This is a genomic window from Mycobacterium sp. IDUB_1, from assembly GCF_055419625.1.
On sequence record NZ_JBVAYA010000001.1, the window covers coordinates 2,128,030 to 2,561,198 of the forward strand.

The window sequence follows — 433,169 nt, forward strand, 5'->3', positions numbered from 1 at the left end:
GCGCCGAGAAGCCGGCTGTGGCGAAGAAGCTCAATCCGCTCAGGTCGATCACCAGCCATTGGGTCTGCTTCGCGTCCCTCAGGGCGTACGCGACGAACGCGTTGCCGTTCGCTGCGTCGAGTTCGCCCTGGGCGGAAACGATGGCGGTCGCCGGCTGCGGTCGGCGGGTCTGGAAGAACGCGGAGTGACACACGTGTGTCTCCGTGCCTTCCGGCGGTGTAACGGGGGCTTCAGCCACTCTTGGCTCCATCAGTCGAAAGGATTTCGTGATGTGGTCGCGCCAAGGGGGCTGAACTAAAGAAGCCTGCGCGGGAATTACAGACCCGCGTGACGATGACGTTTCCTCAAGTGGGCTGGTTCATCAACCCGTTGATCTGACCATACGCGTACGCAGTGATCTTGGACAATGAGTTTGGTCAGTTGTTCACAAATGTCAACCATTTAGATGTCAAAATTGCCACACCGTGGGGAGGGCTGTCGCGAAAGTGTCTGTCGCTCAACGGTATTCAGATGTAGGTATCGTCCTGGCGGCGGGTGCCGGCACCCGCTTCGGCATGCCCAAGGTGCTTGCTGACACCGGCCGATGGTTGGTCTCGGCGGTGACTGCTCTCCATGACGGCGGGTGCCGCGACGTGGTCGTGGTGTTGGGTGCCGCCGTCGACGGCGTTGCGATCCCACATCCAGCGCGGGCCGTCGTCGCGCGCGACTGGGCCGACGGACTCAGCGCATCGGTGCGCGCAGGGGTGCTCGCGCTGGGCGATGAGGCTGACCGCGCAGTCTTCCTGCCGGTCGACACTCCCGACGTGAATGCCGCGGCTGTCAGGCGGGTGCTCGACGCCGCGCGCGGCACCGGGCTGGCGCGCGCGAGCTACAACGGCAGACCGGGGCATCCGGTGGTGATCGCCCGCAGGCACTGGGCGGCGCTGCTCGACACGCTGGCCGGAGACGACGGTGCCGGGCCGTTCCTGCACACGCGGGAGGATGTCGCGGCGGTCGACTGCGCCGATCTCTGTTCGGGCGCCGACATCGACACCCGGTGATGTCCACCGATCGGGGGACATGACGATCCTCCGGCATAAGGCCTGATCACCGGACAGACCTCGGGCGCGCGGCGGGCGAGAGTTGAGTCATCACTCAACGAAGGAGCTCACCATGAATCGCTTCACCCGCATCCTCGCCCTGCCCCTGCTCTCGGCCGGAATCATCGGCGGCGCCGCGCTCGGGCTGGCCGGCACGGCCAGCGCCACGATGAGCGTCAACGACGACGGCAGCATGGTCGCGACTCCCGACACCGTCGCGCAGCCGTGGGTCGGTTGGCCGCGAGTCGGCTATGGCTACTATTACTGGCCGCAGCAGAGCTTCTCGACGCCCAGCTGGTCGATCCAGCAGAGCCACTGACGTCCCCTGCGCGAGCAGACGCGAACTCGCGCGTTTCGAGCCCGATTCTCCCGAGTTCGCGTCTGCTCGCGGGAAAGCCTGATGGTAAACGGATTTGCTGTAGGGTTTACGTACTTATTGACGAGTGGGTCATTCGTCGTGTCCACTATTCCCACTGTACTTTGCTGATCGATCAGGGGCGCCAGACAAATTCTGACGAATCATGCTGACAAGTCGACTATTAAGTCCGCTCTACAAAATCTGTATGCGAACTAACAGTTTGCTGTACTGTGCGGTGAACATCGGGACGAGGGGGGTTTGTCGGTGAGTGCTGTCAGTGCCAGCATCCGGCTGGGTTTGGCGTCGGCGGGGCTGGGTGCGGGCCTGCTGGGGTTCGCGTTGCTGGGACCCGAGATCGGGTCAGCGGCGGCCGACTCGAGCGAGACGTCGGTGTCGACCTCGGCCAGTGATTCGGCGGGACCGTCGGCGAAGGCCGATCGCCGGGAGCGGATCGCCGAACGCAGGAGTGCGGCGCAGCGTGCTCGTGACGAGCAGGCCGGCGACGATGCCGATTCGCCGCGAGACGACCGGGAAGACCGCCGCGCTCGCAGAGCACAAGCTCAGCAGGAGCGGGCGGAGCGAGCGGCGAAGAAGATCGACGAGATGACGGCCGAGGCGCAGGCCCGGATCGAGGCGCGCCCCGTCAGTGACGCCAAGAAGGAGAGACTGGAGGAGCGCCTGGCGACAGTACGCCGGACGTTCTTCAACCAGGCGCCGACGGTCGCGCCGGTGCAGGTCACCGGCGTCGTCCGCGGGCCGGTGACGGGGACGGTCGGCGGAGTCGATCCCGACGGCGACCGGATCGTCTACCGCCTGGCAGAGCGGCCGAAATCCGGAGAGGTCACGCTCAACCGAGACGGGACGTACACCTATACGCCGGGCGAAGGCTTCACCGGTGTGGACACCTTCACTGTCACCGCTGTCGACATCGGACCGAACATCAACCTGCTGAACTGGTTCCGCCCCGGCGCGACAGCAGCCGACATGCTCATCAACCACGGCGCCATCACGTTCGACTTCCGCTACGAGGTGGGCGCCGAGAATTGGACGCCGGATCGTCAGGCGGCGCTCAACCGAGTCGCCGAGAACATCACTGAGTACCTGAGGGTCCTCAAGCCGGTGACGATCGCATACCGCGTCGAGGGCGCCAACGAGCCCCTCGCGACATGGCTTGCCGGCGCTGACAGTGACCTGATCAGTGAGGACCCCGGGTTCTGGCGGACGGTGGTACAGAACAAGGTGATCTCCGGTGTCGACTCCAACGGCGACGCCGTCGACGGCGTCATCGAGTGGAACTTCGCATTCCCGACCGCGATCGGCGACGTCGTCACGGGCAAGGATTACGACTTCACCAGCATCGTGATGCACGAGCTGATGCATTCCTTCGGGTTCCTCTCCGTGGCGGGGCCCCCGGGAACCAATGGCGATCGCCGCAACTGGTCGGTGTGGGACAGCTTCCTGGTGTCGGCCGACGGTACGAAGCTCGTATCAGCCGACTACCGCTGGCCTGAGAGTTCCGATCGCTATCTGCTCGGCGCCGACGGCGGCCTGAATCTCGCCGGTCCGAATGCGCTGGCGGCTTACGGCAAGCCGGTGCCGGTGTATTCACCGTCGAAGTGGGCGGACGGAAGCTCGGGCTCGCACCTGGACACCGACACGTTCACCGGCGACGACTACCAGCTGATGAACCACCGCATCAAGGCTCAGGGCGCCCTCGGCGTGCGTGAGCTCAGCCCGATCGAGATCGGGATCCTGCGCGATCTCGGCTACATCGTCGTGCCACCGCTGACTGCTGTGTCGGCGTGGGCGTAAGTGAACAAGGGGGGATATGTCATGGGCGTGAGGTGTGGGCAGTTCGCGGTGCGGCGCTGGCTGACGCTGGGTGCAGCGTCGGCGGGGATGGGCGCGGCGCTGTGGGGTCTGTCGTTGACCGGCCCGCAGGTCGGGGTGGCGTCGGCGGATAGCGAGACGTCGGTGTCCGCGCCGGCGGGTGAGACAGCCGGCCCGTCGGCGAAGGCCGATCGCCGCGAACGGATCGCCGAGCGCAGGAATGCTGCGCAGCACGCACGCGAGGAGCGGACTGTCCGCCGAGCCGATGCTGACGAGCCTGCCGAGAATCCGAGGAAGGCTCGGCAGGAGCGGGCTGCCGCGGTGATCAATCAGATGACCGCGAAGACGCTCGAACGCATCGCCGACCGGCCGATCAGCGACGAGCGCAAAGAGCAGCTGGAAGAACGGCTCGCCAACACGCGTCGGACGTTCTTCAATCAGGCGCCGACGGTCAACCCCGTCCAGGTCACCGGCGTGCTGGACGGGCCGATCAGTGGCACGGTCGGCGCGGAGGACCCCGACGGCGACCGGTTGCGGTACCGGCTGGTCAAAGGTCCGTCGACGGGGTCGGTGACCGTCAACAAGGACGGGTCCTACACCTACACCCCGGATGACGGATTCACCGGCGTGGACACCTTCGTCGTCGCGGCCAGGGACCTCGGTCTGCATGTCAACCTGCTGAACTGGTTCCGCCCGGCCGCCACCCGCGCCGAATCGATCATCAATCACCGGGCCATCACGTATGACTTCACCTGGGTCGGCGACGAATGGACGGCGGACCGCAAGGCAGCGTTCCAGCGGGCAGCAGACTACATCGCGGGCTTCTTCGTCGTGAGGACGCCGATCGTGCTCTCCTACGAGCTCACCGCGATCAACGATCCTGACTACCTCGTGAACGCCGATACTCTGGCGGCCTTCACCGAGCCTCCCGGTCTCCTGCAGACCTCCATCCAGCATGAGGTGCTCACCGGCGTCGACGTGGAGAACGGTGCCATCCAGGCTTTCCTGAACTGGAACTTCGCGTGGGAATGGGCGACGGGTGACGTCGTTGCGGACGACGAGTACGACTTCCAGAACACCGCGCGCCACGAGCTCCTCCACTCGTTCGGCATGTACTCGCTGGCCAGTTCCGATTTGGGCTACTGGTCCGTCTACGACAGCTTCCTGACCACCGCGGACGGGACCTCGCTGTTTGGCCCGGATGGCAAGCTCCGCCCCGACGCACAGGACTACATCGACGGACTCAACGGTGGCGCCTACTTCGGCGGTGCGCATGCCGTCGCCGCCTACGGCGGTAAGCCGATCCCGCTCTCGAAGTCGGGGTCGCCGTCTCACCTGGACCGGTTCGTGTTCTCCGGTGACGACTTCAAGTTGATGAACGACAAGAGCCCCGGGCCGGGGTGGCACGACGTGCGGTACATCAGCCCGATCGAGTACGGCATCTTGCAGGATCTCGGCTTCACGATGCGGCCTGCGCCGATCAGCTGAGCATCGCCTCGGCGAAGCGGGCCACGGCGTCGGCCCCGGTCTGAGCTGCCTGCTCGTGGCCGGGGCGGGCGCGGGTGGAGACGGCGCGGGTCTGCGGATCGAGGGTCACTTCGGCGAGCAGCTCGCCCGTCGTGGGCTCGCAGACCGCCCAGGTGAAGAGGATCTCTGACGCCCAGTGGGCGAGGGCGTGATCGACGTAGTCCGCCCGGTGTTCGCCGAGATCAGCGAGCGCTGGCCGGTCGTCGACACGGTCGTCGGCCCGTAGCGCACGGAGGTACCACGCGCCGGCATTGATCTCGACGGGCTCCATGCGCTCAGTGCGCCGAGTGCACGGTTTCTGACGGAAATCGGCGCGAATCCATCAGAAACCGTACGTTCGGCGTCAGGTCACTCGCTCTTGAGCTCGCAGAGGACGGTGCCCTGGGTGATCGCGGCGCCCGCCTCGACGGACAGGCCGGTGACCACGCCGTCCTTGTGGGCGGTCACGGGGTTCTCCATCTTCATGGCCTCCAGCACAGCGATCAGCTCGCCAGCGGCCACGGTCTGGCCCTCCTCGACTGCGACCTTGACCACGGTGCCCTGCATCGGTGCGGTCACCGAGTCGCCCGACGCGGCCGCTCCGCCGCCACCGCCACGCTTGCGTGGCTTCGGCTTCTTGCGGATGGCACCCGACGGCGATCCGCCGCCGTTGCCGAGCGCCAGATCGCCGGGCAGCGACACCTCGAGGCGACGGCCGCCGACCTCGACGACGACGGTCTGCCGGGGCAGCGTGTCCTCTTCGGAGACCGGGTCGCCACCGGTGAACGGCTCGACGGTGTTGTTCCACTCGGTCTCGATCCAGCGGGTGTGCACATCGAACTTGGTGCCGTCACCGATGAACGCGGGATCGGAGACCACGGCGCGGTGGAAGGGGATGACGGTCGCGAGGCCTTCGACATGGAACTCGGCCAGGGCCCGGCGAGAGCGCTCGAGGGCCTCCTCGCGGGTGGCGCCGGTGACGATCAGCTTGGACAGCATCGAGTCGAATTGGCCGCCGATCACCGAGCCCGCCTCGACGCCCGAGTCCAGGCGCACGCCGGGGCCGGTGGGGATGTCGTAGCGGGTGACGGGGCCCGGGGCAGGCAGGAAGCCGCGGCCGGCGTCCTCGCCGTTGATCCGGAACTCGAACGAGTGCCCACGCGGCGTCGGGTCCTCGGTGATGTCGAGGGCTTCGCCGTTGGCGATCTTGAACTGCTGACGCACCAGGTCCAGACCGGAGGTCTCCTCGGTGACCGGGTGTTCCACCTGCAGGCGGGTGTTGACCTCGAGGAAGGAGATCAGGCCGTCCTGGCCGACGAGGTACTCGACCGTGCCGGCGCCGTAGTAGCCGGCTTCCTTGCAGATGCGCTTGGCCGACTCGTGGATCTCCTTGCGCTGCGCGTCGGTCAGGAACGGCGCGGGCGCCTCTTCGACGAGCTTCTGGAAGCGGCGCTGCAGCGAGCAGTCACGGGTGCCTGCGACGACGACGTTGCCGTGCTGATCGGCGATGACCTGGGCCTCGACGTGGCGGGGCTTGTCGAGGTAGCGCTCGACGAAGCACTCGCCGCGGCCGAACGCCGCGACGGCCTCACGGGTGGCCGAGTCGAACAGCTCGGGGATCTCCTCGAGGGTCCGCGCCACCTTCATACCGCGGCCGCCGCCACCGAATGCCGCCTTGATGGCGATGGGCAGGCCGTGCTCGTTGGCGAAGGCCAGGATCTCGTCGGCGTCCTTGACCGGGTCCGGCGTGCCGGGCACCAGCGGCGCCTCGGCGCGGGCGGCGATGTGGCGGGCGGTGACCTTGTCGCCGAGATCGCGGATCGACTGCGGGCTGGGTCCGATCCAGATCAGCCCGGCGTCGAGGACGGCTTGGGCGAAGTCGGCGTTCTCGGAGAGGAAGCCGTAGCCGGGGTGCACGGCGTTGGCGCCGGACTTGGCGGCGGCGTCGAGCAGCTTCTCGAACACCAGGTAGGACTCCGCGGAGGTCTGCCCGCCGAGCGCGAATGCTTCGTCAGCCAACCGCACGTGCGGGGCGTCGGCGTCGGGCTCGGCGTACACCGCCACGCTCTCGAGTCCGGCGTCCTTGCATGCTCGGATCACCCGGACGGCGATCTCTCCGCGGTTGGCGACGAGCACCTTGGAGATCCTTGAGCTGGCGTGAGTGGCCACTGCGCCTCCTGATGGCATGTCATTTCTAAGAGCGTCTTAAAGAATGTATCTCGGGGGAGTTTAAGCGGCCGTGCTCGACCCACTCCACGCCGGTATCGGTTACTCCGGAGTAGGTTCTGTCAGCGCCTGGATTGGCTGTCGGTGGCGTGGTGGTAGACGCGGTTACCACCGGCACGCTTGGCCTGGTACATCGCCACGTCGGCCTGCGCGGTGAGCCGCCGCAGGGTGTCGACGATGTTGGCGCCGTCGATGCCGACGATGAGTGTGGTGGCCGTACCGACGCTGGCCGTCAGCGAGTGCTCTCCCGTGGTGACGGCATGGCGGGCCCGCTCGGCGATGGCGGGGATCTGCGTGGCGGCGATGATGTCGGCGACGAGAAACTCTTCACCACCGACGCGGCCGATGGCCGCCGATGCCGGCATGCCGGCGGTGAGCGCGCGGCCGATCGAGACCAGCGCGTCATCGCCGGCGCTGTGCCCCTTGGCGTCGTTGAGCGCCTTGAAACGATCGAGGTCGATCATCACCAGGACGAGGTGGGTGCCGCCGTGCTGACCGTCGAGGACCGCTCTGACGACTTCGCGTTCGAAAGAGCGGCGGTTGAGCAGGCCGGTCAGCGGGTCGCGGTCGGATTGGATGAGATCGATTCCGAGTGCGTGGACGGCGATTTGAAAGACCAGTGGTGCCACGGCATTGAGTTGCAGAACGAGGACGATCATCGACGCGGCCAGGACCGATTGCCCGTCGCGGATCAGTTCGACAGAGTGGATGCCCGCTACGGTCAGCGCGATGGCGAGGTTGACGGTGAGCAGCCGGCTGGAATGGAAGAACGCGAAGTAGATGCCCGGCAGCGCCAGCGCGGTGCATCCGACGAGGCCGATGCTCGGGTTGCCGGCGATCCAGGTCGATGCGGCGACGCTGGCCGAGAAGCTCAGGCCGTAGGCGACCGACTGGTTACGGGTGGGCCAGCGTGTCAGCCACAGCACCAGCCAGCCGAGATGCAGGGCCGCGACGACGAGGCTGACGGCGAGGAAGATGCGGCCGTGCACTTCGCCGGGGTCGTAGAGGGCGTTGAGCGGGAACAGAAGCGCCGCGGCGGAGATCATCGCCATCCCGATCCGGACAGGACGGTCGAACCGGCGCGCGTGCAGATAGCCCGACAGCCAGTCGTACTGATCGGGTAGTGCCCACCAGTGCTTGACCGCGTTCACGAAAGCCGCTCCGTCACTCAGCGTCGACGACGTGCACGCGCACCCCGGCGGCGGCGATGCGATCGAGTTGCTCGCGATCAGCGGTGGAGTCGGTGACGAGGTGGTGGATCTGCGCCGGCGCCACCATCTTGGCCAGGGTCACGTTGCCTATCTTCGATCCGTCGACGGCGACCACGACGCGCTGGGCGTTGGATGCCATCGCGATCGCCGTGCGGGCCTCGGCCTCGTCATAGGTGGTGGCGCCGATCTCAGCGGACATGCCGTCGGCGCCCAGCACCGCTGTACCGACGGTGATCACCTGAAACGCGTGCTCGGACATGGGGCCGACTGCCTCCAGCGAGTTGGAACGCACCAGGCCCCCGGTCGCGATCACCTTCATGTGTGCGTCGACGGCGCAGTCGGCCGCGATGGTGAGCGAGTTCGTGACAACGGTGATGTGGGGGCGCCCTTTGAGCGCGCGGGCGACCTCGCCGCACGTGACGCCGCCGGTGAGCGCGACGGCCTGCGGGCCGGGCGGGACGAGGGCGGCGGCGTGCTGGGCGATGCGGCGCTTGATCGCGACCATGCGGTGGTCGCGCAGGCGCACCGGGATCTCACTGCCGCTGGGGTCGAGGGCCCTGGCGCCACCATGTGTGCGCACCAGCAGGCCCTGCTCCTCGAGCTCGGCCAGATCGCGGCGCAGCGTGGCGGGGGAGACGCGCAGCTCGGTGCACAGCACCGTCGATTCGACCTCGCCGCGGTCCCGCAGGACCGACAGCACCTCCCGCATCCGGTCGGTGCGCTTGATGGACATTCGGCACTCCTGGGTGTCGGACCGGGGCGAGCGATCAGTTTTCCTGATCGTTTGACCGGTTGGTATTGCGCGTTCTGAGCGAGCTTCTCATAGTCAAGTGATGCACCGCACACATCTGGTGAAGGAGGTCATCGCGTGACGCTGGCGTCGACCTCGGATCTCATCGCCGCGGCCATCGAAAACCGCTGCGCGATCTTGGCTTTCAACGCGATCACTCTCGAGCATGCCGAAGGGATCGCCCTGGGCGTGGAGCGTGCCGGAGCCGCCGCGCTGATCCAGATCAGCGAGAACACCGTGAGATTCCACGGCGGAGCGCTCGCGCCGATCACCGCGGCATGTGCGCAGATCGCCGCCGCGTCGGCCGCACCGATAGCCGTGCACCTCGACCACATCCAGGATTCGGCCTTGCTCGACGAGGTCGTCGCCACCGCGCCCGCCCTCGGCGTCACCTCGGTGATGATCGACGCGGCACACCGCGATGTCGACGAGAATGTAGGTCAGACAGCCGCTTTCGTCCAGCGTGCCCATGATGCCGGGCTGTACGTGGAGGCGGAGTTGGGTCAGGTGGGCGGCAAGGACGGCCGCGTCCTCGGCGCCCACGAGCCCGGTGCCCGCACCGATCCCGGCGAGGCGGCGGCGTTCGCGGCGCGCACGGGCGCGGACGCGCTGGCGGTGGCGGTGGGCAGCTCGCATGCGATGACGACCCGCGACGCCGAGCTCGACATGGCGCTGATCCGGGAGATCGCCGCCGCGGTGTCGATTCCTCTTGTGCTGCACGGCTCGTCGGGGGTGTCCGACGAGAACCTGGGTGCCGCGGTCGCTGCCGGAATCCGGAAAGTCAACGTCGGCACGGCGCTCAACATCGCTTACACGGGCGCAGTACGCACCGTCCTGGACTCCGATGCCGCACTGACGGATCCGCGCAAGTATCTGATCCCGGCGCGAGAGGCGGTGGCCGACACGGTGGCCCACCTGTGTCGCGTGGTCGCGATCGCGGGGGTGCAGGCGTGATGGCCGGGACGCAGATGCTGCGGCGGGTCGACTGGCTTGCCGACGTGGTGGCCCGGCACAAGGGTGGCGAGCCGGTCGGGGTGTATTCGGTGTGCTCGGCGCATCCCACCGTGCTGGAGGCGGCGATCGTGCAGGCGGCCGCCGACGGCGGGTTCGTGCTCATCGAGGCGACCTCGAATCAGGTCGACCAATTCGGCGGGTACACCGGCATGCGGCCCAACGACTTTCGTGACCTGGTGTTCGGGATCGCCGACGCAGAGGGTTTCGCCCGCGACCGTGTGGTGCTCGGCGGTGATCATCTCGGCCCCAACAGGTGGCAGCGGGAGAACGCCGACGTCGCCATGGGTCATGCGGAGACGCTGATCGCGGCCTACGTGGCGGCGGGCTACCGCAAGATCCACCTGGACTGCAGCATGCGCTGCGCCGACGATCCCGCCGTGCTGTCCGACGAGGTCGTCGCTGAGCGCAGTGCGCGGCTGCTGGCGATTGCCGAGGACACGGCGCGCCGCAGCGGTGTCGACGCGCCGGTGTACGTGATCGGGACCGAGGTGCCCGTTCCCGGCGGCGCACACGAGACGCTGGACCGGCTCACCCCCACGCCCGCCGATGCGGCACGGGCCACGCTGGCCGCGCACCGCAGCGCATTCGCCGCCGTCGGCCACGACGACGTGTGGCCGCGGGTGATGGCGCTGGTGGTCCAGCCTGGCGTCGAGTTCGACCACCTCCAGGTGATCGACTACGAGCACTCGGCCACCGCCGAGTTGCGGCGCGTGCTCGATGACGAGGCCCATCTCGTCTTCGAAGCCCACTCGACGGATTATCAACGCCCCCAACAGCTCCGCGAACTCGTCGACGACCATTGGGCCGTCCTAAAAGTGGGACCTGGACTGACCTTCGCGATGCGCGAGGCACTGTTCGCGCTGGCCATGATCGAGACCGAACTGCTGCCGCGGCCGGCACGCTCGAACCTCATCGAGGTGATCGAGCGGCGCATGCTCGCCGAGCCCGGGTACTGGCAGGACTATTACGAGGGCGATCCCGTCGCTCAGCGCACCGCCCGCCGCTACAGCTACAGCGACCGGCTGCGCTACTACTGGGCCGACGAGGAGGTCGACGCCGCGCGGCGGATGCTGCTGGCCAACCTCGATCGCGTCGGTATCCCACTGCCGCTGATCAGTCAGTTCCTGCCCCTGCAATACGAGCGCATTCGCGCCGGCCTGCTCGACCACGATGCGGAGGCCCTCGTGGTCGACCGCGTCCGTGACGCGCTGCGGCCCTACGCCGCCGCGTGCCGCGCCGACAACCCTGGAGGTAGCCCACGATGACCCAGACGTCTGTGCCGGATCAGAAAGATGGCGGCGCAACCATTCTCGAGATCGGTCAGCAGCCCGACGCCTGGCGGGAGGTGGCAGGCAGGTCCGACGGGCACGCCGAGGCCTTCGTGCGGGACCTGCTGGCGCGCCCCGATCTGCGGATCATCCTCACCGGGGCGGGCAGTTCCGCGTTCGCCGGCGAGATCGCCGCGCCGCTGCTGCGCCGACATCTGCGCCACCGCGTCGAGCCGATCGCCACCACGAGCATTGTCGCCAGTCCGCTCGATCACCTCGAGCCCAACACCCCCACGCTGCTGGTGTCTTTCGCGCGCAGCGGCAACAGCCCCGAGAGCCTGGCCACCACCGCACTGGCCGATCAACTGGTCGACCAGGTCTGGCATCTGGTCCTCACCTGCGATCGCGAGGGCAAGCTGGGCCGCGCGCACGCCGACCGGCCGGACTCGCTGGTGGTCTTCATGCCCGACCGCACCAACGACTCCGGTTTCGCGATGACATCGAGCCTCACCTCGATGCTGCTCACCTGCCTGCTGATGCTCGGTCCCGCTCAGCCGAACCAGGTCGAGGCGCTGGCCCGTGCCGCCGAACACGTGGCCGGCCGCCAAGACGACATCCGGGCGCTGGCGCACTCCAAGAAACAGCGCTTCGTCTATCTGGGCAGCGGGCCGCTGGAGGGTTTGGCGCGCGAATCCGCGCTCAAACTCCTGGAATTGACCGCCGGGGAGGTGGTCACGTACTTCGACTCACCGCTGGGCTTCCGGCACGGTCCGAAGTCGGTGCTCGACGAAGACACCCTCGCGGTGGTCTACGTGTCCACCGATCCCTACACCCGCCGCTACGACCTCGACATCATCGCCGAGTTGCGCAGCCAGCTCGGCGCCGACGCCGTCCGCGTGATCAGCGCCGTCCCGATCCCCCAGGAGTACGGCGACGCATTGGTGCTGCCCGGCCTCGACGATCTGCCCGACGCGCTGGTCGCGCTGCCGTATCTGGTGTTCGGGCAGTACCTGGCGCTGTTCACGTCACTCGACTACGACAAGACGCCCGACAATCCGTTCCCCTCGGGGGAAGTGAGCCGGGTCGTCCGCGGTGTCACCATCTACCCGATGGCCGGAGCCCGTTGATGGCGCGCTATCTCGGCGTCGACGGCGGCGGGTCGAAGACGGCGTTCGCGTTGATCGACGATGCCGGCCACGTGCTGGCCCGCGCCACCGCACCGACCTCGTACTATTTCAACGACGGCTTCGACGTCGTCGAACGCGTTCTCTCCCAGGGTATCACCGACATCTGCACCCAGGCCGGCATCGACACCGCCGGCATCGACGCCGCGTTCTTCGGCCTGCCCGGCTATGGCGAGGCCAGCGGTGACATCGCGGCGCTGGACTCGGTGCCTGCTGGGGTCCTCGGCCACGACCGGTACAGCTGCGACAACGACATGGTGTGCGGCTGGGCCGGCTCGCTCGGCGGCGAAGACGGCATCAACGTGATCAGCGGCACCGGCTCGATGACCTACGGGGAGCGTCGGGGTGTCGGGCATCGCGTCGGCGGCTGGGGTGAGCTCTTCGGCGACGAGGGCTCGGCGTACTGGGTGGCGACCCGCGGCCTCAACGCGTTCAGCCGGATGAGCGACGGCCGCATGCCCCGCGGCCCGCTCTACGATCTGCTCAAGGCGCGCTTGGAGATCGGGGGCGACCTCGACGTCGTCAGCCTGGTCATCGACACCTGGAAGGGCAGCCGCGGCTCGATCGCCGCGCTGGCGACCACCGTCTGCCAGGCCGCGCAGAACGGCGACACCGCAGCCGCGCAGATCCTCGACGACGCCGTCGCCGAACTCGTTGCGCTCATCGAAACCACCCGCACGCTGGTCGGTTTCACCGACGACGAGACCGTTCCGGTCTCGTACTCCGGCGGCATGTTCTCCGACGCCACGCTCCTCGCGGGGTTCACCAGCGCGCTGCGCGCCCTCCCCGTGCACTACGACCTGCGGCAGCCGCTGCTCGACCCTGCGGTCGGCGCGGCGCTGTACGCGGCCAAACACGGCGGCCACTCGTTGAGCACTGCAGCGATCGCCGAATTATCGAACACTGCAACCACATCCGAGAAGGTGACGCTGCCATGACTGGAGCCATGACCGACAACACTGCCAAGCCGGCGCGGAGCTGGATCTTCTACGCCACCTTGCTGATCCTGTTCTGGGGGGTGTGGGGCGCGTTCTCCGCCTTGCCGGCGACCTGGTACGGCTACCCCGACGAGATGATCTACTGCATCTGGGCGCTGACCATGATCATTCCCGCAGCGTTCGCGCTCAAGGGGCAGAAGTTCGACCGCCGCCCGCAGGCCACGATCTACGGTCTGCTGATCGGGCTGACCGGCGCAGGCGGACAGCTGCTGTTGTTCCAGGCGCTCACCATCGGCCCCGCGTATCTGATCTTCCCGATCGTGTCGATCTCCCCGGCGATCACCGTGGTGATGGCGATGGTGCTGCTGCGCGAACGCATTCGCGGCCTGGCGATCGTCGGCTTGATCTGCGCCCTGGCGGCCATCGTGCTGTTCAGCATCACCAGCAGCGACTCCGACGCCTCGACGGGACCGTGGCTGCTGTTGGCCGTCGTGATCTGCGTGGCGTGGGGCGTGCAGGCGTACTTCATGCGCAAGACCGCGACGCTCGGTGTCAACGAGGCCACCACGTTCGGCTGGATGGCCATCAGCGGACTCGCGCTGATCCCCGTCGCGATCATCTCGATGGGTGGCTTGCCGCTCGACTTCGGTTGGAAAGCACCGTTGTTGACGGCCGGGACCCAGCTGCTCAACGCGGTCGGCGCGCTGTTCCTGGTGATGGCGCTGGCCCGCGGCAAGGCCTCGATCGTCGCGCCGACCACCAACGCACTCGCGCCCGCGCTGACCATCGTGGTGTCGCTGATCGCCTACCAGACGCTGCCCAGCCCGTACGGCGCCATCGGCATCGTGCTGGCACTCGTCGGCTCGACGCTGATGGTCTACGCCGACGAGAAGCGCGGCGAGGAGCCGACCGCGGCCGTGCTGGAACCCACCACGAAAGGCACCCGTCAGTGAAACCGACGATCGCGATCATCGGCGCCGGCAGCGTCGAGTTCACCCGCGAACTCCTCGGCGACATCCTGTCGTTCCCCGAACTCGGTTCGGTGCGCGTCGTGTTGCACGACATCGACGACGAACGGTTGGAGACCGCCGAGGCGATCACCCGGGCCACCGCCCGCGCGGCCGGTGCCCAACCGGCGGTGGTGTCCACGACGGATCGCCGCCGCGCACTCGACGGTGCCGACTACGTCATCAACACCATCGCGGTCGGTGGGCACGAGGCGACGGTGCGCGACTTCGAGATCCCGGCGAAGTACGGCCTGAACCAGACGATCGCCGACACCATCGGCGTCGGAGGTATCTTCCGCGGGCTTCGTACGTTCCCGGTGCTCGCCGGCATCGCCGCCGACATGGCCGAGATGTGCCCGGACGCATGGCTGCTCAACTACACCAACCCCATGGCGATGAACGTGACCTACCTGCACCGGGTCGCGCCGAACCTGAAGGTGCTGGGGCTCTGCCATTCGGTCTACTGGACGATGGTCGGCCTGTGCGAGCTCATCGACGTGCCCTACGACGAGGTGTCCTACTGGTCGGCCGGGGTGAACCACCAGGCGTGGGTGCTGCGCTGGGAGCGAGGCGGCCAGAACCTCTACCCGCTGCTCGACGAACGCATCGCCGCCGACCCGGAGCTCCAGCGCCGCGTGCGGGTCGACATGTACCGCCGACTCGGCTATTACCCCACCGAGACCAGCGAGCACAGCAGCGAATACGTGCCGTGGTACCTGCATGACCCCGACGAGATCCAGCGGTTGCGGATCAACATCGGCGAGTACGTGTCGATCAGCGAGGCCAACATCGCCGAATACCGCCGCGTGCGCGCGGAATTGGCCGACACCGACACCCTGCCGATCGACACCGGTTCCACCGAGTACGCCCCGCAGGTCATCCACTCGCTGGAAACCGGTACGCCGCGGGTGATCTCGGCCAACATCGCCAACGCCGGCCTCATCACCAACCTGCCCGACGGGCTGGCCGTCGAGGTCCCAACGCTGCTCGACTCGCTCGGCGCACACCCGATGGCGGTCGGCGATCTGCCCCCGCAGTGCGCCGCGCTCAACCGGGGCTTCCTCGGCCCCGTCGACCTGACCGTGCGCGCCGCCGTCGAAGGCGACCCTCGGCTGGTGCGCGCCGCAGCGATGGTCGACCCGAACACCGCCGCGTCGCTGAGCGTCGATCAGATCGCCGATCTGTGTGACGAACTGACCGCTGCGCATTCAGATCTGCTGCCCGAATCGTTGCGAACCCACCACTAAGGAGTGTCCACCGTGATCAGACGCCGCCTCTGCATTGCACTGCTCGCCGTCATCGCGCTCGTCCTCGCCGGGTGCGGGGGCGGGGGTCCGTCGTCGTCGGGACCCACCGAGATCGCGGTGTGGCATGGCTACCAGGACACCGAGGGGGAGGTGTTCAAAGGCCTGATCGCGCAGTACAACAAGGACCATCCCGACGTGAAGGTCAACGAGCTGTACTCCAGCAACGATCTGGTGCTGCAGAAGGTGCTGACCGCGGTCCGCGGCGGCAGTGCGCCCGACGTGGCGTACATGTTCGGCTCGTGGTCGCCCAACATCGCGCAGATCCCGCAGGTGGTCGACATGGCCGAGGAGGTGAAGAAGCCCGACTGGCAGTGGGACGACTTCTATCCCGCCGAGCGCGACGCCGCCACCGTCGGCGAGAAAGTCGTCGGGGTGCCGGCGCTGGTCGACAACCTCGCGATCGTCTACAACAAGAAGCTGTTCGCCGATGCGGGCGTCGCGCCGCCCAGCCCGGACTGGACGTGGGACGACTTCCGCGCCGCCGCAGCCAAACTCACCGATCCCAGCAAGGGGCAGTACGGCTGGTTGATCCCGGCCGACGGCAGCGAGGACACCGTCTGGCACTACATCCCGATGCTGTGGGAGGCAGGCGGCGACATCCTGTCGCCGGACAACGAGAAGGCGGCGTTCAACTCCGAGGCGGGCGTCAAGGCGCTGACCGTGCTGCAGCAGATGGCCGTGAACGACAAATCGCTGTATCTGGACACCACCAACGAGAACGGTCCGAAACTGATGAACAGCGGCAAGGTCGCGATGCTCGTCACCGGTCCGTGGGATCTGAGCCAGCTCAGCGACATCGACTACGGCGTGCAGGTGATGCCGACGTTCGCCGGATCGTCGGGTGGTCACCAGACCATCGCCGGGCCGGACAACTGGGTGGTGTTCGACAACGGTAACAAGAAGAAGCAGGCGGCCGTCGACTTCGTGAAGTGGCTGTCGGCGCCCGAGCAGGTGAAGGCGTTCTCGCTGGGCACCGGCGATCTGCCGATCCGGCAGTCGGTCGGCAAAGACCAGCAGGTCCTCGACAAGCTCAATGAAAACGTGCCGGGCACAGGCGTGTTCGTGGAGAATCTCAACAACGTGAAGAAGGTCCGGCCCACCGTCGAGCAGTACCCCGACGTCTCCGACGCACTGGGGCAGGCGATCGTCGCGGTGATGCTTGGCAAGCAGCAGCCTGCCGACGCACTGAACGCGGCCGCGCAGGCTGCGGACGCGAAGCTGGCCGAGAAGTAGCTGGAGATGGTGACCACTGACCCCAGGTCCGGTGCGGCGGTGGCGGCACCGCCCGCACCGCCGCCGGCCCGGCCTCGGCGCCGGTGGCGTCTGGGGGGCACCGACGGGCTGACCGGGTGGGCGCTGGTCACGCCGGCGATGGTGCTGATCGGGATCTTCGGGCTGCTGCCGGTGCTGATGTCGCTGCAGCTGTCGTTCCAGAAATCCGATCTGTTGACGCCGGAGACGCCGTGGGTGGGTTTCGACAACTACCGCAAGATGGCCGACGACCCGGTGTTCCTCGACGCGATCAAGCACACGATCATCTACACGGCGCTGTTCGTGCCAGGCACCATGATCGTCGGGCTGCTGGTCGCCGCCGCGCTGAACCGCTCGGTGCGGTTCATCTCGGTGTACCGGACCGCGGCCTACATCACGATGGCGGTGTCGACGATCTCGCAGGGCATCATCTTCCTGTGGCTCACCGACCGTGACTACGGGTTGGTCAACGCCGCGCTCAACGCGGCCGGGGTGCCGTCGCAGCCGTTCCTGGCGTCGCCGTCGCAGGCGATCTACGTGATCGTCGCGATGACGATCTGGGGCTGGACCGGCTTCTCGGTGATCGTCTATCTGGCTGCGCTGCAGGGTGTTCCGCCGGAGCTGCACGAGGCGGCCGCGATCGACGGCGCCAATGCGTTCACCCGGTTCCGCACCATCACGGTGCCGCTGCTGGGTCCGGCCAATTTGTTCCTGCTGGTGTGGCTGACCATCAACGCGCTGCAGTTGTTCGACGAGGTGTACGCCACCACCCGCGGCGGGCCGCTCCGCGCGACCACGGTGATCGTCTACTACCTGTGGGACCAGGCGTTCGTGCATTTCGACGCCGGCTACGCCGCGGCGATGGCCTACGTGCTGTTCGTCGTCATCCTGATCGTCACGGCCGTGCAGTTCCGGCTGGCTCGCAGATTCGCGCACCACCCGTGACGGCCACAGTGCCATCGACGAGGACCTCCTCGAATCGCTGGCGGCTGCCGTTCAGCCCGTGGCATCTGGTGCTGATCCCGCTGAGCTTCCTGCTGATCGTCCCGTTGCTGTGGATGCTCATCACGTCGCTGGAGACCGAGGGGGAGGCCAACCACTTCCCGCCGGTGCTGTTCCCGGCCAGTCCGCGGTTCGCCAACTACACCGAGGCGTGGGCGCAGGCGCCGTTCGGGCACTTCTTCTTCAACAGCCTGACGGTGACCGCGGTGGTGTTGGTCAGCAATCTCGTGGTGTGCAGCCTCGCGGGTTATGCGTTCGCACGTATCCGGTTCCTCGGCCGCGGAGCGCTGTTCGTGACGTTGATGGCCACACTGATGGTGCCGTTCCAGGTGACGATGATCCCGGTGTTCCTGATCGTGAAGTGGTTCGGCGACAACGTGTGGGAGGGCATGGGCATCGACCACATCGGTGCGTTGATGCTGCCGAACCTCGCGACCGCGTTCGGGATCTTCTTCCTGCGTCAGTTCTTCCAGACCGTGCCGGTTGAACTCGAGGAGGCGGCCCGCGTGGACGGGACGTCGCGGTTGGGTGTGCTGTTCAAGATCGTGCTGCCGCTGTCGATGCCGGCGATGTCGACGTTGGCCGCGCTGACGGTGCTGACGTCGTGGAACGACTTCCTGTGGCCGCTGATCGTCATCACCTCACAGGATCAGATGACGATCCCGTTGGGGCTCAGTTATTTCCAGGGAGCCCATCACGTGCAGTGGCCGTTGCTGATGGCGGCCAACGTGATGAGCCTGTTGCCGATGCTGTTGGTGTTCGTCGTGGCGCAGCGGTATTTCGTGCAGTCGGTCGCCAGTACCGGAATCAAGGGGTAGGACGTTGGCAGAGGTCGAGTTTCGCAACGTGTCCCGTCGCTACGCAGGCGGCGTCGCCGCGCTGAAGGATTTGAGTCTGACCGTCGCCGACGGGGAGTTCCTGATCCTGGTGGGCCCGTCGGGGTGCGGCAAGAGCACGGCGCTGCGGCTGCTCGCCGGTCTGGACAAGCCGAGCGACGGTGAGATCCGCATCGGCGGGCAGGTGGTCAACGGACTGGGCCCCGGGCAGCGGGACATCGCGATGGTGTTCCAGAACTATGCGCTGTACCCGCACATGACCGTGTACCGGAATCTGGCGTACGGGCTCAAGCAGCGTAAGACGCCGCGGGCGGAAATCGAGCGCCGGGTTCGGGACACGGCGGATCTGCTGCAGATCGGGGAGTTGTTGAACCGCAAGCCCGGTCAGCTCTCGGGCGGGCAGCGGCAGCGGGTGGCGATGGGCCGGGCGCTGGTGCGCGAGCCGCAGGCCTTCCTGCTCGACGAGCCGCTGTCGAATCTGGATGCCAAGCTGCGCAACCAGGTCCGCGGTGATCTGAAACGGCTGCACCGGGAGGTGCCGGTCACGTCGGTGTACGTCACCCACGATCAGGTGGAGGCGATGACGCTGGGGGATCGGCTGTGTGTGATGGCCGGCGGTGAGGTGCAGCAGATCGGCAGCACCGACGACGTGTACCACCGGCCGGCGAACACGTTCGTCGCTGCGTTCATGGGCAGCCCGCCGATGAATCTGATTGCCGGCCAAGTACGTTCGGGCATGTTGCAGCTCGGTGGCGCCGAGCTGTCGTCGGTGCAGTGCGCCGACGGCCCGGTGACGGTCGGGGTGCGGCCCGAACATCTTCAGCTGGGCAGCGTTCACGCCGAAGGCGCGGTGCCGGCGCGTGTCGATTTCGTCGAACCGCTGGGCAGCCACGCGTTGGTGACAGCGGTGGTGGACACCCCGGAGCCGACGCGGGTGATCGCGCAGGCGCCGGCGGGCGCGTCGTGGGACGCGGGTGCGCAGATCGGGCTGATCGTGCCCCGGGAGAAGACCTATCTCTTCGACGCCGAGACCGGAAAAGCGTTGCCGTAGAGCGGGTTACCAGCCGCCGATACCGGGGCCGACGCGCACGCCGCTGAAGCCGCCGGCCTTGGTGCCGGGGGTGGCGACGGGGGACTGACGGATCGCCCCGCCGGCGGGAGCCAGGATGTAGCCGTCGCGCACCTCGCCCTGGGTGGAGTCGCGGCGGACCTCACCGGCGCCGGGGCTTTTCACCCACGGGCTGGGGCGCATGTCGTCGGCCTTGGCCAACGCGGTGCCGAAGCTCATGGCCCCCGCCGTCATCGCGACGGCCAGCGCGGCAAGCGCCAACGCCGAACGCTTCGTCAAAGACATGTTCAGTGACATGGTCAAGGTGCCCCCCAGTAGGTGTTGCCATACGCGTCGCTCCCCGAGCGCCTGACGTTACAGGAGGGGGTGTTGTTGCGGTGCCTGCAGGCCAGATTGCACTGACGGGCGTGACGGCAGCCCTGCGTGCAATCTCGCCCACAACACCAGGGACCTGCACCTGGCGCGATGCGTACCTGCTGGCCGAAGCGCAGCGTCGAGTGAAGGATGGCTCTCGTGAAGGTGCTGATCGTCGAAGACGAGGAGCGGTTCGCTGCCACCCTCGCCATGGGGCTGCGCGCCGAGGGCTTCGTCGTGGTGCACGCGGACAACGGAATCGACGGCTTGTGGGAGGCGACCGAGCATTCGTTCGACGTCATCGTGCTGGACATCATGCTGCCCGGGCTCAATGGCTATGAGGTACTGCGCACGTTGCGCGCGCGGGAAGTGTGGACGCCAGTGCTGATGCTGACCGCCAAAGACGGTGATTACGACCAGGCAGACGCCTTCGACCTCGGCGCGGACGACTATCTTTCGAAGCCCGCTGCATTCGTCGTGTTGCTGGCCCGGCTGCGAGCGCTGCTGCGTCGCGGTGCCCCGCAGCGTCCCACCGTGTTGACCGCCGGCACGTTGCGTCTGGACCCTGCGCGTCGCGTCGTCGAGCGCGGTACGACGCTGATCGAGCTGACCCCCCGCGAGTACGGCGTCCTCGAATATCTGATGCGTCACAAAGACACCGTCGTCACCAAACACGACATGCTGCACAACGTGTGGGACGCCCACTACGCCGGACCTGACAACGTGGTCGAGGTCTACGTCGGGTATGTGCGCCGCAAGATAGATGCGCCTTTCGGCACCGATACCATTCGTACGATCCGGGGTGTCGGCTACCGGTTGGATTCCGGCGAGGCCGGTAGCGGGAACTGACTCATCGCTGGTGTGTTCGCCGATCCCGCCAGGGGAATGCGCACGGTGAACAACGCGCCGCCATCGGTCCGCTCGCCGACACCCACGCATCCGTCATGAGCGGCGACGACCTCCGAGACGATCGCGAGGCCGAGCCCGCTGCCGCCGCCGCGGCGAGACCGATCGGAGTCCAACCGGACGAACCTGTCGAAGACCCGCACCCGTTCGGCTTCCGGAATTCCTGGGCCGTCGTCGCCGACGGTCAGCACAGCGGTCGACCCCTCCGGGTAGACCCGCACTTCCACCCGAGATATCGCGTGGCGAGCCGCATTTTCCAACAGATTGCGCAGCATGCGGGACAAGCCTCCCGGATCGCCGATCAGCCGGGTCGGCGTCACCTCTGCGTCGACCGTCAGCGAGGTGCAGCGCAGAAGTCTGCCCACCTCGTTGGATGCGACATCGTCGAGGTCGACGTCCGTGTGCCGCAGTGCGAGTCCCCGCTCGTCGGCTCGGGCCAGCAACAACAGATCCTCCACCAGGGATTGCATGCGTTGCGCCTCCGGTCGCAAAGTCGACTCGGCGAGCTCACGATCGAGGATCTCGGGGTGCACGGAAGCGACGTCGAGCGCCGACAAGATGGCCTGAACGGGGCTCCGCAATTCGTGCGAGGCGTCACCCACGAACCTCCGCTGGGCGTCGTGCCCCGCTTCGATACGGGCAAGCATCTTGTTCATCGTGACAGCGAGGGCAGAGATTTCGTCATGATGCGACGGGACCGGTACCCGCTCGGCGAGGTGGGACGTGGTGATGTCGGCGACGCGCGCGCGAATCGCGTCGACGGATCGAAGCGACCTGGCGACCAGGAAGTAGGTCACCGCCCCGGCGACGACGCTGACGACCGGCGCAGCGCCGGCGAGCAGGACAAGAACGGTCGCGACCGTCGTCTCCACCGCTTCGCTTCCCGCGCCGACGAGGATGGTGTAGGGCCCGCTGCGGGCATCGACGGTCTGGCCGCTGATCCGCATATCGCCGTCGGGTGAGGCATCGTCGGACAACCCGATCCGGCCACCGGTGCCGATGGTCGACGGTGCGACGAGCGGAGCATCGGGTGCGGAGGCCGACCGCCTGACGACGGCTCCGAGCGAGTCGATCACCTGCACCGCAACAACACGCTGGTCGGTATCGAGCAGGGCGGAGTCCAGCTGGGCCGGCGTGTCATAGGCCAATGCCGCCACCACGTCGCCCACCCGGGTGGCCGCTGCCTCGTCGACCCCGGCGAGGAGTGACCGGTACAGAATGACGGCCAATCCCGCTCCTGCGATGGCGAAGGTCACCAGCACAACCGTTGCCGATACGAACGCCGACCTCGCCGAGATACCCCAGTAGCGGGCCCGGAGCCACGTCGCGGGCTGCCTCAGTCGAGGCATGGGCTGTTCTCGGGACCGGCCCGCATCATCTCCTCCTGCATGAATGGCAGGCATGCGTCGCGACGCGACTGTGAGAATCATGCCACCCGCGTGGCCGCCGGGATCGGCGACTCGGCACGATGTCTGCCCTGATGCTCGGCCGATTGCGTGACGGTAGCCAACAGCGATGCCCCGAAAGCGACGGCGACGCCGCCGAGCAGCATGCCTGCGACGACATCGGTCAGCCAATGCACGCCGAGGTACAAGCGTGTGATCGCGATCGTGATGGTCGCCGCCGTCACCGCACCCGCCACGGCGAAGCGCATAGCTCGACTGCGGTTCTTCGCCACCACGACGGCGACGATGCCGAGCAGTGCCAACGTGCCGGTCACGTGCCCTGACGGGAATGAGTGATCGACCTCGTGCAGGAGTTGCACGGACCGAGGGGGTCGCTGAGCGCCGACGGCGAACTTCGCCAGCGTGCTCGCTGCGCTGGCCGCCGCCAACGTGGCGATGACGACGAGACCGGACTTCGGCGAGGACTGACGCCACCACATCAGGCAGGCGACGAGCAACGCCAGCAGCGTGATCGCGACAGGACTGCCGGCGTCGGTGATGGCAATCGCAGCGGTGGTGGTCCAGGGCCGCCGGTGCTCGGTCATCCAGTTCAAGACGGCGTGGTCGATCGCTGTCCCGTGACCGGCGTGGTGAGCCACGACCGCCAGGCCGCCGAAAGCCAGCGCGAGCAGCGTGATGAGAACGGTGGTGGGCCTGCCCGGTCGATGGGTCGACATGGCCGTCCTGTGTCTGTCCATGACACCAGATTCCGTCGTATCGGCTGAGACGGCGCTGAGGGCGCGGACACTGCGGCGCCCGTGGATGCACCCGACAGTTCTCAGCGTGCTCTCAGCGGAGCAGCCCTACCGTGGGCCAGGCCATTCGCACAGGCTCGCCTTACCTAACTCTCCGAATTCGACAAGAAGGGATCACCTGAGGTGAATCTCGCTGACGGTGCCGGCGCACCGTCCATCGCCGTCCAGCTGGCGGGAAGCGGTCTCATCGGTGTCCGCGAGGGACTGGAGACCGGCATCGTCGTCATGATCTTGGTGGCCTTTCTCGTCAAGTCCGATCGTCGAGACTCGCTCAAGTGGGTCGCGGTGGGCGTGCTGAGCGCTGTGGCACTCGTGGCCGCCATCTTCGTCGGCATTCACTACGGCACGTCCACGCTGTCGGGACTGACTGCCGAACTGACCGCCGGCCTCGCGTCGCTGGTGGCAGTCGTGATCATCACCTGGATGGTGTTGTGGATGCGCACCGCCGCGCGCGGCATCTCCGGTGACCTTCGCGCCGGAATGACCCGGGCGCTGTCCGTTGGTCCGATCGCGGTGACAAGCCTGGCTTTCCTGTCCGTCGGACGGGAAGGTGTGGAGACTGCGCTGCTGATGGTCGGCTACGCCGAGAACACTGCAGGGAGTTCGTGGCCGCTGGTGGGTCTGCTGCTGGGCATCCTGATCGCTGCCGTGCTCACGGTTCTGCTGTACGCCGGGTCGTTGCGGATCAATTTTGCGACGTTCTTCACGTGCACGGGCGTCCTTCTGGTCATCGTGGCTGCCGGCATCCTCGCGTACGGAGTGCGAGCCCTCCAGACTGTCGGTTGGCTTCCCGGCGTGTCCCACAACGCCTTCGACGTGTCAGTCCACTTCGATTTGTCGAGTTGGTACGGCGCCGTGCTGCAGGGGATCTTCAACTTCCGTCCGGATCCCACTGTCCTTCAGGCGGTCGCTTGGTGTGTCTACACCGCTGTCGTCCTGGTCCTGTTCCTCCGTCCGCGGCCAACGCCGGCCACAGCCAACGAACCGCGAAAGGCCTCGCGAGCGGTTCTCAGCGAGACCTCAGCGGAGCTTTCGTAAGTTGCGCCTTGTGAGTGAGCGAACGAGTTCGGCGACCGTCACGGCGCGGCGGGAAACACTGAGCAAGGTGCCGGAGATCACCGTCTGGTTCTGGGTGATCAAAGTTCTGTGCACGACCGTCGGTGAGAGCTTTGCTGACTGGATCAACATGACTCTCGGCGTCGGCTTACACCTCACCGCGGCGCTTTTCACGGTGGTGCTGGCGGTCGTGCTGGCGTGGCAGCTCGCACTGGACCGCTACGTGCCGCTCGCGTATTGGTTCACCGTCGTCGTGGTCAGCGTGACCGGCACGCTCTACACCGACATCCTCACCGACGACCTCGGCGTCCCACTGGCCCTCAGTACCAGCGTGTTCGCGGTGCTGCTTTCGGTCGTCTTCGCGGTGTGGTGGGCCAGGGAGCGCACGCTGTCGATCCACAGCATCACGACGCTGCCCCGCGAATTGTTCTACTGGCTGGCGATTCTCGTTACGTTCGCACTCGGAACAGCGGCGGGGGATTGGACGTTGGAGCTCACCGGGTGGAGCCCTGGTGTCGCAGTCCTGCTACCGGCTGGACTGATCGCGGCCGTCGTCGTGGGCTGGAAACTTGGCGCCAACAGCGTGCTGTCGTTCTGGCTGGCGTACATCCTGACTCGGCCGCTGGGAGCCAATCTCGGCGACTGGCTTGGCTTTCCGAAGGATCAGCAGGGGCTGGGTCTTGGGGTGGCGGTCACCAGTGTTGTCTTCCTCGCTGCCATCTCGGCCACAATTGTGTTCCTGACTGTCACCCGAGCCGATGTCATCGAGCGGTCTGACACGACGGCTACACAGAACCCCCGTCGGGAGAAGGTCATGTTGGGGTACTTCGTGGTCGTCGCGGCCGCCACAGCCGCACTGATGGCGTGGGCACACGCCCAACCGCACGGGGCTGCTCCGGGAACCGAGGAGGCTCCTGCAGCCGTCACCGCCATCGCCCCGGGTCAGGCGGCCAGCTTCCCCGCGGCCGACGTCGCCAACTTCCGCAGCATCGCCGAGGACGCGCTGACCAAGGTTCGGGCCGGCGACCAGGCTGGCGCGATCTCCGCCGCGAAGCGTCTCGAAACCGCCTGGGACGATGCGCAATCCAGGCTTGAAACCATTGACGGCGGCACATGGTCGGCCATCGACGGACGCATCGACGCTGTGCTCTCGTCCGTCCGAGGCGCCAACCCCGACCGGGCCACAGAGACGCAGACCCTCAACGATCTCCTCTCCGCCCTCCGCTGACCGCTACTGACGTCGAGTCCACGGTAGGAGGCGTCTGCGCGACGACGAGGTCTCCGAGGCGCAGCGACGAATGCGTCCGCGAGCGATCAACTCACCGGTGATGGCTACGGCGCAGGCTTGGGCGAGCATCAGCGAAATCAACACCATCACCTGGACCGCGCCCGCCTGCGCTGCGGAACCCGTCGCGAGCAAGACGCCCACGAACGCTCCGGGCAGGGTCACCAGACCGGCGGTGCGCGCTTGATCGAGATTCGGGAGCAGAGCATCACCGAGAGGTCGCTCGATCACTTCCATCCGTGAGTCACGTTCAGACAAACCAAGACTCAGCGCTGCTTCGACTTCCCCTGCTCGAAGGGTCAAGGCGTCGAGCGCTCGGCGGGCAGCCACCGCCGCGGCGGTCATCGTGCCGCCGAGGACGATGCCGAAAACTGGAACCAGCGCAACACCGGTCATCGGCACCACATGGCTCAGGAGCAGCAGCGGTATCACGGAGGCCATTCCCGTCGCGAGTGGCGCGGCCAGCCACAGCGAGCCGGCATCGGCCTCGCTGCGGCGCGCCGCGGTGGCGGTGGCCACTGCGTACATTACGACGAGCACCAGTATCGAGGACCACAGCCGGGCCATCGCGGCAGCCAGCACCGTGGCAACCGTGGCCAGCTGTACCGCAGCGCGGATGCCGGCGCCCGGTACGGTCCACGCAGAGCCACGGAGGGCGAACCTGGAAACCAGTGCTGCCGCCGCTGCCATGACGACACAGACGACTATGAGACCCGGGCCGAGTAGCGGTTCGTTGCTGGTCACGATCAAGTGTCGCACCGCTCGATCTCTGGTCGTCGCTCCCGATCACTATCGGCTCGGTCGTCGACCTGGCGAGACGCCAAATCAGTCCGCGGCGTAGGGCTCCGGTCCGCACCAACGGTTGCCGCCCCGTCTCTTGGCGCGATACATGGCCCGGTCGGCGCGCTCGAGGGCACTGTCGACCGTGTCGGGAGTGACCATTGCGATTCCGATGCAGACCCCGCCTGGGGAGAGGGTCTCGACCTGCTCGACCAACGTCTGGGCCAGGTGGTGAGCCTGCGCGACCGTGGTGTGGGGAAGGAGGACGGCGAACTCGTCGCCGCCGATGCGGGCGACGACGTCGGAGAGGCGTAACCGCGCTTTGATCGTGTCGGCCACAGTCTTGAGGTAGGTGTCGCCCGCAGCGTGGCCGCTGTAATCGTTGATCTGTTTGAGCCCGTCGAGGTCGATCATGAAAAGTGCTGCTTCGTCCGAGATCCCGTGACGGCTGGCGGTCGCCGCGTACTTCGCCAGCTCTTCGTCGAATCTGCTCCGGTTGTACACGCCGGTGAGAGCGTCCAGGGTGGCCTGGCGCCGGAGGCGCTCTTCGTCGCGGCGCCGCGCCGAGATGTCTTCGATGTGGGAGATGAACGACCGTGGCTGGCCGGAGTCGTCGTGTGCCATGAAGACCGAGAGCCGGACCCACAGGACGTGACCGTCTCGGGTGTAATAGCGCTTATCCATCTGATAGCTGGCGATCTCTCCGGCCAGCAGTCGCGACGCCTCGGCGAGGTCGATGTCGAGGTCGTCGGGATGGGTGATGTCCTGGAACGTCAGGTGCATCAACTCCTCGGCGTCGTATTCGGTGATTCGGCAGAACTCCCGGTTCACGCGCTGGAAGCTCCCGTCGAGGCCGATGACCGCCATGCCGACGGGTGCGTTGGCGAACGCCGCCGCGAAGGTGGAGTCGATCCCGTCGGTCTGCTCGACCACCTGGTTCTCCAGGGCAGCGTGCAGCGCAACGCTTTCCACTGCCACCGACGTCACGTCGGCCAACGCCTGCAGGAGAGCCACTTCGCGGTCGGAGGCCTGGCGTTCCTGAGCCCAGTAGCACCCGATGGCGCCGACCGGGTCCTGCCGGCGGATGGGAACCATGACCAAACTCTTCACGAAGGTCGGCCGGTAGGCGTCGTGGGGAATGCGCGGGTCGCTGTAGATGTCGGAGATCGCCGCGGGCTGTTTGTGCAGCATGGTCCACCCGCTGATGCAGGCGTCCAGCGGGAAGCGTTTGCCCTTCCACAGCGGCGTGATCGCGTCTTCGTCGGCGTAGAAACACATGCCTCCGTCGCGAAGGACGAAGGTGGAGCCGTCGCAGCCGGTGAGTTCGCGCGCCGTCGTGGCGACGACGCTCTGCACCTGCGCCAATGACCGCGCCAGCGACAGCTCTTGGATGACGTCGGTCAACCGTGTCATCCCCCGCAGATAGTCGGCGTCCGAGAAATAGTGGGCTTCGTCAGCGGTCGGATCTTGCGGCTGGTCCCCGAGGGGCGACGCACCGGATGTCACACCACACTCCCTCAGGTCGTGGCGACAAGAATAGTGCTCACTCTCAACCAGAGTGAAGCAGCCAGTCCCTTCGGTCCGGATCGCGTTCCCGGTCGTGGGCGGCCGTCCTGAATGCAATTTCACCTGCAGCAGCTCACAGATCCTTGATGTGGATGTAGCCGTTGAAGTAGCTGCGACTCACCGTTCGGGTCTTGTACACGCCGGTGTAGCCGTAGTTGTACTCCTCGATCACCAGGCTGTCGCCGTTCACGGCGGCGACCCACGCGACGTGACCACTGCTCAGCCAGCCGACGGACCCGACGGCGGGCGTGCTGTTCACGGTGTAACCGAGCGCCCGCGCATTCGCGGCCCAGTTCGTTGCGTTGCCCCAGCGGCCCCCGCGCATGGTATTGGTGAAGGCAGCGCCATTGACCGAATTGAGGCGCCACGCCACGAACGAGGTGCACTCGCGGTTGTAGAACCCCCACGGATCGACCTTGCTGTCCAACGCGGCGTTTTTGAGGCTGGCCGGATAGTCGTCGCCGCGGACGCCACCGGAGCCGGGATTGCCCCCGCCGCCTCCGGGGTTCAGACGGCCCGCGTGGCGATCCCATAGAGCCGTAGATCCTTGGTAGACAACAAGATTGCCGTCGTCTTGCAGTACGATCCGGGCGCCGGGGTAACCGTTGGTCTTCGTGCTCCACACCCCGCTCTGTGGTGCCGGGGTGTAGAGGACGAAGTTTCCGTCGCCCTGCATTGCCGCGCGCAATCCCGCCCGTCCGTTCGTTCCGGAGGACCAGAGTGCGGCGTTGGTTTGGTTGTCGTATTCGACGAGATTGCCGTCGCCTTGCATGACCAGCTTGTAGCGGCCGTTGTGCGACAGGATGTATTGGTTCGGTTGCAGCCACTGTCCGGCGTCGAGGTGATCCGGGATGGGCGCGACGGGCACCGAGACCGTCGCGACCGTCGACAACGTCCCATCTGAGACGACCACGGTGAAGGTGTCGGTGAGGCCGCCGGTGGTGGGGCGTTGCGAGGCGGTGGGCGTGTAGGTGAAGGAGCCGTCGGTGCCCACGGACACCACGCCTCTCGCCGGCCCCGACCCGAGCGTGAAGGTGAGCGGATCGCCTTCACCGTCGGAAGCGCCGACCGAGCCGGACAGCACGCCGCTGATGGCATCCGGCTGGCCGACGTTGACGGCGCCAAGGATGGGTGGGGTGTTGCCGGTGAGCGGCGCGATGGTGACTGTGACTGTCTTCGTCGCGACTCCGCCGTGCCCGTCACTGACGGTCAGCGTGAGCGTGTCGGTTCTGACGGCCTTGCCGGCCCCGGGCGCGCCGGCGGCCCGCCGTGCGGTGATCGTCGGTGTGTAGATGAACGTGCCTGTTGCGGCATCGAGGGTCACTGTGCCCTTGGTCGCCCCGGTCACGCTGAACGCCAGGGTGTCTTTGTCGGAGTCGGAGCCACTGGCGGTTCCGGTCACCACGCCGGTCGATTTGTCGGGGTTCTTGACGGTCACCTTGATTTTCGGCGCGCGGTTGGTCGGACTGACGGCGACCGTGATGATCTGCGTGGTCAGGCCGCCGTGTCGATCGTCGACGGTCACCATGAACATGTCGGCCCTGTCGGCTCCCGGGGCGGTGCTCGACGACGCGGCATGGCGTGCCGTGGCCAACGGTGTGTAGGTGTACGCGCCTGTCTTCGGGTTGATGCTGACGGTGCCCTTGCCTGCGAGCGACGCGCTGTAGACGACGGTGTCGCCGTCTGCATCATGGACCTCGACGGTGCCGGAGACGGCTCCTCGGGAGTTGGGCGAGCGAGGGGTGGTGTTCGTGATCACCGGTGCGGTGTTGAACGGCGCGATCGGGACGGTGACCGAGCCCTGGGTTCGTCCGCCATAGTTGTCCTGGACTTCGATGGCTATGGTCGCCGAGGTGGGCCCGCCGAGGGTGGCTGCTGCGTGGCGGGCGGCAGCATTCGGCGTGTAGATGAAGGACGCTGACGATGTCGAGCCGGACACGATCATTTCGGGGACCCACTCGATCGTTCCGGTCGGTGTGGAGCTGCTGCCGAAGAAGCCCGCCGGCTCGCCGTCTGGGTCATCAGCCGTCATGACGACGCGAACCGCGCCGGTGGTGGGGTCAGGTGCTTGGACATCCGTCGTGAAAGTCGGCGCCGTGTTGGTCGCTCCCGCCGACAGAGCCTGTGTGGCAACGGTATTGGCTGTCTTGTCGTCGACGTTTCGGCGGACTGCCGCGAGGATGGCCGACACCACGGGCTTGTCGAGGGGGCCGTCGGAGTCGGGCGGGGGAATACGCCGCGTCACACGCTCGGCGCTCTCGGGGTTGGTGACTCTGACGGTTCGGCGCGTTCCGGTGCCGGATTGTTTGTCATCGACCGAGCGCTTGCTTCTGATCTGGCGGTCGCCGCGATGCGATTCAGTGGACGTACGCGGCGAACCGACACGGGCGTTGTCGTTGTCCGACGATGACGACGAGGCATCGTCGGCGTTGGCGACACCGGCTCCCGCCAGGGCGGCGGCACCGACGCCGAACGCGACTGCTCCGGCGCCAAGCCACGCGTAAGGCTGGCAGCGCCGCCGATTCTTGCGCATCGCCGAATGTGCACCCATGGTGTGGACCCCCGTCCCAGACCTGCGCCCGACTGCAGCCAGGGAAGGACATCCGGCACGGGGCTCTATCTATTTACCACACCGTTAGTTTGTAATCCGGATTTGCTGAGAATGCGGCTAGCGGATTATCGCCCGTCAACTCGCGAGGCGGCGCTTGATGCGGGTGAGCATCGCCGACATGCCGCGCAGCCGCAGCGGACTGATGAGCGCCCCGAGCCCGAGGTCGGCGTAGAAGTCGTCGGGCACGGCGAGGATGTCGTCGGCGGACTGTCCATCCAGGCCCGCGGCCAGAATCGCGGCGAACCCTCGCGTGGTGGGCGCTTCTGCGGGAGCGCTGAAGTACAGGCGCACGTGGTCGCGGTCGTCAGCGTCGACGTGCAGGAACAGGGGGGACTGGCACTCCGGCACCGGTTCCATCGCCGCTTCTTCCAAAGTCGACGGGAGCTCGGGAAGTTCGTTCGCGAACTCCAACAGCATGGCGAGCTTGTCCTGGCCTTCGACCTCCTGGAAGTCGGAGACCACCTCGGCCAGCGCTGCCGGCATGCTCATAGCTGCATCGTCCGCTCGCGACTCACGGCGCCTCGCCGGGCTCTTCCCCGACCGCCACCGGCACCCGCACGGCATTGCCCCACTCGGTCCACGAACCGTCGTAGTTACGCACGCCCTCGCGGCCCAGCAGGTGGGTCAGCACGAACCAGGTGTGGCTGGAGCGCTCGCCGATGCGGCAGTAGGCGATCGTGGGTCCGCTGTCCGGCAGGAACCCGTAGAGCTCGTCGAGTTCGGCTCGGCTGCGGAACTTTCCGTTGTCCTGGGCGGCCTTGCCCCACGGGACCGACACCGCGGTCGGGATGTGACCGCCGCGCAGCGCACCCTCTTCGGGGTAGTCGGGCATGTGGGTGCGCTCGCCGGTGTACTCCTGCGGGGAGCGCACGTCGATCAGCGGCTCCTTACCCAGCGCAGCCAGGACATCGTCTTTGTACGCGCGGATGGGGGCGTCGTTGCGTTCGACGACGGGGTAGCCGGTGGTCTGTTTGTCCGGCACGTCGAGCGTGGTGTCACGGTGGTCGCCGATCCACAGCGAGCGGCCGCCGTCGAGCAGCCGCACGTCGGGATGGCCGAACAACGTGAACACCCACAGGGCGTAGGCCGCCCACCAATTGCTCTTGTCGCCGTAGATCACCACGGTGTCGTCGCGGGAGATGCCCTTGCGGTTCATCAGGTCGGCGAACTGCTCGCCGGTGATGTAGTCGCGCACGGTCGCATCGTTGAGGTCGGTGTGCCAGTCGATCTTCACCGCGCCGGGGATGTGGCCGGTGTCGTAGAGCAGCACGTCCTCGTCGGATTCGACGATGGCCAGGCCCGGCCGACCGAGATTGCCCGACAACCAGTCGGCGGTCACGAGCCGTTCGGGGTGGGCGTAGGACTGCAGCGCGGGGCTGGGATCAGGCGGTAGCGGCACGTCAGTCAGCCTACCGGTGGGCGCTGCAGGCATCCTCATGCAACAGGGGCGAGGACGACGGCCGCGTTGTGCCCTCCCATGCCCAGCGAGGTCTTCAGGGTCAGCCCGGACCGCATCGGGGTGAGGCCGTCGAGCAGTCGGGGATGGCCGGGTGCGACGGTCGGCGGGGCGGGTACCTGTTCCTCGGCGTAGCCCAGTGCCGCCGCGGCGACCTCGACGGCGGCCGCGGCGCCCTGGCAGTGCCCCGTCAGGGGCTTGACCGAATAGATCTGGGCGGCGCCGCCGAGGACCTCGTCGAGAACAGCCGCCTCGACCGTGTCGCACTGCTGGGTGCCGGGTCCATGCGCGTTCAGGTAAGCGATATCGGTTGCCTCGACCCCTGAGGACGCCAACGCCTCGAGCACGCAGCGGTCCACCTCGGTCCGGGACGGATCCACCGACGTGAGGTGGAAGGCGTCGTGAGTCATCGCGCCGCCGAGCACGTGTACGTAGGGCGCGTCACTGCGCCGGGACAGCACGAAGGACACGGCGGCCTCGCCGGCCGGGAACCCCCGGCTGCCTTGCTGGAACGGACGGCAGGCGTCGAGCGGGTCGGTGTCGACGACACCCACGCCGAGTCGGACGAAGTGCTCGACATTTTCCGGCGTCAACGACAGGTCGGTCGAGACGAACACGACGTCGTCGACCATGCCGGTGTCCAACCACATCTTCGCGGTGATGAGCGCGGCGTTGCCCGACGCGCACATCGCCGACACGTTCATGGCAGGGCCGTGAAACCCGTACTCCTGCATCAACATCGACACCGGGGTGGACGGCATCAATGCCAGGTAGTCGCGGATCCGACGGTTGGCATGGTCCTCCAGATAGAACGCGCGCCAGCCCTCGACCTCGGCGATCACGACCGCGTGCAACAGGCCCACCCTGGGCCCGGGTGCCCAGCCGCGGCGGCGGGCGTCGATGATGGCTTCGCGCGCCGCGGCGCGCATCGCCTGTGCGAAGCGGCTCAGACCGTCGCGGGGATCGCCCTCGTCGCGGACCCGGGCCAACCAGGCGTCGTCGTTCTCGCCCGGCCCGAACCCTGGGTACAGCGTGGCGGCCGGCTTCCCGCTGGCCAGCCCGTTCCACAACATGTCCCTGCCCCAGCCGTAGCCGGTGACAGCCCCGATTCCCGCGATGCCCATATGCGCACTGTTCATGTGATTCCCTTCGTGGTTGTGGTGCCCCGGCGGGGCCTTGACTCGATTAGTCCCCAATTGGCGGCGGAGCACTAGCCCAAAGGCCAGGTCGCGGCCATACTCAGGAGTAACGCGTTTCGTGACAGCTGCTGCCATAGTTGCTGAATGTGATTGCGCAGCAAACGGACTGTCGTGGGGAGAGTGAGTACAACGTCGGAATCGAGCGCGGGGAGCAACTGCGGACGCCACGTCGACACGGCGGAAGAGCGTTACCGGCGGCTGGTCGACGTCAGCCCCGACCCGATGTGCGTGCATTCCGATGGTCGCGTGGTCTACGTCAACCCGGCTGGGGTGCGAGGGTTCGGGGCGCACAGCGCCGAGCAATTGGTGGGGCGGCCGATCACTGATTTCGTCCAGCCCGACTCGATCGGCGCGATGCTGACGCGGATTCTCGCGCTGTCCGAAGAAGGCGACAGCTCACCGGCCTCAGAAGCCGTTCTTCGGCGTCTCGACGGCAGCCCGCTGGAGGTTGAAGCGGTATCGGTGTTGACGAGCTGGAATGGCGAACCCGCTTACCAGGTCATCTTCCGCGACCTGACCGCGCAGAAGGCCGCTGAGGCGACGCTGCGCTACCAGGCGGCGTTGGTGAACCATGTCAGTGACGCCATCATCGCCACGACGGCAGACGGCGTCGTCGCCAGCTGGAATGCGGCTGCAGCGACGATCTATCAACGTCCCGTCGAGCGTGCTCTCGGCCTGCCGCTCAATGAAGCTGTCGACGGCGATGTCGACCTGGCCGGCATCGTCGCCGGCGGCGGGGTCGTGCACGCCACGCACCGCTCGGCAGACGGCTCTCCGGTCAACGTCCGGCTGTCGGTCACTCCGATGGGCGAGGGTTACGTGGTGCTGTGTTCTGACTACACCGCGCAGCGCCGGGCAGAGGTTCACTTCGAGTCCGTTGTGCGGTCCCTGCATGACGGAGTCGTCGTCCTCGATCGACGTGGAAAACCCCAGTCGATCAACCCGGCCGCCCGTCGGATCTTGCGGTTGGCCAATGACGAACTGGTTGCCGACTACACCAGCGGCGCGCTCACGTTCCCGGTCTTCAATCGCCGGGGCGTCAAGATCGGCGACAACGAGCTGGGTTCCGTCAAGCTGATGTTCGCCAACGCACCGCTGGAGAACATGGTCGTCGGAATCGGACGGGCGGACGGCTCACGTGCGTGGTTGTCGGTCAACTGCTGTCTGCTCGACCCGGATGATGCGGAAACCTCGGCGCTGCTCGTGTCGTTCGCTGACATCACTGCAGAGCACAATGCCAAAGCCCACCTTGCGTACCAGGCACATCACGACCCGCTGACGGGGCTACCCAACCGGGCTCAGATCGAGTTGAGGCTCGTGCAGGCCGCGACGACGGACGCCCAGTCACCGGCGGCGGTGCTGTTCGTCGATCTCGACAACCTCAAAGCCGTCAACGATGACCTGGGCCATCAAGCCGGCGACCGGGCACTTCGGGAAACTGCGCGGCGACTGCGGAACAGTGTGCGGGACAGCGATTTCGTCGGCCGCCTCAGCGGCGACGAATTCGTGGTGTTGCTGTACGGATCTCTGGACCGTCCGGCGTTGGAAGCGCTGACCGAACGCATGCATGGCGAGTTCGCAGAACCTATTCACATCGGTGGCAGGCTTCGCAGGGTCAGCGTCAGCATCGGAGTCACCGAGCTGTCGGCGGAGGACGAGCGCACCGTCGAGGACATTCTGCGCGACGCGGACGCGGCGATGTATCGGGCCAAAATCCTCCGCGCCGGAACGTCTTTCGGGTGATGGAGCCCTAGTCGCCTCGCTCAGCGCGGGGCTGGGTTCTGTGGAACCCGGCCCACTGTCGCGCCTAGGCGGACAGCCGGCTCAGCAGGTTGCGGGCGCCCAGCGCGACGATCGACCGGTTGAACGTGATGGCCATTTCGAAGCGCCGCTCGCCGGGCCGGTTGTTCGGGCCGGTGAGCTCGCGGGCGATCAGCCCGGCGGCGATATCCGGGCCGAGCACCAGGACGGTCCACTCGTCGAGCAGCGGATCGTCGTCGGCGAGATGGACGCCGCGAATCCCGTTGCCGAGACTGGTCGGTACGTCGCGCCCGAACAGCGCCACCAGGGGCGCACGTCGGGCGATCTCGTTGTAGATCCCCATGGTCGCGGTGGTCAGGTTGCCTTTGTCCTGCACCGTCGAGAGCACCATCGGGGGGCTCTCGGCAGTGGTCGCCAGGCGTTCGATGTGGCGGGACAGTTGATGCAAGGTCTCTCGACGGACGGTGCGGAGTCTCATGCGGTCGTGCACCAACTCGACGGTCGAACGTTTGTCGGGCAGGGGCACGGTCGTGCTGGGGACCGGCCCGAAAAAAGGCTCTGGGGGATGAGACAGCGGCCCGGGCCGGCCGAAGCGGTAACCCTGACCGAGGGTCGCTCCGTAGGCCAGTGCCTGTTCGAGGTGCTCCTCGGTTTCGATGCCCTCGGCGACGATCACGGCGCCGGTGCGTTCGTGGTGGGCGATGACGCCCGCGATGGTGCGTGCCTGCGTGCGGTCGGGTTGGCCTTGCACCAGGTTGAGGTCGAGCTTGAGGAACTCCGGTTCCAGGATGTCGAGGAGCGCGAGTGAATCGGTGTGTGCACCGAGATCGTCCATTGCGATCTTGAAGCCGTGGTGGCGTAGCGCGGCCACTTTGTTGAGCAGCGCACGGGGATCGGTCAGCAACCCGCGCTCGGTGAACTCGAAGACCAGATCGAAGGAGGACGCCGCAGTGGCCAGCGCGTCAGTGGACTGCACCTCGATCGTCGCGGTCGTGGGCTCACAGTTGATCAGCAGCAGCATGCCCGGGCTCGACGTGCCGTTGAGGGCTCTGCTGGCCGCGGTGTGGATGCACTGGTGATCAAGAGTGTCGAGTTGGCCGGTCAGTTCGGCGTGGGCAAAGACCTCCAGTGGGCCTAAACCATTGAGTGCGGGCCACCGCGCCAGCGCCTCGTACCCGACCACGGCTCCGTCGGGTAGCGACACCACCTGTTGGAAAGAGGGAACCAGACCGACTCCGGCGGCCGCGGCAGTGAGCTGATCGGTCATCGGTCCCCTAGTCCGGTGCTGTGGCGGCGCCCCCCGAATCTGTCGCGCCCATGAAAGCCTTGTACCAGCGTACGTCTCGGCTCAAACACCCGTCTTGGCTCGGCGACGGCGCGCCAGCAGCGCCGCGATGACGGCGACAACGAGCACGAGGACGCCCGCAGCGATGGCCAGGGGTACCCAGCCCTTCTGCTCGCCGGAGGTCACAGCCTGGGCGTCGGATCCGTTGTCGCCGACCGCGCGGACGGTGACGTTCGTCGGGACGCCTGCGGCACCCGCGGCCAGGACGTCGCCGGTCAATGCCGACCAGCCGCCCTGGAGTCCGTCGATGTAGTCGAACAGGGGATCCACCAGCCGCCAGTCGTTGGTGGTGCTGATCAGGACCACCGTGCGATCGCGGGCTTGATCGGCGAACGCCTGGATCGAACCGAGCCCGTCGGCGACGTCGGCGCGGAGCTCGGTGGGGAGGCCGATGTCCACCGTGTTGGCGTCGCCGCCGATCGGCGGGTCGAGCGTGGTGTCGGCGATGGCCGCCGATTTCGCGACGATCAGCGCGCCGGAGCGGGAGTCGGCCGCGGTCTTGACGTCGACCACCTGCGGTGTCAGCTGCTGACTGGTCAGCCGGGCGATGGCGTTGATCGTGCGTGCTGCGTACACCAGTTGCGCGGGACTGCTGCCGTCCATCGCGACCATGAAACTGGGGCTGAATTCCGAAGGCAGAGAGGTGAATCCGCCTGCGGGAACACCTCCCCGGTGCAGCGTCAGCGTCGAGCGCGGATCGACCTGGAAGGTGATGGGCGCGATGAGTGGCCCGCACGTCTGATGTGGGGTGTAGGTCAGCGCCATGTCCAGCCCGAGGTACTGCGTCAACGCTGTGCCGCCGATGTCGAATGTCGCGTCCAGGCGCCCGCTGTTGTCGAGTGCGGCCCGATACAGCACCCGGTCGTTGGACCGGATGATGACGCTGGCCGCGTCATCGGGCGGTACCGGGGTGTAGTCGGCGAGCAGGTGCACGGTGGCGCCGTCGACGCGGCCGATGCCGAGTGCGGAGCGGTCGACGCCGACGGTGACGGTGCCGGTGCGCAGCACGTCGGTCTTGCCGGTGATCTTCAGCTGCTCGAAGGTCAGCGTGTCGCCGGTGGGGATGGAGGTGGGGCCGGCCTGGTCGATGCGTGCCGTCGGCGTCTGCACCAGCGATTGCAACTGATTGACGAGCAGACCGACCTGGGTGGTCAGTTCGTCCCCGTTGCCGCTCACCCGGAGCCGGGTGGTGTCGGCGCCCGGGTCTTCGATGGTCAGGCCGGCCCGTCCGCCGGATTCCACGACGACGGTGCGGCCGAACTGCCCGGCGGGTGGTGGTCGCGTGCCGCGCGGCTGCGTGACGACGTCGACGACGAGCGGCTGGGAGTGATAGAGCCGGGTCAACGTCGAGACCATGGTGAGCACCGACTGTTGTTCGGCGGTGCTGGCATCTGTGGGGGTGTAGATGTTCACCCGTTCCAGCACCGGTGGAAAGAAGGTCGCGACGGTGGTGGCCGGGGCTTCGGCACCGGTGAAGACGGTGCCGAGGCCGCTGAGGGCGAGCTGCTGCAGGGGTCCGCAGAAGCCGTCGCGGTTGTCGGTCGCGCGCAGGTTGAAGGTCAGCGACATCGATGAGGCGCGGACGCGTGCGGCGGCGATGTCGATATCGAGGGGGGTCTGCGGCGGAGCCGTTGCCGCCGGCGGCAGGGGGATGTCGGCCAGCAGGAAGCCGTTGCCGTCGGTGATCTCGAGGAAACCGGCGTCGACGTTCATCGGGGCCGCGATGGTGCCTTGCAGTCGCGTCGCCTGCAGGCCCGCGGGCACGGGCACCGTGACGGTCGTGGGGCTGTCCGGCCCGAGGTACAACCCGTCACTGACGCCGAGCGTGCGCCACGCCAACGTGACCGATGCTTGGTCTGGGGTATTGCTGGGTTGAGCGCCTGCGTTAGGGACCTCGATGGCTGCCGACATTGCTGGCATCACGCACAGGGCCGTCGTCAGGAATATCCGCCACAGCGAGGAACTCCTCATTTCCGCTTCCCGTCCGGGCCGACGCTTTTCGCGCTGGCAATTGCACCGCCACGCAACGGAAATCGTGCGGTGGTGAGGGAAGGCGATCGTCGTCGCACGCGTGTCTTCTTTCCCGCAATCGAGTGACGGAATGGCAGCAGTGGTGGACTATACCGGCGTATCAACGGGCTAGACGGAATATCGCCTGGCCGTCATGTCACCTTTTCGTGACGCGAATTCCTGGGCAACCGTCCGTCGTAACGCCGTCGGCGGCATCGGATCTGAGATAGCGTATGCGCACCGGTGCACCGGGTGATGCGCGAACGATGGACACAGGAAAGGTCGCTGCGTTGAAGGGTCACCATTGACGGTCCATGACTTCACGCGGATTCTGCGGACCCGCTGGAAAATCATTTGCGGCATCGTTCTGATAACGATGTCGTGCGCCGTCGTTTACCTGTTGCTCGCGGCTCCCCAGTACGTGGCTTACACACGATTGTTCGTGTCGACGACGTCCGACGGCACCAATACGCAGACCAACGACGGCGGTCTGTTCGCTCAGCGGCGCGTGCTCTCCTACACGCAGCTGCTGCAGGGGGGTCTGCTCGCTCAGCGCACAGTCGACAAACTCGGGCTCGACATGACCGCTGCCCAGCTGCAGGAGAAGATCACCGCGGTCGCGCCGACGGACACCGTGCTGATCGATGTCACGGTGCAGGATTCTTCACCCACGCGGGCCCGCGACATCGCGAACACGCTCTCCGACGAGTTCGTGGTGATGGCGGCCGCGTTGGAAACCCCGGATCTCGGCGCCCGGCCGAACGCTCAGGTGGTGGTGCAGCAGCGCGCCGGTGTGCCGGAAATCCCCGTGTCGCCGAAGAAGTCGCGAATCCTGGCCGTGGCGGCCGCAGTCGGCCTGCTGCTCGGAATCCTGGCCGCGTTGATCCGCGACCGTCTGGACCCGGCGATTCGGCGGCCTGAGTCGGTCGAAGGCATCACCGGAGTCGGCGTGATCGGCGAGATCCCGGCGGGCGGGGGTCGTGGTGGGGGACCTGTCGTTGCGTTCGAGCAGGCCGATCCGGCGCTGGCCGACGCGTTCCGCGAGTTACGCACCAACCTGCAGTCCCTCGAAGTGGCGCCCGGCCCGCGGGTGCTCCTGACGGCCAGCTCGGTGTCAGGGGAGGGCCGCACGTCGGTGGCCGTGAACCTCGCCCTCGCGCTGGCCGAGGCGGACCACTCGGTGGTCGTCGTCGATGCCGACCTGCGCCGGCCCAGGGTCGCGGATGCTCTCGGCATCAACGGGGCGGTGGGTCTGGGCACCGTACTGACCGGGGCGGCGGAGCTGTCGGACGCCCTGCAGCAGACGCAGTTCCCCGGCGTGACCGCGCTGCCGGCAGGCGAGTTCTCGGCGAACCCGACAGAGGTCCTCGGAACACAGCGAGCGCGAACGGTTTTCACCGAGCTGGGGGAGCGCTTCGACTATGTCGTGGTGGACTCCCCGCCGGCGACGGTGAAAGACGCCGTGATGCTCAGTCCCTTCATGGAGGGCGTGTTGCTCGTGGTGCGGTACGGCCACAGCACCCGTAAGCAGTTGGCCGGCACTGTCGCAGCGCTCACCCGGGCGGGTGCACCGCTGACGGGTGCAGTGGTCGTGACGGCGAACGGCAGGGCCGCGCGGGGCGCAAAGCCGAGTGGCGATCGGCGACTCAGCGGCCACCAGAAGTAAACAGGCACTGTCGATGCGCCGTACCGTGTTCGCGCCCGCCCCGACCGGGGTGGGCATTGCGGGCGACGGCGTTCGTTATCCGCGGTTGGAGCGGCATGCCCTGGCCGGGTTGATCATCCTCGCCATCGCCCTCGTGGTGGTTCCCGAGGCCATCAACCACGTGTTCGTCAAGCACGCACCCGATCTGCCGCCGCTGGAAGAGTCGGGTGGTTCGGGAGAGGTTCCGCTGGCCCATCTGGCGCGGTTGGGTGGTTCGGCCGTGCTGCTGGTCTACACGTCGGCGGTGGTGCTGCTGACCCGCGGACGCTCGGACCGCACGGTCGGGGGCGTTCTCATCCTGCTGTTGGCCGTCAATGTGCCCTACCTGATCAGCCCGTCGTTGCCGCCGCCGGCCGACCTGCCGAAGATCCTGCTGGCCAATCTCTTCGTCATCGCGCTGTGGAAGACGGGTGCGTCCATCGAGGGGCTGAAGTGGTTGCCGATCCTGGTCACCGGGATCGGCGTCTACTCGTTGATCGGTGGACTGCTCGTCCCCGATTACATGATGTACAACATCGTCTCCATCAAGGCGATCATCGGCGGCTGGGAGCTGGCTGGTCCGTTCGGGCACGGCAACGTGCTCGGAATGTATTGCGCCGTCGCATTTTCGCTTGTTCCGCTGGTTCCGGGCAGGCGATGGCAGCTGTTCTGTGGTGCCGTGCTGTTGACGACGATCCTGGCGTCGGCGTCGCGTACCGCGGTGATCGCCGCGGCCATGGTGTTGCTGTGGTGGGGTGTCTGCCGCATCCGATCTGTGGTCAACGTCCGCTTCTCCGGCACGGTGTTCGTCAGTGCCGCGGCGTCCGGCATGTTGATTCTTCCGTTCCTGCCGTGGGATCCGCACGCGTTCACCGATCGCGCCGCGGTGTGGGCGGCCAGTCTGGCCCAGTGGCAGAGCTCCCCGCTGGTGGGTCTCGGCATCAACTGGTTCCTGATCGACGCCCAGCACAACGCCAACGTCGCGGCGTGGGCGTATGTCGGTACAGGGCACAACCTCGTGGTCGACACGTTGGTGAAGTCGGGAGTGATCGGCCTGGCGGTGCTGGCGCCGGTGCTGGTGATCGCGATCCTGGGCACGCGGACGCTACAGCCGAGTCGGCAGATCGCGCTGTTCGGTTACCTGGGCGCCTTTTTCGTCGCCGCGTCCACAGAGGCGGTGTGGGGGCTGCTGCCGAATCTGCAGCTGTTTCCGATCAGCGGCTTGATCTTCGCGATTCTGGTGCTGAACCGGTTCGGTAAACCGGCATGACCGGCGACGCGGTGAGTGTGGTCATTCCGACCATCGGGCGGCCGAGTCTTCGGCAGGCGGTGGATTCGGCTCTGCGGCAGACGGTTCCGCCGGCAGAGATCGTCGTCGTGCTGGACCGCGACTGTGTGCCCGATCTGCCAGACGCGGACGAGGTGCGGGTGATCGCGACCGCCGGTGCGCAAGGCCCCAGCCGGGCCAAGCATCTGGGTGTCGAGGCGGCGCGCGGCGATGTCATCGCGCTGCTCGACGACGACGACATCTGGCGGCCGGAGAAGCTCGAGCGACAGCTCGCGGCCGCCCCGGACGGCGACGAATGGATCATGTCGTGCCGCTTCCGGCGTCTGCTCGACGGTGGTGAACCGATCATCGGGCCCCGCACACTGCTCGACCAGTTCGAACCGGTGGCGCCCTATCTGTTCGAGATGCGGGAGCGGCAGGCGTTCAACATGGTGCAGACCTCGACTCTGCTGTTCCCGCGAGCGTTGACGCAGTCGGTTCCGCTCTCGGTGGCGGAGGGGTCGATTCACGACGACCCCAAGTGGCTGATGGAGGTTCGGCGCACGTTCCCGCGCTTGCCGATCATCCAGCTGCCCGATCCGCTGGTCGACATCGTGTGGACTGCCGTCTCGGTGTCGCGGGCGGGGATCGATCGCAGCGCGGAGTACATCGACTGGGGCGTACGCGAACTGGCCGAGGAGTCACCGCGGGTGCGGGGGGATTACATGCTGACCTCGGCGGTGGGGTCGGCGTTGGGGGCCGGCTCACTGCGCGGAGTGACGAGATCGATCGCGGCGGGAGTCCGGTACGGTCGTCCCGGTTCGTTGGCGTGGGCCAGCGCGGCGAAATCACTGGCGCGCCTCGGTAGGCAGCGGCTGCCCCGCGGGGAGGGTTGATGTCGCCGAGCTTCGCCAAGAACACGCTTCTCGGGTTCGCGTCGGGGGCCGCGGTGGCGTTGGCCGGTTTCGTCGGGAATGCGATCGTGGCGCGGCTGCTGGGCCCTGAGCGGCTCGGCGTCTTCGCCTACGTCGTGTGGTGTGTGACGGTCGCGGCGACGATCGCCTCGCTCGGAATCGACGTCGTGCAGCAACGTTTCATCCCGAACTTGCGTGCCGAGGGGCGCGGCGACGAGGCCGAGGGCCTGATCGGGGCCACCACCCGGGTGTCGATAGCGGCGATGACGGTGATCGGGATCGTGCTGGTCGGATACCTGCTCTGGCCGGGCAAGGGTGCGCTCGAGGGCACGTCGACGGTGGTGGTGATCGTCGTCGCGGCCGCCTGGTTCGTGACCTGGAAGCTGGGCGATCTCTATCTGTTCTACCTGCGGGGTGAGCAGCGCTTCGGCGAGGTGGCGCAGTTGTCGGCAGTGTCGGCGCTGTTGAAGGTCTCCACATTCGCGGCGGGTGCATGGCTGTTCGGAATCCCCGGAGCGTTGGCGGGCTACATCGCAGGCAGCCTCCTGCCGGCGAGCAGGGTGTATCGGCTGCTGCGCAAGAAGCCCCGGGTGGAGCCAGCCCTGCGCCGCGAGGTCGGGAAGTTCGCGCTGGGCAGTTGGGCCGTCGGGGTCATCGGCACGCTGGTGTTCGGCCGCACGCAGGTGGTGTTCCTCGAGCATTACAGCGGATTGACCGCCGTCGGATTGTTCGCCGCGGCGGTGACGATCGCCGAGATGGCGGTGCAGTTGCCACCGTTGCTGCTTTCGGCCTTGCTGCCGCGGTTCAGCGAGCAGCACGGGATGGGCGCGCAGGACCACATGATGCGGTTGTACCGCACCACCACCGCGTTGATCGCGATGGTGATCGTCCCGCTGTGCCTCGGTCTCGCCGCGGTCGCACCGGTGTTGATCCCGGCCCTGTTCGGCGCCGATTACGCCAAGGCGGTACCGGCTGCGGCGGTGCTGCTGATCGCCGCCGCCATCTCGGCGCTGGGGGTCACCACGCTCTACCTGCTGTACAGCACCGGCAAGACGGCTCTGCTGGTGATCTCCAACGGCCTCGGCCTGGTCGTCACCATCGCGCTGGGGTTCCTGCTGATCCCGCGTTACGGACTGATGGGTGCGGCGTGGTCGCGCGGGGCGGCGCAGGTACTCGTCGTCCTGCTCGAAACCTGGTATGTGACAGTCAAGTTGAAGTTCCGTCCGCCCTACCGTGTGCTCGGCGCCATCGCGGCCGCGGCGCTGGCGGCGGCGGCGATCGCCGATCTCATCAGGGCGCAGTGGGGTTCCGCCCTGTCGCTGGCCGTCTCGATTCCCGCGGCGATCATCGTGTACGTCGCGGTACTACGGACCTTGTCGGTGGCCTCGATGTTCGACCAGGGCTTGGTCAATCGGCTCGTCGAGCGGGTGCCGGAACACCGGCGGACGCTGGTTCGGAAGCTGCTGAAGCTGCCGACACCCAACACGTCGTCCTAGTTCGGCCTAGTCGGAGCCGCCGGCGGTGTCGGTCAACGCGATGGCGGCGAGTTTGCGGCTGTTGTCGGCGCGCAGCACCCCGAAATTATCCTCGATCTCGCTCGGATCGGTGCCGCCGTCGACGAGTTCGTAGTAGATGAGGGGGCCGACCCAGTCCCAGGCGTCGACCTGTTGGCGGGCCAGCAGCAGCGTCGCGGCTTGGTCCTGTTCGGACACGGCGCTCGGCCCGGTCCCGGTGGGGGCGCCGTACTCGGTGATCCACACCTTCTTGGCACCGTCACCGCGCTGGGTCATCAGTGCGTGCAGCGCCGGCAGATCGCGGAAGCCTCCCGTCGTGCGCTGGGTGCGGTCCATCGGGTACGACGGAAAAGTGTAGGGATGCACGGCGATTCCGTCGGCGAGTTGCGCCACGCCGTCGTCGTAGAGATGGGTCAGGTAGGTGGTCGGGTCGACGTCGGGGCCTGGGCTGCCATAGGTGGGGGAGAGCCCGCCGATGAGCAGGGTGGCGCGCGGGTCGACCTCGCGCACTGCCCCCGCCGCGGCGCGGAACACTCGCCCGTACTCGGCGGCATCGGGGTCGGGCGGCCAGAACTTTCCAGTGTTGGGTTCGTTCCAGATTTCCCAGTCGTGCACACCGCGGGCGGCGTAGCGCTGCGCCGCGACGCGGGCGAAGTTGGCGAACGCCGCGGGATCGTGGGGGCGGTCGCGGTTGGATGCCGTCATGCCCTTCGTCCACGGCGGGGCGAAGGCGAGGACGAGCAGCACCTTCATCCCGCGGCGCAGCGCGCGGTCGACGATCGTGTCGGCCGACGTCCAATCCAGTTGACTCTGAACGGGTTCGATCACCGACCAGTCGACGTCGACGCGTACCCACCGAACGTTCATGGCGGCCATCGCGTCGAATTGCGCGTCGAGTGACTGCTTGTCGGCGCCGCGATAGTGCACCGTCATCCCGATCGGCACGTGCGTGGGTTGGGATTGGCAGGAGGTGATCAGTCCAGCGATGAGGATAAGGCCCAGTAGCAGTCGGTCAGCGCAGGACGGCACGGGTATCGGCTTCGCGGGTGAACGGCCGACCAGCCAAACCTTCGGCACGCCCGATCAGCAGCGCCGCCGCGTCGCGCGGACTGAACTTCGCGGGGTTGCGGATGGGCATCAGAGCCGCAGCGACGAGGTGCGCCGTCTTGTACCACAGCGGATAATTCCACGTGCGCAACAGGTTTCCCGCCCCACGACCGTAGTTGCGCAGTTTGCGCCGCCGTTCGCGGGGTGGCAGGTGTGCGAACTCCGTCTGTGCCCACACGACGACGTCGTCGGCCCAGACGATGGAGAAATCGTCGAGACGTGCCATCCGCAGCAGCAGATCGGGTCCCTCGGCGGACTGCCACGGGGTGTCGGCGCCGGAACCGCGTCCCGGATCGAACCCGCCGACCGCGTCGAAGGCGTCGCGGCGGAAGACGGTGGCCGGCTCGATGGCACCCCAGGCGCTGCGCTTCGTCAGCGGCGTTCCGGGAGCGGGCAGCGGATTGCGTGGGCCCTCGCTGTCGAGCAGGCGGCCCGCGCACACGGTCGCAGGCGCCACGCAGTGGCGAGCGAGGTGCTCGACGAAATCGGGTTCGACGTGGCTGGTGTCGTTGGGGAACCAGAGCCAGTCGACGTCGGCGGGCATCAGCGCCACGGCAGCGTTGCGTCCGTTGGAGATTCCGCGGGCGCTGAGGGTCGTGTGGATGGTCAGGGAGTTGGCGAAGTCGGCGACCACCTCCGCGAGTGCTTGCTCGCCCCCCGGATCGTGATGGGCGATCACCACCGCCGCGAGGGGCCGGCTTTGCGCGGCCAGGTCGGCGAGCAGCTCACGCAGAGGCTCCCAGCGCCCCACCGTGGTCACCGCGACTCCGATCCGCGGTGCGTCACCTCCCATGGCCGTGAGCGTAATCCAGCGGCGCCGGTATTCGGTGGGCAAACGAACATCGTGAACTGGCAGTAGCCGATACGATGGCCTCCGTCGCACGTCAAAGAATTTCACGATCGATTTTGCCGTGGTATCTCGGATTGCCGAGCCACGCATTGAGCACGGGGGGATGGCGGAGATGCGGATTGCGTTCCTGACCGAGCTCTATTTTCCGAGCGTCGGCGGCCAGGAGGTGTTCTTCCAGGAGTTGGGCGAGGCGATGGTGCGTCGGGGCCACACCGTCGACGTGTACTGCATCGGCCATGTGCCTGACCTCCCTGACGTCGAGGTGATCAACGGCGTCACCGTCCACCGGGAAGCGAATTCGGGCCGATACAAGACGCCGAGGATCAAGGCACTGCGCCGCAACTGGTTGGACATCGCGAAGTACAGCGCGGGCGTCCGGCGCGTCGCGGCCCGCGGCGATCACGACTTCTTCCTGCTCAACGAGTGGCCGCTGATGCACGTGCTGGCGCTCCCGGGCTCGGTGCGCGCACGAAGTGCGTTGCACTGGTGCGAAATTAGAGAAGACCTGTTACTGCGGACCCTGCAGGCACAGTTCCCGAAGCTGGTCGGCTCGAACTTCGCGGTCGGCGAGGCGGTGGCAGCCGCAATCACCCAGCAGTCGGGACGGGCTTGCGATGTGCTTCCCAGCGGTATCGAGGCCCACCGGTATCGCGCGGCTCCCGGCGCCGAGCGCTCGGGCGTGCTCTACGTCGGGCGGCTCGCACCGCACAAGAACCTGCCGCTGCTCATCGACGCGTTCGGACTGGCCGCCGACCGTGGCTTCCAGGGTGACCTCGTGATCGCCGGGGCAGGGCCGTCCCTTGACGATGTGAAGGCAACCGTTAGACAGAGTCCCGTAGCCGACCGCGTACGCGTGCTGGGGTCGGTCGACGAGGCCCGCAAGCTGGACCTGCTCGCGACGTCGTCGGTGCTGGGCATGCCGAGCCGGCGCGAGGGCTTCCCGCGGGTGATCGCCGAAGCCATGGCGAGCGGGCTGCCGGTGGTGACGGCGGATTTCCCCGAGAACGGGGGCAAGGACGTCGTCAAGCAGTACGGCGCAGGCGTGGTGTGCGGCACCGCGCCGCTCGCATTCGCCGACGCGTTGCTCGACGCGCAGGCCGGCTGGGAGGGCTATTCGCAGGCCGGGCGCGCCGGCGCGGTGGACCTGGACTGGACGCACATCGCAGAAAAGCTCGAAAAGCACGCTCAGCAGAAACAACTCGGGGGGTAGCACGCATGCGCATCATGGTCACCGGCGGCGCCGGCTTCGTCGGCAAGGAGTTGGTGCAGACTCTCAAGGACGGTAACGACGTGCTCGTCGCCGACCTGCTGCGGTACGGCACACCGGACTGGCTGGCCGGTGAGCTCGACGGTTTCGCGTTCGAGCGGGTCGACATCCGCGACGCCGCCGCGACCGCCGCGGTCGTCGAGCGCTTCGCCCCTGAGGTCGTCGTGCACCTGGCGGCCATCCACTACATCCCGGAGTGCGACGCCGATCCGGCCAACGCGGTGGCGACGAACGTGACCGGCATGGTGAACGTGCTCTCCGCCCTCGCCCCGGGAACGCGGTTCGTCTTCGCCAGCAGCGGCGCGGTGTATCGCCCGGACGAGGCGCCGCACCGCGAACTCGAGTCGGTGGTCGAGCCCGTGGACATCTACGGCTTCACCAAGGACCAGGGCGAGGACTACGTGCACATGTTCGCGGCGAACCGCGACATCGCGGGCGTGATCGTGCGGTTGTTCAACGTCATCGGGCCCGGGGAGACGAACCCCCACCTGCTGCCCGCGATCGTCGTGCAGCTGCGGGACAGCCCGGAAGCGATCAACCTCGGCAACACCTGGCCCAAGCGGGATTACATCGACGTCCAAGACGCGGCGGGTGGCTTCGCGGCGGCGGCGCTGGGTGCCGTGCCCGGTCCCGGCGGGGTCGAGATCGTCAATCTCGGCAGCGGGCAGCAGTATTCGGTGGACGACATCGTGAACAGGATGCGCTCGGTGCTCGGCTTGGATTTCGAGGTGCGCCAGGATCCGAGCCGGATGCGTGCGGTGGACCGGCCCTATCTGGGCGCGGACATCTCGCGCATCGGGGAGCTGTTCGGGTGGTCGCCGAAGTGGGAGCTCGACGAGACACTGAAGCGGATGTGGGCCAATCCTGACCTACTGCCGCAGTTGGAAGGCCGGTTGACTTGACCGACCGCCGGGTCGACTTGCTGTTCGACGCACGGCACATCCGGCAGAGCGGGATCGGTACCTACATCGCGACGTTGTTGCCGAGCCTGGAAGAGACGTTCGCCGAACGCGGGCTCTCGTTGGCCGTCCTGGTCAACGAGCATGCGGTGCCGGAGCTGCGGCGTGCGCGCATCGTGACGGCCGCGCCGGCCGCGATGTACACGCTGGGGGAGCAGCGGGTGTGGGGCCGCGCGCTCGACGAGGTGCGGCCTCGCGGATTCTGGGTGCCGCACTACCCGTTTCCCTTCGCGACGCTGTTCCCGCGCCACCGCCGTACGCAGCTCTTCGTGACGGTGCACGACACCATGCATGTACGGGAACAAGAGATCAGCGGACAGGGCGCGGCGCGGCGCGCGTATGCGCGTGCGATGTTCGTGTTGGACGGACGATTCGCCACGTTGGTGTTGACGCCGTCGGAGGCGACGTCGGCGACGTTCGCGGCGATCGCGCCCAGGGCGCGCACGACGGCGACCCCGATTCCGGTGGACGAGCAGTGGTTCGACCCCGTCGACCTCGGGCTGTCGCCGGTGCCGCAGCCGTACCTGCTGTATGTGGGGAACGCCAAGTGGCACAAGAATTTACCGTTGCTGCTGATGGCGTTCGGCGACGTCGTCGGCGACATCCCGCACCGGCTGGTGATCGCAGGCAGCGGGGAGGCGCTGCGCGGGGGAGACGAGCGGGTGCCCGCATTGGCAGCGGCGCTGGGGGATCGGGTCGAGGTGATGGGCCGGTTGGACTTCGAGGTGCTCAGGGCGCTGGTGGCTGGTGCGGACCTGCTGGTGATGCCCTCGCTGCATGAGGGGGCGGGGTTGCCACCGATCGAGGCGATGGCCTCGCGCACGGCGGTGGTCGCCGCGGACATCCCTGCTCTGCGGGAGACCTGCGGGGACGGTGCGGACTACTTCGATCCGACGAACCGCGGCGAGCTGGGGGCGCTGCTCCGCAGGTTGTGTGGTGACGGTGTGGCTCGTGCCGAGTTGGCGGAGCGGGGCTGGGCGCATGTGAGCGCGCGGCAGCAGGGTCTTTCGCTGAAGCCGGCCGCGGAGGCGGTGGCGAACGCGCTGGCTTAGCCGACGTGGCCGCAACACGGCAGGGCATGCTGTGTGGGCTCGAAGCGATCGGGGCGTGCGGCGAACGCGATGACGGCAAGGGTGATCAGGACCAGCGCGGCGACGGCGGCCACCTTGGTGGCGCGCTGGACGTGGAAGAGACCGTGCTTCATGTCGGCGCGGGCCCGGCACACGGCATCCCAGTTGAACTCGCGCAGTGGCTCTTCGACGAAGTGGTGGCAGGCGATGGCCAGGCCGAACGACAGGGACAGCGCGGCGGCGTAGTAGTAGACGGTCGTTTCCATCGTGGTCGCGAGCAGGACGATGACGGGCCAGTGGACGAGGTAGAGCGCGTAGGAGAGGTCGCCGAGATACGTGGCGGCACGGTTGCGGAGTAGCGGCTGGAACAGCGGCTCGCTACCGACACCGGCCGCGATGACGAGAAGGGTTCCGACGACGGGCAGCAGAGCCCACGGGACGGGGAAGCCGCCAGCCGCGGGGTCGATGAGGAACAGGCTGGCGACGATCAACCCCACGCCGGCCCAGGACAGCGCCGGTCGCAACCACACGGGAAGTGTCGCGAGCGTGCCGATTGCGGTCGCGAGGAGAGCGCCGGCGCCGAGTTCCCAGACGCGAGCGAAGGTGTTGAAGAAGGCCACATGCGGCCCAGCGGAAGCTTCGACGGTGGCCCAGGCGAGGGACGCGGCAGTCACCAGGCCGCTTGCGGCTGCGACGGTGCCGAGCCAGCGTTCGCGACTCCACGCGCGACGCGCGACCACAGCGGTGATCGCGAGGATGACCAGCGGCCAGACGACGTAGAACTGCTCCTCGATAGCGAGCGGCCAGTAGTGCTGCAGCGGGGAGGCGGCGTCCGCGGCCATGGATGCGTCGGCGCCTCGAGAGGCGAAGTGCCAGTTGGCGAGGAACGCGAGCGAGAACAGTGCGTCGACGCCGGTCTCGTGGACGCGGCTGGGAATCAGCATGATCGCCGCGACAAAGGTGGCGACGACCACGAGAATCGCGATGGGGAGGATGCGACGCGCGCGGTCCAGCCAGAAGCGGGCCACAGAGACCGAACCGGTGGGCTCGGCGCTGCGCAGAAGCATGTCGGTGACGAAGAAGCCGGAGATGACGAAGAAGACGTCGATGCCGACGGTGCCACCGCGCGGCCGCCCGACAAGATGGGTCGCTAGTACGGCGAGAACCGCCAGTGCGCGCAAACCCTGAACGTCTAGACGATAGTTTGCTCGTTCTGCACGCCGGCGACGACGCAGCGACGATTCTCGGAAACGGTCCAGCGCAGTAACCATGTTTGCCCCCCGGCGCACAGTTGACGGTTATGGCCAATGATCGCTGATTGAGCAACTTGTCGCATAGGGCAATGTGCAGTGACGTGAGTCACCGAGTGATGTGCCCCGGAGGGCCGCAAATCGCGCTGCTGAACGGAACCTGTGAAATCGACCGCGACACAGGCGATGCCCACCGCCGCCGCGCACGATGGGCTAATGTCCTAGGGGCTTCGATGAGACCAAAGGGGTGGGCGATGCGGAAGATTGTCACTGCGGCAGGAGCGACCACTGCTGCTGCTGTTGTCGCGATGACGGGGCTCGCGGGCCCCGCGGCGGCCGCTGACGAGTGGGTCATGCCCACCACGAGGGGCGAGATACTGCAGACAGCGATCAATGATGTTCGCGCCGTCACCGGAGACGCGGAGCTCAACCTTCAGTTCGTCCCTCGCAACGTCAATCAAGTTGTGTACAACTACTCGAACTGGGCGGTGTGCGCAACCTCCCCAGGTGCGGGCAAGAACATCTCGCAAAAGACAAAGCGGGTGATTTTTTCCCTGAGGCGCCTGAACGAAAAGTGTTAGACCTCTTGCCACAGGTCGCAGATTGACAGGTCCGCGGCTTCGAGAAGTCGGCGAACTAACGGCAAGCTGATGCCGATGACATTCGACGGATCTCCCTCAATCCGATCGATGAGCCATCCGCCAAACCCGTCAAGTGTGAACGCGCCAGCGACGTGGACCGGTTCTTCGGTGGCGAGATAGGCGCCCAGTTCTCGCGAACCGGGTGTGCCGAAATGCACTGTAGTGCTACCGGTTTCACCCTGGGTGTGGGTGATGACACCATTAGCGAGGCGCAGCAGCGCGTGCCCAGTCAAGAGATGCCCAGCCGAGGCAGCCATCTCAGACCACTGCAGGCGCGCTACCTCGATGCTGCCGGGCTTCCCCCTCAGGGATCCATTCAGGTACAGCATCGAATCGCAGCCGATGACAACGCAATCGGCGGCGACATCTGGAGGCAGTTGCGCGGCCACGCTGAGTGCTTTGGCGTTGGCAAGTTTGAGCACCACAGCTTCAGGGGGAGTTTCGGGATCGAGTGAGGCGATGAGGGCGTCCTCGTCGACATCTGAGACGACCACTAGGGGCTCGACCCCTGCCTGGCGCAGGACTCGCAGCCGACCGCTTGACGCGGAACCCAGGACTAGGCGCGTCATGATCTTTGTTCTTCGTGCAAGCGGCTCATCAGTGCCGCATGTGCATCCGCTCCAGCAGCGTCACTCGCTGCCAGCTGGTCACGTCGTAACGCAGCTTGTCGACGGGGTGGCCCCACGGATTGAGTTCCTGCGGGCCCGGTTCGGTGTGTCCGGCGCCGCTGGCACCCGCAAGGACCGTCACCAGCGCAGCGAGTTCCTCGGCGCTGGGGGAGCCCTTGACAATCTGAAAGTGTGTCTCGGGCTGAGGCGGGTTGTCGATCGTCATGTCCCGCGGATCAGACACCTCGACGATGTCGGCACTGTGGTCCACAGCTGAACTCCTTGTCGCGCAGGTCGATTGAATTACAGCGGAATGTTGCCGTGCTTCTTCGGCGGCGTCTGGGTGATCTTGCGCTCCAGCAGTCGCAGCGCCGTACCGATGTAACCGCGGGTGTGTGACGGAGGGATGACCGCGTCGACGTAGCCCCGTTCGGCCGCGACGTAGGGATTGACGAGGGTGTCCTCGTACTGCTGCTGCAGCTCCAGGCGCAGTGCGTCCACGTCTTCGCCGTTCTTGGCCGCGTCCTTGAGTTCCTTGCGGTAGACGAAGCCGACGGCGCCGGAAGCGCCCATCACGGCGATCTGAGCGGTCGGCCACGCGACGTTCACGTCGCAGCCCATGTCCTTAGACCCCATGACGCAGTACGCGCCGCCGTAGGCCTTACGGGTGATGACGGTGACCTTCGCGACCGTGGCCTCGCCGTAGGCGTAGAGCAGCTTGGCCCCGCGGCGGATGATGCCGTTGTATTCCTGGTCGGTGCCGGGCAGGAAGCCGGGAACGTCGACCAGCATGACGATCGGAATGTTGAAGCAGTCGCAGGTCCGCACAAAGCGAGCAGCTTTTTCCGAGGCGTTGATGTCAAGGCAGCCGGCGAACTGGGTGGGCTGATTGGCCACGATGCCGACGGGCCGGCCGTCGATGCGACCGAAGCCGACGATGATGTTCTGTGCGTAACCGGCTTGGACTTCGAGGAATTCGTCGTCATCGAGGATGCGGGTGATGACCTCGTGCATGTCGTAGGGCTGATTCGGCGAATCGGGGATCAGCGTGTCGAGCTCGAGGTCCTCGTCGGTGAGGCTCTCCTCGATCGGGCCCGGATGGGGAGCTGGGTAGCGCGGCGGCTCGGCGTAGTTGTTGGGCGGTAGGTAGGAGAGCAGATCCCGCACATAGTCCAGGGCGTCCTGCTCGCCGGTGGCGACATAATGCACCGTGCCCGATCTGGACATGTGTGTCTGGGCGCCGCCGAGCTCCTCCATGGTGACGTCCTCACCGGTGACGGTCTTGATGACGTCAGGTCCGGTGATGAACATCTGGCTGGTCTGGTCGACCATGATGACGAAGTCGGTGAGGGCGGGGGAGTAGACATGGCCGCCAGCAGCGGCGCCCATGATCAGCGAGATCTGAGGGACGACGCCCGAGGCCTTGATGTTGTTGTGGAAGATTCGGCTGTAGAGGCCAAGGGAGACAACACCTTCTTGAATGCGCGCGCCGGCACCGTCGTTGATGCCGATGAGTGGGCGGCCGGTCTTGATGGCGAGTTCCTGAACCTTGACGATTTTCTCGCCGTAGACCTCGCCGAGGCTGCCGCCGAAAACGGTGGCGTCCTGGCTGAAGATGCAGACGTCGCGACCGTCGATGGTGCCGTAGCCCGTCACCACGCCGTCGCCGGTGGGGCGGTTCTTGTCGAGGCCGAAGTTCTTGCTGCGGTGCTTGGCCAGCGCGTCGAGTTCGACGAACGAGTCCTCGTCGAGCAAGGCGAGGATGCGCTCACGCGCGGTGAGCTTGCCTTTGGCGTGGACCCTCTCGACTGCTTCCTCGCCGACGGGGTGCAGGGCCTCCTCGGCGCGCTTGCGCAGATCGGCCAGCTTCCCGGCGGTCGTATGGATATCGATCTCGTGCTCGGCGGAGGGCTCAGTCACGCTCGTCATGGTTGTTGATGCTAACGGCGGGGCCATCACGAGTCGCGCGGGGGTCTTATTGCTCCCTTAAGAACCGTTCATGGGCGGCTTGCGTCACCGGAGAGTTGACCACTAGTGCCACTTCAGCCACCGGCGCGATTCGCATCAATTTGGCGATATGGTGTGCAAACAGTCCGCCCCCGCTCTCCCAGCAAACGATCTTGATACGGCGTTAGCCGCGCCTGTCGGGCGCTCAAAGATGACGTCTTAGAGCGCTGACACGGCCTAGCCGGGAACCGTTGATCTGCTGGTAACACGCTATTTGTGACGTTGCGGAGGAAGTCTGGAAACAATCGCGATTCAGATTGACAGGGGGTGCCCAGTCTGCGATGCTTCCAGCAACTTGTTCCGAGATGGGGACTCGAGAAAGTGGGGGGACATGACCACCATTGCTACTAAATTCCAGGTGACGGTTGCTGCTGCCGCCGTTGCAGCGGGTGCGGCGTTCGTACCGGTCGCCGCAAATGCGGCTCCGCAGATTCAGCTCCCCGCCGCGCCGAGCTTCGCGGATCTGCCGCTGCAGCCGAAGGGGCCGGTGTACATCGTGACCGCGACGTCGTTCCAGCTGCTCTCGGTGTTCCTGTCGCAGAGCGCGGCGTCGCAGGATCGTCGCGCGGATCGCCTCGAGGCGTACGCCGCCGCGCATCCGGACACATTCTTCGGGAACCTCGCAGCTGCCCGAGCTGCGCAACTCCGCAAGAATGAGGCCGTGACGAACGGTATTTCGTTCAGCGTGTGCCTGAATGGCAACTCAACAGGTATCGGCCCCTACGGAACCTATGTAAGCGGTTCCTGCTGAGGTCAGGTGTCTCCTGCTCACCCACCGTGCCGAGGCCTGCGCGTCGTTGACGTGCAGGCCTCGTCTATTCATCAGGATTTGTTGAGTGCCTTTATTCCCCCGACGTTCATCAGATCCAGGCCGCGACGACGATACAAGCGCAAGCAACGAATACGGCGACCCTGACGACTCGCGTGGTCCTCATCGGCGCCGGACGGTCGCGTGGGTCCTGGTCATTGCAGCCCTCGTGATTGTGGGGCTCGGCTGCTGGGTGGCTGTGGAAGGCTTCCGCGCGAAGTCAAGTCTCGAGCAGGCACGCGCCAGTGCGAAGGATGCGAGGGAGTCGCTGCTCGACGCGGATACCGAGGCTGCGGCGAGATCTGCTGGCGATGCGGTTAAAAGCGCGGGGGCCGCGCGTGACGCGACACACTCTCCGGCGTGGAACATCGTCGCCGCGATCCCTTGGCTGGGAAGTCCCTTCGAGGCCGGTCAACAGATCACAGACGTCGTGGCCGGCTTGGCATCCGAGGTCCTGAAACCGGCGGCCGATGTCGGGGTGAATATTTCACCCGACCGGCTCTACGAGGGCGGGCGGGTCGACGTCGAGTTGCTCCGCAGCCAAGAACCGCAGCTGAGTCAGCTCGCTGAACAAGCAAACCGGTTGGACGCTGAAGCCAATTCGATCGTTGATCCTCGGTTCATATCGTTGCTCGCCGATGCGCGTTCTCAGCTGCAGCAACAGATTTCGGAAATCACGTCGATCCTTCGCAACACTGCACTGGCCGCGCGCATAGCACCCGCGATGATGGGCGCCGATGGTCCGCGTTCCTACTTCATGGCGTTCCAAACCAACGCTGAAGTCCGTGGGACAGGTGGTTTGTTGGGTGGGTTCGGCATCCTGCGATTCGATAACGGGAAGCCCGAGGTCGACACCCTGGCGTCGAACACAGACCTGGCGAACGCGGTCGGACCGGTCGATCTAGGCCCCGACTACGACCGACAGTACGGCTACGCCAACCCGTTCACCGATGTGCGCAACAGCAATATGAGCCCGCACTTTCCCTATGCCGCGGAAATCTGGAAGACGATGTGGGCCGAGCAGACCGGCACCAATGTCGACGGAGCCATCGCTATCGACCCTGTGGCGTTGAGCTACATACTCGGCGCCGTCGGATCGGTCCGAATGGCGGATGGCGAGACCGTCTCCAAAGACAACGTCATTGAGCTGACCGAGGTGACGGCCTACGAGCGGTACCCGGCCGAGCAGCGAGACGCACGGAAGCAGTACCTGGAAGACATTGCGAGCGCGGTCGTCACCAAGATGACGGGGCCGGTGAAGTCACCGCGGCGACTCCTCGAGGCGCTCGGGCGAGCGGTCAGCGAACGACGCATTGCTGTTTGGAGTGCCAATCCAGATATCCAAAAGGTACTCGAGCAAAGCAGTCTCGCGCATGCCGTTCCTGAGGGAGATGGGCCTTACGCAGAGATTGCGGTGAACAATCTGGGCGGGAACAAGATGGATTACTACTTGAAGCCGGAGATTGAATACGTCGCCGACAAATGCGAGGGCGAGACTCGGGCTTCGACAGTCACTGTCAAACTCACCAACGAGGTCCCGGACAGGCCGTTGCCGGATTATGTTGCAGGCGTTGAAGGCTTGTCACCCGACATCATGATCGCGGTTCCCAAGGGAACTAATATGACGTCGGTCCGCTTGCTGGCCACCAAAGGCTCACAGCTCTCGAATGTTCTGCTTAACGGGGAGCGCGTTCCTGCCATTCTCAATACCGAGCGAGGGCATCCGGTCTTCGAGGTGCAGGCCATCATCCCGCCCGGGCAGTCTGCCGACATCAGATTTCAGCTGTCGGAACCGACCGTTCCCGGCAAGCCGCAGGCTCCCGTTCTTCCCATGGTTGACACAGTCGTTCCCAAAGTGATGGTGCCCGAATGTGCCGGTGGCAGCTGATGTTCGAACTGCAATTGGTGACTCAGTGAGACCCCCGATGAAAAAATTGCCGTCGACGCGCGCACTTCTGAGCGTGACGGCTCATCGAGCAATGAAGGGGTGGTTGTGAACCTCCAAGACTTCATCAAGGTGCTACGCGCACGCTGGATCACGGTATGCGTGACCATCGTCGTCGCCCTACTGGGGGCGGTCATCTTTACGTTGGCTACGACTCCCCTGTACAAGGCGTCGACCCGGTTGTACGTGTCCGCTACGGGTGGATCGTCGGTCGCGGAGATGTATCAGGGCAACCGCCTCTCGCAGGAGCGGGTCGCTTCGTATACACAACTCATCGCCGGCGAGACAGTGGCTCAGCGCACGATCGACAAGCTCGGCCTCAACATGAGTGCCGGCAGTTTGCAGTCGAAGATCAGCGCCCGGTCGAAGGCCGATACAGTGCTAATCGACGTGAGTGTGCTTGACGAGTCACCTGTTCGGGCACGCGATATCGCCAATACCGTGTCTGACGAGTTCGTTGGCCTGGTGCGTGAACTCGAGACCCCTGAGAACGGTGCCCGACCAGACGCCCGCGTCGTCGTAGAGCAACGAGCTTCCATCCCCAACTCACCCGTCGTTCCGGACACGAAGCGCAATCTTGCAATCGGTTTGGCGTTGGGCGCACTGGTGGGCATCGGGCTGGCCGTGCTCCGGGACATTCTCGACAACACGGTCAAGAGCCGCGAAACGTTAGAGGACCTCGTGGGAACAGGCCTTGTCGGCAGCATTCCGTTGGACAAGGAGCGTCGTAAGCAGACTGCGATCTCGTTCGACAGCGACAACTCGGGAATCGCGGAGGCGTTTAGGAAGCTCCGGACCAACCTGCAATTCTTGGCGGTCGACAACCCGCCACGTGTCATCGTCGTGACGAGTTCAATGCCGAGCGAGGGGAAGTCGACGACCGCCATCAACCTGGCACTGGCTCTGGCGGAGGCGGATCATAATGTCATCCTCGTCGACGGAGACATGCGGCGACCGTCGTTAGCGAAGTACCTCGACGTCGTCGGTTCGGTGGGTTTCAGCACGGTTCTGAGTGGAGCCGCGACCTTGTCCGATGCGCTCCAGATGACGCGCTTCCCAGGCTTGACCGTACTGACCTCTGGTACGGTGCCGCCGAACCCGAGTGAACTTCTGGGATCGATGTCCGCCAAGAAACTACTCAATGAGCTTCGCGCGCAGTATGATTACGTGATCGTCGACTCGACGCCGCTGCTCGCGGTCACCGACGCAGCGATCCTTGCCGCGAGTGCTGACGGAGTGTTGATCATGGCGCGATTCGGTCAAACAAAGCGCGAGCAGCTGACCCAGGCGGTGGCAAGCTTGCGGAGTGTGGGGGCACCTTTGCTCGGTGCGGTATTCACCTTGGTTCCCACCCGCGGAAGCAATTCCTATAACTACGGCTACACCTACTACGGTGCAGAAGGGGGACGGCGCGATAAGTCGCGGAAGCCGTCCGCGTCCGACAGTGTGGATGCGATGACAAAGCTGGGTGACGCCCAGCAAGAGCCGGACTTGGGTTCGCACGCCGCGCCGGCTGGCGGTAGACAACGAAAGAGTGACGCATCGGAATAGCAGGCTCGAAGCTAAGTTTCGAGTCAGGCTCCACTCAGGCACAGGAAGCACCTTTGGACAAAGAGCAGCTTAGACGCCGGTTCTACCCCGAGGCCAATGTCAGCGGGTTTTCGCACGTTGACGGGACAATCAGCTTTTTTCACCATCTCAACGCGATTCTCAGGCCTACCGACGCGGTCCTCGATTTTGGCGCAGGTCGCGGCGGGCCGTTGCTAGACGACCAGGTGGCGTACCGGCGGAACCTCGGGAACTTCAAAGGGCGATGCCGGCGACTTGCCGGGTGCGATATAGATTCGGTGGTGCTCGAGAATCCCTTTCTGGACGACGCGCAAGTGATCAAGCTTGGCGAGCGACTGCCGTACGACGACAACACCTTTGACATTGTGATCGCCCGGTATGTGTTCGAGCATGTCGCGAACCCCGAATTCACAGCAAGCGAGCTACTACGAATCGTCAAGCCCCAGGGCGTTATTGCAGCAATGACACCGAATAAGTGGGGGTACATCGCTGTCAGCGCTCGATTGGTACCCAACCGCCACCACGTGAAGACATTGACGCACAGTCAGCCGAACCGCAAGGCGGAAGATGTCTTTCCGACTCAGTACAAGATGAACACATCTCGTGACCTTCGCAAAGCATTCGGCGACAGGGCCGAGGTCTTCATCGCCAGGAAAGCTGCAGAACCGTCCTACCATTTCGGCCGACCGTGGATCTACGGTCTCACGAAGTGGGTGAACAAGCATGCCCCCGACGTGCTTCTCCCCGTGCTCGACGTCTTCATTCGCAAGCGCTAGAAACGCAGCACGACATGAACACGGCGGCCCCAGGCGCAACTCTCACCGTTCCGTCCAGGTAAAACCGGCACCAAGCGTGTCCGCTATCAAGCCGTTCCACTGCCGGATGGCCGCGGTCTCGTCTAGAACGGCCTCCCGGTAACGTCGCCCGTTCCGACCGAATCGGTCCGCCTCAGCAGGGTCGCCTGAAATTCGAAGGACTGCGCCCAGGAGTGCGTCTGGATCTCCAGCGTTGACAACAATGCCTGCGTCCGCGGCGGCGAGCTCGGAAGCGGTGATTCCACCCGGATCGGTTGCGGCTACAATCGGTCGGCCCGCGTCGAAATATGACGTCAGCTTGCTTGGTACGGCCATGGCTGAAACGCCGGGCTTCTCATTCACGATCAGGATATCCGCCGCGCTCAGCGCGAGGCGGTACGCCTCGTCGTCGAGGGGATCGACGAAGGTCAGCCGTGCGACTCCGGAAGCGCGCTCCTCGAGGCCGCGCCGTTCCCCGCCGTCGCCCACGAGGATGAAGTGCACTGGTGCAGCCTTTGCGTCAGCGACCCGTGCGGCGTCAATGATGTTGTCGAGGCCCTGTTTTGCCCCCATGTTGCCGGTGTGAACGGCCAATGTCACCTCGGTTGGCCAACCCAGTGCTGCTTTGGCGTGAAGCGCATTCACTGGTTCGGAGGGTGCGAGATGAGTCCAATTTCGTATGACGTGCACTCTCGACTGCGCAATTCCGAAGTCATCGGTGACGAAGTCCGCGAAGCGTTGATGGATCACGACGACTTTGTCTGCGGACCTCAGCAGACGTGATTCGGTCCACCGCGTTAGTCGCTGTACGAGCCGACCGCCCTCACCAGTTTCGGACAACCCGAGCGTGTAAATGTCCTGCACCCAGACGATCAAGGGAGGACGGTGAGGTGTGAGCCGCCAGCGTAGGGCCGCGGCGGCTGTGGCGAACAAGGAGGGCGATACAGCAACGACCGTTCGCGGTCGTCCCCATCCGGCGAACACGAGGCGGAGACCAAAGCTCAGTTCAGAAGCAAGCCGTCGGAACCCTCGAGGTGAGCGGGGTACGTAATGGAGTCGCCGCTTCACACGGATACCGTTGACCTCCTCCGAACGCGTCCACTGACCGTATCCGTCACTGATTGACCATGCAGGATAGTGAGGATGCGCGACGTGTGCCGTAACGGCTTGTCCATTCTTGCCTAGACCTGCAGCAAGTGCTCCCGTGTACGGGCCGATGCCAGTCGGCTCCGGTGGAAAATTCAAGCCTAGAATGCAGATGTCGGTGTGCGAACGCATCGGCAAAGAGCTTCTCCTCTGACGCGGTTACTCACTGAAATAGATTGTTGTACTTATGTATCGAGAAGTTTGAACGCTCTTCGAGCTCTAACCTTCAACTCCCGCAACACGCACGTGTTGCTGCTTGCGGTCCGATCTGGGCTGGGGGAGAACGGCGACTACCAGGAACAGTAGAACAACCCAGGCCAACGGCCGCACGGGAAAGGCCAGTGTGTAACGCGGCACCTCGGCGACAAGAGCCAGAGTCACCAAGTAGAACACTGCACGCCATGTGGACGTGGGCATGCGCGTCACAGCACGCTGTGTGAATGCCATCGCGAGTCCCACTGCGAACAAAGAGATTGGAACGCTCAGCGCGCCGAGATCCATGTAGGCGTCCGCGACCACGTTTGTCCCCACACCCCATGACGCAGATGGCCCCAGAAGTATGGCCCCGAGTACCTGGGAGCTCTCGGTAAACCCCATGTCGTCGGGAATGATGGCGCCGCGTATGAACGGGATAATTCCGGCGAATCCCACCAGCTTGTACAGGCCGTAGCCGTAGTCGTACATTTCAGGAACGCTGGCTAACGCCGCTCGAAGCGATATGGCGCTGATGTTGAAGCTCGTATCCGCGGCCGCGGCGTCAATCGTGCTGCCGCCGTCGAAAAAACCGAACAGGGAAGCTATGCGACCCGCCCGCAAGTCTTCAACCGCGCTGTAAAGCCCAAGCGCAACGGCGCACAATGCCACCACAGCCCAGCGACCGGCGCGGATCCGAAAAGCAAACAGTCCTGCAAATGCGACGATCGCGATGAGAAGGAAAGAATTTCGATCACCCGCGAGCAGGATTCTTGTGGCCCACGCCACGGCTATCAAGGTGGATACGCGCAATATGATCGGCGGGGCGGGCGAATCCGGCGATCGAGGGAGGACGGACAGTGCAATGGCGACCATCGACACCACTGTGATCGCCAGGTAAATCGCATCCGCAATGCTGCCGCCAGTCGAGGTGCCCGTGTACCTGCCCTCGCCGGCCGCCCGAAGGCCGGCGAGCCAGTAGAACGCGATCAACAGAACTTGCAGTGTGAACAAAGGCAGGGCCGTCGATTGAAGGGTGATCCCATCCAATCGGTTCGCGCGGCGCGGTTGCCGCGGCGTGGCGGCGGAAGCGTTAAGCGCTCTTATTCCCGCGCAGAAAGCCACACTGGCGGCCAGGGACAATAGAATGGCCTGGTTGGATTGGTCGACAAACGTGTTTCCAGGAAAGTACCGACTCTGAGAGACGTCGTAGATTCCGAGAACGTGACGCTGGTAAGGGTAGAACAAAATCAGGTAGGAAAAGAACAGAAAAAGAAACTCAGCATTCAGGAAGGATGGAAAACCGCGAAACACTGTTACGGGTCGCCAGACCGAACGCAACATGAGTGCGTACTGGATGAGTAGGCATGCCCAAATGACAGTGTCGCTGGCGCCGCTTTCCGAACCCCAGAATGCGACCATCAGGCCCGACGCGAGCAGCACCAGTCCGAAGGGAAAATTCGTGCTTTCCTGCTGATTAGTAGCTTCGATATTCGGTGCCGATGTCATCGGCTTGCCGGCTTCACGTTCCGCATATACCCATCAATCCGTGCCGCATGGAATCGATCGTTGATGGAAACCTGCCATCCCCCTGATCGCACGCGAAGTATATCGCCGGCCCGAGGTGATCGTCTGTCCGTTGGACGAGTTGCCGCCTAGAGCTTGAGTCAGAGCCCGTCACGACTTCTACTCTGGACGACTGCGGATTCGGGTGTACACATCGGAAACCACGTCTTCGGGCCGACGGTTCCCATCGACGTGGACGATGCCCACGATATCCCGTTCGATGAGGTCGAGAGCTCGGCGGTAGCGCCGCAATAGCTCGGCTCTCTGGCGGTTGTCAAGCGTCACTGACCGCGTCGATCCTCCGCGACCCGCAAGTCTCTCTTCGAAGACATGGTCTGGCGCTTGCAGCCACGGAACGTCGCTGGACGCCCACATGTTGATGGCTCGAATTGCCGCCATGTAGAAAGTGCTGTTCGGTCGTATCAGGCCCTCTACGATCCCAATCGCCAGCTGGAAAATGGGTCCTTGATCGAGAATGTAGTTGGTTGCGCCTAGGCCTCTGGGATTTGCGAGGTCCTCGTGAAGTTCGACGAACCAACGCAATTGGACGATGTTCTTAAAAACAGCCAGGTCTAGCAAGCTGCGTGGTGGACGAGTGATAAGTTGCGAAAACGTACAGCGAGCGAGGACGAGGGGCCTTCTCCAGTACGGCAGCGTCCGATTCGCGTTCGAGACAAGTCCTGAGAGTGCGCGCGAAACCGTGGTTTTGCCTGAACCGCTGAGCCCCAGCAATTCCGTGCGGGCGAACGGCGTTATCGCTTCGGTCCAAGCGCGGTCAGCAACTTTACCGAGGACCTCGCTGATGTTGTGCCTACCGGTGTCGACAGGGAACATGTACGGCTCCCGCCAGTCCTGCCGCCACACCTCTCCGGATCGCTCTAGTAACACCTGGGGGTTGTCTTCAGCGCGCCGCTCCAACGCGATGGTTGGGTCGAGCTTGAGCACGACGAGTAAGTCCACCCCACCGATCTGCTCGTAAATCCTCCGTTCCAAGCGCCCAACAGCTCGGATCAAAGTCGTGTCCTCGTCGGTCGCCGCGATGCGGGGCGCGTCCATCATCGAGATGCCCGACATGGGCAGACGATCGAGGACCGCGAAGCCGCCACATTCGCGAACCTTTTCAGCTCGACGGAATGCGCCGAGACGGTCGATTGCAAGGGACAGGTGATTGAGGGTAGCCGCGAAGTGCGGCGCCCGGATCTGTGCCACTGCTCGAGACGAGACGCGGAGGAGTAGTCCGAGATGTGTTCGTGAAGGCCTACCAATGTGGATAGCCTCGGTCCAGAGAGACTGGCTGAGAAGTTGGCGAAGAGCTTCCACATTCGTTGACTTGCCGGCACCGTCACCGCCGACGAGGGCGAAAATGCGTCCACCAAGAGATGATCGTCGTTTGTGCGAAGTGTATAAGCCGGCGTGCCTCAATAGCGCTTTCGTCCGGCCCGAGGTGATGCGCCAACTTGCGTGGCTCAACGATGACAGCTCGCTTCGAGTGCGGTGCCCACGCAACCGACGCTTGACCAACCTGCTGCCCCCGAAGATCTGCCAGAGGGACGGATCGTTCAGTGCGAGCGTGAGGAGGTCTCGGAATTCGCGGTAATCGAAATTCAGGCCGGCAGAGTCAAGTACATGCCGCGTCTCGTCGGGATCCGCCTCGGCGGTGAGGTATGTGAGCTCTGCGATCTCTGACCTCGACAGCTCCGGCCGTCCGTTTAGTGCCAGTCGTCTCAACCCCCGCGGGAGCTGCGCGATCTTTGTCGAGGGCGCATGCTTGAGATACGTCCGCAGGAGAAAGACGACCAATTCTCGCTCGATCGTCGGCACCTTCATCACGTCGACTTTGCGCGCATCTTCTAGATACCAGTCGACGATTGGCAGCGTGTAGTTCTTGTCAGCATCGAAGCCCAGGATCAGACGGTCGTGTAGGTGAACGTGCACCATCCGTCGCGCGTCCAGATCCGGTCTGTAGAAGTGCCACATTCCGCGATGCCAGTGGTCAGCTTCCGAAATGCCCCGGACGAATTGATGGCTCGACAGAACTGCTCGGCATCCATCGACGTCGTCCGGGTGGACGAGGAGGTCCAGATCGTCGATCCCGACCAACGCCTTGGCCACGTTGATGTTGCTTTTCCAGTGCACGTAGCGGATCGCCGCGTCATCCATCGCTCCGAAAAGACGTTCGATGGTTCCAAGCGCCGGTAGTTTCATGGATGCCGTCAACGCGAGGAACTCCTATCCGCAGGTGGCTGCGTCGAACTGTGAGTATCCGCCCGCCGCATCATTTCTCAGCGCGCCCCTGCAGCTGTGGAAATCCGGTAATAGTCGCGGTACCAATCGACAAAGCGCGAGACACCCTCTGTCACACTGGTTGTCGGCGTTTTCCCGATAAGCTGGTTCAGCAGCGTCGGGTCGGCAAAGGTATCCACCACGTCTCCCGGTTGCATTCCGAGCATGGTCTTCTCTGCGCGGCGGCCCATTGCCTGCTCGATCGCTTCGATATACGCCATCAGGCCGGTCGGATTGCCTCCTGCGATGTTCACTACCCGGAAGGGCGCGACCGCACTGACTGAATCGTTTTCGGCGACGGGGCCGCCCTCCGGGACGCAACCGACCAGCGCCGTCACGGCGTCGACCAGGTCGTCTATGTAGGTGAAGTCGCGTCGCATATTTCCGCCGCCATAGACCTCTATCGGTTCACCAGCACTTATTGCACGCACGAACTTGAATAGCGCCATGTCTGGTCTGCCCCACGGGCCGTATACGGTGAAAAAACGGAAAGCGGTCGTTGGGATTTTGAAAAGGTGGGCATACGAGTGGCACATTGCCTCCCCGGCACGTTTCGTCGCCGCGTACAACGACATGGGCGAGTCAGTTCGATCGGTCTCGACAAATGGCATTTTGGGATTGCCGCCGTACACGGAACTGGTCGACGCGAAAAGAAAGTGCTGCGGAGGCCTGCTCCGTAGCACTTCGAGCAAATTGAATGTGCCGATGACGTTGGACTCGGTGTAAGCGCGAGGTGCCTCTAACGCGTATCGCACTCCGGCTTGCGCTGCGAGATGAATCACAACGTCCGGGTCGCTTCGCCCCACCGCGTCAGACAACGTATCGCTGTCCTCGAGCATTGCGGTGGTGAATGCGAAATTGGGATTCTTACTCAGGTGCTCCAGGCGCGCTTGTTTCAACGTGATGTCGTAGTAGGTGGTCATCCCGTCGTAGCCCGAAACTTCATGCCCCGCCTCGAGGAGCCGGTTCGCTACGTGGTACCCGATAAAGCCGGCCGCGCCGGTGACGAAGAATTTCATCTCCACCCCTTATCTCAACATCGACTCGTATCTGGCCTGCATTTGTTGGGCAATAGAAGTCCAGAGATATCGATGTGAAAAGGCCGTGCCGGCCTTCGAGAGAGCTTCTATGACGTGGTCTGGGAGATCGTTGGCGCCTGACGCAACGTCCTCGATATCGCTGAGATTGTTCTCGATCCTCAGTGCTACTCCTGCATCGAATAACTCGGGAAGATTGCATTGATCGGTGATGATGGGAATTGCTCCGTGCTGAAGGGCCTCGAGCACGGCAATAGGCAGGCCCTCGCTGAGCGACGGCAGTACAAAGAATCGAGTCGAACACAGCGCCGACGTTTTGGCCTCACCGTAGAGCGGCCCCACGAATCGCACGTTTGCGGCACCGCTCACCGCTGACCGGAGCTCCTGCTCGTACTGCTCATCGCCCCAGCCGGCGATTGTGAGCACCGTGCCTTGGAGCCTCTCCGATGCGCGCCATAGGCGCGCAAGTTCGATCGCTTGTTTCTTTTCGTGGAGCCGGCCCAGGTACAGCACTCCGCTACGCGGGACGCCAGCGGTGTCGACAGCCGGACCAATACCGTTGGGAATGATGAAGGTACGCTCCGCGGCCGTCGGCATGTAGTCGATTACCGACTGGTGTTCAGATCGCGTCAGCGCATGGATGTGGCACTTCTTAAAAGCGGGACGCTCGAAAAGCGCAGCGTGGGCACGCTTGACTGCCGGTTTGCGGGACAGGATCCACGGATCGAGCATCCCGCTCGGCGACACCACCACCGGAACTCCGAGCGCGGAGAAGACACGCGCATATAGGGACGCCGCCGTCCAGATGCCGTGTACGTGAATTACGTCGGGCTTAGCTCGCGCGAGCTCTCTGAAAGCCTGACGACTCAAACCGTAACTTCGCGGGCCGAGAGAGTGCGTGAAGAGCGGCACATCCCCCCATTCGGCGCGATCCTGTTCCAGGAGCTCGTCCCCTCCGCCGACGGCAATGACATCTAACCCGGCCGTAGACAGAGCCTTCGCCAGGCCGGAGGCGGCGTAGAAGAGTCCACCAGCCGACCGCGAGAGGGACGTCGAGTAGTGCGCGACTTTGATCATTTCACTCCCGCGTATATATCAGCGGCAGGGGTGATTGCCCATGTGCTAATCGCGTCCTTAGTCTGGCAGTGAGCCAGCCAAAACTGCGGGGAGCTCAGTGGTCCCCGCAGAAGTGGGACGGACGTGCAAGCGGCGGTCGCGCCCTTCAATACGATGCTGACAGACAAATGTTCCCCGGTTTTTCAGACGCGATCATCCCCCGAGCGTCGAATGCTACACGGTGTTTTTCGGCGGCGCGGCTGGAGCGAATCGGTGCCGCGTAAGAGCTTCGCGTCGCGCAGAGCGGGATAAACGAAAGTCACCGAAGCTTCCGAGCTTTGGTCGGTTCCGGAACGATCCGATCGCGCCGTGGAGCCCATGCCACAGTTCGAAGAAATTCTCAGATGTCGTTTGCCGGCTGGCTCGGAGAAGGCGGAGGACTGCGCTTACACTCGGGCTGAACGAAGGGGGCTCGATACCTCTGTCCGAAAGTCTGCCTCCGAGACAGGCATCTTTAAGGATCGGGAGCCGTAGTCGCCCGCTCGTTGCCGTGTAGAAGTCTCAGACGTCCTCGATGGAGGTTCATAGCAGTTGCGTCGCCTCGTCGTTGCATTGTGCGTGACCGCCACCCTTGTGTCGGGCTGTGACAGGAAGCCGCCCGAGTATGTGTCGAATTACACGCCGCCGCCAGCTTCAGAGCCCGCGACAGCGGTGGAGGCAGTAGCCATCATTGGTGACGCCTATACCAGTGGCACGGGTCTCGGCGGGCGAGGTGAACAAGGTTGGCCGGCAATCGTTCAACGCGATCTGCGCAGCGAAGGTATGCCCATCGCGGTCGACATGGGAACAGAAGCCGGTTCCGGCTACGTGAATCCCGGCGTACAGACCGGCGCGGTCTTCGACAGCCAGGTTTCGAAAGTGGTCCGGCCTGATGACCGCCTCGTCGTTTTGTTCGGTTCGAGGGCTGACAAAGACGTTCCGCCCAATCGTCTCAGTGTAGGAGTCCAGCAGACCCTTGGTGACGTCAAGAAGGTTGCTCCAAATGCGAGGCTGCTTGTGATAGGACCTGTTTGGCCGACGGCGAACCCGTTGCCGGCGATCCTGCAGGTGCGCGACATCGTCAGAGGTCAGGCTGAGGGCATCGGCGCCACATTCGTAGATCCATTGCAGGACGCATGGTTTGTGGACCGCCCCGACTTGATCAGCAAGGATGGGGTGTATCCCACAGATGGGGGCCATCAGTACTTGGCAGAGAAGATCGCGCCCCTCATCGTTCGGCAGCTGCAGGCACCGTCATAGTGGATATTTTTGCCGCTGCCTCAGCACACGAACCGTGGTCGGTCGGTCTTTGTGACAGGGGACAAAAATCCGCGGTGGTAAATGCCGCGCCACCGCAACTTCTAAGCGGCGCAGATCGCGCACACTCCGATGATGTCTCCGCCTTCGCGTAAGACAATGGGGGATGTCCGCGCATCCACTGGCGGGGAGACGGTAACCCGGCGCAAAGCTCTTCAGCGCTTTGGTTTGCTTGGCGTGGCCGTATGCTTGTCTGTCAATGCCTGTGGGCGCGAACACGCGGCCGATGCCGCGATAGATCCGTGGTGGAACGCGATTCTGACCCCACCTGACGACACGCCCGTGATCTCTGCCGCAGCTTCGTCGCAGATCCCAGGCGGAACAGTCGCCACGCCAAGCGCCAATTACGATGCGGACCCCGTCTTCCGCTACGACGGATGCCACGCGGTTGTATCTGACGGCGTGGGTGTCTGGGCGACCGCGCCCGAATCGGTCGTGCCCGAGCTCGTTACCGACGCTCGAGAGGTCGAGACGGTGTTCCGAGTGACACGCACGGGCGCGAGCGTGATCGGAGTACGCGTTGTGGTCGATGGCAAGCTCAGCCATCTTCGGATGATGCGTTTCGATGCAGAGAAGGGCACCGATTACTACTACAAACATCAGTTTGCCGAGGGTAAAGTGCGGCACCTGAAGTTCGAAGTGGATGGCGCTGACCGATTCACAAGAGCGATCCTGGGGCCGCACACCGTTCTCGAGCGACCGCGGGGAGCGGCTAATTTCCGGCACACGGCAATCGGTGATTCTCTACAGAAGGGCGGAGCCGACTACCACATCGGTGCAGAAGTGAACGGCGACCTGTTCTACATGGGTTGGGAGTCGCATAGTCGCTTCCAGGCAGCCTTGATGGGTTGTGACTCCTACATCAATCTCAGCGCCGGCGGAACGGGCTGGAGCGACAATGATCCGGCCAACCCTTTCTCTGCACGAATTCCTTTGGCGTTGGCGGGTAGCCCGCATGTTCTCGGCTTCTACGGATCTCGAAACGACGCCGGGGAAGAGAACGAGGTCCTTCCCGCGGTCAAGCGCGCTCTCGCGCGGGTTCAAGACGTACCAGTCGTGTTGGTATCCGGGCCGCAGCAAGCCCTTTCTAACCGCGTTCTCAATGATCTCGTACGGCAGGGAACAGAGTCCGCCGGCCGAACCTGGCTTGATCTCCAAGGGGTGGCTGCGTCTCCCACGTCGAACCCCACGCATCATCCAACCTTCGTGGAGCAGTTGGATCTTGCTCGCGCTGCCAACTCGCAGATCGACTTGCCGAGCATCCTCGCCGCGGTGGCGAAGGACAACGAAGTGAGAAGCGCAGTGACGGTGAACTTCGCAGTCATTCCCCCGTCGCCGATCGTGGCGGGGTCGCCAGTGACACTTCGAGCATCTGTCGTCACGGCCGTGCCGATGCCCGGATTTATCCAGTTCTACGACAACGATGCCGCCTTAGGCCCGCCCGTTTCCCTGGAGGCTGGAAGCGCCTCGATGACGACTGATTCGCTGGAGACGGCGACCCACGTATTACTCGCTCGCTTTCTACCTTTGAGCCGCGCAGCGCCGGCCAAAGCGATAGCCTCGACGCCCGTCGCCATCGTGGTTGCTGAGCACCTCGGCGTGACCGATGATTTTAACCGTCCGGATGGTCCTGTCGGGAACAGCTCTGACGGCAAATCGTGGAATACCAAGTCTTTTCCGGGATGGGTAATCAGCGGGCACGCCCTCGCCAACCCGCAGGCAACTGGCCAGGTGTTCTGCGACATTGACCCTGGTGTGGGGTTCGGCGATTACGAATTCACCATGGGTGGCGGGTACTCGGCGGACTTCCGAATCTGTTTGTTCTATGCCAGCGGCAATTCGCATGTGTTCCTCAACACCAATAGCAAGGGTGACAACTGGCGGCTTTACACACGGAAAAGCAAAGTCAGTGCGATCGTTGCGACTGGGGAAGCTGGGGGGGGATGGCTTGCTGGCGATGTGATAAGGATCGAAGTGACACACGGATCCACCACCACCAGAGCGAATTTCGTCGTCACAAAGAACGGAGCTGTCGTGTTAACAGCGGCAGACGTGGAGTTGGGCACGCTCGCCACCTCAGCAACTCGACTCGCGATCGGAGTCAATGCGAAGTCGAATGGCGCCACACTTGACGCTGTAACGATGAAACCAGCCTAGTGAGGAATAGCGGGAGTGATTCGATGAGAATGTCCACGATTGCGGTGCTGCGACGGTGAGCGAGGCGCGGTGATGGCTCCGCGTTGTTTGCGTCAGTGCCCATGATGATCGTCACGTCACAGAGTCGGTTGCCTGCCCATGGTGAGTAATGCAAAGAAGAACGCGCTGTCGTTCTACCTGAACACCGGGGTGACCGCAGTCGTAGGTCTAGTCATCAATCCCCTGCTCCTGTCGGCGCTCGGCAGTATCAGTTTCGGCGTATGGAAGACCATTCAAAAGCTTCTCGACGTCGGCTCGGCAGCCAACGGGGGGGCCGTTCAATCGCTCAAATGGGTCATCGCTCATCGCTCCAAGAGCGTGGGGGACGAGGAGAAGCGGCGCGACGTAGGAGCAGCCCTGGTCGTGCTGCTGTACTGGAGCCCTGTCCTGCTTGCCGTCACTGCGGTGATTGTTGCTGTCCTACCGCATCTGATGCACGACGTTCCGCCTGCGAAGAACTTCGAAATCTACGTCACAGCAAGCATTCTCGGTATAAATGTGGTTCTGATGAGTCTGGCTGCCATCCCTGATGCCGTGCTCACAGGAACCAACCAAGGTTTCCGATCGATCAACGTGACCACAGCCGCTTATGTCGTCACCAATGTGGCAATGGTCGGCGCCGCGTTCATGGGTTTGGGCACAGAAGGTATGGCGGCGGCAATCGCTATAGGCACCTGCATGAACGGCTTCCTCACTTACCTAGTGCTCCGTAGGCGTGTGTCCTGGTGGGGCATGTCCAAACCGCGCCGAAGCGATATAAGCCGTCTCTCGTCTTTCAGCGGGTGGGTGCTCGGGTGGACGCTTGTAAACCGCGTGTCTTTGGCCACTGAAGTTATCATTCTGAGCAGTTTTGCTGGTCTCAATTTTGTTTCCAGCTACACGTTCACTAGCTATGTCGTGGTTTTCGCGTTGTCGGTGTGTCAACTGACTACGAGTTCGCTAATGCCGAAGCTTGGTGCCTTCATGGGCCACAACGAGTGGAGCGAAGCGGGCAAAGTCGCTGCCGAAGCCCGGGAGTTGACCCTTGCGCTCAGCACTGGAATTGGTTGCCTCGTGGTTCTTTTGAATGAGTCATTCGTGAACGTGTGGGCTGGCGGCGGTCAGTTCATGGGCCAAGGTGTGAATATTGCTATGGCGATCGCATTCGTTCAACTGGCCCTGATCAGAACCGACGCGCAGATCCAGGACACCGGTCTCGACATCGGCCGAAAAGTCGTCTTAGGCGCCGTCATGGTTGTGATAGCGCTCGGTGCGGGTGCGGCCGCCTTCGCCCTGTCCAATTCGGTGGTAGTCATGTACGCCGCGATATGTGCGGTGCGCGCGCTGGGCAGCATCGGCTTCCCGTTGCTGGCCAACCGTGCCCTGCACGGCTCGGGATGGCCTGTATGGCGCGCCGCAGCGTCAGCCGTGGTTCTGGCGGGATCAATCGTGGCAGCTGATCATGTTGAGGCGCACTCTTGGTGGATGTTGATCGCTTACGGCGCGATCGCAGCGGCCATTGTGGCACCGCTGGTGCTGGTTACTACCTTGTCCAGGTCAACTCTTCGGAAGCTGATCGGCCGCTGAGCCTGACTCGACTCAACATCGCCTATCGTCAAACCGCTGACTAACCACCTACTCCATAGTGTCTGGTGAAGTATGCCCGCTTCTCGTCTTGACTCATCCGCTTGGTGTGGTGGCCCGCCCTCAGCGAGCTTGCCGCGTACTCGTCGAGGTCTTTGATCACCCGCGCAGGTACTCCGACACATACCGTATCGTCAGGGATATCGCGTGTGACGATAGAACCAGCACCGACCACGACGTTGTTGCCTATGGTGACACCCGGCAGCACAATGCACCCGTAGCCGAAGTAGACATTGTTTCCCACTCGGATGGGCCGGATGATGTCGATGTCCGGATATCGCTCCCTCATGACCCACACGCCGCCATCGTGGGTCTCGAAGTGCGTTTTCGTAGCGCTCACATGATCGCCGAGGCTGACGAGATACGGCTCGGTGCTGAAAGTGACCCGGATGAGTCGGCAGCCAGTACCGACGGTGACACCAATTGAGCGCGCATAGCCCACCGGGTCGAGCCGCTGTCGGAAGGCTGCCGTCAGTCGTCGCAACACACTTTCCTCCACCCGCGATTGATTTCTAGCTGCCCTAGGACCCGCGACGTGACGCAATTACACCTTGCAGAGTAGATACGAATACTCAACGCCGAGAGGGGTTGTCGCCTTCCGGGACGTGACGACGCGCAGGCCGCTCTTCTCCACCGTCTCGGTGAACCACTTCGGCGATACCGCAACGGCTCCCATTGCGTTGCGAAAGTTCCTGATCAATCCGGCCGGACCTCGCTTTACCGATACCGCCACGACTACGTACTTTGAGCTGACGCGTGCCAATTCTTGGATCACCTCGCGCTGTGCATCCTGCGGGAGATGCTTGAGCAAGGCGTGACAGTAGACCAGATCAAATGTCTCGTCATCGAAGGGTAGTTTCTCAGCGACACCTTCCAGATATTCCACCGAGGTGCCGTCCAGTGGAACCTTTTTCGCTTGCTTTAGCATCGTGGGGGACACGTCTACCGCCACCATGCGCTTCGGCTCGAGCGTCGCCAGATGGGGGAGCCATCGCCCGATTCCAGTGGGACAGTCAAGAACGGCGGTGATTTCAGATCTCGGCAGCTTGCCGAGAAGGCTGTTGATCGCACGCTGCTCGCGCTGATAGCGATAACGCCCGAGAGTCCCGCTGAACCGGTTTGGGATGTAATTTGCGACGACATCTTCGGCGATGTACTCCTCGCGAGCGGTGTAATTGATGCCTTCACCAGGGTGCGAAGCACTCACAGACGGACCTCTCATGATTCTGTTGAAAACGGCAAACCTCTCAGTGCCGAGGACTTCTGGGCTGACCGTCGCGACAGCTCGCTGCCTGGCCCGCGTTCCCAGTTCGCGTCGTAGATCCTCGTCGGTGAGTAGCTCGCGAAAGCTGGCGGCAAGGGCGGCCCGATCACCAGCGGCGAATACTCTGCCCTCAGTGGGGGATACAAGTTCCGGCAGGATTCCGCTATCGCTGACGATACAAGGAATTCCCGTCGACATCGCCTCCAGTACCGCCCGCCCATCATGCTCCTGATGGTCAGGTAGCACTCGCGCCGGCATGACAAAAACGTCGATCTCGGAGAGGAAATGGTGCAGATCATCGTTGTCAATCACGCCGGCATAGCGGACGTCAACTGCTCGCTCGACCGCGGCGTACATAGTCGGATCTGCCATCTCGCCCGCGAGCCACAGTTCGGCGGGCTGCCGAATGTCTGCGCGCGCATCCTCAAAGGCTCCCAGCAACTCGGGAATGCCTTTCGTGTCACCAATCTTGCCTACAAAGCCGACCTTCACCGGCGCAATGGCGGAGGCAGGCGCGGGCGGGTGGAAGCGTGTGACGTCAACAGCCAAGTGCGGCTGCACCACAATGCGCGATTCGGGAGCTCCGAGCTCACGTACATACATGTCGCGCGTCATGTCGCTCGCGGCGATGATCACGCTGGCCTTCTTGATTCCCCACCGCGCCAGCAGACGTTTCGCTCGCCCGAGCGCTGAAGTGGACGCCCGATAGGTGTTTTTTTTCACCACGGGTACAAGACGCACGGTCGGATGCGCAAGTTTCGCGATCACCGCGGCCTGGAGAAATTGGACCTGCCACGGGTCGTATTCGATGCAGAGAATGTCAGGCTTATTCGCGCGCAAGGTCGGCCACAATCCCCGCACCAAGAACTGGGCTCCCCTCACTCCGCTTGCCGCCAGCGGAATTACGGTCAACGTACGGTCGGCCCCGAGAGATTCTGGTGGATTCAAGGTACCGCTAGGGTGTCGAAGCGGACCTATCAGGGTGAGATCCACGTGTTTGCTGAGAGCGGCAAATGGGCCAATTCGGCCAGACGAGTTGTACGCATGGCTGAAAACGGTGACACGCAGCCGCGGGTCTTCGACGTTCGCTGATTCCATCTCTCTAATCTCGCGGCGTCGTGATTGGACCGGAGACGGTGACCGAGCGGAAAACTCTCATGTACTGCTCCGCGACGTTCGCGGGGTGCATGCGGGCGAGATGCTCGCGAGCTGTCTGCACTTCGTCGATGCCTAGGGGAGAGGCCAGCGCACGCTCGATGACGCCAGCCACCTGTGCGGCGTCGTGGTGATCGGGAATGAGATATGGATAGGTGGCCCCGAGAAAGTCGACGTGTTCAACGATCGGCGAAGCGACAATGGTGCACCCTGCCTGCACGCCCTCCATCAAGACATTCGGCATTCCCTCGTAGTCACTCAGGCTCACCAGCGTCTGGGCCCGCGACATCCACTCCGTAGCGTCAGTGCGGAAACCCAAGAACCGAATCTGCTCCGCGACACCGGCGTCCGCGACGATCCTCTCCATTTCGGTGCGCTGCGTTCCGTCTCCGCAAACCCAGATCTGGACCTCAGGTTGGCCGCGCGCGACCTGGACAAAAGCCTCGATCATCGTGATGACGTTCTTTTGAGGTTCCAGTCGCCCTACGAACAGCACACTCTTCGCGACCCTCTCCGCCGAAGAGAATGAGGGCGCGGCAATATTGTCGACGAGGTGAACGCTCCCTGGAATGTTTCGATCAATCCACCGCCGCACGCCGCCAGGCGAATTGGAGGCGACCGCGTCGGCATTGTGCCCCAGCCGATCGCGAAGGCGAAACAACAGGGAGTCGTCTTGCTGCGAATTTCTCTGTGTCATCACCCATTTGGCACTGCGGTAGAGGCGCCGGATGAAGTAGGCGTACACGTCGCACACGCGTACCCAGGAAATGAGGATATCGGTCTCGAAGTCGGCGACCAACGCCCGTGCCGCCATGATGGCGCGCACGTCGAAGTTCGAGCGGACTGTGACGAATTCATCTCGGAGTCGATCCGTCCGCAGCATGTCCGCCTGAGCTCCAGGACGAAAGCGAACGAGCATGAGTTCGACATCGTCGCGCGTCTGAAGTTCGTTCAGCAGGAGGATGCACTGCTTTTGGGCGCCTCCGTACCCAAAGTCGGGGATGAAGAAGCACACGCGCAGCCGACGCTGTGCCGTGTCCGCCCCTGTTGTCAACAGCCCCTCCACCACTTTGCCGAAGGCCCCCAGTACTGGCAGTGCCGGAGTGGACCGGGATCAGCTGCCGCCTCGCCTTGGACCTCGACAATAGTGGACAACCCGCAATTTGGCGCGATCCCGGCATTGACCGGTTACCCCGGCAATCGGCGCCGCGGTGCAATCAGGCTGAACGGTTGCCGGCGCCAGACGACGTCTGCAGTCAGACTCGACTCGCGGGCGCGCTCGCCTCGGTGGACGCGAAAGCAAGACAAGGTCTCGCAGCAGGCTCAACGGGCAGCCCTGGCGTCGGGGGTAGCATCAGGTCAGCTACCGGCACCGCGAAATGATTGCTGAGGTATTGAACTTGCGCTACTCCGCCATCCTGGTGCTGGCGATCGTCTCGCTCCTGACGGCTTGCCAGAAGCCGCCGCCAGAGTACATATCCAATTACACACCGCCACCCTCTGACGCGGCAAAGCCCGGCGTGCCAATCGCCATCATCGGTGACTCTTTCACGGGCGGTTCGCCGATGGGCGGAAAAGGCTCGCAGAGTTGGCCGACCTATGCAGCCGCAATGTTGAGTGCGCAGGGCACCCCCATCAAACCCGATGTCGTGTCAGAGGCAGGTGCCGGATATGCCTCTCCAGGTAACCATCAGGCACGCGTCTTTTCGGATCTCATGGCGAATATCGTTCGCCCCAAGGACCATCTGGTGGTGCTGTTCGGTTCACGAAGCGACACGAATGTGCCCGCGCCCGACCTCACCTCCGCGGTGGCGCGCACGCTCAACGCCGCTCGGGCCGCAGCGCCGACGGCAAAGCTGGTGATCATTGGGCCGCCCGAAACGGCCTTCCCACCTGCGCCGGGCGTGCTACAGGCCCGGGACATCCTGAAAGCCCAAGCCGCTGCTGCAGGTGCGGTGTTCATCGACCCCATCGCGGACCAGTGGTTCGTAGATCGTCCGGATTTGATCGGAAGTGACCGAACTTATCCGACCGATGGAGGACACAAATACATGGCCGAAAAGATTGCGCCCGTCCTGGCGCAGCAGCTCAACATGTCTGTGCCCTCCTGAGCGCCGACACGTGTCATGCGCGGCTCTGCGATTTGTTGACGGCGGCCGGTGCGACCACCAACGAGTCGGCGTCGACATTCCCCACGACGAGTGCTGTCGCTCCCACCACCGCGTTCCGCCCAACTGTCGATCCGCGCAGGACGGTTGCCCTCGCCGCCACCCAAGCGCCGTCCTCGATGACAATCGGGCCGTTGTCGAACTCGAAGGTCGGGGACCTCCGATCATGGCTCCCCGCGCACAACAGCACGTCTTGCGAGATGCACACGTTTGACCCGATGGTGACCGGTTCGAGATTTAGAATCCACGTGTTTTCGCCGATCCAACTGTTGTCACCGACTGTGAGTTTCCAGGGCCAATGAATCCGTACGTTATGGCGTAGGTTCACGCCGTCACCAATCCTTGCGCCGAATTTGCGGAGCACCCATACCCGAATACGTGTCGGACACCACCAGCGCGTGAGAATCGCTCCTGAGACAGCTAGCCACGCAATTTGCCATAGGAGGGAGCGGCCTCGTTCGTAGCCCACGCCAGTAAAGCCGGCAAGATCTCGCATCAACGGCCACTCCAATTCGTCATCGACATCAATTCTTAGCAGTCGTGTGAACTCCGTGCTGCGCCCGTTCGGAGGCGAGGGCGCGACCCTTATCAATTGTGCGTTGCGAGAGCCTGCTCGATCAGAGGCCGCATTTTTTCAGCCAAGTATTTGTGACCCTCGTCAGTGGGGTGAATGTGGTCGCTGCCGATGAAATTCGGCCTATCTGCGAACCAACCGTCCTGTACGGGATCGTGGAACAGCACTCGTGGACCGGCGTCGGTGGCCTGCGCGCGCAGGATGTCACCTACTTGTCGCAACTCTTCTGGGGGGGCGCCGTCGGTCCAGGGAGGCGCGATCACGAGGAGTGTGGCGGCCTTCGCGATTTTTGCGGCCGAAGTGAGCGTTGCACATGCGGCAGTCGCCACTTCCGCCCGAGGCTCTTTCATGTCGTTGCGGGAACCGAAGATGACAACCACCTTGTCGTTCGGTGCGACACTCGCGGCAACGAGATCGTCGAAGGTGCTTCTCCTGCGGTTACCTGGGTGCACGTAACCGGCTCCGCCCTCCGCCGCCACGGTCATCGACACTGGATAACCATCCGCCCGCAGTTCTTTGTCCACCAGCGCCGTCCAGCTGCGATCGTGCTGGCCGCCCAACTTGGTACCGCTCGTGTAAGAGTCGCCGACGATGGCGATTGCTGGGTCTGGTGACGGGGGTAGCGCCGCTCTAGCTTCGAGCTTCGGGCAGGTGGGCAGCGGTGGCTGCTGCGCACCGCAACTCAACACCGTGACTGCTGAGATAAGAAGAAGCGCCAACAGTCTTCCAGCGCCGTACATACGACTCAGGGTAGTGCGGCTTGGGTCGTGCGGCACACCTCGCCCACGTCCTAAAGCGCTGACTCGCTCGCGAGTGCTTCAGTCGGGCTAACCGGGATCACCGAGAGGGTGCCATCGGAATTGACCACGTACAGGCGGTCTCCCGCAGTGTTAAGTTCCAGCCCGACAGGTCCTCTTCCCACGATGATGGTGTCCACAACCTGGTCAGTGGTCAGATCGATGACGGACACGGTGCCAGGACTGCGCTCATCGGGGTTGTAGCCGCTGAAGTTGGCGACGTATGCAACGGTCTCGTCGCTGCTGAAAACCATTCCGATGGGCGTCGTTCCCACCGGAATGTATCCCGTGACGACATTCAAGTCGGTGTCGATGATCGTGACCACATTGCTGAACTGCGACGTTACGTACGCGCGGGAGCCGTCCTGGCTCACACGAACCACCGTGGGATAAGACCCTACGTTGTAGATTTCGGTGCGCTCACGGGTCTCAAGGTCCAGCACTGTCACTCTGCCGAAAAATTGGCCGCTGGCGTAGAGCTTCCTTCCGTCCGGGCTCAACGCGAGTCCGACAGGGTTCCCGTCCATCGGGATCAGGTCAAGCAACTGATACGTCGAGGTATCGATGACCGCCACGTTGTTGCCAGTCCTGCCGGCCGCGTAAGCGAGGCCGTCCGAGCCGAAAACGATTCCGATCGGACTGGTGGGGTAAGGCAGCTGAATTTCCGTGGAGACGGTGTTGGTCGTGGCGTCTATGACCGAGATGCTTCCGGAGTCCTTATTGCTGACCCATATCGTCCCGTCGGGTGCACGCTTGACAAAGGAGGGCGCACTGCCGACGGGAATGGTATCGACGATGGTGTCGGAGGCCGTGTCGACGACCGACACCGTGCCGTTGGCCTGATTCACAACGTACGCACGCGTACCAGATTCGTTGAAGGCTATCCATTGTGGAGATGAGTAGTCAGGACTGACGGTGACGGTGACGGGGATGCTGAGGGTGCCGCCTTTGCCGTCGCTGGCGGTGACGGTGAAGGTTTCAGTGTCGGGTCCGGGGTTGGCTTGGGCGGCGGCGCGGGCCTCGGCGCTTGGGGCGTAGAGGAAGTTGCCTTTGGCGCTGATAGTAATGACGCTACCGCTGGCGAGGGTGGTCGAGCCGGTGTAGGTGAGGGGGTCGCCGTCGGGGTCGGTTGCGCGTACGGAGCCGAAAATCCGCCCGATCTTCGGGGTAGCTGCTTGCTGAGTGATCGTTGGGTTGCCCGGGGCGTTGTTGTCGACGATTGCGACGGTGACCGTGACGGGGATTTCGAGGGTGCCACCTTTGCCGTCGCTGGCGGTGACGGTGAAGGTTTCGGTGTCGGGTCCGGGGTTGGCTTGAGCGGCGCCGCGGGCTTGGGTGCTGGGGATGTAGGAGAAGTTGCCTTTGGCGCTGACGGTGATGACGCTGCCGCTGGCGAGGGTGGTCGAGCCGGTGTAGGTGAGGGGGTCGCCGTCGGGGTCGGTTGCGCGTACCGAGCCGTAGATTTTTCCGCTTGCGCTGGCTGGGTTTTGGGTCACCGTGGGGTTGGTCGGGGCGTTGTTGTCGGCGATTGCGATGGTGACGGTTACGGGGATTTCGAGGGTGCCGCCTTTGCCGTCGCTGGCGGTGACGGTGAAGGTTTGGGTGTCGGGTCCGGGTTTGGCTTGAGCGGCGCCGCGGGCTTGGGTGCTGGGGATGTAGGAGAAGTTGCCTTTGGCGCTGACGGTGATGACGCTGCCGCTGGCGAGGGTGGTCGAGCCGGTGTAGGTGAGGGGGTCGCCGTCGGGGTCGGTTGCGCGTACCGAGCCGTAGATTTTTCCGCTTGCGCTGGCTGGGTTTTGGGTCACCGTGGGGTTGGTCGGGGCGTTGTTGGGCGCGGATTCGGAAGCCAGCGACTTGGCTGCTTCCGTCGACGCGGACGGTGAGATAACTCGCCCAAGAAGCGATTGGCGGCGGGGCACCGTTAGATGCAGGTCTTGCCGCACCCACGCGAGCAACGTCCACGCAACGATCGGCAAGGTCGGCGCCTGTGGCGCTGGCGCGAGTGTGGAAGACAGCGTCACCGGACCGACGACGATGGACCGTGTGGGCGATGATCCTGGGTGGTCTTCTTCGGATCCCGGGGATCGTGAGGTAGCCATAGGAAATACTACGGACGAAGGCGAGGCGGATTTCGAGTGGCTCGCTGGGTTGGTCGGAAAACCGAGTCCGGCGTTGACGTCGACGACTAGCTCGTCGTCAGCCCTAGCTTGCCGGGTGTCGGTTTGCGGCCTTTGCGCTTCGGACCCCGCGCGACTCCTGTGAATCGTAGGCACAGCCAATGCGGTTGTGCGTCTCGGCACTCGACCGGACCCCTCTCGCTCTGGGGTTTCGGGCCCGAAGTCGGCTTGATCTTCCGCGATGCTTGTTGAGTTTTCGGCGGCAACGTCGTCGACCGCGACGCGCGCACGACGCGGGCGTGTGGCCCCATCCTCAGCCCGGGCTCTCGTCTCGACACGAAGGGACTCACGTGTCTCTCGAGGCCTGTTGGCGGAGCTTGACGCGGCACCAGCTTTTTCGCTCTCCTGCGCGATGGCCCGCCGCGAATCGTCCGGACTACCTGCATTAACAGACGACTCGTTGTCTTCTGCTTGAGCCACGGCGGGCGAGCTTCCGATCGCGAGGCCGACACCGAGCGTCACGGCTAGCGCGCCGAGTCGACCGATGTACCTGGCGTATTGAGTCGCTTGCGTGTATCGGTCAGCCGTCGTCCGATTAAGAATGTGCATTGTCCCCCCTGGTATGGCGCGCACCTGTGCAGAGCGTCCTCGCGTCGTTCCAGCCCGCGGTGCGCGCTCATCGTAACCACGAACGCGTGGCAACAGATGGCGTGTTCGCTGAAATCGGTTGAAGCTGTCACAGTCGGGGCCGAGCACGTTACGGTTCGGCCAGATGTGCGATCAACGGGCGTTTTGAATGTTTGTGCAGGCAAATACCTAACAATCTCGCGTCTCGGGCGTCAGGGATGCCGCTATCGCTAGCCTCGTCGCGGGGACAGGGGTCGTTTGATGAGAATCTTCTCGCTCCTGACGGTGTTCGCCACGTTCGAACTCCGCTACTGCATCCCAACGCGCGGAGGGGACCATCCTCCGACGGCAGTAGCAATTGCGGTAAAAGGTCCGTGCGGGGCAGTGAGACTCTCAATTCCCACGCCGAAATGCGGCGACGTAAACGCGCTCTATCAAGCTAGCGCGGGGTCCAGTCCGGCGCCGTAATTGGTTGTTGCGTTAATTCTTGCGAGCCAGAATTGCGGTACCGTGAGCGATGAATCCCGGAGGCGTTGCCCAGAGAAGTGGACATAGGAGTCCTCGGACTTTCGCTTCATCCACCCGGACAACGGTGGTTCCGCTGGAGGTGGCAGACGGTGTCGACTCAATCTGATAGATGGATGGAAGCCGCGCGACTGCTGCGACGCAGCGGATTCGGCACGACTGGCCCGGTGGTCGACAAGGTCGTCGCGTCCGGCAACCTGGGCGCGTATCTGGACTCCGTGCTGTTGCGGTCTGTGACGGAGGACGCCGGCGCTCGCGCAACCCCCATGCCGCAGTTCGACTTCGTACCACCACCCGACAAGAACGCGCGGAGCCGCCTGAGAACCGAGCGCAAGGTTAAGGCTCAGTTCAGAGAACTCGGGCTTTGGTGGTTGCGCCGTATGGTTGCTGTCGACCAACCCACTCGCGAGAAGCTCACCTTCCTGTGGCACAACCACTTCGCAACGTCGGCCAAGAAGGTGCGATACCCAGTGTTGATGGCCGACCAGAACAACAAGATTCGAAAGCTGTGTCTGGGAGACTTCCGTACGTTGGCCTACCAGATGCTTACAGACGCTGCGATGCTGCGGTGGCTCGACGGGACGGACAACAGCGTCAAGTCGCCGAACGAGAACCTCGCACGGGAGTTCATGGAGCTGTTCGCACTCGGACATGGAAACGGCTATTCGGAACGCGATGTGAGAGAGGGTGCTCGTGCCCTTACCGGATGGTCGGTCAGCAAGAAGGACGGAAGCACGTCGCTCGTTCCGAAACGACGTGATGACGCGACCAAAGTCGTCTTGGGCGTTAGCGGAGATCTAGATGCGAAGGGATTCTGCGACAGTGTCCTTGCAAGTGAAGCCTCAGCGCCATTTGTCGCAGGGCGTCTGTGGCAGCAGCTCGCTTCGGACACCCCTGCGAGCCCGCCAACCCTGTCGCGACTAGTCCAGGCTTATGGGTCTGACAGAGATCTACGCGCGCTCACGAGGGCGATACTGACCGACGCCGACTTCTTAGGGGACACCGGCTCGATGGTTGCGAGCCCACTGGATTGGATGGTGGGACTTCTTCGCGCACTTCGCGTTTCGCTGGACGGTGCCAATGACGCTCAGAGGGTACTCGACGGGCTCGAATCTCTCGGCCAGTTGCCATTTTTCCCTCCGGACGTGTCTGGGTGGCCGAAGGGGCAAGCGTGGTTGTCGACAGCGTCCGTCGGAATTCGACTCACCATGGCCGACTGGATGTGCGCGAAAGGTGACCACAGCACCGTCGACGACGCGGCGAAGAGTGATCGACTTGATGCCGCCGCGTATCAGCTCGGAGTCGGAGCGTGGTCTAGCAAGTCAATAGCGGCGCTGAAGCCAATGGTGAATGACCCACCGGCTCTGCTCGCCGCCGCTGCGAACACACCCGAGTATCTGACTGTCTAGGAGGTCTACACATGGCCGACATAAGCCGTCGTGGCTTCTTGGTCGGCTGTGCCGGCATCGGCGCAGGTGTCGTCGCCGCCACAACCGTGCGATGGAGTGACCTCACGCTGGCAGCCGACGAGAGCCCCTTGCCCGCAGATGCCGGCGTGTTGGTGCTGCTGACGATGTACGGCGGCAATGACGGGATCAACACCGTGATTCCCTATGGCGACAACGCTTATCATGATTCCCGTCCCGAACTGGCTTATGACCCTGGCGAGGTACTCGAGCTGGATGGCGGGCTCGGACTCAACCCCGGTATGCCGGGCATGGCGCAAATGTTCCACGACAAGTCGTTGGCCATTGTTCGTGGAGTGGGCTACCCGCAACCCGACCACAGCCACTTTCGGTCGATGGACATCTGGCAGTCCGGCTCCACCGACAACAACGTGTCGACAGGTTGGATCGGGCGCTGGTTGGACGCCACAGGTGATGACCCGTTAAGGGCGATCAACATCGGCACCGTTCTCCCGCATCTTGTCGTAGGAGAGAAGGCATCGGCCGCAGCACTTGCTCCCGAAGCGCAGCCGCCGACCGGCGGCAAGGCCCTCATCAAGGCACTGTCCGTGGCGGATCCACGCGATACCCCGGCCATGGCGGCAGTTCGCGATTCCTATCGCGCCACCTCGACGACATCGAATTCGTTTGCTCCGGTGCTGAGTAGCCTCAAGGAGCAGGACATGGGGCGCAGCTTGTCGTCCCAACTCGCCATCGTCGCCCGGTGCGTGCGAGCCGGGGTGCCCGCGCGGGTCTACAGCGTCTCGCTCGGAGGCTTTGACACCCACGCTGATGAACGCGGAACACAGCAGCAGCTGCTGAACACGTTGGACGTCGCCGTCACCAAGTTCTTTCGAGATATCGCCGATTCGGAGCATGCTGGCAAGGTGGTATTGATGGCGTATTCGGAGTTCGGTCGCCGGGTGGCGGCCAACGCCTCAGACGGTACCGACCACGGCACGGCCGGTCCTGTATTCATCGCCGGGGCGCCCGTGCGTGGCGGATTCTATGGTGATCAACCGAGTTTGACCGATCTTGATAACGGCGATCTCAAGACAACCACCGACTTCAGGGACGTCTATCACGAGGTGTTGGCGAAGACCCTGAGCGCCGATCCCACACCGGTCTTGGGAGGCGGTCGGAGGGATCTGGGCTTTCTCAGCTTCTGACGAGCAGAAGAGAGGCTCGAAAGGTGTCCTTGCTCAAGGCTATTCAGAGGGCAGTCTCAGCGTCGTGTCGCGGTGCAGGATCGCGTCGACGGCTTCCCTGTCGCAGCAATGTAGTTCACTGCCGACCCATACCGCGGTAGAGCCATCCTGCCTGACGCCACTTGGCTTGATCGAGGCAGTTGCGACCGTCGATGATCCTTCTTTGTCTCACGATCGAGTCCAAGTCCGTTGGCTCGAGGCGTCGGAACTCCTCCCACTCGGTCAACACCAAGATGACGTCGGCGCCCCCACACGCGTCGTCGACGCTGAAGGCGTAATCCAACGTGGGGAACATCTTTCGCGAATTCTCGATGGCCTGCGGGTCATACACGGACACCGAGGCTCCTTGCAGCTGGATCTGGCCGGCGATGTTCAGCGCGGGGGAGTCGCGAATATCGTCCGAATCGGGCTTGAAGGCCGCGCCGAGAACCGCAACCCGTGTGCCGATGAGTGAACCGCCGACGACTTCCCGCGTCAGCTCCACCATTCGCGTCCGTCGCCGCATGTTGATGCTGTCGACCTCGCGAAGGAACGTGAGTGCCTGATTCGCGCCCAACTCGCCGGCGCGAGCCATGAACGCCCGGATGTCTTTGGGTAGGCATCCGCCCCCGAAGCCGATACCAGCATTGAGGAAGCGTCGTCCGATGCGGGCGTCATACCCGATCGCATCGGCCAGTTCTGTCACATCGGCACCTGCTGCCTCGCACACCTCGGCCATAGCATTTATGAACGAAATCTTCGTGGCGAGAAACGCGTTCGCGGCCGTCTTCACCATTTCGGCTGTCTCGCGATCAGTGACCAGAAATGGAGTTCCTTCGGCAATACTCGCGCTGTAGACCTCGCGCGCTGCTTTTTCGGCCATGCCGCCCTGTTGTTTGTCGACTCCCAAGACGATGCGGTCGGGGTGCAGGGTGTCTTGGACCGCGAATCCCTCGCGAAGGAACTCAGGGTTCCATGCGACCTCAACCGCGGCGCCGACCGGAGCCAACTGTTGCGCCATGTCACCCAGCCGGGCGGCTGTGCCCACCGGAACTGTCGACTTGCCGAAGATGACGGCCGGGCGGTTCAGCAGCGGGGCCAGTTTCGAGATGACAGAGTCCACAAAGGCCAGGTCGGCGGCGAACTCTCCGCGCTTCTGCGGTGTCGCCACGCCGATGAAATGAATGTCGGCGAACTCGGCCGCCTCCTCGTACGACGGCGTGAACCGTAGCCGACCGTTGTCGATGTTGGCTTTGAGGACTTCGTTCAAACCGGGCTCGAAGAACGGCGCTTCCCCCGCCGCCAACCGGTCGAGCTTGGCGGTGTCGACATCCACCCCGAGGACTTCGTGGCCAAGCTCGGCCATACAGGCCGCATGCGTCGCGCCGAGATAGCCGGTCCCAAATACCGCGAGGCGACAACCCACTTAAGATTTCCCCCTAACAAAATCCGCGTCCACTCGGATCGCTCTCGCCAATCTCACCACACGTGAGCGTGGACGGACGCTCCCGCCAATCGCCGGATTGTCGTGCTCCCTCGTGATCTCCCGGGTGCTGACAATCGAGCCTGGGGCGGATACTAGTTGCGAATTCCGGCCCGGTCGCGTCGACCGCACCATAAAGCGAGGTTGTCGTGCACATTTTGTTCGTCTGTACAGGAAACATCTGTCGATCACCCACGGCGGAGCGTCTCACGACCGCCTTCGCAATTCGTGAAGATCTGCCTCGTCTGCGCGCATCCAGCGCGGGTACGCGCGCGGTCATCGGCCACCAGATGCACCGGGACGCGGCCGCGGTGTTGGAGCACCTTGGAGGTGACGCATCCGGCTTTGCCGCGCGCCAACTCACCCCGAAAGTGGTTGCTGGGGTCGATCTCGTCCTCACGATGTCCAGAACACATCGCGATGCCGTCCTCGAGCTCGCGCCTCGCCTGTTCCGCCGCACCTTCACGCTGACGGAGGCTTCCTGCCTGATATCGGAGGCTGGCGCCCAAGACCTCGAAGGCCTCGCTCGGCTTCGCCCCCAGGTGTCCACCGCGGCCGCAGCGGACGTTCCCGATCCGATCGGCGGAGATATCGAGGTCTTCGAACGGGTCGGCGGTCTGATCTCGGACAACCTCGCGCCCATCCTTGAGGTGTGTGGGCGTGCCGCCGGTGAAGTCCACTGAGCGCCTTAAGAAAAGTCTGCCGGACTGGTGCTCTTCCGGCGGGAAAGAGCCCGGTCGGACCGCCCTGAGAGATTGATGCCGAGGGAACTCCAGATGAACACAAACCGACGCGCAGAGGAAAAGTTACGCGTTCGTGAATAGCCCCTGATCAGGCAGAGTGGTATGGGTTCGTTGCTGAGCGAACCTGCCGTTTACCTTGAGAATCTCGTCGGCGGTGAGCTAAAGTTCCAGCCCAAGGGGGCGAACGTGGGGGAGAGTTCATGACGGCGGTCAATGATCGGCTGGAAGTCGCAGCAAACATAGTTCCGATACCGGCCAAGGTGCCGGCGTGGCAGCGTGGATATTCGCGGCGCTTGGCGGCCATAGACCTCGCGGCGATCGTCGCATCAGTCGGCCTAGCTCAGTGGCTTCGCTTCGGTGGTTTAAACGAGTCGATGAGTACGTACCGGTACATCGACTACACGATGGTCTCAGTTGCCATCGCGGTGACGTGGATGGCGTCCTTGACCATCAATCACTCTCGGTCTCCGCGAGTCATCGGATCGGGCGCGGAAGAGTACCGGCGGGTGTGGCTGGGCACCTTGGCCGTATTTGGTGGCGTCGCGATCGTGTCGATGCTGTTCAAGCTCGAAATTGCGCGCGGATATCTGATGACGGCACTGCCTGTCGGCATCCTCCTTCTCGTGTTCGGGCGATGGGTGGCGCGTCAGGTTGTCATCCGCGTTCGCTCGAAGCACGGCCGTTGCATCACCCGGGTCCTCGTTGTGGGCAGCCCCTCAGCGGTGCGTGACCTGACGTCTTCACTGGCGCGTGAACCGCGGTCGGAGTATCAGGTCGTTGGTGCCTGCATCCCTGGGCCGGTCGCACGCTCGACGGTCGAAGTCCCAGGCGTGGGGAAGATTCCGACCTTGGGAGACGAATCAGACGTCGTTGCCGCGGTAACGACGACCAACAGTCATGCGGTTGCAGTCACTGCTACCGAGCGTCTCAATGGTCGTGGGATTCGCGATCTGTCGTGGGAACTCGAGAAGCTCGACATCGACCTTCTCGTGGCTCCTGGCGTGGTTGACATCGCCGGCCCGCGGCTGCAGATGCGCCCAGTCGCTGGGCTGCCACTGATACATGTGGAGAAGCCGCAGTACCACGGGGCAAAGCGGTTCCAGAAGCGACTCTTCGACGTCACCTTTTCGAGCGCGGTTCTGCTATTGGGGTTGCCTGTGCTGATAGCGGTGGCGCTCGCCGTCAAACTGACCAGCAAGGGTCCGGTGTTCTACCGTCAAGAACGCATTGGACTGGACGGCCGCCCGTTCCAGATGGTCAAGTTCCGCACCATGGTCGACGGGGCGGACTCAATGGTCGAAAAGCTGTCGTCCCTCAACGAGTGCGAGGGCGGGGTGTTGTTCAAGATTCGGCAGGATCCGCGAGTGACTCGCGTCGGTCGAATTCTGCGCAAGTACAGCATCGACGAGCTGCCCCAGTTCATCAACGTGCTCAAGCAGGACATGAGTGTGGTCGGCCCTCGTCCTCCTCTAGCCACCGAGGTGAAGACTTACGACGATCATGCCAAACGGCGGCTTCTCGTTCGCCCGGGCATCACCGGCCTGTGGCAGGTCAGCGGGCGGTCGGATTTGTCCTGGGAAGACTCGGTCCGGCTAGATCTCTTCTACGTCGAGAACTGGTCGATGATTTCGGATCTGATCATCGCGATGAAGACCGTCAAGGCGATGATTGGGCACTCAGGCGCTTACTGACCTCCCGCCGTGGGCGGGAGATACGTTTAGATAAGCGGAGGTCAGTGCGAGCAGGCGCTGGAGAATTCGAAGTCGCTCATCGCAGCGGGAACGATGGAATCCCCTGTTCCAGATGCCAGCAGATGACCGGTTTGCGCGGCATGTACGCCCGCGTCCACTACCGCCGATGCCCGCATCCAGCGGCGTCGCCCGTTCCATCCGCAGCCGCAATGTGCGGAGCGGCCCATTCGACCACTCGCCAGGAAGATCTCCATGCCAATGAAACTACGACGGAAAGTTGAAGGCCAGCGGTGATGAGTTTGAACATCTGCTGAACGGCCGTCGCACAACGGAGTCCGCGTGGTCGGAGCCGTTGTGAATTGATCTCGCATCAGTGTGCGTAGGTAATCAATGGTGGACCTGAACGAGCAGGTGTCCGCCGGTACGCTCTTTAATACGGTTGAGCTGCGTGCTTGACGACGGAGAAAGGGGAGACTAGTGACGAAACGCGCACTGATCACCGGGATTACTGGTCAGGACGGTTCGTACCTCGCCGAGCTCCTGTTGAGCAAGGGCTACGAAGTCCACGGATTGATCCGTCGGGCGTCGACGTTCAACACGTCTCGAATCGACCACCTCTATGTTGACCCACACTCGCCCGATGCCCGACTCTTCCTTCACTACGGTGACCTGAGCGACGGTGCTCGTCTGGTGACGCTGTTGGCGGACATCGATCCGGCTGAGGTCTACAACCTCGCTGCGCAGTCTCACGTCAGAGTGTCCTTCGACGAACCTGAACACACCGCTGATACGACGGGCACGGGGACGATCCGGATGCTCGAGGCTGTCCGGCTTTCGGGTATCAAAACCCGCTTCTATCAAGCGTCTTCCTCCGAGCTCTATGGCGCCACACCTCCTCCGCAGAACGAGGACACACCGTTCTATCCGCGATCGCCCTACGCGGTCGCCAAGCTCTACAGCTTCTGGATCACCAAGAACTACCGGGAGGCCTACGGCATGTTCGCCGTGAACGGAATCCTGTTCAATCATGAATCGCCACGGCGCGGCGAGACTTTCGTGACTCGCAAGATCACCCGGGCCGTGGCGGCGATCAAGGCCGGACTGCAGGACCACCTGTACATGGGCAATCTCGATGCGATCAGAGATTGGGGATACGCACCCGAATATGTCGAAGGTATGTGGCGAATGCTCCAAGCCGACGAGCCCGACGACTATGTACTTGCCACCGGCATGGGAATCTCGGTCCGGGAGTTCCTGGAGATGGCTTTTGAGCATGCGGGCCTGAATTGGGAAGATCACGTCCGATTCGACGAGCGCTATCTGCGCCCCACGGAAGTAGACGCTTTGATCGGCGATCCCTCTCGGGCAGCTAAGAAACTCGACTGGGTCCCGACGGTCAACGGCCGCGAGCTCGCGCACCTCATGGTCGACGCCGATGTCGAGGCGCTTAAGCATGCCGGCCGCCCGTGGATCGACAAGGTTCAGTTGGAATCCTGGATCACCCCCACCAACCAGCAAGCGCGAAAGCTGTGACATCGGACGTGCAGTATTCGCCACGTGAGCTCGACCGAGACGCAACCTTTTACGTTGCAGGGCACCGCGGCCTTGTAGGGTCGGCGATCGTGCGCCGGCTTGAGGCTGCAGGGTTCGGGAACATCATCGGCAAGGGGTCGGCCGAGTTGGACCTGAAGGACCGCGAGAACGTCTTCACGTACTTTCGCGAAGTAAGACCGACATACGTCGTGTTGGCCGCCGCGAAGGTGGGTGGCATTCTGGCCAACAGCACCTATCCGGTGGATTTTCTCAGCGACAACCTCCGCATCCAGGTCAACGTGCTCGACGCGGCGCGGGACGTGGATGTCGAACGCGTGCTATTCCTCGGATCGTCCTGTATCTACCCGAAGTTCGCCGATCAGCCGATTAGCGAAGACTCCCTGCTCACCGGCGCGCTGGAGCCGACTAACGACGCATACGCCATTGCAAAGATCTCCGGCATTCTCCATGTCCAGGCCACTCGCAGACAGTACGGATTGCCATGGATCTCGGCGATGCCAACTAATCTCTACGGGCCCAACGACAACTTCTCGAAGACTGGTTCGCACGTCCTTCCTGCTCTGATCAGACGCTACGACGAGGCCGTCACAACGGGTGCCGGCACAGTGACGAACTGGGGGACCGGATCCCCTCGCCGCGAGTTCCTGCATGCCGACGACATGGCGGACGCTTGCCTGCACCTGCTCGAGCACTACGACGGGCCGCAGCACGTCAACGTGGGCAGTGGCAGCGATGTGACTATTCGCGAAATCGCGGAAACCATCGCGACTGTCGTGGGCTTTGACGGTGAAACCAACTGGGACACAACAAAACCTGACGGAACACCACAGAAGTTGCTGGACGTGTCCAGGCTCGCCGCCGCGGGTTGGACGGCAAGAATCGGATTGCACGAAGGGCTCGAACGAACCGTCGCGTGGTACCGAAGCCACATCAGCGATCTTCGCGTCTAGGTCCGCGCGATCTAGCCTGACTGCGGGCCACTCCGTCTTACGTGAATTCCAACGTCGAGGCTGAATTGTTAGATGAAAGGGCTTTGCAGCCCATTGATTCCGCTGGTAGAGACGTTCCTGTGGGAATTAAATGTGGGTCCGGTACCCGAATCATGCCGCCAAGCAATCGTCGTCTACGCGGGAAATGTTAAATCCCACTACGGAACTGTCCTCACGTACGAGCGCGAACCAGGGAACGCTGACCCGATGGCCGGGTGGAACAGAAAGTTCGCGCCGATAGAGAAAGCGGAGCTCGGTGAGAACGGTTGCGGTAGTGGGGTCGATGAATCTCTCAAGACGCCTGTTGGCACGTTTCCCCTGACCAGAGCAATCGGCACCGATCCGTGGACCAATACCAATACAGGAATGCCCCACCAGCAAACAGACAAAACCTGGCACTAGGACGAGGACCATGCTTATTGGATCCAATTTGCGGCCAAGGCGAAAGAACCGAATTCAAGTTGCCTTTCCGGTCGAACGTCGATCCGCCACAGGTTACGTGGCCAGATGGATCTAGAAGGAAACGCCAATCAGAGCGGCTGATCGAGCCGGAGTATCAACTAGCAGTTTTGGTTGATCACAATCCGACCCGCCGCGCCGGTTGGGGCTGCGCAGTGTTTTTGCACTGCAAGAACTCACAGAGCCCGTTGACGTGGGGGTGTATCGCCGTTGAGCACTCCGAGATGAAGCGCATCTTGGGCTGGTTGAACGGCACCAGCAACCCTTACCTGACGGTGTGTGCGGGGGTGTCGATACCTTCCTGACTGCGGGCTCGCTCAAGCACAGCAGCAGGGCCGCCCGTCCACCTATCCCAGCACCGGTTAGTTCAATTGGGTGACACTGTTGCGAGGCATCGCGCCGTCGCACGAGGCATTGTCGCAATGCGAATACGGGTAAACATCACCCGTAAGCTGTTGCGTCACAACGTCTCTGACGGCTGCGAGGTAGCGCTGCGCCGTACCGCCGCACACAGGACAGCGGGTTTCTCTGTCTTGCGGAACTTCCCCCATTGGCAAATGCTATCTGCTGTCGCCGTCACTCGCAGGTGTTCTGGCGTCGGCTGAATCTGCGTGGTGGATCGTCAGCGGGCGAGCCAGCGGGCTAGGAGCCGATCCATCCATGACCGCGGTTCGGAGTTGCGTTGGTATCGAGGGCACTCGCACTTCGAGCAGTCAGTCCCTGCGCGGTAGTGCTCATGGGCAGAACCGTCGTGGCCGCACCTGCACATTTCCCCCGACATCGACTTGAACATACGCCTCTGTGTCCTTGCGGTCAGCAAATACTGAGAACTTCCTGAGCGTGTCGCCACTCGTGCCTTTTCGGCCGGGCGAAGCGCGCCATTGACCCGCCAAAACACCCTTCACTGAGTACAGTCCTCCCGTGGGCTATCCGGAGAACGTGCTGGCCAGAGACGAACAGGTCGTCCTGCATCGCCATCCGCACTGGGGGCGTCTCCTCATGCCGGCGCTCGTCCTCGTTCTGGCGAGTGCCGCCGCAGCGTTCATTGCCGGCTACGTCAATTCCCTTACATGGGAGCCGAGTGCCAAGAGGATCGTCTTCCTCGTCATCGCGGCCGTCTGGCTCATCCTCATCGGCTGGCTCTCGGTGTGGCCCTTCCTCAATTGGTGGACCACCCACTTCGTCATCACCGACCGCCGCGTCATGTACCGCCATGGCCTGATCACCCGCTCCGGGATCGACATCCCGCTGGCTCGCATCAACAGCGTCGAATTCCGGCACGGTCTTCTTGATCGCATCCTGCGTACCGGCACACTCATCATCGAGTCCGCGTCCCAGGATCCCTTGGAGTTCCAGGACATCCCGCAGGTCGAGCGCGTTCACTCGCTGCTTTATCACGAGGTGTTCGACACGCTCGGCTCGGAGGAATCCCCGAGCTGAGCCAGACTGCACGTCGGGCGCCCCTGCAATACCGTGCACTCATGGGGGAGAGGCGACGCTCCGGCGTGCGAGCTGGACCGTTGCCGGCCGCCGTCTACGCCCTGATCGCGGTGCTCTTCCTCAACGGAGTCACCGGCACTCTCTTCTTTGCCCATGCCCGCCCTGACCCTCTCGCCAAAGCCGACGCCATCGTCGTCCTCGGCGGCGAACACGACGGTCGCGAAGCCTACGGACTGAAACTCGCCCAGCAGGGTTACGCGCCCACCGTGCTGATGTCCGATCCTTATGGACCCCGCGACCCCGTGATGAAGCGCTATTGCCGGAGCGATTCCGACGTCGAGGTCATCTGCCGGCCGCCCGTACCCGGCACGACCCGCGGTGAGGCGCTGATGACCCGCACCCTCGCCGAGCAGCGCGGCTGGCGTTCGGTGATCGTCATCAGCTGGCGCTACCACCTGCCCCGCGCCCGGCGGATCTTCGACACCTGCTTCGCGGCGCCCGGCCGCTCCGTGATCATGCGCGATGTGCCCCGCACCTACCCGTTCTCGGTCGCGCAGTGGCAGTACACGTTCCTCTATCAGTACGGCGGCTTCGTCAAGGCCGAAGTCCAGGGCTCCTGCAATTCGCCTACGTGAGCTTGCGGTACAGCGTTGCGCCACCACGCACCGAGAGATAACCCAGGAGAGCGAACGTCACCCCGACTGCGCAGTACATCGCCACCTTCTTGCCGGCCGACACCGTGCTGCGCACCGGTACGTCCCCACCCACCCACATCGGTGACGCCAGCGCGAAGGCGACCATACTCGCCGCCGAACCCAGCACGCCGTACCCCAGCGCTGCCGTCACCTTCGACGAAACATGTTGTGCCGACATCATTCCCGCCAGGCCGCACACCACTGCCGTCGCCGTCACCAACCGCGCGGACGACGGCCGGCGCAGCAGCAGCGCCCCGATCGTCGATCCCACGGCGCCGCCGAGCGCGACCAGCGCCCACGTCATCGCGCCGCCACCCGTGCGGCCAGCAACCCGCACAGCAGACCGGCCAGTGCGGCGGCCGGCACACCGATCAGAAATGCGATCGAGAGTCTCGGCGGCTGGCTGATGGTCAGCACCGACCATGCGCTGAGACTCGCTGCGCTGGCACATATTCCAAACAGCCCGGCCCGCACCGTCGACATCGTCCCGCTCGCGACGATGAATCCCGCCACCGCGAATGCGAGTGCCGCAGTCACGGTCGTCGACACCCACAGTTGCTTCGGCAGCGGCCACGCCGTCGCCGTCGCGTACCGCACCAGCGCACCGGCGGTGCCGCCCACAGCAAGGGCGACCACATGACAGCGGTCGGAGGCATGGCGGCCGGGCATGCGTCCCAGGCTATGCGGCGGGAAGAACATCGTTGCGGTGAGCGAATGTGACGTTGCCATGGCGTGCTGGCAGCTTTCAGGTGCTTCGGCATCCGCTGACGCCGATGTCAGATACCGTTGTATGGTGACCGGCTCCCTGAAGCGTTTTGACGAGTGGCTGAACCGAGAGCTCGAGCAGTGTGCGCGGGATGCCGGTGAAGACGTCAACACCTACGTTGCCCGCGCCGTGGCGTCGAAAATGGTGGCCGATCGGCGTCTGGCTGACGGCCAGGCCGTCGAGCAGATCATGGAGCACCTCTCTGAATCGGGTGTGTTCGCCGGTACCGATATGCCGAGCGTGTCCACGGTGATCGCCGACCCTGATCGCTTGCGGGCGCTCTACGCCACCGGGCTGCTGGATTCGCCGCCCGAGGAGCTCTACGACCGGATCACCCGGGCGGCGGCCGATGCGCTGGATGCTCCGCACGCGTTGGTGTCGTTGGTGGACGTCGACCGGCAATTTTTCAAGAGCGCCGCCGGGATGGATCTCTCCACGCCGGAGGAACGACAAACGCCACTGGAGCGCTCAATGTGCCAGTACGCCGTGGCAAATGGCCAAGCGCTGGTGCTCGAAGATGCCCGGCTCGACCCGGTGTTCAAGAACCATCCCGCCGTGCAAGACGGCACCGTCGTCGCCTACCTCGGCATCCCACTGATGGATCACGATGGCAATTCCATCGGCACGCTGTGTGTTTATGACGACAAGCCGCGCCTGTGGGGCACCGGCCACGTGCAGGTGCTCAGCGACCTGGCCGGCATCGCTTCGGAACGTATCTTCGGGCCGGGCAACGGCCACTCGTACTGAGCTCAGTTATCCCAGACGCCACTGTGGGCTGTTAGGCGGCGGCAAATGCCATTGCTTGATGGCAAATAGACTGCGCGCGGCTCTCAGCACACATACAGTGAGACTCTCAGGAGGCGTTTCGGGGGTCCCTCATGCAGTTCGGCACGAAACAGGCGATACAGACGCCAAGCGCTCGTCCGACGACCCCTCTGCTGCGCGCCGTCCCCCCGCCTCTGGTTGTCGCCAAACCCACTGTGCGGCAGCGTGTCCTCGAGTACCTGCGCAATGAGGGCGGGCATGTAGCACTCACCGTGTCCCTGGACGTGTGGGCCGCGTTTTGGGCGGTCCAGCTGGCGCATTGGGCGCTTGACCGCAACGATGCGCTGGGCGTCTTGCCGTATACGTGGCTGTTCATTCCGTTCATGGTCGTGCTCATGGCCGGTAGGTCGCTTTACAAACGCAAGCTCGGTGATCGGTTCCTCGACGAGTTCGAACCGGTCGAAACGTCGGTCGCCGTGGCGGCGCTTCTGGCACTCGCGATCATCATGTACGCCGTGCCGGCCTTCACGCCCGGCACAGTGGTTCCCGAGTACATCCGCCCTAGCGACGTGATGGTGCACATCTGGATGTACGCCGCCGTACTGGTTCCGGCAGTCCGCTTCTCTCGATCCCTGGCGCAGCGCTATCTCAGGCGCAAGTACCGCTTTGGCAAGAAGACGATCATCGTCGGCGCGGGGCCCATCGCCCACCAACTGATCACGCGGATGCGGCAGGTGCCCGACTACGGCCTGCGTCCCGTGGGCATCATCGACGATTCACGCCCGGCGAACATCGAGGCCGAGGGCGTGCCCTACTTGGGCACCACCGACAATCTCGAGCGCGCCGTCGTCCAGACGGGTGCGGAGAAGCTGATCATCGCTCACTCGGCGGTGCCCGACGAGAGACTCGCGGCGCTGGCCCAGCGCGCGCACCACCTGGGGATGAAGGTCCGGGTGGTGCCTCGCATGATGGACGTCGTCGGCGTCGGAGCCAGCATCGAGCACATGGGCGGCATTCCGTTGATGACGCTCTCGCACGCCGACCCGACCGGGTGGCAGTTCGCCGTCAAGCACGCGCTGGACCGCTCGCTCGCCGCGATCGGCTTGGTCCTGATCTCGCCGGTGTTCCTGACGCTCGTGCTCCTCGTCCGGCTCAGCTCACCCGGGCCGATCTTCTTCGGGCAGGATCGAATTGGCCGTGACGGCAAGGTGTTCCAGTGCCTGAAGTTCCGCAGCATGCGCCCCGCAGACCCCACGGCCGCAGCGTTCACCGTCAAGGACGGGGCGGCCCCCGGTGGTGTCGAGGGCGAGGACAGGCGCACCTGGATCGGCAAGATCATGCGCAAGACCTCCATGGACGAACTCCCGCAACTGCTCAACGTGGTCAAGGGCGAGATGAGCCTGGTGGGTCCGCGTCCCGAACGCCCCGAATTCGTCGAGCTGTTCGAGATGCAGATCCGCCGCTACGGCGATCGGCACCGCGTCAAGGCCGGCATGACCGGCTGGGCGCAGGTGCACGGTCTGCGTGGACAGACCTCCATCGCCGACCGCGCCGAATTCGACAACTTCTACATCGAGAACTGGTCGATCCTGCTCGACATGAAGATCCTGGTGCTGACTGTGCTCGCCGTGCTCAAGAGTGCCGAATAGTGTTTCCGCCATTCGAATTCGCAACGGCACGTTCTGTATTAGTCTTTGCTGGGGGAGAGAAGCAAAGGTTGGGGGAGGTGTGGAACACGGGCCGAACCACGTCGGACTGATACCCGATGGGTTGCGACGTTGGGCCAAGGCTCACGGAACCACGCTGGCCGATGCTTACCTACGCGGGGCGCATCAGGTCGTCGACATCCTGCAGAGCCTGCAGAGTCACGGCGTTCAGACCGTCACCGTCTACAACCTCAGCCGAGCGAACCTCGGGCGCACCGACGAGGAACTGGACGCGGTGTATCAGGCGTCGCTGCAGTTTCTCACCACGCTGATCCCGGCGGCATTCGACGCGAACACCTGCAGCCTGCGCCTGCACGGGGACCGAAAAGCGTTGCCCGACAACTATGTCGCTGCCGCCCACGATCTCGAGGTCGCGATGACCGGCACCGAGTTCCGCATCAACCTGCTCGCCGCCTACGACGCGTACGACGAACTGCGTGACGCGCAGCAGCGCGCCCAGCAGACCGGTAGCGACATCGCCTCGTGCTTCGAGATCGGCGACGTCGACCTCGTCATCCGCACCACCGCCGAACCGTTACTGAGCGGATTCCTGCCGCTGCAAAGCCAATACGCGCAGCTCTACTTCCTCACCACACCGCTCAACGATCTGACGATGGACCACGTCAGCGAGCTCATCGCGCGCTATCGCGGCGTCCCGCAACTGCGGGGGCGCTGACCATGACGCGACACCCCTTGATCATCGGCGCCGGACCGGCCGGTCTGTCCGCCGGACTGGAACTCCTGCGGCGGGGCGTCACGCCGACGATCCTGGAATCCTCCGGCGGCGTGGGCGGATTGGCCCGCACCCACACCGACGGGGACTGGCGCATCGATCCCGGTGGGCACCGCTTCTTCACCCGCAGCGAGGAAGTGTCGGAGATCTGGCGCTCCCTGCTCCCGGAAGACCAGTGGTTGGTGGTGCCCCGCAGCTCGGCCATGCTGGTGCACGACCGCTTCGTGCGCTACCCGCTGATGGGGCGCGACCTCCTCCGGCAACTCAGCCTCCGCGACGGCGTGTACGGGGCCGGCAGTTACGCCTGGGCCCGGCTCCGCCGCCAGGCGCAGATCGAGCCGCGGCAGACAAGTTTCAAAGAGTGGGGCCGGATGGAGTTCGGCCGCCGCTGGTACGAGCTGTTCTTCGACGGTTACGTTCGCAAGACCTGGCTCGCCGACCCCGAGAACATCGCCAGCGACTGGGCCAATCAGCGCATCAAGCCGATCGGGTGGCGGCTCTCGTCCCACGAGAAGACCGCCGATCAGGACGTCTTCCGCTACCCCCGCCACGGACCCGGACAGGTGTGGGACGCCGCCGCGGATCAACTACGTGCCGGCGGAGCCGACCTGCGCCTCAACGCGATGGTCACGCGCGCCACGTACCGGCGGGGAATCTGGACGTTGACGACGGACCGCGGCGACGTCGTCACCGGGGACGCCCTGTTCTCCAGCATGCCGCTGCGCACCCTCGTGAACGCGCTCCGGCCGGCTCCACCGGAATACATCCAGACCGTGGCGTCGAACCTGCGGCACCGGTCCCTGATCACCGTGGCGGTCGCGCTGTCACGGAACTACGACATTCCCTACAACTGGGTGTACACCCCCGGCCCCAACTTCCACGCCGGCCGTATCCAGAACTACCGACGCTGGTCGCAGGATCTGGTCCCGAAAGGCTGGAACGGCACGTTCCTCGGGTTCGAGTACTTCCTGCTGCCCGACCAGGATCTGTGGCTCGCCGACGCCCACAGCCTCAGCACCATCGTGGAGCACGACCTGGCACAGCTCGGCTTCGCCAAACCGGAGATCGAGAAGGTGATGATCACCCGGTCCAAGTTCGCCTACCCCATCCACGACCCGGTCCGCGACCGCAGCGTGGTGCGCATTCGCGACTATCTGCGCGAGTACTACCCGACGCTGCACCCCGTCGGGCGCAACGGCATGCACCACTACGACAACCAGGACCACGCGATGCTCAGCGCGATCCGCAGCGTGGGCAAAAGCTTCGGGGAGAACGTCGACCCCTGGCAGGTCAACACGGACCTGAGCTACCACGAGCAGGGGCTGCGCCGTTGAGAAGCCGCTGAGAAGCTACCGGCGGAACGACCGAGTAGGCCTGACCGTCGCCTTTGTGGCGTGCCGCAGCTCGTACTCGTCTTCCAGTGCCTCGGCGATACCGCCGCCGGTCAGCGTCGACTCCAGTGCCTTCTCCGGGTTGCGCGCGAACTCGTCGGGGAAGACGAAGCGGCGGAACGCCCAGAAACGGAACGCCATCTGCAGCAGGTTCCCGATGACGTAGGCGGACACGAAGTCGGCGATGTTCTCGGTGAACAGCGAGACCATCGGCACCCGCAGCATCAACACGTAGCTCGAGAACCACAGCGGGGCCATGCTCAGCACCACGCCCACGGCGCTGACCCCGAAGAACAGCAGCGCCTCATGGTGCTTCTCGCGACCACCGCGGTCGCGGAAGCTCCACTCCCGATTGAGGATGTAGGAGGCGATCACCGCGACGATGCCGGCGATGATCTTCGCCGTCACCGGCTTGGGCTCGAGAATGGTCAGCTTGAGCGTGAAGAAGATCGCGGAGTCGATGACGAACGTCGTCGCACCGACGATGGCGAACTTGATCAGCTCGTGGTGCCGCTCGGCGTAGGGACGGAGCGGCCCGGGGAGACGCTTGATCGTCGCATCGGCAAAGGACACAAGGAGCGAGTCTACGTAACCATCCCGCCAAACACCCAAGCGCAAGGTAACCGCAGGTCAACGATGTGGTCTACGTCATGACACGATAGATGCCGTGCCACGAACCGCTACGTCACGTCCCGTCGTCGCCATGGTCGGCGGCGGACAACTCGCCCGGATGACCCATCAGGCGGCTATCGCGCTCGGTCAGACCCTGAGGGTGCTCGCGATCCGCGACGACGAGTCCGCCGCCCAGGTGACACCCGACGTCCTCCTCGGTCACCACACCGACTACGACGCGCTCCGCCGGGTCGCCGAGGGCGCGACCGCCCTCACGTTCGACCACGAGCACGTGCCGACAGAACTGCTGGAGAAGCTCGTCGCCGACGGTGTCGCCGTCTACCCGCCGCCCGAGGCGCTGGTGCACGCCCAGGACAAGCTGGTGATGCGCCGGCGGCTGTCGGAGCTCGGCGCGCCCGTGCCGCGCTTCGCCGAGGTGACCTCCGCTGACGATGCCGAGGCCTTCGCGATGGAGGTCGGCGGGCCGGTGGTCATCAAGACCGTGCGCGGCGGCTACGACGGCCGCGGCGTGATCATGGCCGACTCACCCGACGATGCCCGCGAGATCGTCGGCCGCTACCTGGCCGACGGAGTGCCCGTCATGGTCGAGGAGAAGGTGGCCATGCGCCGCGAACTCGCGGCCCTGGTGGCCCGCTCTCCGTTCGGGCAGGGGGCGGCATGGCCGGTGGTCGAGACCGTGCAGGAGGACGGCATCTGCGTGACCGTGATCGCACCGGCCCCGTCTCTCGGGGATTTGGGTTCTGCAGCAACCGAATTGGCGCTGGGGCTGGCCTCCTCGCTCGGGGTGGTGGGGGTGCTGGCCGTCGAGCTGTTCGAGACTCTGGACGGTGAGCTGCTGGTCAACGAGCTCGCGATGCGGCCCCACAACTCCGGGCACTGGACCATGGACGGCGCCCGCACCTCCCAGTTCGAGCAGCACATCCGCGCGGTGCTGGACTACCCGCTCGGTGACACCACGCCGCTGACGCCCTACACGGTGATGGGGAATGTGATCGGAGCGCCGGTGCTGCCGGAGATGTCGATGGACGAACGCGTGCACCACCTGTTCGCGCGGATGCCCGAGGCGAAGGTGCACCTCTACGGCAAGGACGAGCGGCCCGGTCGCAAGATCGGGCACGTCAACATCGTCGGCGAGGACTGGGAGTCCCTGCGAGAGCGCGCAGAGCGGGCGGCACACTGGCTCTCGCACGCCGAATGGACCGACGGATGGGACCCCCACGCATGACGCCACGTGTCGGCTTGATCATGGGCAGCGACAGCGACTGGCCGGTGATGTCGGACGCCGCCGACGCGCTCGCCGAGTTCGAGGTGCCGTTCGAAGTCGGCGTCGTCTCCGCCCACCGCACGCCCGCTCGGATGCTGACCTACGCCCAGGAGGCCGCCGGGCGCGGCATCGAGGTGATCATCGCCGGCGCCGGCGGCGCGGCACACCTGCCGGGCATGGTCGCCTCGGCCACGCCGCTGCCGGTGATCGGGGTGCCGGTGCCGCTGGCGCGGCTCGACGGCATGGACTCCCTGCTGTCGATCGTGCAGATGCCCGCCGGTGTCCCGGTGGCGACGGTGTCGATCGGCGGGGCACGCAACGCCGGGCTGTTGGCCGTGCGCATCCTCGGCGCCTCCGATCCGACACTGCGCGAACGCATGTCGGCGTTCCAGGCCGGGCTCGAGAAGATGGTGCTGGAGAAGGACGAGGCGCTGCGGCGAAAGCTATTGGGGGAGTAGGCGGGCCTGCACGCCCTCGATGACGCGGTCGACCGGCCAGCCCGCCAGACGGCAGGCCAGCGTCACCGCCGTCGCGGAATCCGCCGCGAACACGCCGTAGAGAACCTCCTCGGCCGCGGCAGCGATCACAGCGAGGAGGTCGACGGCGCGTCCGTCGGCCCGCATCTGCGCGCACACCGCCTCGAGCGCCGCCACGATCCCGTCGACATCCGACGGGACCGGCTGATACCACTCGGTGAGAAAGCACGGTCGCGATGCGCCCAGACTGGCCACACAGACGACGCTATCGACCGTCCGCCGTCTGTGAATCAGGGTTTTCCCTGCCGTCTTGCAGTCGCCTGTGTAGTTGGGCGCGGGACCGGATACCGAGCTTCCGGTAGACCTTGCTCAGGTTCATCTCCACGGTCTTCGGCGACAGGAACAACTCCGTCGCGATCTCCTTGTTCGACAGGCCCGCGGCGGCATGCTGTGCGACGCGCGTCTCGGCCGGCGTGAGCACCGACGTGGTTTCCCTGGCCCCGGTGAGCCGCCTCAGCTCGGCTTCGGCCCGGCGCTGCCACAGCTGCGCACCGAGGTCCTCGAAGGTGCGCAGCGCTTCTTCCACCGTCGTGGCGGCCGCCTGCCGGCGGCGCTGCCGCCGCTGCAGCTGGCCCAGAACCAATTGCGTGCGGGCCTTCTCCAGCGGCATCGGCAACCGCTCATGGAACGTCAGCGCGGTGATCGCCTCCTCCTCGGCGCGCTCGAGATCGCCCCGAACCGCGTGGATCAGCGCACGACCGCGGGCCGCCGACGCGAGCATCCACGCTCGATCGGTCCGGGTTCCGTTGTCCCAGAGAATGTCTGCGAGCTTCTCGGCCTCGTCGACGCGCTGCACCGCGGTCAATGCCTCGATAGCTTCCGGCATCCAACTGGCAACCAGGATCTCGGTCCCGCACGTGGGATCGAAGTCGTTCAGCAGAGGTTCGCACGCGGCGAGCGCGGCAGCGTAGTCACCGAGCGAGACCTCCAGGTGCGCGAGGCAGGCGCGCGGGGTGACCGTCAGCCCGATTCCTCCAGTGCGCTCAGCCAACTCGGTTGCCGCGCGCGCCAACGTCCTGGTCACCTCGACATCGCCGGTGTGTGCGGCGACGACGGCCCGGGCGGTCAACGAGAAGTGCTGCGCGTGATGGCCGCCGATCTGCTCTGCCCGCACGGCGATCTCGGCAGCTGCCTGCCCAGCGGCGCGATAGTCCCCGGCCCACACATTCGCCATCGTGGTGTGCTGGTTCACCCAGATCGCATCCAGCTCACTTCCGCGCTCGAGACAGATGGCGCGCAGTTCGGCGAACTGCGATGTCGCCGCGTCGAGCTTGCCGGTCCACGAGTTGATCACGGCAGCAACGGCATCGGCGCGCATGTTCACGAATGGCGCTCCGTTGTCGCCTTGCAGGGCAATTGCCTCGTCGAGTGCTGTGGCGTCGAGGCCACTGCCGTACATGAAGGACAGCATCACCCACACCGAGCGTGCCTGACTCTTGGCGGCAGCCTCGCCGATCCCGTCGGCGCACTCCACCGCCTGGCGCGCACACTCGACACCCTCGTGGGGCCGGCCGGCGACTGCGAATGCGGAGCTGAGCAGCATCAGGCCCTGCAGCCGCAGGCTCGGCACATCCGCTGCTTCGGCGACACCCGCCGACAGGCCCTCGACCGCAGCGGTGAACGTCCCGTCGTATCCGTTTATCGCTCCCCGGAGCATCCTCACCGAACCCCGGATCACGCCCGGGGCCAGATCGGCGTCCGCCTTCTCGGCGTGCCGACGTGCCGCGTCGATCGCACCCGCCTCGAAGTGATACCGCGCGGCGAGCAGGCGACGAATTGGAGTATCGCCGCCGAGAGTGATTGCCAATTCCAGCAATTCGGCCGCCGTGGCCGGCGCGCCCTGGCCCCGGGCGACTGACGACGCCACGTCGAGTGCCGTCAGGGTGGTCTCGTCACCGCTCGTGGCCGCCGAGGCCAGATGCCGGGCCTTCAGTTCGGGGGGATCGACCACCTCGGCGAGGCGGCGGTGCATTTCCCGTCGTCGGCCGGGTTCCGCCGCGGCGTACACCCCACTGGACAGCAGAGGATGGGCGAAGCGGATCGACTGTCCGGTGAGCACCACGATGCGTGCCGCACCGTCACGTTCGATCAGATCGATCACCTGATCCGGGCGCCGTCCGACGGCTCGTGCGACCACATCCACCGTCGGCAAAGGCGTACTCGCCACCGCCAGCAGCACCTCCGCGGCGTCGGGACCGATGTGCTTGATCCGCTGCTCGACCAGTGCGGCAAGGGATTCGGGCAAGCGGCGATCGATCGGCACGCCGTCATCGACCGCGCGCGCCAATTCCAATGCGTAGAAGGGGTTTCCACCGGAGATGTCGTGAATCCTGCGCATGACGGGGCGAGGTGGCACCCGACCGAAATGAGATGCCAGAAGCGTATGTAACCCGCCGAGTGTCAACGGAGACATCGTCATCCGGCGCACCGCGCCCGGAATCCCGAGCTCCAGCCAAGGCAGCATGTCGAGTGCGTCGCGCTCGCCGGTGCGCGCGGTGACGAGCACGCCGAACGGCTGAGTCACCCGTCGCAATGCGTAACGAACGGCGGTGGCGCTGGACGCGTCGAGCCACTGGAGGTCGTCGATGATCACCAGCAGGGGGGTGCTGGCCGCGAGGTGCTGCAACACCGAGTGCAGTGCGGCGCCGGCTGCGCGTTCGTCGGCCGCGGGAAGTCCGTGACCGCGCAGGAGGACCCGGTTCAATGCGTCCCGTTGCACACCGGCAAGCCGGTCGATCACCGCCTCGTCGACGTCGGTCAGGAGGTCTGCCAACCCGGCGAAACCCAGCGTGACCTCGCTCGGACTGCCTCGGGTGAGCAGGACCCGGAACCCCCGCGCCGTTGCGGTGTCGCTCGCCTCCAGCGTGAGCGTCGTCTTCCCGATGCCGGCTTCGCCGTCGACGACCAGCCCGACCGGACCAGATGCGGCGGCGTTCAACAGGGCATCGAGCGCCTGGGCTTCCGCCTCACGAAAGACCGCGCGCGGACTTTCGACGTCGTGGCCCGGCATTGTTCTCCCCTGAATGGTCACGGTGGTGAACCAACAATAGGCCGCGTGCACAAGCCATCCGGGATAGCAATCGGAGGCATATTCGCCGTGTGCGGGAGCTACTGGGGAAGTGCTTGGTCAGAGCCTTTAATGCTGCAAATCGGGATTTGCTGACGGGGGCGTCAGTGGGGGAAGCATTGTTTTGCTTAGCAAACTCGCCGAGGCGCGCTCGGCGGCGCTGATTTTGAGCGAGGGATACTGTTGTGTGATGTTGGTCACACACTGCGCTGGAGGGTCTGGATCAGGATGCGCGGAGCACGACGATCGGTTCGGCGCTCTGCACAGGAGCAGCGACCTGGATGTGACCCGTCTGCGCCGCGTGCATGCCAGCGTCAACGACAGCAGAAGCGCGCAGAACATGGGGGGTGCCGTTCCACCCGCATTCGCAGTGAGCGGTACGTCGGAAAGCGGGACCGTCGATGAAGACCTGCATGTTTCGGAGAGTAGCCAGGCAAGTTGTGAATTAACCACGTCTAGTGCTGAGGTTCGGCTGAGAGCGCGGGCATGCGGACTTCGCGCCGACGCGCGGGCACGGTAAAGTTACCGGCGAGTAGCAAGGAGATGATGATGGCTGGTTGGGGCGGAAATCCCTCGTTCGATCTTTTCCAGTTGCCCGAGGAGCACCAAGAGCTCCGCGAGGCGATCCGCGCGCTAGCGGAAAAGGAGATCGCTCCGTACGCGGCGGACGTCGACGAGAACTCGCGGTTCCCGCAGGAGGCACTCGACGCGCTGGTGTCCAACGGCTTCAATGCCGTGCACGTGCCCGAGGAGTACGACGGGCAGGGCGCCGACTCGGTGGCGGCGTGCATCGTCATCGAAGAAGTCGCCCGGGTCGACGCCTCGGCGTCGCTGATCCCGGCCGTCAACAAGCTCGGCACCATGGGGCTGATCCTTCGCGGCTCCGACGAGCTGAAGAAGAAGGTGCTGCCGTCGATCGCCTCCGGTGAGGCGATGGCGTCCTACGCGCTATCCGAGCGCGAGGCCGGCAGCGACGCCGCCGCGATGCGCACCCGCGCCAAGGCCGACGGCGACGACTGGATCCTCAACGGCACCAAATGCTGGATCACCAACGGCGGCAAGTCCTCCTGGTACACCGTCATGGCCGTCACCGATCCCGACAAGGGCGCCAACGGCATCTCGGCGTTCATGGTCCACATCGACGACGAGGGCTTCACGATCGGACCCAAGGAGCGCAAGCTCGGCATCAAGGGCTCACCGACCACCGAGCTGTACTTCGAGAACTGCCGGATTCCGGGCGACCGCATCATCGGCGACCCCGGCACCGGCTTCAAGACCGCCCTGGCCACGCTGGACCACACCCGCCCGACCATCGGTGCGCAGGCCGTGGGCATTGCCCAGGGGGCGCTCGACGCGGCGATCGAATACACCAAGGATCGCAAGCAGTTCGGCAAGAGCATCTCGGACTTCCAGGCGGTGCAGTTCATGCTCGCCGACATGGCGATGAAGGTCGAGGCCGCACGGCTGATGGTCTACAGCGCGGCCGCTCGGGCCGAGCGTGGCGAGGGCAACCTCGGCTTCATCTCCGCGGCCTCGAAGTGCCTGGCCTCCGATGTCGCCATGGAGGTCACCACCGACGCCGTGCAGCTGTTCGGCGGCGCTGGTTACACCATCGACTTCCCCGTCGAGCGCATGATGCGTGACGCCAAGATCACGCAGATCTACGAGGGCACCAACCAGATCCAGCGCGTCGTGATGAGTCGCGCGCTGCTGAAGTAGAGGCCTCGCACTGGCGGTTGATTCTCAACAGCGAGTGCGAGGAGCACCGGGGCGATACGCTCAGAATTCGTGAGCACCGCGACGTTCCTTCTGTCGAAGGATCCGCTTGTAGATCAGGGCGGTGACATCGAATTGTCGCGACTCGTCATGCGATTGGCCGCGGATTCGTTCGACGTGTCGGCTATTTGCCTGTCCGCCTCGGCAGGGGTCGTGAACGCTGAACTCGCGCCCGGAGGCGTTCGGCTCACGCGAATCGCGAAGCCCCCTGTCAGGGCATGGCAGCTCCTGCCCAGTGCTATTCGGTTGCGTCGCAGTCTTGTGCATGTCCGTTTCGACGTGGATGCGCTGGTCTCGGCTATTGAAGCGGCCGAGGCAGATATTTTCGTTGCCGAGCACAACTACATGGGTGAGAGTTTCGTCCGGTCGGCGCGGTATGAAGCCAGGCGATTCGTCGTGAATACGGTCAACACCGAATCCCAGGTCTGGCGAGCGACCCGTGGTGCGCTTGGCAAGGTCGAGGCGCCGCGACTGGTGCGTGATGAGCTTCGGATAGCGCGGGCAGCCGATGCTGTGGGAACTTATGACGCCGACGAAGCCGAATGGTATCGGCGGCAAGGTGTCTCGCGTGCGCGGTGGATTGATCTCACCATGGAACCCGTCGACCGCCTTGAGCTGTCGGGAGCACGACGTCTGGTCTTTCTCGGAACGCGCGAGTGGCCGCCGAACCACGAGGCCTTCCTCGAGGCTCTTCGTCTGTGGCCGCGTATCACCGCGGGAATCCCTGACGCCGAACTCCTCATCATCGGAGCGAAGAAGAAGGGTGCGCGCGACTACGCGCTACCCGACGGGGTCCGCGATCTGGGATTTGTGGATGATCTACGAGCCGTCCTATCGACTTGCAGTTCGCTCATCGCCCCGGTGCGCACTGGCGGTGGCGTCAGGGTGAAAATTCTCGACGCGGCACGCATGGGACTTCCGGTGGTCGCGACGTCCGCTGCAGTGGGTTCACTGGGCAAGTTGCTCGGGCTGAGGGCCTTCGATGATGATGACTCGTTCGTCGACGAGTGTCGGCGGCGCCTTCTCGATCCGCTCGTCTCGACCGCTGCAGGCAACGAACTCTACGAGCGGAATGCCGAGCATTGGCGACAGCGACGTCCACATCAAGCCGTCGCGAATCTTCTTGCCGGAACATGATGTCCGATCGGCGAACGCCGAAGGACGAACCGGCGTCAGCGAACCAATCGGATGAAAGGCCTCTCTACGGAGATGTATGTGATAGCGGCAAGTAGCACCGTCGGTGTCGTCACAACGAGGAACGCGGCCACGGCTCCGAAGGTCGAATCGGGAATCGGCAACTGAAGCCGGGCAACCACGATGAGCACGGGGTAGTGCCAGAGGAATGCGGAAAACGACACCACACCGAACGCCCGGACTGGGCGCCAATCGAATCCCGTCGCAACGGGGGAGTGCTCCTTCCGCGCCTGCGGCACCACGATCAGGAGGATCACTGCAGCCGAAACCAGGGCAACAGGAGTTTCGACGAAACGGGAGCCCGTCGCGAGCAGAACCGCCGCGGCCAGCAAGCCCACGACCGCGCCGGCAGCGATGATCCCCTGCAGACGCAGCGTGGGCCAAGAGGTCAGCCATCCACTCAACATCGCGACGTAGACGACCGCGCAACACATTCCGATAGCGAAGACGTTGGCGAAGGCCAAGAAGCTACACGACAACACTGCTGTCCAGTTTTGCCCCCAATAGCTTGTCAGAGCATCACCCGGGTAGTAGGTGCGCTGCAGAACGACGAGCACAATCTGCGCGATGAGTCCGGTCGCGAACAGGACTGTGGCGGGCACCAGGGCTCCTCGCAGCGAGTTGCTCTTTCGCGCGGCGCGCGTGAACCACACATAGCCGACAACTGGTAGGAGAAGGTAAAAGACCCATTCCACGCTGAGAGTCCAACTCGGGTTGACGCCGGTCTGCAGTGTCGAGGGAAAAAACGTATGTGTCAGTGTGAGATTGGCGACCAGAGAAGGCAGATCTGTGATCATCCCCGCGCTGTTCGTGCGATTCGCCCACCCTGCGATGAAGGGATTCTCCCGATACACCGCCTGCATACCGAAGTTGGCAACCAGGAAGATTGCAATGTAGGCCGGAAAAATCCGGAGTACCCGACGCCGCAGATACCGAGATGCCTCCGGGACGGGGCGGTCAGACGCTGCGCGGCTCACGTAGGGCAGGTACAGCAGAAAGGCAGATAGGACGAAGAAGAAGGTGACGCCGTGGCCGAGGATCAAATCCAGGCGTGCGGCGGTCATGGTGCCCGGCGCAAAGTACACCAGTACGTGCGCCAGAATCACTGACAGGCAAGCGATTCCGCGGGCGCCGTCGAGGCCGACCAGGCGAGGGCTGGACCGAGCCGGCGACGGTGCGGGTGGCCTACCGATGCGGGCCTGATCAGACATGAAGAGGGCTCCTGTGGCGTCCCTCGACGTTGACGTCGCCTTCCGGTTTCACTGCGCGGCAGGTCACCGGATTCCGGATGAGGAATGCTATGAGAACACTCCAGACCATGGTCACTGGCGCGTGCGTGACCACCGGGAAGTCGAGTTGCAGGCCGACGACGGTGAATCCGACGAACAGTGCTCCGATCACCCCGGATTCCCAGGGCGTACGCCGCACATTGTGGTACGCGATAGCGATTCCCACGATCAGGACGGCCAAGAAGGCGATACCGACGAAGATGCCGCCGCGGTAGATCGCGAGCAGGGGACTGTTGGCCACGTGGTTGCTCTGATATGCCGCGGCGTCGGCGATGAATTCGCGCAGCCCCCAGCCCTTACCGAACCACCACGAGCCGGTCATGTTGCGCATGTACTCGGACATGCTCGCGGCGCGATCCAGAGAGCCCCGGTCCTTGAACGTCCCGGTGAATCGGTTGTAGATCAACGGCACTGCGAGTGCCGCGGCGATTCCGACGCCCATCGCCGAAGCGATGGCGACCCGTAGCCCGGACGACATCCGTTGGAACAGCAGCAGGAACACGATCGCCGCGATCACGGACAGCATGGCGGCCCGGCTCAGGGTGAACACCAGCGCGAAGAGGATCACCGGTGCGGTGATGATGCGGCTCCATCCGCGCAGGAGGGCAACCGACAGTGCCAAGGCCACCAGGAAGAAGATGCCGGCCGAGTTAGGTTCGACGTACGTTCCGGTTAGACGGGTGAAGCCGCCCGTGTCACTGATATCGGTGATTCCGATGACTCGGAGCCTGGCGAAGATCACGCCGGCAGGATCGAGGAACCGCATGATGAGCGCCAGGGAGGCGCCCGCGGATGCGCCCCATGCGAACACTTTTCCGAAAGTCCGGATGTCGTCGCGACTCATTCGCATCAACGCGAACACCACCGATGTGGCGAGCAGCCACTTGACGAACTCCGTCACGTCACGCACCGACGCCGCCGTCATGACGAGCGATCCCATCGAGGCGACCACCAGGACGGCGACGCTCAATTCCATGGGCGACGTGCGAGTCCGCGCAATCGGGTGGGTGAGCAGAGCACACCACATGGCGAACGCGAGCACGAGGATCACCGGCGTACCCAAGCCGGGAATCGTCGCCGCAGGAGCACTGCCGAGAACGAAGGCCAGCGTGACGTAGATCCATCGCTGATGCAAGATCACGACCGCCGCTCCCACAACCGCAAGGATCACACCGATGCCGAGCCGTTCGAGTCGTTGCTCGCCGGAACCGACCAGCACCGCGACGCAGGAGAGGATCACCGCAGCCACAGCGAGCACCGCCACGGACAAGGCGTATCCGCGCAGGCGAACGTGACTGATCATGCTGACCGCCCCTCGTGTTCAACCAAAGGCAGCTCAGCGCTGATTCGCCGGTAGATCTGCCGGTAGTAGTACGACGTCAAGGCGAGGTCGCAGATCACCGCAGTCGCTGCGGCCCCATAGGCGCCCCACCACATCACCATCGGGAAAAGGACGGCGACTTTTGCTATCGCCGCGATCCCGGTCGCCCGGACGCGCAAGACGTCTCGGTGTTGTGTGAACAACACAACGATGAAGCTGTACTGAACGGTCCTGGCCGCCACCCACAGGGACATCATCGTGATCAACGAGCCGACTTCCCGCGGACCGCCCCACGCGAGAACCCCGACACCGATGCCGGCCATCACGCATCCCGTGAGTGCGCCGGCCCTGAAGACGTCGGCACGACGCGGAGCAGCGTGCAGAGCGCCGCGCGATGCGCGCAGATCTTGAACGAAGGTCGTCGCATAGTGCTGGCCGGCAGTTGACAATGCGATGGCCGTGACAAGTGCCACCGAGTAGTAACCGGTGACCGTCTCCCCGACGAACATGCCGAGGATCAGCAGATCACCCTGACCGTAAATCGCTGCCGCGACGGCCTCGATCGACAGGATCGACGTCTCGCGGGCGTCTCCAGGACGTGCCGGTCGGCGCCCGGGAATGTAGGTCAGACATGCGCATAGGACGACGGCATACGGACTGACGTAGAGCGCGGCCGCGGCACCAAGATGCGGTCCGGAGCTCACGATGAGGTATCCACCGGCGAGAGCAATACTGCTCAACTGGCGAGCGGCGTCGAACCGCATGGCGATGTCGGGCCGTCCCGATCGCATGTACTGGCTTTTGAAGGTGTTGAACAGCTGCTCACCCGCGCACACGAGAATGGCGAACCCGGCCATGGCGGACTCTGCGAAAACGATTGCGCCGAGGACTGCAGTGGTGATGGCGAAAAGTGTTCGGGCGCAACGCTCTTGCTGGAATCGATCGTCATCGATCCGCAAAGAGCGAACGAGAAAGGCATTGTCCACCGCGGCATTGATGATGGCTGCCGCAGCGATGGCGATCGCGTATCTGCCATAGTCGCCGATACCCAGACGGGAGATGATCAGGGCAGTCCAGCCGAGGCCGAGTGCGCGACCTCCGTAGTTCCACGACGTGGCGATCGCTGCTCGGACGAGATGGTTCTGCGCGAATCTCATGGCGCTCGCTGGGGGACCGAGCGAGCCCACGCCCGCAACAGAGGGGCTGCACAATTCGCGGCGGTTCGATCCGACTTCAGCCAATTCACCTCGTCGGCGAGCGACGTCAGAGCCTGAGAGTCCCGTAACAGAGTGTTGGCCTGCTCGGCCAGCCCCCCGATACCTCCGTCCACGCCGATTGCTCCACCTTCGGAGACGATCTCGGGTAGGGCACCCTCCAGAGAACAGATGACCGGCGTGCCGTACGCGAAGGCACGGGAAACCGTGCTCGATGCCGCGTACACGGGCCCGTAGAGGGTGTTCTTCGCGTAAGGCACTATGAGGCATCTGATCCGGGAGAAGAAGTCATCTTCGCTCGCGTCGTTGACCTCGCCCAAGACAGTGATGCCCGGCTCGCCTGCGAGCGATGCCGTGCCGCGGCCGGCGACCACGATGTCGATGTCGTCGTCCAGCGCGGCGCGTAACTCTGCGAGTTTGTCGAAACCCTTGGCTTTGTAGAGATAGCCGAAAAGTCCCACTGCAAGAGGGCGGTCCGTGGGTAGGGGGAGCGACGGGCGTGGGGGGATCAAAATCCTGGACGCCAGCACCTCGGCGCGCGGCATCGCGCGAGCTGTCTCGCGCGCACCGATGGAGCTGAGCGTCATGACGACGCGTCCGGCTGTCATCCTGCGCTGCAGAAAATTCGACGCTGGTCGCATCGGCAGGTGCACGCCGTGGTGCACGAGCCGGCGCCGCAGCATCGACTCCGTGGCGAACGGCCACCACACGGGATACGGAGGATCGTGAATGGTCGCAGTAACAGGAACGGAGGTCGGGAGCATCGCCCCCCAGAAGGGGACCAATGAGGCGCCCGATTGCTCGAAGTGCACGACCGTCGGGCCCTCCGCAACGCACTCGCGGACGAGGGTCCGTAGTCGACGCGTCTCGCATCGGACGTCGCTGAGCGTTCGATTTCGCGATGGCGGCACCCAATATTGCGTCAGCTTCCTGACGTGTGGTGCGATGGCTGCCGCGAAGTCGACGGAGTAGTCGCCGACGCCGCTCGAGCCCGCTTCCGGCGCGACATAGAGGACGTGAATGTTCTCGAGCGCGACGGCATCGGTATCCGTCCCGTCACGAACGAATTGCGCGGTTGCCATCCTTGTGGCCGGTCCAGTCCCACTCATGAGTCACGTTCCTGCGCTCAGTAGAGAAGTGGTCGCCACTTCGGCCTGTACTGCAGTGATGAGTTGCGCTTCCCGCGCAGCCTGGCCGGTACCCCGGCCACCAGGGCCATGTCATCGACATCGGAATTGACAAGCGAGCACGCGCCTACGACGGCGCCGACGCCGACGGTGACGTCCTGCAGAATCGTGGACCGGCTGGCTATCCACGCGTGGTGCTTGATGTGGACAGGGCCCATGTCGATGCCGAAGTCGTCGCTGTCCACGATGTGCTTGGCCGTGATGATCTGAACGTCCGAAGCGAGCACGCAATCGTCGTCGATGTCGAGGCCACCGCGGGCATCGAGAAGAACACGGAACCCGATGGAACAGCAATCGCCGATGCGTAAACGGCCGAGCCCCAGAACAGTGCTTCCGCCCAGAATTGAGGTATCCCGGCCAATCTTTGCCCCACTCAGCCGCAGCACAGATTGCCGCAAGAAATGCGATGGGATATGAGTGACGACGTTGTTGTAGATGCGCTCGCCGAGCTTTTCCCGGAGCCTACCCCGATAAGGCTCTGCCACATTGACCTCCCTGGGGTGAACCTGATCAAGACAGGCTTCCGAACTGGGTAAAGGCCGCGGCGGAGCACGCTCCGAAGCGCGACGTTCGGATATTACCCAGGCTGGCCGGATTGGTTTGCGAGTTTGCCACACAAGTTGGGGGTGCAGCGTTTATCGTCGGCGTGGACCTCAGCGGAATCACGTGGCAGGGGGGGGCTCGGAACCCATGGATTTGCGCACTTATCTCGCCATTCTGCGGCGTAGATGGTTGATCTTGGTTGGGGCAATTGTGCTCGGCGTCGGGAGCGCCGTTGCGGTCTCGGCCGTGACGCAGCCACAGTACGAAGCGTCGGCTCAGCTTTTCGTCACTGCGACGGGAGGCTCGTCTGTCGTCGAGGCCTACCAGGGCAATCTCTTCGGCCAGCAGCGCGCGGAGGACTATGCGAAGTTGGCGGCGGGTCGGCAGGTCGCGCAGCGCACGATCGACACGCTGCAACTCGACATGGATCCCGACGCGCTGATGTCGACAGTCCGTGCTGAACGCGTTCCCGGGGACACGGTTCTGATCGCGATCCGGGTGAGAAATCCGAACCCCGACATGGCGCGCGATCTCGCGAACGGCGTCGCACAGCAGACCACCCAACTGGTTGAGCAACTCGAAACCTCGCCGCGCGGTGGGATTCCCGCCGCGACCACGGTGCTCGTCGACCAGGCAGTCGCCCCGTCCAGTCCCATCACGCCGAACTGGACGCGCAACATCCTGTTCGGTCTGATCGGCGGTGCGTTGATCGGCGTCGTGGCGGCCATCACGCGGGATCGCATGGATCGGACCGTGATTTCTGCCGTAGGCGCGGCGTCGGCGATCGACGCACGTGCGCTCGGCTCGGTGCCACCTCGTCCCTCGCGTGCCCCCGCTGTGCCCCGTGCAGCGGAGGAGCCCGCGACTGTCGACGCGTTCCGGGCCATGCGCACCAACGTGCTTGCGGCTGGCCTCGGCGACGGTGACATGTCACACGGGTTGGTTGTCGCCGAGCCCACTCGCGGCGCCGCCGCCAGCACCGTTGCTCTCGGTTTGTCTGCCGCGCTGGCGCAGTCAGGGCGATCGGTGTGTCTGGTCGACTGCGATCTGCAGGCGCGCCGCGTCACGCAGGCGCTCGGCTTCGACTCGGCTGAGGGGGTGACGGAAATACTCTCAGGCAAAGCGACCATCGATGAGAAGCTTGCGGCGGGCCGGCAAGAGCGCCTGACGGTTTTGCCGGCCGGCCAACCGCCCGCCGCGTCGACAGGGGAGCTGTTCGGCCGCCCTGAATTCGCCGAACTGGTCAAGCATTTGACTTCGACCTTCAATTTCGTACTCATCGACGCTCCACCGATACTGGCCTCCAGTGACACCGGCGTGATCTCATCGGCGACGCGAGGCGTACTGCTGGTGGCCCGCTCACACGTCACCAGGACGCAGGAACTGACCGACGCCGCGACGAAGCTTCGTATGGGCGGAAGTGAGCCGTTCGGGGTGGTGACGGTCAACCAGAAGCGCCCGTCCTATGGCAACGGCTGAGCGCTGGCGCCGGGCGTCGGCATCGCTGGCGTTGCTTGCCGTCTGCACCAGTTGCATGGCACCGCCCCCGGCGCCGCCCCATCTGCCGGTCAACGTGACCACTACCTTCCCGCAACGCCCGCCTCCGCCGCCGAGTGCGGCACAGGGATATCCGAAGCTCGGTGGTCAAGAACCCGGTTCGCTCATCAGCGCTGCGGTTTTCGACACCATCGATCCCAACATCACAGCCACAGGTGCTACGGCCTGGCGCATTCGCTACCTGTCCACCGCCGCCGAATCCGAACCGCCGGTCGCGGTCACCGGCGTGGTCATCGTGCCCGGCGGCGTTGCACCGTCAGACGGTTGGCGAATGATCGCCTACGACCATTCCAATACCGGGATCACGCCAAGCTGCGGGCCGTCAGCATACGAGGACCTCGCCAATCAGTGGGGGCCGGTGACCACGCTCCTGCAATATGGTTTCGCGGTCGTGATGACTGACTACGAGGGCTTGGGCAGCCCCGGTAGTCATCGTTTCCTCGATTCAGCAGCATTGGGCCGCAACGTGATCGACGCAGTCCGTGCGGCCCGCGATCTGCGTCCGGACATCGGTGTGCGCTGGGTGACGGTGGGAACTGGACTCGGTGGACTAGCGGCGTGGGCGGCGAACGAGCAAGCCGGTTCCTACGCCGCGGGGACGGACCTTGTGGGCGCCGTCGCTCGAATGCCGTGGACGAATCTTTCTGCGCTGCCAGCCAAAGCCGGCCAACGGAGTCTCACCCCCGACCAGCGGGCGGTCTATTTCCAGACAGTCATGTCCATGCAAGCCGCCCCTTGGAACCTCGATCCGTCTCGCTACCTGCGTGGACCTGTCTACGACAACCGAGCACAGCTGTTGAGTTGCAAAGGCGCTCCTTCCCCCGAAGGCTCACCAGCTTTGGCTCAAGCGGATCCCGCCGATATGACTCCCGCCGACCCCGATGCAGAGCGGGCGATGACCGACTTCCTTGCCGCGATGGCCGTTCCGCAGAAGCCCACAGCGGCACCGATGCTCGTGGTGTATGCCACTGCTGACCCCGTGATCGATCAGGCGACGGTCGAGGAGGCGATCAACCGTGGCTGCGCCCTCGGCGACACGATCGAGTGGTATGAGCGGACGAGAAGCGCCGATGAGGACCTGGACATGATCACGACGCTGATGTGGGCCAGGGGGAGGTTTGACGGGAAGGCCCCGGTGAATCTGTGCACCACGATGCCGAAGCAACCGTGAGGTCCCTCCGCATCGGCGCCCAGCGACGGCCGGCGTCCCTCATCGTCCTGTGGGCCGTGCTCGCAGTTGTCATGGCGTCGTGCGCCGCCGATCCAGCGGCGGGCCGGCCTGCGGAAATTCGTACCCCTGAAAGCCATTTCGCTGCGGATCCGGCTACTGCCGAGCCGGGCACGCTCCTGGAGTCGTCACCGGATCCGACGGTGGACGTCCGGATCAATCGCGCACATGCATCGGCGACCCGCATCGTCTACCGGTCGACCGACGGAGTGACCGGCGAGCCGACCACCGTCACCGGAATGGTGTTCACCCCGCTAGCGGACCCACCCCCGCAGGGCTGGTTGATGATCGCCTTCGGGCATCCGGTGGCGGGTCTGGCGTCCGATTGCAGCCCGTCCCGACACTCCGACCTGCTCGGTAACGGCTCCACCGTCGAGTCGCTGCTGCAGCAGGGCTATCTCGTGGTGATGCCGGACTATCAGCGATCGGGTCTCGCGGGCATGCCCTATCTGATCCCGAAGACCCTGGGATACAACATGATCGACGGTGTTCGGGCAGCTCGTCAGCTGGAGCCGGGCGCGGGTGACCGCTGGGCCGCCTACGGGCAGAGGGAAGGCGGCGAGGCCGCGTGGGCTGCAGCAGAATTGGCGCCGTCGTATGGACAGAGTCTGACCCTTGTCGCCGCGGCAGCCCTGAATCCGACGGCGGATGTGTCAGCTCTTCCCTTCGTTGCGCTCGACGGCAACCTGACGTCTGGGCAGGTGTTGATGATGCTCTACGCAGTCAATGCCCTGTCCGCGCGGAGTCCTGACGTACGACTCGACGACTATGTCCACGGTTACACCCGGCGATCGAACGACGTCCTGCTCGCGTGCGGAGATCCACACCGCCGCGCGCTGGCCGGCAGCGGGATATCCCCCGGGGATCTGCGTCCGGTCGACGAAGCCGCGGCGCAGCACATGTCGCAATTGATGGGTGCCGGGGCCCTGGACGGTGACCTCGGAGTGGCTCAGGCGCCCGTTCTGGTGATGGTCGGTGCCCAGGACAGCACAGTCCTGCCGGGGTGGACGGCGACGACGGTACAAGGTGCCTGCGCCCGAGGGGAGCGGATCACCTACCTCTCGAGGCTGGCGGAAGGCCACGACGACCTCCAGCAACGTCCTGCGTTGGCGTGGCTCGCGAATCAGTTCAAGGGAATTGCCGTGGACCAGTTCGGGGGGCCGTCGGAAGGCGCGCAATGCAACATCTCCTGACCCCCCGCTGGCTCGGCACTTTGATGGCGGTCCTCAGCCTGTTGATCGGTTGTGCGACATCCGCCTCGGAAGCCCCCGCCCCTCCTCGAGTCCGCGGAGCGGAGCTGGGCGGCACAGAACCTGGTTCGCTACTCAAGGCCACTGTGATGACCGATATCGATCGTTCGGTGCCACTCGGCACCACAGCAGTGCGGGTTCTCTACCGGTCGACATCCGCAATCGACGGTTCCGCGACAGTGGTGTCCGGCGCTGTCTTCATACCGCCAGGGCGACCTCCCCGCGGTGGCTGGCCGGTCGTCGCGGTCGCTCACGGTACATCCGGGTTCGACCCGGAATGCGGCCCGTCGCTCTCCCCGACGCTCATGGGAGGGATCGGCGGCGTCACCAAGTGGCTGCGGCTGGGTTTCGCCGTTGCCGCCACTGACTATCAGGGTCTTGGCGCGCCTGGCGTTCACCCCTATCTCGATGCGAGAACCGCGGGTTTCAACGTCATCGACTCGGTACGGGCACTGCGTCGCGTATCGCGTGACATCGCCGGACGATGGGCCGCGATCGGGGGTTCGCAGGGTGGGGCGGCGGTGTGGGCAGCCAACGAACAGGCTGCCACCTACGCACCCGAGCTGTATCTCGTCGGGACGGTGAGCATGGTGCCGACCGCCGATCAGTCTGGCCTCGCAGACGCGGCGGCGGACGGCACGCTGACAAACGAGCAGAAGGCCATGTACATCGCGATTCTGCGGGGATTGCAGCGGACCCGGCCAACGTTTCCCCTCGACGAGTACCGGCGCGGTGTGGTCGAGCGAAAGTGGGACGTCCTGAATGCATGTGCCGGACCCCTGACCGAGGAACGGGCCGTCCTCCTCAACGATGGCGACGTTTCGACCGGCGACCTCTCGCCGGTGACACCCGAAGCCCGACAACGCTTGAAAGACATACTCGCGCAGATGGCTCTACCGCAGAGGCGCGCATCGGCGCCGATGTTGGTGCTCTACGCCGGCAGAGACGAATACATCCCCACTGAAGCAACCAGACAGGCGCTGGCACGGGCGTGCGCACTCGGTGACCAGATCGAAGTGGTGTTCCAACCCGACAAAAGTCACGGCGACGTCGACGCCGCAAATTCCGTCGAGTGGATCGGTCAGCGCTTCTCGAATATTCCGGCGACCACCAGTTGCTGATCTCCACGAAGTCGGCGATAGGCCGTCGCTTTGTGTCAGCCGACGGAAGGAGCGGGTTGAGCGCCGAGACCGCTGCGCTCCTCGATGACATCGTGCTGGACCATACGTTTGACCAAACCGGGGAAATCGACCTCCCGCCGCCACTGGAGCGTAGTTTCCGCTTTCACCGGATTACCGAGAATTACGTCGACCTCAGCCGGCCGGACCAAATGTGAACTCTGCCGCACATAAGGCCTCCAGTCGTCGATTCCGACCTCCTGGAACGCCTGCTTGACAAAGTCTTCGATGGAGTGGGCCTCGCCGGTGGCCAGGACGAAATCATCCGGCTCATCATGCTGCAGCATCTGCCACATTCCCCGCACGTAGTCACCCGCGTATCCCCAGTCTCGCTTGGGGTACAGGCTGCCGAGCTCGACGTGGCTCTGCTGACCGAGGTGAATCCGCGCCACGGCATTGGTGATCTTCCTCGTCACGAACTCCACGCCACGGCGCTCGCCCTCGTGGTTGAACAGGATGCCGCACGAGACGAAGAGCCCGTAGCTCTCTCGGTAGTTCTTTGCGATCCAATGTCCGTACAGCTTTGCCACCCCGTACGGACTGCGGGGGTGAAACAACGAGTCTTCGTCGTACCCCTTAATCGGTCGGTTGTAATCCAATCCGCCGTACATCTCCGAGGTGGACGCCTGGTAGAACCGGCAGCGGTCAGAGCGCCGTGTCAGACGGATCGCTTCAAGGCAGTTCAAAACGCCACGGGCAGTCGTCTCGAGAGTAAGCATCGGGTTCTTGAACGAGTAGCCGACGTGGCTGACGGCGGCGAGGTTGTAGAACTCGTCCGGGTCGGCCTCGTCGACAGCTTGGATCACCGCAACAGGATCGTGCAGATCGGCCTCGATCAGGTTCAGGTAGGGGAACTCCTCGAGCAATCGAGCTTTCTTATAACTGCTTTGCCCGCGGATGATGCCGAAGACCTCGTATCCCTTTTCGTGCAATAGCGGAGCCAGATGACCACCATCTTGTCCAGTGATCCCCGTGATGAGCGCCGACTTCGCGTGGACGACCATTCAGTACTCCTACAATACTTATGTATCGCAACTGGATTGCGCGCTGCCGAGTCAGAGTAACCCCCGATGAATCAAGATCGTCAGACTTTCGAAACGAATTCCTGCATCGATGGCATCTGGGTTCGCTAGTGTCCCCCCATGCCCCAGGTGAAGGTAGCCATCGCGCATGACTACCTGACCCAGAGAGGTGGGGCGGAGCGAGTCGTGCTCGCGATGGCGCGGGCGTTTCCTGGCGCGCCGATATACACCACCCTCTATGACCCGGAAGGCACGTTTCCAGAATTTAGGGAACTTGACGTCCGAACCGGTGGGCTCAACCGGTTCGCAGTGTTCCGTAAGTACCACAGGCTGGCCTTTCCGCTACTCGCTTGGGCGGTAGGGGCGATGTGCATCGATGCGGAGATCACCATCGTCAGCAGCAGTGGGTGGGCGCACGGCATTCCTGTCACCGGAGCCAAGATCGTCTATTGTTATTCGCCGGCGCGGTGGCTTTATCAGACGGAGAAGTATCTCGGAAAAGAACAGTTTGGGCTGAAAGCTCTCATACTTTTGCTATTAGCTCCATTCCTTAGGCGTTGGGACAGGAAAAAGGCGCTGACAGCGAACAAGTATTATGCGATATCGACAGAGGTGCGACAGCGAATTCAGCAGGTTTATGGTATCGATGCCGAAGTTCTTCCTGCTCCCCATTCATTCGACACCGAGGCGTCGATGGAAAACGTCGATGTGACCTCCCTTGGCGCAGACTGCGGAGAATTCCATCTGTGCATTTCTCGTCTGCTGCCGTACAAGAACATCGACGCGGTGATAGAAGCCTTCAATCTGCTCGGATCACCTTTGGTGGTCGTCGGGTCGGGGCCCGAAGAGCGGCGTTTGACGGCGCTTGCAGGCCCCTCTGTACGCATGATCAAAGATCTCACCGACAGCGAAATCCGCTGGTTGTACGCGAACTGCGTCGCCGTCGTCTCCGCCAGTTTCGAGGATTACGGGCTGACGCCGCTCGAGGCAGCCACTTACGGGAAGCCGTCGATTGTGTTGAGGTGGGGCGGCTTTCTCGACACCGTCAATGAATACGAGACGGGGGTCTATTTCGACGAGCCGAGCCCTGAATTGATCCGCGATGCGGTTCTGAACAGCCGGGCTGTCGACTGGGATGCGGACGTGATCAAAAAGGTCGCTGACCGTTTCACCGAGCACTACTTCGCCACTCGCCTAATGGAGAACTTGTCCCCCCGGAGTTGAACCCGTACGGAGGCAACGCCGTACGGCCAGGACAGTCAGCGAGCGAGAATCGTCGCCGTGAACTTCTGCTGCCAATCGGATGTCAACAGTGCGCCGAAGTTCTTTTCACGATCTGTGGTGTCGGCCGTGTCGATGTCTCGAATGCCGTAGATGAAGGCCGGGCCACCGTAGGAAGTGTTCGCAGCAGCGGCCAGTACCGCGGCGATCTGTTCAGCCTGCGCCTGTTGGGTGACGCCGCCGGAAGCCGGATCATTTGTCGGGGCCCCCAACTCGGTGAACCAGATAGGCTTCCCGCCGTCGCCATGCGCCGTCATCACGTCGTGCATACGGCCGACATCCGACCAGCCGTTCTCCGGGTCCGCCGCGATTCCGCCCGGAAACACGTAGGGATGCGCGGCCGCCGCGTCGAAATAGCCCTGTACTCCCGCGGCGTACATCTCCTCGAGGAACGCCGGTGGCGCCCCGGGGCCCAGCGACCGGCTCAGGCCCGCCGCCACGACGGTGCTGTTCGGTTGGATCGCTTTGATAGCGGGATATGTGGCTTTCAGCAGCGCTGCGTACATGCCACCGTCAGCCGGGTTAAGGCCGGTGAACTGAGAGAGGTTCGGCTCGTTCCAGATCTCCCATCGGGAGATGCGGTCTCGATACCTGCCGACAACCACGGCGGCGAATGAGGCAAAGCTGGCGGGATCGGTGGGGTAGGCGGTGAAGAAAGACCCCGGCGGCCGAGCCCACGGGGCCGAGTACGCAATCAAGCCCAGGAGCGAGAGCTTGTGCCGCTGTGCCGCGGCGACGATGGCGTCGAGCTTGGCGAAGTCGAAGTTACCCTTGGTCGGTTCGACGTGATCCCAGTTGATGAGTATTCGAAGCCAGGACGCCCCGGTTCGGGCTATGGCGTCGAACTCGCGGTCGATCTCAGTCGGCGTGCTGAATTCCCATGCAGATCCCGTGCTGAAGCCGAAGCCGGCCGACGGGAGGGCAGCGGGCAGGGCGGGCGCGACGGGAGCCGAGGCGAGAACAACGAGGGCCACCAGGCAGGTAGCCAACCACCGCGCCCCGCCGCTACGCATAGTGCACACTAGCGCGGCGAATGATGGCGCCAACGCAATCTCGACCAGGTCGAATCCACGCCGCAGTTGCCGTTAGTCAGTCGGCGATCCGCAGATGCGTGATGTCGCCCGCCGACACCGTGACGAGCTCACCGTCGCGATCGATGATCAAGCGTCCGCCGTCGTCGACAGCCGTTGCGACACCTATGATTTCGTCGTCACCGGGCAGCAGAGCGCGCACCCGGGTGCCGATCGTTGAGCTCACTCCGCGATAGTCGGCAGCCAGCGTGGCATCGGAAGCTCGCCACTGCTCGATCCGCTCGCTGAGAGTGTGCAAGAGCGCGGCCGCGAGCTCGGTGCGGTCGACGTCGGCACCGAGCATCGTCATCGACACGGCATTGGGGTCGGGCACATCGCTCGCGTCGAAGCTCACGTTGAGCCCGACACCCACCACGACGACGGGAGCCGCCACCTCGGCGAGGATGCCGGCCAATTTTCCGCTGCCGACCAGAACGTCGTTGGGCCACTTCACCGTCGCGTCCACGCCATGAGATTGCACGGTCGTCGCGACGGCGAGGCCGGTCAGCAGCGGCAGCCAGCCCCAGCTCTCCGGCGCGACGCCTGTGGTGTCGACGCCGACGGACATCGAGATCTGGGTGCGCGGGGGAGCCGACCATCGCCGCCCGTGCCGGCCGCGCCCGGCCGACTGATGCTCGGCCAGTAGCACCGCCCCGCCGATGTCCTCGCCGTCGGCAGCACGAGCGACCAGGTCGGCGTTCGTCGATCCCGTGTCCTCGACGACGTCGACGCGGCGCCACCCCGTTCCGTCGAGCGCGGCGTGCAGGACTTCGCGATTCAGAGCAACGCGTTCAGGTGACGGCATTGATCGAGGCTATCGGCCCCCTGTCAGCGCTCGACGACTAGTCGCTTCGACCCTGACCCCGCTGGCCCGGGGTACCCGGTTGGCCCTCGGTCCCGGCAGTCCCGACCTCGCCGTGGGCCCCGGAGTCGCCGTGCTGCCGGCCGAATCCGCTTGCGCCTCCAGCGCCTCCCACGCCGCCGGTGCCGAAGGCACCGCCGTCGCCGCCTTGTCCTTCTTGGCCTGGCTCACCGGCGAGGCCGTCGCTCAATGCGTCGGCACCGTTGCCGCCGTTGCCGCCATTTCCGCCGCGGTCTCCGTTTCCGCCGTCGCCGCCGTCACCTCCCGCGCCGCCTGCGCCGCCGCGGCCACCGAAGGCGCCCCCGCGCCCACCAGCTCCTCCGGCGCCGCCGTTCGTCCCGTCTGTGCCGCTCGCGCCCTTGCCGCCGTCTCCGCCTCGGCCGCCGTCACCGCCTCGGCCCTGGAAACCCTCGCCAGTGGCAGGGAACTCCTGAGTAGCGAGCGCGAACCCGCCATTGCCGCCGTTGCCGCCGTCGGCGCCTGTTCCGCCGTTACCGCCACGGCCGCCGCCACCGCCGATAGCTTCCTCACCGCCGACTGAGCCGAAGCTGTAGGCATCGCCACCGTTTCCACCGTCGCCGCCCCGGCCACCTGCTGCTCCGTTGCCACCATTGCCGCCGTTGCCCCCAGTAGCGACGCCTCCCGGAGGCGTCAGCGTCGGAACACCGTTCACGTTGGAGACGCCGCTGAGCGCCGTTTGTCCCTTGCCGCCGCCGCCGCCACTCTGGCCTTCGGCGGTCGCATCGTCGCCGATGCCGCCGCTCAGGCCGGTTTGGTTGCCACTTCCGAGAAGATCGCCATACGACGTCCCGGGATCCGCCTGGCTGCCGTCCACCGTCGGGTTGTCGCCGTCGTGGCCGTCCTCGCCGTCGGCGCCATTGCCACCGTCACCGCCCGCGCCGAAGAACAAGCCGCCACGCCCGCCTCCGCCTCCGTCCTGACCGGGCGCCGTACCGTCACCGCCGCGTCCACCAGAACCGAAAAAGTAAGCGTCGCCGCCCTTTCCGCCATTCGCGGCGTCGCCGCCACTGCCGAAGAACAAGCCGCCGTTTCCGCCGTTGCATTCCGCGCCGACACAGTCTGCCGGTGCATCGAGACCAGGTCCGAACAAGCCGAGGATCGGCCCGTTGTATGTCCGCACCGCAGCCGGTCGAGCGTTAAGTGGAGTGTCGCTGCCGCACGGAACTCGCCAGTCCGCACAGGCGCCCGCGGAGTTCTGGTCAGCTGCCTGAGGTGTCGCCAGGGCAATAGCTGCCGAGCCCCCCAACAGCAGACCGCCGGCGACCACAGCGGCTCCGCTGACCTGAACGCACACCCGTGCTGAAACTCGATTCCCCCGGTACATCCCGCCCCCAGATTGTGTTGTGCCCGCCCGCGCCATCCATAGGCTGCTGACAGGCGTTCCCCCGGGGCGCGACCCCCGGCCCCGTCCGGAGTATGGCAGTCGACGCTGCACGTCTCGAACGTTTTGGGTCAACTGCTTTGCTGGCCGCGAGTGGCGGAACGACCCCCCAGGAACGCAAAAACGACCCGCGAATGACGGGTCGTTTCGCTCGACGTACTGAACTACTTCGCTGCTGCGTCCGAGTGTTCGATGGCTTCGAACTGCAGGGCCGCCCACGCATGCTCCGTGGTCGCCCGGTTGAGATGCCCGAAGCCGATCACGAAGGCGACCATCGCGGCGAGCGCCCACAGGTTCCCGAACACCCATTCCCAGGTGGTTGCGGTGGGTGCCGACTCGAGCCAGTACGCGGCGATCGCGACCAGCGCATACCCGCAGAACACGAAGAACCGGCCGTCAGCGCTGGCCAACCAGCCGGCGTGCCGGCGGTTGCGGAGGTGCCACAGCGTAAGCGCCATGAGGACTGCCAGTGCGGTGATGGTTGTGTCCATCGGCGCCGTCCTTTGCCAGATCTGCCGCTGTCGGTCGTTGATCAGTGTGCGCGATCAACCTGTGAACAGCATGTGGTTACGGGAACATTAAGGTCACAGTAACGATTCTGTCAATTATGTCGGGTTCGAAGCCGCTTTCGGTAACAGTGGCTTCCGACTTCGCCAGAACGGCACGTCCGTGTCACAAAAGGATCTCGACGTGGTTTCAGCGCTCAGCCGCGCGTGATCTTCTCCGTAGCTCGCCGACGCTCCAGCGCGGAGGCGTCCGGATGCGCGACATAGACGAGGGACGCACCCACCGCATAGGGCGCGACCAGATGAGCAACCACATCGTCGGCGGTGTCCCAGGGTGCGCTGGACAGCACCCGATCGTCGGCGCCCAAGCCGTGCGCGTCGGCAGCGGCACGAGCCGCGGCGAGAACGTCATCGCCTGAGCGGCCATCCAACGCCGGACCCGGGTTCCGCTCCGCGACGATCTGGTCACCGTGCACCCGCACAGCCGTCGCGTAATCGGTCACTCCCACAGGGAGATTCGCCGCCGGGCGGCCGAACGGGTCCAAGGACAGCACCGCGACCTCGCCACCGCTGACCGCGGCGTCGGCGTCATCGAGCCGGCCCTCGGCGCACAGCGCGAGGTCGGCGTCACCGTCGCCGAGGACGGCCTCCGCGCCGATCCACCAGATGCCGAGCAGCACCGCCGCCGTCTGCCAGTGAGCCGGCAGCAACACCGCCACCCGGCTGCCCGGGCCGGCCCCCATCTCATCGCGCAGCAGGTTGGCGGTCTTGGCCGCCCAGTTCGCCAATGTCACCGTCGAACATTCGATGCGCTCGCCGGTCGCGTCGTCGTAATAGGTGATACGCGGCCCGGCCGGATTGCGTGCCAGCAGCGGATCGAGAATCGCCGAGGAGAGGTTGATCGCCATCAGTTGACGCACTGCGGGTCGTTCGACCCCGCCGTGATGATCGGCGACGCGGTCGGCAGTGCCTCTCCGCCGCCAGACGCGTTGGCCACCGGGGCCGACAGCGTGACGTCCGTGCCGTCCAGACCCGAACCGGGACCGGTGTAGTCAGCCGCCAGCACCACCCGCACCGCACCCTGGGGCACCGACGCGTCCTCGATGACCGGCAGGCCACCCAGCTGCGTGGCCACCTCCTGGGCGCCCCTGTCGTCGCTCGAGGCTGCCTGGACCTGGCTGTTGGTGACCTTGGTTCCCTCGTTGTTGCCGACGTTGCCGGCGACGAAGCCCTTACCCGTCAACACCTGCGACACCGCCGCGGCCAAGCCGTTCACATCGCTGTCGTTGATCACGTCGACCGTGGTCTTGTCAGGGCTGTAGGCGAGCTCGTCGGTCTTTCCCTCCTCCTGGTCGTGCAGGAGGCTGCTCACCCACTCCTTCACCTCAGGGGGGTTCACCCGCACCACCGACTGCATGCCGTCGTCGCTCCAGCCGGCCTCTTCGACGATCGGGATCGTGGCGAACGCGATGTTGCCGCCCGAGAGCTTGCTCAGCTGGTCGGCGAAATCCATGATGCTCCAGCCGTCAGAGAGGACGACGGAGCGCTGCACCGCGTCCTCGAGCCGGTTCAGCGTGGCGGGGCTCGACAGCGTCTTGCTCGAGATCACCTCATGCGCCAACGACGCCATGAACGCCTGCTGGCGGGTCACCCGGTCCAGATCCCCGCGCGGCAGGTCATGGCGCTGCCGCACGAAACTCAGCGCCTGCGGGCCGCTCAGCTTCTGCCACCCGGCGGGGAAGTCGGCGCCCGAAAGAGGTTCGTAGACAGCATTTTTGAGGCAGACGTTGACCCCGCCCAAGGCATCGGTGATCAATGCGAAGCCCAGCAGGCCGACCTCGGCGTAGTGATCGACCGTCACGCCGGTGAGATTGGCGACCGTCTTGATCAGCTCCTCGCGGCCCGCCTCGGTCGCCTCTTTCTCCGCGACCTTCGGGTCCTCGCCCTCCTGCTCGACGAGCTGCTTCATCTTCTCCAGATGCACCGAGCCGTAGACGCCGTTGATCTTCATCTTCCCGATGCCCGGCGCCTCGACGTAGGAGTCGCGGGGAATCGAGATCGCCGTCGCCGAGCGCCCGTTGTTCGGGATGCGGATCAAGATGATCGTGTCGGTGTTGGTGGACACGTCGTCACCGGCGCGCAGCGTGGCCAGCTCCTCGGCGCTCAGCGGATTGCCGTGCGCATCGGTGCGGCTGTCCATGCCGACCAGCAGGATGTCGATCGCGCCGTCCTCGCCGCCCTCGCCGAGCGCGACCGGGCTGACGTGGTTGATGCCCGACTCGAAGGACCGGATCTTGCCCCACGCGACGCCGGTGCCGACGACGATTGCCAACGTCACGATGACGGAGATGACACGGGTCATCTGAGCTGCAGGCATCCGCCCAGGCTACTGGCGGGCGGGCGCGAGACGGGGGAGCCGTCCTCGGCGTGCCACACTCGCTACCTATGGCTGACCGAATCGTGATCACTGGAGCCGGCGGCATGGTCGGACGCTTTCTTGCAGGTCAGGCCGCCGCCCGAGGCCGCGAGGTCCTCGGGTTCACCTCGGCCGAGTGGGACATCACCGGAGATGACCCCGGTGAACTCCGCGCCGGCGACGTCGTCGTCAACTGCGCCGCCTTCACCCAAGTCGATCAGGCCGAGGCCGACCCCGACCGCGCACACGCCGTCAACTCCACCGGCGCCGGCAACGTCGCCGCGGCCTGCGCCCGGGCCGGGGCCTCACTCATCCACATCTCCACCGACTACGTCTTCGGCGCGTCCGGGGCGCGCGCGCCCTACGACATCGACGACGACACCGGGCCCCTGTCGGTGTACGGGCGGACCAAGCTCGCCGGCGAGCACGCGGTGCTGGCGGCACTGCCAGCGGCGTACGTCGTACGCACCTCCTGGGTCTACGAAGGTGCCGACGGCACCGACTTCGTCGCCGCGATGCGCCGCACAGCCGCCGGATCGGACACCGTCGACGTCGTCGCCGACCAGATCGGCTCACCGACCTACGTGGGCGACCTGTGCGTCGCGCTGCTGCAGATCGCCGACGGGGGAGTGCGCGGGCCGATCCTGCACGCCGCCAACGCCGGCGAAGCCAGCCGGTTCGACCAGGCGCAGGCCGTGTTCTCAGAGCTCGGCGCCGACCCGTCGCGGGTCCGACCCGTCGGCAGCGACCGCCACCCGCGCCCGGCGCCGCGGCCGTCCTATTCGGTGCTGTCGGCGGCCGGATCTGTGCGGGCAGGCCTCACACCCCTTCGCGGGTGGCGCGACGCGCTCGTCGACGCGCTTTCCGCCGACCGGCCAATGTGAAGACTCGGCGATAACGTCCCTCGATTGGTGGGAAGCTGCGGTGATGAGGGCGCAGCACAGGTGAAGGTCGGAGGTACCCGGGTGCCATCGGCGATGGCACCCGGGCGCCGACAGGGTCTCGCGCGGTACGTGGTCGCGGGAGTGCTCGTGCTGGGCGGCGCCGGCCTCCTCGCCTCCCTGTCCAGCTCCCGCGGGCCCGACCCGGGGGCCGCAACCGTCCTCGCCGTCGCGGCGTCGGCCGGCTGCCTGCTCCTCGGGACGACGTGGGTCGCGCGTCCACACTCCGACATGGTCGGCGTCCTCGGTGCCGCGGTGCTGGCCGTCGGGAGCCTCAGCCAGTCCCACGCGCTGCTCGGCCTCGCCGGATGCGTTCTGATCGCGGTGCTCAACAGCTTCGGCGCTCTGATGCACTCGACGCGCGGCGTCGTCGCCGTCATCGCGATCGCGATGGGAGCGACCGCAGTCCTCAGCGTCCAACTGGCCCACCGCACCGACGATCCGGTGCTCGCGATCGGTGCCGTCGCGGTGGTGAGCGCGCTCAACATCGGACTGCTCCTGGCCGTCACCGCCATCGCCCGCACCGTGCGAATGGACCTGCAGGAAGCCGACTGCGACGCGCTGACCGGGCTCTACCACCGCCGCGCGTTCCTGCGGAAAGTCGCCCAGCTCACCGGCACGCCGGCCGGCGCGGACGCACGTCTGATCATCGCGATGATCGACATCGACGACTTCAAACGTCTCAACGACACCGCCGGGCACGCCGCCGGAGACCAGGCGCTGATCGCGATCGCCGACACTCTTCGCGATCAGGCGCCGGCGAGCGCGGTCATCGCACGTTGGGGCGGTGAGGAATTCGCCGTCGCCGGCATTCTCGGCGACGAGCAGGCCGCCGAACTCGCCGAGCAGCTGTGCCGTCGACTGGCCGCGATCCCGTCGCGGGTGCCCTTCACCGCCAGCATCGGATGGTCCGGCATCGGGCTGCGCGCCATCGGTCTCGGCGCGGAGGCCAAGGGCGTCGATACGCTGATGATTCGCGCTGACAGTGCGATGTATGCGGCGAAACGCCGGGGCGGCAACCAGGTTCAACACTGCCCGACCGGACCGCTGGGCCCCGATGACTACTCCTTCGACGTGTGGCTGCAGCGGTCCACGCAGTTGATGGCCGACACGCCCGTCGACGCGGCGGCGCGACGACTCGATGCCGCCGTCGACGGCATCGGGCTGACGTCGGTCTTCCAGCCCATCGTGTCGCTCAGCGACGAAACCGTGATCGGCTACGAAGTGCTCACCCGCTGGCCGGAACTCGACGATCCGCTCCCCACTGACGTCTTCGCGCGGGCCGACGAGACCGGGCGCACCGAGGAACTGGAGGGTCACTGCACGGAGTCGGCGCTGCGCAGCGCGCTCGACGCCGGGGTGGGCCGCGACAACTGGTTGTTCATCAACACCGAACCGTCCGCGAGCGCGATCGCAGCGATCGACGGCCAGAAGCTGATCGTGGAACTCACCGAGCGGCGACTGCTCGAACACCCCGGTGCGCTGCTGCGCAAAGTGGATGTGCTGCGCGCGCAGGGCTACGCCATCGCCCTCGACGACGTTGGCGTGCAACCGGATTCGATGGCTCTGCTGGACATCGTGTGTCCGGAGGTGATCAAGCTGGAGCCCGGTGTGATCCAGCAGGGCGCCGACAACGAGGCGGTGCGCACCCTTGCCGCGGTGCTCGCCCACCGCCGACGAACCGGGGCGACCATTCTGGTGGAAGGCATCGAGACCACCGCTCAACTCGAGCGCGCCCGCGCGATCGGCGCGGAGCTGGGCCAGGGCTACCGGTTCGGCCGGCCGGCGCCCCTGGACCCCCTGCGCTCCACCACCACCACCGCGTGGGCGCCCGAGCCGATGGACCAACTACCCCCGCTGGGATCGGCGACCCCGTTCGAGATCGTCGCCGACGCCGCCGCCGTGCGAGTGGAACGCAGAGACACCCTCGTCGCCCTGTCCCGTTACATCGAGACCCTTGCACTCGCGGCGGCCAACCCGCCCATCGTGCTCGCCGCCCTGCAGCGCGCCGAGCACTTCACACCCGGCACCCGACGGATCTACCAGCGCATCGGCGCGGTGTCGCCGCTGGTCGTCGTCTTCGGTGAGAAACTGCCCGCCGATCTCGGGACCCTGCGCGGCGTGCCTCTCGACCCGCAGGACCCCCTGACCGCCGAATGGGTGGTCCTCGTCCTCGGGCCGGACACGGCCACCGCGATGGTCGCCCGCGAGGACCACGGGCGGCGGCGGGGAACCGACGGCGAACGCTGGTTCGCCGCCGCTGCCACGCACGATCGTCTGCTCGTGACGCTGGTGGCCCGCAGTCTCCTCAGCCGGGTGGGGTGACGCCGCCCGCGCCCGATACCCTCGACGCCGTGAGATGGATGGTCCCCGCGTGAGCGACGAACTCTTTGTCGTCACGGTGACCTACTCACCGGGGCCGCATCTGGATCGGTTCCTCGCGTCGCTGGCCCACGCCACCGAACGGCCCGTGACCGTGATCATGGCCGACAACGGCTCCGACGACGGCACACCCGAGGAAGCGATCGCGCGGTACCCCAACGCCCGGCTGCTCCGCACCGGGGCGAACCTCGGCTACGGCTCGGCGATCAACCGGGCCGTCACCGAATACGGACTGTCCACGACCACCGACATGTTCGTCGTCGCCAACCCCGACGTGCAATGGGGACCCGGCAGCATCGACCTGCTGTTGGAAGCCGCCGGCCGATGGCCCCGGGCCGGCGCTCTGGGCCCGCTGATCCGCGACCCCGACGGGTCGGTGTACCCCTCGGCGCGGCACCTGCCGTCGATCATCCGGGGCGGCATGCACGCCGTCGTCGGACCGATCTGGCCGTCGAACCCGTGGACCGCCGTCTACCGCCAGGAGAGAGAGGACCCCAGCGAACGCGCCGTCGGCTGGCTCTCCGGATCCTGCCTGCTGATGCGCAGCGCCGCCTACGCCGCGATCGCCGGCTTCGACGAGCGCTACTTCATGTACATGGAGGACGTCGACCTCGGCGATCGGCTCGGCCGCACCGGGTGGCAGAACGTCTACGTCCCCTCAGCGGAGGTGCTGCACGCCAAAGGTCACTCGACTGGCCGCGATCCCGCCCGCAACCTCGCCGCCCATCACGCGAGCACTTACACTTTTCTCGCGGATCGTTACCCGAAGCGACGGCACGCTCCGCTACGGTGGGCGTTCCGGACGGCACTGGGGGCGCGATCACGCCTGGTGGTGCGAAGTTCTCTGAAAGCCCGAGGGGGCAGCTGAAAGGGCAGGGGTGACGGTGAATCCAGCCGATGTCGATGCGGTCGTCCTTGTCGGCGGCATGGGCACACGCCTGCGCCCACTGACCTTGTCGGCCCCCAAGCCGATGTTGCCCACCGCCGGGTTGCCGTTCCTGACCCACCTGCTGTCACGGATCGCCGACGCCGGCATCGAACACGTGGTGCTCGGAACCTCCTACAAGGCGGGCGTGTTCGAAGCCGAATTCGGCGACGGCTCGAAACTCGGCCTGCAGATCGACTACGTCGTCGAGGACGAGCCGTTGGGCACCGGCGGCGGAATCGCCAACGTCGCATCCAAACTGCGCCACGACACTGCCGTCGTCTTCAACGGCGACGTGCTGAGCGGATGCGACCTGCGCGCACTGCTGAATTCGCACTCCGAGAACCAGGCCGACGTCACGCTGCACCTGGTGCGCGTCGGTGATCCCCGCGCATTCGGTTGCGTGCCAACCGAATCCGACGGCACCGTGACGGCCTTCCTGGAGAAGACGCAAGACCCGCCGACCGACCAGATCAACGCCGGCTGCTACGTGTTCAAGCGGTCGATCATCGAGCAGATCCCGACCGGCCGCGCGCTGTCCGTGGAGCGCGAGGTCTTTCCCGGACTGCTCGCCGACGGCCGGAAGGTCTGCGGGTACGTGGATTCGACCTACTGGCGTGACATGGGCACGCCGGAGGACTTCGTGCGCGGCTCGGCGGATCTAGTGCGTGGCATCGCGCCGTCGCCGGCGCTCGGCGGGCATCGCGGCGAATCGCTGGTACACGACGGGGCGTCGGTCGCGCCGGGCGCGCTGTTGATCGGCGGCACCGTGATCGGTCGCGGCGCCGAGATCGCCGGCGGGGCGCGGTTGGACGGCGCGGTGATCTTCGACGGCGCGAAAGTGGGTGCGGGCGCGGTGATCGAGCGGTCGATCATCGGCTTCGGCGCGCACATCGGGCCGCGGGCGTTGATCCGCGACGGCGTGATCGGCGACGGCGCCGACGTCGGGGCGCGCTGTGAGCTGCTGCGTGGGGCGCGGGTGTGGCCGGGGATCACGATTCCCGACGGCGGCATCCGCTTCTCGACGGACATCTAGGTTTGTCTACCGCGAGAGTGCTCTCACGGTAGCGCCGAGCGTCTCCGAGCTACCGTCAGCGCACTTTCGCGGAAGACGGGCTGTGGATAACCCCTCTCCGAGGTGCGTGTCCTGTCGGACGGCGCAGGAACGCTCGGCACATGCAGACGGTGTTTCTCGGTAGCGAGGCGATTGCCGCTGGAGTGCTGACTCCCGGTGAATTGCGCTACGGCTTTCGACGCCTGTACCCCAACGTCTACATCGCTCGCGATGCCGAAGCCTCTCTCGCCGACCGCACCGTCGGTGCGTGGCTGTGGTCTCAGCGGCGTGCGGTGATCGCGGGCAGAGCGGCGGCCGCACTGCACGGCGCCCGCTGGGTCGACGACCGCGTCCCGATCGAGCTGATCTATGACTGCAAACGTCCTCCGCCAGGGATCGTCTCGCGAAGCGAGCGCATCACCGCCGAAGAAGTGGTTCGTATCGGAGGCATGTCGGTGAGCTCGCGTGCCCGCACGGCGCTCGACCTCGGGCGTCACCTACCACTCGCTCGCGCCGTCGAGCATCTCGATGCGCTTGCCAACGCGGCGCACGTCACTGCTGGGCAGATCCTCGTTCTCGCCGACGTGTATCCCGGCGCTCGGGGGGTGAAGAAGCTGCGCACCGCGGTGGGGCACATGGATGGGGGAGCGCAATCGCCGAAGGAGACCTGGCTGCGGATGCTTCTGGTGCGGCGTGGCTTTCCGCGGCCCGCGACGCAGATCCCACTACTGAACAGCCGCGGCAAGCCGTTCGCGTTTCTCGACATGGGGTGGAAGGACGCCAAGATCGCGGTGGAATACGACGGCGACCACCACCGCAAGGACCGGAATCAGTACGTCTGGGACGAGCAGCGGCTGCGGCTGATCCGCGCTCGGGAGTGGCTGCACATCAAGGTGATCAGCGAAGACACCGAGGACGACATTGTCGAGAGGGTCGCCGCGGCGTGGCGCATTCGCGAAAGTGCGCTCACGGTAGCTGCGAGCGCGCGGTGACTACCGTGGCTGCACTTTCGCGAGGGCCGCTAGGTGGCGCAGGCCGAAGTCGCTGCCGCCCGGCAGGTCGTCCAGCGGCCACCACCGAAGATCGAGGGACTCATCGCTGATCTCGGCGTGCGCTCCGCGTGGCGCACGCACCACGAACTGCACGTCGAGATGCCTCGTCGGCACACCCAGCGAACACGTCACCGGGTGCACGTGGATCGCCGTCGGCAACTCGTCGATGGTCAACCCCTCGATACCCGACTCCTCGGTGGCTTCCCGCAACGCCGCCGCGACCAGCGTGGGATCCTCGGGCTCGCAGTGCCCGCCGAGCTGCAACCAGCGGCCGAACCGCGGATGCAACGTCAGAAGCGCATGCGTGCCCTCGTGATTGAGCACCAGCGCCGACCCCGTGATGTGCCCGGACACCGACTCCCGCAGGCATGCCTTCGGATTGGCGTCGAGGAACGCCAGCACGGCATGCCGCATCGACTCCTGGCCCTGATCGGCCGGCTGCCACCGCGTGAGCGTGTCGATGGCCGACTGGTGCAGGCTCACCGGATGACCAGCACGCCGTCGGTGGGCACCGGCTCCCGCGGCGCGGCCGGCCCGTCGGCCGCGTAGCCGATCGCGACGGCCCCCAACGGCTCCCAGTCCGCGGGCAGATCCAGCTCGGCGCGCACCAGATCGGGCGCGAAGATCGTCGACCCGATCCAGCAGCTGCCCACTCCGCGCACTGCGAGCCCCACCAGCAGACCCTGCACCGCCGCACCGACGGCCACGGTGAACATCGTGTGCTCGGCCGCGGTGCGGTGCTCGTCGGGATAGCTGTGCGCACCGTCGGGCACCATGAACGGGATCACCAATTCAGGTGCGTCATAGAGGATCTGGCCGCGCGACACCCGGCGCTCCACCGCGGCGGGGTCACGCCCGTCACCCAGCAGATCCGCCCGCCACGACTCTTTCATCGCGTCGAGCAGCCGGATCCGCACCGACATGTCGCGCACCCACACGAAGCGCACCGGCCGAGTGTGGTGCGGCGCAGGCGCGGTCAGCGCCTCCGCGACGGTGGACTCGATCAGCTCGGGCGCCACCGGGTCGTCACTGAAGCTGCGCACCGACCGCCGCAGCAGCTGCGCCTGCGTGCGCCCCAGCGCGATGGCTTCTTCGGTGCCGAGCCAGAACAGGTCTTCCTCGCCGGCGCGCACGAGGTTGCGCGCCGTCGACCCGTCGTCACGCAGCGTCAGCCCGCGCACCACCGCGACCGGGACCGCAGTCAGCTTGCCCTTCACGAGGTCGGCGGCGGCGGCGATCTCGTCGGCGACCGCGATCTCGGTGACGATCAACTCGTTGCCGTGCTGGTCGTGTTCCCCGGCATAGGCGTGCAGCACCTCCAGGCCGGCGGCGCCGATCGCGACGTCGGTCTGTCCCGTACGCCACGCCCGGCCCATCGTGTCGGTGACGACGACGCCGACGCGCACGCCGAGCCGCTCCCGCAACGCCTGCACCAACGCGGCCGCGCTGCCGTCGGGATCGACAGGAAGCAGCGCGAGTTCGTGGGAATCGACGTTCGACCCGTCCACACCCGCGGCCGCCTGCACCAACCCGAGCGCGTTCTCGGTGATGAGCGTGCGCCCCTTGCGGGCCAACACTCGCACCGCCTCACCGTCGATCAACTTGCGGCGCAGAGTGTCTCGCAGCTCGGGGTCGGCGGGCGCGTCGACCATGCGGCCCTCGCATTTCGAGAGCACCTTGCTGGTGACGACCACCACGTCGTCGTCGCGCAGCCAGGGGGCGGCCTCGGCGATCGCAGCCCCGAGGTCGTCGCCCGGCCGGAACTCCGGAAGTCCCGGTACCGGCAGCAGTTCCAGGGGAGCCGACGTTCCGTGGTCTCTCACAGATTCACCCCTGCCAGATCCAGACCGGCGCGCACCATCTCCGCGGTGACCGCCGGCTCGCTCATCAGCAGAGGCGCCGACCGCACCGTCACACCGTCGATCACCGCGTCGTCCCCTGTGTGCACCAGCCAGCCGTCCAGGATGCCGGTACCCGAACGGGCGCCGTAGAGCGCGCCGACCGCCTCGGAGGTGCTGTCCACACCGATCACCGACAGGCACGCATCGGCCATGCCGCGCAACGGCTTTCCCGCCACGATGGGGCTGTACCCGATCACCGGCGCCGACGTGGCGCGTAGCGCGGCGCGGATACCGCCGACCCGCAGGATCGAGCCGATGCTGACGACCGGGTTCGACGGTGCGATCAGCACGATATCGGCACCCTCGATCGCCTCGGTGACACCCGGTGCGGCAGTGGCCTTGTCGGCGCCGACGAACGCGAAGCTCTCGGTGGGCACCTGGGCGCGATACCTGACCCACCACTCCTGGAAGTGGACGGCCTTCTTCTCGTGGTCCTCGGGATCGGTGATGACGACGTGGGTTTCACTGCGGTCATCGCTGGCCGGCAGCAGCCGGGCGCCGGGGTTCCAGCGCGCACACAGCGCCTCGGTGACCTGAGAGAGCGGATAGCCCGCGCGCAACATCTGGCTGCGCACCAGGTGCGTGGCCAGATCGCGGTCGCCCAGACCGAACCAATCGGGCTGCACGCCGTAGGCCGCGAGTTCCTCCTTGGCGTGCCAGGTTTCGTTGCGGTGCCCCCAGCCGCGCTCGGGGTCGATACCGCCGCCCAGGGTGTACATGCAGGTGTCGAGGTCGGGGCAGATGCGCACGCCGAACATCCAGGCGTCATCGCCAACATTGACCACAGCAGTCACTTCGTGCTCATCGGTATCGTGAGTACTGAACTGCCCCAACCCCAATAGATGTTGAACACCCAGGAGGAAGCGAGCGCCACCCACGCCGCCGACCAGAACAGTGACCTTCACACCGACCGAGACTAGGCGCATACGGTCGCGGACCGTGCCCCGGAGGTGGCCCGGATCGGCAACGTGACAGACACGCCACAACGCGACGCGCCGAAATCGAGTCACGGAATGGTATGAATTCCTGTTCCAGCGCTTGACCGAGACAGCTAACGCGTGTGTAATCACAGCAGTGTCATTCGCGGTTCTCCGGCCGGTTCCGGTGTCGCAGACCGAGATTCGATCACTTGTTCGAATTGGGTGGCCACACAGAGTAAATAGTGGGGCTGGCTACAACGGATCTACGAGACCTGTGGAGGAGGGGAACATGGCTTTTGAACAGGCCGATTTCGGCAACTCGGTTCATTTCGACAGCAGGCTCCTCGGCTCGGTGGGAAGTGCACCGCACATCCAGACCGATCCGATGGCTGCAAGCATCGGGGGACGCCCGCAATTGAGTGTGGTGCCCGACCCGATCGACGACGAGCTGGCAACCGACGAGGACCAGTGGCAGGAGCGCGCGCTGTGCGCGCAGACCGACCCCGAGGCCTTCTTCCCGGAGAAGGGTGGCTCGACTCGGGAAGCCAAGCGCATCTGCCAGGGCTGCGAAGTGAAGGACGCCTGCCTGGAGTACGCGCTGGCCAATGACGAGCGCTTCGGCATCTGGGGTGGACTGTCTGAGCGCGAACGCCGTCGCATCAAGCGCGGCATCATCTAGGCGCAGCTAGTCCTCGTCGATCGTCGGATCGATGACGGACGGCTCGACGCCCAGATAAGTGGCCACCTGCGCCACCAGAAGCTCATGCAGAAGGTCGGTCAGCTCGACGGTGTCTTTGGCTCGTCGCTCGATCGGCTTGCGGAACAACACAATTCGCGCTCTCGTCGAGTTGCCGCGAACATCGACCCCGGCGGGGATCAGGCGCGCAAGCGCGATCGGCCCGTCGGCGACGACCTCGGGCGGCCACTGCACACTGTCCGGGTCCTTGGGAGCCAGCCGCGGGATCTCGTCGACCGCGACATCCAACGACGCGACCCGGTCCTGCCACCGCCGCTCGATCGGCTCATAGGCCTCGAGCACCGCCATGTCGAAGCGCTCAGCGCGGGTGCGCCAGCCCGGAACGGTGGGGGGCAGCAGCGGCCCTCGCATCCCACGGCCACGCCGGGACCCTCGGTGGTTCTGCCCGGTCACGAAAAAGATCGTAACGGTTGGGCTTCGGGCCCCTCGCGGCTCGCGTGTCCGCGCGGCGCGGACGAGCACAGACGATAACCTTCCGTTCGTGAATGTTCCCCGTCGCTGCTGCCGTCCAGGCTGCCCGCACTACGCGGTCGCGACGCTCACGTTCGTCTACTCGGACTCGACCGCCGTCGTCGGCCCTCTGGCCACTGTCTCCGAGCCGCACTCCTGGGATCTGTGCGTCATGCACGCCGGACGCATCACCGCCCCACGCGGTTGGGAACTGGTCCGCCACGCCGGACCGCTGCCGTCCCACCCCGACGACGACGACCTCGTGGCGCTCGCCGACGCGGTGCGCGAAGGCCGGGACGCGCCGGCTGGGCCGGTTGCTGCCTTCACCGGCTTCACCGACCCCGTCACCGGCACCCAGAGCGGCGCACTGATGGCCCCACCCGTGCGCCGGCCCGAGGCCAACGGTCGCCGACGCGGGCATCTGCGGGTTCTTCCCGACCCGCCGGACTGACGTCGCAGAGACGCCGTGCGGGCCCTGCACGCGGCTCCCGGCAGCTAGGCTGGCACCACCGGTCAGCACGTCAGCGTGAGGAGCCCCATGTCCCGGCCCGCCGAGGCAGTACAGCGCGTCATCAAGGCCTACGACGTGCGCGGACTCGTGGGTGAACAGATCGACGAGCAGTTCGTCGCCGAGGTCGGCGCGGCGTTCGCGCGCCTGGTTCGCGACACTGCGACGCAGGTCGTCATCGGCTACGACATGCGGGAGAGTTCGCCGGTGCTGTCGGGCGCGTTCGCCGAGGGCGTCATGGCGCAGGGACTCGACGTCGTGCGCATCGGTCTGGCCTCCACCGATCAGCTCTACTTCGCGTCCGGACTTATGGACTGCCCCGGGGCGATGTTCACCGCGAGCCACAATCCGGCCGCCTACAACGGCATCAAACTCTGCCGCGCCGGAGCCAAACCCGTCGGGCGCGAAACAGGGTTGGCCACCGTCGCTCAAGAGGTGATCGACGGCGTCCCCGACCACGACGGGCCGCGCGGCACGATCTCCGACCGCGACGTGCTCGCCGACTACGGCGATTTCCTGCGCTCGCTGGTCGACGTCAGCGCGCTGCGTCCGCTCAAGGTCGCCGTCGATGCCGGTAACGGGATGGCCGGCCACACCACCCCCGGGGTGCTGGGCCCGATCTCGTCGATCTCGCTGTCGCCGCTGTACTTCGAACTCGACGGCACGTTCCCCAATCACGAGGCGAACCCGCTGGACCCGGCCAACCTCGTCGACCTGCAGAGCTTCGTCCTCGAGACAGGTGCGGACATCGGGCTGGCCTTCGACGGCGACGCCGACCGCTGCTTCGTCGTCGACGAACGCGGCCAGGCGGTCTCCCCGTCGGCGGTCACGGCGCTGGTCGCCGCGCGCGAACTGACCCGCGAGATCGGCGCGACGGTGATCCACAATCTGATCACCTCCCGCGCCGTGCCCGAGCTGGTCACCGAGCGCGGCGGCACACCCGTGCGTTCGCGGGTCGGGCACTCCTACATCAAGGCGCTGATGGCCGAGACCGGCGCGATCTTCGGCGGCGAACACTCCGCGCACTACTACTTCCGCGACTTCTGGGGTGCCGACTCCGGCATGCTCGCCGCGCTGCACGTGCTGGCCGCGCTCGGCGAACAGGACCGCCCGCTGTCGGAGATCATGGCCGACTACGAACGCTACGAAGCCTCCGGCGAGATCAACTACACCGTCACCGACGCCCCCGCCGTCGTCGACGCCGTACTCGCCGCGTTCGGGTCCCGGGTGCACGCCATGGATCACCTCGACGGCGTCACCGTCGACCTCGGTGACGGCAGCTGGTTCAACCTGCGCATGTCGAACACCGAGCCGCTGCTGCGGCTCAACGCCGAGGCCCGCACCCCCGAGGAGGTGGCCGCGCTGATCGACGAGATCGGTGCGCTGATCACCGCGGGAGCAGGGGAATTCACGTGACAGCGACCGTCGTGGTGGACCTCGACGACACCGAAGGCCTGCTGGCCGCGGATCGGCACGGGCTGCTGCGCGCCGCATCGATGGCCGGTGCGCAGGTGCGGGCCACCGCGGCGGCGCTGTCCGAAGGGGAACTCGATTCGGTGCGCTCCGATGCGCCGCCCCGCACCGTGATCTGGATATCCGGCCGCGGCACCGCGTCGACGGCGGGCTCGATGCTCGCCGCCGTGCTCGGCGGTTCCCTGCCCGCCCCGATCGTGGTCGCGACCGAGGCGCCGCCGTGGATCGGCGCGCTCGACGTCCTGATCATCGCCGGCGACGACCCCGGCGATCCCGCGCTGGTGACCGCGGCCGCGATGGGAGTGCGCCGCGGGGTCCGCGTCATCGTCGTCGCCCCGTACGAGGGACCCCTGCGCGACGCGACCGCCGGACGCTCGGTGGCGCTGCCGCCGCGGCTACCCGTGCCCGACGACTTCACGCTGGCCCGCTACCTTGCCGCCGGCCTCGCCGCGCTCGAGGCGGTCACACCGGGTGTGCGGGTGAACCTCGCCACCCTCGCCGACGACCTCGACGCCGAAGCATTCCGAAACAGCGCTGCGCGTGAGGTTTTCACCAACCCCGCCAAAGAGCTGAGCCAGCGCATGCTCGACCGCGACGTCGTGATCGCCGGCGACACCCCGGCCACGCTGACCTTGGCCCGGCATGCCTGCACCGTGATGTTGCGGGTGGCCCAGCAGACCGTGGCCGCCGCGGAACTGGCCGACGTGCTGGTGGCGCTGGGCTCAGGATGGGGGCGCACCTCGTCCGGTTTCGAGGAGCTGTCGATCTTCCATGACGAGGAACTCGACGGCCCGCTGCCGCAACGTGCGCGCACCATCGTGCTGACCTCGGATGAGGACAGGGCGGGAGTGTCGACGCGGCTACGCGGTTTCGACGACGTGTCCGTGCTCAATGCGAACGACGTACCGGAACTCGGGGGAGTCGGGGAGGAGGTGCTGGGCTCAACAAAGACGCCCGGCACCAGCCGACCCGAGCAACAACTGGCGCTGATGGCGGTCCGCTTGGAGATGGCGGCCGTCTATCAGCGTCTGATTCGAGGTTGAGACGAGTGCATCTGCTCAGGGGCGCGGTGCGGACCTATGCGTGGGGTTCGCGGACTGCGATAGCTGAATTCACCGGGGCGCCCAGCCCCACCCCCCACCCGGAGGCCGAACTGTGGTTCGGCGCCCATCCCGGCGACCCGGCTCACCTGCAGACCGACGACGGCGACCGCTCGCTCCTCGACGCGCTGCGCGCCGATCCCGAAGGTGAACTGGGACAGGTGGTTCGGGGCCGGTTCGGCGACTCGCTACCGTTCCTGGTCAAGGTGCTCGCCGCCGACGAACCGCTCTCGCTGCAGGCGCACCCCAGCACCGAGCAGGCGATCGAGGGTTTCGCGCGCGAGGATCGGATGGGACTTCCGGTCAATGCGCCCACCCGCAACTATCGGGATCGCAGCCACAAACCCGAGATCATCGTCGCGCTCAGCCCGTTCGAGGCGCTGGCCGGCTTCGCTCCGGCGGCGCGATCGGTCAGGTTGATGCGCGCACTCGGTGTCGCCGAACTCGACCCGTTCATCAACCTGCTGTCCGGGCAGTCCGACGCCGACGGCCTGCGGGCGCTGTTCACCACCTGGATCACGTTCCCTCAGCCTGACCTCGACGTCCTGGTGCCCGCCGTGCTCGACGGTGCCATCGGCTATCTGCGTTCGGGTGAACAGGAATTCGCGCGCGAAGCCAAGACGGTGCTCGAACTCGGCGAGCGCTATCCCGGTGATGCCGGGGTGCTGGCCTCGATGCTGCTGAACCGACTCACGCTGCAGCCCGGCGAGGCGATCTACCTGCCTGCCGGCAACCTGCACGCCTACCTGCAGGGAGTCGGCGTGGAAGTGATGGCCAACTCCGACAACGTTCTTCGCGGCGGTCTGACGCCCAAGCACGTCGACGTCCCCGAGCTGTTGCGGGTCCTCGACTTCGCCCCGGCCGTCGACGTCATCGTCTCACCCGAACCCGTCCGCGACGGCGCCGAGCTCGTCTACCCCACGCCCGCACCGGAATTCGCGGTGTCGGTGCTCGCTGTGGACGGTGAGCACCTCGGTCACGAGATCGACGCGCCCACCCTTCACGATGGGCCTCAGATCCTGCTGTGCACGCAGGGCTGCGCAACGGTGCATGCCAAGGCGTCGGCAGTGACATTGCAGCGAGGGGCGGCGGCGTGGGTGGCCGCCGACGACGGGCCGATCAGGCTGATGGCGCAGGAGCCGACGCGGCTGTTTCGCGTGACCGTCGGCCTTTAGCTTTTCTCTCGGCCGCCCACAACCGCATGTTGTGACGCACCGTGCGGCCCACCAACTTCGCCGACGGCACCATGTAGAGGTTGTCGAGCAGACTGAACCTGCGCAGGAACCATTCGGCCAGAACAGGATCCGTTTCGGCCGCGCCGAGGAACTGGTCGAACAACGATCCGACCGGCCGGTACCACCACGGCATCGGCCCCTCCGCCCGGTGCAGCACCAGGTCACCCACCGCGTTCATCGTCCACACCGGCCACGTCGTCTTCTGGGTGGCCTTGGCGAACGTCAGACCCAGATTCTCACCCGGTTCGGCCAGGGCGCGTTGCAGATGACCCGCTTGCAGCGACGTCATCGTCATGCCCTGCCCGAACGTCGGGTTGAAGCTCGCCACCGCATCGCCGAACGGCATGATGCCGTCGGGGAAGCGGTCGAGTTTGTCATAGCGCCGCCAGCGGCTGGTCGGATACTTGTGAAAGGCCACCTCGCCGATCGGCTCGCCCTGGCGCAGCGCGGCGCTCACGTGCGCAGGGAGGATCTCGTCGGCGAGCGCGCACATCCCTTCGAAGTCCTTGGGCGGCGGCACTTTCGCGATGCCGAACGTGGTCAGCCCCCAGTTGCCGTCCTCGTAGTAGAGCATGCCCAGACCCAGTGGCTGCTCCCGGGAAGCGCCGGCCACCACGACCTTCTCGGCGATGAGACCGTCGGGAATCCGCACCTGGTGGGTGGCGTACCCGATGCCCACCTCGACGGTGTCCTCGGGGGGACGTTCGAACCCCCACTGCGCCAACCAGACCGGCAGCCGGGTGCCGCGCCCGGTGGCGTCGACCACCAGATCGGCGTCGAACGTGTCGCCCCCCACCGTCACCCCGGTGACCCGGTGCCCGTCGTAGACGGGTTCGTCGACGCTGTCGTTGACCAACGTGACGTTCGGCAGCTCGAGCACGCGCCGGCGGATCTGCCACTCCAGGTGCGGCCGGCTCGGGACGTAGGCGGTGAATTCGTTCTGCAGCGTGTGCTGGGTGCCGAGGACGTGCCCGGCCGCGCCGAAGTGGATGCAGTCCGGTCGGTTCTCGAGGATCGGCACGCCGGCCGCGACCATGTCGTCGAGCAACCCGGGAAACAGCGCCTCGAACTCGTTGGCGCCGCGCGCCATGAGCAGATGCACGTGGCGGCCCTGCGGAACGGCCGGCCGGTTCGCAGGGCCGTCGGGCAGGTCGTCGCGCTCGAAAAGGGTGACTCGCTCGAATTCTTCGGAGAGCACCTTTGCCGCGCACAGCCCGCCGAGGCTGGCGCCGATGACGATCGCATGGGTTCGTGTCATGAGAGGTGCCATTGAGGGTCATTTTATGAGGGGTTATGGGTACATTCCCGCAGAAGCGATGACGAAACGAGGACGTTGATGACGCAGGAGTCGGCGGCGCGGACGACGAACAAGCGCCGGATCAAGTCGGTGGAACAGTCGATTGCCGACACCGACGAGCCCGACACCCGGCTTCGCAAGGACCTGACCTGGTGGGATCTCACCGTCTTCGGCGTCTCGGTCGTCATCGGCGCCGGCATCTTCACGATCACCGCGTCCACCGCGGCCAACCTGACCGGCCCGGCGATCTCGGTGTCGTTCATCATCGCCGCCGTCGCGTGCGGGCTCGCGGCGCTCTGCTACGCCGAATTCGCCTCGACGGTGCCCGTGGCGGGCAGCGCCTACACGTTCTCCTACGCGACGTTCGGCGAGTTCGTCGCGTGGATCATCGGCTGGGACCTGATCCTCGAGTTCGCGGTGGCAGCCGCCGTCGTCGCCAAGGGCTGGTCGAGCTACCTGGGCACGGTGTTCGGCTTCGGAGGCGGCGTCGCCGATATCGGCGGGTTCGACGTGGACTGGGGCGCGCTGCTGATCATCGCGTTCGTCACCGCGATCCTCGCCTACGGCACGAAACTCTCGGCCGGCGTCAGCCTCGCGATCACCGCCATCAAAGTCGCGGTCGTCCTGCTCGTCGTCATGGTCGGCGCGTTCTACATCAAGACCCAGAACTACACACCGTTCATCCCGCCGACCGAAGCCGGCGAGGGCGGGTCCGGCACCGAGCAGTCGCTGTTCTCGTTGCTGACCGGCGCCGAAGGCAGCCACTACGGCCTGTACGGCGTGCTCGCGGGCGCCTCGATCGTGTTCTTCGCGTTCATCGGGTTCGACATCGTCGCCACCACGGCCGAAGAGACCAAGAACCCGCAGCGCGACGTGCCGCGCGGCATCCTCGCCTCCCTCGGCATCGTCACCGTCCTCTACGTCGCCGTCACCGTCGTCGTGTCCGGCATGGTCAGCTACAAGGAGCTACGCGACGCCGAGACGCAGAACCTGGCGACCGCGTTCTCGTTGAACGGCGTGGACTGGGCGGCCAAGGTGATTTCGATCGGAGCGCTGGCCGGGCTCACGACCGTGGTGATCGTGCTGGTGCTGGGGCAGACCCGCGTGCTCTTCGCGATGTCGCGCGACGGCCTGCTGCCCCGGGGAATGGCCAAGACCGGCAAGCACGGCACGCCGGTGCGGATCACGCTGCTGGTCGGTGTCGTCGTCGCGATCACCGCGACCGTGTTCCCCATCGGCAAGCTCGAGGAGATGGTGAACATCGGCACGCTGTTCGCCTTCGTCCTGGTGTCGGCCGGGGTGCTGGTGCTGCGGCGGACGCGGCCCGATCTGAAGCGTGGATTCACGACGCCGTGGGTGCCGGTGCTGCCGGTGCTGTCGATCATCGCGTGCGTGTGGCTGATGCTGAACCTCACCGGGCTGACCTGGATCCGCTTCCTGATCTGGATGGGCGTGGGCGTGGTCGTCTACTTCCTCTACGGCCGGCGCCACTCGCTGGTCGCCCGCCGAGGCTAGCTCCGCCCTTCCGCGAGCGCGCGGGTCTGTACGTCGGCGCGCCGCTCTTTCTGTCATTTCGCGCGCGCTCGTCGGGCTCGAAAGCACTCTCCTGCACACGACACACCGGGCAGCGGTGTGCAAACACGCGCGCTCGCAGCACGAGGCGGTCTTTACAAAACAGGTGTCTATGTCTAGACGGGCGACAAAAATGCATCTATAGTCAAACTCGACTGGTGATCGCACTCACAGCGAGGAGGCACTCGGATGACCACACAGGAACTCAACGGAATGCCCCAGGGGCCAGACCTGGGGGAGTGGCGCGACAAGAAGCGCTACCTCTGGCTGATGGGATTGATCGCACCGACGGCGATCTTCGTCATGCTGCCGCTCGTCTGGGCGCTCAACCACTGGGGTTGGCACGGCGCGGCGCAGGTGCCGCTGTGGATCGGCCCGATCCTGCTCTACGTCCTACTGCCGGCCCTCGACCTGAAGTTCGGGCCCGACGGGCAGAACCCGCCCGACGAGGTGATGGAGCGGCTGGAGAACGACAAGTACTACCGCTACTGCACCTACATCTACATTCCGTTCCAGTACGCCAGCGTGATCCTGGGCGCCTACCTGTTCACCGCGTCGGACCTGAGTTGGCTCGGCTTCGACGGCGGGCTGCCCTGGCCGGCGAAGATCGGGCTGGCGCTGTCGGTGGGCGTGCTAGGCGGCGTGGGCATCAACACCGCTCACGAGATGGGGCACAAGAAGGACTCGCTCGAGCGGTGGCTGTCGAAGATCACCCTGGCGCAGACCTGCTACGGCCACTTCTACATCGAGCACAACCGCGGCCACCACGTCCGCGTCGCGACACCCGAGGATCCGGCATCGGCCCGCCTCGGGGAGACGTTCTGGGAGTTCCTGCCGCGCAGCATCTTCGGCAGCCTGCGCTCATCTTGGGAGCTGGAGGCCAAGCGCCTGGAGCGCGCCGGCAAGCCCACGTGGCACTGGTCTAACGACGTGCTCAACGCGTGGGCGATGTCGGTGGTGCTCTACGGCATCCTGATCGCCGTGTTCGGCATCGAGCTGATCCCGTTCGTCGTGATCTCGGCAGTCTTCGGCTTCACGCTGCTGGAGACCGTCAACTACCTCGAGCACTACGGGTTGCTGCGGCAGAAGAACTCGAATGGCCGCTACGAGCGGTGCGCGCCGGTGCACAGCTGGAACTCCGATCACATCGTGACCAACCTGTTCCTCTACCACCTGCAACGCCACAGCGACCATCACGCGAACCCGACGCGGCGCTACCAGACCCTGCGCAGCATGGCCGACGCGCCGAACCTGCCCAGTGGTTACGCCTCGATGATCGGGCTCACCTACTTCCCGCCGCTGTGGCGCAAGGTGATGGATCATCGCGTCATCGATCACTACGACGGCGACGTCAGCCGTGCCAACATCCACCCGCGGATGCGTGCCCGCTACGGGGTGACCTCGTGACCGCCTACCGCTGCCCCGGGTGTGACTACGTCTACGACGAAGCCAAAGGTGCTCCGCGCGAAGGATTTCCGGCCGGTACTGAATGGGGTGACATTCCCGACGAGTGGGCCTGCCCCGATTGTGCGGTGCGCGAGAAGATCGATTTCGAACCGATAGGAGTGACCCAGTGAGTAGCGATGAGCGCTCGCGCGAAGAGCAGACAGACGCATTCAAGCTCTACGTGTGCGTGCAGTGCGGCTTTGAGTACGACGAAGCCAAGGGTTGGCCCGAGGACGGCATCGCCCCGGGCACCCGCTGGGACGACATTCCCGACGACTGGAGCTGCCCGGACTGCGGTGCAGCGAAGTCGGACTTCGACATGGTGGAGGTGTCACGGCCGTGAACGCGCCCTCGTGGCCGGTGAGCGTGCGCTCCAGCGCGCGACACACCGGCCACGGGCGTGCAGACACGCGCGCTCGCGGGACCGCGGCGACCGATACAGTCGCGCGTGTGAGCGGTCCCCACGACAAGCGCATCAGCTACGCCGAGGCGTCGCGCGTACTGCTGCGTGACTCCATCCTCGACGGGATGCGCGACCTGCTGCTCACCCGCGACTGGTCGTCCATCACACTGTCCGACGTCGCCAAATCCGCGGGCATCAGCCGGCAGACCATCTACAACGAATTCGGCTCGCGCCAAGGACTCGCCCAGGGCTACGCGCTGCGACTGGCCGACCGGCTCGTCGGCCAGATCCAGAACGCGATCGCCGCCAACGTGGGCGACGTGTATGCCGCGTTCCTGCAGGGGTTCCGTGACTTCTTCCTCGAGTCGGCCGCCGATCCGCTGGTCATCTCGCTGCTCACCGGAACCTCCAAACCCGATCTGCTACAGATCATCACGACCGACAGCGCGCCGATCATCACGCACTGCTCGACACGGCTGACCGAGCTGTTCATGACCAGCTGGGTGCGCTGCAGCCAAGAGGATGCGGGCGTGCTGGCCCGCGCGATCGTCCGGCTCGCGATGAGCTACATCTCGATGCCCCCCGAAGCCGACCACGACGTGGCCCGCGACCTGGCCCGGTTGATGACGCCGTTCGCCGAGCGCTACGGCGTCATCGAGACGAAGTAGCCGACGCGACGTCCGTCGGATCCGTCCGCTCCGGTGCGATCGCGCGCCGGAACCGCAGGAAGATCCCGACCGCGACGACCGCGACTGCGGCACTGAGCAGATGCGACGCCTGGTAGCCGCGCGCACTCACCACCGATCCGGCCACGACATTGCTCAGCGACGCGCCGACGCCCTGCATCGTCATCACCGCGGCGAATCCGACGTTGAACCGGCCGGATCCGGCAAGCAGCCGCTCGACCGCGACCGGCGTCGCGATGCCGACGAGACCGGCGCCCACCCCGTCGAGCGCCTGCACCGGAAAGATCGTCCAGAAACCCGAATTGGTGCCCGCGATGAGCCCGCGCACCGGCAGAGCGCACAGCGCCACCAGCAACACGGTCGACAGCCCGAACCGCCGGATCATCAGCGGAGCGAGCACCGCGACCGCGATCATCGCGAGCTGTGCCACGCCGGTGATGATCGCGGTGGTGCGAAACGGCGTGCCCAGCTCGATCGCGAACTCCTGCGCCACCAGCCTGCTCATCGGCGCATTGCCGAAGTGGAACATCAGCAGCACGACCGCGAGCAGCAGCAGGCCGGGAGTTTTCAGCAACACCCGAAATCCTGACGGTGCTGCGTGGCCGTCGGTGTCGTCGAGGCCGCGTGCCGCATCGTGGTCGATGCGCGCCGGATCGATGGCCACCGCAGCCACCACGGCGCCCACCGCGGTCACCAGCATCAGCGTGATGATCGCGTGCTCGCCGTAGAGGGAGACGAAGACGAACACCGCGGCCAGGGAGACGACGTTGCCCGCGTGGTTCCAGAACTCGTTGCGGGCGACCTGCTGACCGAACAACCGCGGGCCGATCAACCCGAGGGTCAGCCCCATCAGCGCCGGCCCGATCACCGCGGCGACGACCGCGGTGCCCACCTGTCCGACCCACACGATCGCCGGGGTCGGCGCCACCAGCGTGGCCAGACCCACGGCCGTCACGACGATCACCGGGACCGCGACAAGCGCCCTCTTGTACCGCGTCGCGTCGACCAGCGCCCCGAACGCCGGCGTCACCGCCAGCCCGATCAGGCCGCCGACCGTCGCGATCGCGCCGAGTGCGAACGGCGACCACCCCCGCGTGGCGAGGAACGCGTCCAGAAACGGACCGAGACCGTCGCGGGCGTCGGCGAGGAAGAAATTCAGCACGGCAAGCGAGATCAGCGACCGCCGACCCACCGCCGACGCGCGTTCGTCCACCCGTCCACATCCCCTCGCTGCGACCGATACCGGCGCGGCGGTGTACCCCGCGCCGAATCGCGACCAAACATGACGTCATACAGGGCGAATTGGAGACGGCCTTCGCCGGCAGCTAGGGTGTTGTGGATACCACTCGGCTGGCAGTGCGCTTCCGCTTGCTCGGAAAATGTGCGCCTGTCCCGCGAGCCCGCAGGCTGAGTGTGTCGCCAGCGCACCGTTGTGCGCTCTAGAGGCAAAGTGACGAATCAAAAAGGGGCTCTACATGACTGCACCAGAACTGACTGCCGACGTTCGTAACGGCATCGACTACAAGGTCGCCGACCTCTCGCTCGCCGAGTTCGGCCGCAAGGAGATCCGGCTCGCCGAGCACGAAATGCCCGGCCTGATGGCGCTGCGCCGTGAATACGCCGACGTGGCCCCGCTCAAGGGCGCCCGGGTGTCCGGCTCGCTGCACATGACCGTCCAGACCGCCGTGCTGATCGAGACGCTGGTCTCCCTCGGCGCCGAGGTGCGCTGGGCCAGCTGCAACATCTTCTCCACCCAGGACCACGCCGCCGCGGCCGTCGTCGTCGGACCGCACGGCACCGTCGAGGAGCCCAAGGGCGTCCCCGTCTTCGCCTGGAAGGGTGAGACGCTCGAGGAGTACTGGTGGGCCGCCGAGCAGATGCTGACGTGGCCGGGCGAGCCCGCCAACATGATCCTCGACGACGGTGGCGACGCCACCATGCTGGTGCTGCGCGGCGCGCAGTTCGAGAAGGCCGGCGTCGTGCCGCCCGAGGACGACGAGCACTCCGACGAGTACAAGGTCTTCCTGAACCTGCTGCGTCGTTCGCTCGAGGCTGATGACACCAAGTGGACCAAGGTCGCCGAGTCCGTCAAGGGCGTCACCGAGGAGACCACCACCGGCGTGCTGCGCCTGTACCAGTTCGCCGCTGCCGGTGAGCTGTCGTTCCCGGCCATCAACGTCAACGACTCGGTCACCAAGAGCAAGTTCGACAACAAGTACGGCACCCGGCACTCGCTGATCGACGGCATCAACCGCGGCACCGACGTCCTCATCGGCGGCAAGGCCGCGCTGGTGTGCGGCTACGGTGACGTCGGCAAGGGCTGCGCCGAGGCGCTCAAGGCCCAGGGTGCCCGCGTGGCGGTCACCGAGATCGACCCGATCAACGCGCTGCAGGCGCTGATGGACGGCTTCGAGGTCAAGACCGTCGAAGAGGCCATCGGCTGGGCCGACATCGTCATCACCGCCACCGGCAACCAGGGCATCATCACCCTCGACCACATGCGCAAGATGAAGCACCAGGCGATCCTGGGCAACATCGGCCACTTCGACGACGAGATCGAGATGGCCCGCCTGGAGCGGGACAAGGACATCCGCCGCATCAACATCAAGCCGCAGGTCGACGAGTTCATCTTCCCCGACGGCCACTCGATCATCGTGCTGAGCGAGGGACGCCTGCTGAACCTCGGCAACGCGACCGGCCACCCGTCGTTCGTGATGAGCAACAGCTTCTCCAACCAGGTCATCGCGCAGATCGAGCTGTGGACCAAGAACGACGAGTACGACAACGAGGTCTACCGCCTCGCCAAGCACCTCGACGAGAAGGTCGCCAAGATCCACGTCGAGGCGCTCGGCGGCTCGCTGACCAGGCTCACCAAGGAGCAGGCCGAGTACATCGGCGTCGACGTCGACGGCCCGTACAAGCCGGAGCACTACCGCTACTGACATGACGAATCGGGCGCGCGCGGCGACACTCAGTGCCGTCGGGCGCGCCCTTTTCGTTGCGTCGCTTCTGCTGACCGGGTGTCAGAGCCCCGCGCAGGAGGCGCCTGAGACCACCGCGTCCCGGCCCGCGATCGACGTCCGGCACGACACCGGCGAGCTGGCACGCACCTTTCCCGCGCTCGGCGTCCCGGTCGCGGCGTCGTGGATCCGCTGGGACAACTCCGGTACGGCCTCACAGGCCACTGCGGTGTGGATCGACGCCGTCGTCACGGTGACCCCGGCGACCATGGCTACGCTTCTGCGCCAGCATGTTTCAGAGCCGACCGAGCATCGGCCCGCCGTCCAGAAGGTGCTCGAGGCCGACGTCCCGCCCGGGCCGTTCCGCACCGGGGTGGAGCTGAACATGGCGTTCTCGCCAGGGCGCATGAGCACCCGGGTGTTCCTCGACCCGCCGCGCGACTCCGTCGTGCTGCAGTCCTACGACCTCCGCTAGACCAGGCCCAGCTGGTCGTAGATCGTCGGACGCCACTGGCGTGCTTGAGAATTGACGAAGATGCCGCCCAGCGCCCAGTCGTGCATCTGCCCGTCACCGATCACCACGGTGAAATTCGCGTCAGGGTCCTGGGCGAGCAGCTTGTCGCGGAACATCAGGTCGCCGGGGTAGGGCCGTTCCACGGTTCCGACGTAGATCGCCGTCGGCGGCAACCCGGTCAGATCGTCGACCATGATCGGATTGATGTGCGGGTCATCGGGATTCACGCTGCCGCCGGGTGTCGGCGCGGGACGCGGCGGAATGATCGGATCGTCGATGTCGTCGACGATGGGCCCGGACAGCGTCAGATGCAGCACCGGGGAGATCAGCACCATCCGCGACGGCTGATCCTCCTCGGGATCGCAGGCCGCGTCGGCCCGGCACCGGCGCACCAACTCCTGCGCCACCAGCATCGCGTAGGTGCCACCCGCGGAATCGCCATACAGAGCCACGTTGTCGGTGCCGTGCTCGGCGATCATCAGCGACAGGTAGTCCGCCATCGGCGGCACCAGCCCCTCGAGCGTCGCGGTGCCCTTGGGTGGGGCCAACGGGTAGATCGGCACCACCACCGTCGCGCCCGTCTGACGGGCCATCGCCGTGTAGTCGGCCCAGTTGATGATGTTCGCCTCGGCGACGAACCCGCCGCCGTGCAGCGCCAGCACGTACTCGTCCGTCGGCTTGCGCTTCGGGGTGATCGTCACGACTTTCATTCCGCTGTACGTGCTTTCGGTGACCGTGACCCGGCCGCTCACCCACTTGGGGGGGCTTGTGTAGGTCACACTGCCGCCGTCTCCGTCGAGGAAGGGGGGGTCCTCCTCACGCAGCTTCTGCAGCGTTCGCAGGATCAAGCGATCCCGCAGCGATGGGGGACCGGTGACCACGGTCTGCGGCCCCTCGGTGATGTCGCGGATCCGGTCACGTCGAGTGACGCTGCTCAAGGGAAGCAACGGCGCGGTGAGATCCGGGGCTGTGGGCTCGTCGGTGTCGGACTCCGCCGCGGCGCGTTTCTTCGGCGCAAAAAGGCGCTTGCGCTCGGTGGGTTCGTCACGCTCGCGGGTGCGCTCCGCCGCGCGGGTGCGCAGCCGCGGCGCGGCGTCCCTGTCCGCCGACGCTGACACCGACCGCACCTGGCTGTGCGTCGCGGTGTCCCCACCGTCGTCGGCTGCGGAAACACCACAGCCCAACCCCAGCAGCGCCGCCGCGCCGACCCCCGCTGCGACGGCGCACCCAGCTACCGTTGCGACATTGCTCTGACCCCTCATCGTGCATACCTATCACTTCCGGTGTCCGCACCGCACTGGATTAGGCTCACCTCGTGCTCATCGTCATAGAAGGTGTCGACGGCGCGGGGAAGCGAACCCTGACCAACGGGTTGCGGTCAGCGTTCGAAGCAAACGGCCACTCGGTGGCGAATCTGGCCTTTCCGCGGTACGGAGTGTCGGTGCCCGCTGACCTGGCTGCCGAGGCGCTGCACGGCCGACACGGCGACCTCGCCGACTCCGTCTATGCGATGGCCGTGCTCTTCGCGATGGATCGGGCCGGTGCGCGCGCCGAGATCGACCACCTCACCGGGGCGTACTCCGTGGTGATCCTGGACCGCTACGTCGCCTCCAACGCCGCCTACAGCGCCGCGCGTCTGCACCAGGGGGTCGACGGGGACATGGTCGCCTGGGTTCACGACCTGGAGTACGGACGGCTGCAACTCCCCGCGCCGCACGTGCAGGTCCTGCTCGACGTGCCGACCGAACTGGCCGCGGCACGCGCGGCGAGCAGGGAAGCGCACGACGCCGACCGCACACGCGACGCCTACGAACGCGACGACGGGCTGCAGCGCCGCACCGGCGCCGTCTACGCCGAGCTCGCCGCGGCCTCCTGGGGCGGGCCCTGGGCCGTGGTGCCGCCCGATGTCGACGCCGCGGCACTCGCGGAGCGGTTGCTCGGCGAACCCGGTTAGCAAGACGAAACCGCGCCTGAGACGTACGCTCCGATCGGGGAGTCGCACAGCGGCACACGACAAGGGGGATCGATGGTCGTTCGCACTCGAATTCAGGCCGACATGGTGGCGCGGATCGACGAAGTGGTCGCCGATCTCAAGGCAGCCGGACAGCGATTCGACCAGGGCCGGATGCTCGAGGGCCGCGAGGTGGCCCGCCACATCGGCCGCCTGGTCCACGGGACCGCGTCGTCGCGCGCCCTGATCGACGAGCTGGGTGTGGGGCAACTGCTCACGTGGGTCGACACCGCCGGTGTGGTCAACCCCAAGACCGCGGCGTCCGCGGCGTGCCTGACGCTGATGAAGATCCGCACCGGTTCGCAGCGCTGCGGAGAGTTCGTGCCGAAGCTCGGGATGTATCCGCCCGCGCCGATCCGCACCCGCGACGGTCAGCACATCGACCGCGGATCACGCATCCCGTTCGAGCACTGGTGGACCAATCCCGTCGTCAAAGACGCTGACGGAGCGGAGTTCTCCCGCAAGCAGTTGGTGCTGGCCCTGGCCGCAGGCTCCGATGCCGCGGCCGCCGACGGCGAGGCCGCCGCCGCCCTGGCCGCACTGGCCGCCAGCCCGTCCCTGGGGCAGGCGCTCGACGACGATCCGGCGGCGACCGGGCTGGAGCGCAACCCCGTGATGGCCAGCGCACGCCAGATCGGTTACGAAGTTCTGCAGTCGATCAGCCAGCAGCGCGACATCATCGACGCCTGCGCCTGAATTCGGCCCGGTTGGGACGCGAAACGCCCGTGTGGTAACCGGGGTTTATAGCGCATCGGTGACACCATGGACACCATGAGGCAAAGGATCCTGGTCGTCGACGACGACCCTTCGCTGGCTGAGATGCTCACCATCGTGCTGCGCGGCGAGGGTTTCGACACCGCCGTCATCGGAGACGGCACCCAGGCGCTCACCGCTGTGCGGGAACTTCGGCCCGACCTGGTGCTGCTCGACCTGATGCTGCCCGGCATGAACGGCATCGACGTGTGCCGCGTGCTGCGGGCCGATTCCGGCGTGCCGATCGTGATGCTGACCGCCAAGACCGACACCGTCGACGTGGTGCTCGGGCTGGAATCCGGCGCCGACGACTACGTGATGAAGCCGTTCAAGCCCAAGGAGCTGGTGGCCCGCGTGCGCGCGCGGCTGCGGCGCAACGAGGACGAGCCGGCCGAGATGCTCTCGATCGCCGACGTCGACATCGACGTTCCCGCGCACAAGGTCACCCGGCTGGGCGAGCAGATCTCGCTGACCCCGCTCGAGTTCGACCTGCTGGTGGCGCTGGCACGGAAACCGCGCCAGGTGTTTACTCGTGATGTGCTGCTCGAACAGGTGTGGGGTTACCGCCACCCCGCCGACACCCGTTTGGTGAACGTGCATGTGCAGCGGCTGCGGGCCAAGGTCGAGAAGGACCCAGAGAACCCGCAGGTGGTGCTGACCGTTCGAGGAGTGGGATACAAGGCCGGACCTCCGTGATCGGACGGCCCGCCCGGGTGAAGCTCCCGTCGTGATGCACCGCCCATGATCTTCGGTTCGCGGCGGCGCATCCACCGGCGATCGGCCCCCCTGGTCCGCGGCCTGGGTGTGGTGGGCCGCGCCGTGAGCCTGGCGTGGCGCCGGTCCCTGCAGCTGCGTGTCGTCACGCTGACCCTGGGGCTCTCACTCACCGTCATCATGGTGCTCGGCTTCGTGCTCACCAGCCAGATCACCGACCGCATCCTCGAAGTCAAGGTCGGTGCGGCAACCGAGGAGATCGAACGCGCGCGCACCACGGTCAGCGGCATCGTCGGCGGTGAGGAAACCCGCTCCCTCGACAGCAGCCTGCAGCTGGCCCGCAACACCCTGATCGACCGCAAGGCCGATGCCGGAGCCGGACTGGCCGGCGCCTTCGACGCCGTGCTGATCGTCCCCGGCGACGGTCCGCGCGCGGCAACCGCCGCCGGTCCCATCGACCAGATCCCGAACTCGTTGCGCGACTTCGTCAAAGCCGGTCAGGTCAGCTACCAGTACGCCACCGTGCGCACCGACGGCTTCTCCGGTCCGGCCCTGGTGATCGGCAGTCCGACGTCGTCGTCGACGTCCGCGGTCACCAATCTCGAGCTGTACCTGATCTTTCCGCTGAACAACGAGCAGTCCACCATCGCGCTGGTGCGCGGCACGATGGCCACCGGTGGCGTGGTGCTGCTGGGCCTGCTCGCCGCGATCGCACTGCTGGTGGCCCGCCAGATCGTGCTGCCGGTGCGCTCGGCGTCACGCATCGCCGAACGCTTCGCCGAGGGCCACTTGAGTGAACGCATGCCGGTACGCGGTGAGGACGACATGGCGCGACTCGCCGTGTCGTTCAACGACATGGCCGAGAGTCTGCAGCGGCAGATCACCCAGCTCGAAGAGTTCGGAAACCTGCAGCGGCGCTTCACCTCTGACGTCAGCCACGAGCTGCGCACCCCGCTGACCACCGTGCGGATGGCCGCCGATCTCATCCATGACCACGCCGAGGAACTCGACCCCGCGCTGCGCCGCTCCACCGAACTGATGGTCAACGAACTGGACCGGTTCGAATCGCTGCTCAACGATCTGCTCGAGATCTCCCGCCACGACGCCGGTGTCGCCGAACTCGCCGTCGAGGCGGTCGACCTCCGCTCGATCGTGCGCAGCGCCCTCGACAACGTCGGGCACCTCGCCGAGGAAGCGTCGGTCGACATGATGGTCGACCTGCCCGCCGACGGGATCATCGCCGAAGTGGACCCGCGCCGCGTCGAGCGGATTCTGCGCAACCTGATCGCCAACGCCATCGACCATGCCGAACGCAAACCGGTGCGCATCCGGATGGCGGCCGACGCCGACACCGTCGCGGTCACCGTCCGCGATTACGGCGTCGGCCTGCGGCCCGGCGAGGAGAAGCTGGTGTTCAGCCGGTTCTGGCGGGCCGACCCGTCGCGGGTGCGCCGCTCCGGCGGCACCGGCCTCGGCCTGGCGATCAGCATCGAAGACGCGCGGCTGCACCAGGGCCGGTTGGAAGCCTGGGGGGAGCCGGGCAAGGGCGCCTGCTTCCGGCTGACGCTGCCGCTGGTGCGGGGGCACAAGGTGACCAGCAGCCCGCTGCCCGTCAAACCGATCGGGGAACCGTCAGGGGTGCCGACGCGCCGCCGCGAACCCGCCGGGGAGAGCGTGTGACACGCGCACTGGCGGCGCTGCTGACCGTGCTCGCCCTGGTGCTCGCCGGCTGTGCCGGCGTGCCGAGTTCGTCGTCACCGCAGGCGATCGGCACCGTGGACCGGCCCGCCCCGCCGAGCCTGCCCAAGCCGACGCCGGGCATGGACCCCGACGTGCTGCTGCGCGAATTCCTCAAAGCCACCGCTGACCCGGCCAGCCGGCACCTCGCCGCCCGGCAGTTCCTCACAGAATCGGCGTCCAGCGGGTGGGACGACGCCGGTAGCGCGTTGTTGATCGACAACGTCGTCTTCGTCGAAACCCGTACACCGGAACGGGTTTCGGTCACCATGAAGGCCGACATCCTGGGCTCGCTGTCCGACATGGGCGTGTTCGAGACCGGCGAGGGTGCCCTGCCCGACCCCGGCCCGATCGAACTGGTCAAAACCCCCGGCGGCTGGCGCATCGACCGACTGCCCAACGGCGTGTTCCTCGACTGGCAGCAGTTCCAGGCCACCTACAAGCGCAGCACCCTGTACTTCGCCGATCCCACCGGCAAGACCGTCGTACCGGATCCGCGCTACGTCGCCGTCTCCGAAACCGACCAGCTGGCAACGGAACTGGTCAGCAAGCTGATCGCGGGGCCGCGACCGGAGATGGAGAAGACGGTCCGCAACCTTCTCGGTTCGCCGCTGCGGCTCCGCGGACCGGTCACCCGTGCCGACGGTGGCAAGACAGGCGTCGGACGCGGTTACGGTGGGGCGCGCATCGACCTCGAGAACCTGTCCACCACCGACCCGCACAGCAGGCAACTGCTTGCCGCACAGATCATCTGGACGCTGTCGCGGGCCGGGATCAACGGGCCGTACGTGATCAACGCCGACGGCGCCGCGCTCGACGACCGGTTCGCCGACGGGTGGGACACCGGCGACGTCGCCGCCACCGACCCCGGCGCCGCCGACGGTGCCGCGGCAGGCCTGCACGCCCTCGTCGGCGGCTCCCTGGTGTCGCTGGACGGACAGCTCGCCCCGCGCGTGCCCGGCTCCTTCGGCGCCATGCCCGGCCAGACCGCCGCGTCGCTGTCACGCACCGGCCAGGAAGTCGCATCCATCGTCACGCTGCGCCCCGGCGCCCCCGACATGGCGTCGTCGCTGTGGGTGGGACCGTTGGGCGGCAACGCAACCCAGGCGATGGACGGACGCAACCTGACCCGGCCCAGCTGGGCGCTCGACGACGCGATCTGGGTCGTCGTCGATGGCATCAACGTCGTGCGCGTCATCCAGGACGCCTCCGGCCAACCCGCCCGCATCCCCGTCGACGCGACCGCGGTGGCCGGCCGGTTCCCCGGCGTCATCACCGAACTGCAGCTCTCGCGGGACGGCACGCGCGCCGCGATGGTCATCGAGCGCCACGTGATCCTCGCCGGCGTCGAGCAGACCCCCGGCGGCGGATACGCGCTCACCTATCCGCGCCGGCTCGGATACGGGCTCGGCGACACCGTGGTGTCGCTCGGCTGGCGCACCGGCGACGACATCGTGGTCAGCCGCACCGACCCGCAACATCCCGTGTCCTACGTCAATCTCGACGGGGTGAACTCCGACGGGCCCAGCCGCAACCTGCTGATGCCCGTCACCACAGTGGCCGCCAACCCCTCGGTGGTCTACGTCGCCGACGCACGCGGCGTGCTCCAGCTGTCCGGTTCGGGCGCCGAAGGCGATCCCACCTGGACCGAAGTCCGTCCGCTCATGGGAGCGGGGGCACTGCCGGTGCTGCCGGGCTGACAGACCAGCGACGAAAGGGGTTGGGAATGGACATCAATACCGAGGTGACGCGCAAGACCGTGCTCACCGGCGCGGGCATCGGCGTGGCTGCGGTCGCGCTGGCGGCGTGCTCGGGAGGGTCCTCGTCGGAGTCGGGCGCGTCGTCATCGGCGGAGTCGTCGGCGCCGTCCGGGTCGTCTGGTTCGGCCGAGGCGCTGGCGAAGACCGCGGACGTGCCGGTCGGCTCCGGCGTGATCGTCGGCAAGACCGTTGTCACGCAGCCGAGCGCCGGTGATTTCAAAGCCTTCTCGGCGGTGTGCACGCATTCGGGGTGCCTGGTCAACAAGATCGCCGACGGCACCATCGACTGTCCCTGCCACGGCAGCAAGTTCAGCCTCGACGGGGCGGTGGTCAACGGTCCGGCGAAGAAGCCGCTGGAGCCAGTCACCGTTCGGGTGCAGGGGGATTCGATCGTCGCGGGGTAGACCGGTGGGGCCTGCCTCTCCCGCAGGCCCACCGGTCTCGCAGCCGAAGTTACCGGCTGGCGCGAAGGGGTCTGCGCGGCAATTTCCCGGCTGCCGATGAGAAGCCATGGCTGTGATCGGCACGCGATCACGACCAGGAACGTCCCCCGCAAGCGGAAGGTGCCCCCAATTCCGCGGAGCAGGGGCGACGGGCTGTCGGTGGCCGCGGCCATAGTGACGGCGTGCTCGATCTCGTCTTACCCCTGCACTGCGGCGGCTGCGGTGCCCCGCCGACCGCATGGTGTGCAGCATGCGCACAGGAACTGGCGGTGCGCCCCGACGAGCCCCACCTCGTCACCCCTCGGGTGGACCCCGGCGTGCCCGTGTTCTCCCTCGGCCGCTACGCCGGCGCCCGTCGCCAGGCGATCGTCGCCGCCAAGGAGCGCGGCCGCACCGACCTCCTCGATCCGCTCGGTGACGCCCTGCACGCGGCACTGCATCACCTGCTGACCTGGGGTCTGCTCGACACCCCGCTGACGCTGGTGCCCGCCCCGACCCGGCGCACCTCTGCGCGCCGCCGCGGCGGCGATCCCGTCACCCGCCTCACGCGCCACGCCGCACGCAGCCTGCCCCAGGTCACCGTCGCACCGTCGTTGCGCCTGGCGCCGTTCACGCGGGACTCGGTCGGGCTGTCCAGCGCCGCCCGCCAGCGCAACATCGCCGGGCGCATACGCCTCACCCGGGGGATGTCCGGCGGTATCTCCGGTGACGTCGTCGTGGTCGACGACATCGTCACCACCGGCGCCACCGCCACCGAGTCGACACGCGTCCTGCAAACTCACGGCGCCGCCGTCGTCGCGGTCCTCGTTGTCGCGCACGCCTGAGCTACTGCGTTACCCGCTCATCAAGCTGCCGTGAAGAACTGAAAACAGGTCGGTCGAATCAGTGGCACGAACACATGAACTGCGACTACCTTCGACACCAACCATCCGTGAACAGCTCACGGCGGCGCTCAGAACACGAGACGCCGATATCGCGCCAGCGGTAGGAGGTGAGTAGTCGACACCTTGCACCGGCGAGCGGCGCCAACCAGATATGCCCCGTCGGCGCGATTTCTTCATCAGCAGGCACGCATGACGTGCATCCGCGAGAGAGAATCGAGTTGCCAAGCATGTCAGTAAATTCCGTGGACTCCGACAACACGATGGTGATGGACCCCGACGCGACAGGAGCGTCCGACCCGGCGGCTCACGCCGAGGTGGTGGTGACCGGTCGCAATGTCGAGGTTCCCGACCACTTCCGCGTCTTCGTGGCCGAGAAGTTGTCACGCCTGGAACGATTCGACCGCACCATCTACCTCTTCGACGTCGAACTCGATCACGAGAAGAACCGACGTCAACGCAAGAACTGCCAGCACGTGGAGATCACCGCGAAGGGTCGCGGTCCCGTGGTCCGCGGCGAGGCCTGCGCCGACAGCTTCTACGCGGCATTCGAATCCGCGGTGAGCAAACTCGAAGCCCGGCTGCGCAAGAGCAAGGACCGCCGCAAGATCCACTACGGCGACAAGCGACCCGAGTCGCTGCACGAAGCCACCGCGCTCGAACGTCTCGACGCCGCCTTCGCCGTGCCGACCGAAACGTCGGCGCCGCCCGCCGACACCCTCGACGACCACGAACCCGGCCGGATCGTGCGCACCAAGGAACACCCGGCCACCCCGATGACTGTCGACGACGCGCTCTACGAGATGGAGCTGGTCGGCCACGATTTCTTCCTGTTCCACGACAAGGAGAGCGACCGGCCCTGCGTCGTGTACCGCCGCCACGCCTACGACTACGGCTTGATTCGCCTGGCCTGAGCTGATCCGGCGCGCTCGAGGACCGTCAGGGTTGCCGGGCGCGCCGGGTTCGCCCCGTACGATGGGGACGTCCAACGCGTGACGCATCCATCGACGCAAGAGGTTATACAGCGTGCTCTCGAAGTTGCTCCGTCTCGGCGAAGGCCGCATGGTCAAACGCCTCAAGGGGGTGGCTGACTACGTCAACACCCTGTCCGACGATGTCGAGAAGCTCTCCGACGCCGAGCTCCGAGCCAAGACCGCAGCCTTCAAGGCCCGCCTGGCCGACGGCGAGGACCTCGATGACCTGCTGCCCGAGGCGTTCGCCGTGGCGCGGGAAGCCGCATGGCGCGTGCTCAACCAGCGCCACTTCGACGTCCAGGTGATGGGCGGCGCCGCCCTGCACTTCGGCAACGTCGCCGAGATGAAGACCGGTGAGGGCAAGACCCTGACCGCCGTGCTGCCGGCCTACCTCAACGCGCTGACGGGCAAGGGCGTCCACATCGTCACCGTCAACGACTACCTGGCCAAGCGCGACGCCGAGCAGATGGGCCGCGTGCACCGCTTTCTCGGCCTCGACGTCGGCGTCATCCTGTCCCAGCTGACCCCCGACGAGCGTCGCACCGCCTACGCCGCCGACATCACCTACGGCACCAACGTCGAGTTCGGGTTCGACTACCTGCGCGACAACATGGCTCTGCGCCTCGAGGACTGCGTCCAGCGCGGCTTCAACTACGCCATCGTCGACGAGGTGGACTCGATCCTCATCGACGAGGCCCGCACCCCGCTGATCATCTCCGGCCCCGTCGACGGTCAGTCGAACTGGTACAGCGAGTTCGCCCGGCTGGCCCCGCTGATGGAGAAGGACACCCACTACGAGGTCGACATCAAGAAGCGCACCGTCGGCGTGCACGAGGCCGGCGTCGCATTCGTCGAAGACCAGCTCGGCATCGAGAACCTGTACGAAGCAGCGAATTCGCCGCTGGTCAGCTACCTGAACAACGCGCTGAAGGCCAAGGAGCTCTTCGAGCGCGACAAGCACTACATCGTCCGCAACGGCGAGGTCCTCATCGTCGACGAGTTCACCGGCCGCATGCTGGTCGGCCGCCGCTACAACGAGGGTCTGCACCAGGCCATCGAGGCCAAGGAGCACGTCGAGATCAAGGCGGAGAACCAGACCGTCGCGACCGTGACGCTGCAGAACTACTTCCGCATGTACGACAAGCTCGCGGGCATGACCGGTACCGCCGAGACCGAGGCCGCCGAGCTGCACGAGATCTACAAGCTCGGCGTGGTGCCGATCCCCACCAACAAGCCGATGATCCGGACCGACCAGTCCGACCTGATCTACAAGACCGAGGAAGCCAAGTTCATCGCGGTCGTCGACGACGTCACCGAGCGCTACGAAAAGGGCCAGCCGGTGCTGATCGGTACGACGAGCGTGGAGCGTTCGGAGTTCCTCGCCCGGCAGTTCGAGAAGCGCCGCATTCCGCACAACGTGCTGAACGCGAAGTACCACGAGCAGGAAGCCGGCATCATCGCCGAGGCGGGACGCGTCGGCGCGGTCACGGTGGCCACGAACATGGCCGGCCGCGGTACCGACATCGTGCTCGGCGGCAACGTCGACTACCTGCTGGACCGGCAGCTGCGTCAGCGCGGCCTCGATCCCATCGAGACCGCCGACGAGTACGAGGCGGCCTGGCACGAGGAGCTGCCTGCGGTCAAGGCGCAGGTCGCCTCGGAGGCCAAGGACGTCGTCGCCGCCGGCGGTCTGTACGTGCTCGGCACCGAACGGCACGAGTCCCGCCGCATCGACAACCAGCTGCGCGGCCGCTCCGGCCGTCAGGGCGACCCCGGCGAGTCCCGCTTCTACCTGTCGCTGGCCGACGAGCTGATGCGCCGCTTCAACGGTGCCACGCTGGAGACGTTGCTGACCCGGCTCAACCTGCCCGACGACGTCCCGATCGAGGCCAAGATGGTCTCCCGCGCCATCAAGAGCGCGCAGACGCAGGTCGAGCAGCAGAACTTCGACATCCGCAAGGAAGTTCTCAAGTACGACGAGGTGATGAACCAGCAGCGCAAGGTCATCTACGCCGAGCGCCGCCGCATCCTGGAAGGCGAGAACCTCGCCGAGCAGGCCCACACCATGCTCGTCGACGTCATCACCGCCTACGTCGACGGTGCCACCGCCGAGGGCTACTCCGAGGACTGGGACCTCGAGAAGCTGTGGGAGAGCCTGCGTCAGCTCTACCCGGTCGGCATCGACCACAACGACCTGATCGACTCCGACGCCGTCGGCGAACCCGGTGAGCTCACCCGCAAGGAACTGCTCGATGCCCTGATCGCCGACGCCGAGCGTGCCTACGCCGAGCGGGAAGCCGAGATCGAGTCGCTCGCCGGTGAGGGAGCGATGCGTCAGCTGGAACGCAACGTGCTGCTCAACGTGCTCGACCGCAAGTGGCGCGAACACCTCTACGAGATGGACTACCTGCGCGAGGGCATCGGCCTGCGTGGCCTGGCCCAGCAGCGGCCCGAGGTCGAGTACGCGCGCGAGGGCTACGACATGTTCATCGGCATGCTCGAGGGCATGAAGGAGGAGTCGGTCGGCTTCCTGTTCAACGTGCAGGTCGAGGCCGCCCCGCAACCGGCGGTCGCGCCGGTCGCGGCGCCGCCCGGGCTGGCCGACTTCGCCGCCGCGGCCGCCGCTGCCCAGGAGCAGGGTGCTGTGGCCACGAAGGAGCGGCCGAACCCGCTGCGCGCCAAGGGAATCGACGGCGACGGGCAGCCGAAGCTGACCTACACCGGACCGTCGGAGGACGGCTCGGCGGAGGTCAAGCGGTCCGGTGACGCCGGCGGCACCACCAAGCCGGGTGGCGGTGGGACGCGCCGCGAACGCCGTGAGGCCGCTCGCGCGCAGAAGTCCGGCCGGCACGCGCGCCGCCGGTAACCCGTCACCCGATCTGCAGCGCCACCATTCGCCATGCGTCGCGGTGGCGCTCGATGCGCGCCGCGATCGCATGGACGCGACCGGAGCGGCTGAACGAGGCGAACACCTCGGCGGCTGTGGGCTCGTCCGGGCCGGCGTGTACGGCGCGCACCCGAACACGGTGCAGCGTCGCGCTGCCTGTTCGCGGGGCGCGGGCGCGGACCAGTACGCGATCGATGAGCGGCGGCGTCATCAACGGCCGCAGCGCGGCGACGGGCCGACGCCGGTCGATCACCTCGATCGTCTGCAGGAGCGCGGCTTCGGCGAACGTGACGGCCGACTTCGGGGGAGGGGCCTCCCGCGGGGCGGGCCGGTGCGGACGGATGCGGTGCAGCGACGACCCCGACGGGATGGGGCACTGCTGACCCAGCGGCGCGGGGGCGGGTTCGCAGTCGATCACCGGTGAGGTGACCCAGGTGGGGGATGGTAGGAAAATTGAGGTCATGACGGTTCTCCAGCGGTCGGCGGGGATGGCGCGCCTGCTGGAGAGTGGCAGACCTGTCGATGATGACACGGCTCACCGACCCCTCGAAGCACCCGTTATGCGCACCCCGCGCCGGTGCCGATACCGTGAGGCGTCTCGAAGGCACAGGGAGGGGGCGGCGCGGCAGTGGTGACCAGGTTGTCGTCGTCGGATGCGTCCTTCTTCCGGCTGGAGAACTCCGCCACCCCCATGTACGTCGGGTCGCTGGAGATCGTGCGCAAACCGCGCAACGGCCTGAGCTACGAGACGCTGCTCGAGACCATCGAGCGGCGGCTCCCGCAGATTCCCCGCTACCGGCAGAAGGTCCGCGAGGTCGGCTTCGGGCTGGCGCGGCCCGTCTGGGTCGACGACCGCGACTTCGACATCACCTATCACGTCCGGCGCTCGGCGCTGCCGTCCCCGGGCAGCGATGCGCAGCTGCACGAGTTGATCGCGCGCCTGGCGTCCCGGCCCCTCGACAAGTCCCGGCCGCTGTGGGAGATGTATCTGGTCGAGGGCCTGGCCAAGAACCGCATCGCGATCTACACGAAATCGCACCAGGCCCTGGTGAACGGCATGAGGGCGCAGGAAATCGGGCACGTGATCGCAGACCGCACCCAGAAGCAGCCCGAGTTCGACGAGGACATCTGGATTCCGGGGCGCGAGCCGTCCGACCGGCAGCTGTTGATCGGCGCCCTCGGCGAATGGATCGCCCGGCCCACCCAGCAGGCAGCTGCGGTGCGCTCCGCGCTGACCGAGGCGGTGACCAACACCGGTCAGCTCGTCGAGCTGGGCCGGCGGGCGGCCGACGTCGCCCGGATCGTCGCCCGCGGCACGGCGCCCAGCAGCCCGCTGAACACCACGGTGTCCCGCAACCGGCGGTTCTCCGTCGCCTCGGCCAACCTCGACGAGTTCCGGATGGTGCGGGCGCGCTACGACTGCGACATCAACGACGTGGTGCTCGCCGTCGTCGCCGGCGCGCTGCGCAACTGGCTGCTCTCGCGTGGGGAACCCGTCACCGCGACGACGACGGTGCGGGCGATGGCCCCGATGTCGGTCTACCCCGACACCGAAGGCGACTCGTCCAGTCCCGGTCAGGCCGTCGGTGAGGTGGCGCCCTTCCTGATCGACCTGCCCGTCGGGGAAGGCAACGCCGTCGTGCGGCTCTCCCAGATCGCCCACGCCACCGAATCGCACCCCACCGCGGGAGCGCTGGTCGACGCCCGCAGCATCATCACGCTGTCGGGCTTCGCGCCGCCGACGCTGCACGCGATGGGCATCCGGGTGGCGACCAGCTTCTCGGCGCGTCAGTTCAACCTGCTGATCACCAACGCGCCCGGCGCGCAGAAGCAGATGTACATCGCCGGGGCCAAGCTCATCGAGACATATGCGGTGCCGCCGCTGCTGCACAACCAGGCGCTCGCGATCGGCGTCACGTCCTACAACGGCACGCTGTACTTCGGCATCAACGCCGATCGCGACGCCATGAGCGACGTCGACATGCTGCCCGATCTGATGCGCGAGGCGCTCGACGAACTGGTGGAGGCCGCGAAGTAGCCCTCCGGTGGCCGGGGGCTGAAGTTGACGACTGCCCCGAGTCAGAGTCGAATGTTGCAGATGTCGACCTCTGAAGACGAACTGACGACAGGCGTGGCGGGCGGCAGCGGTTCCACCGGCACCGAATCCACCGGTACGGAATCCACCGGCGCCGGTCCCATCCCCGTCGCTCATCCGGTGCTCGACGTGCACGTCGAGGACTCGCACCTCACCCACTCCCGGGGCCTCGACTGGGTGGTGTTCGGCGTCACCGCCGTCATCGCGCTGGCGTTCCTGGCCTGGGGCTTCATCAGCGTCGATACGCTGGCCAGCGCCTCCCAGACCGCGCTGACCTGGGTGATGGACAAGACCGGATGGCTGTTCGTGCTCACCAGCACGGGCTTCGTCGTCTTCGTGCTCTACCTCGCGCTCGGGCGCTACGGCACGATCCCGCTGGGCCGCGACGACGAGCCGCCGGAGTTCAACGGCATCTCCTGGGTCGCGATGATGTTCAGCGCCGGCATGGGCATCGGCCTGATGTTCTTCGGCGTCGCAGAACCTCTCACGCACTTCGTCACACCGCCTCCCGGCACCGGTGCCGAAGGCAATCCCGAAGCCGTGCAGCACGCGATGGCGACCACGCTGTTCCACTGGACGCTCCACCCGTGGGCGATCTACGCCGTCGTCGGGCTGGCCATCGCCTACGGCGTCTACCGCAAGGGCCGCCTGCAGCTGATCAGTTCGGCGTTCGAGCCACTGCTCGGGAGCCGGGCGAACGGCTCGTGGGGCAGGGTCATCGACATGCTGGCGATCTTCGCCACGCTGTTCGGCTCGGCCGCGTCACTTGGCCTGGGCGCGTTGCAGATTCGCAGTGGCCTGCAGATCGTCGCCGGGATCGGTGAGACCGGCAACGCGATCCTCGTCGTCATCATCACCGTGCTCACGGTGTGCTTCGTGCTGTCGGCGGTATCAGGGGTGTCCCGGGGCATCCAGTGGCTGTCGAACATCAACATGGTGCTGGCCGTGCTGCTGGCGGCCTTCGTCTTCGTCGTCGGCCCAACGGTTTTCATCCTGAACCTGCTGCCGACCTCGCTGGGGAGCTACTTCGCCGACCTGAACATGATGTCGGCGCGCACCGGTGCCGAGGGCAGCGCGGTGAACACCTGGCTGCAGTCGTGGACGATCTTCTACTGGGCCTGGTGGGTCTCGTGGACGCCGTTCGTCGGCATGTTCATCGCGCGAATCTCCCGCGGCCGCACCATCCGTCAGTTCGTGGCGGGTGTGCTGGTGGTGCCGAGCGTGGTGTCTCTGGTCTGGTTCGCGATCTTCGGTGGCGCGGCAATCAACGTGCAGCAGAACGGAACCGACCTCGCCGGCGAGGGCGGCGTGGAAGAGCAGCTGTTCACGCTGCTCGACCAGTATCCGATCGCGATCATCGCGAGCATCATCGTGATGATCCTGGTCGCGATCTTCTTCGTCTCGGGCGCCGACGCCGCGTCCATCGTGATGGGTTCGCTGTCGGAGAAGGGCACCATCCATCCCAGCCGGGGCACCGTCATCTTCTGGGGCGTGGCCACCGGCGCGGTGGCTGCGGTGATGCTCCTGGTCGGCGGCGAGGATGCCCTCAACGGCTTGCAGACGATCACGATCATCGCGGCGCTGCCGTTCCTGCTGGTGATGGTCGCGATGGCGGTGGCCCTGCTGAAGGACTTGCGCCGGGACCCGAAGATCCTCCGGCGGGCGTATGCCGCCGAGGTGGTCGACAGCGCGGTGGTCGCCGGCGTCACCCAGCACGGCGACGACTTCATCATCCCCGTCGAGAAGGACCCGAACTGCACCTCTGACGGAGACGCACCCAAGGGCTCGCCGAGCACCTGAGCCGGGCGCGCCCACTACGCTCAGGCGAGTGCGCGTCTTCGTCCCCGCGACCCTGGCCATGCTGCAGCGGCTGGTCGCCGATGGAACTCTTCGTCCCGTCAACGGCACCGCGTTCGCGGTGACGCCCACGTTGCGGGAGGCCTACGCCGAGGGGGACGAGGAGGAGCTGGCCGACGTCGCGCTGCGTGACGCCGCGCTGGCGTCGCTGCGACTGCTCGGCGACGAGGGGGAGACCGGGCTGCCGAGCCTGCGCGCGGTACTCGAAGTCGACGCCGACGACGTCACTCTGCGGCCCGACCTCGACGATGCCGTGGTGCGGGTGGCTGGTGAGATCGTCCTGGGGAAGGTTATCGCGGCGTACGTCGACAACGCGGCGGCGGAGGCGGCAGTGTCGGCGGCCGTCGCCGCTGTCGACGAGGCGGATCTGGGAGACGAGGACGCCGAGCTGACGGTCGGAGATGCACAGGACCACGATTTGGCCTGGTATGCGACGCAGGAGCTGCCTTTCCTGCTGGAGCTGCTGTGATGCACTGGCTACGGATGCGTAAGTTACGGTACCGTAGGTTGAGCAACAGCGATTCGGCAGGAGCTCCCATGGCCAAGACAACGATCAAATCGACTGCCAAGGTCGCCGACACCGTGCGGCCGACCATCGCCGGGGCGAAAGAGCGGCCCGGTCTGCACTTCTTGCGGACGGTCGCCGAACGCATCACCACGCCGCTGTTGCCCGACGACTACCTGAAACTGGCCAACCCGCTGTGGTCGGCACGGGAACTGCGCGGCCGCGTGCTGGAGGTGCGGCGCGAGACCGTCGACTCAGCGACCATCGTCATCAAGCCCGGGTGGGGGTTCTCGTTCGACTACCAGGCCGGCCAGTACATCGGCATCGGCCTGCTGGTCGACGGTCGCTGGCGGTGGCGGTCCTACTCGCTGACCAGCAGCCCCGTCACCAGCAGGGGTTCGCGCACCATCACGATCACCGTCAAGGCGATGCCCGAGGGGTTCCTGTCCAGCCACCTCGTCGGCGGCGTCGAGCCCGGCACCATCGTGAGATTGGCTGCGCCGCAAGGCAACTTCGTCATGCCTGATCCCGCTCCGGCGTCAGTGCTGTTCCTGACTGCCGGCTCGGGCATCACCCCGGTGATCTCGATGCTGCGCACGCTGAGCCGGCGCGGCCAACTCGGTAACGTGGTGCACGTGCACTCCGCACCGACCGAGGCCGACGTGATGTTCGCCGAGGAATTGTCCGCGATGGCCTACCGCCACTCCGACTACAGGCTGGTGCTGCGGACCACCCGCAGCCAAGGCCGGCTGGATCTCGCCCGCCTCGACGACGTCGTTCCCGACTGGCGGGAGCGCCAGACGTGGGCGTGCGGGCCCGAGGCGATGCTGGAAGCGGCCGAGCGCACCTGGGCCGCCGCCGGGATCGACGATCGGCTGCACCTCGAGCGGTTCGCCGTCACCCGCGGCGGCCACGGCAGCGGCGGCACGGTCACGTTCGCCCGTGCCGACAAAGAGGTCGTCGTCGACGGCGCGACCTCACTGATGGATGCCGGCGAGGCGGCGGGCATCCAGATGCCGTTCGGGTGCCGGATGGGCATCTGCCAGTCATGTGTCGTCGGACTGCTCGACGGGCATGTCAAAGATCTGAGGACGGGCGTCGAGCACGAACCCGGCAGCCGAGTGCAGACCTGCGTCTCGGCCGCATCCGGAGACTGCACACTGGACGTGTGACCTTTACCCGCTAGTAACCTACGGATTCGTAGGTTACGCTAGCGTAGGTATGCGAGAGGAGGGGTGGAACCCATGGCAATCACCGACGTACCGGAGTTCGCTCATCTATCTGAAGCGGACGTCGAAGGCCTGGCGCGTGAACTCGACGCGATAAGGCAGGACATCGAAGACTCCCGCGGGGCGCGCGACGCGCGCTACATCCGCCGCACCATCGCCGTCCAGCGTGCGCTCGAGGTCGCAGGTCGGCTGATGCTGGCCGGCAGTTCCAAGCGGGCCTACTGGTGGGCTGGCGCGTCGACGCTGGGCGTGGCCAAGATCATCGAGAACATGGAGATCGGTCACAACGTCATGCACGGCCAGTGGGATTGGATGAACGATCCCGAGATCCACTCGTCGTCCTGGGAGTGGGACATGAGCGGTGCCTCCAAGCACTGGCGCTTCACTCACAACTTCATGCACCACAAGTACACGAACATCCTCGGGATGGACGACGACGTGGGCTACGGCGTCATCCGGGTCACCCGTGACCAGCGCTGGACGCCGATGAACCTCGGCAACCTGTTCTTCAACACGCTGCTCTGTGTGGCTTTCGAGTGGGGCGTGGGACTGCAACATCTCGAGCTCGGCAAGATCTTCACGGGCCGTGACGACCGCAAGGCGACGATGGGCCGGATCAAGGAGTTCGGCGTGAAGGCCGGCCACCAGGTCGCCAAGGATTACGTGGCCTACCCGGCGCTGACATCACTGTCTCCGGCGGCATCCTTCACGTCCACGCTGAAGGCCAACGCCATGGCCAACGTCATCCGCAACGTGTGGGCCAACGCCGTGATCTTCTGCGGCCACTTCCCCGACGGCGCAGAGAAATTCACCAAGACCGACATGATCGGCGAGACGCGCGGCGAGTGGTACCTGCGTCAGATGCTCGGCAGCGCGAACTTCAAGAACGGCCCCCTGCTGCGGTTCATGAGCGGCAACCTGTGCCACCAGATCGAGCATCACCTGTTCCCGGATCTCCCGAGCAACCGCTACTACGAGATCTCGGTGCGGGTGCGTGAGATCTGCGACAAGTACGACCTGCCGTACACGACGGGTTCGTTCCTGGTGCAGTACGGCAAGTCGTGGCGCACCATCGCGAAACTGTCTCTGCCGGACCGGTTCCTGAGCGACACCGCCGACGATGCACCCGAGACCCGCAGCGAGCGGATGTTCGTGGAGTTGGACCCCTCCGAGCGGCGTGGTCTGAAGTCCGCGATCGCAGCGGTGCGTGCGCGCCGGCGTGCCCGCAAGGCCGCCGTGCTCGAGAACCGGGAAATGGCCGCCTGATTTCCTGCTGATTTCTCTGCTGAACAGACACAAACTCGGGCCACGCCACGGCGTGTCGCCCGAGTTCGTGTCTGTTCGCGGGGTTGGGGACCCGGGATTTACGGGACGTAGTCGAACGTGTCCGGGTTCGGGCCGGTGCGGCCGTCCTCACCCTTGTCCAGCGCCGAGATCGCGTCCACGTCCTCACTGCCGAGCTCGAAGTCGAACAGTGCGAAGTTGTCCTTGATGCGCTGCTCGGTCACCGACTTGGGGAACACGATGTCGCCACGCTGGATGTGCCAACGCAGCACCACCTGAGCCGGAGTCTTGCCGGCCTGGTCGGCGATGCGGGTGATCACCGGATCGTCGAGCACCTTGCCCTGCGCGATCGGCGACCAGGCCTCGGTCGCGATGCCGTGCTGCGCACCGTAGGAGCGCACTTCCTCGTTGGTGAAGTACGGATGCACCTCGATCTGGTTGACGGCCGGGACGGTGCCCGTCTCCGCGGCCAGCCGCTCGAGATGGTCGACCTGGAAATTGGAGACGCCGACGCTGCGGGCGCGGCCGTCTTTGGCGAACTCCTCCAACGTCTTCCACGTCGAGACGTAGTCGCCGTCGTAGAGCGTGGGCAGCGGCCAGTGGATCAGGAACAGGTCGACGTAGTCGAAGCCGAGTTCCGAGAGCGTCTTGTCGAAGGCCCGGCGTGCGTCGTCGGGCTTGTGGAAGCCGTTGTTCAGCTTGCTGGTGACGAACACCTCGCCCCGGTCGATGCCGGAATTGCGGATGCCTTCGCCGACACCCTTCTCGTTCTGGTACATCTCCGCGGTGTCGATGTGGCGGTAACCGATGTCCAGAGCCGTCTTCACCGCGTCCGCGGTCTCGTCGGGCTTGATCTGGTAGACGCCGAATCCCAGTTGAGGGATCGTCGCGCCGTTGTTGAGCGTGATGGTGGGTACGTGTGTCACAGTCCATTCCTCCTTCGCGGGGCAGCGTGCCCGGTCGACGTGGGCGGCAAACACGGTCGCGAGATCGTCGGCAGGCGGTCAGATTCTGCCCCCGATCGGGCGCGAGCGCGCGCTCGCCAGAGGACGTTCACCCCAGCACGGCGAGGAGGCGGCGGGCTGCCGCCACCCGGTCGGCCGCCGGGCCCGACAGCTCGTCCAGCGCGCACTCGGGATCGGCCGGAGGCCCCAGGTGCCCGCAGCCGCGGGGGCAGTCCTCGATGGCATCGGCCAGATCCGAGAACGCCATCACCACGTCGTCGGGTGCGATGTGGGCCAGCCCGAACGACCGGATCCCCGGCGTGTCGATCACCCATCCGCCTGCGGCCAGCGGCAACGCCACGGACTGCGTGGACGTGTGCCTGCCGCGACCGATGTCGGTGACCGCTCCGGTGGCCCGATCCGCCTCGGGCACAAGGCGATTCACCAGCGTCGACTTGCCCACCCCGGAATGGCCCAGCAGCACCGTGACCTTGTCGGCCAACAACGTCTGCACCGCCTCCAGCGGGTCGGTCCGGCCTGCCGTCGCGATCGTCAGGTCCAGCCCGGCGAACTGCGCGGCGAACGGTTCCGGTGGGGCGAGGTCCGACTTGGTCAGGCACAGGATCGGGGTCAGGCCCCCGACGAACGCCGCGATCAGCGCGCGCTCGACGAGCCCTGTGCGCGGCGGCGGATCCGCGAGCGCCACCACGATCAACAACTGGTCGGCGTTGGCGACCACCACCCGCTCCGTCGGGTCCGTGTCGTCGGCCGTGCGGCGCAGCACCGTCCGGCGCTCCGCCCGCCGCACGATGCGCGCCAGCGTGTCCGTGCGCCCCGACAGGTCGCCGACGATGTCGACGTCATCGCCGACGACGATCGACGTGCGGCCGAGCTCGCGCGCCCGCATCGCGGTCACGCGCCGCTCGGGGTCACCGTCGAGCACACAGCCCCACCGGCCCCGGTCGACGGTGACGACCATGCCCGACCGGGCGTCGGCGTGTTCTGGACGGGTCTTGGTCCGCGGCCGCGAGCCGCGCCCGGGCCGCACCCGGACGTCGGACTCGTCGTACTCGCGTCGACTCAAAGGCCGGCCGTGGAGTCGGTCTGCCCGGCCAGCATGTCGGCCCACAGTTGCGGAAAGTCCGGCAGCGTCTTGGCGGTGGTGCCGATGTTCTCGACCTCGATGCCGGGCACCCGCAGGCCGACGATCGCGCCTGCGGTCGCCATCCGGTGGTCGGCGTAGGAGTGCCAGACACCGCCGTGCATCACCTGTGCGGTGATCGTCAGCCCGTCCTCGGTCTCCTCGCACTGCCCGCCGATGCGGTTGATCTCGGTGCTCAGTGCCGCGAGCCGGTCCGTCTCGTGGCCGCGCAGATGCGCGATACCGCGCAGACGGCTCACCGATCCGGGGGTGGCCAGTGCTGCCATCGCCGCCACCGAGGGCGCCAGCTCACCGACGGCTCGCAGGTCGACGTCGACGCCGTCGTAGGTGGCGGTGCCCTGCACCTCCAGGTAGGAGTCGCCGCGGCGGACCACCGCGCCGAACCCCTTCAGCAGCGACAGGATCGTCTGAGCCGGTTGGACGCTGACGTCGGGCCAGCCGGTGACCCGGACGCTGCCGCCGCTGACGATCGCGGCCGCCAGGAACGGCACGGAGTTGGACAGGTCCGGCTCGATCGCCCAGTCGCGGGCCGCGATGGGTCCCGGCGACACCTGCCAGCGATTCGGGGTCGTGTCGTTCACGGTGACGCCGGCCTCGCGCAGCATCGCGACGGTCATCGCGATGTGCGGAGCGGACGGCACTTCCGCGCCGGTGTGCACGATCTCCAGACCCTCGTCGAACGCGGCACCCGAGAGCAGAAGCCCGGAGACGAACTGCGACGAGGCCGACGCGTCGATCTCGACGGTGCCCCCGCGCACTGATCCGTTGCCACTCACCTCGAACGGCAGGCCGTCACCGTCGACGCCGACGCCGAGCCCGCGCAACCCGTCGAGCAGCGGTGCGATCGGCCGGGCGCGCGCCTGCTCGTCACCGTCGAACGTCACTGATTCCGAGCTCAGTGCCGCGACGGGCGGCAGGAACCGCAGCACCGTTCCCGCCAACCCGCAGTCGATACGGGTGCCGGGCCGCGGGGTCAGCCCGCCGCTGATCGTCAACGCGGTGTCGTCGCTGGCCGACGTGTCGACCTGCAGGCCGAGGGCTTGCAGCGCGGCGATCATCAGGTCGGTGTCGCGGCTGCGCAGAGTCCCCGAGACACCCGAGGTGCCGCCGCCGGCCGCGGCGAGTGCAGCGAGTACCAGCGCACGGTTGGTCTGCGACTTCGAGCCGGGCACCGTCACGGTGGCATGGACAGGGGTCGACGTCGACGGGGCCGGCCAGGTGCTCACGGAGTTCATTGTGGTCCATCCTGGCCTGTCGCTGGTTTCTGCCACCATGGGGTCATGTGCGGGCGATTCGCGGTGACCACCGATCCGGCGCTGCTGGCCGAGAAGATCAAGGCGATCGACGAGGCCACCTCCCAGTTGAAGGACCCGCCGTCTCCGAATTACAACGTGGCGCCGACGACCAATGTCGCCGCCGTCGTGAAGCGGCACACCGATCCCGACGACGAGTCGACGCGCCGCGTGCGGCTGATGCGTTGGGGTCTGGTCCCGCCGTGGGTCAAGGCCACCGACACCGGTGCACCCGAGACCAAGGGTCCGCTGCTGATCAACGCGCGCTCTGACAAGGTCACGTCGTCCCCGGCGTTTCGCAGCTCCGCCAAGGCCAAACGCTGCCTGGTGCCGATGGCCGGCTGGTACGAATGGAAGGGCGAAAAAGGTTCCAAAACACCGTTTTTCATGTACTCGACCGACGGTGAGCCGTTGTTCATGGCAGGCCTGTGGTCGACATGGCGGCCCAAGGACGCCCCGAAAGACGCTCCTCCGCTGCTGAGCTGCACGATCATCACCACCGATGCGGCGGGCCCGCTGGCCGAGATCCACGACCGCATGCCGCTGACGATCAGCGCCGATGACTGGGACCACTGGCTCGACCCCGACGCCCCGATCGACGAGGGGCTGCTGCGTGGCCACGGCGATCTGGATCGCATCGAGATCCGGGAGGTGTCACGCCTGGTCAACAGCGTGCGCAACAACGGGCCGGAGCTGATCGAGCCCGTCGAGCCGCAGCCCGAGCAGGGCACCTTGCTGTGAGCCTGCCGCTGCCCGACCCGGCGGTCGTCGACGCACTGGCTTCCGACTTGGTGGCCGCGCAGTACACCACCGACGGGGTGGGGGAGCTGCTCGGCGCCGACGCCGGTGGTGCATTCAGCAGGGGGCTGTGGTGGTCGGCGCTGCGCGCCACCGAAAAGGCGTCCGCCGCCGGCCAACCGTTGGCGACGCTGGTGCGACTGTTCCTGCTCGGCGCCGCCGAGCCCCGCGAGCGCGTCGCGCAGGCGTTCCCTCGCACGGGTGTCGACGCGTTGGCCGCCGCCGGAGTCGTCGAGCCTGCCGGGGCGGACGCCGTCGTGGCCGTCCTCGACATCCGGCCCCACGGCGACGGGGCGCGCGACTTCCTCGTCGTATCGGACCAGGACGCGGCGCTGCGCCCCGGCCCCGTGCGTCACGACCACGTTCTCGGCATCGGGGGTGCGTCGATCTCGTTGGCGCACGCGGTGATTCGGTCGCGCGCCGGCCGGGCCCTGGACGTCGGCACCGGCTGCGGCATCCAGGCGTTGCACCTGGCAGGGCATTGCGACGAGGTCGTCGCCACCGACACCAACGACCGTGCGTTGGCGTTGGCGGCAGCGACGGCCCGGCTCAACGACATGTCGTGGGATCTGCGGTCCGGCAGTCTGTTCGAACCCGTTGCAGGGGAGCGGTTCGACCTGATCGTGTCCAACCCGCCGTTCGTCGTCGGCGTCGGGGACCTCGATTACATCTACCGTGACTCCGGCATGGCTGGAGATGCCCTGTGCGAGGCCATGATTCGCGAGGTCGGTGAGCATCTGGAACCGGGTGGCACCGCGCAGATCATGGCGAACTGGATCGTGCGAGACGGGCAGGACTGGCGCGATCGGGTGCGGGGTTGGCTCGACGGCAGCGGGCTGCACGCGTGGGTGGTGCAACGGGAATTCGCCGATCCGATCAGCTACGTCTCGCTGTGGACCTCCGACGCGGGGGAACTGCCCGAGGAGGCGGCAAGGCGTGGCGGGCGGTGGCTGGACTGGTTCGACGCCGAGGGGATCGCCGGGGTCGGCATGGGCATGGTCGTGGTGCGCGCGCGACGCCGCGGCGAGGAACGGACGCCCGAGCAGATCTTCGAGGAGATCACCGGCGCCGACGAGCAGCTGACCGGTCCCGAGGTGGAGGCGTTCTTCGCCCGGCGCGAGTACCTGCACGGCACCAGCGACGACCAGCTGCTCGCCAGCCGCCTGAGCACCGCGCCGGTGTTCCTCGAGGAGCAGTCACTGCCGGGTCCTGACGGCTGGCAGACGGTCGGCGCCGCCGTTCGTCGCCCCGGCGGACCCGGTGCGGTCATCGGCGTCGACGAGGTGTCGCGGGCGTTGTTGGCCGGGTGCCGGGGCGAGGTACCACTCGGCATGCTGATCGACCTGCTCGCCGCCCATCACGGCGTCGATGCCGGCGCGCTGGCCGGTGCCGCGATGCCTGTCGTGCGGGAAGCCATCGGCCGCGGCATCCTCTACGAGGCGCGGTAGATGGCGGTGACCACGACGTAGGGGGACGTCACCGTGACAGCGCCCGAGGGATCGGTGTGCTGCTGGAGAGTCGCGGTGAACGCGTCGGCGAGATCCTGGCGCGCGGTGCCGGCGCGCTCGAACGTCGCGACGTGCATGGGTGAGCCGGTCTGCAGCCACTGCAGGGCGCGGGCGACGGACTCGAACTCCCAGCGATGTTCGCCGTGGTGGAAATCGAGGTCGTCGAAGTGCGCCAGCCGCTGCGCGGCGATCTGCTCGTCACCCCACTGATCGGGGGTGTAGGGCGCAGCCGGGGGCGGACCGAGCACCTCGACGATCGGGTCGAACAGCGGGTTGCCCCCGCGCCGCACCCACGCCGAGAAAGCCAGCACGCCACCGGGCGTGAGCAGCCGTTCGACTTCGGCGGTCTGCCGGTCCGGGTCGACGAAGATGATGCCCATGTTCGACACCGCGGCGTCGAACGACGACGGCGCCAGCCCGGTGTCGGCGGCATCGCCGACGGCCCACGTGATGTGGGGCGCACGCTGCGCGGCCAGGTCGATCAGCTCCGGGGTCAGGTCCACGCCGGTGACCTGCGCTCCCTGGGCGGCCGCGGCACGAGCAGCACTGCCGGTACCGCAGGCGAGGTCGACCACCGTGGCATGTTGCAGCGGGCGCCTCCGTGCGGCGGCGTCGACAACGCGAGAAGCGATGTGCGCAATACGGTCACCGACGGTGTCGTAACTTCCGCCGGCCCAGATCGACGAGGTCATACCGATCAGCGTGCCACGATGGGGCCCATGAGTGGGTTCGCCGTCGATGCGCCTGCGCTGTCGCGACCGGTGACCTTCGACCAGTTCTGGGCCGACCTGACGTTCGTGCACTGGCCCGTCGACCCGCACACCGTCGCGCCGTTCTTCCCGCCCGGCGCCCGGCCAGACGTCATCGACGGCGTGACCTATGTGGGCCTGGTCCCATTCAGCATGCGGAATCTGCGGCTGGGCAGCGTGGTGCGGCTGCCGTACTTCGGGACGTTCGCCGAGACCAACGTCCGGCTCTACTCCGTCGACGACGCCGGTCGGCACGGGGTGCTGTTCCGCTCCCTGGAGACCGAGCGACTCGCAGCGGTCGCGGCCAGCCGTGCAGCGCTCGGCATCCCCTACACGTGGGCGAAGATGCGGGTGACCCGCGACGACGAGAGCATCCGCTACCGCAGTGTCAGGCGCTGGCCGCAGCGGGGACTGCGCACCGAGGTGGCGGTGCGCGTCGGGGCGCCGATCGAGCCGACACCGCTGGAGGTGTGGCTGACCGCGCGGTGGGGCGCACACACCCGCAAGGCGGGCCGCACGTGGTGGCTGCCCAACGAGCACGCGACGTGGCCGCTGCACAGCGCCGAGATCGAGGTCCTGTCCGACGACTTGGTGGCGGCCGCGGGCGTGGTCAGCGCTGGGCCGCAGCTGAGGCCGCTCTACTCGCCGGGTGTACACGCGCGATTCGGCCGCCCCACGCGCGTCGCCGAACCTCAGGGCTGGGTGTAGCCGGGCGGGTTCGCCGCGTCGACCCAGAAGTCCACGCCCAGATCGGAACCGGGCACGCAGTCGTACACCGACAGATCCGTGACACCCGATTCCAGCAGCACGTCCTCACACAGCAGCGTGTTGCCGGTGTAGCTCGACGGCTTGGTCAGCACCGCGTAGGCCGCGTCGGAGTACACCTCGGGCTTGCGTGAGCGCTTCATGGATTCCTCGCCGCCGAGGAGGTTCTGCACCGCGGCGGTGGCCACCATCGTGCGCGGCCACAACGTGTTCGACGCGATGCCCGCCTCCCGCATCTCTTCGGCAATACCCAACGCGCACAACGTCATTCCAAACTTCGCCATCATGTACGGCGTCGGCTTGAGCCACGTGGACTCCAGCAGCACCGGCGGGGACAGCGTCAAGATGTGCGGGTTCTCCCGGCCCTTCATGTGCGGGATGCACGCCTGGGACACCGCGTAGGTGCCGCGCACCTGGATGCCGTTCATCAGATCGAACCGCTTGAGCGGAACTTCCTCGATCGAGCCGAGATTGATCGCCGAGGCGTTGTTGACGCAGATGTCGATCCCGCCGAACTGCTCGACCGCGGCTGCCACGGCCGCCGCCACCGAGTCCCCGTCGCGGACGTCGCCGACGATCGGCAACGCCTGGCCGCCGACCTCTTCGATCTCCTTGGCCGCGGTGTAGATGGTCCCAGGCAGCTTCGGATGCGGTTCCGCGGTCTTGGCGACCAGCGCGATGTTGGCGCCGTCGGAGGCGACACGTTTGGCGATCGCCAGCCCGATACCGCGGCTCGCTCCAGAGATGAACATCGTTTTTCCCGCAAGTGACATGGGCTTCACCCTAGAGCGCGGTGATCTCGGCGGTGACCGCGTTGGTCAGTCGGACCAGATCCTGCGGGGCGAGCGCGACGTCGAGGCCCCTCTTGCCCGCGCTGCACAGCACCCGGTCCCAGCCCAGCGCCGAGGAGTCCACCACCGTGGGCAGCGGCTTGCGCTGCCCCAGCGGGGAGATCCCGCCGAGCACGTACCCGGTGGAACGTTGCGCCGCGGCCGGATCCGCCATCGTCGCCTTCGCCGCTCCCAGCGCCGCCGCGGCGGCCTTCAGCGACAGCTTCGACGGCACCGGCAGGACCGCGACGCCCAACCCTTTCGGCAGCGCCACGACCAGCGTCTTGAAGATCTGCCCGGCGACCAGGCCGTCACCCGCAAGCGCTTCGACGGCCTCGTCACCGAAAGCCTCGCTGCGGGGATCGTGGTGGTAGGCCAGCACGGTGTGCGGCACACCGGCCGCCACCAGGGCTGCGATCGCCGGGGTCGCTGCGCGGGCCACCGGGACAGGGTACGACGAGGCTCGCGGGAACAGCTGTGCCGTTGCCGCTGTTGTCTCGATCAGCTGAGCAGGTGGCAGCTACAGAGAAAGTCGTCAGTCATGACCTCTAGGATCGACAGAAGGGGATAGATGGTGCCAACGTTGGCCGTAGAGGCCCCGTTGCGTCTGGTGCGTCTGCCGGATCGCCTCGATGGTGCCGCAACAGAAGGGACGGTGTTCCTGAGAATGACTGACACCGATGGGTCGGCTGCCGAAGCCACCCTCGATCCAAAAGCAAGCCTCGATCCAGAGACCACACCGGCCGCCGAGGAATCGGACGCCGAGCTGACCGCTCGTTTCGAGCGGGATGCCATTCCGCTGCTCGATCAGCTCTACGGCGGTGCGCTGCGCATGACGCGCAACCCCGCCGACGCGGAGGATCTGCTGCAGGAAACGATGGTCAAGGCGTACGCCGGGTTCCGCTCCTTCCGGGCGGGCACCAACCTCAAGGCGTGGCTCTACCGGATCCTGACCAACACCTACATCAACAGCTACCGCAAGAAGCAGCGCCAGCCGGCGGAGTATCCGACCGAGGAGATCACCGACTGGCAGCTCGCGGCCAATGCCGAACACACGTCGACGGGGCTGCGGTCCGCCGAGGTGGAGGCGTTGGAGATGCTGCCCGACAGTGAGATCAAGGAAGCCCTGCAGGCGCTGCCCGAAGATTTTCGGATGGCCGTCTACTACGCCGACGTAGAGGGCTTCCCCTACAAGGAGATCGCCGAGATCATGGATACGCCGATAGGGACGGTGATGTCGCGGCTGCATCGCGGCAGGCGCCAATTGCGCGAGTTGCTGGCCGATGTGGCCCGCGAACGCGGCTTCATCCGGGGCCAGCAGGCCGAGGCGACCCAGGAGGTCACGTCATGAGCAGCACGCAGGGCGGGTCCGACGAGGAACGCTGGACCCCGCCGATCGGTCCGATCGACCCCGAGCATCCCGAATGCGCCGCAGTCATCGCCGAGGTGTGGACGCTGCTCGACGGCGAGTGCACCGTCGAGACCCGCGACCGGCTGCGCCACCATCTGGCAGAGTGCCCCACCTGCCTGCGCCACTACGGCGTCGAAGAACGCGTCAAGAACCTGATCGCCACCAAGTGCAGCGGTGAGCGCGCTCCGGAGAGCCTGCGGGAGCGGCTGCGCATCCAGATCAGCCAGACAACGATCATCCGCGGGGGCTGACCCCACAACCCGCGCCAACGACGACGAACCGCCCGGCTTCTGTGAAGAAGTCCGGGCGGTTCGTCGTTGATCAGGGGCGTCAGCGCACTGACTTCGACCCGCAGTTGGGTCGCTTGCCGTGGTTGGCCTTGCTGTGCTTCCGATCGCGCTTCTTGCGGCCCCGCTTGGCCATCGTCCACCTCCGAATTGCTCGACTGATTGCAGCCATTGTCGCACGGGCCAGTTGGTGCTCTGTCCACAGCAGGGTGTGGTTCGATAGACCGGACAAAGACGCCGGTGGATGAGTGGGGTTGAAGATGGCCGAGGACGTTCGCGCGGAAATCGTGGCCAGTGTGCTCGAGGTCGTGGTCAGCGAGGGCGATCAGATCGGCGAAGGCGACACACTCGTGCTGCTCGAGTCGATGAAGATGGAGATCCCGGTGCTCGCCGAGGTCGCCGGCACCGTCAGCAAGGTCAGCGTCTCGGTCGGTGACGTGATCCAGGCCGGCGATCTCATCGCCGTCATCAGCTAGCCCGCTGCAGGTCCATGTCCACCCTCGGTGACCTGCTCGCCGAGCACACTGTCCTGCCCGGCAACGCCGTCGATCACCTGCACGCCGTCGTCGGCGAATGGCAGTTGTTGGCCGATCTGTCGTTCGCCGACTTCCTGATGTGGGTGCGCCGCGACGACGACCGCGTTGTATGCGTCGCGCAGGTTCGCCCCAACACGGCGCCGACCGTGCTGCTCGCCGACGCCGTCGGTACGGTCGCCAAGACCGCGACGGTACCGATCATCGCGACGGCCTTCGATTCCGGCGCCATCGGGCGGGCCACGGTCGACGGCACCGACGGTGGGCCCGGCCTGAACGTCGAAGCCGTCCCGGTCCGCCACGGTTCCCACGTCGTCGCCGTCCTGACCCATCAGACGTCGCTGGCGCCCCGGCAGGCGAGCCCGCTCGAGGTCGCCTACGTCGACTGTGCCGCCGATCTGCTGCTGATGCTCTCGGAGGGCACCTTCCCCAACGTGGGAGACCTGGCGATGTCACGGTCGAGTCCGCGTGTCGGCGACGGCTTCATCCGTCTCGACAAGGCCGGAGCCGTCGTCTACGCCAGTCCGAACGCGATCTCGGCCTACCACCGCATGGGGCTGACGGCCGAACTCGAGGGGCACAACCTCGTCAGCGTCACCCGACCCCTCATCTCCGATCCGTTCGAGGCGCAGGAGCTGGCGAACCACGTGCGGGACTCGCTGGCGGGCGGGTCCAGCATGCGGATGGAGGTCGACGCCGGCGGGGCCGCCGTCCTGCTACGCACGCTCCCGCTGCTGGCCCACGGCGCCGCCGTGGGGGCGGCGGTGCTGATCCGCGACGTCACCGAGGTGAAACGGCGTGACCGGGCGCTGCTGTCGAAGGACGCCACGATCCGGGAGATCCATCACCGGGTGAAGAACAACCTGCAGACCGTGGCCGCGCTGCTGCGGTTGCAGGCGCGCCGCACCACCAATCCGGAAGGTCGAGAGGCGCTCATCGAATCGGTGCGCCGCGTGTCGTCCATTGCCCTGGTGCACGACGCGCTGTCGATGTCGGTCGACGAAGAGGTGAACCTCGACCAGGTCATCGACCGGATCCTGCCGATCATGAACGACGTCGCCACCGTGGATTCGCCGATCCGCATCAATCGGCAGGGCGACCTGGGTGTCCTCGACGCCGACCGGGCGACTGCGCTGATCATGGTGATCACCGAGCTGGTGCAGAACGCCATCGAGCACGCGTTCGACAGCACCACGGCGACCGGGTGCGTGACGATTCGTTCGGAGCGGTCGGCGCGCTGGCTCGACGTGGTCGTGCACGACGACGGCCGCGGATTGCCCGCGGGCTTCAGCCTGGAGAAGTCCGACCGCCTGGGGTTGCAGATCGTGCGGACCCTGGTGTCGGCCGAACTCGACGGATCGCTGGGGATGCACGACGTCCCGGGCGGTGGAACCGATGTGGTGCTGCGGGTGCCGATAGGCCGCCGAGCCCGCACGACTCAATTCTGAGAATTGTGGCGGGCGCTGCCATTCTGTGCGTTCGCATTACGGATAGCTGGCGTGTAATTCAGTTCACACAGCGACGGCCCCGACTTTCGTCGGGGCCGTCGGCAGAAGTTCGCGTCGGAAGATCAGACGCCGGAGCGAGCCTTCGTGCGAGCGTTGCGGCGCTTGAGGGCGCGGCGCTCGTCTTCGCTCATGCCACCCCAGACGCCGGCGTCCTGACCGGAGTCCAAAGCCCAGCTCAGGCACTCCGCGGTGACGGGGCACCGGTTGCACACGAGCTTTGCGTCAGCAATCTGGGCGAGGGCCGGGCCGCTGTTTCCCACCGGGAAAAACAGTTCCGGATCCTCGTCGCGACAGACCGCCTTGTGGCGCCAATCCATGAGTTCTACTCCTTATCGTGTGCGCAGCGAAGCGCACGAGCTTTTTCCTTCGGCTGTTAACGCAAGCGCACCAAATGTTTCTGCGCTGTTGCATCCGATGCTTTCACAGGCTGAACAGATGTCAATAGCAGTTCGTTAACACGTGGGCTATCTCACTACAGCGGACCGTTTTCCGACCCTCAACTCCGTTGTACTACTCTTAACTCATCTGCGCCCTCGTTGAGGCCTGTGAAATCACTCCCAGATTGCTCCGGCGCAGCTCAGGACCGGTCAGGACGGATATTTTGCGGGCGGCGCCACCACCGCGAGCGCGTCCGGAACCGCAGTGAACGTCATTTTTTCGCGCGCACCGATGAAATCTCCGTCGATCTGACAGGCGACCGGCCCGTCACCGGTCACCGTCAGGCCGGCGAGGTCGTCGTCGCGCACGAGGTGCTTGGCCGTCAGCCGGGGCTTCCGGGAGAGCATCTGGCGGACCAGCCCCAGGTTGGCCCAGACATTCATGCTGGTCGTGGCGAACACACCGAGGCCCGTGTCGAAGGTGGTGTCCGGATTCGTCCACACCGGGCGGGCATTGGCGTACGTCCACGGGCTGGAGTTGGACACGAACGCGAAGTGCACGCCACTGATCGGTTCGCGGTCGGGCAGGTGCAGCGTCAGCGTGGGTTCCTCCCGCGCGCTCGCCAGCACCTCCCGGATCGCCACCCGGATGTAGCGGGCCGCGGTGACCTTGCGGCCCTTGGCGCGCTGTTCCTCGACCGCTGCCACGACGGCGCCGTCGACGCCCATGCCGGCGGTGAACACGCCCCAGCGCTCCCCGCAGTCCATCAGTCCGATGCGTCGCCACCTGCGGGTGCGCCGATACTCCGAGAGCAGGTCGACGAGTTGGTTGGTGGCCTCGAGGGGATCGGGGCTGATGCCCAGGGCGCGGGCGAACACGTTCGCCGACCCGCCGGGCACGACGCCGACAGCGGGGCCGCGGTTGGTCGGCCCCAACTCGCCGAGAATCCCGTTGACGACCTCGTTCACCGTGCCGTCGCCACCGTGCACGATCACCACGTCGACGCCGCCGCGGGCCGCTTCCGCGGCGATCTCGATCGCATGTCCGCGATGGTCGGTGTGCGCGACGGACAGCGTGGTGCGGCTCTCCAGCGCGTGGGCCAGTAAGTCGCGGCCCGCGGGCGTCGTCGACGTCGCATTCGGGTTCACGATCAGCACGGCACGCACGAGGGCTGAGCCTATCTGGGCCTATCCGGACGCCAGGTAGCCGCCGCGCAACTGGTCCGGGGCTAGTCCTCGAGGGCGCGGGCGGCGATGCGGAAAGCGGTGTTCGCGTCGGGCACCCCGCAGTAGATCGCGCACTGCAGCAGCACCTCTTTGATCTCCTCGACGGACAAACCGTTGCGCCGGGCGGCCCGCACATGCATCGCGAGTTCCTCGTGATGTCCCCGAGCGACGAGGGCGGTGAGCGTGATCATCGAGCGCGATCTGCGGTCGAGGCCGGGACGGGTCCAGATCTCACCCCACGCGTAGCGGGTGATCAGGTCCTGGAAATCGGCGGTGAAGGCAGTGGTTCCTGCCACGGCGCGGTCGACGTGCGCATCGCCGAGAACCTCACGGCGGACCGCCATACCGTCGTCGTATGTGCTCATCGTGTCTCCTCTGAATAGGCGGTGGCGCGGCGCAATGCGGCGTCGATCAGCTGATCGGCAACGCCGGTGTAGGTGGGGGCGGGCGGATGATCCACCAACGCGGCCATGGTCTGCTGCTCGGCGTCGATCCCTTCGGCGGCGGCGAGATCAGCTCGGGCCCGGTCGGCGTCGAACTGCAGTCCGGCCACCAGGTCGGCGGCTTGGTCGGCGGCGGCGACGGTGTGCCGGACCAACGTCCGCAGCGCAGCCCACTCGGCATGCCAGGCGCCGTCGGCGCGCTCGTCGACCGACGCCGCCGACGCGGCGTGCAGTGTTGCGGCCAACGGGGGTGCGGTCAGTGCTGCGCGGCGCAGCAGCACGGTCAGCACCGGGTTGCTCTTGTGCGGCATCGTCGAGGACCCGCCGCCCGTGCGCTCGACGAGCACGCCGCTGCGCGCGGCGGCCGATATGTCATTGGCGATGTGCCCCCACGCATCGCAGAGGGTGACCATCGCATCGCCGAGGCGGGTCAGCCGCGCTCGCGACGTGTGCCACGGAAGTGCCTGTCGGAGGCCGAGTTTCGAGGCGAGCGACGCTGACATCGCCATCGCGGCCTCGGTCGAGCCGGCCAATTCGGTCGCCGCGGCCATCGTCCCAGCCGCACCACCGGCCTGCACTGCGGGCTCCGGTACGCACCGCAGGGTGTCGACGGCGTCGAGCACTGCGCCCAGCCACACCGCGAACTTCAGGCCCGCGGTGCCCGGGAGTGCGGGCTGGGTCAACGTGCGGGTGAGCAGCGGGTCATGCCGATGAGTCCGGGCCAGCTCGGTCAGCGTTCGGAGTTGCCTGTCCACGTGTGCACGGAGCGCGGTGAGCGCGTCGCGCGTGCACAGCATCAGCGCGGTGTCGAGGACGTCCTGACTTGTCATTCCGCGGTGCAGCCATCGTGCGGTCTCGCCGTCGGCGCGTGACCGCAGCAGAGCGACGAGGCCGGTGACGGGGTTGCCGTCCTTCTCGGCGCCCACGGCGATCGCCGTCGCATCGGTGCGATCGACGAGCGCCGTCACATCGGCCGCGGCAGAGGCGGGAGCCACGCCATGCTCGACAAGCACTGCCAGCCAGGCGTTCTCGACCTCGGCGAGCGCGGTGAGAAACGCCTCATCGCTCATGACCGTGCCTGCGCGGTGATCCCCGGGGCAGAACATGTCGGTCATGGTCAGTGGCCCGGGTAGCGGAGGAACACCGTTTCGTCGGGGCCCTGCAGTGACACGTCGAATCGCAGTCCCGTTGCGTCGCGCTCGGCGATCAGCGTGCGGCGCCGATCGGCAGGCAGGGATGCCAGCAGTGGATCGCTGTCGAGCGCCGGTCCGGGCACGTATGCACGGGTGAACAAGCGGTTGAGCAGGCCCCGGCCGAACACGGTCACCATGATGAACGCGGCCCGATCCGGTGCAGCCGCACCGGGTTCGACGGTGGAGAAGGAGAAGGCGCCGGCATCGTCGGTCGCGGCGCGTCCCCAGCCCGTGAACGTCCATCCGTCGCGGCGCAGCGAGCCCGCCTCCCGCGGCACGACACCGTCGGCGCCGGCCTGCCAGATCTCGAGCAGCGCATCGGGTACGGGGTGGCCGTCGCCGTCGGTCACGGTGCCGTGAAATCGGATCGCCCCGGGCGATGACGGCGGCACGAGTTCGTTACCCCGGTCGAACGGCAGCGCGTAGCCGTAGAAGGGTCCGATGGTCTGCCCCGGTGTCGGGGCGTGCAGGGCGGTCATAGTCTGCTGGCTCTTCGCGCGAGCGCTCATCACTGCTGGTCCTCCTCGAAGACGGTGCGCTGTGCTCCGGTCAGCACGATGTCCCAGCGATACCCCGTGCACCACTCGTGCACCGCGACGTCGTGATCGTAGGTGGCGACGAGACGGTCACGGGCCTTCTGATCGGTGATCGACTGGTAGATGGGGTCCAGCGCGAACAGGGGATCGCCCGGGAAGTACATCTGGGTGATCATGCGCTGCGTGAAATCCGTTCCGAACAGCGAGAAGTGGATGTGGGCGGGGCGCCACGCGTTGTGGTGGTTCTTCCACGGGTACGGACCGGGTTTGATGGTCGTGAACGAGTAATTGCCGTGGTCGTCGGTGAGGCATCGGCCCACGCCGGTGAAGTTGGGATCCAGCGGCGCGGCGTGCTGATCGCGCTTGTGCGCATAGCGCCCGGCCGCGTTGGCCTGCCAGATCTCGACGAGCTGACGACGCACCGGGCGACCGGCGCCGTCGAGGATGCGTCCGGTGACGACGATCCGCTCACCGATCGGAGCGCCGCTGTGCGCAATGGTGAGGTCGGCGTCCGATGTGTGCACGTCGCTCTGCCCGAACGCCGGGGACCACAGTTCGATGCCCTCGGGATCTGCGTGGTGCAGGTCCTTGGTGGGGTGGCGCAACAGGCTGCTGCGGTACGGCGCATAGTCCAGCCGGGGCTGCGTCTCCTCGTGACCCGAGCGGAGGTAGTCCGACTCGATCGCCGCCATCTCGGCGCTGATCTGCGCCTGGCTCGCCGACGCGCTGTCGGGATCGGTGTCGATGATTGCTGTCATGACGCTGACGCTAGGCGGTGCCGATAGCGGGGCGGAAGACTAGACTTCCGCTGAGCGGAAGGATTCTCCTGATGGCCGGAAATGCTTCGACGGCAGGTGTCACGGTGACTCAACGTTTGCTGGCCATCGTCGGTGCGTTCGATGAGAGGCATCGCGCACTGGCGCTCACCGACCTCGCGCACCGGGCGGATCTCGCCCTTCCCACCGCGCACCGTCTGGTCGGGGAACTGGTGGGGGGTGGCGCATTGGAGCGTCGCCCGGACGGCCGTTACGTGGTCGGTCGGTTGCTGTGGCAGGCCGGCCTCCTCGCCCCCGTGACAGGACGGTTGACCCAGGTGGCGGAACCTTTCGTCAGTGACGTGTATGCCGCGACGCTGGCAACGGTCCACCTCGCGGTGCGCGACGGCGATCAGGTGCTCTACCTGTATCGGCTGGCGGGCCGGGCGTCGGTGCCGATCGTGTCCACGGTCGGCAGCAGGTTGCCGATGCACTGCACGGGGGTCGGGAAGGTGCTGCTCGCGCACGCACCCGCAGACGTTCGCGAAGGAGTCATGGCGAATTTGCGACGAGTCACTGCCAAGACGATCACCTCGCGTCACGTGCTCGACGGTCAATTGGAACGGATCCGACGGGATGGTGTCGCCATGACGGCCGAGGAGATGTCGCTCGGTGCGTGTTCGCTGGCGGTGCCGGTGATCCAAGCCTCGGACAATGCAGTAGCGGCCGCGCTCGGGGTGGTGGTACCCACCCTCAAGCGCGACCGCCAGCGGTTGATCGGTGCACTTCAGGTCGCCGCCCGGGGTATCGGGCGGCTCCTGTAACTCAATGTGCGACGAGCGTCCTCGGGGTCTCCACGGCGGAGCGGCCGAGCTCGGCCGTCGGAACATCCTTCGTCTCACGCGCGGTGAGGGCGGCGCCGGCCGAGATCAGGCAGACCACGGCGGTGAAGAGGCTGATGACGACCCAGCCGCCTTCGCGGACACCGCCGAGCGCGGTGACGATGGACGGGGCGAAGCCGGCGAGCAGGAAGCCCAGCTGCGTACCGATCGCCATGCCCGAGAACCGAACCTGGGTGGAGAACATCTCGCCGTAGAACGACGGCCAGACCGCGTTGGCCGCTGCGTAGCCGAACGAGAACGTCGCGATGGCCAGCGCGAATGTGAGCAGGTGATTGCCCTGGCTCATCGAGAGCATGTAGAAGGGCATCAGCGCCGCCGAGGCGAGAGCGCCGTAGATGAAGACCGGTTTGCGACCGATCTGGTCGGCGAGCTTGCCGAAGAGCGGCTGGGTGAACAGCGCGCCGACGTTGGCGGCCACGACGAGCCACAGGGTCAGATCTGCGTCCAGCCCGACCTTCTTGCCGTAGGCCAATGCGAGATTGGCGAACACCGTTGACACCGCGGCGATGAAAGCGCAGAGGACGACGCGCACGACGTCACGCCAGTGGTGGCGCATCAGTGGCACCAGCGGCATGCGGGCGATGGTGCCGGCGTTCTTGGCTTCGGTGAACTGCGGGGTCTCGTGCAGTTGGCGGCGGATGAAGTAGGCGACCACGACCACGGCGGCGGAGAGCCAGAACGGAACTCGCCAACCCCAGCTGTACTTGGCTTCATCGGGCAGGGCCATGAAGGGGATCATCACCAGCGAGGCGAGGATCAGACCGCCCTGGGTGCCGGTCAACGTCCACGAGGTGAAGAAGGCCCGTCGGTCGTCGGGGGAGTGTTCCAGGGTCAGCGAGCTCGCGCCTGCCTGCTCGCCGGCGGCCGAAAGGCCTTGCAGCAGGCGGCAAATCACGAGAAGCGCCGGCGCGGCCCAGCCGATGGTGGCGAAGGTGGGCAGGCAGCCGATCAGGAACGTCGACAGGCCCATCAGCACGAGGGTGAACATAAGGACCCGTTGCCGGCCGATGCGATCGCCGAAATGGCCCAGGATGACTGCGCCGACGGGGCGTGCGATGTAGGCGAAGCCGAAGGTGGCGAAGGACATCACCAGCGCCGCCTCGTCGCCGGAGGGGAAGAACACCTGCGGGAAGATCAATGCGGCGGCCGAGCCGAACAGGAAGAAGTCGTAGTACTCGACTGCGCTGCCCATGAAGCTGGCGAGCGCAGCCCGCCTGGGCGTCTTCTCGGGGAGGGCCCCGGGTTCTCGGGTGGTGGTCATCGGTGACTCCTTTGGCGAATTGTGCCGGATGGCGGGTTTTTTGAGGGCTGAACTGATCACTCGACGACCAGGGAGCGGAAGTGCTTGGACATCCGTTCCGCGTCGGGGGTGATTCCGGTGATGAGGGCGAAGGCATCGGTCGCCTGGTACACCGCCATGTGACCGCCGTCGAGCGTGCGGCACCCCGCGGCACGCGCTGCCTGCAGCAATGCGGTGTTCAGCGGGCGGTACACGATGTCGGCCACCCAGAGCCGCGGGTGCAGCAGTGCCGGCGAGAACGCCATGCCCGGGTGAGCGGCCATACCGGTCGGGGTGGCGTGCACGACCCCGTCGCTGACGGGCAGCAGGTCGGGGAGGTCGTCGAACGCCGCCGCGGCCACCCGGGCGTCGCGATGTCGGCTGCCGAGCTCAGCGGCGAGCCGCCCCGCGCGGGCGACGTCGAGATCGACGATGTGGAGGTCTCGGCAGCCGAGGCGCACCAGCGCGTCGGCGACCGCGGTGCCCGCCCCACCCGCGCCGACGAGGACCACCCTGTCGGTGGCGGCGTCAGGAAGTCCTTCGGTGAAACCATGGGCGAAGCCCGTGACATCGGTGTTGTAACCCCGCGTACGTCCGTCTGCATCGAAAACCACCGTGTTGACCGCGCCGAGTGCTGCGGCGGCGGGGTCGATGTCGTCGAGGTGCTCGACCACCAGCTGCTTGCAGGGGTGGGTGATGTTCAGCGCGTCGAATCCGAGCGCTCGCGCCCACGACAGCACCTCGCCGATGCGGGTGGGGGAGACGCCCAGTTCGTCCAGGTCGATCGTGCGGTACACGTAGTCGAGTCCCTGGGCGCGTGCCTCGGTCATATGCAGTGCGGGGGTGAGCGAGGGGCCGACGCCGGTGCCGACCAGGCCGACGAGGTGGGGACGGGGATTCATTCGGGCCTCTCGTTAATGTACTAACTGGTTAGTACGCAAAGTAGAGCACTGTGGTGCGGGTCGCGTCAAGAGTGGATTGTGATCCGTCCCATACCCCGGTCAGGGCGCGAGCAGACGCGAACTCGCGCGAAAGGACCCGCAGAGCGCGAGTTCGCGTCTGTCCCCTACTTCGTGGGCCCCACGCGGGAGAGAAGTCAGCCGACGGGCGCGGTCAGCCAGCCCACGACGACGTCGCCGATCATCCTGCGCAGGTGGGCGCGCTGGGAGATGTCGGTCAGGTCGATGTCGAAGAGGTAGCCGAAGGTGTAGCGGTTGGCCACCTGGAACACGCAATAGGCGCTGATCACCAGGTGGACGTCCAGCGCGGTGACGTCCGACCGGAAAGCGCCGGCGTCCCGCCCGTCGCGCAGGATCTCGTCGAGCAGGGAGGTAGCCGGCTGGGACAGCTCCGGGAGTTCCCGCAACTGCCGGATGAATTCGCCGCGGTGGATGTTCTCGATCGACACCAGGCGGACGAAGGCGTCGTGGGCGATGTGATGGTCGAACGTGACTTCCGCCAGACGGCGGATGGCCTCGACGGGGTTGGCATGGTCGACGGTGAGCTTCTGTTCCGCCTGCCGGATGCCGCGGTAGGCGTCTTCCAGAACTGCCAGGTAGAGCTGCTCTTTGCCGCCGAAGTAGTAGTAGATCATCCGTTTGGTGGTGCGGGTGCGTTCGGCGATCTCGTCGACGCGGGCACCGGAGTAGCCCGATTCGGCGAACACCTCGGTGGCCACGGCCAGCAGCTCCGCTCGGGTGCGCTCGGCATCCCGCTGCAGTTCGGCTTTCGGCTTGGCGGCCATGGTGGCTGAGCTTACTGTTCGCCCGCCGGGAGGATCAGCGGTCTTCCGCGTTAATGAACTAATTGGTACATTGCTGTGATGAAGACCTCGATCGCCACTGTCTCGCTCTCTGGATCACTGGTGGAGAAGCTGCACGCCTGTGCGGCCGCGGGGTTCGACGGTGTCGAGATCTTCGAACCCGACCTGATCGCCGGCGCCCACTCACCGGAGGAGATCCGGGCGCTGGCCCGTCGTCTCGGCCTCACCCTCGACCTGTACCAGCCGCTCCGCGACCTCGAGGGGGTCGACGAGACCGCGTTCGCCGACAATCTTCGGCGCGCGGCGGCCACCTTCGCCACCGCCCAGCGGCTCGGAATCGAGACGGTCCTGGTGTGCAGCAACGTCGCGACCGCGACCGTCGACTCCGACGAGGTCTCCGCCGCGCAGCTACGCCGCATCGGCGACGTCGCACAGACCTACGGTGTACGGATCGCGTTCGAGGCGTTGGCCTGGGGCCGCTTCATCGACGACTACCGGCGCGCGTGGCGCGTCGTCGAGCTCGCCGATCATCCTGCGGTCGGGGTGTGCCTGGACAGCTTCCACGTGCTCTCCCTGGGACACGATCCGGCGCAGATCTCCGAGATCCCCGCCGACAAGATCTTCTACCTGCAGCTCGCCGATGCGCCCGCGCTGACGATGGACGTGTTGTCGTGGAGCCGCCACCACCGACTGTTCCCGGGCGAGGGGGCGTTCGATCTGACCCGCTTCGTCAGCTGCGTGCTCGCCGCGGGTTACACCGGGCCGCTGTCGCTCGAGGTCTTCAACGACACCTTCCGCCAGACCGACCCGGGGCACACCGCGATCCACGCGCTGCGTTCGCTGAAGTGGTTGCAGGACAAAGTCGCTGTCGCCAACCCGGAAGGGTGGCGGCCCGATCTCGCGACGCTGACCGCAGCCAAGCCGCCCACGGCGTTCGACTTCGTCGAGCTCAAGGCCGAAGACACCAGCGAGGTGGAGGTGTTGCTGGGACAGCTGGGGTTCACGATGCGGGGTAGGCACCGCACCAAGCCGGTGGCGTTGTGGTCGGCGGGGGACGCGCGCATCGTGCTCAACGAACAGCAGGCCCGCGACCGCGCTCCGCATGTCGCCGCCCTCGGCCTGCAGGTGCCCGACGCCGCCGCCACTTCGGCCAGGGCTTCTCAGCTGATGGCGCCGCTGGCCTACCGCCGCACCTACGCCTCCGAACAGCCTTTCGGCGCCGCCGTCGCACCCGACGGCACCGAATTCTTCTGGATCCCCGAAGCGCACGGCGCCCCCGAGTGGGTCGCCGAGTTCGACGGCGGCGTGGCCGACGACGAGCCCAGCCCCATCCGCGCAATCGACCACGCCAACCTCACCCAGCCCTGGCAGACGGCCGAAGACACCGTGCTGTTCCTGCGCAGCGTGTTCGGCCTGACCCCGGACGCGCCCGCCGAGGTGCCGGGGCCGACGGGCCTGATCCGCAGCCAGGTGATGCGTACCGACGACGGCGCCGTCCGGATCCCTCTCAACGTCGCGCCGCATGTGCTCGACCACTCCGGCCTGGCCCAGCATGTCGCGTTCTCCTGCTCCGATGTCGTCGGGGTGGCGCAGCGCGCAGCCGACCGCGGCCTGGCTTTTCTTCCGGTGTCGGACAACTACTACGACTACCTGCAGGGCCGATTCGGCCTCAGCGCCGACGAGGTGGCGCAGCTGCGGGCGCTCAACCTGCTCTACGACCGGGTGCCGGGCTCCCCGGGCGACTACTTCGTGCACTTCTACACCCGCACGGTGGGGTCGGTCTTCTTCGAGTTCGTGCAGCGGTTCGGGCACTACGACGGCTATGGAACCGACAATGCCCCGGTCCGACTCGCCGCCCAGCGGCACTGACACCAGCTCGCCTCGACACTCGCTCCAGCCGCGCCGGTACCGTACGACCGTGACCACACGCCGCCTCCTTCTCGTCAACGGGCCGAACCTCAACTTGCTCGGCACCCGGCAGCCCGAGGTGTACGGATCGACCACGCTCGCCCAGATCGAGGCGATGGTCGGTGACGTGGCCGCGGAACACGATCTGGCTGTGCGCGCGGTGCAGAGCAACCACGAGGGCGAACTCATCGACGCCATCCAGGCGGCCCGTAAGGATTGCGTGGCGATCGTGATCAACCCGGCGGCCTACAGCCACACCTCGGTCGCCATCGCCGACGCGCTCCGCTCGGTCGACCTTCCGGTCGCCGAAGTGCATCTGAGCAACATCCATGCGCGCGAACAGTTTCGGCACCACTCCTACGTGTCTGCGGTCGCCGACATGGTGATCGCCGGCGCCGGGCCGCTCGGCTACGAGATGGCGGTCCGCTACCTGGCGGACAGGCTCGCGCCGTGACGCCCGGGCCGGTGCGGGTGGCCGGTGGGATCGCCGCGCTGCAGGGCGCGCTCGCGCTGGTCATGGCCGTCGTGCTCGTTGTGCGGGAAGCCGCAGGACACCACGAGGACGCGATCAGCGGCTACGGCACCGCGGTGTGGTTCGTGATCATGGGGTCGGCGGTCGCGGCCGCCGGCTGGGCCCTGCTGACCGGGCGGCGCTGGGGCCGCGGCATCGCGGTGTTCGCCAATCTCGTCCTGCTGGGTGTGGCCTGGTACGTGTACAGCTCCGGACGGCTCGGCTATGCGGTCGTGGTGGCCGCCGTGTCAACCGCCGTGCTGGGTCTGCTGTTCAGCCCCGCGGGGTTGGCGTGGTTCACTCAGGCGGATTCCGGTGCGAGCGCGGACAATTCGGGTCCCGACACCCGGTAGGTGAGCCACTCGGTCTGCGGACGCCCGCCCACCCCGTCGTAGAGGGCGATCGCGTTCGTGTTCCAGTCGAGTACCGCCCAGGTGAGCCGGGTGTACCCGTGGTCCACGCACTCGCGGGCCAGCCTGGCCAACAGTCGGCGGGCCAGCCCTCGTCGCCGGAATTCGGACCGCACGAACAGGTCTTCGAGGTAGACCCCTGCCACGCCGTCCCAGGTGGAGAAGTTGCGGAACCACAGCGCGCCGCCTGCGGCCCGGCCGTCGACCTCGGCCAGTAGGCCGTAGACCACGGGGTTGTCGCCGAAAAGCGCGTCTCGTAACTGGGTTTCGGTGACCGTGCACTCCGCCGAGGCTTTCTCGAAGGCGGCCAGTTCATGGATCATCGCGGTCAGCTCGGCTTCGTCACCCGGGCGCACCACCCGAATCGACTCACTCATCGCGCACTCCCAACGCTGCCAGGATCGTCTTGAATTTCGTTGTGGTCTCTGCCAACTCGTCGTCAGGATCGGATTCTGCGACGATTCCGCCACCGGAATGCGCGACGGCGGCGCGACGGTCGGCCGACAGCTGCGCGCAGCGGATGGACACGACCCAGCGGCCGTCGCCGCGTTGATCACACCAGCCCACCGTGCCGGCGTAGAAACCGCGGTCACCTTCGAGTTCGGTGATCAGTTCGGTCGCCGCAGCAGTCGGGGAGCCGCCGACGGCCGGGGTCGGGTGCAGGGCGACCGCGAGATCCAGCGCCGTCGTCGACGTCTCCCGCAGACGGCCGGTGATCGGGGTGTAGAGGTGCCACACCGCCGCGGTCTTCGTCAGGAGCGGCTGCTCGGCGATCTGAAGATCGGTGCACAGCGGGTCCAGGGCATCGCGCAGTGCGTCGACCACGAGCTGGTGCTCATGCCGGTTCTTGGCCGAATCGGCCAACACTGCACCGCTTTTCGCGTCGGCCTCGGGATCGGCGAGTCGCGGCGCCGACCCCGCGAACGGTCGGCAGGCCACCTGCTGGCCGCGGCGCGCCACCAGCAACTCCGGGCTGGCTCCGATCAGTGCCGCGCCGGAATGGCCCTCGCCGGCCGCCGACAGGTCGACGAGATACTTGACGGCCTGTCCGTCCTTGCCGGCGAGTCGGTGCAGCAGGGTGCGCGCATCGAGCGGCCCGTCAGCACCGACCGTCAAGGCCCGGGCGAGCACCACCTTGCGCAGCGCCGTCGCCGGATCGGCGAGGCGTTCCAGAGCGACCGCGACGCGTCGGCGGTGTTCACCCGCATCCGGCGTCGTCGCGGTGATGCGCGCGGGGGGCAGCTCACGCAACGGCCACGCGGGCAGCTCAGGGGTGAAGCGAATGGTCTGAGGCCGGATCAGCGCGGCCGGTTGGCTCAGGTCGAACGGCAACGCACCGACGATGATCGGCGCACTGTGCGACGCGAGCGCGGCCCGCGCATCGGCGATCCGGGGGAACGCGGTGTGCACGCCGTCGGCGACCACCACCTCGTCCGGTCCGGCCAGGACGAACGTCGGCTCCCTCGTCACGTGGACACGGCGGGGTCGGGACGACCGGTCAAGCCCAGCGCGCTGAGCTGACGGACCCCGTGCTCGAAGCCGCACACCGCGATCGACACGGCAGGCATCGCGAAGCGGATGCCCTCGTAGACGGGCTGTTCGATCCAGCGGGTGATCACCGCGCGGGAGAAGTGGCCGTGGCCGACGAACACCACGTCGCGGGTCTCCATGTGCTCGAGCGCCACCGCGATCGCGCGGTCGGCGCGCTCGCAGACCTGCGCCGTGGTCTCCCCGCCGGGACAACCATGCGTCCACACCAGCCAGTTCGGCACCGCCTTGCGGATCTCTTCGGTCGTGGTGCCCTCGTAGTCGCCGTAGTCCCATTCACTGATCAGCGGGTTGACCTCGTCGATGTGCAGCCCCGCGAGCTCGGCGGTGGTCCGGGCGCGCACCCGCGGGCTGCTGATCACGAAAGGGTTCTGCAGTCGCAGCTGGGCCACGGTCTCGGCGGCGGCCGAGGCCTGAGCGCGCCCGTGCTCGGTGAGCTCGAGTTCCGTGCGTCCGGTGTGCTTCCCGGATTTCGACCATTCGGTCTCGCCGTGGCGAAGCAGGATCAGCCGGTGTTGCAGAAGTGCCACAGTGTCCGATTCTGCCGCAACGTCAGGTTCTGCCGCGCGAGCGGGACCTCCGAACGGCGCGGTCGGGGCAGAGCGTGCCAAGATGGGAGCTGTGACGCGGGTACTGGCGGTCGCCAATCAAAAGGGTGGGGTCGCCAAAACGACGACGGTGGCGTCGCTGGGTGCGGCGATGGTGGAGATGGGCAAGCGAGTGCTGCTCGTCGACCTCGATCCGCAGGGCTGTCTGACGTTCTCGCTTGGGCAGGACCCCGACAAGCTCGCGGTCTCGGTGCACGAGGTGCTCCTCGGCGACGTCGAGCCCGACACCGCGCTGGTCGACACGGCCGAGGGGATGACGCTGCTGCCGGCCAACATCGACCTCGCCGGCGCGGAGGCCATGCTGCTGATGCGGGCCGGCCGCGAATACGCCCTCAAGCGGGCGCTGGCGAAGCTGACCGACCGCTTCGACGTCGTGATCATCGACTGCCCGCCCTCTCTGGGGGTGCTCACCCTCAACGGCCTCACCGCGGCCGACGAGGTGGTGGTCCCGCTGCAGTGCGAGACGCTGGCGCACCGCGGCGTGGGTCAGTTCCTGCGCACCATCAACGACGTGCAGCAGATCACCAACGCCGACCTGAAGCTGCTCGGCGCGCTGCCCACGCTGTACGACTCGCGCACCACCCACAGCCGTGACGTGCTGTTCGATGTCGCCGACCGCTACGGGCTGCCGGTGCTGGCGCCGCCGATTCCGCGTACCGTGCGCTTCGCCGAGGCCAGCGCGTCGGGGTCCTCGGTGCTGACGGGCCGCAAGAACAAGGGCGCGGTCGCGTACCGGGAGTTCGCGGAGTCGCTGCTCAAGCACTGGAAGAACGGCAAGGCGCTGGCGACCTTCACGCCGGAGCTCTAACTCCCTGACAACCCGACGATCTCGTCGCCCCGCTGTTCCACCACCGTCGATCCCGCGACCGCCGGTACGACCGGCCCGTCGACGGGCGGTCGCTGCACCGCGATGTGGCGCTCACCGGCGCCGCTGACCGGATCGAACACGTCGTAGCCCGTCGTGACCGGCACGAGCAGGCGGCCCGCCATGATCGTCGCCGGGCCGACGGGCTTGTCGGGCCCTTTCGCCGCGACAGTGTAGCGATAGCGAAAACCGTTGGCGGAGAACACCATCACGGCGTCACCGGTCCACCACGTGATCACGTCCCCGACCCGCGACATCGTCGCGTCGGATGCCGGCGCGCCGGGCACCACGGTGCTGTCGACGGTCGCGCCGGTTTCGTCGACGATGTCCAGCCGGGGCTTCGGGGTGGGGACGTAGAGCGCCGTCGTGGTGTCCGACACCGCCACCACGCGCGCACCGGTGCCGTCGGCAACCCCCTTCTGCGGCACGTACTTGAGCTCCGGGGTGTCCTCTTCGTCCGACGGTCGCAGCAGCGTCAGCCGCACATCGGCCTGATCGGGGCACGCTTCGAGCACCGAGACCGCCGTGGAACTCGCCGCGGCCGAGGTGAAGCGGCACTGCGACGAGGCCGGCTTGCCCGGGTTCAGTGGCGCGTCGAGCGCCCCGTAACTGAGCATCCGCACCATGTCCGAACGCCACATCTCGAGCCGGGTGTCCCCGGCGGACAGCACGGTGGTGCCGTCACCGGACAGCGTGACCTGCTTGTCGGCGTAGCTGGTTCGTGTGGGTCCACGCATCCCGGTGCGGGCGTCAACGGCGCTGACCTGCCCGCATCCCCGCACGTCGGGATAGACGGCGACGGCGTAGTTGTAGACCCACGTGACCCCGCACAGGTCGAGATCGCGGGTGTAGCTCCACAGGCTGTTCCCGGTGGCCGGGTCGCGGCCTTCCATGGTGCGGCCGTCGCCGGTGACCACCGCGCCGGCGACGACGAGCGGCTGGCTGGTCCGGGCGCTGGGCGCGGTCCACACCTGGCGCAACGTTGCGGGTACGGCGGTGGCGGGGGTCAGGGTGGGCACCGGTGCCGCCGCAGGCGTGCTGATCGTGGCCCTGGCGTCACTGGTCCACCAGATGATCGCTGCGACGAGCGCGACGACAGCGACGATCGCCACCGCCGCCACCACATCTGAGCGGGTGCGGCGCTCGGGTCTGACCATGCGGCGCTAGTTGGCGGCCGCGGCCTTGTTCGGCCTGCGCCGACGACGCCGTCGCGGCGCCCGGGTGGCCTCACCGGAATCAGCCGGCTGCGCCTCGTCGTCGGCGGGCTGCTCACCCGTCTCCGGGTGCGAACCGACCGGCTCGCCGCCACGGGTGCGGCGGCGGCTGCGGTTCCTGGCCGGACGTTCGGTGCGCTCACGGGGCTCACGGGTGGGCTTCTCGGTGCTGCGGCTGGGCCCGCCGATCGAGCCGCCGACATCGGTCGGGATGTTCAGCTCTTCGTAGAGGTGCGGCGAGCTCGAGTACGTCTCGGCGGGGTCGGGTGTCTCCAACCCGAGCGCTTTGTCGATCATCGACCAGCGGGGCAGCTCGTCCCAGTCGACCAGCGTCACGGCGATGCCGGTCTTGCCTGCACGGCCGGTCCGACCGATGCGGTGCACGTACGCCTGCTCGTCTTCGGGGATCTGGAAGTTGATGACGTGGGTGATGTCGTCGATGTCGATGCCGCGCGCCGCGACGTCGGTGGCGACGAGCACGTCGACCTCGCCGGTGCGGAACGACTTGAGCGCCTTCTCGCGGGCGCCCTGCCCGAGGTCACCGTGGACGGCGCCGACCTTGAAGCCGCGCTCGGCGAGTTCGTCGGCGACTTTCTGGGCGGTGCGCTTGGTGCGTGTGAAGATCATCGTCGCGCCGCGGCCGTCGGCCTGCAGGATGCGGCTGACCATCTCGACCTTGTCCAGCGCATGCGCCCGGTAGGCGAACTGCTCGGTGGTGTCGTGGGTGGCCGAGCCCTGAACGCCCTCGGCGCGGATGTGCGTCGGCTGGTTCATGAACGTGCGGGCCAGCGTGATGATCGGGTCCGGCATGGTCGCCGAGAACAGCATGGCCTGCCGCTCGGCGGGGATCTGCTTGAGGATGCGCTCGATGTCGGGCAGGAAGCCCAGGTCGAGCATCTCGTCGGCCTCGTCGAGGACCAGCGTGGAGAGGCCGCCGAGCTGCAGGTGACCCTGCTGAGCGAGGTCGAGCAGCCGGCCCGGGGTGCCGACGACGACGTCGACGCCCTTCTGCAACGCTTCGATCTGCGGCTCGTACGGGCGGCCGCCATAGATCGCGGTCACGGTCAACTTGCGGGTGTCGTCGGCCATCAGGTACTTCGACGCGCCGACCAGGTCTTCGTAGACCTGGATGCACAGCTCGCGGGTGGGAACGACGATCAGCGCGCGGGGGATGCCGGTCAGCGGGCGCTGCGTGTCGGTGGTGATCCGGTGGAGCAGCGGCACGCCGAAGGCGAACGTCTTGCCCATACCGGTGCGGGCCTGGCCGATCAGGTCGTCGCCGGCCAGCGCCAGCGGCAGCGTCAGCTCCTGGATCGCGAAGGCGTGTTCGATGCCGTTCTCGGCGAGGGCGCGCACGATCTCGTCGCGCACCCCCAGCTCGGCGAACGTCGGAGTGGGATGCGGGGTCACGGGTGTCATAGAGGGGAGAGACCTTTCACTTGTCATCTCATGCGTTTCCACGCGCGCACGAGTTGAGAAGTGAACTTCGCTGCGGCCCAGCTCTGTTGGGGCGGGCCGTGCGGTAACTCGAGACTGTGCACGCACATTGTCACGGTGCCTGCGGCGTGTCACACGCCAGCCCTGACCTGGATCGATCGGTCGGCCGATCCGCCGACACCGGGCTCCATGCTAGCTGGTCGGCCGGTGCTCAGTCACATGCACCGCTGCCGTCTACAGTTGCAGCCATGACTTCCACGCCGCCGGCGGCCTCTGCATCTGCCCCCGCAGCGCAGCCGGGTGCCGCGTCCGCGGCGCTGCCGGCTGACCATCCCGGCGTCGTCGAACTGTTCGCTCTACTGGCATACGGCGAGGTCGCAGCGTTTTATCGGCTGACCGAGGAGGCTCGGATGGCGCCGAACCTGCGGGGTCGGATCAACATGGCCAGCATGGCGGCGGCGGAGATGAGCCACTACGAGGTGCTCCGCGACGAGCTGGAGCAGCGCGGTGTCGACGTCGTGCCGGCGATGACGCGGTACGCGTCCGCCCTGGAGAACTATCACCGCCTGACCACCCCCAGCACCTGGCTCGAAGCGTTGGTCAAGACCTACGTCGGTGACGCGCTGGCGGCCGACTTCTACCTCGAGATCGCCGACGCGATGCCCGGCGCGGTAGCCGACGTCGTCAGGTCCGTGCTGTCAGAGACCGGGCACTCGCAGTTCGTGGTCGCCGAGGTGCGCGCCGCGGTGACGGCCAGCGACCGGCAGCGGCACCGGCTGGCGCTGTGGTCGCGCCGGCTTCTCGGGGAGGCGATCACTCAGGCCCAGTACGTGCTGGCCGATCACGACGAACTCGTCGACCTGGTGATGTCGGCCGGCGGACTGTCGCAGATCACCGAGTTCTTCGACCGGCTGCAGCAGACCCACAGCACCCGCATGCAGGAGCTGGGGCTGGCCTGACTCAGCGGGTGCAGTTGGTGATGATCGAGTTGCCGTTCTGCGCCGCGATCACTGCGCCGTTGGCGTCCAGCACCTCGCAGTTCAGCTGACCGGTGACGCTGGTCCCGGTCACCGAGCTGAGCGTCACACCGGGGTCCAGCGTGATCGTCTTCGACCAGGGCAATGCGACGTTCACGTCGGTCTGCAGTGCGCCCTGGGCATCGGTGTAGATGACGGTGACCAGGTCGAGAAGCCCCTTGGTTCCGGTGATGCGATAGGTGACCGTGCCCGGCACTGCGGACTGCGGCGGGGGAGCGGCCTGCGGCGCGGGCAGCAGCGGCGCGGCGGGCGCCGGGACCGGCATCTGCGCGGTGGGTGTCGGGGAGATCGTGGTGACCGTCTCGGCAGGCAGCGACGGCTGCGAGGGTAGCGCAGGTGCGGGTGCGCGCGGTGTGGCCGACGGCTCGGGTGCCGAGGTGGTGGTGGCGTCCTGGGAGGCGTCCGAGGCGATGGTCGCCGACACCGAACCGCTGTCCCCGCCGCCGAGGATCATGCTCGCCATGATCACGGCGATGAACAGGACGGCCCCGGCCACGCCGGCGATCCACATCCAGCGCCGGTCGACGCGGGCCTCGTCGAGGTAGTCCTCGTAATCGGCGTCGTAGTCCTCGTCGTAGTCCCCGTCGATATCACCCGAGTAGTGATCGTCGTCGCGGGGGTAGACGTCGGTGTCCAGGTCGGCGCGGTACTCGGCGCTGCCGGAGTCGCCGTACCGGCCGTGGTCCCGGTCGTAGCGGCTGCGCCGACGCGGAGTGCTGACGCGTTCGGTCGGCGTCAGGGCGTACGGCGATTGTGCGGTGTATGGCCTGTTCATCCAGCTGTCCCAGTCGTCGCTTGAGGCGGTGCGGGGCCGATGCTACGAACACTGGCGTGACGGGTGGGGCTGACGCGCCTGCTGTGGCGGTCACGGTCGGGACTCAGTTCGGTCGCTGCGCCGTTGCACAGCGCGAGGTTGCTGGCGGGCCGCTGGCAGGCGCGTTCGCTGACCGCGTAGGTCCCGGGCACGCACTCCGCGGGCGCTGTCCACTAGCCTCCTGGGGAGAGATTCGACGACAGAAGGGTTCCACTGTGGAGGTCAAGATCGGTGTCACCGACAGCCCGCGCGAGCTGATCATCAACAGCGCGCAGACACCGGCCGAGGTGGAGAAACTGGTCACCGACGCGCTGGAGGCGGGCTCGGGCGTGCTGGCCCTCACCGACGAGAAGGGGCGACGCTACCTTGTGCAGGCAGCGCGCATCGCGTACGTCGAGATCGGTGCTGCCGATGCGCGTCGCGTCGGGTTCGGCGTGGGCGCCGTGGGTGCAGAGGTGACGCGGACCGCCGGCTGACGCCGGCAGCTGCTCAGGAGCGCGTCAGCGGGACGTGCGACAGGCCGCCCCAGATGAAGGCGACGGTTCCTTCGACCGCATCGTCTTTGTCGATCGGGCGGTCGTTGTTGAGCCAGTAGCGCGCCGAGTCGACGCTGATGCTCACCAGGCCGACGGCGATCATTCGTGCGCGGTGCGGCTCGAGTCCGGAATCGTGGCTGATGAGGTCGAACACCGCATCGGTGCACGCCTCGGTGGCCACCTTCACCTGGGCCGCCACCTGCGGCTCGGTGACGTAGTCGTTCTCGAAGATCAGCCGGTAGCCCTGGCCGTCGTGCTCGATGAAGTCGAAGAACGCCGCCACCGCGGCGCGCACCCGCTGCCGGTTGTCGGTCGTGGTGCGCAGCGCCTGGCGGACGCCCGAGACGAGATTGTCGACGTGGCGCTGCAGGACCGCCAGGTACAGCTCCACCTTCGACGTGAAGTGTTGATACAGAACGGGTTTGCTGACGCCGGCCCGCTCCGCGATCTCGTCCATGCCGGCCGCGTGGTATCCGCGGTCGACGAAGACTTCGCTGGCCGCGATCAGAAGCTGCCCCCGGCGCTCGTCGCGAGGTAGGCGGTTGCCACGCCTGGCTGTGCCGGAGCTGGACGGCCCCGTACCGCTGGCCGGCTGCCCACTGCGCCGTTGCGCCGTTCGGGCCACTTCGCTCATCAGATCCTCGAGTTCTACTGCCGACGGATGACCGTCGTGAGTTCGGTCTCCTGACATTACTACCGTTAGCTGCTCTAAGACGGGAGGACTCCGGCCCGGCGGCAGGCGCGCCGAGGGCGTCCATCAAGCAACCTGTGTCATCCTGTGTCGGTGACCTACGACCCGGGGCATCGCGGGAACGGTCGCGTTCCGGTGCTCCGCGACGAATGGCGCGAACCGCTGCGCGCGCAGCGTGATCCGCTGGCCGAAGAGACCGGGCGGGCCCGGTCCAATCGCGACGGGCACCAGCGCTGGCGCAAGCAGACATGGCTCGGACGGTTCGTGTCCACCTACGGCTGGCGCGCGTATGCGCTGCCTCTGCTCATCGCTCTGACCGCCGTCGTCATCTACCAGACCATCAACGGGACCAGCGTCGCCCCGCCCGTGGCCGACGACGAGGGGCCGGTGCAGGGGCCGCCGACGATCGGTGTCGCCAGCACCGCGATCGTGGGTGCCCCGCCCAAAGGGCTGACGCAGTTCGACGCCAACCTGCCGACCGGCATCCTGCCCGAAGGCGGCCCCTTCACCGAGGCCGGCGCACGCACCTGGCACGTCGTCCCCGGCACCGCCCCGCAGGTCGGTGAGGGCACCAGCAAGGTGTTCACCTACACCGTCGAGGTCGAAGACGGCGTCGACACCACGACCTTCGGCGGCGACGACGGCTTCGCCCGCATGGTCAGCGAGACGCTGGCCAATCCGAAGAGCTGGACCCACAACCCACAGTTCGGATTCGTCCGCGTCGACGACACCTCAGGCGTGCAGCCGGATTTCCGGGTATCGCTGACGTCTCCGATGACGGTGCGGGAAGGCTGCGGGTACGACATCCAGCTCGAGGCGTCCTGCTACAACCCGGCATATGACGGTCAGCCACGCGTCTTCATCAACGAGGCGCGCTGGGTGCGCGGCGCCGTGCCGTTCCAGGGAGACATCGGCTCCTACCGGCAGTACGTCATCAACCACGAGGTCGGTCACGCGATCGGCTATCCCCGACACGAGCAGTGCGCGGTCAGCGGCGAGCTGGCCCCGGTGATGATGCAGCAGACGTTCTCGACCAGCAACAACGATGCCGCGCGGTTCGACCCCGGTACGGTCACCCCCGACGGGAAGACCTGCCGATTCAACCCGTGGCCCTATCCGATCGCCTGATCTGTCCTCCGGGCCGTCCGGGAAGCGTCGGGGCCTCGTTGCTGTTGCACCCTGATACCTGTTGAGATGGGTGTCGAAAGTCAACCAAGGAGAGTCCGGTGTCCTCACCGCTGCCACCGCTGGTCGAGCCAGCCGCTGAACTGACCCGCGACGAGGTCGCCCGCTACAGCCGTCACCTGATCATCCCCGACCTGGGCCTCGACGGTCAGAAGCGGCTGAAGAACGCCCGCGTGCTGGTGATCGGCGCCGGTGGCCTCGGCTCGCCGACCCTGCTCTACCTCGCCGCTGCCGGTGTCGGCACGATCGGCATCGTCGAGTTCGACGTCGTCGACGAGTCCAATCTGCAGCGCCAGATCATCCACGGCCAGTCCGACATCGGACGCTCCAAAGCCGAGAGCGCGAAGGACTCGATCCTCGAGGTGAACCCGCTCGTCGAGGTGATCCTGCACGAGGTCCGCCTCGAGCCGGAAAACGCGGTCGAGATCTTCAGCGACTACGACCTGATCCTCGACGGCACCGACAACTTCGCGACCCGTTACCTGGTCAACGATGCCGCCGTGCTCGCCGGCAAGCCGTATGTCTGGGGATCGATCTACCGCTTCGAGGGCCAGGTGTCGGTCTTCTGGGAGGACGCTCCCGACGGCCTGGGCCTGAACTACCGCGACCTGTATCCCGAGCCGCCGCCGCCGGGGATGGTGCCGTCCTGCGCCGAGGGTGGTGTGCTGGGCATTCTGTGCGCATCGATCGCTTCGGTGATGGGCACCGAAGCGATCAAGCTGATCACCGGCATCGGCGAGCCACTGCTCGGCCGGCTGATGGTCTACGACGCGCTGGACATGACCTACCGGACGATCAAGATCCGCAAGGATCCGGCCACGCCGAAGATCACCGAGCTGATCGACTACGAGGAGTTCTGCGGTGTGGTCTCCGAAGCCGCCGCCGAGGCTGCCGCGGAGTCGACGATCACCCCGCGCGAACTGGCCGAGCTGCTCGACTCGGGGAAGCCGTTGGCGCTGATCGACGTTCGCGAACCCGTCGAGTGGGACATCAACCATATCGACGGTGCGCAGTTGATCCCCAAGGGCGCCTTCGAATCCGGCGAGGCGCTGTCGAAGCTGACCGTCGATCGCACGCCGGTCTTCTACTGCAAGACCGGGGTGCGCTCCGCGGAGGTGCTGGCCATCGTCAAGAAGGCCGGATTCTCCGATGCGATGCACGTCCAGGGCGGAATCGTGGCGTGGGGTAAGCAACTCGAACCCGACATGGTGATGTACTAACGCGGGGTTGGCGGTCGCGGCAATTACGCTGATGCGGTGACCTTCGAGCGACCACCCGAGCATGTCCTCACGGCCTTCGGGCTGTCCGGAGTGCAGCCGGTGCCGCTCGGGTCCAGCTGGGAGGGCGGCTGGCGCTGCGGTGAGGTCGTGCTCTCGATGGTGGCCGATCATGCCCGCGCCGCCTGGTCGGCGAAGGTACGGGAGACGTTGTTCGTCGACGGCATCCGGCTCGCGCGGCCGGTGCGGTCCACCGACGGACGCTACGTCGTCGCCGGCTGGCGCGCCGACACCTATGTCGCGGGCACACCGGAACCCCGTCACGACGAGGTGGTCTCGGCCGCGGTCCGGTTACACGAAGCCACCGCGACGTTGGAGCGGCCGCGGTTCCTGACGCAGCCGCCGGTGGCGCCGTGGGCGGACGTGGACGTCTTCATCGCCGCCGATCGTGCCGCGTGGGAAGAGCGTCCCCTGCATTCGCTGCCGCCGGGTGCGCGGGTGGCTCCGGGGACGGCGGACGGGCAGAAGTCGATCGACCTCATCAATCAACTCGCCACGCTGCGCAGGCCGACGAAGAGCCCGAGCCAGCTGGTGCACGGGGATCTCTACGGCACAGTGCTTTTCGCAGGCACCGCAGCCCCCGGCATCACCGACATCACGCCGTACTGGCGGCCGCCCGCCTGGGCCGCGGGCGTCGTGGTGGTCGACGCGCTCTCGTGGGGAGAGGCCGACGACGCCCTGATCGAACGCTGGGAAGCCCTGCCGGAGTGGCCGCAGATGTTGTTGCGGGCCTTGCTGTTCCGCCTCGCCGTCCATGCGTTGCATCCGCGGTCGACGGCGGCTGCGTTCCCGGGTCTGGCGCGGACGGCGTCCCTGGTCCGCCTGGCGGTGTGATCGGATCTTCTGCCGCGGAATAGAATTCCTGGTCGTGAATTCGCGTCGGGCACAGCCGTGCTTTCTCAACGGCTGAGTCAGAAGGTGTGGCGATGCTGCGCCAGGGGGATGCGGCCGTCGACGGCCAGCACCCCTTCGGCACGCAATCGGGCGAGCTGGCGAGTCGTCAGATGGGGCGCGGGGCGCCCGGACGCCCGAATCACACGGTGCCACGGCAGATCTGACGAATCCGTGCGCATGATCCAGGCCACGATACGCGGACTGGACAGCTCGGCGGCTGCGGCGATGTCACCGTAGGTGGTCACCGATCCGGCGGGCACCGAGGCCACGAGTGCGCGGACGGCCTCGACCTGCGCGTCGGTGATCGCCGCCATCTCAGCGCAGCAGGTCTTCGATCAGCGCGGCCGTCTCCGCGGGTTTGGCCAGCGGCACCATGTGGTCGCAATCCCATTCCAGTACAGTAAGATTCGGCCCCAATCCGGCGTCGAGCGCGGCGACCAGCTCGCCGCTGGCGTACGGCGGGTCGGTACGCAGGGCACGCACCAGCGTCGTGGGTGTTCCGTCGCGCGGGATCGGCACCGGCCGGGTGAGCTCGCTCCAGTAGGCGAGCATCGCGGGAATGCTGATCCGCCAGCCCACCCGGCCGTTCGGCAGATCCACAAGGTGCTCGTCGAGTTCGCGGTCGAGTTCGGCCTGCTCGACCTCACCCCACGAGCCGCCCGTCTTCTCGTTGCGGGCCTCGGCGCGGTCGGTGTAGTCGGGCGAGGCGTACATGTCGTCGGCGACCTCGCGCATCCACCGGCCGTCGAGCGCCACCGCCGGATCGAGCAGTACCAGGGCAGACACCAGGTCCGGCCGTGCCGCAGCGAGATTCAGTGCCACCGCACCGCCGAACGAATGGCCCGCGACCACCACCGGTTCACCGCCCTCGCGGTCCAGAAGTGCCGCCAGCGCACTCACGTTGGCCTCGATCGACCACGGTGCATCCCACGACGAGCGGCCGTGGCCGAGGAGGTCGGGCGCCAGTGCCGGTACGTCGGGAAGGTGCCGGTCGAACAGCGTCTCCCACCGCTTGCCGTGGCCGGTGAGGCCGTGGATCGCCAGAACCCGGGCGCGTGAGGCCGGTCCGAATCGGTAGGTGCACAACAGGTCGGTCACCCCACGATGCTGCCATCGATGCCGGTCGGCGCACCAGTTCGGGTCGTTTGTCGGACCCTCGTGATGTAGTGCGTCCATGTCTGCGCCGCACACCGAGTTGTCCCCTGAGGCACTGAAGCGTCCCGGGTTGCGCGGCACGGTCCGGTTGCTCGGAGGCCCCGGAACCGGGAAGTCGACGGCGCTCGTCGAGACCGCGGCGGCACACCTTGCCGCCGGCCGGGACGCGGAATCGGTTCTGCTGCTCACGGGCTCGTCACGGTTGAGTGCCCAGGCGCGCGCGACGATCACCGCGAAGGTCCTGGCCGCGGGGGACCAGACCGTCGTTCGTGAGCCGCTGGTGCGCACCGTGCATTCCTACGCGTTCGCTGTGCTCCGGCTGGCTGCGCAGCGCTCCGGAGGTGCGCCACCGCGGCTGATCACCGGCGCCGAGCAGGACGGCATCATCCGCGAGTTGCTCGCCGGCGACCTCGAAGACGGCGACGCCTCGCCGGTGCGCTGGCCTGAGCGGCTGCGGCCCGCACTGGCGACGGTCGGTTTCGCCACCGAACTGCGGGATCTGATGGCCCGGTGCAACGAGCGCGGCGTCGATCCGGTTGCGCTGCAACGTCTCGGACGGCGCGCACAGCGCCCGGAATGGCAGGCGGCCGGCCGGTTCGCGCAGGCCTACGAGCAGATCATGCTGCTGCGCGCCGCGGTCGGCATGGCTGCTCCGCAGGCCACGGTGCCTGCGCTGGGGGCTGCCGAGCTCGTGGGTGCCGCCCTCGAAGCGCTGGCAGCCGACGCCGACCTGCTGGCCGCCGAACGAGCGCGCGTGCAACTGCTGCTCGTCGACGATGCGCAACACCTCGACCCGCAGGCCGCGCGGCTGGTGCAGGTCTTGGCCGCCGGCGCGGAACTCTGCGTGATCGCCGGCGACCCGAATCAGACGGTGTTCGGTTATCGGGGCGCCGATCCCGAGCTGCTGCGTGGGGAAGGTCCGGCGATCACGCTGACGCAGTCGCACCGGTGTTCAGCGTCGGTGGCTCGCGCGGTCGAGGCGCTTACTCGCCGGCTGCCCGGCGGCGACAGCACTCGGGCGCTGACGGGCACGGATGAGGCAGGGGCGGTGACGGTGCGTATCGCTGCGACCCCACACGCCGAATGCGCCGTGATCGCCGACGCGTTGCGCCGTGCCCATCTGGTCGACGGGGTGCCGTGGTCCGACATGGCGGTGATCGTGCGCTCCGTGCCCAGAATGGGACCCGCGCTGTCTCGCGCGCTCACTGCGGCCGGCGTCCCGGTGGTCGGCCTGCACAGCGACGCACCGTTGATCGCGGTGCCCGCGGTCAGGGCGCTGATGACGGTCCTGGAGGCAACGGTCGAGGGACTGACAGCCGAGCGCGCACTGGCTGTGATCACCGGACCCATCGGCCGGGTCGACCCGGTGTCGCTGCGTCAATTGCGGCGCGCATTGCGGCGACGCGCCGCCGACCCCGCAGCTGACTTCGGTGAGCTGCTGATCGCGGCCGTGGACGGCTCCAGCAGTACTGGCCGGTCCGAAGGTGCTGTGCCCGGCGAGCTCGACCGCGCGCTGCGACGGGTGGCGACCGTGCTCAAGGCCGCGCGCGACAGCACGCGGCGCAGCGACGATCCGCGACATACGTTGTGGCAGGCGTGGAATCGCAGCGGCTTGCAGCGGCGCTGGTTGGCCGCGACCGAACGGGGCGGTCCCGGGGGTGAACAGGCCGAGCGCGATCTGGATGCGATGACCGCCCTGTTCGACGTCGCCGAGCAGTACGTCGAGCGCACCGCCGGCGCGTCCCTGCGCGGGCTCGTGGATCACGTCGCCGGGTTGACGTTGCCGCCGGCCCGCTCCGACAATCGCCCGGCGACCGACGCGGTGGCGCTGGTCAGTGCGCACTCGGCGCTGGGTCGCGAGTGGGATGTCGTCGTCATCGCCGGGCTCCAGGAAGGCCTGTGGCCGAATGTGTCGGCGCGCGGCGGGATTCTCGCGACGCAACAGCTCGTCGATGTCCTCGACGGTGTCGCCGATCCGGCCGATCGCACGCTGTCGGGGCGGGCACCTCTGCTCGCCGAGGAACGCCGGCTGCTCATCGCCGCGGTGGGCCGCGCACGCCGCCAGCTTCTCGTCACCGCCGTCGACAGCGACACCGGCGATGCGGCACTGCTGCCGTCGCCGTTCTGTGGTGAGCTCGCTGCGGTGGCCACCGAGGAGCACACCGAGTCGGAGGGCCCGGTCCGTGCCCCGCGGGTACTCGCCGCCAACGCCGTGGTGGGGCGCCTGCGATCGGTGGTGTGCGCGTCGCCGCAGGACGTCGCTGAGGATCATCGGGTCTGTGCGGCAACCCAATTGGCGCGTCTCGCCGAGGCAGGTGTGCACGGGGCGGCCCCGGAGTCCTGGTACGGGCTTCGCCAGGTGTCGACCGAGGCGGCGCTCTGGAATGGCGCTGGGGAGGCTGTCACGCTGTCGCCGTCGACGGTGCAGATGCTGTTGGACTGTCCCCTGCGGTGGTTGTTGGAACGCCACGGCGGCAGCTCGGCGCGGGACGTGCGCTCGGCGTTGGGTTCACTGGTGCATGCCCTGGTGGCCGATCCCGCCGTCTCCGAAACCCATCTGCACACCGAGCTCCGCCGGATCTGGGCCGCGCTGCCGTTCGACGCGCAGTGGCACGCGGACAACGAGTTCGAGCGCCACCAGGAGATGTTGAGCACGTTCACCCGCTGGCGCGCCGATACGCGCAACCGCTTCACCGAGGTCGGCACCGAGATCGGCGTCGACGGTGAGGTGGTGGCCGCCGCCGACGATCAGCCCGCGGTCCGCATCCGCGGCCGCCTGGACCGCCTTGAACGCGACAGCGAGGGCCGGCTCGTCGTGGTCGACATCAAGACCGGTAAGAGCCCGGCCACCAAGGACGATGCCCAGGCTCACGCGCAGCTGGCCATGTACCAGTTGGCGGTCGCCGAAGGCCTGCTGGCCGACACCGCCGAACCCGGCGGCGGAAAGCTGGTCTATCTCGGTAAGACCAGCGGCGGCAGCGCCACCGAGCGGGAACAGGACGCGCTGACACCAGAAGGTCACGCGCAGTGGCGCGCTCAGGTGAGCGAGGCCGCTGCGGCGACACAGGGACCGCAGTTCGTGGCCCGAGTCAACGACGGCTGTGCGCACTGCCCGATGGCAGCGATGTGTCCGGCCCGCCAGAGCACGAGTGAGGATCGATGAACCCGCGCTACAGTCCCGCCGAATTGGCCGACGCCTTGGGCATTTTCGCGCCCACCGACGAGCAGGCCGCCGTCATCTGCGCTCCGCCCGGCCCGCTGGTCGTGATCGCCGGCGCGGGGGCGGGGAAGACCGAGACGATGGCCGCACGGGTGGTGTGGTTGGTGGCCAACGGGTTCGCCACTCCCGGCGAAGTCCTGGGCCTCACCTTCACCCGCAAGGCTGCCGGGCAGCTGCTCCGCCGCGTGCGGACGCGGCTCGCACGCCTCGCCGGTGCCGGGCTGGCGTTGCCGGACGCGGCTGGCCTCGTCGACGATCCCGTCACGGTGAGCACCTACCATGCCTTCGCCGGCACGCTGCTCCGCGAACACGGGCTGCTGCTCCCCGTCGAACCCGACGTTCGACTGCTCGGAGAAACGGAGTTGTGGCAGCTGGCTTTCCGTGTCGTCTGCGAGTATCCAGGGCCGCTGGACACCGAGAAGTCGCCGGCGTCGATCACCGCGATGGTGCTGCGCCTGGCAGGTCAACTCTCCGAACACCTGGTGGACACGGCATCGCTGCGCGACACCCACGTCGAGCTCGAGCAGTTGGTGCACACCTTGCCTGCGGGCCCCTATCAACGCGATCGCGGGCCGAGCCAGTGGTTGCTGCGGATGCTCGCCACCCAGACCGAGCGCAGCGCGCTGGTGCCGCTGATCGACGCGCTGCATCAGCGGATGCGCGAGGAGCGTGTGGTCGATTTCGGCACCCAGATGAGCGCGGCCGCCCGGTTGGCCTCGCAGTTCCCTCAGGTCGGTGAACAGTTGCGGCAGCGCTATCGCGTCGTGCTGCTCGACGAATACCAGGACACCGGACACGCGCAGCGCGTGGCGTTGACGTCGTTGTTCGGCAACGGTGTCGACGACGGTCTGGCGCTGACCGCCGTCGGCGATCCCATCCAGTCGATCTACGGCTGGCGCGGCGCATCGGCGACCAACCTGCCGCGGTTCACCACCGACTTTCCTTTCAGGGACGGCACGCCGGCTCCCACGCTGGAGTTGCGCACGAGTTGGCGCAACCCTCCCGAGGTGCTGCACCTGGCCAACGAGGTGTCCACCGAAGCGCGGCAGCGCTCGGTGTCGGTGCGCCCGCTGCTGTCTCGCCCCGACGCCGTGGCGGGAGACGTGCGGTGCGCGCTGCTCTCCGACGTCGAAGCCGAGCGGGAGTGGGTCGCCGGGCAGGTCGCCGACGCCTACCGCGCCGCGACCGGCGCGACGGGTGTGGCACCGACGGCGGCAGTGTTGGTGCGGCGTAACGCGGACGCGGCGCCGATGGCCGATGCCCTGGCACGCCACGGCATCGCCGCGGAGGTGGTCGGGGTGGCGGGGCTGCTGGCGGTGCCCGAGGTTGCCGACGTCGTGGCGATGCTGCGGTTGGCTGCCGATCCGATGGCGGGAGCCGCCGCGGTGCGGGTGCTCACCGGCCCGCGGTGGCGCCTCGGTGCCGCCGATCTGGTGGCTCTCTGGCGTCGCGCGGTCACGCTGGACGATGCGCCTGCGGCCGAGCGCGGCAGCGCCGAGCAGGTCCTGGCCCAGCTCGGCCCCGAGGCGGATGCGGCGTGCCTGGCTGACGCTGTCTGCGACCCGGGGCCTGCGACGGCCTATTCGGCCGATGGCTTCGCCCGCATCGTCGAACTGGGCCGTGAACTCGCGGCGCTGCGCGCCCACCTCGACGGGGCGCTGACCGATCTCGTCGCCGAGGTCCGTCGGATGCTCGGCGTGGATGCCGAAGCACGGGCTGCGCGGCCGGTATCGGCGGGATGGTCGGGTACCGAGCATCTCGACGCGTTCGCCGACGTCGTCGCCGACTTCGCCACCCGTTCCGGCGCAACGGTTTCGGGGTTGCTCGCCTATCTCGACGCGGCCGAACAGGTCGAGAACGGTCTGGCGCCTGCCGAGGTCGCGGTCGCTGCTGACCGCGTGCAGATCCTGACGGTGCATGCAGCCAAGGGTCTCGAATGGCAGATCGTGGCCGTGCCGCATCTGTCCGGTCGGGTCTTCCCGTCGACGGCGTCACCGCGGACATGGCTCACCGATGCCGCCGACCTGCCCCCGCTGTTGCGAGGGGATTGCGCCGCGGTGTCCGCGCTCGGCGTCCCCGTCCTCGACACATCGCGGGTCAACGATCGAAAGTCGCTGTCCGACACGATCTCCGATCACAAGCGGAGCCTGGATCAACGGCGTGCTGACGAAGAGCGGCGGCTGCTGTACGTGGCGCTCACCCGCTCCGAACACACCCTTCTGGTGTCGGGCCATCACTGGGGTGCCACCGAGTCCAAGCCCCGCGGGCCGTCGACGTTCCTCACCGAACTCAAAGACGCGATCGACGCGGCGGAGGCGGCGGGAACACCGTGCGGTGAGGTCGCCGTCTGGGCCGATGCGCCCGCCGATGGGGATCCCAATCCGCTGCGCGGCCGCGTGATCGAGGCGTTGTGGCCTCACGACCCTCTGTCGAGCCGGCGTCCCGGCGTGCATCAGGGTGCCGCGCTGGTGAACGCAGCCATGGCGGGGCAGGTGGAGCCGGTGATCGTCGACGACGCGCACGGCTGGATCGCAGATGTCGACGCGCTGCTGGCCGAGCGGGAACGAGCCGAGCAGTCCGTGATTCCTCCGCTGCCCGCACAGGTGTCAGTCAGTGCGATGGTCGACTTGGGTCGTGACCCCGAGGCCGCGGCGCGGCGCCTCCACCGCCGCCTGCCCCGCCCGCCAGCGGCGCATGCGTTGCTGGGCACTGTGTTTCACGAATGGGTGCAACGCTATTACCAGGCCGAGAAGCTGTTCGATCTCGACGATCTGCCCGGTGCGGTGGATGCCGGCCGGCACGATCGCGGCGAACTCGAGGATCTGCAGTCCGCATTCGCGGTGTCGGAATGGGCCGCGCGCACGCCGATCGACGTCGAGGTCCCGTTCGACATGATGCTCGGCGGTCGGGTCGTGCGTGGCCGCATCGACGCGGTGTTCGCTGACGACGACGGCGGGGTCACCGTGCTCGATTGGAAAACAGGTGAGCCGCCCTCAACGCAGGAAGAACTGCAGCACAACGCTGTTCAGCTTGCCGTGTATCGGCTGGCGTGGGCTCGGCTGCACGGCCGCCCGCTGTCCTCGGTGCGCGCGGCGTTCCACTACGTCCGGTCAGGACAGACGGTCACGCCGCAGACGTGGCCGGATACCGACGAACTCGCGGCGCTGCTCGCCGATCCTGGTGACCCGGCCGGCACCGACGCGGCCTGACGTCAGCTCTCTCGGTACACCTTGAGTGCCTGGCTGATCATCGGCCACTGCAGCGGCAGCCGAGCGATCGAGATCAGCCGCATCGGCAGCGACTTGCTGGGGTCCTTGAACCACAACCGACACATGTTCACATTCCCGGGCAGGACGCCGATGAACAACGCGATGGCGCTGAGCGCGCCGAAACGGCGGGTCGCGGGTGTCACCAGAAGGGTGCCCACGCCGACCTCGGCCACGCCGGAGGCCAACGTGTAGAACCGCTGCGTGCCGGGCAGTTCCTCGGGAACGATCGAGTCGAACGGCTTGGGAACCACGAAGTGCAGAATTCCCATTCCGATCAGCCAGATGCCCATTTTGGTACCGCGTGAAGACGACGCGAGCTGCTGCACTGCAGCGGGGGAGGAGGTCATGATTACATTGTGCTGGTGCGACAGCCTCACACCGTGACTGGCCCCCGTGGCTGAGGGTTCGCTGCGTCGACGCCTCCGTCGGTTCGATCAATCGCTTGCCGATCAGCCGGTGCATGCGCTGACCGACCGGGTGCAGATCCCCACCACGCTGGTCAGCCCGGCTCGGCGCATCACTGTCCGGGTCATCTACGCGCTCACCGCGCTCTTCGCCGCGGTCTTCATCGTCTACCTGGACCGCCACGGCTATCGCGATGTCGAGAGCGCGCCCAACCCCGATGACCCGCTGTCCTTCCTGGACTGCGTCTACTACGCCACGGTGTCGCTGTCGACCACCGGCTACGGCGACATCACCCCTGTGACGCCCTCGGCGCGTCTGATCAACGTCCTGGTGATCACCCCGCTGCGCGTCGCCTTCCTGATCGTGCTGATCGGCACCACCGTCGAGACGCTCACCACGCAGTCGCGCCAGGTCTACCAAATCCAGCGCTGGAGGAGCAGAGTGCGCAACCACATCATCATCGTCGGCTACGGCACCAAGGGCCGCACCGCCGCCGCGGCGATGGTCGGCGACGAGGTCGCGCCCGCCGACATCGTCGTCGTGGACGAGGACCCCGCCGCGCTGGAACGGGCCAAGAGCGCGGGGCTGGTCACGGTTCGCGGTTCCGCCACCGATTCCGAGGTGCTGCGGCTGGCCAGCGCGCAGCACGCCAAGTCGATCATCGTGGCCACCAACCGCGACGACACCGCGGTCCTCGTCACCCTCACTGCGCGCGAGTTGGCGCCCAACGCCAAGATCATCGCCGCGGTCCGCGAAGCGGAGAACCAGCATCTGCTCAAGCAGTCCGGGGCCGACTCCACGGTCGTCACCTCCGAGACGGCGGGCCGGTTGCTCGGCATCGCGGTGCAGACGCCGAGTGTCGTCGAGGTGATGGAGGACCTGCTGACCCCCGACGAGGGGTTCGCGATCGCCGAGCGGGAGGTGACGCCCAAGGAGGCGGGCGGTTCGCCGCGGCACCAGTCCGACATCGTGCTCGGTGTGGTGCGGGGTGGCACGCTGATCCGCGTGGACGACCCGAAGGTCGATGCGCTCGAACTCGGCGATCGACTGCTCTACATCCGTTCCGCGGACGCCGAACGATGACCCGCACCCCACATACGCCCAAACCGACGTTTGGGCGAGAAAGTGCGAGACGTTTCCGCCATTACGTCGAGTTGGGGACCCGGTGACGAGCTTCCGCCTACGCAACATCCCGCTGCTGTCCCGGGTGGGCGCCGACCGCGCCGACACGCTGCGCACCGACGTCGACGCAGCCGTCGCCGGCTGGGCCGACGCACTGCTACTGCGCGTGGATCGACGCAACCAGGTGTTGATCGCCGACGGCAAGGCAGTCCTGAACCGCGCCACCGACGCCGCAGGCGCGCCGCCCGAGGACGCCGTGTTCCTCGGTCGGCTCGACGACGGCCGCCACGTGTGGGCGGTGCGCTCCGAACTGCAACCCCCCGACGACCCGGACGCCGACGTCCATGTGCTCGACCTGCGCCGCACCGGAGACGTGTTCGACGACGTGAGCGCTCAGCTGACCGCGACCGCAACAGCGCTGCTCAACTGGCACGACAGCGCCCGGTTCAGTCCGGTCGACGGCTCACCCACCAAAGCCACGAAGGCGGGCTGGTCGAGGGTCAACACCATCACCGGTCAGGAGGAGTTCCCGCGCATCGACCCGGCGGTGATCTGCCTCGTGCACGACGGACACGACCGCGCGGTGCTGGCGCGCCAGACCGTGTGGCCGCCGCGGCTGTTCTCGATCCTCGCGGGCTTCGTCGAGGCCGGTGAATCGTTCGAATCGTGTGTGGCCCGCGAGATCGCCGAGGAGGTCGGTCTCTCGGTCACCAACGTCGAGTATCTGGGCTCTCAGCCGTGGCCGTTTCCGCGCTCGCTGATGGTGGGCTTCCACGCACAGGCGGATCCCGAGCAGCCGTTCGCGTTCAACGACGGCGAGATCGCCGAAGCGGACTGGTTCACCCGCGCCGAGATTCGCGAGGCGCTGGATCAGGGGGACTGGAGTTCGCAGAGCAGTTCGCGGCTGCTGCTGCCGGGCTCCATCTCGATCGCCCGGGAGATCATCGAATCCTGGGCTGCCCTGGACTGACCCCGGCCCGAGGGCTCAGCCGGCGAGCTTCGCCTTGACCTGCGCGCCACTGGGGTTGGTCAGCGTCGAGCCGTCGGCGAACTTCAGCGTCGGCACCACGTGGTTACCGTTGTTGACCGATCCGACGAACTCCGCGGCGGCCGGGTCCTCTTCGATGTTGACCTCGGTGAACGAGATGCCTTCGTTCTTCAGCACCTTCTTCAGGCGCACGCAGTACCCACACCACGACGTCGTGTACATGGTCACCGCAGCAGTGTCGTCAGCGCTCATAAGCACTTCAACGTAGCCGACCCGGCGAACATGCCCCGCCGCAGCCCGCGTTTGTCGGGCCGCGCTGACATGATGGTCGCCATGTCCCCGACGGCTTCGCGCGACCAGCTGCTCGAGGATCTCGACGAGGAGCAGCGCGAGGCGGTGCTCGCCCCACGGGGCCCGGTGTGCGTGCTCGCCGGCGCAGGCACCGGCAAGACCCGCACGATCACCCGGCGCATCGCGCATCTGGTGACGGCCGGGCATGTCGCCCCAGGGCAGGTGCTTGCGGTGACGTTCACCCAGCGCGCGGCGGGGGAGATGCGCGCCCGGTTGCGCACGCTCGACGACGGGACCGGGACCGGGGGCGTGCAGGCGCAGACCTTCCACGCCGCCGCGCGCCGCCAGCTCGCCTATTTCTGGCCCCGCGTCGTCGGCAGCACCGACTGGCAGTTGCTCGACTCGAAGTTCGCCGTCGTCGCCCAGGCCGCCAATCGCACCGGGCTGCCCACCGGCACCGACAACGTGCGCGACCTGGCGGGCGAGATCGAGTGGGCGAAGGCGTCGTTGATCAGCCCCGAGGACTACGCGGCGACGGTCGCCCGGTCCGGGCGCGACATTCCGTTCGACGCAGCGAAAGTCGCCGCCGCCTATGCCGGCTACGAATCGCTCAAGGCCCGCGGCAACGACCTGATGCTTCTCGACTTCGACGACCTGCTGCTACACACGGCCGCCGCCATCGAGAACGACGCCGCGGTGGCCCAAGAGTTCCGCGATCGCTACCGCTGCTTCGTCGTCGACGAGTACCAGGACGTGACGCCGTTGCAGCAGCGGGTGCTCGACGCGTGGCTCGGCAATCGCGACGATCTGACCGTCGTCGGCGATGCCAACCAGACCATCTACTCGTTCACCGGCGCTTCGCCCCGCTATCTGCTGGATTTCTCGCGGCGCTTCCCGGAGGCCACCGTGGTCCGGTTGGAGCGCGACTACAGGTCCACGCCGCAGGTGGTGTCGTTGGCCAACCGGGTCATCGCCGCGGCCCGTGGCCGGATGGCGGGCAGCCGGCTGCATCTGGTCGGACAGCGCCCCCCTGGCCCGAACCCGACCTTCGCCGAGCATCCCGACGAGGTCGCCGAGGCCACCGCGGTCGCACGCAGCGTGAAGCGGCTCGTCGAATCCGGTACCGCGCCAGCCGAGATCGCGGTCCTGTACCGCATCAACGCGCAGTCGGAGGTCTACGAGGAGGCGCTCACCGAGGCCGGTGTGCCGTTCCAGGTGCGCGGTGGCGAGGGCTTCTTCAGTCGCCAGGAGGTCCGCCAGGCGCTCGTGGCGTTGCAGCGTGCCGGCGAGCGGGACGTCGACGGTCCACTGCCCGACCTCGTCCGCGCCGCCCTCGAGCCGCTCGGCCTGACAGCTGAACCGCCGGCCGGCACCCGCGCGCGTGATCGCTGGGAAGCGTTGTCCGCCTTGGCCGATCTCGTCGACGACGAGGTGGCGCAGCGTCCGCAGCTCGACCTGCGCACGCTGCTGACCGAGCTGCGGCAGCGCGCCGACTCGCGCCATCCACCGGTGGTGCAGGGCGTCACGCTCGCCTCGCTGCACGCCGCCAAAGGCTTGGAGTGGGATGCGGTGTTCCTCGTCGGCCTCGCCGACGGCACCCTGCCGATCTCCCACGCGCTGTCCCACGGTCCCGACAGTGAACAGGTCGAGGAGGAGCGTCGTCTCTTCTACGTCGGAATCACCAGGGCCCGTGTGCATTTGGCGCTGAGTTGGGCGCTGGCGCGCACGCCCGGCGGGCGGCAGGGGCGTAAACCGTCACGCTTCCTCAACGGCATCGCCCCGCAGTCGCAGCGTGAGGACGGCCCCAGCAGGCCGCGCAAACCTCGTGGCCCCGCGCCGCGCTGCCGGGTGTGCAACACCCCGCTGACCGCCTCGGCCGCGATCATGCTCCGCCGCTGCGAATCCTGTCCGTCCGATATCGACGAGCAGTTGCTCGCGCAGCTCAAGGACTGGCGCCTACGTATCTCGAAAGAGATGAGCGTGCCGGCGTTCGTGGTGTTCACCGACAACACGCTGATCGCGATCGCCGAGACGCTCCCCACCGACGACGCCGCGCTCGTCGCGATCCCCGGAATCGGCGCCCGCAAGCTGGAGCAGTACGGCGCTGACGTGCTCGCGTTGGTCAAAGAGCGCCAGAAAACGTAAAGATCGCGCCAAAAGCGCTGGTCAAAAATGTGTTGAAAGTATTTCCTGCTACCGTCTAGCCTCAGAGCAACACACGAACGTTCCGCGTGCGAAAGGAGGGTGCCGTCATCATGATCAGCAATCACATGTTCTATGCCGTAGCCGGCACCCCGTGGTTCCCGCGCGCCATTGCCGAGGTGCATTCCGCACCCGCTGCTGTCGCCGCCACCGCTGCCGCCGCGCGCAAGCGCCGCGCCGCCGCCGGCACGGCTGCCGCGTCCGTGAGGGGCTTCTCCTAGACAGAGCCTCGACCGCCTCCCCAAGGCCACGGACCCGACACCGGATCCGTGGCCTTCGTCTTTTGACAGACCTGGTCACCGATCCCCGACAGAGCACAAGACAAGACGAAAACGACCAGGAAGCGAAAGGACCGGACATGTCTTCCCTGACATGTGAGAGATCGAAGCTGGCGGTGCCGTGTCATGTCGAGGACCCCGACCTGTGGTTCGCCGAGGACCCGCGCGATCTCGAACGCGCCAAGGCGCTGTGCGGAGACTGCCCATTCCGGCGGGAGTGCCTGACTGCGGCGCTGGAACGGCAAGAGCCGTGGGGCGTGTGGGGCGGCGAGATCTTCGACCGCGGCACGGTCATCGCCCGCAAACGGCCGCGGGGCCGTCCGCGCAAGGACGCCAAGGATCCCGTGGCGGCGTGATCGCCTGACCCCGGCGCTACACCGCGTCGGGGTCGGCGAAGCCGGGCACCGTACGTTCGGCGATGGCGCGGGTCGGCACGTGGGCGTCGAGCTGGCAGGAGATCGCCACGATGGAGGCGATGACGCGCATCGGGATGGCCAGCTTCGGTGGGATGTCCATCTGGCGGGCGGCCCTGATCTGGCCCGCTGCCTTGTCGAGTTCCAGAGTTGTCATGCGCTGCAACCACTTTCGGGTGTAGTGGAACTCGGGAACCTCCAGCGGTTCGACGTACTGCTTGAGCATGTCGTCGATCTCGCGGGTGGACACCTGCTGTCCCTTTTGGATGAAGCCGGCCTTCTCCATCGTGGGCAGCAGTTTCTCGTAGTTCTTGTCCAGCGCGTAGCGCATGATCTGGCCCAGCTCCACCGGCCAGCCGCCCGGCATCGGGGCGACCGCGCCGAAGTCGATGACGCCCATCTTCTCGTCGGGCATGAGCATGAAGTTGCCGGGGTGGGCGTCGCCGTGCACCATCTCGAGCCGCGTCGGTGCGTCGTTGGAGAACTCGAAGAGCCTGGTGGCCATCAGATCCCGCTGCTCTTGGGTGCCCTCGCGGATGATCTGCGACAGCGGGATGCCCTCGATCCATTCCTGGATCACGACTTTGGGGGCGCTGGCCACCACGTTGGGCACGACGAAGTGCGGATCGCCGGCGTAGGCCTTGGCGAACGCACGCTGGTTGTCGGCTTCGAGCCGGTAGTCCAACTCCATCTCGGTGCGTTCGATCAGCTCGTCGACGACGCCCTGGACATCGGCGCCGGGGCTGAGCTGTTTGAGGACGCCCACCATCCGCTGCATGGTTTTCAGGTCGGCGCGCAGCGCCTCGTCGGCGCCCGGGTACTGGATCTTGACCGCGACGTCGCGCCCGTCACCCCAGACAGCCTTGTGTACCTGGCCGATGCTGGCCGAGGCCACCGACTTGTCGTCGAACGATTGGAAGCGGTCCCGCCACTTGGTGCCCAGCTGCTGGTCGAGGACCCGGTGCACCTTTGCTGCGGGCAGCGGCGGAGCCTCGCGCTGCAGCTTGGTCAGCGCCTCGCGGTAGGGCTTGCCGTACTGCTCGGGGATGGCGGCTTCCATCACCGACAGGGCCTGGCCGACTTTCATCGCGCCGCCCTTGAGTTCGCCCAGCACCGTGAACAATTGCTGGGCGGCCTTGTCCATCAGCTCGGCGTTCACTTCGTCCCTGGACTTGCCGGTCAGCCGTTTGCCGAAGCCCAGCGCTGCACGCCCGGCCATGCCCACCGGCAACGAGGCCAGCTTGGCGTTGCGCGCGGCGCGGCCCCGCTTGATGTCGCTCACCAGTCCATCATCCACGACCCAGCTGAACTTCCAACCGGATAATGCCGCTCAGCACGGGCAGTCGGGGTGCTGGGACCATCGGCGCGCGGTGACGGTGCCGGTGTTCAGGTCGAATTCGAGCGTGGTGTCGACGGTCGCCGGGGGCGGAGCGGCGGGTCCGCCGTCGGTGTGGACGAGGCGCAGGATGTGGGCGATCTCGCGCAACGCCAGCCCCGCGGTAGCCAGCACGGTGGCGCGGTCGGCGGTGCCGACGGTGCGGGTCAGCTGGGTGGCGACGGCCGCCCAGGCGGGATCTTTGTCGCTGCGGTGCAGGTCAGCGCATCGCAGGCAGCTGGTTGCGCCGGGGATGACGAGAGGGCCGATGAGGCCGGTGCCGTCGCGGACGCGCACCGCGAGGTGGGGGACACCGGCGTCGTGCAGCTCGCGCGCTACCCGGGGGTCGGCGACCAGGTAGTCGGTGAGCACGGCGAGGTCGGCGCCGGCGGCCGACGCGTGGGCCCTGCTGCTGGAGCTGACGCGGACGCCGGAGCCGGCGAGCGTGGAGGCGATCAGGTCCGTCAGCGGTCCGTCACCGTGGACGCGGACCGACGCCGAGCGGCTGGGTGGCGGTGGTGCGGCGGTCAGGACGCCGGAGTCGACGAGGTGGGTGATCAGGTCGGTGACCACGGCGGCGTCGGCGCCGCGGCCAGCGGCCAGTACCTGCAGTTCGGGCAGAGTCGCGGCGGCTTGCAGTGCTCGCAGCAGCTCAGCGAGGACACCGGTGGCCAGGCCGGGCGGTGGGTGTACGACGACGGCGCGCCGGGGGTCCCAGCCGACCTGCACGGTGCCGTCGGGGCGGGACAGCACTGGGGTGGCGGAGTCCAGGGCGTAGCGCGTCATGCGACGACACTGACACGCCCGTCACGCGCCGAGCCGAGTTATCCACAGCCCTCAGGCGTCGCGCGGCGGGTCCTGAGCTCCGTCGCCACCGTCCTCGTTGGCGGCGTCGCCCTCGGTGAGTGCGGCTTCGATCGCGCTGTCGAGGTCGCTGGTGTCCCCGCCGATCACGCGGTCGATGAAGGCCGCCGGCTCGTCGAGATCGGCGGAGTCGGGGAGCAGATCGGGGTGCGCCCACACGCCGTCGCGGGCGTCGGCCCCGACGGCGTCGGTCAGCTTCTCCCACAGCGCGGCCGCCTCCCGCATCTTGCGGGGCCGCAGCTCGAGGCCGACCAGCGTCGCGAACGTCTGCTCGGCCGGCCCGCCGCTGGCCCGGCGCCGTCGCAACATCTCCGACAGCGCGACCGTGCCGGGGATGCGATCACCCAGGGCGTTGGACACCACGGTCTGCACCCACCCCTCGATCAGGGCGAGCAATGTCTCGAGCCGTTCCAGCGCGGCGGTCTGCTCCGGTGTGGCCTTGGGTTCGAAGATGCCCTGGTTGAGCAGTTGTTCCATCTGCGACGGGTCGGTCAGCGATGCCGGGTTGAAGTCGCGGGCGAACTCTTCGATGCCGCTCATGTCGATCTTGGTGCCCTTGGCGAACGCCTCGACGGCGTTGAGCAGCTGCGTCGAGAGCCAGGGGACATGGCTGAACAGCCGGTGGTGGGCGGCTTCCCGCGCGGCCAGGAACGTGACGACCTCGCTCCGCGGTTGCTCGAGTCCGGCGGCCAGTGCCTCGATGGCCTCGGGCATCAGCGCCGCGACACCGGAGGGGCCGAGCGGGAGGCCGATGTCGGTGGAGGTCAGCACCTCTTTCGACAGCGTGCCCAGCGCCTGGCCCAGCTGGGAGCCGAAGGCCATGCCGCTCATCTGCGACATCATCGCCATCAGTGGGCCGGCCATCGCCTGGGCTTCTTCGGGCAGAGCCTGCGCCCACACCGTCGAGAGCTGCTGGGCGACGGGATCGCACAGCCGTTTCCACGTCGGCATCGTGTTGTCGATCCAGTCGGTCGGTGTCCAGGCCACCGTCCGGGTGGTGCCGGCCGGCAGCGGCGTGACGCCGTCGAGCCAGGTCTCGGCGAGCCGCACCGCGTCGCTCAGCGCCGAGGTGGTCTGTTCGGAGACGGGGGCGACGAAGCCGATCGAGTTCGACGCGAGCTGCCGCGCGAGGTCGTAGTTCACCGGGCCGCCGCCGGACTTCGCGGTGCCGCTGAACATCTCGCCGAGCTGGGAGAAAATCTGCCCGAGCTGAGACATGTCGAATTGGCCGCCGGGGAACGCGCCGCCGAACGGATCGCCGGGGCCGCCGTTGGAACCCGAGCCCGAGCCGGGGTCCTTCTTGCTCTTGTCGCGCTCAGGATCGTCCCCGGGGGAGAAGCCGAAAGGCAGGTCAGCCATGCCCCCAACGGTACTCATCGCGGCGCGTCGATGCGGGCACGCGGGTCACGCTGAGAGTGAACCTGCCGGTGGCCTCTACTGTGAACGGCGTGAACAGGCGGATTGCCACCTTGATCGTGGCGCTCGTGCCGATCATCGCGTTCGGTGTGCTCGCGACGACGGTGACGGTGCCCTACGTCGCGCTCGGGCCCGGGCCGACGTTCAACACGCTCGGCGAGGTGGACGGCAAGGAAGTCGTCGACATCGAGGGAACCGACGTCAAGCCCACCAGCGGGCACCTCAACATGACCACGGTCTCGCAGATGGACGGGCTGACACTGGGGCAGGCGTTGATCTTCTGGGCCTCGGGGCGCGATCAGTTGATCCCGCGCGAACTCGTCTATCCGCCCGACAAGTCGCGCGAGGAGATCGACGAGGCGAACACCACCGATTTCCGGAACTCCGAGGACAGCGCCGAGTACGCCGCGCTGTCCTACCTGAAGTACCCGATGGCTATCACCGTGCAGAGCATCGACGAGAAGGGTCCGTCGAAGGGCAAGCTGCAGGCCGGCGACGCGATCGACGCGGTGAACAACACCCCGGTGGCCAACCTCGACGAGTTCAGCAAGATCGTGCAGGCGACCAAACCGGGGCAGAAGGTCGTCGTGGACTACCGGCGCAAGAACGAGCCTGCCGGCATCGCCGAGATCACGCTGGGCTCGCGGCCGGACCGTCCGCACGGTGTCCTCGGGGTCAATGTGCTCGACGCGCCGTGGGCCCCGTTTTCCATCGACTTCAACCTGGCCAACATCGGCGGACCGTCTGCGGGCCTGATGTTCAGCCTTGCGGTGGTCGACAAACTGACGACCGGTGACCTCAACGACGGGAAGTTCGTAGCCGGCACCGGCACCATCACCGGCGACGGCGAGGTCGGCCCCATCGGCGGCATCACGCACAAGATCACCGCGGCCAAGGACGCCGGCGCGTCGGTCTTCCTGGTGCCCGCCGACAACTGCGACGAGGCGACGTCTGCTGACGAGAAGGGCATCGAGCTGATCAAGGTGGACACCCTGACGCATGCCATCGACGGGCTGCGGACGCTTTCCGCTGGTGGCGAACCTCCTCGTTGCTGAGACGGGTCGATGATCTCGATCAGTAGAGTGACTGGACAAACGCTGGGAACATCCGAGAGTGGAGTAGTCGAGTGAGTATGCGGCCGGCCGCGCGAATGCCGAAGCTGACGCGGCGAAGCAGGATTCTGATCGCCATCTCTCTGGTGGTTGTCCTGCTGTTGCTGATCGGGCCCCGGCTGGTCGACGCCTACGTCGACTGGCTCTGGTTCGGCGAACTCGGCTACCGGTCGGTGTTCACCACGCAGATCGTCACTCGTCTGCTCATCTTCCTGGTGGTCGGGTTGGTGATCGGCGCGGTCGTGTTCGCCGCGCTGGCGCTGGCCTACCGCACCCGCCCGGTGTTCGTGCCGACGGCGGGCCCCAACGATCCGATCGCGCGGTATCGCACCGCGGTGATGTCGCGCCTGCGTCTCATCGGTTTCGGGGTGCCCGCGTTCATCGGTCTGCTGTCGGGCTTCGTCGCGCAGAGCTACTGGGAGCAGGTTCAGCTGTTCCTGCACGGCGGCGCGTTCGGGGTCGCCGATCCGCAGTTCGGCATCGACCTCGGTTTCTATGCGTTCGACCTGCCGTTCTACCGGCTGGTGCTGTCCTACCTGTTCGTCGCGACCTTCCTGGCTTTCATCGCGAACCTGTTGGGGCACTACCTGTTCGGCGGGATTCGACTGTCGGGCCGCACCGGCGCACTGTCCCGCGCGGCGCGCATCCAGCTGATCACGCTGATCGGCGTCCTGATGCTCCTCAAGGCGGTGGCCTACTGGTTCGACCGCTACGAGCTGCTCAGCCACACCCGCGGCGGTAAACCCTTCACCGGGGCCGGCTACACCGACATCAACGCGGTGCTGCCCGCCAAGCTGATCCTGATGGCGATCGCGGTGATCTGTGCCGCCGCGGTGTTCTCCGCGATCGTGCTGAGAGATCTGCGTATCCCGGCGATCGGCGTGGTGCTGCTGCTGCTGTCGTCTCTGATCGTGGGCGCGGGCTGGCCGCTGGTGGTCGAGCAGATCAGCGTGCGGCCCAATGCCGCACAGAAGGAAAGCGAATACATCAGTCGCAGTATCGCCGCCACCCGGCAGGCGTACGGCCTGCAGGAGGACACGGTCACCTACCGCGACTACCCGGGTAACGCACCGGCCACCGCGCAGCAGGTCGCGGCCGACCGCGCCACGACGTCCAACATCCGCGTGCTGGACCCGAACATCGTCGCCCCGGCGTTCACGCAGTTCCAGCAGGGCAAGAACTTCTACTTCTTCTCCGATCAGCTCAACATGGACCGCTATCCCGATGCCGACGGCAACCTGCGGGACTACGTGGTGGCCGCCCGCGAGCTCAATCCGGACCGGTTGATCGACAACCAGCGCGACTGGATCAACCGGCACACCGTGTTCACCCACGGCAACGGCTTCATCGCGTCACCGGCCAACACGGTGCGCGGCGTGGCCAATGACCCCAACCAGAACGGCGGCTACCCGGAGTTCCTCGCCAGCGTGGTCGGCGCCAACGGTGAGGTGGTCTCGCCCGGACCGGCACCGCTGGATCAGCCGCGGATCTACTTCGGCCCGGTGATCGCCAGCACCGCGGACGACTACGCGATCGTCGGCAAGAACGGCGCCGACCGCGAGTACGACTACGAGACCAACACCGACACGCGCAACTACACCTACACCGGTGCCGGCGGCGTGCCGCTGGGGAACTGGTTCAACCGCAGCGTGTTCGCCGCGAAGTTCGCCGAACGGAACTTCCTGTTCTCCAACGTCATCAACAACAACAGCAAGATCCTGTTCAAGCGCGATCCGTCCGAGCGCGTCAAGGCTGTCGCGCCGTGGCTGACCACCGACACCGCGACCTACCCGGCGATCGTCAACAAGCGGATGGTGTGGATCGTCGACGGCTACACCACGTTGGACAACTACCCGTATTCGGAGTTGACGTCGCTGTCCTCGCTGACCACCGACTCCAACGAGGTGGCGCTGAACCGGCTGCAGCCGGACAAGCAGGTGTCCTACATCCGCAACTCGGTCAAGGCCACCGTCGACGCCTACGACGGCACGGTCACGCTGTACGCGCAGGACGAGTCCGATCCGGTGCTGCAGGCGTGGGAGAAGGTCTTCCCGGGCACGATCAAGCCGAAGAGTGAGATCAGTCCGGAACTGCAGGAGCACCTGCGCTACCCCGAGGACCTGTTCAAGGTGCAGCGGGCGCTGCTCGCCAAGTACCACGTCGACGATCCGGTGACGTTCTTCTCGACGTCGGACTTCTGGGACGTGCCTCTCGATCCGAACCCGACCGCGAGCAGTTACCAGCCGCCGTATTACATCGTCGCGAAAAACCTTGCTGAGAACAATAATTCGACATCGTTCCAGTTGACGAGTGCGATGAACCGGTTCCGACGTGACTTCCTGGCGGCTTACATCAGCGCCAGTTCCGATCCCGACACGTACGGCAAGATCACGGTGCTGACGATTCCGGGTCAGGTGAACGGCCCGAAGCTGGCGTTCAACGCGATCAGTACCGACACCGCGGTCAGCCAGGACCTGGGTGTCATCGGCCGCGACAACCAGAACCGCATCAGGTGGGGCAATCTGTTGACGCTGCCTCTGGGGCAGGGCGGATTGCTCTATGTGGCACCGGTGTACGCCTCGCCGGGTGCCAGCGATGCAGCGTCGTCCTACCCGCGTCTGATTCGTGTGGCGATGATGTACAACGACAAGATCGGCTACGGCCCGACGGTGCGTGACGCCCTGACCGATCTGTTCGGTCCGGGTGCCGACGCCACCGCCACAGGTCCGGCACCGACGGGGGACAGCCCCGCGGCACAACCACAGACGCGCCCGCAGACGGGTCAGCCACCGGCCGCCGCGCCGCCCAATCAGCCGGGTCAGGCTCCGCAGAACCGGCCGGAGGTCCCGGTGGCCGTGCCGCCCACCGGCCCGACGCAGCTCTCCGCGGCGAAATCGGCTGCGCTGGAACAGGTCAACACCGCCCTGGACGCACTCCAGGAGGCGCAGCGCAGTGGTGATTTCGCGAGGTACGGCGAGGCGCTGCAACGCCTCGACGACGCGGTGAGCGAATACAAGTCGGCCCCGTAACCCACTGGGCCGGTGCAGTATCGGTTGCTCGGCCCCCTCGAGGTGGCCGACGGGAACACCCCGGTGGACATCGGTCCACCCAAGCAACGGGTGGTCCTGGCGATGCTGGCGCTGGCCGCAGGCCGGGTGGTCTCGGTGGACCGGCTCGTCGACGCGGTGTGGGGAGATGATGTCCCGGCCAGTGCGACGGCGAGCCTGCAGGCCTATGTCTCGAACCTCCGGCGGGCTCTGCGTGGCGGGTCGGCCGAGACGCAGATGGCCACCTCAGTGTCGCAGCCGATCGTGCGTCGTCCCCCCGGGTACGTCCTCGACGTCGATCCGAACAGCATCGACCTCGCGGTCTTCACGGGTGCCTGCCACCGGGCCGGTGCCGCGATCGAGGCAGAGGACTGGGAGACGGCGGCCGCGGCCGCTGATTCCGCACTGGGGCTGATCCGCGGCAACCTGCTCGACGACATGGCCGACGCACCGTGGCTGCGCGACGAGGCCGCACGGTTCGCCGAAACGCGGATCGAGTGCATCGCCAACAGGGTGGTCGCGCTGCTCGCGCTCGGCAGGGTGGGGGCTGCGGTGACCGAGTCGGCGGCTCTGCGGACTCTGGACCCGTTCGCCGATCGTGGATGCCGGCTGCAGATGCTCGCGCTGTACAGGGCTGGACGAACCGCCGACGCGCTGGACACGTATGCGCGCCACGCTCAGCGCCTCGAGGACGAGCTGGGGTTGGAGCCGGGACGCGAGCTGCGGGAGCTGCAGACCGCGGTGTTGCGCCAGGCGCCGGAGCTGGCGGGCTGGCCGCGCCCCGCGGAATGGACCGGCGCAGCGACGATTCCGGTGCCCGCACCGGCCACCCATGACGCTGCGCCGCCCACCGAGGTGCCCGCCCGGTCACCGCTGGTGGGTCGGCGTCGGGAACTGTCCCGCGCGGGTGAGTTGCTGTCCCGGGTGGCGGCGGGCGCGACGCGGTGGCTGGTGCTCTCGGGCCCGCCGGGGATCGGCAAGACGCGGTTGGCCGAAGAGGTCGGCGCGATGGCTGCGGCCGGCGGTGGTGACATGGTGTGGGTCAACTGCCCCGACGAGCGTGCCACTCCGCCGTGGTGGCCGATGCGTCAGCTGGTGCGCGCGCTGGGCGCCGACCCGGACGACGCGCTGCGGGTCCCTCCGCACGCCGACCCGGACACCGCGAGATTCCTTGTCTACGAGCGGGTTCAGTCGCTCCTGGAAGATGCGCCGCGACAGTTGACCGTGGTGGTCGACGACGTGCAGTGGGCCGACACCGCGTCGGCGAGCTGCCTGGCCTACATCGCCAGCGCGCTGCGGGATCGTCGCGTGTTGGTGGTGCTGACGGTGCGCGACGGGGAGCACGCCGCGGAAGTGGCGCGCCTGCTGAGCACGGTGGCGCGCGGCGATGACAACCGACACATCGCGGTTCCCGCGTTGTCGTCGGAAGACGTTGCGGCGCTGGCCAATGTGGTGGCTGAGGATCCCGTCACGGCCGACGAGGCCGCCGAGCTCGCCGCCCGCACGGGCGGCAATCCCTTTTTCGTCTCCGAGTATGCACGGTTGCCGCGGGATGAGCGGGCGGCCAACGAGATCCCCCGGGCCGTGCGGTCGGTGCTCGACCGCAGGCTCGCGGCTCTCGACCCGGCCGTGATAGCTGTACTGCGTACCGCCGCGGTGATCGGCGACGTGATCGACGCCTCCGCGGTCCCGGTGCTCGCCGCGGCAACAGGGCTGGACCTCGACACGCTCGCCGACCACCTCGACGAGGCGGCCGACGAGCGCATCGTCATCGCGGCGCACACCACCGATGGTTACGAGTTCGCCCACGGCCTGCTGCGCGATCAATTGCTTGCCGGAATCCCTGCCTTGCGTCGGCAACGGTTGCACGCCAAGGTCGCCGACGTCCTGGCCGACAGTTCCGAACCCGACGCACCCACCCGGCGGGCGCAGCATCTGATCGCCGCGCAGCCACTGGTGGAGCCGGCGGTCGTCGTGCGGGCCTGCCGATTGGCGGCCGAACAGGCGACGGCACAATGGAGTTCGGACATCGCCGCGCGGTGGTGGCAGGCAGCGCTGGACGCCTACGACCGGCTGCCTGCGTCGGCGCGTGACGACACCGAGCGTGACGCGCTGACCGTCGAACTGCTGGAAGCACATTCGCGTGCCGGGCGAGGGCAGTTGGTGCTCGACAGCGTGCAGCGGTCTCTCGGCGAGGCCGTGCGGGCGGGGCGTGCGGCGACGGCGGGCCGGGTGGCGAGCGCGCTGTTGCGGGCCAGCGGCGGGTGGCCGTGGCTGGCGCCGGGGCGTGATCCTGGTGAGCTGTTGGGTCTGCTGTCGCAGGCGGCTTCGCTGGCGGGCGACGACCCGGCTGCGGCGGCGCGGGTGCTGCCGGCGCTGGCCGTCGGGCACTGCTACCACCCCGACCCGGGGGTGGCCACCGATCTGCTGCAGCGCGCCGAGGAGGTGGCCGAACAGACCGGTGACATTGACGTTCTGGCCGACGTGCTCATCGGCCGGCTGATCACCTACTCCGGTGTGAGTTCGCTCAGCGAGCAGATCCTCACGTGGGTGCAGCAGCTGAAAGGTCTGCGGCACAGTCGCTCTCGCGAGGATGCGGTGATAGCCCACTCGGTGGCGACGATGGCGGCGATGTACCTGGGGGACATCGCGGGCACCCGGGCGCATCTGCGCGCGGGCATCGCGGGCAGCGAGGAGTTGCGGCTGCCGGTGCTGCGCGCCCAGCTGCGCTGGATGGAGGCGGTGCTGGCGATGTGGTCCGGTGACTTCGCCGAGGCGAAGCGCCACCACGCCACCGCAGCGCACGTGCACGAGCAGACCGAGCTGTACGAGGCCGGCAGCGGACTGCTGGCCTCGGCGTCGCTACTCCGTGAGACCGGGGAAGCGCTGGACCCGAGTTGGGCTGATCTGCGGGCCGACACCAAGACCGGCGGGCAGGGCATGGTCGGTGTGGTCCGCGCGGCGCTTCTGACCATGACTCCGACCCCGGGCGTGCGCATGGAGGCGACGGCCATGCTCGGCGAATGGTCTGACACCGCTGACCGGGGCCATATCTGGACCACGCTGGGGCATCAAACCCTTCTCGCGCATCTGGCGGCCGACCATGGTCTCGACGAATTCGCCGAACCCCTCCTCGAGCAGCTGACGCCGCACCGGGAGCGCATCGCGGTGATCGGACAGGTCGGCCTGGCCGGTCCGGTGGCGCTGGCGACGGCCCGGCTCCACGTCGCCCTCGGTGACGCTGGCAAGGCGCGGGCTGATCTGGCCACGGCGCGTGAGCTGGCCGAGCAGACCGGGGGAGTGCCCACGCTGCTGCGGTGCCGCCTGCTCGAGTGTGAGCTGATGGAAGAGTCGGCGCAGCGGGGGGAGACAGCGTCTGCCCTGGCCGTCGACGCCGAGCGCGCCGGCATGCACGGCGTCGCCAGATCCGCGAGACTCCTGTCCGGCGAGCGCGCGCGTCTGCACACTGACACGCCCTGACACCCGTGCACTCAGCGCGCGCTCAAGGCCAGCGAGCGCGCTGACAGTGACACTTGGATTTCGCTTGGTGCCGTGGTCCAAGCCGTCGCCAAGCACCGTCGGTGATGCTCATCGTGCCACCAGGGCTTGACGAGAGGACTCCGATGACGATGACCACCGACGTGACGCGCGACGACGTGCTGCGCACGCTGCGCGACCATGTCGCCACCCATGTCGCGCTGCCGGGCGAGCCCGGCTACGAGCGCTGTGTGCCGTGGAATGTGGCAGCGCCGGTGACCCCAGCCGCGGTGGTGCTGGCGACGTCGCCCGCCGATGTGGCCGCGACCGTGCGATTCGCCGCGGCGCACGGATTCACCGTCACAGTGCAGGCGACCGGACACGGTGCCGTCGGCGTCGGGTCGACGACGATCCTGGTGCAGACCGCGGCGATGAAACACTGCACGGTCGACGTGCTGAATCGCACCGCCCGTGTCGAGGCGGGTGCGCGGTGGCAGGACGTGCTGGACGCCGCGACGCCCCACGGGCTGGCGCCGCTGTGCGGGTCGGCGCCCGGCGTGGGTGTCGTGGGATTCCTCACCGGCGGCGGGATCGGGCCGCTGGTGCGCACGGTGGGGTTGTCGTCGGACCATGTGCGCTCGTTCGACGTGGTGACGGGCGAGGGCCGGCTGCTGCGCGCAACGCCGGAGGAGAACGCGGACCTGTTCTGGGGTCTGCGCGGCGGCAAGGCGACGTTGGGCATCGCGACGGCCGTCGAGATCGATCTGCTGCCGATCGCCGAATTCTACGGCGGAGCAGTCTTTTTCGATGGTGCAGACGCGGGTGCGGTGCTGCATGCGTGGTCGGCCTGGAGTGCCGACCTGCCGGAGTCGGTGAACACGTCGCTGGCGATTCAGCAGTTGCCGCCGCTGCCGGGTGTGCCGGAAGCCTTGGCGGGCACGATGACGGTGGCGGTGCGGTACACCGCGGTCGGCGACATGGCTGAGGGGGAGCGGCTGTTGGCGCCGATGCGCGCGGTTGCCCCTGTGCTTCTGGACACCGTCGGGGTCATGCCGTATGCGGCCATCGGTGCGGTGCATGCAGATCCGGTGGACCCGATGCCGGTCACCGAGAACCATGCACTGCTGTCCGAGCTGACGCCGGAAGCCGTCGACGCGCTGATCGCGGTCGCGGGCCCCGGGTCGGGTTCGCCGCAGGCGATCGTGGAACTGCGGATGCTGGGCGGCGCGTTGGCGCGTGAACCGCGGCACCGCAGCGCGTTCTGTCATCGGGACGCGGCGTTCTGCTTGGCGACGATCGGCGTGGCCGCACCCGAGATCGTCGCGATGGTCGCTGAGCACGCCGCAGCGGTGGTTGCGGCCGTCGCGCCGTGGTCGACGGGCGGGCAGATGCCGAACTTCGCGCCGTCGTACGACCAGGCCCGCGCGGCGCGGGTCTACAGCGAGGACACGCTGCACTGGCTCGCGGCGCTGGCAGACCGCTACGACCCGGCGGGCGTGCTGGCGACCGGCCAGGTCATCCGGGCGTAGCCGTGTCCCACCGTCCGTTCGGGCCGATGAGCAGGCGATTTGGAGCCTTACCGACCACCCCGGTAACCTAGCGTTCACCCGTCGCGGGGTGGAGCAGCTCGGTAGCTCGCTGGGCTCATAACCCAGAGGTCGCAGGTTCGAATCCTGTCCCCGCTACCAGGTAAAACGGCCCTCGGAGATCTCTCCGGGGGCCGTTTTCATTGCGTTTGTGAACGGATTTGTGAACGTCCAATGATTCAGCGACTTCGCGGATCAGCCAGCCGGAGCCTTCTGCCGTGCAATGAGCTGCTGGTTAGACGTTGCGCTGGTCATGCGCTGGGCACGGTGGCAGGTTCGGCGCTTGCAGGTCGGCCGAGTGGCCAGATCCTGCGGTTCTTGCCGTCGCGTGCGATCTCGAACACGAATCGAGTTTGCGTAATCTGTGGCAGCGCGGCGAGCGTGTCACCGAGCACCGCCTCGACCGTGGCGGCGACGGCTTGAGCTATGTCGCCTGCGATATCACTTGTCCGCTCCGTTAGACCCGCACCCGCAGTGGGGGCGCGACGGCGCGCTAAACGCCACCCCAGTGTGTTTTCGTTCGTAGTCATAGAGGTCCTTGCCTGGTCCCGAGTGTTGGTCAACGCCAAATCACGCGGGAAACCTGGCCACAAAGTTGATGAGTCGATGCCCGATGCCGATAGAGGCCTCCACCGCGGCATCGGCGAGATACCGTTGGGCGATGGCCATGCCGGCCGATTTGGTCCCGGCAACTATGGCGCGGCTATGCGAGATGCATTCGAGGTAGGTTGCAGCGCTCAACATCAGGGTTTCAGCGATGCTCCCACCAAGTGCGCACGTCTCACGCCACTGGCTGCTCGCACGTTCGGCTGAAAATCCGGATCAGAATTTGCGCGACTATATACCCACATCCGACCACAGATTCGTCGAACTTCTGCGAGTCCTAGTTCGGAAAGCTCGGGTCGGTGACCGACGGCGCCTTGGTGTACGCCGATGTGGTAGAGCCACAACCAGTCCACATGTTTGCGCTGGACGGAATCTGGATCCTGTGGCATCTGATCTCCTAGTTGGTATGTGTCGCAACGCATCCGTCGTTCCGCCGACATCTTGCCGGTGTCATGCACGATGACGTAACACCTGCGGTTCTCCGAGCTTTAACCGGCCTTCTCAGCGAGCAGGGATCGGACGGACTTGCGGTGTTGCGGAGTGGCTGACTACTACTGCCTCGACGTCACCGTAAGGTGCAAGCGGCTGAGACAACCAGCTACCGACGTGGACGTATTGCGGCAGAGGGCTGGATGGCGGGGCGCGTCGGCAAGCGCGAGGGGGATCGTGTACTTACATACGCTGACAGTCAAGGGATTTCGCGCAAGTGGCGCAGGCGAGATCCAAGTTCAATTCCCAGGACGGTTCAGTGTCCTCATTGGCGGCAATGGCGCAGGTAAGACGACCATAGCCGAAGCTCTTTACCTGGGTCACCGACAGACCTTTCCAAGGGTGCCACCCATCAATTCAGCATCCCTCGGTTCCGGCGACCGGTCCATCGACGTCGAGTATTGGTATGAGAAGGAGTCCAAGACAGAGGGACCGCTTGGCCAAATGATGCAAGCTCAGGCCGGTGTCAGCGTTGCAGATGCTCCGGCTTTGCGCTGGGAGCGCCAACTATCTCGCAGCTTGGGCGTCGTGCGTGCGCAGAACGCTGGGACGGGTGAGACGGAACTCAGTGATGCTGTCAGTTTGGTCTACCTGCCAGCCTGGCGAAACCCGACCGAAGAGCTAGCACGCCGGGAAGTCAGGGTGCTGGTCGAGTTGCTTCGCGCCCAGCAGCAACGCGTTTCGGGATCTCGCAGCCTCATGGGACTCCGCCAGCGTGCTTGGGGTTTTCTTGAGGCGCTCACCAACGATGGTCTTATAAGCGCAGTCGAGGCCCGTATCAACGAGTCGCTAACAAACTTGACTGCCGGTGTTCGCCGCCAGTGGCCCTACGTCCGAGGGCAGGTGGTTGATGACGCTTATTTGGCCCGCGTTCTTGAGTTAATGCTTGCGGTGCTTGAGGGGCGTGACTTCGCGCGGCCCCTCGACGTCTCGGCTCTTGGATACGTGAACTTGCTGCACATCGCGGTCACGCTTGCAGCCATTCCGGACACGAATCCTCCCGAGAGCGAAAACGCAGTCGCGGCTGACGGAGCAGAGCCGCCGAGTGGCGAAGACAACGGCGAAGGATCTAACGATGTTGAGGCAGCACGACAGGCACTGATCCAAGCCCAAGAGGAAGCCGAATCGCTCGAAGACTCTTTCTTCGGCTCGGGGCCGTTCCACACCACCGTCGTGATCGAGGAGCCCGAGGCACATCTACATCCGCAGTTGCAGCATTCCCTCGTTCGGCACCTCAAACGTACGGTGGCCACCCGACCCGAGCTACAAGTTATCTTGTCTAGTCACGCTACAGATGTAATAACCTCGTGCGATCCCGATGAGATTGTCGTCCTACGCCAGCTTGCAGATGGAGAACGCCGAGCTTCGGCCGTCGCCCACATTCCTTTAGCTAACCGAGACAGTGTCATTCGCAAGGCGCGTCTGCATCTCGACGCGAGCCGATCCTCGGCGTTGTTCGCCGAAACTCTAGTTCTTGTAGAAGGAGTCACCGATGCCGCAGTAGTACGGGAGTTCGGGTGGGTGTGGGCATCAACTGATTTTGACAAGCGAGCTTTTGTCGATGCGCTCAGCATTGTCCCAATGGGGACCAAGGTGGGCTCGTGGGCAGTCGAACTTCTCTGTACGCAAGGACACGAACTGTGTACTCGGATGGCCGTCCTGCGCGATAGCGATAAAGAGTTCGGCGAAGAGCTGTCTGAACCGGCGTGGTTAGCAGAACACGATTCGAGACACGTTCGACTATTCCAAAGCCACCCGACGTTAGAGCCTGCCGTCACCTTCGGCAACGAGACCCTAGTATCGGACGCCCTGGTCGCAGTGGGCATTGAGCTCGAGAACGTCGATGCTGCAACGGTTCACACAGCTTTTCGAGGTGCTCGCAAGGCGACCCAGACCCGTGAGGCCACGCCCGCCGGACCGGGCGCTAAGAAGAAGGGCGAGTTCGCGCTTGCATTTGCAGAGCGCCTAGTCCGTGCGCGAGACGAACGAAGCACCGTTGTACTTCCCGCTCATCTAAGAAAGATGTTCGACTACTTGTTTGGGGTCGACGGCCCACCAGAAAGTTTGACTGAAGACGATGAGCCGTCGCAACTATGACCCGAGAACTCGACCATTCAAATCCCATAGAGCGACTCACTGATGAGCAGATGATCGCGGCTGGGAGCGACAACCCAAGGGTATTCCTTGAGGCCGCGCCGGGCTCAGGCAAAACTACCGTCGCAGCCAACCGTTTCGGGGTGCGCCGCTACCGCATTTCACGTACGCCCTCACGCACATTCGATGGTCGAGCGGTCATTGCCGTCAGCTTCACGCGGTCGGCCACGCGTGAGCTTCGAGCAAGGGTGCGAACTACGTGGGGCACTAGCGATCTCCCTTGGCCGCATCGCATAACGACATTGGATGCCTTGATCTATGAGTTGGTGCGCAGCCTCCTCGGTTCGGGTTTGATCGCATGGCCCGGCGGCCACACCGCCCTCACGGTTCACGACACGTGGAAAGTTCTCGTCGAGCATGAATGGACCCGCTCCGTCGCGCAGGTGTATCTATTCGAAGGAAAAGTGTCGGTCCGCACGACCTACGACGAGTCGGGTATGCGTCCGGTCGTGTCAGCGTTCGAGGACGCCATTGCACTTGGGCTCTGTACCCATGACGATGTGCGTCGAGTGCTCGACTTTGCGCTAAAGCGGCCGGAAATATGGTCTGCCCTGAGGGATCACGTTGCGAACACCATCAGGGCTTTGATCGTTGACGAGGTGTTCGACGCCAACGAACTCGACATCGCTGTAATCGAATTGGCCACGGGGGCGGGGGTCGATGTGACCCTCATCGGTGATCCGTGGCAAGCACTTTATGGCTTTCGGGGCGCGCGCCCAGATCTAGTCCCTGGCGTACTGCAAAAGGCCGATTTTCGGACACTGAAACTGACGAAGTCTTTCCGCTGGCGTACCGAGAAACAACGTGAGTTGGCGGAAACTTTGAGATCGGGCAGCCCGGTTGAACTTGGAACTATCACGGCGACGGAGCTGATCGATCTGCCGACTGATGTTGTGCTGGCTCCTCTGTGGGATCAACTTTGGTCAGCAGCAACGACGGTGCTACCGATAGCTTGGGGCTCGGCCAAAGGCAATATTGTCGAGGCCGCAACTACTGTTTTGTTAAACCAGTGCACGACAGTGCTTTTCGCAACGAAGGCGACTTACCTGAATGATGCTCTGTCGACGCTTGGTGTTGACGACACCATTCTCAAACCCCTTGAGCCAGGCTTGACCGGCGTTCTTGAACTAGTGGAGGCCGCGGAGGGAAAGAATCACTGGCGTGATGCCTACGACGCGATGGTGGGAGTGCTCGGCGGGGTTTGCTCGGTGGGTTTTCCTAAGGTGCACGCGAATTATCTCGCGCGCCTGAAACTCCTACAGCCACGGTTGCGGTCTGAAGGTAATGTCGTTCCTGGCATGACAATCCACCAAGCCAAGGGGCGAGAGTGGGATAACGTTGCGTGCAGGTTCACCGACTCAGAAGTGGCGGCACTTGCCGGAGGTCTGACAAGCGCCAACGAGAAACATCGGCAGTTGTATGTTGCGTGTACGCGCGCGCGGTTCTCCACTCGACGCCTCATCGTCACTGGATAGAAACCTGCAAAGGACGTCACAACCCGAACCGTGCACACAGCAGGATTGCGGATCGGTAGGTAAAGTTTGCGAATCAACAGGACCCGATCGACGTCGATGCCAAATCCGCCAGTGGCTGGCGAGCGACCCGCCATACGCATCGGTGACCGTCGGTTGGGGCTTGCCTGGAGCACCGCGGGTGGCCTGATCTGGCGTGTTCCCGCTGAATGAGTGAAGACGAACACGTCAACTTCGCCCCAGAAGTCCGTGCCGCTTGCACTGATCCTGAGCTGCGGCGGCCCCGCCGGCTTCGTCCAAGTGTTCATCGAAGCCAGGCGCCAACATTCGGCTAAGAGCCGTATCCCTCACCAATCAAGAACGCCGCGGCCTGCTCAGCAGCCTCTCTGTCGTCGTTCTTGAGCACATGGGCATAGGTCTGCAGGAAGAACCCGACGTCTGCGTGCCCGATGCGCTCGCTCACAATCTTGGGACTGACGCCAGCCTTCAGCGCAGCGGTCGCGTATGAGTGCCGAAGATCGTGGAAGGTGATGCGCTCAAGGCCGGCAGCAGCCGCCAGGCGGTCGAACCGTTGTCGGATGGAATCGGGGTGCGGTGGTCGGCCGTCCTGGAACGTAAAGACGTAGTTCCCGGGGTGATAGTCCGTCCCGAAGAATGCCCGTTCTTCGTTCTGGAACTCACGCCACTTGTCAAGTGCCGCAGCGGTAGTTCGATCAATCGCGATGGTTTGATCTGCGTTGCGCGTCTTGCCGCCAGCCTTATCTCGCGCATGCCCACCAACGACCACTCGATTGTCGTGCACCGTGATTTCGCGAGCGTCTAGGTCGACGTCGTGCCACCTGAGGCCACAGATCTGGCCACGACGTATTCCGGTGGTGAGTTCCAGAAGAAACAGCGCGGCGAAGCGGTCGTGACTTACCGCCCGCAGAAACTTCTGAATGTGCTCCGGGTTCCATACGGTGCGGCGAGCCCGGGAACGTTTCGGCGGCCTCACGTTCGCTGCTGGATTGTGAGCCTTGTACTTCCACGCGACGGCATCGACCAACGCACGGTGGATCATGGCGTGAATGTTTCGAACGGTCTTCGGTGCTAGCCCGGGATTCACCCTTCCCGGTACGATTCCTGCTTTGTACCGGCGGACAGCGGCACGAGCGGCGTGGATCGTTGTGCCACAAGCGTTAGCGACTTCACGGGGCGCCGGCGACTCTCCGTCGATCAGATGGCTTAGCCAATAGCGATACATCTCGTAGTTTCGGTCTTGCTTGATCCGACCTTGGGCAAGAAGCTTGGCATACAGCTTCAGCAGTTGTGGCTCATCGAGCTGCTGGAGCTTTTCTGCCCCGATGTGCGGCACAACATAGCTCTTGGCGTAGTCCTTCCAGTTCTGCCACGTTGTGGCATCCATTGATGCCTCAACGGCGACGAACCATTCCGCGAAGAATTGAGCAACCGTGCGGGTAGAGGGTCGGACCACGCGACCCTGATCGGCATCCCGCATGGCATCGCGACACGCCTTCCATGCTTCCTTCTCAGTCGGAAATCCGCCCTTCGAGATCGTGGGATATTCGCCGGTGGACGAATCTCTTTCAGGCGCTCGGAAACGGTATGTCCATGTCCGCCCACGCTGATAGACGGCTCCCTTCACGAGGCGATCAACTCACGCAGCTCGGCAGTGACGATGTAGACGCGTCCTCCCAGCCTGCGCACTGGAAGCTCGCCAGAAGCAGCAAGCCGGTAAGCAGCAGCGCGGCTAATTCCCAGAATGCTGGCTGCGCGGGGTACTGCGAGGAGCAGCGGCAGATGATCAAATACGTTTGACTCCACTTGATTTCACCTCCCCTCGCCCGTGGTCGAATTGTCGGTAGACACTGACAGTTTCTGAGGGCTGCATCGCGGGCAGAACTCCGCTGCTTCTGTGCCGTCCGACTGTGTGACTGTGATCGTGCGCGACGAGGGGTCTTCGCACTCGCCGCACCACGGAGTCTTTCGCCGTATGGAAAAGGTCGGTGGAGCTGGCAGCTCGGATAGACGCGACGCGAGAACGGCAGCCGGATTACGGACTCCCTTAGGCCGTGATGAAAGGTGGGCCAACAGGGTTTGCGACGTCCAGCCCGCCGCAAATGCCTCCTCAATTGCCGGTGACAGTCTTCTCGCTTCGCTGCTGCTAATTCGCCACGGCGTGGGAAGAGACTCCAGCACGGAGGCCGATGATGGTTCGGATGGTGGTTCTCTTGAAGGGTTCAAGGGGTCCGTGAATTGGACCTCCGGCGGTCCGGGAGGTGAACCTTCCCGGTCTGGAGATTGGACGGGCCCCGTCGCGTTGGCGGACTGTGGGAGTCCGACATCAAGACTGGGGCGCGAGTGCGTCGCATCCGGAAGGTTGAGATTGTAATGACTTGGGCGTCTGGCTCCGGATTTGTGGTACTGGGCAACTCGTACTACGAGCCCGGCCTCTTCCAGCTTGCTGAGCGCCTTTAGGACCGTGCTTCGCGCAGCACGAGATTCCGACACGAGCGTACCGAGGGACGGGTAGCAGGAGAGGCTCTCGTCTGCGCGGTTCGCTAGCAGCACGAGGATAAGACGCTCGATCGGAGTCGAGACCTCGATACTTATTGCCCAGTTGAGTGCTTTCCAACTCATCTATCGCCCCCACTTGCCAACGGTGTTTCGTTAGTCATTCGGCTTCCAAACTTCTCTCGAACGGACACAGGCGATCGCTCGGACGGTCGCCGTGCTGGCTTACTCCGGCTGCCACAAGCGATAGCAATCTCGGTGAACTGGAACGTAGTTGAACGGATGAAACGGCGTCCACCACGTTGGGCGACTTAGTCAGATTTCAATTCTTGTCGTCATCCTGCCCGGACAGCATGCGAATTTTGGAGCGGCGCGGACGCTTCACGGTGCCCCGCCATATCGTTGCGCAGCGGGGGCGTCCGAATAGTCTTTACAAAGACCGCAGATATGCGTCCTCGTCTACGTGCGTGTACCCGGAAGTCCCGAAATGGGCATGCAGCAACAGAGTTGATCACTAGTTGGCCATTGGTTGGCTATTAGCTGTGCACTGGTGAAGCATTCGTTAGTTCCATGAACATCTGTTTTTCAGAAAATCAGACACAGCGATCAGTGCTGTTCTTATGCAACACCTTTAGATTGGTGGTCAATGAGCCCGCGCAACAGTTATCCTGGGGGTGTGTACTGCACAACGTTGGCTACGGGCTCTTGGCGATGGCCAGATGGCCCCGCCGAACGCGCGTCCCTCGTCGATGTGGCAACTGTGACACCGGGTCGAAGAGGCGTCTCTGAGGTCACGGAGGCATGTTGTGAACGATGAACTGAGTCAAGCAAATAACCGCGGATTCGAACTCGGCAGGAGACATGCCGCGCTTGCGGATGTCATTGGGCAAGCAGCGCTCTGGGCACGCTCTTTCGGGCTTTCAACCGCCGAGGTCCTACCTGATGGATCAGTGTTCGTGACATACCCGCTCGCACAGCATGCTGAATGCCTGGTGGAGCTTTGGAATCGCCTTGGAGGCGCGTGCGTCGACCTTGCATCTTCTTTCGAGGACGGCATGAGCGCACGAAGTGCGTCAGTTGCGCCGCCGCCCAGGGACGAAGGCGCGATTCGAATAACTACATACTTGAGCGGCGCAGACTTCGTGCACGTCCTCCAATCAAGAAGCGCGTATCGCTCTACTTTGCAGGACTTTTGGCGCAACGAAGTGACGAGCGCATCACTGTATCTCAGCGTCTCTGGTATTTGTACGGACGAACTGGAACGGTATGCCTCGATCTCACAAGCGCTCTTTGATGACGCTTCGGCTGTGGTGCGTGACGCGTACGCACATGCCGTTGCGGCGACCTACGGGCGGATTTGGGCCCGTGCTTCTCACGCCAACGAGGGTCGCGCACTCATCGCATGGATGAAGGCTCTGGTTGACGTAGGGTTCAGCTTCGAGGAGTGCGTCTCGGAACTGCGTGACCTGGAAGTGGCATCGCCCCACGCGGTGTCCTATTGCCTCCAACGCAGAAGTGCATGGCTGCACGACGGATGATCGGACTTATTCTCGCGGACATTGTGGGGACGGAGTCCAATGTCCGAAGGTGCTGATGGTCGACGTCGCAACTGGCGATATCGCGAAAAGCGGATGAGCACAAAGCTCTTAGCGAAGCGCGTTAGTCAAGAGGATCACGACCTGGTGGTCGCATACGCCAAGAACTTGCATGTCACAGTCGCCGACCTCCTTGCCCCGGCTGTGCAGGACCTTATCAACCGGGCCAGCGCCCACAACGCAATGGCAACCGTAGATCCGGCTGAACACGGAAACCATGAAAGAGATAATCAGTGAGCGGCCTGTCTTGTCAGTATTACAGTCCCGCAAGCTGATTGCGCTTTCGCTGGGCGTAGTGAGCCCGACGTGTTGGGGCCGATCGAGAGGTAGCGACCGTGATATCCGACGCCAGAGTTCAGGGAGTGAGCGAGTTGCAAAGAGTCGCTGACTCGCGTCAAGGCGGAGGTTGCCCGCCTGTGTCAGAGCGAGGCAAGCCGTAGCGAGCGCCGATCTCTTCCTCGCTTAAAGTGGGGCCGGCTGCGATATCGGCTTCTGACTCCAGCAGCGCCTCGCGAAGGTCCGCCTCATCGATGGGCCAGTCGTCGACTTCTTCTTGGTCGAGTGCGCCGCTATCGTCCTGGGAGGGCGGGTCGGGCGCTTCCCAGACCCCAGCTTCAGTCTCGGGCAGGGGCGCATCGAAGTCATCTGGGATGGCCAGGTCGGGCAGTTGACCGAAACGGCGCGGGGGAGTGGGAGGCGGCAGCTTCGACGCGGTGTCACCGCCCTCGTTCGTCACATCTGAAGGGTAAGTGAAGCACATGTCGCATCACACGTCGGATCACCGTAGCCACTTGCCGGTTGCCCCTGTTGTTTACCATCACGACCAGGGCACCTTGCTGGTGGGGCGGCCGGGTGATAGCCCACTTTCTTGTTTCGGCGTCAGGTCTCGTCGAAGAAGCTAGCGGCTTGGTCGCGAATGCGCGCGAGCCGCTTCGATACGGCGCTGTGACTGCTGTAGCCGAGGATCTTGCCGACGTCGGTGAGGGAGGTGACTCCGCTGCGTAGGACGACCACCACTTCGCGGTCGCGGGGGTTGAGCAGAGTCAGGAAGTCGCTGCATGCAAGCTGGCCGACGACTTCGGTTTCGGGTCCGTGAACCGGGGTGGTGTGATCGACTTCGACGAAGGTGACGGTGACCTTAGAGCGCTTATGGTTGAGCGTCCGGTCGAAGTCTTCCTTGGCGTGTGACCACCGGTCGGAAAAGTCGTCGTGGACCCGGTGGGACCGCACGGCGTCGAGAATGTCGCGCAGCCGGCCGGTCTTGTCGGCGGCGTCGACGGTGCGCTCGACGAACTCAGCGGCTTCCTCTTCCCCGGCCCACAGGTCAGAACCCACTCGGGGGCCGCCGGCGGTGACGCCTTCGAGAATCTCGCCGTTGCTCAGCCTTACCGGGCCAACAGGGCCATCGGTGTCGATAATCGGCCAGGTCCGCATCTCGTCTTCCATGGCCTCGGTGACCGCGGGAACCCAGAAGTCGAGGTTGTGCGCCAGGATGCGGATCGGGTCGTCCTTAGTGAAGGCCATCTGGGGTGATCCGGGCATGAGGTGACGCCAGATCGCGGCCTCCCAGGCCCGCGACAGCCGCTGACTGAAGTCCGCGGGCAGGTAGGGGTCCGGGTTGGTCAGTTCCGTCCAGAAGGGCCATTGGCCACCAGTGAGCGTCGGCAGGCCGTACCGGTCCAACGTGGCGCGAGGGAGCAGGTGAAACAGGGGTGCGTAGTCGTAATAGCGGGTCTGCGTGCGGGGGATGAACACGATGTTGTTGTCACCGAGATCGGCGATGCGGGCCAGGTCGGGAGGCAATTTCGCATAGTCGTCGGTGTCAGCGTCGGTGTCGTCGTGAAAGAAGCGGCGCCGAAACTGGGCGGCCTCCCACAACGCATTCCACCGAGCCACCGCGAAGATCCTGGCCCCACGGGTTTCGAGGTCGGTGGTGGTGCTGCTCGGCATGGGGACGCTGACGTATTCCGGGCGATCCGGGGTATCGGGCCTGATGACCGCCTGGAAGAACGCCAGCCCTGCAGACATGTTCCACATGCGCGGATAGCGATCTGGGCCGGCCAGATCCTCACTGGAGTTGAGAAGGACGTCCCGGCGAGGGTCGTCGTCGCCGTCGTTAGAGTCGGTGGTGGTGTCGTCAGACATGGTGGTCATACCTATCTCACGACACTGCCGTGCCGATTCGTTCCATTGCCAGGCAGATAATTTTCGAAGCTGCGAATCGCGCCGCATCAGCTGACCGAGCGCAACACGCGGATGCGCTGCTCATCGGAAAGGAGTCCACCCATCGGTGAGACTTCGCGCATCTCGATGCAGTCACGGCTGAGGCCAGTCAAGACACGACGAATACTGGGTATATCGCCGTCGCTCAGTAGGGACTGCCAGCGGTCGAGGTGACGCATGTGAGGCTCACCGGTGACGTTGGACCGTAATCGTCGTAGGTTCCGTTCGATCGAGAGTTGTTGTTGTGTGAGGGCGGAACGTGTGAGGTGTTTAGCCAGCTCGCGGTGAAGCATCCACGACCGGCGTTCTGAACGCGTCAACTCGGGACTAATTGGTTGGCGGGTGATTTCGAGGCGATAGCCCATGCAGGACAGCAGCCGGTCGAGTTGCTCATCGCTGAGTTCAACTTTGCCGGAGAGGAACTGGCTGATGCTTGGCTGATGTACGCCGCTGAACCGGGACAACTCAGACTGAGTGGTGCCCGTTTCGTGCATCACCGTCCGCAGGACGCCGCTACGATCACTCATGCCCACTATAGTAGTGAATACTATAGGTCAGCAAACGGCCCGACAGCCAATTGCTCATCCAGCGCTATCTGCAGCTCCTCGACGAGCTGACACGCTGCGCCGCAACAACTCCTGAGGTAGCGCGAGTTAGTGCCTTTCCTCGAAGCACATTCGCTCAGGCAACGTGCCGGCATCTGGGCCGTCCTGCGTCGGAATTGCTGGCCGGGGCGCCAGGCTGTGGGTTGCCGCCGCGGTGATGGTGAAGTCCTCGCCGCCCTTGACCAGTGCTGGCGCGCCACCGAGGCTGCGATAGACGCTGGATCGAGAGATGCCGAGGGTGCGGGCGATCTGGGCGCGGGGGGTGCCGGCCTGGTCGAGGGCCTGGGCGGCGGCGATGGTGTCGGCCGTAAGTCCCGGACGCCCAGGATGGCGGCCGTTCGCACGGGCTGCTGCGACACCAGCGGCGGTGCTCGGCGGCGATGGCTCGCTCGAACTCGGCGACGGCCCCGAAAACTTGAAAAATCAGGCGACCGCCGGGGGTAGTGGTGTCGATGACCTCGATGACCTCGATGACCTCGATGACCTCGATGACCTCGATGACCTCGGTGAGCGAGCGGAGCTCGACGCCGCGGTCCTGGAGGTCGCTGGCCACAGCGAGCAGGTGCGGGAGCGATCGGCCGAGGCGGTCCAGCCGCCACACCATGAGCACGTCCCCGCGTCGGGCATAGTTCAGGAGCGCGGCCAGCTCGGGGCGATCGTCACGAGCACCGGATATGCGCTCAGACCAAATTCGCTCGGCCCCAGCCTCCGTCAGCGCCTTTATCTGCATGTCCGGGGGACTGGTGCAGCGTCGGGACTCGCGCATATCCCAGCAGCGTCACCGGCAGGTCCTCCCTCGTCAGTGGGGCACGGGGGATTCAGACCCAACCGGGACGCTTGCGGCCGGGCGGCAGCCATCTGTGTTCTTAAATGTGTCCCCGTTCCCCACAGTCTGAGACACAATTCTGGGACACCCGACTGACATTTCTGCCCAGTCGCAGAACCCGTGTTCACCCTGTCGCTCAATAGGTCGTTAGGCCGACTTCTGCGCGGCCGGGGGGCCGGCCCCCGAGCTACCCGCGGCGTGACGGGTGGACCCGAGCCGCGGCGATCTGCTCCAGCTCTTCCAGGGACAGCAGGTAGGCCTTTCGGTGGTACCCGCGGTCGCGGTTGGCCTTGATGCGGCGGTGCTCGGCGAGCATCCGCGTGTACTCGTCTAGCACCGGGGAGTGCGAATTTCCGCCATCGTTGCGGTCGAGTTGCGGCCGTAGTTCGGGCCACTTGCCATCGCCCATCAGGAACTCGACGTAGCTGGCCATGCGGCTTTCGAGCCTGTGGTTGCCGTCGAAGCCCTCGAACTCCAGCTCGTGACTCAGCTCCTCGCTGACGGGAGTCCCCTCTTTTTCCAGCTCTTTGATGCTGAACGTGATCATGCGGAACATGTCGAGGATGTCCAGTACGCGCTCGCAGTCGCGCTTGGACAGCTCGGTGCGGAAGCCGGCGACCTCCCGCCAATATTCCGTGGTGAAGCCCGACTCAATGACCCGTGCACTCTTCAGGTGGGAACGCGGGTCGATCTCGCTGTCGTCTTCGGGCACCACGTGCGCGAGGATCCGGTGGAGTAGCGAGAGCACCTGTCGGTCGGCGATGCGCATGGTCGTTGGTGCCGGTAGGTCGCCTTGGTCTTCGTCTTCTTCTGGCTCGTACCCGGGGACGATTGCCGCCATGACCAGGTTGCGGACGTATTCACTGACGGTGATCCCCTCTTCGTCGGCCATGTCCTTGAGCTGATCGCGGACCTGGTCGTCTACTCGGATGTTCAAGACGGCCATGCCGCCTCCCTTCATGTTGATGTATGTCTTGTATGACGATCATCGTAACATTGTCATCCACCATTACACGGATGACGCAGAGCGGCCTCCGCGGCGATCCTTCGGGGAATTGATGGCAACTCGGCCGGTGGCCACGCGCAACCAAACGGCCCACTTGGCAGCGTTCACCTGTCGTTGGCTTGCGCCTTGTTTCGATATCGGTCAATATCGATGTATGTCGAATCAAGAGGCCGTGGCGGTCGATGCGTGTTGCGTCACGCCGCCCCTGCTGCGTGAGCCACTGACGGAGCCTGCGGCTGCCGAGATGGCCAAGAAGTTGAAGGCGCTGGCGGATCCGGTGCGGCTGCGGCTGTTCAGTGCGATCGCCAGTCATTCCGGTGGTGAGGCGTGCGTGTGTGACGTCTCGGGTGGCATCGACGTTTCGCAGCCCACGGTGTCGCATCACCTCAAGGTGCTGCGTGCCGCTGGTTTGCTGACCTCGGAGCGTCGGGCGTCGTGGGTGTACTACGCGGTGGTTCCGGAGGCGCTGCGCGAGATAGCGGCGCTGCTGGATCTCCACACCGCAGCACTGACAGGAGCAACGGCATGACCGACACGGTGGCAAATCCTTCAGCGCCGGTGGTGGGCAAGCTGTCCACCCTCGACCGGTTCCTGCCGGTGTGGATCGGTGTCGCGATGCTCGCGGGGTTGCTGCTGGGCCGCTGGATTCCCGGACTCGATAACGCGCTGGACGGCGTTCAGGTCGACGGCATCTCGTTGCCGATCGCCCTGGGCCTGCTGATCATGATGTACCCGGTGCTGGCGAAGGTCCGCTATGACCGCCTCGACACCGTGACCGGCGACCGCAAGCTTCTGCTGAGTTCCCTGTTCTTGAACTGGGTGTTCGGTCCGGCGTTGATGTTCGCCCTGGCCTGGCTGATGCTGCCCGACCTGCCCGAGTACCGGACCGGGCTGATCATCGTGGGCCTGGCCCGCTGCATCGCCATGGTGATCATCTGGAACGACCTGGCCTGCGGTGACCGGGAAGCCGCCGCCGTGCTAGTCGCGCTGAACTCGATCTTCCAGGTCATCATGTTCGCCGTCCTGGGCTGGTTCTACCTGTCAGTCCTGCCCGGCTGGCTGGGCCTGGAGCAGACCACCATCAGCACCTCGCCGTGGCAGATCGCCAAATCGGTGCTCATCTTCTTGGGCATCCCGCTGCTGGCGGGCTATCTGTCGCGCCGGCTCGGGGAGAAGACCAAGGGCCGCGACTGGTACGAATCGAAATTCCTGCCGCGGATCGGTCCGTGGGCGCTCTACGGGCTGCTGTTCACCATCGTCATTCTCTTTGCGCTGCAGGGTGAACAGATCACCAGCCGGCCTCTCGACGTGGTGCGCATAGCTCTTCCGTTGCTGGCGTACTTCGCGATCATGTGGGGCGGCGGATACCTGCTGGGTGCCGCGATTGGCCTGGGCTATCAACGCACCACCACTTTGGCGTTCACCGCGGCGGGCAACAACTTCGAGTTGGCCATCGCCGTCGCGATCGCCACCTACGGCGCCACCTCCGGGCAAGCCCTCGCCGGGGTCGTCGGCCCGCTCATCGAGGTCCCGGTCCTGGTCGCGTTGGTGTACGTGTCGCTGGCGCTACGCCGACGCTTCCGCGACGGCGACACGACCACGTCCACCACCGTTTCGCCGTCGTCGACGACACAGGAGTCCTGACACCATGTCCGAGAGCCCAGCCGCCCTGCGCCCGCACCGCGACCTGTCCATCGACCAACGGCACGCGCTCACCACCGCGGCCACCCGGTTGGAACGCGACTTCGGCGACAGCTTCAACGTCGAGACCATCGAACGGTTCCTGCACACCTCCTATGACCAGTTCGCCGGCCGCGCCACCGTCCCGAACTTCCTGCCCCTGCTAGCCGAACGATTTGCCCGTCAACGCCTGCACGCCTTGGCCCGGGTGGAGGGCAAGATCAGCGACGGAAAGCCTACGGTGCTGTTCCTGTGCACCCACAACGCTGGTCGTTCTCAGATGGCGCTGGGCTTCTTCTGCCACTTCGCCGGTGACGACGCGGTGGCCTGGTCCGGTGGCTCCGAACCCGGTGATGCCATCAACCCGTCAGCGGTCACGGCGATGGCCGAGGTCGGGATCGACATCACCGGTGAGTTCCCCAAGCCGTGGACCGACGAGATCGTCCAGGCCGCCGACGTGGTGATCACCATGGGCTGCGGAGACGCCTGCCCCGTCTTCCCCGGCAAGCGGTACGTGAACTGGGAGCTGCCCGACCCGGCCGGCCAAGGCCTCGAGGCGGTCCGCCCCATCCGCGACGACATCGAAGACCGCGTCCGGCGGCTGCTGGCAGACCTCGACGTCACCGTCGGCCAGGGCTGACCGGCGATGACTGACACCTCCACACCGTCGGTGCTGTTCGTCTGCGTCAAGAACGGCGGCAAATCCCAGATGGCCGCCGGCCTGATGCGCCAACTCGCCGGTGACACCGTGACCGTGCACTCGGCCGGGACGAAACCCGGTGGCGCGGTCAACGATCTGTCCGCGCAAGCCCTTCTGGAGGTGGGCGTCGACATCACCACCGAGCAGCCCACACCGGTGGACTACGAGCTGGCCCGCGACGTGGACCTGGTGGTCACCCTCGGCCGGGAAGCCAAGCTGGATCCGCTGCCGGGCACCCGAGTAGAGAACTGGGACACCGACGAACCTTCCGACCGCGGCATCGACGGCCTCGAACGCATGCGCCTGGTCCGCGACGACATCACCGCCCGCGTACAGCGACTGCACACCACCCTCACCAACGCCTGACACCCACCCCCGCTCTCACGCTGCAACCCAGCACCCTCCCCAAACCACTCGATTCTCCCGAGGAGACTTCGTCATGCCCGCACGCCATATCGTCGCCATCGGCGGCAGCGACGCCGGAATCAGCGCCGCGCTGCGCATCCGCGAACTCGACCCCAGCACCGAGGTGACCGTCGTCGTCGCCGACGCCTACCCCAACTTCTCCATCTGCGGCATCCCGTACTACGTCTCCGGCGAGGTCACGCACTGGAGCAACCTGGCGCATCGCACCGCCGACGACCTGGCCGCCACCGGCATGCGCGTGCTCACCGACACCCGCGCCACCCGAATCAACGTCGCCGACCACACCCTCGATGTCCTCGACCCCACCGGACAACCCACCGAACTGTCCTATGACGCCCTGATCGTGGGCACCGGCGCCGTCAGCGCCCGCCCACCCATCGACGGCCTCACCGGACCCGACGCCCTCGGACCCAAAGATGGTGTGCACCTGCTGCATTCGATGGGCGACACCTTCGCCGTCATGGACTCCTTGCAGCAGCGCGACCCCAAGACCGCGGTCATCATCGGCGCCGGCTACATCGGCCTGGAAATGGCCGAAGGGCTCACCACCCGCGGGATCGCCGTCACCCAATTCGAAGCGCTCCCCGAAGTGCTGCCGACCGTCGACCCCGAACTGGGCGCCCTCGTCCACGACGAACTGGAACGCCACGGCGTCCAGGTCCTCACCCACACCACCGTCTCCGCGGTCACCCGCACCGACACCGGCGCCCTCACCGTGACCGCCCACCGCGACGGCGAAACACTCGAAACGACAGTCGATTTCGTGCTCGTCGTGGTCGGTGTCCGCCCCGACGTGGAGCTGGCCGCCGACGCCGGCGCCGAACTCGCCATCAAGGGTGCGATCGCCGTGGACGAGGCGATGCGCACCACCTTGGCGGATGTGTTCGCTGCCGGGGATTGTGTCCACACCCACCACCGGATGCTTGGTCTGACGTGGTTGCCGCTGGGCACCACCGCCCACAAGCAGGGCCGCGTCGCCGGAGAGAACGCCCTCGGCGGCTCAGCGCGGTTCGCCGGCAGCCTCGGCACCCAGGTGGTCAAGGTCTTCAACCTGGTGGCCGCCCGCACCGGCCTGCGCGACCATGAGGTGCTCGCCGCCGATCGCGGGTGGGCACCGGTCACCACCACGGCTTCCCCGGATGACCACAAGGCCTACTACCCGGGCGCCACCCCGATCCACATCCGGATCACCGGCGACGAACGCACCGGCCGCCTGCTGGGTGCTCAGCTGGTCGGGCACCGCAGCGCGGAGGTGTCCAAGCGGGTCGACACCTACGCCGCCGCCCTGTTCCACGACATGACCGTCGAGGGCTTCTCCGAGCTGGATCTGTCCTACACCCCGCCACTGGGATCACCCTGGGACGCCACCCAAATGGCCACCCAGACCTGGACGCGCCACCTCCGGGCGATGGTATTCAGCTGACCCCGGGCAGTACTGGATCGGATCGCGAGCCGAAGGCGGCTAGACCCGGACGATCGGCACGGGGGTCGCGACTCGCGGCCTGGTAGCCACCGCCATCAGTGCCCCCGCCGCGGCGATCGCACCGAGGGCGACGAACATCGCGTCGTACCCCCCGAGCAGGCTGGCCAGCGCCGCACCGACGAACGGTCCGACCGCGGTAGCGATCATGATCGGCGCGGACAGGAGACCGCTGAGATGACCGTAATGGGTAGAACCCCAACGCTCGGTGACCGCGGTGGCTTGCAGCAGCGTCATGATGCCGCGCATCACCCCCGCCCCGATCGCCACCACGACCAGCGCAGCGAAACTGCTGAACAGCCCGAGCAGCGCGGTGGTGGCGGCGACGCCGGCCATGATGATCACCGTCCGGGGCACGACGCCGACGCGACGCACCAGGATCTGATAGCCCAGGCGTCCGAGCACCTGGCCTGCGCCGCCCAGGCCGAGCGCGACGGCGGCGGCACCAGTGCTGATGCCGCGTTGACTCATCAACGGCACCAGATTGGCGATCACCGCGTACGAGGCGAGTCCGGCCAGCGCGAACGCCGCGATCAACGCCAGAAAGGGCCCGCTGCGCGCGGTGCGGGTCGGTGCCTCGACGTGATGATGCTGAGTGGTTACCGCCGGCCACTGGCGTCGCAGGCCGAAGAAATGCGCCGGGATCGTGATCACCGCCATGACCGCTGCCAGGACGAGATAGGTGTGGCGCCAACTCATCTGAGCGGACAGTGCGGCGGTCAGGGGCGCGAACACGGTGCTGGCGAACCCGGCCACCAGCGTCAGCACAGTCAGGGCGCGTACCGCGTCGGCGCCGAAGAACCGAGTCAGCGCCGCGAACGCGGGCGCATAGAACACCGCGCTCATCGCCACCCCAGCCAGCACCCAGGCCGCGACGAACCAGCCGTAGTTCGGCGCCGTCACGACCGCCACCACTGAGAGCACACCGAGGATGGAGCCGGCGGTCATGATCCAGCGCGGACCGACGCGGTCCAACCACCGCCCGACCGGGATGCCCACCAGAGCTGCGGTCACCAGCCCGGCAGAGAACGCTGCGGTCACCGCGGGGGCTGACCAGCCAGTGTCGGTGCTGATCCGCTCCGAAAGCACCGTGAAGGCGTAATAGAGCACACCCCAGCTGGTGATCTCGGTGACACACAACGTCAACAGCACCCAGCGCAACTCGTGCCGAGCTGCGCTGGGTGCCGTAGAAGAATCCGCTTCGGTCATCCGCCAACGGGATTGAGCGACAACGACAACGGTTGCGGTGCCGACGGGGCGGGGCCGCAGCAGCCACCGCCGGCGTTCTCACCCTGCGGGTCGTCGAACAAGCCCGCCCCGTTGCACACCCCGGTATCGGGCAGCGTCAACTCCACCCGGCGGGCAGCCTCGTGGTCGCCGGCCAGTTCGGCGGCGATGCTGCGGACCTGCTCGTAGCCGGTCATCGCCAGGAACGTCGGTGCGCGCCCATAGGACTTCATGCCCACGATGTACAGATTCGGTTCCGGGTGGGCCAACTCGGCGGCGCCGTGCGGCAACACGCTGCCACAGGAGTGCATGTTCGGATCGATCGAGCCGGCCAGGTTGACCGGGGCCTGCAAAATCGGGTCCAGCTCGATGCGCATCTCCGACAGAAACGACAGATCCGGACGGAACCCGGTCAAGACCACCACGTGATCGGCCGACGGCAAGGAACGTCCGTCCTCCGCGGTCAGCACGGCGCGGCCGTCCACCAGGTCGATGCGCTCAGTGCGGAACCCGGTCGACAGCGACACCCGTCCCGCCTCGACCCCTTCCTTGGATCGCACACCCAGCGCACCGCGCTGGGGCAGTTCATCGGCGGCGCCTCCGCCGAAGGTGTCCTCGGACACCCCGCGGCGCAGCACCCACGTCACCGTCGTCGACGGATCCTTGCGCACCACCTCGCCGAGCTGGATCACCGCGGTCATCGCCGAATGCCCGCTGCCGACCACCACCACATGCTTGCCCACCAATGCCGAAGCCTGCGCCAGCGTCGGTGGGACATAAGTCAGCACCCCGGAGGCTGCCGCCGCGCGTTCCCCGATTGCGGGAACACCGTCAGCGCCAGCGGGATTGGGCTGACCCCAGGTGCCCGAGGCATCAATGACGGCCTGGGACTGCACCCGACACTCCGTGCCGTCAGCGTTGCTCACGTGCACGACGAACGGCGCCTCGGCGCGGCCTGGGCTCACGAGGCGGTCCCGACCCAGCCGGGACACCGCCACGACTCGCGCGCCGTACTGCACCCGCGTACCCAAGGTGCCCGCTAGCGGTGCCAGGTAGCTGTCGATCCACTCTCTGCCGGTGGGGAATCCCGACTCGGGGGCGGCCCAGCCGGTGAGTTCGAGCAGTTGGGCGGCAGCGGGGTCGACCAGTTCGGGCCAGGGGGAGAAGGTGCGGACGTGCTCCCACTGCTCAACGGCCGCAGCAAAACTCGTGCCGGCCTCCAGCACCAACGGGGTGAGTCCACGCTTCAGCAGGTGCGCGGCCGCCGCCAGACCCAACGGTCCGGCTCCGATCACTACGACGGGCAGCTCCGACATCCTCGACTCCTCTCATCGACGTTCTTCGATGAATTGATCGTGCGTGATCCATCGACGTTTGTCAATGCGTGTGTCATCATGGACGACATGGCCACCGCGACCGTCCCACTGACCTCCAGCGACGCGGCTGCCTGCTGCTCACCACTGACCGGCGGCGTGCTGGACACACCCGCCGCCGAACGCCTCGCGTCGGTGTTCAAAGCGCTTGCCGATCCGGCACGGGTCAAGTTGGTGTCGCTCATCGCCGCATCCGACGGTGGTGAAGCGTGCATCTGCGACCTCACCGAACCCCTCGGACTGAGCCAGCCCACGGTGTCTCACCACATGAAGCTGCTCGTCGACAGCGGCCTGGTCAGTCGCGACCAACGCGGCAAGTGGGCCTACTACCGCGTTAACGCCGAATCTCTAGACCGCATCGCCGCCGCAGTGTCGACCCATCCGGCCTAAACGACCTGACACCGCGTTGTCTCATTTTTAAAGAATGTGGACGTCTCAGTTCCTGTCTTGGGCGCTCTGAAGCCCACCACGGCGCGGCGAACCAAACCCCAGACTTACCGGCACCCGGCCCGGCGTCGAAATATCGCTGACCACCGGCTATCATCGTCATATGACGATGAATAACGCGGATGGCTGCCTCGCCGGAACTACATCGGGAAGTTCAAATCTGGATGCCGCGGTGGCGCTGTTTCACAGTCTGTCCGATTCTGCGCGGTTGGCGATCGTGCGCCGCCTGGCCGATGGGGAGGCCCGTGTGGTGGACCTGATCGGGGAACTGGGGTTGGCGCAGTCCACCGTGTCGGCCCATGTGGCGTGCCTGCGGGACTGCGGCCTGGTCACCGGTCGCCCCGAGGGCCGGCAGGTGTTCTACTCGCTGACCCGCCCGGAGCTGCTCGACCTGCTGGCCTCGGCCGAGACACTGTTGGCCGCCACCGGCAACGCCGTCGCGCTGTGCCCCACCTACGGAACCCGCTCCGGCACCGACACGACCACGGGTGCACAGGAGGCTCACCGATGAGCGAAGCATGCGGCTGCGGCAACGACGAACCCCGCGGCGACGACGACCACGATGGTGAGCCCGAGAAGCTGTGGCAGATCAAGGAACTGCAGTTCGCCGCCATCTCCGGGGTGTTCCTGCTGGCAGCCCTAATCGCCGGAGTCCTCGACGCCGCCGAGCCGGTCGTCCTAGCACTCGAAGCGGTGGCGCTTGTGGCCGGCGCCTACACCTTCGTACCGTCCACCCTGAAGCGGCTGGCGAAGGGCAAGATCGGGGTCGGCACGCTGATGACCATCGCCGCGGTGGGCGCGGTGATCCTCGGCGAGGTGGGTGAGGCCGCGATGCTGGCCTTCCTGTTCTCCATCAGCGAGGGACTCGAAGAGTACTCGCTGGCCCGCACCCGCCGCGGTCTGCGCGCGCTCTTGTCGCTGGTGCCCGACGAGGCCACCGTGCTGCGCGATGGGACCGAAAAGACCGTTGCGCCAACCGATCTCCAGATCGGCGACCGGATGCTGGTCAAGCCCGGTGAGCGTGTCGCGACCGACGGGATCATCCGCCACGGCCGCACCGCGCTCGATGTCTCCGCCATCACCGGCGAGTCAGTCCCCGTGGAAGCCGGGCCCGGTGATGAGGTGTTCGCCGGGTCGATCAACGGCACCGGGGCACTCGAGGTGGAGGTCAGCACCACCGCCGAGGACAACTCACTGGCCCGCATCGTGCGCATCGTGGAGGCCGAACAATCCCGCAAGGGCGCCTCCCAACGCTTGGCCGACCGCATCGCCAAACCCCTGGTGCCCGGGATCATGATCGTCGCCGCACTGATCGCGGTGATCGGCAGCCTGCTCGGGGACTCGGCCACCTGGATCGAACGTGCCCTGGTGGTGCTGGTCGCCGCCTCACCGTGCGCGTTGGCGATCTCGGTGCCGGTCACCGTGGTGGCCGCTATCGGCGCCGCCAGCAAGCTCGGTGCCCTGGTCAAGGGCGGCGCGGCACTGGAAGGGCTGGGCAGAATCCGCAGCGTCGCCTTGGACAAGACCGGCACGCTCACCGCGAACCGGCCCGCCGTCATCGACGTGGCCACCGCCAACGGTGCCACTCGCGAGCAGGTGCTCGATGTGGCGGCGGCCCTGGAATCGCGCAGCGAGCACCCGCTGGCCGCGGCGATCCTCGCCGCAAATGATGACGTCATCCCTGCCACCGACGTCGAAGCCGTCACCGGTGCCGGACTCACCGGCCACCGCGACGGGCACACGCTTCGCCTCGGCCGCCCCGGCTGGCTAGACCCCGGCCCACTCGCCGGTGATGTCACCCGGATGCAGCAAGCCGGGGCCACCGCGGTCCTCGTCGAACACAACGGCCAGGTCATCGGTGCCATCGCCGTGCGCGACGAGCTGCGCCCCGAGGCCGCCGAGGTGGTCGCCCAATTGCGCCGCGACGGCTACCACGTGGCGATGCTCACCGGCGACAACCACGCCACCGCCGCCGCGCTGGCCCGCGACGTCGGGATCGAGGACGTGCACGCCGAGCTGCGCCCCGAAGACAAGGCGCGCCTGATCGAACAGCTCCGCGCCCAGCGGCCCACCGCGATGGTCGGCGATGGCGTCAACGACGCTCCTCCGCTGGCCACCGCCGACATAGGTATTGCGATGGGCGCGATGGGCACCGACGTGGCCATCGAAACCGCCGATGTGGCGTTGATGGGCGAAGACCTGCGCCATCTGCCCCAAACGTTCCGCCATGCGCGGCGGGCGCGGCGGATCATGCTGCAAAACGTCGGCCTGTCCCTGGGCCTGATCATCGCGTTGGTGCCGCTGGCGCTGTTCGGGGTGCTCGGGCTGGCCGCGGTGGTGCTGGTTCACGAACTCGCCGAGATCGTGGTCATCGCCAACGGTGTGCGGGCCGGGCGCACCACACCGCTGTCCGCCGCGCCGGTCGATCCGGCAGTCAGCCATGGCCGCGTGGCGCCGGTGGGCGCGCCGTCGTGACCGCCGGCCACACCGGCGCGGTGGCTAGTCGGCGGGCCAGCGACACCGCAGACACCTGCGCACGCACATGATCCTGTCGTCTGTTCTGCCCGCCATTGGCCTGTTCATCGTCACCAACATCGACGACATCATCGTGCTCTCGTTGTTCTTCGCCCGCGGCGCGGGACAACGCGGGACGACGGCCCGGATCACCGCAGGTCAATACCTGGGATTTGCGGGAATCCTCGGCGCGGCCGTGTTGGTGACGCTGGGCGCCGGAGCGTTCCTTCCCCCGCACGTCATCCCGTACTTCGGGCTCATCCCCCTGGCCCTGGGACTGTGGGCGGCATGGCGGGCCTGGCGTGGCAACGACGACGATGACGATGACGGCAAGGTTGCCGGCAAGAACGTCGGTGTCTGGACCGTCGCCGCAGTCACCTTCGCCAACGGCGGGGACAACATCGGGGTCTACGTTCCGGTCTTCTTGAGCGTGGGACCGGCGGCCGTGGTGGCCTACTGCGTCGTGTTCCTCGTGCTCGTCGCGGTCCTCGTCATCGCCGCCCGATTCGTCGCCACCCGCCGGCCGATTGCCGAAGTCCTCGAACGCTGGGAACACGTCCTGTTCCCGGTCGTCCTGATCGCCCTGGGCATCTTCATTTTGGTCAGCGGCCTGGCCTTTGAGAACTAGGCGGCCATGAACTGCGGCGGTGGGATCGGCGACAACGTGGGCGTCGCACCTATCCGACCAGCGGCAGTGTCTCTTTTCTAGACAAACGCGGCGATCCGGTTCTTGTCTCACGTCAGCGGCAGGCGTCGGTTAGCTGCGCGACTGTCGTCGCCGGAACGCATTGGTCAGCTGGGTGACTGTCGGCAATCCACTCAGGCCGCCATCGGTCTGGTACACCCGGCACGCCAACACTCTCACCGGCACCGCATCGTCAAAGGCGTCTGTGCCGTCGATGAGGATGGTTGGAGAGCCTGCGAACGGTAAGGCCGCCGCCTCTTCGTCGGTAGTGACCCGCCGATACGCGATCTCGACGTCGGCAAATCCGGCTGCTGCTGCTGCTGCTGCCGCACGGGTACCGGCTTCCTGCCAATTCGGGCACCCGTCGAAATAAACAACCTCCACTCTCATCTGACTGAGTGTGCAACACGTGAAGAGTCGGCAAAGGCTTCAGATTCCTCCATGCGGATCGTGTCCGCACGATTCCTGCTTGTTTTCTCGGTTGTAGAGAAATAGAGACAGCGCTACGCGACCACATTGCGGTCACATAGCGCCAGGTCGCGGTGTCTCGTTTCTTGTCTCACACCGCGTGTCTCAGATCCGCGTTGTCGGAGGCCAATGAGACGGTGTTGGCTGTGACTACGACTCTCGGGTACGTCCGCGTCAGCACCATGGGTCAAGAACTCGACGCCCAGCGCGCCGCCTTGACCGCAGCTGGCGTCGAGACGGGCCGGATCTTCACCGACAAACTCTCTGGCTCAGCCAAGACGAAGCGCCCAGGACTTGCAGCAATGCTCGATTACGCACGAGCCGGTGACACCGCCGTTGTAGCCGCCATCGACCGACTTGGACGTTCGGTCGCCGAAGTCACCCGCACCATTGCCGACCTCGGTGAACGTCAAATCATGCTGCGCACCCTGCGGGACGGAGTCGACACGGCCACTCCCACTGGCCGCGCGGTAGCAGCCATCATGGCGACCCTCGCCGAACTCGAACTAGGTAGGGAGCGGCGCGCCGCATCTCGACACTCCCGCCGTTCCCGGCAACTACCGGCTACCAAGCCACCCGAGCTCAGCCCTGAACGGCAGGATCAACTTCGGCGTCTGGCAGCGACAGGTGAGCCGGTCACCGAGCTTGCCGCCGCATTTGGGATCGGCCGCGCAACCGCATACCGATATCTCGCCAATCAAGGAGAGACGCACCCAAATGCCTGAGCCAGCATGGAAACTGGGCATCTTGACCGGAGTTGCTCAAGTGCTCGCAGATACCCAGGACGGCCTAACCGGAACCCAGATCGGTCAGCTACTGGGACGCCTTCACATGGAAGACCCCGCGGCCGGAGTCACGAAGTGGAAGCGGCTGGAGGAAGCATTCATACGCCGACATAACAACGATGGTCATCCCCAGCGGATCATCACCTTCATTCAGCACGCCATGGAACCGGCCAACTACGTCAACAGGCCCGAGCTATTCACACTGCGTCAAGACCAACTGAATGAGGTTCTCACCTTCGTCAGTCTCCGGATCGACGAGAAAGGTGTGGTGCGGCCCGGTGCCCGCTCATCCACTCTCGACGAGGCATCTCGCAACGCAACCTCATTGCGAGCAGAGCTGCGCAGGAGAGGCACCCACGATGAAGTACTCCGCTACTGCACCGTTGAGCTGCTCAAGAAGAACAACTTTCACGCCTCTTTGGAGGCAACGAAGAGCGTGTTCGGGCGAGTTCGCCAGTTGTCGGGCCTTAGCGGCGATGGTGCCGCGCTGATCGACGCAGCACTGTCTCTCGGTAAGTCGGGTACGCCGATCATCGCTATCAACGACCTGGCATCGCAGACCGACCGAGATGAACAAACAGGTTTCGCCAATCTCATCAAGGGCCTGGCCGGCATGTTCAGAAACCCGGTAGCTCACGATCCCCGCGTAGTACGAACGGTGACCGACATCCAGCTGTTGGAACTGGTGACCACGCTGTCGATGGTGCACCGTCGATTAGACGTCGCGACCGTGAACCATCCATCGTCGACCAGCTGATCTTGGTGTCTGAAAAACCGTCGTTTTTGGGACAGCGCCGTGGGAGGCTGGCGCGTCCGCGCTCGATCTCACAGTTTGGGGGTACGGGCAGCCAGGCCCAGAGGTTCAGGCTCGAAGTCGATGTCATGTCCGGCGTCGGCGGCCAACATCACCGACATGGGAACGTCGTCGCCAGCCAATCCCGCTTTGGAGATCACGCGGCCAGCACGCCTTCGCAGCGCTGCCTTGATCCCCTGGGTTAGCTTGCGAATCACGATCTCTCAATTCTGGTCCCGGGTTATTTTAGACACACATCCTCTGTACCTGCACTGATTTGCTAGGTGTTATCTATAGGCAACAGAGCTGCGGAAAGTCGCCATCACGAATGTGCCTGCGGCGGTGGCCGGGTGTCACTCGCTCGGGATACCGTCGTGTCATGACCATGAGGGACCGGCGGCGTCACAGCACCGGGATCACCGCTGCCGCGGCGGCGTTCGTGGTCGCAGTCGGTGCCGTGGTGAGCAGCGGCCTGGCCCTCGCCCATCCCATCGAACCGAGTCAGCACACGGTGAACATGGTTCCCGCGCCGCCACCCAGGTACAGCAGCAGCGAAACGCAAACCGCGAGGACTGACGCATGCGCCGCGTGGGATCGAGCGGCGCGGTCGACGGCGTTGGCCAGCAGGTCCAGCGCCGAGGCGCTGGAGCAGAGCTGGACAAGCCCGGAGAGCCTCGCCGCGTTGGCCACGGAGAAACGTACCGGTGTGGCCGCGGTTTCGTACCTGCGTACGCAACTGTCTGACGCCACACCGGCTTCGACAGCAATACCGCTGCACGGCTGGATGGCGGCCAACATCGACATGTTGCACGCGCTGAACATGCGGCAGTGGGACGAGGCCGCTCGTGAACTAAAACGCGGTAACGCTCTGATCGATGTCATCACGTCCGAGTGCGGGTTGCGCTGATGCCTGCTGTCGGAGGGTCTGCCGGATCGTATGGGCGGCTGATCGTTACGCCGGACATGGAGCCGCCCGACGCTACGCACTGGGACACTCAGGAGCAGACCTACCGGGCTGGTGCGGCGTCGTGGGACGGGATCCACCAGCAGATCGTGGCTGACAGCGCAAGATTTCGCGATGCGGCCGATTCGCAGGGCTTCGACGAGGTTCACCGGGTGAACGCGGTGTTGGCCGAGGAGGCCAAGACGATCGCTGAGTGGCACGACAAGTGCGCCAACAAGTGCGTCGATATCGCCACGGTGCTGCGCGATACACGCGCCGGTCAGGAGCAGCTCGTCCGCGAGGCAGACGCCAAGATCTCCAGTGCGAAGCTCCCAGGCGAAGCCGAAGCCCTGGTGACCCAGTACCACGGCATAGCCCGGTACCAGACCGAGGCGGGAGTAACCGCCGCAATGGCCTCCCACACCGCTTTCAAGGCGAGCACCGAAAACACAAGGGCGCTAGATCTTTTGACGAAGTGGGGCGATGTTCCCGCAACTCCTCCCGCGCAACCGGTCGACCACACGTCGCCGGGAATCGAACAGGATGAAAACCCCTACCGCTACACCGAAAAGCGGGAAGCCGGGGCTGATGCACCTAAGCCTGTGGACGACGCGCCGACAGATCCGGCAGGTACGTCAACCACTCAGCCTGGAGTTGGTCCCGGCAGCAAGTCGGCCGCAGGTGACGAGGGGATCAAGGCCGCGACCGGACCAGTAACGCAGCCGACGCCTGGCGTGACTTCTTCACCCGCGGCATCAGCGCTCGGCGGCGGCGGTATGCCGTCCATGGGTGGCATGGGTGGCATGGGTGGTGGCGGGATGGGTTCCGGTGGGGTTCCGAAGATGCCCGGCGGTCTGGGCAGTGGCGGCATGCCGGGGATGGGGTCCAATCCGCTGAGTGGCGGTGTCGGTCAGATGCCCGGCGCAGCAAGTGGTTTGCCGAACGCAGGAGCTGTGTCAGGTGCGGGGAGCGCGCCGCCGTTGTCGTCGGCGTTCAACCAGGGAATGGCGACTACGGCGGGGATGGGCGGCGGAATACCGTCTGCACCACCTCCAGCTCCAGCGAATCCGTCACCGGCCCTATCGGCCGGTGGTGGGCATGCGGCATCCCCCGTGTCGGCGGCACCCGGCGGGGGCGTCTCGCCGGCCGCGGCGCAGCCGGGCATGGTGTCTCCAGCCGCCCCGGCGGCTGCCGCGCCTACCGGCGCGGGGACCGGCGGCGGTGGTGCGCCGATGATGCTGCCACCGGGTTCGATGGGTCCCCCAGCAGGTGCGCCACCCCCGGCACCAACCGTGCCGGCGGGCTCCCTCAGCTCAACCAATGCCCCGGCAGCGCCCGCCCCGTCCGCAGCGAGTGCGGCTGCGGGCCCGACTCTGATTCCGGCCAGTGTGGTCGCTGCGGGCCAGACCGCAGCCGCCCGGGAGCGCCGCGAGTCCGCAGACGCAGCGGCGGCCAAGGAGTTGGTCTGGAAGCTGCAGCACGCCGCGTACATGGCGCGCAATCCCGCGGCGGGGTGGGCCGTCGGGGTGTTCCGGTCTCCGAGCGGCACCGAGACGGTCATCACCTCCAATGACGGGTCCAGCTACATCCCGGCGGGGGTGTTCGTTCCGCGCTCCGTGCGGGTGTTGGCCACAGATCCGTTGCTGAACGGTTCTTTTCGGCAGAGGTGGTTCGGCTGGGGCGATCCCGCACGGGTCCTCGTCGAGTACGCCCAACTGCGCGCACAGTGGGGCTGGAAGCTGGTCGCAGCAGCCACCACGGCGGGAGTCAACGTCTTGCGCGATGCCGGGGTGGAGCATCCGCCGTCGTGCTCGGGAGACACCAACCCGCTGCTACAACAGGGCGTCGAGGTGCCCGCCCCAGTGCTCGACGACATGCATGTGCACCGGCTGGCGGTGCTATGGCCCGAGGTGTATCCGCAGTTGCTACGCATCATGGACGCCGACCCAATTTTTCAAGACCGGATCGTCTCGGCGGTGACCGCGGCGATGATCAACGCAGCAACGACCCAGGCCCAAGTCATCGATGGCGGTATTGACGAAGCGTTACGCCTGGTCTGGGCGATCCGCGGTAGTGACCGCAAGCCAACCGTGCAGCAGTGGGCGGACTACGACAAGGCGGCCAAAGCCCTCAACGTCATGACCGCGATGCGCCGACCGGCTTTCGCCACCAATACCGGTGCGGTCGCCGATCCCAGCGACACCACCGAAGAGCTGGCCGACTACCGGGCGCACTGGATGGTTGCGCGTACTGCCGAGCACATCGGCGGGTGGTCCAGGCGCCCGCTGCCGCTACCCGACATGTGCTACGCCGCAGCCGCTACCGGCGATCCTGACCTGCGCGACATGATCGTCAAGGCCCTTGTCAGCGTTGAAGAGGACCTCCAATACGAGGCTCCTCGATGACGACTCCAGAGGGTGCGGACGGCGCGGCCTGGAGAGTCGAGCTGGAGCGCTGGCATGCCGAGCTGGCCAATACCATCGACCAAGCATCTCTGTGGGCACGGGAGTTTCATGTGTCCACCGGGGACGGTCGCTGGGGTGATACCTCGGCACCGCCGAGCTATCCGCTGCTCGGGTACGCCCACCGGCTGGAACAGATCGGTGCGACGCTGAAGATGTTGTGCGCGAACGCCTCTCTTGACCCGCCGGTCTTGAGTTGGGATCGCACCACGCTTCAAGCACCGCCGAAGAACGGGATACCTGGGCGCGACCCCGATTGGAGAGAGGCCCACTACGTCGAGGGCGGCCAGTATCTCCTGCACATCAGGCCAAGCGCCCCTGATTCCGATAGCGTTACTGCGCAACAGCATTGGCGCACTGCACTCGCGTTTGCCGCTCCGTCGGTGCTGGAACGCGAGTTCGGGATACCGCAGCTCGCTACCTACGCGGAGCAGGCTCAAGGGCTGTTCGACATCGCCCATGACACGGTGCGTGCTGCCTTCCGTAACAGCGTGGCCGCCACCTACGGCCGGAGATGGGCCACGTGGCCCACAACCGGTGAAAGTGGCCGACCTCTGATGATGTGGATGACAGAGCTTATTCAGTTCGGCTGTTCGGCCGAGGAGTGCGAAGCCGTGCTCCGCGATATCGAGGTGATCGATTCTCAGGCCGTCGTCATTTGCCGCGCGACTCTTACAACCTGGCTGCGGGAGACAGCCTGACCGCTGGGGTTATGCGGCAGTGATGGCAATGTGGAGGCGTTTCCCGCACGCTGCGGCGAGCCGTTCCAGGGCGTCGATACCGGGGGTGCGTGCACCGTTCTCCCAGGCGGCGACGGCGGATTGGCTGGTGCCCATGGCGGCGGCGAGCTGGGTTTGGGTGAGACCGGCCTCGGTGCGGGCGGCGTAGACCAGCTCGGCGAGGTCCATCGCTCGGCCGGCATCCTGGTAGGCCTGCTCGTAGGTCTGGCGTTGGGCGTCGGTGAGGGCGGCCTGGCGCTGGGCGCGGGCGGTTCGGTAATCGACCCCACCGCTGGAGGTGGCGACCTTCTTCGCAGCGGCGGGGGCTTTCTTAGCGGCCTTCTTCGGGGCAGCAGTCTTCTTGGCGGTTTTGACGGTCATGGCGGGTTATCCCTTCTTGGTCTGGTGGCGTCGTAGCGCTTTGCGCGCGCGGATGATTTCGTTGCGTTCGTTTTGGCGTTGTTTGCGGAAGGTGGTCAGGGTGACCAGCTGGCGGTCGGGGTCGGCGGTGTAGGTGATGCGTTGGTTGACCTGTCCGCAGCGAAACCGCAACTCCCACAGTTTCTCTGAGAGGTAGCGGTTGTGCGGCATGCCGAGTGCGATGCCCTCGGCGGTGAGCCGGTCGAGGGCCTGATCGGCCTGGGCGAGTTCGCTTTCAGACAGACCGGCATACCAGCGTTCCACTTCGCCGCTGAGCATGATCCGCCACTCATCACCCACACCCCTACTATATCGATTCCGGTATATACCGTCAACGATATAAATACCAGGTGCGGTGGGTGTGCCCGTCAGTCGATGTCGAGGCCGTGTCCGCGGTCTCGTTCTCTGCCTCGGTCGCGTGTGGGTCCGGTGGTGAGGGTTCGCCAGCTGCGTGCGGCGATGGCGCGGTGTTCGTCGGCTTCGGCGGCGTGTCTGGGATCGTCGATGTCCGGTGCGGGGCGGGTGTTTTCAGCCCAGGGGAGGGTGAGTCCGTCGAGGAGTTGTCGGGCGCTGCCGGGCTGTCCGTTGTCGATGAGTAGGAGGCGGCCGTGGGCGGGGACCAGGGCGGTGGCCACCGCTGCGAGGGCGTCGGGGTCGGCGGCCGCGGCGTCCTCGACGACGATGATGGGTCCGCGCTGATCTGGTGGGTGGTTGGTGATCTGCTCGGCGAGGTGGTTGAGGCTGAGCCGGTCGGGCTGTGGTGTCGCGGTGACGCGGACGTGGTGGCGGTGGGCGTTGGTGGCCGCTGTGTGGATCGCTTCGGCGAGGTCGGGGGTGTAGCGCTCGGCCGCCACGGTGGCCACGACGTAGGGCACCGAGAGCGCGGCCGCGGCGGGGTCGGTGCGTGGCCGCGGGAGGGTCAGCGGGTCGGCGTTGCGCCAGGCGGCGGCCAGGACCTCGACGAGCGCACGCTCAGTGGCATTCGCGCTTGCGTGCACGCCTTTGTCCTGGGTGGTGGCGCGGTCGACGACGTGCCGATCGGGGAGGGCCGCGGTGCGGGACAGCGTGTCGGCCAGCCGCCACCACAGCGCCGCGGCGGGCATCTCATCGGGCAGCGGTCCTCGCTGGGCCGCCGCGGTGATCGCATCGCGAATGTCGTTGCCGCGGGCGGCTTCTGTGAGGTGGGCGGCCAGTGTGGGCCAGTAGGCATCGGTACGAATGCGGGGGTCGATCTGGTCGAGGAGGTCGTTGAAACGGGTGGGGTCGGCGCTGTCGCGTTCGATGGCGTCGGTGCCGTGGCGTTGCAGCCGGTCTTGGATTGCGCGGGTGGCCACCGGGTACTGGGGCGGGCCGGTGAGGCGGGTGTCGGCGTCCTCGACCCCGGTGGCGGCCCGGAACACGGCGATTTCTGCGGCCAGGACAGGGTTGGCCGCGACCAGGGGCTGCGCCCAGCTCGGCGCGGTGTCGGGGGTCCAAGCGTGGGCCTGTTCGCGGATCTGCGCGGCGAGCTCGGCGACCAGTTCCTCGCGGCGGCGCAGGTAGTCGCCCCATTGCGGATGGCCGGCCAGAGGGTCGGGGATGGCGGGCAGCCAGCGCAGCGGCCCGCAGTCGCGGCCGGCGGAACCGGTGAGGTCGATGCGGTGGTCCAGCACCGCGGCCGCATCGGCGGCATCGTCGAGGCCGCCTCGAGCGTGGGCGGCGGCTAACAGCTCGCCGGGATCGGCACCGGAGAGCGCCCGGATGGCCAGGCGACGACGCAGCACCGGCCACGCCGGGCAGGTACTGAGATCGGTATGTACTGATTCACCGAGGGCGTCGAGACGGTCGCGGGCGCCCGCGCCGAGCTGGTGCTCGGCTGCAGCGCCGACGGCGTCGGTGAACATGTCGGCGGCCGCGGACAGTCTGCGGGTCGGGTCGGCGGCCTGGCGGGCGGCGGTGGTGGCCGAGACCTGGCCGCCGTCGCGAGCCACGATCCGGGACAGGACGTCCACGGCGGTGTCGGGGTGGGTGGCCTTGGGGGCCAGGACGCGGTGCGGGTCGGTTTCGGCGGTCGAGAGGTACAGGTGGTTTTCCGCGCGGCCGCGAGTTAAGGCGACGTAGAGCTGTTGGCGGGTCAGGTGCTCAGCACCCACCACATGGCAGCTGTGCCCGGCGGTGGAGCCCTGGGCACCGTTGATGGTGGCGGCATAGCCGAGGGTGACGTGTTCGGTGACGTAATCGGCCGGCAGGGTGATCTCACGGCCCGTGCCGCGATGGCGAGCCCGCAGCGCCCCGTCGCGAGCGACATCGAGGACGTCGAAGGTGTAGCCATTGCGGACGTAATCAGTGCCCGACAGGGGCAGCCAGCGGGCGTTGCGGCGGGTGCGGATGACATCACCGACACTGGCCCGGAGTTGATCGGCAAGCACGATTTCACGACCCGGCCGCCAGTTCGGATCAGCCTCGACGAGAGCGGCCAGACGGGCAGTGCGGGCGCGGGCGTTGAGGTCGTCGACGATCGCGTTGGTGGGTCCCAACAGCAGGCTGTCACGCCCGGCGTTGCGGTCGGCCAGCCACGCCGAAAACGCGGCATCCGCCGCGGTCTGTTCGGCGCCGACGTGAATGCGCCCGGAGTCGATGTAGAAACCGATCCCGGCCGGATCGCCGCCGCGCAGCGCCAGCGACGCCGCGGCCTCGGCGCGGGAGTGAAACCGCACGACTTCCGAAAGCGTCAGCGCCTCGGTGTCGGTGGCGATGTCGCGCAACACCCCGCCAGCCGAAATCGACGCCAACTGGCAGTCATCAGCAACCAGCCGCACACTCGCGCCCTTGCGCTGCGCGTCAGCGATCATCGCGTCCAGACCCGCGGTCGATGCCATGCCGGCCTCATCGACGATGATCAACGTGTCGGGTCCGATGTCGGCGAACCACTGTGGTGTTCCGAACGTCGCGGCGTTGTCCGGACTGGTGCAGTGGACGTACTTGTCGAGGGTGTCGGTGGTCGCGCCCAGGTCCTCCCCGAGCACGATCGCCGCGGCCGCGGTCGGGGCCAACCCGAGGACATGTCCGCCCGAGCTGCGCCACGCATGCGCCAGTGCGGCCATGGCCGTGGTCTTGCCCGCCCCGGCCGGCGCCAAGGCAAGTCCTACGCGGCGTCCGCCGAGTGCCATCTGGGCCACAAGGGCGGCTTGGCCCTCGTTGAGCGGTTTGCCGCGTGCGTCGGCCTCGTCGAGTGCCAAACGCACGTCCTCGGTGGCCGCGACACGTCCATCGAGTTGGTGCGCCGCGGCCAAAATTCGGGCCTCGGCAGCGAGCACGTCGCGGCTGGTGAATTTCGCGACACCGTGGCGGCTGTAGACGCTGGAACCGTCGCGGCGACGCAATGCGACAGGCTCACCCAACTCGCCATCGGCGACGCGTGCGTGGGGCACCGAGAACGCTTCGGAAAGTGCGGTGTCGGTGAGCCGTTCGACAAGCCCCGACACGTGTGCGACACCCTCGTTCCGCACGACCCGGAGGGCTTCGGCGCGCACGTGGTGGGCCTGCCACGTCGCGCGTGTTTCGGCGACGGTGGCGACGATTGCGACAGCACGCGACGCCACCCATTCCGCGGTGATTTCCGGTGTCTTCTGGGCGCGACGCGGGGACAGAACTGTGGCCAGCATGCGGTTCAATCCCTCGTGGCCGAGGACCTCGGTAGCTTGGTTGCGCCAGGTGGCGCGCTGCTCTGCGAACGAGCGCGGTTCGTGCTTAGCTTCGCGCGTTTCCAGGGTCGCTTGATCGGCCAGCGCGTGGGTCTCGACGGTGGTGGGTTCGCGGCCGTGATCGTGCTGAAACTGCTTGGCCAGCTCGGCGGTGCGGGCCTTGATCGCGATGGCGCGGCTCGACCAGCGGGTCATCAACTCTGGTGCCATGCCGACGATCTCGCGCACGGGTCGTTTCCCGCGTTCGGCGGGCATCTCGGCGAAGTCCACACTCACGCGTGGAATCAAGCGGACTTCCATGCGGGTGTTGTACATCTCCGAAAGCGTCACGGCGTTCCGATGCAGCGGTTGGCCGTCCAGTGCGAGCCAGCGGCGCACGCCGTTGGCATCGACATGGGACACCTTGTTAGAGACCGGCAGGTGGGTGTGCAGGTCAGGATCTCCGGCGCGGGAATCGCGGTGGGTGAACGCCGGGGCGATGAGCCCTTCGGTGTCGACTTGGGCGACACCGTTGGTGCCGGTTCGGGTGAGGGCGGCGTTGTCTTGCAGCCACTCCAGCACGTCGGCCACCGCCTCGTAATGCGCGGCCTCGATCTGCTCGGCAATCTCTGGTGGGGCAATCGCCCACAGCGCTGAAATCGACTTCACCGGAGAGAACGTCAAGTCATAGCCGGCCACCGCCGTGGTGCGCGCCCGCGTGGCCCGCGCGATGAACCCCGACAGCTCCCGCTCATCGGCAGGATCGCGGCCAAATTGCTCGCCAAACAGCTCGATGGCCACCCGCGTCCGGATGCCCGCGCGCACATCGTCATCGATGGTCGCAGTGCCCGGCAGCCCGGCGGCGATGTTGTGAGCCCGGAACGCCTTTCCGACCCGACGCACGAACTCCGAAGACTCCTCGCGCACGGCGAACTGGCGGCCCAACTGGGCTGCCGCGATTGAAGGCTGAACGCCCAGATGCCCGGAAACGTGCTCCGAAATCTTGTCGGCGTTGGGGTGCAAACCTAGCCCGAACAGTGCCTTCATCTGAGCTTCGGTGACCGTCGAACCCTCTTCGACGCTCCACACCTGTTGGTGCACAGCGTCGCTGACCTCACGGGCTCCGGTGTCGGCCAGGGCGGCCAGGCCGCGGCCCATCCAGCGGCCCGGCGATTCCCCCTTGGCGGAGTAGTAGTCGGCCAGGGGCGAGCGGCCACGCTCGGTGCTATCGGCGGCCGCGACTTGCCGCACCAGGTACAGGTATCCGTCCCCGGCGGTCAGCTTGTGCATGGACATCACCGCCGCATGCACCCCTTGGCCCGCATGCGCCGAAAGGTACGGAGCGGAGCGCGGAAAAAACCACCACCAGAGCCAACATTCCCAACCGCCGTTACCAAACCGTGACCTGTATGCAAGAGGTGTGCTGGCTTTAAGGGGGCCCAGAAGCAGGGGTGATGGCGGGCCACCTGGGGTGCGGCAGCGGGGTGGTGGTGAGGCGGAGGGTTGAGGTCCGGTGAGTGGTGGGCGTTAGTGCAGTAGGCGCGGCGGCAAAAATTGGTGGACAGCGAATGTGGCTGTGGTGGTGGCCTGTACCGCCCGGTCGCTTCTAATGTGCGGATCATGACAGCTGCAGGTACGTCAAAGGTGGAGGCCCGGCGGCGGGCGCGCGAAGCGACCAGGCGGGCCAACGAGGCCCGCGCCGCGCGGGAGAAGGCGAACATCGAGAACGCGGCGAACTACATCGTGGCCAAGGCCAGACTGGCCGACATCGACGCCTGGGAGACCGAGCGGTTGGCCGCGGTGACCGAACAGGTGCGCGCCGACGCCAACAAGCGGCGTGCCGGCACTCGGGCCGAGGCCGGCGCGGCAATCAGGCTGCTGCAGAAAAGTGGTGAGACGCTGACGACGATTGCCGAGCTGACCGGCGAAGGCATCGGCGAAGTCAGGGCTATGCTGCGGCACGCACCGAAGATCGAGGAGCGCGCGGCGAGAAACGGTTCGCATTCACTAGACGGCGATGGCAGCTGATCCAGCAGTGAGTCCCTGCGACGGGGCCGCCGGCGTTCCTGGTGCGGCGACGGCGCGGACGTAGCCGTCGTCGCCTCGTAGGCGTTACGGTTCGGCCAGTGGTGTCACCTCGAGTCGGGGTGGCCGCGCTGACTCTCGGTGTTCGGCTTTAGGGTTTGCCGACTGAGAAGGGCGGGACAGTTGATCGTTGATCGGCGTCGGCATGCGCGGAAAATCGCGCGCTTCGATTGCCACGTCGTCTGCGGGCCAACTGCTTCGGACTGCAACGTCTGGACCGGGCGATCGCCGCCGATGGCTCCGGTCTAGCCTCACGCGCGACGGCGGGGGTTCCTGTGCGCGTCCGCATCGCTACGCGTTGGCGACGCGGCGGAAGCGGGGGTGCCGGGTTTGCATGAATGCGACAACCCGGTGTGCGTGACGATCGCGGCCGAGATAGACGTTCAACAACACGTCGTTTCTGGCTCCCCGGGCGACAACATGGAGCGGATGGATGCGTCGCGGCGTGGCCGCCAACGGGCGCAAGCGGGGTCGGCCCCGGAAGGTCGACGACGCTGCCGCCGCCAAGGCGCGCAGCTTGAGAGGCAAGGGCATCGCCTCCGCCGACATCGCCAAGATGATGGGCGTGTCTCGGGCCACGGTCTATCGCTACCCTGCGAAACTCACTCCGGCGACCATAGCGTCGGGCACTCAAGTGGCCGGATGCAACTATGACCATCGCTCAAGTCGTGGTTGCGCCGTCACGGCATGTGCCAGCTCCCGCCAAGCTTGCCAAGCAGCTCTATGATCCGCAGCGGGTGGTGGATGTCAGGAATGAGCGGACGCCTGGGACGGGCATGATGTCCGAGGCCGGAGTGGATGCCGTGAAGGCAGAATCGACGCGGGAAGTCGAACCTGTCCTCGCGATAGACGGAGCGGGCGTACATGGGAGCTCGAATGGGGAAACGTGCGCTGTTTCTGGCAGCCGCGGCGATGTGCGGTGCGCTCTTAGCTGCCATCGCCTTAATTACGCGTGGTTTCGGGCTCATCGACTCGGGATCCGTAGACCCGCGCGAGCGTGCGGCCCAGCAGCGGTGTGAACGTGACGTCGTAGCGCGGCTGGTGGCGCCGTCGACAGCGAAACTCACCGACGTCACAGTGACGAGCGCGCAACTGGACCCGGAAGTAATGGACTTGTTCTCGTTGTTAAGCGGCGGGCCCCTCAACGGCGTCGACCACTCCCGCATCAGCGTGCAGAGCGTAGAGGGCGTTGTCGTGGCGCCGAACGAAATGGGCGCCACGCTGCATGACCCTTTCACGTGCCGTGCGTATTTTGTCGACGGCGATCTGGTCGACACGCTCGTCGTGTTCGACCACGACCATTAACCGCGCTATGGACTGTCGCGGTACGTACCCAAAACAGTCTCGGTTCCGGTCGTATGGACCCGACGCGCAAAGATAGCGAGTCAAGTCCAGGGATGTGGTGTACGGCGTCGTCGTGTGATGCTTGGAGTTGATGGTTCAGGCGGTCAGTGCACGTCGGTGCGACGCCGGATTCCTTGTTGAGCCGCTCCTGGGGATTGTTCGAGCAGATCTGGCGCCAGATCTGCTTGGGAACGCTGTGAACGTCAGCAGATCCGCACGGCGGCTTCGAGGTGGTCGGCGACCTTGGGGAGCTTGTCAGCAGCGCGTTGATGATCCGACCGTATTGCGCGGCAACCGATTCCTTGTCGGGCTGATTGAACACCGAATGCGACAGGGTGCGTACCCACGGCCACAACGCCTTCGGGTGATCGCCATCGAATTGGTTGTGTAGTGGGTGCGGCAGTGCTGCCAGGTCGCGCCGGGCAGGGTGGCGCCGATCGCGGCCACCAGACCGGCGTGGGCGTCGGAGGTGACCAGTCGTACCCCGGAGATCTCGCGGGCGGTCAGCGAGCGCCCAGAAGGTGAGCCAGCCCGCTCCGTCTTCGGCGGTGCTGCCGTCGACGTCGAGGATCTCCCGGTAGCCCTCAGCGTTGACTCCGACCGCGATCAGGGCGTGCACGTTGACCACCCGCCCGGCTTCACGGACCTTGAGCACTAGCGCGTCGGCAGCGACGAACGTGGAGGGGCCGGCTTCGTCTAGGCCGCAACAAATTCGCCGCGCCCACGCGGACGGCAACTTTGCCCGTGCCGTCATCACCGCACTGCGGGCGTGTCACGCGCAATCTTTATCGAATCTTTGTCGAACCAGCACTGCAGGCATATCGATCATTGGAAGGGTGGGCGGTTGAGGCGCCTGCCTGACGGATGCGAGATCGAGAGGACGCCGCACCCTGCAGGGAGCCGCTCCCGCAATACTGAACGAGAGACCCTATGACTGAGTCGACGATTCTCGACGTGCACGGATTGAACTGGGCAAGTTCGACGGCGGTGGTGGAAGCCGCTCTGCTTAGGCGTGCGGGCGTGAAGTCGGTCGAAGCGAATGCGGTAAATCAAACGGCGACAGTTGTTTACGACCCGTCGTCCACTTCGGTCACTGAACTGGCCGGGTGGATACGTGATTGCGGCTTTCACTGCGCGGGACGGTCGGTGCCAGATCACGTCTGCGATCCGATGTCCGCGCCCCATACCGAGCCAGCGGCCACCCTGCGCAGGCGGCCAGCGTCGGCTCCCTCGCCGACTGCAGGGGAGGTGCATGCGCACGAGGCGGCGCCAGCACGAACTCCGCAAGAAACGATGGGTCACGGCGGCGGACATGCCGGCATGTCGATGGATCAAATGGTCCGCGATATGCGCAACCGATTTTTAGTAGCGCTGGCATTGTCGATCCCGATCATGCTGTGGTCGCCGATGGGCCGCGATATGTTCGGGTTCAGCGTGCCAGCGCCGTTCGGGCTTCGCGATGACGTGTTCACACTGTTGCTGAGCCTGCCGGTGGTCTTCTACTCGGCGTGGATCTTCTTCGACGGTGCCTGGCGAGCGCTACGGGCCCGGACCCTGGACATGATGGTGCTTGTTGCCGTCGCAGTCGGCGCCGGGTGGCTCTACAGCCTCGGAGTGACGTTGAGCGGCGGCGGTGAGGTGTTCTACGAGGCCGCTTCGGTGCTGACGGCGTTTGTTCTGTTGGGCCACTGGTTTGAGATGCGAGCTCGCGGGGGCGCGAACGATGCAATTCGCACCCTGCTCGAGCTGGCGCCCCCGACGGCAGTTGTGCTGCGCGACGGTGAGCCGGTGGAGATTCCCACCGCCGAGGTGGTGGTGGGTGACCTCCTACTCATCCGCCCAGGGGCCAAGATTCCCGTCGACGGCACGGTGGCCGAGGGGACGTCAGACGTCGACGAGTCGATGGTCACCGGGGAAAGCCTGCCGGTGTCAAAGGCGCCGGACGCGAAGGTGATTGGCGCCTCCATCAACACCACCGGCACGTTGCGGGTCGTGGCAACGAAGGTCGGCTCCGACACGGCGCTGGCACAGATCGTCGCGATGGTTCAGGAAGCGCAGAATTCCAAAGCTCCCGGGCAGCGCTTCGCTGACCGGGCAGCGTTCTGGTTGGTGCTGGTGGCGCTAATTGGCGGCACTGCCACCTTCCTGGTGTGGTGGGCGGTCGGTGCCGGTGTTCAGGCCGCGTTGTTGTTCGCGATCACCGTCGTGGTCATCACCTGTCCCGATGCGTTGGGGCTCGCAACTCCGACCGCCATCATGGTCGGCACCGGGTTGGGTGCCAAACGGGGAGTGTTGTTCAAGAATGCGACCGCGTTGGAGACGTCGGCACGCATCGACACCGTTGTCATGGACAAGACCGGCACGTTGACCAAAGGCGAGCCGGAAGTGACCGACGTCGTTGTTGACGGCATCGCAGAGGATCAACTGCTCGCGATGGTGGCAGCGGTCGAAATCGAGTCCGAGCACCCGCTGGCGGGGGCGATCGTGCGTTACGCGGCCGCGCGTGGCATCGCAGCGGCGTCACTGACTGGTTTCCGGAGCGTGCCTGGGCACGGTGCGGTCGCGACGGCTGCGGGGCGTCGCGTTGCGGTCGGTAATCGCAAGCTGATGGTCGAGGAGGACGTCGAGTTCGGTGCGTTGATGCAACGTCGCGACGAACTGGCCGCAAGCGGACGCACGGCGGTCTTGGTGGGCGTCGACGGACGGGGAGTCGGTGTCATCGCCCTGGCGGACGCCGTGCGCGAGACCTCCGCCGAAGCGGTGTCCGCGCTGCACGACCTCGGTGTCGAGGTGGTCATGCTCAGCGGCGACAACCAAGCCACCGCCGATCGGATCGCCGCGCAACTCGGAATCGACACGGTCATCGCCGAGGTGCTGCCCGGTGACAAGGCAGCCAAGATCGCTGAATTACAGCGACAGCGCAAGAAAGTCGCCATGGTCGGTGACGGCGTCAACGACGCACCGGCGCTGGCCCAAGCTGATCTCGGCGTGGCGATTGGTGCAGGCACCGACGTCGCCATCGAAACCGCAGATCTGGTGTTGATGCGATCAGACCCGCTCGACGTCGCGATCGCGCTGCGGATCGGACGGGGCACGCTTAGAAAGATGCGGCAGAACCTTGCGTGGGCGGTCGGTTACAACGTGATCGCGTTGCCCATTGCGGCGGGGGTTTTCGTACCGTCGCTCGGCTTGGTGCTGCGCCCCGAGATTGCTGCTCTGTCGATGTCTGGCTCCAGCTTCATCGTGGCCGTCAATGCGTTGATGCTCAAGAGATTGAAACTCCCCGTACCGGTGTCAGCGGAGACGGTCGCCAAGTTGTGAGGCTCCGCGTCTCGCGTTCCTGTCCTGTCTGGGCGACCACCACCGCTCGATAGCCCGCAGAGGGGGTGGGCGCAGGCGTGTCCATGCTTTCAGCGTGTCGCCCGAGGGGGTTCAGGAGCCCGCGACCCGGGTCTTGAGCGAATCTTCATAGAACCACCGTCTATTCGCTACTCGACCGCGCGAGTGTGGAACGTGAAGGAGGCGACCCCGATGACGTGGTGGAACGAAGCCGGCACCTACTGGGGGTGGTCTAGTTGCCTGCTGGCCATTATCATGCTGCTCGCGTTCTGGGGAGCCGTGATCGCCGCGCTGGCGGCACTGGTCGGGTCGAAAAGACCGCAGCGCCGCCGGGACGTCGAAGCCCAATCCGATGCTCAGGTGCGCGGCCTCAGCGCCGCAGATTGCGCCTCAACGACGAAATCCAGGCGACGCCCATGAACGGTCAAAGCGTTGGCTCGACGACTTTGACGCGACGCACCTTCCTGGCGGCGACCCTCGCTGCCGGTACCGCTGCCATGGCCGCGTGCGGGAAGCCGATGAGCGCCAGCCCGGCGACGGATCCGATCGGCGCCGCAGAAGCCGCGCGGCCCCACACTGGGCGCACCGTCGCCGCAGTGTTGAGGCCTGGGCTGGCGGACATTGACCTGGGCGGACCCGTCGTCCGCACGCTTGCGTACAACAACAGCGTTCCCGGACCGTTGATCCGCGCCAACGTCGGCGACGAACTGGCGATCAGCGTCACCAACGGTCTGGCCCACCCGTCTTCGGTGCACTGGCACGGCCTCGCGCTGCGCAACGACATGGATGGCGCAGCGCCGGCGACCCCGAACATCGACCCGTCATCGACTTTTACCTACCGGTTCTCTGCGCCGCATCCCGGTACCTACTGGGCCCATCCGCACACCGGCCTTGACGCCGATTGCGGGCTTTATGTGCCGGTCATCATCGACGATCCGGCCGAGCCGGGACGCTACGATGCCGAGTGGATCGTGGTGCTCGATGACTGGACCGACGGAATCAGCTCCAGTCCGCAGCAGCTCTATGAAGGGCTGCGGGGGGCCGGTGGTCACTCGGGTGGGATGCCAGGGATGCCGGGCATGAGCGGAACACCTGGGATGCCAGGAGTTCCAGGTGTTGGAGGTGTGGGCACGAGCGCACTTCTCGGAGGTGACGCGGGTGACGTCAGCTACCCCTACTACTTGGCGAACGGTCGTATTCCGGCGGCGCCAACCACCTTCACCGCACGCCCTGGACAGCGGATACGGATGAGAATCATCAACGCCGCATCCGATACAGCATTCCGGGTCGCGCTGGCCGGGCATCGGATGACCGTCACCCACACTGATGGCTTCCCTGTAACGCCAACCGATGTGGACGCGCTGCTGCTGGGCATGGGGGAGCGCTATGACCTGCTCATCACCGCCGGTGATGGCGTGTTCCCTTTGGTCGCCTCGGCCGAAGGAAAGAACGCGCTCGCGCGGGCACTACTGTCCACCGGTGTGGGTGCCGCACCCGATTCGGCATTCATGCCAGCCGAGCTGCAGCGCCGGGTGGGCACCGTCGACGTGTTCACTGCCGCGCCCGAGGCGGTCTTGGATGTCACCACGGCCGACGCCGCGTTGTCGGCCCGGCTTTCCGGTTCCATGGCGTCCTACGCCTGGATGATCAATGGCAGACCGTTCGACGACACGGTTCCACTGACTGTCAGGCAGGGCCAGAAGGCGACGTTGACGTTCAGCAACACCACGATGATGTGGCACCCCATGCACCTGCATGGCCACACCTTTCAGGTGATCAAGCCGGACGGGACTCCGGGCCCGCGCAAGGACACCGTCATCGTCCTGCCGATGCAAAAGCTTACCGTGGCGCTCGTCGCCGACAATCCGGGCGTCTGGATGATGCACTGCCACAACACCTATCACCAGGAAGCCGGCATGATGACAACCTTGACCTACGCGCCCTAGTACGTCGCCGCGCCATCCCATGGTCAACGGAAAGGCGGCGTGATTTCCACAGCGAGCCCAAAAGCCTTGGAAGCGCAGTGCTCTCGACTCACTGTCGGGACGATGCGCAGACCGCAAAACTGTGGCCAATCGGCCATGGGTATGTCAACAGGAGGAACAGGTCATGATGTTTTGGTACGACCAGGACATGGGTTGGTGGGGATACGCGGGGATGGGCGTCGGGATGGTGTTGTTCTGGGCTTTGATCATCGTCGGCATCGTCGCCCTGATCAGATTCACCACGGGCAGCCCACAAGCGTCACGCGGTGACGCGCCCACAGCCGAACAGCTGCTATCAGCGAGATTTGCAGGTGGCGAGATCGACGAAACGCAGTACCGCCAACGGTTGGCGGTACTGCGCGAGGGTAATCGCCGGTAACCGACGCGTGAGGTGCCCAGCCTGAGGTCATGGTGCGGTGTGGGCGCTGCGGTACTTGTCGCCGGCTGGCGGCACTATCGCACCGTGGACGTCTTCTGTCTGCCCGTGAGAGGCGCTGCCTTCGAACCGGCGTAGGCGCAAGCTGTTGCTTACCACGAAGACCGAGCTGAATGCCATTGCGGCACCGGCGATGAGCGGATTGAGCAGGCCCAGTGCCGCCAAGGGAAGTGCGGCGACGTTGTAGGCGAAGGCCCAGAACAGGTTTCCCTTGATGGTTTTCAGCGTTGACCGGGCCAATCGAATGGCGTCTGCAGCCGCGCGCAAATCGCCGCGTACCAGCGTCAGGTCAGATGCTTCGATGGCGACGTCGGAGCCGGTGCCCATCGCCAGGCCCAGATCGGCCTGTACCAGTGCGGCGGCATCGTTGACGCCGTCACCGACCATGGCGACGGTCTGCCCCTGCGCTTGCAAGGTCTTGATGGTGGCGACCTTGTCGGCGGGTAGGACCTCGGCGATGACGTCGTCGGGGTCGATGCCGACCTCTGCGGCGACGGCGAGTGCGGCGCGCCGATTATCGCCGGTCAGCAGAAAGGGACGTAGCCCAAGTCGGCGGAACTGGCCGATGGCGTCCGCGGAGGTGCCCTTCACCGTGTCGGCCACGACGATGACGCCGCGCACCGCCCCGTCCCAGGCCACCCATACCGGAGTGTGGCCCTGGGCCTCAGCGTGCTCGGCGGCGGAGGTGAGGTCGTGGGGGGCTGTCAGCGACCAGTCGTCGGCTAGCCAGCTGACCCGTCCAACCAGGACCGCATGGCCGGCGACGACGCCGCTGACGCCGTAGCCGTTGTGGTTCGAGAAGTCTTCGACTGACGGCAAGGCGCCTGCGGCGGAGGCCGAAGCGGCGATCGCCTCCGCGATTGGGTGTTGAGATGCGCTCTCCAAGGCCCCCGCGAACTTGAGGACCTCATCGGAGTTCTGGCCTGCGCCGGGGTGCACCCCGATCAGGCTCATCCGGCCGGTGGTGACGGTGCCGGTTTTGTCGAGCACGATGGTGTCGACCCGGCGGGTGGACTCGAGCACCTGCGGCCCTTTGATCAGGATGCCCAGTTGGGCGCCGCGGCCGGTGCCCACCATAAGGGCTGTGGGGGTGGCCAACCCGAGCGCGCAGGGGCAGGCGATGATCAGCACGGCGACTGCCGCGGTGAACGCGACCGTCGCCGAATGTCCAGTGAGCAGCCAGACAGCCAGCGTGGCCACCGACAGCGCCAGAACGATGGGTACGAAGACCGCCGAGACCCGGTCGGCCAGGCGCTGTACCGATGCCTTGCCGTTCTGGGCTTCTTCCACCAGGCGCGCCATCTGCGCGAGCTGGGTGTCGGCCCCGATTCGGTTGGCGCGGACCAGCAATCGCCCACCGGCGTTGACGGTGGCACCGGTGACGCGGTCTCCCGGGCGGACCTCGACGGGCACCGACTCCCCGGTGAGCATCGACGCGTCGACCGCCGATGCGCCCTCGGTCACGACCCCGTCGGTGGCGATCTTCTCACCCGGGCGCACCACAAATACGTCTCCAACGCTGAGTTCGACTGTTGGGATGCGAATTTCGGTCCCGTCGCGAACGACGGCGACATCTTTGGCGCCCATGTCGAGCAGGGCTCGCAGGGCGGCGCCGGATCGTGTCTTGGCCCGCGCCTCGAAGTATCGGCCGGCCAGGATGAACACCGTGACTGCGGCGGCGACTTCCAGGTAGATGTGCTCAGTCGCGGATTCCACGTCGGGCAGCAGACTGAAGGACATCCGCATTCCCGGCATGCCGGCGTGCCCGATGAACAACGCCCACAATGACCACAGGTATGCAGCGCTGACGCCCAGCGAGATCAAGGTGTCCATCGTGGCTGCGCGGTGGCGGGCGTTGGCCCAGGCTGCACGGTGAAACGGCAGCGCACCCCACACCACGACGGGAGACGCCAAGGTCAACGCAAGCCATTGCCAGTTGGTGAATTGCACTGCGGGGATCATCGACATCGCGATCACGGGCACCGTCAGAACCAGGGAGATCAGCAATCGGCTCCGCAAGGCGTCGGCCTCGCCCGCTACCGGGCCGGAATCCGCGGCTTGGGCGGCGTCGTTCAGCGCCGCGGGGGCGGTTGCGGTGTAGCCGGTCGCTTCCACCGCGGCGATCAACACCGCCGGATCAACGGAGTTCGGATAGGCCACCTTGGCTTTTTCGGTCGCGTAGTTGACGCTGGCCTCGACCCCATCGATCTTGTTCAGTTTCTTTTCGATCCGGGCGGCACACGATGCGCAGGTCATCCCACCGATCGACAACTCGATGCTGTGGGGTTGATCGACACCGACGACCTGATTCGGCAGGCTCATGTTTGTTCCTTTGGGTAAGGGTTATCGCAAAGTCGAGGCGCTAGCGAGGTTGATCGGTGGATAGGCGGTAGTCGCCGGCCTCATCGAGTGCGGTGGTGACCTGCTCCGTGGTCAGTGGTGTGTCGCTGAAAACCGTCACGGTGGATATGCCTCCGGCAACCAGGTCGACATGAACGTCGGTGACACCGGCGAGGGCGCCGAATTCTGCGCTCACCGCGGCGACGCAGTGGCTGCAGGTCATGCCGGTGACGGCGTAGGAGTTGGTGGTCGTGCTCATGGCGTTCTCCTTGAGCGTTGCCGGTGGGTGTGTGTCGGAGGGTCTCGGTGCGCAGCAACTGCAGCCCGAGGAGGTGGACGGAATCAGGGGCAGGTTGGTGAGCTGTCGGGTCATGTTTGGCTACTTTCGCTTGCGGGATGGGTGGTTTTCGGATTGTGCTCAGGAGCGGACGAGACGCGCGATTGCCGCCGAGGCCTCATCGATCTTCTGCTCGGCCATGTCGCCGCCCTGGTGGATTGCGTCACGGACGCAATGGGACAGATGTTCATCGAGAAGCATCAACGCCACCGACTCCAACGCTTTGGTCGCCGCAGAGATCTGGGTGAGCACATCGATGCAGTAGGCGTCCTCGCCGACCATGCGCGCAAGACCGCGGACCTGCCCCTCGATTCTGCGCAGTCGTTTGAGATGTGCGTCCTTCGAGTCTGCATACCCCGGTGTTGTCGTATCCATGACTCCTCCTCCGCAATACCCCCTGGGGGTACAAGCCCAATATACCCCCAAGGGGTATCATGCTGTCAAGGGACCAAAGTCACGAGAAGTGCGTCGGATACCTCAGCTGCATAATCGGGTCGGCCCGATGTGGCGTCGACGGTGCGCAATTCGGAGCGTCGACTTGCTTCCGCGTGCGGCGCATTCAGCCTGGCGCAGGATCATCAAGCCGAGCCGCCCCGTTGCTCATGGGTTCCCGCGTGGGCGGATCACTTGAGCCGCGCCTGATTCCATGTGGTTCCGGAGCTGCCAAATGTTGGAGTCGACCATGTAGGTGTTGATTACAGGATCCGGTGTGATCTTCAGGAAGCAGATTCGCGTTTCGCCGCTACCGTAAGACTCTTCGTAGGCCTTGAGGATTCGGCGGCCGATCCAGAACTTGCGGAAGACCTCCCGCCCTTCGTCGTCAGTCCAGTCCAGGATCGTCGCTTGCCCGCTTAGCTGGAGGGTTGCTGGTGGGAGGAACCACAGGAGCCGCCTCGTCAGCGGAACCACGAGCGAGACCCGCGAATTCTGCGCGACATTGCGCGCCTTCTTTAGGTGCCGGCGGGTCATGACGAAGATAGAGATGGCGCTACCCCGCTCGGATACGCCGTAGTTGACTCCCGCTGAGTAAGGTTTGCCCTCTTCGTCGGTCGTCGAAAGCACCGCAAACGTTTGCTTCCGTAGATGGTCGAGAACCAGCTCGAAAGTCACGGGGCGGTCGTTCCACGATGACGTCGGGCGGCTCGGTGGCCGACGAAGCTCAGCGTGAATGTGCGCCGTCCGACACATGTGTTTCGGGAACCGTTGGAACGGGCCTACGGCGTGGACGCCGGGGTGCGTACACGGAGCAGGCACCTGCCAGGACCGCCCCCGAACACAGGTCAAGACACCACCGCCACCAAGGTAGCCGCGATCCATAATGCCGCCGCGGCGGAGAGGGGCCACCGAAATGTGGAGTGCAGCAAGAAGTTCACTACGGCCATGACCCCAATTGACGATGCGCCGGCGACCGCCAGCACCGCCACTGCCGACGACTCGGCGTTGGCAATGTCGGTGGCTGCCAGGTAGACGGTGAGTGTCCCGGTAGCCACTGCGTATCCGCCCAGGACGATGAACACCAGACGTAGCCACCCACGCAGGTTCGGTACGGCAGCGTCGATCTCGCCGGCGGTGCGGCGGAGATAGCGCAAGTCCTCGGGCAGTAGGGCGGGCCGGGCCAACAGAAAGAACCCCCCAATCCCGACCAGGATCGCGCCACCGACGCCGAACATCCATGCCGCGGCGATCATCAGGTTGACTTGCCGCGGGCGAGGATGAGTGATTCCACCACCAACGGCCCACCCAGCAGGTGAACCCAGGGGCGAGAGCGCCCAGATGCTGCGGGCGAGATGACTTCTCGATACCCTCCGCCGTTAACGTTGCCGCCGCGGCGGGCTCGACCAGCGGCACTTTCGGCGCCGGCGGTGTGATTCATGGCCGCTCCGCCAGTAGCCATAAGCAGGCTTGCTCGGCCAAGCCCTGCTCCTCCTGATCGGTAATGCGGAGTCCTATGACCGTCCCGCAGCATCGCGATGCTCCGGCGTATCGGTCGAGTCATGGTTAGTGTCGTTACCGCCCCCGCCTCCCATTCCGCGCATCATAAACATCATCATCAGTGGGCACGCCAGCGCAAAGAGCAACAGCGCCAGCGTCGACAGCGGAACACCGATGGCGAGCGCAGCTACGGCAACGGCGGCCAAGGCTAAGGCGTACCAGGGTAGGTACTGAGTTTTCATCGCGAGTCCTTCCGTTCGGGCTGCCCTCAAGCTTGCGCTTCCGCGCTGGCGATGTCCATGGAACTACGTACTTGCTACGTAGGACAAAGGGCCCCGTTTGATTCGACCAAAGGCTCTATGGCGGGCCCAAACCCGCTCGGGCGGGTGGGAGCGGCTCGCTAGATGTTGCAACCACCTACGGGGGGTGCCTTCGTCAGATCTGCCAGTCTTGGGCCCCGTCGTTCTGGTTGTAGGTGCCGACCGAGTTCTTGACGACCACGGGATCTCCACTGCCGAAGTTGTCATAGAACCATTGCGCGTTGGCCGGACTCAGATTTGGACACCCATGGCTGACGTTGCGCTTGCCTTGATCACTGACCGACCAGGGTGCGCTGTGAACGAATATGCCGCTGTTGTCGATACGAACTGCGTCCTGCACCTTCAGCTTGTAGCCTTCCGCCGAATCGATGGGGACACCGTACGTTGAGGAGTCCATGACGATATCTGCGAACTTCTCCAACACGTAATAGGTACCGTTGGGGGTTTCGTAACCCTCCTTGCCGAGAGAGACGGGAAAGGTCTTCTCCAGCTTGCCGTTACGCATGATCTCCATCTGGTGGGTGCTGTCATCGATGGTTGCGACGAGCGCATCGCCGGTCCGGAAGCTCGACTTGGTCCCGCCGGCATCAATGTTCACCGTTGCGTTGGCAGGCCAGAAGTCGATGGGTCGCCACCGAAGCTGGGTGTCACCCATCCAGTAGAACTTGCCGGGTACCGGCGGGTTGGAGGAGATGTGAACCGCTTGCTCCGCCATGGCGCGGTCGGCGATCGGCCGTCGGAAGTTGATGATGATCGGCTTGGCCACCCCAACCATCGAGCCATTGATGGGATTGAACGTCGGGGGCGCGAACACCGGTTGACCCACGTAGGGTGCAGCGTTCTGCCCAGGCGGTGTGGGCCCGGAGGACGGCGCGGGCTGTGCAGGATCGCCTAGCGGAACCTGGATCGGGCCGGGGGGGAGGGCGAACGGTTCTGGCGGCGGCTCTGGCATCGCCATCGGATCGATCGGCGCTGGGGGTCCGGGGATCGGCTCCGCCGTGGCGGGGCCCATGCTCAGCAGTGCGCCGGCAAGGCCAGTCGCGGCCAGCATCGCTCCCAGTTTGCGCAGTTGCCGCCGATCCATAACCGTCTCCTGACCTAAATCCTTCCGCCGCGCAACCTGAGAATCACGACGAGTACGTTCAATCTACTATCTACGTACGTTGGCCGTAGATCGATCGATTCGGCGTACCTGCGGCGCGACAATCGCTCCGTGTGGACAACGGCCGCATGCGTCCGTAACCTAACCGTTATCTACGTACCGAGACCGTACTTGGTTCCTGCGCAACGATAAGGAGATCCGACGTCGTGGTCCCTGAGCCGATCCGGCGGATCTTCCGTTCACTGGTACGGTCGCTTGTCGGCGCCGTCGCTGTTGCGACCTTGCTGTGTGTCGCGGTCGTCAGCGACGTCAACGCCGACCCGGCATCGGACGCGCTGGCCCGCATGAGCGAACTGTCCCGCCAGGCGGAGCAGACGACCGAGGCGATGCACACCGCACAGATCGACTTGGACGCCAAACTCGCCTTGCTGGCGGATGCGGAAAAAAAGAACGCCATCGACAGGTCGGCCGTTGAGGTGGCCAATACCGAACTGGTGAAGTACCAGGCAGCGGTAGACAAGGTGGCGGTGGCCGCATACATGGGGGGCACCACTGACGAGCTCACGGCGGCTCTCATTGCGTCCTCACCCCAGGACTTGATCGACCAATTGTCGATCCAGAAAACGATGTCAACGCAAATGGCCGCAGACATGGCGGCCTTCAAGTCGGCTAGCCAACGGGCTGCCCAAGCCGCGGAGAGATCCGCAGATTCCGCCGCCCAGGCTCGCCTAGCCGCTGATCAGGCAACGAAGGTCCGCGCTGAGTTGCAAGCCAAGCAAAGCGATTTGCGCGTCCAGATAACGGCAGTCCAGGCCCAGTTCGCGGTGTTAACACCGGATCAGCGCGCGATACTCGCTGACCCCGGGCCGCCACCTCCACCCGTTCCTGGCGCGCCGAATCCCGACGACCCCGCGATCGTCGCGATGCCCGATCTGCCGGCGGCGGGTGAGGCGCCGTATCCATCCAGCGGCGAGGGCGCCACGGTGGTGCAGGCAGCGTTGACGCGGGTGGGGGCGCCGTACTCGTGGGGCGCGACGGGCCCGAATGCCTTCGACTGCTCGGGACTCATCAAATGGGCGTTTCTGCAGAATGGCAAGTCCTTGCCGCGTTCAAGCCAGGCGTTGGCAGAAGGGGGCCAACCGGTCGCCGTCACTGACCTGCAGCCCGGCGACATCGTGACGTTTTATGCCGATGTCTCTCATGCGGGTATCTACATTGGTGATGGGATGATGGTTCACGCGTCGACGTTTGGAACGCCAGTGAAGGTCGCGCCGATCTCCTCCGCACCGATTCATAACGTGCGGCGGTACTAGGTGGCCGCCGCTAGGTGGCGCTGCGTGAACTGCGGAAAACCTGGCGGTGAGGGCCGTCCACCCGCGGATCTCGTCGATAGTGTGAGCGAGGGGCAGGGTCGAGTCGGGGATCAAGTCAGCGAAGCTTGCGGGTAGTCGCGAAGATCGGCAGTAATGGGACGTCGGGGATAGCTGTCGATGTCGCAGATGCCCAGGCCGCGTACCGGTCTGTGGGCTCATCACCATGCCGTGCCCATACCGACCGGCACACTGGTGGGCGGACTACTGCGCTGGTAGGCGATGGTGGCGCGCCGTCAGTGGTCCCATGGTTATCATCCGGCATTGCGGATGTTTCAGCGGGACAAGGCGTTTTCACGGTGCCGTCTGTTCCTCGGTACCGGCCGCCTATTCGACAGCGGTCAGCACATCGACGGTGGCGCCGTCGTCGGTGGATATATAGATCGCGGTATCGGTGGCGATGTAGAGCTGACCGTCGCCAGCGGCGAGAAGGGCCTGAGGTCTGTCATCCAGGGTGTGTCGCGGCTGCCAAGTTCGACCATTGTCCATGCTCGTGTAGAGGCGTCCTTCGAGGTCGGCTCCGAGTAGGGGACCGCGCTCGGGCCAGCTGACGAGTACCAGTGCCGGTGCGCCGCTGACTGCGCTGAACGTCATCGCCCCGTCGGTGCTTCGGAGGAGTCCTTGGCGTGTGGTCGCGAGGATCTCATCGGCATCCACTGGTGATACTGCGAGGTCAGAGGCAGGGATTTCGGCTCGCCGCTGCCAGGACTTCTCATCGAGGCTGACCATCACAGTGCCCGACTGGCTGTCGTGACCGTAGACCCGTCCGTGGCGGTACTCGAGCGCATGGAAATCGGCGCTGCCGTGCAGTGACAGGGATTCCCAGGATTGGCCGGCGTCGCTGCTCTTGATAAGGCCCAGATGTGGGGGTTGTTGACGGTCGGCCGGATCGGGGTGGCCGCTGGCCAAGAATTCGTCGGGGCCGGTGACGGTGAAGCCCATGAAGTCCTGGACGAGATCGCCGACTCGCTGTGGCGCCTGATCGGGATCTACCGTGTAGAGGCCGTAATGAGTTGCCACATAGAGAGTTTCATCGGACGGATTGATGCCCAGACCGTGGATGTGCACCATGCCCGGCACAATCGCGGGCGGAGCGCTGTCGGGGGCGTTCGACGAACACGCCGCGGCCAGGGCTCCGATCAGAATTGCGGCGATGAATCTACGGAGCTGCACACTGACCCCTTCCGGTCTCGGACAATCTACGTAGTGCAATAGTAGATGGGCGGCACAGGGCAACGGCGCGACGCTGGTGTCGCCAGCGTGGCGCGGCGCGTACCGACGGGTCCGTGAGGCGTCTTCATCAAATCTTCATCGGAACACGAACCGCCCCATACGCGGATTCGTGAGGCTGGACCGAGGCGGCGAGAACGCTCGCCGCGTGGACGCGTGGTGTCACGAGGATGTATGAGAAAGGATGTGCGATGCAGCACAAGCGATACGGAATTGGTCTTGCGGCGTTAGCGGCGTCGGCCCTGTTCATCAGTGCCTGTTCGAATGCGTCGGACTCTCAGTCATCGACCAGCAGCACCTCGGCGGCAGCATCGGCGTCGCCGAGTGCTGCCAGCAGCGACGCTACCCACAACGACGCAGATGTGAAGTTCGCTCAAGGCATGATTCCTCATCACCAGCAGGCGATCGAGATGAGCGACATGCTTCTCGGCAAGCAAGGCATCGATCCCGAGGTCATCTCACTAGCGAACGAAATCAAGAACGCACAAGGCCCTGAGATAGAGAAGATGCAGGGCTGGCTCCAGGAGTGGGGAGCGTCGTCCTCGCCTGCACCTGCGCCGACCAGCACCGCAATGCCTGGCCACAACATGCCCGGCCACCAGATGCCCAGCGGTGACATGGGCGACATGCCTGGCATGGGCGGCGGCCACGGCATGATGTCGGAAGCCGACATGGCTGCGCTGCAGAACGCGCAGGGCGCGGAGGCGAGCCGACTTTTCTTGACGCAGATGATTGCCCATCACAGGGGTGCAATCATGATGGCGCAGGAGGAGATTGAGATTGGCCAGTTCCCGGCTGCGGTGGAGATGGCGCGAGCCATTGTGTCCTCTCAGCAAGCGGAGATCGACACGATGCAGGGAATGCTGGACAAGTAACAGGTCGGAGGCGCGATGGTTAGGTCCGCGTTGAGGCAGCCGTAAGAGGGAGTTCTTCGGCGCGTATCGGAGCGGTGGGTAAGTCGATGGTGAATGTTGCGCCGGCACCGGGTCCTGAACTCGCTACGGAAATGGTTCCGCTGTGGGCCTCGACCAGTGCTTTGGCGATGGCGAGCCCTAAACCGGCGCCGCCGTGCTCGCGATCGCGGGCGCTGTCGGCCCGATAGAATCGCTCGAACACCCGGGTGAGGTGCTCCGGGGCGATCCCTTCACCGGTGTCGGCGACGGTGATCCTCAACCGGTCGCCGTCGCGGATACAGCTGACTTCCACCGAGCCGCCGGAAGGTGTGTGCCGCAGCGCATTTTGTAGCAGATTGCCCAGGACTTGGGAGAGTCGTTGCTCGTCGGCCCATAGCGGCGGCAGCGCCTTCTGGAGGCGTAACCGTAGTGCAACACCTTTGATGTCGTAGCGTTCCTGCGTGGCGGCGACGCATTGGCGCGTCAAGCGGTCGACGTCAATGGTGGTGTAGGACATGGACACTGAGCTTTCCTCGGCTTTGGCGAGGGCGGCGACATCATCGGAGAACCGCACCAGCCGCCGGGTTTGGTCGCGCAGCATCGCCGCCGTCTGCGGCGTCAAAGTGCGCACCCCGTCCTCGAGTGCCTCGATATAGGCCTCCAGCACCGCGACCGGTGTGCGGATCTCATGCGCCAAGTCTCCGAATAGTCGCTGCCGTGTCGAGTCGACGGCTTGGAGCCGGGAAGCCATCTTATTGAAGGCGGTGGAGAGCGCATCGAAGTCGTCGCCGAGGCCCGGCGGTGACACCCGTATCTCGTAGTTCCCTTGGGCGACATCGGTGGCAGCGGAGGCAACCTCGGTGATGGACCGTTGGAGCCGCCGACTGACGTAGAAGCTGACGGCAAGCGCGGCAAGCGCCGACACTGCCAGGGCGCCTCCGATGGACATCACTGTCGCGTAGCCGTAGGCCTCTTCGGCATGCACTTCCTCTGGTGAGTCCATCGGCACCCCTGCGAGGTGCAGATGCTCACGGAACAGGGGAGGGCCGACGACGGCGGCCACCACCGCGGTGGTCGCGGCCCCAGCGATCAACACAATGGCTTGGGCTGCCAGCAGCCGCATGCCGATACCGGGGCGACCCCGCCGTCGACGTCGACGAGCTGTGGCAGCCGGCACGGGAGTCACTGTCCTGATCCCATTCGGTATCCGACACCTCGCACCGTGGCGATGTAGCGCGGAGAGGCTGCGTCGTCGCCCAGTTTGCGCCGCAGATGGCCGATGTGGACGTCGACGAGATGCTCGTTGCCGACCCAGGGTCCGTCGCGCACGATTTCAAGTAGTTGTCGCCGGCTCAGCACATTGCCTGGCCGGCCAGAGAGAGCTTCGAGAATGTCGAACTCTGTGCGGGTCAACAAGATCAGTTCGTCGTCGATGCGTACCTCACGGGCGGCGACGTCAATGCTCAACGCGCCGAAGCGACGCGGTGGGGCCGCGGCGATTTCGGCGGGTGCGGTAGCTGATTGCAGGACGCGGGGCCGACGCAACATGGCCCGAATGCGGGCCACCAGCTCGCGCGGACTGAAAGGTTTGGTGATGTAGTCGTCGGCGCCGACAGTGAGACCCAGGACTGTGTCGATCTCGGTATCGCGAGCGGTGAGCATGACGACGTAGGCGTCGGAGAACGTGCGCAACTGCCTGCAGACTTCCAATCCATCGATGCCGGGCAGGCCGATGTCCAGGATGACGACATCGGGATCGAGGTCGCGCGCGACGGCAATCGCGTCGACACCGTTACCGGCCACGACCACCTCGAACTGCTCGCGTTCCAGGTAGCTGGCCACCACTTCAGCCAGGGGCAGCTCGTCGTCGACGACCAGCGCGCGGTATCCCTTCGCCTGCTCAGGCGGTGTACCCGGGTGGTTATCCATATCCCACATGGTGCCCGTTGATGCGGCCGCGGCGGCGCGCGACTGCCGGAGCGGCGCGATCTTCAGCAGATCTTTACGAGACTCATACCGATTGCGTCCTGCGGCCGGGAGACGCTCAGTACGAAGGAGGGCCTGACATGCGCTTGCTGATGGACGTCTGCCCGAACAGTCTCGGGTGGCAAACGTGGCTGATCTTGTGCGCCGTCATCGTCGTGCTGTGGGCCGCCGCCATCGCGGGCGCGACGGCCCTGTTTCACGCTTCTGGGCGGCCGTGCCGCAGCGGGCGGCGGGAGGCACTGCAGGAGCCTATGCGCAGCGGCCACACCGGAGCGGACTGACTGGTCTGGAATGCGGCCGAGGTAGCGCTCGCCGCGAGGTGTCAGTATTCGATCAAGCGCGTGACGTAGGGCGTCATGCCGGAGCTGCGTACGGGGGAGATTTTGACCACTGACCCGGTGTAGGGGGCTTCGAGCATCATGCCGTCGCCGAGGTACATGGCTTCGTGCTGGCTGGCGTTGGGGCCGTAGAAGATGAGATCACCGCGCTGCATCTGCGATGACGGTACTTTGCGGCCGGCGTTGTACTGAGAGCCGGAATAGTGGTCGAGTTTGATGCCCACGCCGGCGAAGGCGTAGAGCATGAGGCCGGAACAGTCGAAGCCGACGGTGTTGGCTCCCTGATCGATTCCCCGAGCGGGCCCGTTGGCGTTGCCACCGCCCCACGAGTAAGGAACACCGAGTTGCGACATGGCTCGTCGGATCACGAATTCAGAGGCCTGGCGACCGTACAGGCGGGGGATGCGTCCGTTGGTGATGCCGGGATCTGCGGCGGCGGTCGCCGGGGAGAGGATGCCCAGTTTGACGAGGAAGTTTCGGCCCATGTCGGCGGTGAGTTGCAGCGAGGTCGCCATGATTTTGAGGACGGCGTTGATGATGGCTATCGGGTCGCCGGCCACATTGGCGCTGGGCACCATCGGCAGTGTGGTGTCCCACTGGCCGGCGCCCGAGCTGTCTGCCGGTGCCGTGCTGGAGCGGTCCCATTGGCCGCTCGGCGGCACTGCGGCGCCGGGTTGCGCGGCCGTGGGCTGGTGCGTGGTAGCTGTAACCGGTCGGGTAGCAGTGAGTCGGGTTTGTGCGGAGTCGCGTTCGGTGGCCAACCGGGTCAGGTCGGACTGTTGATCGGCGAATGCGCGTTGCGCGCCAACGAGTTCGGTGACTGCGGAGTCCTGGCGACGTTGCGCCTCGGCCGCTGCTGCGTCGGCGTCCAGGCGGGCCTGCTTGGCGGCCGAGAGTCGGTTGGCGCGTTCAGTCTGGCTTCGGCGGAGATCGTCTTTGACCCTGCCGAAGGCAAGGAGATAGGTCTGCTGCGTCGAGGCTGCCGAGAGGATGTCTTCAGGGCTGCTTGCCAGCGGCAGCGCGCGAGAGGGACCGTTCATGTAGGTCGAGGCGGCGAAATCGTCGAAACGCTGCTGCGTGGCGTCGATGGCGGTCTGGCTGTCGGCGAGTGCTCTCTCGCTGTCGCCGAGTGTGCGGTGCGCCTCGGCGACCGCCTCGCGGGCGGTGGCAAGCTCAACCAGGGCCCGATTGACGCTCTCCTGCTTGTGTTGGATGTCCGCGCCGATATCGGCGACCTGCTGGTTGGCTTCGGCAACGGCAGCGACAAGTCCTGCGACCGTTTCGCTCTCACCATCAGGTTCGCTTCCGTGACCGGCCGTTGCGATGCCCGAGGTGTGAAGCACCAGCACCGCAAAAATCACCCCGATGGTGAGAAGTGAAGTGAGGCGCCGCATCAATTCTCCTGTGGGGTGGCTGCCGGTGACCGCGAGTCGGTCGGGGGCAGTGCGCCGAGGTGTCATGTGCAACGGCCTATGAGCGCTGTAACTACGTAGTCGCTTAGTACGTAGTTGGAACGTACATCACTGCAGCATCAGGAGAAACGCCTGTCACAGTCTCAACTCGGTAACACCTGACCGGACGGCAGCATGTGCTCGTGGGCCCGAGGGGCCGCTGCCTTGGACCGGATTTCATGGGCGCGCGCCTTCGCGAATCAACATCGGTGGCGCAGCCGCGCTGAGGTCCCCTGCATTTGGGCTGTTGGCGGCTACATTGGGAGGCTGCAGGGTGCCGCGCTGTGCGCACCGGCCACCTCGTCAGAGCGAGCAGGAGTTGCGGCGGATGGAACAGCGAGGATTCGGCGATCTCGAAGCGGTGATCATGGACTGGGTGTGGGATCACCAGGAGCCGATCACCGTGCGTGACGTATTCGAGGACTTGTCCCAGCAGCGACCCATCGCGTACACCACGGTGTTGTCGACCATGGACAACCTGTATCGCAAGCGGTGGCTCACACGGCAGCGCAACGGCAAAGCCTATGTGTACCGGGCGGCGATGAGTCGTGAGGAGCGGTCAGCGCGTCTGATGAAAGCTGCATTCGACTCCGGCGGCGACACCAACACCGTGCTGGCATTCTTCCTTGAGCAGATGAGTACAGAGCAGTCGGCGCAGCTGAAGGCGGCGTTGCGAAAGGGTCGGCGATCATGACGACTGCGTTGTGGCTGGTCCTCTACGGCGCGGTGCTGGCCTGGCTTGCTCCGCCGGTACTGCGGCGCCTTACTGGTGGTGGGGTGAGCCCGTCCATGGGTGTGGCCGCGTGGTTGGCCACGGTGGCCGCCGTGGTTGTGGCGTGGCTGGCGGCAGTGGTGCTGGTGGTCGACGCGACGTCGAGCAGCGTCCTTAATGGCTCGGTTGTGACCCTCTGTCTGGAACTGTTCGGGTTCTCTGATCACACGCCGCTGGCGGGACGCCTCGGGTCTATCGCTCTCATCGGCGGGGGGTTGCTGACCTCGGCGGTGGTGGCGCTGCGACTGGGACGGTGCTTGGCCAGACTGCGCACGCGAAGTCATGAGCACGCACACGCCGCGCGGATCGTTGGTCGGCCTACTGACCATCCCCACGTCGTTGTCGTCGAGGCGGACCGTCCCGCCGCCTACTGTGTCATCGGCCGCCCCCACGCCATCGTCGTCACCTCGGCGGCCGTGCAATCGTTGGACCGAGCGCAATTGAAAGCGGTGCTGGCGCATGAGCATGCGCACCTATCGGGGCATCATCACCACATTCTGATGGTGTTGCGTGCCCTCGCCGCCACCTTGCCCCACCTTCCCCTGTTCGCGGGCGCGCATCAGGCTGTGGCGGAACTACTAGAGATGTGCGCTGACGACACCGCTGCTCGTCGCGTCGGCACTCGTCCTTTACTCACCGGGTTGCTTGCACTCGCCGGTCACCGACCTCCTGTCGCCGAAGGTCTGGCCGCGGCGGCAACGGCGGTCATCACCCGAGCCGAGCGGCTGGTCACCCCGACGCGTCGGCACGTGCGGTGGCGCCACCGCGCTCTCCTTTCTGTCGCCATCGCCACCATGCTCGCCACTCCGGCATTCATCCAGGTGCTCTGCCACCACTAGGCGCTACCCAGCTTCCGGGCCGCCGCCGCCGAGGCGCATTCCACAGGACGAGGGACGTTTCGGTGTCGGCTGTTGGCCTATCCAGCAAAGGCTCGTCTGACTACCTGGCGCCTACGTCCAGAGCGGAAGTTATCTACGGAGTCAAACCGTAGATGACCAGTGCAAAAGATGGCTCGCCGAGATGGATTGATCGCACGCACGGCGTCGAAATGAGCCGTACAGCAATGCTATCGGGCGAATGCGGTGAGTGCGTTGGCCGTTTCGCACGGGTCGCCGGAGATGGCGGTCGCGGGCAGGTCACGACACGACGTCAAGTCAACCGACGGCCCTAGGGTCGGCAATCCGCTGCTACAGTCGGCAACATCGTGAGGTACATCGACGCGAATTCCCCGCAGCGCCGACGCGCAGTCGTCGCTGCATTGCTCGCGTTCTGGATCGTCGTCGTGGCTGCGGAATGGGCGCTGCCAGGAATCGAGGCTGCGCCGGCCCATGGACCCCACCCCCTTGCGAGTGCGGTGGGCGCGCCGGTGGCCGTCCAGCTTGATCATCCGCACATCTCCCAGGGTGGCATCGCGCCGTCGCCGGAATCTTTCGCCGAGGCTGTCCTGCCGCGAGGAACGGTCACGCTGATCGCCTTGGCCTTAGTCAGCGCCTTGGCTGTGCTGCCGGCGTTATGGCGTTACGCGCCGCTGACACCTATCCGCGGCCCTCCGCGCTCACCCGTCGTACAGACCGGCCGAGACGTGCTCGTCCGGCTCTGCATCGCGCGTCGCTGACTGGCCAGCGTCAGGCCTCGTGTCGTGAACCGAGGCCGGTGACCGCTGCCCATGATTAGCAGCTGCGCGACCAGTCGCGCCGTCAAACAGAAGCGACATCCACGATATGAATTACGCCCTTTCGATCCACCATGCCCAGGACACAGACCGATTCGAGCAACTGCGGCTGGGCCGCTATGAGCGGCCGGCCACGATGGTCGGGCAGACGCCCGTCTTGAGGATCGGCGCGCCGTTCACCGCCGCAGAGCACGGCTTCTGGGCCAAACTCGAAGGCTTCAATCCTGGCGGCATGAAAGACCGGCCCGCACTGCATATGGTCGAACGTGCACGCTCTCGAGGGAAGCTCGTGCCGGGCGCCCGTATCGTCGAGTCGACCAGCGGCACTCTAGGATTGGGGCTTGCGCTCGCTGGAACTGTGTACGGTCACCCCGTCACCTTGGTCACCGACCCCGGCATGGAGCCGATCATCCAGCACATGCTCGCCGCGTTCGGCGCGCAGATCGAATTGGTCACTGAGCCTCACCCGCGCGGCGGCTGGCAACAGGCCCGTACCGAACGCGTTCATGAGATTGTGTGCACTGATCCGCAGGCGTGGCATCCCGACCAGTACAACAATCCGGACAATGTGGAGGCCTACCGCGGGCTGGCGATGGAACTGATTGAGCAGCTCGGGTCTGTCGATGTGTTGGTGTGTTCGGTCGGTACCGGGGGACACTCGGCAGGGGTGGCACGGGTCCTGCGGGAATATAATCCCGGCCTGCGGTTGATCGGCGTCGACACGGTGGGCTCTACCATCTTCGGGCAACCCGCGACGACCCGGCTGATGCGCGGCCTCGGCTCAAGCATCTACCCCGGCAACGTCGACTACGAGGCCTTCAACGAGGTGCACTGGGTCGCGCCAGCGGATGCGGTATGGGCCTGTCGAACTTTGGCGGCCACCCACTATGCCAGTGGAGGGTGGAGCGTCGGCGCGGTCGCGGTGGTGGCGGGGTGGGCTGCGCGTTGCGGCGACCCGGGCACCACGGTCGCGGCGATCTTCCCCGACGGTCCACAGCGCTATTTCGACACCATCTATAACGACGATTACTGCCGCACCCACGGTCTTTTGGATAAGGCGCCGCCGAACGAACCGGCCACCATCGATCACCCGCTGCGACACGCGGTTACGGCCTGGACGCGGTGCCCCGTAGTCGTCGACCCCACGCAGGTGGTGCCACGATGACACTGCTGTCCGGGTTCGGCAGTTTCGGCTGGCCGAGCCGCATGCTGATGATCAACCAGTTTGGGATCAACCTCGGGTTCTACATGCTCATGCCGTATCTGGCCGGCTACCTGGCCGGGCCCCTGGGTTTGGCGGCATGGGCCATCGGGCTCGTTCTCGGGGTGCGCAACTTCTCCCAGCAGGGCATGTTCATCATTGGCGGCACGTTGGCCGATCGCCTGGGCTTCAAGCCCCTCATCGTGAGTGGATGCGTGCTGCGCACGGCAGGATTCGGGCTTCTGGTGTTCGCCGACTCGCTACCGGCGGTGTTGGTCGCCTCGGCGGCAACGGGTTTCGCCGGTGCCCTCTTCAACCCTGCTGTGCGTGCGTACTTGGCCGCCGACGCGGGCCCGCGACGGCTGGAAGCGTTCGCGCTGTTCAACGTGTTCTATCAGGCCGGCATCCTCGCCGGGCCGCTGGTGGGCTTGGCGTTGATGTTTGTCGACTTCAAGATGACTGCGGCTGCCGCGGCCCTGGTCTTCGCGGTGCTGACGGTGGCGCAGCTGTTCGCACTGCCGCAGCGCGCAGTGGCGCCGACACCGGAAAAGACTTCGGTGCTGCAGGATTGGCGGGCGGTTGCGGCCAATCGTTCGTTCCTGCTGTTCGCCGTGGCGATGATCGGGTCCTATGTGCTGTCGTTTCAGGTATACCTCGCGATGCCGCTGCAGGCGCGGTACCTGTTTCCGCAGAACGACTCCGTGGTCACAGCGATGATCTTCGTGGTCTCCGGAGTGGTGGCGGTGCTTGGACAGATGCGCATCACACGCTGGTTCGGGCGGCGTTGGGGTTCGGGGCGCTCGCTGGCTATCGGTATGCTGATCCTGGCGTTGTCGTTCCTGCCGCTCATCGCGTTGCCCGATGACGAGCGAGCCGGCCGTGTCGCTGCGGCCACGGCGCTGCTGATCGCGACGGCCGTGCTGGCGGTCGGCTCGGCTGCGGTGTTCCCGTTCGAAATGGATACCGTCGTGTCCCTGGCCGATAATCGGCTCGTCGGAACGCATTACGGCTTTTACAACACGATCGTCGGCGTCGGCATCCTGGTCGGCAACCTGGCAACAGGGTCGTTGATGCAGCTCGCCAGAGAGCTTGGGCAGCCCGAACTCCTGTGGGTGTTGTTGACAGTCATCGGATTGCTGTCGGCGGCTGCGCTGTACCGCCTGGATCAGCGAGGACGACTGGGATCAACGCCGAAGGCCGTTGATGACGCGACCCGGCGCTGAACTTACTACTCGGCGCGCCATCTACGTAGTAACTACGTAGATGGCGGTAGGCTGTCTGGTGGGCGCCGCGGTGAGGGATGCGTGAGCGCACGTTTGTTTTCTTGAACGGCTAGGAGAATGCCACGACGATCGAGTCGCACCGTGTTGTCGCTGGTTCCGTACCGCCAGTGGCGGCCGCCGGCCGCATCCGTGTGCTCCTCGTTGAGCCGCGACGCGTCTATGCGGCCACCGTGGCGCGACACCTTCGTGCCGACGATTTCGCGGTGGAGGTGGCCTACTCGCCGCGTGCCGCGAGCATAGGTCTGCACGAGGGTGATCCCGATGTGGTCGTGGTGTGCGTGGGCGCGCAGGGCCGAGGCACTGCCCTGCTTGACCGCATTCGTCAGGAAACGCAGGTCGGCGTGGTCGCTCTCAGCGACGGCGATATTGCGCCGCTGCTCGCGAGTACCGGGGGCGTCTGTGTGGGCGACATCGCGGCGCTGAACGTGCGAATTCGGCTGGCGCTGAGGCGCTGCGGTGTCGGCGGCGACTACGGCGACGTGATGCATCGCTGGGAATTCGGAGATCTCCTTATCGATGTGGTCGCACGCCGGGTGTCTCTGCGCGGCGAGGCGCTGCCACTTACCCGCACGGAGTTCGAGATCTTGTGCACGCTGGCAGAGAGTCCGGGTGAACCGGTGACGTGTCGTCAACTGCAGCTGAGCCTGTGGGGGGATGCCTCCGACGGTGGCCGGTCCACGCTGGGGGTGCACGTGGGCAATCTTCGGCGCAAGCTGGGTGAGGACCCACACTCACCGCGGTATCTGCGTACGGTGCGCGGGACCGGTTACTGTCTCACCGGCTAAGTGGGGGCAGCGAGTGCCTGGTGCGCCGCAGTGATGCAGCTGGTGACAGATTCCGGTGAGGGCTTAGCTTTCGATGATGCGAACGACGTAGGGCGTCATCCCTGACGTGCGCACTGGGGAGATCTTGATTGGCACGCCGGTCTGCTGTGCCTCGAGCATCTGCCCGCCGCCGAGATAGATAGCTTCGTGCTGGCTCCCGCCCGGGCCCCAGAACAGGAGATCGCCCCGCTTCGCTTGGGAGGGTGGCACCTTGCGGCCGGCATCGTACTGATCACCGGACCATCGCGGGAGCAGCACTCCGACGCCGGCGAACGCGAACCGTGTCAGGCCTGAACAGTCAAACCCCACAGTGCCGGCCCCCTGGTCGACGCCGCGGCTGGGACCGGTGAGGCTGCCCCCACCCCAGGAGTAGGGCACGCCGATTTGCGTTCCTGCCCTGCGGATTACGTACTCGATCGCTTGCGCACCATTGACCCGGTTTCCGCGCACGCTCGTCGACGGATCCGCGGCGGGACTGACAATTCCCAGGCTGCTGAGAAAGTTGCGACCCATGCTCATGGCGGTCTGCGTCGCCATGGCCGTGGCCTGAAGAGAGGCGTTCGCGATGGCAACCGGATCACCGGGAGCGCCTGCGCTCGCCACCTTAGGAAGCAGTGGATCCCACGGACCGGCAGCAGGTTGGGCCGACGCGACCGGTGCACACGCGACGAAGAGCAGCACGACGATGCTGAGGACACCGGGGAGCCGCCGCACGCGTCTCGCAACGCGCATCGCCGGGTCAGGCGGGTCGGCGCCGGCAATTGCCGCGCTCCTGCTCCGGACGTCTGATGTCATGTCTTCTCCTCGGTGCGCCGCGGTGTCTTACTTCGTGCACCAATAGCGGGGCTGAAACGCATACGTGCGGCGCAGCACCAAAATACGTAGCTCCTACGTAGAAAAGCTTAACTCACAAAAGCCCCACCAGTAACAGCAGCCACATAATTACAATGGTGAAATTCGCTGCGGCCGTTCACCTTGAACGCGAAAAACGCTGGACAGGAGCCGTTCCGCGGCCTGGAATACGTGCGCGAATGGTGCGCGGATTGGTGCGCATGCGCCTATGTCGGAAAAGAGCGCTATGGGCCGTCGTTGAGGGCAACAATTCTGCCCAGGAGTGGTCCTATAACGCCTCGTCGGCTTAGCGCCGCGATGCGTTCATCGGGGAGTCTATGGGCTCCGGCGATGACGCCCGCTGCCCGTACAGCAGTGGCGTCTGACAACTGGCCTAATGCGCTGCAGAGAAGAGGGTTTCGCTGATGCCCGGCACCGATGCCATGTCGGCTCAGGTGTCGAGCACTTGTGCCGCTTAGAGGTTGGCGTTTCCGGCCTTCCATTGCCGCCAGGGGATGTTCCAGTCGCCGAGGCCGTCGGTTCCTGACAGGGTGGCGCCGGTGGTGTTGATGACTTCAACGATGTCGCCGCGTCGGGTGTTGTCGTAGAACCAGCGGGCATTGGCTGGATTGACGTTGAGGCATCCGTGGCTGACGTTGGCGATGCCTTGGCTACCCACCGACCACGGGGCAGAGTGCACGTAGATGCCGCTGTAGGACATTTGCGTGGCCCACTCGACCTCGGTGCGGTACCCGTCGGGAGAGTTGACGGGGACTCCGTAGGTGGACGAATCCATCACCAGGAATGAGTAGCGGTCGCCGATGATGTAAGCGCCGTTGTCGGTGGGTGTCTTGGCTTTGCCCATGGAGATGGGCATGGTTTTGACGACGTCGCCGTTGCGCCGCACGGTCATCGTCTTGGTGGCGTCGTCGGCGGTGGCGATGATTTGATCGCCGATGGTGAAGCGCGTGGTGACGTCATCTTGGCCGAAGAGCCCGTCGCCGAAGTCGACCCCGTAAGCCTTGACCGCAACTTCCACGCTGGTGCCGGGCTCCCAGTATTCGGCGGGGCGCCAGCGGACTTCACGGTTGCTGAGCCAGAAGAAGGCGCCCTCAACCGGGGGGTTAGTGGTCACGGTGATCGCCTGCTGCGCCGCAGCCCGGTTCGTGATGTTCTCGTCAAAGCGAATCGCAATGGGTTGACCCACGCCCACCGTTTCTCCGTCATTGGGCAAGACGTAGGGCATCGTCAGGTTTTCGGGGGAATGGGTTTCGAATGTTGCGCTGGTGCTTGTCGTTCCGCCAAGCCCTTGTGCGTGGGCCTGCAGGGTGTACTGCTTGTTGTAGCCCAGCGGTTCCGCCGATGACCAGGTAACGCCGTCGGGGCTCAGTTGCCCGTCGACAAGTTTGCCCGCCTCGTTGGTCAGCGCCACTTGGCCGAGGACACCGTCGCCGGCGGTGACCGTCACGGGGGCATCGACGGCGACGCCGATGGCACCATCAGTTACGGACGCTTCGAGTTTCGGTACGAGCAAGTCTGCGTAGGGCGTGCCCTTGTCGGTGATGACGTCGGGAGTGGGCGCCGCTGTCGGGGACGAGGTGCAGGCGGTCGCGATCAGCAGCACCGCCACCGCGAGGACGGTCGTGCGCAGCCAGTGCGTCGTCGCTCGAAACGCTGGGGGGCAGCCTGTCTGCGGCATGAGTGGGGCTCTCCGTATCGGTTTGTCGTCATCGGCTGACGGGGCGGGGCACCGCCTGGTGCGTCGCGAGGGCCGGTCGCGGGCGACGGCGCACCGTTCACGGGTATGCCTTCGAGTGTGGTCATGAGTCGTTTGGCTTTGTTAGTCCTTCGATGAAGATTCGATAAAGGCGGCGCTAAGAGCTGGCTCCGAGGGTTTGCGGAACCGCGAGATTCGGGGGCGCGTCCCAGCTGAAGTGGTGGGGCCGGCTGTCGTTGCGGTGGACCGCGGCGAGGACGGCGGCCGCCAGGTCGAGCGACGCTGCACCGTTGAATGCGTGGGGCCCGACGGCTACAGACAGTTTGAGACTTGGTCGGATGGCGGTATCGGCGCGTTGCCGTCGGCCGTCGTGGCCGTGGTCAAGGGTTTGAGGCTGCAGCCGCCGGCGTGGGTGAACGGGTAGATCATCTGCCGCAGATAGCTGGTGGGGTAGTCGGGTTTTGCGGCCATGCCGAGCTGGGTGGAGTCGAACCGCCGGGTGGAGTCGTAGTTGTAGGTGCGCATCAGGTGGTCCCATACCAGGGTGAACAGGCCGAAGTTGACGTCGCCGATGCCGGCCCATTTGAGGTGGTGGAAGCGGTGGCCTTCGTTGAGGGCCAAGACGTACTTGGCGGGGCCGATGCGGTAGTCGGCGTTGGAGTGCTGCAGCAGCAGCTGGATTGCCACCGCCAGCGCCAGTACGGAGGCCACGTCGACGGGCAGTCCGATCAGGATCAGCGGTGCGACACCGGCGGCCATCTCAACGGTTTGGTGCAGGGGGTGTTTCATTAAGCCGTTGAGCCCGTAGAACCGGGTGATGCTGTGGTGCACTGCGTGAAAACGCCATAACACGCCGATCTTGTGGCTGGCCAGATGTACGACGGTGATGCCGAGGTCCGCGACCAGGATCGCGGCGAGGACCTGTGCGATGAATGGCCAGCTGTGTGGCCACAGCTGGGGTGTGGGCACCATCTCGGCCAGCAGCGGGATGGCGGCCACGCTGGCCAGGATGAGAGTTTCGTTGACCGCGACGTGGATGCGGTCGCGCGTGCTGTCGGCCCGGTCACGGTTCCACGCGGCGTCATACGGAATGATCCGCTCCACCAGGAACGTCATTGCGATCGCGACCGCCAGGATGACCAGCAGCCAGTACTTCGGGGCGCCCGCGGCGCTGAAGGCGGTGCCGGCGCCGTTGAGGCCGATCAGCATGAACGGCACATAGCCGTAGCCGGCCACCGCCTGTGCTGCGGTAGCCGAGGTCGGTGCCGGAGAAGGCGTGCTCATGCCAGCAATCGTCGCGGTCACCGATGCGGCGGCGCTTGAATGATCCGGCTAAAGGACGGCTTCGAGGTCCCAGGACACGTGCCGGCTCAGCACCGAGGGCGGCAGGCCGAACATCTCCCGGGTGGTGCGGGTCAGATGAGCACTGTCGCTGAACCCCGCACCGTGCGCGGCGCCGGTCAGATCGTCACCGGCCTGCACCCGCATGACCGCGAGCCGCAACCGCGACCACAGCACGTAGCGGCGTAGCGGTATACCGACCTGATCGGTGAATAGATGCGTCAACCTGCTCACCGACAGGCCTACTTCGGCAGCGAGATCTGTACCGCTGACGGGGCCTGCCGCCACAAGGCAGGGCAGGAGGCGCAGCGCCGCATCAACGGCGGGATGGCGTGGCGTCGCTTCGTCTCCGGTCAGGACGGGCGCCAAATGTTCGACCAGCTCGTCCACCACGGCGGCCAGCGCGCGTCGACGCGTCGGCGTCAACACCGGAGCAACAATCCACCCGGAACGGACCGCGCGCAGATGTGCCGACCGCCCCGGCACGGACTCCGGTTCTAAGAACACCACCGTGCCCTCCTGCGCGCCGACCTCGATTCGGTGTGGCGCATCGGCGGGCACGACCACCTTCGTGCCGCGATGCCCGTTGCCGTGCTCGTCACGCACCGTGAACGATGTAGTGGCCGTTATGATTTGGACGGCGTGGTGGGCGTGTACGTCAGTGGTACCGATCGATCCGGTGAATGCCAACACCCCCGGGCGCAGCAGCGCGGTCCCGCTCCAGCGCGGTGCACCGGTGGTATCACCGCTGGCCCGAGTCATCGCCACACAACGATGCTAACGATCTCCCATGAGGGATTGCCGCGTCACCAGCAATGACTGGGCGATGAGTCGGACGCCGGCGAGGCATGGTTCCGCTAGCGGCGGCGATGGGTCCGTGTCATGGATTGATGTCAGCCCCCGTCCCGCTGTTCTGCGCCGAACTCGGCCCGCTGCTCGCGCTACGGATGTACTTAGGCGCTGAATAACAGAGGTTGGCGAGCAACATCTGAGAGTGCGCACATTGTGCGGGATACCCCTGAGGGGTACTTTAAGGTTGTATTCGCGGCGGATATCTCGTCGACTGGAAAGGCCTATCGCTGGTGACGGCACAAGAGAAGTTCCGGCGGGTCATCGAGAGTTCAACCACGCGGTCGATCGCCAAGTGCATCGCCCTGTGCGCGTTTAGCCAAATCACCGGCGGGCGCCGCCCCATCCAGGCCGATAAGGGGAAATCCTGCTGCAGCTGACGACTGCGGACCGGGGCCAACCCGGTGTCCCTGAGGAGCTGCGCCACTACTTGATGACCCTAAAAGTCCCGGTCCGACGTGGCGAGGAATTGTTCGATTGCCGGGGCGAAGGCGTGGGCCAGGTCGTCAGCGTTGACGAGCAGGTCGGACATTGTGGCTTCGGCGAGTACTGCGTGCGCAAGGACGTCGGCGAGGGTGCGCGCGAGTTGCGTGGGGTCACGTGGGTCATCGCCGGCGATGATGAGGGTCCGAGTGTCGATGCGCCGGAGTTCCTCGACTGTCGCGAAGCCGCGGCGAGGACGCGCGCAGTCCTCGATCGCTGAGGCGCCCGGCGGCGGTGTCGGCGCGCGTCCTATTGCGTAGGGGAATTCCAAGCATCGGCTGAGCGGCGATAACGACCAGGCAGCTGACGAGCGTTACGCAGCCCACACCAACGGCGAGATCAGCTGTTTACTCGCCGTGATCATGATCGCCGTGGTCGTCATGCAGCAGCACCGCGGGTGGGGCCGGAACTTCGGCTGTCGCCGGAACTTGGGCTGTCGCCGGAACTTCGGCTGGCGCCGGTGCCGCTGACTCGCCGGCAGGCTCGTTCACCGGCGGCGGGGCGGCCGGCTCGTGGTTGCTCTCAGGGCTGTGGGCATGCTCGCCGGTCGTCCCATGGTCATTGCCCTCCTCGGGCTCGGTGCCAGCGCCGTGGTGATCGCTCTGCGCATCCTCGGGCGTCGTCCCATGGTGCTCGCCACGCCCATCCTCGGGGGTCGTCCCGTGGTGACCGCCGTCTGCGCTCGCTGGCGCATGGCCGTGCTGCAGACCTGAAGCAACGCCCACCGTGGACGCCAGCGCCACGACACCGACTGCGCCCATGAGCACTAATGCGCTGCCGAACACCGGTACCGGCTCTCCTTGCAAGCCGCGGTACCACACCCAGCTGGCGCCCATCACGACGTAGATTTGAAGCAGCAGTGCGCAAAGGTCCGCGGCTTGGACCAATTCTGCTTCTCCCGCGTGGGGGCCGAATGGGGCTCCCGCGGTCCTGGACAGGGCCCACAGAGCAATGGCTCCAAGGTTGAGCATGATGCCCGCAGCAAGCACAGGAGTCGTGGATCGAGCGAGAACTAGCCGTGCCCAGAGCAGTTGGAAGAGGGCGATCGATGCGAAGAACACGCCAGCGGGCATCCACTCTTGCCAGTGGGTGGGTACGACGGCGAAGTGGATGACCGCAGCGCCCAGCGAGGCGAGCGCGGCAAGCCGAGCCGCCAACCGGCTGTCGGTTTTCTTCGCTGTCCTCGGCGCCACCCAACCAGGATGACAGCGCCATCCGCGACAGCGGTTGCATGACGCCACATCTCAACCCGACCGAGATTCATTTGTCATCAACTACTGTCTTCCTACGTAGATTACGTCGGTGCCGCCCTTTAGTCCGCTGAGTCTCAACCACTCCTATTCCGCGCTCGGTCGAGCCCTGCTGGAGGCGTTTCGACACCTGTTCGGAGCCCCTTTTGAACGACGCTTACGCGTGTAGTTATTCGCCGTGCACTGGACTCATCTACTGTCTGGCTACGTAGATGGTTGCTATGCTGCGCACGTGCTCGCGACGATCCATTCACGTCGCACGGAAGGACACTCGATATGCGTCTTCGCGTTGTTATGGCGGTACTGGCCTCTGTGATTCTTTTCGGTGCCGCTCCTACTTTCGCGCCGCTCGCTGTAGCGGCGATGCCGTGCGGACACCAGTTCGGCTCGCCTCAACAGCTCACTGATGCGGGGGGCGCAGTCATCCAAGAATGGGTGATCTCGGATCTGCGGAAGTCTTCGGCCGATCTGCCTGGATTTACTGCTCCCGGGCAACTGTGGGAAGCTTCGGCCACCGTTAGAGCCGTAACCGGCGCAGTGACTCCGATAATTCCGAATCTTTACGCGGTCACCGCAGATGGGCAGCGTTACCCCGTGTTGTGGCAGATCGCTAGCCCGCAAGGACTTCCGGCTGCCACCCTCGGCCAGGGGCAAGCCTCCAGCGGTGCGATCTACTTCGATGCAGTCGGCCTGGAGCCCATGGCTGTGATTTACGACAATGGCACTGCTACGCAATTGATTTGGTGTTGCGACGGCTCAATGATGATGATGCCGATGGAGAACTGCCCGATGTGCGCTGACATGCAGCGCCCCTGCCCCCACTGTCCGGGCAGGATGTAGTCCGTGAGGACTTGACTGGCACGCGGGCGGCTCGGGTGGACTCAGCTACGGGCTCAGCTGGGATGTTGGCGCAGCCGAGAGTAGCCACGCGTCACCGGAGAACACCGCGATCGGGGGACCACCAGGAGGGCCTGCCTGCAGGAGGAGAATTCCGACGACGCCCACCGCTGTGTCCTGCGACGGCGGTGCCACGTTGACTTGCTCCCCGGCCATGCAGCAACGATGCGCCGCCTGCAACGTCCGCCATTCGGGTTGGACACGGCCCGCGCCGTTGGGCGCAAAATGACGCGTATGTCGGCGGGGGCCGGTATATTTTCTGGTATGTCCCCATACCTCGATCCGCAACAGGTCGTCGACGACCTCGGTGACAAGTTTCTGTCGGCTTTCGTCAAGGCGATCGGTGCCGCTCGGGGCGATCTTGGCGATTTCCAGGAGTTTAAGCCGCAGTGGTTCGTCGATTTCTCCAAGCGATTCGTCGCGAACTTCATTCACGAACGCATGTGGGCCAGCATGGTGGCTCAGGTCTCAGACCATTCTGGGGTGGTCATCGTCGATCAGGAGCCGACTCGGCAGGTTCACTTCGGCGCCAACTACGTGCTGCGGTTCAAGCGGCACTCCAGCAAACTAAGGATTCAGAGTTTTCCGACCGTCGGGGCCACGGCGTTCTGGACGAATGACGCCACCCTTCCCGGCCTCGAGTTGTATTCGCTGGCCTTGGGTTACATCTGGGACGCCGAGCTCGGTGAGATCGGCGACACCATTCTGTCGTTCCGTCAGGGCAAGGACAATCCGATCTGGTCGGTGACTCTCAACGACGATGGTGACGCGGCGACCGGCATCACCTGGGAGCCGATGGATCCGGACCTGCCGCAGCTCGACCTCAGCGATGTCGTTGAGGAAGAGGGCGACGAAGGTACAACGGACGACTCATGACAAGAATCGGCGACGTCATTCTCACCGCCCGACGCGCCGCCGGACTCACGCAGGAAGAGCTCGCAGCGCGGCTTGGGATCACCCAAGCCGCTCTGTCCCGTTACGAGAACGACCTGCGGGAGCCCGACGATGAGATCGTGGAGCGGCTCAGCCAAATTCTCGACGTATCACCGGAGTTCCTCACTCATCCTTTCCAACTGACCGGCGCCATCGCGGCCGACGCACACATGCGTCGACAAAAGACGACGAAGGTCACCGATTGGAAAACGGCCGAGTCGAAACTCAATCTGTACCGGATGCGGACGGCTTTTCTACTGCGCCGGGTGCCCATGAACCCGACGAACCACATCCCCACGTTCGATCCAGACGACACCAGCCCCAGTGATGCGGCACGGATGGTCCGAGCCCAATGGCGGATGCCCATTGGGCCGGTCCGAAACCTCACCCGGTGGATCGAATCTGCGGGCGTGGTGGTCATTGAGGAACACCTCGGTACGAGGCGCATCGACGGGCTTTCCCAGTGGGCCAGCGACTACCCGGTCGTGATGCTGAATGCTGACCTGCCAACCGACCGGAAACGTTGGACTCTTGCCCATGAGCTCGGACACCTGGTGCTGCATTCGAACTACATCGATCCCGACGTCGAGGATCAAGCGAATGAATTCGCGGCTGAGTTCCTGATGCCGCGTCACGTCATTGAATCGGATCTCCGTGATCTGGCGCCGGCGAGGTTGATTGCTTTGAAGAGGGTTTGGGGAGTATCGATGGCCGCGATATTCGACCATGCGTACCGCATCGGAAAAGCCACGCCCGCCGACCGTGCCAAGTTCTACCGGATGCTCAACTCGCGGGGCTGGCGCCGAGTTGAACCTGGGTCCGACGAGCTCGTCGACGAAGTGCCTGAATTGGCGAAGACCATCGGAGGGACGTTGATCACCAGCGGCGGACTGAGCCGAGACGAGGTAGCCAAGCTGACCGGCCGTCGCGGCGCCGAGAATGAGGCGGTGTTCCTGCCTCCCGACACAAGACTCCGCGCGCTATGACAAATACCCACCCTGAGTGGGTGCGTCACATTGCACACCGGCACGACCGCAGCGAGTGTAGATATCGACGATAAGCATCGCCGACAATGTCAGAGCCGGATTCGAGGCGATCCTTAACCAGGTTTCGCGTGGCCACGGAGCCCACGATCATCGGGCCACGGCGCTCGCCGGGCGAGTGGGCATAGAAAGCGTTCGTTGTGCGGCAGCACCGACATCACCCGTTGACGCCGCCTGCCTCCCTGGGGTCAAGCGGGTTGCAGGCGGGCTGACGCGCCGTCGATGTGAACGGATTTGTGAACGAAACCCTGCGCAACAGAGGCGACCGCACCGACACGGTGTGACATGCGAGATGCCAAATCGCAGCCGACCTGCACGTTAGCGACGTAGGTAGAAGCACGAGACCGCAACCGGCCGGCTCATAACCCAGAGGTCGCAGGTTCGAATCCTGTCCCCGCTACTAAGCGAAACGGCCCCCGGAGGAAACTCCGGGGGCCGTTTGCATGACCCCACTGAACACGCGGTGATCACTTGCTTGATGTCGACGGCCTTCACCGAAGAGGCCTTTCTGCCCTTGTCGGCACCGCGGTTGGCGCCAATAGTCGAGATCGTGTTGACCGCGCAGGCCCGATCGAGCGCTGAACCTTTCGAGCGCCAGATGGCTGGTCGACGGGCGCACGTACTTCGGCTCCCGGCACGAGGCCCCTGACGATATTGGGCATTGTGGCGCGGTTAGACCGACGGTTGTCCATGATCGATCACGGGCCAGCGAGCAACTGCGGTGGACATCGCCGCATAGGGGGTCATGTGAAAGCCAATCGCGATTCCCGTCCGCGCAGGGTGTGGCGCTTCACGGTGCGCTGGTGGCGGCAACCTGACCAGTTCGACTGGCTGACCGGTTATCTGCGCGCTCGCGGGCTAGGGGTCGCGATGCGCGTCCTGATGACGATGATCTCGGGCGCATTGGTCTTGATATCGGTCGCGCTGGTCAGCACGCCGACCCGCTCCGCGGCGGTGGCGATGATCGCCGGCGTCGTCGCCGCGGTCACCGGTGTGGCGTATGCCGCATTGTGGGTGCGGCGGTGGCCCAGCCGCTTCGAGTCGCTGTCACTGGCGGCGATCGCCGGCGCGGTCGTCGCGATCGACGCGCCCCTTCAACCGGATCCAGCGATCGGGCTGTTGGCATGCACGTCGCTGGCCATCGTCGGCGGCTATGTCGCGTTCTTTCACAGCACCAAAGCAGTCGTCTACACCGTGATTCTGGCGGCCGTCGCCGGTGCGTTCTGTGCGACGCGGATGATCGACACCCACGGCGCCGCCGTCGCGGCAGTGGTCTACTGGCTCGTTCTCGAACTCAATCTGGCAGTCCCGCTGGGCATTCAGGGGGTCGTCCGCACATTGGGTGCCGATGTCGTGCGCTCCGATCACGATCCCTTGACCGGGTTGTTGAACCGGCGCGCCTTCTACGAGCGCGCCACCACATTGCTGACCGCGCCGTTCTCCGATATGCACCTACTGGTGGTGATGATCGACCTCGACAAATTCAAAGCGCTCAACGACACCTACGGGCATGTCGCCGGCGATCAAGCACTCGCCGCAGTGGGATGGGCTCTGCGCGAGGCCAGCACCGCCGCTGCCATCGTCGGCCGCTTCGGCGGCGAGGAATTCATCGTGATCGACGCTCTGCCCCACAAGACCGCCATCGTCTTGCCCGACCAGCTCTGCGCAGCCATCGCTGAGTTGCCCCAGCCCGTCACAGCCAGCGTCGGTGCTGCCGTCGTGCGCTGGGACGGTGTCGCCGACCCTGCGGCAGCGATCGAGGCTCTGATCCACGCTGCCGACACCGCCATGTACACCGCCAAACAGAACGGCGGCAATCAAACTCGTGTGTGCACGCCAGCACTGACGTGACACCTTGTCGAGGGCGCATCCTCACCTCGTGTGAGTCATGTCCTCAGTCCGCCGACGGTTCAGCAGCCTGCAGCGCGATGCCAGCATCGTCGAATCGGGCCGCCTGCTCTTGTATCCGGGCGATCTCACTGGGCCGCTTGAGCAGACCGCGCACCGCGATGATGGCGACCTGCTCGCCGACGCGCACCGCTTCCTCCGCGCGGTCGCCGTGGTCGGCGTGCAGCCGCGTGCGCTTCTGTGCGCCCTCGTCGAAGTTGAGCAGCAGCCCGGCGGTCTCTTCGCGGTCGCACTCGATGAACTTGCCCTCGTTGATCGCGGCGCCGATGAGGTCGACGACCCAGTTCTTCAGCCGTTCGTAGTCGGCCCAGAACTGGTGGAAGTCAGCCCGCTGCGCGTGGGCGATGCGCTGGATCTCGTTGAAGTCGATCGGTGAGAGCGCCAACTGCATGGTGTCGAATCGCAACAGCCGGTAGAGCTTCAGTGCCGGCGACCCGGATCCGGCGCCGACCTCGGCGATGAATTCCAGCGGTGCGCGGTTGACCAACAGCGTCTCGCCCAGCAGCTGCTCTTTGCTGCGGAACCAGTAGTACAGCGACGACTGTTGCAGACCCGCCGCGCGGGCGATATCGCTCATCGTCGTTTGCGCGTAGCCTTTTTCGCTGAACAGCCGAGTCGCGGCGCTGACGATGCCCGCGCGGGGCGATCCCGCGGGTGCTGATTCGGCGTCACGGCGGGGCCGTCCGATTGTGCGGACGTGCGCGCGCCGCTCGGGTGGTGGCACGGGGGTCACTCTACGGCGGTCAGCTCACCGGCGGCTGTTCGATGTGGGCACGGCTGACGACGTCGCGCGCTGCGGTCACGACATCTCGCCACAGCTCGAGCCCGAAGCTTTCGGACGCGCGCGACGGATGGCCGGTCACCCCGTTCGTCGACACCGACTCCACGGCGTAGCGGAAGACCAGTCCCTCGGTGCGATCCGGGTCGTCCGCCTGCGCCATCGCCTCGACGTCCACCAGTTCCGGCCGTACGGCCAGCATCAACGAGGTCTCGGCCGCGTTGGCGTGCCAGTCGAGCGCGTCGGCGGTGGCCCGCTGCGCGATGTCGGCCGTGAGGTCCCACCACTGCATGACCCCGATACGCGCCTGCGGCAGGTCGCGCCGGAAGTGATCGCAGGCGATCCACAGTGCCGCGGCGTTACCGACGTGGCCGTTGACGAACAGCACACGCCGCACACCGGATTCGACGCAGCCTCGGGCGACTCGGTAGGCGGTCGCGGCGGTCTCCTCGCCACTGAACGCCACCGTTCCGGCCAATGCTGAACCGTGAAACATACTGGCGCCATAAGCAATCGGCGGCAGTACGAGCGCGATGTCCCCGGCAGCGGCATCAGCGACCGCGGTAGCGAGGATGGTGTCGGTGCCGACCGGTAGATGTGGGCCGTGTTGCTCGGTCGCGCCCACCGGGATGAGCGCGACGCAATCCGGGTCGGCCGCCAGGCGGTGCGCCAGTTGCGTCGAGGTGTGTTCCTCCCAGCGGTGGCTCACGACCGGGCTCACCAGAACCTCAGGTAGCGGTCGGTCTCCCACGCTGATACGTGGGCGGTGAAGGAATTCCACTCCGCCTTCTTCTCGGCGATGTAGGAGTCGAACATCGCCGAGCCGAACACGGTGCGAACCAACGGATCCGCCTCGAGCGCATCGATCGCCTCGCCCAGCGAGCGAGGGAGCCAGCCGATCTGCCGGGCGGCCAACTCCTCCTCGGACAGGCTGTAGAGGTTGTCGCGGTTGGGTTCTCCGGGGTCCAGGCCCTCGCGAATCCCCTCCAGGCCGGCCGCCAACATCAGGGCGGCACCGAGATAGGGATTGCTCGCGCTGTCGGCGGCACGGCACTCGATGCGTCCGCCGCCCCTGGGGATACGCATCATGTTGGTGCGGTTGTTGTCGCCGTAGCAGGCGAAGATCGGCGCCCAGGTCAGCCCGGACATGCTGCCTTGCTTGACCAACCGCTTGTAACTGTTGACCGTCGGGGCGACCACCGCGCAGATCGCCGACGCGTGGCGCAGGACCCCGGCGGTGAACTGATAGCCCAGCTCGGACAGGCCACACCCGCGCGCGTCGTCGTTGTCGGCGAACAGGTTTCGACCGTCGCTGTCGGCCAGCGACATGTTGTAGTGCGCTCCGCTGCCCGTGCGGTCGGCGAAGGGCTTCGGCATCCATGACGCGAACAGCCCGTGCTTGCGGGCTATCTCGCCGACCATCATGCGGAAGAACACCAGCCGGTCGGACATCGTGACCGCGTCGGTGTAGGTGAAGTCGGTCTCGAACTGACCGTTGCCGTCCTCGTGATCGAATGAGTAGACGTCCCAGCCCAGATCGTTCATCGCCGACACGATCTCGTCGACCACCGCGTAGTTGTGCAGCAGCCCACGCAGGTCGTAGCACGGCTTGTCCAGGTTGTCGTCGGCACTGGCCGGTGCCGGTGTACCCGTGGCATCGCTCAGGAGGAAGAACTCGGTTTCGATACCCAGGTTGAACGTGTAGCCCAGCGCGGCCGCCTCGCCGGTGACCCGCTTGAGAATGCCTCTGCTGCAAGCCTCGAACGGGGTGTCACCGATGTAGAGGTCGCCGGGAAACCAGGCCACCTCGCGATTGAACGGCGCGATGATCGCCCCACCGAGGTCGGGGTGCGGGGCGACTTCGTCGTCGTTGACGTCCTGCGGCACCCCGTCCAGGGCGGCGCCGGTGAACATCTCCGATCCACGCGCCGCCTGCCCGAGGTGCCCGAGCGGCACCATCTTGGCCTTCGGCTTGCCATGCATGTCGACGAAGCTGATCGCGGCGTACTTCACGCCCGCGGCGGTCAGCCGTTCGGCGACCTCGGCGACGTCGGATGGGGTCTCGACATGCGGCGACCCTCCGTTCAGAGTCGCGGTCATGTCGTGCTCCTATCCTGTCGATGCGAGATCGACTGTGCTGCGTTGAGACCAGGAAGACGTTAAGCGCGCTGTATTGCTGCTCTGTTTCGCGCCAGTAAATGAGCCATTGAAACTCGACGGACAGTCCGGGTCGGTAACGGCGCCTGTGAACTGAATAGATACACATTTTGTCGATAAGATATCGAAACTCGCTGCGCCGGCGGACTGAATCAGTCGTCATCGGCTTTGGGTGAGCGGAAGGGTTGCGGTCGGCTCCGGCCGCGGTAAGAGTGGTGACATGTCCGATGCACAGCCCCACGCGACAGACACCACCGAGGGGCTCGCTCCCTTGGCCGGCCACCTCGAGAAGGTCGCAGAGCTTCTTGGCGTGAAGTCGGTTCTGGTGATGCGTTCCGAGGCCGACTCGATGGTGGTTGCCGCCACCGCGGGCGAAGCCACCCAGCACTACACCGTCGGCGCGGCCGGAAAAAAGGCGCTGGACGACGCCTCGCGGGTGCCGCTGTATTGCGAGCGGGTCGTCGACGGCGACCACGCCGTGTTCGTTCGCGATTCCCGCGACGACGCCACCTTCGCGGGTAACGAAGACGAAGTGGAGTTCGGGCTGCACAACTATCTCGGCGTGCCGGTGCACGATAGTGCGGGCCGTGTCGTCGGAACGGTCTGCGTGCTCGACGACAACTCGCGTGACTACACCGACGAGGAACGCGAGCAGCTCTCGGAGTTAGCAGGAGCGGTCGAGCAGGTCGTCCAGAAGGACGACAGCGCCCTCACCTGAGGGGCCGAACAACTCGCGTGGCGACGAGCGCCCCACAAGTTTCAGCTTCTGGGGCTGGTCACGAAGCCCAGCCACCCGGCTACGGTGAGTACCGCATCCGCGAAGTCAGCGGGACGCTCTTGGGGCAGATTGTGGCCGCTGTCGACAATTCGATGTTCGTGGCGGCCCGAGAACATCGGTGCATGATCCGCTGTCCCTCCCGGTTTGAGAGGGTCGTGTATTCCGTCCAGCGTGACAGTGGGTACTGGGATGATCGGTCGGCGCGCCAGCGCCTCACGGACGGACGTGTAGCGGGGATCTCCCTCTGCCGTGCCGAAGTTGTGGCGATAGGCGTGCACCACCACGTCGACGAAGTCCGGATTCTCGAGTGATGTCGCGGTGGCCTCGTACACCGCCTCGTCGAAGCGCCACGTCGGCGACCATTGCCGCCACAGCATCTTGCACATCTCGTGACGATGCGCGGACAGGCTCTCGCGACCTCGGGATGTCTGGAACACGTGCTGGTACCACGCCACATGTTCCACCGATGGGGGAAACCCGTGCTGTTGTCGCTCGTCGATCACGTCGTAACCCGCCATCGACACAAGCCCCGAGACCAGGTCGGGCCACACCGCGGCGATGCCGCAGCACGCAAGTCCGCCCCAGTCGTATCCGGCCACGATCGGGCGGACCATTCCGAGCGTGCCGATCAGTTGGCGGAGATCATCGGCCAGCGCCGCCTGTTCGCCGGACCGGACGGCGTCGGAGGTCATGAAGCGGGTCGGCCCGAAGCCACGCGCGAAGGGCCGTATCACCCGGGCGCCCTCACGAACCAGCCGAGGCGTCACATCGTCGAAAGCGCGGACGTCATAAGGAAATCCGTGACACAGCACCACTGGCCAACCGTCGACGTCGCCGTCTTCCAGATAGCCGATCCGGAGGGTCTCGGTCTGTGCGTACCCCACCGGGGAACCCTACATTGGTTCCGGCAAGCGAGGGGCTTCGCCGCCGCTGACGACATACCGCTCGTTGGGCCGACCCAGCGCTGGCCCGGCCTACCAGCGGATGGTGCAGCTTCTTGGTTCCGGGAGAGCGCGCCCAGCGATTCCCGACCGCGCCCCACCCGGCCGGTGTCCTCGACGGGTGACGATCCAGCTGCGTGTTCGACTGGCGCACGGGCGGGGGAGTAGTCAGGAAGTCGAGCCTGAAGGCACGGGTGCGTCGTGTCGTATCAAACCTTGTCGTTGAAGGTCGCTCCAGACGGCAATCGGGACCTGGGAGTTGGCGGCCCGGAAGTCGTTGTCCTGTTGATGTATTGACGAGGCTCCAAGCAGCGTGCAGCAGACGGCGATTGACACGTTGTGCAACCTGCACACATCTTCGATCTGTGAACTCGCTGTGCCACATCGGGACGAGCCTGTCCGCAGTTATGGTGCGCGGTGCCAGTCGCTCCAGCCGCGAGGATTCACCGATGACGCCTTGTTCACGCAGCTCGATCAGTGTGCGGGCGGAGCCGCTGATGGGTTGTTCGAAGACGGCGGGGTTGATTGTCGCCTGTGCCTTGTTCGATGAGGCAGCCGGACCGCTTCGGCACGGGCAGCGGCCGTAGCGATGTCTTCAGCCCGTCTGCGCCAGCTGCTCTTCGTTGCCGAACCAGTCGATGAATCGGCCCCCGGAGAAAACTCCGGGGGCCACTGTCGGCTCCTTCTTTCTCAGTAGTCCCAGACGGTTGGCACGAAGCGGAACGCATTGCCTGCGAACGCCACTCGGCAGAGCGAAGGAAACGACAGGTGGGTGGCCACCAGCGACTCGCCGCTCGCCGCCAGTTCGCGAAGGAGCCGGAGCCGCACGCGAGCTGCTTCTTCCGGGTCGTGCTCGAAGCCGTTTTGCCAGTCCGGGTTTTCGAATCCAGGTTGGAATACCGCGTCGCCGGCGAACGTCAGTCGGTCGGCACCCGACTGCAGACGTACGATGCTGTGTCCCGGTGTGTGACCGCCGGTGCGGCAGACGACTACCCCGGGTGCCACCTCGTACTCGGTTTCGAAAGGCTGCAACTGATTTCGGTAGACGTCCAGGAAGCGGGACGCAGTCGATCGCAGTACCTCGGGGATGGGCGCCGGCATCACGGTGCGCGAGAAGTCGGGCGACTCCCAGAACTCTGCTTCCGCGGCCGCGAGGTGAATTCGGAGCTCCGGGTTGAGGCGGCCCCTGAGTCCGTCGGCGAGCAGGCCACCGATGTGGTCCATGTGGAGGTGGGTGAGCACCACGTCGGTCACCGAGGCGGGCGGGATGCCGGCAGCCTCCAGGCGGATGGCTAGCTGCCCGGCCCGAGGGAAGTCCGGAAACTCCAGTCCGATACCGGAATCGATGAGAATGGTGCGGTCCCCGCTACGCACTACCGCCACGTTCAAAGGCCAGTCGACGATGTCGGGTGGTAGGAACATGTCCCGCAGCCACGCCTCGAACTCGGCGGTGTCAGCATTGGTCGCCAGCGTTGAAGCGGTGATCGGCAGCACCCCGTCGCTGATCACCACCACGTCGAGATCCCCGACGCGCAGCGCGTAGCGCGACGGGACCAACTCATCGCGCGCTGATTGGCCCGGACGTGCAATGTCTTGCAAGCTCATAACATTCTCCTCTTGGTGAAATGACTCTCCGGCCGGTGGAACGCATCGCAACGGCCGGAGTCATCCAGCGACAGCGAGACGGACGACGTCACGGAGATGCAGCTCGCCGGTACTACATCTCCCAGCAGGTCTCGCTGTCACCGATCTCGACGCCTGGCATCCAGCATCACCGGCGATGAGAAGCCGAGTGTCACGGGATGATTCGGCGCGTTGTCATCCGTTCTGGCGGTCGAGAGATCGTGACCGCAGAAAGGACCATCATCATGAGGATCATCGTCATCGGGGGCACCGGCCGTATCGGCGCGAAGGTCGTGCGTCAATTGGGCGATCGCGGCCACGACGCCGTGCCGGTCGCACCGAGCACCGGGGTCGACGTATTCACCGGCGCAGGTCTGACCGACGCACTCGTCGGGGCAGACGTGGTGGTCGATGTCTCGAATTCACCTCGCCTGGACGACTCGGCCATCGACTTCTTCTCCAAGACGACCGCCAACGTGATGGCCGCCGAGGCCGGCGCAGGAGTCGCTCACCATGTCGCGTTGTCGGTCGTCGGCACGGACCGGCTTGCCCCGCACAGCGCTTACTTCCATGCAAAGCTGATCCAAGAGCAACTCATCGCCGACAGCGGTATCCCCTACACGATCGTGCATGCCACTCAGTTCTTCGAGTTCGTCGGCACCATCGCTGACTCGGCGACCGAGGGCGACACTGTCCGGCTGCCTCCCGCGCTGTTCCAGCCGATGGCTGCGGTCGACGTCGCCGAAGCGGTCACCGTCGCCGCGGCCGGCAGCCCGCACAACGGCATTGTCGAGGTCGGCGGGCCCGAGCGGTTCGGCCTCGACGAGCTGATCCGCATCGCGCTGACCGCGCGCGGCGATGCCCGTCGCGTTGTCACCGATCCGTCGGCGCCGTACTGGGGTATCGCGGTGGGTGAGCGCACCCTCGTGCCTGCTGACGACGCCACCCGCTCTGGCACCCGGTTCGCCGACTGGATCCTCGAAAACGCCGCGACGGCCTAGGCGGGGTCGAGAGGCCGATTGCGTTGTAGCCCATCAGGTATCAACGCGCGACATCGAGGCCAGGCGGCCGTGGTGTTCGGCGACAGGGACTGACCGTGTCGGGCACCCCGCCTCGCAGTTCTGCCAGGTCGAATTGCGCGAAAGGTGGGACCGCTCCCGCCCGGCGCCGCTCCGACAGACGGTCACCGTCATCTCGGCGTGACGCCCGGCACACCGGTGCCGGCGGTAAGGTTCCACCGGAGAATCACCCGGTGGAGCCTATGTCGAGCCATGGTCTGGAACAGCTGCGCGGGCGCGTCGACGAGAGCGAGGCGCTCCGCGGTCTGCTGGCGAACGCACGGTCGGGCCACGGGCAGGCGCTGGTTCTGCGGGGCGAGCCCGGTGTCGGCAAGACCGCGCTCCTGAAGTACCTCACCGAACAGGCCGCCGGCTTCCGCTGCGTGCAGGTCGCCGGCGTCGAATCCGACATGGAACTCGCCTTCGCCGGTCTGCACCAGCTCTGTGCCCCACTGCTCGACCACCTCGACCATCTGCCCGAGCCCCAACGTCAGGCCCTGACCGTCGCCTTCGGTAGAGGCGTCGGACCCGCCCCCGACCGCTTCCTCGTCGGGCTCGCTGTACTCAGCCTGCTGGCAGCGGCTGTCGGCACCCAGCCGCTGCTCTGCGTCGTCGACGACGCGCACTGGCTGGACCTCGTGTCGGTGCAGACCCTTTCGTTCGTCGCGCGACGGCTGGTCGCCGAGCCCGTCGCCCTGGTCTTCGCCGCCCGCGACACCGGCGCCGAGGTGTTGCGCGGCTTGCCCGAGCTGACGGTTGGCGGGCTGTCCGACGGCGACGCCCGCGAACTGCTCGACTCGGTCATGGTGGGCAGAATCGACCCGCGCATCCGCGACCGCATCGTCGCCGAAACCCGCGGCAACCCCCTGGCCCTCCTAGAGGTGCCCCGCACCATCTCCGCTGCCGACATCGCCGGCGGCTTCTGGGCCATGGGTTCCGGACCGTCCGTCGGACAGCTGCAGGACAGCTTCGTTCGCCGCATCAAGGCATTGCCCGCCGACACCCGGATGCTGGTGTTGACGGCGGCCGCCGAACCGGTCGGCGACGCCGCGCTGTTCCTGCGGGCGGCGGCGGGACTCGGCATCCCGATCGACGCGCTGGGCCCCGCCGAGGCCGCGGGCGTCATCACCTTCGGCCCCCGGATGCGGTTCCACCACCCGTTGATGAGGACGGCGGCTTACCGGGCGGCCGATCTCGACGACCGCCGCATTGCGCACCGGGCGCTCGCCGAGGCCACCGACCCGGGCACCGATCCAGACCGCCGCGCCTGGCACGCCGCCAACGCCTCCGCCGGCCCCGACGATGCCGTCGCCGCAGACTTGGAAGCCTCAGCCGACCGTGCCCAGGGTCGAGGCGGAATCGCGGCTGCGGCAGCGCTTTTCGAGCGGGCAGCCACATTGACGGCGGACCCTGCGCGCCGGGGCGCACGCGCGCTGGCCGCCGCCCAGGCCAAACGGGACGCGGCCGCACCCGCGGCGGCCTATGAGCTCCTCACGATCGCCGAACTCTCGCCGCTGTCCGGCCTCGAACGGGCATATGTCGCCCGATTGCGCGCCCAGATGGAATTCGTCCGCAGCCGGACCGGTGAGGCGGGCGCGCCCAAGGTGGGGGAGACGGCGCCCGCGCTGCTCGACGCGGCCCGCCGGCTCGCGGACCACGACGATGTCGCCGCTCGCGAGTCCTACCTCGAGGCGATCGCCGCGGCGATGTACGCCGGTCGGCTCGGCTCGCACGAGATGCTGGCCAACGCGGCTCAGGCTGCTCAGCACGCGGTGGCCGGCGCCACCGAACCGCCCCGGCCGGTGGACCTCCTGTTGCGCGGCTGGGCCGCCCGCATCACCGGTGAGTTGACCGCCGGCGGGGAAGCCTTGCGCGCCGGCCTCGACGCGATGCTGGAACTCGTTCGGTCTGACGAGACCCAGGTGCGGCGCTGGCTGGTCCCGGCCTTCCCGATCCTGCAGGAGACCGCCGCACACGAAGTGTGGGACGAGACGATAAAAGACGAGTTGTCGGCCGCGGTCGTCCGGGAATCGCGCCGGGTCGGCGCGTTGGCGAGTCTGCCGCGCGCGCTCTTCTACCGGGCCGGGGTCCACCTGCTCGCCGGCGAGTTCACCACGGCCACCACGTTGATCGCCGAGGCAGAATCGATCACCGCGGCGACCGACAACCGCAGACCGGTGCGCTACTACTCTCTGCTGCTCGACGCCTGGCGCGGCGATCCCGGGGAGGCGCTACCGATGTTCGCGTCGGCCACCGGATACGCCGAGGCGCGCGGAGAAGGTCGGTTGGTGGGCATGACCGGGCTGGCGGAGGCTGTGCTCTACAACGGCCTGGGCCGCTACGAAGAAGCGCTCGCCGTTGCGCGCGATGTGTGTGCGCACGAGGATTTCGGCATCTTCGGCTGGTGCCTGCTCGAACTCGTCGAGGCGGCGGCTCACACCGGCGCGAACGACGTTGGCACGTGGGCGGTCCAGCGACTGGAAGAGCGCGCAGGCGCCGCCGGCACAGATTGGGGCCGGGGTGCCTTGGCGTGGGCGCGCGCTCTGCTGGCCGAGAACTCCGACGCCGAGGCACATTTCACCGAGGCCATCGAACGGCTGTCCCGGACAAGAGTCGTGGTGCTGCTTGCCCGCGCCCACCTCGCGTTCGGCGAACGGCTGCGTCGGCTCAACCGGCGTGCCGACGCCCGCCGCGAGCTCAACGCGGCGTACGAGATGTTCACGAAGATGGGTGCCCAGGCTTTCGCGGACCGGGCACGCCGCGAACTGGTCGCCATCGGAGAGAAGGTGCGCAAGCAACCCCTCGGCACCGGTGACGAGCTGACCGCGCAGGAAGCACAGATCGCCCGCCTGGCCGCCGAAGGCATGACGAACACGGAAATCGGCGCCCAGCTGTTCATCAGCACCCACACCGTCGAATGGCACCTACGCAAGGTGTTCGTCAAGCTCGGGATCACCTCGCGGCGTCAGCTGAGGACGATGTCCTGGGCGTCATAGCACCGTCAGCTGCGCGGCGTTCCGATGCGCTCGGCCACGGAGTGGCGCCACCCACTACGGAGTTTGCGACCACGGACCACGGACTTCCAGGGGTCCCCTGACGGCTGACGGCGGCCAGTCTGAGTGCAGCGGCCCGCCCGGGCCCTCCGCACCAGGACCACCGGAGGCAACCATGACCGACGAAGAACGCGCCGTCCGCTATGCCCGCGACGTCGCGCCCCTGTTCGATGTACTGCTTCGGGGCGCGCGCCGGCTGACCCGTTGCGACGCCGACGCCGAAGACCTGCTTCAGGACGCCCTGCTGCACGGCTACGTCGGCTTCCACAATTTCACGCCCGGCACCAACCTCAGGGCATGGTTGTTCCGCATTCTCTACAACCGCTGGGTCAGCACGTACCGCAGCAAGCAATCCCGCGTCGCGGAGTCACCATTCGACACGATCACCGACGGGGACCTGACCGCCGCCGCCTCCCACGAGCCCGACGGGCTGCGCTCGGCCGAGGACGCGGTGCTCGACGTGATGCCTGACAGCGACGTCGACGTCGCCTGGCAGAGCCTGCCCGACGGCTTTCGGGCCGCGTTGTACTACGCAGACATCGAGGGTTACACCTACGCCGAGACGGCTGCCTTGATGAATGTGCCCATCGGCACCGTCATGTCTCGAGTAGCCCGCGGCCGCACGCGGTTACGCGTGGCACTGGCCCACCGCAACCAACCCGCCGTCGACCGGCAGTACGCCGCCTGAGAGAAGGAGAGACCATGTCACCGAACACCCACTACGACGCCGGCTGGGAGAACGCCCTGACCGTGCTGCAGGAAGTCCGCCCGCCGTTCATCCCGGACGGCGCCGAAGCGATGACCGTCCAGATCGCGTACCAGCCGGGCAGCAAGGGGGCGCCGCCGCACCGTCATCCCAGCGGCCCGGCCTTCGGCTACGTGCTGGAGGGCGAAATGCTCTTCGAACTCGAAGGCGAAGCGCCGCGGGTGATCGGGGCAGGCGAGGCGTTCTGGGAGCCCGGCGGTGACGTCATCCATTATTCCGACGGCAACAACCGCGACGACATGATCGTTCGCTTCGTCGTCACCATGCTGTGCGTGCCGGGCGAGCCGATGCTCGAGCTCGTCAGCGAAGAAGAGCTGCATGCGCGGCGTCATCTCCGCGTCGCTGCGACGACGGCGTAGGCAACGCCATGTCGAAAATCCTGTTGCAGACCACGATCACCGACCACCCCGACGATTGGGCCGTCTCCCGGTTCTCGCTGCTCGCCGCCGAGTTGCGTGCGGCCGGGCACGAGGTGGTGGCCCGGGACCGAGCCACGCCGGCCGGGGACGACCCGGTGCTCAGCCACCTCGACGAGTTGGGTTACCACCAGCTGTGGCTGATGGCCGTCGACACCGGCGACGGCCTCACCCCCGCGGAATGTGCGGCGATCGGGCGCTTCCGTGCAAACGGTGGCGGTGTGCTGACCGCGCGCGACCACCAAGACCTCGGCAGCTGTCTGCTCGGCCTCGGGTCGCTCGGCCTGGTCAACCGCTTCCACGACGCGAGTATCGACGAAGGCACGATGCGCGACGATGTGGACACCCCAGCGATTTCTTGGCCGAACTTCCACTCCGGCGCCAACGGCGACTACCAACCGGTGTTCGCCGGCGAGCCGGTACACGAGCTGCTGCGCACCACGCGCACCGCCAGTGGGCGCATCGAGTGGTTCCCGGCCCATCCGCACGAGGGCCTCGTGTCGGCGGACGCGCCGTTCGCCAGTGTGGTTGCGCAGGGCCGCAGTGAGACAACGAGGCGCCGGTTCAACTTGGCCGTCGTGCTGGACGGGGAGATCGCGCCCGACGGCAGGCCGCTGGCGCGCGCGGTCGCCGAGTCGACGTTTCACCACTTCGCCGACTACAACTGGGATCTCGATCGAGGGTGCCCGTCATTTGTGACCGAGCCGCCCGGCACGCAGATCGCAAGGGATCCAGCGCGGCTGGCGGTGTTCAAGGACTACGTGCGCAACGTGGCGGACTGGCTGGCGTCGGGCGAACACGTGAGCGCTGGGATTCATCGTCAGCCACATCGCTACCCGGCATGGGGACCCACCCGGGTGGCAGCCCGACGCGTCACCACGAACTAGCTGCACCACCGAATGTGAGGAACCACCAATGGAACTCGAGGGTCAGCGCGCAATGATCACCGGCGGCACCGCCGGCATCGGTCTGGCGTGCGCACAGTTGTTTGCGCGCGAGGGTGCAACGGTGACGATCTGCGGTCGCGACGCCGACCGTGGACGTCGAGCAGCGCACGGGATTGCGAACTTCATTCAGGCTGACCTGGGTGACCTACGATCGATCCACAACTTGGCGCGGCAGGCCGGCGATCAAGACATTCTGGTCAACAATGCCGCCCTCTTCCCCGGCGCCATGACCGTTGAGCAAGACGTCGAAGAACTCCGACAGACTCTCGCCGTCAATGTGCTCGGAACGTACGCTCTCACCCAGGCGGTGGTGGTCGGCATGCTGGACCGCGGTCGCGGAAGCATCGTCAACGTGACGAGTCTGGTTGCCTCTAAGGGGATTCCGGGTGCGTCGGCATACAGTGCGTCCAAAGCGGCGGTGGAATCGCTGACCCGCACCTGGGCCACCGAGTTCGCCGCACGAGGCGTCCGCGTCAACAGCGTGGCTCCCGGCCCGACCCGCACCGAAGGCGTCGCCGCGGTATGGGGCGACACGAACGAGGAATTGGGCCGCCGTCTTCCCATGGGGCGTACCGGCGCCGCCGTAGAAATCGCCGAGGCCGTGCTGTATCTCGCCTCACCGCGGTCCAGCTTCACCACTGGCGCCTTGCTGCCCGCAGATGGTGGTGGCGCGGCCGCGTGAACAGGTCCTCGCGGACCGGTTGTGCCCGGAGACCGGTCCGACCGATGACCACCAACCACGGCGAGAGCTCGTGCCGGCGCTGGGTACGTGTAAATCGGAATTCGGGTCGGGGGACAGGCTGATGACCAGGTCGGCCGCTCAGTCCGACGAACCCGGCGTCGGCGCATCGTGGCGAATCAGATTGCGCGCCTGCTGACCGGCATTGCGGGAGCCCAACCCGTAGTGGGCACGTCGAACGCCTCGAGCCGGGGCAGCTAGTCGTCGACGAGCATCTTCGCTACATCGGTCATCTCAGGCACCCCAGAGCGGCCCGTGCGCACGCATCGTCCTGCGCCGCGCTCGCGCCGCTGACCCCGACGCCGCCGACGACGACCCCGTCGACAGTCACCGGCACCCCGCCGCCGAAGATCACGAACCGCCCACCCGCGTTGGCGTGCAGACCGAACAGTTCCCCTCCGGGCGCTGCCAGACGAGCCAGCTCGGACGTGGCGATCCGGTTCGCGACGGCGGTGAACGCCTTGTCGACCGCCAGCGTCGGCCCGGCGATCTCGGCGCCGTCCATCCGGCCGAACGCGATGAGATGTCCGCCCGCATCCACCACCGCGGCCGAGACCAGGACGGCGTGCCGCTCGGCTTCGGCGTGGGCGGCAGCAACCATGCGCAGGGCCGTCGCCAGTTCGATCGTCATGGGAGAGAACATACTGCGCACCAGATCACTAGCGTCGCTACGTCAGCTAGTGGTGGTACCGTGCGCCATGGGCATCGAAGATCGCCGGTCACGCGAACGCGAGGCCCGGCGGCAGCTGATCGTCAGCACCGCCCGTGCGCTCGCCGAGGCCGAGGGCTGGGATGCCGTCACCACACGTCGGCTGTCTCACGAGATCGAATACAGCCAGCCGGTCCTCTACAAGCACTTCCACGGAATGGACCAGATCGCCGAGGCCGTCGCCATCGAAGGCTTCGGTGAACTCACCCACACACTCACAGCCGCCAGAGAAACAGCCACCGGTGCACGCGACGCGCTGACCGGAATCGCGCAGGGCTACCTCGCCTTCGCCCGCGCCCATCCGGCGCTCTACGACGCGATGTTCACCCGTGCCACGACCTTGCGTTTCGCCGCGCAGGGCACTCCGCCACCACTGACGGCCGCCTTCGACGAATTACGCGGCGCCGTCGCGGATGTGGCCGACGGGCGCGATCCCGACGACCTCACCGAGGTGTTCTGGGCGGCGCTGCACGGGCTGGCCGTGCTCGACCGCGCGGGCAGGATCCGCCCCGGCCGGGAGAAGGAACGCATCACCCTCCTCGTCGACCGGACGTGCACCTGATGCTGGCAAACCCGTGTCCTGGTGTTTCCTGGCCCCTCGTGTGGGTACGGTTTGTCGCGATGACGTCGCAGTTCAGGGGCACTGACCGATGAGCACCAGGAGGGAGCTCGTCGCCGCACGTGACGAGGCGACCCAGCTGGTGCGTGTCATCGTCGGTATCGGGTCTGACCTCGACCTCGGCGTCACGCTGCGGCGGATCGTCAGCGCTGCGGTCGAACTCAGCGGGGCGCGCTACGGGGTGCTCGAAATTCGCGAAAGCGACGGCAGGACGCCTGCGTTCGTCTGCGAGGGATTCGACGGAAACGCTCACCCGGATGTGCTCCGGCGGCTCACGCTGGTGACGGTCGGAGACGGACTGCGGCTCGACGACCTGTCCCGACAGAATCGCTACCTGGATCTCCGTATCTCCACCCAGCCACCCAGCGCATTGCTCGCTGTGCCGATCACTGTGCGGGACAAGCACTTCGGCACGCTGTACCTGCTGCACGACGAGCCGGGGCGAACCTTCTCCGACCTGCAGGACATTGCGGTGCGGGCGATGGCCACCGCCGCGGCATCGGCCATCGACAACGCGCGGCTCTTCGAGCGGGAACGCGAAGCGGCGAAGTGGACCAAGGCCAGCCGAGAGATCACCACCGCGCTGCTGTCCGGCGATCCACAGACCGGCCCGCTGCAGTTGATCGTCGATCTCGCCCTGGAGCTCGCCGACGCCGAACAGGCCATCCTGCTGGTGCCCAGCGAACCGGATCTGCCGGCCGATCACGTGGCCACGCTCGTCGTCGCCGCCACCGCGGGCCGGTACGCGGACGAGGTGATCGGCCGTCAGGTGCCGATGGACGGCTCCACCACCGGCGGTGTCGCGCGGCGCGGCCTGCCGATGATCACCGACTCCTTCCAGTATCCGATCGAGGGATTCACCGACGCGGGGGAGCGGTCGGCCATCGTGATGCCGTTGATCGCCGATGACACGGTGCTCGGCGTGATCGCAGTCGCCCGCCGACCGCTGCAACCTCCTTTCGGCAACGACTATCTCGAGCTGGTCAGCGATTTCGCGCGCCACGCCGCCCTCGCCCTCGCTCTCGCCGCGGGCCGGGAGCACGCTCTCAATCGCGAACTCGCACAGGCGGAAACGGTCGACGACGCGCTCCGGGCGGCCGTCGACGAGCTGCGCAGGCTGTGGCGGGCGCGGCAGGTCATGGCGGTGACGTTCGCCGACAGCGGTGCCGAACCCCGGGTGGTCACCTGTACCGATCCGACGCGGTGGTCAGACCTGACGACCGAGGTGCAGGACCAGGTCCGCGTCATCCGTGGCGGTGAGCTTCTCACCCCCGTGATGCCGGCACCCGGCGTGGCAGCAGTGGCCATCCAGCATCCCGACGGGGTGCTCGCGGTGCGGATCGAGCTGTCCGGGACACGGGCTTTCACGCTGGAGGACCAGACCCTGTTGACGGTGCTGGCCGGCCGGTTGAGTCAGGGTTTGCATCGCGTGCACCAGGTGGACCAGCAGCGCGAAACCGCGCTTGCACTCCAGCACGCGATCCTCGGTCCGGCCCATCTGCCCCAGGGTTTCGCGGTCCGTTATCAGGCAGCGAGCCGACCTCTGCAGGTCGGCGGGGACTGGTACGACGTCGTCGACCTCGACGACGGGCGCGTCGCACTGATCGTCGGTGACTGCGTGGGCCACGGGCTGATCGCAGCCACCATCATGGGTCAGGTTCGAAGTGCCTGCCGCGCGCTGCTTTTCGACAATCCGAGCCCGGCCGCGGCGCTGTCGAGGCTGGACCTGTTCGCGGCGCGTCTTCCCGGCGCGCAGTGCACCACCGCCGTGTGCGCGATCCTCGACACCGTCACCGGTGAACTGGTGTACTCCAGCGCCGGTCACCCTCCGCCGGCTCTGGTGCACGCCGACGGCTCCGTCGAATTGCTCGACGATGGACACACGATCGCGCTCGGGCTCCGCGTCGGCCGTCCGCGTCCAGAAGCGCGGATTGCCGTGCCCGCCGGTGCGACACTGATGCTCTACACCGACGGCCTCGTCGAGCGACGAGGAAAACTGTTGGAAGACGGTATTTTTCGGGCCCTCGACGTGGTCAGCGAGCACCGCGACACACCGCTCGACGAGGTGGTCGACGCCGTCATGACAGGGCTGGCCCCGGCCGGGGGTTATCAGGACGATGTCGTCCTGCTTCTCTACCGTCCTACCGCCCCGTTGGAGCTGACCTTCCCTGCCCAGGTCGACCAGTTGGCACCCGCCCGTACAGCGTTGCGGGACTGGCTGAATCGCGTGGGTGTCGATCCCAATCAGGTCATCGACATCCTCGTCGCCACCGGTGAAGCGGTGGCCAACGCCATCGAACACGGCCACCGGGATCGCCAAACCGGGACGGTCGACCTGCAGGCGACGGCCGTCGCCGGCCGGATCCGGGTCACGATCACCGACACCGGTGACTGGAAGATCCCCGACGCCGAGCCGGACCCGGTGCGCGGTCGCGGGGTGGCACTGATGCGCCTGCTGATGGACGACATCACGGTCGACCACAGCGAAGACGGGACCACCGTTCAACTCTCCGCGAGGATTCTCTGATGCCCACCCAGCTCTCGTTCGACCTCACGGCCCGCGAGGGCCGCCTCCGCCTGGTCGCGACGGGGGAGATCGACCTCAGCAACATCGCCGCCTTCCGACAGGCGCTGACCGATGCCGCCGCGGAGGCGACGCGCTCCGGTGCGCCGCTGACCGTCGATCTCTCCGGCGTGCAGTACCTCGACAGCGCCGCGATCAACGCGTTGTACGGCGCGGCCGAAGACATCGCCGTCCTCGTCGCCCCACCGCTGCTGATGACGACGTTGCGGGTCAGCGGCCTCGCGGAGGTCATCGACGTCACCGCCGATCCGGTGACCTGACCACGCGCCTTGCTTGGGCGCACGGGCATTGGCACTCTCGGTAGGTGCCCTCCCGCGTCCCGACCGCCGCTGCGCGCATCGCAGCCGTCGCAGCCGTCGTGGTCGGCACGCTGGCGGTCGACGTCGACGGTCCCTACGCACACGCCGCGCCCGCCTACGGGTACACGGCCCCGTCGACGCCCGATGTGCCCGCCGTCTCGGCGCTGATGGCCTCGGCGATCGCCGCCCGTCACCTGCCCGGCGCTGTCGTGATGGTCGGCCATCGCGGCCAGACCGCGCTGCTGCGCGCGTACGGGGTGCGCAAACCGGCGGGCGAACCGAACCTCGACGGCGTCGCGACCCCCGCCGAGCCGATGACCGTGGACACCGTGTTCGACGTGGCGTCGCTGACGAAGGTTCTCGCCACGGCCACGGCGGTCATGCAGTTGTACGAGCAGGGGAGGGTGCGCCTCGACGATCCCGTGCAGACGTATCTGCCGGCTTTCAACCCCGCGCACGAGCCCGGTCGAACGGCGGTCACCGTGCGGACCCTGCTCACGCACACCTCGGGTCTGCCCGGCGATGTGAACCTCGACGACCCGTGGGGACTGGTCCACACGGACCGGGCCGAAGGTATGCGGCGGGCGCTCACCGCGCCGCTGGAGATGCCTCCCGGGGCGATGTTTCGGTACTCCGACATCAACTTCGAGCTGCTCGGCGCGCTCATCGAGGCGGTGAGCGGTGAGCCGGAGAACGTCTATGTGCGGCGCAACATCTTCGCCCCGCTGGGGATGACCGACACGCGCTATCTGCCCTCGACCGGACCCGTGGCGCGCAACCGGGCCCTGCTCAGCAGGGTCGCCCCGACGCGGCTCGACACCGAAGGCCGTCCGTGGACCAATCCCCACTTCGGTTCGGTGATGCGCGGCGTCGTCGACGACCCGACATCGCGTCGGATGGGTGGGGTGGCCGGCCATGCCGGCGTGTTCTCCACAGCGGCTGACATCGGGCTCTTCGCCCAGGCGTTGCTGGACCGACTTGCCGGGCGTCCCAGTGCTTTTCCGCTCCGGCAGGCAACGCTGCAGACCATGACTGCGCCGAATCGGCCCAGTGGACCGGGACCTGTCCACGCGGTGCGTGGACTCGGGTGGGACATCGACACCGGATATTCCGGATCGCGCGGAACCCTTTTTCCTGTCGGCAGTTTCGGGCACACCGGCTTCACCGGGACCTCACTGTGGATCGACCCCGCGTCGGACACCTACGTGGTGGTCCTGTCCAACGCCGTGCACACGCCCGGCAGCCCGCCGATCGCCCGGCTGGCCGGTGCAGTGGCCACTGCGGCCGCCCGTGCGTTGGGCATCGGACCCCCGCCTGCGGGTCTTTAGACCCTCTCGCTCCGTGGTCGCGGCCGTCATCCTGAATGCAGATGGCGGTCAAGACCTGTTGGAGCGGACGACGATGACCTCGCAATTCCCCAGTACCGGCACCGTGCGGTGGGCGCTTGCGCAGGCCGTGCAGGCTCCGTCGGTCCACAATTCGCAGCCGTGGCTCTGGCAGGTAGGCGACCGCAGTGTCGAGCTGTACGCAAATCCCGAACTGGCCCTCACACATACCGATCCCGACTCCCGTGACCTGATCCTCAGTTGCGGCGCCGCGCTGAACCACGTGCAGGTCGCCTTCGCCGCGGTGGGCTGGCAGACCCAGATCCGCAGGATTCCCGACGATTCGAAGCCCGATCACCTCGCCACTGTCGAGCTGCACCGGTATCGGCCCGTCGATGCGGACATCGCGCTGGCAGCCGCCATTCCCCGGCGCCGCACCGACCGACGCAACTACAGCAGCCAGGTGGTGCCCGGCGCCGTGATCGCGATGATGGGTGCGCGGGCCGCCCGAGCCGGTGTCATGCTCCGTCAGTTCGACGAGCTGACCACTCTCAAACGTCGCGTCATGGACGCTGAGGGGCGACACCACAGCGATCCTGACTATGTGGTCGAAATGACCACCTGGAGTGGTCGATACGGTTCCATCGCCGGCGTGCCCGCCCGCAGCACACCTCGCTCCGACCCGCGTGCCGCGATTCCCTCTCGTACATTCGCCGGGGCAGCACTGCAGCAACCGGCTGCTGCCGAACCCGAACAGGACAATTCCGCAGTGATCGCGCTGGGCACCGTCGCCGATGACCGGTTGTCCCAACTGCGCGCCGGCGAGGCGACCAGTCTGGTGCTCCTCACCGCGACCGCGGCAGGACTCGCGAGCTGTCTGATCACCGGCCCGCTGGAGTTCCCCGACATCCGGGCCGCAGTGGCTGTAGACGTCTTCGGATCGAGCGGCTACGCACAGATGTTGATGCGCGTCGGGTGGGCACCGGTCAACGCCGATGCGCTTCCCAGGACGCCGCGCCGGCCGCTGAACCAGGTCGTGACGTGGCTCGGTCGCGAGCGCGCCGGATAAGCGGGATACGCGGAGTCAACATGCACACCGTCGCGACCGGTTTCGGCGTCTGGATGAGGCGTCTGGCGGGTCAGCACCCGCTGGTGCGGTTCAGCGACCGCATCGAGGCGGTGGGCCTTGCCCTCGTCATCGTCGTTGCATTGCTGGCGCTTGCGCCCGCGGATTCTGTGAAAGTTTCTGTACAAGATATGTTTTCGCAGTCGTTTGCCGTGCAGCGCGCTGAGCGGCGGCCCGTCGAGGCGACGGTCACGGGCGACAGCCGGGTGACGGCGCAGGTGTACGACAACTCCTACCTCTCACCGATCCGATGGCAGTTCGACGGCGTCACGCACACCGATGAGGTGCGCACGACGAGGATGGCCGCCGGCGATCACCTCACGATCTGGGTCGACTCTGCGGGAGATCGTCGGGCGGCACCGCTGACCGACCGGGACGCAGCCGTGCAGGCAGTGATCGCAGCAGTCGCGGTGTGGTTCACGATTGTCGGTGCCGCGGTCGGTGGATGGGCGGTCCTGCGGATGCGACTCGACCGACGCCGCCATGCCGACTGGGACCGTGATCTGCGCCGTCTGACCGACAACGGCGGCCGCACCAACAACACCGCATGACCGCGACGATGCCGCGGCACGGCCGCCACATCCATGCCGGTCATGGTGGACCGCGTCGCGGCCGTGGACGAGGGCTCGCGGTCACACGTTTGGGTGACTTTGGACCGCATAGGGCGGGGCCGCTGCGGAGCTAGGGTCAGCTATGTCTCACACGACCGCGCCGGTGTCGGTGCTCGCAGCGTCGGAATGCTGGGATCGTCTGGCGAGCGTCTCGCTCGGACGGCTGGTCACCAGTGTCGACGGCGAACCATCGATCTTCCCGGTCAATTTCGCGGTGCAGAACCGGACGATCCTGTTCCGCACCGCCGACGGCACCAAGTTGGTGAGCGCCGCGATCAACAGCACGGTGCTGTTCGAGGCCGACGATCACACCGCCACTGATGGGTGGAGCGTGATCGTCAAGGGGAGCGCCCGGTCCCTGCACACCGACGAGCAGATCGCCGAAGCCGAGGTCGCGAACCTACGTCCTTGGACGGAACCAGAGAAATCTCACTACGTGCGGATCAGGCCGCTCAGCGTGACGGGCAGGCAGTTCGTCTTCGAACAGTCTGGTCTTCATGGCAATCAGTGACACTATGGTGACGTGAGTTCTGCGGGCGGCGCGAAGGACGACCCGGGCACGCGGCCGCTCCGCGACACCCTCTCGCAACTTCGCCTGCGGGAACTCCTGACCGAAGTTCAGGACCGCGTCGAGCAGATCGTCGAGGGTCGCGACCGGCTCGACGGCCTGGTCGAGGCGATGCTCGTGGTCACCTCCGGACTGGAACTCGACGAGACGCTGAGGACGATCGTGCACACGGCGATCGACCTCGTCGACGCCCGTTTCGGGGCGATCGGGGTGCGCGGTGACGACCACGAGTTGCTCGAGTTCATCTACGAGGGCATCGACGAAGAGGCCCGCGAGCTGATCGGCCACCTCCCGGAGGGGCGGGGGGTGCTCGGAGTGCTGCTCGACGATCCCAAACCCATCCGGTTGGACAACATTTCGCACCATGCAGCGTCGGTGGGATTCCCCGCGAACCATCCGCCGATGCGCACGTTTCTCGGTGTCCCGGTGCGCATCCGAGATGAGGTGTTCGGCAACCTCTACCTCACGGAGAAGGCGGACGGGCAACCGTTCAGCGAGGACGACGAGGTGCTGGTCCAGGCGCTCGCAGCGGCGGCAGGCATCGCGATCGACAACGCCCGCCTCTACGAGCAGTCCAAGATCCGCCAGTCGTGGATCGAAGCCACCCGCGACATCGGCACTGAACTGTTGTCCGGCACCGATCCGGCAGCGGTCTTCCGGCTCATGGCCGAGGAATCCCGTTCGCTCAGCGGTGCCGTGGCGTCGATCGTCGCAGTGCGGGCCGACCTCGACGAGCCGGTCGGCGACGTCGACGAGCTCATCGTCGCCGCCACCTCCGGGTCCGGACCGGGGACCGACATGCAGTCGATCCCCGTGTCGGGCACCGACGTCGGCGCGGTGTTCGTCGAGCAGCGTCCCGGTAGGTTCGACGTGCTGGAATTGGCTCCCGGCTGTGTCGCCGACGGGCCTGCGCTGGTCGTGCCGCTGCGTGCCACCGACACGGTCGCTGGCGTTCTGATTGCGTTGCGGCCGAACGGTTGTCGCGCGTTCAACGCCGGTGAGCTCGACATGTTGGCCGCGTTCGTGGACCAGGCGGCGTTGGCGTGGCAGCTGGCTACCACGCAGCGCAGGCTGCGCGAACTCGACGTCCTCTCCGACCGTGACCGCATCGCCCGCGATCTGCACGATCATGTGATCCAGCGCCTGTTCGCAGTCGGGTTGGCGCTGCAGGGCACGATTCCGCGGGCTCGCACCGCCGAGGTGCAGCAGCGTCTCACCGAATCCGTCGACGATCTGCAGCAGGTGATCCAGGAGATCCGCACCGCGATCTTCGACCTGCACGGCGGCCAGTCGGGTGTCACCCGCCTGCGGCAGCGTCTCGACGAGGCGATCGCCCAGTTCGCGACATCGAAAATCCGGACCACCGTGCAGTATTCGGGACCGTTGTCGGTGGTCGACGCGGGCCTCGCCGACCACGCCGAGGCCGTGGTCCGGGAAGCGGTCAGCAATTCCGTCCGGCATGCCGATGCCACCTCGCTGGCGATCACCGTCCACGTCAACGACGAATTGATCATCGAGGTCGTCGACAACGGCCGCGGCATCAGCGGTTCGGTCACCGGGTCCGGGTTGACCAACCTCGAACAGCGGGCGGTGGATGCAGGCGGATCGTTGACGATCGAGCCCGCCGACGGTGGCGGTACGCGGCTCAGATGGGCTGTGCCGCTTCGCTAGTCAGGGTGTCATCTGAGTCTTGATGTGCCCCGCTGACCTCGACATCGCGGCCGCGTAGCCGTCGACGGCGTCGGCCAGCGGCAGGGTGGCGGTGAAGATGCCGCTGACGTCGAGACGGCCGGCACGAAGCAGCGGGATCAGCTCAGGCCACGTCTGCTGCACCGGCGCCGTGGTCCATCGGACCGTCAGACTGCGCAGCAGGCCCATCAGAGCCGGAAACGGGTACGGCTGTAGATCGTGCACACCCACCACCGACACCGTGCCGCCGACCCGGACGGAGGCGATCGCGTCGTCGAGTGTGGTGTCGGTGCCGACCGCGTCGATCACCGCGTCCGCGCCGAGACCGTTCGTCGCCTCCATGACGGTGGCCGCGGCAGGCGGCGGTGCCGGGGTGGCGCCGGCCAGCGCCGCCTTCTCCCGCCGATCCTGGACCGGATCGACGACGAAAACTGTTGCTGCACCCAGGAACAACGCGCTACGCGCGGCGCACTGGCCGACGGAGCCCGCGCCGATGACCGCGACCGTGCCGCCGACGGGGATGTCCGCGCGTTTGGCCGCTGCCCACCCGGTGGCGAGATTGTCGGTGAGAAGCAGCGCCGCCTCGGTGTCGATGCCGTCGGGGATGCTCAGCAGCTGGAAATCGGCGGCGGGGACGGCCATCAGCTCGGCCTGCGCGCCACCGAGCACGCCGGAACCGAAAATCTGCGGGCCGGAAACGCAGCGCACCGGGTCGGAGGTCGCGCATCCCGCGCAGCGGCCGCAGCCCGCCACCGACGACACCAGCACCCGGTCTCCGACTGCGACACCTCGGACCTCTGCACCGATCTCGCGCACGACGCCGACCGCCTCGTGGCCGACGGACACCGGCTCGGCCATCGGGTAATGACCCTCCAGGAAATGCAGATCCGAGCCGCAGATCGCCGTCGCCGTGACCTCGACGACGGCCCCGTCGGGTCCGGGTAGCACCGGATCGGGACGCTCCTCGACGCGCACCGTGCCACCGGGGTCGACGACCACCGCGCGCACCTCAGGCCGCCCCGTCGTCGTGGCTGGAGCCGTCGAAGCGGAAGTGCGTGAAGTCGGGTTCTGCCACCGCATCGTGGTATTCGCAGAGGCGCCAAGGACTCACGGTGTGGATCTCCCCGCTGCTGGTCTTGAAGTACGAGTGCTCGACCGCAGGGTGCGCCCACACCGTCGCGGTGATTCGCTCCTGGGTACGTCGGTGCCACTCCCGAGTGGGGCCGGGCAGCGGCTCCATGGCGCGCACACCCTGATCGATGAGACGGGCGAGGCAGGCGTTGATGTAACGCATCTGCAGTTCCGAGTGCATGATCAGGCTGCCACCGTGCGCCAGATGTGTTCCCGGCCCGTAGGTCATGAAGAAGTTCGGGAAGCCGGGCACCGTGATGCCGAGGTAGGCGTGCGGTCGCTGGCCCCACACGTCGTGCAGATCAGCTCCGCCGCGGCCGGTCACCGTCATCGGCGCCAGGAGGTCGGTGGCACGAAAACCCGTGGCGTACACGATCACATCGGCGTCGTAGACCGTGCCGTCCGTCGCCACGACACCGTCGGGGGTGACCTCCTGCAGCGGCGTGCGGACCAGTGTGACGTTCGGCCGTTTCAGCGTGGCGAGCCAGCTTCCGTTGTCCTGCAGGGTCCGTTTCGCGGTCGCCGGATAGTCGGGCAGGACCCGGGCCAGCAGATCCTCGTCGTCGCCGACCTGTGAGGTGATCCACTCGGTGAACATCAGGCGCGCCAACGCGTTGATCTCACTGACCGCGTGCTGCTGGTCGGAATAGGAGGGGTCGACGCGAGCAGCATCGAGGCCCTTGTCGGCCCCGGGCCAGAACAGGAGAAAGCGGTACCAGCGGGCGTAGCCGGGCAGGTTTTCCAGCGCCCACCGCGCGCCGTCGGGTACTGGTTCGTGGTACATGGGGTTGGGGAACATCCACTGCGCGGTGCGCTGGAAGACGGTCAGCTGGGCCACCGTTTCGGCGATCGCGGGTGCGATCTGGAAACCGCTGGCGCCGGCGCCGACGAGGGCGACCCGACGTCCCGTCAGGTCGACGTCGTGGTCCCAGTGCGCCGAGTGAAAAGATGGTCCTGCGAACGTGTCTCGGCCGGGCAGGTCCGGCAGGGCCGGGCGGTTGAGCTGACCGACCGCGGTGATCACGGCATCGGCGGTCAGGGTCCGGGTGTCCTCGCCGGTGCGTACCTCGACGTGCCACGTCGCCGTCTCGTCGTCCCAGCGCGCCGAGAGCACCTCGGTGTTCCAGCGCACGTGCTCGCGCAGGCCGTGGCGGTCCATCACGTCGGTGAAGTAGGCGGCCAGTTCGGGTTGCTCGGCGAAGAAGTGCTGCCAGTGATTGCTCGGTTCGAAGCTGTAGCAGTACAGATGATTGGCGACGTCCACCCGCGCACCGGGATAGCTGTTCTCCCACCACGTTCCACCAGGGCCGGCGTTCTTCTCGATGATCTCGAACGCAATTCCCGCCTGCTGCAGTCGAATCCCAGCCAGGATGCCGGATTCACCGCACCCGATCACGAGCACCCCCCGGCCCGCCGCACGATCGGGGTCCACGGGTGGGGGGCGGCGCGGATCGGTGCCCTCGAGATCGAGCTCTTCGAGGACCAGCGGAATGTTGGCGTCGTCGACCGGTTCGCAGGCGGCCCAGTCGAGCATCTCCCTGACCAGGTCCGCAGGCAGCGGCGGCAGGGGCGGACAGCCCCGGTCGCGGAAGTCGACGATGACGGGTAGCGCCGCGGCCCGGGCGCGGGCCTTGTCCTCCTCGCTCATGAAGCCCTGGATCTCGTTGAGGAACAGACCCGCCTGGGCGAAGTCACGGATGAAGGCCGGATCCCCGGTCAGATGCACCATCGACAGCAGGAGCGCCGGGATGCTGACGTCTGCAAGGGCCGCGGCGATGTCGTCGGTCGAGGTGTCGAACCGCCGGGCTGCGTGCACCGTCCGTGTCACTGGACCTCCCGATCGCCATATCGCAACGTTGCGTAGCGTATCTGTCCGCACAGCGGGTGCGCAATGACGCCGTGGCGGACGTGGTCAGGCAGGGGACAGCGGTTTGCTCTTCTTGTCGTCGTACATCAGCTGGTCGGCCTGAGCGAGCAGTTCGTCCAGCCCGCTGACATTCGTCGGAGGGACCTCCAGGATGCCGATGCTCGCCGCCAGCCGGTAGGGTCGCTCGGCAGCCTGGAAATTGTCCAGGGCCTCGCTCAACCGTTGCTTCAGCATTGCGCCGTCGCCGCCGTAATCGACGAGGAGCGCGCAGAATTCATCGCCGCCGAGGCGCGCCACGATGTCCGACGGCCGGACCGCTGCACGCAGAACCGCGGCCACGTCGGCGATCAGCTGGTCCCCGACGTCGTGGCCTGCCTCGTCGTTGACCCGTTTCAGGCCGTCCACGTCGAGAAAGGCCAGTAGGCATCGACGTCCGCGACTGCGCGCGATCCGCAGGGCCTCCTCGGCCAACAGGTGGAAACCGCGCCTGTTCGCCAGGCCGGTCAGATCGTCGGTGCGGGAGAGGCGGTGGATCTCCTCGTTGGCCAGTTCCAGCGCGGCGGTGCGTTCGCGGACCCGCTCTTCCAGTCCCTCGCTGACGGCCACGTTCTCCATCGCGATCGATGTCGAGTCGGCCAGCGCCTGTAGCAGCGACACCTCCCGGGCCGTGGGTTCGTGCTCGTCGGCCCAGTAGTTGCCGATCGCCCCCACAGGATCGAGGGTGCGGATCGGCACCATCACCAGGCTCTTGACGAACGTCGGTCGGTAGGCCGCGTGGGGAACCCGGGGGTCGTCGTAGATGTCGGGTATCACCGCCGGGGCCCGATTGAGCATCGCCCATCCGCTGATGCAGATCTCCATCGGGAAACGGCTGCCCTTCCACAGGGGGGCGATCGCATCCTCGTCGGCGTAATAGCACTTGCCGTTGTCCCGCAGCACGAAGGTGGCTCCGTCGCAGCCGGTGAGCTCACGGGCTGCGGTACGCACGATCACCTGGATCTCTGCGAGGCTGCGCGCGAGCGAGAGCTCCTGAACGGCCTGCAGGAGGCGGGAGAGACCTCGGGTGTGATCGGAATCGGGCGCCACGGACACGTTCGGAATCTCCATGCGAACCTCCGCTTGGTGTCGCCGTTTCCATTCCCCGGTGGGCAGACGATACACCGCGCCGAGTTAGCTGGACGTCAGAATCGCGGGACGAGGCGAAAGATCACGTGACGTAAATCGCCTGCGCAGAGGTCGGTAACGGGCGCACAATCGATGTCGTCATGTGCCGGAGGTCGGGCGCATGGGTCTCGTCCTCCGGCAGGTCCGCGTCGACGCGCGGAACTGGAGAAGGGGGAACGACATGACGAAGAAGTGGATGATCGCGGGGGCGGCGCTGGCACTGGCGGGGGCCGGTCTGGCAACCTCGGGCACCGCGACGGCGCAACCGTGCAGCAATGCGGTGGTGTTCGGAAACGGCGGTGGCCGTTGCGATTCCCTGCCCGGCCCGGACGGTACCTTCCAGCGCTGCGACACCGTCTACGTGATGGGTATCGGCGGCACCAACTGCTATCAGGTGCCTGTCGGCCCGCCGCCCGCCTGATCGCCGCAGGTCTGCACGCCTGCTGTTGTAGCCTCACCGCATGGAAGTACTACGCTCCGTAGTGGTTTTGCTGCACATCGTGGGCTTTGCGGTCACCTTCGGGGCCTGGGTCGCCGAGGCGGCGGCCCGCCGCTTCACCACCACGCGGCTGATGGATTACGGCCTGCTGGTCTCGCTGCTGAGCGGACTCGCGCTGGCCGCGCCGTGGCCGGCCGGCGTCGAACTGAACTATCCGAAGATCGGCGTGAAGCTCGTCATCCTCGTCGTCCTGGGCGGAGTGCTCGGGATGGGTAACGCCCGTCAGCGGCGCACCGGCACGCCGGTGCCGCGCCCGCTGTTCATGTCGGTGGGTGTGCTGGCGCTGACCGCTGCGGCGGTCGCCGTGGTGTGGTGACCGACGGTCCTCACTGCTCGCCGAGACCCATCAGCTCGGTCACCTGGTGGTCGCGCCCGGCCGTGTAGCCACCGTCCACCGCAATCGCCTGGCCGCTGACGAAACTGGCATCGGCCGACACCAGGAACGCCGCGACGGCGGCGATCTCCTCGGGCCGACCGAACCTGCGCAGCTTGTGCTCGTGGCGGACTCCCTCGCGCGGCACGGCCATCCCGTCGAGGCCCATCACCGATTCGAACAGCGGCGTCTCGATGAAGCCGGGACAGATCACGTTGGCACGAATACCGCTGGGCCCGTAGTCGATTGCCGCGTTCTTGGTGAGCAGGACGACCCCGCCCTTTGATGCGTTGTAGGCGCTGCCGCCCGCCGTGCCCTCGATGCCCTCGACGCTCGACAGCGTCACCACCGCGCCGCGCTCGCCGTCGACCCGCTCCTGCGAGATCATCTGAGCCAGTGCCGCACGCAAGACCACGAAGGTGCCTTTGAGGTTGACGTCGACCACGCGGTCCCACTCCTGGTCGGGCAGCAGGTGGATCGGACCGCCCCCGCCCACGCCCGCGGAGTGCACCACCCCATCGAGGCGCCCGGCCAGCTCGACGACGCGGCGCACCGCGCCCGCCACCGCGGCGCCGTCCAGCACATCGGCACGCACGTAGTCGCCGAAAGGCGGAGCGTCCACAGCCAGATCCAGCCCCACGACCGTCGCGCCCTCGGCCGTCAACCGCCGCACGGTGGCCTCGCCGATACCCGACGCCGCGCCGGTGACCAGAATCCCTTTTCCTGCAAGCCCGTTCATCGGCACAGTATGGCAGCGCCGCGATTCCAGACCATCCATCTCCTCTGATCGCCTATGGTGACGATGCCCATCGCGATACCGCCGAGGCAGGAGATGTCATGACAGCTCGATTGGCCGGCAAGGTCGCCCTCATCAGCGGAGCCGCCCGGGGGATGGGCGCCTCACACGCGCGGGAGATGGTGGCCCACGGCGCCTCGGTGGTGTGCGGCGACATTCTCGACGCCGAGGGGGAACAGGTCGCCGCGGAGCTCGGTGACGCCGCACGCTACGTGCATCTCGACGTCACCGATCCCGACGACTGGCGCTCGGCGGTGGCCACCGCGCAGCAGGCGTTCGACTCCCTCGACGTCCTGGTCAACAACGCGGGAATTCTCAACATCGGCACGATCGAGGACTTCGACATGGCCGAGTGGCAGCGCATCCTCGACATCAACCTGACCGGCGTCTTCCTCGGTATCCGCGCAGCCGCGGGCCCGATGAAGGCGGCGGGCCGCGGGTCCATCATCAACATCTCGTCGATCGAGGGGATGGCAGGCACCATCGCCAGCCACGGCTACACCGCCACCAAGTTCGCCGTGCGTGGCCTGACCAAATCCACCGCACTGGAGTTGGGGCCGTTCGGCATTCGGGTGAACTCCGTGCATCCCGGGCTGGTGAAGACGCCGATGGCGGACTGGGTGCCCGAGGACATCTTCACCACCGCGCTCGGGCGCATCGCCCAACCCGTCGAGGTGAGCCACCTCGTGGTGTACCTGGCCAGCGACGAGTCGAGCTACTCGACCGGCGCGGAGTTCGTGGTCGACGGCGGCACGATCGCCGGTCTCGCGCACAAGGACTTCTCCGCCGTCGACGCCGACGCCCAGCCCGACTGGATCACCTAATCCGCCGGCGGACGGTCCATCCGTCGGCCCAACTCCGCCCGTGACGTGATGCCCAATTTGCGATAGACGCGGGTGAGGTTGTGCTCGACGGTCTTGGCGCTGATGAACATCGCTGCCGCGATGTTCTTGTTCGTCGCACCGGACGCGGCCATCTCCGCCACCCGGCGCTCGGACGGTGTCAGCGCCGTGAGGTCGTCCGACGGCGCCACCACGGCGCGGGACAGTTCGGCGCGCGCCCGCCGAGCCCACAGCGATGTTCCGAGTTGCTCGAACGTCGTCAGCGCCTCGGTCAACGTCGTTGCCGCGAGCTGCTTTTGCCGCAACCTGCGCTGTAGCTGGCCGAGGACCAGTTGGGAGCGGGCCCGTTCGAAGGGCATCGGCAGCCGGTCGTGCTCCGCCAGCGCCCGGTGCGCGGCCTGCTCGGCCTCGGACACCTGCCCCTCGGCGGCGAGCACCACGGCGCGACACCGGGTACCGACCGCCTTCATCCACCCGCGATCATGCTCTGCTCCATCGCGTTCCAGCATCGCAGTCAGCTTGTCTGCCTCGTCGAGGCGGCCCACCGCCACCATCGCCTCGATGACATCGGGAAGGTGCCAGCCGTAGGCGATCTCGGTCGACAGGCCGGGTTCGCTCAGAAACGACGTGTCCAGGGCCGCCAGCGCTTCCCGGTGCCGGCCCAACGATTCCTCGAGGAAACAGAGCGCCATGCCCGGCCAGTCGGCGATGTGCGATGCCGTGCGACCGCGCGTGGCTGCGACGACGCGGCTGGCATCGGTGCGGGCGTCGTCCTCGTGGCCCAGGAATGACGACACCACCGCCCGCACGGTCAGCGGGATGATCAGGACGTCCTCACCACCGAGCTGCTCGGCCCGTTCCACGGCGTCGGCGGCCTCGGCCGCGGCCTCGGCAAAGCGGCCACGCCAGATGTGGTTCATCGCAAGGAAACCCGCGATCGCCATCATGTCGCTTTCGGCGCCGCGCTCCGCGCACACCACCCGCAGCGCGGTGAACTGTTCGTGCGCCTGGGCGAGCTTGCCCGTCCAGGACAGTGTGAGTGCCTGCACCAGCGGTGCCCGGAAGATGATCGGGACGTCGAACGCGCTGTCATAGCACTCCAGCGCGCGGCGCAGCGCCCGCTGGTCTAGACCCCGTCCGTTCTGGAAGTCGATGTACACCGACCAGGCCAACGCCGGGCTGATGATCGCGGGCACGCCCAGCTCCTCGGCGAGCTTCACTGCGTCGCGGCCGTGTCGTCGCGCATCGTCGGGCTCGCCGATGTTGTTGAGCGCGAACGACAATCGCAGAAGCACCTGGATCAGCACGGCGATGTTACCCGCAGCGTCGTCGACCGCGCCACGCAGCAGCTCCACCGCCTCGCTGTGCTCGTTCTGGTACATCAGCACGGTGGCGAGCAGGCTCGCCACCAACGCGCGCACGATCTCGGGTTCGCCAGGTCCGACGCCGGCGAGAAGCTCTCCCGCACGGGTGACGTTGCCTGCCAGGAAATGGTTTTCGGCAGACCTCAGTCGTCGCACCGAGGTGTCGCCGCCCAGTCCGATCGCCAGATCGACCAACTCCGCGGCCGCGGCGGGCGCGCCGCGGGACCGCGCCGAATCCGCTGCGGCGTCGAGTGCGGAGAAGATCTCCTCGTTGCCGGTCGCCGAGGCCAGCGCCAGGTGACGGGCACGCACCTCCGGCAGTGTCACCGCGGTCGCCAGCTTGCGGTGTATCGCCCGGCGAGCCGGCGATCCCGCGTCGGCGTTGACTCCGCTGGCCAACAGGGGATGGGTGAACCGCACCTGGTTGCCCTGCAGCGTGAGAATGCCTGCCGCCTCGGCGTGCTCGACGAGACCGATCACCTCGTCCCGGCTCATGTCATTGGCGAGTGCCAGCACGTCCACGCGGGCATCGGCCAGGCAGGCCACGCTGAGCAGGAACTCCCGCATCCGGTCGTCGAGCGAGCCGATGTGGGCGCGCACTACCTCGGTCAGGGTGGGGGGCAGCGCCTGATCGGTGACCGCGTGTCCCTCGCCGATGGCGCGAGCCAGTTCCACGGCGAAAAACGGGTTGCCGCCGGAGATCTCGGCGATACGCAAGACCGTCGGCCGGGAGAACGTGCGGCCTGTGCGCTCGGAGATCACCGTGTGCAGTGCCGCGCTGTCGAGCGGATGCACCGCACTGCGGTGCATTCCGTCGGGTCGATTCAGCGCCAGCCACATCGTCGTCGTGCCGTCGCCGGGCCGGCAGCGTTCGGTGACCAGCACTCCGAATCGCCCCTGCATGCGGCGCGCGGCGAACGCGACCGCGGTGCGGCTCGAGGTGTCCATCCACTGGGCATCGTCGATCGCGATCAGGACGGGGCCGCGTTCGGCCAGAGCCTGCAGAACCGCGACGAGAGCGGCTGCAACCACCCTGTGGTCGGTCGCCGGGCCGTCGTCGCCCGCGCGCAGAAGCACTCGGTCGAGCGCGAGCTGCTGCAGGGCCGGCAGCCCGGCGAGGACACCGGCGTCCACGTCGGCCAGCAGGTCGGCCAGCGCGGCGAAAGCCATCACCGTTTCTGCCTGCCCCACTCGCGCGGTCAACACGCAGAAGCCGTCCGCGCGGGCCTGGTCGACCAGGGACAGCCACACCGTCGTCTTACCGATTCCCGCTTCGCCCTCGATGACGAGGCCGGCCGGTCGCTGTGAGGCCGCATGCAGAAAGCCAGCAACCTGCGGATCGGCCGTCGATCCTCGGAGAGCGGGCGCCATGGATTCCACTATCGCAGCGGGCAAAGAAGTGCGCAAAGACCGCGGGTTCGCGGTGCGTCGCACGACTCAGCGCAGCGTGACGACGACCTTCCCGCGCGCAGTCCGGTCCTCCAGCGAGGCGATGGCCTCGCCGGCGCGCTCCAGGGGGAAGACGTCGGGCTCCGGAGGGCGCACCGCGCCGGAGGCCAGCAACGGCGCCAGCTCTGCCCACTGCTCGGTGAGGTAACCCGGATGCGTCATCGTCCACGCACCCCAGCCCACGCCCACGGCGTCGACATTGTTGAGCAGCAACCGATTGACCTTGACCGTCGGGATCTCGCCACCGGTGAAACCGACGACCAGAAGCCGCCCGCCGGGAGCCAGTGACCGCAGGGAGTCGGTGAAGCGATTCCCGCCCACCGGATCCATGACGATGTCCACCCCGCGTCCACCGGTCAGGTCCTTCACCGCGTCCTTGAATCCGTCGGCGAGGACCACGTCCGTCGCGCCCGCGGCGCGGGCCACCTCGGCCTTCGCGTCCGTGCTGACGACCGCGATCGTGCGCGCCGCGCCGTAGGCGGGGGCCAACCGCAGCGTCGAGGTGCCGATGCCCCCGGCGGCGCCGTGCACCAGCACGGTCTCACCGTCGCGCAACCGGCCGCGGGTGCGGAGTGCGAAATGCACGGTCAGGTCGTTGAAGAGCAACCCGGCGCCGGCTTCGAAGGACACCGCGTCGGGCAGTGCGAACACTCGCTCCGGTTGCAGCGCAACCACTTCGGCCATCGCACCGGACAGCATCGTCAACCCGGCCACCCGATCACCGGGGCGCACGTGCGCGCCGTCGGGCGCGCTGCGCACCACGCCTGCGATCTCGGCGCCCGGAACGTAGGGGAGTTCGGGCTTGTACTGGTAGAGCCCACGGGATTGCAGCGCATCGGGAAAGGCGACACCCGCGGCGTGCACCTCGACGACCACGGAACCCTCGGCGGCGGCCGGCTCGTCGATCTCGACCAGCTCGGCCGCGCTGGGCCCGTCCAGACTGCGGATGTGGATTGCGCGCATGCCGACCATTGAACCCCACCGGTTTGCACCGGGGAGTCGCGCCCGCGGCGGTACAGTCTCCAGGGCAGTATTGCGCGGATGCAACGACGCAACCGGGGGACAGGTATGGCAGCACGCAGTGGTGGCCGGATGCAGGGCACATGTTTTGCGCCCGCCCGGGATCTGGCCCCCGGCCGCATCGTCGACGTGCGATCCCGCGACGGCGTGCGCCTGCACACCGAGGTGTTCGGGCCCGACGACGCACCTGCGGTGGTGTTGGCTCACGGCATCACGTGCTCTCTGCGGGTGTGGGCCTACCAGATCGCCGACCTGTCCCGCGACCATCGCGTGATCGCGTTCGACCACCGCGGGCACGGCCGCAGCGGAGTACCGCCGCGGCGCGGCGGCTACAGCCTCGACCACCTCGCCGGCGACCTCGACTCCGTGCTGCAGGCGACGCTGACCCCCGGTGAGCGGGCCGTGATCGCCGGGCATTCCATGGGCGGTATCGCGATCAGCTCCTGGGCGGAGCGCTATCCGCACCGTGTGGCCGAATGCGCCGCCGCGGCAGCGTTGATCAACACCACGACCGGCGACCTGCTGCGCCACGTGAACCTGCTGCCGGTGCCGCCGTCGCTGGCCCAGGCGCGGGTGCGCGCGGGCGGCACGCTGCTGCGGACGTTCGGGGGAGCACCGCTGATGCGCGTGACCGACGGGCCCAGCCGCCGGTTCGTGAAGATGATCGCTGTGGGCCGAGACGCCGAATCAGCCGTCGGCGACTTCGTTTTCGAGCTGTTCCACAAAACGCCGCCCGCCGGACGCGGTGGCTGGGCGCGGGTCCTGGTCGATCACATGGGGCCTCAACACATCAATCTGAAGAGCCTCACCGTGCCGACGGTGGTGATCGGCAGCACGAAAGATCGCCTGCTGCCCATGGTCTCGTCGCGGCGCATCGCGGCGACAGCGCCGAACCTGGCCCGCTTCGTCGAGGTGCCGGGCGGGCACTGCGCGATCCTCGAGCAACCCGCCGAGGTCAACGAGCAACTCCGGTGGCTGACCGGCCAGACTCAGGAGCGCCGCGTCAGCTCCTGATGCGCCTCGGCGGCCGCACGCTGCCCCGAACGCACCGCGCCGTCGAGAAACCCCGGCCACGTGTCCGCGGTTTCGGTGCCCGCCCAGAAGATCCCGTCGACCGGGGTCCGCAACAACGGGCCGTGTGCCGTCCACGATCCCGGCGGCACCGCCGCCGTCGGCCCGCCCGGTGCGAACGCCTCTGCGCCCCAACAGTGGTCGAGATAGTCGACCGGATCGGCCGCGGCATCGCCGAACAGCGTGGCGAAGTTCGACAGCGCGACCTCGCGGCGCTGCTCGGGCGGTAACGGGTCGAACAGTCGCGCGTCGGTGAAGCCGAGCAGCACCCCCGGGCCGTCGCCGGCGGGGCTGACGTCGAACGTGATGAAGACCGGGCCCTCGTCGGACAACGCTTCCCCCGAATAACCGTTCTCGCGCCAGAACGGCTGCTCGTAGGCCGCGTAGGCCTTGCTCAGATGACCTTGAGGCCAGTGCCGGGCGAGCGCCTCGTAGCCGTCGGGAAGGGCCGGATCGAACGTGATGGCGCCGCGGTGCTCGGGCGGTATCGCGACGATCACGGCGGCGCCCGTGAACTCGCCACGGTCGGACACCACGGTCAGGCCGCCCTCGCGGCGTTCGATGCGCCGCACCGGGGCGCCGAGCACTACGCGCTCGCCGAGGTCTGCGGCCATCCGGACCGCGATCTGCTGCGTGCCTGCGAGGAAGCGGTCCTGCTGCGCGCCGCCCTTGACGTCGAGCATGCGGTCGAGGCCACCGGCGGCTTTGACGTAGCGCACGGCGTGCAGCATCGACACCGCGTCCGGCTCGCACCCCCAGGTGACACGCGCCATGATCGCCATCAGGTCGCGCGTCGAGGCGCCTGCGTGCATCGACCGCAACCAGCTGTCGAGGGTGAGCGCGTCGAGGTGCTCGGCGATCGGAGACGACCAGGGATCGGCGACCGGGACCTGCTTGCTGATCCGGCCGAACCGCCACTGGATGCGGGATACGTCGAGGAGTTCGAGTATCGACAGGCGCGGAATGGTGCTGCGGTACGTGCGCACACGGCCGCGCCACCGGATCAGGTTCCTGCCGTGGCTGTAGGTGGGCACGGTCTCGCAGCCCAGCTCCCGGGCCAGCCCCAGCACGGCGTCCTGCGTCGGGCCCACGAACGTCGCGCCGAGGTCGACGGGCACCCCGCCCACCTCGCCGGTGTACGAGCGGCCCCCCACGCGGTCGCGGCCCTCGACCACCACGACATCGCGCCCGAGGCGCGTCAACTCCCGCGCCGCCGACAGCCCGGCGAAGCCGGCTCCCACGATCACCACGTCTGCCATGAAGCGATTCTGGCGTGCTCGTCGTCGCATGGCGATGATTTGCACGCCCAAATCACGCTAGGGTCGGCCGTTGTGCAGGTGATGACGGCGCTCATGAGTCCGATCGGTGCGGCGCAGCGGGCCGCGGCCCTGCGTGAGGCGGGTGCGAGCGGGGTGTTCACCTTCGAGGGCCCGCACGACGCGTTCACCCCGCTGACCCTGGCCGCCTCCGTCGGCGGCCTGGACCTGATGACCAACGTCGCAATCGCGTTCCCACGCAACCCGATTCATTTGGCACACCAGGCGGTCGACCACCAGCTGCTCACCGACGGACGGTTCACGCTCGGGCTGGGCACCCAGATCCGCACACAGATCGAGAAGCGCTTCGGCGCCGAATTCGACAAACCCGTCGAACGGATGCGGGACCTGATCGGCGCGCTGCGGGCCATCTTCGACGCATGGCGCACCGGCGAACGGCTGGCCTACCGCGGCGAGTTCTACCGGCACACGCTGATGACCCCGACGTTCAGCCCGCCAGCCGACTTCGCGCCGATCCCCATCTACGTCGGCGCCCTCGGGCCGCGGCTGACGCGCATGGTCGCCGAGACCGCCGACGGGCTGCTGGTGATGCCGTTCGGCTCGCGACGCTTCCTGACCGAGGTCACGCTGCCCAACGTCGACGCCGGGCTCGCCGCGGCAGGGCGGCGCCGCGAGGACCTGGCGATCGTGCCCGAGGTCATCGTGTCCGACGCCGAATCCGATCCTGATCATGCGTCCGCGCGGCGGCTGCTCGCGTTCTACGGGTCCACGCCTGCGTATCGGCCCGTGCTCGACGTGCACGGCTGGGGCGATCTGCAGCCCGAGCTCAATGCCCTGTCCAAGCAGGGCCGCTGGGCCGAGATGGGGGCCCTCATCGACGACGACGTGCTGCACACCATCGCCGCCTGCGGCACACCCGCCGACATCGCCGCGCACATCCGCGACCGCACCGCCGGTGTGGCCGATCGGGTCTGCCTGTATCAGCCCGGCCCGATCCCGGTGGACACCCTGAGCCAGATCGTCGACGCGCTGTCGGTCGATGCGACGAGCTAGCCGGCTCCGTCTCGGATAAGACTGCTTCGATGGCGATCACCGCGCGGCAGCTGGCCGACATCGGCCGTCTCGGGGTGCGCCTGGTCGCGGGTGAAGCCGCAGCCGACCGGCCGATCGCATGGGCGCACGCCATCGAACTGGCCGACCCTACGCCGTATCTCACCGGCGGTGAACTCGTGATGACCACCGGGATCAACATCGGCGCCGACGCCGCGGCGCAGTCCGCGTACGTGGCACGGCTGGCCGCAGCGGGCAGCGCCGCGCTGGCTGTCGACACCGGCACGACGTTGAGCGAGATCCCCGCCGGCGTGCTCGAAGCCGGTAACCGGGCGGGCCTGCCGGTGCTCGAGGTCCCGCCGTCGACGCCCTTCATCGCGATCACCAAGACCGTGATCGACGCGCTGCAGGCTGACCAGCTGCGGGACGTCCAGCGAGTGGTGGACGGTCAGGAGATCCTCGTCCGCGCGACGCTGAGCGGGGGTATACCCGGAGTGGTCGATGCGCTGGCCGCGTGGCTGGGCGGCGCCGTCCTGGCCGTCGGCGCCGATCGCAACGTGCTGGCGGTCGCGGGACCCGAGCAGGATCGGCTCATCGCGGCGCTGACCGCCGACACGTCGGCCTCCACGCCACGTCGGGGCGCGTACGTCAGTGCTGATGCCGATGCCTATGTCGCCGTGCAGAATCTGCGAGCAGCCCAACAGATCCGGGGTCGATTGGCGGTACGTACCCTCGCGCCGCTGTCGAACTCCGATCGACTCCTGGTCGCGCATGCGGTGTCCCTGATCTCGCTTTCGCTGGAGAAGCCGGCCGGTGTCATCGACGCCGAACAGCGCCTGCGCACGGTGGTGACGCGAGAACTGTTGCGCGGCGGGATCGTCGATGACGGGGTGCTGCGCTATTTCGGGTTCGAGCCGCACGACGAGGTGATCCTGGCGCTGCTCGCCGATGTCGGGCCGTTGCTGGTCGCGCAGCAGGACTGGGCGCGGCGGCTCGCTGCGAGGGGGCCGTATCTGATGGCTCCGATGGATCGGGGACTGGTGATCGTGGTGCTCAGTTCCGACCGGGCTCGCCTGACCGAGGGCGGGCGCCGCCCGCCCGCCGGTGGTGTGAGCGCCCCGGTGCTCCTGCCCGACATCGCCGTGGGCCTCGAGCAGGCGCGCGTCGCCGGGCTCGCGGGCCGCACACCGCTGGGCGACTTCGCCGATCTCGGACCGCTCGGAGTGCTCCTCGCGGGTCGCACCGACCCCGAAATAGCTTTACTGGCAGAGCCTTTGGCGCCGCTGACCGCGGATCTGGTGGCGACATTGGAGGCGTTCCTGCAACACAATGGTCACCTCGAGGCGGCCGCGACCGCCACAGGTGTACATCGCCACACGACTCGTCACCGGATGCGGCGCATCGCCGAGCTACTGGGAGACGATCTCGACAACGCGGATACGAGGGTGAGGTTGTGGTTGGCGATCAGGGCCAGGAAGCTCCTGTCCGAGAGGCCTCAGCCGCCCAGTGGGGGAGGGCTCGATCGATAACTGACCGGGGTGGCCGACAACGTGAGCGGGTTGGCGACCTGGAGCGCGCCCCCGTCGGGCATCGCCACCGTCGCGTGCAGGCCCAGCCGCTCAGCGAACGCGAACGCCTCGGCCACGTCGTTGATCGGGCCCGCAGGCACACCGGCTGCAGTCAGCTCGGCGTACCAGTGGTCGGCTCCGGACCGGCGCAACTGATCTTCGATCAAGGCGCACAACAACTCCCGGTTCTGCACACGCGCGGGATTGGTGGCGAACCGCGGGTCCTCACCCCAGTCCGCCTGGCCGAGCACCGCGGCGAAGGCGCGGAACTGTTTGTCGTTGCCGACGGCCACGGCGATCGGCCGGTCGGCGGTGTCGAACGTCTGATAGGGCGCGACGCTGGGATGGCGATTGCCCATCATCCCCGGAACCACCCCGGCACCGACATACCCCGACGCTTGATTCACCAACGAGGACAACAGAACCGACAGCAAATTGGTGTCCACCCGCTGGCCTTCGCCGGTGCGCTCCCGGTAGGTCAACGCGGCCAGGATTCCGCTGAGTGCGTGCACGCCGGCGAGCACATCCACCAGCGCCACCCCGACTTTGGTCGGATCGCCGGGTTCGGTGCCGGTGACGCTCATCAGTCCGCCGACGGCCTGCAGCAGCAGGTCGTATCCCGGGAGGTCGGCTCCCTTTTCGCGCCCGAATCCGGTGATCGAGCAGTAGATGACGTCGGGGCGCAGCGCCCGCACGTCGTCGTAGCCCAACCCCAGTTTCTCCATGGTCCCGGCGCGGAAGTTCTCGACCACGATGTCGGCCCTGCTGACCAGGTCACGGGCGCGCTGCAGGTCGGCGGGATCGGTCAGGTCGAGTGCGACGGATCGCTTGTTGCGGTTGACGGAGCTGTAATACGTTGCAACACCGTTGGAGTCATACGGCGGACCCCAGTGACGGGTGTCGTCACCGGTCTGCGGGCGCTCGATCTTGATCACTTCGGCGCCGAAATCGCCGAGCATCATGGTCGCGTACGGGCCGGCCAGCACGCGGCTGAAGTCGACGACGACGACGCCGTCCAGTGCGCCCGGCGTCACGCGCGCGGCCTGCCGCCACGCAGGTACACGGTGGTGGTGTGGGTGAAGAAGTCCCGGGCGGCGACGCCCTGCTCCTTGGGGCCGAGCCCACTCTTCTTCGCCCCGCCGAACGGCACATGCGGATCGGCGCCGGCCGACTCCGAATTGATGTGCAGGACACCGACGTCGATGTGCTCGACCGCGTGCAGCGCCCGGGTGAGATCCTGGGTGAACACCGCAGCCGAGAGCCCGAACTCGCTGTCGTTGGCCAGCGCGAACGCCTCGTCGGCGTCGGTGGCCCGCTTGACGCTCAGCACGGGTCCGAACAACTCCTCGGTCCACACGTCGGCATCTCCGTCACCCAGCTCGAGAACCGTGGGGGCGACGAAGTAGCCGTCGGCGCGCGTGTCGGAGTACGGCGTGCCGCCGGTCAGCACCATGGCGCCCTGCCCGGCGGCGGTCGCGATGCCCGCTGAAATTCTCTGCTGCGCAGAGGCACTGACGACCGGTCCCATCTCGGTGGCGTCCTCGGTGGGGTCGCCCACCCGCAGGGCCGCCGCCCGCTCGCACACCGCGTCGACGAATCGGTCGGCGACGCCGGCGGTCACGATCAATCGTGAGGTGGCGGTGCACTTCTGGCCGGTGGACCGGAAGGCGCCGAGCAGCACCTGCTCCACTGCGAGATCCACGTCGGCGTCATCGAGCACGACCGCGGCATTCTTGCCGCCCATCTCGGCCTGCGCCGGGACACCGCGCCCGGCTGCCGCCGCGGCGATCCGCCGCCCGACCGCGGTGGAGCCGGTGAACGTGATGGCGTCGATGCCGGCGTGGCGGACCAGTGCGTCGCCGATGTCGGACTCGCCGACCAGGAGGTTGAGCACGCCGTCGGGCAATCCCGCTGAGGTCAGCGCGTCGGCCAGTCGCAGCGCCAGCAGCGGCACGGTGCTGGCGGGCTTCCACACCACCGTGTTCCCGAACGCCAACGCGGGAGCGATCTTCCACGCCGGGATCGCGATGGGGAAGTTGAACGGCGTGATGCAGGCGACGACGCCGAGCGGCTTGCGGCTCACCAGAATCTGCTCGCCGGCTCGCGGGGAGGCGTAGATCTCGCCGGCCTGCCGGTCACCCTCTGCGCCGTAGTAGCGCAAGATCTGTGCCGCGCGGCGCACCTCGCCGATGCCCTCGGCCTTCGTCTTGCCTTCCTCGGCGGCGAGCTCGAGGCCCCACGCGGCCGCGTTGCCATCGACGATGTCGGCCGCGGCCACCAGAACCCCACCGCGCCGATGGATCGGTGTCGCCGCCCACGCCTTCGCAGCGTCGGCGGCGGCGGCCACCGCGGCGTCGACATCGGCGACCAGGGCTGCGCGTCCTTCGGCCACCACCACGTCAGGCCGGGCCGGGTTCACGCTGAGGATGTTCTCACCGCGGCCGGAAACCCACTGTCCCGCGATCAGATGCTCGATCGCAGCGGTCATGACCTGAACGCGGCGTGCCCGGTGAGCGCCTTGCCGATCGAGAGCATGTGCATCTCCGAGGTGCCCTCGTAGGTGAGCACGGATTCGAGGTTGTTGGCATGGCGAAGGGGCGAGTACTCCAGCGTGATCCCGCTGCCGCCCAACAGGGTTCGGCATTCCCGCGCGATGGCCAGCGCCTCGCGCACGTTGTTGAGCTTGCCCAGGCTGATCTGCTCGGGCGCCACACCGTCGCTGTCCTTGATCCGGCCCAGGTGCAGCGCCAGCAGCATGCCCTTGCCGAGCTCCACCGTCATGTTGGCGAGCTTCTCCTGGGTGAGCTGGTAGCTCGACAGCGGCCTGTCGAACACGTCGCGCGACTGGGTGTAGGCGATGGCGGTCTCCAGGCAGTCGCGAGCCGCGCCGAGCGAACCGAACACGATGCCGAAGCGGGCTTCGTTGAGACACGACAGCGGCGCGCCCAGACCGTTGGCATGCGGCAGCTGCGCCGAGGCAGGAAGGCGGACCTCGTCGAGCACCAGCTCGGAGGTCACCGACGCACGCAGCGAGAGCTTGCGGTGGATCGCGTTCGCGGTGAACCCGGGGGTGTCGGTGGGCACCAGGAATCCGCGGATGCCGTCGTCGGTCTGCGCCCAGACGGTCGCGACGTCGGCGAGGTTGCCGTTGGTGATCCACATCTTCGTGCCGGTGAGCACCCAATCCGAACCGTCGCGGCGCGCTCGGGTCCGCATGCCGGCCGGGTTGGAGCCGAAGTCCGGTTCCGTCAGACCGAAGCAGCCGACGGCATCCCCGGTCGCGAGCCGGGGCAGCCACTCGTCCTTCTGCTCGTCGGAGCCGTACCGGTGGATCGAGAACATCGACAACGATCCCTGGACCGAGACGAAGCTGCGGAACCCGCTGTCGCCGGCCTCGAGCTCCATGCACGCCAGGCCGTAGCTGACCGCGTTGGTGCCTGCGCAGCCGTAACCGTCGAGGTGCATGCCCAGGAGCCCCAGGCTGCCGAATTCCTTGGCCAGCTCCTTGGGCAGCGTCGCGGACTCGAACCAGTTCTCGACCTCGGGCCGCAGCGTCTTGTCGACGAATGAGCGGACCGTCGCCGCGATCTCACGCTCCTCGTCGTCGAGCAGGCGCGCGATGTCGAACAACTCCAGCGGCGCGTAGGTGCTCTTCTTCGCAGCGGGTGCGGTGGTGGTCATGAGGACTCCGTTCGGGGCTTCAGGGTCGCGCTGCAGTCCACGGTAGACACCGCGGCCGCCGTGGTACATGTCCAGGATGTACATCCACCGCGACTTGCGTGTACAGGATGGCTCGACGGTATTGCGGGAGATCGCCGCCGCGGTGTGGTCTGGATCTCCTAGAGTGGGTGGTACGCCTGCGGACCACAGGAGGTACGGGTGGAGGATTTCTCGGATGTCGTGATCATCGGTGCCGGCATCTCCGGCATCGGCGCGGCCTATCGGATCGCGGAACGCAACCCCGGGGTGCGATACACGATCCTCGAGCGACGCTCCCGCATCGGGGGCACGTGGGACCTGTTCCGCTATCCCGGAATCCGTTCCGACAGCGACATCTTCACGCTGTCGTTCCCGTGGGAGCCGTGGACCCGCCGGGAGAACGTCGCCGACGGCGGTCACATCCGGGAGTACCTCGCCGAGACCGCCCGAAAGCACGGCATCGACCGGCACATCCAGTTCGACACCCACGTCACCTCGGTCGAGTGGGACTCCGGCAGCGACACCTGGACGGTGCGGGCACAGCAGCACGGGCAGGAGCGCGTGTTCCGCGGGCGGTTCCTGTTCTGTGGCACCGGTTACTACAGCTACGACGATCCCTATCGGCCCGACATCGCCGGTCTGGACTCGTTCGGCGGGCCGGTGATCCACCCGCAGTTCTGGCCCGAGGACCTCGACCTGACCGGCAAGCGGATGGTGGTGATCGGCAGCGGGGCCACCGCGATCAGCCTGATCCCCGCGCTCAGCGACAGGTGCGCGCACGTCACGATGCTGCAGCGCTCACCCACCTACATGATGTCGATGGCGCGGATCGACCCGATGGTCGACGCGATCCGCAAGCTCCTCCCGCGCCGGCTGTCGCACTCGGTGGTGCGATTCCGCAACGCGCTGTTCCACGTCCTGACGTACTTCATGTTCCGCAAGGCGCCCCGGTTCGGGCGCTGGCTGATCCGCAATCGCACGGTGGCGGCACTTCCGCCCGGCTACGACGTCGATGTGCATTTCAAGCCGCGCTACAACCCGTGGGATCAGCGGATGTGCCTGGTGCTCGACCACGACCTGTTCGAGCGCATCAGCGCGGGGCGGGCCGAGGTGGTCACCGACACCATCGACCACGTCGACGAGACCGGCATTGTGTTGCGTTCCGGCAGGCGGCTGGACGCCGACATCATCGTGACCGCGACGGGCCTGCAGTTGCAGGCGCTCGGCGGCATCAGGGTGCTGGTCGACGGTGCGGAGATCGAGCCGACCGATCGGTTCGTCTACAAGGAGTACCTGCTCGAGGACCTGCCCAACATGGCGTGGTGCATCGGCTACACGAACGCGTCGTGGACGTTGCGTGCCGACATGACGGCCAAGGCTGTGGCAAAGCTGATCGCGCACATGCGAACTCACGGCTACACGCACGCCTATCCGCACCGCGGGAACGCCCCGATCACCGAGAAGCCGACGTTCGATCTGGACGCCGGCTACATCAAGCGCGCACCGCACGCGCTGCCTCGTTCCGGCACGCACCGACCGTGGAACGTGCGGCACAACTACGTGCTCGACGTCATCGATCACCGGTTCGACCGCATCGAGGAGTCGATGGTGTTCGGCCGCGCGCCCGTGCGCGAACCCCACCCCGCCTGAGCCGCGTCAGGGTGCGACGGAGAGCCAGTCGGCGAAGCCGGACGGGTCGTGGCGGCCGAGCGCGCCGTGTTCGAACAGGCCCCACCCCTCGCGCTCGGTGCCGTCTGTCGCATTGGGGTACCGGCACACCGCACGGCCGACATGGTCGATCACCCCGAAGCCGGCCCGGCCGATGATCGCCGGATCGGTCATGTCGTAGGTGAGCCGCTCGGTGAAGCGTTCGCCCTTCCACATGCCGTGCAGCCAGTCGGAGTCACCGCCGTAGCCGCCGCCGACGTGGATCGGCACCGGCAGTTTCGACTCGACGTCGAGATGTAGAGCGCTGCCGTCGCTTTCGGTCGCCTCGATGGTCGCACCCGTGGGAATGCGGGTGCCGGAACGGTAGTGGATCTTCACCCGCGGCCAACCGAGCTGCTCGACACGGCCGTCCTTCCAGATGCGCGTGCAGTCGTTGACCGAGCGGAAGCCCTGCGGGTCCTCCTGGATGATGATCACGATCCCGAAGTCGTCGAATGCCATCGGCACGTAGAGCCACCACATGCCTTCGAACGGCGGGTCGTCGGGGCGGCCCGGGGGCTCCGCCTCGCCGACGGGGCGGATGCCCCAGGAGCGGTCGCGGGTGCCGATCCAGCGCGCGGGATCGACGGCGATGTCCTCACCGTCGATCGACAGCTGCCCGCTCCAGGTGCCCACCTGGGCGAAGCGCTGCGCGTCCAGCGTGACCCGGGTGCCGCGGCGCATGATGTGCGGCTGCTCCTGGACGACGTCGAACAGTCCCTCCCACGTGAGATCGGCTGCGATGCCCTCGGTCTCGTCGCAGACGATGCGCAGCTTCCGCAACGGCTCGATCACCTCGACGCGGTAGGCGCCGACGTTCTGGTTGAGTCGGTCCTGGTCGATGGCGTCGGAGAGATGGACGGCGGTCTGGGTGTCCCCGCGCCTCACCAAGAGGAAAGCGTCCTTCACCCCGAGGTTGGGGTAGTAGCCGATACCGCTGATGAGGAAGATGTCGCCCGTGCGGTCGTGGGCGTTGAAGTAGGACCGGTCGTAGAAGTTGCGGTCCGAGGACCCGGGCCACGCGATCGGCTGCGGAACCTGGTGTACCGGATATTCGTCCATGGGTCCGAGCATCAGACCGTGTCTCCTAACAGTTTTTTGAGCAGCGACGCGTGGTAGAACAGCGATTCGACGTCGGCGGGTTTCTCGATCTCGCCGAAGTGCACGCGCCGCGCCCCGGTACGCATGAACACACAGCACCAGACCACTGCGGAGTAGACGTGGAACCAGCGCAGATCGCCGATCTCGACGCCGGTGAGCTCGCGATAGGTGGCACGGATGTCCTCGTCTGCCAGGAAATCCGGCATCCCGGGCAGGCCGGCGAGTTTGGTGAGCTCTTGGAACACCATGTGCGCGAACGACAGCCATGCGACGTCGAACTCGCGGGGACCGACGGTGGCCATCTCCCAGTCGAGGACGGCGACGGGGGAGAAGTCGCGGTACATCACGTTGCCGATGCGCGAATCGCCCCACACCAGAACGGATTCGGTGGCTGCGACGTCCTCGGGGAAGTTGTCGTCGAGCCACGCCAGCGCACGTTCGACCAGGGGTGCGCGGCCGATGTCGGGCACGCTGAACTCATACCAGTTCTTCAGCCACCCGAAGTGCCGGTGCAGCGCCGTCTCGCCGGGCGGGTCGCTGTCCTGCAGGAAGCCGAATGTGGCCTGCGCGTTCGGAATCGCATGCAGCTTCGCCAGCACCGCGATGGTCTCGTCCTGGAGGCGGCGCTGCTGCGCGGGGTCGGCGTCGAACAGCCAATTGTCGCCGAACGTGTACGGCATGACATCGGGAGGCACGATCCCGTCGACGCGGTCCATCAGGAAGAAGGGCCGTCCGAGGACGTCTCCGCTCGGTTCGAGCCAGCGCACCTGCGGCACCGGCACGTCGGTCAGTTCGCCGACCAGCCGGATGACCTCGTGCTGGTGGTCGAGCCGATAGTGCTCGAACACGGGAACGTCGGCGTCTGAGGGTGCGACGCGGGCGACCCAGCGCTGCTCGACCTGAGTGCCGCCCTGCATCCAGCGGCCCGACAGCAGGATGGTCTCCGACGACATCCCGTTGGCGTCGATGCCGCTGTCGACGGTGATCTCTGGCGTGGTGTCGGGCATCAGTGACGACAACCATCGCGACAGCGTGGCAGGCACGTCGGCCAGGTCGCGGCTGGACCGCTGGAGCCGGTCGACGTCTTCGACTGCGGGGTCACCGCCAGTGGCGGGGGTGGTGTGGCTGGGCACGAGAATGTCCTTCCCGCCACGGATCCGACGCCGCGGCACCCCGAATACGTTACGGTGGGTAGCGTTATGAAAGCAGACCTGCCCCCGGCTGACAAGCCCCCGGGCGCCGGACGTCCGCGCGACCCCCGCATCGACGCTGCCATTCTGCGTGCCACTGCCGATCTGCTGGTCGAAATCGGCTATCCCAACGTGACGATGGCGGCCGTCGCGGAACGCGCGGGGACCACCAAGACCGCGCTCTACCGCCGGTGGTCCAGCAAGGCGGAGCTCATCCATGAGGCGGTCTTCCCGGTGACGCCCACGGCGATCGACACACCGCCAGGCGACATCGCCGCCGATCTGCGGGCCATGGTGACGGCTGCGCGTGACGTGTTCACCAGCCCGGTCGTCGCAGCCGCGCTGCCCGGGCTGATCTCCGACGTGTCGGCCGACCCCGCGCTGCTGGGCCGCGTCAGCGCGCGGTTCACAGGCCTGTTCGACGCGGTGCGGTCACGGCTGCAGGACGCCGTGGAGCGCGGCGAGGTCCGCGAGGACATCGACCCCGACGGGTTGGTCCATCTGATCGGCGGCGCAACGATGTTGGCGATGCTGCAGGCGCCCGACTACCTGGCGAGCCCGGCGTGGGTGGAGAGCACCACCTCGATCCTCCTGCATGGAGTGGTCGCCTAGCTTCGGCGATCGCGGCCGTCAGGGCAGGAATCGGCCCGCCGCGTCGACGATGTCGAGCAGCGGTTGCGGCAGCGCGCCGAGCAGCAATGTCACGACCGCGGTCACCGCGACCACACCCGTCGTCAGCACGCTCGGCACCACGACAATCGGGGCGTCGTCCGGGCGGTCGGTGAAGAACATCAACACGATCACCCGCACGTAGAAGTACGCCGCGATGGCACTCGCGATCACACCGACCACCACCAGTGGGATGGCCCCGCCCTCGCCGGCCGCCTTGAACACCGCGAACTTGCTGACGAACCCACTCGTGAGCGGAATCCCGGCGAACGCCAACAGGAACAGCGAGAACACGATGCCCACCAATGGGTACCGCTTGCCCAGCCCGGCCCACCGGGCCAGCGCGGTGTCCTCCTCACCGTCGGCATCACGCACCAGACTGACCACCGCGAACGCGCCGACCGTGGAGAACCCGTAGGCGAACAGATAGAACAGCGTCGCGGACAGGCCCGTCTCCGTACCGGCGACCACACCGGTCAGGATGAACCCACTGTGCGCGACGGCCGAGTAGGCCAGGATGCGCTTCACGTCGTTCTGCGTGACTGCCGTGATGGTGCCCACCGCCATCGTGGCGATAGCGACCGCCCACAGCACCGGCCGCCAATCATCATGCAGCCCGGGCAGAGCCACCGAGAACACCCGTAGCATGGCGCCGAACGCGGCGATCTTGGTGGCCGCCGCCATGAACGCCGTGATCGGTGTCGGCGCGCCCTGGTAGACGTCGGGAATCCAAGAATGGAACGGCACCGCGCCGACTTTGAACAGCACCCCGACCAGTAGCAGGGCGATGCCGACCAGTGCGAGCGAACGGCTGCCCTGGTCCGCGGACACCGCGTCGGCGATCCCGGGGAGCGACAGAGTGCCCGCGTAGCCGTAGAGCATGGCCGCGCCGTAGAGGAAGAACGCCGACGAGAACGCGCCCAGCAGGAAGTACTTCAGCGACGATTCCTGCGACAGCAGCCGCCGCCGGCGTGCCAGCCCGCACAGCAGGTACAGCGGCAGCGACAGAACCTCGAGCGCGATGAACATCGTCAGCAGGTCGTCGGCCACGGGGAACAGCAGCATCCCGCCGACGGCGAACATCGTCAACGGGAACACCTCGGTCTGGACGACACCCGCTGCGGTCGCCTGCTTCTCGACCACGCTGCCGGCGATCGCCGAGGCCTGCGCGGTGAACGCGTCCAGCCCGTCACCCGGATCGGCCCGATCGGGCACCGCGATCCGGCGCTCACCGATCAGCAGGACCCCGAGCACCGCGACCAGCAGGATGGTGCCCTGCAGGAACACCGCAGGTTTGTCGATCGACACCGCGCCCATGACAGCGGGAAAGCCGTTGCCGCCGCCGATGCCTCGCGCCACCAAGACGACTGCGACGAACGCGCCGACGAGTGCCACCAGGCTCAGCGCGATCTGCGCGCGATAGCGATGCTGGCGCGGCAGAAGCGCTTCCAGCAGGACGCCGAGCACCGCCGCGCCGAAGACGATCAGCATCGGTGCGATCAGGCTGTACTCGACCGACGGGGTGGGCATGTCCATCGCACCTGTCATCGCACCGGTCCTTCCGCCGTCCGAGGTACCGGATCCGGCCGGTCGATCGTGGTGAGCGTGTGCGTCACCGCGGGATCGATGACGTCGAGCGCGGGCTTGGGATACACCCCGAGGACCAGCAGCAGCGCGAGCAGCGGTGCGACGACCGCGAGTTCCCGGGGCCGCAGGTCGGTGACCCGAGACTCGCCCTGCGCCAACGCCTCCGGGGTGGGCCCGGTCATCATGCGTTGATAGGTCCACAGTATGTAGATCGCGGAGAGCACGAGCGCGCTCGCGGCCAGCACGCCGAACACCGGATAGCGGGTGAATGTGCCGATCAGCACCAGGAATTCACTGATGAACGGCGCCAGACCCGGTAACGACAGCGTGGCAAGGCCCGCCACCAGGAAGGTGCCGGCAAGCACCGGAGCGACCTTCTGCACCCCGCCGTAGGCGTTTATGAGGCGGGAACCCCGGCGCGACACCAGGAACCCGGCGATCAGGAACAGTGCGGCCGTCGAGATGCCGTGGTTGACCATGTACAGCGTCGACCCGGCCTGACCCTGGCTGGTCATCACGAAGATGCCGAGGATGATGAAGCCGAAGTGCGAGATCGACGTGTAGGCGATCAGCCTCATCACATCGGTCTGCCCGATCGCGACGACCGCGCCGTAGATGATGCCGATCACCGCCAACGTGATGATCAGCGGGCTGAAATAGGTTGCAGAGTCCGGGAACAGAGTGAGGCAGTACCGGATCATGCCGAAGGTGCCGACCTTGTCCATGATCGCCATCATCAGCACCGCGCTCGCCGGAGTGGCCTCGACGGCGGCGTCGGGCAGCCAGCGGTGCAGCGGCCACAGCGGCGCCTTGATCGCGAATGCGAACATGAAACCGCCGAACAGCAGGTGCATGATCACCGGGTTCATCACGAAGTCACCACTGGCGACCGCGGCGACGATCGCTCGCAGGTCAAAGGTGCCGGCGTCGAACGCATCGCTCGACGCCGTCGCGACGTAGAGGCCCACGACGGCGGCGAGCATGATCAGGCCGCCGGAGAGGTTGTACAGCAGGAACTTGACCGCCGCCTTACTACGCTCGCGGCCGCCGAACCCACCGATGAGGAAGTACATCGGGATCAGCATCGCCTCGAAGAACACGTAGAACAGCAGGATGTCCAGCGAGACCAGCGAGATCAGCACCATGCCCTCGACGGCCAGCGTGAGCGCGAAGTAGACGTGCACGGAACGACCACCCCAGCTGATCCGATCGCCGGCGTCGTTCCAGCCGGCGACGATCAGCAGGGGAACCAGCACCGCGGTGAGCACGACCAGGGCCAGCGCGATGCCGTCGACACCGAGGATGTATCCGGTCCCGAAAGACGGTATCCAGCGGTAGTTCTCGACGAACTGGTACTGCTCGCCGGCGGGATCGAAGCCGATCGCGACGACTGCGGTGACCGCGAGGACGACCAGCGCCACCGCCAGGGCGACCCACTTCGCCAGCGAACGCGCCGCCGCGGGCAGCAGCATGACCACCACCGCGCCCACCATCGGGACCGCCCACAGGACCGTCAGCCACGGCACGGATGTCACCACAGGTTCACCGCCAGGATCAGGGCGACGACGAACGTCGCGCCGGCGAGCATGGACAACGCGTAGGAGCGGGCGAAGCCCGTCTGCACACCGCGCAGGCCGTCCGAGACCCGGCTGATCGCGGCGGCCAACCCGCCCGCGGCGCCGTCGACCACCTCGTCGTCCAGTTCGGTGAGCCCCCTGGTCAATTGCGCGCCCGGCGCCATCAGCGCGCGTTCGTTGAACGCGTCGCCGTACAGGTCGCGCCGCGCCGCGACCGTCAGTGCCGAGCCCTCCGGTGCGACGTCGGGCACCGCGCGGGTCCCGTACATCCGGTAAGCGATCGCGATGCCGACCGCCACGACGGCCAGCACGGTCACGGTGACCACCCACACTGGCAGCACATGGTGCACCTCGTGCGCGCCGACCACGGGTTCCAGCCAGTGCTCCAGCGTGCCGCCGATCGCCAGCGCGGCACCCGCGCCCACCGATCCGATCGCGAGCAGGATCATCGGCCACGTCATCACCGCGGGCGACTCATGCGGATGCCTCTGTTCCCCCGTCGTTCCGTGCTCGGCCCAGCGCTTCTCCCCGAAGAACGTCATCAACATCACGCGCGTCATGTAGAACGCGGTGATCCCGGCGCCCAGGATCGTTGCCCCGCCGAGGATCACGCCCTTCGCGCCGCCGGCGCCGAGGGCGGCCTCGATGATGCCGTCCTTGGAGAAGAAACCGGCCAGCGGGGGAATGCCGATGATCGCGAGATAGCCGAGACCGAAGGTGGCGAACGTGATCGGCAGCGCGGTGCGCAGACCGCCGTAGCGGCGCATGTTCACCTCGTCGTCCATCGCGTGCATGACCGAGCCGGCGCCGAGGAACAGGCCGGCCTTGAAGAAGCCGTGGGTGAGCAGATGCATGATCGCGAACGCGTAGCCGGCCGGGCCGAGGCCGGCAGCCAGCACCATGTAACCGATCTGGCTCATCGTCGACGCCGCGAGCGCCTTCTTGATGTCGTCCTTGGCGCAGCCGATGACCGCGCCGAACAGCAGGGTGACGGCGCCGACGACCACCACCGCCGTCTGTGCGTGCGGCGCGAGGTCGTACACCGGTGCCGACCGAACGATCAGATACACGCCGGCGGTGACCATGGTGGCCGCGTGGATGAGCGCCGACACCGGGGTCGGACCCTCCATCGCATCGCCGAGCCACGACTGCAGCGGCACCTGCGCCGACTTACCGCATGCGGCGAGCAGCAGCATCAGGCCGATCGCGGTCAGCGTGCCTTGCGTGAGTTGCGGTGCGGCGTCGAACACTTCGGCGAACGAGACGGCGCCGATCGACGCGAACATCACCATCAGCGCCACCGCGAGGCCGATGTCACCGACCCGGTTGACGACGAACGCCTTCTTGGCCGCGGTGGCAGCCGACGGCTTGTGCGACCAGAAACCGATCAGCAGATAGGACGCCAGACCGACGCCCTCCCAACCCATGTACAGGCCGAGGTAGTTGTCGGCGAGAACCAGAAGCAACATGGCCGACAGGAACAGGTTGAGGTAGGCGAAGAACCGTCTGCGACCGACGTCCTCTTTCATGTAGCCGATCGAATAGATGTGGATCAGCGAGCCGACACCGGTGATCAGCAGCACGAAGCACATCGACAGCTGATCGAGCTGCAACCCGAAGTCCACCCTCAGCGCACCGACGGGTACCCAGCTGAACAGAGCCTCGTGGACGAGGCGGTCCTCGGGGTGACTGTTGACCATGTCGGTGAACAGCACCGCGCCGCAGACGAACGACGCGAGCGCCGCGGCCGTGCCCAAGAGATGCCCCCACCGGTCGGTGCGACGACCGCCGAGCAACAGGACCGCCGCGCCGCCCAGCGGCAGGGCGATGAGCAGCCACACGGGAAGTGTCATCGCTAATTCCTCAGCAGGCTCGCGTCGTCCACATTCGCCGACCGTCGCGTCCGGAAGATCGTCATGATGATCGCCAACCCGATCACGACCTCACAGGCAGCGACCACCATCGTGAAGAACGCCACCACCTGTCCGTCGAGAGTGCCGTGGATGCGGGAGAACGTGACGAACGCCAGGTTGCCGGCGTTGAGCATCAGCTCCACGCACATGAACATCACGATGGCGTTGCGGCGCAACAGAACTCCGGCCGCGCCGATGGTGAACAGCAGGGCCGACAGATAGAGATAGTGGTCCGGGCTCATCGCAGCTCCCGGCGGCCGTCGGTCGGCTCGGTCGACCCGTTGTCGGTGGGGACGGGACGCAGCTGCAGGATCGCGCTGACCGACAGCTCCGACCCGCGCCCGTCGGGCAGGCGCGCGGGAACGTCGACCGCGTTGTGCCGGGCGTAGACGCCGGGATTGGGCAGCGTTGTGGGATGCCCGCCCGGTGCGAACCGCTCGATCGCGAGCTCTCGCTGCGTCTTCCGGCGCTCGAACCGCTCCCGATGCGCCAACACCATCGCCCCGAGCGCAGCCGTGATGAGGAGTGCGCCTGTCAGTTCGAACGCCCACAGATACGTGGTGAACAGCAGGACAGCGAGGCCTTCGACGTTCCCGTTCGCATTCGCTTGCGCCAGGCCGGTGAAACCGGTCGTCGACACCGTGCCGATCCCGGCGATCAGCAGCACGCCGAAGCCGACACCGACCGCGATCGCCGCGATGCGCTGCCCGCGCAGCGTCTCCACCAGCGACTCCGAGGAGTCCACGCCGATCAGCATCAGCACGAACAGGAACAGCATCATCACCGCGCCCGTGTACACGACCACCTGCACGACGCCGAGGAACGGGGCGTCCTGCGCGATGTAGAGCACCGCCAGCGCGATCATCGTGACGGCGAGGGAGATCGCAGAGTAGACGGCCTTCGGTGCCGACACGACCCCGAGTGCACCGATCACCGCGACCGCGCCGAAAATCCAGAACAGCACCGCCTCACCCATGCCGGCCCCTCACCGCGTCTCCAGTGACGTTGCCTTCGATGATGTTGCCTTCGATATGGCCCAGGTAGTAGTCCTCGTCGGTGCTGCCCGGAGCCATCGGATGCGGTGGTGCCTCCATGCCGGCGCTCAGCGGCGCGAGCAGTTTGTCCTTGCCGTAGATCAGATCGGACCGGTTGTCGTCGGCCAGCTCGTAGTCGTTGGTCATCGTCAGCGCGCGGGTCGGGCACGCCTCGATGCACAGCCCGCAGCCGATGCACCGCAGATAGTTGATCTGATAGACGCGGCCGTACCTCTCGCCGGGGGAGAACCTCTCCTCCTCGGTGTTGTCCGCACCCTCCACGAAGATCGCGTCGGCCGGACAGGCCCACGCGCACAGCTCACACCCGATGCACTTCTCGAGACCGTCGGCGTAGCGGTTCAGCTGATGGCGGCCGTGGTAGCGCTTCGCAACTGGTCCCGGCTTCTCCGGATACTGCTCGGTGACAGGCTTTTTGAACATCGACCCGAAGGTGACGCCGAATCCTGCGATCGCGTCGAGGAACTTAGGCATCGGCTCGCTCCTTCTGGGAGATCGAAGGCATCGGAGGCACCGGGAAGGCGCCGGACACCGGCGGGGGGACAGGGGTGGGGAAGGATGCCTCCCGGCGCGCACGCCGGGATTGCCACGCGAACCTCGCCAGCGCAGCGAGCACGACCGCGGCGAGTCCGATCAATGCCGTCACCCACGTCGGCAGACCCTCGTCGCCGAGGGACCGGGTGACGGCGACGACCATGATCCACGCCAGCGACACCGGAATCAGGATCTTCCAACCCAGGGCCATGAACTGGTCGTACCGCAGCCGGGGCAGCGTCGCGCGCAGCCACATGAACACGAACAGGAACACCCAGACCTTGGCGGTGAACCACAGCAGCGGCCACCACCCGGAATTGGCGCCGTCGGCGAGGCTCAGCGGCCACGGCGCATGCCAGCCGCCGAGGAACAGGGTGGTGGCCAACGCCGACACCGTGGTCATGTTCACGTACTCGGCAAGCATGAACATCGCGAATTTCAGCGACGAGTACTCGGTGTGGAAGCCGCCGACGAGTTCGCCCTCGGCCTCCGGCAGATCGAAAGGCGCGCGGTTGGTTTCGCCCACCATCGAGGTCAGATAGACCAGGAACGACGGCAGCAGCAGGAACACGAACCAGGTGTTCTCCTGCGCGGCGACGATGCCCGACGTCGACATGGTGCCCGAGTAGATGAACACCGCGGCGAACGACAGCGCCATCGCGATCTCGTACGAGACCACCTGCGCCGACGAGCGCAGCCCGCCCAGCAGGGGGTACACCGAGCCGGATGCCCAACCCGCCAACACGATGCCGTACACGCCGATCGAGGTGACGGCGAGGATGTAGAGCACCGCCACCGGCAGGTCCGTCAACTGCAGCGCAGTGCGGTGCCCGAACACCGACACCTCGCCGCCCATCGGGATCACCGCGAACGCCATGAACGCGGGGATCACCGAGATGACCGGCGCGGCCAGATAGATCCACTTGTCCACCCCGGTCGGGATGAGACCTTCCTTCAGCGCGAGTTTCACCCCGTCGGCCAGCGACTGCAGCAGCCCGCCCGGCCCCACCCGGTTGGGGCCCAACCGCATCTGCATGCGGCCCAGGATCTTTCGCTCCAACAGGATGGCGGTGAGCACCGTCAGCAGCAGGAACACGAAGATGCCGAGCGACTTCGCCAGGATCAGCCACCACGGATCGTGGCCGAACAGTGTGGGATCGGGGTACGTCACGACAGCTCCCGTCCGATCGGCATCCGCGAGACAGACGCCCGCGAGATAGACACAAGAGCCCCCGACGTCACGCCCAACGTCGCGTGCACGGCGCAGCCGGGCGAGTTCGTCGGCAACCACACCGCCCGGTCGGCCATCTCGGTCACCACCAATGGGAGCGTGATCGCACCGCGTTCGGTCGACACGGTCACGAGATCGTCTGTCCGCGCGCCGATCTCGGCGGCCGTCGCCGCGGACATCCGTGCCACGGCCGCGTGCGCGGTGCCCGCGAGATGGGGTTCGCCGTCCTGTAACCGCCCCTGGTCGAGCAGCAGCCGCCACGTCGCGAGGACCGCCTGCCCGGCGGCCGGTTCCGACGGCTGCTCCGCACTCGGTCCTTCGGCACCGGCGCGGGCGCCCGACCAGAGCCCGACGCGGGCCCGATCCGCTGCGACGGCTGCCGCCGACGGGGTGCCCAGGTCGATTCCGAGCTCGTCGGCGAGGAAACCGAGCACCCGGAAATCGGACAGCGCGTTGGTCTGCAGCGCGGCTTCGAAGGGGCGAATCCGGCCCTCCCAGTTGACGAACGAACCTGCCTTCTCCACAACCGGCGCGATGGGGAACACCACGTCGGCTCGGTCGGTGACGGCGCTGTGGCGCATCTCCAGGCTGACGACGAACGGCGCCGCGTCGAGCGCGGCGCGCGCGGCCGCGGGATCAGGAAGGTCGTCGAGGTCGACGCCACCGATCAGCAGCGCATCGAGGTCACCGGCTGCGGCGGCCGCCAGTATCCCGGTGGTGTCGCGTCCCGGCTGTGCGGGCAGCGCGTCGACGTTCCACGCCGTCGCCATCAGAGTCCGTGCGGCGTCGTCGCGCACCGGGTGGCCACCGGGCAGAAGGGTGGGTAGCGCTCCGGCGTCCACGGCGCCGCGGTCACCGGCCCGGCGCGGCACCCACGCCAGCCGCGCCCCGGTGCTCGCCGCCAGCCGTGCGGCCGCCGAGAGCGCGCCGGGTGCGGCGGCGAGCCGTTCACCGACCAGGATCAGCGCGCCGGGCATCGACACCAGCTCGTTGCCGGCCAGCCCGTCGAGCGCGGCGGCTTCACCGCCCGGCACGGCGGGCACAAGCTCGCCGGACAGTTTGTGCAGACCGCGCGAGGCGAACGGTGCCACCGACAGCACCCGCAGGCCACGCTTGCGGACCGCCTTGCGCAGCCGCAGGAACACGATCGGCGACTCGTCTTCTGGCTCGAAGCCGGCGAGCAGGACGACCGGCACCTTCTCCAGGTCGGAGTAGGTGACGTCCATCGGAAGGCCGGCGACATGGGCGCCCAGGAAGGCCGTCTCCTCGTCGCTATGCGGGCGGACGCGGAAGTCGATGTCGTTGCTGGCCAGCACGATCCGGGTGAACTTCGCGTAGGTGTAGGCGTCCTCAGCCGTGCAGCGGCCACCGACGAGTACCCCGGCGCGGCCCTGCGCCGCGGCGAGCCTGCCTGCCGTCACGCTGAGGGCCTCGGACCACGACGCAGGGCGCAGGACACCGTCCTCGCGCATCAGCGGCGTGGTGATGCGATCAGCGACCGTGGCGTAGGTGAACGCCCAGCGGCCCTTGTCGCAGTTCCACTCCTCGTTGACCTCGGGATCGTCACCGGCGAGGCGTCGCAACACTTTTCCGCGCCGATGGTCGGTGCGCTGCGCACACCCCGAGGCGCAGTGTTCGCAGACACTCGGGCTGGACACCAGGTCGAACGGCCGAGCCCGGAACCGGTAGGCGGTGCCCGTCAGCGCGCCGACCGGGCAGATCTGCACCGTGTTACCGGAGAAGTACGACTGGAACGGTTCGCCGGTGGCGATGCCGACCTGTTGGCTCGCCCCACGCTCGAGCAGGTCGATGAAGCGGTCGCCGGCGATCTGATCGGAGAACCGGGTGCAGCGGGCACACAGGACGCAGCGCTCGCGGTCGAGCAGCACTTCCGACGAGATCGCGATCGGCTTCGGGAACGTGCGCTTGACGTCGGAGAAGCGAGTTTCGCTGCGGCCGTGCGACATCGCCTGGTTCTGGAGTGGGCACTCGCCGCCCTTGTCGCAGATCGGACAGTCCAGCGGGTGGTTGATCAGCAGCAGTTCCATCACCCCGTGCTGCGCCTTGTCGGCCGCCTCCGAGGTGAACTGGGTGCGCACCACCATGTCGGGGGAGACCGTCGTGGTGCACGAGGCCAACGGCTTTCGCTGACCCTCGACCTCGACCAGGCACTGCCGGCATGCGCCGACGGGGTCGAGCAGGGGATGGTCGCAGAAGCGGGGGATCTGCACGCCCATCAGCTCGGCCGCACGGATCACCAACGTGCCCTTCGGCACGCTGATTTTGGCGTCGTCGATGGTGAGTGTGACCATCTCGACCGCCGGGGCATCGTGACTGTGCTCAGCCAGCGTCATATGAGCCCACCTTCCCCCGGCGAGCAGACGCGAACTCGCGTGATGTGCGGCGTGTCGGCGCGAGTTCGCGTCTGCTCGCGGAGAGAAATCAGGGTCACGCGCCTACTCCTTCCGGTGCGGCCAGCATCGACGCGTACGGATCGAACGGGCACCCCGCGCCGCCCAGATGGGCCTCGTACTCGCCGCGGAAGTACTTGAGCGAGGACAGAATCGGGCTCGCCGCACCGTCACCGAGCGCGCAGAACGACTTGCCGAAGATGTTGTCGGAGATGTCGAGCAGTTTGTCGAGGTCCTCCTCGGTGCCGCGGCCCGTCTCCAGTCGCTCGTAGATCTGCGCCAGCCAGTAGGTGCCCTCCCGGCACGGCGTGCACTTGCCGCACGATTCGTGGGCGTAGAACTGCGTCCAGCGCCGGACCGCCCGCACCACACAGGTGGTGTCGTCGAAGACTTGCAACGCCTTGGTGCCGAGCATCGACCCGACACCGGCCATCCCTTCGTAATCGAGGGGCACGTCGAGGTGCTCGTCGGTCAGCAGCGGTGTCGAGGACCCGCCCGGGGTCCAGAACTTCAGCTCGTGCCCGGCCCGCACCCCACCGGCGTAGGACAGCAGCTCCCGCAGCGTGATGCCCAGCGGCGCCTCGTACTGGCCCGGCGTCGTGACGTGGCCCGACAGCGAATACAGCGTGAAACCGGGCGACTTCTCCGAACCCATCGACCGGAACCAGTCCACACCGTTGCGCAGGATCGGCGGCACACTCGCGATGGACTCGACGTTGTTGACCACCGTCGGGCATGCGTACAGGCCGGCAACCGCGGGGAACGGTGGCCGCAGCCGCGGTTGCCCCCGCCGCCCCTCCAGCGAATCCAGCAGCGCGGTCTCCTCGCCGCAGATGTAGGCGCCCGCCCCGGCGTGCACCACGAGCTCCAGATCGAATCCCGACCCCGCGATGTCCGTGCCCAGATAGCCGGCCGCATACGCCTCCGCGACGGCGGCCTGCAGCCGGCGCAGCACCGGAACGACCTCGCCCCGTAGGTAGATGAACGCGTGGTGGGCGCGGATCGCATACGCCGCGATGATCGCGCCCTCGACCAGGAAGTGCGGCGTCGTCAGCATCAGCGGCATGTCTTTGCAGGTGCCGGGTTCGGACTCGTCGGCGTTGATCACCAGATAGTGCGGCTTGGCCGCCGCGCCCTCGTCGCCTTGGGGGATGAACGACCACTTCGTCCCCGTCGGGAAGCCCGCGCCTCCGCGCCCGCGCAGACCCGAGTCCTTGATCGTCGTGATGACCGCGTCCGGACCCATCGCCAGGGCTTTCCCGAGCGCTTCGTAACCGCCGTGGCGGCGATAGGTGTCCATGCTCCACGCCTGGGGTTCGTCCCAGAAGCTGCTGAGTACCGGTGTCAGTGGGGTCATGGGGTGTCCGTCGCAGTCGGATCGGTGTCGGCCGTCTGCCCGCGCGCAGGCACCTCGGCCGACGGTGCGGGTGCCGGCTGGTCTTTGACGGCCTCGCTCGCCTCGGCCTGCTCGTGGCCCGGAGTTTCGGAGACGCTGTCGCTGGCGGGCCCGTCGGCATCCGGCGCGCTCATGCCGCGCTCCCGGGCGATCCGCAGACCGGCCAACGTCGCGGCACCCGCCGGTGCCGTGTCATCGACGCTAGGCGAATCACCCACGCCGGCAAGCACTCTCGCAGTCTCACGGAACGTGCAGAGCGGCCCGCTCCGTGACGGCGAAGGTGGTTGCCCCGCCTGCAACGCGTCCACCAGATCACGCGCCGACGACGGGGTCTGATTGTCGAAGAACTCCCAATTCACCATCACCACAGGGGCGTAGTCGCACGCCGCGTTGCACTCGACGTGCTCCAGCGTGATCCGACCGTCCGAGGTGCTCTCTCCGGCGTGGATCCCGAGATGTTCCTGCAGTGAGTCGAGAATCGCGTCCCCACCCATCACCGCGCACAGCGTGTTGGTGCAGACCCCCACCAGGTAGTCGCCGGTGGGGGTACGGCGGTACATCGAGTAGAACGTCGCGACGGCCGTCACCTCGGCCGGGGTCAAGCCCAAGAGCCCTGCACAGAAGACGATTCCGGCGGGAGTGAGGTACCCGTCCTCGGCCTGCACCAGGTGCAGCAGCGGCAGCAGAGCCGACCGTGCATCGGGGTAGCGGCTCACGATCTCGCGGACGTCCTGCGTCAGCCGCGCCGTGACGTCGGACGGATAGCTCGCCGGGCCGTGGATCGGTGGGCCCGGTTCGTCGGGACGTTGGCCGAGTTCGAGGAAAACACTCATGATCGTCTGTTCTTCGCGCGAGCGCTCATCACCTGTCCACCCCGCCCATCACCGGATCGATCGACGCCACCGCCGCGATCGCGTCGGCCACCATGCCGCCCTCACACATCGCCGCGACGGCCTGCAGATTCGTGAACGACGGGTCGCGGTAATGCACGCGATACGGCCGGGTTCCCCCGTCGGAGACCATGTGCACGCCGAGCTCACCGCGCGGGGATTCGACGGCGGTGTAGACCTGCCCGGCCGGCACGCGGAACCCTTCGGTGACGATCTTGAAGTGGTGGATCAGGCCCTCCATCGACCGTCCCATGATCTTCGCGATGTGCTCACCGGAGTTGCCCAGACCGTCTGGACCCACCTTCAGGTCGGCCGGCCACGCCAGCTTCTTGTCGTCGATCATCACCGGCGCACCGGCCAGTCCCTCGAGACGGGCCACGCACTGCTCGACGATCTTGAGCGACTCACGCATCTCCTTGACCCGAATCAGGTAGCGGCCGTAGGAATCACAGCGGTCATCGGTGATGACGTCGAAGTCGTATGTCTCGTACCCGCAGTAGGGCTGCGACTTGCGCAGATCGTGCGGAAGTCCTGTCGAGCGCAGCACCGGTCCCGTGATGCCCAGCGCCATGCACCCGGTGAGATCGAGATAGCCGACGCCGAGGGTGCGCGCCTTCCAGATGTAGTTCTCGTTGAGCAGTTTTTCCATGTCGCTCAGCCGTTCGGGCAGCAGCGTCAACAGCTCGTGCAGCTGAGGCATCGCCTCGTCGGGCAGATCGACGGCGACGCCGCCCGGCCGGATGTACGCATGGTTCATCCGCAGGCCCGTGATCGTCTCGAACACCGACAGGATGAGTTCGCGCTCTCGGAAGCCGAGGAACATCGCCGTCATCGCGCCCAGCTCCATGCCGCCGGTGGCCAATGCGACCAGATGGCTGGAGATCCGGTTGAGTTCCATCATCATCACCCGGATCACCGACGCTCGTTCGGGGATCGCGTCGGTGATGTCGAGGAGCTTCTCCACGCCGAGGCAGTAGACGGTCTCGTTGAAGAACGGGGACAGGTAGTCCATCCGGGTCACGAAGGTGACACCCTGTGTCCACGTGCGGAACTCGAGGTTCTTCTCGATGCCGGTGTGCAGATAGCCGATCCCGCACCGGGCCTCGACGATGGTCTCGCCCTCGATTTCGAGGATCAGGCGCAGCACCCCGTGCGTCGATGGGTGCTGCGGCCCCATGTTGACCACGATCCGTTCACCAGCGTGTTCGGCGGCGTTCTCGCGGGCTGCCGTGACGACCTGCTCCCAGTCCTGGCCGCCGACGACGACCACCCTTTCCGGGCGGTGCTGCGATGTGGTCATCAGCTGTAGGACCTCCGCTGATCAGGCGGCGGAATCTGGGCGCCGTGGTACTCCACCGGCACACCGCCCAGCGGATAGTCCTTGCGCTGCGGGTGGCCCACCCAGTCGTCGGGCATCTCGATCCTGGTCAGCGACGGGTGCCCATCGAAGACGATGCCGAAGAAGTCGTAGGTCTCCCGTTCGTGCCAATCGGTGGTCGGGTAGACCGAAAACAGTGACGGTATGTGCGGATCATTGTCGGGCGCAGCGACTTCCACGCGGACGCGGCGATTTTGGGTGATCGACATCAGCGGATACACCGCATGCAGTTCCCGCCCGGTCTCGGCGGGGTAGTGCACGCCGTTGACCCCGAGGCAGAGCTCGAAGCGCAGGGCCGCGTCATCACGCAGTGCCTGTGCGACGTCGACGAGTCGCTCACGGTGCACCTCGAGGGTGAGCTCACCGCGATACACGATGACCCTCTCGATCGCCTCGGCCATCGCGTCCTCACCCAGCGCGGCGCTGAGCGCGTCCACGACGTCGTCGAAGTAACCGCCGTACGGTCGAGGTGTGCTGCCCGGCAGTGCGACCGGTCGAATCAGCCGGCCGTATCCGGAGGTGTCGCCGCTGCCCGTCGCGCCGAACATGCCGCGCCGTACACCGATCACCTCGGGGGCCGGTCCGACCGGTCGGTCCGCGCTCGTCACCTCAACAAGCCCTTCAGTTCGATGGTCGGCCGCACCGCGAGCGCCGCCTCCTCGGCCTCCTTGATGGCCTCTTCACGATTGACGCCGAGAGGCATCTGCTGAATCTTGTCGTGCAGCTTGAGGATCGCGTGCAACAGCATCTCGGGCCGGGGCGGGCACCCGGGTAGGTAGATGTCGACGGGCACGACGTGGTCGACGCCCTGCACCACGGCGTAGTTGTTGAACATTCCGCCGGACGACGCGCACACACCCATGGCCAGCACCCATTTCGGCTCGGCCATCTGGTCGTAGATCTGGCGCAGCACCGGGGCCATCTTCTGGCTGACCCGGCCCGCGACGATCATCAGATCGGCCTGCCGCGGTGTCGCCGAGAAACGCTCCATGCCGAAGCGTGAGATGTCGAAACGGGGACCCGCCGTCGCCATCATCTCGATGGCGCAGCAGGCCAACCCGAACGTCGCCGGCCACAGCGAACCCTTGCGCACATAACCCGCGACCGCCTCCACCGTGGAGAGCAGGATGCCGCCGGGCAGCCGTTCCTCTAGTCCCATTGCAGGCCTCCTCTGCGCCACACGTAGGCGTAGGCGACGAAGACGATCACCATGAACAGCAGCATCTCGACCAGGGCGAACACACCGAGACTGTCGAAGGCGACGGCCCACGGGTACAGGAACACGATCTCGATGTCGAAGACGATGAACAGCATCGCCGTCAGGTAATAGCGGATCGGGAAGCGCTGACCGGTGGCCGCCGCCGCCGGATCGGAGGCATCCATCGGCTCGATGCCGCATTCGTAGGCTTCGAGCTTGGCGCGGTTGTAGCGGCGCGGACCGATGAGGACCGCGATGCCCACCGAACCGACGGCGAACACGGCAGCTATCGCACCAAGCACCAGGATCGGCGTGTAGAGGCTCATGCTGCGTAGGAGCTCCTCGCGGGCTGTCGATGTGAGCTTTCCCACACCCTAACCCCGATAGCGACCCACGCCACACATTTTGATGAGTATCTCTAAAGGAGTGTCAGGACGCCCGCGTAACGTCCCGAAAAAGCAAGCGTGACAGCGCGTTAACGTGCGTGTCGCGTCAGTGACGCTGCCGTAAGAGCGACGCGACGGCGTCACCGAGCCGGATCGGGTCGATGGGGTGGGGGACCGCGGCCTCGGCACGGGACCAGTTGGCGAGCCAGGCGTCGTCCGGACGTCCGGTCAGCACGAGCACCGGCGGGCAGTCCGAGACCTCGTCCTTGAGTTGCTTTGCTATCCCCATCCCGCCGACCGGGCTGGCCTCGCCGTCGAGGATCGCCAGGTCGAATCCGCCGGCGTCCATCTGCCTGATCACCATCGGGCCGGTGGCCACCTCGAGGTAGCTGAGTTCCGGGAGTTCGGGATGAACCCGCTTGCCCAGCGCCAGACGCACCTGCTCCCGGGTCCGCGGGTTGTCGCTGTAGACGAGCACTCGCAGGGTGACCGGGTCGGGCGGTGACGAGGGCAGCACCATGGCGCGATCGTAGCCGCGGCGCGCGGGTCTGCGAGACGGTTCGGCGCCGGTGTCTTGACCTCAACCGCGGTTGCGCTTCCACACTGGCCTGATGGATCAGACGCCAGCTCTGCGCTCGTTCGAAGCCTTCTACCGACACACGACCCCGCCGTGGGTCATCGGCGAACCTCAACCGGCGGTCGTCGCGCTCGCCGACGCCGGATACATCCGCGGCAGGGTGCTCGACGTCGGCTGCGGAACCGGCGAGCACACGATCTACCTGACGCGGTTGGGTCACGACGTGCTCGGCGTCGACGGCGCCCCGACGGCGGTGGACATCGCCCGGCGTCACGCCGCCGAGCGCGGCGTCGCGGCACGGTTCGCCGTCGCCGACGCGTTCGACCTCACCGCGATCGATGGGGAGCAGCCCCCCTACGACACGGTGCTCGACAGTGCGCTGTTCCACGTGTTCGACGCCTCCGACCGGGTGCGCTACGTGAGCAGTCTCGGTCGCGTCACCCGGCCGGGGGCGCTCGCGCACGTGCTCGCCCTGTCCGACGCCGGACGCGGCTTCGGTCCGTCGGTCACCGCGCACGACCTCCTCGACTCATTCGGCCCGGGCTGGACGGTGGAGGACCTGGCCGAGACGACCTACCGCGGCGTGGTCACCGAGGTCCACGCCGAGGCGCTGGGCCTGCCCATCGGAAGCCGCGTCGACGAGCCCGCCCACCTCCTGCGGGTGCGCCGCGACTGACCGAAGCCGCTCAGCTGTCGGCGTAGCCCGGGTGATCGATCGACAACCGGTGCGTCACCAGGAGTCGCAGGCACGACATGACGTCGTCGACTCGGCCGTCGAGATCGCCGGCGCGGATCGCGCCGACCAGCTCGGCCTCGTCGGCGACTCCCAGCGCAGTCAACGCGTCGTTCACCGACGGTGTTGTCGCGGAGAGCAATTCGCGCTCCACGGTGCGTAGTACGTTGGCCGCCACCCGCGCGTGGAAGCCGACCTGGCCGTCGCACTCGGCACGGATGTCGGTCTCCAGGAACATCGCGACGGCGGCGACCAGTTCAGCGGCGGTGGGGCGCGCGGTCATGCCGGGCCTCCACCCGAGAGCAGATCCAGCAGATCCCATTCCGTTTCGCTGACCCGTCGGCCGATCGCGGCGAGCTCGACCGACGGCGTCTCCCCGGAGAGATGCCGTTCGGCCTGGTGTCGGCAGATCACGCCCCATCGCAGCGTCGCCACGGTCAGCCACCAGCGCAGCGCGGACCGGTCGATGTGGATGCCGGCGGCCTCCTCGTAGGCCCGCACGAACGTCTCGACGCTGCCGAGACCGCCGGCACCGAGTGCGGCCGGCGCACCGAAACGCCATGCGCGAATGCAGAACCAGGCCAGGTCTTCGTACACCTCACCGAGGTGCGTCAACTCCCAGTCGAGCACCGCCGCCAGGCCGGCGTCGTCGACGATCAGATTGCCCATCCGGAAATCGCCGTGTACCAACCGCATCGGCGAAGGAGCCGGTCGCTGATCGGCGAGCCGGCGGAAGGTCCATTCGAACGTGGCTGTGGTGTCGCCGATCTCGTCGAGGCGGGCCCGCCAGCCGGCCAGATCGTCGGGTGCGCTCAAGCCCGCGCCGTCGATATCGGCGCGATGGATCGCCGCCAGTGCTTCGGCGCACTGACGCAGCAGACGAGCCCGCCCCGCCTCGTCGAGTCCGCGAAAGATGCGGCGCACGATGGTCTCTCCGGGCACCGCGTCGCAGATCAGGTACGGGCTGCCCACGTCGGCCGCCGAATCGCTGGCCCTCAGGATGTGCGGCACCGGGGCGCCGGCGGCCGCGGCGCGCTGCTGCACCGTCGCCTCGAGCTCCATGCCTGCATGGATGTCGTCGGGGGGACCGGTGCGCAGGATCAGGGCGCGTCGGGTCTGACCGACGGCGTCGAAGGCCCAGGTCGTACGGCTCGCACCCCCGGTCAGCCGCGTGAGGTTGTCGATTGTGACGTCGCCGAGCAGTGGGGTCAGCACCTCGCACAGCTGGTCGGCCAGGCTCATTTCCGACCGAATCCGAAGAGCCGCTGCGCGACGCGGCGGATCTGGATCTCCTCGGCGCCCTCGGTGATGCGATACCGGCGATGGTGGCGGTAGATGTGCTCGAACGGTTCGTGCCTGCTGTACCCGACACCGCCGTGCACCTGCATCGCACGGTCGGCGGCCTCGCAGACCAGGCGGTTCGCGCGATAGTTGGCCATCGACACCTTGTCGGAGACCTCCATGTGGTGGTTGGCGTCGAGCTGGCTGGCGGCGTAATACACCAGCAGTCGCACCATCTGTGCTTCGGTCTGCAATTCCACCAGCGGCCACTGCACCGCCTGGTTGACCGCCAGGGGCTTGCCGAACACCGATCGAGCATTGGCGTAGCCGACCGCGCGGTCGATGCAGAACTGTGCGGCCCCCAGGCTGCTGGCGGCCTGCCGAATCCTGTTCTCGTGCAGGAACGTCTGCCCGACATCGAGGCCTCGACCGATTTCACCGAGCACCGCGTCGGCGGGAACCCGGACGTTGTCGAGCACGACCTCGCCGTGGTCGGTGGGCATGTTGAACGTCCACCAGTAGTAGGGCACCGTGAAGCCGGGAGAGTCTGTGGGGACCAGGAACGCGGTGATGCCGCGGGCCTGGCCGGGTTCACCTGAGGTGCGCGCGAAGATCAGGTCGTGGGTGGCTCGATGCACACCGGTGTTCCAGCGCTTGGCGCCGTTGATGACCCAGTCGTCGCCGTCGCGTACTGCCGTCGTCTCCAGCCAGGTCGCGTCGGAGCCGTGGTTCGGTTCGGTCAACCCGAACGCCATCGAGCGCTCGCCGGTGATCAACACCTCGGTCCATGCGGCCTTCTGCTCGTCGGTGCCGAAGCGGTCCATCATGATGACCTGGGGGAAGTTCCCGACGATCGACGACTCGTCCTGCAGGTCGTTGTGCAGCCCGAGACCTTTGTGCGCCAGGTGTTCCCGGATGACGGCCATGTCGATGTTGCTGCCGTCGCGCCCACCGAACTGGGCGGGCAACCCGTAACGCAGCCATCCCGCCGCATCGGCGCGCCGCCGCATCTCGTCGAGCAGATCCTCCCATTCGCGGCGTGGCACGCCGCCGTTGTCCCAGTCGGTGCGAGCGTGTTCGCGACGGTGGTCGAAGTACTGGATGTGCTCGCGCTCCAGGGGCTTGATCTCGGTCTCGATGAACGCGTCCATCTCGGCGAGCAGCCCCGGAAGGTGTTCGGGGAGGTTGAAATCCACGATGATCTCCTTGGTGGTCGACGTTACTGTCCGTACAGCGTTTTCTTCCAGATCCGCGACAGAGTGGTGATGGCCTCGTCGTCGCTCATCGTGATCCCGACGCTTGCCCCGGTGTCGCCGACGAACACGGTGGTGAAGTTCTCGAACAGCAGCGCGATGGCCGCTGCGGTGTGCTCGGGGTTCAGCTCGGTGGCGTAGCCCTGGTCCTGGGCGCGGCGCACCGATGCGGCGACGATGTCGATACCGAAGCGGCGGAACTCGTCCTGCAGGGCGGCGAACCGTGGCTGGGTGGCGGCGAGCTGCGCGACGGCGATCATGATGCCGATGTTCTGGGTGAACATCGTCCAGTAACCGGTGACGACCGTGGTGAAGAACGCGTCGTCGTCGGGGGACTGGGGCAGCGGCACACTCAGGCCTGAGGGTGCCACCACGTCATGCAGGAACGATTCGGCGAGATCGGCCAGCAGATCTTCCTTGTCGGCGAAGTACCGGTAGAACGCCGCGGTGGACCTGCCGGCCGCCGAGGTGATGTCACCCAGTGTGGTGCCGTGAAAACCGCGTTCGGCGAACAGTTTTCGCGCGGCCTGTTCGATCGACAGGCGAGTCTGGCGTCCTTTCGCGCTCAACTCCGACGGGCTGGGCGGCACGCGGTCAGCCCAGGATCCGGTCGCCGGCACGCAGCAGCGCGCTGGGAAGTTCGTGGCCGACGGCGTCTTGGGCGACCCGGGCGGCGTCGATCGCCCGCTCGAGGTCGACGTCGTTCCCGATGCCGCAGTCGCGCAACAGATACACCAGGTCCTCGGTGGCGATGTTGCCGCTGGCACCGGGGGCAAATGGGCAACCGCCCAACCCGCCGACCGAGGCGTCCAGCCGCGTCACTCCGGCCTGGATCGCGGCATAGGCACTGGCCAGCCCGGCGCCGCGGGTGTTGTGAAAATGCGCGCCCAGCGGCAGGTCGCCGATGAGCGGGCTCACCAGTGCGACGAGTTCGGTGACCCGGCGCGGCGTCGCGGTCCCGATCGTGTCGGCGATCGCGAGCCGGTCTGCGCCGGCGTTCGTCGCCGCAGTGACGACATCGAGCACCCGAGCTGTCGGCGTCGGTCCGTCGAACGGGCAATCCCAGGCGGTGGCGATGATGACTTCCACTCGGGCGCCGGCGTCGTGGGCGATCGCCACGATGTCGGGGATCGCCGCGGCGGCCTCGGCTGATGTCCGACCGACGTTGGCGCGGCTGTGTCCGTCGGCAGCCGACACCACGTACTCGATGGACCGCAGCCCCGCCGCGACCGTGCGCTTTGCGCCGGTGGGACTGGCCACCAGAGCCGAGAATTCGATGCCGGGGAACTCGCCGAGGTGCTCGGCGAGCTCGGCGGCGTCGGCCAGCGCGGGCACTTTCGACGGCGAGACGAACGCGGTGGCCTCCATCTCGCGCACTCCGGTTGCGGCGATGGCCGCGAGTAGTTCCCGCTTGGCCGACAACGGGATCGGCGCCTCGATCTGGAGCCCGTCGCGCAACGAGACGTCCCGGATCGTCACGTGAGAAGGAAGATTCACAGCACCCCCTCGGCACGCAGGTCGGCCAGTTCGGCGTCGGTGTGGCCGAGCAGGTCGCGGTAGATCTCCTCGTTGTGCTGGCCGGGTCGTGCCGATCCGGCGCGGCGGATCGTCCCCGGCGTCTCCGACAGCACCGGCACAACGCCGGGTCCTTTGACGGCACGGCCGATCCGCTCGTCGAAGTGGTCGGCGATCATGCCGCGCGCCTGCAACTGGGGATCGGCGACGACCTCGGCCACCGTGTTGATCGGACCGCTGATCACCCCGGCCGCCGAAAGCGTGGAGATGATGTCCGCGGGTTCACGGGCGGCCGCCCAGGCGCCGATGATGGCGTCGAGTTCGTCCTGGTTGCGCCCGCGGGCGACGTGGGTGGCGAAACGCTCGTCGGAGGCCAGGTCGGGCTGCTCCATCGCCTGGCACAGCCGCCGGAACACAGTGTCCTGATTGGCCGCGATCACCACCCAGCTGCCGTCGGCGGTCGGATAGATGTTGGACGGCGCGATTCCCTCCAGTCGCGTCCCCGACGGTCCGCGAACCACGCCGCCCACGTCGTAGTCGGGAATCGTCGACTCCTGCACCGCCAGACACGATTCGGTCAGCGCGGCGTCGACGACCTGGCCCTCGCCGGTCACGGAGCGGCGGTAGAGCGCGGCGAGTGCGCCCTGCGCGGCGAACATCCCGGCGAGGCTGTCACCGAGCGAGAGGGCCAGCCGCGGGGGAGGACCGCCGGGAAAGCCGTTCATGTGCCGCAATCCGCTGGCCGCCTCGGCGACTGAGGCGTAGCCCGCTTTGTGCGCGTCAGGACCCGTCTGCCCGTAGCCCGACACCCGGACCAGGATGATTCCCCGATTACGTTCGCGCAGAACGTCATAGCCGAGATCCCACTTCTCCAGCGTGCCGGGGCGGAAGTTCTCCACCACGATGTCACTGCGCTCGATCAGCTCCAGGAACAGCTCGCGGCCCGCCGGCACCCTGAGATTCAGCGTCACTGCCTTCTTGTTGCGGGCGTGCACGGTCCAGAAAAAGTGGTGTCCGTCGAGTTCGGCCTGCCCCCACGTGCGCAGCGGATCCGGGGCGCCCGGCGGTTCGATCTTGATCACGTCGGCGCCCATGTCGCCCAGCAGCCGCCCGGCGAACGGCCCGGAGATCAGCGTGCCGACCTCGATGACCCGGATGCCGTCGAGCGGTCCTGCGCAGTCGATTCCCCGGTCGGAGCTCTTTCCCGGGTCGCTTCGCTCCTGCCCGCCGGAGCTCTTTCCCGGGTCGCTTCGCTCCTGCCCGCCGGGCGTCATGCCGAAAACCCGTGCCGCTGCAGCCAGTCGGTGCAGATGTCCACGGCCGCGCGCAGCTTGTCCCGCTGGTCAGGGCCCGCGTAATAGTGGTTGGCACCGGGGATTTCGTGCATCTCTTTGTCCGGGTGTCCGATCGCCTCGAAGATCCTGCGGGTGTGGCTGGGCGTGCACGCATCGTCGGCGAGGTTGCCGATCACCAGCGCGGGCACGGCGATGTCCGGGCCGGCCTTCACCGCGTCGCCGTGGGCGTCGTCGTAGCTCCACTGGGAGAGCCAGCTGCGCAGCGTGCAGAATCGCGCGAGTCCGACGGGGCTCATGTTCACCACAGCAGGATCGCCCAGATAGCAGATGCCCGGGGTGCGTTCGTTCGGATCCACCGTCGGATCGAGCCATCGCGGATCGGCCATCGTGCCGTGGACGACGAAGCCGAACTCGTCGTCCGGCCTGCCCGCCGCCTTGAGTTCGGCGAGTTTGTCCTTGACCCACGCGGTGATCCGGCGGTTCCGGTCGATCTGGGCCTGGTGGTAGCGCTCGAGGAACTCCGGGGTGTATGGAGGCTGATTCGGGTTGTCCGGGTTGTAGAGGTCGAGCTCGGGATCGCGCTGGCTGGGGTCGGACTCGTCGAGAATGGACGCGTCCATCCATTCGGTCATCGTGCCGTGCCGGCTGATGTGCGCGGCGAGCAGCATGATGCCGTCGGCGGGGATCAGGCCCAGCGTCGTGAGGTCGGGTCCGTCGCCCGACGGGCTCGCTGTCACCGTCGGGTGTTGTGCCTGCTGTTGGTAGAACACCGACAGCGAACCCCCGCCGCTCCACCCGGCGAGCACCACCTTGCGGTAGCCCAGCCGATTCTTGGCGTCTTTGATGCACTCGCCGAGGTCCTCGACAACCTTTTCCATCAGCAGGGCCGAGTCGGTGCCGCGGAACCGGCTGTTGCAGTAGATGACATGGTGGCCGGCGCGCGCCAACGCGTTGATCATCGGCAGGTAGGCGCCACCGCCGATCGGGTGCATGAACACCAGGACGGTGTCTGATGTCGCCGCCGGAGCGGCTCCGGCCGCCGACGGCGCTACCGGCTTGAGCAGATAACTCTCCAGCACCACCAGCTCAGCCACTCCGCCGTACACATCGCGAACAGCCGAATTGTTCTGATAGGCAACCAGATACGGAATCCGATCGTAATCGTGGCGCGTGCTCATCAGTGCTGCCCCAGGTCGTGGGCGAGCACCTCGGCGGACGGGGTCAGGCGTCGGCGGGTGTCGATCGAGATGACCTTCCAGTCCACCGACTGAAAGTCGTCGAACTTGCGGCGCGCCCGCTCTCGCGCTTTCTCCGGCGCGCCGTGGTGCACGCCCTGCGGTGCATGGGAGATCAACCCGGGCGGCATGGGGATGCCGTAGAGGGACCCGCCGTGGAAGAACGCGATCTCGTCGAAGTCGACGTTGCGGTGATACCACGGTGTGCGCTCGGTGCCCGGTACGCCCTCGGCGGGCTTGGGCAGGAAATTCATCACGTAGACGCCGGTCGCCTGCATGAACAGGTGCACCGTCGGGGGCAGGTGCACGCTGTCGGAGGTCACCACGTGGTAGTCGTCGATGTTGAAGGTGAACGGGAAGTTGTCGCCCCGCCAGCCTTCGACGTCGAGCGGGTGGTGGCCGTAGTGCAGCGTCGTCGTGGTCTGCCCGTCGATGGGGGAGTGCACGAGTCGGACCTCGTAGGTCTCCCGTCCGTCGTCGTCGCAGGGTGCGGGGTCGGGGATCACGATTTGCGAGGGGTCGAACGGGAAGTGGCGGCCCAGTGGGCCGGGAGGCGGTACCCGCAGTTCGTCGGTGGCCTGGATCATCAACCACGTGCCCGCTTCGTCGGGCAGCTGCCGCCAGGTGCACGACTTGGGCAGGTAGACCCAGTCGCCCGCGCGGTAGCGCAGCGGACCGAACTCGGTCTCCAGAGTGCCGGAGCCTTCGTGCACGAAGCTCAGCAGGTCGCCGTCGACGTAGCGGACCCAGAACGGCATCTCGTCGCTACGCCGGGACAAGAAGAACTGCGCATCCTCGTTGGAGAACAGCAGCAGTGGCGTACCGAGGGCGTCGCCGGCATCGGAGGGTTTCAGGTCGCCGGCGAGGACGTCGAGGGGGCGCAAGGGGCCGGTCGACCGGTAGGCCGTCGGATCATTGCGCCGGTAGAGGTGGGCGAAGCGACCGGTGAACCCACCGCGGCCGAGTTCGTCGTCTTTGAGTCCGTCCAGGTCGGCGTGAATCCTCTTCGGAACGGTGCCTTTGCTCAGGTGAACGAACGATTCCATGCGAGCTCCTCCTGTCGAAGTGAAACTGACGTTACTTTTAGTTCTGACCGCGAGTCAACACCCGCACACCCCACCCGGTCGACCTAGTCGTCCAGCTCAACCCGGATCGTGAGCAGGTCGGTGCCGAAGGTGCGCACCCCGACGTTGTTGAACCGCGGCAGCTCCTGCATACGCGCGTGCGGGTCGTCGTCGGGCATGAGGTGAGCGGTGCCCCGGTGCCAGTGGCCGTTCAGCCGAACGCGGACGCGTGGATCGGCCGCGATGTTGCGGACGTATTGCGACTTCTCGCCGAACTCGGAGACAAACCAGAACTGATCGCCGATGCGACGGCCGCCGATCGGTGTGTGCCTGGGCTCGCCCGACCGGCGTCCCGTCGTCTCCAGCAGCGTCTGGAACGGCAGGTGCCGCATCACAGGGTTGGCGATGTTCTTCTGGAAGAACACGGTCAGCATGTCGCGCACTGTGGGACCCATAGCTTGCGATCGTCCCTCTCACACCATCGCCGTGCGAGGGATCTTCGCGCCCAGGGACAACGCGCCGGACAGCTCGCGGCTGGTGTCGTAGTCGAAGATGACGTGCCCGGCCATCACGTCGACGTCGCGCTTGATCCGTTGCAGAGGGTTGTCCAGGAAGTGCGCAGTGGCACCCGAGGCGCCCAGGAGATCGCCGATGACGGACCTGGACTCGTGCACGACGCGGGCCGCGGCCAGGCGGGCCCGCCCGCGAACCGGACGGCTCACCGGCTCGCCGGCCGTCACCGTCTGCTCGATCTCCTCGACGGTGTCCGCGAGCAGCCCTCGCAACGCCCGTAGGCGTACCTGCGCATCCCCCAGTCGCAGCGCGGCCACGGGCTTCTCTTTCTGAAGGACGCCCTCGTAGGCGAGGAAACGTTCGGAAAGGCGGGCGGCGAAGATCTCGGTGGCGCGCTCGGCGCTGCCGAGTGCCGGCATCGCCGCGAGGAGCGCGAGTGCGGGCACCATCGGCCACCGATAGGTGGGGCTGTCGTGCAGTGCGGCGCCGGGCGCGGTGCCGGCATAGATGTCGGCGACAGAGACCAGTCGATGGTCGGGAACGAACACGTCGTCGACCACGACGTCGTGCGAGCCGGTGGCGCGCATCCCGTCGGTGTGCCAGACGTCCTCCACCCGTGCGTCGCCGATCGGTAGCAGCGCCAGCACCGGCCGGATCGTCTGGGCGCCGCCGGAGACGGTGTCGTGCAACGCCCCGACCATGAGCCAGTTGCCGTCCATCACCCCGGTGGCCCAGGACCAGCGGCCGGTGAGCCGGATCCCGCCCGGGCAGTCGACGCCGCGGCCGGTCGGCGCCAGCGGCGCCGGGGCAAGGAACGGTCGTGTGTCGAACGCTTCCCGCTGCGCCTGCTCGTCGAACAGCGCGAGCATCCAGTTGTGCAGAACGTAGAAACCGAGGGTCCACGCGCTGGACGCACAGCCGTGGGCCATCTGCCGCACCGGGTCGAGGATCGCCGGGAACGGCGCCTGCCGACCCCCGTACCGGGCAGGCACGAGCAGATCGAACAGTCCCGATGCGGCGGCTTCGGCCACGGTCTCCGAAGGGAGACGACGGGCCCGTTCGGCGTCGCCGGCGCGTTCGGCGAGGCGAGTCACGAACTCGGGAGTGACAGCGGTGTCGAGCGCGATCGGTGAGGCCACGACGCGACCGTAACATACTTTTTGGTATGGAACTCAGGGGCGGAGCATCACGTCCAGGAATCGCTCCAGCTGGCCGGCCATCCGGGGCTCTGCCGGGAGCTCGGACAGGTGCAGGAAGCCGATCCCCGCCGCGAACGTGGCGTTGGCACGCATGTCGGCCTCGGCCGCGTCGAAGCCCGCGTCCTGATAGGCACGCCGAACTGCCGACAGGACCCTCTGGTCCGACGTCCGCACGCTCTTGGCGACCTCGCCGTCGGTGCGGGCCCACTCCCGCATCGCCCGCTCGAGGCTGCGCTGACGCTCGCCGCGCAGGGACGCCATCATGTGGCTCAGCCGTTCCCTCGGCGGTGCGGTCGGCGGCTCGGCGAACCCACTGCGGTCGCGGTCGCGCAACTCGGCCCATGCCCGGATCAGGGCGGCCCGGTAGGCGGCCATGTCGGCGAAGTGCCAGTAGAAGCTGCCCTTCGTGACGCCCAGGCGGGCACACAGCCGATCCAGTTTGAGTGCCTCCACACCGGCGTCCGCGACGAGCGCGTAGCCGGCTTCTATCCAGTCGTCGGCCGACAGCCGTCGAGCGTCTGACGCGCCTTTCGCCATCGGTCGAGCCTATGACGACACGCACTGTGACGGCGGTCACTGCACCGGATCGCTGACAGCCATTCGCAAGGAAAATGGCCCTGTTTGCCGTGGCTGCGCTTTGTCGGTTAGGGGTCACATGTTTTACTGCAACCGCGACAACTGAATTCTTCTCGGCCCATCCTTCGCCGTCAGGGCACCTTGGGGGATGGCGCCACAACGCGGTGAAGACATCGCTGTGGTGTCGGCGACCGCACGGGAAACCGCAGGACGAACCGCCTCGCGCGGTACACCGACGATGGATGGAAAGACCGAATGAGACATCTTGACAGGGTTCGTGGCCCGTGGGCGCGCCGTCTCGGCATCGCCGCATTCGCCGCGATTTTGCTGCCGGGCATCATCGGCTTCGCCGGGGGCTCGGCGACCGCCGGAGCCTTCTCGCGGCCAGGCCTGCCGGTGGAGTACCTGATGGTGCCGTCGCCGTCGATGGGGCGCGACATCAAGGTGCAGTTCCAGAGCGGCGGCCCGAACTCCCCCGCGCTCTACCTGCTCGACGGCCTGCGCGCGCAGGACGATTTCAACGGCTGGGACATCAACACCCAGGCGTTCGAGTGGTACCTCGACTCGGGCATCTCGGTGGTGATGCCGGTCGGCGGCCAGTCCAGCTTCTACTCGAACTGGTACAAGCCCGCCTGCGGCAAGGCCGGCTGCCTGACCTACAACTGGGAGACGTTCCTGACCCAGGAGCTGCCCAACTACCTCGCCTCGGAGCGCCAGGTGAAGCCGACCGGCAGCGCCGCTGTGGGTCTGTCGATGGCCGGTAGCGCCTCGCTGGTGCTGGCTGCGCACCACCCCTCCCAGTTCACCTACGCCGGTTCGATGTCAGGCTTCCTGAATCCGTCCGAGGGCTGGTGGCCCGGTCTGATCAACATCTCGATGGGTGATGCCGGCGGCTACAAGGCCAACGACATGTGGGGCCCGGCAGAGACCGATCCGGCGTGGAAGTACAACGACCCGATGGTGCAGATCCCGAATCTGGTCGCGAACAACACCCGCGTCTGGGTGTACTGCGGCAACGGCCAGCCCAACGAGCTCGGCGGCGGCGACCTGCCCGCCACGTTCCTCGAGGGCCTGACCATCCGCACCAACCGTACGTTCCAGGACAACTATGTCGCCGCCGGCGGGAAGAACGGTGTGTTCAACTTCCCGGACAACGGCACCCACAACTGGGCGTACTGGGGTCGTGAGCTGCAGACCATGAAGCCCGACCTGATCTCGCACCTCGTCGGATAGTCACCGACGTAAGAGGTCCGACACCGAACGACGAAGCCCCCGGCCGATGCGGCCGGGGGCTTCCTCGTCTTCGAGGCATGGTTGTCGGCGCAGGCTGGCTACTGTGGCGCCATGAGCGAGATCAACGCGATGGTGGCGCACGAGGACGGCGAGGGCGGCGTGGTGCTGCGCCACGAGGTGGTCGACGAGTCGTTCCTGCCCGAGGGCGAGGTCGAGATCCGCGTCGAGTACTCCGGTGTCAACTACAAGGACGCACTCGCCGTCACGCCAAAAGGAGGCGTGGCACGGGCCTATCCGCTGATCCCCGGCATCGACGTCGCCGGGACGGTGATCGCGAGTACGTCACCGGACTTCGCGGTGGGCGACGCGGTGTTCGCCCACGGCCAGGACATCGGTACCGGACGGCACGGCGGCTACGCCCAGGTCGCCCGGTACCCGGCCGACTACCTGGTCAAGCTGAGCGCGTTGAGCACGGCTGAGGCTGCTGCCATCGGCACAGCCGGCTTCACGGCGGCGATGAGCGTCGACGCGCTGCGGGCGCACGGGGTGCAACCCGGTGACGGACCCGTGCTGGTCACCGGTGCCACCGGCGGAGTGGGCAGCGTCAGCGTCGACCTGCTGGCCGGCCTGGGATACGAGGTGGTGGCGTCGACGGGCAAGGCCCAGGCGCGCGACCTGCTGCGTTACCTGGGCGCCGCCGAGGTCATCGATCGGCTGCCCGGACCCGACGAGAAGGTGCGGGCACTGGGAAAGGCCCACTGGGCCGCTGTGGTGGACTGCGTCGGCGGCGCCACGCTCGCCTACGCACTGAGCACCCTGAAATACGGTGGTGTGGCCGCGATCTCCGGCCTGGCGGGATCGCCGGACCTGCCCGCCACCGTGATGCCGTTCATCCTGCGTGGCGTGACGCTGGCGGGGATCGACTCGGTGCTGTTGCCGATCGACCGCCGCAGAGACGTCTGGGCGCAGATCGAATCCGGCCTGGCCCCACGTCATCTCGACCGTGTGACGACTGACGTGTCAGTGCTGCGCGTCGGCGAGGTCCTCACGACCATCATCGGCGGTGGCGTCACCGGCAGAACCCGCGTGGTCGTGCATGACGGGTTCTGACTCCGCTCGATTTTTGCCGTTGCGGCCAATTCCGCCGCGTCACGCGCGATCATCGTGAGCGGGGGCGTGGGGACGGGAGATGACGCGACCGGAGGTCGGGGCAGGTTCGTCTTGCGGGTCGTGCGACAACGACCTGCGGGCCGCTCGCGGTTTCGCGACGTCTGCGGAGCGCCGGTGATCCCCATCCCGGCAGAGGGAGAGCACAAGCACGAGGTCGACGAGATGATCGCTCTGTGGCAAGGTCGCGGACCTGGCACGGCGTCGGTGGACCAATGGATGCACAAAATCAGTGCCCGGCGTGTCTGCACTCGACAGCCGGGCCACGACGTGGGTCAGCGTCGGTGATGGCAACCATCCTCGCTTACACGTCGCCCGCGCTGGGCCACATGCTGCCCATGTCCGCTCTGCTGAGTGAGATGGCTGCCCGCGGCCACCGAGTTCACGTGAGGACGCTGGCCTCAGGTGTCGAGGCGGCGCGCGCGCAGAACCTTTCGGCAGCACCGATCGATCCGCGCATCGAGGCTGTGGAAATGGACGACTGGAAGGCCTCGCATCCTGTTGCGGCCCTGCGAAGTTCGATATCCGTATTCGCCCGTCGTGCGCCGCTCGAGGTGGCCGATTTCCGCTCCGCCATCGATACCGTCGCGCCTCACGGCCTGCTCGTCGATGTGAACTGTTGGGGAGCGCAGATGGTAGCCGAGACATCGGGTCTGCCGTGGGCGACCTTCTCGCCGTACTCTCCGGCGCTCGATGTCGAGCGCGTACCGCCGTTCGGATTGGGGTTGCCTCCGATGTCCGGTGCCCTCGGCCGATGGCGCGACTCCGTAGTCCGCACCGTCATCAACGGCCCTCTGCAACGACCGGCGGTGACGGCGATCAACGCGATGCGCGCGCAGGCCGGAGTCGAACCGGTCGCTACCCTCGACGATTTCTTGCGGCGAGCGCCCCTGTTGTTCCTCGCCACGGCGCCGCCGTTCCAGTACCCGGGGGACTGGGGAACGAACGTGCACATGATCGGTCCCTGCATACCGAAGCAGGTGGCGGTCGAGCCGCCGAGTTGGCTCGAGGCGATCGAGCGCCCCATCGTCCTGGTGACCACGTCGTCGGAGCGGCAGAACGACGCCACGTTGGTGACCACTGCCATCGAAGCGCTGGGCGCCGACGACGTCCATGTCGTGGCCACGCTGCCCGCGGGGCCTGTCGACGAGTTCGCCGATCAACCCGGCGTGACGGTCCGCCGCTTCGTCGACCACGACCTCGTGCTGGCACGCTCGGTGTGTGCTGTCACCCACGGAGGCATGGGAGTCACACAGCGCGCGCTGGCCCGCGGCGTTCCGGTCTGTGTGGTTCCTTACGGTCGAGACCAATTCGAGGTCGCGCGACGCACCCAGGTCGCCGGGTGCGGCACGCGTCTGCACGCCTTGCGCTTGTCGACGCCCAGGCTGCGGCGCAAGATCCACGAGGCGATGACGATGCGCGACGGGGCCACCCGAGTCGCCGAGGGTTTCGTCGCGACAGGAGGGGCCGTCCGAGGAGCCGAATTGTTCGAGCAGCTGCTGAGCGGCTGACTACTTCAGTTCAGCTGAGGACAACCCGAGCAGGCGACGGGCCACCACGAGCTGCTGGATCTGCTGTGTGCCCTCGAAGATGTCCAGGATCTTCGAGTCGCGGGCCCACTTCTCCAGCAGGGTTTGCTCGGAATAGCCTGTCGTGCCGGCCATTTCGACAGCCTTGAGGGTGATGTCCGTACCCACGCGAGCGGCCTTGGCCTTGCCCATCGACGCCTCTTTGGAGTTGGGGATCTTGTTGTCGGCCTGCCACGCCGAGCGCACGGTCAACAGGTAGCCCGCCTCCCAATCCGCTTCCATCCGCAGGAACTCGGCGGCCGCAGCGCTCTGCGCATGCGCCGGCTTGTCGTAGGAGATCTCGATGCCCGCGTCGGTGAGGATCTTGCGCAGCTCCTCCAGTGCCGCTCGGGCCACGCCGACAGCCATCGCCGCCACGATCGGGCGGGTGTTGTCGAAGGTCTCCATGACCCCGGCAAAGCCCTTGTCCACCTTGATCTCCGGGCTGCCGAGCAGATTTTCCTTCGGAACGCGGGCGTTCTCGAACCGGATGGCCGCAGTGTCGGAGGCCTTGATGCCGAGCTTGTTCTCGAGCCGCTCGACCGTCACGCCGGGGTGGTCGCGCGGCACGATGAACGACTTGATCGCCGCGCGCCCCACGGACTTGTCCAGCGTCGCCCACACCACGATGTGGGTCGCCCGCGATCCGGCCGTCACATAGATCTTCTCGCCGTTGATGACGTACTCGTCCCCGTCCAGGACGGCCGTCGTCGACACCGCCGCGGAGTCCGAACCGAAGCCCGGCTCGGTGATGGCCATCGCGGCCCACACCTTGCCCAGCCGCTCCAGCTGTTCCCGGGTAGCCACGCTCGAGATCGCCGCGTTGCCGAGGCCCTGGTAGGGCACCGACAGCAGCAGCGCCACGTCGCCCCAACTCACCTCCAGCGCGTTGAGAAGCGCAGACATGTTGGCGCCGTTGACGTTTCCCTTCGGGCCGTCGCCGTCCTTGCTAAGCCCCTGCGCCCCGGCGAACGAGATCGTGTTCGCTTCCGAGATGCCCTCGAAAAGCGTTGCCAGCGTGTCGAGTTCGACGGGGTAGTCGTGCTCGCGCAGGTCGTACTTGCGCGAGATCGGTCGAAGCATTTCCGCCGCACCCTGGTGGCCCTTCTCGATGACCGCCTGCAGCTTCTTCGGCATTTCCAGATTGATCGCCATGTTGGTCTCGCCTTTCTAAGAGAATGCAGCTGGTCAGAGGACGCTGCTGGTCAGGGGACGCGGCTGGTCAAAGAACGACGACACCCTCGGCGACGCCGAGAGCCCGCAGGTCGCGGTACCACCTCTCGACCGGATGTTCTTTCGTGTAGCCGTGGCCGCCCAGCAGCTGTACACCGTCCAGGCCGATCTGCATGCCCTTGTCGGTGCCGAGCTTCTTGGCCAGTGCTGCCTCGCGGGCGAAGGAGAGCCCCTGCTCGGCACGCGCGGCGCCGCGCCAGGTGATCAGGCGCAGGCCGTCGAGTTCGATCGCGATGTTGGCGCACATGAACGCCACTGACTGGCGGTGGGCAATCGGTTCGCCGAACGCTTCGCGCTCCTTGACGTAAGGCACGACGTAGTCGAGTACGGCGTGTGAGGTGCCGACGGCCAGGGCCGCCCAGCCCAGCCGCGACAACGCGATGGCCTCGGAGTAGTTGCGGTCGTGGTCGGCTTCGCTGGCGTCCTCGCCCAAGCGGGCGCTCAGCGGCACGGTGACCTTGTCGAGTTCGACGCGACCCAGTGCGGCCGCGCGGATTCCCATGCTCGGATCGGGGGTGACCGCCAGCCCGTTGGCCGACGATTCGACCAGGAACAACGTCGGCTTGCCGTTCAGCTGTGCGGCGATGACGAACAGCTCGGCGTCGGCGGCGGCCGGCACCAGCGACTTGACGCCGTCGAGCCGGTAGCCGCTCGGGGTGCGCACCGCTGTGGTCTTCAGTGCGGTCGGGTCGAACAGCGGATGCGGTTCGGCGATCGCGACGCACGCCTGCGGCACGTTCTCGCCCGCGAACTCCGGAAGGTAGGTCGCCTGCTGCTCGGCGCTGCCCCAATGGGTCAGGGCCGATGCGACGCCGCCGGGCGCCAGGATCGGCAGCGCCAGACCCATGTCGCCGTAGGCGAGGGCCTCGGCCACCAGCGCGTTGGTGACGGTGCTGCGCTGCTCGGCGATCCCGTCGAAGTCCTCGGGGATGTTGATCGCGGTGATGCCCAGTTCGGCGGCCTTGGCGATCAGGTCCGGGGGATAGGTGGCCGCGGCGTCGGCGTCGTGCGCGGCGGGACGCAGGATCTCCTCGGCGAACTCTTCGACCGTCTGGACGATCATCTTCTGGTCGTCGTCGGGAGTGAGGTCGAAGTAGTCCGCACCGCTGGGCTTCAGCCGCGTCGCGGGCTTGCCGAGACCCTGCACGCGCTTGAACTGGCGGGTGGTGGCGCCCGCGGCGGAGAAGGCGTGCTTCACGCCGTATTTCAGCCCCCGGTTCAGCGGGTCGCGCAGGTTGTACTTGTCCAGGAATTCCTGGCCCAGCAACGGCGTGATCAGCGCAATCCCGACATCGGTGGCCGATCTTTTGTGCTTCTGCAGGCCCACGCCGCTCTCGCGGCCGGATTGCTTGGACGGCAGGGTGTTCGTCATCGGTCAGCTGCCTCCGTCAGTTGTCGAAGAAGCGCGAGCGCGCTAACTGACTCCAGAGTAAGGTATCGAAACTGACTTATGAGTAAGGTATTGCGATTGTTGCCTAATTCACACCGGAGACGGCGCTGATCACGGCGTCGTGCAGCAGACCGTTGGTCGCCACCGCGCTGCCGCCGTGCGGCCCCGGCTGAGAAGAGAGGTCTGTGAAGCGACCGCCCGCCTCCCGGACCAGGATGTCGAGCGGGGCGAGATCCCACAGCTTCACCTCCGGCTCCACCACGATGTCGACTGCACCCTCGGCGACCAGGCAATACGACCAGAAATCGCCGTAGCCGCGGGTGCGCCACACCGCGTCGGTGAGGTCGACGAACGCCGAGCGCATGGACTCCCACCCGGTGGTCAGATCGGAGTAGGACAGGCTGGCCGATCCGAGGTCGGCTACACGGGACACCGAGATGGGCCGCGTCGTCCCGGCCGGACCCGAGAACGAACTGAAGGCGCCCTGGCCGGTGGCGGCCCACCAGCGTCGCGCCAGCGCGGGTGCGCTCACCACGCCGACCTCCGGCACTCCGTCGACGAGCAGCGCGATCAACGTCGCCCAGACCGGAACCCCGCGGACGAAGTTCTTGGTGCCGTCGATCGGATCCAGCACCCACTGTCTGCCCGTGAAGTCCTTGGTACCGCCGAACTCCTCGCCGAACACCGAGTCGGCGGGGCGCGCCGCGGCCAGCCGTTCCCGAAGCAGGGTCTCGGTGTCCAGATCGGCGTCGGTCGCCGGAGTCATGTCCGGCTTCGTCTCGACGCGAAGATCCACCGCGCCGAAACGCTGCATCGTCAGTGCATCGGCCTCCCCGGCGAGCGTGAGGGCCAGGGCCAGGTCGTCGGCGATGTCGGGGGTGCTCATATGTGGAGTCCTACCATGGCGGTGTGGCCGAACTCGCGATCATGCTCCTCATCATCGGTGCCATCGTGCTCGTCGCGGCACCCCGGATCATGCGCAAGCGCGGTGCGGGCAATGACTGGGTGCCGGGCACCCTGCTGGTCACCGGGGTGAGTCCGCGTCCCACCGACATGACCGGCGAGCAGTTCGTCACCATCACCGGCGTCATCAACGGTCCGACGGTCAACGAGTACACCGTCTACACCAGGATGGTCGTGGACGTGAACGCCTGGCCGACGATGGGTCAGCTCATCGACGTCGTGTACTCGCCGCGCAACCCGGAGAAGTGGGCGTTCTCCTCACCCGTGCCCAATCCGGAGTAGCTCCTCGACGCTGGTCAGCTTGACCCGCGGGCGTCCCGACCCCTGGCCGGTGCTGCGCTCGTGCTCGTCGATCAGCCGCCAGTGATCGTTGGTCACCAGCTTGGGTTGACGTTCCAGAAGCCACTGCTTGACGTTCGCGGCGTGATCGACACCCCGATCGGTCGGCTCGGCCGCCGCCAAATCGGTGAGCAGCGTGTGGACGGTGTCGGCGGAGTCGCTCTTGTTGCTGCCGATCACCCCGGTGGGGCCGCGCTTGATCCAGCCGACGACGTACTCGTTGCGGCTGCCCTCGATGCGCCCGTCGGTGTGGGGGATCGTGCCCGACCGGTCGTCGAACGGCAGGCCGGGCATCGGCACGCCGCGGTACCCGACGGCGCGCACGACGAGTTGCGCGGGGACTTCCTCCCGCTCGCCGGTGTCGCGCGCCGACACCCTGCCGTCCTCACCGCGCACCAACTCGTTGCGGCCCAGCACGATCGACTCGACCTTGCCGTCGCCCTTGATCTCGATCGGTGACGTGCGGAAGCGGAAGACGATGCGGCGCTTGGCCCCTGTGGGCTCCAGTTCCCCGTAGGTTCGCAGCACCTTGATGTTGTTGCGCACGGTCTTGCCCGCGGCATCGAGGTCCTCGTCGGTGATGTCGGCGAAGTCGGCCGGGTCGATGACCACGTCGACGTCGCCGAGCGCCTCCAGATCGCCGAGCTCACGCAACTCGAGCGTGGTGAACGGCGCCTGCAGCGGACCGCGTCTCCCGATCACCAGCACCTCCTCCACGCCGCGCTCGTGCAAGGAGTCCAGTGCGTGGTCGGCGATGTCGGTCTCGCCCAGAAGATCCGGATCGCTGACCAGGATTCGGGCCACGTCGATCGCCACGTTGCCGTTGCCCACCACGACGGCGCGGCCCGAGGAGATGTCCGGGGTCATGTCCTTGAAGTGCGGATGAGCGTTGTACCAGCCGACGAAGTCGACCGCGGCCACACTGCCCGGCAGGTCTTCACCCGGGATGCCGAGCGGTCGGTCGGATTGTGCGCCGTTGGCGTAAACGACCGCGTCGTAGCGTTGCGCGAGTTCGGCGGGCTGGACGTGCTCGCCGACGACGACGTTGCCGAAGAACCGGAATCGCGGATCGGCGGCGATCTTGTCGAATTGGGCCGAGATCGACTTGATCTTCGGATGATCCGGCGCCACACCGGAGCGCACCAGCCCCCACGGGGTGGGCAGCATCTCGATCATGTCGACACAGACATCGCGATGGAGGTCGTCGGAGTCGGCGGCCTTCAACAGGGCGGCCGCGGCGAAGAACCCGGATGGTCCCGAGCCGACGATCGCCACGTGATAGGGACGCAAAGGGGGCATGTGGGCTGCCTTCTGTCGCGGCCCGGCCACGCGCAGAGGGCTGTCGCGCCGCAGCCGGACGAGGTTGCCTCCCGATGCTAGAACGCAGTCGGCGTCGGTCGAGGAGAACGCGCGGACCGGTACCCTGAACTCCCGTGGATCCTGACCGTCAAGCCGATATCGCCGCCCTCGACTCCACGCTCACCACAGTGGAGCGTGTTCTCGACGTCGAGGCCCTTCGCGGGCGCATCGCAACGCTCGAGGAGGAGGCGTCCGATCCGAAGCTCTGGGATGACCAGACGCGGGCGCAGAAGGTGACCAGCGATCTGTCGCACGCCCAGAACGAGTTGCGGCGGATCGAGGAGTTACGCCAGCGCGTCGAGGATCTTCCGGTGCTGTACGAACTCGCCGCCGAGGAGGATGGCGACGCGGCCACCCAGGCCGCCTCGGAGGCCGATGCGGAACTGCGGCAACTGAGGGAGGATATCGAGGCGCTCGAGGTCCGCACGCTGCTGTCCGGGGAGTACGACGAGCGCGAGGCTGTGGTCAACATCCGCTCCGGCGCCGGCGGCGTGGACGCCGCCGACTGGGCGGAGATGCTGATGCGGATGTACGTCCGCTGGGCCGAACAGCACAAGTACCCCGTCGAGGTCTACGACACGTCCTACGCCGAAGAGGCCGGCATCAAGAGCGCGACCTTCGCGGTGCACGCCCCGTTCGCTTACGGCACGCTCTCGGTCGAGCAGGGCACGCATCGGCTGGTGCGCATCAGTCCGTTCGACAACCAGGGTCGCCGGCAGACGTCGTTCGCCGAGGTCGAGGTCCTGCCCGTCACGGAGACCACCGATCACATCGACATCCCCGAAACCGACATCCGCGTCGACGTCTACCGCTCGAGCGGTCCCGGCGGTCAGTCGGTCAACACCACGGACTCGGCGGTCCGGCTGACCCACATCCCGACGGGTATCGTGGTGACCTGCCAGAACGAGAAATCGCAGCTGCAGAACAAGGTGTCGGCGATGCGCGTGCTGCAGGCCAAACTGCTCGAACGCAAACGCCAGGAGGAACGCGCCGAACTCGACGCCCTCAAGAGTGACAGCGGCAGTTCCTGGGGTAACCAGATGCGGTCCTACGTTCTGCACCCCTATCAGATGGTCAAAGACCTCCGCACCGAATACGAGGTCGGCAACCCGGGCGCCGTCCTCGACGGTGACATCGACGGGTTTCTCGAAGCCGGCATCCGGTGGCGCAACAGGAAAGACGACGACGAGTAACCCGTGAACAGCACGCTCCTGGCATTCGACTTCGCCTCGCGGTGGCACGGCTTCTGGCGCGGCGACATCGGCGTGTGGATTCTCGACCGTGGCGTGCGGATCGCGCTGCTGCTGGTCGGTGCGCTGCTGGCGGCCCGGTTCATCAACTGGACCGCGCAGCGCGTCACCCGCCGTATCGACGCGGAGTACCAGGAAAGCGACCAGCTGGTGCGCTCGGAGAGCGCCAAGCACCGGCAGGCCGTCGCCTCGGTGATCTCCTACGTGTCGGTGGGCCTGCTGCTGGTGATGGTTCTGGTGCAGATCACCGACATCCTGGCCATCCCGGTCGGGTCTCTGGTCGCCCCCGCGGCGGTCATCGGCGCCGCGTTGGGTTTCGGCGCCCAGCGAGTGGTGCAGGACCTGCTGTCGGGTTTCTTCATCATCACCGAGAAGCAGTACGGATTCGGTGATCTCGTCGCGTTGACCGTCGCCGGCATCGCCGCCCCCGCCGAGGGCACTGTCGAGGACGTCACGCTGCGCGTCACCAAGCTGCGCTCCTCGGAGGGGGAGATGTTCACGATCCCGAACGGGCAGATCGTGAAAACGGTCAACCTGTCGAAGGACTGGGCCAGGGCGGTTATCGACATCCCCGTGCCGGTGTCGGCGGACCTCAACGAGGTCAACGACGTGCTGCACGACGTCGCCGACAGGGCGCTGCACGACACACAACTCAAGGACCTGCTGTTGGATGCGCCCCAGCTGATGGGCGTGGAGAGCATCGAACTGGAGACGGTGAATCTGCGCATGGTGGCCCGCACGCTGCCCGGTAAACAGTTCGAGGTCGGCCGACGCCTGCGGGTGCTGGTGATCCGCGCCCTGCGGCGCGCTGGGATCGTCGCGCCCGGAGAGCCGGCCCCTGTCGTCGCGGCGATCCCGCACCCGGCTCGCGCTGACGGTGCCCCTCTTGCGGACGCCGATCCGGAGACGCAGCGGTGAGGTGGCTCGAATGGCTGGCCCCGAAGCGGGCCGGCAGCACGAAGACGTGGCCGAACTACATCTTCGGCGGCAGGATGCGTACCTCGACCGCGACGCTGATCCTCGCGTTCATCGCGCTGTTCTGGGTGAACCAGACCTTCCAACCTGCGTCGAGCGGAACGCAGACCGATCCGACTCAGGTGGTGCCCCCGGGTTTCGTGCCGGACCCCGCCTACACCTGGGTGCCGCGCACCAACGTCGCACCGCCCACCACCACCACGACGACGACGACCACCACGACGACCACCACGACGACTCCGTCGCCGACGCCCACACCGTCGGAGTCGGAGACCTCGGCCCCGCCCAGCACGACCGGCACGGCGCCCGGCGGTGCCACCACGACGGTGATCGATCCCGACGGGCCAGGCCCGCTGGGGCCGATCACGTTCACTCAGGCGCCGCCGTTTCTGGCGCCGACGTCGGTCGCGCCGCCCGGCGCGCCTGCGATCACGACCGCGTTACCGCCTCAGTGAGCCACGCGGCACCCGTCCGGCGATGCGGTGTCCGCATCCCTCCCCGCTACACTGGCGTGCCGTGATGATCACCCTCGACCATGTCTCCAAGCAGTACAAGTCGTCTGCGCGTCCAGCGCTCGACAACGTCTCGCTGAAGATCGACAAGGGTGAGTTCGTCTTTCTCATCGGTCCGTCCGGGTCAGGCAAGTCCACGTTCATGCGTCTGCTGCTGGGCGAGGATCATCCGTCCGCAGGTGACATCCGGGTGTCGAAGTTCCACGTGAACAAGCTGTCCGGGCGTCACATCCCCGGCTTGCGCCAGGTGATCGGGTGCGTGTTCCAAGACTTCCGGCTGCTGCAGCAGAAGACCGTCTTCGAGAACGTCGCGTTCGCGCTCGAGGTGATCGGCAAGCGGTCCGACACCATCAACCGTGTGGTGCCCGACGTGCTCGAGATGGTCGGGTTGTCGGGCAAGGCCAACCGGCTCCCGGCCGAGCTGTCCGGTGGTGAGCAGCAGCGGGTGGCCATTGCCCGCGCGTTCGTCAACCGGCCGCTGGTTCTGCTGGCCGACGAGCCCACCGGCAACCTCGACCCGGACACCAGCAAGGACATCATGGATCTGCTCGAGCGGATCAACCGCACCGGTACGACGGTGCTGATGGCCACCCACGACCACCACATCGTCGACTCGATGCGCCAGCGGGTCGTCGAACTCGAACTCGGCCGGCTGGTTCGCGACGAACAGCGCGGCGTCTACGGAATGGATCGCTAGTGCGCTTCGGCTTTCTCGTCAACGAAGTCCTGACCGGGCTTCGCCGCAACGTCACCATGACGATCGCGATGGTGCTCACCACCGCGATCTCCATCGGTCTGTTCGGTGGCGGTCTCCTCGTCGTCCGGCTCGCCGACCAGTCGCGCGCCATCTACCTCGACCGGGTCGAGAGCCAGGTGTTCCTCACCAACGACGTGTCGGCCAACGACCCGACCTGTGACGCCGACCCCTGCAAGGCGTTGCGCAAGACGATCGAGGATCGCGACGACGTCCGTTCGGTGCGCTTCCTCAACCGCGACGAGGCGTACGACGACGCGATCCGGAAGTTCCCGCAGTACAAGGACGTCGCGGGCAAGGATGCGTTCCCGGCGTCGTTCGTGGTCAAGCTCGACGATCCCGAACAGCACAAGGACTTCGACGACGCGATGATCGGCCAACCGGGCGTGCTCAACGTGTTGAACCAGAAGGACCTGATCGACCGGCTGTTCGCGGTTCTCGACGGCATCAGCAATGTCGCGTTCGCGGTGGCGTTGGTGCAGGCCGTCGGCGCGGTGCTGTTGATCGCCAACATGGTCCAAGTCGCGGCCTACACCCGTCGCACCGAGATCGGCATCATGCGACTGGTCGGCGCCACACGCTGGTACACCCAGCTGCCGTTCCTGCTCGAGGCGATGCTCGCGGCGTTCGTCGGGGTGGTGATCGCGATCGCGGGGTTGATCGCGGTGCGGGCGCTGTTCCTGGAGAGCGCGCTCGACCAGTTCTATCAAGCCAATCTGATCGCCAGGGTGGACTACGCCGACGTCCTGTACTACAGCGCACCGTGGATGCTTCTGCTCGGCCTCGCGATGTCCGGGATCACCTCGTATGTCACGTTGCGCCTCTACGTGCGGCGGTAGCGGTGGCCAAGAAGACCAAGGGCGTCAGGGACACCAACAACCAAGTGGTGGCCACGAACCGCAAAGCGCGCCACAACTTCACGATCCTCGAGACCTTCGAGGCCGGCGTCGCGCTGATGGGCACCGAGGTCAAGAGCCTGCGGGAGGGGCAGGCATCGCTGGCCGATGCCTTCGCCACCGTCGACGACGGCGAGATCTGGCTGCGCAACCTGCACATCCCCGAGTATCACCACGGCACCTGGACCAACCATGCCCCGCGACGCAACCGCAAGCTGCTGTTGCACCGCAGCCAGATCGACAACCTGGTGGGACGCACCCGCGACGGCAATCTGACGCTGGTGCCGCTGTCGCTGTACTTCACCGGCGGCAAGGTCAAGGTCGAGCTGGCGTTGGCCCGCGGTAAACAAGCTCACGACAAGCGTCAGGATCTGGCGCGCCGGGATGCCGAGCGCGAGGTGACCCGTGAGCTGGGACGCCGCGTCAAGGGCATGACCTCCTGACCGGGATTCTCAGCGCGCTGGTGGCGGCGCTGGGTTACGGCGTCAGCGACTTCGTCGGCGGCTACGCCTCGCGGCGGGTCGCGGCACTGCGAGTGGTGATCGTGTCCTACCCGCTGGCGCTGGTTCTGTTGACGATCCTCGCGGTGCCGGTCGGCGGTGAGATCAGCCGGGCCGCGGTCTTGTGGGGTCTGTTCGCCGGTGTCGGCCAGGCCTTCGGGGTGTGGTGGTTCTACGCCGCACTCGGATCCGGACCCATCTCCGTGGTGTCGCCTCTGACGTCGGTTCTCGTCGCGGCGGTGCCGGTCGGATTCGGGGTGGCGCTGGGGGAGCGGCCGAGCGCGCTCGCCGGTGTCGGCGTGGTGGTGGCGCTGGTGGCGGTCGTGATGGTGAGCCGGCAGGCGGATCCGGACCTCGACGGCGACGTGCGTCCGCACCGGTTCACCGTGAAGGTGGCCTGGTTGACGGTCGGTTCCGGGATCGCGTTCGGCATGAACTTCGTGATCCTCGACCAGGTGCCGGTGGAGGCGGGGCTCTGGCCGCTGGTGTTCGGGCGTTTGGCGGCGACCGTGATCGTGGTGGTCGCCGCCGCGCTCACGGCAAACCTCGCCCTGGTGCGTGGGTTCCCGCTGCGCCTGGCGCTGCTCGCCGGGGTGCTCGACACCGTGGCCAACGCAGCCACCCTGCTCGCCTTGCACTCCTCGCTGCTGTCGTTGACCGGGGTGCTGGTCGCGTTGTATCCGGCGGCGACGGTCGCGCTCGCGGTGGTGGTGCTGCGTGAGTCGGTGACTCGCTCCCAGGTGGTCGGAATGATCCTGGCTTTCGCGTCCGTCGCCCTGATCGCCATCGGTTAGTTACCGTCATCCGGGGTAACTCGACGGTGACGTCGAGGGCATGGAGGAGGTGGCCGCACGGGCTTCGGGGTGCGTGTCGTGCTGGTCGTCGCCGCCACTGTGGTGTTGGCGATCAATTCGCTCGCGCCCTGGGGTGATGAGGCCGCCCATCGGATCGCCGCGGTCGCGATGTGCTTCACCAGCCTGGTCGCCGTCATCTACGGGCTCGTCGTCGTGTGCCGGGTGCACGGAACCGCCCGGTGGTGGCGTCTGCTCGCCGTCGGCGCCGTCGCCAGTCTGTTGGCCGGTCAGACCTGCTGGTGGCTGCTCGGCGCCGACGCGTTTCCCGTCTGGGTGGTGCTGTACTGGCTGTTCCCGGTGTTCGCGCTGGCCTCGGTGCTGGTGTTGGCGCTGCGCGGAGGTCGCGTCGGCGTGCCGGAGGACGGTTCGCTCGGACATGCCGCGCTCTTGACCCTGTTGGACGGGTTGGTGGCCGCGACGTCGTTCGCGATCCTGGTGATCTTCGGCCTGGGCAATCTGTCGAACTCGTCGTTCCCGCGGTCCGAGAATGCCGCGGTAGAAGTACCGTTCGCGATGGCCGAGCTCGTCATCGTGGTGGTCGCCGCGGTGACCGGCATGGTGTACCGCGCCGAACATGCCTACCGCGTCAACTATCTCCAGTTGGGCAGCGGGGTCGTGCTGATTGCGGCTTCGGATCGGATGATCGCCTACTTCGACACGCTGGACATGCACGGCGCAGCGATGTGGGGCGAAACGGGCCTGGCGCTCGGTCCGCTGTTCGTCGCCTTGTCGATGCGACCACGAGACCCCGCGCCGTCGCCGGCGGCGGGGCGCGCTCGACTGCTCGACTGGGCACAGCTGGTGCTGCCGTACACGGGGTTTCTCGGCATTACGGTTCTGTTGGCCTTTCACGTGCTCACGGGCCACGAGCTGGGGTCGGTGGTGGTCGGCACGGCGGTGGCCATGGTGGTCCTCGTCGCGGCTCGACAGGTCGCGGCGATGGGGCAGCAGCGCCTGCTGACCCGCCGGCTCTACGAGGTGCAGAGACGCCTCGCCCACCAGGTGATGCACGACGCGCTGACGGGACTGCCCAATCGACTGCTCTTCGCCCAGCGGCTCGACAGGGCGATGCGCGACGGCGAGTTCGGGCTCATCTTCGTCGACCTCGACGACTTCAAGGACGTCAACGACCGGTACGGGCACGCTGCCGGTGACGAACTGCTGAGAGCGGTCGGAGAGCGACTGACGACGTGTCTCTCCGATGCCGACACCCTCGCGCGGATCGGAGGCGATGAGTTCGCCGTCCTGATCGATGCCAGCCAGTCTGACGATGTGGAGAGCCCGGACATCGTCGCCGATCGGTTGCGGGTGGCGCTGCGCGAGCCGTTCTCGATGCACGGCTGGTCCGTGCGGGTGCGGGCGAGCATGGGGCTGGTGCACTCCGGAGACGGGCCGAGCCCGCTGAGCTCCGACGACCTGCTTCGCCAAGCCGACATCTCGATGTATGCCGGAAAGCGGCTCGGCAAAGACACGGTGGTGGTCTACCAGGCCCCGGCAGGGCTGCACGCCGACTTCCCGTCCACCTTGCGTGCCGCCGCCGGCGGCGTGCCGGCCGGCTTCAGCCTCGTGTACCAACCCATCGTCGCCTTGCCCGACGAGAGGTTGGTTGCCCTGGAGGCGTTGGCCCGGTGGACGACGCCGCACGGCGTGCAGATCCCGCCCGAGACGTTCGTCGCGGCGGCCGAATCGGCCGACCTGGGCGCTGTGCTCGACGGAATGGTGCTGCAGCTGGCGTGCCAACAGGTTGCTGAGACCGGCCTGGACGTCGACATCCACGTCAACATCGGCGCAACGCGACTGGGTCATCCCGGATTCGAGGACGAGGTACGGCGGACGCTGTCGCACTGTGCGATCGACCCAGGGTGCCTGGTGTTGGAGATCACCGAGACGCTGCCCATCGTGGACCTGTCAGATGCGGCAGCGCAGATCGAGCGCCTGAAAGAGTTGGGTGCACGTGTCGCCCTGGACGATTTCGGCGCCGGCTACAACTCGATGGCGTATCTGCATGCGTTGCCGGTCGGCATCGTCAAGCTGGACCGCAGCCTCGCGGTGGGGTTGGAAGCCGTCCGGGAGCTGACGCTGTATCGCTCGGTGGTGGGACTGTGCGCCGATCTGGGTCTCGACGTGATCGCCGAGGGCATCGAGTCGGCCGACCAGGCGACCACGGTGTTGGCGGCCGGGTGCCGATTCGCTCAGGGCTACCTGTTCGGCCGGCCTGCCCCGCTTGCCGACATCGTCGCCGAGTACGGCGCGATCCGCGACGGTCGTGAGGACGCGGCGCTGCCCGCGGACTAAATATCGGCTGGATTGTGTTGCATGGGCCGGTAGTATGAACGTTCCTGCTGAAAGTCAGTGGGGGTGCGAGGGGCTGAACGGTTTCGACTTCGCGCATCGAATCAAGGGAAGCGTGCCGGTGCAGGCAATTGACCACCGTAAGCGTCGTTGCAACCAATTAAGCGCCGATTCCAATCAGCGCGACTTCGCCCTCGCTGCTTAAGCGACGGTGAGTCTGTCAGACCGGGAGCGCCCTCGGCCCGGACCCTGGCATCAGCTAGAGGGACCAACCCATACATCCGGTCGCGGGATGTACGGGGACATCAAACAGCGACTGGGATCGTCATCCTGACTTGTTCGCGTGATCAGGAGATCCGAGTAGAGACATAGCGAACTGCGCACGGAGAAGCCTTGAGGGAATGCCGTAGGACCCGGGTTCGATTCCCGGCAGCTCCACCAAATCTGGCCTGCTTTTAGCAGGTCAGACTTCTTTGGAGACCACGCCGACTGCTGCGTCCACGCCGGTGGTCCACTTGGACTGCGGACATGAGCGTTCGGTACCGCGTCCGCAACGACGGCTCCGTGGTCTCCCAAGTGCGGTATCGCATCAACGGCAGGGAAACCTCGGACTCGTTCGACGACCACGAGACCGCCATCAAATTCGACCGTCTCGTCCAACAGGTCGGCCCGGAGAAGGCGCAAGAGATTGCCAAGATCGTCATCTCCAACGACTGCGGGATGACCGTCGAAAAGTGGTGCGCCGCCACATCGACCACCTCACCGGCGTCGAACAGAAGACCATCGACGAGTACCGCCGCTACCTCGCCCGCGACATTGCCCCAGTGCTCGGACCCATCCCGCTATCGACGCTGTCCGAGGAGGACATTGCCGTCTGGGTCCAGGGACTCGAGGACGCCGGCGCGGCGCCGAAGACGATCGCCAACAAGCACGGCTTTCTGTCGCAGAACGGGCAGGTGATACCGATTTTGGAGGGGTCGTTGATCGAGGTGATAGCCACCATGGGCTGCTGCTCCCAACGAGAAACGGGGTGGCTGTTTCAGGAAGTGTCGACAGTAGAAGTCCCGCCCGTGCGCGCATTTCGAGCGTTGCACCACTCAGCAGTGGCTTGTGGAACGACTGACGCGGACCGGGCTGCTGAGCCATAGATCCGTCCCCGCTGCCGGCACCGGGAAAGCACAAAGCCTGCGACGTTCGCCGCGGGCCCGTTTTCGGGTTGAAGAATGTGCCGCCGGTGTGTCACAACACGATCACGCGCCACCAGCGTTGGGAGTGTGTCTAAGGCAGTCGTACGCAGTAGGAAGCGAGCAATGCCCCGGGCGCGGGTTCGGTTCCGCGGCGGATCCGCTATCTCGGTCTTAAAGTGCCTGTGGGTACCGATTCAAGGATCAAGGGGAGACGCGGGCAGCGGCGTCCTGGGGGAGGAAGTCTTTGGGCAATACTGACAGTAGCGAAGCCGATGAGAAGGTCTTCACACTCTCAGACAGAGTTCTTGGACGAGTTGGCGAGTTCGAATGGATTCGTCGCTTGTCTACAGGCAAGCCTCTGAAAGTCGTATCCACCGCGATACCCCTATGTACGGTTACCCTTCAGGTGGCTGCGCAAGTGATCGGGTTATTCCACCTGTCTCCCATAGCTAATGTTGTTTTCGCCTTATTGTCGACAGGCCTGGGCTTTCTAGTAAACAAACTGGGTGTTTTGATCCGCCGCGACATCGAACATCGACGCGCTGAACGGATCTGGCGTATCCAGATATTGGAAGCGTTGATGGAGTGGCCACTGCCGCGTGGGGCTGACGCCAGCCCTTTCCGCATGGGAGTCGTTGCTCCTGACGATCGGTGGACCAACGGGGACTCTGCCGATCCGTTCCCCTATGCGGTGCGGGATATCGACGCTGCTTGCGAAAAACAGTTGCATCAGACCGGGCAGGTACTGATCGTCGGCTCGCCCATCGCGGGACTGTCGCGTACGGCCGCCGAACTCGCTCGCAGGATCAGAAGAGGCGCCTATGTGGTGGTCCCTAGACACGCAAACGGACTGCACGTTGCTTTCGATCAGCTGCGGATACTGGACCGTCTGCCGAACCTGCCTCCCTTGTGCATCTACATCGATGACATCGATGAATTCGTGACTCTATCGGTCCAATTCCTCAACGATCTGCGGGAACGGTCGCCGGGTGCGTGGTTCATTGGCACCATCAAATCTCCCCGTGTTGAAACATGGGCACGAAAGAATCCCGAGCTCGAGAGATTTTTCGGCGTCCGAAAGAAACTGACACGTGGCCTCTCTGATGCAGAGGTCCAGAGGACTCAGAATCTTTACCCGGGCTCAGACACGCATTTCGGCATCCCCGCGGCACTGACCGGAACCGCTTCGCTGCTCCGGCGTCGCGACGCGGGCAACTCGTCGTGCAGCTTCGAAGTGCCGGGGAATGACTGCCAGTTGGCGACATGGATCGTCGATATGGCTGGAAGATGGCTTGGTACGGGCACATCGCGACCGCTGTCCCGAGATCTTCTTGTAGGCGTAGCTGTCAAGCATCTGCAAAGCAGAGGCGAAACGGTGTCTAGAGCAGCTGACCATGTCGCTGAGGCGCTGCGGTGGACTATGCAGCCAACACAAGAAGGCCTGTCACTCTTCGAGAGTCCCGGGGACAGGGAAGCGACCGCTCCGATATTGGTCAATCCCCTCTTAGCGGACGTGCTTGTCGATGAAAATACGCCTACTCATTCGGACTGGGTTCGTGCAATCGATGAGGCGGCAGAAGCAGAGGATGACGATGCGCTGGGGCGGATAGGGTTCGCGTCCCATCAGCAGGGACTGAATGTCATTGCGTCGGTGGCGTGGCACAGGTTGCAGGCGTCGAACACCACTTCGCCATGGCTTATGCGTGCGCTTGAAACTCCCTCCGCCACAGACACTCTGCTGCCACTGTCCTGCATCCTTCGATGTGACAAACACTTTGCATCCGAAAACGATGGGTGCTTGAAAATGGCAAGCTATTACGCGGATTTAGCTCAAGCTTGGCTTGAGGTTGGATTTCCAGACGAAGGTGTTTCAGCCTGCACTATTGCGCTCGAGCATTGTCGTAATAAATTGGCGAAAGACTCTGAAGAAAAATGTCGCGTTCTCCATATGTTGATAGTATGCCGAGCGCCCAGCCTGAATGATCCGGAATCGTTAGGTGAGTTGACAAAGGAACTTGCCGACCTTTTAACCGTCCTTGATCGTATCTGCTGCGCAGACAATGGTTTACGAATTCACATTTTGCGCAGTATGGGCCGGATCAGCGGCCGATCTGGACGATACGACCTGAACTTGCAATATGCACAGCAGGCGGTTGACCTACTTTCCCAAAGTGACAGTCGTCACAGCTACACTCAAGCCCTGATTGAGCTATCAGACCAACTAGCTATGAACGGCGACGTAGAGGCGTACGAGGCGCTACTTATTGAGGCCGAGAAGCTTCTACCAAAGTTAGACCGCAGTGAATTGAAGGTGTCACTTCTGATCAGTTTGTCCGTGATGTATAAAAGGTCAGGTGACCAATTAAAAGCTTCCTCATACGCTAAAGAAGCTTCAGCAATAGCGTCAAAATATATGAGCCCCATACACCCGGAGAGCCTCAGAGCGGCGCGGCACTACGCCCAATCGCGGATAAGCACCGAACCGGTCGCCGCCGCGAAAATAGTGGAACACACCCTCGCGATCGCGACGCGTCACTACGGAATGTACAGCCCTGAGGCGGCCCACGTTTTTTCGGCACGCGCTCAACTTGCGTCGACACAGGGTCGTTCGGAAGCAGCTATAGCCGATCTTCATCAAGCCATAAAGGGTTTCCAAACCGATCTCCTTTATGCGGGAAATGTGATCAACTCATGGTCAAACCTCGGCAGCGAACACTGGTACGCGGGTGACTACGTTCAAGCGGTTTCCGCTCACACGCAGGCAACGCAAATTGCCAAAGCCCATTTTGGCGAAGACCACGCGGCCACAGAACAGGCTATGAAGGGCCTGGAGGCGGTTGAGCGCAATCACCTGCGAGGGTTCCGCGTGATCTACCCATGGATCCGATAGATCTCCTAACGGTGTCTACTTTATGTACTGGCGGCGCCGAATGATGTCACCCCACCGGTAGCGCCCTTAATAGGGGTGATGCCGTAGTAGCGGGGGAAGTTGCGGATCGCGGCCTGCGTCATCCCCAGTTCGCGAGCGAACTCACGGTCAATGGTTTCGATTGTCCACACGACTGATTCGACGCACCATGACCGCACCAGGTTCCATCGCCGGTCGACCGTCTCACCGGCAATTAGTGTTGAGGCCCATCAGCTCGTAGGCGTCGCACATGCGGCTGCCGCCGGTGTCGAGGTAGTTGCGCATCTGTCGCTGCTCGGCCCGGCTCATCGCCGGGCTGGCGTTGACGCACAGCTGGGCGAGCGATCGGAAGTTGTCGATGCCATCTTGGAGCGCCGCGGTCACCTGCGGGTCGGGCGAAGGCAACTCCCGCTCGAGTTGGTCGCTGGCCGCGCGGAGGTCTGGGCAGTGAGCGCGGGCGGCGCCGAAATCGAGGTTTTGGAACGCGTCGCCGATTGCGATGAGTGCGTCACCGACGGCGCCGACGGGATCCGCAGCGCCGCGCATCCAAGTGCGCATCGACGGTTGGCTGGTCGTCGACGGGGTGACGTAGGACGGTACGGCCGCCGCCGAAGTGGTCGACGACGCGGTGTCCCGCGCGTCGTCGCCGCCTTTGATCAGCGCGCTAGCGACGGCGACGACTACGAGGACTGCGCCAGCGACGGGCAGTAGCACCTTCCAGTTGACGGGCGACGAGGGCGGTGGCGGCGGGATCGTGTCGAGCCACTTCTCGCCGTTCCAGTACCGCTGGCCGCGCCGTCCTCGCTGTCCGGTCGGGTCTGGATACCAGCCAGGCGGTGGCAGCGGCGCGTTCACGATTCCCCCATGACACGAGGGTAGAGCCTTCTGCACGGCGTCCACACGTGAACTTGAAACCGCTGCTCGCAGGCGGACACCATCTAGAATGGAAGAAGCAAAACAGCTGCTCAGGTGGCATTAGCAGCGGGTTCGATTCCCGGCAGCTCCACCGGTTGAGAGCAGAGGCCACGGAGAAATCCGTGGCCTCTGTCTTTCTGTTGAGACCCGAGGCAGATCGGAGCATCACCCATCGTGAGGGCAACCCCCGAGATCAGGACGGCCACGTCCGCCGACACTGCCGAAGTGGCGCGCATCGTCGCCGAGGCCTATGAGCCCTACATCGAACGCATGGGCCGACCGCCTGCCCCGATGACCGTCGATTACGGCAAGCTGATCGACACCACTGATCATGTGCACGTGGTGATCGACGACGACGACATCGCCGGTGTCCTCGTCCTCGTGGCGTACCCCGATCATGTCTTCGTCGACAGCGTCGCAGTCGCCCCGCAGCATCAGGGCCGCGGCCTTGGACGCGTGATGCTGGACGTCGCCGAGCAGCGGGCCCGTGATCGCGGCCTCTCCGAGGTCCGTCTGTACACGAATGCCGCGATGACGGAGAACCTGGCGCTCTACCCCCACCTCGGTTACGTCGAGGTGGATCGCCGCGTCGACGACGGCTACTCGAGGGTGTATTTCGTCAAAGAGGTCACCTGACTCATATGTGTTGAATCGCGCCAATTCCGTTGCGGCGCGACTGCTGTGCCGAGCGGCACGAGGCGACTGATCAGGCCGGGACGGACGTCTTCGGCGGTCAGCACCGACTCTCACGGAAGAACACACCGTGCGCACGGACGGTAATGCCAGCCTCGGTGGCGAGGTGCCCGACGGCGAAGACCTTGCGACCCTCGACGTTGTCGATGTGCGCCTCGGCGTGCAGCGGGCCGAGTGGGGTGCCCCTCTCGTAACGGACGGTCAGTGTTCCGGTGACCGCCGGGCGACCAGGCTCGTGGGCCGTAGCCCCCAACATGTGGTCGAGTAGCAGCGCACAGATGCCGCCGTGCACGTGTCCGGGCGGACCCTCGTAGGCTGCGCCGAGCGTGACATCGGCCCACACGCGGCCGTCGGCATCGTGGTGGACGACGAGCGGCGGGGCGAACGGGTTTCGCAGTCCGATGACGACATTGCCCCACGCTCGGTGCGATCCGTCGGGTGCCGGCTGGACACCGAGGGACTCCACGAGCGGCTCACGGCTCAGGTCGTCGGAAGCGGCATCGATCGCGGCTTTCGCCGCCACCAGGGTGGCTGGGTCTGCCTTGCTGCGAATCGTCGCGTCGACCAGACGGCGCACCGAGTCCGTCAACCCGCGGTAGAGCGCTTCTGGAACGTGGCGGTCGGCTCCAGTCACGACACCGACATCGCTTCGCCTATCCGATCGGCGAAATCGCCGAATCCGCCGCGGTAGAACAGCAGTGGTCGGCCGCTGTGCGCCTGAAGCGCCGTGACATGGGCGACGACGATGGTGTGGTCCCCAGCACGGTGTTCGAACTCCACGTCAGCCTCGATAGTGGCCAACGCACCGTTGATGCGCGGCGCTCCGTTGCCCGCGGGTCTCCACTCGACGCCGGCGAACTTGTCGTCGGAGCGGCACGCGAACTGCGCGCAGACGGCTTCCTGGTCATCGGCCAGGACGTTGATGCACAGTCGCCCGGTCGCGCGGATCGCCGGCCAGCTCGTCGAGGACAGAGCAGGGCAGAACGACACATAGGGCGGGTCGAGCGACACCGAGGTCACCGACTGGCACGTGAAACCCAGCGGACTGCGGCCGTCGTGGCCGGTGATCACGGCGATCCCGGTGCAGAAATGGCCGAGCACAGCCCGCATGTCCTTCGGCGCCGGCCGCGCCGGCGCCGCGTCTGAAGCATCGGATTGCATCGCGATTGCGTCCCTTCGGTGGTGGCCACTCAACGATCGTCGGGCGAGACGCCGGCCCGCAACGGCCCGTCCCATCCAGCGGTTCGTCGCCAGCAGTGGGATGACCTCGGTTGTTACGCTCGACAAGTGACAGATTCCGAACCCTCGGGCAAGCCCCAGCTGGCAGCCACCAGCTGGGCTCTGCTGGGCTTGCTGTCGTACGAGCAGGAACTGTCCGGGTACGACATCCGCAAGTGGATCGACTGGAGCATGCGGTTCTTCTACGGAAGTCCCGCGTACAGCCAGATCTATTCCGAGTTGAAGAAACTCGAGAAGCTCGGATACTTGACCTCGCGGGTGGAGAACAACGGCACACGCTCCCGTAGGCTCTACAAGATCACGCGATCGGGACTGGACGCGGCCACCCAGTGGGCCCGCGAGGCCCCTGTGGAGCCTCCGTCGTTGAAACATCCAGCGATCCTTCGGATCACGCTGGGTCACCTCAGCGACCCCGCGGCGCTCAAGGTCATGCTCCAGGAACACATCGCCTACGTCGACCAGATGCAGAGCGACGCCGCCAAGGAAGCCCGGTGGGCCGGAGCGGACCCATCGTGGGCATACGCCAAGATCGCTCTGGATTGGGCCGATCGGTACTACACCTCCGAACGGGAACTGACGCTGAAGCTGATCAAGGATCTCGACGAGGCCGAAGCCAATTTCCCGAAAGTCGGAGAGGATGCCAAGATTCCGTGGCCGGACCCGACGTTCTGGTACGAGATCGAGAAGCAGGTCGAAGCCGAGGACGCCGACTAGCCGGACGCCTCAGACCTGGACGGGCTTGCGTTGCGCGGCGTCGAGTGCGGCGATGTAGCCATAGACCAATCCCTGCGCGATGGTCGCCCCGGCGCCGGGATAGGTGTGTCCGAAAGCGTTGGCCGCGGTGTTGCCGATAGCGTAGAGGCCGTCGATGACGGTGCCATCCTCGCGCAGTACTCGCGCGCGCTCGTCTGCACGCAAGCCGCCGCAGGTACCGAGGTCACTGAGCACCATTTTGACCGCGTAGAACGGACCCTTGACGAGCGGGCGAAGATTCGGGTTCGGGACGACGGTGGGATCGCCGTAGTAGCGGTCGTAGGCGCTGCGACCGCGCCCGAAGTCGAGATCCTGCCCGGCGGCGGCATTTTCGTTGAATCGGGTGACGGTGGTCTGGAGATCCATGACCGGAACCTCCATCTTGGCGGCCAGTTCGGCGAAGTCCTCGGAACGGACCGCGATGCCGGCGTCATACCAATGCTGTGGAACGGGCATGCGTGGGAACAGCTCTGCGGCAAAGACATAACTGTTGCGGTACTGCTGATCGAACACGATCCACATCGTTTCGACGGGATTGCCGGCGTTCTCCCGGGCCAGGATGCGTTGGCCGAAACTCATGTAGTCCGCCGATTCGTTGGCGAATCGCTGACCCTGCTGATCGACGATGAACGACCCTGGCAGGGAGCGCTCGGCGAGCAGGACCGCCGGCGCGGCGTCGGGCAGTGGTGCCACCGCAGGGAACCACCATGACTGGTCCATCAACGCGATGTCCGCGCCGATGTCCTGGCCGATGCGAATGGCGTCGCCGGTGTTGGTGTCTGCCCCCAAACTCATATGGGCACCAAGGCTTTCCGACTGGAACTTGTGACGCATGTCCATGTCGTGGTCGAATCCGCCTGCGGCGAGAACCACGCCGCGGCGGGCCGCGATCGTGTAGCTGGTGCCGCGGTGTTCGATGATCGCACCGGTGACTCGGGGGCCTTCGGTGGTCAGAGACGTCAGCGTGGTGTCGAGCCAGATCGGGATGCCCGCCGAGATCACGCCGGCGAACAGTCCCGCCGCCAACGCTTGGCCACCCGCGGCGTAGCGACGACCCAGGAGCAGGCCGCCGACGCCTTGAGCCAGCCGCTTCGCGATGGTCGGGATGCCCTTCCGCGGCACGCGGCTCATCAGGTTCAGCCATCGGTAGTCGGCGCCGGTGGTCGGCATGGGGATGCTGACCTCCATGACCCCCGGCCGCAGCGCGGATCGATACTGCCCCAACATCGCAGTGTCCAAAGGCCGGCATTCGCAGGTGCGCCCGGCCGCTGATCCGCCGGCTGCCTCGGGGTGGTAGTCGGAGTAGTCCTTGGCCCAGAACAGCTTCATCGGCGTCGTACGCCTCAGCATGTCGAGGGTGGCGGGCAGTTGCTTCAGATAAGCCGATGATCGAGCTTCCGGCGCGGAATCGCCCACCACCGCGCGTAGATAGGTCTCAGCGCGGCTCGAGGGATCGTTGCCGCCGCCTTCTGCGATGACGGAGCTGGACGGCAGCCACAGCGCTCCCCCCGAGCGTGCGGTGGAGCCGCCGACCACCGCGGATTTCTCGATGACGAGTACTGAGAGGCCTCGCTCGTGGGCCGCGAGTGCGGCGGCGAGGCCGGTGCCCGAACCGACGACCAACAGGTCGACCTCGGTGTCGGAGACGGTCAATCCGGCAGGGATGGTCTGATGGCGAGGGGCGGTCACGGGGGTGACGATAAGCGTGGTTCTGCGTGGCGGATTTCCCGTGTCCTGGTGAGCGGAACGCGTGCCTGACGACAGCGTGGGCGAGCAGTTGGATGGGACCGAGAAGCCCACACCGCACCGACTAAGGACGGCACCTGATGACGACGACGCACGCTGACGCCGAAAGCATCCGGCTCATCGAGGCAGGTTCAGTCCCGGCCAGATTCGCACGGGGATGGCACTGCCTGGGGTTGATCCGCGACTTCACCGACGGTCGACCGCACCAGATCAACGCCTTCGGGCAGAAGCTGGTGGTCTTCGCGGGTGAGGACGGCGTCATCAACGTCCTGGACGGTTACTGCCGTCACATGGGCGGAGACCTGTCGCAGGGCACGATCAAGGGCAACGAGATCGCGTGTCCCTTCCATGATTGGCGCTGGGGCGGGGACGGTCGCTGCAAGCTGGTGCCCTACAGCAAGCGCACTCCGCGGCTGGCACGCACGGCGTCGTGGCCCACACTCCAACAAGACGGCATGTTGTTCATCTGGAACGACCCCGAGCGCAAGGCGCCGCCGGCAGACGTCACGATCCCGCGCATCGAGGGCGCCACGAGCGATGCGTGGACTGACTGGCATTGGTACAGCACGGTCGTGCACACCAATTGCCGGGAGATCATCGACAACGTCGTCGACATGGCGCACTTCTTCTACATCCACGGCTCGCTGCCCACCCACTTCAAGAACATCTTCGAAGGCCACGTCGCGACGCAGTACATGAAGAGTGCCGGCCGCCCCGATCTCGGCGATCCCGAAGGATCCAAGCTCACGGGCACGACGTCGCTGGCGTCCTACCACGGCCCTTCGTTCATGATCGACGATCTGACCTACCATTACGGCGATTTCGACCAACGCACCGTGTTGATCAACTGCCATTATCCGATCGATGCGAATTCTTTTGTGCTGCAGTACGGCATCGTGGTCGAGAAGAACGCGTTCATGCCGGACGAACTCGCGGTGCAAACTGCAGTCGCGCTGGGCGACTTCGTGAAGATGGGCTTCGAGCAGGACGTCGAGATCTGGCGCAACAAGGCCCGGATCGACAATCCGCTGCTGGTCGAGGAGGACGGTCCGGTCTATCAGCTGCGCCGGTGGTACGAACAGTTCTACGTCGACGTCGCCGACGTCACCCCGGAAATGGTGGATCGCTTCGAATTCGAACTCGACACCACGCGGCCCACCGAGGCGTGGATGAAGGAAGTGGAAGCCAATATCGCCGCGCGCTCGGCCGCGGTCACGGCCGGATGACAGTCCGCCCTGACAACCGGCTGGCCGACCTTCCGATGATGTCGGTGACCTGTCGGCGGTGCGATGCGGGTGTGCAGGTGCGCAAGAGCAGCTGGAATCAGACCAGCGTGCAGTGGACGGCCGCCGCGTCGCAGCGATGCCAGGAGCGTTGCCAGGCAGCCGAATTGGAGCCCCGCGGCGGTCGGTTGTTTCTGACGTGCAGTGCACTGGCGGACTCGATCACCGACGCGGTGCGCGGCGGTTCCGTCCTGATCATGGACACCGATCCGCCGGCGATTCCGCACCCGACGGACCCCTGTTGAGCCCGGTATCCCCGGCGCCCCGTCCTGCGTCAGGTGATTCCGGTAGGGCGTCGGCCCGCCTGCGGACTACGCCTAGCTGCCGAAGATCTCGAGCGGTCCGACATGAGCGCGGTTGACCTTGATCCGCTCGGTGAGGCGCCATCGCCCGGTTGCATCGCGGCGCCACCTGTCGCGGTAATCGCCGAGCGTGTAAAAGCGGTCCGACGGATCAGCCCCGGTATTCAGGTGTACGTCTCTGACATAGGCGCGACTCACCGCGACATCTCCGCTCACGTCAACGACGATGTTGCCCAGGAGATGTTGAGTTGGGCCGCAGGCATCGAGGAACCCACGGATGAGATCGATGATCGCAGCAGATCCGGTCAGGGGGCCCGTACCGAAATCGCCCTCAGCGTGTTCGTCGAGGAGTCGGGCCATGGCCGACCAGTCGCGGTCGTCCATGGCTCGGGCGAAAAAGATCAGCGCCCGCTCGACGGCGCGCTCGTCGAGCAACATCTGTACATCAGCGGTCATGCGTGCGCGCCGCCGTCGACACGGATCTCCGTTCCGGTGATGAAGGCGCCGTCGTCGGACGCCGCCATGGCGATCACCGACGCGACCGCGCTGGCATCACCCAGGATTCCGTTCTCGGTTCCGTGCAGCAGCGGGGTCTGTTTGGCCCACAATCCGAGGTCGTAGCCCTCGGGCATCTTGTCCAAGGTGCTGTTGGCCAAGGCGGTCGACACTCCGCCGGGCTGGATGTTGACCGCGCGCAGTCCTTGCTTGGAGTACTCCAGTGCCAGCGCGTGCGTGAAGCTGAGGATGCCGCCCTTGCTGGCCGCGTAGGCCGCCATGTACGGATGCGCGAATGTGGCTGCAGTAGAGGTGAAATTGACCACCACGCCGCGCCCGCAGGCCAGCAACGCCGGCAGCGACTGACGGGTCATCAGGAAGGTGCCGGTCAGGTTGACCGCCAACGTTCGGTTCCACTCGGCCAGGCTGGTCTCGTGCGTGTGTGAACACATTTGTATCGCTGCGACGTTGACCAGGACGTCGAGCCCGCCGAGGTCGGTGACTGCCGTGTCGACGGCGGCGATGACGTCGTCTTCGACGGAGATGTCGAGCACTGCGGTGGTCAACTGCTTGTCGGTGCCGGCCTGGGTCGCCGCCGCGGCCGTGGCGGCCAAGCCATCGGCCGAGATGTCGAAAGCGACCACGGTGGCGCCCTCGTCGAGCATCCGAGCGGTGGTGGCCGCACCGATGCCTGAGCCGGCGCCGGTCACGATGACTCGCCGGTCAGCGAAACGTTCCATGCCAGTGTGCCTTTCGCTATTTGTGGCGCTATGCCATCTGGAATGCGCTCAGCGGGGCGTCTTCGGGATAACTGGTCGGGCCGCCCAGGTCGTAGGCGGCGTTGAGCGCTCCGATGAATGCGGGATCGTGCAACGGGTTGCTGGGGATGTCGAGCTTGACGCCCTTGGCGCTCAGGTCGTCGACCATCATGTCGATGGCCTTGTCGATGGTCAGGTCGTCGGACCCGTCCATGTTCTTCTTCAGCTCGTCGTAGTCGGAGAACACTTCGGCTGACCAATGCACCAAGAAGCGCAATTCGTCGGTGCGGTGGTGCGCGATGACGTCCTCACCGTTCTTCAACAGCCACCCATCGCGGTCAGCCGGATCGCCGGTGAACACCGTGTCGAAGGCGAGGCCAGGCGGAACCTGTTGGTCCAAGGGGCCATTCGCCTCTCCACGGTGCACCATCATCTCGTTCTGAACCACGACGCCGCGGTTGTTGATCGGCGGGAGCACCCGCGCGGGCGGCTTCAGCGGACCGTCGGGCCAATACGTGAAACCGGAGCTTTCGTCGAGGGAGAACCACGTGATGACCTGTGCCATCTTGATCAGGTAATCGGCGAACAGCCCTGACTTACCCATCACGCTGCAGAGCCAAGTGGGGGCGTTCTCGTGGCGGACACCGCGGAAGCTGGGGGAGTCCAAGTGACCGGGATCGCGGTTCGCGCACGGACCGTTGATGTTGAACAGCATCATCTCAGGCTTTGCGTACTCGGCACCCCAGTACCGCTTGGCGTGCTCGACGAACGTGGCGTTGTAGAAGCAGTCGTGCAGCTCGGGGTAGAGGACGGTGCCGTAGTTGGCGAGATAGCCGCGGAACGTGGGGGTGAGGAACAGATCCAGCGTCGGTTCGAAGCCCTCGGGAAAGGCTCCGCTCATGGTCGCCATCAACTCGTCGGCCGACGCGAAGTGCTGGGCGATGATGAGCTTCCACGGTCCCTGCGTGCGCACGACGTCGAGGAGGCGTTCGCGCTGATCGGCGGTGTAGACGTCGGTGAGCTCGCGCGGCGGCGCAACCGGCCGCAGCACATCGGACAATTCCTGGCGGCGCTCGTCAGTCAGCATCGTGTTCTCCTTTGATGAGTTGCTCGTTGATTGTGGGCACCGCCGCAGCCGGCGGTGGGGTGAACGTCCGGTCATCGGGACGCGCGGAAAAGCTGATGGGATGGGCGAACTTCGCGCGCAGCAGCGCGCCGATCTCCGCAACGGCCAGTCGCCCGCGTGCAGTCGCGTCTGAACGCATCAGGAAGCCGTGATAGGTGCCTGGATAGCGGGTGAGAGTGGTCTGCACGCCGGCGTCGCGTAGCCGGCCCGCATACCGTTCCCCCCAGTCGCGAATCGGGTCGCACTCGGCGGTGACGACGATCGCCGAGGGCAGCTCGCTCAGATCAGGGGCGTGCGCCGGGACCTGATACGGGGAGTGCGCCGCGGTGCCTGCGTCGACCATCTCGTGCATGAACACGATGTCGTCGTGGGCCAGCATGGGTGCATCGGTCATGGCGGTGATAGAGGCGGCGCCCATGTCGCGATCCAGGCCGGGATAGAGCAGGACTTGTACCGCGATCGCAGGCCCACGGTGGTCACGGGCGGCCAGAGCCACTGCGGCGGCCAGCGATCCACCGGCGCTGTCGCCGACGACGGCCAGCCGCTGCGCGTCGAGGGACAGCCTGTCGGCGTTGGCGGCAACCCATTCGGTGGCCGCGTACGCGTCGTCGAACTGTGCCGGTGGCGGAGATTCGGGAGCCAATCGGTAGTCGACGGCAGCGACCGCGGCACCGCTGGCCCAGGCCAATTCCCGTGCCAACGGTTCGAACGAATGGTTGGAACCCATCACCAGTCCACCGCCGTGGAAGTACACGAGGACGGGGGACCGTGCGCAGGTCGTCGGGCGGTACAACCGCACCGGTAGGGGACGCCCGCCCGGCCCGGGTGCGGTGTAGTTGTCGATGTGCGCCATGGGCGGCATCGGCGGATGTGGCACCGATTCGACGCCGGCCCGCACGGCGGCGAGCCCGCGCGTGCGCATCGGCGTCGGCACGCCGAAGGAGGCGACTCGCGCGGCGGCGTCGGGATCCAGGGTGGGAGAACGCATGTCAGTTCTGTGCGGGATCGAAGCGTCGCTCGGTGCGCAGGCGGGGGGTCTCCTGGTTGGTCAGCACGCGGGCGCGTTCGGCCATCGCCGAGCCGACATAGTCGGGCTGGGTTAGCAGATAGAACCGCCCCTCGGCGGCCTGGTCGAACACCACCTCGGCGGCGGCCAGGGGATCCATCGCCGCGGCCTTGATGTCGAGCATGGCCGCTCGCTGAGATTCAGCGGCGCCCGTGTCGCCGCCGTCGACGCCACCCGCGGACTCGAAGATGTTGGACACCACCGCACCCGGGAGCACCGCCTGCACGTGAATGTGTTCGTCGTGTCCGGCGGCCTGGACCTCCAGGTGCAGGCACTCGGTGAGCGCGAGGACCGCGTGCTTGCTCATGATGTAGGGCGCTTGCAGCGGGACGACGGCGACGCCACCGATCGAGGAGAGGTTCCATACCCAGGCCGGCGCGTCGCAGGCCATCATGTGCGGAAGGAAGGCCCGGACACCGTTGAAGACGCCGCTGATGTTCACGTCGACGACGCGTCGCCAGTTCTCGACGGGGGTGTCCCACAGGTAGCCGAATTGCTCGACGCCTGCGTTGTTGACCAGCAGGCGGATCGGTCCCAGATCGTTGCGCACCTCGTCGGCGAGCGCCTGCACGGCGTCGGCATCGCGGACGTCGCAGACCTTGTCGATCGCCGAGCCGCCGGCAGCGACGAGTTCGCCACGCAGCGCCGCGACGGCGCCGGCGTCGATGTCGACGAGGACCACGGTCATTCCGAGACGGGCGGCGTGGCGGGCCAGTCCCGCCCCGATGCCCGCGCCGGCGCCGGTGATGACGGCGATGCCACCGCCGAACGATTCGCGGGCGGTCACGCCGGCTGCGTGCTCACCGAAGCGGCCTTGGCGGCGTGCTCGGCGAAGGGGATCGAGTCGTCGGCGTCGAGCATCACCGTCATCGAGGTGAACACCAGACGGTCCCCTGCCCGGCGGATACCCACATCTGCGACGCCGCTGGAAACAGCGAAGGGGACGTTGTTGGTGATCTGATTGACGAACATGGTGAAGCGGACGCGGGTGACCTCGCCCTCGGGACCGGTGCCGGTGCCGGTCCGAAAGATGTTGGTGGCGTGATGCCGACACGGGTAGGGGTTGACGTTGCGGTGCTCGATGAGCCAGGCGAGGGTTTCTTCGCCGCCGTGCAGCTCGGCGGCCAGCAGGTCTTCGAACGGGCAGTTCCCGGACAGCGACCGGCTCAAGTACTGCATTTCCTCGCCGATGCGGGAGGCCAGCTCGTCGAAGTGTCCCTCGTCGTAGTGGTACCAGAACCCGGCGATGAACTCCTGTACCTCAGCCAGCGTGATCTCGTTGCTCATGGCGAGTCAGTCAAACCGAGTGAGGTGTGCCACTGAGCTGACGTGACCGGTGAGCGGGACGTTGATCGCGGGACCGTCAGGACAGTCACGCGGCGGGCCGGTGACCCCCCGTCGAGTGTCCGGTGATCGGGACGGAGTGTGGCGCAGGCCACACTCACTCGGCACGCTCTGGGCTGTCGAACGACCCCTCCCACAAAGGACACGCACATGCAGGTAACTCCCTCGTACACACGGGATTCCGCGCGGCGACCGGCCGTCGCAGATCCGCCCTCGCGCAGTGACCACGCGCGCACAGTGGCCAAAGGGGTGGGCTTCGCGGCCGGATTCGCCGCGTCGGCATGGTTGATGACGTCTCTCGCCACCGGAGTCGCCTCCGCCGACGACGGTGACTCGTCCCCCTCGACGGGTCGATCGGCAACTTCACAGAGCGCGGCGCGTTCGGGTGGGGACACGACCGGCTCGGCCCGGGCGGCGAAGGTCCGGGAAACGCGTCAGCAGAGCAGGAGTGAAACCGTCCGCGCGCGCGGGACACGAGAGGACCGGCGAGCGGAGCGATCCGCCAGTGATGCAGCAGCTTCCGAGTCCGGCGCCACCACGTCTCGGCCCACCCCGGTGCGGCGGAGCATCGGTCTCGCCCCGAAGCGGGAGACCAAGGCGGTCGCCCGGGACGCCGCGGAGTCGGTCGCGATCGAATCGTCCTTCACGAATCCATCTGCGGGACAACGTCGCAAGCCGTTGGCCGCCGTGATGACCTTCCTGCAGCGCGCCGTCTTCAACGCCGCACCGGTGGTGACTGACGTCCAGATCAACCGTCAGGGCGCCAACGGAAACATCACCGGCGACATCGACGCCCGCGATCCCGACGAACTCGGAACGCGGGTGCAGATCCGGTCGACGGTACGGGCCGGCGCGCCGTCGCCGGCGATCTGCGGATGTGAGGAGGTGCCAGGGCTGATCGCCCTCGCCTACACCAACCCGGCGGTCATCGGCGGTGGTGCAGGAGACAATTGGAACGCCCCCGCCGCGGTGGACAGCACGACGGTCTACCTGAACCCGGACTACTCGGTCGCGTACTACGCAGGCAAGGAAACCGGCACCGTCACCATCGACGGCCTCGGCACCGGTGACGTCGTGCTCGACTTCGTGGGCAACCTCCTCGCAGGCGGAACCGCCGAGAAGTCGCTGGCGACGCTCAATGCCGACCTCGGGACCGGTGACCTGAAAGGCGTGGAGGGGACGGTGATCAGCCAGAGCGCACTCAACGCAGACGGCACGGCACTCGGCGTGCTCACCGGTGAGGTCGTGCGCCCGGAGGTCCGGTACGTCGTCGTGCGGAAACCGGTCAACGGCACAGTCACCATCGATGACATCACCGGCACCTTCGCCTACCAGGCCGACCCCGCATTCCTCGCCGCGGGCGGCGGCACCGACACCTTCGAGGTGCTCGTCACCGACAACCGCTTCAACCTCACCAAGCTGTTCCAGCGCTACAACGGCGACCAGGTGCAGACCATCGCGCTCACCGTCGTCTGAGTCTCGAGCCGACATGGGCGCTGGGTCATCGCGACCCAGCGCCGCATGTCGGTGAATCACGTCTCAGCGGTGATCAATTCCCACAGGCCTGCACCTCCAGCTGCACTGGCCTTCGCCGCTACTTGCAGGTCCCAGAATCGTGCGGAACCGAACTCGGAACGCCACGCCAGGGCCCCGCGGGTGTACTCGTGCAGTCGGTGCTCGAAGGTGGTGCCCATGGCGCCGTGCACCTGGTGGGCGTTGCGTGTCACCACCAGTGTTGCCTGACCTGCGCACGACCTCGCGACCGCAATCTGGAAGTCGAGACACATTGCGTCCCAGTTGCTGTCGATCGCCGTCTGCAGAGCCGCCTGGGTGGCGATGCGGGCCAGTGCGGCCTCGGCCGCGGCATCGGCGATGAGATTCTGGATGGCCTGGAACTTCGCGAGTGGTCGGCCGAACTGTACGCGCGAGGCCGCGTGATCGATGGACAGTGCCACCGCCTGATCAAGCGCCGCGCACACTTGCAAAGCCCGCACCATGGCAGATTTCCGGGCTACGACGGCGACCACCTCCGGGGGCACCGGTACTCCCGTCAGCGTCGACGTGTCCACCGTCGCGCGATCGCGCGGCTCCCCGATCGCGTTGATGCACCGTGTGATTTGCGCACTCGCGGTGTCGATCTGAGCCAGTCGATGCCCGTCGCCGCTGTCCCATAGCACGGTCAGCCGGTCCACCTCCCCGGCCCACGGCGCCACGCCGGTGGATGCCCCGGGGGCGAGCTGACAGAGGGTGTGCACCGTATCGTCGGCGGGCCCGGACACCTCGTCGATCAACCAGCAGGCCAGGAGGTCGTGCTCGGCCAACGGAAGGTGAACGCCGTGGCGGACGGCCGCGGCGGTCAGTACTGCGGCCTCGGCCCAGCCCGCGCCACTCCCGCCGTGGCGCTCGGCACCCGTCAGGCGGACCAAGCCCAACGAGTCGAGCTGCTGCCAGAGGTCGCGGTCGCAGTGCCTGCGTTCGGTGGGCCCGGTGGGCGCGGCGGTGTTGCGGTAGTCAGCCAGGACGCCGTCGATCATGGCGGCGAGCTCGGGATCGATCACCGGCGAAACCTGTTGTGGTGCACTAGCGGTCATCGCAATCCCAATCCGCGCGCGATGACGCCGCGCATCACTTCGTTGGTCCCGCCCCGCAGGGTGAAGCCAGGGCGTTGGTCGGTGGCGTTGACCACCAGCTCTTCCCAGGTGCGATCAGGTGCGGCGTCGTCCCCGAATCCGTGGGCGGCGAAGTCGGCGATGCCGCCCTCGGTGGTGGTGCCGAGGACCTTGACGACCGCAGCCGGGACGTCGGCGTTCTCACCCCTCTGCAACGCGTCGGCGACGGCGGTGGACATGTGATGGAGCGCGCTGACGCGGGCCACGAGTCGTCCCCATGCTGCGTCGGTACCCATTGGCGGCGCGGCGGGGGAGTCGATGGCCGCGGCGAGTAGGGGAAAGGTGGACAGGAATCGTTCCGGCCCGCTGCGCTCGAAGCTGAGCTCTGAGGTCACCTGTTCCCAGCCGCTGCCGATCTGGCCGAACACCCGGGTCTCGGGCACGAAGACCTCGTCGAGAATGACCTCGTTGAAGTGGTGGTTTCCGTTCATCGACACGATGGGCCGCACCTCGACCCCGGGACTGCGGAGATCGACGATGAACTGGCTGAGTCCGGCGTGGCGATGCGCCGCGTCCGTGGGCGCGGTACGGGCGAGCACGATGAACGCGTGGGCGCGGTGGGCCCCGGAGGTCCACACCTTGGTGCCGGTGAGCGACCAACCACCGTCGGTCGGCACGGCGCGAGTGCGGACACTGGCGAGATCCGACCCGGAGTCGGGTTCACTCATCCCGATGGCGAAGAAACACTCGCCGGCGACGATCTGCGGCAGAAAGTGTGACTTCTGTTCCTCGGTGCCGTATTTGAGCAACGATGGCACGATCTGACGATCGGCGATCCAGTGCGCGGCCACCGGTGCGCCGGCCGCCAGTAGCTCCTCGGTGACGACGAAGCGCTCACCGAAGGTCCGCCCGTGCCCGCCGTAGCGCTGAGGCACCGTCATCCCCAACCATCCGCGTCGTGCCAGCGCCGCGGTGAACGCTTCATCCCACCCGCACAACCACGAATCCACCGACGGGGTGAACGCACCGGCGCCGAGTTGTTCGGCCAGGAAGGCGCGGACCTCGGCGCGTACCCCCTCGGTGTCAGCGCCGGGGGGAGGGGCCAGGCGCAGCCCTCGAACAGTCATGAGGTCCTCCACTTGGCAATGCGCTGTTCGTGTTCGGCGTCGTGGTGGGCCAGCGGCTGCATCGCCGCGGCCATGGCGAGGGTGGACTCCAGCGATCCGCTCACCGATTCCTGAAGCAGCCGTTTGGCCATTCGCAGGGCATGAGGCGGGTTGACGGCGATGCGATCCGCCAACGACCTTGCTGCCGTGAGCAGTTCGTCGTGCGCGACGACGCGGCTGACCAAGCCCCACGCCAAAGCGGTGTCTGCGTCGATGCGTTCACCGGTGAAGGTCAGTTCGGCAGCGCGGGCGTACCCGATGGCGCGGGGCAGGAACCAGGTTCCGCCGTCGCCGGGAATCAGGCCGAGGGTGACGAAGCTCTCCGCGAACGACGCACGCTGCGAGGCGATGCGGATGTCGCACATCATGGCCAGATCGCAGCCCGCCCCGATCGCGGCCCCGTTGACAGCGGCGATCAGCGGCACCTCGAGTCGAGCGAGAGCGCGAGGGATGCGTTGGATTCCGTCGACATAGGCGCGGCGCTGGTCGATGGGGGCCAGGCCGAACATGCCCTGACGATCGGCCATTTCCTTGACATTGCCGCCGGCGGAGAAGATCTTGCCGGCAGCAGTGAGGATGACCACGCGAATGTCGTTGTCGCGGTTGACCGCATCGACGAGCGTCTCGAATCCGGTGATCACCTCGGGTCCGGTGATGGCATTGCCCACCTCCGGTGCGTCGATGGTCCACACCTGCACCGATCCGTCGGTGTCGATACGCAGCGGGGTGCTCATCGGCGCCTATTGAGCTGGAGGGATTTCGTCTGCAGGTATTCCTCGAAACCGAACCGACCCAATTCGCGGCCGATGCCGGACTTCTTGTACCCCCCGAAGGGGGCGAGCGGGTTGTAAGCGCCGCCGTTGATGTCGAGCTGCCCGGTCTGCACACCGCGAGCGAAAGCGATCGCGGTGTCGTCGTCAGCGGCCCACACCGCCCCCGACAACCCGTAGGGGGTTGCGTTGGCGATGCGCAGGGCATCGTCATGGTCGGTGTAGGGGATGACCGCCAGCACCGGTCCGAACACCTCTTCCTGGCCGAGTTCTGACTCGGGATCGACGTCGGCGAACACCGTAGGAGCCACGAAGAACCCGACGTCACGCACCGGCTCGGCACCACCGACGAGCAGGCGTGCACCGTCGCGTTGCGCCCGCTCGATGTACCCGCGGACCGTGTCGAACTGTGAGCGTGACGCAGACGGGCCGATACGCGTTGCCGGATCCCACGGATCTCCCACGGGGTAGCGGGACACGGCGGCCTCGATGAGGTCCAGCGCCTCGCTGTACCGGGACTGGGGCACCACCATCCGGGTCCACGCCATGCACGTCTGTCCGCCGTTGAGGAACGCGTTCCCGACCCCGACCTTGACCGCGGTCGCCAGGTCGGCGCCGTCGAGGATGACGTTGGCAGACTTCCCGCCCAGCTCCAGCGCCACCTTGGTGACCGCTTGGCCGGCGAGCTCACCGACCCGGGCGCCCACCTCGGTGCTACCGGTGAAGGAGACGAAATCGACGTCGGAATGGCTGGCCATGCGCTCGCCGATCACCCGGCCGGGGCCCGAGACGACGTTGAGCACCCCCGGGGGTAGCCCGGCGTCCTGACAGGCCTCGACGAATTCGAACACCGACAGGGGAGCGTCGTTGCTGGGCTTGAGCACGACGGTGCACCCGGCGGCGATCGCCGGGACCACCTTGGCGACCACCTGGTAGAGCGGATAGTTCCACGGGGTGATGGCCGCGACGACGCCGTACGGCTCGCGCAGTACCAGCGAATTGCCGATGTGCTCTTCGAATTCGAAGCTATCCACCACGTCGGCGATGCCCTTGGCCACCGCCAGCGGCACCTGCGTCTGCACGGTCTGGGCGATGCGGACCGGGGCGCCCATCTCGGCGGTGATCAGTTCGGCGATGTCGGGCAGACGTTTCTCGAGGGCGTCGATCACCCGGTGCAGGCGGTCGCGGCGTTCGGCCACGGTGATGGTGGGGTCGAAGGCGCGGCGGGCTGCGGCGACCGCGGCGTCGACGTCTTCGGCGGTGCCGGCCGGTACATGGCCGATCACCTTCTCGGTGGCCGGATCGACGACGTCGATGATGCCGCCGCCGGCCGGTGTGACCCATCGGCCGTCGACGAACAGCAGGGAACGCTCGTAGGTGGGCATGGTCATCCTTCTGTCGGGTGGGGGACGATGCTGGCGCGGACGTCGCGCTTGCCGTCGGCGGCGGCGAATGCGTCGTTGATGTCCGCGAGCGGATAACACGCCGCGGCGAGTCGATGCAGCGGTAGCTGATGCTGATGGCGTTCGAGGAACGTAAGGGCCCGCGACAGGACCGCCGGGTCGTAGAGCGAGACCCCGACCATGGTCTTGTTGGAGAACACGAACCGCGACGGATCGAAGGCGAAGGTCTGCCCGACGTTGATGTTGCCGATCTCGACGTAGCGGCCGAACTGTCCGAGCATCTGCAGGCCTTCGTCGATCGCAGCCGGGTGTCCGACGACTTCGACGACCACGTCGGCGCCGTGCCCGCCGGTGAGCTTGCGCACCGCCTTGGCGCGGTCCCGAGGCGTGGCAACCTCGTTGAGATCGATCACGGTGTCCGCGCCGAACGCGGCGGCCAGTTCGAGTCGTTCGGGGACGGCGTCGATGGCGATCACCTGCGCAGCACCGCGTGCCTTGGCCACGGCCACGGCATAGAGCCCGAGCGCGCCGGCTCCTTGGACCACGACGTGCTCCCCGAGTGCCATGTCGACCCGTTCGAGGCCGTACATGACTTGTGACAGTGCACAATTGGCGCCGGCGGCGATGTCGTCGCCGACGCTGTCGGGCACGGTGTAGATCACCGCGCCCGCGGGCAGAAGGTAGTAGTCGGCATAACCGCCGACGAAGTAGGGTGGCTCGTCGGCGCGCCCGAGCATGGCCATCGTGAGGTTCAAGCAGGCGTTGCGCCGCCCGGCCAGGCAGTTGCGGCAGGTGTGGCAACTGTAGAAGTACGGAAACACCACCCGGGTGCCGGCTGTCAGGGCAACGCCGTTGGAGTCGGTGTGCACGCCCTCGCCGAGCGCTTCGACGGCACCGACCATCTCGTGACCGAGCACGGTGGGCAGGTGGCCACCGAGCCCACGGGTGGCGAATGTGCCGTGCCAGGCGTGCACGTCGGACCCGCAGATGTTCGCGCGCAACACCCGGATCAGGACCTGCCCCGCGCCGACCTCGGGCAGCGTGACGGTGTCGAGGGTGAAGGGGGTGCCGGGTTCGTCGAAACGGGCGATACGGCCGGTGTACACGCTGATGTGGCCTTTCAGTTGTTCGCGGTGTGGAGGGTAAAACGCTGCCGCAGATCGCGTTTGAGCAGCTTGCCGCTGGGGTTCTTCGGCAAGGCGTCGACGAAGAACACCTGTTTCGGCGTCTTGAAGCCGGCCAGGTGTTCGCGGCAGTGTGCCACGACCTCGTCTTCGGTCAGCGCGGAATCCGCGCGCGGCACCACCGCCGCGACGACGGCTTCGACCCACAGCGGATGCGGCAGCGCGAACACGGCTGCCTCCTGAATGCCGTTGTGGCGGTAGAGCACTTCTTCGACTTCGCGGCTTGCGACATTCTCTCCGCCGGTCTTGATCATGTCCTTCTTGCGATCCACCACGTGCAGCAGCCCGTGTTCGTCGTAGTAGCCCAGGTCTCCGGAGTGGAACCAACCCCCGGAGAACGCCTGTGCCGTCTTCTCCTCGTCGTCGAGATATCCGAGCATCAGATGTGGACTGCGGTGGGCGATCTCGCCGACGACACCGGTCGCGACCGGTGTGTCGGTCTCATCCAGGACGACGGTTTCGACGTTGACCACCGGGCGTCCCGCCGCCCCGGCGTGGGCGTCCTGTTCGGCGGGGCCCAGGGCGGAGGCCAGCGGCGCCATCTCGGTCTGGCCGTAGAAGTTCCACAACCGCAGTTGCGGCAGGCGGTGGCGCATCTCGTGGAGGATTTCGGCGGGCATCGGCGATGCGCCGTAGTAACCCTTGCGCAGGCTGGACAGGTCCACCTCGTCGAATACCGGACTGCGCAGCAAGCTGATCCACACGGTGGGCGGCGCGAAGTAGTTCGTGACGCCGTACCGCTCGATGGTGCGCAATACCAGCTCGGGATCGGGGCGGGGGAGGATGATGCTCGTCGCCCCCAGGTAGAGGTCGGTGGCCAGGAAGTTGTCCAGCTGGGCACAGTGATAGAGCGGCAGCGAATGCACCTCGACGTCGTCGCCGGACATCGATCCGGCCACGATGGTGCTGATGTACTGCCACATCAGGCTGCGGCTGCTGTGCATCACACCCTTGGGACGGGATTCGGTTCCGCTGGTGTACATGATCCGCACCAGCTGGTCGTCCGCGAGGTGGTACTCCGGTGCGGGATTGGTGGTGGTCAGCCAGTCGGAGAAGTCGGGCCAGCCCGACGATTGGCCCGGCAGGACGAGCGCGGCACAGGTGGTCACCACGGTGCCCAGCGTCATGGCGTGCTCGGCGACTGGTACGAGATCGGCCTCGACGATGAATCCTCGTGCCTTGCTGTGTCCCAGGATGTAGCTGATCTCCTCGGCGGTGAGCATGAAGTTGACAGGTACCAGCACCACGCCGGCGCGGGCCGTGGCGAACGTCAGCACCGCGTACTGCCAGCAATTGCGGGACAGCAGCGCCAACCGATCACCTGGCTTGAATCCGTTGTCGCACAACGCGGCCGCGGCTCGGTCGACCTGGTGATCGAATTCGGCGAAGGACAGCACGACGTCGCCGTCGATGATGGCGGTCTTGTCGGATTGCTTGCGTGCCGAGCGTCGCGGGATGTCAGCCAGGCTGTGACTGCGGGCGCGGGCGATGACGGCGTCGAGGTCGTCGTGGTGCATGGGCCGCAGCGTAGGCGCGCACTGCCACACCGCGGTGGTTTGTCTCCCGCTCAGTAGACAGGCCGTCACCACCGAGTGGTCGTTGCTCCGATACTCGCAACCATGACCGCCACCACGGAATCGTCGTCGCTGCCGACAGACAGTGCAACGGACCCGGACGCGCTGCGCGGACACCTGCGCAAGGCCGATCCCGGCGTCTTGGTCGCGGTGCTGGCGCAGATGACAGGCGACGCCTCAGTGATCGACCGGTACGCCGCGAGGATTGCCTACGAGCCGGATCCGCCGGAGCGGGCCGGCAAGACCGATCCGCAGACCGCGCAGACACTGGCGGAGGAGGTCATCGCTGCCCTGAACACCACGCGACCGGCCGGCGCCCCGGCCCCTGACGACCGCGAGTTCTTCACCCGGCTGCTGCCGGTGGCGTTGGGGGCGGAGGTCGACGACGAGCAGGTCGACCTGTTGCTCGAGCAGGGCGGATTCCGGCCCTCGGCACCCACGCTGCCGCGCACCGTACCGATTCCGCAGACCACCACCGTCGCCATCATCGGCGCCGGTCTCGCCGGCATCGCGGTCGCTCTGGCGGCCGCCGAGGAGGGCGTGGCCTTCACTGTCTACGACCGCAACGACGAGGTGGGTGGCACCTGGTTGACCACCACCTATCCCGGCATCGGCGTGGACACCCCGTCGGCCTACTACTCGCTCTCGCGTGAGATCAATCCCGAATGGTCGAACTACTATCCGCAGGGCGCGGAGTACCAGGCGTACCTGGTGGCGCTGGCCGACAAGCACGACCTGCGCCGTCACATCCAGTTCGGCACCGAAGTGCAGGCGCTGCACTGGGATGAGCAGCGACAACACTGGGAGATTCACACCTGCCGCACCGATGGCACCCAGTCGGTGGACCACGCGCGGGTGGTCGTCACCGCGGCGGGCTACCTGAACCGCCCCCGGTTCCCGGACGTCAAGGGCCGAGACACGTTCGGCGGTATCAGCATCCACTCGGCCCGCTGGGATCCCGATCTGGATCTGACCGGCAAGAGGGTGGCGGTCATCGGCGCGGGCTGCACGGCGGTGCAGATCGTCGATGCGTGCGTCGACGAGGTCGAGCATCTGACCGTGTTCCAGCGCCAACCGCACTGGGTGGCACCGCGCAAACGGCTCTCCGACGACGTGCCCGAACACCGCCGCTACCTCGGTCGCGTGCTGCCGTACTACGCGATGTGGCATCGGCTGAAGTCCTACTGGGGCACCGCCGACAACAACTACCCGATCATCCTGCAGGACCCCGAGTGGTCCAAGACCCACCTGTCCATCAACCCGACCAACGATGTCCTGCTGCAGATGTGCCTGGACTACATCGACCGAACCTTCGGTGCGGGAACGGAACTGGCGCGCAAGGTCACCCCGGACTTCGCGCCATACGGTAAGCGCATCATTCGTGACCCCGGCGGCTATTACGCTGCGCTGACCCGCGACCACGTCGACGTCGAAGCGTGCGAACCCGCGCAGATCAACGCCTCGGGGATCGTCACCTCAGACGGTCGCCACATCGACCTCGATGTGATCATCTACGCGACCGGCTATCACCTCGACTTCCTGTCCACGGTGGACATCCGGGGTCGCGGCGGCAAAACTCTGGCCGCAGAATGGGGCAACAGTCCACGCGCATACCGTGGCGGGACCGTGCCGGGTTTCCCGAATCTGTTCATCACCTCTGCGCCCAACTACAGTCCCGGGCACGGCGCCGGTGCCAACTTCTCCATGGAAGTCCTGGCGCACTACATCATCGAATGTCTGCAGCTGATGGCGCTGCGCGGGTCGACCACGATCGAGGTCACCGAGTCCGCGTACGAGGGCTACGTGGCTGACATCGACGCAGCGATGCAGAAGACCGTGTGGTGTCACACGCCCAACGCACACACCTACTATCGGTCGGAGTCGGGCCGGGTCGTCGTGGCCACCCCTTACCGCCTCGTCGACCTGTGGCAGCAGCACCGCGCACCTGTCGAATCGGACTTCGTGCTGAGATGAGCGGATTACTCACGGGCAAAACGGCTCTGGTGACGGGCAGCAGTCGCGGCATCGGTCGGGCCATCGCGCAGCGGCTGGCGGCCGAGGGCGCCACCGTCGCGGTCACGGCTCGCTCTCACCGCCCCTCACCATCGGTACGCGCCGGGGCGAACGAGATCGTCCCCGGCACCATCAACGAGACCATCGGACTCATCGAGGCGGCAGGGGGGTCGGCGTTCGGGGTGGCTGTTGACCTCGAGGACGACGCGGCCCGAGACGGACTGATCCCATCGGTGGTGGAACGGGCGGGTGGGATCGACATCCTGGTCAACAATGCGGGTTTCGCCGATTACGCGCTCGTGGAGGACATGCCGCGGGCCACGTTCGACCGCACGGTGGCCCACTACGTGACGACGCCGTTCGCATTGACTCAGGCGGCGATTCCGCACATGCGCAGTCGGGGTGCCGGGTGGATCGTCAACATCGGCTCGGTGACCGGCGTCGCGCCGGTCCGCCCCTACCGGGACTACAACAAGACGGCAGGCGACGTGATCTACGCATCGTGCAAAGCGGCGCTGCATCGCTTCACCCAGGGCGTCGCCGCCGAGTTGGTCGACGCCAACATCGCGGTCAACTGCGTGGGTCCCTCCACGGCGGTACGTACCCCTGGCGCGGCGTCGTTGATTCCGGCCGGCTTTCCCACCGAACCGGTCGAGTACCTCGCCGAGACCGTGCTGGCCATGTGTCACCTCCCCGCCCAGGCACGTACCGGGTTGGTGGCCTTCAGCCTTCACTACCCATGGTCACAGAGACTTCCGGTGCGCACCCTGGACGGCCGCACGGTGTTGGAGCCAATCGAGCCTCCGGCAGCGGCCAATCCGAACATCCTTCCCGCCGGCCTGTGAGGACCCGTCTAGAGCACCGGGGCGGCCATGTCGCAGAAGCTGTGGCACACCCGATCCCGGACGATCACGTCGGCGGTCTCGGGATCGAACCATCGGTCGACCACCGCCCAGTGGATGGGGTGCATCAGGTAGGGGCCCATCAGTCCCGCGACGTCGGTGAACTCCTGCTCGAACACATGCGTCCACCCCGTGGTCCCGACGGCATCGTCCACCCTGCTCAGCTGCCAGGCCGCGATCGTCGGAACGTAGGACGCCATCATCGCGAGTTCGCGTTCGAAGTCTGCCACCGCCGAGCGATCAGCTTCCGGTGAAACACGCAGCAGCAGAGCCCGATACACGGTTCCCGCCGAGCTTCGCATCGCGCAGCCGCGGTAAGTCGCGCCATTGACACGGGAGATGGCCGGATCGGAGAGCGTCGCATCGACATCGAAGTCGACTGCCGCCTGGGGATCGTCGAAGCGTAGGTGCAGCAGGATGTCGCCGCCGTTACGGGACCCCGGCAGGGTCGGGGCGACTACATGTCGGGCGGCACCGCTGCGCTCCGCGGCGGCCCGCAGGGCGGTGAGGATCCGGTCGCGGTCCGGCTCGTCGACGTCGATCAACCGGGTCACTGCTACCGTGGCCGTGGACCCCGCACCCGGCGCCGCGATCGCCGTGGGCGGGGCGGCCTCGACATCGGCGGGGTCGGTGGCGACACTTCGGGTGCGATCGACGACGAGATCACCGACGCTGGACCACCATTGAGCGATCGTCGGGTCGGGTCGGCCCTGCCAGGTCATCTGCCACCACGCCTGCGGGCTGGGCAGCGTCCAGGTGATGGTGACGACGTTGGTGCGGTCGGGGAACCAGATCGGCGGGCTCACCAGGACGTCGCGCAGCGTCATCCCGCGTGCCCGCGCCCCGGGGGCGTAGTCGGCGAGATAGGCGTCGATGAACGCGCGTGCGCACCCTGCAGCGGTGGTCACCCGGTCGATGACGCAGACCTCACCCATGGCGCGAGGCTACGGTCGTCCGGGTTGTGGGCGGGGTGGCCTTCCCGGCTACCGGGAGGACCCCGTTGCCCCCTCATGACGTCGAGGCCATGGTGATTCGATGAACGATCCGTTCAGCCCCGCCCGGTTGGGACCTGTGACACTGCGCAACCGGATCGTCAAAGCCGCCACCTCAGAGGGGCGTTCGCCTCGCGGTGCGGTGACCGACGAACTGATCGCCTTTCATCGCAGCTTCGCCGAGGGCGGGGTGGGGATGACGACGGTCGCGTATTGCTGCGTGTCCCCGCAGGGGGCGAGCGCTCCCGGTCAGATCGTGATGAGTGTCGCGGCCCTGCCAGGGCTGCGGCGACTGACCGATGCGGTGCACGACGCCGGTGCGGCGATCTCGGCCCAACTCGGTCATGCCGGAGTCGTTGCTCCTCGCAAGCTGACCGGAGTCACCGCGGTCGCCCCCAGCAGGTTCGTCAATCCGACGTCGATGGCGTACTGCCGCGCCATCACCGTCGAGGAGATCGGCACGGCCATCGCCCAATTCGGCACCGCCGCCCAGGTTGCGGTCGAGGCGGGCTTCGATGCGGTGGAATTGCACTTCGGGCACCTGTACCTGCCCAGCTCGTTTCTGAGTCCGCTGATCAACCGGCGCAAGGACGCCTACGGCGGGTCGATCGACAACCGGTCGCGGCTGGTGCGCGAGATCGCCGAGCACGTCCGTACCGTCGTCGGCGATCAGGTCGCGGTGATCGCCAAACTGGACATGGACGATGGCGTGCCGGGCAGCATTTGGATCGACGAGGCGCTGCGCACCGCGCAGTTGCTCGATGACGACGCCACGCTCGATGCCCTGGAATTGACTCAGGGGTCATCGGTGTACAAACCGATGTACCTCTTCCGGGGAGATGCTCCGGTGAGGGAGTTCGCCAAGGTGATGCCGCCGGTGTTGCGTCCCGCGCTGCGCCTCGTCGGCAAGCGTGCGATGGGCGACTATCCCTACCGGGATCTCTACATGCTCGATGCGGCACGCCAGTTCGTACCCCTGATGAAGAACACGAAGTTGATCCTGTTGGGTGGCATCACCGAGCGCGCGCACCTGATGACCGGAATGGCCGAAGGTTTCGACTTCTTCGCCATAGGGCGGGCATTGCTGCGCGAACCTGACCGGGTGAAGACGATGATGGCCGAGCCGGCATCGCGCAGCCTCTGCAACCACAACAACAAGTGCATGGTCACGGTGTTCGGGCGGACGCACTGTGTGCTCGACCCCGACCAGCGCTACGGGCCGGTGGCGCAGCGCGCGGGTACGCCCGCGGCGTCGCTACCGGTCGAGCACCTGCCGTAGGGCGGCGCTGGACTGTCGGCGCGCTTCGTGCGCGAGTTCGAGCATCGGCATCGTCATGAAACCGTGGATGCCGCCCTCGAACTCGCAGCGCGAGACCGTGACACCCGCCGAGGACAACGCGTCGGCATAGGCACTGGCCTCGTCGTGCAGGGGGTCGTGGCCTGCGAGCACCATCACCGCCGGTGGCAGACCGGCGAGATCGGCGCCCAGCGGGCTCGCGTAAGGGTGGGTGCGGTCGTCGACGGCAGGCACGTACTGATCCCAATACCATTGCAGGGCGGGGCGGGGGTTGTAGAACCCGCGCCCGAACGCCCGGTAGGAGGGTGTGTCGAAATCGGCGGCGATCACCGGATAGAGCAACAACTGCGCCGCCACCTCCGGGCCCCTCCGATCGCGCGCCATCAGGGCGGTCACCGCGGCCAGATTGCCTCCGGCGCTGTCACCCCCGACGACCACACGCGCGGGATCCGCGCCGAGCACGGCGGCACGATCGGTCGTCCACTCGACGGCGGTGTACAGGTCCTCGGCGGCCGTCGGCCACCGGTGCTCGGGCGCCAGCCGGTAATCCACTGAAACAACCACCGCAGGAATGAGATTGGCGAGATTGCGGCACAGTCCGTCGTGGCTGTCGATGTCGCAGAAGACGAATCCACCACCGTGGGCGTACACCACCACCGGCAAGGGTTCCGACGCCTCCGGGCGATAGACGCGGACAGCCACGGATCCGCCGTCGACGGCGATCTCATGATCTTCGACGGCCGCGAGCGGTTCGGGTGCCGGGTTCGGCACGAACCGCGCGCGAATCGCGGCGCGAGCTTGGGCGCCGGTCATCTCGTGCACTGGCGGAAAGCCCGAATCGAGCGCCTCGATGATGTCGGCGATCTGCGGATCGAGCCTCACGCCGGCAACAGGGAAGCGTGCCGCGCCTCGGTCGGCCGCGGCGCGATCCCGCCGCGCAACGGGCGAAGCGGCTGCAGCGTGGGTGCGACACGCTCGGGTCCGTCTTCGGCGTTGCGCCAGATGCCCATCGCGGTCATGCGCACCGGCCCGGCCATGCGATGGTCGAAGGTCATCCGGGAGATCGGGCCGCACACGGAGACCGCGGCCACGGCTTGGCCGGCAGGTCCGATCGGCGCCGCGACGCACCCGAAGCCGGGCAGGGACTCCTCGCGCTCCACGGCGACCCCGTGGGATCGCACCCGGGCCAGCTCTGCGGTCCATTGGGCGGCGTTGGCAATGGAGTAGCGGGTTTTGCGGACAGTCAGATCGACTGTGCTATCGGTACTTTCGGTATCGGCCAGGATGGCCTTGCCTACGGCGGTACAGTGCGCCGGTTGACGTCCCCCGACGCGGGTGGGGATGGCAGAGGCCATGTGGTCCCCGATTTTCTCCAGATACACGACGTCGGAGCCGTCGAGCACGGCGAGGTGCACGACCAGCCCGGTGGCGCGATGCAGGTCGCGCAGGAGTGGGATCGCGGCACGGTGAATGCGGTCCTGGTGCAGCGCCAGCGAGCCCAGCTCGACCAACCGCATGCCGAGTTCGTAGTCGCGGCCGTCGCGGCGCAGCCACCGCAGCGCGACCAGGCGCTCGAGCATGCGGTGCGCCGACGAACGGGGAAGTCCGGTGCGGCGCACGATCTGCGCCAAGGTGAGCCGTCCGGGTCCGTCGAAGGCGTCGAGAACCAGGGAGATGCGATCGATGACCGCACTGGGTGTTTCGTTTGCCTTGTCGACAGTGATGGTCACCGGGCCTCCTTCGGTCAGCGCATGCCGTACAGGCATATGCCTATTAGTAATATGCCTCTTTGTAGCACAGGGGTGTGCGCGCTGTCACACAAATCGGGCGTGTCAGTGGACAGCGGCGATGAACGCAGAGCTCAGTCCTAGCGCGGGGGCAACGCGGGCTCACGGCGTACAGGACCGAAACTGCCGACGCGTCGAGGCGTCCGCTGGGGGGGCGGGCTGGATCAGCCGCGTGCGGCGGCGCGTCCTGCGCGACGTCCGTAGAAGCTGCCGTCGCCGAGGCTGACACCGCTGGCGTAACCCCATGCGGCCAGTCCGGCGGTGCAGCGGCCCGCGGCGAACAGGCCCGGGATCGGATCACCGCTGACGTGTACAACCTCGCCGTCGAGGGTGGTGTGCAGGCCGCCCAGGGTGAAGCCGCCCGTGGATTCGCGCAGATCAATTGCCGCCACTGGGGATCCGAGCGGGCGCAGCCACCGAGACTTCTTGTGCAGGAGACGATCCCGGCCCTGGGCAGCGTCGTCGTTGTATGCAGTGATGGTGGACTGCAGAGATCCTGGCGGCAGCCCGATCTCGGCTTCCAATTCGGCGACGGTCTCGCACACCCACGTGGGCGGACGCATCATCAGCTGGGGAGAGGGAGAGTTCATCGCCTCGGTCTGCGCGGTCTCGTCGAGGACGAGATAGGCGGTGTTGTTCTGGTGGTAGAGCGTGAGCTGACCGACTCGGCCGGGGTAGGTGTCTTCGGCGACGAAGCGCTGTCCGCGTTCGTTGACCAGGACGCCCCGCACGAGTTGCTGTGGATCGATGAACAGCGCCACTTCCGTGGCGTCCATGTGGGCGAGGTCTGCGCCCAGTGCCTGCGCCATTCTGATCGCTCGTCCATCGTGCTGTTCGATGGAGGCGGCAGGCCGACCGGCGATGCGGGGTGCGTACCGCGCCACCATGGCGTCGTTGTAAGCGAAGCTGCCGGTGGCCAGCACCACACCGCGCCGGGCGCGGATGTCGATCTGGGTGCCGTAGCGGCGGGCCCGGACACCGACCACGCGGCCGTCGGACTCCACGATCAGCGCCTGCACCCGCACGTCGTAGAGCGCGCCGGCGCCGACTGCGGTGGCGGTCTCGACGAGACCTTTCATCATCATGAACCCGGCGCTGGCTTCGCCCTGCTTCTTGTTCTGCATCTGCGGAACGTGGCCGCGCGGTGCGGGTTCGGCGATGGTGTTGAACGGGTAGGAATTCTCTCCGCCGCTGTACATCAGCCCTTCGTCGCCCATGGGTTCCCAGCCGGGCTGATCGAAGAACTCGGCCTTGAACGGAATGCCGCAACCGCTGAGCCACTCGAAGTGGGCGACACTGCCGGCGCAGTAGTCCGCGATGCGGTGCTCGTCGGCGCCCGGACCCATGGCGGCATTGAGAAACACGGCCATGTTGTCGGCGGAATCGGTGAAACCGCAGGCGGTTTGGAGCGGCGTCCCGCCCCCGAGGTAGATGAACCCGCCGGCCATCGCGGCCGCCCCACCCCAGGACCCGCTGCGTTCGAGGACCAGGACCTCGGCTCCCGCTCGGGTGGCCTCGACCGCGGCTGCGGCACCCGCGACGCCGTAGCCGGCGATCACGACATCGGCGTGGTGGTCCCAGGAGGTGACGCTGCCGGCGGCGACCGGGATCACGTCTGTCACGGACGCATCGCTGCGGGCAGGTCGGACACCCACTGATGACCCCAGTAGCTGTCGGCAGTGATCTCCTCGGCGGTGTAGTGCTCCTCGTCGACGCGCATGCCCTCGGTGCCGAACTCGATGTCCCAGTCGCCGGGGGCGCGCACGTAGAACGACACCATCTTGTCGTTGGTGTGGCGGCCGAGCGTCGAGGACAGCTGGAATCCCTCGGCGTTGACCCGGTCGAGAGCTTGACCGACCGCGTCGAGGGTGTCGACCTCGACCATGAGGTGGATGAGGCCGGGATCGCGCACCGTCTGCGCGGGGCAGATGGCCAGGCTGTGGTGGCGCTGGTTGACGCCCATGAACCGCACCCGCACCGGCCCGAATTCCGGGGGCACCGGAACGCGGAAAGCGCCGCGGGACTTGAAACCCAGTACCTCCGTGTAGAACTCGAACACTCCGTTGACGTCGAGGGCGGGCAGCACGACGTGGCCCAACCCCTGCCCGCCGGTGACGAAGCGGGCTCCGTGAGGAGTGACGACGGGGGAGTGGTCGAGCACCGCGCCATGGAACACCTCGAGCGAGGTGCCCGCGGGGTCCTCGAAGGCGATGACCTCCTCGACGCGGCGCGCGTCGGCTTCCTCCAAAGACAGCTGCTTGTAGGGCACACCTGCGCCGTCGAGGGCCGCCTTGACCAGTTCGAGATCGGCGTGGTCGCGAACCTCCCATCCGACGGTGACGATCTTGTCGACGTCGCCGGGCACGACGATGATGCGGGCGGCCCGCTCGTCCATGCGCAGATACAGGGCGGATTCGTCGGGACCCTGGCCGCGGGCGAAGCCGAGCACATCGAAGGCGAACTGGCGCCACCGGTCGATGTCGGTGGCCGCCACGGTGACGTAGCCGAGGCTCTTGATCAATCCCATGCTGGGCAGTCCTTTCAGATCATCGCCCGCAGCGGACCCTGCGGGTCGACGCCGAGGGAGCTCAGTGCCGAGGCGTGATAGACGGTGCCGGGGACGTGGATGGCGTGTGCCTGGCCGACGTGCACATCGCGCCAGAACCGTTGCAGCGGCTTGTCCATTCGGGCGGCGTTGCCGCCGCAGCGCGCGAAGATCTCGTCGACGGCCGACACGGCTCGCCAGACCGCGCGCACCTGGGTGCGCCGTCCGGCCGCGCGATCCTCGAAAGACACCTCACGCCCGGAGTCGACCATGTCGTAGATGCGGTCGGCGTTGGCCAGCAGTTCCTGGCGGGCAGCGTTGATGTCGGCGGCAGCCTCGCCGATGCCGTACATGACGTAAGGGTCGTCCTTGATGGCCACGCCGCTGGAGTTGACCCGCTGACGTTGGTAGTCCAGCGCGGCGGCCAGCGCACCCTCCGCGATGCCGATCGTTGCCGCGCTGATGCCCAGCGGGAACATCGTCGACCACGGCATGAGGTAGAGCGTGTCGGTCATTCCAGCTTCGCGCTGGGCGGAGCCGTCCATGACCTTCATTGCGTCCATCGTCCGATACGAGGGCACGAAAGCATTTCTGACGATGACGTCCTTGGAGCCGGTACCGCGCAACCCGACGACATCCCAGGAATCGTCGACGATCTCGTAATCCGAGCGCGGAAGGATCATGTGCAGCATCTGCGGGGGCATCAGAGGCTTGCCCTCCGCGTCTCCCATCATCGCGCCCAGGAAGATCCAGTCGCAGTGGTCGGTGCCTGAACTGAACTGCCACCGCCCGTTGAAGATGTACCCGCCGTCGACCGGGTTGGCGACGCCCTGCGGGGCGTACGGTGAGGCGACCCAGGTGTCGACGTCGTCGGCCCAGATCTCGGAAGCCACCCGTGGATCGGCATAGGCCAGCTGATACGGGTGCACACCCACCACGCCGTTGATCCAGCCGGCCGCCGGATCCAGCGCCGCAGTGGCCATGACCGTCTCCGCGAACTCGCGGGGGTGGACCTGCAGGCCGCCGTGTTCAGTTGGCTGAAGCAGGCGGATGTTGCCCGCCGACTTCATCAGTTTGACCGTGTCGTCGGTGAGCTTGCCGATCTTCTCGGCCTCAGCGCCTTGGGTGCGCAATTGCTCGGCGTGCTCGTGCACCCGGTCGATTACCCGCTCAGTCATGTCGTGGTCCTCTTCGTCGCTGGCCTGTGTCAATGGTGTACTGCGGTCTGGAGCGCGGTGGTCGGTTTTCCCGGTCAGCGGAAGCCGCGGAGAGCGAATTCAGAATTCGACGTGAAGGTCGTCGGTGACCGGCCGGGCTTGGCAGCCGAGGATCAGTCCGTCGGCGATGTCGTCAGCTTCGAGGATGTCGCTGGTGGCCATGTCGACTTCACCAGCCACCAACGTCGCTGCGCACGACCCGCACTGGCCCTCCCGGCACGAGTAGGGCACCTCCAGCCCGGCGGCCAGCATGGTCTCCACCAGAGTGGCGCGCCGTGGCCACCGCAACCGGTGCGAGTGACCGTCGAGATCGACGCGCACAGTGGCGGCATCTGCATCGTCGGCCAGCGCCGCCGCGGTGCCGGCATCGTCGGTGAACGGGTCACCGGAGAGCGAATGGAAGACCTCGAGGTGAATCCGCTCGCGCGGAACCCCGGCCTCACTCAGGGATTCCTTGATCACGGCCATGAATGGGCCCGGACCGCAGATGAACGATTCGACGGCGGCCGATCCGCCGAAGACGGTGCGGACGAAACCACTCATCTGCGCGCGGGTCGGTAGCCCCTGCAGCGACTCCAGCCAATGCAGCACCGTCAGGCGACCGGCGTAACGTGCCGCGAGATCACGCAGCTCCGCGGCAAAGATCACCGAGGCGTCGTCGCGGTTGGCGTAGCAGAGCACCACCCGTCCGCTGCCCGCGAACAGCACCGACTTGAGGATGGACATCACAGGAGTGATGCCACTGCCGGCGGCCCACAGCACGAAGTCGGCGTCGAGGTCGGCCGGGGTGAATACTCCCGCCGGGGGGAGCACCTCGATGTGATCCCCTGCAGAGACGTTGTCACACAACCAGTTCGACGCATACCCGGCGACGGTGCGCTTCACGGTCACCTTCGGTGCGTCATCGGTGTGCGGAGAGCTGGCCAGCGAGTAGCAGCGCGCCACCGACCCGGTCTGTTCGCTGGGCACCCGCACCGTGAGAAATTGTCCGGGCCGGTAGGCGAACAGGTCGCGTTGGTCATCGGGGATCGCGAACACCAGCGATCGGGCGTCAGCGCTTTCGTCGATGACTTCGGCGACCCGCACCACCACCCCGCGTCCCGCGCCGACGATCTCGGTATCGGTTTCGACGTCGGTCATGGCCGGTGATTCTGACGCGCTCGGCGACCCGCGCCAACTGGGTCCGCCCGATGGCCGGGAAACTGGGTCACGGCTTCCGGTGAACGGGAGATCCGGCGGCCGCGACAGCGGTGACGACCTACCGTTCGGTGCGTGAGCAGCGCATCGAGTACACGCGAGGACGCCGGGGTGGTAGACGCTGTCGTGGTGGGCGCCGGGTTCGGCGGCCTCTACGCTCTGCATACGTTGCGTGGCCGAGGTTTGTCGGTGCGGGTCTTCGAAGCCGCCCCCGACGTCGGCGGCACCTGGTACTACAACCGGTACCCGGGCGCGCGCTGCGACGTCGAAAGCGTTGACTACTGCTATTCGTTCTCCGATGACCTGCAGCAGCGGTGGACGTGGTCGGAGAAGTACGCCACCCAGCGCGAGATCCTGGACTACATCAACTGGGTGACCGACGAACTCGATCTGCGGGGTGGCATCACCTTCGACACTCGAGTGACCAGCGCCGAGCTCGACGAATCCGCGTTGACGTGGACGGTGACCACCGACACGGGCGAAGTCGTCGAAGCGCGGTTCGTGGTGATGGCCACCGGGCCGCTGTCGGCGGCGATGACCCCGGACATTCCCGGGCTGGACACCTTCGCCGGCGAGATCTACCACACCGCTCACTGGCCGCACGACGACGTCGACTTCACTGGCAAGCACGTGGCAGTGATCGGTACCGGATCTTCTGGCATTCAATCGATTCCACTCATCGCCGAGCAGGCGGCGCATCTCTATGTCTTCCAGCGAACACCCAATTTCAGCGTGCCGGCAGGCAATCGACCGCTCGCCGACGACGAGGTCGCCGACATCAAAGCCAACTACGCGCAGCGTCGCCAGATGTCCTGGCGCAGCGGCGGTGGCTCACCGCATGTCGCTCATCCAAAGCTGACCATGGAGGCGACCCCCGAGGAGCGCCGTGCCGCGTTCGAAAAACGCTGGCAACTGGGCGGTGTGCTGTTCTCCAAGACCTTCAGCGACCAGATGACCTCCCTGGAGGCGAACGAGGAAGCCCGAAAGTTCTACGAGGAGAAGATCCGCGCGGTCATCGACGACCCCGACGTCGCCGATCTGCTCATCCCCTCCGACCATCCGATCGGGACCAAGCGGATCTGCACCGACACGAACTACTTCCAGACGTTCAATCGCCCGGACGTCACCCTGGTCAGCGTCCGTAAGACGCCTATCGAGTCGATCGATCCGACCGGAATCCGTACCTCGGAGAAGCATTACGACATCGACGCGTTGGTGTTGGCAACGGGTTTCGATGCGATGACCGGTACGTTGGCGAAGATCGACATCACCGGCCGCGGCGGACAGAAGCTGGTCGACGACTGGTCCGACGGCCCGCGCACTTACCTCGGGCTGGGCACCGACGGATTCCCCAACCTGTTCCTGGTGTCCGGGCCGGGGGCGCCTGCAGTGCTGGCCAACATGGTGTTGCACGCCGAGGCTCATGTGAACTGGATCGCTGAGGCCATCTCCTATCTAGACGACCGGGGTTACGCGGCGATCGAACCGACCGCCGACGCGGTCGACGATTGGATCGCCGAGTGCGCACGGCGTGCAGAAGCGACCCTGTTCACCCGGGCCAATTCCTGGTACATGGGTGCGAACGTGCCTGGAAAGCCGCGGCAATTCATGCTGTTCATCGGTGGCTTCGGCGTCTACCTCGATATCTGCAATGAGGTGGCTGCAGCGGGATACAAGGGATTCCAGCTGCTCAAGGAGCCGTGAGAACGGAGGATCACAGTGGGTGTCTATGCCGTCACTGGTGCGGCGTCGGGGATGGGACATGCTGTCGCACAACGGCTGCGCGGCGACGGGCATCGGGTGATCACCGTCGATCGGCACGACGCTGAGGTCATCGCCGATCTGTCCACCCCGCAGGGGCGCGCGCATGCTGCGGCCGCGGTAGCAGACGCGGCGCCGGGACATCTCGACGGCGCGGTGCTGGCCGCCGGGGTGGGGCCACGTCCCGGGCGGGGGAGCGCCGAGAACATCCTGTCGGTCAACTACTTCGGTGTCGTCGAACTCGCCCAGGCGTTGCAGCCGGCACTTGCGGCTGCCGATCGCGCCAAGGTCGTTGTCGTGGGCAGTAATTCGGCGACGACGATGCCGATGGTGCCAGGCCGCGCCGTGCGCGCGCTACTGCGCGACGATCTGGCCGGCGCGTCACGCGCGGTACGGATGTTCGGTTCGACCGCGCCGGCGATGGCGTACGGCGCCTCCAAGATCGCCGTGATGCGCTGGGTCCGCCGTACGGCGGTGCAACCGATGTGGGCGGGTGTCGGGATCCGACTCAACGCGATCGCGCCCGGGGCCGTCGACACCCCGCTGCTGGACGAACAGCTTTCCTCACCGCGACAAGCCAAAGCGGTCAAGACGTTCCCGGTGCCGGTCGGGGGTTTCGGAGATCCCGCTCAGCTCGCGGGCTGGATACGGTTCATGTTGTCCGAGGATGCGGACTTCCTCTGCGGTAGTGTTCTTTTCGTGGACGGCGGATCGGATGCGTACTTCCGCGCTGATGACTGGCCCCGACGGGTGCCCACGCTGACCGTTCCTCGATACCTGTATCGGATGGTCGCCTTTTCGAGAGGTTCGCGAGTGCACGGTGTGTGAGGGATTGTCTGGTGTTCGCGTGGCAGAGCGTGCATTCGGCCGGGCTATGGGGAGGCGGCGTCCATTTCGCGTTTGATTTCCAGGGCGATGTCGATCAGTTGGTCTTCCTGGCCGCCGATCAGCTTGCGCTGCCCGGCACGGTGCAGCAGCTGGTGCGCAGGCACCCCGTAGCGCTCGGACTGACGGATGGCGTGTTTGAGGAAGCTCGAGTACACCCCGGAGTAGCCCATGATCAGCGCGTTGCGATCGAGCAGGCATTCGGCGGGCATCGCGGGGGCGACGACCTCTTCGGCGGCGTCGGCGATGTCGAAGAAATCGATGCCGGTCTTGACACC

General features: G+C 66.4%; 392 protein-coding genes, 1 tRNA gene, 1 other RNA gene and 5 pseudogenes (1 of these 399 running past the window's edge). 202 read left to right on the forward strand and 197 right to left on the reverse strand.

The window, feature by feature from the left end; genetic code table 11:
* Positions 1–250 carry the 5' portion of an STAS domain-containing protein gene (locus ACZYYX_RS10795; protein WP_463814384.1) on the reverse strand. It extends 194 nt beyond the left edge of the window, so 250 of the gene's 444 nt are visible here — the first part of the coding sequence; its start codon is at positions 248–250; its stop codon lies beyond the left edge, outside the window.
* Between the two features lie 235 nt (positions 251–485).
* Here ACZYYX_RS10795 and ACZYYX_RS10800 point away from each other — a divergent pair, with 235 nt between their 5' ends.
* From ACZYYX_RS10800 to ACZYYX_RS10815, 4 genes are all read left to right on the forward strand, one after another.
* Positions 486–1,040, forward strand: coding sequence for a nucleotidyltransferase family protein (locus ACZYYX_RS10800; RefSeq protein ID WP_463814385.1), 555 nt, complete (start codon positions 486–488; stop codon positions 1,038–1,040).
* Positions 1,041–1,152: 112 nt separating this feature from the next.
* A complete protein-coding gene (locus tag ACZYYX_RS10805; protein WP_463814386.1) occupies positions 1,153–1,398 on the forward strand; it encodes a hypothetical protein in 246 nt (81 codons plus the stop codon).
* Positions 1,399–1,701: 303 nt separating this feature from the next.
* Positions 1,702–3,249, forward strand: coding sequence for an Ig-like domain-containing protein (locus tag ACZYYX_RS10810; RefSeq protein WP_463814387.1), 1,548 nt, complete (start codon positions 1,702–1,704; stop codon positions 3,247–3,249).
* Between the two features lie 21 nt (positions 3,250–3,270).
* Complete coding sequence (locus tag ACZYYX_RS10815; protein WP_463814388.1) at positions 3,271–4,755, forward strand: Ig-like domain-containing protein; 1,485 nt, start codon at positions 3,271–3,273, stop codon at positions 4,753–4,755.
* On the opposite strand, the gene ACZYYX_RS10820 is transcribed toward ACZYYX_RS10815, so the two are convergent.
* The 4 genes from ACZYYX_RS10820 to ACZYYX_RS10835 form a co-directional block, all read right to left on the reverse strand.
* Positions 4,748–5,065 carry a hypothetical protein gene (locus ACZYYX_RS10820; RefSeq protein WP_463814389.1) on the reverse strand — a complete coding sequence of 106 codons (318 nt, stop codon included), beginning with the start codon at positions 5,063–5,065 and terminating at the stop codon, positions 4,748–4,750. The genes ACZYYX_RS10815 and ACZYYX_RS10820 overlap by 8 nt on opposite strands.
* Before the next feature lie 77 nt (positions 5,066–5,142).
* On the reverse strand, positions 5,143–6,942 hold the full coding sequence (locus ACZYYX_RS10825) for an acetyl/propionyl/methylcrotonyl-CoA carboxylase subunit alpha (RefSeq protein ID WP_463814390.1): 1,800 nt from the start codon (positions 6,940–6,942) through the stop codon (positions 5,143–5,145).
* 119 nt (positions 6,943–7,061) lie between these two features.
* Complete coding sequence (locus tag ACZYYX_RS10830; protein ID WP_463814391.1) at positions 7,062–8,150, reverse strand: GGDEF domain-containing protein; 1,089 nt, start codon at positions 8,148–8,150, stop codon at positions 7,062–7,064.
* A gap of 13 nt (positions 8,151–8,163) precedes the next feature.
* Positions 8,164–8,943, reverse strand: coding sequence for a DeoR/GlpR family DNA-binding transcription regulator (locus tag ACZYYX_RS10835; RefSeq protein WP_463814392.1), 780 nt, complete (start codon positions 8,941–8,943; stop codon positions 8,164–8,166).
* Between the two features lie 135 nt (positions 8,944–9,078).
* On the opposite strand from ACZYYX_RS10835, the gene ACZYYX_RS10840 reads away from it, so the two are divergent.
* Genes ACZYYX_RS10840 through ACZYYX_RS10885 form a run of 10 tightly spaced genes read left to right on the forward strand, consistent with a single transcriptional unit; the run spans position 9,079 to position 19,858 of the window.
* Entirely contained in the window at positions 9,079–9,954 is an 876-nt protein-coding gene (locus tag ACZYYX_RS10840) for a class II fructose-bisphosphate aldolase (protein WP_463814393.1), read from the forward strand.
* The gene (locus tag ACZYYX_RS10845) at positions 9,954–11,279 is read left to right on the forward strand and encodes a D-tagatose-bisphosphate aldolase, class II, non-catalytic subunit (RefSeq protein ID WP_463814394.1); all 1,326 of its coding nucleotides are present in this window, start codon (positions 9,954–9,956) and stop codon (positions 11,277–11,279) included. The genes ACZYYX_RS10840 and ACZYYX_RS10845 overlap by 1 nt, the downstream gene beginning before the upstream one ends.
* A complete protein-coding gene (locus ACZYYX_RS10850) occupies positions 11,276–12,409 on the forward strand; it encodes an SIS domain-containing protein (RefSeq protein WP_463814395.1) in 1,134 nt (377 codons plus the stop codon). Before ACZYYX_RS10845 ends, ACZYYX_RS10850 begins: the two co-directional genes overlap by 4 nt.
* The gene (locus ACZYYX_RS10855; protein WP_463814396.1) at positions 12,409–13,404 is read left to right on the forward strand and encodes an N-acetylglucosamine kinase; all 996 of its coding nucleotides are present in this window, start codon (positions 12,409–12,411) and stop codon (positions 13,402–13,404) included. Before ACZYYX_RS10850 ends, ACZYYX_RS10855 begins: the two co-directional genes overlap by 1 nt.
* The gene (locus ACZYYX_RS10860; protein WP_463814397.1) at positions 13,401–14,357 is read left to right on the forward strand and encodes a DMT family transporter; all 957 of its coding nucleotides are present in this window, start codon (positions 13,401–13,403) and stop codon (positions 14,355–14,357) included. Before ACZYYX_RS10855 ends, ACZYYX_RS10860 begins: the two co-directional genes overlap by 4 nt.
* Complete coding sequence (gene melA / locus ACZYYX_RS10865) at positions 14,354–15,658, forward strand: alpha-galactosidase (RefSeq protein WP_463814398.1); 1,305 nt, start codon at positions 14,354–14,356, stop codon at positions 15,656–15,658. The genes ACZYYX_RS10860 and melA overlap by 4 nt, the downstream gene beginning before the upstream one ends.
* A gap of 12 nt (positions 15,659–15,670) precedes the next feature.
* Complete coding sequence (locus tag ACZYYX_RS10870) at positions 15,671–16,951, forward strand: ABC transporter substrate-binding protein (protein ID WP_463814399.1); 1,281 nt, start codon at positions 15,671–15,673, stop codon at positions 16,949–16,951.
* 6 nt (positions 16,952–16,957) lie between these two features.
* On the forward strand, positions 16,958–17,914 hold the full coding sequence (locus ACZYYX_RS10875) for a carbohydrate ABC transporter permease (protein ID WP_463814400.1): 957 nt from the start codon (positions 16,958–16,960) through the stop codon (positions 17,912–17,914).
* Positions 17,911–18,789: a carbohydrate ABC transporter permease gene (locus ACZYYX_RS10880; RefSeq protein ID WP_463814401.1), complete on the forward strand. Its 879-nt coding sequence runs from the start codon at positions 17,911–17,913 to the stop codon at positions 18,787–18,789. Before ACZYYX_RS10875 ends, ACZYYX_RS10880 begins: the two co-directional genes overlap by 4 nt.
* Before the next feature lie 4 nt (positions 18,790–18,793).
* Positions 18,794–19,858, forward strand: a complete 1,065-nt coding sequence (locus ACZYYX_RS10885) for an ABC transporter ATP-binding protein (RefSeq protein WP_463814403.1) — start codon at positions 18,794–18,796, stop codon at positions 19,856–19,858.
* Between the two features lie 6 nt (positions 19,859–19,864).
* Here the strand turns inward: ACZYYX_RS10885 and ACZYYX_RS10890 are convergent, their stop codons facing one another.
* Positions 19,865–20,161: a hypothetical protein gene (locus ACZYYX_RS10890; RefSeq protein ID WP_463814404.1), complete on the reverse strand. Its 297-nt coding sequence runs from the start codon at positions 20,159–20,161 to the stop codon at positions 19,865–19,867.
* A 228-nt stretch (positions 20,162–20,389) separates the two neighbouring features.
* On the opposite strand from ACZYYX_RS10890, the gene ACZYYX_RS10895 reads away from it, so the two are divergent.
* Positions 20,390–21,079: a response regulator transcription factor gene (locus ACZYYX_RS10895; protein ID WP_463814873.1), complete on the forward strand. Its 690-nt coding sequence runs from the start codon at positions 20,390–20,392 to the stop codon at positions 21,077–21,079.
* Here ACZYYX_RS10895 and ACZYYX_RS10900 read toward each other — a convergent pair.
* Complete coding sequence (locus ACZYYX_RS10900) at positions 21,040–22,485, reverse strand: HAMP domain-containing sensor histidine kinase (protein ID WP_463814405.1); 1,446 nt, start codon at positions 22,483–22,485, stop codon at positions 21,040–21,042. The two genes, ACZYYX_RS10895 and ACZYYX_RS10900, sit on opposite strands and share 40 nt — an antisense overlap.
* A 77-nt stretch (positions 22,486–22,562) precedes the next feature.
* Positions 22,563–23,279, reverse strand: coding sequence for a phosphatase PAP2 family protein (locus ACZYYX_RS10905; RefSeq protein WP_463814406.1), 717 nt, complete (start codon positions 23,277–23,279; stop codon positions 22,563–22,565).
* Between the two features lie 180 nt (positions 23,280–23,459).
* Between ACZYYX_RS10905 and efeU the strand changes: the two genes are divergently transcribed.
* A complete protein-coding gene (efeU, locus tag ACZYYX_RS10910; RefSeq protein ID WP_463814407.1) occupies positions 23,460–24,374 on the forward strand; it encodes an iron uptake transporter permease EfeU in 915 nt (304 codons plus the stop codon).
* A 10-nt stretch (positions 24,375–24,384) separates the two neighbouring features.
* The gene (locus ACZYYX_RS10915) at positions 24,385–25,620 is read left to right on the forward strand and encodes a COG4705 family protein (protein ID WP_463814408.1); all 1,236 of its coding nucleotides are present in this window, start codon (positions 24,385–24,387) and stop codon (positions 25,618–25,620) included.
* A gap of 3 nt (positions 25,621–25,623) precedes the next feature.
* Here ACZYYX_RS10915 and ACZYYX_RS10920 read toward each other — a convergent pair whose 3' ends face one another.
* From ACZYYX_RS10920 to ACZYYX_RS10945, 6 genes are all read right to left on the reverse strand, one after another.
* Complete coding sequence (locus ACZYYX_RS10920) at positions 25,624–26,421, reverse strand: ABC transporter permease (RefSeq protein WP_463814409.1); 798 nt, start codon at positions 26,419–26,421, stop codon at positions 25,624–25,626.
* A gap of 81 nt (positions 26,422–26,502) precedes the next feature.
* Complete coding sequence (locus tag ACZYYX_RS10925; protein ID WP_463814410.1) at positions 26,503–27,963, reverse strand: sensor domain-containing diguanylate cyclase; 1,461 nt, start codon at positions 27,961–27,963, stop codon at positions 26,503–26,505.
* 133 nt (positions 27,964–28,096) lie between these two features.
* Positions 28,097–30,574 carry an Ig-like domain-containing protein gene (locus tag ACZYYX_RS10930; protein WP_463814411.1) on the reverse strand — a complete coding sequence of 826 codons (2,478 nt, stop codon included), beginning with the start codon at positions 30,572–30,574 and terminating at the stop codon, positions 28,097–28,099.
* Between the two features lie 135 nt (positions 30,575–30,709).
* Complete coding sequence (locus ACZYYX_RS10935) at positions 30,710–31,123, reverse strand: SufE family protein (protein WP_463814412.1); 414 nt, start codon at positions 31,121–31,123, stop codon at positions 30,710–30,712.
* A gap of 22 nt (positions 31,124–31,145) precedes the next feature.
* Positions 31,146–32,033, reverse strand: coding sequence for a sulfurtransferase (locus ACZYYX_RS10940; RefSeq protein ID WP_463814413.1), 888 nt, complete (start codon positions 32,031–32,033; stop codon positions 31,146–31,148).
* A gap of 35 nt (positions 32,034–32,068) precedes the next feature.
* Positions 32,069–33,229 (reverse strand): beta-ketoacyl synthase N-terminal-like domain-containing protein, encoded by a 1,161-nt coding sequence (locus tag ACZYYX_RS10945; RefSeq protein ID WP_463814414.1) that lies wholly within the window; start codon positions 33,227–33,229, stop codon positions 32,069–32,071.
* Positions 33,230–33,409: 180 nt separating this feature from the next.
* On the opposite strand from ACZYYX_RS10945, the gene ACZYYX_RS10950 reads away from it, so the two are divergent.
* Positions 33,410–35,032, forward strand: coding sequence for a diguanylate cyclase domain-containing protein (locus ACZYYX_RS10950; RefSeq protein ID WP_463814415.1), 1,623 nt, complete (start codon positions 33,410–33,412; stop codon positions 35,030–35,032).
* A 64-nt stretch (positions 35,033–35,096) separates the two neighbouring features.
* Here ACZYYX_RS10950 and ACZYYX_RS10955 read toward each other — a convergent pair whose 3' ends face one another.
* Together ACZYYX_RS10955 and ACZYYX_RS10960 are read right to left on the reverse strand one after the other, a co-directional pair.
* On the reverse strand, positions 35,097–36,317 hold the full coding sequence (locus ACZYYX_RS10955; RefSeq protein WP_463814417.1) for a sensor domain-containing phosphodiesterase: 1,221 nt from the start codon (positions 36,315–36,317) through the stop codon (positions 35,097–35,099).
* 81 nt (positions 36,318–36,398) lie between these two features.
* Positions 36,399–38,366 (reverse strand): hypothetical protein, encoded by a 1,968-nt coding sequence (locus ACZYYX_RS10960; protein ID WP_463814418.1) that lies wholly within the window; start codon positions 38,364–38,366, stop codon positions 36,399–36,401.
* Between the two features lie 343 nt (positions 38,367–38,709).
* Between ACZYYX_RS10960 and ACZYYX_RS10965 the strand changes: the two genes are divergently transcribed.
* The 4 genes from ACZYYX_RS10965 to ACZYYX_RS10980 are packed head-to-tail and all read left to right on the forward strand — an operon-like array spanning position 38,710 to position 43,766.
* Entirely contained in the window at positions 38,710–40,071 is a 1,362-nt protein-coding gene (locus tag ACZYYX_RS10965) for a tyrosine-protein kinase domain-containing protein (protein WP_463814419.1), read from the forward strand.
* 13 nt (positions 40,072–40,084) lie between these two features.
* Positions 40,085–41,359, forward strand: a complete 1,275-nt coding sequence (locus ACZYYX_RS10970; protein ID WP_463814420.1) for an O-antigen ligase family protein — start codon at positions 40,085–40,087, stop codon at positions 41,357–41,359.
* Positions 41,356–42,252 carry a glycosyltransferase family 2 protein gene (locus ACZYYX_RS10975; RefSeq protein ID WP_463814421.1) on the forward strand — a complete coding sequence of 299 codons (897 nt, stop codon included), beginning with the start codon at positions 41,356–41,358 and terminating at the stop codon, positions 42,250–42,252. The genes ACZYYX_RS10970 and ACZYYX_RS10975 overlap by 4 nt, the downstream gene beginning before the upstream one ends.
* Positions 42,252–43,766: an oligosaccharide flippase family protein gene (locus ACZYYX_RS10980; protein ID WP_463814422.1), complete on the forward strand. Its 1,515-nt coding sequence runs from the start codon at positions 42,252–42,254 to the stop codon at positions 43,764–43,766. The genes ACZYYX_RS10975 and ACZYYX_RS10980 overlap by 1 nt, the downstream gene beginning before the upstream one ends.
* Before the next feature lie 6 nt (positions 43,767–43,772).
* On the opposite strand, the gene ACZYYX_RS10985 is transcribed toward ACZYYX_RS10980, so the two are convergent.
* The gene (locus tag ACZYYX_RS10985) at positions 43,773–44,729 is read right to left on the reverse strand and encodes a cellulase family glycosylhydrolase (protein WP_463814423.1); all 957 of its coding nucleotides are present in this window, start codon (positions 44,727–44,729) and stop codon (positions 43,773–43,775) included.
* Between the two features lie 67 nt (positions 44,730–44,796).
* Positions 44,797–45,684, reverse strand: coding sequence for a glycosyltransferase family 2 protein (locus tag ACZYYX_RS10990; protein ID WP_463814424.1), 888 nt, complete (start codon positions 45,682–45,684; stop codon positions 44,797–44,799).
* 169 nt (positions 45,685–45,853) lie between these two features.
* On the opposite strand from ACZYYX_RS10990, the gene ACZYYX_RS10995 reads away from it, so the two are divergent.
* Genes ACZYYX_RS10995 through ACZYYX_RS11005 form a run of 3 tightly spaced genes read left to right on the forward strand, consistent with a single transcriptional unit; the run spans position 45,854 to position 49,019 of the window.
* Complete coding sequence (locus ACZYYX_RS10995; protein WP_463814425.1) at positions 45,854–46,951, forward strand: glycosyltransferase family 4 protein; 1,098 nt, start codon at positions 45,854–45,856, stop codon at positions 46,949–46,951.
* Between the two features lie 5 nt (positions 46,952–46,956).
* Positions 46,957–47,910 carry an NAD-dependent epimerase/dehydratase family protein gene (locus tag ACZYYX_RS11000; protein ID WP_463814426.1) on the forward strand — a complete coding sequence of 318 codons (954 nt, stop codon included), beginning with the start codon at positions 46,957–46,959 and terminating at the stop codon, positions 47,908–47,910.
* Positions 47,907–49,019, forward strand: coding sequence for a glycosyltransferase family 4 protein (locus ACZYYX_RS11005; RefSeq protein WP_463814427.1), 1,113 nt, complete (start codon positions 47,907–47,909; stop codon positions 49,017–49,019). Before ACZYYX_RS11000 ends, ACZYYX_RS11005 begins: the two co-directional genes overlap by 4 nt.
* Here the strand turns inward: ACZYYX_RS11005 and ACZYYX_RS11010 are convergent.
* Complete coding sequence (locus ACZYYX_RS11010; protein ID WP_463814428.1) at positions 49,016–50,218, reverse strand: acyltransferase family protein; 1,203 nt, start codon at positions 50,216–50,218, stop codon at positions 49,016–49,018. The genes ACZYYX_RS11005 and ACZYYX_RS11010 overlap by 4 nt on opposite strands.
* 323 nt (positions 50,219–50,541) lie before the next feature.
* Here ACZYYX_RS11010 and ACZYYX_RS11015 point away from each other — a divergent pair, with 323 nt between their 5' ends.
* Positions 50,542–50,868, forward strand: coding sequence for a hypothetical protein (locus ACZYYX_RS11015; RefSeq protein WP_463814429.1), 327 nt, complete (start codon positions 50,542–50,544; stop codon positions 50,866–50,868).
* On the opposite strand, the gene ACZYYX_RS11020 is transcribed toward ACZYYX_RS11015, so the two are convergent.
* Genes ACZYYX_RS11020 through ACZYYX_RS11030 form a run of 3 tightly spaced genes read right to left on the reverse strand, consistent with a single transcriptional unit; the run spans position 50,865 to position 53,465 of the window.
* The gene (locus tag ACZYYX_RS11020) at positions 50,865–51,500 is read right to left on the reverse strand and encodes a Maf family protein (protein WP_463814874.1); all 636 of its coding nucleotides are present in this window, start codon (positions 51,498–51,500) and stop codon (positions 50,865–50,867) included. The two genes, ACZYYX_RS11015 and ACZYYX_RS11020, sit on opposite strands and share 4 nt — an antisense overlap.
* Before the next feature lie 25 nt (positions 51,501–51,525).
* A complete protein-coding gene (locus ACZYYX_RS11025; protein ID WP_463814430.1) occupies positions 51,526–51,807 on the reverse strand; it encodes an acyl-CoA carboxylase subunit epsilon in 282 nt (93 codons plus the stop codon).
* A gap of 32 nt (positions 51,808–51,839) precedes the next feature.
* Positions 51,840–53,465, reverse strand: coding sequence for an acyl-CoA carboxylase subunit beta (locus tag ACZYYX_RS11030; protein WP_463814431.1), 1,626 nt, complete (start codon positions 53,463–53,465; stop codon positions 51,840–51,842).
* A gap of 409 nt (positions 53,466–53,874) precedes the next feature.
* Between ACZYYX_RS11030 and ACZYYX_RS11035 the strand changes: the two genes are divergently transcribed.
* The 4 genes from ACZYYX_RS11035 (at position 53,875) to ACZYYX_RS11050 (ending at position 58,641) form a co-directional block, all read left to right on the forward strand.
* Positions 53,875–54,294 carry a hypothetical protein gene (locus tag ACZYYX_RS11035; protein WP_463814432.1) on the forward strand — a complete coding sequence of 140 codons (420 nt, stop codon included), beginning with the start codon at positions 53,875–53,877 and terminating at the stop codon, positions 54,292–54,294.
* Positions 54,295–54,520: 226 nt separating this feature from the next.
* Complete coding sequence (locus ACZYYX_RS11040; protein WP_463814433.1) at positions 54,521–56,239, forward strand: DUF4012 domain-containing protein; 1,719 nt, start codon at positions 54,521–54,523, stop codon at positions 56,237–56,239.
* A 105-nt stretch (positions 56,240–56,344) separates the two neighbouring features.
* The gene (locus tag ACZYYX_RS11045; protein WP_463814434.1) at positions 56,345–57,847 is read left to right on the forward strand and encodes a tyrosine-protein kinase domain-containing protein; all 1,503 of its coding nucleotides are present in this window, start codon (positions 56,345–56,347) and stop codon (positions 57,845–57,847) included.
* Between the two features lie 53 nt (positions 57,848–57,900).
* Positions 57,901–58,641, forward strand: coding sequence for a class I SAM-dependent methyltransferase (locus ACZYYX_RS11050; RefSeq protein ID WP_463814435.1), 741 nt, complete (start codon positions 57,901–57,903; stop codon positions 58,639–58,641).
* 42 nt (positions 58,642–58,683) lie between these two features.
* On the opposite strand, the gene ACZYYX_RS11055 is transcribed toward ACZYYX_RS11050, so the two are convergent.
* The 5 genes from ACZYYX_RS11055 to ACZYYX_RS11075 all read right to left on the reverse strand — a co-directional run bounded on the left by ACZYYX_RS11055 (position 58,684) and on the right by ACZYYX_RS11075 (position 65,960).
* On the reverse strand, positions 58,684–59,937 hold the full coding sequence (locus tag ACZYYX_RS11055; RefSeq protein WP_463814436.1) for a glycosyltransferase family 4 protein: 1,254 nt from the start codon (positions 59,935–59,937) through the stop codon (positions 58,684–58,686).
* A gap of 87 nt (positions 59,938–60,024) precedes the next feature.
* Positions 60,025–61,506, reverse strand: a complete 1,482-nt coding sequence (gene wzy, locus ACZYYX_RS11060) for an O-antigen polysaccharide polymerase Wzy (RefSeq protein WP_463814437.1) — start codon at positions 61,504–61,506, stop codon at positions 60,025–60,027.
* 177 nt (positions 61,507–61,683) lie between these two features.
* On the reverse strand, positions 61,684–63,780 hold the full coding sequence (locus ACZYYX_RS11065; protein ID WP_463814438.1) for a hypothetical protein: 2,097 nt from the start codon (positions 63,778–63,780) through the stop codon (positions 61,684–61,686).
* A 65-nt stretch (positions 63,781–63,845) separates the two neighbouring features.
* Positions 63,846–64,865 (reverse strand): NAD-dependent epimerase/dehydratase family protein, encoded by a 1,020-nt coding sequence (locus tag ACZYYX_RS11070; protein ID WP_463814439.1) that lies wholly within the window; start codon positions 64,863–64,865, stop codon positions 63,846–63,848.
* 9 nt (positions 64,866–64,874) lie between these two features.
* A complete protein-coding gene (locus ACZYYX_RS11075; protein WP_463814440.1) occupies positions 64,875–65,960 on the reverse strand; it encodes a glycosyltransferase in 1,086 nt (361 codons plus the stop codon).
* Between the two features lie 597 nt (positions 65,961–66,557).
* Between ACZYYX_RS11075 and ACZYYX_RS11080 the strand changes: the two genes are divergently transcribed.
* From ACZYYX_RS11080 to ACZYYX_RS11090, 3 genes are all read left to right on the forward strand, one after another.
* Complete coding sequence (locus ACZYYX_RS11080) at positions 66,558–67,238, forward strand: SGNH/GDSL hydrolase family protein (RefSeq protein WP_463814441.1); 681 nt, start codon at positions 66,558–66,560, stop codon at positions 67,236–67,238.
* Between the two features lie 156 nt (positions 67,239–67,394).
* On the forward strand, positions 67,395–69,452 hold the full coding sequence (locus tag ACZYYX_RS11085) for an Ig-like domain-containing protein (RefSeq protein ID WP_463814442.1): 2,058 nt from the start codon (positions 67,395–67,397) through the stop codon (positions 69,450–69,452).
* A 141-nt stretch (positions 69,453–69,593) separates the two neighbouring features.
* Positions 69,594–71,057, forward strand: coding sequence for an MATE family efflux transporter (locus tag ACZYYX_RS11090; RefSeq protein WP_463814443.1), 1,464 nt, complete (start codon positions 69,594–69,596; stop codon positions 71,055–71,057).
* Positions 71,058–71,097: 40 nt separating this feature from the next.
* Here the strand turns inward: ACZYYX_RS11090 and ACZYYX_RS11095 are convergent, their stop codons facing one another.
* The 3 genes from ACZYYX_RS11095 to ACZYYX_RS11105 are packed head-to-tail and all read right to left on the reverse strand — an operon-like array spanning position 71,098 to position 74,599.
* Positions 71,098–71,613 (reverse strand): DapH/DapD/GlmU-related protein, encoded by a 516-nt coding sequence (locus tag ACZYYX_RS11095; protein WP_463814444.1) that lies wholly within the window; start codon positions 71,611–71,613, stop codon positions 71,098–71,100.
* 45 nt (positions 71,614–71,658) lie between these two features.
* The gene (locus tag ACZYYX_RS11100) at positions 71,659–73,476 is read right to left on the reverse strand and encodes a glycosyltransferase (RefSeq protein WP_463814445.1); all 1,818 of its coding nucleotides are present in this window, start codon (positions 73,474–73,476) and stop codon (positions 71,659–71,661) included.
* A gap of 4 nt (positions 73,477–73,480) precedes the next feature.
* Positions 73,481–74,599, reverse strand: a complete 1,119-nt coding sequence (locus ACZYYX_RS11105; protein ID WP_463814446.1) for a glycosyltransferase — start codon at positions 74,597–74,599, stop codon at positions 73,481–73,483.
* Between the two features lie 334 nt (positions 74,600–74,933).
* Between ACZYYX_RS11105 and ACZYYX_RS11110 the strand changes: the two genes are divergently transcribed.
* Complete coding sequence (locus tag ACZYYX_RS11110; protein WP_463814447.1) at positions 74,934–75,644, forward strand: SGNH/GDSL hydrolase family protein; 711 nt, start codon at positions 74,934–74,936, stop codon at positions 75,642–75,644.
* Positions 75,645–75,657: 13 nt separating this feature from the next.
* Here ACZYYX_RS11110 and ACZYYX_RS11115 read toward each other — a convergent pair whose 3' ends face one another.
* From ACZYYX_RS11115 to ACZYYX_RS11125, 3 genes are all read right to left on the reverse strand, one after another.
* The gene (locus ACZYYX_RS11115) at positions 75,658–76,065 is read right to left on the reverse strand and encodes a DapH/DapD/GlmU-related protein (protein WP_463814448.1); all 408 of its coding nucleotides are present in this window, start codon (positions 76,063–76,065) and stop codon (positions 75,658–75,660) included.
* A gap of 224 nt (positions 76,066–76,289) precedes the next feature.
* On the reverse strand, positions 76,290–77,015 hold the full coding sequence (locus tag ACZYYX_RS11120; RefSeq protein WP_463814449.1) for an SGNH/GDSL hydrolase family protein: 726 nt from the start codon (positions 77,013–77,015) through the stop codon (positions 76,290–76,292).
* A 50-nt stretch (positions 77,016–77,065) separates the two neighbouring features.
* A complete protein-coding gene (locus ACZYYX_RS11125) occupies positions 77,066–79,093 on the reverse strand; it encodes an Ig-like domain-containing protein (protein WP_463814450.1) in 2,028 nt (675 codons plus the stop codon).
* Between the two features lie 1,364 nt (positions 79,094–80,457).
* Here ACZYYX_RS11125 and ACZYYX_RS11130 point away from each other — a divergent pair.
* Both ACZYYX_RS11130 and ACZYYX_RS11135 read left to right on the forward strand, forming a co-directional pair.
* The gene (locus ACZYYX_RS11130) at positions 80,458–81,750 is read left to right on the forward strand and encodes a DUF1800 domain-containing protein (RefSeq protein WP_463814451.1); all 1,293 of its coding nucleotides are present in this window, start codon (positions 80,458–80,460) and stop codon (positions 81,748–81,750) included.
* Between the two features lie 11 nt (positions 81,751–81,761).
* Complete coding sequence (locus tag ACZYYX_RS11135; RefSeq protein WP_463814452.1) at positions 81,762–82,955, forward strand: DUF1501 domain-containing protein; 1,194 nt, start codon at positions 81,762–81,764, stop codon at positions 82,953–82,955.
* Positions 82,956–83,070: 115 nt separating this feature from the next.
* Here ACZYYX_RS11135 and ACZYYX_RS11140 read toward each other — a convergent pair whose 3' ends face one another.
* Positions 83,071–84,399 (reverse strand): UDP-glucose dehydrogenase family protein, encoded by a 1,329-nt coding sequence (locus tag ACZYYX_RS11140; protein WP_463814453.1) that lies wholly within the window; start codon positions 84,397–84,399, stop codon positions 83,071–83,073.
* A gap of 206 nt (positions 84,400–84,605) precedes the next feature.
* Here ACZYYX_RS11140 and ACZYYX_RS11145 point away from each other — a divergent pair, with 206 nt between their 5' ends.
* Both ACZYYX_RS11145 and ACZYYX_RS11150 read left to right on the forward strand, forming a co-directional pair.
* A complete protein-coding gene (locus ACZYYX_RS11145) occupies positions 84,606–85,139 on the forward strand; it encodes an arsenate reductase/protein-tyrosine-phosphatase family protein (protein WP_463814454.1) in 534 nt (177 codons plus the stop codon).
* 260 nt (positions 85,140–85,399) lie between these two features.
* On the forward strand, positions 85,400–86,890 hold the full coding sequence (locus ACZYYX_RS11150) for a sugar transferase (RefSeq protein ID WP_463814455.1): 1,491 nt from the start codon (positions 85,400–85,402) through the stop codon (positions 86,888–86,890).
* Between the two features lie 41 nt (positions 86,891–86,931).
* Here the strand turns inward: ACZYYX_RS11150 and ACZYYX_RS11155 are convergent, their stop codons facing one another.
* Positions 86,932–87,144 (reverse strand): hypothetical protein, encoded by a 213-nt coding sequence (locus tag ACZYYX_RS11155; RefSeq protein ID WP_463814456.1) that lies wholly within the window; start codon positions 87,142–87,144, stop codon positions 86,932–86,934.
* A gap of 223 nt (positions 87,145–87,367) precedes the next feature.
* On the opposite strand from ACZYYX_RS11155, the gene gmd reads away from it, so the two are divergent.
* The 4 genes from gmd (at position 87,368) to ACZYYX_RS11175 (ending at position 91,967) form a co-directional block, all read left to right on the forward strand.
* On the forward strand, positions 87,368–88,423 hold the full coding sequence (gene gmd / locus ACZYYX_RS11160) for a GDP-mannose 4,6-dehydratase (RefSeq protein ID WP_463814457.1): 1,056 nt from the start codon (positions 87,368–87,370) through the stop codon (positions 88,421–88,423).
* Positions 88,420–89,394, forward strand: a complete 975-nt coding sequence (locus tag ACZYYX_RS11165) for a GDP-L-fucose synthase family protein (RefSeq protein WP_463814458.1) — start codon at positions 88,420–88,422, stop codon at positions 89,392–89,394. The genes gmd and ACZYYX_RS11165 overlap by 4 nt, the downstream gene beginning before the upstream one ends.
* 1,419 nt (positions 89,395–90,813) lie before the next feature.
* Entirely contained in the window at positions 90,814–91,332 is a 519-nt protein-coding gene (locus ACZYYX_RS11170) for a PH domain-containing protein (protein ID WP_463814460.1), read from the forward strand.
* A 41-nt stretch (positions 91,333–91,373) separates the two neighbouring features.
* On the forward strand, positions 91,374–91,967 hold the full coding sequence (locus ACZYYX_RS11175; RefSeq protein WP_463814461.1) for a YdcF family protein: 594 nt from the start codon (positions 91,374–91,376) through the stop codon (positions 91,965–91,967).
* Here the strand turns inward: ACZYYX_RS11175 and ACZYYX_RS11180 are convergent.
* Together ACZYYX_RS11180 and ACZYYX_RS11185 are read right to left on the reverse strand one after the other, a co-directional pair.
* The gene (locus ACZYYX_RS11180) at positions 91,960–92,331 is read right to left on the reverse strand and encodes a hypothetical protein (RefSeq protein ID WP_463814462.1); all 372 of its coding nucleotides are present in this window, start codon (positions 92,329–92,331) and stop codon (positions 91,960–91,962) included. The two genes, ACZYYX_RS11175 and ACZYYX_RS11180, sit on opposite strands and share 8 nt — an antisense overlap.
* On the reverse strand, positions 92,328–92,696 hold the full coding sequence (locus ACZYYX_RS11185) for a chromosome condensation protein CrcB (RefSeq protein WP_463814463.1): 369 nt from the start codon (positions 92,694–92,696) through the stop codon (positions 92,328–92,330). The genes ACZYYX_RS11180 and ACZYYX_RS11185 overlap by 4 nt, the downstream gene beginning before the upstream one ends.
* Positions 92,697–92,820: 124 nt before the next feature.
* On the opposite strand from ACZYYX_RS11185, the gene ACZYYX_RS11190 reads away from it, so the two are divergent.
* The 4 genes from ACZYYX_RS11190 to ACZYYX_RS11205 all read left to right on the forward strand — a co-directional run bounded on the left by ACZYYX_RS11190 (position 92,821) and on the right by ACZYYX_RS11205 (position 97,331).
* Complete coding sequence (locus ACZYYX_RS11190) at positions 92,821–93,540, forward strand: GAF domain-containing protein (RefSeq protein ID WP_463814464.1); 720 nt, start codon at positions 92,821–92,823, stop codon at positions 93,538–93,540.
* A gap of 131 nt (positions 93,541–93,671) precedes the next feature.
* Positions 93,672–95,207: a sugar transferase gene (locus tag ACZYYX_RS11195; RefSeq protein ID WP_463814465.1), complete on the forward strand. Its 1,536-nt coding sequence runs from the start codon at positions 93,672–93,674 to the stop codon at positions 95,205–95,207.
* 79 nt (positions 95,208–95,286) lie between these two features.
* Positions 95,287–95,940 carry an undecaprenyl diphosphate synthase family protein gene (locus tag ACZYYX_RS11200; protein WP_463814466.1) on the forward strand — a complete coding sequence of 218 codons (654 nt, stop codon included), beginning with the start codon at positions 95,287–95,289 and terminating at the stop codon, positions 95,938–95,940.
* Between the two features lie 2 nt (positions 95,941–95,942).
* Positions 95,943–97,331: an FAD-dependent oxidoreductase gene (locus ACZYYX_RS11205; RefSeq protein WP_463814467.1), complete on the forward strand. Its 1,389-nt coding sequence runs from the start codon at positions 95,943–95,945 to the stop codon at positions 97,329–97,331.
* A gap of 15 nt (positions 97,332–97,346) precedes the next feature.
* Here ACZYYX_RS11205 and ACZYYX_RS11210 read toward each other — a convergent pair whose 3' ends face one another.
* The gene (locus ACZYYX_RS11210; protein WP_463814468.1) at positions 97,347–97,961 is read right to left on the reverse strand and encodes a GtrA family protein; all 615 of its coding nucleotides are present in this window, start codon (positions 97,959–97,961) and stop codon (positions 97,347–97,349) included.
* 85 nt (positions 97,962–98,046) lie between these two features.
* Here ACZYYX_RS11210 and ACZYYX_RS11215 point away from each other — a divergent pair, with 85 nt between their 5' ends.
* On the forward strand, positions 98,047–99,246 hold the full coding sequence (locus tag ACZYYX_RS11215) for a 5-(carboxyamino)imidazole ribonucleotide synthase (protein ID WP_463814875.1): 1,200 nt from the start codon (positions 98,047–98,049) through the stop codon (positions 99,244–99,246).
* The gene (gene purE / locus ACZYYX_RS11220) at positions 99,243–99,743 is read left to right on the forward strand and encodes a 5-(carboxyamino)imidazole ribonucleotide mutase (protein WP_463814469.1); all 501 of its coding nucleotides are present in this window, start codon (positions 99,243–99,245) and stop codon (positions 99,741–99,743) included. The genes ACZYYX_RS11215 and purE overlap by 4 nt, the downstream gene beginning before the upstream one ends.
* On the opposite strand, the gene ACZYYX_RS11225 is transcribed toward purE, so the two are convergent.
* Positions 99,729–100,016 (reverse strand): hypothetical protein, encoded by a 288-nt coding sequence (locus ACZYYX_RS11225; protein ID WP_463814470.1) that lies wholly within the window; start codon positions 100,014–100,016, stop codon positions 99,729–99,731. The genes purE and ACZYYX_RS11225 overlap by 15 nt on opposite strands.
* A gap of 10 nt (positions 100,017–100,026) precedes the next feature.
* Positions 100,027–102,831: a helix-turn-helix transcriptional regulator gene (locus tag ACZYYX_RS11230; protein ID WP_463814471.1), complete on the reverse strand. Its 2,805-nt coding sequence runs from the start codon at positions 102,829–102,831 to the stop codon at positions 100,027–100,029.
* A gap of 606 nt (positions 102,832–103,437) precedes the next feature.
* Here ACZYYX_RS11230 and ACZYYX_RS11235 point away from each other — a divergent pair.
* Together ACZYYX_RS11235 and ACZYYX_RS11240 are read left to right on the forward strand one after the other, a co-directional pair.
* Positions 103,438–104,607, forward strand: coding sequence for an acyl-CoA dehydrogenase (locus ACZYYX_RS11235; RefSeq protein ID WP_463814472.1), 1,170 nt, complete (start codon positions 103,438–103,440; stop codon positions 104,605–104,607).
* A 69-nt stretch (positions 104,608–104,676) separates the two neighbouring features.
* A complete protein-coding gene (locus ACZYYX_RS11240; RefSeq protein WP_463814473.1) occupies positions 104,677–105,801 on the forward strand; it encodes a glycosyltransferase in 1,125 nt (374 codons plus the stop codon).
* A 35-nt stretch (positions 105,802–105,836) separates the two neighbouring features.
* On the opposite strand, the gene ACZYYX_RS11245 is transcribed toward ACZYYX_RS11240, so the two are convergent.
* The 5 genes from ACZYYX_RS11245 to ACZYYX_RS11265 are packed head-to-tail and all read right to left on the reverse strand — an operon-like array spanning position 105,837 to position 111,354.
* Positions 105,837–107,069 carry an acyltransferase family protein gene (locus ACZYYX_RS11245; RefSeq protein WP_463814475.1) on the reverse strand — a complete coding sequence of 411 codons (1,233 nt, stop codon included), beginning with the start codon at positions 107,067–107,069 and terminating at the stop codon, positions 105,837–105,839.
* Positions 107,062–108,450 carry an O-antigen ligase family protein gene (locus ACZYYX_RS11250; RefSeq protein WP_463814476.1) on the reverse strand — a complete coding sequence of 463 codons (1,389 nt, stop codon included), beginning with the start codon at positions 108,448–108,450 and terminating at the stop codon, positions 107,062–107,064. The genes ACZYYX_RS11245 and ACZYYX_RS11250 overlap by 8 nt, the downstream gene beginning before the upstream one ends.
* On the reverse strand, positions 108,447–109,625 hold the full coding sequence (locus ACZYYX_RS11255; protein ID WP_463814477.1) for a lipopolysaccharide biosynthesis protein: 1,179 nt from the start codon (positions 109,623–109,625) through the stop codon (positions 108,447–108,449). The genes ACZYYX_RS11250 and ACZYYX_RS11255 overlap by 4 nt, the downstream gene beginning before the upstream one ends.
* Positions 109,622–110,764: a glycosyltransferase gene (locus tag ACZYYX_RS11260; RefSeq protein ID WP_463814478.1), complete on the reverse strand. Its 1,143-nt coding sequence runs from the start codon at positions 110,762–110,764 to the stop codon at positions 109,622–109,624. Before ACZYYX_RS11260 ends, ACZYYX_RS11255 begins: the two co-directional genes overlap by 4 nt.
* A 44-nt stretch (positions 110,765–110,808) precedes the next feature.
* The gene (locus tag ACZYYX_RS11265; RefSeq protein ID WP_463814479.1) at positions 110,809–111,354 is read right to left on the reverse strand and encodes an acyltransferase; all 546 of its coding nucleotides are present in this window, start codon (positions 111,352–111,354) and stop codon (positions 110,809–110,811) included.
* Positions 111,355–111,559: 205 nt separating this feature from the next.
* On the opposite strand from ACZYYX_RS11265, the gene ACZYYX_RS11270 reads away from it, so the two are divergent.
* The 4 genes from ACZYYX_RS11270 to ACZYYX_RS11285 all read left to right on the forward strand — a co-directional run bounded on the left by ACZYYX_RS11270 (position 111,560) and on the right by ACZYYX_RS11285 (position 116,568).
* The gene (locus ACZYYX_RS11270; RefSeq protein WP_463814480.1) at positions 111,560–112,891 is read left to right on the forward strand and encodes a tyrosine-protein kinase domain-containing protein; all 1,332 of its coding nucleotides are present in this window, start codon (positions 111,560–111,562) and stop codon (positions 112,889–112,891) included.
* Positions 112,892–113,240: 349 nt separating this feature from the next.
* Entirely contained in the window at positions 113,241–114,140 is a 900-nt protein-coding gene (locus ACZYYX_RS11275) for a lipase family protein (RefSeq protein WP_463814481.1), read from the forward strand.
* Entirely contained in the window at positions 114,137–115,390 is a 1,254-nt protein-coding gene (locus tag ACZYYX_RS11280) for a lipase family protein (protein ID WP_463814482.1), read from the forward strand. Before ACZYYX_RS11275 ends, ACZYYX_RS11280 begins: the two co-directional genes overlap by 4 nt.
* Positions 115,391–115,536: 146 nt before the next feature.
* Positions 115,537–116,568 carry a lipase family protein gene (locus ACZYYX_RS11285; RefSeq protein WP_463814483.1) on the forward strand — a complete coding sequence of 344 codons (1,032 nt, stop codon included), beginning with the start codon at positions 115,537–115,539 and terminating at the stop codon, positions 116,566–116,568.
* Positions 116,569–116,603: 35 nt separating this feature from the next.
* Here ACZYYX_RS11285 and ACZYYX_RS11290 read toward each other — a convergent pair whose 3' ends face one another.
* Positions 116,604–117,629, reverse strand: a complete 1,026-nt coding sequence (locus tag ACZYYX_RS11290; protein ID WP_463814484.1) for a GDP-mannose 4,6-dehydratase — start codon at positions 117,627–117,629, stop codon at positions 116,604–116,606.
* A 138-nt stretch (positions 117,630–117,767) separates the two neighbouring features.
* Here ACZYYX_RS11290 and ACZYYX_RS11295 point away from each other — a divergent pair, with 138 nt between their 5' ends.
* The gene (locus tag ACZYYX_RS11295) at positions 117,768–118,871 is read left to right on the forward strand and encodes a glycosyltransferase (protein WP_463814485.1); all 1,104 of its coding nucleotides are present in this window, start codon (positions 117,768–117,770) and stop codon (positions 118,869–118,871) included.
* 35 nt (positions 118,872–118,906) lie between these two features.
* On the opposite strand, the gene ACZYYX_RS11300 is transcribed toward ACZYYX_RS11295, so the two are convergent.
* From ACZYYX_RS11300 to ACZYYX_RS11325, 6 genes are all read right to left on the reverse strand, one after another.
* Positions 118,907–119,941: a glycoside hydrolase 5 family protein gene (locus ACZYYX_RS11300; RefSeq protein WP_463814486.1), complete on the reverse strand. Its 1,035-nt coding sequence runs from the start codon at positions 119,939–119,941 to the stop codon at positions 118,907–118,909.
* Between the two features lie 76 nt (positions 119,942–120,017).
* Positions 120,018–120,803, reverse strand: a complete 786-nt coding sequence (locus tag ACZYYX_RS11305; protein ID WP_463814487.1) for a biotin--[acetyl-CoA-carboxylase] ligase — start codon at positions 120,801–120,803, stop codon at positions 120,018–120,020.
* A gap of 37 nt (positions 120,804–120,840) precedes the next feature.
* Positions 120,841–122,001: a hypothetical protein gene (locus ACZYYX_RS11310; RefSeq protein WP_463814488.1), complete on the reverse strand. Its 1,161-nt coding sequence runs from the start codon at positions 121,999–122,001 to the stop codon at positions 120,841–120,843.
* Positions 122,002–122,426: 425 nt separating this feature from the next.
* A complete protein-coding gene (locus tag ACZYYX_RS11315; RefSeq protein WP_463814489.1) occupies positions 122,427–122,753 on the reverse strand; it encodes a hypothetical protein in 327 nt (108 codons plus the stop codon).
* Positions 122,754–122,965: 212 nt separating this feature from the next.
* On the reverse strand, positions 122,966–123,676 hold the full coding sequence (locus tag ACZYYX_RS11320; protein ID WP_463814876.1) for a TIGR03089 family protein: 711 nt from the start codon (positions 123,674–123,676) through the stop codon (positions 122,966–122,968).
* Positions 123,676–125,145, reverse strand: a complete 1,470-nt coding sequence (locus ACZYYX_RS11325; protein WP_463814490.1) for an LCP family protein — start codon at positions 125,143–125,145, stop codon at positions 123,676–123,678. The genes ACZYYX_RS11320 and ACZYYX_RS11325 overlap by 1 nt, the downstream gene beginning before the upstream one ends.
* Before the next feature lie 68 nt (positions 125,146–125,213).
* Here ACZYYX_RS11325 and rfbD point away from each other — a divergent pair, with 68 nt between their 5' ends.
* The 5 genes from rfbD to ACZYYX_RS11350 all read left to right on the forward strand — a co-directional run bounded on the left by rfbD (position 125,214) and on the right by ACZYYX_RS11350 (position 131,478).
* Positions 125,214–126,068 carry a dTDP-4-dehydrorhamnose reductase gene (rfbD, locus tag ACZYYX_RS11330; protein ID WP_463814491.1) on the forward strand — a complete coding sequence of 285 codons (855 nt, stop codon included), beginning with the start codon at positions 125,214–125,216 and terminating at the stop codon, positions 126,066–126,068.
* A 60-nt stretch (positions 126,069–126,128) separates the two neighbouring features.
* Positions 126,129–128,450, forward strand: coding sequence for an EAL domain-containing protein (locus ACZYYX_RS11335; protein ID WP_463814492.1), 2,322 nt, complete (start codon positions 126,129–126,131; stop codon positions 128,448–128,450).
* A 49-nt stretch (positions 128,451–128,499) separates the two neighbouring features.
* Positions 128,500–129,375, forward strand: coding sequence for a glycosyltransferase family 2 protein (locus ACZYYX_RS11340; protein ID WP_463814493.1), 876 nt, complete (start codon positions 128,500–128,502; stop codon positions 129,373–129,375).
* Positions 129,376–129,391: 16 nt separating this feature from the next.
* On the forward strand, positions 129,392–130,468 hold the full coding sequence (gene manB, locus ACZYYX_RS11345) for a mannose-1-phosphate guanylyltransferase (protein WP_463814877.1): 1,077 nt from the start codon (positions 129,392–129,394) through the stop codon (positions 130,466–130,468).
* A gap of 140 nt (positions 130,469–130,608) precedes the next feature.
* Positions 130,609–131,478: a hypothetical protein gene (locus ACZYYX_RS11350; protein ID WP_463814494.1), complete on the forward strand. Its 870-nt coding sequence runs from the start codon at positions 130,609–130,611 to the stop codon at positions 131,476–131,478.
* Here ACZYYX_RS11350 and ACZYYX_RS11355 read toward each other — a convergent pair whose 3' ends face one another.
* Genes ACZYYX_RS11355 through cofD form a run of 3 tightly spaced genes read right to left on the reverse strand, consistent with a single transcriptional unit; the run spans position 131,479 to position 134,344 of the window.
* The gene (locus ACZYYX_RS11355; RefSeq protein ID WP_463814495.1) at positions 131,479–132,021 is read right to left on the reverse strand and encodes an NUDIX hydrolase; all 543 of its coding nucleotides are present in this window, start codon (positions 132,019–132,021) and stop codon (positions 131,479–131,481) included.
* Positions 132,018–133,361 (reverse strand): coenzyme F420-0:L-glutamate ligase, encoded by a 1,344-nt coding sequence (locus ACZYYX_RS11360; protein WP_463814496.1) that lies wholly within the window; start codon positions 133,359–133,361, stop codon positions 132,018–132,020. The genes ACZYYX_RS11355 and ACZYYX_RS11360 overlap by 4 nt, the downstream gene beginning before the upstream one ends.
* On the reverse strand, positions 133,358–134,344 hold the full coding sequence (gene cofD, locus ACZYYX_RS11365) for a 2-phospho-L-lactate transferase (RefSeq protein WP_463814497.1): 987 nt from the start codon (positions 134,342–134,344) through the stop codon (positions 133,358–133,360). The genes ACZYYX_RS11360 and cofD overlap by 4 nt, the downstream gene beginning before the upstream one ends.
* A gap of 430 nt (positions 134,345–134,774) precedes the next feature.
* Between cofD and ACZYYX_RS11370 the strand changes: the two genes are divergently transcribed.
* On the forward strand, positions 134,775–135,038 hold the full coding sequence (locus ACZYYX_RS11370; protein ID WP_463814878.1) for a WhiB family transcriptional regulator: 264 nt from the start codon (positions 134,775–134,777) through the stop codon (positions 135,036–135,038).
* A 6-nt stretch (positions 135,039–135,044) separates the two neighbouring features.
* Here ACZYYX_RS11370 and ACZYYX_RS11375 read toward each other — a convergent pair whose 3' ends face one another.
* Entirely contained in the window at positions 135,045–135,467 is a 423-nt protein-coding gene (locus ACZYYX_RS11375) for a metallopeptidase family protein (protein ID WP_463814879.1), read from the reverse strand.
* Between the two features lie 130 nt (positions 135,468–135,597).
* On the opposite strand from ACZYYX_RS11375, the gene ACZYYX_RS11380 reads away from it, so the two are divergent.
* The 4 genes from ACZYYX_RS11380 to manA all read left to right on the forward strand — a co-directional run bounded on the left by ACZYYX_RS11380 (position 135,598) and on the right by manA (position 139,822).
* Positions 135,598–136,017: a DUF3499 domain-containing protein gene (locus ACZYYX_RS11380; RefSeq protein WP_463814498.1), complete on the forward strand. Its 420-nt coding sequence runs from the start codon at positions 135,598–135,600 to the stop codon at positions 136,015–136,017.
* An 87-nt stretch (positions 136,018–136,104) separates the two neighbouring features.
* Complete coding sequence (locus tag ACZYYX_RS11385) at positions 136,105–137,490, forward strand: phosphomannomutase/phosphoglucomutase (protein ID WP_463814500.1); 1,386 nt, start codon at positions 136,105–136,107, stop codon at positions 137,488–137,490.
* Positions 137,487–138,590, forward strand: coding sequence for a TobH protein (locus ACZYYX_RS11390; protein ID WP_463814501.1), 1,104 nt, complete (start codon positions 137,487–137,489; stop codon positions 138,588–138,590). Before ACZYYX_RS11385 ends, ACZYYX_RS11390 begins: the two co-directional genes overlap by 4 nt.
* A 5-nt stretch (positions 138,591–138,595) precedes the next feature.
* Entirely contained in the window at positions 138,596–139,822 is a 1,227-nt protein-coding gene (gene manA / locus ACZYYX_RS11395; RefSeq protein WP_463814502.1) for a mannose-6-phosphate isomerase, class I, read from the forward strand.
* Here manA and ACZYYX_RS11400 read toward each other — a convergent pair.
* The gene (locus ACZYYX_RS11400; protein WP_463814880.1) at positions 139,767–141,140 is read right to left on the reverse strand and encodes an FAD-dependent oxidoreductase; all 1,374 of its coding nucleotides are present in this window, start codon (positions 141,138–141,140) and stop codon (positions 139,767–139,769) included. The genes manA and ACZYYX_RS11400 overlap by 56 nt on opposite strands.
* Positions 141,141–141,218: 78 nt before the next feature.
* Between ACZYYX_RS11400 and ACZYYX_RS11405 the strand changes: the two genes are divergently transcribed.
* The 5 genes from ACZYYX_RS11405 to alkX all read left to right on the forward strand — a co-directional run bounded on the left by ACZYYX_RS11405 (position 141,219) and on the right by alkX (position 145,268).
* Positions 141,219–142,694 carry an APC family permease gene (locus ACZYYX_RS11405; protein ID WP_463814503.1) on the forward strand — a complete coding sequence of 492 codons (1,476 nt, stop codon included), beginning with the start codon at positions 141,219–141,221 and terminating at the stop codon, positions 142,692–142,694.
* Positions 142,695–142,940: 246 nt separating this feature from the next.
* Positions 142,941–144,158, forward strand: a complete 1,218-nt coding sequence (locus ACZYYX_RS11410; RefSeq protein WP_463814504.1) for an alkane 1-monooxygenase — start codon at positions 142,941–142,943, stop codon at positions 144,156–144,158.
* Positions 144,155–144,328: a rubredoxin gene (locus ACZYYX_RS11415; protein WP_463814505.1), complete on the forward strand. Its 174-nt coding sequence runs from the start codon at positions 144,155–144,157 to the stop codon at positions 144,326–144,328. Before ACZYYX_RS11410 ends, ACZYYX_RS11415 begins: the two co-directional genes overlap by 4 nt.
* Complete coding sequence (locus ACZYYX_RS11420; protein WP_463814506.1) at positions 144,325–144,540, forward strand: rubredoxin; 216 nt, start codon at positions 144,325–144,327, stop codon at positions 144,538–144,540. Before ACZYYX_RS11415 ends, ACZYYX_RS11420 begins: the two co-directional genes overlap by 4 nt.
* A 107-nt stretch (positions 144,541–144,647) precedes the next feature.
* Positions 144,648–145,268 (forward strand): TetR family transcriptional regulator AlkX, encoded by a 621-nt coding sequence (gene alkX / locus ACZYYX_RS11425; protein ID WP_463814507.1) that lies wholly within the window; start codon positions 144,648–144,650, stop codon positions 145,266–145,268.
* Here the strand turns inward: alkX and ACZYYX_RS11430 are convergent.
* Positions 145,252–146,499 (reverse strand): MFS transporter, encoded by a 1,248-nt coding sequence (locus tag ACZYYX_RS11430; protein ID WP_463814508.1) that lies wholly within the window; start codon positions 146,497–146,499, stop codon positions 145,252–145,254. The two genes, alkX and ACZYYX_RS11430, sit on opposite strands and share 17 nt — an antisense overlap.
* Positions 146,500–146,761: 262 nt before the next feature.
* Here ACZYYX_RS11430 and ahcY point away from each other — a divergent pair, with 262 nt between their 5' ends.
* Together ahcY and ACZYYX_RS11440 are read left to right on the forward strand one after the other, a co-directional pair.
* On the forward strand, positions 146,762–148,228 hold the full coding sequence (gene ahcY, locus ACZYYX_RS11435; RefSeq protein WP_463814509.1) for an adenosylhomocysteinase: 1,467 nt from the start codon (positions 146,762–146,764) through the stop codon (positions 148,226–148,228).
* A gap of 1 nt (position 148,229) precedes the next feature.
* Positions 148,230–148,721: a hypothetical protein gene (locus tag ACZYYX_RS11440; protein WP_463814510.1), complete on the forward strand. Its 492-nt coding sequence runs from the start codon at positions 148,230–148,232 to the stop codon at positions 148,719–148,721.
* On the opposite strand, the gene ACZYYX_RS11445 is transcribed toward ACZYYX_RS11440, so the two are convergent.
* On the reverse strand, positions 148,718–150,022 hold the full coding sequence (locus ACZYYX_RS11445) for an alpha/beta hydrolase (RefSeq protein ID WP_463814511.1): 1,305 nt from the start codon (positions 150,020–150,022) through the stop codon (positions 148,718–148,720). The genes ACZYYX_RS11440 and ACZYYX_RS11445 overlap by 4 nt on opposite strands.
* A 53-nt stretch (positions 150,023–150,075) precedes the next feature.
* On the opposite strand from ACZYYX_RS11445, the gene ACZYYX_RS11450 reads away from it, so the two are divergent.
* The 9 genes from ACZYYX_RS11450 (at position 150,076) to secA (ending at position 160,899) form a co-directional block, all read left to right on the forward strand.
* Positions 150,076–150,714, forward strand: a complete 639-nt coding sequence (locus ACZYYX_RS11450) for a dTMP kinase (protein WP_463814512.1) — start codon at positions 150,076–150,078, stop codon at positions 150,712–150,714.
* Positions 150,715–150,786: 72 nt separating this feature from the next.
* Positions 150,787–151,467, forward strand: a complete 681-nt coding sequence (locus tag ACZYYX_RS11455) for a hypothetical protein (RefSeq protein WP_463814513.1) — start codon at positions 150,787–150,789, stop codon at positions 151,465–151,467.
* Positions 151,468–151,533: 66 nt separating this feature from the next.
* Positions 151,534–152,220: a two-component system response regulator MtrA gene (mtrA, locus tag ACZYYX_RS11460; RefSeq protein ID WP_163686772.1), complete on the forward strand. Its 687-nt coding sequence runs from the start codon at positions 151,534–151,536 to the stop codon at positions 152,218–152,220.
* A 45-nt stretch (positions 152,221–152,265) separates the two neighbouring features.
* A complete protein-coding gene (gene mtrB, locus ACZYYX_RS11465) occupies positions 152,266–153,918 on the forward strand; it encodes an MtrAB system histidine kinase MtrB (RefSeq protein WP_463814514.1) in 1,653 nt (550 codons plus the stop codon).
* 8 nt (positions 153,919–153,926) lie between these two features.
* Complete coding sequence (lpqB, locus tag ACZYYX_RS11470; RefSeq protein WP_463814881.1) at positions 153,927–155,675, forward strand: MtrAB system accessory lipoprotein LpqB; 1,749 nt, start codon at positions 153,927–153,929, stop codon at positions 155,673–155,675.
* 26 nt (positions 155,676–155,701) lie between these two features.
* Complete coding sequence (locus ACZYYX_RS11475) at positions 155,702–156,139, forward strand: QcrA and Rieske domain-containing protein (RefSeq protein ID WP_463814515.1); 438 nt, start codon at positions 155,702–155,704, stop codon at positions 156,137–156,139.
* 221 nt (positions 156,140–156,360) lie between these two features.
* Positions 156,361–157,002: a ComF family protein gene (locus ACZYYX_RS11480; RefSeq protein WP_463814516.1), complete on the forward strand. Its 642-nt coding sequence runs from the start codon at positions 156,361–156,363 to the stop codon at positions 157,000–157,002.
* Positions 157,003–157,328: 326 nt separating this feature from the next.
* Positions 157,329–157,973 (forward strand): ribosome hibernation-promoting factor, HPF/YfiA family, encoded by a 645-nt coding sequence (hpf, locus tag ACZYYX_RS11485; protein WP_463814882.1) that lies wholly within the window; start codon positions 157,329–157,331, stop codon positions 157,971–157,973.
* Between the two features lie 112 nt (positions 157,974–158,085).
* The gene (gene secA / locus ACZYYX_RS11490; RefSeq protein WP_463814517.1) at positions 158,086–160,899 is read left to right on the forward strand and encodes a preprotein translocase subunit SecA; all 2,814 of its coding nucleotides are present in this window, start codon (positions 158,086–158,088) and stop codon (positions 160,897–160,899) included.
* Between the two features lie 4 nt (positions 160,900–160,903).
* Here secA and ACZYYX_RS11495 read toward each other — a convergent pair whose 3' ends face one another.
* Positions 160,904–161,383 carry an Rv3235 family protein gene (locus ACZYYX_RS11495; RefSeq protein ID WP_463814518.1) on the reverse strand — a complete coding sequence of 160 codons (480 nt, stop codon included), beginning with the start codon at positions 161,381–161,383 and terminating at the stop codon, positions 160,904–160,906.
* Between the two features lie 165 nt (positions 161,384–161,548).
* Here ACZYYX_RS11495 and ACZYYX_RS11500 point away from each other — a divergent pair, with 165 nt between their 5' ends.
* The 5 genes from ACZYYX_RS11500 to ACZYYX_RS11520 all read left to right on the forward strand — a co-directional run bounded on the left by ACZYYX_RS11500 (position 161,549) and on the right by ACZYYX_RS11520 (position 167,872).
* Positions 161,549–162,958 (forward strand): WS/DGAT/MGAT family O-acyltransferase, encoded by a 1,410-nt coding sequence (locus tag ACZYYX_RS11500; RefSeq protein ID WP_463814519.1) that lies wholly within the window; start codon positions 161,549–161,551, stop codon positions 162,956–162,958.
* A gap of 60 nt (positions 162,959–163,018) precedes the next feature.
* Positions 163,019–164,815, forward strand: a complete 1,797-nt coding sequence (locus tag ACZYYX_RS11505; RefSeq protein WP_463814520.1) for a BCCT family transporter — start codon at positions 163,019–163,021, stop codon at positions 164,813–164,815.
* A 28-nt stretch (positions 164,816–164,843) separates the two neighbouring features.
* On the forward strand, positions 164,844–165,341 hold the full coding sequence (locus ACZYYX_RS11510) for a DUF6912 family protein (RefSeq protein ID WP_463814521.1): 498 nt from the start codon (positions 164,844–164,846) through the stop codon (positions 165,339–165,341).
* A 68-nt stretch (positions 165,342–165,409) separates the two neighbouring features.
* Positions 165,410–166,549, forward strand: coding sequence for a ferredoxin reductase (locus ACZYYX_RS11515; protein ID WP_463814522.1), 1,140 nt, complete (start codon positions 165,410–165,412; stop codon positions 166,547–166,549).
* Between the two features lie 72 nt (positions 166,550–166,621).
* Positions 166,622–167,872, forward strand: coding sequence for a fatty acid desaturase family protein (locus ACZYYX_RS11520; RefSeq protein ID WP_463814523.1), 1,251 nt, complete (start codon positions 166,622–166,624; stop codon positions 167,870–167,872).
* 98 nt (positions 167,873–167,970) lie between these two features.
* Here the strand turns inward: ACZYYX_RS11520 and ACZYYX_RS11525 are convergent, their stop codons facing one another.
* From ACZYYX_RS11525 to aroA, 3 genes are all read right to left on the reverse strand, one after another.
* Positions 167,971–168,816, reverse strand: a complete 846-nt coding sequence (locus ACZYYX_RS11525) for an aldo/keto reductase (RefSeq protein WP_463814524.1) — start codon at positions 168,814–168,816, stop codon at positions 167,971–167,973.
* A gap of 127 nt (positions 168,817–168,943) precedes the next feature.
* Positions 168,944–169,918 (reverse strand): ribosome small subunit-dependent GTPase A, encoded by a 975-nt coding sequence (gene rsgA, locus ACZYYX_RS11530; RefSeq protein ID WP_463814525.1) that lies wholly within the window; start codon positions 169,916–169,918, stop codon positions 168,944–168,946.
* Positions 169,915–171,231: a 3-phosphoshikimate 1-carboxyvinyltransferase gene (gene aroA / locus ACZYYX_RS11535; protein WP_463814526.1), complete on the reverse strand. Its 1,317-nt coding sequence runs from the start codon at positions 171,229–171,231 to the stop codon at positions 169,915–169,917. The genes rsgA and aroA overlap by 4 nt, the downstream gene beginning before the upstream one ends.
* A 45-nt stretch (positions 171,232–171,276) precedes the next feature.
* Between aroA and ACZYYX_RS11540 the strand changes: the two genes are divergently transcribed.
* Positions 171,277–172,029 (forward strand): SOS response-associated peptidase, encoded by a 753-nt coding sequence (locus ACZYYX_RS11540; RefSeq protein ID WP_463814527.1) that lies wholly within the window; start codon positions 171,277–171,279, stop codon positions 172,027–172,029.
* Positions 172,026–173,534 (forward strand): DUF7782 domain-containing protein, encoded by a 1,509-nt coding sequence (locus ACZYYX_RS11545; RefSeq protein WP_463814528.1) that lies wholly within the window; start codon positions 172,026–172,028, stop codon positions 173,532–173,534. The genes ACZYYX_RS11540 and ACZYYX_RS11545 overlap by 4 nt, the downstream gene beginning before the upstream one ends.
* Here ACZYYX_RS11545 and ACZYYX_RS11550 read toward each other — a convergent pair.
* A complete protein-coding gene (locus ACZYYX_RS11550; protein WP_463814529.1) occupies positions 173,519–174,286 on the reverse strand; it encodes a class I SAM-dependent methyltransferase in 768 nt (255 codons plus the stop codon). The genes ACZYYX_RS11545 and ACZYYX_RS11550 overlap by 16 nt on opposite strands.
* A gap of 27 nt (positions 174,287–174,313) precedes the next feature.
* Here ACZYYX_RS11550 and ACZYYX_RS11555 point away from each other — a divergent pair, with 27 nt between their 5' ends.
* Positions 174,314–175,051: a YqjF family protein gene (locus ACZYYX_RS11555; protein WP_463814530.1), complete on the forward strand. Its 738-nt coding sequence runs from the start codon at positions 174,314–174,316 to the stop codon at positions 175,049–175,051.
* Here ACZYYX_RS11555 and ACZYYX_RS11560 read toward each other — a convergent pair.
* Together ACZYYX_RS11560 and ACZYYX_RS11565 are read right to left on the reverse strand one after the other, a co-directional pair.
* Positions 175,036–175,881, reverse strand: a complete 846-nt coding sequence (locus ACZYYX_RS11560) for an SDR family oxidoreductase (RefSeq protein ID WP_463814531.1) — start codon at positions 175,879–175,881, stop codon at positions 175,036–175,038. The genes ACZYYX_RS11555 and ACZYYX_RS11560 overlap by 16 nt on opposite strands.
* A 10-nt stretch (positions 175,882–175,891) precedes the next feature.
* Positions 175,892–176,380 carry an aminoacyl-tRNA deacylase gene (locus ACZYYX_RS11565; protein WP_463814532.1) on the reverse strand — a complete coding sequence of 163 codons (489 nt, stop codon included), beginning with the start codon at positions 176,378–176,380 and terminating at the stop codon, positions 175,892–175,894.
* Positions 176,381–176,605: 225 nt separating this feature from the next.
* On the opposite strand from ACZYYX_RS11565, the gene ACZYYX_RS11570 reads away from it, so the two are divergent.
* Complete coding sequence (locus ACZYYX_RS11570; RefSeq protein WP_463814533.1) at positions 176,606–177,289, forward strand: sigma-70 family RNA polymerase sigma factor; 684 nt, start codon at positions 176,606–176,608, stop codon at positions 177,287–177,289.
* Positions 177,286–177,600 (forward strand): mycothiol system anti-sigma-R factor, encoded by a 315-nt coding sequence (gene rsrA / locus ACZYYX_RS11575; protein ID WP_463814534.1) that lies wholly within the window; start codon positions 177,286–177,288, stop codon positions 177,598–177,600. The genes ACZYYX_RS11570 and rsrA overlap by 4 nt, the downstream gene beginning before the upstream one ends.
* A 79-nt stretch (positions 177,601–177,679) precedes the next feature.
* Here the strand turns inward: rsrA and ACZYYX_RS11580 are convergent, their stop codons facing one another.
* The gene (locus ACZYYX_RS11580) at positions 177,680–177,772 is read right to left on the reverse strand and encodes a 50S ribosomal protein bL37 (RefSeq protein WP_104863173.1); all 93 of its coding nucleotides are present in this window, start codon (positions 177,770–177,772) and stop codon (positions 177,680–177,682) included.
* Between the two features lie 124 nt (positions 177,773–177,896).
* Here ACZYYX_RS11580 and ACZYYX_RS11585 point away from each other — a divergent pair, with 124 nt between their 5' ends.
* Together ACZYYX_RS11585 and ACZYYX_RS11590 are read left to right on the forward strand one after the other, a co-directional pair.
* Positions 177,897–178,112 (forward strand): biotin/lipoyl-binding carrier protein, encoded by a 216-nt coding sequence (locus ACZYYX_RS11585; RefSeq protein WP_043414713.1) that lies wholly within the window; start codon positions 177,897–177,899, stop codon positions 178,110–178,112.
* A 14-nt stretch (positions 178,113–178,126) separates the two neighbouring features.
* Positions 178,127–179,617: a sensor histidine kinase gene (locus ACZYYX_RS11590; RefSeq protein WP_463814535.1), complete on the forward strand. Its 1,491-nt coding sequence runs from the start codon at positions 178,127–178,129 to the stop codon at positions 179,615–179,617.
* A 122-nt stretch (positions 179,618–179,739) separates the two neighbouring features.
* Here the strand turns inward: ACZYYX_RS11590 and whiB1 are convergent, their stop codons facing one another.
* From whiB1 to pcaH, 6 genes are all read right to left on the reverse strand, one after another.
* A complete protein-coding gene (gene whiB1, locus ACZYYX_RS11595) occupies positions 179,740–179,994 on the reverse strand; it encodes a transcriptional regulator WhiB1 (protein WP_046364816.1) in 255 nt (84 codons plus the stop codon).
* Positions 179,995–180,264: 270 nt separating this feature from the next.
* Positions 180,265–181,221, reverse strand: a complete 957-nt coding sequence (locus ACZYYX_RS11600) for a diacylglycerol/lipid kinase family protein (protein ID WP_463814536.1) — start codon at positions 181,219–181,221, stop codon at positions 180,265–180,267.
* 62 nt (positions 181,222–181,283) lie between these two features.
* Complete coding sequence (pcaC, locus tag ACZYYX_RS11605) at positions 181,284–181,646, reverse strand: 4-carboxymuconolactone decarboxylase (protein ID WP_463814537.1); 363 nt, start codon at positions 181,644–181,646, stop codon at positions 181,284–181,286.
* On the reverse strand, positions 181,643–182,839 hold the full coding sequence (locus ACZYYX_RS11610; protein WP_463814538.1) for a lyase family protein: 1,197 nt from the start codon (positions 182,837–182,839) through the stop codon (positions 181,643–181,645). Before ACZYYX_RS11610 ends, pcaC begins: the two co-directional genes overlap by 4 nt.
* A 2-nt stretch (positions 182,840–182,841) precedes the next feature.
* Complete coding sequence (pcaG, locus tag ACZYYX_RS11615; protein ID WP_463814539.1) at positions 182,842–183,396, reverse strand: protocatechuate 3,4-dioxygenase subunit alpha; 555 nt, start codon at positions 183,394–183,396, stop codon at positions 182,842–182,844.
* 29 nt (positions 183,397–183,425) lie between these two features.
* Positions 183,426–184,211: a protocatechuate 3,4-dioxygenase subunit beta gene (gene pcaH, locus ACZYYX_RS11620; RefSeq protein WP_463814540.1), complete on the reverse strand. Its 786-nt coding sequence runs from the start codon at positions 184,209–184,211 to the stop codon at positions 183,426–183,428.
* Between the two features lie 71 nt (positions 184,212–184,282).
* On the opposite strand from pcaH, the gene ACZYYX_RS11625 reads away from it, so the two are divergent.
* Positions 184,283–185,032 carry an IclR family transcriptional regulator gene (locus ACZYYX_RS11625; protein ID WP_463814541.1) on the forward strand — a complete coding sequence of 250 codons (750 nt, stop codon included), beginning with the start codon at positions 184,283–184,285 and terminating at the stop codon, positions 185,030–185,032.
* A 1-nt stretch (position 185,033) separates the two neighbouring features.
* On the opposite strand, the gene ACZYYX_RS11630 is transcribed toward ACZYYX_RS11625, so the two are convergent.
* The 3 genes from ACZYYX_RS11630 to ACZYYX_RS11640 form a co-directional block, all read right to left on the reverse strand.
* Positions 185,034–186,371 carry an MFS transporter gene (locus tag ACZYYX_RS11630; protein ID WP_463814542.1) on the reverse strand — a complete coding sequence of 446 codons (1,338 nt, stop codon included), beginning with the start codon at positions 186,369–186,371 and terminating at the stop codon, positions 185,034–185,036.
* A gap of 56 nt (positions 186,372–186,427) precedes the next feature.
* Entirely contained in the window at positions 186,428–187,291 is an 864-nt protein-coding gene (locus ACZYYX_RS11635; RefSeq protein ID WP_463814543.1) for a shikimate dehydrogenase, read from the reverse strand.
* 194 nt (positions 187,292–187,485) lie between these two features.
* On the reverse strand, positions 187,486–188,133 hold the full coding sequence (locus ACZYYX_RS11640; protein ID WP_463814544.1) for a TetR/AcrR family transcriptional regulator: 648 nt from the start codon (positions 188,131–188,133) through the stop codon (positions 187,486–187,488).
* Positions 188,134–188,211: 78 nt separating this feature from the next.
* On the opposite strand from ACZYYX_RS11640, the gene ACZYYX_RS11645 reads away from it, so the two are divergent.
* From ACZYYX_RS11645 to ACZYYX_RS11655, 3 genes are read left to right on the forward strand one after another with little or no spacing between them, the layout of a single operon-like run.
* Positions 188,212–190,020: a bifunctional sugar phosphate isomerase/epimerase/4-hydroxyphenylpyruvate dioxygenase family protein gene (locus ACZYYX_RS11645; RefSeq protein WP_463814545.1), complete on the forward strand. Its 1,809-nt coding sequence runs from the start codon at positions 188,212–188,214 to the stop codon at positions 190,018–190,020.
* Positions 190,021–190,069: 49 nt separating this feature from the next.
* A complete protein-coding gene (gene aroQ, locus ACZYYX_RS11650; protein ID WP_463814546.1) occupies positions 190,070–190,513 on the forward strand; it encodes a type II 3-dehydroquinate dehydratase in 444 nt (147 codons plus the stop codon).
* Positions 190,510–190,923, forward strand: a complete 414-nt coding sequence (locus ACZYYX_RS11655) for a hypothetical protein (RefSeq protein ID WP_463814547.1) — start codon at positions 190,510–190,512, stop codon at positions 190,921–190,923. The genes aroQ and ACZYYX_RS11655 overlap by 4 nt, the downstream gene beginning before the upstream one ends.
* Here ACZYYX_RS11655 and ACZYYX_RS11660 read toward each other — a convergent pair.
* From ACZYYX_RS11660 to ACZYYX_RS11670, 3 genes are read right to left on the reverse strand one after another with little or no spacing between them, the layout of a single operon-like run.
* The gene (locus ACZYYX_RS11660) at positions 190,872–191,357 is read right to left on the reverse strand and encodes an N-acetyltransferase family protein (protein ID WP_463814548.1); all 486 of its coding nucleotides are present in this window, start codon (positions 191,355–191,357) and stop codon (positions 190,872–190,874) included. The two genes, ACZYYX_RS11655 and ACZYYX_RS11660, sit on opposite strands and share 52 nt — an antisense overlap.
* A complete protein-coding gene (locus ACZYYX_RS11665) occupies positions 191,350–192,450 on the reverse strand; it encodes an isochorismate synthase (RefSeq protein ID WP_463814549.1) in 1,101 nt (366 codons plus the stop codon). The genes ACZYYX_RS11660 and ACZYYX_RS11665 overlap by 8 nt, the downstream gene beginning before the upstream one ends.
* Positions 192,447–193,058, reverse strand: a complete 612-nt coding sequence (locus ACZYYX_RS11670) for an acid phosphatase (RefSeq protein WP_463814550.1) — start codon at positions 193,056–193,058, stop codon at positions 192,447–192,449. Before ACZYYX_RS11670 ends, ACZYYX_RS11665 begins: the two co-directional genes overlap by 4 nt.
* Before the next feature lie 82 nt (positions 193,059–193,140).
* Here ACZYYX_RS11670 and ACZYYX_RS11675 point away from each other — a divergent pair, with 82 nt between their 5' ends.
* A complete protein-coding gene (locus ACZYYX_RS11675) occupies positions 193,141–193,944 on the forward strand; it encodes a ParA family protein (RefSeq protein WP_463814551.1) in 804 nt (267 codons plus the stop codon).
* On the opposite strand, the gene ACZYYX_RS11680 is transcribed toward ACZYYX_RS11675, so the two are convergent.
* Positions 193,941–195,158, reverse strand: coding sequence for an Rv3212 family protein (locus ACZYYX_RS11680; RefSeq protein ID WP_463814552.1), 1,218 nt, complete (start codon positions 195,156–195,158; stop codon positions 193,941–193,943). The two genes, ACZYYX_RS11675 and ACZYYX_RS11680, sit on opposite strands and share 4 nt — an antisense overlap.
* 6 nt (positions 195,159–195,164) lie before the next feature.
* Positions 195,165–196,634 (reverse strand): DEAD/DEAH box helicase, encoded by a 1,470-nt coding sequence (locus ACZYYX_RS11685; protein ID WP_463814553.1) that lies wholly within the window; start codon positions 196,632–196,634, stop codon positions 195,165–195,167.
* Between the two features lie 266 nt (positions 196,635–196,900).
* On the opposite strand from ACZYYX_RS11685, the gene ACZYYX_RS11690 reads away from it, so the two are divergent.
* On the forward strand, positions 196,901–197,611 hold the full coding sequence (locus ACZYYX_RS11690; RefSeq protein ID WP_463814554.1) for a ferritin-like fold-containing protein: 711 nt from the start codon (positions 196,901–196,903) through the stop codon (positions 197,609–197,611).
* 1 nt (position 197,612) lies between these two features.
* Here ACZYYX_RS11690 and ACZYYX_RS11695 read toward each other — a convergent pair whose 3' ends face one another.
* A complete protein-coding gene (locus ACZYYX_RS11695; RefSeq protein WP_463814555.1) occupies positions 197,613–198,464 on the reverse strand; it encodes a hypothetical protein in 852 nt (283 codons plus the stop codon).
* A 254-nt stretch (positions 198,465–198,718) separates the two neighbouring features.
* On the opposite strand from ACZYYX_RS11695, the gene ACZYYX_RS11700 reads away from it, so the two are divergent.
* Positions 198,719–198,979: a DUF3107 domain-containing protein gene (locus tag ACZYYX_RS11700; protein ID WP_046366341.1), complete on the forward strand. Its 261-nt coding sequence runs from the start codon at positions 198,719–198,721 to the stop codon at positions 198,977–198,979.
* Between the two features lie 13 nt (positions 198,980–198,992).
* On the opposite strand, the gene ACZYYX_RS11705 is transcribed toward ACZYYX_RS11700, so the two are convergent.
* Positions 198,993–199,673: a TetR/AcrR family transcriptional regulator gene (locus ACZYYX_RS11705; RefSeq protein ID WP_463814556.1), complete on the reverse strand. Its 681-nt coding sequence runs from the start codon at positions 199,671–199,673 to the stop codon at positions 198,993–198,995.
* Positions 199,674–199,823: 150 nt separating this feature from the next.
* Between ACZYYX_RS11705 and ACZYYX_RS11710 the strand changes: the two genes are divergently transcribed.
* The 3 genes from ACZYYX_RS11710 to ACZYYX_RS11720 all read left to right on the forward strand — a co-directional run bounded on the left by ACZYYX_RS11710 (position 199,824) and on the right by ACZYYX_RS11720 (position 203,026).
* Entirely contained in the window at positions 199,824–200,858 is a 1,035-nt protein-coding gene (locus tag ACZYYX_RS11710) for a DUF3152 domain-containing protein (RefSeq protein ID WP_463814557.1), read from the forward strand.
* A 98-nt stretch (positions 200,859–200,956) separates the two neighbouring features.
* On the forward strand, positions 200,957–202,135 hold the full coding sequence (gene moeZ / locus ACZYYX_RS11715) for an adenylyltransferase/sulfurtransferase MoeZ (protein WP_111512422.1): 1,179 nt from the start codon (positions 200,957–200,959) through the stop codon (positions 202,133–202,135).
* 36 nt (positions 202,136–202,171) lie between these two features.
* On the forward strand, positions 202,172–203,026 hold the full coding sequence (locus tag ACZYYX_RS11720) for a TIGR02569 family protein (RefSeq protein ID WP_463814558.1): 855 nt from the start codon (positions 202,172–202,174) through the stop codon (positions 203,024–203,026).
* Between the two features lie 77 nt (positions 203,027–203,103).
* On the opposite strand, the gene ACZYYX_RS11725 is transcribed toward ACZYYX_RS11720, so the two are convergent.
* Both ACZYYX_RS11725 and ACZYYX_RS11730 read right to left on the reverse strand, forming a co-directional pair.
* A complete protein-coding gene (locus tag ACZYYX_RS11725) occupies positions 203,104–203,400 on the reverse strand; it encodes an MGMT family protein (protein ID WP_463814559.1) in 297 nt (98 codons plus the stop codon).
* A 1-nt stretch (position 203,401) separates the two neighbouring features.
* On the reverse strand, positions 203,402–204,184 hold the full coding sequence (locus ACZYYX_RS11730) for an alpha/beta fold hydrolase (RefSeq protein WP_463814560.1): 783 nt from the start codon (positions 204,182–204,184) through the stop codon (positions 203,402–203,404).
* Positions 204,185–204,260: 76 nt separating this feature from the next.
* Between ACZYYX_RS11730 and ACZYYX_RS11735 the strand changes: the two genes are divergently transcribed.
* Together ACZYYX_RS11735 and ACZYYX_RS11740 are read left to right on the forward strand one after the other, a co-directional pair.
* A complete protein-coding gene (locus ACZYYX_RS11735; protein WP_463814561.1) occupies positions 204,261–207,404 on the forward strand; it encodes an ATP-dependent helicase in 3,144 nt (1,047 codons plus the stop codon).
* Positions 207,401–210,670, forward strand: a complete 3,270-nt coding sequence (locus ACZYYX_RS11740; protein ID WP_463814563.1) for an ATP-dependent helicase — start codon at positions 207,401–207,403, stop codon at positions 210,668–210,670. The genes ACZYYX_RS11735 and ACZYYX_RS11740 overlap by 4 nt, the downstream gene beginning before the upstream one ends.
* A gap of 2 nt (positions 210,671–210,672) precedes the next feature.
* On the opposite strand, the gene ACZYYX_RS11745 is transcribed toward ACZYYX_RS11740, so the two are convergent.
* Positions 210,673–211,077 (reverse strand): DoxX family protein, encoded by a 405-nt coding sequence (locus ACZYYX_RS11745; RefSeq protein WP_463814564.1) that lies wholly within the window; start codon positions 211,075–211,077, stop codon positions 210,673–210,675.
* A 46-nt stretch (positions 211,078–211,123) separates the two neighbouring features.
* Between ACZYYX_RS11745 and ACZYYX_RS11750 the strand changes: the two genes are divergently transcribed.
* Complete coding sequence (locus ACZYYX_RS11750; protein WP_463814565.1) at positions 211,124–212,218, forward strand: potassium channel family protein; 1,095 nt, start codon at positions 211,124–211,126, stop codon at positions 212,216–212,218.
* 82 nt (positions 212,219–212,300) lie between these two features.
* Positions 212,301–213,227: an NAD(+) diphosphatase gene (nudC, locus tag ACZYYX_RS11755; RefSeq protein ID WP_463814566.1), complete on the forward strand. Its 927-nt coding sequence runs from the start codon at positions 212,301–212,303 to the stop codon at positions 213,225–213,227.
* 15 nt (positions 213,228–213,242) lie between these two features.
* Here nudC and mrx1 read toward each other — a convergent pair whose 3' ends face one another.
* Positions 213,243–213,497: a mycoredoxin Mrx1 gene (gene mrx1 / locus ACZYYX_RS11760; protein ID WP_463814567.1), complete on the reverse strand. Its 255-nt coding sequence runs from the start codon at positions 213,495–213,497 to the stop codon at positions 213,243–213,245.
* Positions 213,498–213,578: 81 nt separating this feature from the next.
* Here mrx1 and ACZYYX_RS11765 point away from each other — a divergent pair, with 81 nt between their 5' ends.
* The 3 genes from ACZYYX_RS11765 to ACZYYX_RS11775 all read left to right on the forward strand — a co-directional run bounded on the left by ACZYYX_RS11765 (position 213,579) and on the right by ACZYYX_RS11775 (position 216,372).
* The gene (locus ACZYYX_RS11765) at positions 213,579–215,681 is read left to right on the forward strand and encodes an ATP-dependent DNA helicase UvrD2 (protein ID WP_463814568.1); all 2,103 of its coding nucleotides are present in this window, start codon (positions 213,579–213,581) and stop codon (positions 215,679–215,681) included.
* A gap of 110 nt (positions 215,682–215,791) precedes the next feature.
* The gene (locus ACZYYX_RS11770) at positions 215,792–215,959 is read left to right on the forward strand and encodes a hypothetical protein (protein ID WP_463814569.1); all 168 of its coding nucleotides are present in this window, start codon (positions 215,792–215,794) and stop codon (positions 215,957–215,959) included.
* Positions 215,960–216,096: 137 nt separating this feature from the next.
* Entirely contained in the window at positions 216,097–216,372 is a 276-nt protein-coding gene (locus tag ACZYYX_RS11775) for a WhiB family transcriptional regulator (protein WP_463814570.1), read from the forward strand.
* A gap of 16 nt (positions 216,373–216,388) precedes the next feature.
* Here ACZYYX_RS11775 and ACZYYX_RS11780 read toward each other — a convergent pair whose 3' ends face one another.
* Genes ACZYYX_RS11780 through ACZYYX_RS11790 form a run of 3 tightly spaced genes read right to left on the reverse strand, consistent with a single transcriptional unit; the run spans position 216,389 to position 220,027 of the window.
* Positions 216,389–217,726, reverse strand: a complete 1,338-nt coding sequence (locus ACZYYX_RS11780; protein WP_463814571.1) for a macrolide-binding ATPase MABP-1 — start codon at positions 217,724–217,726, stop codon at positions 216,389–216,391.
* Positions 217,727–217,759: 33 nt separating this feature from the next.
* On the reverse strand, positions 217,760–218,590 hold the full coding sequence (locus ACZYYX_RS11785) for a TOMM precursor leader peptide-binding protein (protein ID WP_463814572.1): 831 nt from the start codon (positions 218,588–218,590) through the stop codon (positions 217,760–217,762).
* Between the two features lie 51 nt (positions 218,591–218,641).
* Complete coding sequence (locus ACZYYX_RS11790) at positions 218,642–220,027, reverse strand: zinc-dependent metalloprotease (protein ID WP_463814573.1); 1,386 nt, start codon at positions 220,025–220,027, stop codon at positions 218,642–218,644.
* Between the two features lie 89 nt (positions 220,028–220,116).
* Between ACZYYX_RS11790 and ACZYYX_RS11795 the strand changes: the two genes are divergently transcribed.
* The 7 genes from ACZYYX_RS11795 (at position 220,117) to ACZYYX_RS11825 (ending at position 234,030) form a co-directional block, all read left to right on the forward strand.
* On the forward strand, positions 220,117–221,139 hold the full coding sequence (locus ACZYYX_RS11795) for a YlbL family protein (RefSeq protein ID WP_463814574.1): 1,023 nt from the start codon (positions 220,117–220,119) through the stop codon (positions 221,137–221,139).
* A gap of 71 nt (positions 221,140–221,210) precedes the next feature.
* Positions 221,211–224,225, forward strand: a complete 3,015-nt coding sequence (locus ACZYYX_RS11800; protein WP_463814575.1) for a UPF0182 family protein — start codon at positions 221,211–221,213, stop codon at positions 224,223–224,225.
* Between the two features lie 12 nt (positions 224,226–224,237).
* Positions 224,238–227,723, forward strand: a complete 3,486-nt coding sequence (locus ACZYYX_RS11805) for a BTAD domain-containing putative transcriptional regulator (RefSeq protein ID WP_463814576.1) — start codon at positions 224,238–224,240, stop codon at positions 227,721–227,723.
* A 143-nt stretch (positions 227,724–227,866) separates the two neighbouring features.
* Positions 227,867–229,249 carry an FAD-binding oxidoreductase gene (locus ACZYYX_RS11810; protein WP_463814577.1) on the forward strand — a complete coding sequence of 461 codons (1,383 nt, stop codon included), beginning with the start codon at positions 227,867–227,869 and terminating at the stop codon, positions 229,247–229,249.
* 82 nt (positions 229,250–229,331) lie between these two features.
* Positions 229,332–229,408 (forward strand) — tRNA-Met (locus tag ACZYYX_RS11815).
* 1,170 nt (positions 229,409–230,578) lie between these two features.
* Positions 230,579–232,498 carry an ATP-dependent nuclease gene (locus tag ACZYYX_RS11820; protein ID WP_463814579.1) on the forward strand — a complete coding sequence of 640 codons (1,920 nt, stop codon included), beginning with the start codon at positions 230,579–230,581 and terminating at the stop codon, positions 232,496–232,498.
* Positions 232,495–234,030 carry a UvrD-helicase domain-containing protein gene (locus tag ACZYYX_RS11825; protein ID WP_178360849.1) on the forward strand — a complete coding sequence of 512 codons (1,536 nt, stop codon included), beginning with the start codon at positions 232,495–232,497 and terminating at the stop codon, positions 234,028–234,030. Before ACZYYX_RS11820 ends, ACZYYX_RS11825 begins: the two co-directional genes overlap by 4 nt.
* Before the next feature lie 328 nt (positions 234,031–234,358).
* Here the strand turns inward: ACZYYX_RS11825 and ACZYYX_RS11830 are convergent, their stop codons facing one another.
* Genes ACZYYX_RS11830 through ACZYYX_RS11840 form a run of 3 tightly spaced genes read right to left on the reverse strand, consistent with a single transcriptional unit; the run spans position 234,359 to position 236,667 of the window.
* Positions 234,359–235,672: a tyrosine-type recombinase/integrase gene (locus tag ACZYYX_RS11830; protein ID WP_463814580.1), complete on the reverse strand. Its 1,314-nt coding sequence runs from the start codon at positions 235,670–235,672 to the stop codon at positions 234,359–234,361.
* Complete coding sequence (locus tag ACZYYX_RS11835) at positions 235,669–235,851, reverse strand: helix-turn-helix domain-containing protein (protein ID WP_081650107.1); 183 nt, start codon at positions 235,849–235,851, stop codon at positions 235,669–235,671. The genes ACZYYX_RS11830 and ACZYYX_RS11835 overlap by 4 nt, the downstream gene beginning before the upstream one ends.
* Positions 235,852–235,857: 6 nt before the next feature.
* The gene (locus ACZYYX_RS11840) at positions 235,858–236,667 is read right to left on the reverse strand and encodes a helix-turn-helix domain-containing protein (protein WP_178360847.1); all 810 of its coding nucleotides are present in this window, start codon (positions 236,665–236,667) and stop codon (positions 235,858–235,860) included.
* Between the two features lie 680 nt (positions 236,668–237,347).
* Here ACZYYX_RS11840 and ACZYYX_RS11845 point away from each other — a divergent pair.
* Positions 237,348–238,079 carry a hypothetical protein gene (locus tag ACZYYX_RS11845; RefSeq protein ID WP_463814581.1) on the forward strand — a complete coding sequence of 244 codons (732 nt, stop codon included), beginning with the start codon at positions 237,348–237,350 and terminating at the stop codon, positions 238,077–238,079.
* A 451-nt stretch (positions 238,080–238,530) separates the two neighbouring features.
* Here ACZYYX_RS11845 and ACZYYX_RS11850 read toward each other — a convergent pair whose 3' ends face one another.
* From ACZYYX_RS11850 to ACZYYX_RS11875, 6 genes and pseudogenes are all read right to left on the reverse strand, one after another.
* The gene (locus ACZYYX_RS11850; protein WP_178360696.1) at positions 238,531–238,872 is read right to left on the reverse strand and encodes a hypothetical protein; all 342 of its coding nucleotides are present in this window, start codon (positions 238,870–238,872) and stop codon (positions 238,531–238,533) included.
* Between the two features lie 143 nt (positions 238,873–239,015).
* Positions 239,016–240,290, reverse strand: coding sequence for a sigma-70 family RNA polymerase sigma factor (locus tag ACZYYX_RS11855; RefSeq protein ID WP_463814582.1), 1,275 nt, complete (start codon positions 240,288–240,290; stop codon positions 239,016–239,018).
* A gap of 77 nt (positions 240,291–240,367) precedes the next feature.
* Positions 240,368–240,886 (reverse strand): helix-turn-helix domain-containing protein, encoded by a 519-nt coding sequence (locus ACZYYX_RS11860; RefSeq protein ID WP_218621181.1) that lies wholly within the window; start codon positions 240,884–240,886, stop codon positions 240,368–240,370.
* Positions 240,887–241,012: 126 nt separating this feature from the next.
* Positions 241,013–241,261 carry a helix-turn-helix domain-containing protein gene (locus ACZYYX_RS11865; RefSeq protein WP_463814883.1) on the reverse strand — a complete coding sequence of 83 codons (249 nt, stop codon included), beginning with the start codon at positions 241,259–241,261 and terminating at the stop codon, positions 241,013–241,015.
* Between the two features lie 124 nt (positions 241,262–241,385).
* A pseudogene (locus ACZYYX_RS11870) lies at positions 241,386–241,730 on the reverse strand (recombinase family protein); the annotation flags it as partial.
* Between the two features lie 247 nt (positions 241,731–241,977).
* Positions 241,978–242,682: a YfbU family protein gene (locus tag ACZYYX_RS11875; protein WP_463814583.1), complete on the reverse strand. Its 705-nt coding sequence runs from the start codon at positions 242,680–242,682 to the stop codon at positions 241,978–241,980.
* Between the two features lie 268 nt (positions 242,683–242,950).
* Here ACZYYX_RS11875 and ACZYYX_RS11880 point away from each other — a divergent pair, with 268 nt between their 5' ends.
* The 5 genes and pseudogenes from ACZYYX_RS11880 (at position 242,951) to ACZYYX_RS11900 (ending at position 247,025) form a co-directional block, all read left to right on the forward strand.
* The gene (locus ACZYYX_RS11880; RefSeq protein ID WP_178360843.1) at positions 242,951–243,325 is read left to right on the forward strand and encodes an ArsR/SmtB family transcription factor; all 375 of its coding nucleotides are present in this window, start codon (positions 242,951–242,953) and stop codon (positions 243,323–243,325) included.
* Positions 243,322–244,435 (forward strand): annotated as a pseudogene (gene arsB / locus ACZYYX_RS11885) (ACR3 family arsenite efflux transporter); the annotation flags it as partial. The gene ACZYYX_RS11880 and the pseudogene arsB, both read left to right, overlap by 4 nt.
* A gap of 9 nt (positions 244,436–244,444) precedes the next feature.
* On the forward strand, positions 244,445–245,116 hold the full coding sequence (locus tag ACZYYX_RS11890) for an arsenate reductase ArsC (protein WP_178360841.1): 672 nt from the start codon (positions 244,445–244,447) through the stop codon (positions 245,114–245,116).
* Positions 245,117–245,122: 6 nt separating this feature from the next.
* Positions 245,123–245,542, forward strand: a complete 420-nt coding sequence (locus ACZYYX_RS11895) for an arsenate-mycothiol transferase ArsC (RefSeq protein WP_178360840.1) — start codon at positions 245,123–245,125, stop codon at positions 245,540–245,542.
* A 73-nt stretch (positions 245,543–245,615) separates the two neighbouring features.
* The gene (locus ACZYYX_RS11900) at positions 245,616–247,025 is read left to right on the forward strand and encodes an FAD-dependent oxidoreductase (RefSeq protein WP_463814584.1); all 1,410 of its coding nucleotides are present in this window, start codon (positions 245,616–245,618) and stop codon (positions 247,023–247,025) included.
* A 39-nt stretch (positions 247,026–247,064) separates the two neighbouring features.
* On the opposite strand, the gene ACZYYX_RS11905 is transcribed toward ACZYYX_RS11900, so the two are convergent.
* Together ACZYYX_RS11905 and ACZYYX_RS11910 are read right to left on the reverse strand one after the other, a co-directional pair.
* On the reverse strand, positions 247,065–248,291 hold the full coding sequence (locus ACZYYX_RS11905; protein WP_463814585.1) for an MFS transporter: 1,227 nt from the start codon (positions 248,289–248,291) through the stop codon (positions 247,065–247,067).
* Positions 248,288–249,625: an NAD(P)-binding domain-containing protein gene (locus tag ACZYYX_RS11910; protein ID WP_463814586.1), complete on the reverse strand. Its 1,338-nt coding sequence runs from the start codon at positions 249,623–249,625 to the stop codon at positions 248,288–248,290. Before ACZYYX_RS11910 ends, ACZYYX_RS11905 begins: the two co-directional genes overlap by 4 nt.
* A gap of 87 nt (positions 249,626–249,712) precedes the next feature.
* Between ACZYYX_RS11910 and ACZYYX_RS11915 the strand changes: the two genes are divergently transcribed.
* The 4 genes from ACZYYX_RS11915 to ACZYYX_RS11930 all read left to right on the forward strand — a co-directional run bounded on the left by ACZYYX_RS11915 (position 249,713) and on the right by ACZYYX_RS11930 (position 253,271).
* Complete coding sequence (locus ACZYYX_RS11915) at positions 249,713–250,072, forward strand: ArsR/SmtB family transcription factor (protein WP_178361076.1); 360 nt, start codon at positions 249,713–249,715, stop codon at positions 250,070–250,072.
* Between the two features lie 160 nt (positions 250,073–250,232).
* A complete protein-coding gene (locus ACZYYX_RS11920; RefSeq protein WP_178360836.1) occupies positions 250,233–250,640 on the forward strand; it encodes an ArsR/SmtB family transcription factor in 408 nt (135 codons plus the stop codon).
* Complete coding sequence (locus ACZYYX_RS11925; protein ID WP_463814587.1) at positions 250,637–252,604, forward strand: heavy metal translocating P-type ATPase; 1,968 nt, start codon at positions 250,637–250,639, stop codon at positions 252,602–252,604. The genes ACZYYX_RS11920 and ACZYYX_RS11925 overlap by 4 nt, the downstream gene beginning before the upstream one ends.
* A 67-nt stretch (positions 252,605–252,671) precedes the next feature.
* A complete protein-coding gene (locus ACZYYX_RS11930; RefSeq protein ID WP_178360834.1) occupies positions 252,672–253,271 on the forward strand; it encodes a cadmium resistance transporter in 600 nt (199 codons plus the stop codon).
* A gap of 129 nt (positions 253,272–253,400) precedes the next feature.
* Here ACZYYX_RS11930 and ACZYYX_RS11935 read toward each other — a convergent pair whose 3' ends face one another.
* Entirely contained in the window at positions 253,401–253,718 is a 318-nt protein-coding gene (locus ACZYYX_RS11935) for an alkylmercury lyase (RefSeq protein ID WP_463814588.1), read from the reverse strand.
* A 224-nt stretch (positions 253,719–253,942) separates the two neighbouring features.
* Between ACZYYX_RS11935 and ACZYYX_RS11940 the strand changes: the two genes are divergently transcribed.
* Together ACZYYX_RS11940 and ACZYYX_RS11945 are read left to right on the forward strand one after the other, a co-directional pair.
* Positions 253,943–254,521 carry a recombinase family protein gene (locus tag ACZYYX_RS11940; RefSeq protein ID WP_463814589.1) on the forward strand — a complete coding sequence of 193 codons (579 nt, stop codon included), beginning with the start codon at positions 253,943–253,945 and terminating at the stop codon, positions 254,519–254,521.
* A complete protein-coding gene (locus ACZYYX_RS11945) occupies positions 254,514–255,338 on the forward strand; it encodes a TIGR02391 family protein (protein WP_178360831.1) in 825 nt (274 codons plus the stop codon). The genes ACZYYX_RS11940 and ACZYYX_RS11945 overlap by 8 nt, the downstream gene beginning before the upstream one ends.
* 68 nt (positions 255,339–255,406) lie before the next feature.
* On the opposite strand, the gene ACZYYX_RS11950 is transcribed toward ACZYYX_RS11945, so the two are convergent.
* Positions 255,407–255,592, reverse strand: coding sequence for an antitoxin (locus tag ACZYYX_RS11950; RefSeq protein WP_178360830.1), 186 nt, complete (start codon positions 255,590–255,592; stop codon positions 255,407–255,409).
* Positions 255,593–255,753: 161 nt separating this feature from the next.
* Between ACZYYX_RS11950 and ACZYYX_RS11955 the strand changes: the two genes are divergently transcribed.
* From ACZYYX_RS11955 to ACZYYX_RS11965, 3 genes are read left to right on the forward strand one after another with little or no spacing between them, the layout of a single operon-like run.
* Positions 255,754–256,281: a hypothetical protein gene (locus tag ACZYYX_RS11955; RefSeq protein WP_178360829.1), complete on the forward strand. Its 528-nt coding sequence runs from the start codon at positions 255,754–255,756 to the stop codon at positions 256,279–256,281.
* Positions 256,281–258,722, forward strand: a complete 2,442-nt coding sequence (locus ACZYYX_RS11960) for a hypothetical protein (protein ID WP_463814590.1) — start codon at positions 256,281–256,283, stop codon at positions 258,720–258,722. Before ACZYYX_RS11955 ends, ACZYYX_RS11960 begins: the two co-directional genes overlap by 1 nt.
* Positions 258,719–259,480 carry a hypothetical protein gene (locus ACZYYX_RS11965; RefSeq protein ID WP_463814592.1) on the forward strand — a complete coding sequence of 254 codons (762 nt, stop codon included), beginning with the start codon at positions 258,719–258,721 and terminating at the stop codon, positions 259,478–259,480. The genes ACZYYX_RS11960 and ACZYYX_RS11965 overlap by 4 nt, the downstream gene beginning before the upstream one ends.
* A gap of 9 nt (positions 259,481–259,489) precedes the next feature.
* On the opposite strand, the gene ACZYYX_RS11970 is transcribed toward ACZYYX_RS11965, so the two are convergent.
* The 3 genes from ACZYYX_RS11970 to mobF all read right to left on the reverse strand — a co-directional run bounded on the left by ACZYYX_RS11970 (position 259,490) and on the right by mobF (position 264,876).
* A complete protein-coding gene (locus ACZYYX_RS11970; protein WP_178360826.1) occupies positions 259,490–259,879 on the reverse strand; it encodes a helix-turn-helix domain-containing protein in 390 nt (129 codons plus the stop codon).
* Positions 259,880–259,885: 6 nt separating this feature from the next.
* Positions 259,886–260,218 (reverse strand): type II toxin-antitoxin system RelE/ParE family toxin, encoded by a 333-nt coding sequence (locus ACZYYX_RS11975; protein WP_347133380.1) that lies wholly within the window; start codon positions 260,216–260,218, stop codon positions 259,886–259,888.
* A 68-nt stretch (positions 260,219–260,286) separates the two neighbouring features.
* A complete protein-coding gene (gene mobF, locus ACZYYX_RS11980; RefSeq protein ID WP_463814593.1) occupies positions 260,287–264,876 on the reverse strand; it encodes a MobF family relaxase in 4,590 nt (1,529 codons plus the stop codon).
* 348 nt (positions 264,877–265,224) lie between these two features.
* Here mobF and ACZYYX_RS11985 point away from each other — a divergent pair, with 348 nt between their 5' ends.
* The 3 genes from ACZYYX_RS11985 to ACZYYX_RS11995 all read left to right on the forward strand — a co-directional run bounded on the left by ACZYYX_RS11985 (position 265,225) and on the right by ACZYYX_RS11995 (position 266,970).
* Positions 265,225–265,608, forward strand: a complete 384-nt coding sequence (locus tag ACZYYX_RS11985) for a hypothetical protein (RefSeq protein ID WP_463814594.1) — start codon at positions 265,225–265,227, stop codon at positions 265,606–265,608.
* Between the two features lie 490 nt (positions 265,609–266,098).
* Positions 266,099–266,392 (forward strand): helix-turn-helix domain-containing protein, encoded by a 294-nt coding sequence (locus tag ACZYYX_RS11990; RefSeq protein ID WP_463814595.1) that lies wholly within the window; start codon positions 266,099–266,101, stop codon positions 266,390–266,392.
* Between the two features lie 149 nt (positions 266,393–266,541).
* On the forward strand, positions 266,542–266,970 hold the full coding sequence (locus ACZYYX_RS11995) for a hypothetical protein (protein ID WP_463814596.1): 429 nt from the start codon (positions 266,542–266,544) through the stop codon (positions 266,968–266,970).
* Here ACZYYX_RS11995 and ACZYYX_RS12000 read toward each other — a convergent pair.
* Together ACZYYX_RS12000 and ACZYYX_RS12005 are read right to left on the reverse strand one after the other, a co-directional pair.
* Positions 266,900–267,597, reverse strand: a pseudogene (locus ACZYYX_RS12000) (transposase). The gene ACZYYX_RS11995 and the pseudogene ACZYYX_RS12000 sit on opposite strands and share 71 nt — an antisense overlap.
* Positions 267,584–267,763: pseudogene (locus ACZYYX_RS12005) on the reverse strand (transposase); the annotation flags it as partial. The pseudogenes ACZYYX_RS12005 and ACZYYX_RS12000, both read right to left, overlap by 14 nt.
* A 176-nt stretch (positions 267,764–267,939) precedes the next feature.
* Here ACZYYX_RS12005 and ACZYYX_RS12010 point away from each other — a divergent pair.
* The 4 genes from ACZYYX_RS12010 (at position 267,940) to ACZYYX_RS12025 (ending at position 272,712) form a co-directional block, all read left to right on the forward strand.
* A complete protein-coding gene (locus ACZYYX_RS12010; RefSeq protein ID WP_463814597.1) occupies positions 267,940–270,330 on the forward strand; it encodes a heavy metal translocating P-type ATPase in 2,391 nt (796 codons plus the stop codon).
* 210 nt (positions 270,331–270,540) lie between these two features.
* On the forward strand, positions 270,541–270,768 hold the full coding sequence (locus ACZYYX_RS12015) for a hypothetical protein (protein ID WP_463814598.1): 228 nt from the start codon (positions 270,541–270,543) through the stop codon (positions 270,766–270,768).
* Positions 270,765–272,294 carry a multicopper oxidase family protein gene (locus ACZYYX_RS12020; RefSeq protein WP_463814884.1) on the forward strand — a complete coding sequence of 510 codons (1,530 nt, stop codon included), beginning with the start codon at positions 270,765–270,767 and terminating at the stop codon, positions 272,292–272,294. The genes ACZYYX_RS12015 and ACZYYX_RS12020 overlap by 4 nt, the downstream gene beginning before the upstream one ends.
* A 163-nt stretch (positions 272,295–272,457) precedes the next feature.
* A complete protein-coding gene (locus tag ACZYYX_RS12025; protein WP_463814599.1) occupies positions 272,458–272,712 on the forward strand; it encodes an SHOCT domain-containing protein in 255 nt (84 codons plus the stop codon).
* A gap of 27 nt (positions 272,713–272,739) precedes the next feature.
* Here ACZYYX_RS12025 and ACZYYX_RS12030 read toward each other — a convergent pair whose 3' ends face one another.
* The 7 genes from ACZYYX_RS12030 to ACZYYX_RS12060 all read right to left on the reverse strand — a co-directional run bounded on the left by ACZYYX_RS12030 (position 272,740) and on the right by ACZYYX_RS12060 (position 278,782).
* Positions 272,740–275,091 (reverse strand): heavy metal translocating P-type ATPase, encoded by a 2,352-nt coding sequence (locus tag ACZYYX_RS12030; RefSeq protein ID WP_463814600.1) that lies wholly within the window; start codon positions 275,089–275,091, stop codon positions 272,740–272,742.
* Positions 275,092–275,131: 40 nt separating this feature from the next.
* Entirely contained in the window at positions 275,132–275,368 is a 237-nt protein-coding gene (locus ACZYYX_RS12035) for a heavy-metal-associated domain-containing protein (protein WP_178360817.1), read from the reverse strand.
* A gap of 159 nt (positions 275,369–275,527) precedes the next feature.
* Complete coding sequence (locus ACZYYX_RS12040; RefSeq protein ID WP_412482853.1) at positions 275,528–275,821, reverse strand: metal-sensitive transcriptional regulator; 294 nt, start codon at positions 275,819–275,821, stop codon at positions 275,528–275,530.
* Positions 275,822–276,046: 225 nt separating this feature from the next.
* Positions 276,047–276,556 carry a pyridoxamine 5'-phosphate oxidase family protein gene (locus tag ACZYYX_RS12045; protein WP_463814601.1) on the reverse strand — a complete coding sequence of 170 codons (510 nt, stop codon included), beginning with the start codon at positions 276,554–276,556 and terminating at the stop codon, positions 276,047–276,049.
* Positions 276,557–276,726: 170 nt separating this feature from the next.
* Positions 276,727–277,134, reverse strand: coding sequence for a hypothetical protein (locus ACZYYX_RS12050; protein ID WP_369322783.1), 408 nt, complete (start codon positions 277,132–277,134; stop codon positions 276,727–276,729).
* A gap of 258 nt (positions 277,135–277,392) precedes the next feature.
* Entirely contained in the window at positions 277,393–277,620 is a 228-nt protein-coding gene (locus tag ACZYYX_RS12055; RefSeq protein ID WP_178360814.1) for a DUF2933 domain-containing protein, read from the reverse strand.
* A gap of 193 nt (positions 277,621–277,813) precedes the next feature.
* Positions 277,814–278,782: a L,D-transpeptidase gene (locus ACZYYX_RS12060; protein WP_369322781.1), complete on the reverse strand. Its 969-nt coding sequence runs from the start codon at positions 278,780–278,782 to the stop codon at positions 277,814–277,816.
* Between the two features lie 224 nt (positions 278,783–279,006).
* Here ACZYYX_RS12060 and ripC point away from each other — a divergent pair, with 224 nt between their 5' ends.
* Complete coding sequence (gene ripC / locus ACZYYX_RS12065) at positions 279,007–280,113, forward strand: peptidoglycan hydrolase RipC (RefSeq protein ID WP_463814602.1); 1,107 nt, start codon at positions 279,007–279,009, stop codon at positions 280,111–280,113.
* A gap of 384 nt (positions 280,114–280,497) precedes the next feature.
* Here ripC and ACZYYX_RS12070 read toward each other — a convergent pair whose 3' ends face one another.
* Positions 280,498–281,343 carry a F510_1955 family glycosylhydrolase gene (locus ACZYYX_RS12070; protein ID WP_369322779.1) on the reverse strand — a complete coding sequence of 282 codons (846 nt, stop codon included), beginning with the start codon at positions 281,341–281,343 and terminating at the stop codon, positions 280,498–280,500.
* 248 nt (positions 281,344–281,591) lie between these two features.
* Between ACZYYX_RS12070 and ACZYYX_RS12075 the strand changes: the two genes are divergently transcribed.
* On the forward strand, positions 281,592–282,275 hold the full coding sequence (locus tag ACZYYX_RS12075) for a DUF305 domain-containing protein (RefSeq protein WP_463814603.1): 684 nt from the start codon (positions 281,592–281,594) through the stop codon (positions 282,273–282,275).
* A 19-nt stretch (positions 282,276–282,294) separates the two neighbouring features.
* Here the strand turns inward: ACZYYX_RS12075 and ACZYYX_RS12080 are convergent, their stop codons facing one another.
* Both ACZYYX_RS12080 and ACZYYX_RS12085 read right to left on the reverse strand, forming a co-directional pair.
* Positions 282,295–283,479 (reverse strand): HAMP domain-containing sensor histidine kinase, encoded by a 1,185-nt coding sequence (locus ACZYYX_RS12080; RefSeq protein ID WP_463814604.1) that lies wholly within the window; start codon positions 283,477–283,479, stop codon positions 282,295–282,297.
* Positions 283,476–284,231 (reverse strand): response regulator, encoded by a 756-nt coding sequence (locus ACZYYX_RS12085; RefSeq protein WP_463814605.1) that lies wholly within the window; start codon positions 284,229–284,231, stop codon positions 283,476–283,478. The genes ACZYYX_RS12080 and ACZYYX_RS12085 overlap by 4 nt, the downstream gene beginning before the upstream one ends.
* Positions 284,232–284,359: 128 nt before the next feature.
* On the opposite strand from ACZYYX_RS12085, the gene ACZYYX_RS12090 reads away from it, so the two are divergent.
* The gene (locus tag ACZYYX_RS12090) at positions 284,360–284,560 is read left to right on the forward strand and encodes a hypothetical protein (protein WP_178360808.1); all 201 of its coding nucleotides are present in this window, start codon (positions 284,360–284,362) and stop codon (positions 284,558–284,560) included.
* A gap of 41 nt (positions 284,561–284,601) precedes the next feature.
* Here the strand turns inward: ACZYYX_RS12090 and ripA are convergent, their stop codons facing one another.
* Positions 284,602–286,011 (reverse strand): NlpC/P60 family peptidoglycan endopeptidase RipA, encoded by a 1,410-nt coding sequence (gene ripA / locus ACZYYX_RS12095; RefSeq protein ID WP_463814885.1) that lies wholly within the window; start codon positions 286,009–286,011, stop codon positions 284,602–284,604.
* A gap of 385 nt (positions 286,012–286,396) precedes the next feature.
* On the opposite strand from ripA, the gene ACZYYX_RS12100 reads away from it, so the two are divergent.
* From ACZYYX_RS12100 to ACZYYX_RS12125, 6 genes are all read left to right on the forward strand, one after another.
* Positions 286,397–286,762, forward strand: a complete 366-nt coding sequence (locus tag ACZYYX_RS12100) for a BlaI/MecI/CopY family transcriptional regulator (protein WP_412482861.1) — start codon at positions 286,397–286,399, stop codon at positions 286,760–286,762.
* Positions 286,759–287,679 carry a M56 family metallopeptidase gene (locus tag ACZYYX_RS12105; protein ID WP_463814606.1) on the forward strand — a complete coding sequence of 307 codons (921 nt, stop codon included), beginning with the start codon at positions 286,759–286,761 and terminating at the stop codon, positions 287,677–287,679. The genes ACZYYX_RS12100 and ACZYYX_RS12105 overlap by 4 nt, the downstream gene beginning before the upstream one ends.
* A 365-nt stretch (positions 287,680–288,044) precedes the next feature.
* Positions 288,045–288,455 (forward strand): putative copper homeostasis (lipo)protein LpqS, encoded by a 411-nt coding sequence (gene lpqS, locus ACZYYX_RS12110; protein ID WP_463814607.1) that lies wholly within the window; start codon positions 288,045–288,047, stop codon positions 288,453–288,455.
* Between the two features lie 106 nt (positions 288,456–288,561).
* Positions 288,562–289,677, forward strand: coding sequence for a PLP-dependent cysteine synthase family protein (locus tag ACZYYX_RS12115; RefSeq protein WP_463814608.1), 1,116 nt, complete (start codon positions 288,562–288,564; stop codon positions 289,675–289,677).
* Complete coding sequence (locus tag ACZYYX_RS12120; RefSeq protein WP_463814609.1) at positions 289,674–290,936, forward strand: MDR family MFS transporter; 1,263 nt, start codon at positions 289,674–289,676, stop codon at positions 290,934–290,936. Before ACZYYX_RS12115 ends, ACZYYX_RS12120 begins: the two co-directional genes overlap by 4 nt.
* Before the next feature lie 167 nt (positions 290,937–291,103).
* Entirely contained in the window at positions 291,104–291,781 is a 678-nt protein-coding gene (locus tag ACZYYX_RS12125) for a winged helix-turn-helix transcriptional regulator (RefSeq protein ID WP_369322773.1), read from the forward strand.
* Between the two features lie 63 nt (positions 291,782–291,844).
* Here the strand turns inward: ACZYYX_RS12125 and ripB are convergent, their stop codons facing one another.
* From ripB to ACZYYX_RS12145, 4 genes are all read right to left on the reverse strand, one after another.
* Positions 291,845–292,615 (reverse strand): NlpC/P60 family peptidoglycan endopeptidase RipB, encoded by a 771-nt coding sequence (gene ripB, locus ACZYYX_RS12130; protein WP_369322772.1) that lies wholly within the window; start codon positions 292,613–292,615, stop codon positions 291,845–291,847.
* 511 nt (positions 292,616–293,126) lie between these two features.
* Positions 293,127–294,350, reverse strand: a complete 1,224-nt coding sequence (locus ACZYYX_RS12135) for a L,D-transpeptidase (protein WP_463814610.1) — start codon at positions 294,348–294,350, stop codon at positions 293,127–293,129.
* A gap of 330 nt (positions 294,351–294,680) precedes the next feature.
* Positions 294,681–295,652, reverse strand: a complete 972-nt coding sequence (locus ACZYYX_RS12140) for a sterol desaturase family protein (RefSeq protein WP_463814611.1) — start codon at positions 295,650–295,652, stop codon at positions 294,681–294,683.
* Positions 295,653–295,700: 48 nt separating this feature from the next.
* Positions 295,701–296,471: a helix-turn-helix domain-containing protein gene (locus tag ACZYYX_RS12145; RefSeq protein WP_463814886.1), complete on the reverse strand. Its 771-nt coding sequence runs from the start codon at positions 296,469–296,471 to the stop codon at positions 295,701–295,703.
* Positions 296,472–297,051: 580 nt separating this feature from the next.
* Here ACZYYX_RS12145 and ACZYYX_RS12150 point away from each other — a divergent pair.
* Positions 297,052–297,261, forward strand: coding sequence for a hypothetical protein (locus ACZYYX_RS12150; RefSeq protein ID WP_463814612.1), 210 nt, complete (start codon positions 297,052–297,054; stop codon positions 297,259–297,261).
* 127 nt (positions 297,262–297,388) lie between these two features.
* On the opposite strand, the gene ACZYYX_RS12155 is transcribed toward ACZYYX_RS12150, so the two are convergent.
* Positions 297,389–298,282, reverse strand: coding sequence for a hypothetical protein (locus ACZYYX_RS12155; RefSeq protein ID WP_463814613.1), 894 nt, complete (start codon positions 298,280–298,282; stop codon positions 297,389–297,391).
* A gap of 285 nt (positions 298,283–298,567) precedes the next feature.
* Here ACZYYX_RS12155 and ACZYYX_RS12160 point away from each other — a divergent pair, with 285 nt between their 5' ends.
* Positions 298,568–299,131 (forward strand): DUF1942 domain-containing protein, encoded by a 564-nt coding sequence (locus tag ACZYYX_RS12160; protein WP_463814614.1) that lies wholly within the window; start codon positions 298,568–298,570, stop codon positions 299,129–299,131.
* A gap of 45 nt (positions 299,132–299,176) precedes the next feature.
* On the opposite strand, the gene ACZYYX_RS12165 is transcribed toward ACZYYX_RS12160, so the two are convergent.
* Positions 299,177–299,344 (reverse strand): hypothetical protein, encoded by a 168-nt coding sequence (locus ACZYYX_RS12165; RefSeq protein WP_463814615.1) that lies wholly within the window; start codon positions 299,342–299,344, stop codon positions 299,177–299,179.
* 9 nt (positions 299,345–299,353) lie between these two features.
* Between ACZYYX_RS12165 and ACZYYX_RS12170 the strand changes: the two genes are divergently transcribed.
* The 3 genes from ACZYYX_RS12170 (at position 299,354) to ACZYYX_RS12180 (ending at position 303,015) form a co-directional block, all read left to right on the forward strand.
* Positions 299,354–300,064, forward strand: coding sequence for a hypothetical protein (locus tag ACZYYX_RS12170; protein WP_463814616.1), 711 nt, complete (start codon positions 299,354–299,356; stop codon positions 300,062–300,064).
* Positions 300,061–301,107, forward strand: a complete 1,047-nt coding sequence (locus ACZYYX_RS12175; RefSeq protein ID WP_463814617.1) for a helix-turn-helix domain-containing protein — start codon at positions 300,061–300,063, stop codon at positions 301,105–301,107. Before ACZYYX_RS12170 ends, ACZYYX_RS12175 begins: the two co-directional genes overlap by 4 nt.
* Positions 301,108–301,911: 804 nt before the next feature.
* Entirely contained in the window at positions 301,912–303,015 is a 1,104-nt protein-coding gene (locus ACZYYX_RS12180; RefSeq protein WP_463814618.1) for a GGDEF domain-containing protein, read from the forward strand.
* A 43-nt stretch (positions 303,016–303,058) separates the two neighbouring features.
* Here the strand turns inward: ACZYYX_RS12180 and ACZYYX_RS12185 are convergent, their stop codons facing one another.
* Genes ACZYYX_RS12185 through glnT form a run of 3 tightly spaced genes read right to left on the reverse strand, consistent with a single transcriptional unit; the run spans position 303,059 to position 305,950 of the window.
* Entirely contained in the window at positions 303,059–303,796 is a 738-nt protein-coding gene (locus ACZYYX_RS12185) for a TetR/AcrR family transcriptional regulator (protein ID WP_463814619.1), read from the reverse strand.
* A gap of 19 nt (positions 303,797–303,815) precedes the next feature.
* Entirely contained in the window at positions 303,816–304,559 is a 744-nt protein-coding gene (locus ACZYYX_RS12190) for a creatininase family protein (RefSeq protein ID WP_463814620.1), read from the reverse strand.
* 8 nt (positions 304,560–304,567) lie between these two features.
* Positions 304,568–305,950 (reverse strand): type III glutamate--ammonia ligase, encoded by a 1,383-nt coding sequence (gene glnT, locus ACZYYX_RS12195; RefSeq protein ID WP_463814621.1) that lies wholly within the window; start codon positions 305,948–305,950, stop codon positions 304,568–304,570.
* Positions 305,951–306,227: 277 nt separating this feature from the next.
* Here glnT and ACZYYX_RS12200 point away from each other — a divergent pair, with 277 nt between their 5' ends.
* Complete coding sequence (locus ACZYYX_RS12200) at positions 306,228–306,725, forward strand: GAF domain-containing protein (protein WP_463814622.1); 498 nt, start codon at positions 306,228–306,230, stop codon at positions 306,723–306,725.
* Between the two features lie 41 nt (positions 306,726–306,766).
* Here the strand turns inward: ACZYYX_RS12200 and ACZYYX_RS12205 are convergent, their stop codons facing one another.
* Both ACZYYX_RS12205 and ACZYYX_RS12210 read right to left on the reverse strand, forming a co-directional pair.
* Positions 306,767–307,669: an alpha/beta fold hydrolase gene (locus tag ACZYYX_RS12205; protein ID WP_463814623.1), complete on the reverse strand. Its 903-nt coding sequence runs from the start codon at positions 307,667–307,669 to the stop codon at positions 306,767–306,769.
* 747 nt (positions 307,670–308,416) lie between these two features.
* Entirely contained in the window at positions 308,417–309,331 is a 915-nt protein-coding gene (locus ACZYYX_RS12210; protein WP_463814624.1) for an MBL fold metallo-hydrolase, read from the reverse strand.
* Positions 309,332–309,594: 263 nt separating this feature from the next.
* Here ACZYYX_RS12210 and ACZYYX_RS12215 point away from each other — a divergent pair, with 263 nt between their 5' ends.
* The 6 genes from ACZYYX_RS12215 (at position 309,595) to ACZYYX_RS12240 (ending at position 316,271) form a co-directional block, all read left to right on the forward strand.
* Positions 309,595–310,350, forward strand: a complete 756-nt coding sequence (locus ACZYYX_RS12215) for an SDR family oxidoreductase (RefSeq protein WP_463814626.1) — start codon at positions 309,595–309,597, stop codon at positions 310,348–310,350.
* 260 nt (positions 310,351–310,610) lie between these two features.
* Positions 310,611–313,403: a helix-turn-helix transcriptional regulator gene (locus tag ACZYYX_RS12220; protein WP_463814887.1), complete on the forward strand. Its 2,793-nt coding sequence runs from the start codon at positions 310,611–310,613 to the stop codon at positions 313,401–313,403.
* 172 nt (positions 313,404–313,575) lie between these two features.
* Positions 313,576–314,148, forward strand: coding sequence for a sigma-70 family RNA polymerase sigma factor (locus ACZYYX_RS12225; RefSeq protein ID WP_463814627.1), 573 nt, complete (start codon positions 313,576–313,578; stop codon positions 314,146–314,148).
* Between the two features lie 14 nt (positions 314,149–314,162).
* On the forward strand, positions 314,163–314,585 hold the full coding sequence (locus ACZYYX_RS12230) for a cupin domain-containing protein (RefSeq protein ID WP_463814628.1): 423 nt from the start codon (positions 314,163–314,165) through the stop codon (positions 314,583–314,585).
* An 8-nt stretch (positions 314,586–314,593) separates the two neighbouring features.
* Positions 314,594–315,529, forward strand: a complete 936-nt coding sequence (locus ACZYYX_RS12235; RefSeq protein ID WP_463814629.1) for a hypothetical protein — start codon at positions 314,594–314,596, stop codon at positions 315,527–315,529.
* A 28-nt stretch (positions 315,530–315,557) separates the two neighbouring features.
* A complete protein-coding gene (locus ACZYYX_RS12240; protein ID WP_463814630.1) occupies positions 315,558–316,271 on the forward strand; it encodes an SDR family NAD(P)-dependent oxidoreductase in 714 nt (237 codons plus the stop codon).
* A 286-nt stretch (positions 316,272–316,557) separates the two neighbouring features.
* Here the strand turns inward: ACZYYX_RS12240 and ACZYYX_RS12245 are convergent, their stop codons facing one another.
* A complete protein-coding gene (locus ACZYYX_RS12245) occupies positions 316,558–316,959 on the reverse strand; it encodes a GlcG/HbpS family heme-binding protein (RefSeq protein ID WP_463814631.1) in 402 nt (133 codons plus the stop codon).
* A 67-nt stretch (positions 316,960–317,026) separates the two neighbouring features.
* Here ACZYYX_RS12245 and ACZYYX_RS12250 point away from each other — a divergent pair, with 67 nt between their 5' ends.
* The 8 genes from ACZYYX_RS12250 (at position 317,027) to ACZYYX_RS12285 (ending at position 325,840) form a co-directional block, all read left to right on the forward strand.
* The gene (locus ACZYYX_RS12250; protein WP_463814632.1) at positions 317,027–317,599 is read left to right on the forward strand and encodes a TetR/AcrR family transcriptional regulator; all 573 of its coding nucleotides are present in this window, start codon (positions 317,027–317,029) and stop codon (positions 317,597–317,599) included.
* An 88-nt stretch (positions 317,600–317,687) separates the two neighbouring features.
* Positions 317,688–320,183, forward strand: coding sequence for a SpoIIE family protein phosphatase (locus ACZYYX_RS12255; protein ID WP_463814633.1), 2,496 nt, complete (start codon positions 317,688–317,690; stop codon positions 320,181–320,183).
* The gene (locus ACZYYX_RS12260; protein WP_463814634.1) at positions 320,183–320,500 is read left to right on the forward strand and encodes an STAS domain-containing protein; all 318 of its coding nucleotides are present in this window, start codon (positions 320,183–320,185) and stop codon (positions 320,498–320,500) included. The genes ACZYYX_RS12255 and ACZYYX_RS12260 overlap by 1 nt, the downstream gene beginning before the upstream one ends.
* A 44-nt stretch (positions 320,501–320,544) precedes the next feature.
* Positions 320,545–321,867 (forward strand): serine hydrolase domain-containing protein, encoded by a 1,323-nt coding sequence (locus ACZYYX_RS12265; RefSeq protein ID WP_463814635.1) that lies wholly within the window; start codon positions 320,545–320,547, stop codon positions 321,865–321,867.
* A gap of 73 nt (positions 321,868–321,940) precedes the next feature.
* Positions 321,941–322,933 (forward strand): Acg family FMN-binding oxidoreductase, encoded by a 993-nt coding sequence (locus tag ACZYYX_RS12270; protein ID WP_463814888.1) that lies wholly within the window; start codon positions 321,941–321,943, stop codon positions 322,931–322,933.
* A gap of 20 nt (positions 322,934–322,953) precedes the next feature.
* A complete protein-coding gene (locus ACZYYX_RS12275) occupies positions 322,954–323,541 on the forward strand; it encodes an Rv1733c family protein (protein ID WP_463814636.1) in 588 nt (195 codons plus the stop codon).
* Between the two features lie 142 nt (positions 323,542–323,683).
* A complete protein-coding gene (locus ACZYYX_RS12280; protein ID WP_463814637.1) occupies positions 323,684–324,112 on the forward strand; it encodes a pyridoxamine 5'-phosphate oxidase family protein in 429 nt (142 codons plus the stop codon).
* A 12-nt stretch (positions 324,113–324,124) separates the two neighbouring features.
* On the forward strand, positions 324,125–325,840 hold the full coding sequence (locus tag ACZYYX_RS12285) for a sensor histidine kinase (RefSeq protein ID WP_463814638.1): 1,716 nt from the start codon (positions 324,125–324,127) through the stop codon (positions 325,838–325,840).
* Here the strand turns inward: ACZYYX_RS12285 and ACZYYX_RS12290 are convergent, their stop codons facing one another.
* The 3 genes from ACZYYX_RS12290 to ACZYYX_RS12300 form a co-directional block, all read right to left on the reverse strand.
* Entirely contained in the window at positions 325,841–326,866 is a 1,026-nt protein-coding gene (locus ACZYYX_RS12290; protein ID WP_463814639.1) for an alcohol dehydrogenase catalytic domain-containing protein, read from the reverse strand. It abuts the gene before it with no gap.
* Position 326,867: 1 nt separating this feature from the next.
* Positions 326,868–328,817 (reverse strand): flavin-containing monooxygenase, encoded by a 1,950-nt coding sequence (locus ACZYYX_RS12295; RefSeq protein WP_463814640.1) that lies wholly within the window; start codon positions 328,815–328,817, stop codon positions 326,868–326,870.
* Positions 328,818–328,901: 84 nt separating this feature from the next.
* On the reverse strand, positions 328,902–329,963 hold the full coding sequence (locus ACZYYX_RS12300; RefSeq protein ID WP_463814641.1) for a sensor domain-containing diguanylate cyclase: 1,062 nt from the start codon (positions 329,961–329,963) through the stop codon (positions 328,902–328,904).
* A gap of 238 nt (positions 329,964–330,201) precedes the next feature.
* Here ACZYYX_RS12300 and ACZYYX_RS12305 point away from each other — a divergent pair, with 238 nt between their 5' ends.
* Both ACZYYX_RS12305 and ACZYYX_RS12310 read left to right on the forward strand, forming a co-directional pair.
* The gene (locus ACZYYX_RS12305) at positions 330,202–330,441 is read left to right on the forward strand and encodes a CDGP domain-containing protein (protein WP_463814642.1); all 240 of its coding nucleotides are present in this window, start codon (positions 330,202–330,204) and stop codon (positions 330,439–330,441) included.
* Positions 330,442–330,481: 40 nt separating this feature from the next.
* Positions 330,482–330,835: a Fe-S protein gene (locus ACZYYX_RS12310; RefSeq protein WP_463814643.1), complete on the forward strand. Its 354-nt coding sequence runs from the start codon at positions 330,482–330,484 to the stop codon at positions 330,833–330,835.
* Between the two features lie 10 nt (positions 330,836–330,845).
* Here ACZYYX_RS12310 and ACZYYX_RS12315 read toward each other — a convergent pair whose 3' ends face one another.
* A complete protein-coding gene (locus ACZYYX_RS12315) occupies positions 330,846–331,631 on the reverse strand; it encodes an SDR family NAD(P)-dependent oxidoreductase (RefSeq protein ID WP_463814644.1) in 786 nt (261 codons plus the stop codon).
* Between the two features lie 98 nt (positions 331,632–331,729).
* Here ACZYYX_RS12315 and ACZYYX_RS12320 point away from each other — a divergent pair, with 98 nt between their 5' ends.
* Positions 331,730–332,512, forward strand: a complete 783-nt coding sequence (locus ACZYYX_RS12320) for a glucose 1-dehydrogenase (protein WP_463814645.1) — start codon at positions 331,730–331,732, stop codon at positions 332,510–332,512.
* On the opposite strand, the gene ACZYYX_RS12325 is transcribed toward ACZYYX_RS12320, so the two are convergent.
* Complete coding sequence (locus tag ACZYYX_RS12325; protein ID WP_463814646.1) at positions 332,509–335,265, reverse strand: helix-turn-helix transcriptional regulator; 2,757 nt, start codon at positions 335,263–335,265, stop codon at positions 332,509–332,511. The two genes, ACZYYX_RS12320 and ACZYYX_RS12325, sit on opposite strands and share 4 nt — an antisense overlap.
* A gap of 66 nt (positions 335,266–335,331) precedes the next feature.
* On the reverse strand, positions 335,332–336,306 hold the full coding sequence (locus ACZYYX_RS12330) for an NADPH:quinone oxidoreductase family protein (protein WP_463814647.1): 975 nt from the start codon (positions 336,304–336,306) through the stop codon (positions 335,332–335,334).
* Between the two features lie 105 nt (positions 336,307–336,411).
* On the opposite strand from ACZYYX_RS12330, the gene ACZYYX_RS12335 reads away from it, so the two are divergent.
* Entirely contained in the window at positions 336,412–337,377 is a 966-nt protein-coding gene (locus ACZYYX_RS12335) for an alpha/beta fold hydrolase (RefSeq protein WP_463814648.1), read from the forward strand.
* Here ACZYYX_RS12335 and ACZYYX_RS12340 read toward each other — a convergent pair.
* Positions 337,353–338,693: a flavin monoamine oxidase family protein gene (locus ACZYYX_RS12340; protein ID WP_463814649.1), complete on the reverse strand. Its 1,341-nt coding sequence runs from the start codon at positions 338,691–338,693 to the stop codon at positions 337,353–337,355. The genes ACZYYX_RS12335 and ACZYYX_RS12340 overlap by 25 nt on opposite strands.
* An 81-nt stretch (positions 338,694–338,774) precedes the next feature.
* On the opposite strand from ACZYYX_RS12340, the gene ACZYYX_RS12345 reads away from it, so the two are divergent.
* Positions 338,775–339,764 carry a TIGR03617 family F420-dependent LLM class oxidoreductase gene (locus tag ACZYYX_RS12345; protein WP_463814650.1) on the forward strand — a complete coding sequence of 330 codons (990 nt, stop codon included), beginning with the start codon at positions 338,775–338,777 and terminating at the stop codon, positions 339,762–339,764.
* A 29-nt stretch (positions 339,765–339,793) separates the two neighbouring features.
* On the forward strand, positions 339,794–341,290 hold the full coding sequence (locus tag ACZYYX_RS12350; protein ID WP_463814651.1) for a PucR family transcriptional regulator: 1,497 nt from the start codon (positions 339,794–339,796) through the stop codon (positions 341,288–341,290).
* Here ACZYYX_RS12350 and ACZYYX_RS12355 read toward each other — a convergent pair.
* From ACZYYX_RS12355 to ACZYYX_RS12365, 3 genes are read right to left on the reverse strand one after another with little or no spacing between them, the layout of a single operon-like run.
* Positions 341,257–342,363, reverse strand: a complete 1,107-nt coding sequence (locus tag ACZYYX_RS12355) for a CaiB/BaiF CoA transferase family protein (RefSeq protein ID WP_463814652.1) — start codon at positions 342,361–342,363, stop codon at positions 341,257–341,259. The genes ACZYYX_RS12350 and ACZYYX_RS12355 overlap by 34 nt on opposite strands.
* Positions 342,360–343,817: an aldehyde dehydrogenase family protein gene (locus ACZYYX_RS12360; RefSeq protein ID WP_463814653.1), complete on the reverse strand. Its 1,458-nt coding sequence runs from the start codon at positions 343,815–343,817 to the stop codon at positions 342,360–342,362. Before ACZYYX_RS12360 ends, ACZYYX_RS12355 begins: the two co-directional genes overlap by 4 nt.
* Positions 343,814–345,010: an acyl-CoA dehydrogenase family protein gene (locus tag ACZYYX_RS12365; RefSeq protein ID WP_463814654.1), complete on the reverse strand. Its 1,197-nt coding sequence runs from the start codon at positions 345,008–345,010 to the stop codon at positions 343,814–343,816. The genes ACZYYX_RS12360 and ACZYYX_RS12365 overlap by 4 nt, the downstream gene beginning before the upstream one ends.
* A gap of 198 nt (positions 345,011–345,208) precedes the next feature.
* Between ACZYYX_RS12365 and ACZYYX_RS12370 the strand changes: the two genes are divergently transcribed.
* Positions 345,209–346,678 carry a flavin-containing monooxygenase gene (locus ACZYYX_RS12370; RefSeq protein ID WP_463814655.1) on the forward strand — a complete coding sequence of 490 codons (1,470 nt, stop codon included), beginning with the start codon at positions 345,209–345,211 and terminating at the stop codon, positions 346,676–346,678.
* A gap of 6 nt (positions 346,679–346,684) precedes the next feature.
* Here the strand turns inward: ACZYYX_RS12370 and ACZYYX_RS12375 are convergent, their stop codons facing one another.
* Together ACZYYX_RS12375 and ACZYYX_RS12380 are read right to left on the reverse strand one after the other, a co-directional pair.
* Entirely contained in the window at positions 346,685–347,809 is a 1,125-nt protein-coding gene (locus ACZYYX_RS12375; protein WP_463814656.1) for an Rv3169 family protein, read from the reverse strand.
* On the reverse strand, positions 347,809–348,969 hold the full coding sequence (locus tag ACZYYX_RS12380) for a phosphotransferase family protein (protein ID WP_463814657.1): 1,161 nt from the start codon (positions 348,967–348,969) through the stop codon (positions 347,809–347,811). The genes ACZYYX_RS12375 and ACZYYX_RS12380 overlap by 1 nt, the downstream gene beginning before the upstream one ends.
* A 66-nt stretch (positions 348,970–349,035) precedes the next feature.
* On the opposite strand from ACZYYX_RS12380, the gene ACZYYX_RS12385 reads away from it, so the two are divergent.
* Positions 349,036–349,638, forward strand: a complete 603-nt coding sequence (locus ACZYYX_RS12385) for a TetR/AcrR family transcriptional regulator C-terminal ligand-binding domain-containing protein (RefSeq protein ID WP_463814658.1) — start codon at positions 349,036–349,038, stop codon at positions 349,636–349,638.
* An 18-nt stretch (positions 349,639–349,656) separates the two neighbouring features.
* On the opposite strand, the gene nuoN is transcribed toward ACZYYX_RS12385, so the two are convergent.
* The 15 genes from nuoN to ACZYYX_RS12460 form a co-directional block, all read right to left on the reverse strand.
* Positions 349,657–351,231: an NADH-quinone oxidoreductase subunit NuoN gene (gene nuoN, locus ACZYYX_RS12390; RefSeq protein WP_463814889.1), complete on the reverse strand. Its 1,575-nt coding sequence runs from the start codon at positions 351,229–351,231 to the stop codon at positions 349,657–349,659.
* Between the two features lie 8 nt (positions 351,232–351,239).
* Positions 351,240–352,820: an NADH-quinone oxidoreductase subunit M gene (locus ACZYYX_RS12395; RefSeq protein WP_463814659.1), complete on the reverse strand. Its 1,581-nt coding sequence runs from the start codon at positions 352,818–352,820 to the stop codon at positions 351,240–351,242.
* Entirely contained in the window at positions 352,814–354,712 is a 1,899-nt protein-coding gene (gene nuoL, locus ACZYYX_RS12400; RefSeq protein WP_463814660.1) for an NADH-quinone oxidoreductase subunit L, read from the reverse strand. Before nuoL ends, ACZYYX_RS12395 begins: the two co-directional genes overlap by 7 nt.
* 2 nt (positions 354,713–354,714) lie before the next feature.
* Positions 354,715–355,014 (reverse strand): NADH-quinone oxidoreductase subunit NuoK, encoded by a 300-nt coding sequence (nuoK, locus tag ACZYYX_RS12405; RefSeq protein WP_463814661.1) that lies wholly within the window; start codon positions 355,012–355,014, stop codon positions 354,715–354,717.
* The gene (locus ACZYYX_RS12410; protein ID WP_463814662.1) at positions 355,011–355,748 is read right to left on the reverse strand and encodes an NADH-quinone oxidoreductase subunit J; all 738 of its coding nucleotides are present in this window, start codon (positions 355,746–355,748) and stop codon (positions 355,011–355,013) included. Before ACZYYX_RS12410 ends, nuoK begins: the two co-directional genes overlap by 4 nt.
* On the reverse strand, positions 355,741–356,298 hold the full coding sequence (nuoI, locus tag ACZYYX_RS12415; protein WP_463814663.1) for an NADH-quinone oxidoreductase subunit NuoI: 558 nt from the start codon (positions 356,296–356,298) through the stop codon (positions 355,741–355,743). The genes ACZYYX_RS12410 and nuoI overlap by 8 nt, the downstream gene beginning before the upstream one ends.
* Positions 356,291–357,529 carry an NADH-quinone oxidoreductase subunit NuoH gene (nuoH, locus tag ACZYYX_RS12420; RefSeq protein WP_463814664.1) on the reverse strand — a complete coding sequence of 413 codons (1,239 nt, stop codon included), beginning with the start codon at positions 357,527–357,529 and terminating at the stop codon, positions 356,291–356,293. Before nuoH ends, nuoI begins: the two co-directional genes overlap by 8 nt.
* Positions 357,526–359,943, reverse strand: coding sequence for an NADH-quinone oxidoreductase subunit G (locus ACZYYX_RS12425; RefSeq protein ID WP_463814665.1), 2,418 nt, complete (start codon positions 359,941–359,943; stop codon positions 357,526–357,528). Before ACZYYX_RS12425 ends, nuoH begins: the two co-directional genes overlap by 4 nt.
* Positions 359,944–360,037: 94 nt before the next feature.
* A complete protein-coding gene (gene nuoF / locus ACZYYX_RS12430) occupies positions 360,038–361,357 on the reverse strand; it encodes an NADH-quinone oxidoreductase subunit NuoF (RefSeq protein ID WP_463814666.1) in 1,320 nt (439 codons plus the stop codon).
* On the reverse strand, positions 361,354–362,229 hold the full coding sequence (nuoE, locus tag ACZYYX_RS12435; protein WP_463814667.1) for an NADH-quinone oxidoreductase subunit NuoE: 876 nt from the start codon (positions 362,227–362,229) through the stop codon (positions 361,354–361,356). Before nuoE ends, nuoF begins: the two co-directional genes overlap by 4 nt.
* 28 nt (positions 362,230–362,257) lie before the next feature.
* A complete protein-coding gene (gene nuoD, locus ACZYYX_RS12440; RefSeq protein ID WP_463814668.1) occupies positions 362,258–363,586 on the reverse strand; it encodes an NADH dehydrogenase (quinone) subunit D in 1,329 nt (442 codons plus the stop codon).
* Positions 363,586–364,272: an NADH-quinone oxidoreductase subunit C gene (locus ACZYYX_RS12445; protein ID WP_463814669.1), complete on the reverse strand. Its 687-nt coding sequence runs from the start codon at positions 364,270–364,272 to the stop codon at positions 363,586–363,588. Before ACZYYX_RS12445 ends, nuoD begins: the two co-directional genes overlap by 1 nt.
* On the reverse strand, positions 364,269–364,823 hold the full coding sequence (locus tag ACZYYX_RS12450; protein ID WP_463814670.1) for a NuoB/complex I 20 kDa subunit family protein: 555 nt from the start codon (positions 364,821–364,823) through the stop codon (positions 364,269–364,271). The genes ACZYYX_RS12445 and ACZYYX_RS12450 overlap by 4 nt, the downstream gene beginning before the upstream one ends.
* Positions 364,814–365,188: an NADH-quinone oxidoreductase subunit A gene (locus ACZYYX_RS12455; RefSeq protein ID WP_221356024.1), complete on the reverse strand. Its 375-nt coding sequence runs from the start codon at positions 365,186–365,188 to the stop codon at positions 364,814–364,816. The genes ACZYYX_RS12450 and ACZYYX_RS12455 overlap by 10 nt, the downstream gene beginning before the upstream one ends.
* Positions 365,189–365,354: 166 nt before the next feature.
* Entirely contained in the window at positions 365,355–365,768 is a 414-nt protein-coding gene (locus ACZYYX_RS12460; protein ID WP_463814671.1) for an Rv3143 family two-component system response regulator, read from the reverse strand.
* A 91-nt stretch (positions 365,769–365,859) separates the two neighbouring features.
* On the opposite strand from ACZYYX_RS12460, the gene ACZYYX_RS12465 reads away from it, so the two are divergent.
* Positions 365,860–366,501: a class I SAM-dependent methyltransferase gene (locus ACZYYX_RS12465; protein ID WP_463814672.1), complete on the forward strand. Its 642-nt coding sequence runs from the start codon at positions 365,860–365,862 to the stop codon at positions 366,499–366,501.
* Positions 366,502–366,511: 10 nt separating this feature from the next.
* Here ACZYYX_RS12465 and ACZYYX_RS12470 read toward each other — a convergent pair whose 3' ends face one another.
* The 11 genes from ACZYYX_RS12470 to ACZYYX_RS12520 form a co-directional block, all read right to left on the reverse strand.
* On the reverse strand, positions 366,512–366,841 hold the full coding sequence (locus ACZYYX_RS12470; protein WP_463814673.1) for a DUF6285 domain-containing protein: 330 nt from the start codon (positions 366,839–366,841) through the stop codon (positions 366,512–366,514).
* On the reverse strand, positions 366,838–367,800 hold the full coding sequence (locus tag ACZYYX_RS12475) for a phosphotransferase family protein (protein ID WP_463814674.1): 963 nt from the start codon (positions 367,798–367,800) through the stop codon (positions 366,838–366,840). The genes ACZYYX_RS12470 and ACZYYX_RS12475 overlap by 4 nt, the downstream gene beginning before the upstream one ends.
* Positions 367,797–369,035, reverse strand: a complete 1,239-nt coding sequence (locus ACZYYX_RS12480; protein ID WP_463814675.1) for an acyl-CoA dehydrogenase family protein — start codon at positions 369,033–369,035, stop codon at positions 367,797–367,799. Before ACZYYX_RS12480 ends, ACZYYX_RS12475 begins: the two co-directional genes overlap by 4 nt.
* Positions 369,036–369,058: 23 nt before the next feature.
* Positions 369,059–369,682: a TetR/AcrR family transcriptional regulator gene (locus tag ACZYYX_RS12485; protein ID WP_463814676.1), complete on the reverse strand. Its 624-nt coding sequence runs from the start codon at positions 369,680–369,682 to the stop codon at positions 369,059–369,061.
* A 4-nt stretch (positions 369,683–369,686) separates the two neighbouring features.
* Positions 369,687–370,589, reverse strand: a complete 903-nt coding sequence (locus ACZYYX_RS12490) for a hydroxymethylglutaryl-CoA lyase (protein WP_463814677.1) — start codon at positions 370,587–370,589, stop codon at positions 369,687–369,689.
* Complete coding sequence (locus ACZYYX_RS12495) at positions 370,586–371,791, reverse strand: CaiB/BaiF CoA transferase family protein (RefSeq protein WP_463814890.1); 1,206 nt, start codon at positions 371,789–371,791, stop codon at positions 370,586–370,588. Before ACZYYX_RS12495 ends, ACZYYX_RS12490 begins: the two co-directional genes overlap by 4 nt.
* 86 nt (positions 371,792–371,877) lie before the next feature.
* Positions 371,878–373,080, reverse strand: coding sequence for an alpha/beta fold hydrolase (locus tag ACZYYX_RS12500; protein WP_463814678.1), 1,203 nt, complete (start codon positions 373,078–373,080; stop codon positions 371,878–371,880).
* Positions 373,080–374,183, reverse strand: coding sequence for a homogentisate 1,2-dioxygenase (locus ACZYYX_RS12505; RefSeq protein ID WP_463814679.1), 1,104 nt, complete (start codon positions 374,181–374,183; stop codon positions 373,080–373,082). The genes ACZYYX_RS12500 and ACZYYX_RS12505 overlap by 1 nt, the downstream gene beginning before the upstream one ends.
* A gap of 83 nt (positions 374,184–374,266) precedes the next feature.
* Entirely contained in the window at positions 374,267–374,656 is a 390-nt protein-coding gene (locus tag ACZYYX_RS12510; protein ID WP_463814680.1) for a nitroreductase/quinone reductase family protein, read from the reverse strand.
* Between the two features lie 18 nt (positions 374,657–374,674).
* Complete coding sequence (locus ACZYYX_RS12515; protein WP_463814681.1) at positions 374,675–375,853, reverse strand: acyl-CoA dehydrogenase family protein; 1,179 nt, start codon at positions 375,851–375,853, stop codon at positions 374,675–374,677.
* Positions 375,854–375,886: 33 nt separating this feature from the next.
* Positions 375,887–376,450 (reverse strand): TetR/AcrR family transcriptional regulator, encoded by a 564-nt coding sequence (locus ACZYYX_RS12520; RefSeq protein ID WP_463814682.1) that lies wholly within the window; start codon positions 376,448–376,450, stop codon positions 375,887–375,889.
* Positions 376,451–376,744: 294 nt separating this feature from the next.
* Between ACZYYX_RS12520 and ACZYYX_RS12525 the strand changes: the two genes are divergently transcribed.
* From ACZYYX_RS12525 to ACZYYX_RS12535, 3 genes are all read left to right on the forward strand, one after another.
* The gene (locus ACZYYX_RS12525; RefSeq protein WP_463814683.1) at positions 376,745–377,722 is read left to right on the forward strand and encodes an esterase family protein; all 978 of its coding nucleotides are present in this window, start codon (positions 376,745–376,747) and stop codon (positions 377,720–377,722) included.
* A 111-nt stretch (positions 377,723–377,833) separates the two neighbouring features.
* A complete protein-coding gene (locus ACZYYX_RS12530; RefSeq protein ID WP_463814684.1) occupies positions 377,834–378,832 on the forward strand; it encodes an MDR family oxidoreductase in 999 nt (332 codons plus the stop codon).
* Between the two features lie 344 nt (positions 378,833–379,176).
* Positions 379,177–380,400 carry a glycosyltransferase gene (locus tag ACZYYX_RS12535; protein ID WP_463814685.1) on the forward strand — a complete coding sequence of 408 codons (1,224 nt, stop codon included), beginning with the start codon at positions 379,177–379,179 and terminating at the stop codon, positions 380,398–380,400.
* On the opposite strand, the gene ACZYYX_RS12540 is transcribed toward ACZYYX_RS12535, so the two are convergent.
* The 3 genes from ACZYYX_RS12540 to hisN form a co-directional block, all read right to left on the reverse strand.
* The gene (locus tag ACZYYX_RS12540; RefSeq protein ID WP_463814686.1) at positions 380,401–381,612 is read right to left on the reverse strand and encodes an acyl-CoA dehydrogenase family protein; all 1,212 of its coding nucleotides are present in this window, start codon (positions 381,610–381,612) and stop codon (positions 380,401–380,403) included.
* A gap of 67 nt (positions 381,613–381,679) precedes the next feature.
* On the reverse strand, positions 381,680–383,062 hold the full coding sequence (locus ACZYYX_RS12545; RefSeq protein WP_463814687.1) for an acyl-CoA dehydrogenase family protein: 1,383 nt from the start codon (positions 383,060–383,062) through the stop codon (positions 381,680–381,682).
* A 103-nt stretch (positions 383,063–383,165) separates the two neighbouring features.
* Positions 383,166–383,966: a histidinol-phosphatase gene (gene hisN / locus ACZYYX_RS12550; RefSeq protein WP_463814688.1), complete on the reverse strand. Its 801-nt coding sequence runs from the start codon at positions 383,964–383,966 to the stop codon at positions 383,166–383,168.
* Between the two features lie 23 nt (positions 383,967–383,989).
* Between hisN and ACZYYX_RS12555 the strand changes: the two genes are divergently transcribed.
* On the forward strand, positions 383,990–384,325 hold the full coding sequence (locus ACZYYX_RS12555) for a hypothetical protein (protein ID WP_463814689.1): 336 nt from the start codon (positions 383,990–383,992) through the stop codon (positions 384,323–384,325).
* Here the strand turns inward: ACZYYX_RS12555 and ACZYYX_RS12560 are convergent.
* Entirely contained in the window at positions 384,302–385,681 is a 1,380-nt protein-coding gene (locus ACZYYX_RS12560; RefSeq protein ID WP_463814690.1) for an FAD-dependent oxidoreductase, read from the reverse strand. The genes ACZYYX_RS12555 and ACZYYX_RS12560 overlap by 24 nt on opposite strands.
* 134 nt (positions 385,682–385,815) lie before the next feature.
* Here ACZYYX_RS12560 and prfB point away from each other — a divergent pair, with 134 nt between their 5' ends.
* The 11 genes from prfB to ACZYYX_RS12615 all read left to right on the forward strand — a co-directional run bounded on the left by prfB (position 385,816) and on the right by ACZYYX_RS12615 (position 397,851).
* Complete coding sequence (prfB, locus tag ACZYYX_RS12565; protein WP_463814691.1) at positions 385,816–386,934, forward strand: peptide chain release factor 2; 1,119 nt, start codon at positions 385,816–385,818, stop codon at positions 386,932–386,934.
* A gap of 3 nt (positions 386,935–386,937) precedes the next feature.
* A complete protein-coding gene (locus ACZYYX_RS12570; protein ID WP_463814693.1) occupies positions 386,938–387,909 on the forward strand; it encodes a mechanosensitive ion channel family protein in 972 nt (323 codons plus the stop codon).
* A gap of 74 nt (positions 387,910–387,983) precedes the next feature.
* Complete coding sequence (locus ACZYYX_RS12575) at positions 387,984–388,421, forward strand: hypothetical protein (protein ID WP_463814891.1); 438 nt, start codon at positions 387,984–387,986, stop codon at positions 388,419–388,421.
* A 64-nt stretch (positions 388,422–388,485) separates the two neighbouring features.
* Positions 388,486–389,175 carry a cell division ATP-binding protein FtsE gene (gene ftsE, locus ACZYYX_RS12580; RefSeq protein WP_463814893.1) on the forward strand — a complete coding sequence of 230 codons (690 nt, stop codon included), beginning with the start codon at positions 388,486–388,488 and terminating at the stop codon, positions 389,173–389,175.
* The gene (gene ftsX / locus ACZYYX_RS12585; protein ID WP_463814694.1) at positions 389,175–390,071 is read left to right on the forward strand and encodes a permease-like cell division protein FtsX; all 897 of its coding nucleotides are present in this window, start codon (positions 389,175–389,177) and stop codon (positions 390,069–390,071) included. Before ftsE ends, ftsX begins: the two co-directional genes overlap by 1 nt.
* A gap of 2 nt (positions 390,072–390,073) precedes the next feature.
* Positions 390,074–390,571, forward strand: a complete 498-nt coding sequence (gene smpB, locus ACZYYX_RS12590) for an SsrA-binding protein SmpB (RefSeq protein WP_463814695.1) — start codon at positions 390,074–390,076, stop codon at positions 390,569–390,571.
* Positions 390,568–391,422: an EamA family transporter gene (locus ACZYYX_RS12595; protein WP_463814894.1), complete on the forward strand. Its 855-nt coding sequence runs from the start codon at positions 390,568–390,570 to the stop codon at positions 391,420–391,422. Before smpB ends, ACZYYX_RS12595 begins: the two co-directional genes overlap by 4 nt.
* A gap of 78 nt (positions 391,423–391,500) precedes the next feature.
* Positions 391,501–393,777: a putative bifunctional diguanylate cyclase/phosphodiesterase gene (locus ACZYYX_RS12600; protein ID WP_463814696.1), complete on the forward strand. Its 2,277-nt coding sequence runs from the start codon at positions 391,501–391,503 to the stop codon at positions 393,775–393,777.
* A gap of 69 nt (positions 393,778–393,846) precedes the next feature.
* Positions 393,847–394,215: a transfer-messenger RNA gene (gene ssrA, locus ACZYYX_RS12605) on the forward strand.
* Between the two features lie 293 nt (positions 394,216–394,508).
* Positions 394,509–394,922 carry a hypothetical protein gene (locus ACZYYX_RS12610; protein WP_463814698.1) on the forward strand — a complete coding sequence of 138 codons (414 nt, stop codon included), beginning with the start codon at positions 394,509–394,511 and terminating at the stop codon, positions 394,920–394,922.
* A gap of 445 nt (positions 394,923–395,367) precedes the next feature.
* Positions 395,368–397,851, forward strand: a complete 2,484-nt coding sequence (locus ACZYYX_RS12615; protein ID WP_463814699.1) for a tetratricopeptide repeat protein — start codon at positions 395,368–395,370, stop codon at positions 397,849–397,851.
* A gap of 222 nt (positions 397,852–398,073) precedes the next feature.
* On the opposite strand, the gene ACZYYX_RS12620 is transcribed toward ACZYYX_RS12615, so the two are convergent.
* Entirely contained in the window at positions 398,074–398,724 is a 651-nt protein-coding gene (locus ACZYYX_RS12620) for a DUF2510 domain-containing protein (RefSeq protein WP_463814700.1), read from the reverse strand.
* A gap of 234 nt (positions 398,725–398,958) precedes the next feature.
* On the opposite strand from ACZYYX_RS12620, the gene ACZYYX_RS12625 reads away from it, so the two are divergent.
* The gene (locus tag ACZYYX_RS12625; RefSeq protein WP_463814702.1) at positions 398,959–399,420 is read left to right on the forward strand and encodes an N-acetyltransferase family protein; all 462 of its coding nucleotides are present in this window, start codon (positions 398,959–398,961) and stop codon (positions 399,418–399,420) included.
* 97 nt (positions 399,421–399,517) lie between these two features.
* On the opposite strand, the gene ACZYYX_RS12630 is transcribed toward ACZYYX_RS12625, so the two are convergent.
* Both ACZYYX_RS12630 and ACZYYX_RS12635 read right to left on the reverse strand, forming a co-directional pair.
* Positions 399,518–400,111 (reverse strand): PaaI family thioesterase, encoded by a 594-nt coding sequence (locus ACZYYX_RS12630; RefSeq protein WP_463814703.1) that lies wholly within the window; start codon positions 400,109–400,111, stop codon positions 399,518–399,520.
* Positions 400,108–400,638 carry a flavin reductase family protein gene (locus tag ACZYYX_RS12635; RefSeq protein WP_463814704.1) on the reverse strand — a complete coding sequence of 177 codons (531 nt, stop codon included), beginning with the start codon at positions 400,636–400,638 and terminating at the stop codon, positions 400,108–400,110. Before ACZYYX_RS12635 ends, ACZYYX_RS12630 begins: the two co-directional genes overlap by 4 nt.
* Before the next feature lie 126 nt (positions 400,639–400,764).
* On the opposite strand from ACZYYX_RS12635, the gene ACZYYX_RS12640 reads away from it, so the two are divergent.
* Positions 400,765–401,430, forward strand: coding sequence for a PadR family transcriptional regulator (locus ACZYYX_RS12640; RefSeq protein WP_463814705.1), 666 nt, complete (start codon positions 400,765–400,767; stop codon positions 401,428–401,430).
* Between the two features lie 9 nt (positions 401,431–401,439).
* On the opposite strand, the gene ACZYYX_RS12645 is transcribed toward ACZYYX_RS12640, so the two are convergent.
* The gene (locus tag ACZYYX_RS12645) at positions 401,440–403,158 is read right to left on the reverse strand and encodes a 3-ketosteroid-delta-1-dehydrogenase (RefSeq protein ID WP_463814706.1); all 1,719 of its coding nucleotides are present in this window, start codon (positions 403,156–403,158) and stop codon (positions 401,440–401,442) included.
* Positions 403,159–403,295: 137 nt separating this feature from the next.
* Between ACZYYX_RS12645 and ACZYYX_RS12650 the strand changes: the two genes are divergently transcribed.
* Together ACZYYX_RS12650 and ACZYYX_RS12655 are read left to right on the forward strand one after the other, a co-directional pair.
* Positions 403,296–404,441, forward strand: a complete 1,146-nt coding sequence (locus ACZYYX_RS12650; protein ID WP_463814707.1) for a Rieske 2Fe-2S domain-containing protein — start codon at positions 403,296–403,298, stop codon at positions 404,439–404,441.
* On the forward strand, positions 404,438–404,743 hold the full coding sequence (locus ACZYYX_RS12655) for a ferredoxin (protein WP_463814708.1): 306 nt from the start codon (positions 404,438–404,440) through the stop codon (positions 404,741–404,743). Before ACZYYX_RS12650 ends, ACZYYX_RS12655 begins: the two co-directional genes overlap by 4 nt.
* A gap of 72 nt (positions 404,744–404,815) precedes the next feature.
* Here the strand turns inward: ACZYYX_RS12655 and ACZYYX_RS12660 are convergent, their stop codons facing one another.
* The 6 genes from ACZYYX_RS12660 to ACZYYX_RS12685 are packed head-to-tail and all read right to left on the reverse strand — an operon-like array spanning position 404,816 to position 409,532.
* A complete protein-coding gene (locus ACZYYX_RS12660) occupies positions 404,816–405,238 on the reverse strand; it encodes a nuclear transport factor 2 family protein (protein ID WP_463814709.1) in 423 nt (140 codons plus the stop codon).
* Between the two features lie 14 nt (positions 405,239–405,252).
* Positions 405,253–406,035, reverse strand: a complete 783-nt coding sequence (locus ACZYYX_RS12665) for an SDR family NAD(P)-dependent oxidoreductase (protein ID WP_463814711.1) — start codon at positions 406,033–406,035, stop codon at positions 405,253–405,255.
* A 28-nt stretch (positions 406,036–406,063) separates the two neighbouring features.
* The gene (locus ACZYYX_RS12670; protein WP_463814712.1) at positions 406,064–407,140 is read right to left on the reverse strand and encodes a hypothetical protein; all 1,077 of its coding nucleotides are present in this window, start codon (positions 407,138–407,140) and stop codon (positions 406,064–406,066) included.
* Positions 407,130–408,167, reverse strand: a complete 1,038-nt coding sequence (locus ACZYYX_RS12675; protein WP_463814713.1) for an alpha/beta hydrolase — start codon at positions 408,165–408,167, stop codon at positions 407,130–407,132. Before ACZYYX_RS12675 ends, ACZYYX_RS12670 begins: the two co-directional genes overlap by 11 nt.
* A gap of 1 nt (position 408,168) precedes the next feature.
* On the reverse strand, positions 408,169–409,032 hold the full coding sequence (locus ACZYYX_RS12680; RefSeq protein WP_463814714.1) for an SDR family NAD(P)-dependent oxidoreductase: 864 nt from the start codon (positions 409,030–409,032) through the stop codon (positions 408,169–408,171).
* The gene (locus ACZYYX_RS12685) at positions 409,029–409,532 is read right to left on the reverse strand and encodes a polyketide cyclase (RefSeq protein ID WP_463814715.1); all 504 of its coding nucleotides are present in this window, start codon (positions 409,530–409,532) and stop codon (positions 409,029–409,031) included. Before ACZYYX_RS12685 ends, ACZYYX_RS12680 begins: the two co-directional genes overlap by 4 nt.
* A gap of 612 nt (positions 409,533–410,144) precedes the next feature.
* Here ACZYYX_RS12685 and ACZYYX_RS12690 point away from each other — a divergent pair.
* On the forward strand, positions 410,145–411,065 hold the full coding sequence (locus ACZYYX_RS12690; protein ID WP_463814716.1) for a hypothetical protein: 921 nt from the start codon (positions 410,145–410,147) through the stop codon (positions 411,063–411,065).
* Between the two features lie 56 nt (positions 411,066–411,121).
* Here ACZYYX_RS12690 and ACZYYX_RS12695 read toward each other — a convergent pair whose 3' ends face one another.
* The 6 genes from ACZYYX_RS12695 to ACZYYX_RS12720 are packed head-to-tail and all read right to left on the reverse strand — an operon-like array spanning position 411,122 to position 418,238.
* A complete protein-coding gene (locus tag ACZYYX_RS12695; RefSeq protein ID WP_463814717.1) occupies positions 411,122–412,180 on the reverse strand; it encodes an acyl-CoA dehydrogenase family protein in 1,059 nt (352 codons plus the stop codon).
* On the reverse strand, positions 412,177–413,325 hold the full coding sequence (locus ACZYYX_RS12700) for an acyl-CoA dehydrogenase family protein (RefSeq protein ID WP_463814718.1): 1,149 nt from the start codon (positions 413,323–413,325) through the stop codon (positions 412,177–412,179). Before ACZYYX_RS12700 ends, ACZYYX_RS12695 begins: the two co-directional genes overlap by 4 nt.
* Positions 413,322–414,098, reverse strand: coding sequence for a crotonase/enoyl-CoA hydratase family protein (locus ACZYYX_RS12705; RefSeq protein WP_463814719.1), 777 nt, complete (start codon positions 414,096–414,098; stop codon positions 413,322–413,324). Before ACZYYX_RS12705 ends, ACZYYX_RS12700 begins: the two co-directional genes overlap by 4 nt.
* Positions 414,095–415,519 carry an aldehyde dehydrogenase family protein gene (locus ACZYYX_RS12710; protein WP_463814720.1) on the reverse strand — a complete coding sequence of 475 codons (1,425 nt, stop codon included), beginning with the start codon at positions 415,517–415,519 and terminating at the stop codon, positions 414,095–414,097. Before ACZYYX_RS12710 ends, ACZYYX_RS12705 begins: the two co-directional genes overlap by 4 nt.
* Before the next feature lie 2 nt (positions 415,520–415,521).
* A complete protein-coding gene (locus tag ACZYYX_RS12715) occupies positions 415,522–416,643 on the reverse strand; it encodes a zinc-binding dehydrogenase (protein ID WP_463814721.1) in 1,122 nt (373 codons plus the stop codon).
* Positions 416,644–416,657: 14 nt separating this feature from the next.
* Entirely contained in the window at positions 416,658–418,238 is a 1,581-nt protein-coding gene (locus tag ACZYYX_RS12720) for an acyl-CoA synthetase (protein ID WP_463814722.1), read from the reverse strand.
* A gap of 102 nt (positions 418,239–418,340) precedes the next feature.
* On the opposite strand from ACZYYX_RS12720, the gene ACZYYX_RS12725 reads away from it, so the two are divergent.
* Both ACZYYX_RS12725 and ACZYYX_RS12730 read left to right on the forward strand, forming a co-directional pair.
* Complete coding sequence (locus ACZYYX_RS12725) at positions 418,341–420,269, forward strand: flavin-containing monooxygenase (RefSeq protein WP_463814723.1); 1,929 nt, start codon at positions 418,341–418,343, stop codon at positions 420,267–420,269.
* On the forward strand, positions 420,266–421,153 hold the full coding sequence (locus tag ACZYYX_RS12730) for an SDR family NAD(P)-dependent oxidoreductase (RefSeq protein ID WP_463814724.1): 888 nt from the start codon (positions 420,266–420,268) through the stop codon (positions 421,151–421,153). Before ACZYYX_RS12725 ends, ACZYYX_RS12730 begins: the two co-directional genes overlap by 4 nt.
* An 8-nt stretch (positions 421,154–421,161) precedes the next feature.
* On the opposite strand, the gene ACZYYX_RS12735 is transcribed toward ACZYYX_RS12730, so the two are convergent.
* Positions 421,162–421,764 carry a Dabb family protein gene (locus ACZYYX_RS12735; RefSeq protein ID WP_463814895.1) on the reverse strand — a complete coding sequence of 201 codons (603 nt, stop codon included), beginning with the start codon at positions 421,762–421,764 and terminating at the stop codon, positions 421,162–421,164.
* A gap of 481 nt (positions 421,765–422,245) precedes the next feature.
* On the opposite strand from ACZYYX_RS12735, the gene ACZYYX_RS12740 reads away from it, so the two are divergent.
* The gene (locus tag ACZYYX_RS12740; RefSeq protein ID WP_463814725.1) at positions 422,246–423,481 is read left to right on the forward strand and encodes an NADH:flavin oxidoreductase; all 1,236 of its coding nucleotides are present in this window, start codon (positions 422,246–422,248) and stop codon (positions 423,479–423,481) included.
* Here the strand turns inward: ACZYYX_RS12740 and ACZYYX_RS12745 are convergent.
* The 6 genes from ACZYYX_RS12745 to ACZYYX_RS12770 all read right to left on the reverse strand — a co-directional run bounded on the left by ACZYYX_RS12745 (position 423,458) and on the right by ACZYYX_RS12770 (position 430,188).
* Positions 423,458–424,381 (reverse strand): alpha/beta hydrolase, encoded by a 924-nt coding sequence (locus tag ACZYYX_RS12745; protein WP_463814726.1) that lies wholly within the window; start codon positions 424,379–424,381, stop codon positions 423,458–423,460. The genes ACZYYX_RS12740 and ACZYYX_RS12745 overlap by 24 nt on opposite strands.
* Positions 424,378–425,229, reverse strand: a complete 852-nt coding sequence (locus ACZYYX_RS12750; protein ID WP_463814727.1) for an IclR family transcriptional regulator — start codon at positions 425,227–425,229, stop codon at positions 424,378–424,380. The genes ACZYYX_RS12745 and ACZYYX_RS12750 overlap by 4 nt, the downstream gene beginning before the upstream one ends.
* A 221-nt stretch (positions 425,230–425,450) precedes the next feature.
* A complete protein-coding gene (locus ACZYYX_RS12755; RefSeq protein WP_463814728.1) occupies positions 425,451–426,908 on the reverse strand; it encodes an FAD-dependent oxidoreductase in 1,458 nt (485 codons plus the stop codon).
* A complete protein-coding gene (gene bphC / locus ACZYYX_RS12760; protein WP_463814729.1) occupies positions 426,905–427,813 on the reverse strand; it encodes a biphenyl-2,3-diol 1,2-dioxygenase in 909 nt (302 codons plus the stop codon). The genes ACZYYX_RS12755 and bphC overlap by 4 nt, the downstream gene beginning before the upstream one ends.
* 14 nt (positions 427,814–427,827) lie before the next feature.
* The gene (locus tag ACZYYX_RS12765; protein ID WP_463814730.1) at positions 427,828–429,009 is read right to left on the reverse strand and encodes an acyl-CoA dehydrogenase family protein; all 1,182 of its coding nucleotides are present in this window, start codon (positions 429,007–429,009) and stop codon (positions 427,828–427,830) included.
* 99 nt (positions 429,010–429,108) lie between these two features.
* Positions 429,109–430,188 (reverse strand): 2Fe-2S iron-sulfur cluster-binding protein, encoded by a 1,080-nt coding sequence (locus ACZYYX_RS12770; protein WP_463814731.1) that lies wholly within the window; start codon positions 430,186–430,188, stop codon positions 429,109–429,111.
* Between the two features lie 132 nt (positions 430,189–430,320).
* Here ACZYYX_RS12770 and ACZYYX_RS12775 point away from each other — a divergent pair, with 132 nt between their 5' ends.
* Both ACZYYX_RS12775 and ACZYYX_RS12780 read left to right on the forward strand, forming a co-directional pair.
* Entirely contained in the window at positions 430,321–431,949 is a 1,629-nt protein-coding gene (locus ACZYYX_RS12775; RefSeq protein WP_463814732.1) for a flavin-containing monooxygenase, read from the forward strand.
* A gap of 15 nt (positions 431,950–431,964) precedes the next feature.
* Positions 431,965–432,834 carry an SDR family oxidoreductase gene (locus ACZYYX_RS12780; RefSeq protein WP_463814733.1) on the forward strand — a complete coding sequence of 290 codons (870 nt, stop codon included), beginning with the start codon at positions 431,965–431,967 and terminating at the stop codon, positions 432,832–432,834.
* A gap of 44 nt (positions 432,835–432,878) precedes the next feature.
* Here the strand turns inward: ACZYYX_RS12780 and ACZYYX_RS12785 are convergent.
* Positions 432,879–433,169: pseudogene (locus tag ACZYYX_RS12785) on the reverse strand (4-hydroxy-2-oxovalerate aldolase); the annotation flags it as partial.

What these genes read in the sequence shown, in the direction of transcription:
- ACZYYX_RS10805 (WP_463814386.1), top strand. Translation starts at nt 1,153, where the DNA reads ATGAATCGCTTCACCCGCATCCTCGCCCTGCCCCTGCTCTCGGCCGGA.
- ACZYYX_RS10815 (WP_463814388.1), top strand. Translation starts at nt 3,271, where the DNA reads ATGGGCGTGAGGTGTGGGCAGTTCGCGGTGCGGCGCTGGCTGACGCTG.
- ACZYYX_RS10820 (WP_463814389.1), bottom strand. Translation starts at nt 5,065, where the DNA reads ATGGAGCCCGTCGAGATCAATGCCGGCGCGTGGTACCTCCGTGCGCTA.
- ACZYYX_RS10835 (WP_463814392.1), bottom strand. Translation starts at nt 8,943, where the DNA reads ATGTCCATCAAGCGCACCGACCGGATGCGGGAGGTGCTGTCGGTCCTG.
- ACZYYX_RS10845 (WP_463814394.1), top strand. Translation starts at nt 9,954, where the DNA reads ATGGCCGGGACGCAGATGCTGCGGCGGGTCGACTGGCTTGCCGACGTG.
- ACZYYX_RS10850 (WP_463814395.1), top strand. Translation starts at nt 11,276, where the DNA reads ATGACCCAGACGTCTGTGCCGGATCAGAAAGATGGCGGCGCAACCATT.
- ACZYYX_RS10855 (WP_463814396.1), top strand. Translation starts at nt 12,409, where the DNA reads ATGGCGCGCTATCTCGGCGTCGACGGCGGCGGGTCGAAGACGGCGTTC.
- ACZYYX_RS10860 (WP_463814397.1), top strand. Translation starts at nt 13,401, where the DNA reads ATGACTGGAGCCATGACCGACAACACTGCCAAGCCGGCGCGGAGCTGG.
- ACZYYX_RS10875 (WP_463814400.1), top strand. Translation starts at nt 16,958, where the DNA reads ATGGTGACCACTGACCCCAGGTCCGGTGCGGCGGTGGCGGCACCGCCC.
- ACZYYX_RS10890 (WP_463814404.1), bottom strand. Translation starts at nt 20,161, where the DNA reads ATGTCTTTGACGAAGCGTTCGGCGTTGGCGCTTGCCGCGCTGGCCGTC.
- ACZYYX_RS10900 (WP_463814405.1), bottom strand. Translation starts at nt 22,485, where the DNA reads ATGCCTCGACTGAGGCAGCCCGCGACGTGGCTCCGGGCCCGCTACTGG.
- ACZYYX_RS10905 (WP_463814406.1), bottom strand. Translation starts at nt 23,279, where the DNA reads ATGGACAGACACAGGACGGCCATGTCGACCCATCGACCGGGCAGGCCC.
- ACZYYX_RS10930 (WP_463814411.1), bottom strand. Translation starts at nt 30,574, where the DNA reads ATGGGTGCACATTCGGCGATGCGCAAGAATCGGCGGCGCTGCCAGCCT.
- ACZYYX_RS10935 (WP_463814412.1), bottom strand. Translation starts at nt 31,123, where the DNA reads ATGAGCATGCCGGCAGCGCTGGCCGAGGTGGTCTCCGACTTCCAGGAG.
- ACZYYX_RS10945 (WP_463814414.1), bottom strand. Translation starts at nt 33,229, where the DNA reads ATGAACAGTGCGCATATGGGCATCGCGGGAATCGGGGCTGTCACCGGC.
- ACZYYX_RS10955 (WP_463814417.1), bottom strand. Translation starts at nt 36,317, where the DNA reads ATGACCGATCAGCTCACTGCCGCGGCCGCCGGAGTCGGTCTGGTTCCC.
- ACZYYX_RS10960 (WP_463814418.1), bottom strand. Translation starts at nt 38,366, where the DNA reads ATGAGGAGTTCCTCGCTGTGGCGGATATTCCTGACGACGGCCCTGTGC.
- ACZYYX_RS10970 (WP_463814420.1), top strand. Translation starts at nt 40,085, where the DNA reads ATGCGCCGTACCGTGTTCGCGCCCGCCCCGACCGGGGTGGGCATTGCG.
- ACZYYX_RS10975 (WP_463814421.1), top strand. Translation starts at nt 41,356, where the DNA reads ATGACCGGCGACGCGGTGAGTGTGGTCATTCCGACCATCGGGCGGCCG.
- ACZYYX_RS10980 (WP_463814422.1), top strand. Translation starts at nt 42,252, where the DNA reads ATGTCGCCGAGCTTCGCCAAGAACACGCTTCTCGGGTTCGCGTCGGGG.
- ACZYYX_RS10990 (WP_463814424.1), bottom strand. Translation starts at nt 45,684, where the DNA reads ATGGGAGGTGACGCACCGCGGATCGGAGTCGCGGTGACCACGGTGGGG.
- ACZYYX_RS10995 (WP_463814425.1), top strand. Translation starts at nt 45,854, where the DNA reads ATGCGGATTGCGTTCCTGACCGAGCTCTATTTTCCGAGCGTCGGCGGC.
- ACZYYX_RS11000 (WP_463814426.1), top strand. Translation starts at nt 46,957, where the DNA reads ATGCGCATCATGGTCACCGGCGGCGCCGGCTTCGTCGGCAAGGAGTTG.
- ACZYYX_RS11015 (WP_463814429.1), top strand. Translation starts at nt 50,542, where the DNA reads ATGCGGAAGATTGTCACTGCGGCAGGAGCGACCACTGCTGCTGCTGTT.
- ACZYYX_RS11030 (WP_463814431.1), bottom strand. Translation starts at nt 53,465, where the DNA reads ATGACGAGCGTGACTGAGCCCTCCGCCGAGCACGAGATCGATATCCAT.
- ACZYYX_RS11035 (WP_463814432.1), top strand. Translation starts at nt 53,875, where the DNA reads ATGACCACCATTGCTACTAAATTCCAGGTGACGGTTGCTGCTGCCGCC.
- ACZYYX_RS11055 (WP_463814436.1), bottom strand. Translation starts at nt 59,937, where the DNA reads ATGCGTTCGCACACCGACATCTGCATTCTAGGCTTGAATTTTCCACCG.
- wzy (WP_463814437.1), bottom strand. Translation starts at nt 61,506, where the DNA reads ATGACATCGGCACCGAATATCGAAGCTACTAATCAGCAGGAAAGCACG.
- ACZYYX_RS11070 (WP_463814439.1), bottom strand. Translation starts at nt 64,865, where the DNA reads ATGAAATTCTTCGTCACCGGCGCGGCCGGCTTTATCGGGTACCACGTA.
- ACZYYX_RS11075 (WP_463814440.1), bottom strand. Translation starts at nt 65,960, where the DNA reads ATGATCAAAGTCGCGCACTACTCGACGTCCCTCTCGCGGTCGGCTGGT.
- ACZYYX_RS11085 (WP_463814442.1), top strand. Translation starts at nt 67,395, where the DNA reads ATGGGGGATGTCCGCGCATCCACTGGCGGGGAGACGGTAACCCGGCGC.
- ACZYYX_RS11100 (WP_463814445.1), bottom strand. Translation starts at nt 73,476, where the DNA reads ATGGAATCAGCGAACGTCGAAGACCCGCGGCTGCGTGTCACCGTTTTC.
- ACZYYX_RS11120 (WP_463814449.1), bottom strand. Translation starts at nt 77,015, where the DNA reads ATGTACGGCGCTGGAAGACTGTTGGCGCTTCTTCTTATCTCAGCAGTC.
- ACZYYX_RS11130 (WP_463814451.1), top strand. Translation starts at nt 80,458, where the DNA reads ATGGAAGCCGCGCGACTGCTGCGACGCAGCGGATTCGGCACGACTGGC.
- ACZYYX_RS11135 (WP_463814452.1), top strand. Translation starts at nt 81,762, where the DNA reads ATGGCCGACATAAGCCGTCGTGGCTTCTTGGTCGGCTGTGCCGGCATC.
- ACZYYX_RS11150 (WP_463814455.1), top strand. Translation starts at nt 85,400, where the DNA reads ATGACGGCGGTCAATGATCGGCTGGAAGTCGCAGCAAACATAGTTCCG.
- ACZYYX_RS11155 (WP_463814456.1), bottom strand. Translation starts at nt 87,144, where the DNA reads ATGGAGATCTTCCTGGCGAGTGGTCGAATGGGCCGCTCCGCACATTGC.
- ACZYYX_RS11175 (WP_463814461.1), top strand. Translation starts at nt 91,374, where the DNA reads ATGGGGGAGAGGCGACGCTCCGGCGTGCGAGCTGGACCGTTGCCGGCC.
- ACZYYX_RS11180 (WP_463814462.1), bottom strand. Translation starts at nt 92,331, where the DNA reads ATGACGTGGGCGCTGGTCGCGCTCGGCGGCGCCGTGGGATCGACGATC.
- ACZYYX_RS11185 (WP_463814463.1), bottom strand. Translation starts at nt 92,696, where the DNA reads ATGCCCGGCCGCCATGCCTCCGACCGCTGTCATGTGGTCGCCCTTGCT.
- ACZYYX_RS11195 (WP_463814465.1), top strand. Translation starts at nt 93,672, where the DNA reads ATGCAGTTCGGCACGAAACAGGCGATACAGACGCCAAGCGCTCGTCCG.
- ACZYYX_RS11205 (WP_463814467.1), top strand. Translation starts at nt 95,943, where the DNA reads ATGACGCGACACCCCTTGATCATCGGCGCCGGACCGGCCGGTCTGTCC.
- purE (WP_463814469.1), top strand. Translation starts at nt 99,243, where the DNA reads ATGACGCCACGTGTCGGCTTGATCATGGGCAGCGACAGCGACTGGCCG.
- ACZYYX_RS11230 (WP_463814471.1), bottom strand. Translation starts at nt 102,831, where the DNA reads ATGCCGGGCCACGACGTCGAAAGTCCGCGCGCGGTCTTTCGTGAGGCG.
- ACZYYX_RS11235 (WP_463814472.1), top strand. Translation starts at nt 103,438, where the DNA reads ATGGCTGGTTGGGGCGGAAATCCCTCGTTCGATCTTTTCCAGTTGCCC.
- ACZYYX_RS11245 (WP_463814475.1), bottom strand. Translation starts at nt 107,069, where the DNA reads ATGTCTGATCAGGCCCGCATCGGTAGGCCACCCGCACCGTCGCCGGCT.
- ACZYYX_RS11250 (WP_463814476.1), bottom strand. Translation starts at nt 108,450, where the DNA reads ATGATCAGTCACGTTCGCCTGCGCGGATACGCCTTGTCCGTGGCGGTG.
- ACZYYX_RS11255 (WP_463814477.1), bottom strand. Translation starts at nt 109,625, where the DNA reads ATGAGATTCGCGCAGAACCATCTCGTCCGAGCAGCGATCGCCACGTCG.
- ACZYYX_RS11260 (WP_463814478.1), bottom strand. Translation starts at nt 110,764, where the DNA reads ATGGCAACCGCGCAATTCGTTCGTGACGGGACGGATACCGATGCCGTC.
- ACZYYX_RS11270 (WP_463814480.1), top strand. Translation starts at nt 111,560, where the DNA reads ATGGATTTGCGCACTTATCTCGCCATTCTGCGGCGTAGATGGTTGATC.
- ACZYYX_RS11275 (WP_463814481.1), top strand. Translation starts at nt 113,241, where the DNA reads ATGATCGCCTACGACCATTCCAATACCGGGATCACGCCAAGCTGCGGG.
- ACZYYX_RS11285 (WP_463814483.1), top strand. Translation starts at nt 115,537, where the DNA reads ATGACCGATATCGATCGTTCGGTGCCACTCGGCACCACAGCAGTGCGG.
- ACZYYX_RS11290 (WP_463814484.1), bottom strand. Translation starts at nt 117,629, where the DNA reads ATGGTCGTCCACGCGAAGTCGGCGCTCATCACGGGGATCACTGGACAA.
- ACZYYX_RS11295 (WP_463814485.1), top strand. Translation starts at nt 117,768, where the DNA reads ATGCCCCAGGTGAAGGTAGCCATCGCGCATGACTACCTGACCCAGAGA.
- ACZYYX_RS11300 (WP_463814486.1), bottom strand. Translation starts at nt 119,941, where the DNA reads ATGCGTAGCGGCGGGGCGCGGTGGTTGGCTACCTGCCTGGTGGCCCTC.
- ACZYYX_RS11305 (WP_463814487.1), bottom strand. Translation starts at nt 120,803, where the DNA reads ATGCCGTCACCTGAACGCGTTGCTCTGAATCGCGAAGTCCTGCACGCC.
- ACZYYX_RS11315 (WP_463814489.1), bottom strand. Translation starts at nt 122,753, where the DNA reads ATGGACACAACCATCACCGCACTGGCAGTCCTCATGGCGCTTACGCTG.
- ACZYYX_RS11320 (WP_463814876.1), bottom strand. Translation starts at nt 123,676, where the DNA reads ATGGCGATCAACCTCTCCTCGGCGATTCTCGATCCGCTGCTGGCACGC.
- ACZYYX_RS11325 (WP_463814490.1), bottom strand. Translation starts at nt 125,145, where the DNA reads ATGCCTGCAGCTCAGATGACCCGTGTCATCTCCGTCATCGTGACGTTG.
- rfbD (WP_463814491.1), top strand. Translation starts at nt 125,214, where the DNA reads ATGGCTGACCGAATCGTGATCACTGGAGCCGGCGGCATGGTCGGACGC.
- ACZYYX_RS11350 (WP_463814494.1), top strand. Translation starts at nt 130,609, where the DNA reads ATGCAGACGGTGTTTCTCGGTAGCGAGGCGATTGCCGCTGGAGTGCTG.
- ACZYYX_RS11375 (WP_463814879.1), bottom strand. Translation starts at nt 135,467, where the DNA reads ATGCGAGGGCCGCTGCTGCCCCCCACCGTTCCGGGCTGGCGCACCCGC.
- ACZYYX_RS11385 (WP_463814500.1), top strand. Translation starts at nt 136,105, where the DNA reads ATGTCCCGGCCCGCCGAGGCAGTACAGCGCGTCATCAAGGCCTACGAC.
- ACZYYX_RS11400 (WP_463814880.1), bottom strand. Translation starts at nt 141,140, where the DNA reads ATGACACGAACCCATGCGATCGTCATCGGCGCCAGCCTCGGCGGGCTG.
- ACZYYX_RS11405 (WP_463814503.1), top strand. Translation starts at nt 141,219, where the DNA reads ATGACGCAGGAGTCGGCGGCGCGGACGACGAACAAGCGCCGGATCAAG.
- ACZYYX_RS11410 (WP_463814504.1), top strand. Translation starts at nt 142,941, where the DNA reads ATGACCACACAGGAACTCAACGGAATGCCCCAGGGGCCAGACCTGGGG.
- ahcY (WP_463814509.1), top strand. Translation starts at nt 146,762, where the DNA reads ATGACTGCACCAGAACTGACTGCCGACGTTCGTAACGGCATCGACTAC.
- ACZYYX_RS11440 (WP_463814510.1), top strand. Translation starts at nt 148,230, where the DNA reads ATGACGAATCGGGCGCGCGCGGCGACACTCAGTGCCGTCGGGCGCGCC.
- ACZYYX_RS11445 (WP_463814511.1), bottom strand. Translation starts at nt 150,022, where the DNA reads ATGAGGGGTCAGAGCAATGTCGCAACGGTAGCTGGGTGCGCCGTCGCA.
- ACZYYX_RS11455 (WP_463814513.1), top strand. Translation starts at nt 150,787, where the DNA reads ATGGTCGTTCGCACTCGAATTCAGGCCGACATGGTGGCGCGGATCGAC.
- mtrA (WP_163686772.1), top strand. Translation starts at nt 151,534, where the DNA reads ATGGACACCATGAGGCAAAGGATCCTGGTCGTCGACGACGACCCTTCG.
- mtrB (WP_463814514.1), top strand. Translation starts at nt 152,266, where the DNA reads ATGATCTTCGGTTCGCGGCGGCGCATCCACCGGCGATCGGCCCCCCTG.
- ACZYYX_RS11475 (WP_463814515.1), top strand. Translation starts at nt 155,702, where the DNA reads ATGGACATCAATACCGAGGTGACGCGCAAGACCGTGCTCACCGGCGCG.
- hpf (WP_463814882.1), top strand. Translation starts at nt 157,329, where the DNA reads ATGGACCCCGACGCGACAGGAGCGTCCGACCCGGCGGCTCACGCCGAG.
- ACZYYX_RS11495 (WP_463814518.1), bottom strand. Translation starts at nt 161,383, where the DNA reads ATGACCTCAATTTTCCTACCATCCCCCACCTGGGTCACCTCACCGGTG.
- ACZYYX_RS11505 (WP_463814520.1), top strand. Translation starts at nt 163,019, where the DNA reads ATGTCGACCTCTGAAGACGAACTGACGACAGGCGTGGCGGGCGGCAGC.
- ACZYYX_RS11515 (WP_463814522.1), top strand. Translation starts at nt 165,410, where the DNA reads ATGGCCAAGACAACGATCAAATCGACTGCCAAGGTCGCCGACACCGTG.
- ACZYYX_RS11520 (WP_463814523.1), top strand. Translation starts at nt 166,622, where the DNA reads ATGGCAATCACCGACGTACCGGAGTTCGCTCATCTATCTGAAGCGGAC.
- aroA (WP_463814526.1), bottom strand. Translation starts at nt 171,231, where the DNA reads ATGAACTCCGTGAGCACCTGGCCGGCCCCGTCGACGTCGACCCCTGTC.
- ACZYYX_RS11540 (WP_463814527.1), top strand. Translation starts at nt 171,277, where the DNA reads ATGTGCGGGCGATTCGCGGTGACCACCGATCCGGCGCTGCTGGCCGAG.
- ACZYYX_RS11550 (WP_463814529.1), bottom strand. Translation starts at nt 174,286, where the DNA reads ATGACCTCGTCGATCTGGGCCGGCGGAAGTTACGACACCGTCGGTGAC.
- ACZYYX_RS11555 (WP_463814530.1), top strand. Translation starts at nt 174,314, where the DNA reads ATGAGTGGGTTCGCCGTCGATGCGCCTGCGCTGTCGCGACCGGTGACC.
- ACZYYX_RS11560 (WP_463814531.1), bottom strand. Translation starts at nt 175,881, where the DNA reads ATGTCACTTGCGGGAAAAACGATGTTCATCTCTGGAGCGAGCCGCGGT.
- ACZYYX_RS11570 (WP_463814533.1), top strand. Translation starts at nt 176,606, where the DNA reads ATGACTGACACCGATGGGTCGGCTGCCGAAGCCACCCTCGATCCAAAA.
- rsrA (WP_463814534.1), top strand. Translation starts at nt 177,286, where the DNA reads ATGAGCAGCACGCAGGGCGGGTCCGACGAGGAACGCTGGACCCCGCCG.
- ACZYYX_RS11580 (WP_104863173.1), bottom strand. Translation starts at nt 177,772, where the DNA reads ATGGCCAAGCGGGGCCGCAAGAAGCGCGATCGGAAGCACAGCAAGGCC.
- ACZYYX_RS11585 (WP_043414713.1), top strand. Translation starts at nt 177,897, where the DNA reads ATGGCCGAGGACGTTCGCGCGGAAATCGTGGCCAGTGTGCTCGAGGTC.
- ACZYYX_RS11590 (WP_463814535.1), top strand. Translation starts at nt 178,127, where the DNA reads ATGTCCACCCTCGGTGACCTGCTCGCCGAGCACACTGTCCTGCCCGGC.
- whiB1 (WP_046364816.1), bottom strand. Translation starts at nt 179,994, where the DNA reads ATGGATTGGCGCCACAAGGCGGTCTGTCGCGACGAGGATCCGGAACTG.
- pcaC (WP_463814537.1), bottom strand. Translation starts at nt 181,646, where the DNA reads ATGAGCACATACGACGACGGTATGGCGGTCCGCCGTGAGGTTCTCGGC.
- ACZYYX_RS11610 (WP_463814538.1), bottom strand. Translation starts at nt 182,839, where the DNA reads ATGACCGACATGTTCTGCCCCGGGGATCACCGCGCAGGCACGGTCATG.
- pcaG (WP_463814539.1), bottom strand. Translation starts at nt 183,396, where the DNA reads ATGACCGCCCTGCACGCCCCGACACCGGGGCAGACCATCGGACCCTTC.
- pcaH (WP_463814540.1), bottom strand. Translation starts at nt 184,211, where the DNA reads ATGACAGCAATCATCGACACCGATCCCGACAGCGCGTCGGCGAGCCAG.
- ACZYYX_RS11625 (WP_463814541.1), top strand. Translation starts at nt 184,283, where the DNA reads ATGGCCGGAAATGCTTCGACGGCAGGTGTCACGGTGACTCAACGTTTG.
- ACZYYX_RS11630 (WP_463814542.1), bottom strand. Translation starts at nt 186,371, where the DNA reads ATGACCACCACCCGAGAACCCGGGGCCCTCCCCGAGAAGACGCCCAGG.
- ACZYYX_RS11635 (WP_463814543.1), bottom strand. Translation starts at nt 187,291, where the DNA reads ATGAATCCCCGTCCCCACCTCGTCGGCCTGGTCGGCACCGGCGTCGGC.
- ACZYYX_RS11640 (WP_463814544.1), bottom strand. Translation starts at nt 188,133, where the DNA reads ATGGCCGCCAAGCCGAAAGCCGAACTGCAGCGGGATGCCGAGCGCACC.
- ACZYYX_RS11645 (WP_463814545.1), top strand. Translation starts at nt 188,212, where the DNA reads ATGAAGACCTCGATCGCCACTGTCTCGCTCTCTGGATCACTGGTGGAG.
- ACZYYX_RS11660 (WP_463814548.1), bottom strand. Translation starts at nt 191,357, where the DNA reads ATGAGTGAGTCGATTCGGGTGGTGCGCCCGGGTGACGAAGCCGAGCTG.
- ACZYYX_RS11675 (WP_463814551.1), top strand. Translation starts at nt 193,141, where the DNA reads ATGGGAGCTGTGACGCGGGTACTGGCGGTCGCCAATCAAAAGGGTGGG.
- ACZYYX_RS11680 (WP_463814552.1), bottom strand. Translation starts at nt 195,158, where the DNA reads ATGGTCAGACCCGAGCGCCGCACCCGCTCAGATGTGGTGGCGGCGGTG.
- ACZYYX_RS11685 (WP_463814553.1), bottom strand. Translation starts at nt 196,634, where the DNA reads ATGACACCCGTGACCCCGCATCCCACTCCGACGTTCGCCGAGCTGGGG.
- ACZYYX_RS11690 (WP_463814554.1), top strand. Translation starts at nt 196,901, where the DNA reads ATGACTTCCACGCCGCCGGCGGCCTCTGCATCTGCCCCCGCAGCGCAG.
- ACZYYX_RS11695 (WP_463814555.1), bottom strand. Translation starts at nt 198,464, where the DNA reads ATGAACAGGCCATACACCGCACAATCGCCGTACGCCCTGACGCCGACC.
- ACZYYX_RS11705 (WP_463814556.1), bottom strand. Translation starts at nt 199,673, where the DNA reads ATGAGCGAAGTGGCCCGAACGGCGCAACGGCGCAGTGGGCAGCCGGCC.
- ACZYYX_RS11725 (WP_463814559.1), bottom strand. Translation starts at nt 203,400, where the DNA reads ATGGCGGCGATCACCGACGCGCAGGTCGAGGCCGTCCGCGCACTCGTG.
- ACZYYX_RS11735 (WP_463814561.1), top strand. Translation starts at nt 204,261, where the DNA reads ATGTCTGCGCCGCACACCGAGTTGTCCCCTGAGGCACTGAAGCGTCCC.
- ACZYYX_RS11740 (WP_463814563.1), top strand. Translation starts at nt 207,401, where the DNA reads ATGAACCCGCGCTACAGTCCCGCCGAATTGGCCGACGCCTTGGGCATT.
- ACZYYX_RS11745 (WP_463814564.1), bottom strand. Translation starts at nt 211,077, where the DNA reads ATGACCTCCTCCCCCGCTGCAGTGCAGCAGCTCGCGTCGTCTTCACGC.
- mrx1 (WP_463814567.1), bottom strand. Translation starts at nt 213,497, where the DNA reads ATGAGCGCTGACGACACTGCTGCGGTGACCATGTACACGACGTCGTGG.
- ACZYYX_RS11765 (WP_463814568.1), top strand. Translation starts at nt 213,579, where the DNA reads ATGTCCCCGACGGCTTCGCGCGACCAGCTGCTCGAGGATCTCGACGAG.
- ACZYYX_RS11770 (WP_463814569.1), top strand. Translation starts at nt 215,792, where the DNA reads ATGATCAGCAATCACATGTTCTATGCCGTAGCCGGCACCCCGTGGTTC.
- ACZYYX_RS11775 (WP_463814570.1), top strand. Translation starts at nt 216,097, where the DNA reads ATGTCTTCCCTGACATGTGAGAGATCGAAGCTGGCGGTGCCGTGTCAT.
- ACZYYX_RS11785 (WP_463814572.1), bottom strand. Translation starts at nt 218,590, where the DNA reads ATGACGCGCTACGCCCTGGACTCCGCCACCCCAGTGCTGTCCCGCCCC.
- ACZYYX_RS11790 (WP_463814573.1), bottom strand. Translation starts at nt 220,027, where the DNA reads ATGGCTGACCTGCCTTTCGGCTTCTCCCCCGGGGACGATCCTGAGCGC.
- ACZYYX_RS11810 (WP_463814577.1), top strand. Translation starts at nt 227,867, where the DNA reads ATGACGATGACCACCGACGTGACGCGCGACGACGTGCTGCGCACGCTG.
- ACZYYX_RS11825 (WP_178360849.1), top strand. Translation starts at nt 232,495, where the DNA reads ATGACCCGAGAACTCGACCATTCAAATCCCATAGAGCGACTCACTGAT.
- ACZYYX_RS11840 (WP_178360847.1), bottom strand. Translation starts at nt 236,667, where the DNA reads ATGAGTTGGAAAGCACTCAACTGGGCAATAAGTATCGAGGTCTCGACT.
- ACZYYX_RS11855 (WP_463814582.1), bottom strand. Translation starts at nt 240,290, where the DNA reads ATGACCACCATGTCTGACGACACCACCACCGACTCTAACGACGGCGAC.
- ACZYYX_RS11860 (WP_218621181.1), bottom strand. Translation starts at nt 240,886, where the DNA reads ATGAGTGATCGTAGCGGCGTCCTGCGGACGGTGATGCACGAAACGGGC.
- ACZYYX_RS11875 (WP_463814583.1), bottom strand. Translation starts at nt 242,682, where the DNA reads ATGGCCGACGAAGAGGGGATCACCGTCAGTGAATACGTCCGCAACCTG.
- ACZYYX_RS11880 (WP_178360843.1), top strand. Translation starts at nt 242,951, where the DNA reads ATGTCGAATCAAGAGGCCGTGGCGGTCGATGCGTGTTGCGTCACGCCG.
- ACZYYX_RS11890 (WP_178360841.1), top strand. Translation starts at nt 244,445, where the DNA reads ATGTCCGAGAGCCCAGCCGCCCTGCGCCCGCACCGCGACCTGTCCATC.
- ACZYYX_RS11895 (WP_178360840.1), top strand. Translation starts at nt 245,123, where the DNA reads ATGACTGACACCTCCACACCGTCGGTGCTGTTCGTCTGCGTCAAGAAC.
- ACZYYX_RS11900 (WP_463814584.1), top strand. Translation starts at nt 245,616, where the DNA reads ATGCCCGCACGCCATATCGTCGCCATCGGCGGCAGCGACGCCGGAATC.
- ACZYYX_RS11905 (WP_463814585.1), bottom strand. Translation starts at nt 248,291, where the DNA reads ATGACCGAAGCGGATTCTTCTACGGCACCCAGCGCAGCTCGGCACGAG.
- ACZYYX_RS11910 (WP_463814586.1), bottom strand. Translation starts at nt 249,625, where the DNA reads ATGTCGGAGCTGCCCGTCGTAGTGATCGGAGCCGGACCGTTGGGTCTG.
- ACZYYX_RS11915 (WP_178361076.1), top strand. Translation starts at nt 249,713, where the DNA reads ATGGCCACCGCGACCGTCCCACTGACCTCCAGCGACGCGGCTGCCTGC.
- ACZYYX_RS11920 (WP_178360836.1), top strand. Translation starts at nt 250,233, where the DNA reads ATGACGATGAATAACGCGGATGGCTGCCTCGCCGGAACTACATCGGGA.
- ACZYYX_RS11925 (WP_463814587.1), top strand. Translation starts at nt 250,637, where the DNA reads ATGAGCGAAGCATGCGGCTGCGGCAACGACGAACCCCGCGGCGACGAC.
- ACZYYX_RS11930 (WP_178360834.1), top strand. Translation starts at nt 252,672, where the DNA reads ATGATCCTGTCGTCTGTTCTGCCCGCCATTGGCCTGTTCATCGTCACC.
- ACZYYX_RS11935 (WP_463814588.1), bottom strand. Translation starts at nt 253,718, where the DNA reads ATGAGAGTGGAGGTTGTTTATTTCGACGGGTGCCCGAATTGGCAGGAA.
- ACZYYX_RS11945 (WP_178360831.1), top strand. Translation starts at nt 254,514, where the DNA reads ATGCCTGAGCCAGCATGGAAACTGGGCATCTTGACCGGAGTTGCTCAA.
- ACZYYX_RS11955 (WP_178360829.1), top strand. Translation starts at nt 255,754, where the DNA reads ATGACCATGAGGGACCGGCGGCGTCACAGCACCGGGATCACCGCTGCC.
- ACZYYX_RS11960 (WP_463814590.1), top strand. Translation starts at nt 256,281, where the DNA reads ATGCCTGCTGTCGGAGGGTCTGCCGGATCGTATGGGCGGCTGATCGTT.
- ACZYYX_RS11965 (WP_463814592.1), top strand. Translation starts at nt 258,719, where the DNA reads ATGACGACTCCAGAGGGTGCGGACGGCGCGGCCTGGAGAGTCGAGCTG.
- ACZYYX_RS11970 (WP_178360826.1), bottom strand. Translation starts at nt 259,879, where the DNA reads ATGACCGTCAAAACCGCCAAGAAGACTGCTGCCCCGAAGAAGGCCGCT.
- mobF (WP_463814593.1), bottom strand. Translation starts at nt 264,876, where the DNA reads ATGTCCATGCACAAGCTGACCGCCGGGGACGGATACCTGTACCTGGTG.
- ACZYYX_RS11990 (WP_463814595.1), top strand. Translation starts at nt 266,099, where the DNA reads ATGCGTCGCGGCGTGGCCGCCAACGGGCGCAAGCGGGGTCGGCCCCGG.
- ACZYYX_RS11995 (WP_463814596.1), top strand. Translation starts at nt 266,542, where the DNA reads ATGGGGAAACGTGCGCTGTTTCTGGCAGCCGCGGCGATGTGCGGTGCG.
- ACZYYX_RS12010 (WP_463814597.1), top strand. Translation starts at nt 267,940, where the DNA reads ATGACTGAGTCGACGATTCTCGACGTGCACGGATTGAACTGGGCAAGT.
- ACZYYX_RS12015 (WP_463814598.1), top strand. Translation starts at nt 270,541, where the DNA reads ATGACGTGGTGGAACGAAGCCGGCACCTACTGGGGGTGGTCTAGTTGC.
- ACZYYX_RS12020 (WP_463814884.1), top strand. Translation starts at nt 270,765, where the DNA reads ATGAACGGTCAAAGCGTTGGCTCGACGACTTTGACGCGACGCACCTTC.
- ACZYYX_RS12025 (WP_463814599.1), top strand. Translation starts at nt 272,458, where the DNA reads ATGATGTTTTGGTACGACCAGGACATGGGTTGGTGGGGATACGCGGGG.
- ACZYYX_RS12030 (WP_463814600.1), bottom strand. Translation starts at nt 275,091, where the DNA reads ATGAGCCTGCCGAATCAGGTCGTCGGTGTCGATCAACCCCACAGCATC.
- ACZYYX_RS12035 (WP_178360817.1), bottom strand. Translation starts at nt 275,368, where the DNA reads ATGAGCACGACCACCAACTCCTACGCCGTCACCGGCATGACCTGCAGC.
- ACZYYX_RS12040 (WP_412482853.1), bottom strand. Translation starts at nt 275,821, where the DNA reads ATGGATACGACAACACCGGGGTATGCAGACTCGAAGGACGCACATCTC.
- ACZYYX_RS12050 (WP_369322783.1), bottom strand. Translation starts at nt 277,134, where the DNA reads ATGATCGCCGCGGCATGGATGTTCGGCGTCGGTGGCGCGATCCTGGTC.
- ACZYYX_RS12055 (WP_178360814.1), bottom strand. Translation starts at nt 277,620, where the DNA reads ATGAAAACTCAGTACCTACCCTGGTACGCCTTAGCCTTGGCCGCCGTT.
- ACZYYX_RS12060 (WP_369322781.1), bottom strand. Translation starts at nt 278,782, where the DNA reads ATGGATCGGCGGCAACTGCGCAAACTGGGAGCGATGCTGGCCGCGACT.
- ACZYYX_RS12075 (WP_463814603.1), top strand. Translation starts at nt 281,592, where the DNA reads ATGCAGCACAAGCGATACGGAATTGGTCTTGCGGCGTTAGCGGCGTCG.
- ACZYYX_RS12085 (WP_463814605.1), bottom strand. Translation starts at nt 284,231, where the DNA reads ATGTGGGATATGGATAACCACCCGGGTACACCGCCTGAGCAGGCGAAG.
- ACZYYX_RS12090 (WP_178360808.1), top strand. Translation starts at nt 284,360, where the DNA reads ATGCGCTTGCTGATGGACGTCTGCCCGAACAGTCTCGGGTGGCAAACG.
- ripA (WP_463814885.1), bottom strand. Translation starts at nt 286,011, where the DNA reads ATGCGGCGCCTCACTTCACTTCTCACCATCGGGGTGATTTTTGCGGTG.
- ACZYYX_RS12100 (WP_412482861.1), top strand. Translation starts at nt 286,397, where the DNA reads ATGGAACAGCGAGGATTCGGCGATCTCGAAGCGGTGATCATGGACTGG.
- ACZYYX_RS12105 (WP_463814606.1), top strand. Translation starts at nt 286,759, where the DNA reads ATGACGACTGCGTTGTGGCTGGTCCTCTACGGCGCGGTGCTGGCCTGG.
- ACZYYX_RS12115 (WP_463814608.1), top strand. Translation starts at nt 288,562, where the DNA reads ATGAATTACGCCCTTTCGATCCACCATGCCCAGGACACAGACCGATTC.
- ACZYYX_RS12120 (WP_463814609.1), top strand. Translation starts at nt 289,674, where the DNA reads ATGACACTGCTGTCCGGGTTCGGCAGTTTCGGCTGGCCGAGCCGCATG.
- ripB (WP_369322772.1), bottom strand. Translation starts at nt 292,615, where the DNA reads ATGACATCAGACGTCCGGAGCAGGAGCGCGGCAATTGCCGGCGCCGAC.
- ACZYYX_RS12135 (WP_463814610.1), bottom strand. Translation starts at nt 294,350, where the DNA reads ATGCCGCAGACAGGCTGCCCCCCAGCGTTTCGAGCGACGACGCACTGG.
- ACZYYX_RS12140 (WP_463814611.1), bottom strand. Translation starts at nt 295,652, where the DNA reads ATGAGCACGCCTTCTCCGGCACCGACCTCGGCTACCGCAGCACAGGCG.
- ACZYYX_RS12145 (WP_463814886.1), bottom strand. Translation starts at nt 296,471, where the DNA reads ATGACTCGGGCCAGCGGTGATACCACCGGTGCACCGCGCTGGAGCGGG.
- ACZYYX_RS12160 (WP_463814614.1), top strand. Translation starts at nt 298,568, where the DNA reads ATGCGTCTTCGCGTTGTTATGGCGGTACTGGCCTCTGTGATTCTTTTC.
- ACZYYX_RS12165 (WP_463814615.1), bottom strand. Translation starts at nt 299,344, where the DNA reads ATGGCCGGGGAGCAAGTCAACGTGGCACCGCCGTCGCAGGACACAGCG.
- ACZYYX_RS12170 (WP_463814616.1), top strand. Translation starts at nt 299,354, where the DNA reads ATGCGCCGCCTGCAACGTCCGCCATTCGGGTTGGACACGGCCCGCGCC.
- ACZYYX_RS12175 (WP_463814617.1), top strand. Translation starts at nt 300,061, where the DNA reads ATGACAAGAATCGGCGACGTCATTCTCACCGCCCGACGCGCCGCCGGA.
- glnT (WP_463814621.1), bottom strand. Translation starts at nt 305,950, where the DNA reads ATGACCGCGACTCTGAACGGAGGGTCGCCGCATGTCGAGACCCCATCC.
- ACZYYX_RS12200 (WP_463814622.1), top strand. Translation starts at nt 306,228, where the DNA reads ATGTCCGATGCACAGCCCCACGCGACAGACACCACCGAGGGGCTCGCT.
- ACZYYX_RS12210 (WP_463814624.1), bottom strand. Translation starts at nt 309,331, where the DNA reads ATGAGCTTGCAAGACATTGCACGTCCGGGCCAATCAGCGCGCGATGAG.
- ACZYYX_RS12215 (WP_463814626.1), top strand. Translation starts at nt 309,595, where the DNA reads ATGAGGATCATCGTCATCGGGGGCACCGGCCGTATCGGCGCGAAGGTC.
- ACZYYX_RS12220 (WP_463814887.1), top strand. Translation starts at nt 310,611, where the DNA reads ATGTCGAGCCATGGTCTGGAACAGCTGCGCGGGCGCGTCGACGAGAGC.
- ACZYYX_RS12225 (WP_463814627.1), top strand. Translation starts at nt 313,576, where the DNA reads ATGACCGACGAAGAACGCGCCGTCCGCTATGCCCGCGACGTCGCGCCC.
- ACZYYX_RS12230 (WP_463814628.1), top strand. Translation starts at nt 314,163, where the DNA reads ATGTCACCGAACACCCACTACGACGCCGGCTGGGAGAACGCCCTGACC.
- ACZYYX_RS12235 (WP_463814629.1), top strand. Translation starts at nt 314,594, where the DNA reads ATGTCGAAAATCCTGTTGCAGACCACGATCACCGACCACCCCGACGAT.
- ACZYYX_RS12240 (WP_463814630.1), top strand. Translation starts at nt 315,558, where the DNA reads ATGGAACTCGAGGGTCAGCGCGCAATGATCACCGGCGGCACCGCCGGC.
- ACZYYX_RS12245 (WP_463814631.1), bottom strand. Translation starts at nt 316,959, where the DNA reads ATGACGATCGAACTGGCGACGGCCCTGCGCATGGTTGCTGCCGCCCAC.
- ACZYYX_RS12250 (WP_463814632.1), top strand. Translation starts at nt 317,027, where the DNA reads ATGGGCATCGAAGATCGCCGGTCACGCGAACGCGAGGCCCGGCGGCAG.
- ACZYYX_RS12255 (WP_463814633.1), top strand. Translation starts at nt 317,688, where the DNA reads ATGAGCACCAGGAGGGAGCTCGTCGCCGCACGTGACGAGGCGACCCAG.
- ACZYYX_RS12260 (WP_463814634.1), top strand. Translation starts at nt 320,183, where the DNA reads ATGCCCACCCAGCTCTCGTTCGACCTCACGGCCCGCGAGGGCCGCCTC.
- ACZYYX_RS12270 (WP_463814888.1), top strand. Translation starts at nt 321,941, where the DNA reads ATGACCTCGCAATTCCCCAGTACCGGCACCGTGCGGTGGGCGCTTGCG.
- ACZYYX_RS12275 (WP_463814636.1), top strand. Translation starts at nt 322,954, where the DNA reads ATGCACACCGTCGCGACCGGTTTCGGCGTCTGGATGAGGCGTCTGGCG.
- ACZYYX_RS12280 (WP_463814637.1), top strand. Translation starts at nt 323,684, where the DNA reads ATGTCTCACACGACCGCGCCGGTGTCGGTGCTCGCAGCGTCGGAATGC.
- ACZYYX_RS12300 (WP_463814641.1), bottom strand. Translation starts at nt 329,963, where the DNA reads ATGGAGATTCCGAACGTGTCCGTGGCGCCCGATTCCGATCACACCCGA.
- ACZYYX_RS12305 (WP_463814642.1), top strand. Translation starts at nt 330,202, where the DNA reads ATGACGAAGAAGTGGATGATCGCGGGGGCGGCGCTGGCACTGGCGGGG.
- ACZYYX_RS12310 (WP_463814643.1), top strand. Translation starts at nt 330,482, where the DNA reads ATGGAAGTACTACGCTCCGTAGTGGTTTTGCTGCACATCGTGGGCTTT.
- ACZYYX_RS12315 (WP_463814644.1), bottom strand. Translation starts at nt 331,631, where the DNA reads ATGAACGGGCTTGCAGGAAAAGGGATTCTGGTCACCGGCGCGGCGTCG.
- ACZYYX_RS12320 (WP_463814645.1), top strand. Translation starts at nt 331,730, where the DNA reads ATGACAGCTCGATTGGCCGGCAAGGTCGCCCTCATCAGCGGAGCCGCC.
- ACZYYX_RS12325 (WP_463814646.1), bottom strand. Translation starts at nt 335,265, where the DNA reads ATGGCGCCCGCTCTCCGAGGATCGACGGCCGATCCGCAGGTTGCTGGC.
- ACZYYX_RS12330 (WP_463814647.1), bottom strand. Translation starts at nt 336,306, where the DNA reads ATGCGCGCAATCCACATCCGCAGTCTGGACGGGCCCAGCGCGGCCGAG.
- ACZYYX_RS12335 (WP_463814648.1), top strand. Translation starts at nt 336,412, where the DNA reads ATGGCAGCACGCAGTGGTGGCCGGATGCAGGGCACATGTTTTGCGCCC.
- ACZYYX_RS12340 (WP_463814649.1), bottom strand. Translation starts at nt 338,693, where the DNA reads ATGGCAGACGTGGTGATCGTGGGAGCCGGCTTCGCCGGGCTGTCGGCG.
- ACZYYX_RS12345 (WP_463814650.1), top strand. Translation starts at nt 338,775, where the DNA reads ATGACGGCGCTCATGAGTCCGATCGGTGCGGCGCAGCGGGCCGCGGCC.
- ACZYYX_RS12350 (WP_463814651.1), top strand. Translation starts at nt 339,794, where the DNA reads ATGGCGATCACCGCGCGGCAGCTGGCCGACATCGGCCGTCTCGGGGTG.
- ACZYYX_RS12360 (WP_463814653.1), bottom strand. Translation starts at nt 343,817, where the DNA reads ATGACCGCTGCGATCGAGCATCTGATCGCGGGACAGTGGGTTTCCGGC.
- ACZYYX_RS12365 (WP_463814654.1), bottom strand. Translation starts at nt 345,010, where the DNA reads ATGACCACCACCGCACCCGCTGCGAAGAAGAGCACCTACGCGCCGCTG.
- ACZYYX_RS12375 (WP_463814656.1), bottom strand. Translation starts at nt 347,809, where the DNA reads ATGCTCGGACCCATGGACGAATATCCGGTACACCAGGTTCCGCAGCCG.
- ACZYYX_RS12385 (WP_463814658.1), top strand. Translation starts at nt 349,036, where the DNA reads ATGAAAGCAGACCTGCCCCCGGCTGACAAGCCCCCGGGCGCCGGACGT.
- nuoN (WP_463814889.1), bottom strand. Translation starts at nt 351,231, where the DNA reads ATGGACATGCCCACCCCGTCGGTCGAGTACAGCCTGATCGCACCGATG.
- nuoL (WP_463814660.1), bottom strand. Translation starts at nt 354,712, where the DNA reads ATGACACTTCCCGTGTGGCTGCTCATCGCCCTGCCGCTGGGCGGCGCG.
- nuoK (WP_463814661.1), bottom strand. Translation starts at nt 355,014, where the DNA reads ATGAGCCCGGACCACTATCTCTATCTGTCGGCCCTGCTGTTCACCATC.
- ACZYYX_RS12410 (WP_463814662.1), bottom strand. Translation starts at nt 355,748, where the DNA reads ATGGGTGAGGCGGTGCTGTTCTGGATTTTCGGCGCGGTCGCGGTGATC.
- nuoI (WP_463814663.1), bottom strand. Translation starts at nt 356,298, where the DNA reads ATGCCTAAGTTCCTCGACGCGATCGCAGGATTCGGCGTCACCTTCGGG.
- ACZYYX_RS12425 (WP_463814665.1), bottom strand. Translation starts at nt 359,943, where the DNA reads ATGACGCTGGCTGAGCACAGTCACGATGCCCCGGCGGTCGAGATGGTC.
- nuoF (WP_463814666.1), bottom strand. Translation starts at nt 361,357, where the DNA reads ATGACCCCACTGACACCGGTACTCAGCAGCTTCTGGGACGAACCCCAG.
- nuoE (WP_463814667.1), bottom strand. Translation starts at nt 362,229, where the DNA reads ATGAGTGTTTTCCTCGAACTCGGCCAACGTCCCGACGAACCGGGCCCA.
- nuoD (WP_463814668.1), bottom strand. Translation starts at nt 363,586, where the DNA reads ATGACCACATCGCAGCACCGCCCGGAAAGGGTGGTCGTCGTCGGCGGC.
- ACZYYX_RS12450 (WP_463814670.1), bottom strand. Translation starts at nt 364,823, where the DNA reads ATGGGACTAGAGGAACGGCTGCCCGGCGGCATCCTGCTCTCCACGGTG.
- ACZYYX_RS12455 (WP_221356024.1), bottom strand. Translation starts at nt 365,188, where the DNA reads ATGAGCCTCTACACGCCGATCCTGGTGCTTGGTGCGATAGCTGCCGTG.
- ACZYYX_RS12460 (WP_463814671.1), bottom strand. Translation starts at nt 365,768, where the DNA reads ATGGTGCTGCCCTCGTCACCGCCCGACCCGGTCACCCTGCGAGTGCTC.
- ACZYYX_RS12465 (WP_463814672.1), top strand. Translation starts at nt 365,860, where the DNA reads ATGGATCAGACGCCAGCTCTGCGCTCGTTCGAAGCCTTCTACCGACAC.
- ACZYYX_RS12470 (WP_463814673.1), bottom strand. Translation starts at nt 366,841, where the DNA reads ATGACCGCGCGCCCCACCGCCGCTGAACTGGTCGCCGCCGTCGCGATG.
- ACZYYX_RS12475 (WP_463814674.1), bottom strand. Translation starts at nt 367,800, where the DNA reads ATGAGCCTGGCCGACCAGCTGTGCGAGGTGCTGACCCCACTGCTCGGC.
- ACZYYX_RS12500 (WP_463814678.1), bottom strand. Translation starts at nt 373,080, where the DNA reads ATGAGCACGCGCCACGATTACGATCGGATTCCGTATCTGGTTGCCTAT.
- ACZYYX_RS12505 (WP_463814679.1), bottom strand. Translation starts at nt 374,183, where the DNA reads ATGGAATCGTTCGTTCACCTGAGCAAAGGCACCGTTCCGAAGAGGATT.
- ACZYYX_RS12510 (WP_463814680.1), bottom strand. Translation starts at nt 374,656, where the DNA reads ATGGGTCCCACAGTGCGCGACATGCTGACCGTGTTCTTCCAGAAGAAC.
- ACZYYX_RS12520 (WP_463814682.1), bottom strand. Translation starts at nt 376,450, where the DNA reads ATGGCGAAAGGCGCGTCAGACGCTCGACGGCTGTCGGCCGACGACTGG.
- ACZYYX_RS12525 (WP_463814683.1), top strand. Translation starts at nt 376,745, where the DNA reads ATGAGACATCTTGACAGGGTTCGTGGCCCGTGGGCGCGCCGTCTCGGC.
- ACZYYX_RS12530 (WP_463814684.1), top strand. Translation starts at nt 377,834, where the DNA reads ATGAGCGAGATCAACGCGATGGTGGCGCACGAGGACGGCGAGGGCGGC.
- ACZYYX_RS12535 (WP_463814685.1), top strand. Translation starts at nt 379,177, where the DNA reads ATGGCAACCATCCTCGCTTACACGTCGCCCGCGCTGGGCCACATGCTG.
- ACZYYX_RS12540 (WP_463814686.1), bottom strand. Translation starts at nt 381,612, where the DNA reads ATGGCGATCAATCTGGAAATGCCGAAGAAGCTGCAGGCGGTCATCGAG.
- ACZYYX_RS12545 (WP_463814687.1), bottom strand. Translation starts at nt 383,062, where the DNA reads ATGACGAACACCCTGCCGTCCAAGCAATCCGGCCGCGAGAGCGGCGTG.
- hisN (WP_463814688.1), bottom strand. Translation starts at nt 383,966, where the DNA reads ATGAGCACCCCCGACATCGCCGACGACCTGGCCCTGGCCCTCACGCTC.
- ACZYYX_RS12560 (WP_463814690.1), bottom strand. Translation starts at nt 385,681, where the DNA reads ATGCCCCCTTTGCGTCCCTATCACGTGGCGATCGTCGGCTCGGGACCA.
- ACZYYX_RS12575 (WP_463814891.1), top strand. Translation starts at nt 387,984, where the DNA reads ATGCGTACCTCGACCGCGACGCTGATCCTCGCGTTCATCGCGCTGTTC.
- ftsE (WP_463814893.1), top strand. Translation starts at nt 388,486, where the DNA reads ATGATCACCCTCGACCATGTCTCCAAGCAGTACAAGTCGTCTGCGCGT.
- ACZYYX_RS12635 (WP_463814704.1), bottom strand. Translation starts at nt 400,638, where the DNA reads ATGCAATCCGATGCTTCAGACGCGGCGCCGGCGCGGCCGGCGCCGAAG.
- ACZYYX_RS12650 (WP_463814707.1), top strand. Translation starts at nt 403,296, where the DNA reads ATGACGACGACGCACGCTGACGCCGAAAGCATCCGGCTCATCGAGGCA.
- ACZYYX_RS12655 (WP_463814708.1), top strand. Translation starts at nt 404,438, where the DNA reads ATGACAGTCCGCCCTGACAACCGGCTGGCCGACCTTCCGATGATGTCG.
- ACZYYX_RS12660 (WP_463814709.1), bottom strand. Translation starts at nt 405,238, where the DNA reads ATGTTGCTCGACGAGCGCGCCGTCGAGCGGGCGCTGATCTTTTTCGCC.
- ACZYYX_RS12665 (WP_463814711.1), bottom strand. Translation starts at nt 406,035, where the DNA reads ATGGAACGTTTCGCTGACCGGCGAGTCATCGTGACCGGCGCCGGCTCA.
- ACZYYX_RS12670 (WP_463814712.1), bottom strand. Translation starts at nt 407,140, where the DNA reads ATGCTGACTGACGAGCGCCGCCAGGAATTGTCCGATGTGCTGCGGCCG.
- ACZYYX_RS12675 (WP_463814713.1), bottom strand. Translation starts at nt 408,167, where the DNA reads ATGCGTTCTCCCACCCTGGATCCCGACGCCGCCGCGCGAGTCGCCTCC.
- ACZYYX_RS12685 (WP_463814715.1), bottom strand. Translation starts at nt 409,532, where the DNA reads ATGAGCAACGAGATCACGCTGGCTGAGGTACAGGAGTTCATCGCCGGG.
- ACZYYX_RS12695 (WP_463814717.1), bottom strand. Translation starts at nt 412,180, where the DNA reads ATGACCGCTAGTGCACCACAACAGGTTTCGCCGGTGATCGATCCCGAG.
- ACZYYX_RS12700 (WP_463814718.1), bottom strand. Translation starts at nt 413,325, where the DNA reads ATGACTGTTCGAGGGCTGCGCCTGGCCCCTCCCCCCGGCGCTGACACC.
- ACZYYX_RS12705 (WP_463814719.1), bottom strand. Translation starts at nt 414,098, where the DNA reads ATGAGCACCCCGCTGCGTATCGACACCGACGGATCGGTGCAGGTGTGG.
- ACZYYX_RS12710 (WP_463814720.1), bottom strand. Translation starts at nt 415,519, where the DNA reads ATGCCCACCTACGAGCGTTCCCTGCTGTTCGTCGACGGCCGATGGGTC.
- ACZYYX_RS12720 (WP_463814722.1), bottom strand. Translation starts at nt 418,238, where the DNA reads ATGCACCACGACGACCTCGACGCCGTCATCGCCCGCGCCCGCAGTCAC.
- ACZYYX_RS12725 (WP_463814723.1), top strand. Translation starts at nt 418,341, where the DNA reads ATGACCGCCACCACGGAATCGTCGTCGCTGCCGACAGACAGTGCAACG.
- ACZYYX_RS12730 (WP_463814724.1), top strand. Translation starts at nt 420,266, where the DNA reads ATGAGCGGATTACTCACGGGCAAAACGGCTCTGGTGACGGGCAGCAGT.
- ACZYYX_RS12740 (WP_463814725.1), top strand. Translation starts at nt 422,246, where the DNA reads ATGAACGATCCGTTCAGCCCCGCCCGGTTGGGACCTGTGACACTGCGC.
- bphC (WP_463814729.1), bottom strand. Translation starts at nt 427,813, where the DNA reads ATGGGATTGATCAAGAGCCTCGGCTACGTCACCGTGGCGGCCACCGAC.
- ACZYYX_RS12765 (WP_463814730.1), bottom strand. Translation starts at nt 429,009, where the DNA reads ATGACTGAGCGGGTAATCGACCGGGTGCACGAGCACGCCGAGCAATTG.
- ACZYYX_RS12770 (WP_463814731.1), bottom strand. Translation starts at nt 430,188, where the DNA reads ATGACCGACGTCGAAACCGATACCGAGATCGTCGGCGCGGGACGCGGG.